This window comes from Agrococcus jejuensis, from assembly GCF_007679035.1.
GTDB classification, from domain to species: domain Bacteria; phylum Actinomycetota; class Actinomycetes; order Actinomycetales; family Microbacteriaceae; genus Agrococcus; species Agrococcus jejuensis_A.
Genome location: NZ_VEFR01000001.1, coordinates 1,011,925 through 1,453,857 on the forward strand (window position 1 = coordinate 1,011,925; position 441,933 = coordinate 1,453,857).

430 protein-coding genes, 4 tRNA genes, 1 pseudogene and 1 riboswitch are annotated in these 441,933 nt (G+C 72.7%); of the genes and pseudogenes, 217 read left to right on the top strand and 218 right to left on the bottom strand.

Annotated features, from left to right (window positions below; all coding sequences use genetic code 11):
* Positions 1–177: 177 nt before the first annotated feature.
* Entirely contained in the window at positions 178–1,488 is a 1,311-nt protein-coding gene (locus FS793_RS04880; protein WP_144719104.1) for a M1 family metallopeptidase, read from the bottom strand.
* A 21-nt stretch (positions 1,489–1,509) separates the two neighbouring features.
* Positions 1,510–5,376: a Pls/PosA family non-ribosomal peptide synthetase gene (locus FS793_RS04885; protein ID WP_260980023.1), complete on the bottom strand. Its 3,867-nt coding sequence runs from the start codon at positions 5,374–5,376 to the stop codon at positions 1,510–1,512.
* 178 nt (positions 5,377–5,554) lie between these two features.
* Here FS793_RS04885 and FS793_RS04890 point away from each other — a divergent pair, with 178 nt between their 5' ends.
* From FS793_RS04890 to FS793_RS04900, 3 genes are read left to right on the top strand one after another with little or no spacing between them, the layout of a single operon-like run.
* Entirely contained in the window at positions 5,555–6,025 is a 471-nt protein-coding gene (locus FS793_RS04890; protein WP_144719108.1) for a hypothetical protein, read from the top strand.
* An 11-nt stretch (positions 6,026–6,036) separates the two neighbouring features.
* Positions 6,037–7,299 carry a DUF1727 domain-containing protein gene (locus FS793_RS04895; protein WP_144719110.1) on the top strand — a complete coding sequence of 421 codons (1,263 nt, stop codon included), beginning with the start codon at positions 6,037–6,039 and terminating at the stop codon, positions 7,297–7,299.
* Positions 7,296–8,009, top strand: coding sequence for a type 1 glutamine amidotransferase (locus FS793_RS04900; protein ID WP_144719112.1), 714 nt, complete (start codon positions 7,296–7,298; stop codon positions 8,007–8,009). The genes FS793_RS04895 and FS793_RS04900 overlap by 4 nt, the downstream gene beginning before the upstream one ends.
* Positions 8,010–8,013: 4 nt before the next feature.
* On the opposite strand, the gene FS793_RS04905 is transcribed toward FS793_RS04900, so the two are convergent.
* Entirely contained in the window at positions 8,014–8,610 is a 597-nt protein-coding gene (locus tag FS793_RS04905; RefSeq protein ID WP_144719114.1) for a TetR/AcrR family transcriptional regulator, read from the bottom strand.
* A gap of 121 nt (positions 8,611–8,731) precedes the next feature.
* Between FS793_RS04905 and FS793_RS04910 the strand changes: the two genes are divergently transcribed.
* Complete coding sequence (locus FS793_RS04910) at positions 8,732–9,976, top strand: MFS transporter (RefSeq protein ID WP_144719778.1); 1,245 nt, start codon at positions 8,732–8,734, stop codon at positions 9,974–9,976.
* A gap of 82 nt (positions 9,977–10,058) precedes the next feature.
* Here the strand turns inward: FS793_RS04910 and FS793_RS04915 are convergent, their stop codons facing one another.
* The 3 genes from FS793_RS04915 to FS793_RS04925 are packed head-to-tail and all read right to left on the bottom strand — an operon-like array spanning position 10,059 to position 12,530.
* Positions 10,059–11,096, bottom strand: coding sequence for an FUSC family protein (locus FS793_RS04915; RefSeq protein ID WP_144719116.1), 1,038 nt, complete (start codon positions 11,094–11,096; stop codon positions 10,059–10,061).
* A 2-nt stretch (positions 11,097–11,098) separates the two neighbouring features.
* Positions 11,099–12,049: a succinylglutamate desuccinylase/aspartoacylase family protein gene (locus FS793_RS04920; protein ID WP_260980024.1), complete on the bottom strand. Its 951-nt coding sequence runs from the start codon at positions 12,047–12,049 to the stop codon at positions 11,099–11,101.
* Entirely contained in the window at positions 12,042–12,530 is a 489-nt protein-coding gene (locus tag FS793_RS04925; RefSeq protein WP_144719118.1) for an ATP-dependent zinc protease family protein, read from the bottom strand. The genes FS793_RS04920 and FS793_RS04925 overlap by 8 nt, the downstream gene beginning before the upstream one ends.
* A 36-nt stretch (positions 12,531–12,566) precedes the next feature.
* Between FS793_RS04925 and FS793_RS04930 the strand changes: the two genes are divergently transcribed.
* Entirely contained in the window at positions 12,567–13,766 is a 1,200-nt protein-coding gene (locus FS793_RS04930) for a RimK family alpha-L-glutamate ligase (RefSeq protein WP_144719120.1), read from the top strand.
* Between the two features lie 65 nt (positions 13,767–13,831).
* Here the strand turns inward: FS793_RS04930 and FS793_RS04935 are convergent, their stop codons facing one another.
* Positions 13,832–15,274, bottom strand: a complete 1,443-nt coding sequence (locus FS793_RS04935) for an MFS transporter (protein WP_144719122.1) — start codon at positions 15,272–15,274, stop codon at positions 13,832–13,834.
* Positions 15,275–15,525: 251 nt separating this feature from the next.
* On the opposite strand from FS793_RS04935, the gene FS793_RS04940 reads away from it, so the two are divergent.
* From FS793_RS04940 to FS793_RS04965, 6 genes are read left to right on the top strand one after another with little or no spacing between them, the layout of a single operon-like run.
* Complete coding sequence (locus tag FS793_RS04940) at positions 15,526–17,019, top strand: fumarylacetoacetate hydrolase family protein (protein WP_260980025.1); 1,494 nt, start codon at positions 15,526–15,528, stop codon at positions 17,017–17,019.
* Positions 17,016–17,687, top strand: a complete 672-nt coding sequence (locus FS793_RS04945; RefSeq protein ID WP_144719126.1) for a GntR family transcriptional regulator — start codon at positions 17,016–17,018, stop codon at positions 17,685–17,687. The genes FS793_RS04940 and FS793_RS04945 overlap by 4 nt, the downstream gene beginning before the upstream one ends.
* A gap of 22 nt (positions 17,688–17,709) precedes the next feature.
* Positions 17,710–19,200, top strand: coding sequence for a 5-carboxymethyl-2-hydroxymuconate semialdehyde dehydrogenase (gene hpaE / locus FS793_RS04950; RefSeq protein WP_144719128.1), 1,491 nt, complete (start codon positions 17,710–17,712; stop codon positions 19,198–19,200).
* A 32-nt stretch (positions 19,201–19,232) separates the two neighbouring features.
* The gene (gene hpaD, locus FS793_RS04955; protein WP_260980026.1) at positions 19,233–20,348 is read left to right on the top strand and encodes a 3,4-dihydroxyphenylacetate 2,3-dioxygenase; all 1,116 of its coding nucleotides are present in this window, start codon (positions 19,233–19,235) and stop codon (positions 20,346–20,348) included.
* Entirely contained in the window at positions 20,345–21,151 is an 807-nt protein-coding gene (locus FS793_RS04960; RefSeq protein WP_260980027.1) for a 2-keto-4-pentenoate hydratase, read from the top strand. Before hpaD ends, FS793_RS04960 begins: the two co-directional genes overlap by 4 nt.
* Positions 21,136–21,924, top strand: coding sequence for an HpcH/HpaI aldolase family protein (locus FS793_RS04965; protein WP_144719130.1), 789 nt, complete (start codon positions 21,136–21,138; stop codon positions 21,922–21,924). Before FS793_RS04960 ends, FS793_RS04965 begins: the two co-directional genes overlap by 16 nt.
* A 78-nt stretch (positions 21,925–22,002) precedes the next feature.
* Here FS793_RS04965 and FS793_RS04970 read toward each other — a convergent pair whose 3' ends face one another.
* From FS793_RS04970 to FS793_RS04990, 5 genes are all read right to left on the bottom strand, one after another.
* A complete protein-coding gene (locus FS793_RS04970) occupies positions 22,003–22,935 on the bottom strand; it encodes an NAD(P)-dependent oxidoreductase (RefSeq protein ID WP_144719132.1) in 933 nt (310 codons plus the stop codon).
* 61 nt (positions 22,936–22,996) lie between these two features.
* Complete coding sequence (locus tag FS793_RS04975; protein WP_144719134.1) at positions 22,997–23,572, bottom strand: hypothetical protein; 576 nt, start codon at positions 23,570–23,572, stop codon at positions 22,997–22,999.
* A gap of 74 nt (positions 23,573–23,646) precedes the next feature.
* Entirely contained in the window at positions 23,647–24,684 is a 1,038-nt protein-coding gene (locus FS793_RS04980) for an aminoglycoside phosphotransferase family protein (protein WP_186329331.1), read from the bottom strand.
* Positions 24,648–25,028 (bottom strand): DoxX family protein, encoded by a 381-nt coding sequence (locus FS793_RS04985; RefSeq protein WP_144719138.1) that lies wholly within the window; start codon positions 25,026–25,028, stop codon positions 24,648–24,650. The genes FS793_RS04980 and FS793_RS04985 overlap by 37 nt, the downstream gene beginning before the upstream one ends.
* A gap of 47 nt (positions 25,029–25,075) precedes the next feature.
* Positions 25,076–25,480, bottom strand: a complete 405-nt coding sequence (locus FS793_RS04990; protein WP_144719140.1) for a DUF1304 domain-containing protein — start codon at positions 25,478–25,480, stop codon at positions 25,076–25,078.
* 96 nt (positions 25,481–25,576) lie between these two features.
* Here FS793_RS04990 and FS793_RS04995 point away from each other — a divergent pair, with 96 nt between their 5' ends.
* From FS793_RS04995 to FS793_RS16550, 8 genes and pseudogenes are all read left to right on the top strand, one after another.
* Complete coding sequence (locus FS793_RS04995) at positions 25,577–26,482, top strand: SDR family NAD(P)-dependent oxidoreductase (RefSeq protein WP_144719142.1); 906 nt, start codon at positions 25,577–25,579, stop codon at positions 26,480–26,482.
* Positions 26,483–26,559: 77 nt separating this feature from the next.
* Complete coding sequence (locus tag FS793_RS05000; RefSeq protein ID WP_144719144.1) at positions 26,560–27,444, top strand: aldo/keto reductase; 885 nt, start codon at positions 26,560–26,562, stop codon at positions 27,442–27,444.
* A 274-nt stretch (positions 27,445–27,718) separates the two neighbouring features.
* The gene (locus FS793_RS05005; RefSeq protein WP_144719146.1) at positions 27,719–28,882 is read left to right on the top strand and encodes a peroxidase-related enzyme; all 1,164 of its coding nucleotides are present in this window, start codon (positions 27,719–27,721) and stop codon (positions 28,880–28,882) included.
* Between the two features lie 40 nt (positions 28,883–28,922).
* Positions 28,923–29,987 carry an ABC transporter substrate-binding protein gene (locus FS793_RS05010; RefSeq protein ID WP_144719147.1) on the top strand — a complete coding sequence of 355 codons (1,065 nt, stop codon included), beginning with the start codon at positions 28,923–28,925 and terminating at the stop codon, positions 29,985–29,987.
* The gene (locus FS793_RS05015; protein WP_144719150.1) at positions 29,984–31,096 is read left to right on the top strand and encodes a FecCD family ABC transporter permease; all 1,113 of its coding nucleotides are present in this window, start codon (positions 29,984–29,986) and stop codon (positions 31,094–31,096) included. Before FS793_RS05010 ends, FS793_RS05015 begins: the two co-directional genes overlap by 4 nt.
* Complete coding sequence (locus FS793_RS05020; RefSeq protein WP_144719152.1) at positions 31,093–31,878, top strand: ABC transporter ATP-binding protein; 786 nt, start codon at positions 31,093–31,095, stop codon at positions 31,876–31,878. The genes FS793_RS05015 and FS793_RS05020 overlap by 4 nt, the downstream gene beginning before the upstream one ends.
* Positions 31,878–32,369, top strand: a pseudogene (locus FS793_RS16545) (FAD/NAD(P)-binding protein); the annotation flags it as partial. The gene FS793_RS05020 and the pseudogene FS793_RS16545, both read left to right, overlap by 1 nt.
* 766 nt (positions 32,370–33,135) lie before the next feature.
* Positions 33,136–33,747: a hypothetical protein gene (locus FS793_RS16550; protein WP_260980071.1), complete on the top strand. Its 612-nt coding sequence runs from the start codon at positions 33,136–33,138 to the stop codon at positions 33,745–33,747.
* Positions 33,748–33,809: 62 nt separating this feature from the next.
* Here FS793_RS16550 and FS793_RS05030 read toward each other — a convergent pair whose 3' ends face one another.
* The 4 genes from FS793_RS05030 to FS793_RS05045 all read right to left on the bottom strand — a co-directional run bounded on the left by FS793_RS05030 (position 33,810) and on the right by FS793_RS05045 (position 38,429).
* A complete protein-coding gene (locus tag FS793_RS05030) occupies positions 33,810–36,569 on the bottom strand; it encodes a hypothetical protein (protein WP_144719154.1) in 2,760 nt (919 codons plus the stop codon).
* Between the two features lie 232 nt (positions 36,570–36,801).
* Positions 36,802–36,873 (bottom strand) — tRNA-Gln (locus FS793_RS05035).
* 78 nt (positions 36,874–36,951) lie between these two features.
* Positions 36,952–37,677, bottom strand: a complete 726-nt coding sequence (locus FS793_RS05040; RefSeq protein ID WP_144719156.1) for a hypothetical protein — start codon at positions 37,675–37,677, stop codon at positions 36,952–36,954.
* Positions 37,674–38,429: a hypothetical protein gene (locus FS793_RS05045; RefSeq protein ID WP_144719158.1), complete on the bottom strand. Its 756-nt coding sequence runs from the start codon at positions 38,427–38,429 to the stop codon at positions 37,674–37,676. The genes FS793_RS05040 and FS793_RS05045 overlap by 4 nt, the downstream gene beginning before the upstream one ends.
* A gap of 146 nt (positions 38,430–38,575) precedes the next feature.
* Here FS793_RS05045 and FS793_RS05050 point away from each other — a divergent pair, with 146 nt between their 5' ends.
* Positions 38,576–40,555 carry an acyltransferase family protein gene (locus FS793_RS05050; protein WP_186329332.1) on the top strand — a complete coding sequence of 660 codons (1,980 nt, stop codon included), beginning with the start codon at positions 38,576–38,578 and terminating at the stop codon, positions 40,553–40,555.
* A 21-nt stretch (positions 40,556–40,576) separates the two neighbouring features.
* Here the strand turns inward: FS793_RS05050 and FS793_RS05055 are convergent, their stop codons facing one another.
* The 3 genes from FS793_RS05055 to FS793_RS05065 are packed head-to-tail and all read right to left on the bottom strand — an operon-like array spanning position 40,577 to position 43,779.
* The gene (locus FS793_RS05055; protein ID WP_313959362.1) at positions 40,577–41,488 is read right to left on the bottom strand and encodes an NAD(P)/FAD-dependent oxidoreductase; all 912 of its coding nucleotides are present in this window, start codon (positions 41,486–41,488) and stop codon (positions 40,577–40,579) included.
* 2 nt (positions 41,489–41,490) lie between these two features.
* Positions 41,491–42,984, bottom strand: coding sequence for a glutamate--tRNA ligase (gene gltX, locus FS793_RS05060; protein WP_260980028.1), 1,494 nt, complete (start codon positions 42,982–42,984; stop codon positions 41,491–41,493).
* A gap of 48 nt (positions 42,985–43,032) precedes the next feature.
* Positions 43,033–43,779, bottom strand: coding sequence for a MerR family transcriptional regulator (locus FS793_RS05065; protein WP_144719164.1), 747 nt, complete (start codon positions 43,777–43,779; stop codon positions 43,033–43,035).
* A gap of 69 nt (positions 43,780–43,848) precedes the next feature.
* On the opposite strand from FS793_RS05065, the gene FS793_RS05070 reads away from it, so the two are divergent.
* Complete coding sequence (locus FS793_RS05070) at positions 43,849–45,042, top strand: low temperature requirement protein A (RefSeq protein ID WP_144719166.1); 1,194 nt, start codon at positions 43,849–43,851, stop codon at positions 45,040–45,042.
* Between the two features lie 49 nt (positions 45,043–45,091).
* On the opposite strand, the gene FS793_RS05075 is transcribed toward FS793_RS05070, so the two are convergent.
* Positions 45,092–45,775: a DUF937 domain-containing protein gene (locus FS793_RS05075; RefSeq protein ID WP_144719168.1), complete on the bottom strand. Its 684-nt coding sequence runs from the start codon at positions 45,773–45,775 to the stop codon at positions 45,092–45,094.
* Between the two features lie 120 nt (positions 45,776–45,895).
* On the opposite strand from FS793_RS05075, the gene FS793_RS05080 reads away from it, so the two are divergent.
* On the top strand, positions 45,896–47,161 hold the full coding sequence (locus FS793_RS05080) for a glutaminase (RefSeq protein WP_144719170.1): 1,266 nt from the start codon (positions 45,896–45,898) through the stop codon (positions 47,159–47,161).
* A 30-nt stretch (positions 47,162–47,191) separates the two neighbouring features.
* Here the strand turns inward: FS793_RS05080 and FS793_RS05085 are convergent, their stop codons facing one another.
* The 4 genes from FS793_RS05085 to FS793_RS05100 are packed head-to-tail and all read right to left on the bottom strand — an operon-like array spanning position 47,192 to position 51,110.
* A complete protein-coding gene (locus FS793_RS05085; protein ID WP_186329333.1) occupies positions 47,192–48,184 on the bottom strand; it encodes a YeiH family protein in 993 nt (330 codons plus the stop codon).
* A gap of 8 nt (positions 48,185–48,192) precedes the next feature.
* Positions 48,193–48,957 carry a fumarylacetoacetate hydrolase family protein gene (locus FS793_RS05090; protein ID WP_144719174.1) on the bottom strand — a complete coding sequence of 255 codons (765 nt, stop codon included), beginning with the start codon at positions 48,955–48,957 and terminating at the stop codon, positions 48,193–48,195.
* Positions 48,957–50,054: a branched-chain amino acid aminotransferase gene (locus tag FS793_RS05095; RefSeq protein WP_144719176.1), complete on the bottom strand. Its 1,098-nt coding sequence runs from the start codon at positions 50,052–50,054 to the stop codon at positions 48,957–48,959. Before FS793_RS05095 ends, FS793_RS05090 begins: the two co-directional genes overlap by 1 nt.
* Before the next feature lie 9 nt (positions 50,055–50,063).
* On the bottom strand, positions 50,064–51,110 hold the full coding sequence (locus FS793_RS05100) for a 3-isopropylmalate dehydrogenase (RefSeq protein WP_144719178.1): 1,047 nt from the start codon (positions 51,108–51,110) through the stop codon (positions 50,064–50,066).
* Positions 51,111–51,307: 197 nt separating this feature from the next.
* Here FS793_RS05100 and FS793_RS05105 point away from each other — a divergent pair, with 197 nt between their 5' ends.
* Positions 51,308–51,562 (top strand): DUF6458 family protein, encoded by a 255-nt coding sequence (locus FS793_RS05105; protein WP_144719180.1) that lies wholly within the window; start codon positions 51,308–51,310, stop codon positions 51,560–51,562.
* On the top strand, positions 51,562–51,975 hold the full coding sequence (locus FS793_RS05110; RefSeq protein WP_144719182.1) for a VOC family protein: 414 nt from the start codon (positions 51,562–51,564) through the stop codon (positions 51,973–51,975). The genes FS793_RS05105 and FS793_RS05110 overlap by 1 nt, the downstream gene beginning before the upstream one ends.
* Before the next feature lie 60 nt (positions 51,976–52,035).
* Here FS793_RS05110 and FS793_RS05115 read toward each other — a convergent pair whose 3' ends face one another.
* A complete protein-coding gene (locus tag FS793_RS05115; protein WP_144719184.1) occupies positions 52,036–53,610 on the bottom strand; it encodes an MFS transporter in 1,575 nt (524 codons plus the stop codon).
* A 51-nt stretch (positions 53,611–53,661) separates the two neighbouring features.
* Here FS793_RS05115 and FS793_RS05120 point away from each other — a divergent pair, with 51 nt between their 5' ends.
* Positions 53,662–54,201: a TetR/AcrR family transcriptional regulator gene (locus tag FS793_RS05120; RefSeq protein ID WP_144719186.1), complete on the top strand. Its 540-nt coding sequence runs from the start codon at positions 53,662–53,664 to the stop codon at positions 54,199–54,201.
* A 24-nt stretch (positions 54,202–54,225) separates the two neighbouring features.
* Here FS793_RS05120 and FS793_RS05125 read toward each other — a convergent pair whose 3' ends face one another.
* A complete protein-coding gene (locus tag FS793_RS05125) occupies positions 54,226–54,933 on the bottom strand; it encodes an alpha/beta fold hydrolase (protein ID WP_144719188.1) in 708 nt (235 codons plus the stop codon).
* Between the two features lie 50 nt (positions 54,934–54,983).
* On the bottom strand, positions 54,984–56,579 hold the full coding sequence (gene serA, locus FS793_RS05130) for a phosphoglycerate dehydrogenase (RefSeq protein WP_144719190.1): 1,596 nt from the start codon (positions 56,577–56,579) through the stop codon (positions 54,984–54,986).
* A gap of 123 nt (positions 56,580–56,702) precedes the next feature.
* Here serA and FS793_RS05135 point away from each other — a divergent pair, with 123 nt between their 5' ends.
* Entirely contained in the window at positions 56,703–57,197 is a 495-nt protein-coding gene (locus tag FS793_RS05135; protein WP_144719192.1) for a YbjQ family protein, read from the top strand.
* Positions 57,198–57,245: 48 nt separating this feature from the next.
* The gene (locus tag FS793_RS05140) at positions 57,246–57,641 is read left to right on the top strand and encodes a DoxX family protein (RefSeq protein WP_144719194.1); all 396 of its coding nucleotides are present in this window, start codon (positions 57,246–57,248) and stop codon (positions 57,639–57,641) included.
* Between the two features lie 161 nt (positions 57,642–57,802).
* Here the strand turns inward: FS793_RS05140 and FS793_RS05145 are convergent, their stop codons facing one another.
* The 10 genes from FS793_RS05145 to FS793_RS05190 form a co-directional block, all read right to left on the bottom strand.
* On the bottom strand, positions 57,803–58,279 hold the full coding sequence (locus tag FS793_RS05145) for a hypothetical protein (protein ID WP_144719196.1): 477 nt from the start codon (positions 58,277–58,279) through the stop codon (positions 57,803–57,805).
* On the bottom strand, positions 58,276–58,692 hold the full coding sequence (locus tag FS793_RS05150; RefSeq protein ID WP_144719198.1) for a hypothetical protein: 417 nt from the start codon (positions 58,690–58,692) through the stop codon (positions 58,276–58,278). The genes FS793_RS05145 and FS793_RS05150 overlap by 4 nt, the downstream gene beginning before the upstream one ends.
* 39 nt (positions 58,693–58,731) lie before the next feature.
* On the bottom strand, positions 58,732–59,733 hold the full coding sequence (locus tag FS793_RS05155; RefSeq protein ID WP_144719200.1) for a DUF2332 domain-containing protein: 1,002 nt from the start codon (positions 59,731–59,733) through the stop codon (positions 58,732–58,734).
* 81 nt (positions 59,734–59,814) lie between these two features.
* Entirely contained in the window at positions 59,815–60,840 is a 1,026-nt protein-coding gene (locus FS793_RS05160) for a sugar phosphate isomerase/epimerase family protein (RefSeq protein WP_186329334.1), read from the bottom strand.
* A complete protein-coding gene (locus FS793_RS05165; protein ID WP_260980029.1) occupies positions 60,837–61,943 on the bottom strand; it encodes a Gfo/Idh/MocA family oxidoreductase in 1,107 nt (368 codons plus the stop codon). The genes FS793_RS05160 and FS793_RS05165 overlap by 4 nt, the downstream gene beginning before the upstream one ends.
* Positions 61,940–63,070 (bottom strand): Gfo/Idh/MocA family protein, encoded by a 1,131-nt coding sequence (locus FS793_RS05170; protein ID WP_313959363.1) that lies wholly within the window; start codon positions 63,068–63,070, stop codon positions 61,940–61,942. The genes FS793_RS05165 and FS793_RS05170 overlap by 4 nt, the downstream gene beginning before the upstream one ends.
* Before the next feature lie 17 nt (positions 63,071–63,087).
* Positions 63,088–63,927, bottom strand: coding sequence for a carbohydrate ABC transporter permease (locus FS793_RS05175; protein ID WP_144719202.1), 840 nt, complete (start codon positions 63,925–63,927; stop codon positions 63,088–63,090).
* Complete coding sequence (locus tag FS793_RS05180) at positions 63,920–64,912, bottom strand: carbohydrate ABC transporter permease (RefSeq protein ID WP_144719203.1); 993 nt, start codon at positions 64,910–64,912, stop codon at positions 63,920–63,922. Before FS793_RS05180 ends, FS793_RS05175 begins: the two co-directional genes overlap by 8 nt.
* 56 nt (positions 64,913–64,968) lie before the next feature.
* Positions 64,969–66,273, bottom strand: a complete 1,305-nt coding sequence (locus tag FS793_RS05185; RefSeq protein ID WP_186329335.1) for an ABC transporter substrate-binding protein — start codon at positions 66,271–66,273, stop codon at positions 64,969–64,971.
* Between the two features lie 99 nt (positions 66,274–66,372).
* The gene (locus FS793_RS05190) at positions 66,373–67,131 is read right to left on the bottom strand and encodes a sugar phosphate isomerase/epimerase family protein (protein ID WP_144719207.1); all 759 of its coding nucleotides are present in this window, start codon (positions 67,129–67,131) and stop codon (positions 66,373–66,375) included.
* Positions 67,132–67,290: 159 nt separating this feature from the next.
* On the opposite strand from FS793_RS05190, the gene FS793_RS05195 reads away from it, so the two are divergent.
* On the top strand, positions 67,291–68,469 hold the full coding sequence (locus FS793_RS05195) for an ROK family protein (RefSeq protein WP_144719209.1): 1,179 nt from the start codon (positions 67,291–67,293) through the stop codon (positions 68,467–68,469).
* 185 nt (positions 68,470–68,654) lie between these two features.
* Here the strand turns inward: FS793_RS05195 and ilvC are convergent, their stop codons facing one another.
* From ilvC to ilvD, 4 genes are read right to left on the bottom strand one after another with little or no spacing between them, the layout of a single operon-like run.
* Positions 68,655–69,680, bottom strand: coding sequence for a ketol-acid reductoisomerase (gene ilvC / locus FS793_RS05200; RefSeq protein ID WP_144719211.1), 1,026 nt, complete (start codon positions 69,678–69,680; stop codon positions 68,655–68,657).
* 59 nt (positions 69,681–69,739) lie between these two features.
* Complete coding sequence (gene ilvN / locus FS793_RS05205; protein ID WP_092505620.1) at positions 69,740–70,249, bottom strand: acetolactate synthase small subunit; 510 nt, start codon at positions 70,247–70,249, stop codon at positions 69,740–69,742.
* Positions 70,249–72,036: an acetolactate synthase large subunit gene (locus FS793_RS05210; RefSeq protein WP_144719213.1), complete on the bottom strand. Its 1,788-nt coding sequence runs from the start codon at positions 72,034–72,036 to the stop codon at positions 70,249–70,251. The genes ilvN and FS793_RS05210 overlap by 1 nt, the downstream gene beginning before the upstream one ends.
* 32 nt (positions 72,037–72,068) lie before the next feature.
* Positions 72,069–73,760, bottom strand: coding sequence for a dihydroxy-acid dehydratase (ilvD, locus tag FS793_RS05215; RefSeq protein WP_144719215.1), 1,692 nt, complete (start codon positions 73,758–73,760; stop codon positions 72,069–72,071).
* Between the two features lie 96 nt (positions 73,761–73,856).
* On the opposite strand from ilvD, the gene FS793_RS05220 reads away from it, so the two are divergent.
* The 4 genes from FS793_RS05220 (at position 73,857) to FS793_RS05235 (ending at position 77,108) form a co-directional block, all read left to right on the top strand.
* Positions 73,857–74,648 (top strand): sugar phosphate isomerase/epimerase family protein, encoded by a 792-nt coding sequence (locus tag FS793_RS05220; protein WP_144719217.1) that lies wholly within the window; start codon positions 73,857–73,859, stop codon positions 74,646–74,648.
* Between the two features lie 61 nt (positions 74,649–74,709).
* Positions 74,710–74,919, top strand: a complete 210-nt coding sequence (locus tag FS793_RS05225; RefSeq protein WP_144719219.1) for a hypothetical protein — start codon at positions 74,710–74,712, stop codon at positions 74,917–74,919.
* Between the two features lie 10 nt (positions 74,920–74,929).
* Positions 74,930–75,811: a carbohydrate kinase family protein gene (locus FS793_RS05230; RefSeq protein ID WP_144719221.1), complete on the top strand. Its 882-nt coding sequence runs from the start codon at positions 74,930–74,932 to the stop codon at positions 75,809–75,811.
* A gap of 73 nt (positions 75,812–75,884) precedes the next feature.
* Positions 75,885–77,108, top strand: a complete 1,224-nt coding sequence (locus FS793_RS05235) for a pyridoxal phosphate-dependent aminotransferase (RefSeq protein WP_144719223.1) — start codon at positions 75,885–75,887, stop codon at positions 77,106–77,108.
* 22 nt (positions 77,109–77,130) lie between these two features.
* On the opposite strand, the gene FS793_RS05240 is transcribed toward FS793_RS05235, so the two are convergent.
* A complete protein-coding gene (locus tag FS793_RS05240; RefSeq protein WP_144719225.1) occupies positions 77,131–77,997 on the bottom strand; it encodes a hypothetical protein in 867 nt (288 codons plus the stop codon).
* A gap of 367 nt (positions 77,998–78,364) precedes the next feature.
* Between FS793_RS05240 and FS793_RS16135 the strand changes: the two genes are divergently transcribed.
* Both FS793_RS16135 and FS793_RS05250 read left to right on the top strand, forming a co-directional pair.
* Positions 78,365–78,520: a hypothetical protein gene (locus FS793_RS16135; RefSeq protein ID WP_186329336.1), complete on the top strand. Its 156-nt coding sequence runs from the start codon at positions 78,365–78,367 to the stop codon at positions 78,518–78,520.
* A 29-nt stretch (positions 78,521–78,549) separates the two neighbouring features.
* A complete protein-coding gene (locus FS793_RS05250; protein WP_186329337.1) occupies positions 78,550–79,371 on the top strand; it encodes a tyrosine-type recombinase/integrase in 822 nt (273 codons plus the stop codon).
* Between the two features lie 330 nt (positions 79,372–79,701).
* On the opposite strand, the gene FS793_RS05255 is transcribed toward FS793_RS05250, so the two are convergent.
* The 28 genes from FS793_RS05255 to FS793_RS05365 all read right to left on the bottom strand — a co-directional run bounded on the left by FS793_RS05255 (position 79,702) and on the right by FS793_RS05365 (position 94,560).
* Positions 79,702–80,058, bottom strand: coding sequence for a hypothetical protein (locus FS793_RS05255; RefSeq protein WP_144719229.1), 357 nt, complete (start codon positions 80,056–80,058; stop codon positions 79,702–79,704).
* A 24-nt stretch (positions 80,059–80,082) separates the two neighbouring features.
* A complete protein-coding gene (locus tag FS793_RS05260; protein ID WP_144719231.1) occupies positions 80,083–80,760 on the bottom strand; it encodes a M23 family metallopeptidase in 678 nt (225 codons plus the stop codon).
* Positions 80,760–80,891 carry a hypothetical protein gene (locus FS793_RS16555; RefSeq protein ID WP_260980030.1) on the bottom strand — a complete coding sequence of 44 codons (132 nt, stop codon included), beginning with the start codon at positions 80,889–80,891 and terminating at the stop codon, positions 80,760–80,762. Before FS793_RS16555 ends, FS793_RS05260 begins: the two co-directional genes overlap by 1 nt.
* The gene (locus FS793_RS05265; protein WP_144719233.1) at positions 80,891–81,487 is read right to left on the bottom strand and encodes a hypothetical protein; all 597 of its coding nucleotides are present in this window, start codon (positions 81,485–81,487) and stop codon (positions 80,891–80,893) included. The genes FS793_RS16555 and FS793_RS05265 overlap by 1 nt, the downstream gene beginning before the upstream one ends.
* Before the next feature lie 3 nt (positions 81,488–81,490).
* On the bottom strand, positions 81,491–82,645 hold the full coding sequence (locus tag FS793_RS05270) for a hypothetical protein (RefSeq protein WP_144719235.1): 1,155 nt from the start codon (positions 82,643–82,645) through the stop codon (positions 81,491–81,493).
* Positions 82,642–83,025: a hypothetical protein gene (locus FS793_RS05275; protein ID WP_144719237.1), complete on the bottom strand. Its 384-nt coding sequence runs from the start codon at positions 83,023–83,025 to the stop codon at positions 82,642–82,644. Before FS793_RS05275 ends, FS793_RS05270 begins: the two co-directional genes overlap by 4 nt.
* A gap of 8 nt (positions 83,026–83,033) precedes the next feature.
* Complete coding sequence (locus tag FS793_RS05280; RefSeq protein WP_144719239.1) at positions 83,034–84,269, bottom strand: hypothetical protein; 1,236 nt, start codon at positions 84,267–84,269, stop codon at positions 83,034–83,036.
* Position 84,270: 1 nt separating this feature from the next.
* Positions 84,271–84,795 (bottom strand): hypothetical protein, encoded by a 525-nt coding sequence (locus FS793_RS05285; protein WP_144719241.1) that lies wholly within the window; start codon positions 84,793–84,795, stop codon positions 84,271–84,273.
* A 3-nt stretch (positions 84,796–84,798) separates the two neighbouring features.
* Entirely contained in the window at positions 84,799–85,245 is a 447-nt protein-coding gene (locus tag FS793_RS05290) for a hypothetical protein (protein WP_144719242.1), read from the bottom strand.
* A 4-nt stretch (positions 85,246–85,249) separates the two neighbouring features.
* Complete coding sequence (locus FS793_RS05295; RefSeq protein WP_144719244.1) at positions 85,250–85,624, bottom strand: hypothetical protein; 375 nt, start codon at positions 85,622–85,624, stop codon at positions 85,250–85,252.
* Positions 85,621–86,208, bottom strand: coding sequence for a hypothetical protein (locus FS793_RS05300; protein WP_144719246.1), 588 nt, complete (start codon positions 86,206–86,208; stop codon positions 85,621–85,623). Before FS793_RS05300 ends, FS793_RS05295 begins: the two co-directional genes overlap by 4 nt.
* Before the next feature lie 28 nt (positions 86,209–86,236).
* The gene (locus FS793_RS05305; RefSeq protein WP_144719248.1) at positions 86,237–87,880 is read right to left on the bottom strand and encodes a hypothetical protein; all 1,644 of its coding nucleotides are present in this window, start codon (positions 87,878–87,880) and stop codon (positions 86,237–86,239) included.
* A gap of 2 nt (positions 87,881–87,882) precedes the next feature.
* Complete coding sequence (locus FS793_RS05310; RefSeq protein ID WP_186329338.1) at positions 87,883–88,956, bottom strand: phage portal protein; 1,074 nt, start codon at positions 88,954–88,956, stop codon at positions 87,883–87,885.
* 42 nt (positions 88,957–88,998) lie between these two features.
* Positions 88,999–90,528 (bottom strand): hypothetical protein, encoded by a 1,530-nt coding sequence (locus tag FS793_RS05315; protein WP_144719252.1) that lies wholly within the window; start codon positions 90,526–90,528, stop codon positions 88,999–89,001.
* 114 nt (positions 90,529–90,642) lie between these two features.
* A complete protein-coding gene (locus FS793_RS05320; RefSeq protein WP_144719254.1) occupies positions 90,643–90,954 on the bottom strand; it encodes a hypothetical protein in 312 nt (103 codons plus the stop codon).
* Between the two features lie 3 nt (positions 90,955–90,957).
* A complete protein-coding gene (locus FS793_RS05325; protein WP_144719256.1) occupies positions 90,958–91,149 on the bottom strand; it encodes a hypothetical protein in 192 nt (63 codons plus the stop codon).
* On the bottom strand, positions 91,146–91,454 hold the full coding sequence (locus FS793_RS05330) for a hypothetical protein (protein ID WP_144719258.1): 309 nt from the start codon (positions 91,452–91,454) through the stop codon (positions 91,146–91,148). The genes FS793_RS05325 and FS793_RS05330 overlap by 4 nt, the downstream gene beginning before the upstream one ends.
* Positions 91,451–91,573, bottom strand: coding sequence for a hypothetical protein (locus FS793_RS16560; RefSeq protein WP_260980031.1), 123 nt, complete (start codon positions 91,571–91,573; stop codon positions 91,451–91,453). Before FS793_RS16560 ends, FS793_RS05330 begins: the two co-directional genes overlap by 4 nt.
* A complete protein-coding gene (locus FS793_RS05335) occupies positions 91,570–92,256 on the bottom strand; it encodes a DNA cytosine methyltransferase (RefSeq protein ID WP_144719260.1) in 687 nt (228 codons plus the stop codon). The genes FS793_RS16560 and FS793_RS05335 overlap by 4 nt, the downstream gene beginning before the upstream one ends.
* On the bottom strand, positions 92,249–92,464 hold the full coding sequence (locus FS793_RS05340; protein ID WP_144719262.1) for a hypothetical protein: 216 nt from the start codon (positions 92,462–92,464) through the stop codon (positions 92,249–92,251). The genes FS793_RS05335 and FS793_RS05340 overlap by 8 nt, the downstream gene beginning before the upstream one ends.
* A complete protein-coding gene (locus FS793_RS05345; protein WP_144719264.1) occupies positions 92,457–92,708 on the bottom strand; it encodes a hypothetical protein in 252 nt (83 codons plus the stop codon). The genes FS793_RS05340 and FS793_RS05345 overlap by 8 nt, the downstream gene beginning before the upstream one ends.
* The gene (locus FS793_RS16140) at positions 92,705–92,875 is read right to left on the bottom strand and encodes a hypothetical protein (RefSeq protein WP_186329339.1); all 171 of its coding nucleotides are present in this window, start codon (positions 92,873–92,875) and stop codon (positions 92,705–92,707) included. Before FS793_RS16140 ends, FS793_RS05345 begins: the two co-directional genes overlap by 4 nt.
* On the bottom strand, positions 92,872–93,066 hold the full coding sequence (locus tag FS793_RS05350) for a hypothetical protein (RefSeq protein ID WP_144719266.1): 195 nt from the start codon (positions 93,064–93,066) through the stop codon (positions 92,872–92,874). Before FS793_RS05350 ends, FS793_RS16140 begins: the two co-directional genes overlap by 4 nt.
* Positions 93,059–93,235, bottom strand: a complete 177-nt coding sequence (locus tag FS793_RS16145; protein WP_186329340.1) for a hypothetical protein — start codon at positions 93,233–93,235, stop codon at positions 93,059–93,061. The genes FS793_RS05350 and FS793_RS16145 overlap by 8 nt, the downstream gene beginning before the upstream one ends.
* Entirely contained in the window at positions 93,232–93,408 is a 177-nt protein-coding gene (locus FS793_RS16150) for a hypothetical protein (RefSeq protein ID WP_186329341.1), read from the bottom strand. The genes FS793_RS16145 and FS793_RS16150 overlap by 4 nt, the downstream gene beginning before the upstream one ends.
* Positions 93,405–93,731 (bottom strand): hypothetical protein, encoded by a 327-nt coding sequence (locus FS793_RS05355; RefSeq protein ID WP_144719268.1) that lies wholly within the window; start codon positions 93,729–93,731, stop codon positions 93,405–93,407. The genes FS793_RS16150 and FS793_RS05355 overlap by 4 nt, the downstream gene beginning before the upstream one ends.
* Entirely contained in the window at positions 93,728–94,369 is a 642-nt protein-coding gene (locus tag FS793_RS05360; RefSeq protein ID WP_144719270.1) for a helix-turn-helix domain-containing protein, read from the bottom strand. Before FS793_RS05360 ends, FS793_RS05355 begins: the two co-directional genes overlap by 4 nt.
* On the bottom strand, positions 94,366–94,560 hold the full coding sequence (locus FS793_RS05365) for a helix-turn-helix domain-containing protein (RefSeq protein WP_144719272.1): 195 nt from the start codon (positions 94,558–94,560) through the stop codon (positions 94,366–94,368). Before FS793_RS05365 ends, FS793_RS05360 begins: the two co-directional genes overlap by 4 nt.
* Positions 94,561–94,651: 91 nt before the next feature.
* Here FS793_RS05365 and FS793_RS16800 point away from each other — a divergent pair, with 91 nt between their 5' ends.
* Positions 94,652–94,957, top strand: a complete 306-nt coding sequence (locus FS793_RS16800) for a helix-turn-helix domain-containing protein (RefSeq protein WP_369008503.1) — start codon at positions 94,652–94,654, stop codon at positions 94,955–94,957.
* Here the strand turns inward: FS793_RS16800 and FS793_RS05375 are convergent.
* A tRNA-Lys gene (locus FS793_RS05375) sits at positions 94,920–94,995 on the bottom strand. The two genes, FS793_RS16800 and FS793_RS05375, sit on opposite strands and share 38 nt — an antisense overlap.
* A 74-nt stretch (positions 94,996–95,069) precedes the next feature.
* Between FS793_RS05375 and bcp the strand changes: the two genes are divergently transcribed.
* Entirely contained in the window at positions 95,070–95,549 is a 480-nt protein-coding gene (gene bcp / locus FS793_RS05380; RefSeq protein ID WP_144719274.1) for a thioredoxin-dependent thiol peroxidase, read from the top strand.
* A 6-nt stretch (positions 95,550–95,555) separates the two neighbouring features.
* Here bcp and FS793_RS05385 read toward each other — a convergent pair whose 3' ends face one another.
* From FS793_RS05385 to FS793_RS05395, 3 genes are read right to left on the bottom strand one after another with little or no spacing between them, the layout of a single operon-like run.
* The gene (locus FS793_RS05385) at positions 95,556–96,182 is read right to left on the bottom strand and encodes a GNAT family N-acetyltransferase (protein WP_144719276.1); all 627 of its coding nucleotides are present in this window, start codon (positions 96,180–96,182) and stop codon (positions 95,556–95,558) included.
* Between the two features lie 8 nt (positions 96,183–96,190).
* The gene (locus tag FS793_RS05390) at positions 96,191–97,867 is read right to left on the bottom strand and encodes an ABC-F family ATP-binding cassette domain-containing protein (RefSeq protein ID WP_144719278.1); all 1,677 of its coding nucleotides are present in this window, start codon (positions 97,865–97,867) and stop codon (positions 96,191–96,193) included.
* Positions 97,864–98,277: a hypothetical protein gene (locus FS793_RS05395; RefSeq protein WP_092505599.1), complete on the bottom strand. Its 414-nt coding sequence runs from the start codon at positions 98,275–98,277 to the stop codon at positions 97,864–97,866. The genes FS793_RS05390 and FS793_RS05395 overlap by 4 nt, the downstream gene beginning before the upstream one ends.
* 149 nt (positions 98,278–98,426) lie before the next feature.
* Between FS793_RS05395 and FS793_RS05400 the strand changes: the two genes are divergently transcribed.
* On the top strand, positions 98,427–98,675 hold the full coding sequence (locus FS793_RS05400; protein WP_092505597.1) for a WhiB family transcriptional regulator: 249 nt from the start codon (positions 98,427–98,429) through the stop codon (positions 98,673–98,675).
* 121 nt (positions 98,676–98,796) lie between these two features.
* On the opposite strand, the gene FS793_RS05405 is transcribed toward FS793_RS05400, so the two are convergent.
* The 3 genes from FS793_RS05405 to FS793_RS05415 are packed head-to-tail and all read right to left on the bottom strand — an operon-like array spanning position 98,797 to position 102,112.
* A complete protein-coding gene (locus tag FS793_RS05405) occupies positions 98,797–100,278 on the bottom strand; it encodes a sensor histidine kinase (RefSeq protein WP_144719279.1) in 1,482 nt (493 codons plus the stop codon).
* A gap of 5 nt (positions 100,279–100,283) precedes the next feature.
* Entirely contained in the window at positions 100,284–101,513 is a 1,230-nt protein-coding gene (locus FS793_RS05410; protein ID WP_144719281.1) for an AAA family ATPase, read from the bottom strand.
* The gene (locus FS793_RS05415) at positions 101,510–102,112 is read right to left on the bottom strand and encodes an SAF domain-containing protein (RefSeq protein ID WP_144719283.1); all 603 of its coding nucleotides are present in this window, start codon (positions 102,110–102,112) and stop codon (positions 101,510–101,512) included. The genes FS793_RS05410 and FS793_RS05415 overlap by 4 nt, the downstream gene beginning before the upstream one ends.
* Before the next feature lie 149 nt (positions 102,113–102,261).
* On the opposite strand from FS793_RS05415, the gene FS793_RS05420 reads away from it, so the two are divergent.
* Positions 102,262–102,513 (top strand): helix-turn-helix domain-containing protein, encoded by a 252-nt coding sequence (locus FS793_RS05420; RefSeq protein ID WP_260980032.1) that lies wholly within the window; start codon positions 102,262–102,264, stop codon positions 102,511–102,513.
* 25 nt (positions 102,514–102,538) lie between these two features.
* On the opposite strand, the gene FS793_RS05425 is transcribed toward FS793_RS05420, so the two are convergent.
* On the bottom strand, positions 102,539–103,120 hold the full coding sequence (locus tag FS793_RS05425; protein ID WP_144719287.1) for a hypothetical protein: 582 nt from the start codon (positions 103,118–103,120) through the stop codon (positions 102,539–102,541).
* Positions 103,121–103,283: 163 nt separating this feature from the next.
* Between FS793_RS05425 and FS793_RS05430 the strand changes: the two genes are divergently transcribed.
* Positions 103,284–103,694: an Rv3235 family protein gene (locus FS793_RS05430; protein WP_144719289.1), complete on the top strand. Its 411-nt coding sequence runs from the start codon at positions 103,284–103,286 to the stop codon at positions 103,692–103,694.
* A 16-nt stretch (positions 103,695–103,710) separates the two neighbouring features.
* Here FS793_RS05430 and FS793_RS05435 read toward each other — a convergent pair whose 3' ends face one another.
* Together FS793_RS05435 and mca are read right to left on the bottom strand one after the other, a co-directional pair.
* The gene (locus FS793_RS05435) at positions 103,711–104,007 is read right to left on the bottom strand and encodes a hypothetical protein (protein ID WP_144719290.1); all 297 of its coding nucleotides are present in this window, start codon (positions 104,005–104,007) and stop codon (positions 103,711–103,713) included.
* 5 nt (positions 104,008–104,012) lie between these two features.
* A complete protein-coding gene (mca, locus tag FS793_RS05440) occupies positions 104,013–104,870 on the bottom strand; it encodes a mycothiol conjugate amidase Mca (RefSeq protein WP_186329342.1) in 858 nt (285 codons plus the stop codon).
* A gap of 64 nt (positions 104,871–104,934) precedes the next feature.
* Between mca and FS793_RS05445 the strand changes: the two genes are divergently transcribed.
* Positions 104,935–105,327, top strand: a complete 393-nt coding sequence (locus FS793_RS05445) for a DUF4307 domain-containing protein (protein ID WP_186329343.1) — start codon at positions 104,935–104,937, stop codon at positions 105,325–105,327.
* Between the two features lie 55 nt (positions 105,328–105,382).
* Entirely contained in the window at positions 105,383–105,874 is a 492-nt protein-coding gene (gene greA, locus FS793_RS05450; RefSeq protein WP_144719294.1) for a transcription elongation factor GreA, read from the top strand.
* Positions 105,875–105,946: 72 nt separating this feature from the next.
* On the opposite strand, the gene ilvA is transcribed toward greA, so the two are convergent.
* Together ilvA and FS793_RS05460 are read right to left on the bottom strand one after the other, a co-directional pair.
* Positions 105,947–107,194, bottom strand: a complete 1,248-nt coding sequence (gene ilvA, locus FS793_RS05455; protein WP_144719296.1) for a threonine ammonia-lyase — start codon at positions 107,192–107,194, stop codon at positions 105,947–105,949.
* Positions 107,191–108,360 (bottom strand): AI-2E family transporter, encoded by a 1,170-nt coding sequence (locus FS793_RS05460; protein WP_260980033.1) that lies wholly within the window; start codon positions 108,358–108,360, stop codon positions 107,191–107,193. The genes ilvA and FS793_RS05460 overlap by 4 nt, the downstream gene beginning before the upstream one ends.
* Positions 108,361–108,513: 153 nt before the next feature.
* Here FS793_RS05460 and FS793_RS05465 point away from each other — a divergent pair, with 153 nt between their 5' ends.
* Positions 108,514–109,734 carry a winged helix-turn-helix domain-containing protein gene (locus tag FS793_RS05465; protein WP_144719298.1) on the top strand — a complete coding sequence of 407 codons (1,221 nt, stop codon included), beginning with the start codon at positions 108,514–108,516 and terminating at the stop codon, positions 109,732–109,734.
* On the opposite strand, the gene FS793_RS05470 is transcribed toward FS793_RS05465, so the two are convergent.
* The 3 genes from FS793_RS05470 to FS793_RS05480 are packed head-to-tail and all read right to left on the bottom strand — an operon-like array spanning position 109,731 to position 112,572.
* On the bottom strand, positions 109,731–110,099 hold the full coding sequence (locus FS793_RS05470) for a hypothetical protein (RefSeq protein WP_144719300.1): 369 nt from the start codon (positions 110,097–110,099) through the stop codon (positions 109,731–109,733). The genes FS793_RS05465 and FS793_RS05470 overlap by 4 nt on opposite strands.
* A gap of 24 nt (positions 110,100–110,123) precedes the next feature.
* Positions 110,124–111,419 carry a D-arabinono-1,4-lactone oxidase gene (locus tag FS793_RS05475; protein ID WP_260980034.1) on the bottom strand — a complete coding sequence of 432 codons (1,296 nt, stop codon included), beginning with the start codon at positions 111,417–111,419 and terminating at the stop codon, positions 110,124–110,126.
* Between the two features lie 7 nt (positions 111,420–111,426).
* On the bottom strand, positions 111,427–112,572 hold the full coding sequence (locus tag FS793_RS05480; protein ID WP_144719790.1) for an alanine racemase: 1,146 nt from the start codon (positions 112,570–112,572) through the stop codon (positions 111,427–111,429).
* Positions 112,573–112,731: 159 nt separating this feature from the next.
* On the opposite strand from FS793_RS05480, the gene FS793_RS05485 reads away from it, so the two are divergent.
* The 4 genes from FS793_RS05485 (at position 112,732) to FS793_RS05500 (ending at position 116,842) form a co-directional block, all read left to right on the top strand.
* Positions 112,732–113,610, top strand: coding sequence for an alpha/beta fold hydrolase (locus tag FS793_RS05485; protein WP_144719302.1), 879 nt, complete (start codon positions 112,732–112,734; stop codon positions 113,608–113,610).
* Positions 113,610–114,200, top strand: coding sequence for a TetR/AcrR family transcriptional regulator (locus FS793_RS05490; protein WP_144719304.1), 591 nt, complete (start codon positions 113,610–113,612; stop codon positions 114,198–114,200). Before FS793_RS05485 ends, FS793_RS05490 begins: the two co-directional genes overlap by 1 nt.
* A gap of 205 nt (positions 114,201–114,405) precedes the next feature.
* Complete coding sequence (locus FS793_RS05495) at positions 114,406–115,815, top strand: MFS transporter (protein WP_260980035.1); 1,410 nt, start codon at positions 114,406–114,408, stop codon at positions 115,813–115,815.
* A 76-nt stretch (positions 115,816–115,891) separates the two neighbouring features.
* Complete coding sequence (locus FS793_RS05500; RefSeq protein ID WP_144719308.1) at positions 115,892–116,842, top strand: alpha/beta hydrolase family protein; 951 nt, start codon at positions 115,892–115,894, stop codon at positions 116,840–116,842.
* A gap of 63 nt (positions 116,843–116,905) precedes the next feature.
* Here the strand turns inward: FS793_RS05500 and FS793_RS05505 are convergent, their stop codons facing one another.
* The 5 genes from FS793_RS05505 to FS793_RS05525 all read right to left on the bottom strand — a co-directional run bounded on the left by FS793_RS05505 (position 116,906) and on the right by FS793_RS05525 (position 122,143).
* Positions 116,906–118,342, bottom strand: coding sequence for an NAD(P)/FAD-dependent oxidoreductase (locus tag FS793_RS05505; protein ID WP_440130443.1), 1,437 nt, complete (start codon positions 118,340–118,342; stop codon positions 116,906–116,908).
* A gap of 70 nt (positions 118,343–118,412) precedes the next feature.
* Positions 118,413–118,907 (bottom strand): DUF501 domain-containing protein, encoded by a 495-nt coding sequence (locus FS793_RS05510; RefSeq protein ID WP_144719791.1) that lies wholly within the window; start codon positions 118,905–118,907, stop codon positions 118,413–118,415.
* Positions 118,908–118,971: 64 nt separating this feature from the next.
* The gene (locus FS793_RS05515; RefSeq protein ID WP_144719312.1) at positions 118,972–119,520 is read right to left on the bottom strand and encodes an FtsB family cell division protein; all 549 of its coding nucleotides are present in this window, start codon (positions 119,518–119,520) and stop codon (positions 118,972–118,974) included.
* Between the two features lie 19 nt (positions 119,521–119,539).
* Positions 119,540–120,820 (bottom strand): phosphopyruvate hydratase, encoded by a 1,281-nt coding sequence (eno, locus tag FS793_RS05520; protein WP_144719314.1) that lies wholly within the window; start codon positions 120,818–120,820, stop codon positions 119,540–119,542.
* Positions 120,821–120,895: 75 nt separating this feature from the next.
* Positions 120,896–122,143 (bottom strand): histidine--tRNA ligase, encoded by a 1,248-nt coding sequence (locus FS793_RS05525; protein WP_144719316.1) that lies wholly within the window; start codon positions 122,141–122,143, stop codon positions 120,896–120,898.
* Between the two features lie 75 nt (positions 122,144–122,218).
* Here FS793_RS05525 and FS793_RS05530 point away from each other — a divergent pair, with 75 nt between their 5' ends.
* Positions 122,219–122,971 (top strand): Pr6Pr family membrane protein, encoded by a 753-nt coding sequence (locus tag FS793_RS05530; protein WP_144719318.1) that lies wholly within the window; start codon positions 122,219–122,221, stop codon positions 122,969–122,971.
* Here FS793_RS05530 and FS793_RS05535 read toward each other — a convergent pair.
* Complete coding sequence (locus FS793_RS05535) at positions 122,926–123,876, bottom strand: GTP-binding protein (RefSeq protein WP_144719320.1); 951 nt, start codon at positions 123,874–123,876, stop codon at positions 122,926–122,928. The two genes, FS793_RS05530 and FS793_RS05535, sit on opposite strands and share 46 nt — an antisense overlap.
* A 59-nt stretch (positions 123,877–123,935) precedes the next feature.
* On the opposite strand from FS793_RS05535, the gene ykgO reads away from it, so the two are divergent.
* A complete protein-coding gene (gene ykgO / locus FS793_RS05540; RefSeq protein ID WP_144719322.1) occupies positions 123,936–124,058 on the top strand; it encodes a type B 50S ribosomal protein L36 in 123 nt (40 codons plus the stop codon).
* A 58-nt stretch (positions 124,059–124,116) separates the two neighbouring features.
* Positions 124,117–124,821 (top strand): Pr6Pr family membrane protein, encoded by a 705-nt coding sequence (locus FS793_RS05545; RefSeq protein ID WP_144719323.1) that lies wholly within the window; start codon positions 124,117–124,119, stop codon positions 124,819–124,821.
* Between the two features lie 86 nt (positions 124,822–124,907).
* On the opposite strand, the gene FS793_RS05550 is transcribed toward FS793_RS05545, so the two are convergent.
* From FS793_RS05550 to FS793_RS05620, 16 genes are all read right to left on the bottom strand, one after another.
* On the bottom strand, positions 124,908–125,285 hold the full coding sequence (locus FS793_RS05550; RefSeq protein WP_144719325.1) for a hypothetical protein: 378 nt from the start codon (positions 125,283–125,285) through the stop codon (positions 124,908–124,910).
* Positions 125,286–125,350: 65 nt separating this feature from the next.
* Complete coding sequence (locus FS793_RS05555; protein WP_144719327.1) at positions 125,351–125,797, bottom strand: hypothetical protein; 447 nt, start codon at positions 125,795–125,797, stop codon at positions 125,351–125,353.
* Complete coding sequence (locus FS793_RS05560; RefSeq protein ID WP_144719329.1) at positions 125,794–126,513, bottom strand: MazG family protein; 720 nt, start codon at positions 126,511–126,513, stop codon at positions 125,794–125,796. Before FS793_RS05560 ends, FS793_RS05555 begins: the two co-directional genes overlap by 4 nt.
* A gap of 1 nt (position 126,514) precedes the next feature.
* The gene (mfd, locus tag FS793_RS05565) at positions 126,515–130,099 is read right to left on the bottom strand and encodes a transcription-repair coupling factor (protein ID WP_440130444.1); all 3,585 of its coding nucleotides are present in this window, start codon (positions 130,097–130,099) and stop codon (positions 126,515–126,517) included.
* Positions 130,096–130,593, bottom strand: a complete 498-nt coding sequence (locus FS793_RS16565; protein ID WP_260980036.1) for a hypothetical protein — start codon at positions 130,591–130,593, stop codon at positions 130,096–130,098. The genes mfd and FS793_RS16565 overlap by 4 nt, the downstream gene beginning before the upstream one ends.
* Before the next feature lie 66 nt (positions 130,594–130,659).
* Positions 130,660–131,235 carry an aminoacyl-tRNA hydrolase gene (pth, locus tag FS793_RS05570; RefSeq protein ID WP_092505546.1) on the bottom strand — a complete coding sequence of 192 codons (576 nt, stop codon included), beginning with the start codon at positions 131,233–131,235 and terminating at the stop codon, positions 130,660–130,662.
* 21 nt (positions 131,236–131,256) lie between these two features.
* Positions 131,257–131,904 carry a 50S ribosomal protein L25/general stress protein Ctc gene (locus FS793_RS05575; protein ID WP_144719333.1) on the bottom strand — a complete coding sequence of 216 codons (648 nt, stop codon included), beginning with the start codon at positions 131,902–131,904 and terminating at the stop codon, positions 131,257–131,259.
* 192 nt (positions 131,905–132,096) lie between these two features.
* Complete coding sequence (locus FS793_RS05580) at positions 132,097–132,948, bottom strand: SDR family oxidoreductase (RefSeq protein ID WP_144719335.1); 852 nt, start codon at positions 132,946–132,948, stop codon at positions 132,097–132,099.
* Positions 132,949–132,959: 11 nt separating this feature from the next.
* Positions 132,960–134,375, bottom strand: coding sequence for a GntP family permease (locus tag FS793_RS05585; RefSeq protein WP_144719337.1), 1,416 nt, complete (start codon positions 134,373–134,375; stop codon positions 132,960–132,962).
* A 69-nt stretch (positions 134,376–134,444) separates the two neighbouring features.
* Entirely contained in the window at positions 134,445–134,969 is a 525-nt protein-coding gene (locus FS793_RS05590) for a gluconokinase (protein WP_144719339.1), read from the bottom strand.
* A gap of 1 nt (position 134,970) precedes the next feature.
* Positions 134,971–135,981, bottom strand: a complete 1,011-nt coding sequence (locus FS793_RS05595) for a zinc-binding dehydrogenase (RefSeq protein WP_144719341.1) — start codon at positions 135,979–135,981, stop codon at positions 134,971–134,973.
* 34 nt (positions 135,982–136,015) lie between these two features.
* Positions 136,016–136,759 (bottom strand): fumarylacetoacetate hydrolase family protein, encoded by a 744-nt coding sequence (locus FS793_RS05600; RefSeq protein ID WP_144719343.1) that lies wholly within the window; start codon positions 136,757–136,759, stop codon positions 136,016–136,018.
* Entirely contained in the window at positions 136,759–137,553 is a 795-nt protein-coding gene (locus FS793_RS05605) for an SDR family oxidoreductase (RefSeq protein WP_144719345.1), read from the bottom strand. The genes FS793_RS05600 and FS793_RS05605 overlap by 1 nt, the downstream gene beginning before the upstream one ends.
* Positions 137,550–138,977: an MFS transporter gene (locus FS793_RS05610; RefSeq protein ID WP_144719347.1), complete on the bottom strand. Its 1,428-nt coding sequence runs from the start codon at positions 138,975–138,977 to the stop codon at positions 137,550–137,552. The genes FS793_RS05605 and FS793_RS05610 overlap by 4 nt, the downstream gene beginning before the upstream one ends.
* 93 nt (positions 138,978–139,070) lie before the next feature.
* The gene (locus FS793_RS05615; protein ID WP_144719349.1) at positions 139,071–139,853 is read right to left on the bottom strand and encodes an IclR family transcriptional regulator; all 783 of its coding nucleotides are present in this window, start codon (positions 139,851–139,853) and stop codon (positions 139,071–139,073) included.
* The gene (locus FS793_RS05620; protein ID WP_144719351.1) at positions 139,853–140,896 is read right to left on the bottom strand and encodes a D-2-hydroxyacid dehydrogenase; all 1,044 of its coding nucleotides are present in this window, start codon (positions 140,894–140,896) and stop codon (positions 139,853–139,855) included. Before FS793_RS05620 ends, FS793_RS05615 begins: the two co-directional genes overlap by 1 nt.
* A gap of 98 nt (positions 140,897–140,994) precedes the next feature.
* On the opposite strand from FS793_RS05620, the gene FS793_RS05625 reads away from it, so the two are divergent.
* Positions 140,995–141,873 carry an NAD(P)-dependent oxidoreductase gene (locus FS793_RS05625; RefSeq protein WP_144719353.1) on the top strand — a complete coding sequence of 293 codons (879 nt, stop codon included), beginning with the start codon at positions 140,995–140,997 and terminating at the stop codon, positions 141,871–141,873.
* Positions 141,874–141,901: 28 nt separating this feature from the next.
* On the opposite strand, the gene FS793_RS05630 is transcribed toward FS793_RS05625, so the two are convergent.
* Together FS793_RS05630 and FS793_RS05635 are read right to left on the bottom strand one after the other, a co-directional pair.
* Positions 141,902–142,858 (bottom strand): TIGR03557 family F420-dependent LLM class oxidoreductase, encoded by a 957-nt coding sequence (locus FS793_RS05630; protein WP_144719355.1) that lies wholly within the window; start codon positions 142,856–142,858, stop codon positions 141,902–141,904.
* 62 nt (positions 142,859–142,920) lie between these two features.
* Positions 142,921–143,823 (bottom strand): SMP-30/gluconolactonase/LRE family protein, encoded by a 903-nt coding sequence (locus tag FS793_RS05635; RefSeq protein WP_144719357.1) that lies wholly within the window; start codon positions 143,821–143,823, stop codon positions 142,921–142,923.
* Positions 143,824–143,926: 103 nt separating this feature from the next.
* Here FS793_RS05635 and gndA point away from each other — a divergent pair, with 103 nt between their 5' ends.
* On the top strand, positions 143,927–145,369 hold the full coding sequence (gndA, locus tag FS793_RS05640; RefSeq protein ID WP_144719359.1) for an NADP-dependent phosphogluconate dehydrogenase: 1,443 nt from the start codon (positions 143,927–143,929) through the stop codon (positions 145,367–145,369).
* 84 nt (positions 145,370–145,453) lie between these two features.
* The gene (locus tag FS793_RS05645) at positions 145,454–145,960 is read left to right on the top strand and encodes a phosphoribosyltransferase (RefSeq protein WP_144719361.1); all 507 of its coding nucleotides are present in this window, start codon (positions 145,454–145,456) and stop codon (positions 145,958–145,960) included.
* Here FS793_RS05645 and FS793_RS05650 read toward each other — a convergent pair.
* The 3 genes from FS793_RS05650 to FS793_RS05660 all read right to left on the bottom strand — a co-directional run bounded on the left by FS793_RS05650 (position 145,950) and on the right by FS793_RS05660 (position 149,692).
* Positions 145,950–147,167, bottom strand: a complete 1,218-nt coding sequence (locus tag FS793_RS05650; protein WP_260980037.1) for a mechanosensitive ion channel family protein — start codon at positions 147,165–147,167, stop codon at positions 145,950–145,952. The genes FS793_RS05645 and FS793_RS05650 overlap by 11 nt on opposite strands.
* 114 nt (positions 147,168–147,281) lie before the next feature.
* The gene (locus tag FS793_RS05655; RefSeq protein ID WP_144719363.1) at positions 147,282–147,968 is read right to left on the bottom strand and encodes a response regulator; all 687 of its coding nucleotides are present in this window, start codon (positions 147,966–147,968) and stop codon (positions 147,282–147,284) included.
* On the bottom strand, positions 147,965–149,692 hold the full coding sequence (locus tag FS793_RS05660; RefSeq protein WP_144719365.1) for a sensor histidine kinase: 1,728 nt from the start codon (positions 149,690–149,692) through the stop codon (positions 147,965–147,967). The genes FS793_RS05655 and FS793_RS05660 overlap by 4 nt, the downstream gene beginning before the upstream one ends.
* Positions 149,693–149,862: 170 nt before the next feature.
* Here FS793_RS05660 and FS793_RS05665 point away from each other — a divergent pair, with 170 nt between their 5' ends.
* Positions 149,863–151,227 carry a cation:dicarboxylate symporter family transporter gene (locus tag FS793_RS05665; protein WP_144719367.1) on the top strand — a complete coding sequence of 455 codons (1,365 nt, stop codon included), beginning with the start codon at positions 149,863–149,865 and terminating at the stop codon, positions 151,225–151,227.
* 55 nt (positions 151,228–151,282) lie between these two features.
* Here FS793_RS05665 and FS793_RS05670 read toward each other — a convergent pair whose 3' ends face one another.
* The 3 genes from FS793_RS05670 to FS793_RS05680 are packed head-to-tail and all read right to left on the bottom strand — an operon-like array spanning position 151,283 to position 154,457.
* On the bottom strand, positions 151,283–152,569 hold the full coding sequence (locus FS793_RS05670) for a glycosyltransferase family 2 protein (RefSeq protein WP_222123693.1): 1,287 nt from the start codon (positions 152,567–152,569) through the stop codon (positions 151,283–151,285).
* Complete coding sequence (locus FS793_RS05675; protein ID WP_144719369.1) at positions 152,566–153,537, bottom strand: hypothetical protein; 972 nt, start codon at positions 153,535–153,537, stop codon at positions 152,566–152,568. Before FS793_RS05675 ends, FS793_RS05670 begins: the two co-directional genes overlap by 4 nt.
* The gene (locus FS793_RS05680; protein ID WP_144719371.1) at positions 153,534–154,457 is read right to left on the bottom strand and encodes a WcbI family polysaccharide biosynthesis putative acetyltransferase; all 924 of its coding nucleotides are present in this window, start codon (positions 154,455–154,457) and stop codon (positions 153,534–153,536) included. Before FS793_RS05680 ends, FS793_RS05675 begins: the two co-directional genes overlap by 4 nt.
* Before the next feature lie 128 nt (positions 154,458–154,585).
* Here FS793_RS05680 and FS793_RS05685 point away from each other — a divergent pair, with 128 nt between their 5' ends.
* The 4 genes from FS793_RS05685 to FS793_RS05700 are packed head-to-tail and all read left to right on the top strand — an operon-like array spanning position 154,586 to position 158,566.
* Positions 154,586–155,668, top strand: coding sequence for a glycosyltransferase (locus FS793_RS05685; RefSeq protein ID WP_144719373.1), 1,083 nt, complete (start codon positions 154,586–154,588; stop codon positions 155,666–155,668).
* Positions 155,665–156,780: a glycosyltransferase gene (locus FS793_RS05690; RefSeq protein WP_260980038.1), complete on the top strand. Its 1,116-nt coding sequence runs from the start codon at positions 155,665–155,667 to the stop codon at positions 156,778–156,780. The genes FS793_RS05685 and FS793_RS05690 overlap by 4 nt, the downstream gene beginning before the upstream one ends.
* Positions 156,777–157,742: a glycosyltransferase gene (locus FS793_RS05695; protein WP_260980039.1), complete on the top strand. Its 966-nt coding sequence runs from the start codon at positions 156,777–156,779 to the stop codon at positions 157,740–157,742. Before FS793_RS05690 ends, FS793_RS05695 begins: the two co-directional genes overlap by 4 nt.
* Positions 157,739–158,566 carry a glycosyltransferase family 2 protein gene (locus tag FS793_RS05700; RefSeq protein ID WP_144719375.1) on the top strand — a complete coding sequence of 276 codons (828 nt, stop codon included), beginning with the start codon at positions 157,739–157,741 and terminating at the stop codon, positions 158,564–158,566. The genes FS793_RS05695 and FS793_RS05700 overlap by 4 nt, the downstream gene beginning before the upstream one ends.
* A 28-nt stretch (positions 158,567–158,594) precedes the next feature.
* Here FS793_RS05700 and FS793_RS05705 read toward each other — a convergent pair whose 3' ends face one another.
* From FS793_RS05705 to FS793_RS05750, 10 genes are all read right to left on the bottom strand, one after another.
* Complete coding sequence (locus FS793_RS05705) at positions 158,595–159,971, bottom strand: APC family permease (protein ID WP_260980040.1); 1,377 nt, start codon at positions 159,969–159,971, stop codon at positions 158,595–158,597.
* 87 nt (positions 159,972–160,058) lie between these two features.
* The gene (locus tag FS793_RS05710; RefSeq protein WP_144719377.1) at positions 160,059–161,192 is read right to left on the bottom strand and encodes a methyltransferase domain-containing protein; all 1,134 of its coding nucleotides are present in this window, start codon (positions 161,190–161,192) and stop codon (positions 160,059–160,061) included.
* A complete protein-coding gene (locus FS793_RS05715; protein WP_144719379.1) occupies positions 161,189–162,568 on the bottom strand; it encodes a hypothetical protein in 1,380 nt (459 codons plus the stop codon). The genes FS793_RS05710 and FS793_RS05715 overlap by 4 nt, the downstream gene beginning before the upstream one ends.
* Positions 162,569–162,581: 13 nt before the next feature.
* Complete coding sequence (locus FS793_RS05720) at positions 162,582–163,559, bottom strand: ribose-phosphate diphosphokinase (protein ID WP_144719381.1); 978 nt, start codon at positions 163,557–163,559, stop codon at positions 162,582–162,584.
* A 7-nt stretch (positions 163,560–163,566) separates the two neighbouring features.
* Entirely contained in the window at positions 163,567–165,045 is a 1,479-nt protein-coding gene (glmU, locus tag FS793_RS05725; protein ID WP_144719383.1) for a bifunctional UDP-N-acetylglucosamine diphosphorylase/glucosamine-1-phosphate N-acetyltransferase GlmU, read from the bottom strand.
* Between the two features lie 240 nt (positions 165,046–165,285).
* Complete coding sequence (locus FS793_RS05730) at positions 165,286–165,804, bottom strand: hypothetical protein (RefSeq protein WP_144719385.1); 519 nt, start codon at positions 165,802–165,804, stop codon at positions 165,286–165,288.
* Entirely contained in the window at positions 165,801–166,577 is a 777-nt protein-coding gene (locus FS793_RS05735) for an alpha/beta fold hydrolase (RefSeq protein WP_144719387.1), read from the bottom strand. Before FS793_RS05735 ends, FS793_RS05730 begins: the two co-directional genes overlap by 4 nt.
* 22 nt (positions 166,578–166,599) lie before the next feature.
* A tRNA-Gln gene (locus FS793_RS05740) sits at positions 166,600–166,671 on the bottom strand.
* A gap of 59 nt (positions 166,672–166,730) precedes the next feature.
* A complete protein-coding gene (locus FS793_RS05745) occupies positions 166,731–167,300 on the bottom strand; it encodes a small multidrug efflux protein (RefSeq protein WP_144719389.1) in 570 nt (189 codons plus the stop codon).
* An 88-nt stretch (positions 167,301–167,388) separates the two neighbouring features.
* On the bottom strand, positions 167,389–168,414 hold the full coding sequence (locus tag FS793_RS05750) for a TerC family protein (protein WP_144719391.1): 1,026 nt from the start codon (positions 168,412–168,414) through the stop codon (positions 167,389–167,391).
* A gap of 131 nt (positions 168,415–168,545) precedes the next feature.
* Here FS793_RS05750 and FS793_RS05755 point away from each other — a divergent pair, with 131 nt between their 5' ends.
* A complete protein-coding gene (locus FS793_RS05755; RefSeq protein WP_144719393.1) occupies positions 168,546–169,049 on the top strand; it encodes a MarR family winged helix-turn-helix transcriptional regulator in 504 nt (167 codons plus the stop codon).
* 10 nt (positions 169,050–169,059) lie between these two features.
* On the opposite strand, the gene ahcY is transcribed toward FS793_RS05755, so the two are convergent.
* The 3 genes from ahcY to FS793_RS05770 form a co-directional block, all read right to left on the bottom strand.
* Positions 169,060–170,505 carry an adenosylhomocysteinase gene (gene ahcY, locus FS793_RS05760; RefSeq protein ID WP_144719395.1) on the bottom strand — a complete coding sequence of 482 codons (1,446 nt, stop codon included), beginning with the start codon at positions 170,503–170,505 and terminating at the stop codon, positions 169,060–169,062.
* Positions 170,506–170,723: 218 nt separating this feature from the next.
* The gene (locus tag FS793_RS05765) at positions 170,724–172,124 is read right to left on the bottom strand and encodes a phosphomannomutase/phosphoglucomutase (RefSeq protein WP_144719397.1); all 1,401 of its coding nucleotides are present in this window, start codon (positions 172,122–172,124) and stop codon (positions 170,724–170,726) included.
* 29 nt (positions 172,125–172,153) lie between these two features.
* Positions 172,154–172,357, bottom strand: coding sequence for a DUF3499 family protein (locus tag FS793_RS05770; RefSeq protein ID WP_144719399.1), 204 nt, complete (start codon positions 172,355–172,357; stop codon positions 172,154–172,156).
* A gap of 29 nt (positions 172,358–172,386) precedes the next feature.
* Between FS793_RS05770 and FS793_RS05775 the strand changes: the two genes are divergently transcribed.
* Complete coding sequence (locus FS793_RS05775) at positions 172,387–172,803, top strand: metallopeptidase family protein (RefSeq protein WP_144719401.1); 417 nt, start codon at positions 172,387–172,389, stop codon at positions 172,801–172,803.
* 30 nt (positions 172,804–172,833) lie between these two features.
* Here the strand turns inward: FS793_RS05775 and FS793_RS05780 are convergent, their stop codons facing one another.
* The 5 genes from FS793_RS05780 to FS793_RS05800 form a co-directional block, all read right to left on the bottom strand.
* Positions 172,834–174,456, bottom strand: a complete 1,623-nt coding sequence (locus tag FS793_RS05780; RefSeq protein WP_144719403.1) for a DUF5719 family protein — start codon at positions 174,454–174,456, stop codon at positions 172,834–172,836.
* The gene (locus tag FS793_RS05785) at positions 174,453–177,191 is read right to left on the bottom strand and encodes a glycosyltransferase family 2 protein (protein WP_144719405.1); all 2,739 of its coding nucleotides are present in this window, start codon (positions 177,189–177,191) and stop codon (positions 174,453–174,455) included. The genes FS793_RS05780 and FS793_RS05785 overlap by 4 nt, the downstream gene beginning before the upstream one ends.
* Positions 177,192–177,276: 85 nt before the next feature.
* Positions 177,277–177,609 (bottom strand): WhiB family transcriptional regulator, encoded by a 333-nt coding sequence (locus FS793_RS05790; RefSeq protein ID WP_144719406.1) that lies wholly within the window; start codon positions 177,607–177,609, stop codon positions 177,277–177,279.
* A gap of 127 nt (positions 177,610–177,736) precedes the next feature.
* Positions 177,737–178,870 (bottom strand): mannose-6-phosphate isomerase, class I, encoded by a 1,134-nt coding sequence (gene manA, locus FS793_RS05795; protein WP_144719408.1) that lies wholly within the window; start codon positions 178,868–178,870, stop codon positions 177,737–177,739.
* 39 nt (positions 178,871–178,909) lie between these two features.
* On the bottom strand, positions 178,910–180,241 hold the full coding sequence (locus tag FS793_RS05800) for a hypothetical protein (protein WP_144719410.1): 1,332 nt from the start codon (positions 180,239–180,241) through the stop codon (positions 178,910–178,912).
* A gap of 150 nt (positions 180,242–180,391) precedes the next feature.
* On the opposite strand from FS793_RS05800, the gene FS793_RS05805 reads away from it, so the two are divergent.
* On the top strand, positions 180,392–181,567 hold the full coding sequence (locus FS793_RS05805; RefSeq protein ID WP_144719412.1) for an acyl-CoA dehydrogenase family protein: 1,176 nt from the start codon (positions 180,392–180,394) through the stop codon (positions 181,565–181,567).
* On the opposite strand, the gene FS793_RS05810 is transcribed toward FS793_RS05805, so the two are convergent.
* Positions 181,542–182,261 carry a polyprenol monophosphomannose synthase gene (locus tag FS793_RS05810; protein WP_440130445.1) on the bottom strand — a complete coding sequence of 240 codons (720 nt, stop codon included), beginning with the start codon at positions 182,259–182,261 and terminating at the stop codon, positions 181,542–181,544. The genes FS793_RS05805 and FS793_RS05810 overlap by 26 nt on opposite strands.
* 158 nt (positions 182,262–182,419) lie before the next feature.
* Here FS793_RS05810 and FS793_RS05815 point away from each other — a divergent pair, with 158 nt between their 5' ends.
* The 3 genes from FS793_RS05815 to FS793_RS05825 are packed head-to-tail and all read left to right on the top strand — an operon-like array spanning position 182,420 to position 185,884.
* On the top strand, positions 182,420–183,688 hold the full coding sequence (locus FS793_RS05815) for an O-antigen ligase family protein (RefSeq protein ID WP_186329344.1): 1,269 nt from the start codon (positions 182,420–182,422) through the stop codon (positions 183,686–183,688).
* The gene (locus FS793_RS05820) at positions 183,685–184,965 is read left to right on the top strand and encodes an O-antigen ligase family protein (protein WP_144719418.1); all 1,281 of its coding nucleotides are present in this window, start codon (positions 183,685–183,687) and stop codon (positions 184,963–184,965) included. The genes FS793_RS05815 and FS793_RS05820 overlap by 4 nt, the downstream gene beginning before the upstream one ends.
* Positions 184,966–185,017: 52 nt before the next feature.
* Positions 185,018–185,884: an NAD-dependent epimerase/dehydratase family protein gene (locus tag FS793_RS05825; RefSeq protein ID WP_144719420.1), complete on the top strand. Its 867-nt coding sequence runs from the start codon at positions 185,018–185,020 to the stop codon at positions 185,882–185,884.
* Positions 185,885–185,962: 78 nt separating this feature from the next.
* On the opposite strand, the gene FS793_RS05830 is transcribed toward FS793_RS05825, so the two are convergent.
* The 7 genes from FS793_RS05830 to FS793_RS05860 all read right to left on the bottom strand — a co-directional run bounded on the left by FS793_RS05830 (position 185,963) and on the right by FS793_RS05860 (position 196,635).
* Positions 185,963–188,929 (bottom strand): hypothetical protein, encoded by a 2,967-nt coding sequence (locus FS793_RS05830; protein WP_144719422.1) that lies wholly within the window; start codon positions 188,927–188,929, stop codon positions 185,963–185,965.
* 124 nt (positions 188,930–189,053) lie between these two features.
* The gene (locus FS793_RS05835) at positions 189,054–190,283 is read right to left on the bottom strand and encodes an ABC transporter ATP-binding protein (RefSeq protein WP_222123694.1); all 1,230 of its coding nucleotides are present in this window, start codon (positions 190,281–190,283) and stop codon (positions 189,054–189,056) included.
* Complete coding sequence (locus FS793_RS05840) at positions 190,283–191,170, bottom strand: ABC transporter permease (RefSeq protein ID WP_260980041.1); 888 nt, start codon at positions 191,168–191,170, stop codon at positions 190,283–190,285. Before FS793_RS05840 ends, FS793_RS05835 begins: the two co-directional genes overlap by 1 nt.
* On the bottom strand, positions 191,167–192,375 hold the full coding sequence (locus FS793_RS05845; RefSeq protein ID WP_186329345.1) for an alginate O-acetyltransferase AlgX-related protein: 1,209 nt from the start codon (positions 192,373–192,375) through the stop codon (positions 191,167–191,169). The genes FS793_RS05840 and FS793_RS05845 overlap by 4 nt, the downstream gene beginning before the upstream one ends.
* Positions 192,372–193,577, bottom strand: a complete 1,206-nt coding sequence (locus tag FS793_RS05850) for an acyltransferase family protein (RefSeq protein WP_144719426.1) — start codon at positions 193,575–193,577, stop codon at positions 192,372–192,374. Before FS793_RS05850 ends, FS793_RS05845 begins: the two co-directional genes overlap by 4 nt.
* Positions 193,577–195,493 (bottom strand): rhamnan synthesis F family protein, encoded by a 1,917-nt coding sequence (locus FS793_RS05855; protein ID WP_186329346.1) that lies wholly within the window; start codon positions 195,491–195,493, stop codon positions 193,577–193,579. Before FS793_RS05855 ends, FS793_RS05850 begins: the two co-directional genes overlap by 1 nt.
* 101 nt (positions 195,494–195,594) lie before the next feature.
* A complete protein-coding gene (locus tag FS793_RS05860) occupies positions 195,595–196,635 on the bottom strand; it encodes a glycosyltransferase family 2 protein (protein ID WP_186329347.1) in 1,041 nt (346 codons plus the stop codon).
* A 158-nt stretch (positions 196,636–196,793) separates the two neighbouring features.
* Between FS793_RS05860 and FS793_RS05865 the strand changes: the two genes are divergently transcribed.
* A complete protein-coding gene (locus tag FS793_RS05865; protein WP_186329348.1) occupies positions 196,794–197,681 on the top strand; it encodes a glycosyltransferase in 888 nt (295 codons plus the stop codon).
* A gap of 3 nt (positions 197,682–197,684) precedes the next feature.
* Here the strand turns inward: FS793_RS05865 and rfbA are convergent, their stop codons facing one another.
* Together rfbA and FS793_RS05875 are read right to left on the bottom strand one after the other, a co-directional pair.
* Positions 197,685–198,545 (bottom strand): glucose-1-phosphate thymidylyltransferase RfbA, encoded by an 861-nt coding sequence (gene rfbA / locus FS793_RS05870; RefSeq protein ID WP_144719431.1) that lies wholly within the window; start codon positions 198,543–198,545, stop codon positions 197,685–197,687.
* A gap of 94 nt (positions 198,546–198,639) precedes the next feature.
* Positions 198,640–199,524, bottom strand: a complete 885-nt coding sequence (locus tag FS793_RS05875; RefSeq protein WP_144719432.1) for a hypothetical protein — start codon at positions 199,522–199,524, stop codon at positions 198,640–198,642.
* Between the two features lie 202 nt (positions 199,525–199,726).
* Here FS793_RS05875 and FS793_RS05880 point away from each other — a divergent pair, with 202 nt between their 5' ends.
* The 5 genes from FS793_RS05880 to FS793_RS05900 all read left to right on the top strand — a co-directional run bounded on the left by FS793_RS05880 (position 199,727) and on the right by FS793_RS05900 (position 205,348).
* Positions 199,727–201,070 (top strand): cell wall-binding repeat-containing protein, encoded by a 1,344-nt coding sequence (locus tag FS793_RS05880; protein WP_186329349.1) that lies wholly within the window; start codon positions 199,727–199,729, stop codon positions 201,068–201,070.
* A gap of 79 nt (positions 201,071–201,149) precedes the next feature.
* A complete protein-coding gene (gene rfbB, locus FS793_RS05885) occupies positions 201,150–202,133 on the top strand; it encodes a dTDP-glucose 4,6-dehydratase (protein ID WP_144719436.1) in 984 nt (327 codons plus the stop codon).
* Between the two features lie 140 nt (positions 202,134–202,273).
* Positions 202,274–203,272: a cell wall-binding repeat-containing protein gene (locus FS793_RS05890; protein WP_186329350.1), complete on the top strand. Its 999-nt coding sequence runs from the start codon at positions 202,274–202,276 to the stop codon at positions 203,270–203,272.
* On the top strand, positions 203,265–204,395 hold the full coding sequence (locus FS793_RS05895; RefSeq protein WP_186329351.1) for a glycosyltransferase: 1,131 nt from the start codon (positions 203,265–203,267) through the stop codon (positions 204,393–204,395). The genes FS793_RS05890 and FS793_RS05895 overlap by 8 nt, the downstream gene beginning before the upstream one ends.
* 5 nt (positions 204,396–204,400) lie before the next feature.
* Positions 204,401–205,348 carry a glycosyltransferase family 2 protein gene (locus tag FS793_RS05900; protein WP_186329352.1) on the top strand — a complete coding sequence of 316 codons (948 nt, stop codon included), beginning with the start codon at positions 204,401–204,403 and terminating at the stop codon, positions 205,346–205,348.
* A 22-nt stretch (positions 205,349–205,370) separates the two neighbouring features.
* Here the strand turns inward: FS793_RS05900 and FS793_RS05905 are convergent, their stop codons facing one another.
* From FS793_RS05905 to FS793_RS05930, 6 genes are read right to left on the bottom strand one after another with little or no spacing between them, the layout of a single operon-like run.
* Complete coding sequence (locus FS793_RS05905) at positions 205,371–206,750, bottom strand: LCP family protein (RefSeq protein ID WP_144719444.1); 1,380 nt, start codon at positions 206,748–206,750, stop codon at positions 205,371–205,373.
* Positions 206,747–207,286: a 5-(carboxyamino)imidazole ribonucleotide mutase gene (purE, locus tag FS793_RS05910; protein ID WP_144719446.1), complete on the bottom strand. Its 540-nt coding sequence runs from the start codon at positions 207,284–207,286 to the stop codon at positions 206,747–206,749. The genes FS793_RS05905 and purE overlap by 4 nt, the downstream gene beginning before the upstream one ends.
* A gap of 40 nt (positions 207,287–207,326) precedes the next feature.
* Complete coding sequence (locus tag FS793_RS05915; protein ID WP_440130446.1) at positions 207,327–208,445, bottom strand: 5-(carboxyamino)imidazole ribonucleotide synthase; 1,119 nt, start codon at positions 208,443–208,445, stop codon at positions 207,327–207,329.
* A complete protein-coding gene (locus FS793_RS05920) occupies positions 208,442–209,788 on the bottom strand; it encodes a UDP-glucose dehydrogenase family protein (protein ID WP_144719448.1) in 1,347 nt (448 codons plus the stop codon). Before FS793_RS05920 ends, FS793_RS05915 begins: the two co-directional genes overlap by 4 nt.
* Positions 209,785–210,297, bottom strand: a complete 513-nt coding sequence (locus FS793_RS05925) for a PH domain-containing protein (protein ID WP_144719450.1) — start codon at positions 210,295–210,297, stop codon at positions 209,785–209,787. The genes FS793_RS05920 and FS793_RS05925 overlap by 4 nt, the downstream gene beginning before the upstream one ends.
* 18 nt (positions 210,298–210,315) lie before the next feature.
* Positions 210,316–211,041: a biotin--[acetyl-CoA-carboxylase] ligase gene (locus FS793_RS05930; protein ID WP_260980042.1), complete on the bottom strand. Its 726-nt coding sequence runs from the start codon at positions 211,039–211,041 to the stop codon at positions 210,316–210,318.
* Positions 211,042–211,184: 143 nt separating this feature from the next.
* Here FS793_RS05930 and FS793_RS05935 point away from each other — a divergent pair, with 143 nt between their 5' ends.
* From FS793_RS05935 to FS793_RS05945, 3 genes are all read left to right on the top strand, one after another.
* Positions 211,185–212,768, top strand: a complete 1,584-nt coding sequence (locus FS793_RS05935; protein ID WP_144719454.1) for an acyl-CoA carboxylase subunit beta — start codon at positions 211,185–211,187, stop codon at positions 212,766–212,768.
* A gap of 61 nt (positions 212,769–212,829) precedes the next feature.
* Entirely contained in the window at positions 212,830–213,051 is a 222-nt protein-coding gene (locus FS793_RS05940) for a hypothetical protein (RefSeq protein ID WP_144719456.1), read from the top strand.
* Positions 213,052–213,065: 14 nt separating this feature from the next.
* The gene (locus tag FS793_RS05945; protein ID WP_144719458.1) at positions 213,066–214,025 is read left to right on the top strand and encodes a DNA topoisomerase IB; all 960 of its coding nucleotides are present in this window, start codon (positions 213,066–213,068) and stop codon (positions 214,023–214,025) included.
* A 10-nt stretch (positions 214,026–214,035) separates the two neighbouring features.
* On the opposite strand, the gene FS793_RS05950 is transcribed toward FS793_RS05945, so the two are convergent.
* The 3 genes from FS793_RS05950 to FS793_RS05960 form a co-directional block, all read right to left on the bottom strand.
* The gene (locus FS793_RS05950; protein WP_144719460.1) at positions 214,036–214,869 is read right to left on the bottom strand and encodes a transposase; all 834 of its coding nucleotides are present in this window, start codon (positions 214,867–214,869) and stop codon (positions 214,036–214,038) included.
* A gap of 81 nt (positions 214,870–214,950) precedes the next feature.
* Entirely contained in the window at positions 214,951–216,195 is a 1,245-nt protein-coding gene (locus FS793_RS05955) for a class I SAM-dependent RNA methyltransferase (protein ID WP_186329353.1), read from the bottom strand.
* A gap of 27 nt (positions 216,196–216,222) precedes the next feature.
* Positions 216,223–217,650: a dihydrolipoyl dehydrogenase family protein gene (locus FS793_RS05960; protein WP_144719462.1), complete on the bottom strand. Its 1,428-nt coding sequence runs from the start codon at positions 217,648–217,650 to the stop codon at positions 216,223–216,225.
* Between the two features lie 62 nt (positions 217,651–217,712).
* Here FS793_RS05960 and FS793_RS05965 point away from each other — a divergent pair, with 62 nt between their 5' ends.
* Positions 217,713–218,348 (top strand): Maf family protein, encoded by a 636-nt coding sequence (locus FS793_RS05965; protein ID WP_144719464.1) that lies wholly within the window; start codon positions 217,713–217,715, stop codon positions 218,346–218,348.
* A gap of 45 nt (positions 218,349–218,393) precedes the next feature.
* Here FS793_RS05965 and FS793_RS05970 read toward each other — a convergent pair whose 3' ends face one another.
* The 4 genes from FS793_RS05970 to FS793_RS05985 form a co-directional block, all read right to left on the bottom strand.
* Positions 218,394–219,743 (bottom strand): cell wall-binding repeat-containing protein, encoded by a 1,350-nt coding sequence (locus FS793_RS05970; RefSeq protein WP_144719466.1) that lies wholly within the window; start codon positions 219,741–219,743, stop codon positions 218,394–218,396.
* Between the two features lie 208 nt (positions 219,744–219,951).
* Positions 219,952–222,021 carry an ABC transporter ATP-binding protein gene (locus FS793_RS05975; RefSeq protein ID WP_144719468.1) on the bottom strand — a complete coding sequence of 690 codons (2,070 nt, stop codon included), beginning with the start codon at positions 222,019–222,021 and terminating at the stop codon, positions 219,952–219,954.
* Positions 222,022–222,023: 2 nt separating this feature from the next.
* On the bottom strand, positions 222,024–223,754 hold the full coding sequence (locus FS793_RS05980) for an ABC transporter ATP-binding protein (protein ID WP_144719470.1): 1,731 nt from the start codon (positions 223,752–223,754) through the stop codon (positions 222,024–222,026).
* Positions 223,751–224,332, bottom strand: coding sequence for a TetR/AcrR family transcriptional regulator (locus tag FS793_RS05985; RefSeq protein ID WP_144719472.1), 582 nt, complete (start codon positions 224,330–224,332; stop codon positions 223,751–223,753). The genes FS793_RS05980 and FS793_RS05985 overlap by 4 nt, the downstream gene beginning before the upstream one ends.
* A gap of 149 nt (positions 224,333–224,481) precedes the next feature.
* On the opposite strand from FS793_RS05985, the gene FS793_RS05990 reads away from it, so the two are divergent.
* Complete coding sequence (locus tag FS793_RS05990; protein ID WP_144719474.1) at positions 224,482–226,251, top strand: acetyl/propionyl/methylcrotonyl-CoA carboxylase subunit alpha; 1,770 nt, start codon at positions 224,482–224,484, stop codon at positions 226,249–226,251.
* A gap of 111 nt (positions 226,252–226,362) precedes the next feature.
* Here the strand turns inward: FS793_RS05990 and FS793_RS05995 are convergent, their stop codons facing one another.
* From FS793_RS05995 to FS793_RS06005, 3 genes are all read right to left on the bottom strand, one after another.
* Entirely contained in the window at positions 226,363–227,235 is an 873-nt protein-coding gene (locus FS793_RS05995) for an endonuclease domain-containing protein (RefSeq protein ID WP_144719476.1), read from the bottom strand.
* A gap of 189 nt (positions 227,236–227,424) precedes the next feature.
* Positions 227,425–228,504 (bottom strand): VanZ family protein, encoded by a 1,080-nt coding sequence (locus FS793_RS06000; RefSeq protein WP_186329354.1) that lies wholly within the window; start codon positions 228,502–228,504, stop codon positions 227,425–227,427.
* A 48-nt stretch (positions 228,505–228,552) separates the two neighbouring features.
* A complete protein-coding gene (locus FS793_RS06005) occupies positions 228,553–229,821 on the bottom strand; it encodes a DUF6596 domain-containing protein (protein ID WP_144719480.1) in 1,269 nt (422 codons plus the stop codon).
* 48 nt (positions 229,822–229,869) lie between these two features.
* Here FS793_RS06005 and FS793_RS16155 point away from each other — a divergent pair, with 48 nt between their 5' ends.
* Positions 229,870–230,025: a hypothetical protein gene (locus FS793_RS16155; RefSeq protein ID WP_186329355.1), complete on the top strand. Its 156-nt coding sequence runs from the start codon at positions 229,870–229,872 to the stop codon at positions 230,023–230,025.
* A gap of 37 nt (positions 230,026–230,062) precedes the next feature.
* Here FS793_RS16155 and FS793_RS06010 read toward each other — a convergent pair whose 3' ends face one another.
* Together FS793_RS06010 and FS793_RS06015 are read right to left on the bottom strand one after the other, a co-directional pair.
* Entirely contained in the window at positions 230,063–230,446 is a 384-nt protein-coding gene (locus FS793_RS06010; protein WP_144719482.1) for a YciI family protein, read from the bottom strand.
* 116 nt (positions 230,447–230,562) lie between these two features.
* Complete coding sequence (locus tag FS793_RS06015) at positions 230,563–231,216, bottom strand: M15 family metallopeptidase (protein ID WP_260980043.1); 654 nt, start codon at positions 231,214–231,216, stop codon at positions 230,563–230,565.
* Between the two features lie 87 nt (positions 231,217–231,303).
* On the opposite strand from FS793_RS06015, the gene FS793_RS06020 reads away from it, so the two are divergent.
* From FS793_RS06020 to FS793_RS06030, 3 genes are read left to right on the top strand one after another with little or no spacing between them, the layout of a single operon-like run.
* Positions 231,304–232,020 (top strand): response regulator transcription factor, encoded by a 717-nt coding sequence (locus tag FS793_RS06020; protein ID WP_144719484.1) that lies wholly within the window; start codon positions 231,304–231,306, stop codon positions 232,018–232,020.
* A 10-nt stretch (positions 232,021–232,030) separates the two neighbouring features.
* The gene (locus tag FS793_RS06025) at positions 232,031–233,107 is read left to right on the top strand and encodes a sensor histidine kinase (protein ID WP_313959364.1); all 1,077 of its coding nucleotides are present in this window, start codon (positions 232,031–232,033) and stop codon (positions 233,105–233,107) included.
* A 28-nt stretch (positions 233,108–233,135) separates the two neighbouring features.
* A complete protein-coding gene (locus FS793_RS06030) occupies positions 233,136–233,672 on the top strand; it encodes an MOSC domain-containing protein (RefSeq protein WP_144719488.1) in 537 nt (178 codons plus the stop codon).
* A gap of 36 nt (positions 233,673–233,708) precedes the next feature.
* On the opposite strand, the gene FS793_RS06035 is transcribed toward FS793_RS06030, so the two are convergent.
* The gene (locus FS793_RS06035) at positions 233,709–235,139 is read right to left on the bottom strand and encodes an NAD(P)H-quinone dehydrogenase (protein WP_144719490.1); all 1,431 of its coding nucleotides are present in this window, start codon (positions 235,137–235,139) and stop codon (positions 233,709–233,711) included.
* 87 nt (positions 235,140–235,226) lie between these two features.
* On the opposite strand from FS793_RS06035, the gene FS793_RS06040 reads away from it, so the two are divergent.
* Together FS793_RS06040 and FS793_RS06045 are read left to right on the top strand one after the other, a co-directional pair.
* Complete coding sequence (locus FS793_RS06040) at positions 235,227–236,060, top strand: purine-nucleoside phosphorylase (protein ID WP_144719492.1); 834 nt, start codon at positions 235,227–235,229, stop codon at positions 236,058–236,060.
* Positions 236,057–237,706, top strand: coding sequence for a phospho-sugar mutase (locus tag FS793_RS06045; RefSeq protein ID WP_144719494.1), 1,650 nt, complete (start codon positions 236,057–236,059; stop codon positions 237,704–237,706). Before FS793_RS06040 ends, FS793_RS06045 begins: the two co-directional genes overlap by 4 nt.
* A 67-nt stretch (positions 237,707–237,773) precedes the next feature.
* Here the strand turns inward: FS793_RS06045 and FS793_RS06050 are convergent, their stop codons facing one another.
* The 4 genes from FS793_RS06050 to FS793_RS06065 form a co-directional block, all read right to left on the bottom strand.
* Entirely contained in the window at positions 237,774–239,480 is a 1,707-nt protein-coding gene (locus FS793_RS06050; protein WP_440130447.1) for a ribonuclease J, read from the bottom strand.
* Between the two features lie 197 nt (positions 239,481–239,677).
* Positions 239,678–239,953, bottom strand: a complete 276-nt coding sequence (locus FS793_RS06055; RefSeq protein WP_144719496.1) for a PTS ascorbate transporter subunit IIB — start codon at positions 239,951–239,953, stop codon at positions 239,678–239,680.
* Positions 239,950–240,399, bottom strand: a complete 450-nt coding sequence (locus tag FS793_RS06060) for a PTS sugar transporter subunit IIA (protein ID WP_144719499.1) — start codon at positions 240,397–240,399, stop codon at positions 239,950–239,952. The genes FS793_RS06055 and FS793_RS06060 overlap by 4 nt, the downstream gene beginning before the upstream one ends.
* A complete protein-coding gene (locus FS793_RS06065; RefSeq protein WP_260980044.1) occupies positions 240,396–241,499 on the bottom strand; it encodes an adenosine deaminase in 1,104 nt (367 codons plus the stop codon). The genes FS793_RS06060 and FS793_RS06065 overlap by 4 nt, the downstream gene beginning before the upstream one ends.
* Before the next feature lie 93 nt (positions 241,500–241,592).
* Between FS793_RS06065 and FS793_RS06070 the strand changes: the two genes are divergently transcribed.
* Entirely contained in the window at positions 241,593–242,525 is a 933-nt protein-coding gene (locus FS793_RS06070) for a nucleoside hydrolase (RefSeq protein ID WP_144719503.1), read from the top strand.
* Between the two features lie 9 nt (positions 242,526–242,534).
* Here the strand turns inward: FS793_RS06070 and FS793_RS06075 are convergent, their stop codons facing one another.
* The 10 genes from FS793_RS06075 to FS793_RS06120 all read right to left on the bottom strand — a co-directional run bounded on the left by FS793_RS06075 (position 242,535) and on the right by FS793_RS06120 (position 255,450).
* The gene (locus FS793_RS06075) at positions 242,535–243,995 is read right to left on the bottom strand and encodes an amidase (RefSeq protein WP_144719505.1); all 1,461 of its coding nucleotides are present in this window, start codon (positions 243,993–243,995) and stop codon (positions 242,535–242,537) included.
* A 7-nt stretch (positions 243,996–244,002) separates the two neighbouring features.
* Positions 244,003–244,278 (bottom strand): hypothetical protein, encoded by a 276-nt coding sequence (locus FS793_RS06080; protein ID WP_144719507.1) that lies wholly within the window; start codon positions 244,276–244,278, stop codon positions 244,003–244,005.
* A 230-nt stretch (positions 244,279–244,508) separates the two neighbouring features.
* Entirely contained in the window at positions 244,509–245,798 is a 1,290-nt protein-coding gene (locus tag FS793_RS06085; RefSeq protein ID WP_144719509.1) for a thymidine phosphorylase, read from the bottom strand.
* Positions 245,799–245,835: 37 nt separating this feature from the next.
* Positions 245,836–246,246, bottom strand: a complete 411-nt coding sequence (locus tag FS793_RS06090) for a cytidine deaminase (protein ID WP_144719511.1) — start codon at positions 246,244–246,246, stop codon at positions 245,836–245,838.
* On the bottom strand, positions 246,243–247,565 hold the full coding sequence (locus FS793_RS06095) for an ABC transporter permease (RefSeq protein ID WP_144719513.1): 1,323 nt from the start codon (positions 247,563–247,565) through the stop codon (positions 246,243–246,245). Before FS793_RS06095 ends, FS793_RS06090 begins: the two co-directional genes overlap by 4 nt.
* Positions 247,562–248,938 (bottom strand): ABC transporter permease, encoded by a 1,377-nt coding sequence (locus tag FS793_RS06100; RefSeq protein ID WP_144719515.1) that lies wholly within the window; start codon positions 248,936–248,938, stop codon positions 247,562–247,564. Before FS793_RS06100 ends, FS793_RS06095 begins: the two co-directional genes overlap by 4 nt.
* Positions 248,935–250,437 (bottom strand): ABC transporter ATP-binding protein, encoded by a 1,503-nt coding sequence (locus tag FS793_RS06105; RefSeq protein WP_144719517.1) that lies wholly within the window; start codon positions 250,435–250,437, stop codon positions 248,935–248,937. The genes FS793_RS06100 and FS793_RS06105 overlap by 4 nt, the downstream gene beginning before the upstream one ends.
* Before the next feature lie 136 nt (positions 250,438–250,573).
* Positions 250,574–251,665, bottom strand: coding sequence for a BMP family lipoprotein (locus FS793_RS06110; RefSeq protein ID WP_313959365.1), 1,092 nt, complete (start codon positions 251,663–251,665; stop codon positions 250,574–250,576).
* 222 nt (positions 251,666–251,887) lie between these two features.
* On the bottom strand, positions 251,888–253,249 hold the full coding sequence (locus tag FS793_RS06115) for a dihydrolipoamide acetyltransferase family protein (protein WP_144719519.1): 1,362 nt from the start codon (positions 253,247–253,249) through the stop codon (positions 251,888–251,890).
* 23 nt (positions 253,250–253,272) lie between these two features.
* Positions 253,273–255,450, bottom strand: a complete 2,178-nt coding sequence (locus FS793_RS06120) for an alpha-ketoacid dehydrogenase subunit alpha/beta (RefSeq protein ID WP_144719521.1) — start codon at positions 255,448–255,450, stop codon at positions 253,273–253,275.
* 204 nt (positions 255,451–255,654) lie between these two features.
* Between FS793_RS06120 and FS793_RS06125 the strand changes: the two genes are divergently transcribed.
* Complete coding sequence (locus tag FS793_RS06125) at positions 255,655–256,389, top strand: GntR family transcriptional regulator (RefSeq protein WP_144719523.1); 735 nt, start codon at positions 255,655–255,657, stop codon at positions 256,387–256,389.
* Positions 256,390–256,406: 17 nt separating this feature from the next.
* On the opposite strand, the gene FS793_RS06130 is transcribed toward FS793_RS06125, so the two are convergent.
* The 6 genes from FS793_RS06130 to FS793_RS06155 form a co-directional block, all read right to left on the bottom strand.
* The gene (locus FS793_RS06130) at positions 256,407–258,938 is read right to left on the bottom strand and encodes a transglycosylase domain-containing protein (protein WP_186329356.1); all 2,532 of its coding nucleotides are present in this window, start codon (positions 258,936–258,938) and stop codon (positions 256,407–256,409) included.
* A 177-nt stretch (positions 258,939–259,115) separates the two neighbouring features.
* A complete protein-coding gene (locus FS793_RS06135) occupies positions 259,116–259,901 on the bottom strand; it encodes an HAD-IA family hydrolase (protein WP_144719527.1) in 786 nt (261 codons plus the stop codon).
* Positions 259,898–260,770: a class II fructose-bisphosphate aldolase gene (locus FS793_RS06140; RefSeq protein ID WP_144719529.1), complete on the bottom strand. Its 873-nt coding sequence runs from the start codon at positions 260,768–260,770 to the stop codon at positions 259,898–259,900. The genes FS793_RS06135 and FS793_RS06140 overlap by 4 nt, the downstream gene beginning before the upstream one ends.
* 121 nt (positions 260,771–260,891) lie before the next feature.
* A complete protein-coding gene (locus tag FS793_RS06145) occupies positions 260,892–262,250 on the bottom strand; it encodes an iron-containing alcohol dehydrogenase (protein ID WP_144719531.1) in 1,359 nt (452 codons plus the stop codon).
* Positions 262,247–263,095: an HAD-IIA family hydrolase gene (locus FS793_RS06150; protein WP_144719533.1), complete on the bottom strand. Its 849-nt coding sequence runs from the start codon at positions 263,093–263,095 to the stop codon at positions 262,247–262,249. Before FS793_RS06150 ends, FS793_RS06145 begins: the two co-directional genes overlap by 4 nt.
* A gap of 74 nt (positions 263,096–263,169) precedes the next feature.
* Positions 263,170–264,777 (bottom strand): FGGY-family carbohydrate kinase, encoded by a 1,608-nt coding sequence (locus FS793_RS06155; protein ID WP_144719535.1) that lies wholly within the window; start codon positions 264,775–264,777, stop codon positions 263,170–263,172.
* A gap of 178 nt (positions 264,778–264,955) precedes the next feature.
* Between FS793_RS06155 and FS793_RS06160 the strand changes: the two genes are divergently transcribed.
* The 7 genes from FS793_RS06160 (at position 264,956) to FS793_RS06190 (ending at position 272,219) form a co-directional block, all read left to right on the top strand.
* Positions 264,956–265,969 carry a zinc-binding dehydrogenase gene (locus tag FS793_RS06160; protein ID WP_186329357.1) on the top strand — a complete coding sequence of 338 codons (1,014 nt, stop codon included), beginning with the start codon at positions 264,956–264,958 and terminating at the stop codon, positions 265,967–265,969.
* A 114-nt stretch (positions 265,970–266,083) separates the two neighbouring features.
* Positions 266,084–266,569, top strand: coding sequence for a hypothetical protein (locus FS793_RS06165; RefSeq protein WP_144719539.1), 486 nt, complete (start codon positions 266,084–266,086; stop codon positions 266,567–266,569).
* Positions 266,570–267,223: 654 nt separating this feature from the next.
* Entirely contained in the window at positions 267,224–267,907 is a 684-nt protein-coding gene (locus FS793_RS06170; protein WP_144719541.1) for an FMN-binding negative transcriptional regulator, read from the top strand.
* Positions 267,908–267,918: 11 nt separating this feature from the next.
* Positions 267,919–268,434, top strand: a complete 516-nt coding sequence (locus FS793_RS06175; RefSeq protein ID WP_144719543.1) for a sigma-70 family RNA polymerase sigma factor — start codon at positions 267,919–267,921, stop codon at positions 268,432–268,434.
* Positions 268,434–269,186, top strand: coding sequence for a hypothetical protein (locus tag FS793_RS06180; RefSeq protein ID WP_144719545.1), 753 nt, complete (start codon positions 268,434–268,436; stop codon positions 269,184–269,186). Before FS793_RS06175 ends, FS793_RS06180 begins: the two co-directional genes overlap by 1 nt.
* A 100-nt stretch (positions 269,187–269,286) precedes the next feature.
* Positions 269,287–271,365, top strand: a complete 2,079-nt coding sequence (locus FS793_RS06185) for a TPM domain-containing protein (protein ID WP_144719546.1) — start codon at positions 269,287–269,289, stop codon at positions 271,363–271,365.
* 68 nt (positions 271,366–271,433) lie between these two features.
* Positions 271,434–272,219 carry a PspA/IM30 family protein gene (locus FS793_RS06190; RefSeq protein ID WP_144719547.1) on the top strand — a complete coding sequence of 262 codons (786 nt, stop codon included), beginning with the start codon at positions 271,434–271,436 and terminating at the stop codon, positions 272,217–272,219.
* 269 nt (positions 272,220–272,488) lie between these two features.
* On the opposite strand, the gene FS793_RS06195 is transcribed toward FS793_RS06190, so the two are convergent.
* Genes FS793_RS06195 through FS793_RS06205 form a run of 3 tightly spaced genes read right to left on the bottom strand, consistent with a single transcriptional unit; the run spans position 272,489 to position 275,300 of the window.
* On the bottom strand, positions 272,489–274,669 hold the full coding sequence (locus FS793_RS06195; RefSeq protein WP_144719548.1) for a heavy metal translocating P-type ATPase: 2,181 nt from the start codon (positions 274,667–274,669) through the stop codon (positions 272,489–272,491).
* A complete protein-coding gene (locus FS793_RS16570) occupies positions 274,669–274,989 on the bottom strand; it encodes a heavy-metal-associated domain-containing protein (RefSeq protein ID WP_260980045.1) in 321 nt (106 codons plus the stop codon). Before FS793_RS16570 ends, FS793_RS06195 begins: the two co-directional genes overlap by 1 nt.
* Before the next feature lie 17 nt (positions 274,990–275,006).
* Positions 275,007–275,300 carry a metal-sensitive transcriptional regulator gene (locus tag FS793_RS06205; RefSeq protein WP_144719549.1) on the bottom strand — a complete coding sequence of 98 codons (294 nt, stop codon included), beginning with the start codon at positions 275,298–275,300 and terminating at the stop codon, positions 275,007–275,009.
* 102 nt (positions 275,301–275,402) lie between these two features.
* On the opposite strand from FS793_RS06205, the gene FS793_RS06210 reads away from it, so the two are divergent.
* Genes FS793_RS06210 through FS793_RS06220 form a run of 3 tightly spaced genes read left to right on the top strand, consistent with a single transcriptional unit; the run spans position 275,403 to position 278,460 of the window.
* Positions 275,403–276,686 (top strand): acyltransferase family protein, encoded by a 1,284-nt coding sequence (locus tag FS793_RS06210; protein ID WP_144719550.1) that lies wholly within the window; start codon positions 275,403–275,405, stop codon positions 276,684–276,686.
* Between the two features lie 44 nt (positions 276,687–276,730).
* Positions 276,731–278,137, top strand: coding sequence for an NAD(P)/FAD-dependent oxidoreductase (locus tag FS793_RS06215; protein WP_144719551.1), 1,407 nt, complete (start codon positions 276,731–276,733; stop codon positions 278,135–278,137).
* Positions 278,134–278,460, top strand: coding sequence for a cupin domain-containing protein (locus FS793_RS06220; RefSeq protein WP_144719552.1), 327 nt, complete (start codon positions 278,134–278,136; stop codon positions 278,458–278,460). The genes FS793_RS06215 and FS793_RS06220 overlap by 4 nt, the downstream gene beginning before the upstream one ends.
* Here the strand turns inward: FS793_RS06220 and FS793_RS06225 are convergent.
* Positions 278,448–279,089, bottom strand: a complete 642-nt coding sequence (locus FS793_RS06225; RefSeq protein ID WP_144719553.1) for a DNA-3-methyladenine glycosylase — start codon at positions 279,087–279,089, stop codon at positions 278,448–278,450. The two genes, FS793_RS06220 and FS793_RS06225, sit on opposite strands and share 13 nt — an antisense overlap.
* Positions 279,086–279,766, bottom strand: coding sequence for a TetR/AcrR family transcriptional regulator (locus tag FS793_RS06230; RefSeq protein WP_144719554.1), 681 nt, complete (start codon positions 279,764–279,766; stop codon positions 279,086–279,088). Before FS793_RS06230 ends, FS793_RS06225 begins: the two co-directional genes overlap by 4 nt.
* Before the next feature lie 159 nt (positions 279,767–279,925).
* Here FS793_RS06230 and FS793_RS06235 point away from each other — a divergent pair, with 159 nt between their 5' ends.
* Positions 279,926–281,131, top strand: coding sequence for an MFS transporter (locus FS793_RS06235; protein ID WP_186329358.1), 1,206 nt, complete (start codon positions 279,926–279,928; stop codon positions 281,129–281,131).
* A 53-nt stretch (positions 281,132–281,184) separates the two neighbouring features.
* Here FS793_RS06235 and FS793_RS06240 read toward each other — a convergent pair.
* A tRNA-Arg gene (locus FS793_RS06240) sits at positions 281,185–281,260 on the bottom strand.
* Between the two features lie 78 nt (positions 281,261–281,338).
* Between FS793_RS06240 and FS793_RS06245 the strand changes: the two genes are divergently transcribed.
* The gene (locus tag FS793_RS06245) at positions 281,339–282,130 is read left to right on the top strand and encodes a transglutaminase-like domain-containing protein (protein WP_186329359.1); all 792 of its coding nucleotides are present in this window, start codon (positions 281,339–281,341) and stop codon (positions 282,128–282,130) included.
* A 9-nt stretch (positions 282,131–282,139) separates the two neighbouring features.
* Here the strand turns inward: FS793_RS06245 and FS793_RS06250 are convergent, their stop codons facing one another.
* Complete coding sequence (locus FS793_RS06250) at positions 282,140–282,697, bottom strand: hypothetical protein (RefSeq protein WP_144719557.1); 558 nt, start codon at positions 282,695–282,697, stop codon at positions 282,140–282,142.
* A 22-nt stretch (positions 282,698–282,719) separates the two neighbouring features.
* Here FS793_RS06250 and argS point away from each other — a divergent pair, with 22 nt between their 5' ends.
* The 15 genes from argS (at position 282,720) to FS793_RS06325 (ending at position 299,931) form a co-directional block, all read left to right on the top strand.
* Positions 282,720–284,369 (top strand): arginine--tRNA ligase, encoded by a 1,650-nt coding sequence (gene argS / locus FS793_RS06255; RefSeq protein WP_144719558.1) that lies wholly within the window; start codon positions 282,720–282,722, stop codon positions 284,367–284,369.
* 2 nt (positions 284,370–284,371) lie between these two features.
* Entirely contained in the window at positions 284,372–285,130 is a 759-nt protein-coding gene (locus tag FS793_RS06260; protein ID WP_144719559.1) for an LmeA family phospholipid-binding protein, read from the top strand.
* Between the two features lie 172 nt (positions 285,131–285,302).
* Positions 285,303–286,649 (top strand): diaminopimelate decarboxylase, encoded by a 1,347-nt coding sequence (gene lysA / locus FS793_RS06265; RefSeq protein WP_144719560.1) that lies wholly within the window; start codon positions 285,303–285,305, stop codon positions 286,647–286,649.
* On the top strand, positions 286,646–287,947 hold the full coding sequence (locus tag FS793_RS06270; protein ID WP_144719561.1) for a homoserine dehydrogenase: 1,302 nt from the start codon (positions 286,646–286,648) through the stop codon (positions 287,945–287,947). The genes lysA and FS793_RS06270 overlap by 4 nt, the downstream gene beginning before the upstream one ends.
* A 17-nt stretch (positions 287,948–287,964) precedes the next feature.
* Positions 287,965–289,035: a threonine synthase gene (gene thrC / locus FS793_RS06275; protein ID WP_144719562.1), complete on the top strand. Its 1,071-nt coding sequence runs from the start codon at positions 287,965–287,967 to the stop codon at positions 289,033–289,035.
* Positions 289,032–289,949, top strand: coding sequence for a homoserine kinase (gene thrB, locus FS793_RS06280; RefSeq protein ID WP_144719563.1), 918 nt, complete (start codon positions 289,032–289,034; stop codon positions 289,947–289,949). Before thrC ends, thrB begins: the two co-directional genes overlap by 4 nt.
* 152 nt (positions 289,950–290,101) lie before the next feature.
* Entirely contained in the window at positions 290,102–292,090 is a 1,989-nt protein-coding gene (gene rho, locus FS793_RS06285) for a transcription termination factor Rho (protein WP_144719564.1), read from the top strand.
* 5 nt (positions 292,091–292,095) lie between these two features.
* Positions 292,096–293,175: a peptide chain release factor 1 gene (prfA, locus tag FS793_RS06290; RefSeq protein WP_144719565.1), complete on the top strand. Its 1,080-nt coding sequence runs from the start codon at positions 292,096–292,098 to the stop codon at positions 293,173–293,175.
* A gap of 41 nt (positions 293,176–293,216) precedes the next feature.
* Positions 293,217–293,281: riboswitch (guanidine-III (ykkC-III) riboswitch) on the top strand.
* A gap of 13 nt (positions 293,282–293,294) precedes the next feature.
* Entirely contained in the window at positions 293,295–293,609 is a 315-nt protein-coding gene (locus tag FS793_RS06295; protein ID WP_144719566.1) for a DMT family transporter, read from the top strand.
* 2 nt (positions 293,610–293,611) lie between these two features.
* Positions 293,612–293,953: a DMT family transporter gene (locus tag FS793_RS06300; RefSeq protein ID WP_144719567.1), complete on the top strand. Its 342-nt coding sequence runs from the start codon at positions 293,612–293,614 to the stop codon at positions 293,951–293,953.
* A 161-nt stretch (positions 293,954–294,114) separates the two neighbouring features.
* Positions 294,115–295,170 (top strand): extracellular solute-binding protein, encoded by a 1,056-nt coding sequence (locus FS793_RS06305; RefSeq protein WP_144719568.1) that lies wholly within the window; start codon positions 294,115–294,117, stop codon positions 295,168–295,170.
* 112 nt (positions 295,171–295,282) lie between these two features.
* Entirely contained in the window at positions 295,283–296,281 is a 999-nt protein-coding gene (locus FS793_RS06310; RefSeq protein ID WP_144719569.1) for an ABC transporter ATP-binding protein, read from the top strand.
* A complete protein-coding gene (locus FS793_RS06315; protein WP_260980046.1) occupies positions 296,278–298,065 on the top strand; it encodes an ABC transporter permease in 1,788 nt (595 codons plus the stop codon). The genes FS793_RS06310 and FS793_RS06315 overlap by 4 nt, the downstream gene beginning before the upstream one ends.
* Complete coding sequence (locus FS793_RS06320; protein WP_144719570.1) at positions 298,058–299,053, top strand: LacI family DNA-binding transcriptional regulator; 996 nt, start codon at positions 298,058–298,060, stop codon at positions 299,051–299,053. Before FS793_RS06315 ends, FS793_RS06320 begins: the two co-directional genes overlap by 8 nt.
* Positions 299,050–299,931 (top strand): metallophosphoesterase, encoded by an 882-nt coding sequence (locus tag FS793_RS06325; RefSeq protein WP_144719571.1) that lies wholly within the window; start codon positions 299,050–299,052, stop codon positions 299,929–299,931. The genes FS793_RS06320 and FS793_RS06325 overlap by 4 nt, the downstream gene beginning before the upstream one ends.
* A 5-nt stretch (positions 299,932–299,936) precedes the next feature.
* On the opposite strand, the gene FS793_RS06330 is transcribed toward FS793_RS06325, so the two are convergent.
* Genes FS793_RS06330 through FS793_RS06340 form a run of 3 tightly spaced genes read right to left on the bottom strand, consistent with a single transcriptional unit; the run spans position 299,937 to position 303,540 of the window.
* The gene (locus FS793_RS06330; RefSeq protein ID WP_144719572.1) at positions 299,937–300,851 is read right to left on the bottom strand and encodes a hydroxymethylglutaryl-CoA lyase; all 915 of its coding nucleotides are present in this window, start codon (positions 300,849–300,851) and stop codon (positions 299,937–299,939) included.
* Positions 300,848–302,083 (bottom strand): CaiB/BaiF CoA transferase family protein, encoded by a 1,236-nt coding sequence (locus FS793_RS06335; protein WP_144719806.1) that lies wholly within the window; start codon positions 302,081–302,083, stop codon positions 300,848–300,850. Before FS793_RS06335 ends, FS793_RS06330 begins: the two co-directional genes overlap by 4 nt.
* Before the next feature lie 11 nt (positions 302,084–302,094).
* Positions 302,095–303,540, bottom strand: coding sequence for a GntP family permease (locus FS793_RS06340; protein WP_222123696.1), 1,446 nt, complete (start codon positions 303,538–303,540; stop codon positions 302,095–302,097).
* A gap of 142 nt (positions 303,541–303,682) precedes the next feature.
* On the opposite strand from FS793_RS06340, the gene FS793_RS06345 reads away from it, so the two are divergent.
* Positions 303,683–304,441 carry an IclR family transcriptional regulator gene (locus FS793_RS06345; protein ID WP_144719574.1) on the top strand — a complete coding sequence of 253 codons (759 nt, stop codon included), beginning with the start codon at positions 303,683–303,685 and terminating at the stop codon, positions 304,439–304,441.
* Positions 304,442–304,587: 146 nt separating this feature from the next.
* On the opposite strand, the gene FS793_RS16575 is transcribed toward FS793_RS06345, so the two are convergent.
* A complete protein-coding gene (locus FS793_RS16575; RefSeq protein WP_260980047.1) occupies positions 304,588–304,719 on the bottom strand; it encodes a hypothetical protein in 132 nt (43 codons plus the stop codon).
* 69 nt (positions 304,720–304,788) lie between these two features.
* On the opposite strand from FS793_RS16575, the gene FS793_RS06350 reads away from it, so the two are divergent.
* Genes FS793_RS06350 through FS793_RS06360 form a run of 3 tightly spaced genes read left to right on the top strand, consistent with a single transcriptional unit; the run spans position 304,789 to position 306,837 of the window.
* A complete protein-coding gene (locus FS793_RS06350; RefSeq protein WP_144719575.1) occupies positions 304,789–305,505 on the top strand; it encodes an MSMEG_4193 family putative phosphomutase in 717 nt (238 codons plus the stop codon).
* Between the two features lie 10 nt (positions 305,506–305,515).
* The gene (locus tag FS793_RS06355; protein ID WP_144719576.1) at positions 305,516–306,073 is read left to right on the top strand and encodes a DUF3090 domain-containing protein; all 558 of its coding nucleotides are present in this window, start codon (positions 305,516–305,518) and stop codon (positions 306,071–306,073) included.
* Positions 306,073–306,837 (top strand): SCO1664 family protein, encoded by a 765-nt coding sequence (locus tag FS793_RS06360; RefSeq protein WP_144719807.1) that lies wholly within the window; start codon positions 306,073–306,075, stop codon positions 306,835–306,837. Before FS793_RS06355 ends, FS793_RS06360 begins: the two co-directional genes overlap by 1 nt.
* A 114-nt stretch (positions 306,838–306,951) precedes the next feature.
* On the opposite strand, the gene FS793_RS06365 is transcribed toward FS793_RS06360, so the two are convergent.
* Positions 306,952–307,410, bottom strand: a complete 459-nt coding sequence (locus FS793_RS06365; RefSeq protein WP_144719577.1) for a hypothetical protein — start codon at positions 307,408–307,410, stop codon at positions 306,952–306,954.
* 45 nt (positions 307,411–307,455) lie between these two features.
* Between FS793_RS06365 and FS793_RS06370 the strand changes: the two genes are divergently transcribed.
* On the top strand, positions 307,456–307,923 hold the full coding sequence (locus FS793_RS06370) for an AAA family ATPase (protein ID WP_144719578.1): 468 nt from the start codon (positions 307,456–307,458) through the stop codon (positions 307,921–307,923).
* A 4-nt stretch (positions 307,924–307,927) separates the two neighbouring features.
* Here FS793_RS06370 and cysE read toward each other — a convergent pair whose 3' ends face one another.
* Both cysE and cysK read right to left on the bottom strand, forming a co-directional pair.
* Positions 307,928–308,458, bottom strand: coding sequence for a serine O-acetyltransferase (cysE, locus tag FS793_RS06375; RefSeq protein WP_440130448.1), 531 nt, complete (start codon positions 308,456–308,458; stop codon positions 307,928–307,930).
* Between the two features lie 5 nt (positions 308,459–308,463).
* Positions 308,464–309,393, bottom strand: a complete 930-nt coding sequence (gene cysK / locus FS793_RS06380; protein ID WP_144719579.1) for a cysteine synthase A — start codon at positions 309,391–309,393, stop codon at positions 308,464–308,466.
* Positions 309,394–309,468: 75 nt separating this feature from the next.
* Here cysK and prmC point away from each other — a divergent pair, with 75 nt between their 5' ends.
* From prmC to FS793_RS06455, 15 genes are all read left to right on the top strand, one after another.
* Complete coding sequence (gene prmC, locus FS793_RS06385) at positions 309,469–310,362, top strand: peptide chain release factor N(5)-glutamine methyltransferase (protein ID WP_144719580.1); 894 nt, start codon at positions 309,469–309,471, stop codon at positions 310,360–310,362.
* Between the two features lie 88 nt (positions 310,363–310,450).
* On the top strand, positions 310,451–311,128 hold the full coding sequence (locus tag FS793_RS06390; protein WP_144719581.1) for an L-threonylcarbamoyladenylate synthase: 678 nt from the start codon (positions 310,451–310,453) through the stop codon (positions 311,126–311,128).
* Positions 311,125–312,318 carry an MraY family glycosyltransferase gene (locus FS793_RS06395; RefSeq protein WP_144719582.1) on the top strand — a complete coding sequence of 398 codons (1,194 nt, stop codon included), beginning with the start codon at positions 311,125–311,127 and terminating at the stop codon, positions 312,316–312,318. Before FS793_RS06390 ends, FS793_RS06395 begins: the two co-directional genes overlap by 4 nt.
* Positions 312,315–312,767 carry a hypothetical protein gene (locus FS793_RS06400; protein ID WP_144719583.1) on the top strand — a complete coding sequence of 151 codons (453 nt, stop codon included), beginning with the start codon at positions 312,315–312,317 and terminating at the stop codon, positions 312,765–312,767. The genes FS793_RS06395 and FS793_RS06400 overlap by 4 nt, the downstream gene beginning before the upstream one ends.
* Before the next feature lie 274 nt (positions 312,768–313,041).
* Positions 313,042–313,779, top strand: coding sequence for a F0F1 ATP synthase subunit A (atpB, locus tag FS793_RS06405; RefSeq protein WP_260980049.1), 738 nt, complete (start codon positions 313,042–313,044; stop codon positions 313,777–313,779).
* Between the two features lie 52 nt (positions 313,780–313,831).
* Positions 313,832–314,056: an ATP synthase F0 subunit C gene (gene atpE, locus FS793_RS06410; protein ID WP_092502204.1), complete on the top strand. Its 225-nt coding sequence runs from the start codon at positions 313,832–313,834 to the stop codon at positions 314,054–314,056.
* 40 nt (positions 314,057–314,096) lie between these two features.
* Positions 314,097–314,651, top strand: coding sequence for a F0F1 ATP synthase subunit B (locus FS793_RS06415; protein WP_260980050.1), 555 nt, complete (start codon positions 314,097–314,099; stop codon positions 314,649–314,651).
* Entirely contained in the window at positions 314,648–315,430 is a 783-nt protein-coding gene (locus tag FS793_RS06420) for a F0F1 ATP synthase subunit delta (RefSeq protein ID WP_144719585.1), read from the top strand. The genes FS793_RS06415 and FS793_RS06420 overlap by 4 nt, the downstream gene beginning before the upstream one ends.
* An 18-nt stretch (positions 315,431–315,448) precedes the next feature.
* Positions 315,449–317,080 carry a F0F1 ATP synthase subunit alpha gene (gene atpA, locus FS793_RS06425; protein ID WP_092502199.1) on the top strand — a complete coding sequence of 544 codons (1,632 nt, stop codon included), beginning with the start codon at positions 315,449–315,451 and terminating at the stop codon, positions 317,078–317,080.
* 5 nt (positions 317,081–317,085) lie between these two features.
* On the top strand, positions 317,086–317,985 hold the full coding sequence (locus FS793_RS06430) for a F0F1 ATP synthase subunit gamma (protein ID WP_092502197.1): 900 nt from the start codon (positions 317,086–317,088) through the stop codon (positions 317,983–317,985).
* A 22-nt stretch (positions 317,986–318,007) separates the two neighbouring features.
* On the top strand, positions 318,008–319,462 hold the full coding sequence (gene atpD / locus FS793_RS06435; RefSeq protein WP_144719586.1) for a F0F1 ATP synthase subunit beta: 1,455 nt from the start codon (positions 318,008–318,010) through the stop codon (positions 319,460–319,462).
* Positions 319,462–319,719 carry a F0F1 ATP synthase subunit epsilon gene (locus tag FS793_RS06440; protein WP_092502193.1) on the top strand — a complete coding sequence of 86 codons (258 nt, stop codon included), beginning with the start codon at positions 319,462–319,464 and terminating at the stop codon, positions 319,717–319,719. The genes atpD and FS793_RS06440 overlap by 1 nt, the downstream gene beginning before the upstream one ends.
* Positions 319,720–319,826: 107 nt before the next feature.
* Positions 319,827–320,429, top strand: a complete 603-nt coding sequence (locus FS793_RS06445) for a YaaA family protein (RefSeq protein WP_260980051.1) — start codon at positions 319,827–319,829, stop codon at positions 320,427–320,429.
* Between the two features lie 55 nt (positions 320,430–320,484).
* On the top strand, positions 320,485–321,426 hold the full coding sequence (locus FS793_RS06450) for an aldo/keto reductase (protein WP_144719588.1): 942 nt from the start codon (positions 320,485–320,487) through the stop codon (positions 321,424–321,426).
* A 116-nt stretch (positions 321,427–321,542) separates the two neighbouring features.
* Entirely contained in the window at positions 321,543–322,565 is a 1,023-nt protein-coding gene (locus FS793_RS06455; protein ID WP_186329360.1) for a DUF4192 family protein, read from the top strand.
* Between the two features lie 5 nt (positions 322,566–322,570).
* On the opposite strand, the gene FS793_RS06460 is transcribed toward FS793_RS06455, so the two are convergent.
* The 3 genes from FS793_RS06460 to FS793_RS06470 form a co-directional block, all read right to left on the bottom strand.
* Positions 322,571–324,217 (bottom strand): gamma-glutamyltransferase, encoded by a 1,647-nt coding sequence (locus FS793_RS06460; protein WP_144719810.1) that lies wholly within the window; start codon positions 324,215–324,217, stop codon positions 322,571–322,573.
* Positions 324,218–324,295: 78 nt separating this feature from the next.
* A complete protein-coding gene (locus FS793_RS06465) occupies positions 324,296–325,672 on the bottom strand; it encodes an aspartate aminotransferase family protein (protein WP_144719590.1) in 1,377 nt (458 codons plus the stop codon).
* 12 nt (positions 325,673–325,684) lie between these two features.
* Positions 325,685–326,149: an Lrp/AsnC family transcriptional regulator gene (locus tag FS793_RS06470; protein WP_144719591.1), complete on the bottom strand. Its 465-nt coding sequence runs from the start codon at positions 326,147–326,149 to the stop codon at positions 325,685–325,687.
* A gap of 140 nt (positions 326,150–326,289) precedes the next feature.
* On the opposite strand from FS793_RS06470, the gene FS793_RS06475 reads away from it, so the two are divergent.
* From FS793_RS06475 to FS793_RS06505, 7 genes are all read left to right on the top strand, one after another.
* Positions 326,290–327,120, top strand: a complete 831-nt coding sequence (locus FS793_RS06475) for a PP2C family protein-serine/threonine phosphatase (RefSeq protein WP_144719592.1) — start codon at positions 326,290–326,292, stop codon at positions 327,118–327,120.
* A gap of 2 nt (positions 327,121–327,122) precedes the next feature.
* Entirely contained in the window at positions 327,123–328,478 is a 1,356-nt protein-coding gene (locus FS793_RS06480) for a serine/threonine-protein kinase (RefSeq protein WP_186329361.1), read from the top strand.
* Complete coding sequence (locus FS793_RS06485; RefSeq protein WP_144719594.1) at positions 328,475–334,207, top strand: Ig-like domain-containing protein; 5,733 nt, start codon at positions 328,475–328,477, stop codon at positions 334,205–334,207. Before FS793_RS06480 ends, FS793_RS06485 begins: the two co-directional genes overlap by 4 nt.
* 8 nt (positions 334,208–334,215) lie before the next feature.
* Entirely contained in the window at positions 334,216–335,178 is a 963-nt protein-coding gene (locus tag FS793_RS06490; protein WP_144719595.1) for an AAA family ATPase, read from the top strand.
* Positions 335,175–336,356, top strand: coding sequence for a DUF58 domain-containing protein (locus FS793_RS06495; RefSeq protein ID WP_144719596.1), 1,182 nt, complete (start codon positions 335,175–335,177; stop codon positions 336,354–336,356). The genes FS793_RS06490 and FS793_RS06495 overlap by 4 nt, the downstream gene beginning before the upstream one ends.
* A gap of 13 nt (positions 336,357–336,369) precedes the next feature.
* Entirely contained in the window at positions 336,370–338,514 is a 2,145-nt protein-coding gene (locus tag FS793_RS06500; protein WP_144719597.1) for a transglutaminase-like domain-containing protein, read from the top strand.
* A gap of 78 nt (positions 338,515–338,592) precedes the next feature.
* A complete protein-coding gene (locus FS793_RS06505) occupies positions 338,593–341,232 on the top strand; it encodes an FtsK/SpoIIIE domain-containing protein (protein WP_186329362.1) in 2,640 nt (879 codons plus the stop codon).
* Here the strand turns inward: FS793_RS06505 and solA are convergent.
* Both solA and FS793_RS06515 read right to left on the bottom strand, forming a co-directional pair.
* Positions 341,229–342,359 (bottom strand): N-methyl-L-tryptophan oxidase, encoded by a 1,131-nt coding sequence (gene solA / locus FS793_RS06510; protein WP_144719599.1) that lies wholly within the window; start codon positions 342,357–342,359, stop codon positions 341,229–341,231. The two genes, FS793_RS06505 and solA, sit on opposite strands and share 4 nt — an antisense overlap.
* Positions 342,359–343,678, bottom strand: a complete 1,320-nt coding sequence (locus FS793_RS06515) for an aminotransferase class III-fold pyridoxal phosphate-dependent enzyme (RefSeq protein WP_186329363.1) — start codon at positions 343,676–343,678, stop codon at positions 342,359–342,361. The genes solA and FS793_RS06515 overlap by 1 nt, the downstream gene beginning before the upstream one ends.
* A gap of 59 nt (positions 343,679–343,737) precedes the next feature.
* Here FS793_RS06515 and FS793_RS06520 point away from each other — a divergent pair, with 59 nt between their 5' ends.
* Both FS793_RS06520 and FS793_RS06525 read left to right on the top strand, forming a co-directional pair.
* On the top strand, positions 343,738–344,247 hold the full coding sequence (locus tag FS793_RS06520) for an OsmC family protein (RefSeq protein ID WP_144719600.1): 510 nt from the start codon (positions 343,738–343,740) through the stop codon (positions 344,245–344,247).
* Positions 344,244–345,341: a 1-deoxy-D-xylulose-5-phosphate reductoisomerase gene (locus FS793_RS06525; RefSeq protein WP_144719601.1), complete on the top strand. Its 1,098-nt coding sequence runs from the start codon at positions 344,244–344,246 to the stop codon at positions 345,339–345,341. Before FS793_RS06520 ends, FS793_RS06525 begins: the two co-directional genes overlap by 4 nt.
* A 187-nt stretch (positions 345,342–345,528) precedes the next feature.
* Here the strand turns inward: FS793_RS06525 and FS793_RS06530 are convergent, their stop codons facing one another.
* Complete coding sequence (locus FS793_RS06530; RefSeq protein ID WP_144719602.1) at positions 345,529–346,185, bottom strand: peptidase M23; 657 nt, start codon at positions 346,183–346,185, stop codon at positions 345,529–345,531.
* An 87-nt stretch (positions 346,186–346,272) separates the two neighbouring features.
* On the opposite strand from FS793_RS06530, the gene FS793_RS06535 reads away from it, so the two are divergent.
* Positions 346,273–347,601 carry a M50 family metallopeptidase gene (locus tag FS793_RS06535; protein WP_144719603.1) on the top strand — a complete coding sequence of 443 codons (1,329 nt, stop codon included), beginning with the start codon at positions 346,273–346,275 and terminating at the stop codon, positions 347,599–347,601.
* A gap of 104 nt (positions 347,602–347,705) precedes the next feature.
* On the opposite strand, the gene FS793_RS06540 is transcribed toward FS793_RS06535, so the two are convergent.
* A complete protein-coding gene (locus FS793_RS06540) occupies positions 347,706–348,536 on the bottom strand; it encodes an endonuclease domain-containing protein (RefSeq protein ID WP_186329364.1) in 831 nt (276 codons plus the stop codon).
* A 367-nt stretch (positions 348,537–348,903) separates the two neighbouring features.
* Between FS793_RS06540 and ispG the strand changes: the two genes are divergently transcribed.
* Genes ispG through FS793_RS06585 form a run of 9 tightly spaced genes read left to right on the top strand, consistent with a single transcriptional unit; the run spans position 348,904 to position 358,387 of the window.
* A complete protein-coding gene (gene ispG, locus FS793_RS06545) occupies positions 348,904–350,055 on the top strand; it encodes a flavodoxin-dependent (E)-4-hydroxy-3-methylbut-2-enyl-diphosphate synthase (protein ID WP_144719605.1) in 1,152 nt (383 codons plus the stop codon).
* Complete coding sequence (locus tag FS793_RS06550) at positions 350,052–351,410, top strand: MFS transporter (protein WP_144719606.1); 1,359 nt, start codon at positions 350,052–350,054, stop codon at positions 351,408–351,410. Before ispG ends, FS793_RS06550 begins: the two co-directional genes overlap by 4 nt.
* Positions 351,407–352,408, top strand: coding sequence for an AAA family ATPase (locus FS793_RS06555; protein WP_144719607.1), 1,002 nt, complete (start codon positions 351,407–351,409; stop codon positions 352,406–352,408). Before FS793_RS06550 ends, FS793_RS06555 begins: the two co-directional genes overlap by 4 nt.
* Before the next feature lie 8 nt (positions 352,409–352,416).
* The gene (locus tag FS793_RS06560) at positions 352,417–353,304 is read left to right on the top strand and encodes a DUF58 domain-containing protein (protein ID WP_144719608.1); all 888 of its coding nucleotides are present in this window, start codon (positions 352,417–352,419) and stop codon (positions 353,302–353,304) included.
* On the top strand, positions 353,291–353,764 hold the full coding sequence (locus FS793_RS06565; protein WP_144719609.1) for a hypothetical protein: 474 nt from the start codon (positions 353,291–353,293) through the stop codon (positions 353,762–353,764). The genes FS793_RS06560 and FS793_RS06565 overlap by 14 nt, the downstream gene beginning before the upstream one ends.
* On the top strand, positions 353,755–354,744 hold the full coding sequence (locus FS793_RS06570) for a vWA domain-containing protein (RefSeq protein WP_144719610.1): 990 nt from the start codon (positions 353,755–353,757) through the stop codon (positions 354,742–354,744). Before FS793_RS06565 ends, FS793_RS06570 begins: the two co-directional genes overlap by 10 nt.
* Positions 354,741–355,724 carry a vWA domain-containing protein gene (locus FS793_RS06575; RefSeq protein ID WP_144719611.1) on the top strand — a complete coding sequence of 328 codons (984 nt, stop codon included), beginning with the start codon at positions 354,741–354,743 and terminating at the stop codon, positions 355,722–355,724. The genes FS793_RS06570 and FS793_RS06575 overlap by 4 nt, the downstream gene beginning before the upstream one ends.
* The gene (locus FS793_RS06580) at positions 355,724–356,566 is read left to right on the top strand and encodes a hypothetical protein (protein WP_144719612.1); all 843 of its coding nucleotides are present in this window, start codon (positions 355,724–355,726) and stop codon (positions 356,564–356,566) included. Before FS793_RS06575 ends, FS793_RS06580 begins: the two co-directional genes overlap by 1 nt.
* A 60-nt stretch (positions 356,567–356,626) precedes the next feature.
* Positions 356,627–358,387, top strand: coding sequence for a proline--tRNA ligase (locus tag FS793_RS06585; protein WP_144719613.1), 1,761 nt, complete (start codon positions 356,627–356,629; stop codon positions 358,385–358,387).
* Positions 358,388–358,448: 61 nt separating this feature from the next.
* Here the strand turns inward: FS793_RS06585 and FS793_RS06590 are convergent, their stop codons facing one another.
* Positions 358,449–359,105, bottom strand: a complete 657-nt coding sequence (locus FS793_RS06590) for a peptidylprolyl isomerase (RefSeq protein ID WP_260980053.1) — start codon at positions 359,103–359,105, stop codon at positions 358,449–358,451.
* Between the two features lie 126 nt (positions 359,106–359,231).
* Between FS793_RS06590 and nusA the strand changes: the two genes are divergently transcribed.
* From nusA to rbfA, 4 genes are all read left to right on the top strand, one after another.
* Positions 359,232–360,221 (top strand): transcription termination factor NusA, encoded by a 990-nt coding sequence (gene nusA, locus FS793_RS06595; protein WP_144719615.1) that lies wholly within the window; start codon positions 359,232–359,234, stop codon positions 360,219–360,221.
* A gap of 49 nt (positions 360,222–360,270) precedes the next feature.
* Positions 360,271–360,540: a YlxR family protein gene (locus FS793_RS16805; protein WP_369008504.1), complete on the top strand. Its 270-nt coding sequence runs from the start codon at positions 360,271–360,273 to the stop codon at positions 360,538–360,540.
* Positions 360,541–360,617: 77 nt separating this feature from the next.
* The gene (gene infB, locus FS793_RS06605; RefSeq protein WP_144719616.1) at positions 360,618–363,326 is read left to right on the top strand and encodes a translation initiation factor IF-2; all 2,709 of its coding nucleotides are present in this window, start codon (positions 360,618–360,620) and stop codon (positions 363,324–363,326) included.
* Positions 363,327–363,436: 110 nt separating this feature from the next.
* Positions 363,437–363,874, top strand: a complete 438-nt coding sequence (gene rbfA, locus FS793_RS06610) for a 30S ribosome-binding factor RbfA (protein WP_144719617.1) — start codon at positions 363,437–363,439, stop codon at positions 363,872–363,874.
* Between the two features lie 57 nt (positions 363,875–363,931).
* Here rbfA and FS793_RS06615 read toward each other — a convergent pair whose 3' ends face one another.
* Positions 363,932–365,338: an RNB domain-containing ribonuclease gene (locus FS793_RS06615; RefSeq protein ID WP_144719811.1), complete on the bottom strand. Its 1,407-nt coding sequence runs from the start codon at positions 365,336–365,338 to the stop codon at positions 363,932–363,934.
* An 80-nt stretch (positions 365,339–365,418) separates the two neighbouring features.
* Positions 365,419–366,291 carry an A/G-specific adenine glycosylase gene (locus FS793_RS06620; RefSeq protein ID WP_144719618.1) on the bottom strand — a complete coding sequence of 291 codons (873 nt, stop codon included), beginning with the start codon at positions 366,289–366,291 and terminating at the stop codon, positions 365,419–365,421.
* Between the two features lie 113 nt (positions 366,292–366,404).
* Here FS793_RS06620 and FS793_RS06625 point away from each other — a divergent pair, with 113 nt between their 5' ends.
* The 3 genes from FS793_RS06625 to FS793_RS06635 are packed head-to-tail and all read left to right on the top strand — an operon-like array spanning position 366,405 to position 369,214.
* On the top strand, positions 366,405–367,715 hold the full coding sequence (locus tag FS793_RS06625; RefSeq protein ID WP_260980054.1) for a DUF418 domain-containing protein: 1,311 nt from the start codon (positions 366,405–366,407) through the stop codon (positions 367,713–367,715).
* A gap of 9 nt (positions 367,716–367,724) precedes the next feature.
* On the top strand, positions 367,725–368,426 hold the full coding sequence (locus FS793_RS06630; protein WP_144719620.1) for a uridine kinase: 702 nt from the start codon (positions 367,725–367,727) through the stop codon (positions 368,424–368,426).
* Positions 368,427–368,482: 56 nt separating this feature from the next.
* A complete protein-coding gene (locus FS793_RS06635) occupies positions 368,483–369,214 on the top strand; it encodes an alpha/beta hydrolase (RefSeq protein ID WP_260980055.1) in 732 nt (243 codons plus the stop codon).
* A gap of 12 nt (positions 369,215–369,226) precedes the next feature.
* Here FS793_RS06635 and FS793_RS06640 read toward each other — a convergent pair whose 3' ends face one another.
* Complete coding sequence (locus tag FS793_RS06640; RefSeq protein ID WP_144719622.1) at positions 369,227–370,204, bottom strand: ketopantoate reductase family protein; 978 nt, start codon at positions 370,202–370,204, stop codon at positions 369,227–369,229.
* A 31-nt stretch (positions 370,205–370,235) separates the two neighbouring features.
* Here FS793_RS06640 and truB point away from each other — a divergent pair, with 31 nt between their 5' ends.
* The 5 genes from truB (at position 370,236) to deoC (ending at position 373,669) form a co-directional block, all read left to right on the top strand.
* Positions 370,236–371,138 (top strand): tRNA pseudouridine(55) synthase TruB, encoded by a 903-nt coding sequence (gene truB, locus FS793_RS06645; protein WP_144719623.1) that lies wholly within the window; start codon positions 370,236–370,238, stop codon positions 371,136–371,138.
* Positions 371,135–371,503 carry a hypothetical protein gene (locus FS793_RS06650; RefSeq protein WP_144719624.1) on the top strand — a complete coding sequence of 123 codons (369 nt, stop codon included), beginning with the start codon at positions 371,135–371,137 and terminating at the stop codon, positions 371,501–371,503. The genes truB and FS793_RS06650 overlap by 4 nt, the downstream gene beginning before the upstream one ends.
* Before the next feature lie 146 nt (positions 371,504–371,649).
* The gene (locus FS793_RS06655; RefSeq protein ID WP_144719625.1) at positions 371,650–372,066 is read left to right on the top strand and encodes a hypothetical protein; all 417 of its coding nucleotides are present in this window, start codon (positions 371,650–371,652) and stop codon (positions 372,064–372,066) included.
* Entirely contained in the window at positions 372,063–373,013 is a 951-nt protein-coding gene (locus tag FS793_RS06660) for a bifunctional riboflavin kinase/FAD synthetase (protein ID WP_144719626.1), read from the top strand. The genes FS793_RS06655 and FS793_RS06660 overlap by 4 nt, the downstream gene beginning before the upstream one ends.
* Positions 373,010–373,669, top strand: coding sequence for a deoxyribose-phosphate aldolase (gene deoC / locus FS793_RS06665; RefSeq protein ID WP_144719627.1), 660 nt, complete (start codon positions 373,010–373,012; stop codon positions 373,667–373,669). Before FS793_RS06660 ends, deoC begins: the two co-directional genes overlap by 4 nt.
* Before the next feature lie 10 nt (positions 373,670–373,679).
* Here the strand turns inward: deoC and FS793_RS06670 are convergent, their stop codons facing one another.
* Positions 373,680–374,987 carry a M20/M25/M40 family metallo-hydrolase gene (locus FS793_RS06670; protein ID WP_144719628.1) on the bottom strand — a complete coding sequence of 436 codons (1,308 nt, stop codon included), beginning with the start codon at positions 374,985–374,987 and terminating at the stop codon, positions 373,680–373,682.
* 83 nt (positions 374,988–375,070) lie between these two features.
* On the opposite strand from FS793_RS06670, the gene FS793_RS06675 reads away from it, so the two are divergent.
* Both FS793_RS06675 and FS793_RS06680 read left to right on the top strand, forming a co-directional pair.
* Complete coding sequence (locus FS793_RS06675; RefSeq protein ID WP_144719629.1) at positions 375,071–375,595, top strand: hypothetical protein; 525 nt, start codon at positions 375,071–375,073, stop codon at positions 375,593–375,595.
* Positions 375,592–376,179 carry a hypothetical protein gene (locus tag FS793_RS06680; protein WP_144719630.1) on the top strand — a complete coding sequence of 196 codons (588 nt, stop codon included), beginning with the start codon at positions 375,592–375,594 and terminating at the stop codon, positions 376,177–376,179. The genes FS793_RS06675 and FS793_RS06680 overlap by 4 nt, the downstream gene beginning before the upstream one ends.
* A gap of 370 nt (positions 376,180–376,549) precedes the next feature.
* Here FS793_RS06680 and FS793_RS06685 read toward each other — a convergent pair whose 3' ends face one another.
* On the bottom strand, positions 376,550–377,920 hold the full coding sequence (locus tag FS793_RS06685; RefSeq protein WP_144719631.1) for a hypothetical protein: 1,371 nt from the start codon (positions 377,918–377,920) through the stop codon (positions 376,550–376,552).
* A complete protein-coding gene (locus tag FS793_RS06690) occupies positions 377,920–378,543 on the bottom strand; it encodes a hypothetical protein (protein ID WP_144719632.1) in 624 nt (207 codons plus the stop codon). Before FS793_RS06690 ends, FS793_RS06685 begins: the two co-directional genes overlap by 1 nt.
* A gap of 106 nt (positions 378,544–378,649) precedes the next feature.
* On the opposite strand from FS793_RS06690, the gene FS793_RS06695 reads away from it, so the two are divergent.
* From FS793_RS06695 to rpsO, 3 genes are all read left to right on the top strand, one after another.
* Positions 378,650–380,161 carry an aspartate ammonia-lyase gene (locus tag FS793_RS06695; RefSeq protein ID WP_144719633.1) on the top strand — a complete coding sequence of 504 codons (1,512 nt, stop codon included), beginning with the start codon at positions 378,650–378,652 and terminating at the stop codon, positions 380,159–380,161.
* An 85-nt stretch (positions 380,162–380,246) separates the two neighbouring features.
* Entirely contained in the window at positions 380,247–381,824 is a 1,578-nt protein-coding gene (locus FS793_RS06700) for a PrsW family intramembrane metalloprotease (protein ID WP_144719634.1), read from the top strand.
* Between the two features lie 134 nt (positions 381,825–381,958).
* On the top strand, positions 381,959–382,228 hold the full coding sequence (rpsO, locus tag FS793_RS06705) for a 30S ribosomal protein S15 (RefSeq protein WP_092502096.1): 270 nt from the start codon (positions 381,959–381,961) through the stop codon (positions 382,226–382,228).
* Between the two features lie 87 nt (positions 382,229–382,315).
* Here rpsO and FS793_RS06710 read toward each other — a convergent pair whose 3' ends face one another.
* Positions 382,316–383,338, bottom strand: coding sequence for a hypothetical protein (locus FS793_RS06710; protein WP_144719635.1), 1,023 nt, complete (start codon positions 383,336–383,338; stop codon positions 382,316–382,318).
* A 237-nt stretch (positions 383,339–383,575) separates the two neighbouring features.
* Between FS793_RS06710 and FS793_RS06715 the strand changes: the two genes are divergently transcribed.
* The 4 genes from FS793_RS06715 to FS793_RS06730 all read left to right on the top strand — a co-directional run bounded on the left by FS793_RS06715 (position 383,576) and on the right by FS793_RS06730 (position 388,926).
* Positions 383,576–385,813 carry a polyribonucleotide nucleotidyltransferase gene (locus FS793_RS06715; RefSeq protein ID WP_144719636.1) on the top strand — a complete coding sequence of 746 codons (2,238 nt, stop codon included), beginning with the start codon at positions 383,576–383,578 and terminating at the stop codon, positions 385,811–385,813.
* An 88-nt stretch (positions 385,814–385,901) separates the two neighbouring features.
* A complete protein-coding gene (locus FS793_RS06720) occupies positions 385,902–386,807 on the top strand; it encodes a ribokinase (protein ID WP_144719637.1) in 906 nt (301 codons plus the stop codon).
* A 60-nt stretch (positions 386,808–386,867) separates the two neighbouring features.
* A complete protein-coding gene (locus FS793_RS06725; RefSeq protein ID WP_144719638.1) occupies positions 386,868–388,199 on the top strand; it encodes a M16 family metallopeptidase in 1,332 nt (443 codons plus the stop codon).
* 124 nt (positions 388,200–388,323) lie between these two features.
* Positions 388,324–388,926: a histidine phosphatase family protein gene (locus FS793_RS06730; protein WP_144719639.1), complete on the top strand. Its 603-nt coding sequence runs from the start codon at positions 388,324–388,326 to the stop codon at positions 388,924–388,926.
* Positions 388,927–388,941: 15 nt separating this feature from the next.
* Here the strand turns inward: FS793_RS06730 and FS793_RS06735 are convergent, their stop codons facing one another.
* Complete coding sequence (locus tag FS793_RS06735; RefSeq protein ID WP_144719640.1) at positions 388,942–389,409, bottom strand: GNAT family N-acetyltransferase; 468 nt, start codon at positions 389,407–389,409, stop codon at positions 388,942–388,944.
* A 54-nt stretch (positions 389,410–389,463) separates the two neighbouring features.
* Here FS793_RS06735 and dapB point away from each other — a divergent pair, with 54 nt between their 5' ends.
* The 4 genes from dapB (at position 389,464) to FS793_RS06755 (ending at position 391,997) form a co-directional block, all read left to right on the top strand.
* Entirely contained in the window at positions 389,464–390,168 is a 705-nt protein-coding gene (gene dapB / locus FS793_RS06740; protein WP_144719641.1) for a 4-hydroxy-tetrahydrodipicolinate reductase, read from the top strand.
* Between the two features lie 20 nt (positions 390,169–390,188).
* Positions 390,189–390,596, top strand: a complete 408-nt coding sequence (locus FS793_RS06745; RefSeq protein ID WP_144719642.1) for a hypothetical protein — start codon at positions 390,189–390,191, stop codon at positions 390,594–390,596.
* 61 nt (positions 390,597–390,657) lie between these two features.
* A complete protein-coding gene (locus FS793_RS06750) occupies positions 390,658–391,455 on the top strand; it encodes a thymidylate synthase (RefSeq protein ID WP_144719643.1) in 798 nt (265 codons plus the stop codon).
* 11 nt (positions 391,456–391,466) lie between these two features.
* Positions 391,467–391,997, top strand: a complete 531-nt coding sequence (locus FS793_RS06755) for a dihydrofolate reductase (RefSeq protein ID WP_144719644.1) — start codon at positions 391,467–391,469, stop codon at positions 391,995–391,997.
* On the opposite strand, the gene FS793_RS06760 is transcribed toward FS793_RS06755, so the two are convergent.
* Entirely contained in the window at positions 391,984–393,594 is a 1,611-nt protein-coding gene (locus tag FS793_RS06760; protein WP_186329365.1) for a cell wall-binding repeat-containing protein, read from the bottom strand. The genes FS793_RS06755 and FS793_RS06760 overlap by 14 nt on opposite strands.
* A 196-nt stretch (positions 393,595–393,790) precedes the next feature.
* On the opposite strand from FS793_RS06760, the gene dapA reads away from it, so the two are divergent.
* The 17 genes from dapA (at position 393,791) to dapF (ending at position 410,564) form a co-directional block, all read left to right on the top strand.
* The gene (gene dapA / locus FS793_RS06765; RefSeq protein ID WP_260980056.1) at positions 393,791–394,762 is read left to right on the top strand and encodes a 4-hydroxy-tetrahydrodipicolinate synthase; all 972 of its coding nucleotides are present in this window, start codon (positions 393,791–393,793) and stop codon (positions 394,760–394,762) included.
* A gap of 16 nt (positions 394,763–394,778) precedes the next feature.
* Positions 394,779–396,452, top strand: a complete 1,674-nt coding sequence (locus FS793_RS06770; protein WP_144719647.1) for a ribonuclease J — start codon at positions 394,779–394,781, stop codon at positions 396,450–396,452.
* A 124-nt stretch (positions 396,453–396,576) separates the two neighbouring features.
* Positions 396,577–397,764: an efflux RND transporter periplasmic adaptor subunit gene (locus FS793_RS06775; RefSeq protein ID WP_186329366.1), complete on the top strand. Its 1,188-nt coding sequence runs from the start codon at positions 396,577–396,579 to the stop codon at positions 397,762–397,764.
* Positions 397,761–398,465, top strand: a complete 705-nt coding sequence (locus FS793_RS06780) for an ABC transporter ATP-binding protein (RefSeq protein WP_144719648.1) — start codon at positions 397,761–397,763, stop codon at positions 398,463–398,465. The genes FS793_RS06775 and FS793_RS06780 overlap by 4 nt, the downstream gene beginning before the upstream one ends.
* Entirely contained in the window at positions 398,462–399,667 is a 1,206-nt protein-coding gene (locus FS793_RS06785; RefSeq protein WP_144719649.1) for an ABC transporter permease, read from the top strand. The genes FS793_RS06780 and FS793_RS06785 overlap by 4 nt, the downstream gene beginning before the upstream one ends.
* A gap of 96 nt (positions 399,668–399,763) precedes the next feature.
* A complete protein-coding gene (locus FS793_RS06790; protein ID WP_144719650.1) occupies positions 399,764–402,487 on the top strand; it encodes an FtsK/SpoIIIE family DNA translocase in 2,724 nt (907 codons plus the stop codon).
* A gap of 30 nt (positions 402,488–402,517) precedes the next feature.
* A complete protein-coding gene (gene pgsA / locus FS793_RS06795) occupies positions 402,518–403,126 on the top strand; it encodes a CDP-diacylglycerol--glycerol-3-phosphate 3-phosphatidyltransferase (RefSeq protein WP_144719651.1) in 609 nt (202 codons plus the stop codon).
* Positions 403,123–403,626, top strand: coding sequence for a CinA family protein (locus FS793_RS06800; RefSeq protein WP_144719652.1), 504 nt, complete (start codon positions 403,123–403,125; stop codon positions 403,624–403,626). The genes pgsA and FS793_RS06800 overlap by 4 nt, the downstream gene beginning before the upstream one ends.
* A 107-nt stretch (positions 403,627–403,733) precedes the next feature.
* Positions 403,734–404,063, top strand: coding sequence for a helix-turn-helix domain-containing protein (locus FS793_RS06805; protein WP_144719653.1), 330 nt, complete (start codon positions 403,734–403,736; stop codon positions 404,061–404,063).
* 72 nt (positions 404,064–404,135) lie between these two features.
* Positions 404,136–404,357 carry a DUF3046 domain-containing protein gene (locus FS793_RS06810; RefSeq protein WP_144719654.1) on the top strand — a complete coding sequence of 74 codons (222 nt, stop codon included), beginning with the start codon at positions 404,136–404,138 and terminating at the stop codon, positions 404,355–404,357.
* 244 nt (positions 404,358–404,601) lie between these two features.
* Positions 404,602–405,657: a recombinase RecA gene (gene recA / locus FS793_RS06815; protein WP_144719655.1), complete on the top strand. Its 1,056-nt coding sequence runs from the start codon at positions 404,602–404,604 to the stop codon at positions 405,655–405,657.
* Positions 405,654–406,160: a regulatory protein RecX gene (locus FS793_RS06820; protein WP_144719656.1), complete on the top strand. Its 507-nt coding sequence runs from the start codon at positions 405,654–405,656 to the stop codon at positions 406,158–406,160. Before recA ends, FS793_RS06820 begins: the two co-directional genes overlap by 4 nt.
* Positions 406,161–406,217: 57 nt before the next feature.
* Positions 406,218–406,643 carry a hypothetical protein gene (locus FS793_RS06825; protein ID WP_144719657.1) on the top strand — a complete coding sequence of 142 codons (426 nt, stop codon included), beginning with the start codon at positions 406,218–406,220 and terminating at the stop codon, positions 406,641–406,643.
* Positions 406,644–406,773: 130 nt separating this feature from the next.
* Entirely contained in the window at positions 406,774–407,268 is a 495-nt protein-coding gene (locus FS793_RS06830; RefSeq protein ID WP_144719658.1) for a hypothetical protein, read from the top strand.
* 64 nt (positions 407,269–407,332) lie between these two features.
* Complete coding sequence (gene miaB, locus FS793_RS06835) at positions 407,333–408,808, top strand: tRNA (N6-isopentenyl adenosine(37)-C2)-methylthiotransferase MiaB (RefSeq protein ID WP_144719659.1); 1,476 nt, start codon at positions 407,333–407,335, stop codon at positions 408,806–408,808.
* Complete coding sequence (gene miaA / locus FS793_RS06840) at positions 408,808–409,701, top strand: tRNA (adenosine(37)-N6)-dimethylallyltransferase MiaA (protein WP_144719660.1); 894 nt, start codon at positions 408,808–408,810, stop codon at positions 409,699–409,701. Before miaB ends, miaA begins: the two co-directional genes overlap by 1 nt.
* A gap of 14 nt (positions 409,702–409,715) precedes the next feature.
* On the top strand, positions 409,716–410,564 hold the full coding sequence (gene dapF, locus FS793_RS06845; RefSeq protein ID WP_144719661.1) for a diaminopimelate epimerase: 849 nt from the start codon (positions 409,716–409,718) through the stop codon (positions 410,562–410,564).
* Positions 410,565–410,576: 12 nt separating this feature from the next.
* Here the strand turns inward: dapF and FS793_RS06850 are convergent, their stop codons facing one another.
* Positions 410,577–411,116, bottom strand: a complete 540-nt coding sequence (locus FS793_RS06850; protein WP_144719812.1) for a class I SAM-dependent methyltransferase — start codon at positions 411,114–411,116, stop codon at positions 410,577–410,579.
* 86 nt (positions 411,117–411,202) lie between these two features.
* Here FS793_RS06850 and hflX point away from each other — a divergent pair, with 86 nt between their 5' ends.
* The 3 genes from hflX to metE all read left to right on the top strand — a co-directional run bounded on the left by hflX (position 411,203) and on the right by metE (position 415,923).
* Positions 411,203–412,687, top strand: coding sequence for a GTPase HflX (gene hflX, locus FS793_RS06855; RefSeq protein WP_144719662.1), 1,485 nt, complete (start codon positions 411,203–411,205; stop codon positions 412,685–412,687).
* Between the two features lie 78 nt (positions 412,688–412,765).
* On the top strand, positions 412,766–413,674 hold the full coding sequence (locus tag FS793_RS06860; protein ID WP_144719663.1) for a methylenetetrahydrofolate reductase: 909 nt from the start codon (positions 412,766–412,768) through the stop codon (positions 413,672–413,674).
* Positions 413,671–415,923, top strand: a complete 2,253-nt coding sequence (metE, locus tag FS793_RS06865; protein WP_144719664.1) for a 5-methyltetrahydropteroyltriglutamate--homocysteine S-methyltransferase — start codon at positions 413,671–413,673, stop codon at positions 415,921–415,923. The genes FS793_RS06860 and metE overlap by 4 nt, the downstream gene beginning before the upstream one ends.
* Positions 415,924–415,990: 67 nt before the next feature.
* Here the strand turns inward: metE and lexA are convergent, their stop codons facing one another.
* Entirely contained in the window at positions 415,991–416,620 is a 630-nt protein-coding gene (gene lexA / locus FS793_RS06870) for a transcriptional repressor LexA (protein ID WP_144719665.1), read from the bottom strand.
* A gap of 262 nt (positions 416,621–416,882) precedes the next feature.
* Here lexA and FS793_RS06875 point away from each other — a divergent pair, with 262 nt between their 5' ends.
* The 6 genes from FS793_RS06875 to FS793_RS06900 all read left to right on the top strand — a co-directional run bounded on the left by FS793_RS06875 (position 416,883) and on the right by FS793_RS06900 (position 421,229).
* The gene (locus tag FS793_RS06875; protein WP_144719666.1) at positions 416,883–417,212 is read left to right on the top strand and encodes a LysM peptidoglycan-binding domain-containing protein; all 330 of its coding nucleotides are present in this window, start codon (positions 416,883–416,885) and stop codon (positions 417,210–417,212) included.
* An 89-nt stretch (positions 417,213–417,301) separates the two neighbouring features.
* Positions 417,302–418,390 carry a histidinol-phosphate transaminase gene (locus FS793_RS06880; protein ID WP_144719667.1) on the top strand — a complete coding sequence of 363 codons (1,089 nt, stop codon included), beginning with the start codon at positions 417,302–417,304 and terminating at the stop codon, positions 418,388–418,390.
* A 1-nt stretch (position 418,391) separates the two neighbouring features.
* Positions 418,392–418,997: an imidazoleglycerol-phosphate dehydratase HisB gene (hisB, locus tag FS793_RS06885; RefSeq protein ID WP_186329380.1), complete on the top strand. Its 606-nt coding sequence runs from the start codon at positions 418,392–418,394 to the stop codon at positions 418,995–418,997.
* Positions 418,994–419,632, top strand: a complete 639-nt coding sequence (gene hisH / locus FS793_RS06890; protein WP_144719669.1) for an imidazole glycerol phosphate synthase subunit HisH — start codon at positions 418,994–418,996, stop codon at positions 419,630–419,632. Before hisB ends, hisH begins: the two co-directional genes overlap by 4 nt.
* A gap of 38 nt (positions 419,633–419,670) precedes the next feature.
* Complete coding sequence (gene priA / locus FS793_RS06895) at positions 419,671–420,420, top strand: bifunctional 1-(5-phosphoribosyl)-5-((5-phosphoribosylamino)methylideneamino)imidazole-4-carboxamide isomerase/phosphoribosylanthranilate isomerase PriA (protein WP_144719670.1); 750 nt, start codon at positions 419,671–419,673, stop codon at positions 420,418–420,420.
* On the top strand, positions 420,417–421,229 hold the full coding sequence (locus tag FS793_RS06900; RefSeq protein WP_144719671.1) for an SseB family protein: 813 nt from the start codon (positions 420,417–420,419) through the stop codon (positions 421,227–421,229). Before priA ends, FS793_RS06900 begins: the two co-directional genes overlap by 4 nt.
* Positions 421,230–421,265: 36 nt before the next feature.
* On the opposite strand, the gene FS793_RS06905 is transcribed toward FS793_RS06900, so the two are convergent.
* Positions 421,266–421,601: a DUF1844 domain-containing protein gene (locus tag FS793_RS06905; RefSeq protein ID WP_144719672.1), complete on the bottom strand. Its 336-nt coding sequence runs from the start codon at positions 421,599–421,601 to the stop codon at positions 421,266–421,268.
* A 260-nt stretch (positions 421,602–421,861) separates the two neighbouring features.
* Between FS793_RS06905 and infC the strand changes: the two genes are divergently transcribed.
* The 17 genes from infC (at position 421,862) to argH (ending at position 438,912) form a co-directional block, all read left to right on the top strand.
* Positions 421,862–422,935 carry a translation initiation factor IF-3 gene (gene infC, locus FS793_RS06910; protein WP_440130457.1) on the top strand — a complete coding sequence of 358 codons (1,074 nt, stop codon included), beginning with the start codon at positions 421,862–421,864 and terminating at the stop codon, positions 422,933–422,935.
* Between the two features lie 8 nt (positions 422,936–422,943).
* The gene (gene rpmI, locus FS793_RS06915) at positions 422,944–423,138 is read left to right on the top strand and encodes a 50S ribosomal protein L35 (protein ID WP_092502023.1); all 195 of its coding nucleotides are present in this window, start codon (positions 422,944–422,946) and stop codon (positions 423,136–423,138) included.
* A 24-nt stretch (positions 423,139–423,162) separates the two neighbouring features.
* The gene (gene rplT, locus FS793_RS06920; RefSeq protein ID WP_092502021.1) at positions 423,163–423,549 is read left to right on the top strand and encodes a 50S ribosomal protein L20; all 387 of its coding nucleotides are present in this window, start codon (positions 423,163–423,165) and stop codon (positions 423,547–423,549) included.
* Positions 423,550–423,556: 7 nt separating this feature from the next.
* Positions 423,557–424,342: a TrmH family RNA methyltransferase gene (locus FS793_RS06925; protein ID WP_144719674.1), complete on the top strand. Its 786-nt coding sequence runs from the start codon at positions 423,557–423,559 to the stop codon at positions 424,340–424,342.
* A 110-nt stretch (positions 424,343–424,452) separates the two neighbouring features.
* Positions 424,453–425,190: an amino acid ABC transporter ATP-binding protein gene (locus tag FS793_RS06930; protein ID WP_144719675.1), complete on the top strand. Its 738-nt coding sequence runs from the start codon at positions 424,453–424,455 to the stop codon at positions 425,188–425,190.
* Between the two features lie 45 nt (positions 425,191–425,235).
* A complete protein-coding gene (locus tag FS793_RS06935; protein ID WP_144719676.1) occupies positions 425,236–426,132 on the top strand; it encodes a glutamate ABC transporter substrate-binding protein in 897 nt (298 codons plus the stop codon).
* A 75-nt stretch (positions 426,133–426,207) separates the two neighbouring features.
* Positions 426,208–426,864 (top strand): amino acid ABC transporter permease, encoded by a 657-nt coding sequence (locus tag FS793_RS06940; RefSeq protein ID WP_144719677.1) that lies wholly within the window; start codon positions 426,208–426,210, stop codon positions 426,862–426,864.
* Positions 426,861–427,787 carry an amino acid ABC transporter permease gene (locus tag FS793_RS06945; protein ID WP_144719678.1) on the top strand — a complete coding sequence of 309 codons (927 nt, stop codon included), beginning with the start codon at positions 426,861–426,863 and terminating at the stop codon, positions 427,785–427,787. Before FS793_RS06940 ends, FS793_RS06945 begins: the two co-directional genes overlap by 4 nt.
* 57 nt (positions 427,788–427,844) lie before the next feature.
* Positions 427,845–428,879: a phenylalanine--tRNA ligase subunit alpha gene (pheS, locus tag FS793_RS06950; RefSeq protein WP_144719679.1), complete on the top strand. Its 1,035-nt coding sequence runs from the start codon at positions 427,845–427,847 to the stop codon at positions 428,877–428,879.
* Positions 428,879–431,341, top strand: a complete 2,463-nt coding sequence (gene pheT, locus FS793_RS06955) for a phenylalanine--tRNA ligase subunit beta (protein ID WP_144719680.1) — start codon at positions 428,879–428,881, stop codon at positions 431,339–431,341. Before pheS ends, pheT begins: the two co-directional genes overlap by 1 nt.
* A 248-nt stretch (positions 431,342–431,589) precedes the next feature.
* Entirely contained in the window at positions 431,590–432,234 is a 645-nt protein-coding gene (locus tag FS793_RS06960; protein ID WP_144719681.1) for an SIMPL domain-containing protein, read from the top strand.
* Positions 432,235–432,269: 35 nt separating this feature from the next.
* Positions 432,270–433,313: an N-acetyl-gamma-glutamyl-phosphate reductase gene (gene argC, locus FS793_RS06965; RefSeq protein ID WP_144719682.1), complete on the top strand. Its 1,044-nt coding sequence runs from the start codon at positions 432,270–432,272 to the stop codon at positions 433,311–433,313.
* The gene (argJ, locus tag FS793_RS06970; protein WP_144719683.1) at positions 433,310–434,467 is read left to right on the top strand and encodes a bifunctional glutamate N-acetyltransferase/amino-acid acetyltransferase ArgJ; all 1,158 of its coding nucleotides are present in this window, start codon (positions 433,310–433,312) and stop codon (positions 434,465–434,467) included. The genes argC and argJ overlap by 4 nt, the downstream gene beginning before the upstream one ends.
* A gap of 7 nt (positions 434,468–434,474) precedes the next feature.
* Entirely contained in the window at positions 434,475–435,386 is a 912-nt protein-coding gene (gene argB, locus FS793_RS06975) for an acetylglutamate kinase (RefSeq protein ID WP_144719684.1), read from the top strand.
* On the top strand, positions 435,383–436,306 hold the full coding sequence (gene argF, locus FS793_RS06980; protein ID WP_144719685.1) for an ornithine carbamoyltransferase: 924 nt from the start codon (positions 435,383–435,385) through the stop codon (positions 436,304–436,306). The genes argB and argF overlap by 4 nt, the downstream gene beginning before the upstream one ends.
* 14 nt (positions 436,307–436,320) lie before the next feature.
* A complete protein-coding gene (locus tag FS793_RS06985) occupies positions 436,321–437,502 on the top strand; it encodes a heparan-alpha-glucosaminide N-acetyltransferase domain-containing protein (RefSeq protein ID WP_144719686.1) in 1,182 nt (393 codons plus the stop codon).
* A 9-nt stretch (positions 437,503–437,511) separates the two neighbouring features.
* The gene (argH, locus tag FS793_RS06990; RefSeq protein WP_144719687.1) at positions 437,512–438,912 is read left to right on the top strand and encodes an argininosuccinate lyase; all 1,401 of its coding nucleotides are present in this window, start codon (positions 437,512–437,514) and stop codon (positions 438,910–438,912) included.
* Between the two features lie 28 nt (positions 438,913–438,940).
* On the opposite strand, the gene FS793_RS06995 is transcribed toward argH, so the two are convergent.
* Both FS793_RS06995 and FS793_RS07000 read right to left on the bottom strand, forming a co-directional pair.
* Positions 438,941–439,456: a hypothetical protein gene (locus FS793_RS06995; RefSeq protein WP_260980057.1), complete on the bottom strand. Its 516-nt coding sequence runs from the start codon at positions 439,454–439,456 to the stop codon at positions 438,941–438,943.
* Entirely contained in the window at positions 439,449–440,060 is a 612-nt protein-coding gene (locus tag FS793_RS07000) for a hypothetical protein (protein ID WP_186329367.1), read from the bottom strand. The genes FS793_RS06995 and FS793_RS07000 overlap by 8 nt, the downstream gene beginning before the upstream one ends.
* A 125-nt stretch (positions 440,061–440,185) precedes the next feature.
* Between FS793_RS07000 and tyrS the strand changes: the two genes are divergently transcribed.
* Positions 440,186–441,475 carry a tyrosine--tRNA ligase gene (gene tyrS / locus FS793_RS07005; protein WP_260980058.1) on the top strand — a complete coding sequence of 430 codons (1,290 nt, stop codon included), beginning with the start codon at positions 440,186–440,188 and terminating at the stop codon, positions 441,473–441,475.
* Positions 441,476–441,933: the final 458 nt, after the last annotated feature.

Sequence of the window (441,933 nt, forward strand, 5' to 3'; positions counted from 1 at the left end):
CCAGGCGATTCCGCCTCCGAAGGGAGCATTCCCCTCAGGACCCGGGATCGCCTGCGAAACGCAACCGCTGCATCCCGACTCTGTGCGTATCGCAGGCGATTCCGCCTCCGAAGGGAGCATTCCCCTCAGGACCCGGGATCGCCTGCGAAACGCAAGCGCGGAGGCGGCGGGATGCGGTCAGCGCGCGACGGGCGGGAGCGCCGGCAGCGCCGGCTCGTCGAGCCAGGCGCGCAGCAGCGGCGCGACGTCCTGCCCCGAGACGCGGGTCGCGAGCGCGACGAGGTCGGCGGTCTCGACAGTGCCGCCCGAGTGCTCGTCGACCCACGCGTGCAGCAGCGTGCGCATCGCGTCGGGGCCGATCGTGCGGCGCAGCGCGACGAGCGCGAGGGCGCCGCGCTTGTAGACGCGGTCGTCGAACATGTCGGCGGCCCCGGGATCCGACAGCACGAGGTCCTGCGGCAGGCCGGTGAGGCGCGCGTGGTGCAGCGCCGCCTGCTCGTCGATCGAGAGCCCACCTGCGGCCTGCGACCACACCCACTCCGAGTAGCAGGCGAAGCCCTCGTGCAGCCAGATGTCGCGCCAGGTGCGGGCCGTCACGGCGTTGCCGAACCACTGGTGCGCGAGCTCGTGCGCGATGAGCCGCACGGCATCCCACTCGGGACGGCAGAAGTTGCGGCCGAACGTCGACAGGCTCTGCGACTCGAGCGGGATCTCGAGCTCGTCGTCGGTCACGACCGTCGTGTAGTCGTCGAACGGGTACGGGCCGAACTCGTGCTCGAAGCACGCCAGCATCTGCGGCTGCAGCCCGAACGACGCCTCGTACGCCGCACCGGTCATGCCCGTGGGGCGCAGCACCCGCATGGGTACCGAAGCCCGCTGGCGCACCTCCTGGTAGCGGCCGATCTGCACCGTCGCCAGGTACGGCGCCATGGGCGCGCGCTGCGCGAAGCGGAAGGTGCGGGATGCGCCGCGCCGCTCGACGCCGGTCTGCTCTCCCGAGCACGCGACGACGTACTCCGACGGCACCTTCACCGACAGGTCGTAGGTCGCCTTCGACGACGCGCGGTCGTTGCACGGCATCCACGTGGGGGCCCCGTGGGGCTGCGCAGCGACGATGACGCCGTCCTCGAGCTCCTCCCACCCCGCCTCGCCGAAGGCGCGCATCCGCAGCGGCCTGGGGTTGCCGCGGTAGTCGACCTGCACGGCGAGGCGCGTGCCGGCCGGCGCCTCGGCGGGCAGCGTGACCGTGAGGTGCGTGCCCGAGTGGCCGTGCTTCGCGCGGGTGCCGTCGACGAGCACGCGGCTCACGCGCAGGTGCGCGAGGTCGAGGCGGATGCGTCGCGCGGGCTCGGCGAGGACGATCGCGAGCGTGGCCGAGCCCTCGAGCAGGTTCGACGACGGCCGGTAGTCGAGGTCGACGACGACGTGCTCGACGTCGTACGAGAGGTCGCCGTGGCCCGGCATGTACGGGTCGGCGTGCTGCTGCATCCCCACCATCATGCCCCTGCCTCAGTCCTCCCAGGGACCGATGGGGTTGCCGAGCCACCGCGTGCGGCTCGGCACGAGCTCGCCGCGCATCACGAGCGAGGCGGGCCCGACGGTCGCGTGACGGCCCAGCGTGGCGGCGGGGAGGATCACGGAGTTCGGCCCGAGGGTCGCGCCGGCGTCGACGCGCACGGTGCCGAGCGACAGCACGCGATCGTGGAAGAGATGGGTCTGCACGACGCACCCGGCGTTGACGGTGGCGCCGTCGCCCAGCACGACGAGGTCGGCCTCGGGCAGCCAGTACGTGTCGCACCACACGCCGCGGCCCACGCGCACGCCGAGCATCCGCAACCACACGACCATGGCGACGGTGCCGGATGCGGGGCCCGCGAACCAGCGGGCGGCGAGCAGCTCGAGGAACGTGTCGGCGAGCTCGTTGCGCCACACGAAGCCGCTCCACAGCGGATGCTCGCCCTCGCGGATGCGGCCGACGAGCGCCCACTTGGCGGCGACGGCGATGAGCGCCGAGACGATGCCGACGGCCAGGAGCAGCAGCGGCGCGACGAGCGCGGCGGCGACGAGGCCAACCCAGGTCCACGCGTCGCCGAGCAGCGCGACGAGCGCCGCGACCGCCGCGAACGGCAGCGCGACGGCGAGCAGCATGGGCACGACGCGGGCGGTCTCGACGAGGCCGCGCAGCACCTTGAGGCGCGTCGAGGGCGCGTAGGTGCGACTCGCATCCACCTCGTCGGCCGTGCGCCGCAGCTGCGTGGGCGGGCTGCCGATCCACGACGATCCGGCCTTGGCCGTGCCGCGCTGCGGCGCCGCCGAGAGCACGGCCACGAGGGATGCCTTGGGGATGCGGCGGCCGGGTGCCGCCATGCCGGAGTTGCCGAGGAAGGCGCGCTTGCCGACCTTGACGCGCTCGGCGCGCAGCCAGCCGCCCGTGAGCTCGTAGCCGCCCACGAGGGTGTCGTCGGCGAGGAAGACCTCGTCGCCGATCTCGGTGAGCGACGGGATCATCACGACCGTCGACGCCTCGACGCCGCGACCGACCTTCGCGCCCAGCGCGCGCAGCCACCACGGCGTGAGCGCGCCGGCGTACAGCGGGTAGAGCCAGGCGCGGGCGTCGTCGAGCACGCGCACCGTGAGCCAGGCGGCGAGACCGGCTGCCGACCGCACGGGCACGGGGCCGGAGCGGATCGCGAGCGCCGCCAGCCGCACGATCGCCAGCACGAGCACCATGAGCGCGACGTACCCGATCAGTGCCGCGACGGGCAGCCACGGCGCCGCGGCGAGCATCGCATCCGTCGCGGTCTCGGCCTCGAGGAGCGCGGGCACGGCCACGAGCGCGCCGATCGCGGCAGCGATCCACGGCAGGCCAGCGACGAGCGTGCCGGCGAGCGCGTACGACGCCGCCCAGCGCCGCGGACCCGCCGCGTGGCGCCCCTCCCATGCGCCGCGCGCCTTGCCCACGCGCACGGCGGGCGAGCCCGACACGAGCGCACCGGGCTTCACGCGATCGCCGACGAACGAGCCGGGAGCGACCTCGGCGCCCGCCGCGACGCGCGCGCCCGGGCCGAGCGTCGAGCGCGCGCCGATGCGCGCATCCCGTCCGATGCGCACGGCGCCGACGTGCACGACCCCGCCGTCGATCCACGTGCCCGAGAGGTCGACCTCCGACTCGACGGACGCACCGCGGGCGAGCCGCAGGAACCCGGTGACGGGCGGCAGCGCGTGCAGCTGCACGTCGCGGCCGATGCTCGCGCCGAGCAGGCGCGCGTACCAGGGCATGAACGCGGCACCGGCGAGCGAGGTCGCGGCGAGCTGCGACTGCACCTGCTCGGCGAGCCAGATGCGCAGGTGCACGCGGCCGCCGCGGGGGTACGTGCCGGGCGCGACGCCGCGCAGGGCGACGCGGATGATCGAGGCCGCGAGCAGCATGCGGCCGGGCGGCGCGACGAACACGGCCACCATCGCGACGACGAGCGGCCACGGCGGCGTCGGCAGCCACGCGGCGAGCGGATGCAGCACCGCGCTCGCGAGCAGCAGCCACGCGATCCAGCGCGCGCCGGCGAGCGCGTGCAGCGGGTAGGCGGCGAGCGCCTGCGCCACCTGCGTGCGCCGACGGATGGGGTGGGTCTCGGCGTTCGTGCGTGCGGCGGAGGCGCCGAGCGAGTCGAGGTGGCCGGCGAGGTCGCCGACCGTCGAGTGCTGGTAGACGTCGCCGACGACGACCTCGGGGTGGCGCTCGCGGATGCGGCCGACGGCCTGCGCCGCCGTGAGCGAGCCGCCGCCGAGGTCGAAGAAGTCGGCGTCGAGCCGCTCGGGGTCGGCCGCGAGCACGTCGCGCCAGATGGCGGCGATCCAGGTCTGCGTCTCGCTCCAGCCGTCGTGCGCGGTCGCGGCCGACGGCAGCGGCCACGGCAGCGCGTCGCGGTCGACCTTGCCCGAGGTGCGCGTGGGCAGGTCGTCGACGATCGCGAGGCGCGGCACGAGCGCGGCGGGCATGCGCTCGCGCAGCACCGTCATCGCGACGCCGGCGTCGTACGTCTCGTCGACCGTGAGGTAGCCGACGAGCACCTGGCTGCCGGCCGACGTGGAGCGGACCGCGGCGGCGGCGCCGACGACGCCGGGCACGCGCAGCAGCTGGCCGTCGATCTCGCCGAGCTCGATGCGGCGGCCGCCGAGCTTGATCTGGTCGTCCGCGCGGCCGCCGAAGACGAGACCCGCAGGATCGTTGCGCACGACGTCGCCCGATCGGTACGCGCGCTGCCAGCCGAGCGACGGGATCGGCGCGTACTTGTCCGCGTCCTTCGCGGCGTCGAGGTAGCGGGCGAGGCCGACGCCGCCGATGACGAGCTCGCCCGTCTCCCCCTCCGCGACCGGTCGCCCCTCGGCATCCACGACCGCGAGGTCCCAGCCGTCGAGCGGCAGCCCGATGCGCACGGCATCCGTGCCGTCGACGAGCGCGGCGCAGGCGACGACGGTCGCCTCGGTGGGGCCGTACGTGTTCCACACCTCTCGGCCCGGACGCTGCAGGCGCTGGCCGAGCTCGGGCGGCAGCGCCTCGCCGCCCAGGATCACCATGCGCACGGCGTCGAGGGACTGGATGGGCCACAGCGACACGAGCGTCGGCACCGTCGACACGATCGTGATGCCGTTCGCGACGAGCCACGGGGCCACGTCGACGCCCGAGCGCACGAGCGAGCGCGGCGCGGGCACGAGGCACGCGCCGTGCGCCCACGCGAGCCACATCTCCTCGCACGACGCGTCGAACGCGACCGAGAGGCCCGCCATGACGCGGTCGTGCGGGCCGATGGGCTCGTGCCGCAGGAAGAGGCGCGACTCGGCGTCGACGAACGCGGCTGCCGAGCGGTGGGTCACGGCGACGCCCTTCGGCGTGCCCGTCGAGCCCGAGGTGAAGATGATCCACGCGTCGTCGTCGGGCGTCGGCGGCGCGACGTCGCGGGGACCCTCGGCGCGGGCGTGCTCGGTGAGCGCGACCCCGAGGCCCGTCGCGGCGATCGCCTGCACGGCCGCCTCGCCGAAGACGGTCGCGGCGCGCTCATCGGGGTCGTCGGCATCCACCGGCACGTAGGCGGCGCCACCCAGCAGCGTGCCGAGGATCGCCACGTACAGGTCGGTCGTGCCCGACGAGATGCGGATGCCCACGCGGTCGCCGCGGCCCACGCCCTGCTCGGCGAGGCGGTCGGCGAAGGCCTGCGCGGCATCGACGAGCTCGGCGTACGTGAGCTGCTCGGAGCCGTTGTCGAGCGCGAGCGCATCGGGATGCGCCTCGGCGGTCGCGGCGACGACGTCGGCGAGCGTGCGCTCGGGAGCCGCGAGGTGCGATGCGAGGAACGCGTCGGGGATGCTCGGGCTGCTCACGTGCCCATCCTTCCCCACGCGCGGGCGGAGAACCGCCCGGTCACCTGCCGGTCACCTGCCGTCCATGTCGTGCCTGCGCGTCGAATCCGCACGCCACGGCCGTCTCAGGTGCAGGGAGCACCTGAGACTCCGCTCAGGTGCGGATTCGACGGGGCGTGCGTTCGTAGACTCGGCATCCATGGCGACCCTTGCGAGCGACGCCGCCGGCATGACCAGGCGGCATGCGATCACGCTGGCGCTCGACGTCGCGCTGACGATCGTCGGAGCCCTCGTGCTGCTCACGGCGTGGCACGCCGTCGTGCTCGACGACCGCGTCGCGGGCTTCCTCGAGGGCGCGCGCCTGCTGTTCCTCTTCATGGACGTGGGCCTCGGCGTCTGGTCGATCGCGCTCGTCGTGCTCGGGATGCGCGCGCGGCGAGGCGCACGCCGACCCGGACTCGTGGCGGTGCTCGTCGCGTGCGCCGTCGGCGTCGTGCTCAACGCCGCTGCCGTGCTGCTCATCGGACTCGCGCAGGGCATCGTCTACCTCGACCATGCGCTGCTGGCGGGTGCGGCGACGCTCGTCGCCGCGTTCGCCGTCGTGCCCGCGCTGCATCGCGCACGCGACCCACGGCCGAGCACCGCGGGCGACGCCGCCGACGCCTCGTAGACTCGAGCACCATGGCGATGCTCCCCGTGATGACCGGCAAGCTCGCCCTCGCGGGCCTGCGTCTGCTCGGTCGCAGCGGCAACGCGCTGCCCGGCCTCGTCGTCGAGCGGCTGTTCCCGCGGTACCTAGCGAAGACGCTGAGCGCGCTCCCCCACGGCGTCGTCGTGGTGTCGGGCACGAATGGCAAGACCACGACGACGAAGATGGTCGCCGCGATCCTCGCCGAGCGCTTCCGCGTGCTCACGAACGACACCGGCTCGAACTTCGTGCGCGGCACGATCGGCGCCGCCGTCTCGTCGTCGACCTGGACCGGCCGGCTCGACGCCGACGTCGCCGTGTTCGAGCTCGACGAGGCCCACGCCGTGCGCTTCGTCGAGCGGTACAAGCCCGAGCGCGTGCTGCTGCTCAACGTCATGCGCGATCAGCTCGACCGCTTCGGCGAGATCGACCACACCGCGCGCCTGCTGCAGCAGGTCGCGTCGCAGGCGACGGTCGCCGTCGGCCTCAATCGCGACGACGCCCGCATCGCGGCCATCGCAGGCACCATCGACGCCGAGCCCGTCTGGTACCAGGTGGCCGACGACCTGCGGCACCTGTTCCCCACCGACGAGGAGCTGTACGGCGGCGCCTCGCGCGCGGCCCGCGACTCCGACGGCGCCGCCGCCGAGCTCGTCGCGTGGGATGCGAACGCCACGACCATCCGCATCGGCGACGCCGAGCAGTCGTTCCCGCTGCGCGCATCCGGCGCCCACAACGCGCAGAACGCCACGGCCGCCGCAGCCATCGCCAGCACGTTCGACCTCACGCCCGACGAGATCTTCCGCGGCCTGCGCGCCGTCGAGCCCGCGTTCGGGCGCGGCCAGTCGTTCGAGATCGACGGGCGCGACGTGTCGCTGCACCTCGTGAAGAACCCCGCCGGCTTCCGCCAGTCGCTCGCTGCCGCCCGCGTCGAGGACCCGGCGCGCATCTGCATCGTCATCAACGACGACGACGCCGACGGCCGGGACGTGTCGTGGCTGTGGGACGTCGACTTCACGGGCCTCGCCGATGGCGTGCCCGTGTCGACTGCCGGCGTGCGCGCCGCCGACATGGCCGTGCGCCTGCGCTACGACGGCGTCGAGGCGGCCGCGGTCGACGCCGCGCTCGCACCCGCCGTCGACCGCGCGCTCGCCGCGACCGCGCCGGGCGAGCGCCTGCTGATCTTCTCGACCTACACCGCGATGTGGGGCCTCCACCGTCATCTCGTCGCCCGCGCGAAGGAGGTGCGCGCGTGACGCCGCTGCGCATCGTGCACCTGTACCCGCACGAGATGAACATCTACGGCGACACCGGCAACGTCGTCGTGCTGCGCAAGCGCCTCGAGTGGCGCGACCTGCCCGTCGAGATCGTGCCGGTGGGCGTCGGCGACGACCTGCCGAGCGACGTCGACCTCATCCTCGGCGGTGGCGGCCAGGATGCGGCGCAGGGCGAGATCGGCGAGGACTTCCAGCGCCGCGGGCCCGAGCTGCGTGCGGCGGCGTCCGACGGCGTCGTCATCCTCGCGATCTGCGGCGCGTATCAGCTGCTCGGGCACGAGTTCAACACCGCCGCCGGCACCCGCATCCCCGGCGTCGGCGTGCTCGACGTCGTGACGAACGGCTCCGACACCCGCCTCATCGGCAACCACGCCGTCGACTCCGAGTGGGGTCGCCTCGTGGGCTACGAGAACCACTCAGGCCTCACGACGCTCGGCCCTGCCGCGACGCCGCTCGCCCGCACGGTGCCGGGCCGCGGCAACGACGGGCAGGACTCGACCGAGGGATGCGTGCAGGGCAACGTGTTCGGCACGTACCTGCACGGCCCCGTGCTCGCGAAGTCGCCGCGCTTCGCCGACGAGCTGCTGCGCCGTGCGCTCGAGCGCCGCGGCGACGCGGCCGAGCTCGCGCCCCTCGACGACGCGCTCGCGCTGCAGGCCGCGGAGGTCGCGGCGAAGCGACCGCGCTGAGGGATCAGGCAGCCTCGACGGCCGCCCATCCCGGCGCGAGCAGGTCGAAGCCGGCCGCGAGCACGGCCAGCGGGTCGTCGGCGCCCGACACGAGCGTCTGCATCTGCAGCACGAAGCGGGCGTAGACCCGCACGGCGTCGCTCGGTGCCTCCGCAGCCAGCGCCTCGGCGATCGCGTCGGCGAGCGCATCCTCGTGCCGCAGCCACATGCGGGCGCCGTAGTCGCGCAGCGACGGCGTCGCGTCGAGCATCGCGAGGAAGCGCCTCGTGGCGTCGTCGCGGTGCTCGTCGAGGTTGATCCGGATCTCGCGCGCGTAGAAGGCGCGGAGGGCGTCGTGGATGCTCGTGCCCGGCTCGCGGTCGCGCACGGCTGCGACGAGCTGCTCGCGCTGCTCGTCGTCCTCGTCGAAGACGAGCGCCTCCTTCTGCGGGAAGTGCGCGAAGACGGTGGTGGGCGACACGTCGGCGGCGTCGGCGACCTGCTTGACGCTCACGGCGTCGAAGCCGTGCTCGAGGAACATGAGCGTCGCGACGTCGGAGATCGCCTTGCGCGTCGCCGCCTTCTTGCGCTCGCGCCTGCCGAGGGGCTCCGTCGTGCTCATGCGGGCCATCCTATCCGGATCCGGTTCGATCATGGCTTGACACTGAAACTGTAGTGAGTACAGTTTCGGTGTGACTTCACCGCAGACTCTCGCCCCGCGCGACGCCCGCCGCGCCTGGACCATGCTCATCGTGCTCACCACGCTTACGACCGCCGGCATGACGGTCGTGCTGCCCGTGCTCCCCTTCGTCGTCCTGCAGCACGTCGGCAACGGCGACGAGCTCGCCGTCTGGGTCGGCGTGCTGGAGGCCGTCAACGGCCTCTCCGCCTTCCTCGTCGCGCCGTTCCTCGGCCGCCTCTCCGACCGCTTCGGCCGCCGCCCCGTCATCGTCGTCGCCGCCTTCGGCGCCGCCGCCTCCATGACGCTCTTCGGGCTCGGCGGCTCGCTGTGGGTGCTGCTGCTCGCCCGCATCGTGCAGGGTCTGACGGCGGGCGACCTCCCCGCGCTCTTCGCGTACCTCGCCGACATCACGAGGCCCGAGGACCGCGCGAAGCGCTTCGGGCTGCTCGGCGCCCTCGCCGGCATCGGCACGATGGTCGGCCCTGCCGTCGGCGGCCTGCTCGCCGCGATCAGCGTGCAGCTGCCCGTGCTCGTGACGGCAGGCATCTCGCTCGTCATCGCCATCCTCAGCCTCGTGCTGCTCCCCGAGTCGCTGCCCGCCGCCAAGCGCATCGAGCGCATCGCGCTGCGCGACGTGCACCCGCTCGCCGCCGTCGCGATGGCGTTCCGCCGCCCCGAGCTCCGCGGCCTCATGCTCGCGTTCGCGCTGCTCGCGCTGCCGTTCGGCTTCTTCGTCAACACCTTCTCGGTGCTCGCGCTCGACGCCATCTCGTGGGGCCCGACGGCGATCGGCCTGCTCATCGCATCCGTCGGCATCATCGACGTCGCCGTGCAGGGCGTGCTGCTGCGCCTGCTGCTGCCCCGCATGGGCGAGCGCGGCGTCATCGTGGCCGGCATCGTCGCGCAGACGCTCGGCCTCGCTGCACTCGCGATCGTCGCGTCGGCCGTGTCCGAGCCGTGGCTCTTCATCCTCGGCGCCCTCGCGCTCGCCGCCGGCCAGGGTGCCTCGCAGGCGACGATGGACGGCGCGATGTCGAACGCCGTCGGCGACGACGAGCAGGGATGGCTCGGCGGCTCGACGCAGTCGGTGAGCGCGGCCATGGGCGCCATCGCGCCGCTGCTCGCCGGCGCGCTCTACGCCGGCGTCGCCCACGCCGCGCCCTACGCGCTCGGCGCCGCGATCATGGTCGTCGCCATCGTCGTCGTGCTGCGCGCGCCCATCGTGGAGGCGGCGCGCCACCCGAATGCGGATCTCGACCCGACGCAGCCGCCGACCGCATCCACCCCGGTGCTCGCCGGCTCCTGAGTCGATTGGGCAGCAGTGGTTCGCGCACCGGCGTGTCGCCAACCACTGTTGCCCAATCGAGCGTCAGAACTGGCCAATCGGATCAGGACGCGCGGCCCCAGGGGCGGATCGCCACGATCGCGAGCGACCCCACCGCGACGCCGAGCGCCGTCTCGACGAGGCGCGACAGCAGCAGCGCGTCGATCGGCACGGGCGCCGCGAGGTGCACGAGCAGCATCGCGAGCGGTGTGATCGCGACGAGTCCGATGGCGTAGTTCCAGCCGATCACGAGCTCGATGACGAACTGCAGCACGACGACGACCGCGATCGTCGCGAGCGGCGAGAGGCCCGCCGACAGCAGCAGCCACGCGACGCCGAGGCCCACGAAGGTGCCGACGACGCGCTGCACGCCGCGCGCCAGCTGGCCGTGCACGTGCGGCACCGCGAACGCGACGGCGGCCGAGAGCATCGCCCAGTACGGATGGTCGCCGCCGGGCAGCCAGCCCGAGACCGCGGTTGCGAGCGCGCCCGCCGCGCCGACGCCGACGACCGCTCGTGCGACCTGCCAGCGGATGGCGGGGTCGCGCGGCGGCGCGGGCGGTGGGGCCTTGCGGGTCGGCAGCACGGCCTGCTCGAGCGCGCCGAGCCCGACGGCGAGCGCCGCGGTCGCCGCCGACACGAGCGGCACGAGCGGCACGTCGGCGGGCGCGAACGGCACGGAGGCGCAGGCTCCGGCGGCGAAGACCAGGAAGAACGGACCCGGCGGACGCCAGCCCCGAGCATCCGACGCCCACGTCGCGAGCCCCGCGACGGCGGCGACGAGCGGGATCGCGAGCCACGCGCTCCACGGCGTCATGCCGACGAGCGCGCCGATCGCGGCGGTCGCGGTGAGCAGCGCGCCCATCCACGCCTGCGTGCGCCATCGCGTCCGCGACGGCCTGCGACCGCCGTAGATCGACGCGAACGCGCCGAACGCCGCCGCGATGCCGAGGTCGAGCCGGTCGACCGCGAGCAGCGTGCCGAGCGCGACCGCGAGCACGATGGCGCCACGGATCGCGACGCGGTGCGCGCCCGGCGCCGGGCCGACGCGCACGCTCTCGCCGAGCACCCCGCGCACGTGGTGCAGCGGGCCGGGCGTCACGGTCACTCTCCCAGCGCCGCGATGTGCACGAGTCCGTCGCCGGCATGCACGATCGGCGCTCGCGTGAGCCCGATGACCATGCCGTCGCGATCGGCGCGCACGATGCGTCCGTTGCTGCCGAACGCGTCGGCGATGCGCCCGAGCCGCTGGCCCTCCTCGACGAGCGCGCCGAGGTCGACCTCCATGCGCAGGATGCCCGAGCCACGCGCCCGCACCCAGCCGCTCGAGAAGCTCGCGAGCGGCGCCTCGTCGTCGACGCCCTCGCCGTCGAGCATGTCGAGCGCCGCGAGCACGCGCAGCACGCCGGCGACGCCGACGGCGATCGACTCGTCGTCGAAGCGCATCGCCTCGCCCGCCTCGTAGAGCAGCACGGTGCCGCCCGCCTCGCGCGCCGCCTGCCGCAGCGAGCCGTCGCGCAGCCGCGCGTGCAGCATGAGGGGCGCGCCGAAGGCCTCGGCGAGCCTGCGCGTCTCGGCATCCTCGAGGTCGGCGCGGATCTGCGGCAGGTTGCCGCGTCGCGCGGCCGCCGTGTGCAGGTCGATGCCGACGTCGCACTTCGAGACGACCTCGGTCATGAGCAGGTGGGCGATGCGGCTCGCGAGCGATCCGCGTGCCGAGCCGGGGAACGAGCGGTTGAGGTCGCGACCGTCGGGCAGGTAGCGGTCGCCCGTCATGAAGCCGAGCACGTTGACGACGGGCACGGCGAGCAGCGTGCCGCGCAGCGTCCTCGGCGACACCTGCGCGAGCACCTGGCGCACGATCTCGACGCCGAGCACCTCGTCGCCGTGGATGGCCGCGTCGACCCACACCGTCGGGCCGGGCTCGCGGCCGTGCACGACGCGCACCGGCAGCGTCGCGTCGCCACCCGTCACGAGTCGCGTGATCGGCAGCTCGACGTCCTGCTGCTGCCCGGCCCGCACGCGCACGGTGCCGATCGCGAACGACTCACGCACCCTCGCGCCTCCGATTCCGCGAGCGCACGTCGCGCGAGGGGCGCCCGCCGAGGTACGAGCCGGCCGAGTCGACGAGGAACCCCTGGCGCAGCGCCTCGCGACCCACGAGCATCCGGAAGCCCATCTCGTCGCGGCGCGTGAGCGACATCTCCGTGTCGATCGTGCGGCCGAGCAGACGGATGGGCGCCAGGATCACGATGCGCTCCTGCTCGGTGCCGTTCGACGATCGGATGACGCGACGGTCGTGGATCGGCACGTCGACGTCGACGGAGTCGGCGGTCGATCGCTGCCACGGATGGATGGCGAAGCGCACGCGCGCGACCCCGTCGACCTCGTGCTCCTCGACGTCGAACGCGTGCAGCGCCGACGACCTGGCGCCGGTGTCGAGCTTCGCCTTCACGTGCTCGATGCCGAACGTCGGCAAGCCCACCCACTCGCGCCAGCCGGCCACGACGGGGCTGGCAGGATGGTCGGCGGTCATGCATCCATCCAACCAGGGAAGCCAGGTGGACATTCGATGAGGCTCGCCATCCTCTCCCGCGCCCCGCGCTCGTACAGCACCCGACGCCTGCGCGCGGCGGCCGTGGATCGCGGGCACGACGTGAAGGTGCTCAACACGCTGCGCTTCTCGATCGACCTGTCCGGCGACGCGCCCGACCTGCAGTTCCGCGGTCGGCAGCTGCGCGACTACGACGCGATCCTGCCGCGCATCGGCAACTCGATCACGTACTTCGGCACCGCCGTCGTGCGGCAGTTCGAGCAGATGGACGTCTACACGCCGAACACGGCCAACGGCATCACGAACTCGCGCGACAAGCTGCGCGCGACGCAGATCCTCGCGCGCCACGACATCGGCATGCCCGCGACCACGTTCGTGCGCGATCGCGCCGACGTGATCCCCGCGATCGAGCGCGTCGGCGGCGCCCCCGTCGTGCTGAAGCTGCTCGAGGGCACGCAGGGCATCGGCGTGATCCTGGCGCCGACGATCAAGGTGGCGGAGGCCATCATCGAGACGCTGCAGTCGACGCGGCAGCAGGTGCTCATCCAGCGCTTCGTGTCGGAGTCGAAGGGGCGCGACATCCGCGCGCTCGTCGTCGGCGACCGCGTCGTCGCGGCCATGCGCCGCGTGGCGCAGGGCGACGAGTTCCGCTCGAACGTGCACCGCGGCGGATCGGTCGAGGCGGTGACGCTCGACGCCGAGTACGAGCGCGTCGCCGTGCGCGCCGCGCAGATCATGGGTCTCAAGGTCGCCGGCGTCGACATGCTCGAGGGCAACGACGGCCCGCTCGTCATGGAGGTCAACTCCTCCCCCGGCCTCGAGGGCATCGAGCGGGCGACGAACCTCGACATCGCCGGCGCGATCGTCGACTACATCGGCGACCAGGTGGCGTTCCCGCAGATCGACGTGCGCGAGCGTCTGTCGATCTCGACCGGCTACGGCGTCGCGGAGCTCGTCGTGCACGGCGACGCCGAGCTCGTGGGCAGGACGATCAAGGAGTCGGGCCTCTGGGAGCGCGACATCACGGTGCTCACGGTGCACCGCGGCACCTCCGTCATCCCGAACGCGAAGGGCCGCGAGGTGCTGGAGGCCGAGGATCGGCTGCTGTGCTTCGGCCGGCTCGAGGAGATGCGCTCGATGATCCCCGAGCGCCCCAAGCGTCGCAAGCGCGTGAAGCGCCTGCCGAAGGATGCGATGGAGTCGCTGCAGGAGGACTGAGCAGCAGGCATGACGAGCGCCCCGTCGACCGAGGTCGACGGGGCGCTCGTCATGCGTGGGTCGAGCTACCGCTTCGCGGCCGCGACGGCCTCCGCCTGTGCGATGGCATCGCGGTCGACGGCCGAGAGGTCGGAGGCGTCGACGGCGTCGCCGCGGCGCCAGCCGTCCCACTTGCCCGACTGCTCGAACTCGACCGACAGCGGCACGCCGGTGCGGTCCTTCGTGAGCAGGGTGCCCACGACCGAGACGACGACGGTCACGAGCAGGTAGCCCACGATCGCCCACGTCGTGCCCGTGGACTGCAGCAGCGCCTGGGCGATCGTCGGCGCGAACGCGCCGCCGATGATCGCGCCGATCGCGTAGGCGATCGAGACGCCCGAGAAGCGCACCGATGCGGGGAACGACTCCGCGTACCAGGCCGCCTGCGCGCCGTACGTGAGGCCGAGGCCGACGCCGAGCAGGATCGTGGCGATCGCGACGCCTGCGACGCCCGTGTAGACGAGCTGGAACAGCGGCACGATGCCGAGCGCGAGCACGACCCAGCCGACGAGGTAGATGCGCTTGCGGCCGTAGCGGTCGGAGAGGAAGCCGGCGAGGAACGTGAAGATGAGCCACGTGAACGATCCCGCGAAGGCGGCGAGCTGCACGCCGACGGGGTCGAACCCGAGGCCGGGCGGCGTGCCGTCGACGGGGCGCGAGGCGAGGCCCTGCACGTAGCCACCGGTCGTCATGTAGCCCGCGGCGTTGTTGGCGCAGAAGATCATGGCGCACGTCACCACGACGAGGCCGTACTTCTTGAACACCTGCACGATCGGCGCCGACTGACGCTGCGCCGTCTCCTTGATCTCCTGGAAGACCGGCGACTCGTCGACCGAGCGACGCACGACGAAGCCGATGACGACGAGCAGGATCGACACGAAGAACGGGATGCGCCAGCCGACCTCGAGGAAGGCGTCGCCCGGGAAGAGCGCGCGGATGGCGGCGAGGATGCCGGTCGCGAGCATGAGGCCGAGCGGCACGCCGGCCTGCACGAACGAGCCGTAGAGGCCGCGTCGGTTGGCGGGCGCGTGCTCGATGGCCATGAGCACGGCACCGCCCCACTCGCCGCCGGCCGACAGGCCCTGCAGGATGCGCAGCAGCATGAGGAGGATCGGTGCGAGGTAGCCGGCCTGCTCGAACGTCGGCAGCGCGCCGACGAGCGTCGTCGCGAGACCCATGAGGAGCAGCGTGATGACGAGCATGGGACGACGACCGATGCGGTCGCCGAAGTGGCCGGCGAGGAACGCGCCGAGGGGGCGGAAGAGGAACGAGATGCCGATCGTGACGAGCGAGAGGATCGACGCGAGGCCGGGGCCGGCCGGCTCGAAGAACAGCTGGGCGAACACGAGGTTCGCCATGAAGGCGTAGATGAAGAAGTCGTACCACTCGATGGTGGTGCCGACCACGACGGCGCCGAGGACCTTGTTGCGCTCACGCGCTGAGGTGCGCGCGTGGGATGTGCTGGACACGTGGACTCCTTCGTCCGTGAGGGATCGTCATCGATCAGGTGGGAGCCTAGCCCACTTCCCGAACGATCGGTCAGGAAATGCCGAGTGGCGACCCGATCGCTCGTGACGCCCTCGTCCTTGCGCCGAGCCGAGGCCCGACGGCGCGAGCATATACGATCGCGTGCACGATCCGTCAAGCACCTCGCACGCATCGTCACCCCCGCGACGCGCTGCCTGTTGCGCGACGTCCCGGATCGTATACGATGACGGACATGAGCGACTCGACGACGAGCGCGGCTGCCGCAGGCGCCGCATGGGACCTGCTGGGCACCAAGCCGGGCAAGGTCGTGGCGATGCACATCGGCTACGCCGCGCGCGCAGCCCAGAAGGGTCGCACGCCCGAGGCGCCCGGCTACTTCCTCAAGCCCGCGACGTCGCTCACGACCGGCGGCGAGGTCGAGCTGCCCGCCGGCTGCGAGATCCTCGGGTTCGAGGGCGAGATCGCCCTCGTCATCGGTCGCGAGGTGCGCCGCGTCTCCGAGGACGACGCCTGGAGCGCCGTCGCCTTCGTCACCGCCGCGAACGACCTCGGCGTCTTCGACCTGCGCTGGGCCGACAAGGGCGCGAACGTGCGCTCGAAGGGCGGCGACGGCTTCACGCCCGTCGGCCCCGCGCTGCTGCCCGCCGCCGACCTCGACCCGCACGCGATCGAGATCCGCGTCTGGCGCGACGGCGAGCTCGTGCAGGCCGACGACACGTCGACGCTGCTGTTCCCGCTCCCCCGGATCGTCTCCGACCTCTCGCAGCTCATGACCCTCGAGCCCGGCGACGTCATCCTCACCGGCACGCCCGCCGGCGCATCGACGTTCGCGCCCGGCCAGACGATCGAGGTCGAGGTCACGGGCGCCGGCCGCTCGACCGGTCGCCTCGCGACGACCGCGGTGCAGGGCACCGCTCCCCTGCCGCCGTACTCGGCGCAGCCGAAGCCGACGCCCGAGCAGTGGGCCGATGCATCCGGCCGGCCCGTCGCCGACTTCCAGGCTCCTGCCGAGCCCGTGCTCGACGAGGCGCTGATCGCGCGCATCGAGCGCGTGGCGACGGCGACGCTGTCGTCGCTCCTGCGCAAGCGCGGCATCGTCAACGCCACGATCGATGGCCTCCAGCCCTCGCAGCCCGGCACGCGCATGACGGGCGTCGCCCGCACGCTGCGCTACGTGCCGAACCGCGAGGACCTCTTCCGCACGCACGGCGGCGGCTACAACGCGCAGAAGCGCGCCGTCGACTCGCTGCAGCCCGGCGAGGTGCTCGTGATGGATGCGCGCGGCGAGACCCGATCGGGCACGCTCGGCGACATCATCGCGCTGCGCGCCCGTACGCTCGGCGCCGCCGGCATCGTGACCGATGGTGGCGTGCGCGACCTCGGCGCCGTCACCGAGATCGGCATCCCCACGTACCACTCGGGCGCGCACCCGAGCGTGCTCGGCCGCTGGCACGTGCCGTGGGGCGTCGACGAGACGATCGCGTGCGGCGGCACCACGGTGCAGCCCGGCGACGTCATCGTCGCCGACGACGACGGCATCCTCGTGATCCCGCCCGCCATCGTGCGCGAGCTCGTCGACGAGGCGGAGGTGCAGGAGGCCGCGGAGGCGTTCATCGCGCGCATGGTCGAGGAGGGGCATCCCGTCGACGGGCTGTTCCCCATGGATGCGTCGTGGCGCGCGCGCTTCGAGGCCGAGCGGACCAGCGCCGAGGGAGCCGACGCGTGAGCGGGTCGAGCAAGTCGCAGCGCGCGTACGAGCACCTGCACGAGCGCATCGAGCGCGGCGTCTACGGCCCCGGCTACCGCCTCGTGCTCGACGCCATCGCGCGCGAGCTCGCCATGAGCGTCGTGCCGGTGCGCGAGGCGCTGCGGCGCCTCGAGGCCGAGGGCGTCGTGACGTTCGAGCGCAACGTCGGCGCCCGCGTCACCGAGATCGACCCCGCCGACCTCCACGAGACCACCGAGACGCTCGCGATGGTCGAGGGCGCCGCGATCGGCCTCGCCGTGCCGTCGCTGTCGGCAGACGACGTCGCCGAGGCGCGCTCGCTCAACGACCAGATGCGCGAGAGCCTCGCCGCGTTCGACCCCGTGCGGCTCACGCGCCTCAACGAGGCCTTCCACCGCACCCTCACCGACCCGTGCCCCAACGAGCAGCTGAAGGGCCTCGTCGACGACGGCTGGCGGCGCCTCTCGAGGCTGCGGCAGTCGACGTTCGGCTTCGTGCCCGGCCGCGCCCGCGACTCCGTCGAGGAGCACGAGCGCATCCTGCACCTGCTCGAGACCGGCGCCCCCGCGCACGACGTCGAGCTGGCGGTGCGCGAGCACCGCCTCGCATCCCTCCACGCCTACCTCGACCGCACGAGCGACGACGCCCGCGCAGCCGAGATCCACTGACCCCCTCACGGAAGAGGAACCCATGACGAAGCGTCCTGCGAACCTGCCCACGCACCTGCAGCACCACATCGGCGGCCAGGCCGTCGACTCGATCGGCGGCGAGACCTTCGAGGTCATCGACCCCGTCACCAACGAGCCGTACGCGACCGCCGCCGCCGGCCAGCAGGCCGACGTCGACGCCGCCGTCGCCGCCGCGACGCTCGCGTTCGAGGAGGGACCGTGGCCGCGCATGAAGGCGCGCGAGCGCGCCCGCATCCTCATGCGCATCGCCGACGTCGTCGCCTCGCGCGACGACGAGCTGAGCCAGTACGAGTCGTTCGACTCGGGACTCCCGATCACCCAGGCGAAGGGGCAGGCGCAGCGCGCCGCCGAGAACTTCCGCTTCTTCGCCGACCTCATCGTCGCCCAGCGCGACGACGCCTACAAGGTGCCCGGTCAGCAGCTGAACTACGTCAACCGCAAGCCCAAGGGCGTCGCGGGCCTCATCACGCCGTGGAACACGCCCTTCATGCTCGAGTCGTGGAAGCTCGCGCCGGCGCTCGCCTCCGGCTGCACCGTCGTGCTGAAGCCCGCCGAGTTCACGCCGCTGTCGGCATCGCTGTGGGCGGGCATCTTCGCCGAGGCGGGCCTGCCCGACGGCGTCTTCAACCTCGTCAACGGCATCGGCGAGGATGCGGGCGACGCGCTCGTGAAGCACCCGGACGTGCCGCTCATCTCGTTCACGGGCGAGTCGTCGACCGGCCAGCTCATCTTCCGCAACTGCGCCGAGCACCTCAAGGCCATGTCGATGGAGCTCGGCGGCAAGTCGCCCGCCGTCGTCTTCGCCGACGCCGACCTCGACGCCGCGATCGACTCCACGCTCTTCGGCGTCTTCTCGCTGAACGGCGAGCGCTGCACCGCCGGCAGCCGCATCCTCGTCGAGCGCGCCGTGTACGACGAGTTCGTCGAGCGCTACGCCGAGCGCGCGAAGCGCATCGTCGTCGGCGACCCGTCGGACCCCGCGACCGAGGTCGGCGCGCTCGTGCACCCCGAGCACTACGACAAGGTCATGTCGTACGTCGAGATCGGCAAGGGCGAGGGCCGCCTCGTCGCCGGCGGCGGCCGCCCCGACGGGCTCGACACCGGCAACTACGTCGCCCCCACGGTGTTCGCCGACGTGCCGCCCACGGCGCGCATCTTCCAGGAGGAGATCTTCGGCCCCGTCGTCGGCATCACGCCGTTCGACTCCGACGAGGAGGCGCTGACCCTCGCGAACGACACGCGCTACGGCCTCGCCGCCTACGTGTGGACGAACGACCTCACCCGCGCCCACACGTTCGCGCAGTCGATCGAGGCGGGCATGGTGTGGCTCAACAGCCACAATGTGCGCGACCTGCGCAGCCCCTTCGGCGGCGTGAAGGCGTCGGGCCTCGGCCACGAGGGCGGCTACCGCTCGCTCGACTTCTACTCCGACCAGCAGGCCGTGCACATCACGCTCGGCGACGTGCACACCGCGCGCTTCGGCGCCCACTGACCATCGACATCCAGCTCGACGAGGAGCCCACCGTGACCACCACGACCGTCAACCCGAACCCCATCCCCACGCCCACGTCGCCCGCGCCCGACATCGTGCGCTGCGCATCCATGGAGCTCGTCGTCACCGACCTCGTCGCCTCCCGCGCGTTCTACGTCGACGTGCTCGGCCTGCACGTGACCGAGGAGGACGACGAGGTCATCTACCTGCGCTCGTTCGAGGAGTTCATCCACCACAACCTCATCCTGCGAAAGGGTCCCGTCGCGGCCGTCGCCGCGTTCTCGTACCGGGTGCGCACGCCGGAGGACGTCGACAGGGCGGAGGCGTGGTTCCAGGAGCTCGGCTGCCGCACCGAGCGCCGCCGCGACGGCTTCGTCAAGGGACTCGGCGACAGCGTGCGCGTGGAGGACCCGCTGGGCTTCCCGTACGAGTTCTTCCACGAGGTCGAGCACGTCGAGCGCCTGCACATGCGCTACGACCTGTACTCGGCAGGCGAGCTCGTGCGCCTCGATCACTTCAACCAGGTCACGCCCGACGTGCCGCGCGGCCGCGGCTACCTCGAGGACCTCGGCTTCCGCGTCACGGAGGACATCAAGGACGACCAGGGCGTCACGTACGCCGCGTGGATGCACCGCAAGGGCACCGTGCACGACACCGCGCTCACCGGCGGCGCCGGGCCGCGCATGCACCACGTCGCGTTCTCGACGCACGAGAAGCACAACATCATCCAGATCTGCGACAAGCTCGGCGCGCTGCGCATGAGCGACCACATCGAGCGCGGTCCAGGCCGCCACGGCGTCTCGAATGCGTTCTACCTGTACATCACCGACCCCGACGGGCACCGGATCGAGATCTACACGCAGGACTACTGGACGGGCGATCCCGACAACCCCGTCATCACGTGGGACGTGCACGACAACCAGCGCCGCGACTGGTGGGGCAACCCCGTCGTGCCCTCCTGGTACACCGAGGCGTCGTTCGTGCTCGACCTCGACGGCAACGTCGTCGAGACGGTCGAGCGCACGGACTCGTCCGAGATGGAGGTGACGATCGGCGCCGACGGCTTCTCGTACACGCGCGCCGACGACGAGGACGGCACGTACCGCGGCCAGGCGTCGAAGGGCTTCAAGATCGGCAACCAGCTGTGACGACCTCCACCTCGGGCCGCGGCCTCGACGATGCGACGGTCACGGCGCTCGCCGACGAGCTCGCCGAGGCCACCCGCTCGCGCGGCACCGTCGAGCGGCTCTCGGCACGGCATCCCGCGATGACGGTCGACGACTCGTACGCGGTGCAGCGCATCTGGCGCTCGCGCCGCGAGGCCGACGGCCGCCGCGTCGTGGGGCGCAAGATCGGGCTCACGAGCAAGGTCATGCAGGTCGCGACGGGCATCACCGAGCCCGACTACGGCGTGATCTTCGACGACCAGGTGTTCGAGTCGGGCTCGACGCTCGACTTCGACCGGTACGCGAACGTGCGCGTGGAGGTCGAGCTCGCGTTCGTGCTCGGCGCTCCGCTCGGCGCGGGCGCGACGGAGGCGGACGTGCTCGCCGCGACCGAGTGGGTCGTGCCCGCGCTCGAGGTGCTCGACTCGCACATCCAGCTTGAGGGGCGCACGATCGTCGACACCATCAGCGACAACGCGGCGCTCGGCGCCATGGTGGTCGGCGGCACGCGCGTGCGACCGGCGGACGTCGACCTGCGCTGGGTCGGCGCGATGCTCTCGCGCAACGGCGAGATCGAGGACTCCGGCGTCTCGGGCGCCGTGCTCGGGCATCCTGCACGCGGCGTCGCCTGGCTCGCGGGCAAGGTCGGCGCGCACGGCGACCGCCTCGAGGCCGGCGAGATCGTGCTGGCAGGATCGTTCACGAAGCCCATGTGGGTCGAGCGCGGCGACGAGATCGCCTGCGACTACCGCGATCTTGGAGTCATCACGTGCCGATTCGACTGAAGCCGACGTTCGCCGATCGCCTGACGAGCGCAGACCGAGCGCTCGTGGGCGTGTGGACGGCAGCGTCGAGCCCGATCGCGGCCGAGATCATGGCCGGCTCGGGCGCCGACGTCGTGCTCGTCGACGGCGAGCACTCGCCCATCGGCATCGACGGCCTCGTGGGCGTGCTGCAGGCGATCGAGCCGTACGACGCGACCGCGGTCGTGCGCGTGCCGTGGAACGACGCCGTCATCATCAAGCAGGTGCTCGACGCCGGTGCGCAGAGCCTCGTCGTGCCGATGGTGTCGACGGCGGACGAGGCCGTCGCCGCCGTGCAGGCCATGCGGTACCCGCCGCGCGGCATCCGCGGCATCGGCTCGATGCTCGCACGCGCGTCGCGGTGGTCGGCGGTGCCCGACTACGTCGCGACGGCGCACGAGCTCGTGGCCCTCGCGGTGCAGATCGAGACCGTCGAGGGCGTCGCGAACGCCTCGGCCATCGCCGCCGTCGAGGGCGTCGACGCGATCTTCGTCGGGCCGGCCGATCTCGCAGGGTCGATGGGCTTCCCGCCCGCGTCCGAGGTGCGGGATGCGGTCGTCTCGGTCATCGAGGAGGGCCGCGCCGCGGGCACCCCCGTGGGCGTCAACGCCTTCGCGCCCGCCGACGCCGACCACTACCTGGCGGCAGGCGCCGCGTTCGTGGTCGTCGCCGCCGACGTGACGCTGCTCGCCGCGAGCGCCCGCGCCGCCGTGGGCCGCCTCGTGCCGACCGACGGCGAGACCGGCACCTACTGACGCGTCGAACCTGCACGTGACAGGGCCCTCAGGTGCATGGTGCACCTGAGGGCCCTGTCACGTGCAGGTTCTCTGCGCCTATCGCTCGACGCGGTTGCGCACCGGCTCGTCGGCGGCGATCGCCGCGAGGTTCTCGAGCACGAGCGCCGCGGCGCCGCGCGGGCGGCCACCGGCGACGTGCGGGGTGATGAGCAGGTTCGGCGTCGTCCACAGCGGGTCGCCCGCGGGCAGCGGCTCGACGCGCGTGACGTCGATGGCCGCGGCGCGAAGGGTGCGCTGCTCGAGCGCGGCGCGCAGCGCCGGCTCGTCGACGACGGCACCGCGACCCACGTTGACGAAGAGCGCGTGGTCGGGCAGCGCCGCGAGGATGCCGGCGTCGACGACGCCGTCGGTCGCGTCGGTGGCGGGCAGGATCGACACCAGCACGTCGACGCGCGGCAGCAGCTCGGGTAGGAGGTCGTGCGACACGACCGGGTAGCCACCGCGCTCGCCCGTCGAGCGAGCGACGCCCGTCACGCGGGCGCCGAGCGCCTCGAGCATGGGCGCGAAGCGCTGCGCGATGCCACCGAAGCCCCAGATCGCGACGTGCGCGCCGTCGAGCGTGAACCAGCCGCCGGTCTCGGGGGCGGCCTGGTCGGCGCGGTACGCGTCATCCCATCGCCCCTCGGCCTGCGCCGCCGCGAGGCGCGGCAGGTCGCGCACGAGCGCGAGCAGCATCGCGAGCGCGTGCTCGGCGACGGTCGCGTCGTGCAGCGAGCGGCCGGAGGCGAGCGTCACGTCGGGCGCGAAGCCCGCGGCCGCGATGGCGTCGGGCCCGGCGGAGAGCGTCTGCACGAGCCGCAGGCGCGGCAGGTCGCGAGCGGCGTCGGCGAGCCGGTCGGCGGGCAGCACCCACTCGACGAGCGCCTCGGCATCCCGATGCTCTGCAGGGATGGGCTCGGCGGGATCGAAGACGACGACCTCGTGGTCGGGCAGATCGAGCGAGACGGACGACGGCACCAGCACCTTCATGCCGTCGATCCTCGCAGAGGTCGACGCCGAGGCGCTGGTGCCGTCGTGGGCCGGGGCTCCGTCAGCGCTGCATGAGCACGTCGAGGCCGACCGCGAGCGCGGCGCCGACGCGCCAGTCGAGGCGAGCGCCGTTCGGTGCAGCGGGCATGTGCACGTCGTACGAGTCGCGCACCGCCCACGCGCGCTCGACCGAGAGGATGGGCGTGCCGTCGTTGGCGGTGAAGTCGAAGTGCATGGGCCAGCCGATGTCCGCGACGCGTCGCAGGATCGCGAGCACCTGGTTGCGCTCGTGGCCCGAGCCCTCGAGGCCCTGGCTCGGCACGCCGACGTTGAACGTCGAACGCAGCAGGCTCTTGCCGAAGTCCTTCTGGAACCAGCCGATCGGGTTGCCGGCGCCGTCGGTGATGTCGTAGGTGGCGCCGAGGTCCATCATCTGGCGGGCCTTGAACGCGAACACGGGCTGCGTGCGCGCCTCGTCGGCGAAGAAGGTCACCTGCTCCTTGAGCGCGAGGCGCTTCTGCTGGGCGACGCCGAGGATCGGGCCGTCCTTGCCGCCTCCGCGGATCTCGAAGCGGTTCACCGTGAGGCTGAGCCTCTGGCGGACGGTGATGCGGTCGTACTGCTGGGAGTCGGTCACGGTCGCGAGCGTATGCCGTCTCGGCACCGCATCCTGGGGACGCGCTGGCAGTCGGCTGAGGTGCGTCGCTCGCGTCAGACGTGGATGAGGGCGGCCTCGACGTCGCCGAGCGTGCGCAGCAGCGGCTGCACGTACGGCCGGTACTCGTCGATCGCCGAGACCGGGGCGTCGCGGGTGAGGCGCCACCACGCCTCCCACCGTTGCACGCCCGACAGCGCGATCGCGGCGTCGGCGGCACGCGCGAGCGTCGCGCGGTCGGCGTGCGTCGACCATCCGTCGAGGTAGGCGTCGCGGATGCGGGCGACGTGCGCCGCTGCGACGCCGCGCGCGCCGGCGCTGCCGAGCAGCACGCGCAGCGTGCCGAACGGATGCGCGACCACCGCGTCGCCGAGGTCGCCGATGCGGATGCGGCCATCGACCTCGAACGCGTTGCCGAGGTGCAGGTCGTCGTGCTCGAGGCTCGCGGGCACGCCTGCGTCGTCGAGCACCGCCAGCAGCTCGCGGATGCGCGGCTCGAGCGCGGCGATGCCGGCGCGGGCGTCGGGGCCGAGGTGCAGCGGATGCTCGGGCGGCAGCGTGCCCGCCTGCGCCACGCGCTCGCGCAGATGGTCGACCAGCCGCTCGGGTCGGATGTCGGGCACGCCGGCGGCGACGAGCTCGTCGGCATGCGGCACGAGCGCGCGCTGCAACGCGGCCGCGGTCTCGGCGAGCTCGATGCGCGTCGCGATCGGGGCCTCGCCGTCCTCGTGCAGCAGCCCGGCATTCGCCGTGAGCATCCGCGCCGCCGCGACGTCGAGCGCGAGCGGCTCGAGCACGAGCGTCGGCGCGACCCGGTGCGCGATCGACGTCGCCGCCATCTCGCTCGCCGACCCGGGATGGTTCTCCTTCGCCCACCGCACGCCGGCATCGGTCTCGATGCGCAGCACCGCCGACCAGATGCGCACCCGGTGCTCGTCGATGCGCGTCACCGTCTCGTCGCGCGCCGCGAGCGACTCGCGGATCCACGCGTGCATGTCGGCGCGCCACGCGTCGCTCGTCCAGCGCTCGCGGTGGTCGACGGTCGCGCCGCCGCCCGTCACCGGCGCGCGCCGTGCGTCGACCAGAGGGCCCACGCGACGAGCACTGGCTGGAAGAAGAGCCGCGCGAACCGCTTGCGGTCGGAGTCGAGCCCGAAGCCGTCGCGGCCGTCGGCGAACTGCTCGACGTTGCCGGGGAAGATCGCGGTGAAGAACGCCGCCGCGACCTTGCCGACCGTGCGCTCCGCTCGCGCCGGGGCGAGCACGAGCGCACTGCCGAGCGCGATCTCGGCGACGCCCGACCACACGACGACGTCGTCGGCGTCGAGCGGGATCGCCGCGGGCACCTGCGCCTGGAACTCCTTGCGCGCCACCGTGAGGTGGCTGATGCCCGCTCCGACGAGGGCGAGACCGAGCAGGACCTTGGCGGCGCGACGCATGCGGCCACGCTAGCCGCACGCCACCTGCGACCGCAGCGGGTTGCGGGCTACGCCGTGACGGTGGCGACGAGCAGGGCGAGCAGCCCCAGCAGCGGCAGCGTGCCCTGCACGGTCGCCGCACGCAGCTTCGACCGGTCGGTCGTCACGAGGTACAGCGCGGCGACGAGCATTGATCCGAGCCCGGCCGTGAGCAGCGCATCTCCCGCCGCGCGCTCCCCCGACGTCGGGTCGGCGACGAGCACGAGCACGACGCCTGCGGCCGCGACGATCGCCAGCAGCAGGTTGTACACGCCCTGATTGGCGGCGAGGCCCTTGGTGATCGCCGCGGTCTCCTCGGTCGTGCCGAAGATGCGCCGCGTCGCGGGCTCCTGCCAGCGGATGGTCTCGAGCACGAAGATGTAGACGTGCACGAGGGCCGCGAGGGCGGCGAGCACGGCGGCGACGACGATCATGGAGCCTCCTTGGCGCGATCCCGACCCTAGTCTCATCCGGTGCGGCAGCCGGCCGGCGGGCGACGCACCTCCCCGCGTTCGTGCGAGGCTGCTCGCATGCGCACCGCATCCACCAGTCCAGCGTCCGAGGTGCCCGATCAGACCGGACGGACGTGGCTCGTCACCGGAGCGACCAACGGCATCGGCCGCGAGATCGCCATCGCGGCTGCCCGAGCGGGTGCGCGGCTCATCCTCCCCGCGCGCGACGCCGGCCGCGCCGCCGGGCTGGCCGACGAGCTGCGCGCCCTCGGCGCCGAGGTCGCGACGCCGACGATGGACCTCGCCGACCTCGCATCGGTGCGCTCGTGCGCTGCCGGCATCGACGAACCGATCGACGTGCTCGTGAACAACGCGGGCGCTGCGAGCCCCCGCCGCCGCGAGACCGCCGACGGCTTCGAGCTCGTGCTCGGCACCAACTTCCTCGGCCCCTTCGCCTTCACGAACCTCGTCGTCAGCCACGTACGAGATCGGGTCGTCATCACCGGCTCGAACGCGCACCGCGCCGGCACGGTCGACCTGGTCGATCCGCACCGCCGAACGCGACGCTGGACGTTTCCGGCCGCCTACGCCCAGTCGAAGCTCTTCGACACGCTGTGGGCGCGCGCGCTGCAGCGGCGCCTCGCCCACGGACCGACGCCCGGAGTGCGCGTGCAGCTGGGGCATCCGGGCTGGGCACTCACGAACATCCAGAACGTCACGGGCATGCCTGCGCTCGACCGGGTCGTGACCGCCGTCACGTCGCTCGTCGCCCAGTCGGCGGCCGACGGGGCACTGCCGATCCTCGCCGCCGCCACGCGAGACCTGCCGCCGCTCACCTACCTGGGACCCGACGGATTCCGGCGTTGGCGAGGACGACCAGCGCCGGATCGGCTCAGCGACCTCGCGATGGACGACGAGGCGGCCGAGGCGGTGTGGGCGTTCGGCGTGCGCGAGACCGGCACCGACCTCCCCGCACCCGCGTAGTCGGCGCATCCATTCCCTCCGAGACCGGCCCTGCTGCACCCTCCCCCAGGCTGACGCGCGCACGTAGCGTCGACGACATGGACACCTTCACGCTCTCCAACGGCGTCGCGCTGCCAGCCATCGGCTTCGGCGTCTTCCAGTCGAGCCCGGCCGAGACGGCCGAGGCCGTCGAGGTCGCGCTCCGAGCCGGCTACCGCCACGTCGACACCGCCGCCGCGTACGGCAACGAGCGCGAGGTCGGCGAGGGGCTGCGCGCCTCGGGCGTCGACCGCGCCGACGTCGTCGTCGAGACGAAGGTCTGGGCGACCGACTACGGCTACGACGAGACGCTGCACGCCTTCGACAAGGCAACGGGCAAGCTCGGGCTCGAGCAGCTCGACGTGCTGATCCTGCACCAGGTCGCCGCCAACCTCTTCGACCGCACGATCGCGTCGTACCGCGCGCTCGAGCGGCTGCTCGCCGACGGTCGCGTGCGGGCGATCGGCGTCAGCAACTTCCCCATCCACCGCCTCGAGCAGCTCATGGATGCGACCGAGGTCGTGCCGCACCTCAACCAGGTCGAGCTGCACCCGTACCACTCGCAGCCTGCGCTGCAGGCGTTCCACCGCGAGCACGGCATCCTCACGCAGGCGTGGTCGCCCATCGGCGGCATCACGTTCTACCCCGGACCGTGGGGCGACCGGCGCAGCGTCATGGACGACGAGACCCTGCAGGCGATCGCGGCCGAGCACGGCGTCACGCCCGCGCAGGTCATGCTGCGCTGGCACCTGCAGCAGGGGCGGCAGGCGATCCCCAAGTCGACGAACCCCGAGCGCATCCGGCAGAACCTCGACGTCGACGGGTTCGCGCTGACGGATGCGCAGCTCGCGAGCATCGATGCGCTCGACACCGGCGCGCCGAGCGGTCCGGAGCCCGAGCGCGAGTTCACGCCCGAGATGCTGCGCCCCATCCCGGAGGCGTAGCCCAGAGCGAGGTGCGCTTCTCGTTGCGAGGTGCGCTTCTCGTTGCGAGGTGCGCTTCTCGTATCGGGGCTGCCGTTCGCGATTCCGAGGTGCGCCTCTCATGTTGAGGTGCGGTCGTAGCCGCACCTCGACGCGAGCAGCGCACCTTGCAACGGCTCGGCGCTCCAGACGCGGCGGCATCCGCGCACCATCGTCACGAGGCGTCATGCGGCAGGAGGCACTGTCGACGGTCGACTAGGCTCGGGTCAAACCCCTGCTTGGAGCCCCTATAACCATGCCTTCTCGCGACGTCCTCGGCGATCTGCTCGCCGCGAGTCCCTCCACCGCTGCCGCACGTGCCGCCCGACCCGAGGTCGTGGCGCAGACGCAGGCCGCCTACGACGCGCTCTTCGTCGAGCCGCAGGTGCTGCCCGCCGCGACGCTGCACGCCTTCGCGGCGATCGTGGCCCGCTGGCAGGGCAGCGCGCCGCTCGCCAACTGGCACGTGGCGCAGGGCGCCGACCCGGCGCTGCTCGGCGACGACCTGCCCGCCGACTCCCGCCTCCGCCTGCTCGTCGAGCACCTCGACATCGTGACCGTCGCGCCGGCGCTCGGCACCCACGAGGACCAGCACGTGCTGGCGATCGGCGGCATCACGCCCGACGAGATCGTGCTCATCAGCCAGCTCGTCGCCGCCACGAGCCACGTCGTCCGCGTGCTCGCCGGCTACGCCGCCATCGACGGACGCACGCCGCCGGAGGCTGCGGCGCCCGCTCGCACGCCGCACACGCGCGGTCGCGAGAAGGACCTCGGCGGCCGCACGATCGGCGGCGAGCCGAAGCCGACGGAGTACACGCAGGAGCAGCTGCGATGGATCCCGTGGGTCGCGGCCCCCGAGGAGGCCGACCTGACGCCTGCGCAGATCGACTCGTTCGCCGCGAAGGCGACGACGAACAGCGTCTACTTCCGCCTGCTGTCTCGCGTGCCCGCCGTGCTCAAAGCGCGCAGCGCGATCGACAACGCCGTCTTCCTGGGCGACCACGGGCTGCCGCGCGCCGAGCGTGAGCTCGCCGCCGCCGTCGCGAGCAAGGTCAATGACTGCATCTACTGCGCGTCGGTGCACGCGCGCAAGGCGACCTTCCAGTCGAAGCGCTCCGACGACGTCGACGCGCTGCTCGCCGCCGACCTCGAGCGCGACGCCGACTGGCAGCCGGTCGACCTCGCGCCGCTGAGCGCCGGGCAGGACGAGCGCTGGGCCGCGATCGTCGACGCCGCCGCGCACCTGTCGACGCTGCGCCCCTCCCTCGCGCCCGCGCACCTCGACCGCCTCCGCGCGCTCGGCGTCGACGATGCCGCGCTCGGCGACCTCGTCGACGCGACGGCGTTCTTCGCCTGGGCGAACCGCCTCATGCTCACACTGGGCGAGCCCGCGCTCCCCGCGGCCGTCGCAGCAGCCTGACCCTCCCATCCGCACCATCCCTCCCACCAGGAGCAGCACCATGCACGCACGCCCACGCATCCCGGCCCTCGCGGCCCTCACCGCCGCCGCCCTCGTCCTCACGGGCTGCGGCACCGTCACCGCCGAGGAGCCGGCCGGCGACGCCGACGGCGCCTTCACGGTCGTCGACGACCAGGACCGCGAGGTCGAGATCGCCGGCCCCGTCGAGCGCGCCGTCGTGCTCAACAGCTACGCCAACGAGTTCGTGCGCGCCATCGGCGCCGGCGACACCGTCGTGGGCGTCGACCGCACGTCGCTCACCCGCCTGCCCTACCTGCCCGTCGACGACTCGGCGGTCATCGCCGAGGGCCTCGACCAGCTGAACTACGAGGCGATCGCCGAGCTCGACCCCGACGTCGTCGTGCTGCCGCGCAACGCCGTCTGGCAGGAGGCCGCGCAGCAGCTCGAGGGCTTCGACATCCCCGTCGTCGTCGCCACCGCGTGGGACTACGCGGCCTTCGAGAACACCGTCGATCTGCTCGGACAGGTCTTCGGCGCCGAGGAGGGAGCGCAGGAGCTGCTCGACTTCCACACCGAGATCGACGACCTGCTCACCGAGCGCACCGAGGGCCTCGAGCCCGTGTCGGTGTACCTCGAGACGGTCGACCCGTACCTCAGCGTGCTGCCCGGATCGGGCTTCCACGCGCTCATCGAGGCCGCGGGCGGCGAGAACGTGTTCGCCGATGCCGCCGGCGGCGACGCGCAGGAGGAGATCACGGTCGACCCGGCCGAGATCGTGACGCGGAACCCGGCGGTGATCCTGCACGAGTTCGAGCCGAGCGCCGCACCCGTCGACCGCTTCCAGGCGCTCGCCGACGAGATCGTCGCGCGCCCTGGCTTCGCGGGCGTGCAGGCGGTGCAGGACGGCCAGATCTACGTGACGAACGGCTGGGCGACGAGCGCGATCGCGAAGTCGATCGGCGCGCTGTACCTCGCGACGTGGCTGCACCCGGAGGCGTTCGCCGACGTGGATGCCGACGCGTACCTCGAGCGCTGGGTCACCGAGTTCCAGGACACCGAGTTCGAGGGTGCCGACGCCTACGTGCAGGGACCGTTCGGCCAGTGACCTCCAGCTCCACGAAGCACCAGGCGGCTTCCGCCGCTCCCGCTCCGGGCGTCGACGACGATCTCGTCGCCGACGCCCGGCGACGGGGCGGCGCGAAGGCGGCGCTGCTCATCGGCGGCACCGCGGTGAGCGTGCTCGCCCTCGCGACGGCCGTGATCATCGGCACGTCGGGCGCCAACCTCGGCCACGTGGCGCAGACGGTGTGGCTCAGCATCGTCGGCGGCTCGATCTCGGGCGAGATGATCACGTACTACCCGATCATCCAGGAGCTGCGTCTGCCGCGCGTGCTGCTGGCGTTCCTGGCCGGCGCAGGCCTGTCGGTGTCGGGCGTCATCATGCAGGGGCTGCTGCGCAACCCGCTCGTGAGCCCGTTCACGCTCGGCGTCTCCCCCGCCGCCGCGTTCGGCGCGGCCCTCGCCATCACGATCGCCGGCACGACGACGCTGCCGCCGATCGCCACGATCGCGAGCGCGCTCGTCGTGTCGCTGGCGGTGTCGGCCATCGTGCTGTCGGTCGCGACGATCAAGCGCATGGCGGTCGCGACGCTGCTGCTGCTCGGCATCGCCGTGACGCAGCTGTTCGAGGCCATGACCGCCGGCCTGCAGTTCCTCGCGAGCGAGAACACGCTGCAGGCGATCGTGCGCTGGACGTTCGGATCGGTGAACGACGCGAACTGGGACGACGTGCGCGTCGTCGGCATCATCGTGGCCCTCGCGGTGCCGATCACGCTGTGGTTCGCGAAGGACCTCAACGCGATCGCCTTCGCCGGCGACGACGCTGCGCGCTCGCTCGGCGTCAAGGTGACGCAGCTGCGCGTCGGCCTCATCGTGGTGGCGGTCATCCTCGCCGCCGTCATCGTGTCGTTCTGCGGCGTCATCGGCTTCGTCGGCCTCGTCGGCCCGCACATCGCGCGGCTCGTCATCGGCGCCGACCACCGATCCCTCGTGCCGTTCTCGGTGCTCACCGGCGGCCTGCTGCTGCTCGTCGCCGACACCGCCGGCCGCACCGTGCTCGCGCCGGCCGTCGTGCCCGTGGGCATCGTCGTGGCGTTCATCGGCGCACCGATCTTCATCAACCTCATCCTCACGAGGAAGACGTCGCTGCGATGACCCTCACGATCTCCGACGTCCGCTTCTCGTACGGCAAGCGCGAGGTGCTCGGCGGCGTCTCGTTCGAGGTGCCCGCAGGCAGGTTCTGCGCGCTGCTGGGCCCGAACGGATCCGGCAAGTCGACGCTCGTGAAGGTGCTCGCGCAGGTGCATCGCGCATCCGGCGGGTCGATCGCGTTCGACGGCACGGATGCGTCGAGCCTCGACCGCCGCAGCCACGCCCGCACGGTGGCGTACGTTCCGCAGAGCGGCGAGGCGCCGTTCGACCTCACGGTGCGCGAGGCCGTGCTGCTGGGCCGCACCCCGCACTTCGGGCTCGCACCGCGTGCGATCGACTGGAACCACGTCGAGGAGGCGATCGACCTGCTCAACCTGGGCGACCTCGTCGACCGCAACGTCTCCGAGCTGTCGGGCGGCCAGGCGCAGCGCGCGCTCATCGCCCGCGCCGTCGCGCAGGACACCCCGGTGATCGTGCTCGACGAGCCGACGAGCGCCCTCGACCTGCGCTACCAGATCGAGACGCTGCGACTCGTGCGCCGACTGACGCGCGAGAAGGGCGTCACGGCGCTCATCGCCATCCACGACCTCAACCACGCCGCCCGCTACTGCGACCAGATCGTGCTGCTGCACGGCGGCCGCATCGTCGCCGACGGCACCCCCGAGGAGGCGCTGCAGGCGGATGCGCTGAGCGACGTCTACGGGCTGCCGATCACGGTCGAGCAGCGCGACGGCTCGGTGGAGGTGCGGCCGGCGGTCGACGACGCCATCGAGTACCGGATCTGATGGCCGCGTCGTCTGGGGCGTTCGACGTCGTGATCGTCGGCGGTGGCCCGCGCGGCGTCGCGACGGTGCTGCGGCTCGCGGCGCGCGTCGGGGCGGATGCGCCGCCCGTGCGCGCGGCGATCGTCGACGCCGTCGAGATCGGTGCCGGGGCGACGTGGCGCACCGACCAGCCGGCCGCGTACCTCAACAACACGACGGCGGCCGCCACGACGATCCACCCCGACGACTCGACGCCCATGTCGGGACCGGCGGCGCCGGGTCCCGACCTCGTCGCGTGGGCGGCGCAGGTCGTCGCGGCCGGCGAGCACCCCATGGGCGCGTGGGTCGTCGACGAGGCTGCGACGCTGCGCGGCGACGACTTCCCGACCAGGCGCTTGCAGGGCGCGTACTTCCGCGACCAGCTCGAGGCGGCGATCGCATCCGGCCGCGTGCTCGTAGAAGAGACGATCGGCCTCGCGATCGACGTGCGCTCGCACGACGGTGGCGCGACGGTCGTGCTCGAGGATGGGCGCGAGCTGTCGGCGCCGACCGTCGTGCTCGCGCAGGGCATGGTGCAGGCGCAGCCGACGACCGAGGTCGCCGCGCTCGCGGCGTTCGCCGAGCGGCACGGCCTCGCCTACGTCGGGCCGGGGATGCCTGGCGAGCAGGACTGGTCGCTCGTGCCCTCCGCCGCGACCGGCTCCGAGCCGCCCGTCGTGCTCGTGCGCGGCCTGGGCGCGACGTTCTTCGACGTCGTCGGCGACCTGGTGAGCCGGTGGGGCGGATCGTTCGAGCCCGTGCCGCGCGACCCGCACGGCCGTCTGCGCTACGCGCCGAGCGGCCGCGAGCCGCGCCTCGTCGCAGGCTCGGGCCGCGGCCTCCCCTACCGCGCCAAGCCCGACGGCGGCCTGGTCGCGCCCGGCACGCCTCGGTACGCCACGCCCGAGCGCTTCGCGCGCTGGGAGGCGTCGACAGGCTTCGACCTGCGCCGCGACGTGTGGCCCGTGCTGGCACGCGACTTCGCCTTCGCGCATCTCGACGCGCTCGCTCGCGCACGCCCGGATGCGGTCGCGCCCGGCTGGCTCGACGCGCTCGACGCGGCGACCGACCTCCCGTCGATCGAGCGCGTGCTCGGCGAGTGGATCCTCGACGAGCGCGAGCGGTGGCACGTCGACTGGCTGCGTCGCCCCACGCGCGGCGCGCCCGTGGATGCGGCTGCCTGGGCCGAGATCGTGCAGCGGCACGTCGACGACGAGCCCGCGCGCGGCGGTCAACCGCATGATGCAGGCGCTGCGCGGCCAGGTCGTGCGCCTCGCGCTGCGGGGCGCCCTCACGGGAAAGTCGGCCGTGCACGACGTCTTCGGCTGGTTCGACGGCGACGGCCTCTTCCTGGCGTCAGGCCCGCCCGCCGGCCGCACGCGCGAGGTGCTCGCGCTCATCGAGTCAGGCGTGCTCGACCTGCTCGGCCCCGAGCTGACGATCGAGCGCGACGAGGCCTCTGGACGCTTCGTCGCCTCCTCGCCGATCTCGGGTCGTCGCGAGTCGGCGTCGGTGCTCGTGGAGACGCGCATGTCGAAGGGCCGCGTCGGCTCGACCTCCGACCCGCTGCTGCAGTCGCTGCTCGGCCGTGGCGCCGCTCGCCTGCACGCGTTCTCCGGCGTGCAGGGCGACGGCCTCGACACCTCCCCCGCCGACGTCGACGAGGCGTCGCCATCAGGCCACAACCTCGTCGCGGCCGACGGGACCGCTGACCCGTCGATCGTCGTCCTCGGCATCCCCGCCTCGACGACCCAGCCCGGCTCGGCGATCGGCGCGACCCCCGGCAAGCCCTCACCCCTGCTGGCGGGCGCCGACGTGGCAGCGAAGCAGGTCCTCCTCCGCCAGCACTGACGCCTTCCCAATGACGGCCGCCGAGTGCGACTCAGCGCGGCGACATCAGCGCACGGATACGGTCATGAGCGCAGGCGTCTCAGCACGACTGGTTTGGCCAGCGGGATCTCGACAATCTCGACGACCACGAACTCGCCAATATTCAGCCCATCTGCTTCTGCACCCCGAAGAAGACCGTCCGTTCCCGCGGGCAGCTTGACGAAGAGGCCATAGTCGGCTCGCTTACGCACTTCGCCAAGGTAGCGATCCAATGGCGACAGAACGAGGCGCGGATGAGGTCTTTCGCGGTCGGATCCCAACAACATCGCGATCTCCGCCTGAGCCTCGCGGAGCTGTGCCATGATCTCGGCACGACGTGAGGAGAGGGCTCTGCGACGCCAGAAAGGCGCGGCTGCCGGAAGGTTCAGCAATTCCGATATCAGCTTGGTGATGGTGACTTTCGCAACTCTGTTGCGAGCGGACCGCTTTTCGTTTGTGTGCTTCCGTTGAGCTTCCGCCGTGGCACGACGCGCCCGCTCCTCTTCTACAATCTGCCTCTGTATCTGCCGCTCACGCTCCTGGGCGGCAGCAGCCGCGCGGCGCATCTCCATCTCGCGGGTCCGCCGCAACTCGTTCGTCTCCACGACGTCGCGGACACCTGCTAGAAACCGCTCTCGCGCGGCCAGGACGTCTCGCAGGTGGCGGCTCGCCTCCGATTGCTCCCGTGCCGCCTCTTGCTGCTCGCCACGTGCGCGCGCTTGCTCTTTGACGGCCGAATCGTGCGCATCCTCAATCCATGCTTGCAACGTCGGGAGTTGCGATTGCCCCAACTGGCTGATGTACCAGCGCTCATCGTCGTGTGCATCAGCGAGCCACTTTTCCGCAACGGATCCTCGTTCAACGGCTTTCGCCAGACGTGACTCCGCCGCTGCCAAAGTCGGTTCTGGCAACGGTTCGCCGATGGTTATTGAAGCCGTCGTGCTCGCAAATTTCTCTTTCAGCGCCTCGACCGACGCATCGATGCCGCGGACGAGATCCGATTGCGCTTGACGCGCACGACGTCGCTTCTTTGCCTGGTCAGCGCGCTTGGCCGCTTGCTTGGCGCGAACCTGACTCGCCTCGTTGCGGTCATAAAGCTCGGAGGCGACCGAAGAGGCTCGGACTACTGAATGCCTCCACTCCGCGTATGCCAGGACCTCTCGAGCAGCGAGGAGCGAACCGAGGTCATCGTCCGCCGCCTCACTCACGGCGCGAACAGCGGCCTGGACGGCCTGTGCGAACCGCTCGAGTCGGTGCGCGAACGGTCGACGAGGGTCCGGCCCGCCGAGGCTGAAGAACGACCGATCGCGAGGCGACCCGGGCTTCGAGAGGAGGGCAAATGCGGGATCCTTAAGCGCGCTAGATGACTCCGCCGCCAATCTTCGGGCCTCGTTCGCGACCGCCTCACGGATCTCGTTCTCGTCCTCCGCCGGGGTCAACGCAAGGGCGAACCGGTTCGGAAGCGACCCTTCAAAGCGCGCTCGAAGCACCGCGCGCACGTCCTCAAGAAACCAGTCTTCCGCAAGTCCAGAGAGCCCCGCCGCCTTCCGAAGGGCGATGAGAAAGCGCAAGCGTTGAAGCTCGGCGTCGTCTGGGCCGGATGCCTGAGGTCCAAGTAGGGCTGCTGACTCCAGTCGTTCCGAGCGTAGCGACGAAAGGTCGACTCCCTCTCGGGACGCCTCCGACGTCACGGTGACAATCAGCGCATCAGCCTGCGCTCGCCATCGCTCCAATTGGTAGTCGGCCTGCGCTGCGAACCTCAGCCCGGTGACTTCAGCCAGCGAGGTGAGGACATGGTCCCCCTCAACCACACCGAGCCACTCAAGCGATTCAGGGTCGCCCTCATTTGCCTGGCAAATTTGTTGAGCGATCGACTCCGCATCCAGTCGGATGCCCTGAAACTCCACGTCTCCGTCAGGATCGAGGACGCCTTGTAGTTGGATGAACTTCGAGGTCACAGTCTGAGGTGAATTCAGAATCGCGATGGCCGTTTCCATCCCTCCTGCTGCAGCCAGGAAGGTCATCGCTCGAGGGTCTACCCCCCTCTCTAGCTCCTCAACCGCAGCACGCCAATGCACGCGCATCTGTTGCGCCATCTCACTAGGCGTCTCGACGAGCTCAGGGCTCCAGCTGGGTCGGTAGAACAGCGTCGTAAGGACGTCCCGGTCGCGATTGCCGGCCGGCGACCCCCGCTGGGCCTCAACAAATCGCAGGTGAACGGAAGGACTCCCCTCGAAGTCGGCGCTCCGCACGACCTCCACTTCGACGACGACATTCGAAGAGTCGGAATCTGACTCGTGCGTACGTACGGTAAACGCGACAGACTCGACCGGGTCAGTGTCATTCCGTGACGCATCCTCGCGTTCGAGTGCTGCGCGGACTAGCGAATCGAGATCGTTGGGAACTTCGAGGAACTCCGTGATGACGTCGAGTCGGTTGCTGGTATCGGACACTGAAACCGTTCGAGCGTGGCGCTGGAAAGCGGGCTTCAACTTGACAGCGAGCTCAGGTAGCTCGACTTCCAAGCGCGGGACCAGGTCGAAAGCCCACAAGGGGGGCAGCTCCGCAGCGGGCTCGCTTCCGAACGGCGAGGCAGCGCCAGCCAGGTAGGTACGCGAACGCACAGGGGCCGACGATCCCTTCGCAATGGTCTGGCTTGCGCGTCCCATCGAGTAGTACTTGCCGTCGTACGTTCCGCGGGCTTTCAACGATGCGATCTGCTTGCGCGTCGCTGGCTTCGACCAACGACTGGAACTTGAGCGTCGCGACACGACAATCCGTTCTCTCAACTGCGCAACCAGCAAGTCGCATTGAACGATTGGTCGCTCTTCGCTACACGGGGATGCGTTAGGTGGATGCTAGCGAACGGAGCAGACACGCTGTTATGAGCGACGTCCGTTTCCGCACCGACGCAGGATGTTGCGAGATGCCCGGTCCCGGGATCACTGCGCGCTCGACCCGGACGCCGTGTGAAGCTGGCTCCAAAAGGAAGGGAGAACGAGAGAAGCGCCACCCTTCCGGGTGACGCTTCGCTTGCTGGGGTACCTGGACTCGAACCAAGAACAACGGAACCAGAAACCGCCGTGTTGCCAATTACACCATACCCCAATGGCCCTCGGGCCAGTGATCGAGCATAGCCGACCCACGGCCCTCGCGCGAATCGGCGCCGACGCCGCGTGGCGCGCGTCAGCCGACCTCGAACACGGTCGTCAACGTGCACGCGCCCTCGGCGGTGCACTCGATGCGGCCCGAGGTCGTCATCCCGAACGCGTCGCTGCCGTCCACCTGCACGAGCGTGGTCTCCCCCGTGCGCACACCCTCCGCGACCGCCGACGCAGCGGCATCCGCCAGTCGATCCGACCAGCGCCAGTCGAGCATCTGCGCGAGCACGTCGACCCGCTGCATGAGGCGCGTGAAGTCGCCGAATCCCAGCGCGTCCTCCGTCACCTCGAGCCGCACCCAGTCGCCGCGCTCGGTGGTCGCCGTGATGCTCGACGCCCACGCCTCCACGCCGCCCGCCGGCCCCACGACGGTCGTCTGGATGCCGCCGGCCGACGGCTCGAGCACGACGGTCGCGTTCTCCTGCATGCCGAGCTCGGATGCGGGCTGCGGCAGGTGCAGAAGGTTGAACGATGCTTGGCTGTGCAGCTGCGCGTAGGCTATGCCCGCCGGCGTCATCTGGGTCTGCCCCAGCCGCGACACCTCGGCGAGCGACGGTGGCGCCGACGCCTCCTGCAGCGCATGGCTCGCGAGGATGCTCGTCACGATCGGCGTCGCCGCCACGAGCAGCAGCCCGACGCCGATCGACACCCACCGCACGACGAACCGCCGGCGTGTGCGCCGTTCGGGTGCCGACAGGCCGCGCCGCTCCTCCGCCACGACAGGTGGCCGAGGAGGCGCGAGCACGGTCATGACCCCGTCGCCACCTCGGTCGGCTCGAGCACGTAGGTGAGGCTGCAGCTGCCGCCGCCGTCGCACGCGACCTCGGCGCCGACGGGGATGCCCATGGCCGTGCCCGCGTCGAAGGTCGTGTCGTAGGGCTCGCCGTCGCGCACCGCGGCGCCGACCTCGTCCTCGAGCGTGGCCTGCATCTCGGGGGTGAACGCCCAGCCGAACTGGGTCGTGCCGTCCTGCATCGCGCGCACGATGGCCGGGAACTCCGCCCAGCCGAACGTGTCGAGCTCGGCGGCGATGCTCGTCACGACGCCACCCTCGGTCGTCACCGTCATCTGCCGCATGAGCGAGCGGAAGTAGCCCTCGTCATCGATGCCGCCGCCGCGACCGACGAAGAACGTGGTCTGGATGAGGCCGATGCTGCTCGACGCGACGACCGACTCGTCGTCGGCCATGCCCACCTCGTCTGCCGTGAGTGGCAGGTCCGAGAGGTTGAACGACGCCGTCTGCCGCTGCGCGATGTACGCGAGCCCCGCATCCGTCATCTGCGACGTGTTGTCGGCCGAGATCTCGTCGGCGGTCGGCGGACGATCCTCGGTGATGCCGCTGTTCATGAGCAGCACCGTGGTCAGGACGACGCCCACGATCACGACCAGCGCGACGATCGGGAAGATCCAGCGGCGGATGCGGGCGCGGCGCGCCTTGCGCTCCTGCGGACTCAGCGCGCCGTCGCTCGAGGCGTTCGTCTCGCGCTCGTCCAGCAGAGTCATCGCCGCACCTCCCCAGCGCTGCCAACGGTACCAGCGACACCTGCGCGCCGCCTGGGGCGGATAGGCTGCCGACGCCCGCGCCAGCATCGAGACCGGCGGAGTCCCCGATGGCCCAGACCCTGCCGCATGCCCGCAGACGCGCGGACGTGCAAGGCCTGCGCGCCATCGCATCGCTGCTCGTCGCCGCCTACCACGTGTGGCCCGGCGCGGTCTCGGGCGGCGTCGACGTGTTCTTCGTCATCACGGGCTTCCTCGTCGTGCCCGGCGTCGTCGACGCCATCGCCCACCGCGGGCCGCGCGCGGCCGCGCGCGCCATCGGCCGCACGCTGTCGCGCCAGCTGCCGATGGGCGGCATCGTGCTCGCGGCCGTGACGGTCGCGGTGCTCGTCGCGTGGCCCGCCTACGTGCATCGCCGCATCCTCGTCGACGTGGTCGCGTCGGCGACGTGGTGGGAGAACTGGCTGCTCGTCGACCGATCCACGAGCTACCTCGACGCCGGCATCATCCCCTCCCCCGTGCAGCACTTCTGGGCGACGTCGGTGCACGTGCAGGTCGTCGTCGTGCTCGTGCTGCTCGTGCTGGCCGCGACGCTGCTCGGCCGCCGGCTCGCCCAGCCGCGCCTGCCGCTGATCGTGCTCGCCGCGGCGACGGTGCTGTCGTTCTGGTGGGCGCTGCTGCACGTGCTCGCCGAACCCGATGCGGCCTACTTCGACAGCGCCGCACGACTGTGGGAGTTCGGCGTCGGCGCGCTCGCGGGCATCGGTGCGACCCGCATCCGACCGACCGCGGGCGCACGCACGATGCTCGGGGTCGCGGGGCTCGTGCTCGTGCTCGCCGCCGGCCAACTGTCGCGCTTCGGCGACCACCCCGGCGTCGTGACGCTCGTGCCCGTCGCCGGCGCCGTCGCGCTGCTCGTCGCCGGCACCGCCCCCGGCGGCATCGCGACCCGGATGCTGACGTGGCGTCCGCTCGTCGCGATCGGCGGGCTCTCGTGGGGCCTGTACCTGTGGTGCTGGCCCCTGCTCATGGCCTACCGCCTCGTCGCGCCCGAACGTGCCGCGACGCATCCGATCGTCGACGGCCTGCTGCTCATCGTCGCGGCCGGTGCGCTGTCGTGGGCGTCGGGCCGCCTCATCGCGGCCCTCGATCGCGCCGCCAGGTGGCGACCGTCGCGGCTCGCGCTGCCGCTCGTGGCCACCGGTGCCGTCGTGCTCGCGGCGACGGCGGGCACGCTGCCCACGACCCCGCCCACGATCGGCTCGATCGCGAGCGTGCAGCAGGCGCAGGCGCAGATCGAGGCGACGATCGCCGCCTCCGACTACGCGGGCACCGAATGGCTCGGCGAGGCCGCGCAGGCGCCCGAGTGGGTCGAGGACGACTGCCTCGACGTCGGAGACGACCGCGTCGATCGCTGCATCTACGGACCCGAGGATGCAGCGCTCGAGATCGCGGTGGTCGGCGACTCGCACGCCGTGTCGTGGCTGCCCGGCCTGCGCGCCGGCCTGCCCGACGCCCGCATCCAGGTGCTCACGCGCGGCATGTGCACGTTCTCGACCGTGACGACGCTCGGGGATCCCGACCACTGGCGGATGTGCCAGGACCACGCCGACTGGGCGACCGACCGCATCCTCGCCGACGAGCCCGACCTCGTGATCGTGGCCAACGGCCAGCACAGCCTGAGCGGCGCGACCGACGACGGCGTCGAGGTGCTCGAGCCGTCCGTCACCCTCGAGCGCCTGGCAGCGGGCACCGTCGAGCGGCTCGCGCCCGTCACCGACGCCGGCGTGCCCGTGCTGTGGCTCGACGGCGCTCCACCGAACTCCGCGTACGCGTCGTGCGCCGTGCCCTTCGCGATCGAGTCGATCGATGCACGCTGCACCGTCGACCGCGTCGAGCTCATGGCGGCGCGAGTCGTCGCCTTCACGGCGGCTGCGGCCGACGTGCCCGCCATCCGCGTCGCCGACCAGACCGGGTGGTGGTGCTCGCTCGAGAGCGGCCTCTGCCCCGTCACGATCGACGGCATGCTCGTGACCGCCGACGGCAACCACCTGTCCTGGATGCTGTCCACCGCGTACGGACCGCTGCTCGCGAGCGAGGTCGCGGCAGCGCTGCAGCGGCGCGGCTAGCGCCCGGGCGAGCGTGCGCGGCTAGCGTCCGGCGGCGATGAGGTCGCGGTTGATGACCGACGACGCGATCGTGCCCTCGCCCGCCGCGACGGCGAGCTGGCGGAATCCGGGCGTGATGTCGCCGGCCGCGTAGATGCCGGCGACGCTCGTGCGCTGCGAGCCGTCGACCACGACGAGGCCCTCGTCGTCGCGCTCGAGGCCGAGCAGGTCCGCGAAGCCGATGCTCGCGTGCCACCGCGGGCGCACGAAGCCCGCCGTGCGCGTCGAGCGGCGACCGTCGTCGAGCACGATCGCCTGCATCCCCTCGCGGTCGCCCTCGATCGCCGCGATGGGCGTGCGCTCCACGGGGATGCCGAGGGCGGCGAGGCGCGCCTCGTCGTCGGCCGAGACGTCGCCGACGCCGTTCGTGAACACGACGAGGTCGTCGGTGTGCCTGCGGATGACGAGCGCACGCTCGGCGAGGTCGTCGGTCTCGCCGATGAGCGCGAGCGCCTGGCCGCGCTTGTCGTAGCCGTCGCAGTCCATGCACGAGTGCAGGCTCGTGCCGTACCAGGGGCGCACCATCGACGGCAGCGGCAGCGCCTCGGTGAGACCCGTCGCGACGAGCACCGCGGGGCTGTGCACCTCGGTCTGCTCATCGCTGCCCGGCCGCTTCGCCACGGTCACGAAGCCCCCGGGCACCGGCGAGATCGAGTGCACGATCGTGCGCTCGTACGTCACGGTCGGATAGGCGAGCACCTCGTCGCGGCCGAGGGTGCGCAGCTCGAGCGGCGAGATGCCGTCGCGGCTCAGGAAGCCGTGGCTCACGAGCGTCGCGGCGTGCCGCGGACGGTTGGAGTCGAGCAGCACGACGCGGCGCTGGGCGCGCGCGAGGTTGAGCGACGCCGCGAGCCCCGCGGGCCCGGCGCCGATCACGACGACGTCGACGTCCACGCTCAGATGCGACCCATGAGGCGCTGCAGGCGCGCGACGGTCTCGTCGCGGCCGAGCAGCACCATCGACTCGAACAGCGGCGGCGAGATGCGGCGACCCGACAGGGCCACGCGCAGCGGCGCGAACGCGAGGCGCGGCTTGAGGCCGAGGCCGTCGATGAGCACCTCGCGCAGCACGCGCTCGACGTCCTCGATCGTGAACGGCACCGCCTCGTCGGCGAGCGCAGCGGATGCGGCGGCGAGCGTCGCGTGCGCGTCGTCGCGCAGCGAGCCCAGCGCGTCCTCCTCGTAGTGCACCTCGTCGGTGGTGAGGAAGAGGAAGCGCAGCATGCCGTCGGCCTCGCCGAGCAGCTGCATGCGCTCCTGCACGAGCGGTGCGGCCTCGGCGAGCAGCGCGAGCTCGGCCTCGGTCGGCGGCGTCGAGAGCGCGTCGCCGAGGTAGGGCACGAGGCGCTGGGCGAAGTCGGCGGGGTCGAGCGCGCGCACGTGGTCGCCGTTCAGCGACTCGGCCTTCTTCGCGTCGAAGCGCGACGGGTTCGGCAGCACGTCGGCGACGTCGAACGCGGCGACGAGCTCGTCGCGCGTGAAGACGTCGCGGTCGGCCGACAGCGCCCAGCCGAGCAGCGAGAGGTAGTTGAGCAGGCCCTCGGGGATGAAGCCGGCCTCGCGCAGCAGGAACAGGTTCGACTGCGGGTCGCGCTTCGACAGCTTCTTGTTGCCCTCGCCCATCACGTAGGGCAGGTGGCCGAAGTTCGGGATGGCATCGACGACGCCGATGTCGGCGAGCGCACGGTAGAGCGCGATCTGGCGGGGCGTCGACGACAGCAGGTCCTCGCCGCGCAGCACGTGCGTGACGCCCATGAGCGCGTCGTCGACGGGGTTCACGAACGTGTACAGCGGCTGGCCGTTGGGGCGCACGACGACGAAGTCGGGCGACGAGCCCGCGGGGAAGGTGATCTCGCCGCGCACGAGGTCGTCGAACGAGAGGTCCTCGTCGGGCACGCGCAGGCGCAGGCTCGGCTGGCGGCCCTCCGCGCGGAAGGCGGCCTTCTGCTCGTCGGTGAGGTCGCGCTCGTGGTTGTCGTAGCCCTGGCGCGGGTCGCGGCCGGCGGCGCGGTTGCGCTCCTCCATCTCCTCCGCGGTCGCGTACGACTCGTAGAGGTGGCCGGCCTCGACCAGACGGTCGATGATGCCGCGATAGATGTCGCCGCGCTGCGACTGGCGGTACGGCTCATGCGGTCCGCCGGTCTCGACGCCCTCGTCCCAGTCGATGCCGAGCCAGCGCATCGCGTCGAGCAGCTGCTCGTACGACTCCTGGCTGTCGCGGGCCGCGTCGGTGTCCTCGATGCGGAACACCAGCCTGCCGCCGGTGTGCCGCGCGTACGCCCAGTTGAACAGGGCGGTGCGGATGAGGCCGACATGCGGGGTGCCGGTCGGAGAGGGGCAGAAGCGGACGCGCACGTCGGCGCCCGTGGCAGTGGAGAAGGGGACGCTCATGGCGAGTCCCATCCTAGGCGGCGGCCGTGCCGCGGCAGCCATGCCTCCTCAGGCGGGCTCGTCGCCCTGCCGCTCCTGCTGCGCGCCCAGGATCGCGTCGGCGCGCGCCATGACGTCGAGCTGCGCCACGGAGTACAGCTCGAGCATCGTGCGCACGACCGTCGCCTGCATCTCGGCGGGACTGCGCGAGCCGTGCCCCATCGGGTCGGTGACCCACGACCACCGCGCACGGATCTCGGCCAGGTAGGGCGCGAATCGCTCGGCGAGCGCCTGCCGGGTCGCCTCGTCGGCATCCTCGGGCAGGGCCTCGAGCTCCTCGTCGAGCGGCGTGCGACCGAGCTCGCCGATCATCTCCCGCATGCGCTGCATCCCCTCGTCGTCGTAGATCCGCGAGTACACGAGCATGAGCGCCCGGTCGGCTGCGCTCATCTGGCTCGCGACCTCGCTGAAGCCCTCCGGCAGGTCGGCAGGGGCACCGTGCTCGACGATCGACGCGACCTCGTCGCGCACGCGCTGCAGCCTGGCGATCTGCACCCCGAGCTCGTCGTCGAGCGCGCGCAGCGCATCCGTGCCGCTGCTCGGATCGTCGATCATGTCGCCGATGCGGGCGAGCGGGATGCCGAGGTCGACGAGCCTGCGGATGCGCAGCAGGCGCAGCAGATGCGCGGCCCCGTACTGCTTGTAGCCGTTCATGCGCCGCTCCGGCTCGGGCAGCAGCCCGACCGAGTGGTAGTGCCGCACGGTCTTGAGGGTCGTGCCTGCGAGCTCCGCGAGCTCCCTCGTGCTCCACGCCATGCGCCCAGGCTGCCACGGCGGGCCGGGAACGGACTGCTCGTCGGTCGAGAGGTCTGCCATCATCGCGACATGGCGGATGCGCGGTTCGGGATGCGGCGCAACGTGCTGCGGCAGGACGGATCGGGCGACCCCGATCGCGTGACGTTCATCGAGCTGTTCTTCGACCTGGTGTTCGTGTTCGCGCTGACGCAGCTCTCCGCGTACCTGTACGAGCACCAGGACCTGCTCGGCGCGTTCGAGGGCGCGATCATGGTCTGCGCGCTGTGGTGGGTGTGGATCTCCACCACCTGGGTCACGAACTGGCTCGACCCGGAGCATCTGCCCGTGCGCGCCGCGGTCGTCGCGCTCGCGTTCGTCGCGTTCATCCTGAGCGTGTCGATCGCGGAGTCGTTCGGCGACCGGGCGTGGGCCTTCGCGATCGCCTACGTCGTGCTGCAGCTGGGCCGCACCGTCTTCATGGCGTGGGCGGCGTGGCGCCACGACCGCGAGCTCGCGGAGCTCGTGCTGCGGCTGCTCTTCTGGCTCGGCGTCGGCGCCGTCTTCTGGATCGCGGGCGCCCTGCTGCCGCTGCCCGCGCAGCTGCCGCTGTGGTGCGCGGCGCTCGTCGTCGACTACGTCTCGGCGAGCACCGGGTTCCGCACGCCTGGGCTCGGCGCGGCGCCCATCGAGCGCTGGGACCTGACCGGCCCGCACATCGCCGAGCGCGCAGCCCTGTTCGTGCTGATCGCCCTCGGCGAGTCGTTCCTCGTGACGGGGTTCGCGTTCGTGGCGAAGGAGACGAGCGTCGCATCCGTCGTCACGATGATCAGCGCGTTCGTCGCGGCCGCTGCGATGTGGTGGATCTACTTCGACCATGGCGAGCGGATGGGCTCGGAGGCGATCGCACGATCGAAGGCCCCCGGCCGGCTCGCGCGCACCGCGTACACCTACGTGCACCTCGCGGTGATCGCCGGCATCGTGGTGATGAGCGTCGCCGACAAGGAGATGCTGTCGCATCCCGACGAGGCTGGGCTCGCGGGAACGCTCGCGATCCTCGGCGGCCCGGCCCTGTTCCTCGTCGGCACCGTGCTGTTCCGGTACGTGCTCGAGCACCGCTGGCTGCCGACGCAGCTCGCGGGGATCGGCGCGCTCGCCGCCGCCGGCGCCCTGGCGCCGTTCGTGCCGCCGGTGGCGCTCGGCGTGGTCGCGACCCTCATCCTCGTCGCGGTCGGTGCCGCAGAGTCGATCGTGCGCATCCGAGAGGGTCGGCGCAGCGGCGGATGACCTCGGGCACGGTGGCGACCGCGCTCCGCGCGCAGCCGCGCCGTGCTCGCTAGCGGCGGCCGCCACCCAGCAGGCCACCCAGCAGGTCGCCGAGGACGTTCCCACCGGCCTGCTGCTGCCCTCCGCCGCCACCACCCAGGATGCCGCCGAGCAGGTCGCCGAGCCCGCCGCCGCCCGACTGCCGCTGCTGCGCCTGTGGCGAGGGCGACGGCGTCCGGCCGCTCGTCGTCGGCAGCGTGCCGCCAGCACCGCCACCCGAGTTCGCGAACGGGTTGTCGCGGCGCGTCGGCAGCGCCGCGCCACCGCCCGAGGGCTGGGTCGGCGCCTGCCCGCCGCCCGAGAAGAGCCGCTGCGCGAGCCACGCGAGCACGATCGGCGCGACGATCGGCAGGATCCTCCGCACGATGTCGCCCATCGCGCCGCCGCCGCTCGCGCCACCGAGGGCCGCCGCGACCTGATCGGCCTGCCCGCCGAACACGTTCTGCACGATGCGCTCGCCGTCGTCGGGGTCGACGTCGCCACCGAGGCGAGCGTCGAGCGCGCCGGCATGCTGGCCGAGCGCCCGCTCGAGCGACGCCGCGCCGGCCTCGTCCTGCGCGTTCGCCTGCATCCCGCCGACGAGCGCGGGCAGCACCGACTGGATCGCGCGCCGCGCATCCGCCTCGTCGACGCCGGCCTGCCGCGCGATCCGCGCGACGGGCAGCTGGGCCATGAGCTCCTGGATCTCGGACACGAATCGCCACCTCTCCGCGCCGGGCTGCTCAGCCCTGAGCGCGCGGCCAGGCTACGCCCGTCTCGTGCGACGCGACCGTGCCCGTGCCCGTGCGTGGTGGATCTGTGGTCGAGTGGACGCATGCGCTCACCGCTGTCCGACTACCTGACCGAGGTCCTCGAGGCCTGCTCCGATGAGGATGACGGCGAGACGGCCTCCTACATCCCCGAGCTCGCCGACGCCGACCCGGATCGGCTGGCACTCGCGCTCGCCACCCCCGACGGCACGCGCTACGCCGTCGGCGACGCCGAGCTGCGCTTCTCGATCCAGTCGATCTCGAAGCCGTTCGCATATGCCCTCGCGCTCGTCGACCACGGCCTCGACGCCGTGCTCGAGCACGTGGGCGTCGAGCCCTCGGGCGAGGCGTTCAACGAGATCTCGCTCGATCCCACGACGAACCGACCGCTGAACCCCATGATCAACGCGGGCGCGATCACGGTGCACTCGCTGCTCTCCGACGAGCGCGTCGCCTCCGGCTTCGCGGCCTTCGCCGGTCGCGAGCTCGAGGTCGACGACGAGGTCTTCGCCTCCGAGCTCGAGACGGCCGACCGCAACCACGCCATCGCGTACATGCTGCGCAACCACGGCATCATCGACGCCGACCCTCACGCGGTCGTCGAGGGCTACACGCGGCAGTGCTCGTTGCTCGTCGACGTCGGCGACCTCGCCGTCATGGCCGCGACGCTCGCGAACGCGGGCACGCATCCGGTGACGGGCGAGCAGGTCGTGCCGCGATGGGTCGCGAGGCAGGCGCTCTCGGTCATGACGACGTGCGGCATGTACGACGCGGCAGGCGACTGGTTCACGCTCGTCGGCATCCCCGCGAAGTCGGGCGTCTCGGGCGGCGTCATCGGAGCGCTGCCCGGCAAGGGCGGCTTCGCGGCGTTCTCCCCGCGCCTCGACGCGCACGGCAACTCCACGCGGGGCGTGCGCATCTTCGAGCGCCTGTCCGGCGACATGGCGATGCACCTCATGGAGGTGCCGCCCGCGGCTCGTCCGCTGACGCACGGGCACGCGGCGAAGGACGGCGACGGCGACGGCGACACGGACTCGATCTACGAGCTGCAGGGCGCGGTCGACTTCATCGGCATGGAGCGGCTGCTCACCGAGCTCGAGAAGGAGGACGAGGGCGAGCGGGAGATCGTGCTCGACCTCGCCCGCGTGCACGAGGTGCGCGACGTCGGCCGCCGCATGCTCCTCGAGGGTGCCCGGCGCCTCGCCCTCGACGGCCACTCCGTGACCTTCGTCGATCCCGACGACATGCTGGAGACGGGCGACGCCGGCGTGATCGACGTCGGCGACGGCCCCGAGGCGCAGGTGGTGCGCGAGCGCGACTCCCGGCCCTGACGCCCGAGGCCGCGCGGCATCGAGGCGAGGCTAGACGAGCTGCACGATCGCGAGCGCGGTCGCCGCGATGCCCGTGGATGCGCCGACCGCCACGAGCACGCCGCGCCAGTCCTGCCGCACGAGGTCGACGATGCGCACGCGCGAGAGCAGGCCGACGAGCGCGGAGGCGAGCAGCAGCTGCTGCACGAAGCCGACGACGTCGAGCACCGCGTCGGGCAGCGGCACGAGCGCGCGCACGGCGACCGCCACGAGGAAGCCGACGACGAAGAGCGGCACGATCGGCGGGCGCTCCCCCGCGCCGTCGCCCGACCGGCGGCGCTGCGCCGCGACGAGCGCGGTCATGGGCGCGAGCGTGACGACGCGCACGAGCTTGACGACGACGGCGAGCGCCAGGGCGCCCGGGCCGGCGATGGCTGCCGTCGCCACCACCTGGCCCACGTCGTGCACGCTCGCGCCCGTCCACGCGCCGAACGCCGCGTCGTCGAGGCCGAGCGGCACGCGCAGCAGCGGCAGCACGCCGATCGCAGCCGTGCCGCACAGGGTCACGAGCGCCACCGGCGTCGCCTGGTCGCGCTCCGACGCGCCACGCGCCTGCGCGACGGCACCGATGGCCGAGGCGCCGCAGATCGAGAAGCCCGCCGCCATGAGCACCCGCTGATCCGCCGACATCCCCGCGAGGCGCGCGAGCGACCAGGTGAGCGCGAACGCCACGCCCACGAGCGCCACGACCGCGACGATGAGCACGGGGCCGAGCGCCACGACGTCGGCCACGACCACCTGCAGCCCCAGCAGCACGATCCCCGCACGCATGAGCGTGCGGCCCGCGACCTTCGCGCCCGGCACGAGCCGCGCATCCGCCGCGAGCGGCGTCTGCCCCAGCGCGAGGCCGAGCAGCACCGACAGCGTGAGCCATGGCACGTCGACGCCGGCGGCGAGCAGGGCGTGGTGGATGCCGAGGCCCGCGAGCGCGATGCCGACGCACGCGGCGACGCCGGCGAGCGCCGACCGCGGCACGAGCGCCACGGGGCGGGTCAGCCCTGCACGACGGGGTTGCGCAGCGTGCCGAGCCCCGCGATCGACACCTCGACGGTCTGCCCGGCCGCCATGGGTCCGACGCCCGCGGGCGTGCCCGTGAGGATGACGTCGCCGGGCAGCAGCGTCATGGCCGCCGAGACGTGCTCGACGAGCGTCGGGATGTCGAAGATGAGGTCCTTCGTCGAGCCCGACTGCTTGGTCTCGCCATCGAGCCGCGTCTCGACGAGCACGTCGGCGACGTCGAGGTCGGTCTCGATGCCCGGCCCGAGCGGGCAGAACGTGTCGAAGCCCTTCGCTCGCCACCACTGCCCGTCGGACTGCTGCAGGTCGCGCGCCGTCACGTCGTTCGCGATCGTCCAGCCGAACACGTGGTCGAGCGCATCCGCCTTGGCCACGCGTCGCGTGACGCGGCCGACGACGAGCGCGAGCTCGCCCTCGAAGTGCACGTTCGACGACTCCGGCGGCAGCACGATGGGGTCGCCCGGGCCGATCACCGAGGTGTTCGGCTTCAGGAACACGAGCGGCGACTCGGGCACGTCGTTGCCGAGCTCGGCGGCGTGCGCCGCGTAGTTGCGGCCGATGCCGACGACCTTCGACCGCGGGATCACGGGCGCGAGCAGCTGCACCTTCGACAGCGGGATGCGCTCCCCCGTCGTGTCGAAGCCCGCGAACAGCGGGTCGCCGGCGAGCACGACGACGTCGGTCTCGTCGACGACGCCGAAGACGATGCGGCCGTCGTGGCTGGCGCGGACGATCCGCATCAGCGCGCCCCGGTGAGCTGCGTCATCCAGCCGCGCGTGTCCTCGGCGCGGCCGTACTGCAGGTCGGTGAGCGCCGCGCGCAGCGTCATCGTCACCGGGCCCGCGGGCGCCTCGGCGTCGCCGAACGCATCCGCCTCGTCCTTCGCCTTGATGGCGCCGATGGGCGTGATGACGGCGGCGGTGCCGCAGGCGAACGCCTCCACGATCTCGCCGGAGGCGACGCCGTCGCGCCACTCGGCGAGCGTCACGGTGCGGTGCTCGACCGTGTGCCCCAGGTCGCGCGCGATCTCGAGCAGCGAGTTGCGGGTGATGCCGTCGAGGATCGACTCCGACTTCGGCGTCACGAGCGTGCCGTCGGCCTTCACGAGCACGACGTTCATGCCGCCGAGCTCCTCGAGGTTCGCGTCGCCCGACTCGTCGAGGAACAGCACCTGCGCGCAGCCGTTCGCGAACGCCTCCTGCGTCGGCAGCAGGCTCGCGGCGTAGTTGCCGCCGCACTTCGCGGCGCCCGTGCCGCCCTTGCCCGCACGTGCGTACTCGCGCGACAGCCAGATCGACACGGGCTTCACGCCGGCCGGGAAGTACGGGCCCGCGGGGCTCGCGATGACCGAGTACAGCACCGTCTGCGCGGCGCGCACGCCGAGGAAGACCTCGTTGGCGATCATGAACGGTCGCAGGTACAGCGAGTCCTCGCCGCCCGACGGCACCCACGCCTCGTCGATGCCCACGAGCTGCACGAGCGACTCCACGAAGTCCTCGGTCGGCAGCTGCGGCAGCGCGAGGCGCTGGGCCGAGCGCTGCATGCGCGCGGCGTTCTGGTCGGGGCGGAACGTCCACACCGAGCCGTCCTCGCGGCGGTACGCCTTGAGGCCCTCGAAGATCTCCTGGCCGTAGTGCAGCACGGCGGAGGCCGGATCGACCGCGAAGGGGCCGTACGGCTGGATGCGCGCGTCGTGCCAGCCGTCCTCGACCGTCCAGTCGATGACGGCCATGTGGTCGGTGAAGTGCTTGCCGAACCCGGGGGCGGCGAGCACGGCGGCGCGCTCGGCCTCGGTCTTCGGGCTGGCGGATGCGGTGGTCGTGAACTGCAGGGCCATGGTGGCTCCTTACGCTGCTGCGACGAGGGCGGCGATGCGGTCGCCGGTCGCGGAGGTGGTGGTGGATGCCGGGCGGCTCGCGACGTCCTGGTCGACGGCGTCGCGGATGCGCCTCGCGGCGTCGGCGTAGCCCTGGTGCTCTGCGAGCAGGGCTGCCGACAGGATCGCCGCGGTGGGATCGGCCGTGCCGGTGCCCGCGATGTCGGGCGCGGAGCCGTGCACGGGCTCGAACATGCTCGGGAAGGTGCCGTCGGGGTTGATGTTCCCCGAGGCTGCGAGCCCGATGCCGCCGGCGATCGCGCCGGCGAGGTCGGTGAGGATGTCGCCGAACAGGTTGTCGGTGACGATGACGTCGAAGCGGCTGGGCCGGTCGACGAGGAAGATCGTGGCGGCGTCGACGTGCAGGTAGTCGACGGCCACGTCGGGGTGCTCGGCGGCGACGGCGTCGGTGATGCGACGCCACAGGCCTCCGGAGTGCACGAGCACGTTGGTCTTGTGCACGAGCGTGACGCGCTTGGACCGGGTCTCGGCGAGTTCGAACGCGAAGCGCACGACGCGCTCGACGCCGTACGCGGTGTTGACGCTCGTCTCGTTCGCGATCTCGTGCGGCGTGCCGACGCGGATCGACCCGCCATTGCCCACGTACGGGCCCTCGGTGCCCTCGCGCACGACGACGAAGTCGACGTCGCCGGGATCGCGCAGCGGGCTCTCGACCGCGGGGTGCACGACCGTGGGGCGCAGGTTGACGTAGTGGTCGAACGCGAAGCGCAGCCGCAGCAGCAGCCCGCGCTCGATGATGCCGCCCGCGAGCCGCGGATCGGTGGGATCGCCACCGACGGCGCCCAGGAGGATCGCATCGTGCGTCGCGATCTTGGCCATCGTGTCCTCGGTGAGGATCTCACCGGTCTCGAGGTAGTGGGCCGCGCCGAGCGCGAACTCCGTCTCGACGAGGTCGACGGTGCCAGCGAGCGCAGCGCGCAGCACCTTCCTCGCCTCGCCCGTGACCTCGGGTCCGATGCCATCGCCGCCGATGACGGCGAGCTGCAGCTGCTCCACACGTACCTCCCGACCTCCGACCCTATCGGCGGCGTGCGCCTGCGCGAGCACGCCGCCCGGCGACGAGTGGCGGTGAGGGAAGCACAGCGATGCGGCGGTGTCCAGGGCCGGACTCGCGCGCCAGGCTCGGGCTACCGTCGGGCGACGATCGTCGAGCGCTCCCCCATCCCCAGCTCGACGAGAATGGAGAGTCGCTCATGCTCGGATTCGGAATCTTCCTGCTCGCCGTCGGCGCGATCGTCGCCTTCGCCGTCCCCGGCCTCTGGCAGGTCCCCGGCGTCGACTGGATGCTCATCGGCTACATCCTGCTCGGCGCCGGACTGCTCGTGACCATCGCCGGTGCCGTGCAGATGGCTCGCCGCAGCGGCTCGCGCACCGTGCGCTCGACGAGCGTCGACCCCGGCACGGGGACCCGGGTCGACCGCGTCGAGCGCCGCGACGACATCGTCTGATGGCGTCGAGCGTGGAGCGTGCGGCGCCGACCATCGGCGGCGTGCACCACGTCGCCATCACCGTGCGCGACCTCGACGCGAGCGTCGCCTTCTACGAGCGACTGCTCGGCGCACCACCGGCCGCATCGCTCGAGGGCGACGGCCTGCGACGCAGGCTGTTCGCCCTGCCGGGCGGCACGAACCTGGGGCTCACGCAGCACGACGTGCCGCCCGACGACGACTTCAGCCCCTTCCGCCCCGGCCTCGACCACCTCGGACTCGGTGTCGAGTCGCGCGACGAGCTCGTGCGGTGGGTGCACCACCTCGATGCGGAGGGCATCGCCCACGACGGCATCGTCGACGTCGAGTACGGCTCGGCGCTGAGCATCAAGGACCCCGACGGGGTCGCGCTCGAGCTGTTCGTCGGAGCCTGACGCCGACGCAGGCGACCGATCGACGACGCCCCGCGGCACGCATGCCGCGGGGCGTCGTCGTCAGCGCTCAGCCTCGGCGATGGCGATCGCAGCCGTCGACGGGCGCCCGTCGCGGCCGCGCACGAGGCGCCACCACGTGAGGAACGCGGCAGCCGCGATGAGCAGCGCGCCCGCACCCGCAGTCCACACGACGCCGGCATCGAACGCGTGGCGAGCGGCCTCGGCCAGCGCGGCACCCGCCTCGCCGCCGACGGCGTCGGCGACGTGGATGCCGCCGCTCAGCGTCTCCTCGGCGCGGGCCGCATCCGCGGCGCCGATGCTGGCGGGCACGACGAGCGTGGCCTGGTAGACGGCCGTGAGGATGCCTCCGAGCACCGCGGTGCCGAGGACCGCACCGAGCTCGTAGGCCGTCTCGGACACGCCGGCGGCCGCGCCCGCCTTGTCGACGGGCGCGCTCGCGAGCACGAGGTCGTTCGACAGCGTCTCCGCCGCGCCGATGCCGGCCCCGAGCAGCGCGAACGCGGCGGCGATCGCCGCGACCGAGATGTCGGCGCCCAGCACCGCGACCGTCACGTACGCGATCGTCGAGGCGACGAGCGCCCCCACCATGACGACCTCCTGGCGGATGCGTCGCACGAGCCGCACCGAGCCGAGGCCCGCGAGGATCATGGCGGCCGTGCCCGGCAGCAGCACGAGGGCCGCCTCGAGCGTCGACATGCCCACGACGAGCTGCAGGTGCTGCGTGAGGAAGAAGAGGAAGCCGACGAGCGCCACGACCGACAGCAGGTTGACGAGCACGCCGGTCGAGAACGCGCGGTCGCGCAGCAGCGCGAGGTCGAGCATGGGGTGCTCGGCGCGGTCCATGCGGCGCACGAAGAGCACGCCCGACGCGGCGGCGAGCGCCACGAGGCCGATGGCGACGACGTCGATGCCGTCGGTCGCGAGGTGCTTGATGGCGGCGGCGAACGGTGCCAGCGTCAGCATCGCGAGCACGATGCCGATGAGGTCGACGCGCGGGGCCGCAGCGTCGCGGCTCTCGCGCACGAGCAGCGGCACGAGCACGAGCAGCGGCAGCAGCAGCGGGATCGCGAGCAGGAAGATGCTGCCCCACCAGAAGTGCGCGAGCAGCAGGCCGCCGACCGACGGGCCGACCGCGGAGCCGACCGAGAAGCCGGTCGCCCAGATCGCGATGGCGAGGCGGCGCTGCACCCGGTCGAGGAAGAGGCTGCGCAGGAGCGACATCGTCGAGGGCATGAGCGTGGCACCGAAGAGGCCCTGCAGCGCACGGCCCGCGATGAGCCACTCCGCGGTCGGCGCGAAGGCGCACAGCACCGACACGACGCCGAAGCCGACGGCACCGATCATGAGCAGCCGGCGGCGGCCGAAGCGGTCGCCGAGCACGCCCATCGGCACGAGCAGACCCGCGAGCACGAGCGGGTACACGTCGACCATCCAGAGCTGCTGCGCGCCGGTGGGCTCGAGGGCTCCGGCGATCTGCGGCAGGGCGAAGGCGAGCACGGTGTTGTCGATCGCGACGAGGAGCACGGGCAGCATGAGCACGGCGAGCGCGATCCACTCGCGCGCTCCGGCGCGCGAGGCCCCCGTGTTCGAGGCATGGGTCTGGATCGTGGACATGGCATTCACTGTACCGTCTGGACGGTACAGTCGGCAACGTATGCTGGAGGCATGCCCGAGCGACCCACCGCCCGCGAAGCGATCCTCGACGCCTTCGTGGAGGTGGTGGTCGAGCAGGGCGAGCGCGCTGCCACGTTGCAGGCCGTCGCCGAGCACGCGGGCGTCTCGAAGGGCGGCCTGCTCTACCACTTCGGCTCGCGTGAGGCGCTCGTCGAGGGACTCGCGGAGCGGCTGGACGCGTTGGGCGCCGAGGATGCGGAGGCGTTGCGCGGCGAGGCGGATCCCGTCGCCCGCTTCATCCGCGGCTCGATCGTGCGCGAGACGGCGATCGACCGCGCGTTCGTCGCAGCGTTCCGCCTCATCCAGTCGGAGCAGCATCCGTCGCTGCGTCAGGCGCTGCAGCGCGTGGACGACGGCTACCGCGGCGTCCTCGCCGACGCGATCGGCGACGACCTCGCGCCCGTCGTCGCGCTCATGAGCGATGGCATCTACCTGCGCTCGGGCCTCGACCCCGCGTGGGCACCGAGCGCCGACGACGTCGAGCGCATCATCGCGGCCGTCGACGACATCGTGCGCCGCGCCCGCGACTGACGCGACCCGACCGTCGTCGAGACGTCAGGCGCGCTCGGCGATGATCGCGGCGAGCTCCGCGGGCTTCGACCACATGGGCCAGTGGCCCGTCGGCAGGTCGACGAACGTCAGCGCACGCTGCTCGCCCAGCCCGCCGAGGAACGGCGCACCCTGCTGGGCGTACGAACGGTAGTCCTCGCTCGAGAACGCCGTCGCGACGAGCGTCTGCGGCACGTCGAGACGGCGCTCGTCGCGCAGCTCGGCGGGCGTGCGCAGGATGGCCGCGGGCTCGAGCACGGCGCGCTCGCGGAACGTCGCGAGCTGCTCGTCGGTGAGGTCGCGCATCGAGCCGCCCTCGAGCTCCTCGTCCCACGCCGCATCGAGCGGGAAGCCCGGATCGTCGACGTCGGCGTTCATCGCGTAGCCGTCGGCGACGGGGCTCGTGTCGACCCAGACGACATGGCGCACGGCATCCGGAGCGCGATCGACGGCGATCGTCGCCGCACCCGCCGAGCCCGAGTGCGACACGAGCACGGCCGGGCCGTCGCCGATCGCCGCCAGGATCGCCTCCACGTGGCTCTCGAGCGTCACCGACGCCACGTCGGCGCCCGGCTCGAGCCCTGGCAGCGTGAGCGCCGCGACGTCGTGGCCGGCGGCGCGCAGCCGCTCGGCGACGTCGTCCCACGCCCATGCCCCGAGCCAGAAGCCCGGGACGAGCACGATGCGAGCCTGATCCGTCTGCGTCGAGGTCATGTACGAGACGCTAGCCGCGACCTCCGACACCGCGCCAGGCGCGGCGAGCGTCAGAGCTCGACGATGTCGATCTCGCGGATCGAGTCGGCCTGGATGGCCTCGCCGATCTCCGCGAGCAGCGCCTCGGGCGCGGCCTGGTCGATCGTGAGGATCGACAGCGCCTTGCCGCCGGCGTTCGTGCGTGCGATCTGCATCCCGGCGATGTTGATGTCGGCCTCGCCGAGCGCACGACCGTAGATCGCGACGATGCCGGGTCGGTCCTCGTACGTCATGACGACGTGGTGCGACGCGAACGGCACCTCGACGTCGTGGCCGTTGATCGCCACGATCTTCGCGACCTGCTTCGGGCCCGTGAGCGTGCCCGTGACCGACACGCGCTGGCCGTCGCTCGTCGCCGCGATCACCGAGACCGTGTTGCGGTACTCGTCGCTGCGCTCGTCGACCGTGAGCTCGCTCGTCACGCCGCGCTCCTGCGCGATGACGGGCGCGTTCACGAACGTGACGCCCTGCTCGCTCACGATGCGCGAGAAGAAGCCCTTCAGCGCACCGAGGCGCAGCACCTTCACGTCGTACTGCGCGAGGTCGCCGTGCACCTCGACGTCGACCGACTCCACGGGGCCGGCCGCGAGGCCCGCAGCGAACTGGCCGAGCTGCTCGGCCAGGCCGATGCCGGGGCGCACGTACGGGTCGATGATGCCGCCCGCGACGTTGACGGCGTCGGGCACGAGGTCGCCGGCGAGCGCGAGGCGCACCGACTTCGCCACGGCGACGCCCGCCTTCTCCTGCGCCTCGTCGGTCGAGGCGCCCAGGTGCGGCGTGACCTGGATGGTCGGCAGCGACGTGAGCGCGTCGTCCTTCGGCGGCTCCGACACGAAGACGTCGAGGCCGGCGCCGGCGATGCGGCCCTCGCGCAGGGCATCCGCCAGGGCAGCCTCGTCGACGATGCCGCCGCGGCTCGCGTTGACGATGCGCAGCGTGGGCTTGGCGAGCGCGAGCTGCGGCGCGGCGATGAGGCCCGTGGTCTCGGGCGTGCGCGGGATGTGGATCGTGATGAAGTCCGACTCGGCCATGAGCTCGTCGAGCGTGCGCAGCTCGACGCCCAGCTGCGCGGCGCGCGCGGGGCTCACGTACGGATCGAAGGCGACCAGCTTGACGCCGAAGCCGGCGAGGCGCTCGGCCACGAGCACGCCGATGCGGCCCAGGCCGACGATGCCGATCGTCTTCTCGTAGAGCTCGACGCCGGTGAACTGGCTGCGCTTCCACTCCCCCGCCTTCAGCGAGGCGTGCGCCTCGGGCAGGTGGCGGGCGAGGCCGAGGATGTGCGCGATCGCGAGCTCGGCGGCCGAGATGATGTTCGACGTCGGCGCGTTCACGACCATGACGCCGGCCTTCGTCGAGGCGGGCACGTCGACGTTGTCGAGGCCCACGCCGGCGCGGGCGACGACCTGCAGGCGCGGCGCGGCGGCCAGCGCCTCCGCATCCACCTGCGTCGCCGAGCGCACGAGCAGCGCGTTCGCGTCGGCGAGGGCCGACAGCAGCGCAGGACGGTCGGTGCCGTCGACGTGACGGACCTCGAAGTCGGGGCCGAGGGCGTCGATGGTGGCGCTCGAGAGCGTCTCGGCGATCAGGACGACGGGCTTGGACACGCGGATGCTCCTCGATTGCGTGGCGGGGGCTCGGCACGTCGCGGTGCCTCGACGAGCCTACCGAGCATCCGCGGCCCGCCGGGGCATGGCGGACTCGCAGCGTCATGCGGAAGGCTCGGCGCCATGATCATCGTCACGACGAACGACCTCCCCGGCTTCCGCGTGCTCGCGGTGCACGGCGAGGTCATGGGCCTCACGGTGCGCAGCCGCGACGCCGCCACGAACTGGGTCGCCGGATGGCGTGCGATCGGTGGCGGCGAGATCCCCGAGTTCACGCAGATGCTCGTGGAGTCGCGCATGCAGGTCATGGGCCGCATGGTCGAGGAGGCGCAGCGCCGCGGCGCGAACGCCATCCTCGCGATGCGCTTCGACGCCAACGAGATCGCAAGCGCGTGGACCGAGATCTGCGCGTACGGCACGGCCGTGACGGTGGAGCCGATCGCCGACGGCCCGGGTTCGACGGCGCAGTCGCAGCAGCTGTCGGCCCAGCCCGTGCCGCAGCTGCAGCCGCAGGCGCCCGCGCAGGGCTACGGCGCCCCGCAGATGGTGCCGCCCGTGCAGGGCCAGGTGCCGTGGCCGCCGCCCGGCGCTCCCGGGGCGCCGATGCCGCCGCGCTGACGCCTCCGCTGGTCGGGGCGTCCTCCCGTGTGCGGGAGGATGGAGGCGATGGATGCCTTCGAAGTCGCGCAGTGGGTGCTGCGGATCGTGCTCGCCGTCGTCTTCGTCGCCATGGGCGCGCTGCACTTCGTGCCGAAGGTCGCGCGCGGCATGGGCGCGATGATCCCTCCCGGCATCAAGGGCACCGGCATCCGGTCGGCGCGATCGCTCGTCATCATCTCGGGCGTCGCCGAGATCCTCGGCGGCATCGGGCTGCTCGCGCCATGGATGCCCGTGCGGTTCGCCGCCGCCATCGGCCTCATCGCGCTGCTCGTCGCGGTCTTCCCCGCCAACGCCTACGCCGCGCGCCACCCGGATCGCTTCGGCCCGATGGCCGTGCCGCTCGTGCCCCGCGCCATCGGCCAGGTCGTGCTGGCCGCGCTCGTGCTGGTCGCCGCGATCTGACGCCCGTGCGCGTCCGCCCGGCGAGTGGATCCGACGCTGTCGCATTGGTCACGAGCCGACCCGCGGAGCATCCTCTCTCCGTGTCGGAGGAGATCGTCAGGCTCGATCGGTAGGCGTCGCCCTCAGGCGAGGGCGTCGGCGATCACGGGCACGCCCCGCGTCTAGGCGAACGCGGCGATCGCCGCCTGGCGCGCGAGCTCCTCGCAGAGCAGGCTCAGCTGCGCGCCCACGCCGAAGCCGAGCAGCAGGATGCCCGCGCGGGCGGCGATCCGACGGCCGCGGGCGACGGCCGACGCTGCCGCGAAGGCCACGGCCGGCGCGGCGACGTTCGCGATCAGGATCGCCCACGGCACGGCGTCGGCGATGCCGGCCGCTGCGTAGACCTCCGGCAGCGCGACGAGGTTCGAGACGGCCGCGTAGAGCTGGTAGCCGAACAGCACCACGAAGACGAGCGTCACGATCACGACGTCGCTGCGACGCTCGACGCGCTCCGTGGGCTCGTCGTCCTCCACGCGCTCGTCGGCGGTCGTCGGCTCGTCGGCCGCGTCGACATCCGCGTCGGACGCGTCGGCGACGGGCGACTCGGGCTCCACGGCCCGGCTCTCCTCGGGCTCGTTCGTCTCGGCGCGGTCGGTCATGCGAGCACCCCCACGAGCAGCGGCCAGGGCGCGGTCACGACGACGCCGGCGATCCACCACGGCACCGGCTGCGCCGCGAGGCGACGGGCGGCGAGCCACCAGCCGATGGGCGCGAGCACGGCGAGCAGCTCGCCGAGCTGGTACATGGCGAGGCCGAGGATCGTCTGCTGCTGCGCGGGATTGGCGAGCATCACGACGACCCAGCCGACCGCCGAGGCCACGGCGATGAGCAGGAAGAGCACGCCAGCGATGGCACGCGTCCGCTGCGCGGGATCGACGGCGACGGCGACGGATGCAGGCCCGGCGGTCGTCGCGGCCGCGGTCGCTGCGGGCCCTTCGGGATCGCTCGTCACGAGCGTCTCGTCGTCGGCGTCACCCTCCCAGCTGAGGGCATCGCGGTCGTCGTCAGGCACGCGGGAACCCTACCGCCCGGGCCTATGCCCGACCGCCGCTCAGCACTCGAGCAGCCGCACCCATCCGCCGTGCGCGTCGGCGAGCGCGAACGGCCGCTCGTCGACGGCGATGCAGAAGTCGGCGGCGCCCGGGCTCGCGTCGAGGGCGTCGAGCCGGGCGCGCACGTCGGGCAGCACGCCGAGGCCCTCGTTCGAGATCCACCTCGCGTCGCTGCCGCGCATCGTCTCGGCGAACGCCGCGCGTCCCTCGGCCGTCACGTAGGCGAGCACGGCGGTGTGGAACACGACGGTCGTCGCGGCGCGGTCGCGGGCCTCGTCGACGAGCGCCGTCGTGCCGTCGAGCAGGTCGCCCTCGCGCACGGTGGGCCCGTGCTCGCGCGCGATGGCGACGGCGGCGTGCAGCCGCTCGAGGCGCTCGCGGTGGGGCTCGCCGTCGCCGATCGGCCAGATCAGCGTCTCGAGCCAGCGCACGTCGTCGTCGCTCGCGGCGGCGAGCGGGTGGATGTCGAGGCCGGCCGACCAGGCGATCTCGGGCATGCGCGGCACGGGGCCGTCGAGGCGTGCCTCGAGTCGTGGCGCGGCCGGGTCGCCGAGCACGTGCTCCCCCGCCGCGGTCTCGTACGCGTACGACCAGCGGCTCGGCTGCAGGCACAGCCCCATGGATGCGCCGACCTCGACGATGGCGAGCGGCTGCGGCAACGACGCGAACGCCGGCAGCAGCGTCGCGAGGCGGCGCGCCTCGTTCGTCTGCGTGCGCCGCGTGCGCACGCACGCCTCGATCGCATCCCACCGCTCGTGCACGATCGCCTGCGCCTCGCGCCATGGCAGGCGTGCGTCGACGCCCGCGAAGCGCATGGCCGAGAGCACGAGGTTCGGCTGCTGCTCGATGCGCGTCAGCGGCGCGAGCCGGGCGAGCAGGTCGACGTCGCCCGCGAGCCCACGGGCCCAGTCGGCGTAGCGCGGCGACCGCAGGTCGCCCTCGACCTCGGCGAAGCGCAGCCACCGCGTCGCGATGACCGCCTCGGCAGTCTCGTCCTCCACGCCTGCAGACTATTGAGGTTTTCGGCCACTTTTGATGTCAAAGGTGGCCGAAAACCTCACATCTTTGGTCGGTGGAGGGACCTACTGGTTCGAGAACGCCGCGTCGAAGGATGCGTCGGGCAGGCGCCAGAGCAGCTCGCGGATGCGCGTCACGGCCTCGGCCGCACCGTGCAGGCGATCCATGCCGGCGTCCTCCCACTCGATCGAGATGGGTCCGTCGTAGCCGATCGCCGAGAGGGCGCGGAACGCGTCCTCCCAGTGCATGTCGCCGTGGCCCGTCGACACGAAGTCCCAGCCGCGCCGCGGGTCGCCCCACGGCAGGTGCGAGCCGAGGATGCCGGCGCGGCCGTTCTGCGGCCGCAGGCGCGTGTCCTTGCAGTCGACGTGGAAGATGCGGTCCCGGAAGTCCCAGATGAACGCGACGGGGTCGACGCCCTGCCACAGCATGTGCGACGGATCCCAGTTGAACCCGAAGGCCTCCCGGTGGTCGATCGCCTCGAGGGTGCGCACGCTCGTCCAGTAGTCGTAGGCGATCTCGCTCGGGTGCACCTCGTGCGCGAATCGCACGCCCTCGCCGTCGAAGACGTCGAGGATGGGGTTCCAGCGGCGCGCGAAGTCCTCGTAGCCGGCGTCGATGCGCTCGGCGGGCACGGGCGGGAACATCGCGACGTACTGCCAGATCGACGAGCCCGTGAAGCCCACGACGGTGTCGACGCCGAGCCTCCGGGCGACGCGCGCCGAGCGCTGCATGTCCTCGGCGGCGCGCTGGCGCACGCCCTCCGCCTCCCCGTCGCCCCACACGTACGGTCGCAGGATCGCCTGGTGACGGAAGTCGATCGGGTCGTCGCACACCGCCTGGCCGGCGAGGTGGTTCGAGATCGCGAAGACCTGCAGGCCGTGCCGGTCGAGGATGTCGAGGCGCGACTGCACGTACGCGTCGTCCTCGTCGGCGCGGGCGAGGTCGAGATGGTCGCCGGATGCGGCGATCTCGAGCCCGTCGTAGCCCCACTCGGCGGCGAGGCGGGCGACCTCCTCGAACGGCAGGTCGGCCCACTGGCCCGTGAACAGCGTCACGGGGTGTCGTGCCTGGAAGGTTCCCTGGGTCATGCGGCCACGCTCCGGAGCGTCGTGACGGTCGTGTCGATCCACTCGCCGGAGGCGGCCGACCGCAGCACCGCGTCCGTGAGCACGGCGGCGCGGAGGCCGTCGTGGAAGGTGGGGAGCCCGTCGGGCGCCGCGCCTGCGATGGCAGCGTACGCGTCGGCGACGAACGCGTCGAACGCGTCCTGGTAGCCCATGGGGTGGCCGCCGGGCACGCGCGACAGGCGCGCGGCGTCGGGCGAGAGCGACTCGGGATCGCGCTGCAGCAGCCGCGAGCCGGCCCGCTCGCCGATCCACAGCTCGTCGGGTCGCTCCTGCTCGAAGCGGTAGCTCGCGTCGGCCGCATGCCACTCGATCGTGAGGGCGTTCTTGCGGCCGGGCGCCATCTGGGTCACGAGCGCGGTGCCGACGGCGCCGCCCGAGAGCCGGAAGAGCACGGCGGCGATGTCCTCGTTCGCGACCGACGCGTCGCCGCGCTGGTCGAAGACCGTGCGCGTCGTCGCCGACAGCGACACGATGCGCTGGCCCGCCACGAACTCGACGAGGTCGAGCAGATGCGAGCCGATGTCGGCGAACGCGCGCGACGGGCCTCCGAGCTCTGCGCCCGCGCGCCAGTTCTCGTCGCCGGGCAGCAGCATCCAGTCCTGCAGGTAGGCGGCGTCGACCGACAGCAGCGCCTCGCCCGAGGCTGCCAGGCGCGCCCGCGCCTCGCGCACCATCGGGTGGTACCGGTACACGAAGGGCACGGCGCCCACGAGGCCCGCCTGGTCGAGCGCGTCGACGAGCGCCTGCGCCTCGGCGACCGAGGTCGCGAGCGGCTTCTCGCACACCACGTGGCGCCCGGCCGCGATGGCCTGCGCCGCGAGGGATGCGTGCGTCGTGTTCGGCGTGCACACGTGCACGACGTCGACGTCGGCGGCCACGAGCGATGCGGCATCCGGCAGCGCCTGCGCGACGCCGAGCGCGTCCGCCGCCTCGGCGGCGCGCGCCGCCGACGACGACGCGATCGCGACGAGCTCCGCGCGGGCCGAGCGGGCGGCGTGCGCGTGCACGCGCGCCATGAACCCGCCACCCAGGATGCCGACGCGCGGCGAGCGCGGCACGCTCACGCCCGCACCGCCTCGTGCGCGGTCGTCGGGTCGAAGTCGGTCTCGACGGGCACCATGGCCTCGACCGACGAGTCGAGCGTCACGGGCTGGCCGGTGCGGATGGACTCGTCGATCGCGATCATCGCCTCGAGCACGTGCAGCGCGAGCTCGCCCGACGCGCGATGCGGGCGACCCTCGCGGATGGCGCGCACCATGTCGACGATGCCGATGCCGCGGCCGCCGACGGCACCCTCGGTCTCGACGGCCTCCCACGCGGAGTCGGCGCGGAAGTCGTCGCCGACCCTCGTGACCTCGAGGTCGCCCTCGAACATGTTCGGGTCGGGGATGCGCAGCGTGCCCTCGGAGCCCGAGATCTCGACGATGCCCGCGCGACGGTAGGCGGTGTCCCACGAGAACGTCGACTGGGCGACGCCGCGCTCGAGCTCGATGTTGACGTGCACGTGCGTGGGCACGTCGACGGGGAACGACTCCCCCGCCCGGTCGCCGACCTTGATCGTGCGGGTCGTCTGCGGCGTGCGCCCCACGGCGGAGACGCGACGGATGGCGCCGAGGGCGCTCACGAGCGTCGTCAGGTAGTACGGCCCCATGTCGAAGACGGGTCCCGCGCCGGGTGCGAAGAGGAACTCCGGGTTCGGGTGGAACAGGTCGGGCCCCGCGTACTGCATGACGGTCGTGGCGCCGATCGGCGTGCCGATGACGCCGCGCTCGATCGCCCGCAGGCCGCTCTGCACGCCCTGGCCGAGCACGGTGTCGGGCGCGATGCCCACGCGCAGGCCCAGCTCGTCGGCGCGTGCGAGCAGCCCGCGGGCCGACGCGATGTCGACGCCGATGGGCTTCTCGCTCCACACGTGCTTGCCGGCCTCGAGGGCCTGCAGCGACACCTCGACGTGCGCGGCGGGGATCGTGAGGTTCACGACGAGCTGCACGTCGGGGTGCGCGAGCACCTCGGCGGGCGTGCCCGCCTCGGCCACGCCGTGCTTGTCGGCCTGCGCTCGCGCACGGTCGACGTCGAGGTCGCCGAGGATGACGACGCGCACGTCGGGGTACTGCGCGAGGTTCGTCAGGTACTGCTCGCTGATCATGCCCGCACCGATGAAGCCGATGCCGACGGGGGTCTGCAGCGTCACGCTGCCTCCTTCTGCGGTCACTTGACGGCTCCTGCCGAGAGTCCGGCGACGAGGTGCCGCTGGACGAGCAGGAAGCCGACCAGGATGGGGATCGAGACGACGATCGACGCCGCCATGAGCTGGTTCCAGAGCACGTCGGACTCCGACGAGTACGCCTGGAGGCCGATGGGCAGGGTGCGGGTCGCGTTGCTCGACAGCACCGCGGCGAAGAGCACCTCGCCCCACGCCGTGATGAACGAGTACACGGCGACCGCGACGATGCCGGGCCGTGCGACGGGCAGGATGACGCGGAACAGGGCGCCGAGCCTGCCGGTGCCGTCGATCATCGCCGCCTCCTCGAGCGCTGCCGGGATCGCCCGCATGTAGCCCGTCAGCATCCAGATCGAGAACGGCAGCGTGAACGTCATGTACGTGACGATCATGCCGAGCAGGCTGCCCGTGAGCTGCAGCCCGATCGTGCGCTGGATCTGCGTGAAGATGAGGAACAGCGGCAGCAGGAACAGGATGCCGGGGAACATCTGCGTCGACAGGATGACGAGGCTGAAGGGCCGCTTGGCGCGGAACGACAGCCTCGCGAGGGCGTACGACGCGAGGATCGACACGATCACCGAGAACGCCGTGGCGACGACGGTGACGACGAGCGAGTTCGTGAAGTAGCGCGCGAGCGGCACCGTCGACCACATGTCGATGAACGGCTGGATCGTCCACTCCGACGGGAACCAGATGAACGAGCCGGAGACGTCGGACAGGGGCTTGAACGCCGTCGTCACGATGACCCACAGCGGCACGAGCACGAAGATCGACAGCAGCGTGAGCGTGATCGCCCGCGCGACCTTGAATCCGCGAGTCTCAATCATCGAGCTCGCCTCCCTTCGGCAGCACGAGTCGGATGTAGAACACCGACACGACGAGCAGCGCGAGCAGCAGCAGGAAGCTCATGGCGCCGCCGGCGCCGAAGTCCCACAGCAGGAACGAGTTCTGGTAGATCAGCGGCGAGATGAGCAGCGCCTGGCCGGGCGACTGCGGCCCGAACAGCACGTACGGGATGTTGAACTGGTTGAAGAGCCAGAGGCCGAGGATGAGCACGAGCGCCGCGTTGGCGTGGCGGATCATCGGCAGCGTGATCGTCCAGAACTGCTTCCAGTTCGAGGCACCGTCGAGCGACGCGGCCTCGTAGACCTCCGTCGGCACGTTCTGCAGCGCCGCGAGCAGCATGAGGAACGCGAACGGCCACATCGACCAGATCGACACGACGACGAGCGAGATGAACGAGTTGTCGCCGATGAGCCAGTACGGCCGATCGTTCGTGAGGCCGAGCACGTCGACGATCACCTGGTTCACGACGCCGTCCTGCTGGTTGAGCATGAAGCCCCAGGCGAGGGTGCCGACGTACGTGGGGATGGCGTAGGGCACGAGGAAGAGCGTGCGCAGCAGGCCGCGGCCCTTGAAGCTCGACGTGAGGAACACGGCGGCGGCCATCGCGAGCACCCACGAGACGCCGAGCGTCAGCACGACGTAGACCGCGGTGCGGCCGACGGAGCCGAGGAACTCGGAGCCGATGGCGCTCGTCGGGTCGAGGCCTCGCGCGAAGTTGTCGAGGCCGATGAAGGGCGCCTGCAGCCAGTTGCGCAGGCTCCGCTGGTCGAGCTCGATGAACGCGATCCACACGCCCAGGACCATCGGGATGATGTGGATGAGCAGCTCGAGCAGCACGGCGGGCAGGATCAGCAGGTACGCGAGCCTGCGGTCCTTGCGCTGCTGGGTGCCGCGGCGGGGCAGCTGCGACCGCGCGGGCGCCGGCGAGGGCGCCGCGGTGTCGGGGCGGGTGGCGGTGGTGGTCATGGTGTGGACCTCCCGGTCGGGGCCGACGCTGACGCGCCGGCCCCGGCGGGGTGGTGTCAGCGCACCTGGCCGTTCGCCGCTGCCAGGCGGCCCGCGACGTCGGCGTCGCCGCCGGTCGCGTACGCCTGGAACGACTCGCGCACGGCGTTGCCGACGGCGGCCTCGATCTCGCCGATGTTGCCGACGAGCGGGAACGGGGCGGATGCGTCGGCCTGCGCGTCGCGGCGCACCTCGAGCGTCGTGTCGCCCGAGTCGGCCAGCAGCGGCTCGTCGTAGGCGTCGGTGACGACGGGCAGGAGGCCGAAGGCCGAGGCGAGCTCCGCCTGCTCCTCGACGCTCGTCATGTGCTCGACGAACTGGAAGGCCTGCTCCTGGTTGGGCGAGTCGACGAGCACCGTGATGTTCGTGCCGGCGATCATCGACTCCACGTCCTCGCCGTCGGCGAGCACGGGCGTGGGCGCGATGGCCCAGTCCGAGAAGTCGCGCGACGTGAACTGCTCGATGGGGTTCTGCTGCAGGATCATCGCGGCGTCGCCGTTGATGAACTGGTCGACGGCGTCGGCGCCGAGGTCGATCTCGGCGTTCGACGGGGCCATGATCTGCGAGTCGGTCATGAGGCCGACGTAGGCCTCGACGGCCTCGACCTGCTCGTCGCTGTCGAGCGTCGACTCGCCCTCGTCGTCGACGAAGTCGCCGCCGAACTGCTGGCCGAGGATGAAGGCCATGTGCGCGTTCTGCTGCACGTTCGCCGCGGCGCCCGAGTAGCCCCACTGGTCGATCGCGCCGTCGCCGTCGGTGTCGACGGTGAGCTGCTGGCCGACCGACACGAACTCCTCCCACGTGGCGGGCGGCTCGGCGATGCCGGCGGCCGCGAACAGCGTGGGGTTGTAGTACAGCGAGTACACGTTCGACAGGAACGGCACGGCGTCCTGCGTCTCGCCGGGCACCTGCGCGGCCTCGTAGACGGCGGGCACGAAGCGGTCGGAGCCGCCGAGCCAGTCGAGCGTCTCGCCCTCGATGGTCGCGAGCGCGCCCGTGTCGTGCAGCGAGCCCGTCCAGGTCGTGCCGATGTTCAGCACGTCGGGGCCGGTGCCCGAGGAGACGGCGGTGAGGATGCGGTTGTAGAGGTCGGCCCACGGGATGACCTCGAACTCGACCTCGATGCCGGTCTCGTCGGAGAAGCGGTCGATCGCAGCCTGGTAGGCGGCCTCGGAGTCGCCGATCGTGGCGGTCTGCTGGGTGGCCCACCAGGTGATCGAGCCGCCCTCGGCGCCGGCGTCGCCGCCTGCCGAGCAGCCGCTCGCGGCGAGTACGACGGCTGCGGCGGCAGCCGCCCCCGCGATGGTCTTCATGCGCGTCATCGGAACTCCTTCGTCCTGTGGTGCGTGCATCCCTCCCGGCGACGCAGCCGGGTGGGCGGGTGTCGGCCGAGCCGACGGTGTGGGGATGGGTCGGTGGGGTCAGCGCACGGCGGTGAGCGTGCGGATGCCGGCGAGGCTCGTGGCTGCGCCGTCGTAGATGTCGCCGCGGAACTCGTCGAACTCGACGACGAGGAGGCGGGCGGTGGGTGCGGCGTCGAGGATCGACGTCCACTCGATCGCGCCCTCGCCCACGGGCAGCTGGTCGTGGCGGTCCTGCGAGAGCGCGCCGTCGACGAGGGGCGCGTCCTTGAGGTGCAGCGCGACGACGCGGGTGCCGAGCGCCGCGAGCAGCGCGGGCACGTCGGCGCCGCCGACGGCGGCCCAGTACGCGTCGACCTCGAGCACGACCTCGGGGTCGAGCGCGTCGGCGAGCACCTCGAGGGCGGTCGTGTCGCCGAGGGGCGCGGCCTCCCATGCGTGGTTGTGGTAGCCGAGGGCGAGGCCGTGCTCGCGGGCGCCCGCCGCCGACGCGTTGAGGTGGTCGGCGATGCGCAGCACGTCGTCGCGCGTCGTCCAGAGCGCCGGCTCGGTGAAGGGGTCGATGATCGTCTCGACGCCGAGGGATGCGGCGGTGGCGAAGATCGCCGACTGGTCCTCGCCCAGCAGGCGCGCGTGTGCCGTGGGGGCGGCGAGGCCGTTGGCGGGCAGCTCGGTGCGCAGCTCGTCGGCCCAGCCCATGAGGTTGAAGAGCTCGATGCGGTCGAAGCCCGCGGACGCGGCGTGCGCGAGGGACGGGGCGAGCCCGTCGCTCTCGATGCGCTCGCGGATCGAGTACAGCTGCAGTGCGATGTCGCTCATCGGCTCGGGTCTCCTCATCGAGATTGCTCCGGGTTCGCGACGAACGTAGCAGCACTTCTGCTGTCAACAAAGCAAAAGTCGAACATGACATGTACTCAAGTCGTGTGCAGTAGCGTGGAAGCCCGCCGCACCCCCGCGGCGCCAGGCGAGGAGGCCGCGATGTCGCTGGCGACCCCACCGCATCCGACGAGCGCGGGTGTGCTGCTGCAGCACTTCCTCGACGGCCGGGCGCGCACGCGCGCCGAGCTCGTCGAGGCCACGGGCCTCGGCCGCGCGACGGTCGCCGCGCGCATCGACGCGCTCGTCGCCGCCGGCCTGCTGCGCGCCGCCGGCGCCACGACCTCCACGGGCGGGCGCCCGCCGTCGATGCTCGCGTTCGACCCCTCCGGCGGCACGATCGTGGCGTTCGACTTCGGCGCTCGGCACGCGAACATCGCCATCACCGACCTCGCCGCGACGGTCGTCGCCTCGGTGTCGCTCGCGCTCGACATCGCCGACGGGCCGGTCGCCGCGCTCGACGCCGCCTGCACGCACGCACGGACGCTGCTCGAGACGGCCGGCCGCGACGCGAGCCACGTGGTCGGCGTCGGCATCGGCGTGCCCGGCCCCGTCGAGCACGCGAGCGGGCGCCCCGTGAACCCGCCGATCATGCCCGGCTGGGATCGCTTCGACATCCCCGCGCACGTGCAACGTGCCTTCCCCGTGCCCGTGCTCGTCGACAACGACGTCAACATCCTCGCCCTCGGCGAGCACGCCGCGGGCGGCGGACGCCACGGCGACCTCGTGTTCGTGAAGGTCGCGACGGGCATCGGCGCCGGCATCATCGCTGGCGGGGTGCTGCAGCGCGGCGCCGACGGCGCAGCCGGCGACCTCGGCCACATCCGCGTGCCCTACAGCCCGTCACCGCTGCGCACGCCCGAGGACGAGCGCGACCTCGAGGCGATCGCGAGCGGCACGGCGATCGCCGAGGCGCTCGTCGCCCGCGGCATCGCGGCGACGTCGAGCGACCACGTCGTGGCGCTGCTGCGCGCCGGCGATGCGGATGCGCTCGAGATCACGCGCGAGGCGGGCCGCGTGCTCGGCGAGGCGCTCGCGCTCGTCGTGAGCCTGCACAACCCAGCCGTCATCGTGCTGGGCGGCTCGATCGCTCGCGCGGGCGAGCAGCTGCTCGCCGGCGTGCGCGAGGTCGTCTACCGGCGCTCGATCCCGCTGGCGACGCAGCACCTGTCGATCGTGCAGTCGCAGGGCGGTGCGCTCGCAGGAGCGCGCGGCGCCGCGATCCTCGTGCGCCAGCACGTGCTCTCCCCCGCCCTCGTCGACGCGCACCTCGCCCGCTGAGCGGGCGCCCACCACAAAGACGATGGAGGTTTTCGGCCGCTTTTGACATCAAAAGCGGCCGAAAACCTCCAAAGGTTCTCTACCGAGAGGCAGCGAGCGTCAGCGAGCCGCCGAGCCGGCCGTCCGGATGCGCTCGCGCATCCGGCGCGACCGGCACCGCCTCGCCGACGGGTCGGCAGCGAGCGTCAGCGAGCCGCCGAGCCGTCGGTGTAGTCGGCGTCCGGCTGCTCCCACGCGAAGAGCGAGCGCAGCTGCTTGCCGGTCGCCTCGATGGGGTGGCCCGCCTGCTGCTCGCGGAGGCGGTTGAACTCGGGCGCGCCGGCGTCCTGGTCGTCGATGAAGCGCTTCGCGAACGCGCCCGACTGGATGTCGGCGAGCACGGCCTGCATGTTCGTCTTGACGTCGGGGCTGATGACGCGCGGGCCCGAGACGTAGTCGCCGTACTCGGCCGTGTCGGAGATCGACCAGCGCTGCTTGGCGATGCCGCCCTCCCACATGAGGTCGACGATGAGCTTCAGCTCGTGGAGCACCTCGAAGTAGGCGATCTCGGGCTGGTAGCCGGCCTCGATGAGCGTCTCGAAGCCGTACTGCACGAGCTGCGAGGTGCCGCCGCAGAGCACGGCCTGCTCGCCGAACAGGTCGGTCTCGGTCTCCTCGGTGAACGTCGTCTTGATGCCGCCGGCGCGCAGGCCGCCGATCGCCTTGGCGTACGACCAGGCGAGGTCCCATGCGGTGCCGGTCGCGTCGACCTCGACGGCGACGATCACGGGCACGCCACGGCCGGCCTCGTACTCGCGGCGCACGGTGTGGCCGGGGCCCTTGGGGGCGACGAGCACGACGTCGACGCCCTCGGGCGCCTGGATGTAGTCGAAGCGGATGTTGAAGCCGTGGCTGAACAGCAGCGTCTTGCCCTCGGTGAGCACGGGGGCGATGTCGTCGGCGTAGATGCCGCGCTGGTGCTGGTCGGGGGCGAGGATGACGATGACGTCGGCCCACTCGGCGACCTCGCGGTTCGTGCCGACCGTGAAGCCGGCCTCCTCGGCCTTGGCGCGCGACTTCGACTCCGCCTTGAGGCCGATGCGCACGTCGACGCCCGAGTCGCGCAGGTTCTGCGCGTGGGCGTGGCCCTGCGAGCCATAGCCGATGACGGCGACCTTCTTGCCCTGGATGAGGCCCAGGTCGGCCTTGTCGTCGTAGATGACCTCGGTCATGAGGGATCGCTCCTTGATGTGTGGGGGTTCTGGATGGTCTGGGTGGATGCGCGCAGCGCTCAGGCGCGCAGCACGCGCTCCGAGATGGACTTGCCGCCGCGGCCGATGGCGAGGAGGCCCGACTGGGCGATCTCCTTGATGCCGTACGGCTCGAGCAGGCGCAGCAGCGCCTGGCACTTCGCGGAGTCGCCGGTGACCTCGATCACGAGCGCGTCGGTCGTCACGTCGACGACGCGCGCGCGGAACAGGTTCGTGGCCTCGAGGATCTGCGAGCGGGTCGAGTGGTCGACCTTCACCTTGATGAGCATGTGCTCGCGCTGCACCGAGCCCGCGGGCTCGAGCTCGACGATCTTCACGACGTTGATGAGCTTGTTCAGCTGCTTCGTCACCTGCTCGAGCGGCAGCTCGTCGACGTCGACGACGACGGTGATGCGCGAGAGCCCCGGGATCTCGGTCTTGCCGACCGCGAGCGAGTCGATGTTGAAGCCGCGTCGGGCGAAGAGCCCTGCGACGCGCGTCAGCAGTCCGGGCTTGTCCTCCACGAGGAGGGAGAGCACGTGGGTCGTCATCACTCGTCACCCCACTCCGGGCTGTGCTCCTTGGCGTACTGCACGAAGGAGTTCGAGACGCCCTGCGGCACCATCGGCCACACCATCGCGTCCTTCGACACGATGAAGTCGATGACCACGGGGCGGTCGTTGGTCTCGAGCGCGAGACGGATCGCGTCGTCGATCTGGTCCTCCTTCGTGACGCGGATGGCGAGGCAGCCGTACGCCTCGCCGAGCTTCACGAAGTCGGGGATCATGCGGGCGTCGTCGCCGGTCTCGAGGTCGGTGAACGCGTAGCGACCCTCGTAGAAGAGGTTCTGCCACTGGCGCACCATGCCGAGCGACGAGTTGTTGATGATGGCGACCTTGATGGGGATGTCGTTGAGCGCGCACGTGGCGAGCTCCTGGTTCGTCATCTGGAAGCAGCCGTCGCCGTCGATCGCCCACACGTGGCGCTGGGGCTCGGCGACCTTCGCACCCATCGCCGCGGGCACGGCGTAGCCCATCGTGCCGGCGCCGCCGGAGTTGAGCCATGCGTTGGGGCGCTCGTACTTGATGAACTGCGCCGCCCACATCTGGTGCTGGCCGACGCCCGCCGCGTACACGCCCTCGGGGCCCGTGAGCTCGCCGATGCGCTGGATGACCTGCTGCGGGGCCAGCTTGCCGTCGGTCGTCGGGGCGAACCCGAGCGGGAACTCCTGCTGCAGGCCGTGCAGCCGCTCCCACCAGTCGGTGAGATCCGGGCGGCCGTCCGAGACGGCGTCCTGGAACGCGACCGACAGGTCGGAGGCCACGTCGCGCACGTCGCCCACGATCGGCACGTCGGCCGTGCGGATCTTCGAGATCTCCGCGGGGTCGACGTCGACGTGGATGACCTTGGCGCCGGGTGCGAACTCGGATGCCTTGCCGGTGACGCGGTCGTCGAAGCGCGCGCCGAGGGCGAGCAGGAGGTCGGCCTCCTGCAGCGCGAGCACCGCGGGCACCGTGCCGTGCATGCCGGGCATCCCGAGGTGCTGTGGGTGCGAGTCGGGGAACGCGCCGCGGGCCATGAGGGTCGTCACGACGGGCGCGCCGATCGCCTCGGCGAGCTCGCGCACCTCCTGCGCCGCCTGGGCGCGGATGACGCCGCCGCCGACGTAGAGCACGGGGCGCTCGGACTGCGCGAGCAGCGCGGCCGCGGCCTGGATCTGCTTGCCGTGCGCCTTCGTGACGGGGCGGTAGCCGGGCAGGTCGACGCGGTCGGGCCACACGAACGGCGCCGACTGCTGCTGCGCGTCCTTCGTCACGTCGACGAGCACGGGGCCGGGACGGCCCGTGGAGGCGATGTGGAACGCGGCCTGCAGCACGCTCGGCACGTCGGCCGGGTCGGTCACGAGGAACGAGTGCTTCGTGATGGGCATCGTGATGCCCGTGATGTCGGCCTCCTGGAAGGCGTCCGTGCCCATGAGGTGGCTGAACACCTGCCCCGTGATGGCGACGAACGGCACCGAGTCCATGTAGGCGTCGGCGATCGCGGTGACGAGGTTCGTGGCACCGGGGCCGCTCGTCGCGATCGCGACGCCGACCTTGTTCGACGCCGAGGCGTAGCCCTCGGCGGCGTGGCCGGCGCCCTGCTCGTGGCGCACGAGCACGTGGCGCACGGCCGACTGCTGCATGAGCTCGTCGTAGAAGGGGATGATGGCGCCGCCGGGCAGCCCGAAGACGTCGGTGACGCCGAGCAGCTCGAGCGAGCGGAGGATGGCCCCCGAGCCGGTGAGGACCTCAGGCCCCTGCACCCTCGGTGGCGTCGGACGTGGCGCGATGGTCATGGCGATCTCCCTGGGTGACGCTCAGGCGGGCGTCAGCCCGTGACGGCGCCTTGTGCGGCAGAGCGCACGAGGCGGGCGTACTTTGCGAGGACTCCCCGCGTGTAGCGCGGCGGAAGCGGGGCCCAGCCTGCTCGGCGGGCTTCGAGCTCTTCCGCATCGACCTGGAGGTCGATGCGCTGAGCCGGGATGTCGACGCGAATGGTGTCGCCATCACGAACGAAGGCGACGGGACCGGAGTCCACGGCCTCGGGCGCGATGTGTCCGATGCACAGGCCGGTTGTGCCGCCTGAGAATCGTCCGTCCGTCAACAGTAGTACATCCTTGCCAAGCCCTGCGCCCTTGATGGCCGCGGTGATGGCGAGCATCTCGCGCATGCCCGGTCCGCCCTTGGGTCCCTCGTAGCGGATGACGACGACGTCGCCCTTCTGGATCTCGCCGTTCGTGAGCGCATCCATCGCCGCGCGCTCGCGCTCGAACACGCGAGCGGGGCCCTCGAACACCTCGGCGTCGAAGCCCGCGGTCTTCACGACGGCGCCCTCGGGCGCGAGCGAGCCGTGCAGCACCGTGAGGCCGCCGGTGGCGTGGATGGGGTCGTCGATCGCGCGCACGACCGTGCCGTCGAGCGGCGCCGGCGCGAGCTCGGCGAGGTTCTCGGCGACGGTCTTGCCGGTCACGGTGAGGGCGTCGCCGTGCAGCAGGCCCGCCTCGAGCAGCGCTGCCATGACGACGGGCATGCCGCCGACGCGGTCGAAGTCCTGCGCGACGAAGCGGCCGAAGGGCTTGACGTCGGCGAGGTGCGGCGAGCGGGCGCCGATCTCGCGGAAGTCCTCGAGCGTCAGCTCGACGCCCGCCTCGTGTGCGATCGCGAGCAGGTGCAGCACGGCGTTGGTCGAGCCGCCGAGCACCATGGCGACGGTGATGGCGTTCTCGAACGCCTTGCGCGTGAGGATGTCGCGGGCGGTGATGCCCTTGCGCAGCAGCTCGACGACGGCCTCGCCCGAGCGGTGCGCGAACATGTCGCGGCGGCGATCGGCCGACAGCGGCGTCGACGAGCCCGGCAGGCTCATGCCGAGCGCCTCGGCGACGCACGCCATGGTGTTGGCGGTGTACATGCCGCCGCAGGCGCCCTCGCCCGGTGCGAACCCGCACTCGATGCGCTTGAGGTCCTCCTCGCTCATCGTGCCGGCCTTGCATGCGCCGACCGCCTCGAACGAGTCGATGATCGTGAGCTCCTTCTCGGTGCCGTCCGAGAGCTTGACCCAGCCCGGCGCGATCGAGCCGGCGTAGACGAAGACGGAGGCGAGGTCGAGGCGGGCGGCTGCCATGAGCATGCCGGGCAGCGACTTGTCGCAGCCGGCGAGCAGCACGGTACCGTCGAGGCGCTCGGCCATGACCACGGTCTCGACGGAGTCGGCGATGACCTCGCGGCTCACGAGCGAGAAGTGCATGCCCTCGTGACCCATCGAGATGCCGTCGGAGACGGAGATGGTGCCGAACTGCAGCGGGTAGCCGCCGCCGGCGTGCACGCCCTCGCGCGAGCCCTGCGCGAGCCGGTCGAGCGAGAGGTTGCAGGGCGTGATGTCGTTCCACGACGACGCGATGCCGATCTGCGGCTTCTCCCAGTCGTCGTCGCCCATGCCGACGGCGCGGAGCATGCCTCGGCTCGTCGTCGCCTCGATGCCGTCCGTGACCGCGCGCGAGCGCGGCTTGATGTCGATCGCCATGAGACCTGAGTCTAGGAGCGTCGCGCACCCTCCACGGCATCCGCCCGTCGCCTCGCCGCAACGCGCGCGACGCACGATGCCGCTAGCGTGGCGCGAGTGATCCCCGTCGGACTCAGCACCATCAGCGTCTTCCCGCGACCCCTGGAGGACGGCTTCCGGCTGTCCGCCGAGTGCGGCTACGACGGCGTCGAGGTGATGGTGACGACGGATGCGCGCACGCGCGACGCCGACCGCCTCAAGGTGCTCGCGAAGGCGTACGACCAGCCGATCCTCGCGATCCACGCGCCGACGCTGCTGCTCACGTCGTTCGTGTGGGGCAACGACCACTTCGTCAAGCTCGAGCGCTCGGCGCAGCTCGCGGTCGACACGGGTGCCGAGACCGTCGTCGTGCATCCCCCGTTCCGCTGGCAGGGCAAGTACGCCGCGACGTTCGAGGAGTCGGTGCGCCGCACGGAGGACAAGTACGACGTCGCGATCGCCGTCGAGAACATGTTCCCCTGGCGCACGGGCGGCAAGGACCGCAAGGCGTATCTGCCGGGCATCGACCCGAGCCTCATGGACGTGCGCCACGCGACGCTCGACTTCTCGCACTGCGCGCTCGCCGGGCGGGACTCCCTCGAGCTCGCGAACGACCTCGGCTCGCGCCTGCGCCACCTGCACCTCACCGACGGCATCGGCGGCAAGGGCAACCGCACGTCCGACGAGCACCTCGTGCCCGGTCGCGGCAACGAGCCCGTCGCCGAGGTGCTGCAGATGCTCGCCGCGACGGACTTCGGCGGCCAGATCATCGCCGAGATCAAGACGCGTGGCGTGCGCACCGAGCGGGATCGGCGTGCGCTCATCCAGGAGACGATCGACTTCGCGCGGAAGCACCTGGGCCAGGCCTGACGCGACGCGGGTGCCGTGTCGACCCCGTGTGCGAGCCCGCCGCCTTCGGTAGCGTGAGCGCGTGCGCAAGTTCATCCTCAATCCCGGCTTCCTCGCAGCTCTCGCGAGCGGCATCGGCGTCGTCAAGATGACCCGGGAGGGGCCTCGTGACTGGCGCCTCGGCCTGCTCTGGGCCTCCTGGGGCATCGGCGTCGCCCTCGCGGTCGGGTCGGTGATCGACGAGGACAAGCGCGTGCGCGCCGAGGAGCTCGACCGCTCGCTGGGCCTGTAGGGCCTGCGCCATGACTCGCATCGCCGTCGTCGGCGACGCGCTCGTCGACGTCGTCGACGGCCGCCGCGTGGCCGGCGGCGCCGCGCTCAACGTCGCGGTGGGCCTCGCGCGGCTCGGCACCGACGTCGACCTCGTCGCGATGGTCGCCGACGACGAGCCCGGCCGCCTGCTCGCAGCGCATGCCGCATCCCACGGCGTGCGCCTCGCCCCCACGCCCGCGCCGCTCGGCACCGCCACCGCCACGGCGACGCGCGACGGCGACACCATGCGGTACGCCTTCAACGAGGCAGGCAGACGCCGTCACGTCGACGTGGCGCCGCTGCTCCCCCTGCTCGACGCCGCCGACCTCGTCGTCGTGTCGTGCATGGCGCTCGACGACGAGCGCCAAGCCGAGCCGCTGCTGCGCATCGCCGATCCCGAGCGTCGCCTCGTCGTCGACCCCAACCCGCGCCCCGGCTACCTGCCCACGCCCGAGCACGTCGTGCGCTTCCGCGAGGCCGTCGAGCGCATCGGCGCCCGGTCGAGGGTCGTGAAGGTGGGCGACGAGGATGCGGAGCTCGTGTGGGGCACCGAGCCCCACGCCGTCGCGTCACGGCTGCTGTCGCTCGGCGCCGCGGCCGTGCTCGTGACCGAGGGACCCGACGGCGCGACGGCGCATGCGCGCACCGCGAGCATCCACGCCCCCATCCACGCCATGGATGCGCCGATCGTCGACACGATCGGCGCGGGCGACGCGACGATCGCCGCCGTCGCCGCAGCCCTCGCCGAGGCCGAGATCACCGGCACCGACGTCGGCGCCGACTGGTGGCGCGAGGTGCTCGACGACGCGATGGCGATCGCCGCGGCGACCTGCCGCGTCGAGGGCGGCCTGCTGCAGCTGCCGCACCGCTGAGCCGACGCACCCCGGTCCGCCGACCCACCAGTGGTCGCGCATCCGCCCATCCGCGCCGACCTAGCATGGTGCAATGGCTCTGAAGTCCCTCGACCAGTCGTCGAAGCTGAAGCACGTCCTCTACGAGATCCGAGGACCCGTGCACGCGGAGGCCGCGCGACTCGAGGCCGAGGGCCACCGCATCCTCAAGCTCAACATCGGCAACCCCAAGCCGTTCGGCTTCGAGACGCCCGAGACGATCGTGCAGGACATGATCGCCGAGATCCGCAACGCCGAGGGCTACTCGGAGTCGAAGGGCATCCTCTCGGCACGCCGCGCCGTCGTCGCCCGCTACGAGGGCGTGCCGGGCTTCCCGCAGCTCACCGTCGACGACGTGTACCTCGGCAACGGCGTCTCCGAGCTCATCACCATCACGATGCAGGCGCTGCTCGACCAGGGCGACGAGGTGCTCATCCCCGCCCCCGACTACCCGCTGTGGACGGCGATGACGAGCCTCGGCGGCGGCACGCCCGTGCACTACCTGTGCGACGAGCAGGACGGCTGGCAGCCCGACCTCGCCGACCTCGAGGCGAAGATCACGCCGCGCACGAAGGCGCTCGTCGTCATCAACCCCAACAACCCCACGGGGGCCGTCTACACGCCCGAGGTGCTGCGCGGCATGGTCGAGCTGGCGCGCAAGCACTCGCTGCTGCTGCTCGCCGACGAGATCTACGACCGCATCCTGTACGGCGACGCGCAGCACACGTCGCTCGCATCGCTCGCGCCCGACCTGCTGTGCATCACGTACAACGGCCTGTCGAAGACGTACCGCGCCGCGGGGTTCCGCGCCGGCTGGATGGTGATCTCGGGCCCGAAGCACCACGCGACCGGCTTCCTGCAGGGCATCGACCTGCTGGCCTCCACGCGCCTGTGCCCGAACGTGCCGTCGCAGTACGGCATCCAGACGGCGCTCACGGGCCACCAGTCGATCGAGGACCTCATCGAGCCGGGCGGACGCCTGCTCGAGCAGCGCGACGCGACGGTCACGGGCCTGCGGTCGATCCCGGGCGTCTCCGTCGTCGAGCCTCGCGGCGCGCTCTACGTCTTCCCGCGCCTCGACCCCGAGGTGCACCAGATCCACGACGACCAGCAGCTCGTGCTCGACCTGCTGCTGCGCGAGAAGATCCTCGTCGTGCAGGGTTCCGGCTTCAACTGGCCGCAGCCCGACCACTTCCGCATCGTGACGCTGCCGTACGCCGACGACCTCACGGTCGCGGTCGAGCGCATCGGCAACTTCCTGGCCTCCTACCGCCAGTAGCGCGTCGCCGGGTCGTGGGGGCTCAGCCGAGCCCGCAGGATGCGGCGACGTAGCCGAGCAGGTCGGCGCGCGTCGCGTCGTCGCTCGGCAGCTGCAGCGTGCGCGCCTCGCCGTCGAGCACGACCTGGAAGACGAAGATCGTGCCCTGCTTGTCCTCGGCGATGGCATGCGCGTCGCAGCGGCCGGGGCGCACCGTGAATGCGACGGTCTGCGCGTCGCCGTCAGGCGTGATCGTGACGCCGATCGGCACGGACGTCGCGCGTGCCCCGGCATCGTCGACGAGCGCGAGCAGCACGGTCGCCGCGGCCGACTGCACCTCGAGCTCGCCGCCGCCGGTCGGCGTGAGCCGCAGGGAGACGGTCGCGTCGGCTCCGAGCGCCGGCTCGGGGACGTCGATCGGCAGCCACTCGACGTCGACGACGGCCTCGACCGCGAGCCGCGTGCAGGACGCGTCGGTGAGCGTCGCGATCTGGTCGTACGGGTCGCCAGGGTCGAGCGTCACCTCGGTGCCGTCGTCGAGCACCACGACGACCTCGTCGACGATCGGCCCGTCGTCGCACGTCGGCTCGGGCAGCTCGCCGCGCAGCGCCCGCGACGCGCCGGCGGGGATGGTCGCGTCGTCGCCGCCGACGAGCGGCTCGACGAGCGCCGACGAGCGGTACTCGGCGTGGTCGACGACGACCTCGACGTCGGACTCGTTCGTCACGACGATGCCCACGACCCCGTCGCGCACGTCGCCGCGCCCCTGCACGATCTCGGCGCTCAGCGCGGGCGGCCCGCTGCTGGGGCTCGCGCTCTCGCCCTCCCCTGCAGCGCCGCCGCCGACAGGCGCGCACGCCGCGAGCACCGCCGCCATCGCGACCGCGACACCCGCTCGAACGCTCCGCACCCCTCCAGCATCCGCCAGAGTCGAGGGTTTCGGCCCGAAGGGAGATCACTTCGGGTCGAAACCCTCAACTCCGAGCCGAGACGCAGAGAGGGCCTCGTCGCTGCTGCGACGAGGCCCTCTCTCGGTGGTACACCCCCCGGGACTCGAACCCGGAACCAATGGATGAAGAGTCGACCGCTCTACCGGGCCGAGATGGAGAGAGGGCCTCGTCGCTGCTGCGACGAGGCCCTCTCTCGGTGGTACACCCCCCGGGACTCGAACCCGGAACCAATTGGCATGCGGGACGATTTGCGCAGGTGACGTCGATCGACGACGCTCGTAGCGTGCGTGAACCTGTCCTCACGCTCGGCGACAAGGGGGAAGCCGCTTGAACGATGAGGAGCGCGCAGCGTTCACCGAATGGCTGCGCGAAGTCATGCGCGAGGCAACCAATCACGAGGTGTGGTGGATCGACTCGACCGCCAACTCGGTCGCAGACGCTCTGCTCGCCCGGTACGAGATTCGGCAGCGCAGCGCAACGTGACGTACAGGCGAGCGCGCCCAGAATGGGCCATGACTGAGAACGCCTCTACCGATCACTGGACCGATCCGCTGCGCCGCTTCGACCGCTACCTCTCGTCTGCCGGCATCGCCCGATCCACCAGGCAGCTGCGTCACCACCAGCTGCGCCGCGCCGCACGCTGGCTCGCGTGCGCGCCGCACGAGGTGACCTACGAGCGCCTCGAGCGCTACGTCGGGCACGCGGCCTGGAAGCCGTCGACGCGACGCAACGCTCGAGCGGCGCTGCGGGTGTTCTTCGCCTGGGCGCTCGTGCGCGGGCTCGTCGAGTCCGACCCGGCCGCGGCTCTGCCGAGCGTCCGCGTCCCCACGGGCACGCCGCGGCCGGCGCCCGACCACTCCCTCAAGTCGGGGCTGCGGTGGGCTGACAGCCGCGTCGAGCTCATGATCCGCCTCGCGGCGCACGCGGGCCTGCGCTGCGTCGAGATCGCCGCCGTGCGGCCGCGAGACGTCGAGACCGACATGGTGGGCTCGAGCCTGCGCGTCGTCGGCAAGGGCTCGCGCGTGCGCCTCGTGCCACTGCCCGACGACCTCGCCGCGATCGTGCGGAACCACGACGGCGAGTGGCTGTTCCCCGGCCAGATCGACGGGCACCTCTCCGCGGCGTACGTCTCCAAGCTCGTTTCGCAGGCGCTCCCCGAGGGCGTGACGGCGCATATGCTGCGCCACCGGTACGCGACGCGCGCATACGCGGCTGAACGCGACCTACTAGCGGTCCAACGGCTGCTCGGGCACGCCTCCGTCGCCACCACGCAGGTCTACACCCGCGTCCCCGATGGGGCCCTGCGCAGCGCCGCCCTCGCGGCTGCTGCGTGACTCTTCCGCACGATCCTGAAGCGAACGTACCCGCTCGCTCTCGCGGGCCTCACGTACCTGTCGAGCAGTAGGGCGCTCGACCAGTGGCTCGGGATCGCGCACCTGCGTCAGCATCTGCTTGACGCCGTGCAGCACGATCGCACCGACGACGCTCGGGACCAGGATCGCGAGGAAGAACCCAGCGGTTCCGACCGCGAGGGCGAACCCTCCCGACTCCGGCCTTGGCAGGCTCACGATCACCATGAGGCCGGCGACGAGCCAACCAACCGCGGATAGGGCGATGATCCAGCCCAGGGCTGAGGTGTGATGTAGGGGTTTCATGCGCGGATCCTAGCCAGGCTGCTGGGGGTCAGGCTGGGCGTCCGGCTGCGCGACGCTGCCGGTCACAGGCTGCCCGGTCTGCGGGTCGAGGCCAGCGGCGAGCAGCTTGCGCTGAAGCTCGGTGATCTCGTTGTCCTTCGCGCCCAGTCGGCCGTTCGTGTTCCGCTCGACGTTCTCGAGTCGGTCGGCCACCTTCGCCTGCCCGTTCACGGTGACGAAGAACGTGGTCACGATGCCGATCACGAGGACCGTGGTGCTCGTGAAGGTGGCGGTCGCGTCGGGGCGCTCGACGGTGATGTAGGCGATGCCGAGCAGGCCGACGACGGCGACGGCCGCGCCGATCGCGTAGGCGACGGTCTTGTTCATGAGGGGGCTCCTTGTGGGGGGGGGTCAGCGGCGCATGTCGTCGAAGAGGCGGTACGCCTTCAGCTTCCGCATGCTGCGGATGCCGGGGCGGTAGCCGTGGCACGTCTCGAACGCGTCGAGGAGCGCCTCACGGTCGGCTACGGAGCCGATCCTCTTCTGGCCTCGGTCGGTGGCGGTGTACTCGGCGAAGTGCTCGGGATCGCCCGGCTCCTCAATGCGGATGAAGAGCATGTCAGGTGCCTCTCGTCGGATGGGTCGCGGGTAGTCGGCGGGCGCGGATGCGATCGCCTTGGAAGCCTGTGCGTCGAGGAACGGTTTGGGGTCTACGCGGCGGTCCTGGACCCACAGCTCGACGTGGACGTGCACGCCGGTCGAGAGGCCCGTCGATCCCATGACGCCGAGCACGTCGCCCTCGGCGACGGTCTTGCCGAGCGTGGGAGCGTACGAGGCCAGATGCCAGAGGTCGATGCGCAGCGACGCCTTGTCGCCGACGAACACGCCGAGCGCGCCGTACTGGTCGCGCACGCGGACGACAGGCCCGCCGATCACGGCCTGGAGGAGTACGCCCTGCTTGCCGCGCTGCTCCGGGCCGTAGTCGACGCCCCAGTGGAACGAGGGCGTGCTGCCGGCGTTCGTCTTGATCGGGTCGCGGTCGCCGAACGCGCTCGTGTAGACGAGTCGCTCGGGGCTGAGGCGGGCCATCACTCCACCGGCTCGGGGGTGAGTGTGATGATGTGGAAGTAGCCGGGTGCGTCGCCGCCGAAGTGGACGAGCTCGTAGCCCGCCTCCCACTCCTGCTCCTCGCCGCACACGGCGCACGTCATGGTGACCATCAGACTCCCTCCCAGCGGGTGATGATGAGTTCGGCGGACGCGTTGCTCGAGCCGCCCGTCTGCTTCTCGACGCGGAACCAGATGCGCGTGGCGGCTGCGAACTTGATGCGCTGCACGACCATCGGGAAAGTGAACGAACCCACGCCACCCCACGACGAGTCGCGCAGCATCGACCCGCCGCTGGCCGCGTCGCCGGAGGAGAGGCCGGTCCAGATGCTCATGGTCGAGCGGCCGGTGGTGTTGCTCGTGAGCGTGCCCCACAGGTCGAACGAGTACGTGCCCGCTGGGAGCAGGAAGCCGCCGTTGAGCGTGCCGCTCGAGGTGTAGGTGTACGGGAACGGGTTGGGCGATGCTGCTGCGGTGTCCTCGGACGTGAGCGCCAGGAAGTAGCGGTTTGGGCTGTCGGCGATCGAGGATCGAGTCAGCGCGAACTTCCGCATGCTCTGACGGGCGTTCAGGTCCAGCGCGCTCATCTGCGACCGCACGCTCGCAATCGCGGTCGACGTCGCCGACTGTCCGAGGTTGAGCGTGTCGACCATCGGGAAGTCGGGCTCGCTGCCGTCGTACTGGTAGATGCCGTTCGCGTCGATTGCCATGGGTCAGTCCGTCTCGAGGTAGGTGGTGGTCACGTCGGCGGCGCCGTAGTTGTAGACCATCGACTGCACCGGGACACGATCGGCGATGTCGAACAGGTCTCGGAACGGGGCGTGGCGAATGTCGATGGGGCGTCGAATCGTCGTGACCCGCTGGAAGTTCTTCATGAAGCCGACGCGCGCCTCTGCGAGGTCGGGAGGTTCCCAAGCGGTGGGCAGGTCACGCTCTTCGATGTACGCGCGGCGCATGAGTCGCCAGTCGCCGTGGGCGTTCGCGAAGAACAGCCGATCGGGCCGATTGGCGTCGGTGCGGTCCCGGTAGCGGATCATCACCGCGTCGGCGTACTGGTTCTGCCCCTCGGCGAAACCCTCGACGGAGCGACGGGCGGCTATGGACGTCGAGCCATTGCGCTGCGGGATTATCCGCGGAAGCGGGAGGTCAGCAAAGTCGACCTGGTTCATCTTCGTGTCGATCAGGTAGCGCTGCCCCGGCACATGGGTGCGCACCGCGTTGAGCCAGGACCATGCGTTCTCGCCTGTGCGCCAGGGCTCCATCTCGTTACGCCAGGCGATGCCAGTCGTGGGGCTCTGGAGCGCTGCTTGCAGGCTTAGCGGCACGAGGAAGGTGCGGAAGAACTCGCCCCACACGTCATCGAGCGACCACTGGAACACTCCGCCTGGGGAACCGCCCGGGCGCGGCATCCAGTCGGAGCCGAAGTTGATGAGCTCGGTGAGCAGGAAGTCGGCTGACGCGAGCGACACGTTCATCGTGCCGGCCGTCTCGTCTACGGTGACGTCGGTGACGTACAGGTGGATGCGCCGCACTCGCTGCCCGATCGGCGTCGCGTCGCCGCCAAGCGACTGCGGATTCGAGGCCTTGTTGGACCAGTCGAGGGATGCGAGCGTGCCCGGCGCCGAGCCTGCACCGAATGCGGAGAGCGGCCCGGCTGCGACGGCACTGTAGCGAACCTCGATGATCGCGTGCGCACGGGTGAACGGGTCGAACAGCTTCGCCGCCGTCCAAGTCGTGAACGGCACCTTGAGTGACGCCGACACCTGTGGGTTGCGCGTCGAGTCGACCGTGATCGAGCCGTCGAGCACCACCGTGCTCGTGGTGGCGCCGGCAGGCGTCACGAACCAGTCCCAGATGCGGCCGCTCATGCTGCCGTCCAAGCCGCTGACACGATCCACACCGCACCGTTGACGTCGTGCACTCGCTCGATCGAGAGCGCTCCAGTGGTCAGCCAGGTGAACGCGCCAGCCTCGCCCATGCTCGCCGCGAGGTAGTGGCGGGTGCCGTTCGCCAGCGACGCCTCCGCGGCCTTCGCGCGCGTCTGCGCATCGGTGCCAGCGAACATCAACTGGAAGATGCCGGTCCGCGGGCCGTGTGCGCGGATGACGATCGCGACGCCGCCTGTCGGGATTGCCTGCACGACGCTGCGCGATTCGCGCTGCCCCTCGAACTGGAGCACGGCGTCGACCGTCGCGACCGTGACGTTGGGCGTACCGGATCGGTACAGGATTCCGTCGGAGGTGGGCATGGCGTCTCCTAGAACGGGATCGGCACGCCGGCCTGCGTGCGGACGTGGGCGAGAATGGTCGCCGAGCGGTTGCGGACGAGGTTGGAGAGGATGGTCTCGGCCTGGCCGACGATCGCCTGCGCCGTGACCGTGGCGGTCGAGCCGTCGAGCTGGTTCGTCTGGTAGGCGACGTTCTCAATGTCGGTGGACGCCTGCCCCGTTTCGGCGTCGATGATGATCTGCGCACCGTCGGGCAGCGTGTAAACGCTGTCACCGAAGGCGTTGACCTCCGAAGTGGCACCGGCCGTCGTCGTCGCGAGGTTCACCAGCTGCTGGTTGTAGGCGGAGGCCTGCTCCTGCGCGAGCGCGTACGACTCCTCGAGCTCGGTGAGCGCGGCGTTGCCGTTGATGACCTCCTGGTTCGCGCCCTGCTGCGCGAGCGACACGTCACCGTACGCCGAGGTGTTCGCCGCGGCAACGGCGTTCGTCTCCTCCATGCGGGCGTTGAGCGACTCACGCGACGCGAGCAGCGCCGCCTCGTTGCCGATCATCGCCAGCGCCGCAGTTTCCTGAGAGACACCCCACTCAGCGGCGTTGTCCTGCAAGTCCTGGTACGACTCGGTGTAGACCTGCTGCAGTGCAGCGATCTCCTGGGTCGTCGTAAGCACCCGTTGGCCGGACTCGGCGTACGACGTGGCCCACTCGGCCGCGAGCTCGTTGATTCGCTCCTGGCGCTCCTCGACAGCCTCGAAGCCAGCGACAGCCAGACCGATGCCCGCGGCCGCTGCCAGGCCCGCGACAGCGCCGGCAGGACCGAAGCCGCCGAAGGCGTTCGCGGCGATCTCCTGCACGAGGTCGGAGACGTCGTCGAATTCGCCCGAGAACGAAGCCGCGGCCTCGCGGCCAGATGATGCCGCCTCAGACTTGAAGTCGTCGAGTCCCTCGCCAGCTCGATCCAGCCCCTTGCGCGCGTCGTCACCTGCGTCTTCCGCGTCGCGACCGAAGTCCTTCGCGGCGCGTGCCGCATCCTCGAACTCCCGCTCGGCGTCGCCCACGGCATCGTTCAGCCTGTCGACCTCGCGCTTCGCGTCGCCGGGCATGTCCGAGAAGATGCTGAAGTAGTCAGCAGCTTCCTCGCCCGCGTCTGACGCCTCATCGGTGAATCGCTCCACGACGTCCTGCAGGTCTTCGAGGGCACGCTCGGCATCCTTCGTGCCGGCCTGGAAGCGGCGCGCGTTCAGCGCGAGGTCGACCTCCATCGCCATGTCATCGCCTCCCCTCGAGGGCCTCGTGAACGGTTCGGATCGCGGTCTGCGTCCAGAGAGCCGCGAAGCGCGGCAGCAGGTTTTCGACGGTCGGGTAGAACGCCCAACCCTGACGCCGCACACGAGGCCACTGGCGCGTGGTGTGGCGCTTGACCTGATGCGGCTTGCCCTTCGGGCTGCGGCGCGTGTAGGTCGATACCTTGCCGGCGTTCGCGCCGAACTCGATCGCCTTGCCGTAGGCGTTCGGGACGAGCCCGCCCTTGAGCGCGCGCGTCGACGCAGCGGTGCGCATTCGCACGTTCTGGTCCGACACCTGAATGCGAGCGCCGCGCACGAGTACCGCGGACGAGAGCCGCGGCTGGTTCGACATGGCGGCACGCTCTGCGATCTGCTTCGTGAACTCGGGCTCGAGCGCCCGCTTCGACACCTGGCGCACCTGCTTGCGGACCTCGGTCGGGGCGACGCGCAGCGAGAGGATCGCGGCCTGTAGCAGCCGCGATCCCTCGACGTCGATCCGCCCCGGCATCGGTCAGGAGGCCGTCGTGACGATGACGGGCTTGCCCTGCACCTGCAGCGTGACGGTGGCCGCCGCCACGCTGTCGACCGTGCCGCCGACCGCGCCGGCCTGCAGCGTGACGGTGACGCGGAACGCCGGGTTCGTCGCCGACACTACGGCGCCGTTGTTCGGCAGGAACGTGAGCACGACCTCGGCGCCGTCGTTGTCGAAGAGGTAGCGGCTGAGGCTCGTCGCCTGCGACCAGTCCTGCGCGTACGCGAGGGTGCATGCCCACGTCGTGCCGGTCGGGAAGTTGAACACGGCATCCGGGTTCAGTCCCTTCCACGAGACGCTGCCGCTCGAGGGCGTGAGCTCGACCTGCGAGACGTGCTTCTCGAAGTCGCCGACGTCGGTCGCGCCCGACTTGATGTTGAGCTTCACGTTCGACAGCCGCAGCGGCTTGACGTTGATCTGTGCCATGGGACTAGTCCTCTCTGGTGGTGATGACGTGCACGGGAACGTCCCATGCGAGCGTGTTGGTGTCGGGGTCGAGCACCTTCTCGGCCTCGTCCCAAGCGGAGCCGAGGTGGTCTTCGATCACGGCGAGCAGGTCGGATAGCGAGTCCTCGAGGTCGCGCTCGGCCTTGGGCTGGTCGTCGTGGTGCGAGGTGATGCGCACGAGGAGGGTGTGGTCGTACGCGCCGAGGGGAGCGTCGGCCGCGCGTCGGACGCGCTCGTTGCGGACGCGGACCATGGTGCGGTCGAGCGTGTCGGGTGCGCTCTCGACATCGATCACGAGCCACGACTTCGGCAGGTGGTCGCGGAGCGTGGCCGCGACGTACTCGCGTGCGGCCTTCATCCGATCACCGGCTTCCCGCGGCGGGGCCGGAGCATCTGCTGCACCGACCAGTCGAGGGGGAACACGGGTGCGGCGAAGCCCTCGGGGCCGAGGGTCGTCGCGCCGGGGTCCGTCTTGCTGGCGTTCCAGATGTTGCGGGCCTGCATGAGCTGCGCCTGCCGGTAGCGGGTCGGGATCGGCGCGTCGGCGGCGAGCGTCGGTGCGTACTCGAGGCACTGGTGCCGGGCGACGACGAGCAGATCGTGGAGTCGACCGTCGTCAGACGGGGCACCCGACCAGTCGTGGCGTGCGGCGGCGATCGTGTACCAGCCGCCGCCGTCTTCGTGCTCGACGATCACGGGCAGCGGAAGGAGCGACTGCGTGACGCCGGGGGCGCTCATGACGACGCGCAGCTCGTGGCGGCCGGCGACGCCGAGGAGCGGCAGATCGACCTCGACGACCTCGCCGAGCAGCGCGGCGCCGACAGGGATGGTGACGCCGTTCTCCTGGACGAGTTCGGCATCGGCAGCCGTGAAGTCGTCGAGGTCGACGGAGGCAGGCTCGATCGCCACAGGTGCCGGGTGGTCACCGATGGTGAAGTGCATGAGCCTGCCTCCGTCGTCTCGTGTGGGATCAGCTGTCGGCCGTGCCGATGAGCACGAACGACGCGGGGCGCTCGATGAGCGTCTGGAGGTACCCGACCGCGGCGCGGTCGACGCCGCCCCGGGCCACGTCGAGCGCGTCGACCTGGATGGGCGTCTCGCCGATCTCGTTGAAACGGATGCCCTGCTTCGACCCGACGAGGACGGCCGGGGTGTTCTCGATGCCGATGTCGCCGCGGACGACGCGGAAGCCGTCTGCCGTGCCCTCGCCCTTCGTGCCGAAGTCGAAGTTCACGAACTCGGGGATCTTCTCGTGGCCGGTGAAGAGCGCCTGCTGGTAGGCGGCGGTGTTCATGATGGCGAACGTCGGGGTGTCCTCGGCGTCCTCGATCGCGAGGATGCCCTGCATGAGCATGCCGAGCGCGGCGGGGTAGTCGGTCGGGTAGGTCGCGGCGGCGACGGGCGCGCCCGCTGCCTGGACGATGAACGACAGGGCCTTGCGGTCCGTGATCCGCGCGTACGACTCGAGCACGCCCCGCCAGAACGCGGCGATGACCTCCTCACCGCCCGGCAGGTCGAAGAACTCGCGGGCGATGTCGGCCGCGAATCCGTACTTCGTGAGCACGCTCGCGACGAGCGACGTGGACGCGGTGCCGGTCGGCAGCTGCGTCTTGTTGCCTGCCCACTCCTGGACGAGCGCCGTGCCCTGGTCGAGCACGAAGCCCTTGGCGTCCATCGCGGCGATGGTCCCCTGGGTGCCGAGGGTGATGTACTTCCGCTGGTAGGCACGGCCCTTCCACGCCTCGCCGATCCAGGCGGGCTGCAGCACGCCGGTGGCGGGCAGAGCGCCCGAGCCGGTGTGCTTGATGTCGGAGAGCGCGGCGAGCATCTGCTCGGCCTGCGCCTTCTCCGAACCGTGGCCGTGCATGACGGCGGTCATGGCGGCGAAGACGGCGTTGGCGCCGAGCTCCTCCGCCTTCTGGACGTCCGCCTCGGTGGCGGTCGTCGGCGCGACGGCGTTGCCCATCGTCGCCTCCTCTCCTGCCGCCGGGGCGGCCTCGGTGGTCTGCTCGTCCTCGGCGTCGGCCGGGACGTAGGTGGTGGTCTGTCCGTCCGGGGTCGTCACGGTGACGTCCTCGGGCTTCGTGTCGGCGGTGAGCTGCACGTGGTCGCCGTCTCCAGTCGTGGACTCGACCTCGGCCTCGGGCTCCTCGTCGCCCTCCTGCACGTCGCCGAGCGCGAACAGGCCGGCCGACGCGAACGCACCCTCGGTGACGAGGGCGGCACCGGTGAGAGCGGCACCGACTGCGACCGCGCCGGCGCGCACGATGTCGCGCAGCTCGGCGGACAGTCGACGCCGCGACGGGTCCGCGAGGTAGGCGTCGCCCTCGTCGGTGTCAGCGATCGCGAACTCCGCGACGATGCCGACGCCGGGCACCGACTCGAGGGAGGTGGCGCGACCGAGCGGCTGGAACCGGTCGTGCTCGAGGTTCACCGTCACGACGGAGGGGTCGCGCGGCAGGCGCACCGTTCCCTCGGGGAAGGTGATCGGCGCAGTGCCGGACTGGCTGAGACGGGACTCCTCGCCGTACGGCAGCAGCAGGCCACGCACTGTGCGCGGCTTCTCGGCGACGGCCGCGAAGAGGCCAGCCTGGGTGGTGGTCGTGTCGGTCATGGTCAGTCCTCCGTGGGGACGCCGGTCGGCTCGGGGGCCGGCGTGTCGAACTCGGACAGGTCGAAGCGGACGCGCTGCCCGCGCGGCACCACGTCGTCCATCGAGAGCCGGTGCTGGATGGGGTCGAGCCAGAACTTCAGATCGCCGTAGAACCGGGACACCTCGCCCTGCGCGTTGCGGTAGGTCATCGAGTCCTCGGCGACGCCACCGTCGATCAGCGCGACAGGGAGGCCGACGTGGTTGGCGACGTCGATACGGACGGCGTTGCGCGCGTCCTGCAGCAGCGCCTGCGCGTCGTGGCCGGGCGTCTCCATCTGCAGGCCCGGGGGCAGGTAGCCGATCGTGCCGCCCGGCTGTCGGCGAGCCTCCCGCCACTGCGTGAGGACGCCATCGGTACCGGTCACCTCATCCTGCTCGAGCACGACCTCGGACCCCTGCTGGTGGCGGATCACGGTGATCGGGATGGGGTTCTGCGCGCGGTCGACGTACGCGGCCTCGATCGCCTGCGCAGCTCGGAGCGTGTCGCGAGCGTCGTTGAGGAGTCCATTCGTCGGTCCGTTGAACAGCAACACGTCCTCGGCGTCGACGACCTCCATGCCGCCGCCAGGCTTCACGACGACTTCGATCTGCCCGTTCCTGATCTGCCAGCGATCCCACGGGACGCGCACGGCGTCGAGGATCGGGCCGTGCGCCGAGCCGGACGTGCGCGCGCCGCGCTCGAGCGCCCAGAGCGACAGGCCGTGGAAGAGCAGGTCGTCGAGCGTCCAGACCATTCGGTCGTAGGGGTTCTCGAGGCTGTTCGAGCGGTAGAGGAACGTGGGCTGCGTGCGGGCGACCCCGTTGGCGTCGAGGGCTCGGAGCGGCAGCGGTGCGCCTGCGCCGACGATCAGGTTGCGGCTGCGGGCGACGGCGGGCACCTGGATCGCCGCGGCGCGGTTGAGCGGCGCGCTCGACAGAGCGATGCCGAGCGCCTCGGCCGCGGCGATCGCAGGGCTGAGCGTGGAGGCGTCCTGCCAAGGGGCGACGACGGGAAGCGTGCTGCTGCCCTTGCCGCCGAGGATGCTGAGGAGGTCCACGGCAGGGATGCAAGCAGCAGCCCTGCGCGAAGGGGACAGATATCAGGCGACGTAGCGCATGGGGGCGCGCTTGGCAGGCGTCTCGTCGTAGACGCGCAGCGCGAGGGAGACGGCCTCGAGCGCGACGATCTGCGCCTCGGGCGTCGGCCTGCCGAACGCGAACGAGCGCTCGTCGCCGCGGCGCGAGGCGATGAGAGCGGCCTGCGTCAGCGCCTCTTGGCCGTAGTGCCTGAGCCTGGCCGTGTGCACCTCGCGGACGAGCAGCGCGGCCGCAGTCTGCACCTCGAGCCACGACTGTCGCTGCAGGCGCGTGCGAGCTCGAGCCTGCGTGATCTTCTCGACCTCGACGTTGATCTGCCCCTTCGCGTCGTAGACGATGGGGGCGCGCGGGTACTTCGCGGCGATGCCGTTGACGCGCTCGACGAGCCAGTCGCTGCCACGCTCGTACGCGACGAGGCCGACGTGCGCCACGCCGTCGACGCGCCAGGCGATGCCGATCGCGGAGAACGACTGATCGAACGACACCGCCACGCCGAGCGCGAAGTGGTCGGGGCGCACGGTTTCGAGGTCGCCGTCGACCTCGGCGCCATTCCACTTCCCGGGATTGATGATGCCGGCCGTGGTGGCGTCGCGGCCGAACTGGCCGAGGTACTCCTGGGCGAAGCGCTCGCCGCCGATGCGGTCGTAGTTCTGCTTGATCGCGCGCATGGTCGTGAGCGTGCCGACGCCGGGGTGCCCGCGCTCGACGAGGGGGCGCACGAGGTCCCACGTCTCGACATCCTCGACGGTGAGCTCTTCACGGATGCCGTACTTCACGATGCCGTGGAGGATCGACTCGTCGTCGTCGAGCACCTCGGCGCGGTCGGCATCGATGTCGGCCTTGCCCTGCTCGAGCGCATCCCAGAGCAGGTTGCCGGCGCGGAAGTCGGCGGGCGTGCCGGCGATGATCAGCTGCGCGTCGGGGCGGGTGTCCATCGTCGGGCCTGCCGACTGCAGTAGCACCGAGGTGAGCGCCACCGACGCCTCGCCGCCCTCGTCGATGATGATCAGGTCGAACGCCTCGGATCGGAACGACGAGGCCTTGGGCGGCAGGAGCATGATCTGCGAGCCGTTGCCGAAGTCGATCGCCTCGTGCCCGTTCGAGCGCGTGATCTTGAGCGTCGGCCAGTGCTGGTCTGCCCAGCCCTCGATGCGCTCGAACACGTCCATCTTCCAGCGGGCTGCGAGCTTCGTGCCGGTCGAGGCGAACACGATGGCGACGCGGTAGCCGGGACGCTCGAGGCAGCGCCCGATGGCGATCGCGGTCGTGGACTCGGACTTCCCCGAGCGCCTGGGGACGTCGACGGCGACCTGCCCGTAGAGGTGGCGGCCGAACGAGTCGCGGCTCTCGCAGACCTCGAACACTCGCCACTGCTGCGGCGCGATCTTCTCGAAGCCGAGCACGAACATGCCGAGGATGAACTCGCTCTCGAAGGGCTCGAAGCCGTCCGTTGGGCTGATCCACGCCGGGTCGATCCCCGGCGCGCTGTCGCGCGCGGGGAGAGGCTGCTTGCGGCGGGTAGTGAGCGCCATCCAAAAACGCCGGGTCGGTGCGCTCTCGACGGGCGCGGCTCGAGCCGCGAGCAGCGGAACGCAGTGGCACGGGCGCGAGGCCGAGGTCGAGCTCTGCCGGCAGGGCGTCGGGCATCACAGCGAGATCATCCCCTTGCGTCGGGCACGGTTCTCGCGGGCGATCTTGTTGCCGAGCTTCCCGCCTGCCCGCTGGTTGCAGCGCGCGGTGCGGTCGTTGTGGCTGGGCCCGACGTTCCACGCGGCGTACTGGTACTGCGGGTGCGTGCGGCGCGGCAGGCGGTGGCCGACCTCCCACTTCTGCCACGGCATGATCGGCTGCCCACAGTCGATGCAGACGGCTGAGCCTGCGTCGACGGTGGGCTGCATCTGCTTGCGCATCGCCTTCGCGAACGCTTGCCATGCCGAGCCGCGGTGGAAGTCGGTCACGGTCTACTCGGGTCGGTCCGCGTGGCCGAGGTCGACCTCGAGGTGGCGGCGCTGGTCGCGCAGCGCAGTGCGCCGACGCACGAGGTCGTCGAGCGTCGCAGTCTGCTTCTCGATGCCGGCCTGCACCTCGTCGATGCGTTGGTCGAGGATGGCGATCGACGTCTCGATGAGGCGTCGGGTGGTGGTGGTCATCATGCTCGGCGTCCTGCCTTCATCGTCACGCTCGGGTCGCCGCGACGGACCATGCGCTTGTAGTGGGTGGCGCACAGTCCGTGCGCCTTGTGAGGCCGCTCGCACGCCGGGTACTTGCAGCCGCTGGTGTCGTGCTCGTGGTGGAACGTCGACCAGTGTGCGAGCGCGCGGATCTGGGCCTCGGATCGGCGCAGGTGGCCGATGAACGGGCCAAACTGCGTGCCGCACACGTGGCACACCACGACGATCGAGCGGTCGGACTCGTCCAGGTCCATGCGCTTGCCGCGCAGCGTGCTCGGCGCCCTCATGGCTCGCTCCTGTCGTTGAGGTAGACCAGGCCCACCACGGCGATGGCTCCGGTGACGACGAGGCAGACGAGCAGCGCCACGTCCTGCGCGAGCGGCACCCACTCCAGCCAGCCGCTCATCGGTCCGCTCCGGCTTCCATCGCTGCGAGCAACTGTGCGCCGAGGTGCTCGGTGTAGACGGGCGGGAGGCTCTCGTGCATGCCCTTCTCGGTGGCCCAGTCGATCCCGAGCAGGCGCTGCTGCACGGCTCGGGACGGGACGTAGCCGCCCTTGCGGATCGTGCGCGCCTCCACCTTGTCGCGGCGCGCGCCGCCGTAGGACCCCGCAACCTGCATCTTCGGGTGGCGGCAGGGCCGCGGAGCGAGCAGGGCGACGTTCGACTCGAACAGGCGATGCCGCTGCATCCGCAGTGGCGTGCCGTCGTCGTCGAGCACAGAGCCGGGCTCGTGGAACATGGACCAGCAGAGCTTGAGCGGGTCGAGCAGAGGAGCTCCCACGACGTTCTCGATGATGAACGGCTTGCCGGATGCGACGAGCGCGGCGCGCGTGGGCTCGACCAGCTCGGGGTACTGCACGGAGTGTCCGTGCTTCGTGATGCTGTATGCCTGGCACGGCGGGCTCGCGTGGATCGCGTCGAACTCGTGCCCGTGCTCGAGCACGTACTCGATCGCGTCGGCCTGCACGAACTCGAACGGGTAGCGGTGCTGGTTCTTGATGTCGACGCCGACCACCTCGAAGCCAGCGCGGTGGTAGCCCATGCCGGCGCCGCCCTCGCAGCAGAACAGGTCCAGGAGCCTAGGCACGGGAATCACCGGACTCTCGGAGACGGTCGGCGACCGCCATCTCGTCGTCGGTGAGCTTCCCGCCCCACCAGACCGTCGCGCCGTCCTCGCTGCGGTGCTTGCCGCGGTGCCCAGCGTCGTGCTTGCACTCGGTGAGGATGCCGCCCGTGAGGCTGACGATGAGGGGCGACAGACCGCCGGCCCACGCTTGCTTGCAGCGCTCAGGCATCGGAACCCTCCCCAATGCCGCCCGACTTCGGGTACAGGGCCTCTGCCGCGGCTTCGCAGAGGCGGGCGACCGTCTCCGTCAGGTTCGACCCCGCGAATCCACCGCCTCGCGCCGCCGCCGAACGGATGTTGCGTGCGGCGAGCCGGTAGTAGTTCGCGTCGGCCCGCGCGTGAGGCACGCCGATCGGCCCGAACGGAACCGACGGGATGACCACCTCGCGCGGCTCGTGCTGCCCGCCCTTCATCGATCGCTCCCTTCGGACCCGAAGCTGCTCGACTTCGGGCCGAGGCCCTCGCGCTCGATGCGCTCGAGCAGCTGGCCGAGGGCGACGAGCACGTCCTCGGCGGTCACGTGGGCATCCGTGCTGTCTGCGAAGCCCTGCATCTCGTCGCGAAGCTCGTCGTGCGTCATCGGTCGCTCCCCTCGGAACTGCTCGACTCAGGGTCGACCGGCCGCCACGGCGTGACGGGGCGCATGAACATGGGCGACGACGGGCGCGCTGCGTGCATCGTCTCCGCGAGCAGCACGTTGCGCGTGACGTACATGAGCCCGGGCACCGGCCCGGGTGCCTCGAAGCCGTACTCGTACTCGATCTCAGGCACGATCGCTCCTCTCGGAGTTGCCCAGTTCCCGGCGAGCGACCGCGCCGACGATGCAGCAGGGCTCGTCGACACGGCGATGCCGGCCGTGGGCTGTGGTGCCGCCCCCCGGGGTCAGGATGCGCGCGGCCTCGAGCTCGTTGTCGTAGGGGCGGGCGTGCTTGCCGCTCATCGCTCGAGCGCCTTCTCGAGGAGCGCCTCGGTGACGTGGGTGTGGGCGTTCCAGGCGTCGCGGCTCTCGTCGGTGTCGTCGATGCCCTGCGTGCGCAGGGTCTGCTCGGCGAGCGCGAGCACCTTGGTGAGGGCTTCCTGGTGCACCTCGATGGTGACGTGCCAGCGGCTCATGCGTTGCTCCTGTCGTGGTCCTGGCCTGCTCGGGTGAGCACGCTGGGTCGGTTGCTGTGGTCTGCGAGTCGCTCAAGGACTGCGAGCGCTTCCCCGACGCAGTGGCGGCACTCGAGCGCGGGAATGGTGCTCTCGAGCGCCTTGGCACGCGTCTCGTCTGCGAGGTGATCCCACGCGGGCGTCGTGGCGAGGTGGGTCGCCACGACACCGCGTGCTCGGTAGGGACTGCGAGGAGTGACCACGGCCGCGATGCGGTCGTGGGAGTAGAGCTGCGCGTCGCGAGCGTCCGCGAGCGTGGCCGCGAGTACAACGATGCGGCTCATGCTGCGCTCTTCTCGATGGGCTGCTCTCGGCAGTCGGGGCAGCAGCCCATGGGCTCGCTGTAGCGGTGGGGCTGGCCGCTCGGGTAGCGCACCGAGCAGGTGGGCGTGTGGAAGATCGCCCAGCAGGTCGTGCCGTCGCCCCGACGCGCGCGCACACGGTTCCCAACGTGAGATGCAGGAGGTGTGTGGGTAGAAGGTTGAGAGGACGGTTCGGGGGTCGATTCCGAGGGGGGGTCCCCCATCAGATCCGAGGCCCCCCTCAATTCCGACCCCCCCTCAAGATTGAGGAGGGGTGCAGGCCCTCGCAGAGCGGCCTTGCGGCGCGTGCGGTGGGCCGTGGTGCCGTCGCAGTCGGCGGGGCAGCGCAGGAGGATGTCGTAGCGGTTGGGGCGCTCGTGGTCGGCCATGGAGCGGGTGCCGCCACCCTGGATCTGGCGCCGAATCTCGCCCATGCTCTCGAGCTTCGCGATGTGCTTGCGGGCGCTGTCGCGCGTGACGTTTGCGTAGTCGGCGAGGGTCGCGATCGCGGGCCAGGAGCCGCCGTCGCCGTGGTGGTTCGCAATGCCCATGAGCACGACCTTCGTCGTGCCGGTGGCGCGCGAGTGGTGGAGCGCGAGCACCATGGCCTCGACGCTCATCGCGGCTCCGGGGTGAGCAGGGCGTCGACGTCGGCCGCGAGGAATCGCCGGTGCCCGCTGGGCAGGTACTGCGCGCTCAGCACGTCGTCGGCGACGTAGCGGTCGAGCGTGCGCTGGCTGATCCTCAGGCGCTGCCGGACGTCTGCCGCGGTGAGGTAGTGCACCTCGTCCTGCGTAGTGTCTGACTGCATACGGCAGACCGTAGCATGCCGTGGCGCACTACTGAGGATTCACAGCGCGCGTCTAGGGACGAATGACATGGAATGGCATACGATGCATCCCATGACCAACGTGTTCCCCCTGGCACCTCCAGAGCCAGCGCACTTCGATGCCGTGATCGGCCGGCGCGTTCGCGACCTCATCCGAGGGCGCGCCACTCAGGCAGAACTGGGCGCGGTGCTCGGGCTCGGGCAGAGCGACGTGAGCAAGCGCCTGCGCGGCGCGATCGCATGGAAGGCCGAGGAGCTGCGGCGCATCGCTGACGCCCTGGGCGTCTCGATCGCCGTCGTATACGGCGAAGAGCCGCCGCCTGCTGGCGACGGCTCTTCGGTGGTACACCCCCCGGGACTCGAACCCGGAACCAATTGATTAAGAGTCAACTGCTCTGCCAATTGAGCTAGAGGTGCTCGGCGCATCACTGCGAACCGAGGAACCACACTAGCACGACGCGGAGGGCGTGTCGGACCACGATGATGGACGCATGCCTCTCGCCGTCGGTGACCTCGCTCCGGACTTCGTCCTCCCCGCCCACGACGGCTCGCAGGTGCGGCTGTCCGACCTCCGCGGTCAGCGCGTGATCCTGTGGTTCTATCCCGAGGCGATGTCGCCGGGCTGCACGCAGCAGGCGTGCGACTTCCGCGACTCCATCGAGGCGCTCGCCGCCGAGGACCTCACGGTGCTGGGCATCTCGCGCGACTCGGTCGAGCGCCTGGCGCGCTTCGCCGAGCGCGACGCGATCCCCTTCCCGCTGCTCAGCGACGAGGACCTGCAGGTGCACCTCGCGTACGACACGTTCGGCGAGAAGCAGCTCTACGGCAAGACCGTGCAGGGCGTGCGGCGCACGACGCTCGTCGTCGACGCCGAGGGCCGCATCGAGCACGCCTTCTACAACACCAAGGCGAAGAACCACGTCGAGATGCTGCGCAAGCGCCTCGGATTCGCGTCCGTCGCGACCGACTGAGCCGCCTCAGCGCGCTGCAGGCGGCAGCACCATCGTCGTCGTGCCGAGCGATGGATCGTCGGTCGCGGCCGTCAGCCAGTCCGGCGTCGCACGCAGCACCGTCTGCCACCCGTCGGCGCGATAGCGGCGCAGCGCTGCCGGGTTGAGGTCGACGACCTCGAGGCACGGGCGCAGTCCGGCGCCGCGGATGCCGTCGACGACGGTCGCGAGCAGTCGCGGACCGAGCCCCTGCCCGCGTGCTGCCGGGTCGACGAAGAGCGCGGACACCCAGGCGAGCTCGTCCTCGTCGCAGCCGTGCGCGGACGCGCACGCCTCGGCGGCTGTGCGCGTCGCGCCCGTGCTCGTCTCGACGCCGCGCTGGGCGGCTGCCGACGGCGGCGTGCGCAGCCAGCACGCGTGGCCGACGACGCGCCCGTCCAGCTCCGCCGTCCAGGCTGCCGCGGCGTCGTGCACGTGCAGGAAGTCCTCGACCGGGAAGGGCAGCGAGTCGCGCACCGGGTAGCGGGTGGCGGGCTGCTGCGCCCACAGCAGGTCGACGAGCGGCGACACGTCGGCCACGACCCGCGGCCGGATCGTCGCGGCGCCGCGGCGACCCGCCACCGCCGTCGCCTCTGCGCGTCGCTCGGGGTCCATGGCGCCGATCACCGTTCGGCGACGGCGCCGGCCTCGACGTGCCAGCGACGATCGACGTGCACGGCGTCGAGCATGCGGCGGTCGTGCGTCACGAGCAGCAGCGTGCCGGCGTACGACTCGAGCGCCTGCTCGAGCTGCTCGATCGCCGGCAGGTCGAGGTGGTTCGTCGGCTCGTCGAGCACGAGCACGTTGACGCCGCGCGCCTGCAGCAGCGCCAGGCCGGCACGGGTGCGCTCTCCGGGCGACAGCTCGTCGACGGGACGACCGACGTGGTCGGCGCGCAGGCCGAACTTCGCGAGCAGCGTGCGCACGTCGGCCTGCGACCAGTCGGGCACCTGGCGCTCGAACGCGTCGGCGAGCGGCGTCGACCCGGCGAGCACGGCGCGCGCCTGGTCGATCTCGCCGATCGCGACGGACGCGCCGAGCGACGCCGAGCCCGCATCCGGCTCCCGACGACCGAGCAGCAGGCGCAGGAGCGTCGACTTGCCTGCGCCGTTCGGTCCCGTGATGCCGATGCGGTCGCCCGCGCGCACCTCGAGCGACAGCGGGCCGAGCTCGAAGGCGTCGTCGCCGGATCCCTGTCGCACGACGGCACCCGAGAGCGTCGACACGACGCTCGAGCCGCGCGGCGCCGCGGCGATCGACATCTCGAGCCGCCACTCCTTGCGCGGCTCCTCGACCTCGTCGAGCCGTGCGATGCGCGACTCCATCTGGCGCACCTTCTGCGCCTGCTTCTCGCTCGACTCCGACGCCGCCTTGCGTCGGATCTTGTCGTTGTCGGGCGCCTTCCTCATCGCATTGCGCACGCCCTGGCTCGACCACTCGCGCTGCGTGCGCGCCCGCGCGACGAGGTCGGCCTTCTTGTCGGCGAACTCGTCGTACGCCTCGCGCGCGTGCCTGCGCGCCGTCGCCCGCTCCTCGAGGAACGCGTCGTAGCCGCCGCCGTAGACGCGATTCGTCGACTGCGCGACGTCGAGCTCGAGCACCTTCGTGACGCAGCGCGCGAGGAACTCGCGATCGTGGCTCACGAGCACGATGCCGCCGCGCTGCTCCTGCACGAAGCGCTCGAGACGGTCGAGGCCGTCGAGGTCGAGGTCGTTCGTCGGCTCGTCGAGCAGCGCGACGTCGAAGCGCGACAGCAGCAGCGCCGCGAGGCCCACGCGCGCCGCCTGCCCACCGCTCAGCGCCGTCATGAGGGAGTCGGGTCCGACGCCGGCACCGGATGCGAGGCCGAGGTCGGCGAGCACCTCGGGCAGCCGCTCGTCGAGGTCCGCGGCGCCCGAGGCGAGCCATCGATCGAGTGCGACGGCGTAGACGTCGTTGGGGTCGCGGCCGTCCGCCCGCGGCGACGCGTCGCCGAGCGCCGCAGCGGCCTCGTCCATCTCGGCCGTCGCCTGCGCGCAGCCCGTGCGCCGCCCGACGTGCTGCGCCACGGTCTCGCCGGGCACGCGCTCGTGCTCCTGCGGCAGCCAGCCGACGAACGCATCCGCCGGATCCGTCATGACCGAGCCGTCCTGCGGCGCATCGACGCCGGCGAGGATGCGCAGCAGGGTCGACTTGCCGGCGCCGTTCGCGCCGACGACGCCCACGACGTCGCCGGGCGCGACCGTGAGGTCGAGACCCTCGAAGAGGGTGCGGTGGCCGTGGCCGCCCGCGAGCTCCTTCGCGACGAGGCGCGCGCTCATCCGGCGTCGCCGTCGAGCTTCTCCTGGCGCTCGCGCGCCAGCCACTCGCGCGTCGGCTTGCGGAACACGATGATGAGCGCGGCGAGCGCAGGCACGAACATCGCGAGGGCGAGGGGCACGGGGCCCTCGGCGCCGTTGAACGTGCCGAACGAGATGCCCAGCTGCAGCACCTGCCACACGACGACGGCGGCACGCGACCACGAGCGGCCATCGAGCACGCCCCGTCCGGCCTGCAGCAGGAAGAACGAGAGGCCGACGAGGCACGCGCCCCAGAACAGCCCTGCCGTGACCTCGCGGGCCTCGCCGCCGATCACCGTGACCACCGACCAGATCGCCACGCCGAGCACCGCGACCGCCTCGAGGAAGACGATGATCGCCAGGATCCCCGCCGCTCTCGGGCGTTCGCTCATCGCTGCATCCATCAGACCTCTTGCCCTGCCTTCGACCCGTGTGGGAGAATCGCTCCTTGGGTCGCTGGCGAGGACGCCGCCCCATCTGAGTCTTGTCGTGCACTCGTTGCACGAGTTCTACCTCTCACCACATTACAAGGAGTGCCTCTATGGATTGGCGCGATGACGCCGCATGCCTGACGGTCGACCCGGAGCTGTTCTTCCCGATCGGCAACACGGGTCCTGCGATCGATCAGATCGAGAAGGCCAAGACCGTCTGCGCGCGCTGCCCCGTGACGGAGCAGTGCCTCCAGTACGCCCTCGAGACCAACCAGGACTCGGGTGTGTGGGGCGGTCTGAGCGAGGACGAGCGTCGCGCCCTCAAGCGCCGCGCCGCCCGCGCCCGCCGCGCCAGCTGACGCGAGGTTCCCACGACCGACGGGTCGACCCCTACGGGGGTCGGCCCGTCGTCGCGTCCGGCGCCGGCACGCGCACAGTCGTCGACCGCGACGCGCGCCGCGCGTCCCCCGCTCGTGGCGACTAGTCGCGGTCGAGGAACCGCAGCGGCACCGAGATCGTGACCTCGGTGCCCTGGTCGACGCGCTGGCCCCAGTCGATCGCGCCCGAGAGCTCGCCCGTGATGAGCGTCTTCACGATCTGCGTGCCCAGGCCCGAGCCGACGCGTCCCGCGGGCAGACCCGATCCGTTGTCGCAGACCCGCACGGTGAGCGTGTCGTCGTCCCGGTCGGCGTTGATGCGCACGAGCCCGTCGCGCCGACCCTCGAGGCCGTGCTCGACGGCGTTCGTCACGAGCTCCGTGAGCGCGAGGGCGAGCGGCGTCGCGTAGGCCGACGGCAGCACGCCGAACGACCCGCGCCGCTCGGTGCGCACGGTGGCGTTGTGGATCGACGCGACCTCGCTCGTGAGCTTGAGCGTGCGATCGAAGACGGCGTCGAAGTCGACCGACTGGCTCAGCCCCTCCGACAGGGTGTCGTGCACGACCGCGATCGACGCGACGCGTCGCTCGGCGTTCACGAGCGCCTGCTGCGCCTCGTCGGAGTGCGTGCGGCGCGCCTGGATGCGCAGCAGCGCCGCGACGGTCTGCAGGTTGTTCTTCACGCGGTGGTGGATCTCGCGGATCGTCGCATCCTTCGTGATGAGCGACTGCTCCTGGTGCCGCAGCTCGGTGACGTCGCGCGCGAGCACGATCGCACCGATGCGGTCGCCGCCCCGGCGCAGCGGCACGGCGCGCAGCGAGATCGTCACGGCATGCGTCTCGATGTCGGTGCGCCACGGCGCGCGGCCGGTGACGACGAGCGGCAGCGTCTCGTCGACGTCGTGCGACTCGTCGATGAGCTCGGTCGTCACCTCGGCGAGCGACCGCCCCTCGAGCTCCTCGCGGAAGCCGAGGCGCACGAACGCCGAGAGGGCGTTCGGGCTCGCGAACGTCACGTTGCCTGCGCTGTCGAGGCGGATGAGGCCGTCGGAGGCGCGGGGCGCGCCGCGGCGCGGGCCCGTGGGCGCCGACTCGTCGGGGTAGTCGCCGACCGTCATCATGCGCAGCAGGTCGTCGGCGCACTGCTTGAAGGTGAGCTCCTGACGGCTCGGCGTGCGCTCGGCGACGTTGGAGTGGGTCGTGATGACCGCGACCGTCTCGAGATCGCCGCCGACGCGGCGCGCGACGGGCACGGCGCGCACGCGCGTGTCGCCGTCCGTGCCGGGCTCGGGATGCGTGCCCTCGACGATGCGGTGCGACGAGAACGCGTCGTCGACCTGCCCGCGCCACGCGTTGCGCACCGGCTGGCCGATGAAGTCGCGGTAGAACAGCGTGCCCGACGAGGACGGCCTCGCGTGCGAGAGCGCGATGAAGCCATCGGGGCCCTCGGTGGGGAGCCAGAGCACGACGTCGGCGAACGCGAGGTCGGCGATGAGCTGCCAGTCCCCCACGAGTCGGTGGAACCAGGGCACGTCCGGAGCATCGGCGAGGGCGTGCTGCTCGACGAGCGTCGCGAGGGTGGTCACCCCCGTCAGCGTAGTGCGATCCGCAGGCCTCTCCTGCGCGTCGCTCGGGACGCGGCACGCGCCGCCGCGCGCGTCGGCTCGGCGGGCAGCAGCGTGAGCGCGGTCGCCTGCATCGCCCTGCGCAGCCGCGAGCGACCCGCGACGTCGACGAGCGGCCTCGCCGACAGCAGCGCCGCATCGGCAGCGCCCTGGTCGAGCGGCCACTGCGCTGCAGGCGCGATGCCGCCGAAGCGCTGCAGCGTCTGCGCGACGCCCGTCTCGGGTGCGAGGCCCGACGCACCCGTGCGCACCTTGTTCACGACGACGGCGACGCGATCCGACGGCACGACGTCGACGAGGTCGGGATAAGCGCGCAGCAGCCGCATCATGCCGACCGGGTCGCCGCCGGCGAGCGCCACGACGCGGTCGGCGGCACGCAACGCGGCGATGGTCGCGGCGTTGCGGCGCGGGCCGAAGACGTCGCTCGAGATCTCCTCGTCGCGCTCGAGGCTCGCAGCGACGTCGACGACCGTCCAGTCCACCCAGTCGCGGCACGCCTCCAGCACCCCCGCGACGCGATCGGCCGCGAGCTCGGGCCAGCGGCCCGCGCGCGTGATGCCCGTGAGCACGCGCAGGGCGCCCACCGACGACTCGACCGTCTGCGCCACGCGGTCGAGCTCGTCGACCGTGAGGCTGCCCGTGCGCACGAGGCGCGCGGCGGCGGCGAAGCCCGGCGCCTCGTCGAGCAGGCCCAGCGCGGGGGCGACGGATGCGGCGTGGCTGTCGGCGTCGACGATCGCGACGCGCTGCCCGCGGGCGGCGAGCTCCGTCGCGAGGCCGATCGCCGCCGTCGTCCGCCCAGGAGCCCCTGCGGGACCCCAGACGGCGAGCACGCGACCGCGGGGACGCTGCTCGCGGGCGGCCGTCGGCGTGACGATCGCCCATTCGATCGCCGGGAACCCGTCGGCGAAGCGCACCGACTCGACGCCGAGCGCGCGAGCCCTGCCCGCCTGCGCCGCGTCGTCGACGACCGCGACGACGCGCACGCCCGCGGCGTCGCAGACCCGCACGAGCTCGGCGTCGAGATGCGGCTCGTCGGGCGAGACGAGCACGGCATCGACCTCGACGTGCGCGAGGCGCTGCACGAGCTCGCTCGCCCGTGCCGCACGCACCGCGATGCGGTGGCCGTGCCGCTGCGCGAGGTCGGCGAGCGCATCCTCCCGCTCGAGCGGCGCCGAGATCGCGAAGACGGTCACGGCGCCACCGGGGTCGCCACGGGCACGACGTGCACCGCGTGGGCGTTGGCGACGGCGTCGAGCACGCCTGCGACGTCCTCGCGCGGCACGAGCACCTCGAGGCGCACGGCGTCGTCGGCGATGATGCCCTCGTCGGCCAGGAGGCCGACGACGATCGCGTCGCCCACGAGCACCGTGGCCGCCTCGAACGAGCCCTGCTCGCCCGGCGGCGCGGCCCACACGTCGACGACGCTGCCCTCGACGACCGTCGAGGCGATGCCGCCGTCGAGCGCGAGCACCACGGTCGCGAGGTCGACGGAGTCGGCGTCGCCCAGCGCCGTGAGGGGCAGCGCCTCCCCCGCACCGACCGGCGACACGACGACGAGGCCCTCGGGCGTCGCCTCGCCCGCGAGGTACGCATCCGTCGCGCCCTCCATCCGCAGCTCGACGGCCTCGACGTCGCCGGCGCCGATCACGTCGCCCGGCAGCAGGGTGTCGCTCGCGACCCACACCGTCGTGGATCGGCTGGTCGACTGGATCACGAGCCACACGCCGACGATCGACACGACGACGAGCACGGCGCCGATCGCGAGCCTGGGGTCGAGCCACGCGCGTCGCATCCGAACCTCCTGGGAATCGGGGGCACCCGGCCGGGTGCGTGCAGGTACCGTGCCAGATGCCGCGCGGCGGCGGCCCCCGCTCTCCACAGGAGACCGACTCTCCACAGGCAGGGATCGCGCTCACGGCGACCGAGAGCATCATGGACCCCGTGAACGAGCGACGCTTCCTCAGCGCGGCAGACGCCGCCGAGGTGCTGGGCGTCGAGCCGCGAGAGGTCGTCGACCTCGTCGACTCCGGCTCGCTGCCTGGCATCCGGGTGGCCGGCGGCTGGCGGATCGAGCTCGCGGTGCTGCAGTCGTGGATCGACGAGCAGTACGAGGCGCAGCGTCGCGGCGCGCTGTGGCAGGAGTCGCAGACGGCGTCGATCGCCGATCTCTTCGGCCACTTCAAGCGCCGCTGAGTCCGCGGCGCGCGGGGCCCGGCCGCTACGGCAGCCGCACCCAGTCGATCGCCGCGAAGGGCACGAGCTCGACGCCCACGACGTGCCGCGGATGCCGCGACGTGCCGGGCTCGTGGATCGCGAGGTCGAGATGGTCGCGCGCGACGCGGTCGATCGTGCCGGGCAGCGGCGCTGGGCAGCGGAGCTCGACGGGAGCGCGGCGTCGCGAGAGATCGCGCAGGGCGAAGCCGAGGCTCAGGCGCGCCGCGAGCGACGGCTGGCCGCCCGCTCGTGGCTCCTCCGCCTCGAGGGACCGCACGACCGCATCCTCGTCGAGCCGCACGCCCGCGATCGAGCGCATCGGCACGATGCAGCCCGCGCCGTCGGCGGCGCCGTCACGGATGGTGCCGCTCAGCCAGTCCTTGCCGATCGCGAGCCGCTCGATGCGCAGCCGCTCCCCCGAGCGCAGTCGCAGGTCGAGCGACCTCGGTGCCGCGCGCAGCCGCTCATGCAGCTCGAGCCTGCCGACGCGGAAGCGCTCCTCCTCGGCGAGCGTGTCGCGCTCGTGCGCACCCAGCTCGGCCTCGAGCTGGCTCTCGAGGTCGTCGAACAGGTCGTCGAAGCGCACGCGCCGACGCTAGCCCGACGAGGGAGCGACGCCCGCACGCTGTCCACAGCCGCACCGCATGCCACAGGTCGACGTTCTCCACAGATGGGGAGTTCTGCCCATTCCCAGCGAGCACCCACCGGTCTACCGTTGCCGCCACGCATCGGGACAGGAGCACAGGGCCATGGCACGCGCGAGGATGTCGACCGCCGAGGTCGACGAGTACTTCGACTACCAGCCGTGCTCCACCATGGACCTGCCCGACCCGACGCCCCTCGTCGACAACCTCACGCGGTGCGTCATCGAGGTGCTGCTCGGCACCCGCGAGGTCGAGCAGGTCGCCCGCTGGGTCACCGAGGACACCTACCTGCACCTCGCCCGCCGGTCGATCGCCGCGCGGCGCACGCGAGCGCTGCGCAGGCAGCAGCCGGTGCGCGCGCACTACGAGATCGGGCCGCTCGTCGTGACGCATCCCGCCGACGGCATCGTCGAGGCGACGGCGATCGTGCGCTCCCCAGGCCGCACGCGTGCGGTCGCGATGCGCCTGGAAGGCCTCGACGACCGGTGGCGAGCCACCGCGGTGCACGTGCTCTGATCGAGCCCGGCGACGCTCAGCGCCGCTGGTCGCCCGGCTCGGCCGTGGGCGTCGCGGCACCGCCCGCCGTGTCGGTCGCGGTCGGCTCCGCGGCGGCATCCACGGGCGTGCCGTCGGCCGCAGCCGTCTGCTCCGCGGCGATCTCGGCACGCACCTCCTCGCGGTACTTGAGGCGGCGCACGCGGCGGTTCATGTCGAAGAGCAGGAAGCAGACCGCGATCGCGACGACGGCCGTGGCCGCGAAGCCGATGACGCCCGGCGTCACCGACTCGGGGTCGTACGCGGGGGCGCTCTGCGCGAGCATGGCGAGCATCGGGGTCACTCCTCGTCGATCCCTGCGAACAGGTCGGTCTCGGGCAGCTGCTCACCGACGCTCGAGCGCACGAGCTCGAAGTCCTCGGTGGGCCACGCACGGCGGACCACGTCGTGCGGCCAGAAGAAGTAGGGCGTGTCGGGCGCGACCTGGCTCGCGTGCGCGCGCAGCGCGGCATCGCGGGCGTCGAGGTGGTCGCTGACGTCGACGCGCGTGGTGATGCGCGGCGTGCGCCCCTTCATCCACTCCGCCATCTCGCGGATGCCCTCGATGCGGTCGGAGTGCGGGTCGTGCAGCTCGTAGTCGGCGAGGAAGGCCGAGACCTTGTCGGACGACGACATGCGGTCGTAGTAGACCTTGGACACCGACCACGGCGCGCCGAGCTCGGGATCCTCGTCGCGCGCGGCGTGCTCGACGGCCCACATCGTGATCTCGTGGCAGCGGATGTGGTCGGGGTGCGGGTAGCCGCCGCGCTCGTCGTACGTCACGACGACCTGCGGTCGGAGACGACGGATGACGCGCGCGAGCACGCGGCCCGAGACCTCGATCGGGATCGTCGCGAACGACAGCGGCCGCACGGGCTCGCCCTCGTCGGGCAGGCCCGAGTCGAGGTAGCCGAGCCAGAGGTGGTCGACCCCGAGCGCCTCCTGCGCGCGACGCATCTCGACGCGGCGCAGACCCGCCATGTCGCGCGCGGCATGCACGGTGTCGACGAAGGACTCGTTGAGGATGTCGCCCGACTCGCCGCCGGTGCAGCTGACGACCGTGACCTGCGCGCCCTCGGCGACGTACCTCGCGACGGTGCCCGCGCCCTTGCTCGACTCGTCGTCGGGATGCGCGTGCACGCTCAGCAGGCGGCGCATGGCTCCTCCGGTCGCAAGTAGGCTGGTCTTCGGGACCCTTCGATCCTCCCACGGAACCGCCGACATGACCGACCTCGCCGCCCGCTACGGACGCACGCCCGAGCGGCGGCGGCGTGACCGGATCATCGGCATCTCGGTCGCCGCGGGCATCGTCGTCGTCATGCTCGCGTGGGTGATCTGGGGCGGCCTCGCCGACCCGCGCGGCACGATCGACACGCAGGACACCGGCTCGACGCGCATCGACGAGCGCTCGATCCAGATCGACTTCACCGTCACGGTGGAGCCAGGCACGCCCGTGCGCTGCGCCGTGAACGCCTTCGATCGCCACCACTCGACGGTGGGCTGGGTCGAGCTCGACGTCGAGCCGTCGGAGCAGTGGACGACGCCCCAGAGCGTGGTCGTGCGCACGGCCGACGAGGCCATCGGCGGATTGGTCTACCGCTGCTGGCTGCGCTAGGCTCGCGGGCACTGCCGGTCCGCTCGGGCCGGCTTCCCGCATATCAGGAGACCTCATGCCCGACACGACGGAGACCTGGCTCACGCAGGAGGCGTACGACCGCCTCCAGGCCGAGCTCGACAACCTGACGGGGCCCGTGCGCGTCGAGATCGCGAAGCGCATCGAGGAGGCTCGCGACGAGGGCGACCTCAAGGAGAACGGCGGCTACCACGCCGCCAAGGACGACCAGGCGCAGATCGAGGCGCGCATCGCGCAGGTCACGCACCTGCTGCGCACGGCCAAGGTCGGCGAGGCGCCCGCAGCCAACGGCGTCGTCGAGCCCGGCACCGTCGTGAAGGCGACGATCGCGGGCGCGAAGCAGACGTTCCTCGTGGGCAACCGCGAGATCCACGAGACCGGCGACGACCTCGACGTGTACTCGGAGTCGAGCCCCATCGGCGCGGCCGTGCTCGGCCTCAAGATCGGCGAGTCGACGACCTACACGGCGCCGAGCGGCAAGGAGATCGCCGTCGAGATCCTCGACGTCGAGACGTACCGCAGCGCCTGACGCCGACCGGCAGCGCACGCAGCAGCACGAAGGGCCGCCCGCATCGCGGGCGGCCCTTCGTCGATCTGCGGGTCAGACCTCGTGCGGCTCGTAGCCGGCGCGACGCAGCGCCTCGAGCAGTCGCTGCGCGTGGTCGGGGCCGCGCGTCGTGACCGACAGCTCGATCGCGACGGCGTTGATCTGCGTCCACTCGTTGTGCCGCGTGTGCAGCACCTCGACGACGTTCGCCTGCTCGTCGGACAGGATCTGCGCGATGATCGCGAGCTGCCCGGGACGGTCGGGCAGGTCCATGCGGATGCGCAGGTAGCGCTGCGACGCGACGAGGCCGCGGCCGATGACGCGCTCGAGCACCATGGGGTCGACGTTGCCGCCCGAGAGGATCGCGACGGTCGATCCCGCATCCCGCACGGCACCCGTCATGATCGCGGCGGTCGTCACGGCACCGGCGGGCTCGGCGACGAGCTTCGCGCGCTCGAGCAGGGCGATGATGGCGCGGGCGATGTCGTCGTCGGTGACCGTCACCACCTCGTCGACGCAGGCGCGGATGATCTCGAACGGCAGCTCGCCGGGGCGGGCGACGGCGATGCCGTCGGCGATCGTGGGGAACGTCTGGATCGTCGTGGGAGCGCCGGCCTCGAGCGAGGGCGGGTAGGCGGCTGCGGCGCTCGCCTGCACGCCGACGATGCGGATCTCACGGCCGAGCTCCGCGGCGCGCTGCTTCGCGGCCGACGCGACGCCGGCCGCGAGGCCACCGCCGCCGATCGGCACGAGGATCGTCTCGACGTCGGGCTGCTCGTCGAGGATCTCGAGGCCGACCGTGCCCTGGCCGGCGATGATGTCGTGGTGGTCGTACGGGGGCACGAACGTCGCGCCGGTCTCGGCGACGTGCGCGATGGCCGCCTGCAGCGCCGTCTGGAAGTCGAGGCCGCGCAGCTCGATGCGTGCGCCGTAGTCGCGCGTCGCCTGCACCTTCGGCAGCGCGGCGCCCATGGGCATGAAGATGGTGGACTGGATGCCCAGCTGCGACGCGGCGAACGCGACGCCCTGCGCATGGTTGCCCGCCGATGCGGCGACGACGCCGCGCTCGCGCTGCTCGGCGGTGAGCTTCGAGAGCATGTTGTAGGCGCCGCGGAGCTTGTAGGCGCCGGTGCGCTGCAGGTTCTCGCACTTGAGGTGCACGGTCGAGCCGAGCATCCCCGACAGGTGCCGCGAGAGCTCGACGGGCGTGCGCTGGATCACCGCTGCGACCGTGCGCTGGGCCTCGCGGAACTCCGCGAGCGTGGGGCCGGGGATCGTGCCCAGGGCGTCGAGCGAGGTCATGCGACCGGGACCTCCGTGAGCCCGTCCGGGCGAGGATTCGTGCGCCACGAGCCCGTGGCGACGGTCTTGATCGCCACGTTCAGGAACGCGACGACCGGCACGGCGAACAGCGCGCCGGGGATGCCGGCGACGATCGAGCCGCCGGCGACGGCGAGCACGACGGCCAGCGGATGCACCTTCACGGCCGTGCCCATGATGAACGGCTGCAGCACGTGCCCCTCGATCTGCTGCACGAGCAGCACGATGCCGAGCATGATGATCGCCGGGATGGGGCCGAGCGCGATGAGCGCGACGAGCACGGCGATCGCGCCGGTCGTCACGGCGCCGACGACCGGGATGAACGAGCCGAGGAAGACGAGCACGGCGATGGGCACGACGAGCGGCATGCCGCCGTAGAAGAGGCCGAGGATGAAGGCGCCGAGGCCGATGCCGATCGCGTCGATCGCGGCGACGACGAGCTGCACCCGCACGAAGTTGCCGAGCGTCACCCAGCCGGCGCGGCCGCTGCCGTCGACGGCGGGGCGGGCTCGGCGCGGGAAGATGCCGACGATCCAGCGCCAGATGCGGGCGCCGTCGAAGAGCAGGAAGATCGTGGCGAAGATCGTGAGCAGCAGGCCGACGACGAGATGGCCGAGCGACGAGCCGACCGACAGGGCGCCCGACAGGATCTGCTGCGTGTCCTGCTGGATCGCCTGCACGAGCGTGTCGGTGTACCGCGAGATGTCGGCCTCGGTGAGGTGCAGCGGCGACTCGAGCAGGAACTGTCGCAGACCGTCGTACGAGTCGATCGCGCGCCGCTGCAGGTCGGGGTAGCCGTCGCGGATCTGTGCGACGGCGAGCCAGAACAGCGCGGTGACGGCCGACAGCAGCAGCACGATGGCGACCGCGACGGCGAGGCCGCGCGGCCAGCGGCGGCGCTGCAGCCACTCGACGAGCGGGATCGTGAGCGCCGTGAGCAGCGCGGCCACCATGAGCGGGATGACGATGATGCGCAGCTGGGCGACGAGGAAGAAGACCGCAGCGAGCGCGCCGGCGACGACGAGCAGCCGCCACGACCACGCGCCGGCGATGCGCAGCGCGGGCGGCACGGCCTCGGCGACCTCGCGCGAGTCGGCGACCGGGCGCGGCTCGGCGACCCGTCGATCGCGCCCGCCGAACAGCCTCATGGCCCACGAGCCTAGCGACGCGCGTGCCCTGTTCGGCACATGCGTCCGCTGTGCGCGCGCGATGGGGACGCGCCGCGGTTCCTCGCGGCGTGTGCCGATCGTCGCCCGACCTCGCGCGCATGCGCGTCGGAGGGTCGCCGTAGGGTCGGATGCATGGCTCGAGCACGGCTGTCGGCGGCGGAGGCACGGCGGATCGCATTCGCGGCCCAGGGCTTCGGCGCTCCCCCACCGGTCGTCGGCACGCGACAGCTCTCGGGCGCGTTCGCGCGCCTCGGGCTGCTGCAGCTCGACACCGTCAACGTCTTCGAGCGCAGCCACTACCTGCCGATGCTCGCGCGCCTCGGTGCCTACGACCGCGCGCTGCTCGATCGGCTCGTGACGCACGACCGCCGACCACGCGTGCTCGGGCGCACGACGGAGCTGTGGGCGCACGAGGCGGCGATCGTGCCGGTCGACGACGTGCCGCTGCTGCGCTTCCGCGCCGACCGGTTCCGCGCGAAGCACGCGGCATGGTTCGACGCGCACGCGACGCTCGTCGCCGAGCTGCACGCCATCATCCGCGACCGCGGCCCGTCGACCGTCGGCGAGCTCGAGCATCCGGCGAACGTGCGTGGCACCGGCGGCTGGTGGGACCGCGGCGACGCGTACCACGCGGTGCACGCGATGTTCCGCGCCGGCGAGCTCGTCGTGCTGGGCCGCAGGCGATTCGAGCGCGTGTACGACGTCGCCGAGCGCGCGCTGCCCGCGTCGCTGCAGCACGTCGTGCCCGAGGAGGAGGCGACGGTCGAGCTCGTGCGGCGAGCCGCGGTCGCGCTCGGCGTCGGCACGGTCGACGACCTGCGCGACTACCATCGGCTCGCCTACCTCGCCGATGCGAGGCGCGCGATCGAGTCCCTCGTCGACGCCGGGGAGCTGCTGCCCGTGACGGTCGACGGATGGGGTGCGCCCGCCTACCTGCACACGGCCCAGCGCATCCCGCGCAGCATGGATGCGACTGCGCTGCTGTCGCCGTTCGACCCCATCGCATGGCATCGCCCGCGCGCGCTGCGCATGTTCGACTTCCACTACCGGATCTCGATCTACACGCCGCCCGAGGAGCGCGAGCACGGCTACTACGTGCTGCCGGTCGTCGTGGGCGACGAGATCGTGGGCCGCATGGACCTCAAGAGCGATCGGCGCGCGGGCGTGCTGCGCGTGCAGCACGCGCACGTGGAGCCGGCGTTCGCGGATCGCGCGGGCGAGCTCGCGGCACGGATCGCGCCGCGCGTGCACGAGGCGGCCGCGTGGCAGGGGCTCGACGCCGTCGCCGTGACGGGGCCGGGCACGTGGGCCGCCGACGTGCGCACGGCGCTGACGGCGAGCCCGTCGGGCTAGAAGGCGATGCGCGGCGGCTCGGCGGTGCCGCCGCCCGCCTCCTCGTACTCGGGCGCGGGGATGCGCCCGGCGTAGAGCGACGTCGGGAAGCGCTTGCGCAGTGCCTCCCCCTCGCGCGTCGCCGCATTGACGGCGCGGCGCTCCTCCTGCACCCAGTCGTTCGACTCGGCGACGTCGGCGGCATCGCCTGCGGCCTTCGACTCCTCCACGGCCGCGCGCGCCGTCGCGAGGCGCGCGCGTGCGTCGACGATCGTGTCCCGCGCCTTCGAGACCCGTCGCACGGCCACCACCTGCCAGACGACGATGGCGAGCACGATGACGGCGACGGCTGCGACGATGGCGAGCACGATGGGGTCGAGCGGCATGGCTCCCACGCTACCGGCGTCGCGTCAGCCGATCGTGCGGCGCAGGTACGGGTTGTCGAACGTGCGATCGGGGTCGAGTCGATCGCGGACGGCGCGGAAGTCCGCGAGCGTCGGCAGCCGCGGCTCGAGGTCGGCGGCGGTCTGCGTGTGCAGCTTGCCCCAGTGCGGGCGGCCGTCGTGGTCGAGCATGATGCGCTCGACCTCGGCGAAGTGCGCGCGCGGATCCTCCCGCCAGTAGCGATGCACGGCCACGTAGCCCGTCTCGCGGCCGTGCGCCGTCGACAGCAGGGCGTCGTCGGCGGCGACGGCGCGCACCTCGACGGGGAAGGTGATGCGCCAGCCACGACGCTCGACGAGGGCGCGCATCGCGCGGAAGGCGCTCGGCACGGCATCGAGCGGCATGCCGTACTCCATCTCGCGGAATCGCACGCGGCGGGGCGCGACGAAGACGCGGTCGGAGCGGTCGCGCACCTCGGGTCCGGCGAACTGCGTCGATGCCGCGCGGGCGATGCTCGGTGCGAGCGCGGGCACCGCCGACGCGGCGCCGCACAGGGCAGCCCACGCACCGTTGGCGAGCAGCTCCCGCTCGGCGAGCCGACGGATGCGGCCGGGCCCGATGGGTGGGGCGTCGGCGGGCCCGCGCGTGCGCGTCATGGTGATGGCGGCGTCGGTGCCGTGGAACCAGTACCACTCGACGTGGTCGGCGCCGCCCGCCCGCTCGCGCCAGGCATCCAGCACCGCATCCAGCGGCTCGACGCGCTCGACCGCGTGGAGCGTGAACGCGGGGGCGCACCGCAGCGTGACGTCGACGAGCACGCCGAGCGCGCCGACGCCGAGCCGCACGGCGGGCAGCAGGTCGGGATGCTCGGTCGCGCTCACGCGCAGCACGTCGCCCGTGCCCGTCACGAGCGTCGCAGCCGTGATGGTCGAGCCGATGGAGCCGAACGCGAGGCCCGTGCCGTGCGTGCCCGTCGCCACCGCACCGGCGATCGTCTGGCGGTCGATGTCGCCCATCGACTCGAGCGCGAGGCCGTGCGGCGCGAGCAGGTCGCCCACCGCGTGCAGCGGCGTGCCGGCTGCGAACGTCGCCTCGCGCGTCGTCGCATCGATCGCGAGGAGCCCCGTGAGGCTCGCGAGGTCGAGCTGGATGCCCGGCGCGACCGCGACGGCCGAGAACGAGTGGCCGGCGCCGACGGCCTTCACGCGCTCGCCGCGCTCGTGCGCCGAGCGCACGATGCCGGCGATCTCGTCGGCGTCGGCCGGCGCGAGCACGGCCGTGGGCGTCGCACGCTGCGACCGGCCCCAGTTGCGCCACGTCACGCGAGCCTCACCGGAACGTGCGGTCCTCGCCGCGATACGTGGGCACGGCGTCGACGACGGCGCCGCGCTCGACGACGTGCAGCGCATCCACGTGCTCGGCCACCTCACCGGCCTTCGCGTGCCGCAGCCACACGCGGTCCCCCACCCGCAGGTCGCGCGCGGCAGCGCCCTGCACGGGCGTCTGCACCTCGCCGAAGCCCTCGCGGGCGAGCGTCCGCAGACCCTCGGGCCACGCGATCGTCGGCTGCCGGTCGACGCCGACGGGGCCGGATGCGATCCAGCCGCCCGACTGCAGCGTGGCGACGTCGGCGGTCGGGCGCCGCACGACGGGCAGCGCGAATGCGAGCGCGGGCGCGGGCTGGAAGCCGCGGTAGCCGTCGAAGAGGCCCGGGCCGAACAGCCCGGATCCGGCGGCGACCTCGGTGACGGCGGGCTCGGCGCTCGTGCGCTCGAGCGAGCCCGTGCCGCCGCCGTTCACGAACTCGAGGGCTGCGACGGCGCGCACGCGTGCGACGGCGTCGGCTCGGCGCTCGGCGAGCTCGGCGGCGGACGCACGCTGCATCGCCCGCACGAGCCGACTGCCCGCATCCCCCACGCCGGCGATCTGACCCTCGTAGGCCATGAGCCCGACGAGGTCGAAGCCCGGCCGGTCGACGACGACGCGGGCGAGCGCCTCGAGATCGGCGGCGGCGTGCACGGGCGAGCGGCGGGGTCCGACGTGGCCGAGCGGGCCGCGCCACGACGCATCGAGCTCGATCGCGACGCGGATCGTCGCCCGTGCGCTCGGCGACGCGACGGCGTCGACGAGGTCGAGCTGCGCGGGGTCGTCGACCATGATCGTGACGCGCTGCGCGAGCGCCTCGGATGCGGCGAGCGTAACGATCGCCGCACGATCGACGCTCGGGTAGCCCACGACGACGTCGTCGCACGTCTGGGCGAGCCACAGCGCCTCGGGCAGGGTGTAGGCCAGGATGCCGTGCCACCCCGGCTGCGCGAGCACGGCGTCGAGCACGGCTCGGCAGCGCACCGACTTCGACGCGACGCGGATGGGCACGCCGGATGCGCGGCGCACGAGGTCGGCCGCGTTTGCGGCGAGCGCCGGCAGCGACAGGGCGGCGAGCGGGGCGTCGAGCTCGCGCGTCGCTGCGTCCATCGAGGGCCAGTGCGCGGCGGCGTCGAAGGACGATGCGGAGGCGAGGTCGAGCACGCTGCGACCCTACGCCCGCACTCGCGTGCGCTCCCTGGCGCGTCGCGTGCCCGCGCTGCCATCGTAGTGACCGACGATGCGACCTTGGTCACTACAGGAGGATCCATGCCGACCCGACGCCGGATCGCCCTGCCGCACGGCTGGGTGTCGGCCCTCGAGTGGCTGCCCGATGGCGAGCCGCGCACCACGGTCGTGCTGCTGCACGGGGCCGGCTACGACAACGCCACGCTCTCGTGGGCGCAGACGGGCGCCGCGCTCGCTGCGGCCGGATGCCGCGTCGTCGCACCCGAGCTCCCGGGCTTCGGCGCGAGCCCGCCCTCCGACCTCGACGGCTCGCTCGCGAGCCTCGTCCGTCACACGGCCGACGTCGTGGAGGCGCTCGACCTCGACGAGCACGTCGTCGGCGGCCTGTCGCTCGGCGGCGGCATCGCGCTCGGCTACGCGCTCGAGCGGCCCGCGGGTCTGCGCGGCGTCATGGCGCTCGGCAGCTACGGCATCATGCCGCGGCTGCGCACCGGCCCGCTCGCGCTGCCCACCCAGCTGCTCATGTGGGCCATGACGCGCACCGGCCCGATCGACGGGCTGTTCCGCTGGTACGCGCGCGATGAGCGCCGCATGCGGCGCAGCATCGCGCAGATCGTGCGCACGCCCGCGAACGTCACCGACGCGCTCGTCGCCGACGCGGTCGCCGAGGGGGTGCAGGGCACGAGCCTGCGCATCACCTCGGCGTTCCAGCGCTCCGAGGTGCTCCCGACGCGGCAGCGCACCGACCACACCCCGCTGCTCGCGAGCCTCGCCGTGCCCGCGCTGCTCGTGCACGGCACCCACGACGTCGGCGTCGCCGTCGAGCACGCCCGCACGGCGGCCGCGCGCATCCCCGACGCGACGCTGCTGGTCGTCGACGACGGCGGGCACTGGATCCAGCGGGATCGACCCGACCTCGTGCATCCCGCGATGCTCGCGTTCGTCGAGCGAGTCGCCTGATGCCCCGCCCGCGCATCCCCGACCGGCGCGAGCGCATCCTCGACGCCGCCGAGCGCGCCATCCTCGAGCGAGGGTTCGACGCGGTCTCCGTCGCGTCGATCGCCGAGGACGTCGGCATCGCGAAGGGCGCCATCTACCGGGAGGTCGCGGGCAAGGATGCGCTGCTCGACGCGCTCCTCGAGCGCGGCATGCAGCGCATGCGACAGGCGAGCGCCGCGCGGCTCGGCGACGCTCCGCCGAGCCTCGCCGCCGCCTATCGCGTGGGCGCCGAGGTGCTGCTCGGCGACGCGCTCATGTCCGCCGCGTTCCTCGACGACGCGGACGTGCTCGGCGCGCGGCTCGCGCGGGTGCGCGACGGCCGCTACCGGGCGCGGATGGACGCCGTCGCCGCCTGGATCCGAGACCTGCAGGCATCGGGGCGCATGACGGCCACGATCGACCCCGACGACCTCGCGCTCGCCCTGTCGAGCACGACGCTCGGCCTGCTCTCCGCGGCGCGTCATCTCGGACCGCTCGGCCCCGAGCGGCTGCACGGCGCGCTCGCAGCGGTCGAGGCGATGGTCGCGGGCCTCGAGGCCGCCGACGGCTGAGCCCCTGTACTCCTCGACGCGCGTTCGGTCAACGCCCGCGACGGCATCCTCGCCCGACGGGTAGGAACGTCTGCGGACGCCGCTGCTCGGCGACGCCCGCCGAGTGGACGGGGAGACGATGTCGTCGACGACTGCGAAGCCGAAGGAGCACCGATCGCTGGTGCCGGCCAGGATGGACCGGCTGCCATGGTCGCGATTCCATTGGATGATCGTGGTCGGCCTCGGGTTCTCATGGATCCTCGACGGCCTCGAGGTGCAGATCGTCGCCGCGAACGGCTACGCGCAGACGCTCGGCATGGATGCGGCGCAGGTCGGCCTCGCGGGCACCTTCTACCTGCTGGGACAGGTGTTCGGCGCGCTCTTCTTCGGCAGGCTCGCCGACCGACTCGGCCGCAAGAACCTCTTCCTCGTCTCGCTGGCCGTCTACCTGCTGGGCTCCGCGATCGCCGGGCTCTCGTTCGCGCCGTGGTTCTTCTACCTGTGGCGCTTCGTGGCGGGCGCCGGCATCGGCGGCGAGTACGCGGCCATCAACTCGGCGATCGACGAGATCATCCCGGCGAGGTACCGCGGTCGCGTCGACATCGCCATCAACGGCACGTACTGGGGCGGTGCGGCGCTCGGCGCCGTCGCGTCGTCGCTCTTCCTCAACACGGAGTACTTCGACCAGGACCTCGGCTGGCGCCTGTCGTTCTTCATCGGCCCCCTGCTGGGCCTCGCGCTCATCTACCTGCGCCGCCACATCCCCGAGAGCCCGCGCTGGCAGATGACCCACGGGCGCGAGGAGGAGGCCGAGCGCGGCGTCGACGACATCGAGGAGCGCATCCGCGCCGAGGGCAAGGAGATCCCGCCCGTCGACGAGTCGAAGGCCATCACGGTGCGCGAGATCGGGCGCGTGCCCTTCCTGACGATCGCGAAGGTGCTGTTCCGCGAGTATCCGAGGCGCACCTTCGTGGGCGTGACGATGATGGTGACGCAGTCGTTCCTCTACAACGCGATCTTCTTCACGTACGCGCTCGTGCTCGAGAACTTCTACGACACCCCGCCCGCGACCGCGTCGCAGTACTTCATCGCCTTCGCGGTCGGCAACCTCACCGGCGCGCTCGTGCTCGGTCGGCTCTTCGACACCTGGGGGCGTCGGCGGATGCTGTTCGGCACGTACGTGCTCGCGGGCCTGATCCTGCTCGTGTCGGCGTTCCTGTTCCGCGCGGGCACGCTCGATGCGACGACGCACACGATCCTCTGGTGCGCCTCGTTCTTCTTCGCGTCGGCCGGGGCATCCGCCGCCTACCTCACGGTGTCGGAGATCTTCCCGCTCGAGCTGCGCAGCCAGGTCATCTCGTACGTGTTCTCGATCGGCCAGCTCGTCGGCGCCGCCGCGCCCGCGCTGTACGGCGCGCTCATCGGCGACGGCACCGATCGCGAGCCGCTGTTCTGGGGCTACGTGCTGGGGTCGTGCGTCATGATCGCCGGCGGCGTGATCTGCGGCATCTTCGGCGTCAGCGCGGCGGGCAGATCGCTCGAGGACGTCACGTCGCCGTTGTCGCTCGTGCAGCAGGCGGAGGGCGGCGTCACGCCCGACGAGGTCGCGCCCGGCTCGGGCGGCGGCCGCGGCTGACGGGTGCGCATCGCGCCGGGGGACGGTGCCGACCGGCCGCTGGGAGCGGGCAGGCGGTGCTGATAGCGTCCCTATCATGCTCGCCAGCGCGAGCGTCGTCGACGACGCCCAGGAGGTCCACACGGTCGTACCCACCGAGATGGGCGACCTGCACGGGATCCTGCGCGTGCCCGATGGCACGCCGCTGCCCGGGCTCGTGCTCGTGGACGGCTCGGGCGACGGCGATCGCAACGCGTGGGGTGGGCGGCCGATCTGGCTCGCCGACGCCGGCGCCGTCGTGCTGCGACACGACAAGCCCGGCTGCGGCGGCTCCCCCGGCGACTGGATGGCGCAGACCCTCCACGATCGCGCTCGCGAGACGCTCGACGCCGTGCGCACGCTGCGCGGCCGCCCCGCGACCGCCAACCAGCCCGTCGGGCTCTACGGCGTGAGCCAGGGCGGTTGGGTCGCGATGCTCGCCGCCATGCTGGAGCCGTCGGCGGTCGACTTCGTCATCGTGCAGTCCACGCCTGCGACGACGCCCGCCGCGCAGGAGCGGGACCGGCTCGAGCGCGCGCTGCGACGCGAGGGGTTCGAGGGGCATCGCCTCGAGACCGCGATGGCGTGGGTCGACGAGCGCGCTCGGCTCGTCACGAGCGACGTGCCGATCGCCGACGTCCTCGCGGTGCAGCGGACCCACGCGCGCGAGCCCTGGTACGCGGCGACCCTCCACCCCTACGACGACGCGCCGTCGCTGCGGTTCCTGCGCGGCATGCTCGACTTCGATCCGGCCGACGTGCTGCCGTACGTGCGCTGCCCGATGCTCGTGCTGCTCGGCGCCGCCGACCCGATCATCCCGGTGCGCGCGAGCATCGAGGGCTACTCCCGGCTGCTGCCGCCGAACGCGAGCTCCGGCGCCGCCGTGCTGCCGGACGCCGACCACGGCCTGTTCGTGGCCGAGCCGATCGAGGGCGTCGACCGCCGGGCGCAGCTCGCGCCCGGCTACCTGCCGATCGTCGCCTCGTTCCTCGCCGAGCAGCGGCGCTGAGCGGACGCGGCACGACGAAGGGCCGGCACCATCACGGTGCCGGCCCTCGTCGTCAGGAGCGGATCAGGCCTTCGACTCGGCCTTCTCGTCGGCGGCCTCGGCCGCGACCTTCTGCTCGCCGGCGGTGGCGGGCTCGGCGACCGGAGCCGCCTTCGGCGCCTCGACCGCGTCGGCCGCGGGCTTCGGTCGCGAGGCGAACTCCTCGAAGACCTCGCGCGGCGTCTCGCGCATCGCGAGCTGCACGTCGTCGCGACCGAGGACGAAGCCGCCCATCCAGTCGCCGAAGACGCGCAGCTTGCGCTCCCACATCGGCATCGCGAGACCGTGGTAGCCGCGGTGCGCCATCCAGGCGAGCGGACCGGTGAAGCCGATCTTGCCCTTCTGGAACGCGCCCTGGCCGAGGCCGAGGCCCGCGACCGCGCCGAGGTTCGCGTGGATGTACTCGCGCGGCGCCTCGTCGCGCAGCGACGCGGCGACGTTCTTCGCGAGCAGCTTGCCCTGGCGCACGGCGTGCTGCGCGTTGGGCACGCAGAAGCCGCCGGGGCCGGGGGTCTTCGAGACGTCGGGCACGGCCGAGACGTCGCCTGCCGTCCAGGCGTTCGGCACGACCTCGTCGCCGTCGACGACCTGCAGACGCGTGTTCGCCGAGACGCGACCGCGCTCGTCGAGCGGCAGGCCCGTCTTGCGCACCATCGGGTTGGCCATGACGCCCGCCGTCCAGATGATGAGGTCGGACTCGAACGTGTCGCCCGTCGAGAGCTCGATGACGCCGTCGACGGCCGACTTCAGCTGCGTGTCGAGGTGCACGTGCGCGTCGCGCGCCTCGAGCTGCGCGATGACCTTCTTCGCCGTCTCGAGGCTGACCTCGGGCATGATGCGGCCCATCGCCTCGATGAGGTGGAAGTGGATGTCGTCCATGACGATCGACGGGTACAGCTCGACGAGGCTCGTCGCGAGCGAGCGCAGCTCGGCGAAGACCTCGATGCCGGCGAAGCCGCCACCGACGACCGTGACGGTCAGCAGGCGGGTGCGCTCGGCGCCCTCGGGCAGCACGGACGCGCGGGCGAAGTTCGCGATGAGGCGGTCGCGCACGGCGGCGGCCTCCTCGATCGTCTTCATGCCGATCGCGACGTCGGCGACGCCGGGGATCGGGAAGGTGCGCGAGACGGCGCCGGCGGTGAGCACGAGCTCGTCGTACTCGAGGTCGAAGGGCTCGCCGTCCTCGGGCGAGACCGTCGCGGTCTTCGCCGTGTGGTCGATCGCGGTGACGCGGGCCGTGATGACGGCGCTGCGCTTGAGGTGCTTGCGCAGCGAGACCACTGCGTGGCGGGCCTCGATGCTGCCGGCCGCGACCTCGGGGAGGAAGGGCTGGTACGTCATGTACGGCAGCGGGTCGACGACGGTCACCTCGGCCTCGCCGCGGCCGAGGATCTTCTCGAGGCCGAGCGCGGTGTAGAAGCCGGCGTAGCCACCGCCGACGATGAGGATGCGAGTGGTCACGATGAATGGGCTCTCTGCTCGTGTGGGGTGTGCGACAGCACCTTCGATGGTACCCCCGCTCGGATGCGGGTCAGGACCCGCCCTCTACCGCATCCGCCTCGGGCGTCGCCGTGGGCCGGCTGCACGTGCAGGTCTCGGGCTGCCAGTCGCTCATCGCGAGCGCGGCGTCGCCGATGGGGTTCACGCCCGGACCCGCAGCGAGGCTGTGGGCGAGGAGCGCGTGGAGGCACTTGACGCGCGTGGGCATGCCGCCGGCGCTGATGCCCTCGATCTCGGGCACGTCGCCGTGCTCGGCGCGCTCGGCGAGGAACGCCTCGTGCGCCCGCTGGTAGGCGGCGGCGACCTCGGGGTCGGCGAGCCGCTCCTGCAGCTCGACCATGGCGCCGCCCGCCTCGAGGCGCGACATCGCGATCGTCGCGTCGGGATGCGTCAGGTAGTGGAACGTGGGGAACGGCGTGCCGTTCGCGAGTCGCGGCTTCGTGACGACGACCGCGGGCTGCCCGCATCCGCAGCGCGCGGAGACGCCGACGACGTCGCGCACGGGCCTGCCGAGCTGCTCGGTCATCGCCTGGATGTCGGCCTCGGTGGCGTGCTCGATCACTGGGTGCTCCAAGAGGGGGGTGCGCCGATCAGCGCGCGTCGAGCGGCGCGCCCGACGAGAGGTCGTCGGCGTCGGCGTCGGTGAGGCCCGCGAGCACGACCGACGCGATGCCCGCCTGCACCCAGTCGCCCTGGGACTCGACGAGGTCGGTCGTGAACGCCGGCGCCTGCTCGACGGACTCGGCGGGGCCGCGGTCGTCGATGACGACGTAGGCGGTCTCGCCCGGGTAGACGTAGAAGAGGCGGTCGCGCGCCTGCGCCTCGATGTACGCGGGGTCGTCCCACTGCGCGACCTGGTCGCCCAGGTCGTCGACCGACTCCTGCTGGTCGGCGACCTGCTGCTGCAGGTCGGCGATCGTCTGCCGCTGCTCGAGCAGCAGGCCGATCGACGGCGCGAGCGTGAAGGCGCCGACGACGACGAGGCTCGCGACGACGAGCAGCGTCCACGACACGCGCAGGCGCCCGACCTGCGCATCCGACGTGCGACGCGGCTCGGCGCCGCGGCGCTCGGCGCGAGCCCTCGCCGTGGAGGCGAGGGCTCGTCCGAGGCCGCGGATGCCGCCGGGCCGGTCGTCCATGGGGATCAGGCTACGAGCCTCAGCCCTGGAAGCGCGGGAACGCCGCGGCGCCGGCGTAGACGGCGGCCTCGGCGAGGTCCTCCTCGATGCGCAGCAGCTGGTTGTACTTCGCGACGCGGTCGGAGCGCGCGGGGGCGCCCGTCTTGATCTGGCCGACGTTGAGGGCCACGGCGATGTCGGCGATCGTCGTGTCCTCGGTCTCACCCGAGCGGTGCGACAGCACCGACTTGTAGCCGGCTGCCGTCGCGATGCGCACGGCGTCGAACGTCTCGGTGAGGGTGCCGATCTGGTTGACCTTCACGAGCAGCGCGTTGGCCGCACCCTTCGCGATGCCGTCGGCGAGGCGCTCGGGGTTCGTGACGAACAGGTCGTCGCCGACGAGCTGCACCTTGTCGCCGAGCAGCTCGGTGATCTTCGTCCAGCCGTCCCAGTCGGACTCGTCGAGCGGGTCCTCGATCGTGATGAGCGGGAACGACGCGACGAGGTCGGCGTAGTACTCGGCCATCTCGGCGCTCGTGCGCGACTGACCCTCGAACTGGTACGCGCCATCCTCGTAGAACTCGCTCGCGGCGACGTCGAGGCCCAGGGCGATGTCGGTGCCGGGCGTGAAGCCGGCCTGCTCGATCGCACGCACGAGCAGCTCGAGCGCCGCGCGGTTCGTGGGCAGGTCGGGGGCGAAGCCGCCCTCGTCGCCGAGGCCCGTCGACAGGCCCTCCTCGTTGAGGATCTTCTTGAGCGTGTGGTAGGTCTCCGTGCCCCAGCGCAGCGCCTCGCGGTACGTGGGCGCACCGATCGGCAGGATCATGAACTCCTGGATGTCGACGCCGGTGTCGGCGTGCGCGCCACCGTTGATGACGTTCATCATCGGCACGGGCAGCACGTGGCCGTTGGGGCCGCCGAGGTAGCGGAAGAGCGGCAGCGCTGCCGAGTCGGCGGCGGCCTTCGCGACGGCGAGCGAGACGCCGAGGATGGCGTTCGCGCCGAGGCGCGACTTGTTGTCGGTGCCGTCGAGCTCGATGAGCGTCTGGTCGACGATGCGCTGGTCGTCGGCCGCGAGGCCCTCGATGGCGTCGGCGATCTCGCCGTTCACCGCGGCGACGGCCTGCTCGACGCCCTTGCCGAGGTAGCGATCCTTGTCGCCGTCGCGCAGCTCGTACGCCTCGAAGGCGCCCGTGGATGCGCCGGAGGGCACGGCGGCGCGGCCGACGGCGCCGTCGGAGAGCAGCACCTCGACCTCGACGGTCGGGTTGCCGCGCGAGTCGAGGATCTCGCGGGCGAGCAGTGCGTCGATGGATGCCACGTGGGACTCCTTGCTTGGGGTGGTGGTGTCTCTCTCGCGGGTCGTGCGCCAGCCTGCGCGTGACCCGATGAGAGCCTACGTCGTCGGGTCTGCGGGGCGCAGCGGCTGCACGTCGAGCGCGCTCGCGGGGTCGGCGTCGGCGCGCAGCGTCAGCACGTGCGTCGCGCCGGAGGCGGCGAGCGCGTCGAGCACGCGCGCCACGTTCTTCGTGCGCCTCGCGACGCGCACGGCACGTCCGGAGGCGACGATGCGCCGCTTGGCGGCGACGAGCTGCGCGGGCGTGACGTCGCGGTCGTGCAGGATGCCCACGACCTCCGCATCCGCGTCGGCCGACAGGTCGACGAGGTCGATGAGTCGCTCGAAGCCGAACGAGATGCCCGCGGCGGGCACGTCGGTGCCGAGGAAGCGGCCCACCATGCCGTCGTAGCGGCCGCCGCCGCCGATCGAGTACGGCACGGCCGGGTGCGCGATCTCCATGATGACGCCCGTGTAGTAGCCCATGCCGCGCACGAGCGACGGGTCGAGCTCCAGTCGCACGCCGACGTCGGCCGGGTCGACGGCCAGCAGCGTGCGCACGGCCTCGGTCGCCTCGTCGGGCAGCAGCGACCAGTCCCCCGCCGCCACGGCGTCGATCTGCGCCAGCACGGCGGCGCCGTCGATGCCGTGTCCGTCGAGCTCGCCCGCGACGCCGTCACGGCCGATCTTGTCGAGCTTGTCGATCGTGATGAGCGCGCCGTCGCGGGCATCGTCGGCCACGCCGGCCGCCTCGAGCATCGCGTGCAGGATGCGGCGGTCGTTCACGCGCACGAACGCGTCGGCGAGGCCGAGGCGCTGCAGCGCGTCGCCCGTCGCGGCGACGAGCTCGAGCTCGGCCTGGATGCCGGGCTCGCCCACGATGTCGATGTCGCACTGCACGAACTGGCGGTAGCGACCGGCCTGCGGGCGCTCCGCGCGCCACACGGGCGCGATCTGGATCGAGCGGAAGACCGTGGGCAGCTCGGCGCGGTTCGTCGCGTAGTAGCGGGCGAGCGGCACCGTGAGGTCGAAGCGCAGGCCGAGGTCGTTCAGGTCCGCCGGGCTGTCGGCGCTGCGCAGGTCGTCGACCGTGAGGCCGCGGCGCTGGATGCCGAACGCGAGCTTCTCGTTGTCGCCCCCGAGGCCCGCGTGCAGGCGCTCCGCGAGCTCGACGACGGGCGTCTCGATCTCCTCGAACCCGTGGTCGGCGAACGCGCCCCGGATGACGTCGGCGACGTGCGCACGGCGACGCTGCTCGGCGGGGAGCATGTCGCGCATGCCGCGGGGAGGGTTCACCTGGGATGCCACGTGCTCCATCCTCTCGCATCCCGCAACCGGGGCCGCGCGTCAGCGAGGCGTCCGCGTCCTTGCCAGGATGGTGGGGTGGCATCCCGCCTTCGCAGACCGCTCCTGCGCGACCACGGCGTCGCGTCGCAGCTGCTGCGACTCACGATCGTCGGCATGGTCGTGGCGGCGGAGGCACGACGCGTGGGCGTGCTGCTCGACCTCGGCGCGTCGCTCATCGTGCACTTCTCGTACTTCACGACGCAGGCGAGCGTGCTCTCGGGCGTCGTCGCCATCTGGCTCGTGGCGCAGCCCGCGACGCATCGGCCCGCGTGGTTCGACTGGCTGCGCGCTGCGGTGACGACGTGGGTGCTGCTCGCGGGCGTGACGTACGTGACGGTGCTCGAGCCCGGGTCGTTCCTGAATCCCGCCGAGCCGTTCCAGAGCCTCGTGCAGCATCAGCTCGTGCCGCTCGCGATGGTGCTCGACTGGGCGCTGACCCCCGGCCGCACGCGCACGCGGCGTCGCCGCGCCTGGACGTGGCTCATCTACCCCGCCGTGTACGCCGTCGTCGCGGTCATCGTGGCGCAGCAGATCGGCGCGTGGCTCTACCCGTTCCTCAACCCCGTCGCGGCCGACGGCTGGTTCGGCGTCGCCGTGCAGACCACGGGCGTGCTCGGCATCCTCATGGCGCTCGTCGTGCTCGTGGCGCTGCTCGGGCCCGCCGGCTCGGGGCCGGCGACGCGGCTGCGCACCCGGGATGCCGGCCCGGCCGTGCCGCCGGAGGATCAGGCGGCCGAGGCGGCTCAGCCGGTCTCGGCCGGCGTCCATGCCGGCAGCGGATCGGCGTAGCGGACCCACGCATCCGGGCCCGCGGCCAGCTCGTCGTCGGTGAGCGCGGCCGCCGCGAGCGTCGTCGCGATCGCCGCGTGGTCGAGGTCGACGCCGATGATCGCGAGATCCTGCCCGACCGCGAGCGGATCGTCGGGGTCGGTCTCGAGCGCATGCAGCGCGAACGAGCCGGCCGCGTGATCCCACCAGCCGGTGCGCCCCGGCCTGGTCGCGAGCGCCACGAAGCCCGCCGAGCGCACGACGACCCCGTGCCGCCCGCTGCCGAGCGCCTCGAGCGCCGCGACCAGGCGTGCGGGATGCAGCGGGCGCACGTGCTCGAAGCGCATGGCGGTGACGCGCGGGTCGGTCATGTGCGGGTCGTGGTCGCCGTTCAGCACGCACGTCCAGCCCGGGTGGTCGTGCACGGCGCGGATGCGTCGCCCTGCCGGCGGGTCGACGACGCCGCGATCGAGGCGCAGCCGCGCCTTCGGTGCGACGTGGGCGACGAGCGCCATGAGGGCGCTGAGGGTGGGGGTGTCGACCGGATGCCAGCCGACGATGGTCGCGACGGTCGACTGCTCGAGCTGCTCGATCAGCCGCTGCGCGCGGCCGCAGCCGCACGGCGGCGCGCCGTCGAGCCCGAGGAGGCGCAGCAGCGTCGCCGCGTCGACGACGCACTCGATCGCGCCCGGCTGCCCGGCGTCGGCGAGCATCCCCACGACGTGCATGGGCTGCACGTCTGCCGGCACCTCGACGACGACGCCCGTGCCGGTCTCGAGCGCCTCGGCGATGCCGTCGACGGCCGCGTGGGCGATGGCGCCGGCCGGGACGAGGGGGGCGCTCGTGGCGGCGGCGAGGCGCGTGGCGTGGCGCGCGCGCACGTCGTCGCTCACACCGAGGACCATCACGGCGACGTCGGGATGCATGTCGACTCCATCTGCTTTACTGAGAACCGTTCTCATCATGTCACGGAATCGGAGGCACCATGAAGGTCCGCGCATCGCTGAAGTCGCTCGCGAGGCAGCCAGGCGCGCAGGTCGTGCGCCGGCGGGGCAAGGTCTTCGTCATCAACAGGCGCAACCCGCGCATGAAGGGCCGGCAGGGATAGGCGACACTCGGGGTGCGCGTGACAGGGGGTGCCATGCCGCGCGTGCCACGATGAGCGCATGACGCCGACGTCGCGAGGACTCACCGATCGCTCGACGCTCGTCGTCGCGCTCCGCACCGTCGTGCTGCTCGCCGGCATCTCGGCCGAGGCCTGGAACCTCGTGACCGTCGCCGGCGAGGGCGACCGCATCAGCGAGCACCTCGGCTACTTCACGGTGCAGTCGAACGTGCTCGTGCTCGGCGTCGTCGTCTGGATGCTGCTGCGTCCCGACGGCCGGCCGCGTTGGTTCGACGCGCTGCGCGGCGCGACGACCGCGTACATCGTGCTCACGGGGCTCGTGTGGGCCGTGCTGCTCGCGTCGCCCGAGGAGGCGCTCGGATTCACGGTCGAGTACCCGAGCTTCGTGCAGCACCGGCTCATCCCGGTGCTCATGGCCCTCGACTGGCTGCTCGTGCCCACCGCGCGACCGCTGCGAGTCGGTCGCTGCATCCCGGCATGGATGGCGTATCCGATCGCCTACCTCGCCATCTCCTGGGTGCGCGGCGGGCTGCTCGACGGCTGGATCCCCTACCCCTTCCTCGACCCCGCGGTGCACGGCGGCGTCGGCGGGCTCGTCGTGCCGACGGGCCAGGTGCTGCTCGCGTTCGTGGTGGGCATCGCGCTCGTCGCGATCGTCGGGCGAGCGCGATGGCGGCCGCGCGAGGGGCTCGAGCGGCCGGCGCCGCGCATCGGGTCGTCGAATCCGCACGCGAGCGGCACCTGAGGCGCCCACTGCAGCCGAGGCCCCGCTGACGTGCGGATTCGGCGCGGTCCGCACCGCGGCGCAGGGGATCGTGTCCCCGCGCCGGCTCAGTCCTCCGGCGTCGAGAGGTCGCGGTGCTCGGGCGCCTCGTGCGCGGGACGCGCCTCGCGGCGCCGTTCGTCGGCGCGGAGACGCGCATCCGCGCGCAGTCGCGACCAGTACGGCAGCTCGCGCACGTGCGGATCGGTCGCGCCCGCGACCCACGGCGTGCCGACGAGCGCGACCACGACGGCCACGACCGTGCCGACGAGCAGCACGAGCAGGGGCTCCGTCGCGAGCGCGTACACCGGCACCGCGCATGCCGCGGCGACGAGGATCCACACCATCGCGATCGCGGTGCTCGGCATGCGCGTGCGCCCGAGCAGCAGCAGGCCACCGAGCACGATCCCCGCGACGCCGGCGAGCAGCAGCTCCAGCCACACCATCCGCGCCCCACGATCCCCGAGCCGACGCCCGGTGCAGCGACCCTAGCGAGCGCGGCTGGGCACCGTCAGCGCGAGCCGACCGCCGCGAGCAGCACGAACGCCAGCGCGAGCAGGTGGCAGGCCATGGGGCGCCACGAGTGCAGCCACCGTGCGACGCGCGTCTCGGGCAGCCCCGCGAGGTCGACGCCCGCGAGGTTCCTGCCGATGAAGATCGGTCGCACCTGCATGAGCCGGCCCGCGCGCTCGCGCGTCTCGAGGTCCGGCGAGGTCGCTGCGGCGGCGATGCCCCGGCGGTACCACCACACGGTGCCGAACGTGAGGCCCAGCCACATCGCGATCCAGAGCAGCGCCGGCACGGCAAGCACCGTCGCAGGCGGCGTGTGCACCGATCCGGCGAGCACGGAGGCGACGATGAGCAGCGCGAGGAGCACGAGCACGCCGCACGTCGCGAGCCACACGACGAACGCCGCGTGCGCACGCGCCGTGAGCGCTCGCGCGCGTCGCGGCGTCATGCGCCGGCGGCGCCGCTCGCGTGGCGCCCCTGCGCGCGCAGCGCCGCGTCGCGCTCCTGCGCACGCAGGGCCGTGTCGCGCTCGCGCACCGCGAGCCGCAGCGCCCGCTCGGCGTCGAGCCCGTGCGCACCGGCCTGCTCGACGAGCGCGAGCAGCGCCGCGCCGAGCTCCGCCTCGGTCGCCGGCGCCGACGCGTCGGGCTCGGGCGGCGTCACGAGCCCGCCCTTGCGGGCGCGCTGCAGCGTCTTCTGCGCGAGCGCCAGCGCCGGCAGGCCCGGCGGGATGCCGTCGAGCGCGCTCTCGCGCTGCGACTTCTCGACCCGCTTCAGGGCATCCCACGACGCCACGACGTCGTCGACGCCCGACACCTGCGCGTCGCCGAAGACGTGCGGATGGCGCGAGCGCATCTTCTCGGCCGTGTCGCGCGCGACGTCGGCGACGTCGAAGCCCTCCTCGACCGCGGCGATGTCGGCGTGGAACAGCACCTGGTAGAGCACGTCGCCGAGCTCCTCGCGGATGCCGGCGACGTCGCCCGTCTCGATGGCGTCGACGAGCTCGTACGCCTCCTCGACGAGGTAGGTCACGAGGCTCTCGTGCGTCTGCTCCGCATCCCACGGGCAGCCACCGGGCCTGCGCAGCCTGGCGACGACGTCGACGAGCTCGCCGAACGCGTCGCCGGAGCCGGGCACGGCATCCCTGGTCGCGTCGTCGACCACGTCAGCCCGCCTGGGCGGCGATCGGATGCCCGTCGGCGTCGAGCCGTGCGGGCTCGTCGGGCTTGGGCGGCGGGAAGAGCGCCGTGAGCAGCTGCGACACCCACGCGATGAGCTCGGCGTCGGGCAGCGGCTGTGCCTGCGTGCCCGCGAGGCGACCGCCGCCGGCCGTCGGCACCGGCACGAGCAGGGACCTCGCGGACGCGTTCCACTTGGCCGTCGGGTACATGCGACGCAGTCGCAGCTGCAGCGACTCCGGCAGGTCGGCCGGGCCGACGCGCAGGTTCGGGCCCACCGAGATGACCTCCGACAGCCGTGCCTGCATGGCCTGGCGGCGCAGTCGCGCCATGGCGAGCAGCGTCGTGACCTGCTGCGGCGGCGGACCGTAGCGGTCCTCCAGCTCGTCGGCGACGGTGTCGATCGCCGTGTCGGACGGCGACGACGCCGCGGCGGAGAGCTTCTGGTAGGCCTCGAGGCGCAGACGCTCGGCGTCGAGGTACGACTCGGGGATGACGGCGTCGACGGGCAGCTCGAGGCGCAGCTCGCGCGGTGCGTCCTCGGCGTCGCCGCGGAACGTCGACACCGCCTCCCCCACCATGCGCAGGTACAGGTCGAAGCCGACGCCCGCGATGTGGCCCGACTGCTCGCCGCCGAGCAGGTTGCCCGCACCGCGGATCTCGAGGTCCTTCATCGCCACCTGCATGCCGGCGCCGAGCTCGTTGTGCACCGCGATCGTCTCGAGGCGGTCGTGCGCGGTCTCCGACAGCGGCGTCTCGGCGTCGTAGAGGAAGTACGCGTACGCGCGCTCGCGACCGCGGCCCACGCGACCGCGCAGCTGATGCAGCTGGCTGAGGCCGTACCGCTCGGCACGGTCGACGATGAGGGTGTTGGCGTTGGGGATGTCGAGGCCGGTCTCGACGATCGTCGTCGACACGAGCACGTCGAAGCGCCGCTCCCAGAAGTCCACGATGACCTGCTCGAGCTGGTGCTCGTTCATCTTGCCGTGCGCGATCGCGATGCGCGCCTCGGGCACGAGCTCCGAGATGCGCGCAGCCGTGCGCGCGATCGACGAGACGCGATTGTGCACGAAGAAGACCTGACCCTCGCGCAGCAGCTCGCGGCGGATGGCCGCGGCGACCTGCTGGTCGGAGTGCGCACCGACGAACGTGAGGATGGGGTGGCGCGCCTCGGGGGCCGTGGCGAGCGTCGACATCTCGCGGATGCCCGTGACGGCCATCTCGAGCGTGCGCGGGATGGGCGTGGCGGACATCGACAGCACGTCGACGTTCGTCTTCATCTGCTTGAGCAGATCCTTGTGCTCGACGCCGAAGCGCTGCTCCTCGTCGATGATCACGAGCCCGAGGTCCTTGAACCGCACGTCGTCGGTGAGGATGCGGTGGGTGCCCACGACCATGTCGACGGTGCCGTCGATGAGGCCCTGCACGGTGGCCTTCGCCTCGGCGTTCGACTGGAAGCGGCTCAGGGCCGCCACCTGCACGGGGAAGCCCGCGAAGCGCGCCGTGAACGTCTCGTGGTGCTGGCGCACGAGCAGCGTCGTCGGCACGAGCATCGCCACCTGCTTGCCGTCCTGGATGGCCTTGAAGGCCGCACGCACGGCGACCTCGGTCTTGCCGAAGCCGACGTCGCCCGACAGCAGGCGATCCATGGGCACCTCGCGCTCCATGTCGCGCTTGACCTCGTCGATCGTCGTCAGCTGATCGGGGGTCTCGGCGTACGGGAAGGCATCCTCGAGCTCGTGCTGCCAGGGGGTGTCGGGTCCGAACGCGTGGCCCTTCGACGCCATGCGCGCCGCATAGAGCTTCACGAGCTCGACGGCGATGTCGCGCACGGCCTTGCGAGCCTTCGACTTCGCCGCCTGCCACTCGGAGCCGCCCATGCGCGACAGCTGCGGGCTCTCGCCGCCGACGTAGCGCGACAGCTGGTCGAGCTGGTCGGTGGGGATCGACAGGCGGTCGCCCGGCTGCCCGCGCTTCGAGGCCGCGTACTCGAGCACGAGGTACTCGCGCACGGTCTGCGTCGCGTTGCGGCCACCGGAGGAGACGGTGCGCTGGGTGAGCTCGATGAAGCGGCCGATGCCGTGCGTCTCGTGCACGACGAGGTCGCCGGGCTTCAGCTGCAGCGGGTCGACGACGGTGCCGCGTCGCGTGGCGAGGCGGCGCGGAGCGCGCGAGTCGACGCCGACGGCGCGGCCGAACAGCTCCGCCTCGCTCACGAGCGCGACGCGGCCCTGCTCGACGCGGAAGCCGTGCTCGACGTTCGCCCTCGCGACGTGCACGACGCCGGCCTCGAGCTCGGCGGGCAGGTCGTCGGCCTGGCGGGCCGCGACGCCGCGCTCCGCGAGCACGGAGGCGGCGCGCTCCCCCATGCCGTGTCCCGCGGCGGTCACGACGACGCGCCAGCCCTCCCGCGCGAGCGCGACGACGGCCTCGACCGCGGCATCCGCGCCCTGGCCGATGGGGTTCGGCAGGCTCGAGATGAGCTCGGCACCGTCGTCGGTCAGATCCGTGCCGAACGACGACAGCGCGTACCAGGGACCGTCGGCGGCCTCGCGCAGCTCGCCGAGCTCGAGGAAGCCGCCGGCGGCCAGGTCGACGGGCACCTGCGCACCGGCTGCGGCGGCCGACCAGGCCGCCTCGAGGAACTCGCGGTTCGTGTCGTCGAGGATCGCGACGCGGTCGCGCACGCGCTCAGGGCCGATGACCGCGACCGCGACGTCGGGCAGGTGGTGCGTGAGCGGCACGAGCTGCGGCAGCAGCAGCGGCGCGAGCGACTCCATGCCCTCGACGACGATGCCGTTCGCGATCCTCTCGAGCATCCCCTCCATCGCGGGCAGCTCGTGCTGCAGCCGCTCGGCGCGCGCTCGCACGTCGTCGGTGAGCAGCAGCTCGCGTGCAGGCGGCAGGTCGATGCGCGGCACGAGGTCGGGGTCGGAGCGCTGGTCGGCGACGCGGAACCACCGCAGCTGCTCGACCTCGTCGCCGAACAGGTCGACGCGGATCGGATGCTCCTCGGCGGGGCTGAACACGTCGAGGATGCCGCCGCGCACCGCGAACTCGCCGCGCCGCGTGACCATGTCGACCCGCTGGTAGGCGTGGGCGACGAGTGCGCGCGTGAGGTCGGAGAGGTCGACGCCGCGCTGGCCGGACTCGAGGGTGATCGCCTGCGTGTCGGCGAGGCCGACGGGCGTCGGCTGCAGCGCCGCACGGGCGGAGGCGACGACGATCGCGGGCGTGCCGGCCGGCCGCGTGCGCACGTCGTGCAGCGCGCGCCACCGCTGGCCCACCGTCTCGGGGCTCGGGCTCAGCCGCTCGTGCGGCAGCGTCTCCCACGCGGGGAAGCCCACGACGGTCGCGCCCGGCACCCACGCGCCGAGCTCGGCGACGAGCGCATCCGCCTCGCGCTTCGTCGACGTGACGACGAGCAGCGGGCGGTCGGTGGATGCGATGGCCGCGAGCAGCGGCGAGCGCATGCCCTCCGCGACCGTGAACGCACCACCGACGGCGATGCGACGACGCGCGTCGGCGAGCGCCGTCTCCTCGAGGACGGCGAGCAGCGGCGCGAGGCTCACTGCGTGTAGATCACGGCGCCCGAGGCGTCGGCGACGGAGAACGAGTACGACAGCGCGTTCGGGTCCCCGGGCGGCGGCGCCGCGACGTAGACCTGATTGAGCTCGCCGGGCACGTGCTCGAGGTGCGTCATCTCGAGCGGCGTGCCGTACCACGTGAGGGTCGTCGTGCCCTCGCCCGCCGGCCCCATGAAGACGACGTAGGGCTGCGTGGCGACGTCGCCGATGACGCACACCGTGCCGCCCGAGCCGAGGCAGACGCCGAGCGGCTGCGACGCGCCGGCCTGCTCGAGGATGACGTCGAGCGTGCTCGTCGTCTCGCTCACGTCGACCCATGCGCGCACGTCGTCGCCGATCGTGGCGCCGAGGTCGTAGCCGTTGGGCCCCGTGGGTCCGTCGTTCGCGTCGCCGCCCACGCAGCCGGCCAGCCCGACGACGAGCGCCGCTGCGGCTGCGGACGCGGCGATGCCGCGCACCGCACGCTGTCGAAGACGCATCCGATCCCCTCCCGGTCGACGCTCCATGCTAGTCGCGACCGCCATGCGGCCACGACGCGCCCGCCGCTACGGCGAGTGCAGCGCCTGCTGCGCGGGCACGAGGCCGTCGCGCAGCACGTGCTCGACGGCGTCGGCGGCGGCGTCGACCATGAACGGCAGCTCCTGCTGCTCGGTGCCGCTGAAGCGCTTGAGCACGAAGTCGGCGGGATCCTGCCTGCCGGGCGGGCGGCCGATGCCGACGCGCACCCGGATGAAGTCGGCGCCGCGGGCGGCGATGACGTCCTTGAGGCCGTTGTGGCCGCCGGCCCCGCCGCCGCGCTTGAGGCGCACGGTGCCGAGCGGCAGGTCGAGCTCGTCATGCACGACGATGACCTGCTCGATGGGCACCGAGTAGTAGTCCATGAGCGACGCGACGGGGCCGCCGGACCGGTTCATGTACGTCTCGGGGAAGGCGAAGACGACCTTCGGCCCTCCCACGATGCGGCGCTCGCCCACGCTCGCGACGGCCTTGCGGTGCCGCGACCGCGTGACGCCGGCTCGCGAGCACAGCTCGTCGAGCACGTCGACGCCCACGTTGTGGCGCGTGCGCTGGTAGTCGGGCCCGGGATTCCCGAGCCCGACCACCAGCCACGCGTCAGCCATGCGCGTCGTGCGAGACGAGTGCTACTCGTCGTCCGACGACGCCTCGCCGGCCTCGTCGGCAGCCTCGGCCGTCTCGCCCTCGGCAGCCTCCTCGGCGTCCTCGTCCTCGAGCACGGGGGCCGGGGGCACCGACACGCCGACGACGAGCGTCTCGGGGTCGGTGATGAGCTCGGCGCCCTTGGGCAGCGTGACCTCGGACGCGAGGATCTGCGCGCCCTCCTCGAGGCCCTCGATCGAGACGACGACGTTCTCGGGGATGTGCAGCGCCTCGACCTCGAGCAGCAGCGTCGTGTTCTCGAGGTTGTGGATCGTGCCGGGAGCCGACTCGCCCTCGACGTGCACCGGCACGTCGACCTGGACCTTCTCGCCGCGGCGCACGACGATGAGGTCGAGGTGCTCGAGGGCGGGGATGCCCTGCAGCACGGGGTTGCGCTGGATGTCCTTCACGAGCGCCAGCTGCGACTCGCCCTCGATCTGGAGGTCGAGCACGGCGTTCGCCTTGCGCACGAGGAGGAAGACGGCGTGGCCGTCGACCGCGAGGTGGCGCGGCTCGGTGCCGTGGCCGTAGAGGACCGCGGGGATCTTGCCGGCGGCACGGAGGCGGCGGGCCGCACCCTTGCCGAACTGCGTGCGGATCTCGGTGGCGAGCGTGTTGTCGTCGCTGCTCATGGTGATGCTCCCTGTCTTCGGCCCTTCGGGCCGGGTGGTCGTCGGTCCTCGACTCGCACGCGGGAGGCAGCCTGTGGCACGCCACCGCGTCGATCACGGGCACGCCAGGCGCCCCTCGCCGAGGTCTCGACCGACGATGCTACCAGCGTCGGCGTGCCGGGCGTGTCGCGAGTCGGCCACGCGGGTGCGGGATCAGCTCGCGAAGGTCTGCTCGATCGAGCGCGCCGGCCGCCCGAGCACCCGCTCGACGTCGGGCGACACGGTGCCGAGCGAGCCGTCGGCGATCGCCGTGTAGGTCGAGACCCACGCGTCGAGCTGCCAGTCCTCGGCGCCCCACGCGTCGCGGCGCCACGCGTACGCATCCTCGACCGTCTCGTCCTCGTAGCGCAGCGTGCGCCCCGTCGCGATGCCGCCGCGTGCGATGGCCTCGGCCATCGTCGGCGCCTCCGGACCCGTGAGCGTGTACGTCTCGCCCGCGTGCGGCGCGGGATCGCGCAGCACGGCGGCGGCGACGTCGGCGATGTCCTGCTGCGCGACGGCGGCGATGCGCCCGTCGCCCGCGGGGCCGCGCACGACGCCGTCGGCGTCGGCGAAGCGCACGAGCGACTCCTGGTACAGCCCGTCGCGCAGGAACGTCCACCGCATCCCCGACGCGCGCAGCGCCTGCTCGGCCTCGTGGTGGTCGCGACCGAGCGTGAACGTGGCGTCGGGCGCCGCGCTCTGGAACGACGTGTAGACGACGTGGCCGACGCCCGCCTCGGCCGCGGCGGCGATCGCGGTCGCGTGGTCGAGGCGGCGCGTCGGCGACTCGGATGCGGAGACGAGCAGCAGGGTGTCGACGCCCGTGAACGCGGCGCAGCACTCGTCCGCGTCGGCGTAGGCGGCGACACGCACCTCGACTCCGGCCGGCGCGCGCGCCGCGTCGCGCACGACGGCGATGGGCGCGAGGTCGGCGAGCTGCTCGAGCACGAGGCCGCCGAGCGTGCCGGTGACGCCCGTGAGCGCGAGGACGCCGCGCGCGTGCGCCGCGGAGGGAGAGGTCATGCGCTCATCCTCTACCCCAGGACGCCGCCGATCGCGTAGATCGCGAGCGACAGGCCGAAGCCGAGCACGGCCATGAGGCCCTGCAGCAGCGTCCACGTCGACAGCGTCTGCTTCATGTCCATGCCGAAGAAGCGGCTGACGAGCCAGAACCCGGAGTCGTTGACGTGGCTGAAGCCGACGGATCCGGCAGCCGTGGCGAGCACGATGGCCGCGATCTCGATCGCGTTGTAGTCGCCGGCCGCGACGACGCCCGTCATGAGCGAGGCGGCCGTCGTGAGCGCCACGGTCGCCGAGCCCTGCGCGATGCGCACGATCTGCGAGATGAGGAAGGCGGCGACGATCGCAGGCAGCCCGACGCCGTTGAGCGACTCGGCGACCGCGTCGCCGATGCCCGTCGCGCGCAGCACGCCACCGAACATGCCGCCGGCGCCCGTCACGAGCACGACGGAGCAGATGGGGCCGAGCGCGGAGTCCGCGAGCCGCTCGACGAGGGCACCCGGCTTGCCCATGCCCCAGCCGAGCACCCACATCGACACGAAGACCGTGATGAGCAGCGCGACGGGCGTCTCGCCGAGCGTGCGCAGGACCGCGACCCACGGCTCGGCCTTGAACGCGTCGGGGTCGGGCTGGAACGACGCCGCCATGTTGAGGCCCGTGTTGAGCAGGATGAGGACGAGCGGCAGCAGCAGCAGGGCGATGATGCGCCCGACCGACGGCGACGAGCGGAACGCCTCCACGTCCTCGTCGCCCGCCTTGCCGTCGAGGATCGTCGGCACGGGGATGTCGAACCGCGTGCCGATGCGCGAGCCGACGAGGATGCCGGCGACGTACCAGACGGGGATGGCGACGACGAGGCCCAGCACGAGCACGAGGCCGACGTCGGCACCGTAGATCGCGGCTGCGGAGACCGGGCCGGGGTGCGGCGGCACGAAGATGTGCATCGCCGAGAAGGCGATGGCGGCGGGGAACGCGATCGACAGGAACGAGCCGCCGACGCGGCGCGAGACGGCGTAGATGATGGGCATCATCACGACGAGGCCCGCGTCGAAGAAGATCGGGAAGCCCATGAGCAGGCTCGCGATCGACAGCGCGAGCCCGGCGCGCTGCTCGCCGAAGCGCGCGATCATCGCATCCGAGAGCACCTTCGCGCCGCCGGATGCCTCGATCATGCGCCCGAGCATCGCGCCGAGCGCGACGAGCAGCATGACGCTGCCGAGCGTGGGGTTGAAGCCGAACCCGAGCGCCTCGACGAGGCGCTCGAACGGGATGCCCGCCGCGATGGCCGTGAGGATGCTCGTGAGCATGAGGGCGAGGAAGGCGTGCACCTTGAACGCCATGATGAGCACGAGCAGCAGCGCCACGGCGCCGGCCGCGAGCAGCAGCAGCCCTCCCGTGCCGAGGTCCCACATCAGGGTCAGGTCGTCCATGGCGTCGCTCGTTCCGTGTCGTGTCGTGCGTGTCGGGTCGTACGTGGGCGGCTGCGAGGGCGCCCGGGGTCAGTCGCTGCGGGCGCGGCGCTGCAGCAGGCGCTGCAGGTCGTCGACGATCTGCTCGGGCGTGCGCTCGATGTCGACGCCCACGCCGTCCTCCCAGTCGGCCAGCGGCTCGAGCGTCTCGAGCTGGCTGTCGAGCAGCGTCGTCGGCATGTACTCGTGGTCGCGGCCCGCGAGGCGCTCCTGCAGCAGGTCGCGGCCGCCGACGAGGTGCACGAAGAGCAGGTCGGGCACGCTCGAGCGCAGCAGCTCGCGATACCAGCGCTTGAGCGCCGAGCACGCGACGATGACGATGCGGCCCGCGGCGCGCTCCTCGGCGATGCGCTCGCCGATGATCTTCAGCCAGGGCACCCGATCCTCGTCGGTGAGCGGTGTGCCGCCCGCCATCTTCTGCTTGTTGGCGGGCGGGTGCAGGTCGTCGCCGTCGATGAAGGCCACGTTCAGGCGGGCCGCGAGCGCGGCGCCGATCGTGGACTTGCCGGTGCCCTGCGCTCCCATCACGATCATGGGCGGATACGTGACGGCCATGTCAGCCTCTCGGGTCGTCGGCAGCGGTGTCGGCGGCGGCGAAGCGCAGCAGCACCTTCGACGATACCGACGCATCGCGCGCGACCTCGAGCGCGTCGAGCGCGTCGACGGCGTCGAGCACGTGCGTGACGACGGGATCGACGGCGAGCGAGCCGTCGGCCAGCGCGGCGACGACGTCGTCGATCTCGTCGACGAACCGGAACGAGCCGACGAGATGCAGCTCGCGCGTGATGGCCGTCGCGATCGGCACGGCCACCTCGCCGGAGCGCTGGAGGCCGAGCATGACGACGGTGCCGCCGCGGCGGGCCGCGCGGATGGCGGCGTGCAGGCCCGGCAGCGTGCCCGACGACTCGACGACGACGTCGGCCTCGACGGCGGCGAGCGCCTCGGCGTCGCGCGCGTCGATCGTGCGATCGGCGCCGACCTCCCTGGCGATGCGCATCGGCAGCTCGTGCAGATCGCTCGCGACGACCTCTGCGGCGCCGTGGTGCCGCAGCACTGCGACCGCGAGGGCGCCGATGGGGCCCGAGCCGATCACGAGCGCACGCAGGCCGCGCACGTCGCCCGCCTGCCCCACGCCGTGCCACGCGACAGCGGCGGGCTCGGCGAGCGCCGCGGTGCGCAGGTCGAGGCCATCGGGCAGCGCGCGCAGCATCCGCGTCGGCAGCGCCACGGACGTCGCGAAGGCGCCGTCCTGGTGCGGCAGCCGCGCCGCGGAGCCGAGGTACGAGTCGGGCGTCGCGGGATGCACCGTCACGGGCGTGCCGGCCGCAGGCCCCGAGCCGTCCGCGGCCGCGACGGCGACGACGCCCGACACCTCGTGGCCGAGCACCATGGGCTCGCGCAGGATCGACTCCCCCGCGGCACCGTGCTGCCAGTAGTGCAGGTCGGAGCCGCAGATGCCGCCGTAGGCGACGGCGACGACGGCCTCGTCGGCCGCGGGCGTCGGATCGGGCACCTCCTCGACGCGGACGTCGGATGCGGCGTGGGCGACGACGGCGATGGATGCCATGGCTCCTGCTCTCGGGTGGGGGTGGGCGGGGGTGTCAGCGCAGCGGCGTCGTGAGCAGCAGGTCGCCGACGCGGACGTCGACGCGGTCGCCGGGCTGCGCAGGCGCGTTCGAGAACGGCGCACCCGTCATGATGACGTCGCCCGGCCCCAGCGGCACCCAGTGCGAGACGTAGGCGACGCACTCGGCGAGCGACACGGGCAGCGCGTCGCTCGTCGTGTCGACGACGTCGGCGCCGCCGACCGTCATCCGGATCGGCACGTCGCCGACGGGACCCGTCTCGATCCAGGGGCCGAGCGGCGTCGCGCCGACGCCGCCCTTGGCCTCGAAGTTGCGCTGGTCGACGAGCGAGCGGTCGGGATACGACACGTCGTTCACGGCCGTGTAGCCGAGGATGCCGGCCATCGCCTCGTCGACGCTCGCCTGGAAGAGGTCGCGACCCACGACGAGCGCGAGCTCGGCCTCGACGACGAGGCGACCCGCATCGCGGCGCGCGTCGACGGGCACGCCGCTCGCGACGACGGTCCGGGGCGACTTCAGCCATGCCTGCACGGGCAGCGGGTGATCGTTCTGCCCGCGGTTCTGCGCGATGCCGACGATCGTCAGCGGCGCGCACGGCGCGAGGAGCACGGGATCGACGAGCGGATCGCCGACCGGTGCAGGATCCGCGCCGAGCCCGAACGCGACGTACGGATCGGCGATCGGTCGCCACGGCGCATCCGGCCCAGGCGCGCCGATCCAGGTGGCGACGCCGTCGACGAGCGTGCGTGCGATGCGCATCACACCACCGCCGTCATGCCGCCGTCGACGTGCAGCGTCTGCCCGTTGACGAACGCCGAGGCGTCGGAGGCGAGGAACACCGCGGCGCCCACGAGGTCGCGCACGTCGCCCCAGCGGCCGGCGGGCGTGCGGCCGCGCACCCATGACGAGAACTGCTCGTCGGCCACGAGCGGCGCCGTGAGCTCGGTCGCGAAGTAGCCGGGCGCGATCGCGTTGGCGGTGATGCCGTGCGGCGCGAGGTCGGCGCACAGGCCCTTCGTGAGCATGACGATCGCGCCCTTCGTCGCCGAGTACGGGGCGATCGATGGCCGCGCGAGCAGCGACTGCACCGAGCCGATCGACACGATGCGGCCCGAGCCGCGGGCGATCATGCCGCGCGCGACGCGCCTCGAGAGCAGGAAGGCGCTCGTGAGGTTGGTCGCGAGCAGGTCGTGCCAGTCGTCGTCGGCGAACTCGGCGATCGGCCCACGGCGCTGGATGCCCGCGTTGTTCACGAGCACGTCGGGCGTGCCGAGCTCGGCCTCGAGCGCTCCGATGCCCGCATCCACCGCCGCGGCATCCGTGACGTCGAAGGTCGACACGTGCGTCGGCGCCCCCGTCGCCTGCGCGATCTCGGCGGCGGCGCGCTCGGCCTTGGCACGATCGCGGCCGTGCACGACCACCGTGGCGCCCGCCCCCGCGAGCCCCTCGGCGAGCGCGCGCCCGATCCCCTGGCTCGACCCCGTCACGAGCGCGACGCGTCCCGTGAGGTCGAAGGCGGCGAGCCCCGCCGGTCGGTCGTGGTCTGCGGTCATGCGCGTGCCTCCGTGATGATGACGCCCGTGTGCTCCTCGTCCGTGGAGATGCGCACGGCATCCTCGGTGCGGAGCAGATCCCTGCCTCGAGTCTCGGGTACGAGGAAGGTCGCCGCGGTCGTGATGGCCGCGAGCGTCGCGACGTAGAGGGCCATGACCTGCCACGTGCCGTCGGTGAGCGTGAGCAGCCACACGCCCAGCACGCCCGCGAGGCCACCGGCGAGCACCGCCGAGAGCTCGCGCGCCATCGCGACGCCGAGGTACCGGTGCCGGTTGCCGAAGAGCTCGGGCAGCATGGCGCACTGCGGGCCGAGCATCGAGTTGACCGCGACGCCGATGCCGATCGCGATGACCGCGATCGCGAGCCAGCCGATGCCGAGCGACAGCGCGTACCAGGCGGGGAACGCGTAGAGCAGCATGAAGACGGCGCCGAAGCGGTACACCGCCTTGCGGCCGAAGCGGTCGGAGAGATGCCCGGTGAGCGGCACCGAGAAGATGCCGATGAGCGAGCCGACCGTGACGCCCCACGTGGCGACGCCGCGGTCGATGGGGTTCGCGAGGAACGCGCCGGCGCCCGCGGTCGCGACGAACGCGAGCGTGACGTTCTGGAAGATGTACGAGCCGCCGTTCTCGGCCATGCGCAGGCCGATGCCCGTGATGACGCCGGGCAGGCCGCGCGTGAAGATCTCGCGGAGGGGGCGCTCGGCGACCTGCTCGTGCTTCTCGAGCTCGACGAACGTCGGCGTCTCGCGCAGGCGCAGGCGGATGAAGAGCGCGACGAGGATGAGCAGGAACGAGGCGAGGAACGGCACGCGCCAGCCCCATGACAGCAGCTGATCCTCGGGCAGCAGCGCGATGCCCGAGAAGACGAGGGCGGCGAGCAGCGTGCCCGCCTGGATGCCGACGAACGGCAGCGCCGAGAAGAAGCCGCGACGCGCGACGGGCGCGTACTCGGCCATGAGCACGGTGGCGCCCGCCTGCTCGGCGCCGGCGCCGAAGCCCTGCAGGATGCGCATGAGCACGAGCAGCATCGGCGCGAGGATGCCGACCTGCTCGTAGGTCGGCAGGAGGCCGATGGCGGTGGAGGCGCCGCCCATGAGCACGATCGTGACGACGAGCACCCACTTGCGGCCGAGGCGGTCGCCGAGGATGCCGAAGACCAGGCCGCCGATGGGACGAGCGACGAAGCCGACGCCGTAGATCGCGAATGCGCCGACGAGGCCGATGGCGGGGTCGGACTGGTCGAAGAAGAGCACGTTGAACACGAGCGCCGTCATGAGGCCGTAGAGCGCGAAGTCGAAGTACTCGAGGGCGCTGCCGACGCTCGAGGCGAGCGTCGCGCGCCGCAGGTTGGCGGCGTAGTCCGGGTCGTCGCTGGGACGGGCGGCGGGGTCCGCCTGCGCCGAGGTGTGCGCGTCGGTCACGATCTCTCCTTCGAGCCCGCGTCCCCCGCTTCGGGGACGCTCGTGCAGGTCACGGTACCAGCATGATGAACGGAGTCCAACCCGCTGAACGCATCAGTGCGCGGGGCGTCCGAGGGGGTTGGTGAGCGCCGTGGCCGCCTCCTGCAGCGCGAGCCCGACCGCGGCGACGTGCTCCGGCGTCGCGGCGTCGGCGGGCAGCGCCACGCCGATCGCGAGCGCGGGGTCGCTCGGCGTCCAGGCAGGCAGCGGCACCGCGACGCCCGTGATCCCCTCGAACGACTGCCCCTCGTCGACGGCGTAGCCGCGCTCGCGCGCGCGGCGCACCTTCGCGACGACCGCATCCACGTCGCCCGCGGATCGTGCCGTCAGCCGCGGCGCGGGGTCGGCGAGCATGAGCGCCCGCACCTCGTCGTCGTCGAGCGCCATGAGCAACGCGTTGCCCGTCGCCGACAGGCCGGCGTGCAGCCGCGAGCCGAGCGGCGTGCCGATGCGGCCGTGCGCGCGCCCCTCGTGCCTCGCCAGGTACAGCGCGTCCGATTCGGCGAGCATCGCGATCTGCACCACCTCGCGGCGCAGCACCGTCGAGCGCTCGCAGACCGAGAACAGCTCGCGCACCTGGTTGAACTGGAACGTGTACGCCGCGCCGAGCTCGGCGATGCCCCGTCCCAGCCGGAAGCCGAGCGGCACGCGCTCGACGACGCCTCCGGCCTCCAACGCGAGGCACAGGTTCGATGCCGACGACTTCGCGATGCCGAGGGCCTTCGACAGCTCCGTGAGCGTCATGGGGCCGTCGGATGCCGCGAGCAGCCCGAGGATGCCGAGGCCGCGCGTGACCGCAGGGGCCGGATCGCGCTGCTCGGCGCCGCCGCCGGCCATCAGTAGAACTCCACCGTGTCGACGACGTTGCGCATGGGCTCGCCATCGAGCAGCCGCCCGGCGTTCTCGGCGAAGAGCTCGGCGATGCGTGCGGGCTCGTCCTCGTGCAGCGCAGCGGTGTGCGGGCTGAGCAGCACGCGCTCGTGGCTCCACAGCGGGCTCTCGGTCGGCAGCGGCTCGACGGCGGTGACGTCGAGCGCTGCGTAGCCGATGCGACCGTCCTCGAGCGCGCGCAGCAGCGCGTCCTCGTCGACGACCGTGCCGCGGCCGACGTTCACGAGGATCGTGCCGGGGCGCACGTCCGCGAGCACGGCGTCGCCGACGAGGCGCTCGGTGAGGGCCGTGCCCGGCAGCGTGAGCACGATGGCGTCGACCTGCGCCGCGGCCGCCGCGAGGTCGTCGGCCGGCACGAGGCGATCGACGTGCGGCACCGGCTCGCCCGAGCGCGTCGTGCCCCAGATGGTCGCGCCGAGCGCACCGAGCTTCGCGGCGACCTGCTGGCCGATGCCGCCGAGGCCCACGACGAGCACCGTCATGTCCTCGACGTGCCGCATGGCCCAGCCGTCGTCCCAGCTGCGCTCGCGTCGCTGCCGCTCGAGGCGCGGCACGTCCTTCGCACCGGCGAGCACGCCGAGCACGGCCCACTCGGCGAGCGGCGCGCCGTGCACGCCCGCGCTCGTCGTGAACGTCACGCGCTCGAGCGTCGCGGCATCGAGCCCTGCGGCCTTCACCTGACCGCCGCCGCCCGCCGCCATCGTGTGCACCCACCGCACCGAGTCGGACGTCTCGAGCACGCGTGCGAGCGTCGCAGGCGAGTCCGGGATGCCGAACAGGGCGTCCGCCTCCCCCGCCATCGCCTCGAAGGCAGCCTGGTCGGCGGCCGATCGCTCGGGCCAGCGCGGACGAGCCCACTCGCCGATCGATCGCGCGGGGGGCGCGAGCCGCTCGTCGCGCAGGAGCTCGACGCGCGGCTCGAGCTCGGTGATCCTGGCGCACAGCGCCTCCGGCAGTCCCGTCATGATCGCGACGCGGAGTCGATCCATGGCCCATCCCCTTCGATCGGTGGCACGTGCGTGCAGCCTATCGATCATTCAGCACTGTGGACATGGTTCTGCCCAGTGGACGCCCGTATCCTGGACGCATGAGCCAGCACGACGCCGCGGTCGGCGTGATCGGGCTCGGCGCGATGGGGCGACCCATGGCCGAGCATCTCCTGCGCGCCCACGGGCGCCTCGTCATCACGGGACGCACGCGTCGCCACGAGGATCTCGAGGCACTGGGCGCCACGTGGGTCGACACGCCGCGCGCGCTGGCAGCCGACGTCGACGTCGTGCTGTCGATGCTGCCCGACCTCCCCCAGCTCGAGGCCGCGCTCGACGGCCCCGATGGCCTCCTCGCCGCCGATCGTCCGCTGCTGCTGCTCGTCGCCTCCACATCGTCGCCGACGCGCGTGCGCGAGCTCGCGGACCGGCTCGCGCGCGACGGCGACGGCCGGGTCCGCGTCGTCGACTGCCCCGTCTCGGGCGGCGTGGGCGGCGCGACCGACGGGACGCTCTCGATCATGCTCGGCGGGTCGGAGGCCGACGCCGCCGAGGCGGCCGCCGCGCTCGCACCGTGCGGCACCCCCGTGCACCTCGGCCCGCTCGGCGCCGGCCAGGTGGCGAAGGCGGCGAACCAGCTCGTCGTCGGCGCGACGATGCTCGCGATCGCGGAGGCGACCGTGCTCGCCGAGCGCTCCGGCATCGACGTCGATCGCCTCTGGACGCTGCTGCAGGGCGGCTACGCGGGGTCGAACCTGCTGCGCGCCAACCACCGCAGGCTCGTCGACGAGGACTACGAGCCCGGCGGGCTCGCCAGGTACATGGTGAAGGACCTCGGCTTCGCCACCGACGTCGCCGACGCCACGAGCACGCACGCGACGCTGCTGCCCGCGCTGCGCGCCGCCTACGTCGAGCTCGTGGAGGCGGGCCTCGGCGACGACGACCTCTCGGTCGCACGCCGCTTCGTCGCCGAGCGCTGACTCGCGCGGCCGGACCGCGCGGTGCCCGCTACAGCGAGCGCAGCCGCGGGCCGAGCTCGTCGGAGAAGAACGTCATGAACGCGTCGGGGTCCTCGCTCGCGTCCATGAGCGCGACGTGGTCGAAGCCCGCGTCGACGAACTGCGTGACCACCTCGACGTGCCGCTCGACGTCGGGCCCGCACGCGAACGCCTCCTCCATGTCCTCGACGCGCACGGCCTGCGTCGCCTGGTCGAACGCGACCGGGTCGGGCAGCTCCGCGAGCACCTTCCAGCCGAGCGATCCGAAGCGGAAGCGTCGGTGCGCGGCCTCGGCGCCCGCGCGCGCGTCGGCGGCGTAGGCCGTCGGCGCCTCGGCGTAGCGGGGCCCGCTGCCGCCCGCCGACGTCCACGCGTCGACGAGCGACGCGTCGGGGTCGGTCGAGAAGATGCCGTCGCCGAGCTCGGCAGCGAGCGCCGCGGCCTGCGGCCCACCCGCCGCGACCACGATCTCGGGCAGTCGCTCGGGCAGGTCGTAGACGCGCGCGTCCTCGAGGCGGAGGTGCTCGCCGCGATAGGAGTGCGTGCCGCCCGACCACAGCAGACGGATGATCTCGAGCGCCTCGCGGAAGCGCGCATGGCGATCGCCGACCTCCGGCCATCCCTGGCCGACGATGCGCTCGCTCAGCCGCTCCCCCGCTCCGACGCCGAGCGTGAACCGTCCGTCGGAGATGATCTGCAGGGTCGCGGCGGCCTGCGCGACGATCGCCGGGTGGTACCGGATCGACGGGCAGGTGACGCCGGTCGCGAATCGCAGCGTGGTGGTCTGCGCCGCGATGGCCGAGAGGATCGCCCACGCGAACGACGAGTGCGCGTGCTCGGGGAGCCACGGATGGAAGTGGTCGCTGATCTCGACGAAGTCGAACCCGGCGCGCTCGGCCTCGACGGCTCTGCGGATCAGCTCCTTCGGAGCGACGTCCTCGGCGAAGAGCTTGTATCCGATCTGCATGCCGTCACGGTCGCAGCACGCGTCCGCTGCCGCGACCGGGTGGACGGCAGCGCGCCGGCTTGCTACGCGGGCCGGGTCGTGGTCCGCACGCGGTAGACGCTGGTCGTCGCGGTGATCCACAGCCATCCGTCGTCGCCGAACGCGACGTTCGCGACGGTCTCGGGCACGGGCACGAACGCGAGCCGCTCGCCGGCGGGCGCGAAGACGTGCACGCCGTCGCCGCTCGACGACCACACCCGACCCTCGACGTCGACCGCGATGCCGTCGGGCGTGCCGCCCTCGACGCGCACGAACCGCCGCCCCTCGATCGCGACCGCGTCGCCACCCGAGCCGACGACGCGGTAGGCGCGGATCGTGGCGACCTCGTCGGTGACGTCGGCACCGGCCGACTCCGTGACGTACAGCGTCGCGTGGTCCGGGCTGAAGGCGATGCCGTTGGGCTTCGCCATGTCGGTCACGACCGCACGGATGCCGTCGACCTCGCTCCATCGGAACACGAAGCAGCCGCCGTACTCGCGCTCGCCCGCGTGCCCCTCCTTCGGCTGCTCGATGCCGTAGGGCGGATCCGTGAACCAGATCGACCCGTCGGGGTGCTCGACGAGGTCGTTCGGCGAGTTCAGACGGTGCTCGCCGAAGCGGTCCACGAGCACCGTCACCGCGCCGTCGCGCTCGAGCTCGACGGCACGTCGTCCGTGCGAGCACTGCACGACGCCGCCGCGTGCGTGGATGCGGGCGTTCGTGAACTCGACGTCCGTGCGATGCACGCGCAGCTCGCCCGCCTCGTCGACCTCGAGGATGCGGTCGCCGTGGATGTCCGACCAGCGCAGCCGACGCGTGTCCGGCATCCACAACGGCCCCTCGCTCCACCCGGCGCCCGTCGCCATGCGCTCGACGCGCGCGTCGGCGGCGAGCAGGTCGGACGGGTCGCGGATCGGGGGCGGCGCGGAGGCGGGCGTCGTCGTCATGCCTCGATGCAACCAGAGCCGCGCGCACGCGGACGAGCCCCTGCACCCCGCATGCGGGCGCGACTAGCCTGGAAGGGCATCCCCTCGATCTGACTGGAGCAGCATGCCCACCGCCAACATCGCCGTCGTCGGACTCGCCGTCATGGGGTCGAACCTCGCGCGCAACCTCGCGAGCCGCGAGGGCAACACGGTCGCCGTGTACAACCGCACCACCGCGAAGACCGACGCCCTCCTCGAGGCCCACCCGGAGGCCGGGTTCGTGAAGGCCGCGACGATGCAGGAGCTCGCCGACAGCCTGCAGACGCCCCGCACCGCGATCATCATGGTCAAGGCCGGCCGCCCCACCGACGCCGTCATCGACGAGCTCGTCTCGGTGTTCGAACCGGGCGACATCATCGTCGACGGGGGCAACGCCCTGTTCACCGACACGATCGCGCGCGAGAGGAAGGTGCGCGAGACGGGCATCCACTTCGTCGGCTGCGGCATCTCCGGCGGCGAGGAGGGCGCGCTCAACGGCCCGTCGCTCATGCCCGGCGGCACGAAGGAGTCGTACGAGACCCTCGGCCCCATCCTCGAGAAGATCGCCGCGGTCGCCGAGGGCGAGCCGTGCGTGACGCACATCGGCGCCGACGGCGCCGGCCACTTCGTGAAGATGATCCACAACGGCATCGAGTACGCCGACATGCAGCTCATCGCCGAGGCGTACGACCTCATCCGCCACGCGACGGGCAAGTCGCCGGCCGAGATCGCCGACATCTTCGCCGAGTGGAACGAGGGCGACCTCGAGTCGTACCTCATCGAGATCACCGCCGAGGTGCTGCGGCAGGTCGACGCGAAGACCGGCCAGCCGCTCGTCGACGTCATCCTCGACGCCGCCGGCGCCAAGGGCACGGGTGCATGGACGGTGCAGACCGCCCTCGACCTCGGCGTGCCGGTGTCGGGCATCGCCGAGGCCGTCTTCGCCCGCTCGCTGTCGTCGAAGCCGGCCCAGCGCGCGGCCGGCGCCGCCCTGCCGGGTCCGTCGTCGCCGTGGTCGGTGCAGGATGCCGACGCGTTCGTCGAGGACGTGCGCCTCGCGCTCTACGCATCGAAGGTCATCGCATACTCGCAGGGCTTCGACGCCATCATCCAGGGCGCGCTCGACCACGACTGGGCGATCGACAAGGGCGAGGTCGCGAAGATCTGGCGCGGCGGCTGCATCATCCGCGCCCGCTTCCTCAACCGCATCACCGAGGCGTACGCGGCCGACCCCGGCCTCGTCGCGCTCGTGACGGCGCCCTTCTTCGCCGACGTCATGGCGACGGCGCAGGACTCGTGGCGTCGCATCGTCGCCGGCGCGGCGCAGTCGGGCATCCCGATCCCCGCGTTCGCCTCGTCGCTCGCGTACTACGACGGCCTGCGCGCCCCGCGTCTGCCCGCCGCCCTCGTGCAGGGCCAGCGCGACTTCTTCGGCGCGCACACGTACAAGCGCATCGACGCCGAGGGCACCTTCCACACGCTGTGGTCGGGCGACCGCTCGGAGATCGAGGCCGAGGACACCCACTGAGCGTCTGACGCTCGAAGGCACGGCGCGTCGCCCCTCGCGGGCGGCGCGCCGTCTGCGCGTCCGGGTGCGTGGCACGATCGAGGCATGAGCGCCTTCCACGCCGACGCATCCGACCTCGCGGCACCCGACAAGGAGGTGCTCACCTGGCAGGGCTTCGGCGACGCCGGTCGCGAGCTCGCGACCACGATCGCCGCCGACGGCTACCAGCCGGAGATCGTCATCGCCGTCGCGCGCGGCGGCCTGCTGCCCGCCGGCCACCTCGCGTACGCGCTCGGCCTCAAGCTCGCCGACGCCATCAACGTCGAGTTCTACACCGACGTGCACGAGACGCTGCCCGACCCCGTGCTGCTCGAGCCCATGCTCGACGCCGAGGCGATCCGGGGCCGCCGCCTGCTCGTCGTCGACGACGTCGCCGACTCGGGCCGCACGCTCGCGCTCGTGCTCGACCTGCTGCGCGGCATGGGCGCCGAGGCGCGCTCGGCCGTGCTCTACGCGAAGCCGACGTCGGTCGTCGACCCCGACTTCGTGTGGCGCCGCACCGACCGGTGGATCGTGTTCCCCTGGTCGGCCGAGCCGCCGGTCACCGCCTGACGTCGGCGTCGGCGTCGTCGGGGCGCACGATCTCGATGGGATGCGTGAACGTCTCGCGCCGCGCCTCCGCCTCGGCGTCGCCCGAGAACAGGCCCGGCACGTCGCCCGTCGCCGGGTGCGGCCGACGCGGCTCGGGCGACCGCTGCTGCGCCACCTCGACGCGCTGCAGCGGCAGCGCCTCGGGATGCTCGGCGCGCAGGAAGTCCACGAGGCGCTCGCGCACGAGGCAGCGCAGGTCGAACAGCGCCGCGGAGTCCTCCGCCGACACGAGCACGCGCACGTGCACCATGCCGCCGACGGCGTCGGTGATCTGCAGCACCTGCACGCGCCGATCCCACAGCTCGCTGCCCTCGACGATGCGCACGAGCTCGGCGCGCATCCGATCGACCGGCACGCGCCAGTCCACGTCGAGCTCGACGGCGCCGAGCAGCTCGCTCGACGTGCGCGTCCAGTTCTCGAACGGCGTCGACGTGAAGTAGGTCGACGGCAGCACGAGGCGGCGGTCGTCCCAGATCCGCACGACGACGTACGTGAGCGTGACCTCCTCGATCGTGCCCCAGTGGCCCTCGACCACGACGACGTCGTCGACGCGCAGCGCGTCGGAGCCGACGAGCTGCAGGCCGGCGAAGACGTTGCCGAGCACCGACTGCGCCGCGAGGCCCGCGACGAGGGATGCGACGCCCGCGGAGGCGAGCAGGCTCGTGCCCGCGACGCGGGCACCCTCGAACGTGAAGAGCGCGGCGCCGATCGCGATGACGACGATGACGACGACGAGCACGCGGCGCATGATCGCGATCTGCGTGTGCACCTTGCGGCGGTGGCGATCGCCCTCCGTCGCGCCGTAGCGGGCGAGCACCGCGTCGCCGGCGACGGCCAGGATGCGCACGACGAGCCAAGCGCCCTGTGCGATCGCGGCGATGAGCAGCGCGTGCGCGATGACGTCGCCGGCCGCGCCGAGCGACGCCTGGACGCCGAGCGACGCGAAGGCGATCGCGAACGCGATGGTGCCGGCGAGCGTCGCGACCGGCCACCGCAGCGGCCGGCGCATCGCGACGACGCGGGTGCGCGACCGCGTGATGGCGGCGGCCACCGCGACGAGCACGAGGCTCGCCGCGACGGCGGCGACGAGCGCGATCCCGGCGGCGACGCCCACGCTCATCAGCAGGTCGATGGACTGCGTCATCTCCTCGGACACGACCTCGGGCATGGCACGGCTCCCTCCTCGTGGAGCGGGCCACGATGCCATGCGAACGTGTCGGTGAGGTGTCGCGGCGTCTCGATTCCGCGCAACGCGAAGCCGTGTCGCCGGTGGCAGCGCCGCTCAGCCGCGGCGGCGGTACTCGAGCTCGGGACGGCCGCGCGTGCCGTAGCGCGGCGTGCGGTCGGCGACGCCCGAGTCGGCGAGGTGCTCGAGGTAGCGGCGCGCCGTCACGCGCGACAGGCCGAGCTCGGCAGCGACCTCCGTGGCGCTGCGGGCGGCCTCGGCGTCGGCGAGCAGCGCCGACACCGCCTCGAGCGTCTCGGCCGACAGGCCCTTCGCGAGGCCCGGCGCGTTCGTGGTGCGCAGCGCCGCGATCGCGCGGTCGACCTCCTGCTGCGTGAGGCTCGACGCGCCCTCGAGCTCGTCGCGGTACGCGCGGTACTGCCGCATCCGCTCGGCGAACACCGCGAAGCCGAACGGCTTGATGAGGTACTGCACGACGCCCACGGCGACGGCCTCGCGCACGATGTCGAGCTCGCGCACCGCCGTGACCGCGATGACGTCGACCACGAGCCCGGCGGCGCGCAGCTCGCGGCACACCTGCAGGCCGTGGCCGTCGGGCAGGTTCATGTCGAGCAGCAGCAGGTCGATGCGAGCGGTGCCCTGCTGCGCATCGCGCAGCGCGCGGATGGCGGCGGTCGCCGAATGCGCGACGCCTGCGAGCTCGAAGCCCTCGCACCTGCCGACGTAGGCGGCGTGCGCGTCGGCGGTGCCGCGATCGTCCTCGACGACGAGCACGCGGATCACGAGCGCCTCCGCGGCTGCAGGCTGCGATCGGTCGACGCGCGCACGTCGACGTCGGCGTCGGCGGGCGGCTCGGCGTCGGGACGCGGCAGCACGACCGTCACGACGGCACCGAGCTCGCGTCCCAGCTCGATGGTGCCGCCGAGCCGCTCGACCGTCTGCCGCACGAGCGCGAGGCCGAAACCGCGGCCGTCGCCGCCGTGCTCCTTCGTCGTCCACCCCTGCTCGAACGCGAGCTCGCGCGCGTCGTCGGGCACGCCCTCGCCCGAGTCCGAGACCTGCATGACGATCGCGCCGTCGTCGTCGGCGCCGAGGTAGACGGCGACCCAGCGCTCGCCGAGCTCGCGCGACGTCGCCCCCGTGCGCGCACGGGCGGATGCGGCGGCGTCGATGGCGTTGTCGACGAGGTTGCCGAGGATCGTGACGAAGTCGATCGGATCGACCCAGTGCGTGCCCGGGTCGAGGCGCGTCTCGAAGTGCAGGTCGACGGCGCGCTCGCGCGCCTGCGCCGTCTTGCCCAGCAGCAGCGCCGCGATCACGGGCTCCTCGTCGGCGCCGACGACGCGATCCGCGAGCCGCTGCCCGAGGTCGCGCTCCGCCGCCGCCACCTCGAGGGCGCGCTCGGGCTCGCCGAGCGACAGCAGCGAGGCGATCGTGTGCATGCGGTTGCCGAACTCGTGCGTCTGCGCCCGCAGCGCCGTCGCGAGCGTGCGCACCGCATCCAGCTCGCCGGCCATGCGGCTCAGCTCGGTGCGATCGCGGATCGTGAGCATCGTCGCGCTGCTCGTGCGGCGGGCGCCCGGCACGTCGGCCGCCTCGCGCTCGACGACGAGCGAGCGCCTGCCCACGAGCACGGGCGCCACGCCATCGCCGGGCTGCGCCAGCACGCGACGCACCGTGCGGGGCAGGGCGGCGTCGGCGACCGCGATCGGCAGCGCGACGTCGCCGAGACCGAGCAGCGTGCGCGCGCGATCGTTCGCCAGCACGATCGCCTCGCCCTCGACGAGCAGCAGGCCGTCGTCGACGGAGTGCAGCACGGCCTCGTGCGCCGCGAACAGGTGCGCGAGCTCCTCGACGCCGCGGCCGCCCGTCGCGACCTTGAGCCTGCGCGCGAGCAGCCACGCGGCGACGGCCGCGAGCACCACGGCCCCGAGCAGCACGAGCGCGACGACCCACAGGCGCGTCACGACCTCGCTCGACACCTGCGCGATCGTGACGCCGCCCGACACGAGGCCCACGACCTCGCCGTCGACGACGATCGGCGCGACCGCGCGCACCGACGGGCCGAGCGTGCCCTCGAACGTCTCGGTCACGACGCCGCCCGCGAGCGCCTCGGCCGTCGAGCCGAGGAACCGCTGACCGATCTGGTCGGGGTCGGGATGCGTGTAGCGGATGCCCGTCGGATGCATGATCGTGACGTAGTCGAGCCGCGTGCGGTCGACGACCTCGAGCGCGTAGGGCTGCAGCCGCGCCGATGCCTGGGCGACCGCCGCATCCTCGTCGAGCGACCACTCGTCGAACGCGGCAGCCGTCGCCGTCTCGATCGTCGGATCGGTCGCGAGCGCCAGCACGACGTCGCGGCTGAGCACCGTCGCCTCGTGCTCCGCATCCGCCTGCGCGTCGAACGCGAGCAGCGCGAACGCCGCGACGGCGCTCGCGACGAGCAGCACGGTCGACTGCACGAACAGCCGCGTCGCGATGCTCGCATCGCGCCACCGTCGGCGCATGCCGCTCCCCCTCGCCGCAGACCGTCGTCCGCTGCGACCAGCATGCCCGACGGCGCGGGCGGTGCACGACTGCGAACACTAAGCACGAAAGGAGGCATCGTCGTGCCCCGGCGAGGATGCTCGCATCCGAAGCAGCGTCGCATCGTGGCGACGCGCCCAGGAGGAGCACCATGGCGACGACGCCCACCACCAGCACACCGAAGCGTCACTCGCGCTTCGCCACCCACGGCCTGTACGTCGCGGTCATCATCGCCGTCATCCTCGGTGCCGCCGTCGGCCTCATCTGGCCAGAGGTCGGCGTCGCGCTCAAGCCCATCGGCACGGCGTTCGTCGCCCTCATCAAGATGATGATCGCGCCCGTGATCTTCTGCACGATCGTGCTCGGCATCGGCTCGATCGCCAAGGCCGCCACGGTCGGCAAGGTCGGCGGCCTCGCGCTCGGCTACTTCATCGTCATGTCGACGTTCGCCCTCGCGATCGGCCTCGTCGTCGGCAACTTCGTGCACCCGGGCGAGGGCCTCAACATCTCCTCGTCGGAGTACGAGGCGCCCGCCGCCGAGGAGGGTGGCCCGATGTTCGGCATCATCCCGACGACGCTCGTCTCGGCGCTCACCGGCAGCCACGTGCTGCCCGTGCTCTTCGTCGCGCTGCTCGTCGGGTTCGCGTTGCAGAAGATGGGCGACCGCGGCAAGCCGCTGCTCGAGACCCTCGGCCTCATCCAGACGCTCGTCTTCCGCATCCTCACGATGATCCTGTGGCTCGCCCCCATCGGCGCGTTCGGCGCCATCGCCGGCGTCGTCGGCGAGACCGGCTGGGCAGCCATCGGCGCCCTCGCGACGCTGATGCTCGCGTTCTACGCGACGTGCGTCGTCTTCATCGTGGGCGTGCTCGGCACGCTGCTGTGGGTCGTCGCTCGCGTCAACATCTTCAAGCTCATGGCGTACCTGGGCAAGGAGTACCTGCTCATCGTGTCGACGTCGTCCTCGGAGTCGGCCCTGCCGCGCCTCATGGCGAAGCTCGAGCACCTCGGCGTCTCGAAGCCCGTCGTGGGCATCACGGTGCCGACCGGCTACTCGTTCAACCTCGACGGCACGGCGATCTACCTCACGATGGCGTCGCTGTTCATCGCGACGGGCATGGGCGTGCCCATGTCGATCCCCGAGCAGATCGGCCTGCTGCTGTTCATGATCATCGCGTCGAAGGGTGCGGCGGGCGTCACCGGCGCGGGTCTCGCGACCCTCGCGGCCGGCCTGCAGACGTACCGTCCCGACCTCGTCGACGGCGTCGGCGTCATCGTCGGCATCGACCGCTTCATGTCGGAGGCGCGTGCGCTCACGAACTTCACCGGCAACGCGGTGGCGACGGTGCTCATCGGCACCTGGACGAAGCAGATCGACCACGGTCGCGTGACGAACGTGCTCGCGAAGCGCGATCCGTTCGACGAGGCGACGATGGAGGACACGCACGGGCCCGGCACGGAGATCCCGCAGACGGCGACGGAGGCCGTGCGCGTGAGCGCAGGCGTGCAGCGCTGACCCGCTCCACGTGAGGCGAAGGGCCCGGCGGGCGACCGCCGGGCCCTTCGTCGCGTCAAGCCCGCGACCACCCGCCGAGGTGGGCCTCGAGGTCCGGATGCTCGGGCACGCGTCGGACGTCGGCGAGCGGCTCGCGCTCGACGCGCCATCCGGTCGGCCTCCCCCAGCGGCGATCGCGCGCGGCGGCACGCGGCGCCGCCACCACGATCGCGTCGCCGAGCGCGATGCGGGCGACGTCGGCGTCGCCGATCGTCGCGACGGCGTCGAGCAGCCGCGCGGCTCCGGCATCGCCCAGCACGATCGGATGCGCGAGCGTCACGGTCGCGCGGTGCTCGGGAGCCGCGGCCAGCACGCGCGGGTCCGCGGCGAACGCGCCCGCGATCCCGGCGGGCACGACGACGCGAGCCGTCGGCAGCAGGGCGAGCATCCGGTCGACGCAGACGAGCGCCGCAGCGACCGACGGGCTGCGCTCGAGCACGACCACGACGTCGGCCCGCGCCGAGAGCAGGGCCGACGGCGCGAGACCGGGCCCGCCGACGGCGTCGACGAGGCGCAGCGTCTCCTCGTCCTTCCGGCGCGCGCGCTCCTCGGCGTCCCGCCCGGCCCAGTCGGGGCCGTCGTGCCAGGCGATGGCGTCCGGCACGTGCGCGAGCGCCGCGCCGCGACGCCAGGCGCGCGCCGCCCACTCCCAGTCCTCGCCGCCGTAGGCGTCGAAGGTCTCGTCGAAGCCGCCGACGTCGTCGAGCAGCCACCGCGAGCACGCGAGCACGGCGCCGATCGCGAAGCGGTACGAGCGAGCGTCGGCGTCGAGCAGGTCGCCGGATCGGGCGTACGCGTCGGCGAGCCACTGCGGCTCCGGCAGCGCGTGCTCCGGGCCCGCGCGCTCGATGGGCGTGCGCATGGGCACGCCGCGGAGGTCGGCGTGCCGACGGCGCCCGACGGCGAGCACGTCGGGTGCGGCGGACGGCAGCGCCGCGATGCGCGCCACGTACTCCGGCTCGGGCGCCGTGTCGGCGTCGAGGAAGCACACGACGTCGCCGGTCGCGTGGCGCGCGCCGAGGTTGCGCACGGCTGCGAGCCGGAAGCCCCGATCCTCCTGCCGCACGACGCGCACGCCGGGCGGCACCGTCGGCGGCGTCGGCGACCCGTCGTCGGCGACGACGACCTCGAGCAGCTGGCGCGGATGCGTCTGCCGCGCGAGGGCGGCGAGCGTGCGGTCGAGCTCGGCCTGCTGCGCATAGTGCGCGACGACGACGGAGACGGTGCGCGCCGGCACGGCGGGCACGGCGCTCCAGTCGTTGCCGACGATCGGCACGCCGAAGGGGGCGCCGGGCCCCGTCACGCCGAGCCCCACAGGGCGAGGTAGGCGGCGGCCACGTCGTCGAGGTCTGGACGCACGGATGCGTCGGCGCCCAGGTGCGTGCTGGCGGGATCGGCGGCGGCGATCGCGATGGCGTGCGGCAGCTCGTCGTCGTCGACGAGCCAGGTCGTGCCGGGACGCAGCGCGGCCATCTCCTCGAAGTACGCGTTGCGCACGACGATCGGTCGACGACCGGCGCCGATCCAGGAGGCGAGCGATCCGGAGGCGGAGACGTGCCGGTGCGCGACGACCGGCACGAGAGTGCTGCGCATGCGCGCGACGAGCGCCTCCTCGTCGAGGAAGCCCGTGCTGGTGCACTCGACGCCGACGTCGCGCGCGTGCGTCGCGAGCTCGGCGAGCTCGGCCTCGTGCCCGGGCGCGGCCCGACCGATCGCGACGACCGGCAGCGGCGCGGGGAGCGCCGCGGATGCGGCGACGGCCTCCGCGTGCCCCTTCCCCGGGTAGAAGAAGCCCAGCACGCCGACCTCGCGGCGCAGCGGCACGGGCTCGGCGGCGTCGGAGGCGCGCTCGCAGGGCAGCGGCACGATCGCGCACGCGGCGGCCCCGTCGACTCCGACGACGCGCGCCAGCAGGCCGCGCTCGTAGTCGCTGGTGCAGACGACCGCCGCGGCCGCGCGCACGACGCGACGGTACGCATCCGCGCGCCGCTCCATGCTGCGTGCGCCGTCGGACGCCTGCGGCAGGTCGTGCAGCGTCACCGTGAGCGTCGCACGAGCCGCGAGCGCCTCGATCGCGTCGGCGGATGCCTCGGGCGAGGCGCCCCAGAGCCGATCGGTGAAGTGCACGTGCGCGCGGGCGCCGTCGACGACCTCGTGCGGCAGGGCGAGCACCGCTCCCGAGGCGCGCACGGCCGCGCTGGCCGCGACGGTGCGCGCCAGTCGGTCGACGCCGTGCTCGGCGTCGCCGCGATGGACGAGCGCGAGCGTCACAGCCCGAGCCGATCGAGGGCGTCGCGATGGCGCTCGAGCCCCGCGGCCACGACCTCGGGCCGCGTCGCGTACCAGGCCAGCTGCGCCGCGTGCACCTCCGCGGCCTCGACGGGCTCGCCAGCGACGACCCAGTGCTCGCGCTCCGCCTCCTCGAGGCCGAACGCCTCCCGCACCACCCGTGACCGCGGCGCGTGGATGCCGTCGAGCAGCGGCCGCCCGACGGGCACGGGCGTGCCCGGCAGGCCCAGCGTGGCCGCGACGCGGCGGGCCAGCTCCTCGACGACGACGTTGCCGGGATGGTTGATCGTGCGCATGTGCGCGAAGGTCGGCTGCTCGAGCACGTCGGAGATCCCGACGGTGCCGTGGCGCACCTCGCGCTCGCGCAGCGACGCGATCGACGCAGCCGCCTCGGCGCGCACGGCCTCGACGGTGAGCGGACGGTCGAGCCCGCCGCCGCGCCCGGCCGCCTCGGAGAGCGTGCGCAGGTCGTGGTACGGCACGATCGGCGGCGAGGCACCGGCGTCGCCGGGGGGCCGCACGATCGCCTGGGTGGGATGCAGCCCGGTGAAGCGCACGACCGGCACGATCGCGTGCGCGGCGTCCGCCGCGACGGCGAGGAGCTGCCGCGTGCCGATCGGCAGCCCGTGGTAGTCGTCGCGCACCGGCTGCGACACGACGACGGCGCTGCGCCGCAGCAGCCGGCGCAACGGCTCGACGTCGGCCGCGACGAGCTCGTGGATCGCCGGCGTGCGCACGAGTCGCACGCCGCAGCCGTCGAGCGCGATGCGCAGCGACTCGGCCTGGCAGTTGCCGAGCACGACCCCGACGGGGTCCGAGGCGGCAGCGTCGGCGGGGCCGTCGTAGAAGTCGCCGAAGTGACGCCGACGAGCGGCATCCTCGTCCTCGTCGCGCGCACCCATGGTGGCTCGACAGTACGCCCGTCGACGAGGCGGCTGCCGCGAGCTCGGGATGCCAGTAGGGTCCACGGTGCCGCCCGGCGCGCTGCGCGTCGGCGGATCGCCGCACCGCGAAGCCCGTCAGGAGCAGCATGCACGCACGACCCGGCACGCCGATCCGCGTCGCCGCGGTGCCGGCCGCGCACCCGTACGTCACGGCAGTCGCGCCCGACGACGGCTCGGTGGTCGTGCTGCCGGACCCCGTCGTCGACGCCGCCGAGCCGTGGCGGTGGTGGCCGCCCGCCGTGCTCGACCCCGCCTGGATCCGCGCCCACGCGGGCGAGGTCGACCTCATCCACGTGCACTTCGGCATGGAGTCGCTGCCGGAGGGTCGACTCGGGGCCGCGCTCGACGCCGCCGAGGCCGCCGGCATCCCCGTCGTGCACACCGTGCACGACCTCGAGAACCCGCAGCTCGACGATCAGGCGCGCCACCGGCGCGACCTCGACGCGATCGTGCCGCGCGCGAGCGCGCTCGTCACCCTCACGCACGACGCCGCCGAGCGCATCCTCGCCGCGTGGGGGCGGGAGGCGACCGTGCTGCCGCATCCGACGCTGCTCGACGCCGCTCCCCCGAGGGCCACGCCGGTCGGCGTCCCGGTCGTCGGCACGCACCTGCGCGACCTGCGGCCCAGCATCGCCGCGCTGCCGACCGTCGTCGCGCTGCTCGACGCGCTCGCTGCGCTGCGCGGCGAGGGGATCTCGGTACGGGGGCGCGTGCTCGTCAACGACCGCACGCGCGACCCCGAGACGGTCGTAGCGATCGCCGACCTCGTCGCCGACCGGACCGATTGCGCGCTTGTGCAGCGTCCGCGGCCCGACGACGAGGCGCTGCTCGACGAGATCGACGCGCTCGACGTCGCCTGGCTGCCCTACGGCCACGGCACCCACTCGGGATGGGTCGAGCTCTGCCACGACCGCGGCGTGCAGGTGGTCGGCCCCGCCTGGCTGCCGATGGCGCAGCAGCACCCGAGCGACCACCACGGCTTCGACGACCTCGCCGACGCCGCGTCCGCCGTCCGCGCCGCCGTCGCTGCGGCGACGCGAGCGGGATCCGACGAGCGCATCGCGCTCGTCGCGGGGCGGATGCACGCCCGACGCGTCGCACGCAAGGGCGTCCGCGACGCCCACGCGACCCTCTACCGTGAGGTGATGGCCCAAGGATCCCGCCGGTGACGAGTCCCCTCGTCCCCGCACCCCAGCGCATCCTCGTCGTCGCTCCGTCGCGATACCCCATCCGAGAGCCCCATGCGGGCGGCCTCGAGGCCATGGTGTGGGATCGGGTCCGTCGCCTACGGGCCGCCGGCCACGACGTGACCCTCGTGGCAGCGCGCGGCTCGGACTTCCTCGACCGCACGCCCCGCCGCCTCCGCATGCCCCCGGCGTCGTGGGGTGGCGCGGCGGCCTCGGACGAGACGTATCCAGCCGGCTACCTCGACGCCGTCGACATGCGTCATCGGCGCCTGCTCGACCATCTGCGCGAGCATCGGCACGACTACGACCTCGTCGAGAACCACAGCCTCCACCCCATGCCCGTGCTCGGCTCGGGGGAGCACGGCATCCCGATGGTCACGACGCTGCACACGCCGCCGCTGCCGGAGCTCGTCGCGGTCGCGCCGCACGCGGGTGCGCGGCACTCGTACCTCGCGGTGAGCGCGCACACGGCGTCGCGCTGGCGCGAGCACGGCGTCGCCGCGACCGTGCGACCCAACCCCGTCGACCCGCACGCGTGGCCGCTCGGCGCCGGCGGACCGGGTCTCGTGTGGTTCGGGCGCATCGTGCCCGAGAAGGGTCCGCATCTCGCGATCGACGCGGCGACCATCCTCCAGCGCCCGATCACGGTCGCAGGTCGCGTCGGCGACGCCGACTACTTCGCTCGCGAGGTCGCCCCTCGTGCCTCCGCGCACGTCACGATCCTCGGCGCGCTCCGACGGCAACGGCTCGCCGACCTCGTCGGCGAGAGCGGATGCGCGCTCGTGACCCCGCGGTGGGACGAGCCGTTCGGGCTCGTGCTCGCCGAGGCCCTCATGACGGGGACGCCCGTCGCGGCGTTCGCGCGCGGAGGCGTGCCCGAGGTGCTCGACGGGCTCCCGGGAGCACGACTCGTCGTGCCCGACGACGTCGTCGGGCTCGCCGCGGCCGCCGAGGAGCTGCTCGCGACCACGCCCGACGAGCGTGAGCGCATCCGCGAGCACGCGCTACGCCGCTTCGCCTCGCTCGACATGGGCCTCGGCGATCTCGTCGCGCTGGCACGCGAGCGCTCGCAGGCGCCGGCGGCGCCGGCGTGATCGCCTGGTACGTCCACCACCACGGCCGCGGGCACCTCATGCGCCTGCTCGCGGTGCGACCGCTCGTGCGCGTCGACGACGTCGTGGTGCTCAGCTCGCTGGCCGAGCCGGAGGCGCTGCCCGCGGGGACCCGGTGGGTGCGGCTGCCCACGGACGATGCCGTGGAGGCGTCGGGCGATCCGGCGACGAACGACCCGACGGCGGGAGGGCGGCTGCACTGGGCGCCGCTCGGCCATGCCGGGCATGCGCAGCGCATGGCCGCGATCGCGGCCGTGCTGCCCGAGGCCGACGCCGTCGTCGTCGACGTCTCGGTCGAGGTCACCGCGCTCGCACGCCTGCTGGGGCGCCGCGTGGCGCTCGTGACGCAGCCGGGCGAGCGCACGGATGCGCCGCACGCGATGGGACGCGCGCTCGCCGACGCCGTCATCGCGCCCTGGCCCGCGCTCGACGACGCCGCCGGCCCGCACCACGTCGGCGGGATCTCGAGGTTCGAGGGACGTCGCGGCGCCGGCGTCCGCGAGCCCGCGACGGTGCTCGCGCTCGGTGGCGGCTCCGACGATCCCGAGTGGCAGGCGATGGTCGAGCGCGCCGCGGCGAGCACGCCGGGCTGGCGCTGGTCGATCGCGGGTGTGGGGCACTGGCTCGCCGACCCCTGGCACGCGCTGACGACTGCCGACGTCGTCGTGAGCGCCGCGGGCCAGAACGCGATCGCCGACCTCGCGGCCGCGCAGGCGCGCGCCGTCGTCGTGCCGCGGCCACGCCCCTTCGACGAGCAGCACGCGACCGCGGCGCGGCTCGAGGCCGAGGGGCTCGCGGTCGTCGCCGACGCGTCGGCGACGACGTGGCCGGCGCTGCTGGCGCGTGCGAGCGCATCCCGCCCCGACTGGTCGCGCTGGCGCGTCGACGGAGCTGCGGCGCGCGCCGCAGCGGCGATCGAGCGCACCGCAGGGCTCGGCGCATGAGGGTCGCCACGATCACGCTCGCCTCGGCGGCGCGAGCCACGCACGTGGAGCGGCAGCAGGATCGGCTGCGGCTGCGCGAGCCCGACGCGGCGCGCGTCGTCGTCTGGCTCGACGACGAGCTCCCCGCCGCCGGTGCGATCGACGCCGAGCTCGTGCACGTGCCGCCCGCCGACGCGGGACTGCGCCTCGCAGCCGGACGCAACGCGGGCGCCGACGCTGCGATCGCGCTGGGCGCCGACGCGCTCGTCTTCCTCGACGCCGACTGCATCGCGGGCGACGACCTCGTCCGACGCTACGTCGCGGGCATGCGCGCCATGCCCGGCGCCCTGCTCGCAGGGCCCGTGACGTACCTCGCCGAGGGGGTCGTGGTCGACGACACGACCGACCTCGCCGCGCTCACGGCACCGCACGCCGCGCGCCCGGCCCCCGAGGCCGACGCGCTCGTCGTCGCCGACGAGGCCGACCGCGTGCTGTTCTGGTCGCTGTCGTTCGCCCTCACGGCAGCGACGTGGCAGCGCATCGGCGGCTTCGACGACGGCTACGTCGGCTACGGCGGCGAGGACACCGACTACGCCATGCGCTCGCAGCAGGCGGCCGTACCGCTCGTCTGGGTGGGCGGCGCCGACGCGTACCACCAGCACCATCCGACCTCGTCGCCGCCGTTGCAGCACGTCGACGACATCCTGCGCAACGGTCGCCGGTACGCGCAGCGATGGGGCTCGTGGCCCATGCTCGGCTGGCTGGAGGCGTTCGAGGCCGCCGGCGTCGTGGAGCGACGCGGTGCGGACTGGCGCCGCGTGCCGGGCGCGCGACCGCCCGCCTGACCCCCGAGCCGTCGGTCGGGCGCTCGCGTCAGCGGCGCGCGCCGCGCGCCCGCAGGGCGCGGATCGCGAGCGCGGCGCCGAGCCACGCGGCCGACGCGACGACGCCGTACCACGGCAGGGTCACGACGAGCAGCGCGCAGAGCACGAGCCCGAGCGCCGAGACCCATGCGGGCACCCATGCCTCGCGTCGCCAGGCGTCGTCGTCGGCAGCTGCTCGCAGCGAGCGCCGCATCCGCAGCGCCCCGACGTGCCCGATCGCGTAGTACGCGAGCACCGACGTCGACGACAGCGCGACGAGCAGCACGGGCGGCGCGACGAGCACGAGCACGATCGCGAGCACCGCCATCGCCCCCTCGGCGACCGCAGGTGCATGCGTGCGCGGCGAGATGCGCGCCAGCACGCCGGGCAGCTCGCCGTCGCGGGCCATCGCGAGGCTCGTGCGCGACAGGCCGGCGAGGATGCCCATGAGCGAGCCGAGGCATGCGATGCCGCCGATCGTCAGCAGCACGCGATGCAGCACCGGGTCGCCCACGAGCGACGCGACCGGGGTGTCGGGCCAGACGATCGCGTCGGCGTAGGCGGTCGTCGTCGCCCACGCGACGATGGCGTAGATCGCGAGCACGATGCCGAGCGCGCCGAGGATCGCGATCGGCAGCGTGCGGCGCGGATCGCGCACCTCCTCGCCGAGCGTCGCCATGCGCGCGTAGCCCGCGAACGCGAAGAAGAGCAGACCGGCGCCCTGCAGCACCGCGAGCGGGCCGGGCGGCGTGACGAGGGCGCCCACGTCGCTGCACGCCGCCGCCGCAGCCGAGCCGCCGATGCCTCCGAACGAGCATGGCTGGCCGCCCGTCGTGACGAAGACCTCGTCGGAGAGGGGCGCGTACGCCGTCCAGCCGAACGCCGTGACCTGCGGCCCGGCGACGGCCGACCACACGACCGCCGTCGCGATGCCCGCGAGGGCGAGCGACACGACGACCCACGACACCCACGCCGTCGTGCGGATGCCCTGCGCGTTGAGCAGCGCGAGCACGACGACCGCCGCGATCGCGATGGGCTGCTCCCATCCTGGCCACAGGTGCGATGCGGCGACGAGCGCGATGGCCGCCGCCGAGCACGTCTTGCCCGTGAGGAACAGCCAGCCGGCTGCGAAGCCGGCCGTCGGCGACAGCTCGGCGCGCGCGTACGCGTAGCCGCCGCCCGACACGGGATGCCGCATCGCGAGCTGCGCCGTCGAGAGCGCGTTCGCGACCGCGACGACGGCCGCGAGCAGCAGCGCGAGCCACAGCCACTCCCCCGCCACGAAGGCGGCGGGCGTCCACACGAAGAAGACGCCGGCGCCGAGCATCGCGCAGAGGCCGACGACGATGGCGCCGGGCACGCCCAGACGTCGCTCGAGGGTCGTCACGAGGTCACGGGGCTGGTCGGCGCGGGGCGGGTCGGCACGCGCGCACGGTAGCAGGACGACGTGTCGCGCGACTCCCAGCGAGGCGCGTCAGCGCCGCGTGAGCAGCACGAGCACCTCGGCGTGGTCGTTGTGCGGGAACATGTCGAACATCCGCGCCCGCACGGGCCGCAGCGAGGGCATGGCCGCGAGGTCGCGCGCGAGCGTCGTCGGGTTGCAGCTCGAGTACACGACGTGGCGGGCGGCGGATGCCTCGAGCCGCCCCGCGAGCGCGCCGATGCCGCGGCGCGGCGGGTTCACGACCACCACCTCCGCGTCGACCGCCGTGTCGTCGGCGGCCGTCGCATCCCCGACGGCGAAGCGCGCCGACGAGCCGATCGCCGCCGCGGTCTCGATGGCGCCCGCGATGGCCTCGGCGCTCGTCTCGACGCCCACGACGTCGCGCCCGGGCCGCGCGGCGTGGAAGGCGAAGCCGCCGACGCCGCAGTAGAGGTCGGCGACCGATGCTGGGTCGACGTCGTCGATCCACGCCGCCGCCTCGCGGTACAGCGCCGCGGCGACGGCCGAGTTCGTCTGGAAGAAGCCGCCCGGCTGCAGCGCGAGCGGGACGCCGTTGAGGCGCATCGTGAGCGTCTGCTGCTCGGTGAGCGGCACCTCGAGGTCGCCCTCGACGACGGCCTTGTGCTCGGGCAGGATGCTCGCCGACGCCACCACGAGCCCCGGGATGCGCTCGCGCAGCAGGTCGAGGCGCTTGCGGATGCGCGGCACCGCCTCCGTCGAGCGCAGCACGAACCGCACCATGAGCTCGCCGTCAGGGCTCGCCGTCACGAGCACGTGCTTGAGCTCGCCGCGCCGATCCGGCACCGAGTACGGCGGGATGCGCGCCTCGCGCACGAGCTCGGCGAGGTGCGGCAGCGCGTCGCGGATCGGCTGCTCGTGCAGCGGGCACGCGCGCAGGTCGACGCCGCGGCGCTCGCCGTCGAGGATGCCGAGCGTCGGCGCATCCATCGTGCCGCCCGCCACCATCTTCGCCTTGTTGCGGAACGCCTCGATCGCCGACGCCTGCGGGGGCAGCCACGCCGCCTCGGGCACCGCCGCCTCCGCGCCGGCCTGCTTGCGCGCGAGCTGCGCGTCGTAGCCGGTGTCGATGCGGGTGCACGAGTCGCACAGCCCCGCGCGGTGGTAGGCGCAGTCGAGGGTCGCCTGGGGCGTCGCGGCGGTCACGAGTCCCCGCCTCCGCCGTCTCCTCCGCCATCGCTGCCGTGGCGGTCGCCGTCGTGGCCGACGCCCATCCCCACGCCGGCATCGCCGTGCGACCCGCTCCCCTCGCCGCCATCGAGGCGACCCCTCCACGGGTCGCCCCGCAGGTCGGTCCACACGACCGATCGCCACGCTCGCGTCGTGAGCGCGCCCACGACGCCGAGCACGAACGCCGCCGCGAGCAGCGCACCCGCCAGCGGCTCGAGCGATGCCCAGCCGCGCACGACGACGAAGCGGTCCTCCGGCTCGCCCATGACGTCCGCATCCACGCCCGACGCGACGACCAGGCCCGTCGCCGCCATGCCCAGCACCCCCACGACGAGCGCGACGACCTCGACCGACGTCGCGGAGACGACGGCGCGGTCGAGCCACGCCGACCGCCGCAGCGTGCCCGCCTGGGCGGCACGCGCGGCGAGCACCTCGCGCACCGCCTGCGCGACGATGGATGCGATGCCGCGCAGCACGAGCAGCACGATCGCGCCGACGAAGAGCACGAGCCCGATGGTCGCGACCCCGTCGACGAGGCTCTCGCCCCACGGGTCGTAGCGCACGGGCTCGCAGCGTCTGCACTGCTGTCGCAGGAAGACGCCGAGCACCACGATCAGGAACGCGACGACGGTGCCGGAGGCGAGCGCCGCGTCGAGCCGCTGCACGGCCGAGCGACGACGTGGGCGTGCCGACGGGTCGCCCGCCTTCGCCTTCGCCACGTGCACGCGACGCTCACGCGTCATGCGCGCGCCGATGGGCTCGTCGGTGCGACGGAAGCGGGGCCAGGCGCGCTCCAGCCGCTCGAGCTCCGCTCGCCACCATCGCGAGACGGGAGCGAGTGCGACGATCGCCAGCAGCAGGAGCAGCAGCCCGGCCACGAGGGTCGCGATCCCGGCGATCACGAGGTTCGCGTCGCCATCCGCGAACCCGAGCAGGAAGGGCGCGACGAGGAGGCTCGACCCTCCGAGCACGCCCACCAGCACGCGCAGCGGACCCACGGCGCCGCGCACGAGCTGCGCCCGCTCCACCGCAGGCGGCATCGGCGCTCCCGCGGCCGCGAGCCTCCGAGCGGTGCGCAGGCGCAGGGCGCGCTCGACCACGACGCGCGCGGTCTCGCCGACGCCGCCGACGAGCACGAGCACGCCGAGGCCGACCACCGTCGCTCGCGCGGCGACGTCGACGGCTCCGGGGAGCGTGCCGAGGATCTCCTCGACGCCCACCATGATGAACACGCCGACGAACAGCCACAGGCCGACGACGATGAGTGCGCCGCGCGTCAGCGCCGCGACGCCGACGACGATCGCGAGCGCCGGCCCCATGGGCGCGGGCGCGACGCGGGTCACGGTCGCCACCGGCACCTCGCGATCAGGCGGCGCCGTCGAACATCGACGTGACGGAGCCGTCCTCGAACACCTCGCGGATCGCGCGCGCGAGCAGCGGCGCGATCGACAGCACCTCGAGGCACTCGAAGCGCTGCTCGTCGCGCAGCGGGATCGAGTCGGTGACGACCACCTTGTCGATGACGCCCGAGCCGAGCAGCTCGGCAGCCGGCTCCGAGAAGATCGCGTGCGTCGCCGCCACGATGACGTTCGTCGCACCGTTCTTCTTCAGCGCCTCGGCCGCCTTGAGGATCGTGCGGCCCGTGTCGATCATGTCGTCGACGAGCAGGCACGTGCGGCCCTCCACGTTGCCGACGATCTCGTGCACCGACACCTGGTTCGGCACGAGCGGGTCGCGGCGCTTGTGGATGATCGCGAGCGGCGCGCCGAGCTTGTCCGACCACACGTCGGCCACGCGCACGCGGCCCATGTCGGGCGACACGACCGTGAGCGTCGACGGGTCGAGGGTGTCGCGGAAGTGCTCGAGCAGCACGGGCATCGCGAACAGGTGGTCGAAGGGGCCGTCGAAGAAGCCCTGGATCTGCGAGGCGTGGATGTCGACCGACATGATGCGGTCGGCGCCGGCCGTCTTGAACAGGTCGGCGATCAGCCGGGCCGAGATGGGCTCGCGGCCGCGACCCTTCTTGTCCTGACGCGAGTACGGGTAGTACGGCATGACGACGGTGATGCGCTTCGCGGATGCGCGCTTGAGCGCATCCACCATGATGAGCTGCTCCATGAGCCACTCGTTCACGGGCTTGCCGTACGACTGCAGCACGAACACGTCGGCACCGCGCACCGAGTCGAGCATGCGGGCGTAGATCTCGCCGTTCGCGAAGGTGCGGGCGTCCATGCCGGAGAGGTCGGTGCCCAGCTCGTGCGCGACCGCCTCTGCGAGCGCGGGGTGCGAGCGACCGGAGAGGAGCACGAGGTGCTTCCGGTTCTTGGCGACGATCGAGGACACGATGCTCCTACTGCTGGTCTGCGACGGTGGGGCCGGCGGGGTCTGCCGGGGTCTGGGAGGCCTGCTCGGCGGCGATGGCGGCGTCGGCCGCTGCGGCGGCGGCGGTGCCTGCACGCTTCTCCTGCACCCAGCCGGCGACGTTGCGCTGGGGTGCGACGGTCATCGCGAGGGCGCCGGGCGGCACGTCCTTGCGCACGACGGCGCCCGCGGCGGTCTTCGCGCCGGCGCCGAGCTCGACGGGGGCGACGAGCACGGTGTGCGACGACGTGTGCACGTGGTCGCCGATGATCGTGCGGTGCTTGCTCACGTCGTCGTAGTTCGCGGTGATGAGGCCGGCGCCGAGGTTGACGCCCTCGCCGATCTCGGCGTCGCCGACGTAGGAGAGGTGGGGCACCTTCGAGCCGTCGCCGATCACGGCGTTCTTCGTCTCGACCGCGGCGCCGATCTTGCCGCCCGCGCCGAGGATCGTGCCGGCGCGCAGGTACGAGAACGGCCCGACGGATGCGCGGGCGCCGACGACCGCGAGCGTCACGTCGGAGCGACGGATCACGGCGTCCTCGCCGACCTCGGTGTCGGTGACGGTCGTGTCGGGGCCGATCGTCGCGCCGCGCGCGATGCTCGTGGCCCCGTGCAGCTGCGTGCCCGGCAGGATCGTGACGTCCTCCTCGAGCGACACGTCGGCGTCGATCCACGTCGACGCGGGGTCGACGATCGTCGCGCCCGCGAGCTGGTGGCGACGCACGATGCGGCGGTTGAGCTCGAGGGCGATGTCGCTCAGCTGGGCGCGGTCGTTGACGCCGGCGACGAGCCAGTGGTCGTCGATCGGCACGGCCTCGATGCGGCCGCCGGACGCCTGGATGCCGAGGGCGGCGTCGGTGAGGTACTTCTCGCCCTGGTCGTTGTCGAGGCCGATGGCAGCCAGCGCCGTGCGCAGCTGGGCGGCGCCGAAGACGTAGATGCCGCCGTTGACCTCGTCGATCGCCTTCGTCGCAGCGTCGGCGTCGCGCTCCTCGACGATCTGCTGGAAGTGGCCGGCCCGGTTGCGGATGATGCGGCCGAAGCCCGTCGGGTCGGGCAGGCGCGTCGACAGCACCGTGAGGGCGTTCTGCGCCGTCTCGTGCTCGCGCACGAGCTCGCGCAGCGTGTCGGCGTCGATGAGGGGCACGTCGCCGGAGAGCACCACGACGAGGCCGTCGAAGTCGGCGGGCAGCTGCGCGATCGCGACCTCGACGGCACGGCCCGTGCCGGGCACGTCGTCCTGGTCGGCGATGCGCGCGCTGGGTGCGTGGTGGGCGATCTCCTCGACGAGGCGATCGCGCTCGTGCCGCACGACGGCGACGAGGTGGGCGGGCTGCAGCTCGTGCGCGGTGTGCAGCACGTGGGCGATGAGCGAGCGTCCCGCGAGCGCGTGGAGCGGCTTCGGGGTCGCGCTGCGCATCCGCGTGCCTGCGCCTGCGGCGAGCACGACGACGGCGATCTCGGGCATCCGCACCTTCCCTCGTCAGACCGGATTCCACCGTACCGCTCCGCGCGCGGACCTCGGCACGCGGGCCGACCGGTCGCTCGTGGTGGTGACTGGTCACTCGTGGTGCCGACCGGTCGCTCGTGGTCGTGACTGGTCACTCGTTGTGTCGCCCGGTCACTCGTTGCAGTCGACTGGTCAGCGGTGGGGGTGATCGGTCACTCGTTGCCCCCACGAGTGACCAGTCGATGGAGGCCGAGCGGGTCAGGCGCCCTGCGGCGGATGCTCCAGCAGGTCGAGCTGGTCGGCGAGGTACGCGTCGAGGCGCGTGCGCTCGGCGGCCGTGCGGCCCCAGCGCACCCAGGCGACGCCGTCGCGGATCGCGAGCACGGCGTCGGCGGGCGCGTCGACGAGGGATGCGTCGATCGCGATCGGCGCGGTGCCGTGGTTCACGACCTCGCCGAGCGCGAAGCCGCCCGCGAGCGCCGCCGCACGCTCGGCACGTCGCAGCTCGACCGACGCCGTGAGCCCCTGCGGCCGACCGGGATCGGAGACGCGCGTCGTCGTGCCGACCGCGTGCACCGCGCCGTCGCGTGCGATGAGCAGGGTGCCGACGCGCCACACCCGACCGCGCCGGTCGATGCGCGGCGGGCGGCCGACGCCGAGCACGCGCCGCGGCACCACGACCTCGCCGAGCCACTCCTCGCGCGCGCCCGCGGCGGCGAGGCGACCCACGGCATCCGCGATCGCCGCGCGCACGACCTCGACGGCATCGTCGCTCATGCGGCGGCCACGCGACGCACGACGGCGCGGCAGACCTCGAGCACCTCGCGCTCGTGCGTGAGGTGCACGGGGTGCTCGGCGCCCGGCCACGACCGCAGCGGGACGCCGAGCCGGTCGGCGAGGCGCTGGTGCGCGGCGCGGATGGGGTCGGTCGCCGCCCGGTCGGCGGTCACGACCGCGGCGGGGACGCGGGGGATGCGCGACTCGTCGAAGGCTGCGCCGACGGCTGCGACGCCCGTCGCGGCGCGGGCGAGGCGCTGCAGATCGGTGTCGGCGAGCTGCACGAGCGCGGAGCGTGCGGCCGACGAGACGCCGTGACGACGCGCCGACCGGCGGCCGGACGCGCGCAGCAGTCCGGCGAAGGCCCGCGCCACGATCGGCGAGCGCGCCATGCGCGCCGCCTGCGTCGCGCGCGCCTCCACCATCGTCGCGAGTCGCGCGTCGTTGACGGGCGTCGCATCCAGCAGCACGAGCCCCGCGACGTCCGCGGGGTGGGCGCAGGCGAGCAGCAGCGCGACGGCGCCGCCGAGGCTCTGCCCGATCGCGATCACGGGGCCGACCCCGGCCTCGGCGATCGCCGCGTGCAGCGCATCGGCCGCATCCACGAGGTCGCCGTCGGGTGCGCCGACGACGCCGGGGCGGTCGTGCAGCAGCACGCGGCAGCCCGGGTCGGCGACGAGTCCCTCGACGAGGCCGGGGAAGAAGCCCTCGACGGCCTCGGCACCGCCGGGCAGCAGCAGCACGACCGGTCCGGACTCCCCCACGATGCGCATGCTGCGAGGGTACGTCAGGGCGCTCCGCCACCAGGATTCGAACCTGGACTGCACGGCTCCAAAGGCCGGCGTGCTGCCGTTACACCATGGCGGATCGCGCCCTCCAGCCTAGGCGGAGGACGCGATCGCGAGCGCCGCGGCCGGTCGCCGCCGTCAGCCCGTGGCGACCGCGAGCAGGCCCGAGGCGAGCAGCACGAGGAGCGTCGTCCACACGACGATCGCGACCGCCTGCCACAGCAGCACCCAGCCCTTCGAGACGCCCGAGGCGACGAGCGTCGCGGCCGTGAAGTGCGTCGGCAGCGCCAGCGGCGCGAGCAGGCTCGCGCCGGGCACGCCGAAGCGGGTCAGCCACTGCCGCACGCGGCGGCGACCCTTCGACTCGGGCTTCGCCGGCTCGGCGACCGTGTCGACCGCGACGCCGCCGGCACCGACGAGCTCGCGCTCGCGCGCCGCCACGGCGCGCTGCCGACGCGCGACGGCCGCCTCGCGGATGCGCGAGCCGAGCAGCACGACGATGGTGACCGCGAGCATGTTGCCGACGGCGCCCGCGACGCCCGCGGCGACGGGGTGCACGCCGCCGATGACGCCGATGGCGGCCGACCCCTCGCCCTCGATGAACGGCACGGTGCCCGCGAGCGCCACGATGAGCGGCTGCACGACCTCGGGCACCTGGGCGACGAGGTCCTGGAAGCCGGCGACGAGTCCGTCGATGGGCGTGGACATGGGTGCTCCTCCTGGATGCTGCGGGTGCGGTGCGCACCCGATGCATCCATGGAAGACCGTGCCCTCGGGGCACGGTCAAGCGCGCGCGTCAGGGGCGCTCGTGCGACCCCGCATCCACCTCGTCGGCGTGCGGCTGCTCCGGCGTCTCGGGCAGTCGACCCCGCGACGCGATGAGGCTCGCGACCGTCGCGACGAGGATCGTCGCCCCGATGAACGTCAGCGAGAACCAGATCGGGATCTCGGGCACCCACAGCAGCGGCTCGCCGCCGTTGATGAACGGCAGCTCGTTGACGTGCAGCGCGTGGAACAGCAGCTTCACGCCGATGAAGGCGAGGATGACGGCCAGGCCCTGCGAGAGGAAGACGAGGCGCTGCAGCAGGCCGCCGATGAGGAAGTACAGCTGGCGCAGCCCCATGAGCGCGAAGGCGTTGGCGGTGAAGACGATGTACGCCTCCTCGGTGAGCCCGTAGATCGCGGGGATCGAGTCGACGGCGAAGATGAGGTCGACGACGCCGATCGCGATGATCGTGAGGAACATCGGCGTGACGAAGCGCTTGCCGTCGATCGTCGTGGTGAGGCGGTCGCGGTCGTACTCGTCGGTCACGGGGAGGATGCGGCGCACGAGCCGCATCGCACGGCTGTCGGCCGGGTTGGAGTCGTGGGAGCCGAACGCCTGCCTCCATGCGAGGAACAGCAGCAGGGCGCCGAACACGTAGAAGATCCACGACAGGTTCTCGATGAGCGCGGCGCCGATCGCGATGAAGCCGCCGCGGAGGATCAGCGCGATCACGATGCCGATGAGCAGTACCTTCTGCTGGTACTCGCGCGGCACGGCGAACGCGCTCATGACGAGCAGGAACACGAAGATGTTGTCGACCGACAGCGCCTTCTCGGTGAGGTAGCCGGCGAAGTACTCGCCGCCGAAGCCCCATCCCGACACCAGGCCGATGCCGACGCCGAACAGCAGGGCGAGGCCGATGTAGAAGGCCGACCAGCGAGCCGCCTCGCCGATGGACGGCTCGTGGGGCTTGCGCACGTGCGCGAAGAACTCGAACACGAAGAACGCGATCGTCACGGCGATGGTGATGATCCAGACGAGCGGGCTGATGTCCAAGCGCTTCCCTCTCCACACGGCGGTCGACGATCGCAGGATGCCAGCATCCCGACGACGGCGTGCGTTCAGTGGCAATCCATAGCGAGCCGTGGCAGCGCAGGCCCCGCGGGTCGAGGTGCGAGACTCGACCCATGCCCACGCCCGACGAGGTCGACGAGATCATCGCGCAATGGGTGCACGTGCGCCCCGACGCCGACGTCGCCCCGTTCGCGGTGCTGTCGCGGCTCACGCGCCTCGCACGTCGGCTGCAGCGCGTGCGTGCGGCGGCGTTCGCGGATGCGGGCATCGAGGCGTGGGAGTGGGACGTGCTCGCGGCCCTGCGTCGTGCCGACGCCGCCCTCACGCCCAAGGAGCTCATCGCCCAGACGATGGTCACGAGCGGCACGATGACGAACCGCATCGACAACCTCGTCGCACGCAGCCTCGTCGAGCGCATCGCGCACGACTCCGACCGCCGCTCGACGCGCATCCGCCTCACCGACGACGGCCTCGACCGCGTCGACTCGGCGCTCGACGCCCTGCTCGACGCCGAGCACCGCGTGCTCGCCGGCATGGGCGACGACGACCGCCGCCGCCTCGCGCGGCTGCTGCGGGCGGTCGGTGAGGGGCTCGAGCCGGGGCCCGCGCTCCCCTAGCCGCGCGGCGTCAGTACCGGTAGTGGTCGGGCTTGAACGGGCCCTCGACGGGCACGCCGATGTAGCGCGCCTGGCGGTCGGTGAGCGTCGTCAGCCGCACGCCGAGCGCGTCGAGGTGCAGGCGAGCGACCTCCTCGTCGAGCACCTTCGGCAGCACGTGCACGTCGGTCGCGTAGTCGGCGGAGCGCTGCGCGAGCTCGACCTGCGCGAGCACCTGGTTCGAGAACGAGTTCGACATGACGAACGACGGGTGGCCCGTCGCGTTGCCGAGGTTCATGAGACGCCCCTCCGACAGCACGAGGATCGAGCGGCCCGTCGGCAGACGCCACTCGTGCACCTGCGGCTTGATCTCGATGCGCTCGGCGCCCGTCGCGGCGAGGCCGGCGATGTCGATCTCGTTGTCGAAGTGGCCGACGTTCGAGACGATCGCGAGGTGCTTCATGCCGAGCAGGTGGTCGGTCGTCAGCACGTGCTCGTTGCCCGTGGTCGTGACCCAGATGTCGACCTGGTCGAGCACGTCCTCGACGCGCGCGACCTGGTAGCCGTCCATCGCCGCCTGCAGCGCGCAGATCGGGTCGATCTCCGACACGATCACGCGCGCGCCCTGGCCGCGCAGCGACTCCGCGGCGCCCTTGCCCACGTCGCCGTAGCCGACGACGAAGGCGACCTTGCCGCCGATGAGCACGTCGGTGGCGCGGTTGAGGCCGTCGGGCAGCGAGTGGCGGATGCCGTAGCGGTTGTCGAACTTCGACTTCGTCACGGCGTCGTTGACGTTGATGGCGGGGAACAGCAGCTCCCCCTCCCTCGCGAGCTCGTACAGGCGGTGCACGCCCGTCGTGGTCTCCTCGGTGACGCCGAGCAGGCCGTCGGCGATGCGCGACCAGTACCGGTCGTCCGCCGTGATGGATGCGGTGAGCACGGCGTCGACGACGCGCTCCTCCTCGCTCGCGTCGTCGGCGGTCTCGGGCAGGCGGCCGGCCTGCTCGAGGGCGCGGCCGCGGTGCACGAGCAGCGTGGCGTCGCCGCCGTCGTCGAGGATGAGCGTGGGGCCGCCGCCGAAGGCGAAGATCTGCTGCGTGCAGGCCCAGTACTCCTCGAGCGTCTCGCCCTTCCAGGCGAACACGGGCACGCCCGCGGGGGCGTCGACGGTGCCGGTGGGCCCGACGACGACGGCTGCGGCCGCCTCGTCCTGCGTCGAGAAGATGTTGCACGATGCCCAGCGCACGTCGGCGCCGAGCGCGACGAGCGTCTCGATGAGCACGGCCGTCTGCACGGTCATGTGCAGCGACCCCGCGATGCGCTGGCCGGCGAGCGGCTGCTCGGCGGCGTAGCGCTCGCGCAGCGCCATGAGGCCGGGCATCTCGTGCTCGGCGAGGCGGATCTGGTGGCGTCCGGCCTCGGCGAGGGCGAGGTCGCGCACCTGGAAGTCGAGTCGGCTGGCTGCATCCACGGTCATGGCATCCATCCTCCCACCCGGGTCGTGCTCGCGACGACCCTTCAGGATCCGCTACGCGCGGATGAGCTCGAGCGCGGCGTCGCGGATGCGCTCGGCGGACCGCTGCACGCGCCAGGGGCGTCACGGCACGCAGCGAGCCGGCGGATGCCGCCTCGCACCCGTGCCGTCCAGTCGCGACCGGGACGCCGAGCGCTCGGACGCGTCGCGCGCATCCATCGCTACGCGCGGATGAGCTCCAGCGCGGCGTCGCGGATGCGCTCCATGGTCGAGGCCTCCTCCGCCTCGACGTTGAGCCGCAGCAGCGGCTCGGTGTTCGACGGCCGCACCGAGATCCACCACGTGCCGTCGTGCGCCGTGATGAAGAGGCCGTCGAGGTCGTCGAGCACGCCGTCGTGGGCGAACGCGTCGACGACGCGGGCGTAGGCGGCGGGCACGTCGTGCACGGTCGAGTTGATCTCGCCCGACGCCGCGTACGGCGTGAAGCGGCCGCCGAGCGTCGACATGGGCTCGGTGGACGCGCCGAGCTCGGCGAGCACGTGCATGGCGGCGAGCATGCCGTTGTCGGCGCCGAAGAAGTCGCGGAAGTAGTAGTGGGCGCTGTGCTCGCCGCCGAAGACGGCGTTCGTGCGCGCCATCTCGGCCTTGATGAGCGAGTGCCCGACCCGCGTGCGCACGGGGGTCGCGCCGGCTGCGACGATCGTCTCGGGCACGATGCGCGACGAGATGAGGTTGTGCAGCACGACGACGTCGGTCTCGCCCTCCGCCTGCACGCGGCGCACCTCGCGCAGCGCGACGATCGCCGCGATCGCCGACGGCGACACGGCGCTGCCGTGCTCGTCGACGACGAAGCAGCGGTCGGCGTCGCCGTCGAACGCGAGGCCCAGGTCGGCGTCGTGCTGCACGACGGCGGCCTGCAGGTCGACGAGGTTCTTCGGCTCGAGCGGGTTCGCCTCGTGGTTGGGGAACGTGCCGTCGAGCTCGAAGTACATCGGCACGATCTCGATCGGCAGCGCCGCGAGGCCCGCCTCGACGCCGAGCACGGCGGGCACGGTCATGCCGCCCATGCCGTTCGCGGCGTCGACGACGACCTTGAGCGGGCGGATGCGCGACAGATCGACGAGCGCACGCAGGTGGGCCGCGTAGTCGCCGAGCACGTCGCGCTCGACGAGCGTGCCCGGGGCGTCGACGGTCGGGATGCCGGACTCGAGGTAGCCGGCGGCGCGGTCGCGGATGGCGCCGAGGCCCGTGTCGAGGCTCATCGCCTGCGCCCCCGCGCGCGACAGCTTCATGCCGTTGTACGCGGCGGGGTTGTGGGACGCGGTGAACATGATCGCGGGCGCCGCGAGGCTGCCGGAGGCGAAGTACGACTCGTCGGTGGAGCACAGCCCGATGCGCACGACGTCGCCGCCGCGCGCACGGATGCCGTCGGCGGCCGCGTCGGCGAGCTCGGGCGACGAGGGGCGCATGTCGAAGCCGATGACCACGGGAGCATCGGTGCCGACCTCGTCGGCGAAGGCGGCGCCGAGGGCGCGCACGACCGCGGGCGTGAGCTGGCCGTCGACGAGGCCGCGCACGTCGTAGGCCTTCACGATGGCGTGGAGGGCGTCGGCGTCGGTCATGGTCGATCCAATCCTTCGTCGGCGGTCGGTCACGCCTCGGCGCGGTGCTGCACGATCGTCCACCCTGCGGGCGGCTGGATGCGAGCGGCATGCACGTCGCACAGGTCGTAGCCGCCCTCCTGCCTCGCGTCGAGCAGGGGTCCGATCGCCATCATCCGGTCGTCGTAGTCGTACGTGAGGGTGCGGTCGGCGTAGTTGCGGCACGTGGGCCTGGAGCACATCCTGCCGTCCATCCGGCCCAGGCTACTCGTACGATGGAGGCATGCCCCGTGCACGCACCCGTCGACGCCACGATCGCGGCGCGCGGTCGTCGATCGCGGGTCCGGTGCTGCCGCTGCTCGAGTCGCGGCAGACGCGCTTCGAGGACGTGCTGGCCGACGCGGCCGAGTACCTCATGGGCCAGTGGCCCGACGAGCTCGCCGGCGCGCGGTTCCGCTGGGCCGACATGCCGCCGTCGGAGCTCGCGCCGCTCGCGCGCGAGGTGCCGCAGTGGTGGGTCGACCACCGCGAGCGCACGATCACGGTGTTCCGGCTGCCGATCCAGCGGCTCGTGCAGCTGCACGTCGACGACGACTGGCACCGCCGGGTCGCGATCGAGTCGTGCATCTTCCGCGCGGCCGCCGAGCTCATCGGGCGCGAGCCGTGGGAGATCGCTCCCGACCGCTACCGGCACCACTGACGCGGGCCGACGCGCGGCGGCCGGCTCGCGTCAGAGCACGACGTCGATGCCCTCGCGCGCCGCGATCCGTGGCGTGATGGCGTAGCCGGCGATGCCGGCGCTGCCGGAGAACGTCACGGCCAGCACGACGTCGCGGCCCTCGACGAACGTCACGCCCTCCTCGACCGGCAGCGTGCGGAAGGCGCCGGGCGCGAGCTCGACCTCGTCGTCGCCGATCGTCACGGTCGTGGGCTCGTCGCTCAGCGACAGCACGTGCACGCGACCGTCCTCGCCCGCCGTGACGGGCATCGTCGTCGTGCCGTCGAGCCAGGCGGACTGCCCGGCGACCCAGTCGAGGTCGATGGCGTCGCCGTCGACGCGCACCTGCCTCGCCGCAGCGACGATCGGCACGTCGGCCTCGATCGTGAAGGCGTACGTGCCGGGCGCGAGGCCCGACAGGTCGATCTCCTGCACCTGCCCGCCGACGAGGTCGAGCGTGGCGGCGATGGGCTCGTCGCCATCGGCGATCGTCGTGACGGTCGCGGTCGTCGACTCCCCCGCGAGCACGCGCAGCGCGGGCACCGCGTCCGCGAACCCCTCCCGCGTCTGCAGGCCCGTCGGCTCGCCGATGATGACGCCGGGGATCGCGAGGTCGGTGGAGGCCTGCGTCGAGTCGACGACGTCGACGCCTCCCGGCTGCAGCGTGCGGACGACCGTGTGCTGCAGATGCACGGTCACGGGGCCGCCCGACGACGTCACCTGCACGACCGGTGCGGCGAGGCCCGGCGCGAAGGCCGCGAGGTCGACGACCGCGACGCTGCCGCCTGCGATGGCGATGCCGGTGCTGCCGACGGCGTCGACCTGCCCCTCTGGCCCGAAGATCGACACGTCGACCGAGGTCGCAGCCGTGCCCGGGTTCGCGACGGTGAGCACGCTGGTGCGACCGGTGGTCGTCGCGCCGCCGACGAGCCACTGCGACGTCGCGGGCTCGGTGCATGCGCTCGCCGCGACGCCGGCCGCGGTGGTCGTGTCGACGCCGAGCGCCTCCGCGCCACCGACCCCGGGCCCCTGCAGCACGGTGGCGGCGCCGTCGCCCTCGTCGAACGCGATGGAGGCGCTCTCCTCGAAGTAGCCGTTGAGGCTCGGCTGCGCCAGCGCTGCGACGGCGCCGGCGTCGCCGCTCGCGTCGCCGATGCCGAGCAGCGGTCCGGCGCACACCCGCGTCTCGGCGGGGGCGTCGGGCGCGACGGATGCGATGCGCGCGTCGGCCTGCACCGTGGGAAGGCTGGGCGCGGCGAGCACGGCGAGCACGCCGATCGCGAGCGTCGCGATGCCGGCGGCCGCACGCACGCCCCAGAGGCCGACCGTGCGCGGCTCGAGCGCGCGGGCGCGCTCCGCAGCCTCGATCGCGGCGGCCTCGCGGTCCGTCGCCGTGACGTCGGTCGCGAGGTCGACGTCGTCGGCGCCGGTCGCGTTCGTGTCGACGTCGCCCGCATCCTCGGGCTCGGGCTCGGGCTCGGGCTCGGGCTCGGACTCGGACTCGGGCTCGGCGGTCGTCGCCGCATCGGGCGCCTCGTCCGACGCGTCGTCGCGCGTCGGGTCGAGCGCCTCGTCGTCCGCCTGCGCGGCCGCGTCGATCGGCTGCTCGTCGGGTCCCGTGCGGTCGTCGCTCATGCCCAGTCCCTCACGATCCTCGAGCGGCGCGATCGCCCGCGCGCACCCCGGCCTGCCGATGGCAGCGCGAGCACGATCGCCGCGACGACGGCGAGCAGCTGCGCCGCCAGCAGGCCCCAGGCCCACGTCGTCGTCGCCGGCGCCGGCGCGACGTCGACGTCGCGCTGCCAGAGCATGCCGAACGCCGTGTCGCCGATCGCCTCGAGCCCGTCGCGCTCGGCGAGGCTCGACTCGGCGACGTCGCGCAGGGTCGCGTCGCCGTCGGCCAGCAGCACGTAGCGCACCGACCAGGCGTCGAGGTCGCCCTCGACGTCGCCGCCGCCCGCGACGAGGTTGGCCGCCACGACGGCGAGCTCCTCGGCGCGAGGCCCGACCTCCGCGGTCGACGCGAGGGTCGAGGCGTCGGTGAGGCCCGACCCGGCGCCGCGCTCGACGCGCGCCGACACCGTGCCGTCGTCGAGCGGCGTGATGACGAGGGTGCCGACGTTGGCGTCGACGTCCGCGACGACGAAGGCGGGCAGGGCGCGCGCCGGGGCCGGCTCGAGGGCGGGCACGAGCATGCCCAGCACGACGGCCGGTGCCGCGCCGAGCGCCGCAGCGAGCGTCACGGCCGACATCGGCACGCCGCCGCGGGCCTCGAGCACGTCGATCGTGCGCGTCGCCGCGGCGAGCAGCCCGAGCAGCAGCAGGCTCACGCCGCTGCCGGCCCACAGCGCCACGACGTCGGTGCCGTCGGCGGAGACCGACACGTGCGTCTGGCCGATCGCCGTGGCGAGCCCGAGCGCGGCGACGCCGATCGGCAGCAGCGCGCGCACGCGCAGGAAGGGCGCGACGACCGCGAGCACCAGCAGCGGCGCCGCGAGCGCGATCGCGATCCAGCGGGCGTCGATCGCCAGGGCGTCGGCGACGACGCCGATGCCGCCGAGATCGCCGACGGGCATGCCGAGCAGCAGCTGGAGCGGCGTCGCGGGCTCGCTCGCGAGCGGCACGCCGGGGTCGGCGAGCGCCGCGAGCGGCGAGCCCGCGACCCACTGCCAGGCGACGGTCGGGCCGACGAGCAGCAGCGGGGGCACGAGCGCGAGCAGCACGCGCGGGGCGCGCCAGCGCACGACGGCGATCACGACGACGCCGAGCACGAGCGCGGGCAGCAGCGACGGCGCACCGGCGGCGACGAGCGCGAGCGCGAGCCCCGCGCCGCCCGTGGCACGCCACGACTGCGATGCGCGCAGCGCGCATGCCGCCGCGACGGGCAGCAGCACGTGCGCGACGACCGCGCCGATGCGGCCCTCGTGCACCGAGAGCAGGAGCGTCGGCGCGAACGCCCAGACCGCGGCGGCGACCGTCGGCATCCACCGGCTCGTCGTGAGCGTGCGCACGAACGCCCACCCCGTCACGGCCGAGAGCGGCGCGGCGGCGAGCAGCAGCACGATGATCGCCGTCGACGGCGCCCAGGGCACGATCGAGCCGACCGCAGCGACGAGCAGCGCGAAGCCGTCCGCGGGCCCGACGACGTCGCCGACGCCGTCGCGGGCGCCCCACGTCGCATCCGTCCACAGCCCCGCGACGGAGCCGTCGAGCGGCAGCAGCGCGCCGCCCGTGAGCCCACCCGCGCCGATGAGGGGTGCGAGCACGAGCACGCCGACGACGGCCGCGAGCGCCGCGACCCACAGGGCTGCGCCCTCGACGAAGCCCACGCGCTCGTCGACGACGCGCGCGTTGTGGTCGACGTCGTCGCCGACGCGCTGGCGATGCTCGCGCAGCGCGCGCCAGGACACGCGCAACGGACGCAGATCGCGCCACGGCGCCACACGCGTGCGGCGGATGCGGGTGCGCGCGCGGGCGACGCGGCCGAGGCGCACGGCAGCGGTCGCGGCGGCGGCCCACTCGGCCGGCACGCTGCCGGGCCGCTTCGCGAGCACGTGCCCGACCGAGCGGAGCAGGGCGAGCGGCAGCAGCACGAGCCAGTGCAGCGGCACGAGGAGGGGATGCGCGTAGGCGAGCCTGCGGTGCAGCTGCGCGGAGCGCACGATGCGCGTGCGACGGGCGTCGGACACGCGACGCAGCCGGAAGTGCTCCGGGCCGCCGGCGCGGCGCACGCGCGCGGCGGGCTGCAGCGCGACGCGGTGCCCTGCGAGGCGGGCACGGATGCCGAGGTCGAGCCCGGCGTCGACGCTCGGCAGCGCCGCGTCGAACCCGCCGAGCGCCTCGAGCACGTCGCGACGCACGAGCACGCCCGACTCGGCGACGCCCAGCGCATCCGAGTCGCCGTCGTGCTGCCCCTGATCGAGCTCGCCGTCGCGCAGGCGCACGCTCCGACCGAGCGGCGTGGTGGTCTGCCCGTACTCGGCGAACGTGTCGGGCTCGGCGGCGCGCATGACCTTCGGGCCGACGACCGCGACCGACGGGCTCGTCTCGGCCGTGCCGAGCAGCGCCGCGAGCGCGCCCGGATGCGGCACCGCGTCGTGCGCGAGCAGCCAGAGCCACTCGCCCTCCTGCGCGTCGGGCAGGGCGGCGACACCGACGCGCACCGCGTCGCCGAAGGTCGCGGTCGCAGGAGCGTCGACGAGGGCGACGTCCGCCGCCTGCAGGAGGCTGCGCGAGGCATCGGTGCTGCGCGCGTCGACGGCGACGACGCGCTCGGGGGTCACGGTCTGCGCCGCGATGGCCTCGAGCGTCCGTTGCAGGTAGTCGGCTCCGTTTCGCACGGCGAGCACGACGAGGACACGCTGACGCACCCGGCAAGGCTAGGCATCACGGGGCGCCGCACGCGGCAAGGTCGTCGGTGCGGCGCGAAGTCCGCGAGCCGATCCTCTCGGCGGGTCAGGCCGAGCGACGCAGGCGGCGGCGCTCGCGCTCGGAGAGCCCGCCCCAGATGCCGAAGCGCTCGTCGTTCTGCAGCGCGTAGTCGAGGCACTGCGCGCGCACGTCGCAGCCCTCGCAGATGCGCTTCGCGTCACGCGTCGAGCCGCCCTTCTCGGGGAAGAACGCCTCGGGGTCCGTCTGTGCGCAGAGTGCGTCGACCTGCCATGCGAGCTGCCCATCCTCGTCGGACTCGACGGGGGCGGTCCGGCGGAGCGGGGATCCGGGCACACCCAGCTGGATGGGGTCGATGAACCAGTCTTCGGGAACGCTGCGGCGGTTCTCATCGCGCATGCGGTGCTCCAATTCCCAGTGACGCCGCTCGGCCTGCGGCGTGATTGGACAATTACACCGTTGTGATTCCCCTCGCGTCAAGTCGCGAATCCTACGGCGCGCCGACGACACGGCCGGGAGCCCGTGCTCACGGCGTGTCGCGCACCTCCAGGGCGAGCCACGCGTCGGGCGCGTCGACCCGGATCCCGCTCGGCGCCGCGGCGAACGCGGCCTCGCCCCGCGCGAGCTCCAGCCGCTCCCCCGCGACCTCGACGATCGTCGGCGACGCAGCGAGCACGATGGCGCAGGCCGCGGCCCCCGCGGCGTGCTCGCCCTCGACGTGGCGCAGCTCGAACGCCGCATCGGGTCGATACGCCGTGGCGCCGGGCAGCGCGATCGGATGCAGCATCGGGTCGTCGACGGGCGTCACGTCGACGATGCGCAGCAGCTCGTCGCGATCGACGTGCTTCGGGGTGAGGCCGCCGCGCAGCACGTTGTCGCTCGCCTCCATGAGCTCGATGCCGAGCCCCGAGAGGTAGGCGTGCAGGTTGCCGGCCGGCAGGAACACGCCCTCGCCGGGCGCGAGCGAGACGCGGTGCAGCATGAGCGCGGTCGCGATGCCGGCGTCGCCCGAGTAGTCGGCGTGCAGGCGGGCGACGGTGTCGGCCGCGGCGGCGTGCTCGGCCGGCAGCGAGGGCGCGGCGGCGACGACGGCCGCGACCACGGCATCCACCTCGTCGCCCCCGGCGAGGAGCCATGCGAGCGCATCGCGCGTCGACGCTCGCACGCGATCGGCGTAGGGCACGACGCGCGCGTCGAGCGCGACGAGCGCGTCGAGCACCGCGAGCGTGCGCTCGCTGGGCTGGAAGCCCGAGAGGGCCTCGAACGGCGTGACGGCGACGATGAGCTCGGGCTTCGAGCGCGGGTCCTTGTACGAGCGGTGCGACGCGTCGAGCGGCACGCCGGCCGCCTCCTCGGCCGCGAACCCGGCCTGCGCCTGCGCCGTCGACGGATGCACCTGCAGCGAGAGCGCGTGCGCCGCCGCGAGCACCTTCAGCAGGATGCCGGGCTGCGCAGCCCCCGCGGCGGCGAGCGCCGCGTCGAGCGGGGTGCCGTCGTCGAGCCGAGCGGGCCACGCGGGGTGGGCGCCGAGCCACACCTCGGCCTCGGGGCCGCCGGACGGCGCCGTGCCGAGGTAGTCGGCGACGAGCGTCTCGCTGCCCCATGCGTAGTCGCGCACCGCGTTGGCGATGCGCACGAGTGCCACGGAGGTCGCTGCCATCGAAGCCGACCCTATCGCCGGGCGCGGCTCAGCCGTGCGTCACGCGTCCGCGTCGGCCGCGACGCGCTCGAGCAGGTCGTCGCACGGCACCGCGACCACCCGGGCGCCGGGCACGACGCGCAGCTCGGCGACCGTCGCGCCCGCCTCGCACGCGGCCTCGGCCTCGTCGACCTGCGCCTGCCAGCCCGGCTGCCCCTCGCGCATCGAGCCCGAGAGGGGCGAGAGCAGCGCCATCGCCGCGACGAGCGCGACGGCCACCGACGCGACGGCGACGCGGAGCGCGCGCGATGCACGCGTCGCAGCCGATCGGCGACGCGCGAGACGGTCGAGCACGACGCCCACGGCGAGCGGCACCTGCGCGGCCACGAGCATCCCCGCGCCGACGCCGTAGCGCACGGCGAGCAGAACGGTCGCCCACTCGTCGCCCTCGCGCCACGCGTAGTCGAGGGCGTCGAACGGCGTCGCGAGCACCGAGCCGCCGAAGACGCACGCCGACACGAGGCACGTCGCCACCGACGCGACGCGCTGCCTCGCGTCGCCCCAGACCAGCACCACGACGACGGCGAGCGCGAACGGCACGAGCACGAGGAGCGACGGACCGAGCCCGACGGTGCGCAGCCCCTCGAGCGCCGCCTGGGCGTCGGGCACGAGCAGGGGCCGCACCGCCGAGACGAGCCAGCCGACCACGACGTCGGCCACGTCGATGCCGCTGCCCTGCGCGATCGGGCGGGGCGCCGCGATCCACGTGACGACCTGTCCTGCCACGCCGATGCCGAAGGCCGCGACGATCGGCAGCATCCGCTCGCGCATCCACGCGAGCCGCGCGATCGCGAGCGGCAGCAGCAGCAGCGTCTGCACCTCGGTCAGCGTCGCCGCGAGCATCGCGACGGCGACGATCGACGCCGACCACCACGCGCGCGGCCGCCACAGCAGCATCCACAGCGCGAGCCACAGGCAGTACGTGTGGAGGTTCGCGAGGTTCGCGAGCACCTCGAGGCCCGCGAGCGGCACGACGACCGGCACGAGGCCGAGCGCCACACGCGCGACGCGCGACGCGACGACGTCGCGGGCGAGGAGCACCGTGGCGCCGGCGATCGCGGCGAGCACGAGCACGCTCGCCACCTGCGTCGCGAGGCCGTAGCGCTCGAGCGGCAGCCCCTGCGCGAGCGCCGAGAGGATGCGCGGCACGAGGTGCTGGTACCCGGCGTACGGCTCGAGCAGCACGTGCCACGGGCCGGCCTCGATCCCCCGCAGCAGGAAGAGCTCGCCGTCCTCGGCGTAGACCACGTCGCGCTGCGCGGCGGGGATGCGCCAGAGCCAGAAGAGCACGGTGGCGAGCGCGACGCCGAGCGCGAGCGCACTGTCGATCATCCACGGACGACGGGCATCCGGATTGGCGGATCGCTCCAACTTCGTCCGCCTCCGATCGGCCCGCGTTCGGCTCGACGCTACAGGCGGCGAGCGGTCGGCCCCGTCACCGACCTAGGCTGACGGCGCGTCCGATCGGAGCGAAGGAGCCCCATGACCCTCACGCCGCTGCCCAGCGACTTCTACCTGATGGAGTCGCAGCTCACCGAGCGCGAGCAGGAGGCCATCGCGGCCCTGCGCGCCGCGATGGAGCCCATGCGCGCCGTCGTCGACGAGCACTGGCATCGCGACGAGTTCCCCATGGACGTGATCCCCGCGATCGCGGCGACCGGCGTGCTGGGGCACTCCTGGGAGGAGACGCAGACCTTCCCCGCCTCCGCCGTCTACCGCGGCTGGGCTGCGCTCGAGATGGCGCGCGTCGATGCCTCGCTCTCGACGTTCGTCGGCGTGCAGAACGGCCTCGCCGCCGGCTCGATCGGCGCCTGCGGCTCGCCCGAGCAGCGCGCCGAGTGGCTGCCGCGCCTGGCCTCCGGCGAGATCATCGGCGCCTTCGGCCTCACCGAGCCGCTCTCGGGCTCCGACTCCGCCCGCGGCCTGCGCACGACCGCGCGCCGCGAGGGCGACGAGTGGGTGCTCGATGGCGCCAAGCGATGGATCGGCAACGCGACGTTCGCCGACGTCGTCATCGTCTGGGCGAAGGACGTCGCCGACGGCCAGGTGAAGGGCTTCATCGTGCCCACGACGACCCCCGGGTTCACCGCGACGAAGATCGAGCGCAAGATCGCGCTGCGCATGGTGCAGAACGCCGACATCGTGCTCGAGGGCGTGCGGGTGCCCGAGTCGATGCGCCTGCAGCGCGCCGAGTCGTTCCGCGACACCGCGCGCGTGCTGCGCCTCACGCGCGCCGAGGTGGCGTGGGCCGCGGTCGGCGTCATGGCGGGCGCCTACGAGGCCGCCGTGCGGTACACGAGCGAGCGCGAGCAGTTCGGCCAGCCCATCGCGGGCCACCAGCTCGTGCAGGACCTGCTCGCGAAGTCCCTCGGCGCCATCACGGCGTGCATCGCCCTGTGCGTGCAGGTGTCGCGGATGCAGGACGAGGACACGCAGGACGACGCGCACTCGGCGCTCGCGAAGGCGTACACGACCGCGCGGATGCGCGAGGTCGTCGCCTGGTGCCGCGAGGTGTGCGGCGGCAACGGCATCGTCACCGACCACGACGTCGCCCGCTTCTTCGCCGACGCCGAGGCCCTCTACTCGTACGAGGGGACGTTCCAGATGAACCAGCTCATCGTCGGCCGCGCGATCACGGGACGGGCTGCGTTCGCCTGACGCGTCGCGCGCGGCGCCCGAGGCCCCAGCCGGTGACCTTGACGAGCGCCTCCACGACGATGCCCATCGACATCTTCGAGACGCCGGCAGCGCGCTCGGCGAACGCGATGGGCACCTCGACGATCGTGGCGTGCGCGTCGTCCGACGCGATCGTCATCTCGATCTGGAAGGCGTAGCCGCGCGAGTCGATCGCGTCGAGGTCGATCGCGTCGAGCAGCGCGGAGCGGTAGGCGCGGAAGCCCGCCGTCATGTCGTGCACGTCGATGCCGAGCAGCAGGCGCGCGTAGGCATTCGCGCCGCGCGACAGCGCCTGGCGGTGGATGGGCCAGTCGACGACGCTCCCACCGGGGATCCAGCGCGAGCCGATCGCGAGGTCGGCGCCTGCCTCGACGGCGTCGAGCATCTGCGGCAGGCGCTCCGGCGGATGCGAGCCGTCGGCGTCCATCTCCACGAGCACGTCGTAGCCGCGCGCGAGCCCCTCGCGGAACCCTGCGACGTAGGCGGCGCCGAGGCCGCGCTTCTCGCTGCGGTGCAGCACGGCGATGCGCGAGTCCTTCGCGGCCATCTCCTCGGCGAGCTCGCCGGTGCCGTCCGGGCTGCCGTCGTCGATGACGAGCACGTGCACGTCGGGCGCCGACTCGAGCAGACGCCGCAGCGTCGTGGGCAGCGAGTCGCGCTCGTCGTACGTGGGCACGAGCACCAAGGTCCCTGGCAATGCAGCTCCTCCGGTCGAGGTCTCGCCGATCCTGGCACACCCGGTGCGGTGCGGCATGAACGGGAGGTGTCCACTCGGGGGTTCGCAGCGGGAGCGCCTGCCGGATCGGCGCGCGCCCGCGTGCGACGATGGACGGCATGACTTCCCGGCCGGCATCGCTGCTGGCCGGATGGGCGATCGCGCTGCTCGCGGCGGGCGACGCCGTGCGCTACGCGGTGGGCTATGCGGGCTGGGCCGTCGTGTGCGGGCTGACGCTGGTCGCCGCCGTCGTCGTGCTCGTGCGCGCCCGTCCACGGCTGCGCGCCATGCCGATCGCGCTCGCCATGCTGCTCGCGCTCATGCTGCTGTCGGCGATCTGGGCGGTCGCGCCGCTCGCGACGCTGCTCGGCGCCGCGCTCCAGGTGGCGACCGCGGTCGCGGGGCTGCTGCTCGCGCGGCTCGAGCCCGAGCGTCTGCTCACGATCCTGCACCGCGTGCTGCAGGGCATCCTGGCGCTGTCGATCGCCTTCGAGCTCGTCGTCGCGCTCGTGGTCGGCGGCCGCGTGTACCCGCTCGTGCCCATGCCCGGCGTGACCTCGTACGGGCCCGACTCCCCCGCCTCGTACGCATGGTCGCGCGGGCTGCTGCTCGAGGGCGGCCGCATCCAGGGCATCGTCGGCAACGCGAACCTGCTCGCGATGCTCGCGCTCCTCGCGCTCGTGCTCGCCGCGTGCCTCGCCGCGTCGGGCAGGCTGCGTGCGTGGCCGGCGTGGATCGCGCTGCCGCTCGTCGTGCTGGCGCTCACGCGCTCGGCGACGGTGCTCGTGGCGCTGGCGGTCGTCGCGGTCGTCGCGGCGCTCGTCGTCGCCTGGCGCCGTCTCTCGCCGCGCGCGTTCCGCTGGACGCTCGTCGGCCTCGGCGCCGCCGTCGTCGGTGGCGCGATCGTCGTCGCCGTCGCGCGGGACGCGCTGCTGGCGCTGCTCGGCCGCGACGGCGACCTCACGGGCCGCACCGACATCTGGGCCGCCGTCGTCGACCAGTGGCTGCGGAACCCCGTCGTGGGCACGGGCTGGGTCGGCTACTGGCCGCCGTTCGCCGAGCCCTACGACGACCTCGCGGTGCACGACGGCGTCGTCTACCTGCAGGCGCACTCGGTCGTGCTCGACCTGCTCATGCAGATCGGCGTCGTGGGCCTGCTCGCCTGGATCGCGCTGCAGGCGACGACGGCGATCGGCGCGATCCGCTGGATGCGCGCCGCCCCCGCCGGCGACGGCGCGCTGCGCGCGACGCCGCTGCTCGTGCTCGCCGCGCTCGTCGCCCAGGGGCTCGCGGAGTCGCGACCGCTCATCGAGCTCGGGTTCGCGCTGCTCGTCGCGTTCGCGTGGCTGCTGCCCGCGCGATCGCGCTCGCAGGCGGTGGCCGCGTGAGGCGCTTCCTCGAGGTCGCCGACCATCTGCTCGGACAGGCCCGCACGATCCAGGCGCTCACGACGGCGGCGATCGGCGCCGCCGTGCTCGCACCGCTCATCGTGCGCCTGTCGGGATGGGCGGGGCTCGGCGGCGTGCTCGTCGTGCTCGTCGTGCTCGCCGCCGGCTCGCTGTGGGCCATGCGCCTCGAGCTCGAGGTGCGCTACGTGCCCGTGACGCTCGCGGCGTTCGTCGTCTACGCGGCGCTGTCGATCGTGTGGTCGCGCTACACGGGCGCGGCCGCGCTCGGCGTGCTCGAGCTCGTCGCGTTCGGGCTGCTGGGGGCCTACGTGGCGCTCACGCGCGACACCTCGCAGATCGTGCGCGCGTTCGGCGGCGTGCTGCGGGCGACGCTGCTGGGCTCGTTCGTCGTCGAGATGCTGCTGGGCGTCGTGCTCGACATGCCGTTGCCCGGCCTCGGCGTGCACGGCAACCTCATCCGGCTGGGGCCCGTGCAGGGCCTGCTCGGCCGCGCCGAGGTCATGGGCATCGTCGCGGTGCTCGCCCTCGTGACGTTCGTCGTCGAGCTGCGGATGCGCTCGCTGCCGATGTGGCCGGGGCTCGCGTGGGTGGGCGGCGCCATCGCCGCGCTGCTGCTCACGCGCTCGTCGACCGCGCTCGTGCTCGCCGTCGTCGCGCTGGCCGCCTACGGCGCCCTCGCGTTCATCCGCGCCGCCGAGCCGCAGCTGCGCACGAGCAGGCAGGTCGCCGTCGCGCTCGTCGCGGTCGCGGCGGGCGTGATCGTGTACGCGGCGCGGTGGCCGCTCGTGCAGCTGCTCGGCGGCACGACCGAGGCCCTGTACCGCATCGACGTGTGGCGGCAGGTGCTCGCGCTGCAGCGCGTGCAGTCGCAGTGGCTCGAGGGTCGCGGCTTCGTGGGCCGCTGGAACCTCGACGTCGCGCCGTACTCCGAGATCGCGAACGTGCAGTCGCGCGAGGTCGTCGACGCGTCGAACGCGTACATCGACGCGCTCGTGCAGGTGGGCGCGCTCGGCTTCGCGCTCTTCCTGCTCGCCCTGCTCGCGGCGACGGGTCGGTCGTGGCTGCTCGCGTCGCGCAAGCGCTCCGTCGTCTACATGTGGCCCGCCGTGGTGCTCGCCGTCATGGTGGCGTCGGGCTTCGCGACGAGCATCATGCTCTACGAGCTCGGCTGGCTGCTCGTCGTGGTGTGCGCCGTGAAGGCCTCGCACCAGATCACGTGGCGCTCGGCGCTCGACGTGCGCCCTCCCGCCGGCTGAGGGGTGGCCTCCGACCCCCGATAGGCTCGACGGACGCCACGAGGGAGGTCGCATGTCGAACGCTGCGCACACGGTCGTCACCGGAGCCGGAGGGTACGTCGCCCGGCATGTCGTCAGGGCCCTGCTCGACGACGGGGTGGCCGTGACGGCGATCGTACGCCCCGGATCGTCGGCCGTCGTCGACGAGCGCGCGACGCGGCTCGAGCTCGACGTGCTCGCGGACCCCGAGGGCCTCGCTCGACTGGGCGAGACGGGCCCGACGGCGCTCATCCACGCGGCATGGCAGGACGGCTTCCGCCATGCGGCACCGTCGCACATGGAGCTGCTGTCGTCGCACGTGCGCTTCCTGACGGCGGTCGCCGAGTGGCCGAGCCTCGAGCGCCTCGCGGTGCTCGGCACCATGCACGAGATCGGCTACGTCGAGGGCGCGATCGACGCGGACACCCCGACGAACCCGACGACGCTGTACGGCATCGCGAAGGACGCGCTGCGACGCTGGATGCTCGCGGCGCTCGGCGGCCGCGACGACCTGTCGGTGTCGTGGCTGCGCTGCTACTACATCTACGGCGACGACGAGGGCGGCCAGTCGATCTTCGCGAAGCTCCTCTCCGCGTCGGCGGAGGGCAAGACCTCGTTCCCGTTCACGACGGGCAAGACCCTCTACGACTTCATCCCCGTCGACGAGCTCGGCAGGCAGATCGCGGCCGTGTCGGAGCAGTCGGCGATCGACGGCGTCATCAACTGCTGCACGGGCGAGCCCGAGTCGCTCGCGTCGCGCGTGACGGGCTACATCGCCGAGCACGACCTCGGGCTCGAGCTCGAGTACGGCGCCTTCCCCGACCGCCCCTACGACTCCCCCGGCGTCTGGGGCGACGCGACGCGCATCCGCGAGATCATGGCGGCCCGCGCCGCACGCTGACGGTCGCGCAGCATGCCTGCGCACGACGCGACCCCGGTGCCCGTCGGCACCGGGGTCGTCGTCTGCGCGGGTGGCGCGTCAGCGCTCGATGGGCTGCCCGGCGCGCACGAGGTTCATGACCTCGCCCGTCACCGAGGTGATGCCCACGAGGGGCGCACCGAGTCGGTCGATCGCGCGCTGCGTGAGCAGCTCGCGGCTCTGACCGCCCTCGATGAGCCACGTGCGGCCCCACACCGTCGTGTACTGCGTGACCGCCGACCCGGCGGGCAGGGCCGAGCACAGGCTCGACGGGACCGCCGTGTGCGTCACGTTCCACGCGGAGGCGACCGCCGACGAGGCGTACGGCATGATGCGCCCGCCGACCGCGAACCCGTTCGTCGTGCCGCAGCGGATGGCCGGGCTCGAGATGGTCGTGCCGGTCGTCGACAGCGACGCGAACGTCGCGTCGACGGCCGTCGGCGACGAGCCTCCGAACCCGACGGCGAGGCCGGGCGTCGAGAACGGCAGGAACGCGGACCCGTCGTAGTAGGCCACGGTGCCGTTCGCGAGACGCACGAACGACCCGGCGGCCGCGGCCTGCGTGATCGTGCCGCGCAGCGGCAGCTGCGCGAGCATGGCGGCGTCGGCGCGCGAGACGGCGAGGCCGTCGCGTGCTGCCTGCGCAGCGGCGCCCTGCAGCAGGTACCGGCCGCCGCCGTCGATGCGATAGGCGTTGCCGGCGGCGTCGAGCGTCGTCGTGCCGAACGCGCCCGAGACGAGCGTCGATCGCGCGCACGTCGCGTCGGCGAGCGGCAGCGGCGTGCGCCCCCACTCGGCTGCGACGGCGGCGGAGATCGCATGCCGGTAGCCGTTGGACGCGAAGTACGTCGTGCCCGCGCACGAGATGAGGTTCGACGAGAGCGTGCCCGCGACGGCGCCGCGCGCGGCGAGCACGTCGGGCGACACGAGCGTCGACGAGGTCCCGAGGCCGAGGCTCGAGAGGATGCCGGCGTCCGCGACCGCGTATCGGCGGCTGCCGTCGACGAGGTACCAGACCGGATCGCTCTCGGTGCGCAGCACCTGCCCCGTCGCGACCTGCGCGTTCGTCGGCATGCCGCGCATCGCGCCGACGGCGCCGACGTACACGCGCGACGAGACGCCGTAGGTGCGCACGACGAAGTCGATGTCGGCCTGCGAGCCCATGGGCTGCAGGATGCCCGCCGAGACGAGGTACGTCACGGTCGACGTGCCCCGCTCGCGGAGGAAGAACGGCGGCGTGGCGGTCGACACCTGCGGCAGGCCCGAGAGCGCCGCCGGGTCGATGGCCGTGAACATGCTCGTGCCGCCGACCTGCGCCGCGTCGACGCGCAGCCAGCCGTCGTCGGAGAGCATCGCCGTCGTCGATCCGGCGCGCACGCGCAGCGGCATCGTGCCGTTGCCGGTCGAGACGAGTGCGAGCGAGGCCTGCGTCACGTCGCGCGCCGCGAGCGTGAACGGCATGCCGTCGGCAGCCGCCGGGATGGCCCAGGTGCCCGCGTTCGTCACGAGGCGCACCCACTGGCCGGCCGAGGTCGCGTAGACGCCGGGGCCGAGCACCGGCGGGCCGATCCGCATCCAGCTCACCGCCGACGCCGTGAGGCTCGACGCCTGCGCGGGGATGCCGTACTGCGGCAGCAGGCTCAGGTCGAGGATCTCGCGACGCTCCCTGCCCTGCACGAGCCACTGCACGCCGTCGGGCGTGCGCGCGACCTGGTCGAGCCACGCCTCCCCGGCGCGCATCGTCGACAGCTGCGACGACGTGAGCTGCGGGAGGCCGGCGCACGCGGTGCCGTAGTCCTGCGCCTGCGTGCAGCTGCGGAAGCGCAGCAGCCTGCCGTCGTCGACGTAGTAGGCGGTGCCGTCGGCGGCCTGCACGGCACGGGAGATGTCGGGGCCGTCGGCGTACGACTCGATCTCCGTGAGGCTCACGATGCGCACGGGGCCGAGCGACTGGTACTGCAGGTACAGGTCGTAGCTGCGGAAGCGGTGGCGCGTCGTGCCCGAGACGAGGAAGACGTCGCCGCCCTGCGACGACTGCAGCAGGCTCGCCCCGCTCGTCGGGTCGCCGAACCAGTCGGTCCACTGCCGCCAGAAGTTGCGGTTGCCGTACGCCGAGCACGAGTCGCCCGTGCCGTACATGTTCGCCAGTGCTGCCGAGTTCGGCTGGTAGGGCGTGTAGTTGTACAGGCCGGCCGTCGCCGAGTTGGCGATGTAGATGCGGCTCGAGCCGCATGCGCTGTTCGGGTGGTACAGCACGGTGTTCCAGGCGGCGGGCTGGTGGTTGTAGCTCGTCGGGAACGTCTTGTAGACGTTGAACTGCCGCGCCGCGTAGTAGATCTGGTAGAAGAAGCCGCCGTAGCTGGAGTCGCACGGCGCGGTGTCGGGGCACGCGAAGCCCGTGGCGCTCGAGTACCGCCACGGTGCCGGCGCCCGGCTCGTCACGAGGCCCTGCTCCTTCTCGAGCAGCACGAGGAGGGCGCGCTGCGAGATGTTGCATGCCGAGCCGACCGCGGCGATGATCTGCGCGGCCGACATGCCGCCGGAGCCCGCGATCGCCTGGCAGTACGCGTTGCCCGCCATCGTCGGGGTCGCCTGCCAGTACTGGTAGAGGCAGGTGTAGCCGCTCGTGCACGACGAGTTGCGGGCCTCGATGAACGACTGCACCTGCTGGCCGTTCATCGTGCCGCCCGCGTAGAAGTTCGCGTCGGAGATGATGTTGCCGGCGTTGAAGTTGCGCCAGTCGGCTGCGGTCGCGAGGGGCGCGACCGGGGCGGCGGCGAGGTCCGTCGTCGCGGTCGAGGCTGCATCGACCTGCGCGGCGGACGCCGGGTCGACCTGTGCGGCGGACGCGGCATCGACGAGCGTCGACGCCGACGCCTCGACGGCGGCGGAGGCCGACGCCGAGAGCGACTTCGCACCCGTCGACGCGGCGTGCGCGGGCGTCGCGGTGCCGGGTTGGAGCATCCCCACGACGCTCGCGAGGGCGGCGATCGCGACGAGCGCGAACCGCGTGCTGGAGCGGCGCATGGGACCTCATCCCTCCCGAAGGTGTGACCCGATGCTATGCGATCGGGGTACGGGCCCTGGGAATGGCACGCCGCAGCGACCGCGCCGACGGCGCGTCCGCCCCGTCAGCGCGGGCTCGTCGACCTCAGCGCAGGCGCGAGAGCGGCACGATCGGCTGCTCGGGATCGAGGCCGCCGAACGCGACGTCGAGGGCCACGATGCCGCCCGCGTTGTCGCGTTCGCCGCGCTGCAGCGTGAACGACGCGCCGCGCTGCAGCGAGTCGTAGATCACGGTGCGTCGGAAGTCCTGGATCACCGTCGAGACGTCGTACATGCCCGGCAGCAGCGGCAGGCCGTCGATGCGGATGTCGATCGTGCCCGTGCCGGGCTCGATGCGCTCCGGCACCCAGCCGGCGTCGAACCCGTGCGTGCCCCACACGTGGATGCCCTCGCGCGTGCCGATCGAGACGCCGAGCACGGGGCGCTCGATCGTCTCGTGCGCGCGGTAGTGGGCGCGCATGAGCATGCCGTCGCCCGTCTGCAGCCCGTCGGGGTCGCCGCCGTCGCGTGCGAGCAGCTCGATGCGCTCGACGGCGATCTCGCCGGTGCCGAAGCGCATGCCACCGCCGTCGACGGGCTTCGCGGCGTGGCTCGAGTCGGCGTACTCGTCGACGATGCGCCGAGCCGGTCCGACGTCCTGCACGACGCCGTGGTCGAGCCATGCGGCCTGGTCGCAGAACGAGCGCATCTGCTCGAGGCCGTGCGACACGACCACGACCGTGCGGCCCTGGTCGCGGAACTGCGCGAACTTCTCCATGCACTTCTCCTGGAAGTCCATGTCGCCCACCGCGAGCACCTCGTCGACGAGCAGGATGTCGGGCTCGACGTGGATCGACACCGAGAAGCCCAGGCGCACGTACATGCCGCTCGAGTAGTTCTTCACGGGCTGGTCGATGAAGTCGCCGACGCCCGAGAACTCGACGATGCGGTCGAACTTCGCGTCGATCTCGTCCTTGCGCATGCCGAGGATCGCGCCGTTGAGGTACACGTTCTCGCGGCCCGAGAGCTCGGGGTGGAAGCCCGAGCCGACCTCGAGCATCGCCGCGACGCGACCGTCCATCGTGATCGACCCCGCGTCGGGGTTGAGGATGCGGGCCATGACCTTGAGCAGCGTCGACTTGCCCGAGCCGTTGCGGCCGAGCAGGCCGAACGTCGAACCCTTCGGGATCTCGAACGACACGTCCTGCAGGGCGTGGAAGTCGGTGTACCTCGAGCGTCCGCGACGCAGCACGGCAGCCTTGATCGACTGGTTGCGCTCCTGGTAGACCCGGAACGACTTCGAGACCCCGTCGACGACGATGGCGGGTTCGGTCACTAGAGCTCCTCCACCACGTTGCGCGAGAACCTGCGGAACACGAGGGTGCCGATCACGAGCAGGCCGAAGGCCCACACGCCGATGTACAGCCACGTGTCGAGGCTCGGCACGGCGTAGTCGTAGATGATGTTGCGGAACGCGGCCAGGATGCGCTCGGTCGGGTTGAGCTCGAAGATCGTCACGAGCGGCAGCGGCTGCCCGTCGACGAGCACGCCCTCGCTCGCCAGCTGGTCCTGCGCCTGCTGCACGAGCGCGACGGGGAACATGACGCCCGAGGCGTACATCCAGATCTGCGTGAAGATCGCCCACAGGTGCTGCAGGTCGCGGAAGTAGACGAGCGCGACGCTCAGCATGAGCGAGAGCCCGATGACGAATGCGATCGTCAGGGCGAGCAGCGGCACGAGCAACGGCACGTAGAGCAGCACGGCGGGACCGCCGATGAGCGCCGTGATGAGCACGAGCACCACGAGCTCCGTGAGGTAGGTCGTGGTGTTCGCGACGATCGACGACACGACGAGCACCGAGCGCTCGAAGTAGACCTTCGTCAGCAGGCCCTGGTTCGCCAGCAGCGACGACATGCCGCCCGAGATGCTGCCGGAGACGTAGGCCCACGTGATGACGCCGATGCCGATCCAGAGCGGGAAGAAGTGGATCTCGGAGTTCGTGCCCGTGGGCACGGGCAGCCGCAGCAGCAGGCCGAAGACCAGCGAGAAGATCGCGATCTGCGCGACCGGGTTCAGCAGCGACCACACGCGGCCGAGCACCGTGCGCTTGTACTCGGCGCGGATCTCGCGCAGCGCGAGGTTGCGCATGAGGCTGAATGCCGTCGCACGCTCCTCGGCGCGCCTCGCGCGGCGCTCCCGCGCCGTGGTGACGCCGCCGCTCACGGCTGCGCCGGCGGCGGGAAGGTCAGGTGCCGCTCCGCGATCTCGAGGATCACGACCTGGGGCTGATGCTCGTCCACGAGCGCTCCGATGTCCGGGATGGTGGTGGGCGCGTCGACGTTGTGGCGCACCTGCACGGTCTCGGCGAAGGCGTCCTGCCAGTACGGCGCGAGCGCGGTGCCCATGGAGTCGCGCAGGATGAGCGCCGTCATGTCGAGCTGACCGGCGGGGTTCGCGGTCGTGGCCGGCAGCGGGTCGAAGCCCACGTTCTGGTCGCCCGCGTACGTCGTCGTCGTGCCGTCGGCCGCCGTGACGTCGACGGGGCCGAAGGGCTCGGCGAGCACCGGGCCGACGAAGTCGTCGCTCGCGGGCACGCCGTACGGCTCGAACTCGTTCGACGGGTCCTGCTCGACCGTGTCGACGATCGTCGGCGGCGTCAGCGCCGAGAGCGCCGTCGACGACTCGGCCATGCACGTCGCCATCTGCTGCCATGCCACGGCAGCACCGTAGTCGGTCCAGTGGCTGTTCGTGTCGGGGAACGTCGGCGCCGTGTCGTTCGCGTCGCGCAGCGTCTGCCGTACGTCGACCCACGGCAGCTCGGGGTGCAGCGCGAGCAGCTGGTCGAACGGTCCGGAGCCGCGGATCGCCTGCATCCACTCGGGCAGCAGCTCGGGGTAGACGTCCCACTTCGCGGGCGCGATCGTCACGTAGAGCTCGATGCCCTGCGCGTCGAGGTCGGCGTCGAGCGTGCCGATGAACGACGCCCACGTGTCGATCTCGGCCTGCGACAGCACGCGGCGGCCGACGGCCTGCGACATGTTGAGGGCCTGCAGGTCGCTCCAGAAGACCATGTCGTCCTGCCCCTGGATCCAGGGCTGCGCGATCTCGCCGGCGTGGGCATCCCACTCGGCCGTCGCGGCGGCGATGGCGTCGGCGTCGCCCGAGAGCCACGGCTGCGGCTCGGGCTGGGCGACGGCGGGCGTGCACGAGGCGGCGAGCGCCGACGAGGCGACCTCGTCGGGGATCGCGACCGGTGCCGACTCGGCGTCCCAGCCGGCCTGCAGCTGGCGCTGCGTGAAGAAGCCGATGACCGTCAGCACGAGCGCGATGACGACGAGCATGACGAGCGGCACGTAGCGCAGGCCGCGCAGGCGCGCGACGGGTCGCACGCCCTGCTCGCGCACGTCCGCTCCGCTGCTCGCGGTCATGCTGCCGCCTCCAGCTCTCGCGCACGTCGCGTCGACGAGAAGCCGGGGACGACGATGCGGTCGCGGATGCGGTCCTCGACGGGCTTCCATCTGGCCAGCAGCCACTGCAGCCAGCGCGGCGTCCAGTTCTTCAGGCTCAGCGCGGGCTTCTCGATGAGGTGCCAGCTGCCGAACGCGAGGATGTGCACGACCACGACGACGACGACGTGGTAGACGAGCCAGCCGGCGTCCTGGAGGCCGAAGTACGCGGCGAACTGCATGATCGGCCACGCGAAGATGTAGATGCCGTACGACATGTCGCCCGGGCGCTCCCAGCCGTTCAGCGCCTTCACGCGGATGGCGAACCAGATGAGGAAGTAGCAGAACGCGTACTGGCCGATGAAGAGCCAGCCACCGAACGCGTAGGTGGCGCCGGCGAAGATCACCGCCGCGATCGCGAGCCGATCGTCGATCGGGATCTTGTCGCCGAAGAGGGCGAAGAGCATGCCGAACGCGAAGGGTGCGAGCAGCAGCAGGTAGAAGATGTTGCCGAAGAGGCCGTTGATCATCGTCAGGTTGCCGACGTAGCCCCACTGCATGCACGCGAGCAGGATGATGATGCCCGCGATGGCGCCGCCGATCCAGCGGTGCCACAGCATGCCGAAGAGGCCGAGCAGGCCCACGATGATGTACGCGCGGAACTCGTAGAGCAGCGTCCAGGCGCTGCCGTTCCAGTCGAACCCGCCGTGATCGGCGCCGAACGGGATCGACGTGCCCATGCCCGCGATGTTCTTCTGCACGAGCGTGAGCCACATGTTGTGGAAGAAGTACGTCAGCGGCGACTCGTCGGTCGCGTTCCAGAAGCCGTCCCACGTGCCGGCCTCCTGGCGCCACGCGATCGGCGCCAGCACGAAGCCCGTGAGCAGCAGGGCGAGCCACCAGGCGGGGAAGATGCGCAGCGCGCGCCGCCAGAAGTAGCGGAAGATCGTCGACGAGCCCATGCGGGACTTCGTGATGAGGAAGCCGGAGAGGAAGAAGAAGCCGGCGACGGCGACGCCGCCGATCGACTGCTCCGACGAGATCTGCGTGCCGAGGTCGTGCCCGCCGTAGAAGCCCGCGAGCGGACCGGCGTGCGAGAAGATCACGGCGAACGCCATGAGCCACCGCAGGAAGCCGATGCTGTTCGCGCGCGGGTCGAACGCCTCCTGGAGCGTCTTGGGCATCAGCTGCTCCTCCTGGGCAGTCGGCGCAGGCGTCGCCAGGTGTCGCGCACGACGCCGTAGACGGGGCGCAGTCGCTCGGCGGTCTTGGGGTGGCGGGCGCGCACGATCTGCTTCGCCGCGCCGATGATCGATCCGTCGCCACCGGGGCCCATGTGCTGCAGGTAGTGCACCTGCTCGAAGGGGTAGCCGGGCAGGTACGCGCTCATCGCCTGCAGCTTGTACTCCATGAACGTGTGGCTGATCGCGACGTGCTCGGCGTTGGCGATCGTGCGCGTGTGGAAGCCGGCGTCGGCCGCTGCGTAGGCGACGATGCGCTCCTGCAGGTGCGCGAGGCTGCCGTCCTTGTGCTCGGCCTCGCTCTGGTAGTCGTCGAACGTCCATTCGCGGCTCGTGACCTTGAGCAGGGCCTCGGGGCGCGCGACCCACATGGCGCCGTAGGGCGCGAGCGGCGAGACGTCGTCGAGGCGGGCCTCGATGCCGAGGTCCTGCATGAGCTCCGCGGTCTTCCAGTAGTTCGTGAACCAGCCGCGTCCCGCGGTCGGGAAGCCGATGTGGATCATGGGCGGGAAGACGACGCCGAGCGTCGGCTGCTGCTGGAACAGCGCGAGCATGTTGGCGGCGTAGCCGGGTGACGACAGCAGGTTCTCGAACTGCTGGCGCTTGAAGAGGTGCCCGGCGTTGTAGCCGGCCTGCACCGTCTTCTTCGAGTGGATCTTCACGACGAGGTCGTACTCGCCCGACGTGAGCACGTCGCGGCAGCCGACGAAGAAGCCCGAGAGGTCGCGTCCGCGGTTCGAGGCGAGCACGCGCACCTCGCTGCGTGCGACCTTGTCCTCGGACCGCAGGGCGATGGCCGCGCGGATGCGCTCGGCCTTCTCGTCGTCGGTCGTCGTGACGTAGAGGTCGACCGGCACCGGCAGGTTGCCGATGCGATCGAGCATCTCGTCGATCATCTCGTCGTAGTAGACGTGGAGGGTCGCAGCGACCTTGAGCGGGATCGTGGGGTCGAACGAGACGTCCTGCTCGGGCAGCACCTGCAGCATCGACGCGTTGGTGTTCAGCACGCGCGGCTTGGCGGCGCGCACGACGTTCGACCAGATGAGGTCCTCGGGGAAGCCCTCGGCGCATGCGGTCTCGACGACCCAGCGCACGATGATGGCCTCCTTGTCGAGGTACAGCGGGTCGTGGAAGAACATGCGCCGCTTGAGGATGGGGCAGCCCTGCTGGATGAGCAGCTCCGCGTTCTCGAACACGGGGTGCAGGGTGCCGTAGTCCTGGTGCGGGAACGACACGGCGTAGTCGTAGCCGAGGTCGGCGAAGTGCTGGGTGAAGCGCGACTCGTGCTGCGTGATGGAGTCGGAGTACGACTCGATCATCGGCATCTCGCCCCAGTAGCGACGCCAGTCGTCGCTCTGCAGGACGCTGCGGCGCACGGCGATCCAGTGCGACTGGATGTGCGACGGCATCGTGCCGCGCAGACGGTAGGGATGCGGCGTGACCTCGGCGTGGTCGGTGATGCCCCAGAAGTCGATGTCGTCGCGCGCGTCCATCGCGGCGAAGATCGGCTCGAAGGGCCGCACGGGCGCGAAGAACGTGTAGTTCATGAGGATGACCTCGTCGAACTCGTCGACGCGGGGCCCGAGCCGCTCGAGGCCCTCCTTGTATCCCCACACGTCGAAGCCGACGTTCTCGCGCACGAGCACGTCGTCGGCCACGGCGTCGAGCGCGGCGCGGCCGGCCTCGTCGACGGCGCCGTTGACGATCACGAGGATGTGCTCGGCGAACGGGCGCAGCGATCGCAGCGCGTGAGGGATGTACTCGTCGACGATGCCCTGCTCGTCGTAGACGAGGTACAGGATCGCCCGCTTCGAGGCGTCGGCGAAGGGTGCTCGCAGTTCGATGGTCGCTGGCTGCACGGCGGTGACGACTTCCTCCCGTTGCGCGCCCGACGTACGACGCGCTCGCATCCTCCGAGGCGGCCGGGCAACCTCCTCAGTATCGCATGGACCGGAGCGGATCAGCGTCGGCCGAGGCGCCCGATGCGTCGCGCGCCCGCCGCGATGCGTCCGCGCACCGTGAGCGCCTCGATGCGCTGGTGCATCATCGCGATCTCGTCGCGCAGCGCCTGGATCTCCCCGTGCCGGGCCGCGACCTCGAGGCCCACGACCTCGAGATGGCTCCGCTGCGCGTCGAACCGCGCGTCGAGATGGGCCGCGAGGGCCGCCAGGTGGTCCTGCACGCCCGCGACCTCGGCGCGCGTGCGATCGTGCTGCGCCGTCTCGAAGAGCGCGCTGCCCAGCGCCGCCTCGTCGACGAGGCTGCGGCGCAGGTAGTCGTCGCGGATCGTCTCGTTGAAGCGGTCGTGGACGTGCTCCTCGGCGTGCACGCTGTTGCCCGCGTCGCCCTGCTGCCCCTCGCGGCGGTGCCAGAGGGCGAGCGGCGGGCCGTCGACCAGGCCGATGCGGCCCAGGCGCAGCACGCGCAGCAGCAGCTCCCAGTCGGCGAGCGCCGTGAGCGTCGGGTCGTACCCGCCCGCGTCGTCGTAGGCGGCGCGGCGCAGCACGAGGCAGATCGGCGGCGTCGAGTTCTGCGTGAGGGTCGCGATGAAGCCGACCCGCGTCATGCCGTCGGAGAGGACCTCGCGCCGGAGCTCGTGGACGGCGCCGTCGACGACCTCCTCCCACACGACCGTGCATCGCGTGGCGACGCCGACCTCGTCGGGATGCGCGTCGAGATGCTCGAGCGTGCGCTCGAGGAACTCGGGCTCCCACGAGTCGTCGTCGTCGTGGAAGACGAACGCGGGCGCGTCGGCGAGCGCCATGCCGGCGAGCATCGCCTGCGGCCGGCCGACCGACGTCTCGTGATGCACGACGCGCAGGTCGCCGAGGCGGTCGCGCACGGCGTCGAGCAGCGCCTCGACGGGCGCGACGTCGCCGCCGTCGTTCACGACGACGACCTGCAGCTCGCGCATCGTCTGCCCGGCGATGCTCGCGAGCGCCCGCTCGAGGAGCAGCGGGCGATTGCGGGTCCGCACGATCACGGAGGCGCGTGCGGTCACGGCATTCGTCCCTTCCGGCACCGACCATCGACTGCGGCGGCCCGACCTCCGAGTCTAGCCCGCAGCGCACGCGTCGAGGCGGCAGGGCACGGGTAGGCTCGGCTGCGCGCGGCGCGGGTCCGCACGGATGGGGGACGCGAGCGGTGCCGAGGGTCGACGTGCTCCTCGCGAGCCACGACGGCGAGCAGTGGATCGAGGCGCAGCTGCGGTCGATCCTCGATCAGCGGGGCGTCGACGTGCGCGTCATCGTGTCGGACGACGCGTCGACCGACGGCACAGGCGAGGTGCTCGCGCGCATGGCCGCCGCCGACGACCGGATCGTGCTGCTGCCTCCCGGCGCCTTCGGCTCGGCGCTCGCGAACTTCCTGCGGCTCGTGCGCGACGCCGACGTCGAGGGCGCCGACGCGGTGGCGTTCTCCGACCAGGACGACGTGTGGCACCTCGACCGCCTCGCGCAGCAGCTGCCGGAGCTCGCGCACGCCGAGGCGACGAGCGGCAACGTCACCGCCGTATACCCGCACCGGCGCGTGCTCATCGAGAAGCACCATCCGCAGCGACGGCTCGACTTCGTGTGCGAGAGCGCCGGCCCCGGCTCGACCTTCGTGCTCTCCCCCGCCGCGTTCGCGCGCGTGCGCGAGGTCGTCGCGGCCGATCCGCGCGTCGACGACGTCGCGCAGCACGACTGGCTCGTGTACGCGATCGTGCGCGCCGCGGGCATGCCGTGGACGATCACGTCGCAGTCGCTGCTCGACTACCGCCAGCACGAGGGCAACGTCGTCGGCGCGAACGTGGGCATCCAGAGCGCGTTCGTGCGGTTCCAGCAGCTGCGGTCCGGGGAGTTCCGGCGGGATGCCGCTCGCGTCGCGCGCATCGCGAGCGACGTCGCCGACGGCGCGCTGCGCGACGAGCTCGCGCACGTCGCGGGGCTCCTGGAGCGCAACGACGCCGCAGCGCGGCGCGAGCTCGTGGAGCTCGCGCCGCAGCTGCGGCGTCGACCGCGGGAGCAGCAGCTGCTGCGTGCCGCGATCCGGATCGGATCCTGGTAGGCGCTAGGCGAGCAGCGACTCGAGGTAGCTGCCGTAGCCGCTCTTCACGAGCGGCGAGGCGAGGCGGCCGAGCTGGGCGTCGTCGATCCAGCCCGCGCGCCAGGCGATCTCCTCGATGCAGCCGATCTTGAAGCCCTGACGGTCCTCGATGACGCGCACGTACTCGCTCGCCTGCATCATCGACTCGAAGGTGCCGGTGTCGAGCCACGCGACGCCGCGGTCGAGCACCTGCACCTGCAGGCGACCGGCGCTGAGGTAGCGCTCGTTGACCGTCGAGATCTCGAGCTCGCCGCGCGCGCTCGGTCGGATCGACTTCGCGATCTCGATCACGTCGTTGTCGTAGAAGTAGAGGCCGGGCACCGCGTAGTTGCTCTTCGGCTGCGCGGGCTTCTCCTCGATGGAGATGGCGCGCATCTCGGCGTCGAACTCGACGACGCCGTACGCCCTCGGATTCGCGACGTGGTACGCGAACACGAGGCCGCCCTCGACCTCGCCGTGCGCGCGCAGGCTCGAGCCGAGGCCCACGCCGTGGAAGATGTTGTCGCCGAGCACGAGCGCGACCGACTCGTCGCCGATGAACTCCTCGCCGATGATGAACGCCTGAGCGAGGCCGTCGGGGCTCGGCTGCACGGCGTACTGGATGTCCATGCCGAGGTCGCTGCCGTCGCCGAGCAGCGCCTTGAACTGCTCGTTGTACTCGGGGGTCGTGATGACGAGGACCTCGCGGATGCCGGCCATCATGAGGGTCGACAGCGGGTAGTAGACCATCGGCTTGTCGTAGATGGGCATCAGCTGCTTGGAGATGCCCTTCGTGATGGGCCACAGCCTCGTGCCCGATCCACCGGCAAGGATGATGCCGCGCATGTCGCCTCGTCTCGTGTCGTCGTCCGTCGGTGCGACTGTCGATTCTAGGCGAGTCGCGCCGAACGGCCCGAACGCGGCGGATGCCGGGCCGCGGTCAGCGGCGCGCGAGGCGTGCGAGCGCGCGCGGCAGGGCGGCACGGGCCCATGCGAGCGACTCCCGCACGCCGATGGCCTCGAGGGCGACGTCGCCGTCGCGGTCGGCGCTCGAGGCGGCGAGCAGCGCCGCGCGGTCGCGCCACAGGTCGGCCTTGCGCGCGGGCAGGGCCGTGTACTGGTCGCGGCCGTCGTCGACGAACTCGACGTCGAGGGCGACGCGGCGGACGTCCCACCCGCGATGGTGGGCGACGACGGATGCCCAGAGGTCCTCGACCGCGACGAAGCGGTCGGGCAGCAGGGAGAAGAAGGCGTCGTCGGCGATCGCGGGGTCGACGACGGCGCCGCCGGTGCCGACGTAGGCGGCTCGGTCGCCATCGTCGGCCATGGTGCGCTCGTGGTAGTCGTCGGCGATCGGGTTCCAGGCCCAGTGGCCCGCGTAGCGGCGCTCGCCGCCTGCGTCGAGCAAGGTGCGCACGACGTCGGGCGCGAGGCGCATGTCGTCATCGATCGTGACGACGGGGCCCGGGTGCCCCGCGGCGTGGAGGTGCCGCGCGACGACGAAGCGGGCGAGGCCGCCGAGGTTCTCGCGGCTGCGCACGAGCCGCACGTCGACGACGGCGCCCTGCGGCATGCGTCGGATGGCACGGGCGAGCGCTGGTGCCGCGAGGGGGTTGTTGCACCACAGCACGAGGGTGCAGCGCACGCCCTGCTGCGCGGCGAGGTCGGCGAGCAGCCGGTCGACGAACTCGGCGCGGCGCCACTGGCACACGACGACGACGGGCAGCGCGGGATCGATGCCGCGCAGCGCGCGCGGCTCGTGGGCGAGGGATCGGTGCAGCGCACGGCGCCATCGGCGTCCGCGACGGCCTGCCGCACCTTCCACGCCGACGATGCTAGCGAGCGTCCGTCGATGCCCGATCCCATGCGCCGGCCATGCAGGGGTTGACCGTCGACTGTGCGTACCGCACGATGGTCCGCAGGGAACCTTGTACCCCGATCGCTCCGAGGTCGGGGGACGTGCGTCGGCCATCGTGACCGGGGCGGAAGGGAATGGACCCATGCGAGGCCTCCGCAGGACGCTCGCCATGGCAGCCGCCGCGGCTGTCGTCGCCACCACGCTCACGCTCGCGCACGCACCATCCGCCGACGCCGCCGTCTCGCGCATCGCGGGCAACGACCGCTACGAGACCAGCATCGCCGCCTCGCGCGCGACCGGCTGGACGGGCGGCGCCGTCTTCCTCGCGTCCGGCGTCAACTACGCGGACGCCCTCGCGGCCGGCCCGGTCGCTGCGGCCGAGCGCGGCAACCTGCTGCTGACGATGCCGGGCGGCATCCCGCAGAACGTCATCGACCGCATCGCCCAGCTGCGCCCGAGCGAGATCGTGATCGTCGGCGGCACGGGGAGCATCGCCGCCGGCGTCGAGCAGCAGGCGGCGAGCCTCGCACCCCTCGTGACGCGGATCGCCGGCTCCGACCGCGTCGAGACGTCGATGCTGCTGCTCGATCGCATGCGCGCGATGGGCACGGTGCCGACCGACGTGTGGGTCGTGAGCGGCACGAACTTCGCCGACGCGCTCACGGCCGGCGCCGTCGCGGCCCGCTACCGCCACGGCCTCGTGCTCGCCACCGCGGGAGACGACCGCTTCCGCCAGCTCATCGGCTCCCGCCTCGACGGCGTGCAGGCGTTCCGCATCGCGGGCGGCAACGCCGCCGTCGACAGCTGGGTGCAGCGCATCCTCTACGACACCGGCAAGGGCATCGACCGGATCGCCGGCGCCAACCGCTACCTCACGGCCGTCGCGATCAACCGGCAGTTCACCCCCTCGACGACGAACGCGCGCATCATGCTCGCGAGCGGCGAGTCGTTCCCCGATGGCCTCTCGGCAGCGACCGTCGCCGCCTCGCAGGGCATGCCGCTCTACCTCACGATGCGGCACTGCATGCCCGTCTCCGAGGTGCGGCAGGAGATGCAGCGCCTCGGCGCCCGCGACATCGCCGTCGTCGGCGGCACCGCCGTCGTCACGAACTCGTCGGCGAACCTCGACGCATGCCCCGACGTGGGTGCGATCCAGCAGGAGCTGATCTCGCTCGTCAACCAGCAGCGGGCCGCGGCCGGCGTGCCGGCGCTCGGCGCGCACGGCGGCCTCATGTCGATGGCGCAGTCGTGGAGCGGGCAGATGGCCGCGCAGCAGTCGATGGTGCACTCGACGACGTTCTGCAACGAGACGTTCGCCATGGGGTTCCGCCGCTGCGCCGAGAACATCGCGCGCACCGGCTCGCCCAGCGCCTCGGGCGTCATGAACGCCTGGATGAACTCGGCGGGGCACCGCGCGAACATCCTCAACGCCAACCTCACGCACATCGGCGTGGGTCTCGTGCAGGGCAGCGACGGCCGCTGGTACTGGACGCAGAACTTCGGCGGCTACTGAGCCCCACGCGCGCGCCGGGCTAGACTCTCCTGGCGCGCGCCGATCCCGCGTGCCCGGACCACGAAAGAGACCAGCAGCAGTGAAGATCCTCGTCACCGGCGGAGCCGGGTTCATCGGCTCCAACTTCGTCCGTCGCACGCTCCAGGACCAGTACGAGGGGCTCGAGGGCGCCGAGGTGGTGGTCCTCGACGCGCTGACCTACTCGGGCAACCAGGCCAACCTCGCGCCCGTCGCCGACAGCCCGCGCCTCGAGTTCGTGCACGGCGACATCCGCGACAACGCGCTGCTCGACCGGCTCATCCCGACGGTCGACGCCGTCGTGCACTTCGCAGCCGAGAGCCACGTCGACCGCTCGGTGCGCGACGCCTCGGTGTTCGTCGAGACGAACGTCGTCGGCACGCAGCGCCTGCTCGACGCAGCCCTTCGCCACGACCTCCAGCGCTTCGTGCACGTCTCGACCGACGAGGTCTACGGCTCGATCGCCGAGGGCTCGTGGGACGAGGAGCGTCCGCTCGAGCCCAACAGCCCGTACTCGGCGTCGAAGGCGGGCTCCGACCTGCTCGCGCGCTCGTACCACCGCACGCACGGCCTCAACGTGTCGATCACGCGCTGCAGCAACAACTACGGCCCGTACCACTTCCCCGAGAAGGTCATCCCGCTCTTCGTCACGAACCTCATCGACGACGTGCACGTGCCCCTCTACGGCGAGGGGAACAACATCCGCGACTGGCTGCACGTCGACGACCACTGCCGCGGCATCGCGATGGTGCTCGTCAAGGGCCGCGCGGGCGAGATCTACAACATCGGCGGCGGCACCGAGCTGACGAACAAGGAGCTCACGCAGCTGCTGCTCGACGCGACCGGCAAGGACTGGTCGTACGTCGACCGCGTCGCCGACCGCCTCGGCCACGACCTGCGCTACTCGGTCGACATCTCGAAGATCCGCGCCGAGCTCGGCTACGAGCCGCAGGTGCCGTTCGAGCAGGGCCTCGCCGACGTCGTGCAGTGGTACCGCGACAACCGCGCATGGTGGGAGCCCCTCAAGGAGCGCGCCGCCCTCTGACGGCTGCTCGAAGCGCCCCCTCGCCGACGTCGGCGAGGGGGCGCTTCCGCGTCGGGATCGTCGTCGCTCGCCGCGCCTCGCGCCGCAGCGAGCGGCGCCGCGCTATCGTGCACACGCCCACGAACAGGAGATGGACTCGCATGCGCAGCAGACTGGTCGCCGTCGTCGCCGCCGCCCTCCTCGCAGGGCTCCTGCCGATGGCCCCCGCGACGGCTGCGCCGCTCGCCGCCGTCGATCGCCCGGTCGCGCAGCGCATCGCCGGCGCGGACCGATATGCGACCGCCGTGGCCGTCTCGGACTACTCGTTCTCGGGCACGACCCCGACGGTGTACCTCACGACCGGCGAGACGTTCCCCGACGCGCTCGCCGCCGCCGCGGCCGCCGGCTCCGCGGGCGCACCGCTCCTGCTCACGTACTCCGGCGGGCTCCCCGCCGTGACCCGCGACGAGATCGCCTCGCTGCGACCCACGACCATCTACGTCGTCGGCGGCGCGAACGCGATCCCCGACTCCCAGGTCGCGCAGCTCCAGGCGCTCTCGCACCGGCCGACGGTCACGCGCATCTCGGGCGTCAATCGCTACGAGACCTCCTACGAGGTCGCGACCCGTCGGTTCACGAACCCGGGTGCCGTGTACGTCGCGACGGGCGGCAGCTTCGCCGACGCCCTCTCCGCCGCCGCCGCGGCCGGCTCGGCGAACATCCCGATCCTGCTCGTCGACGGCACCGACGCCACGCGCCTCCTGCAGGTGATCGGGCAGCTGGGCGCTCGCCGGGCGATCATCGTCGGCGGCACCAGCGTCGTCTCGCAGCAGATCGAGGATCAGCTGCGGGCGAGGCTCGCGACCGTGAACCGGTACGCGGGTGCGAACCGCTACGAGACGAGCGCCGTCATCGCCACGAACTCGTTCACGAACCCCCGGTTCACGTTCGTCGTGAACGGCTCGAACTTCCCCGACGCGCTCGCCGCCGCCGCACTCGCCGCCGACCTCGACGCGCCGCTGCTGCTGACGCAGCAGGACTGCATCCCGTCGCCGATCGGCACCTACCTCGACCGCATCGACCCCGACTACCGCAAGGGCGTCGGCGGCACGAGCATCCTCAGCGATGCCGTCGTCTTCTCCGGGGCGCGGTGTGGCTGACGACTCGACCGTCGTCCACGTCGTCCTCGACCGCGCAGGGGGCTCCAGCACCACGGCGGTCGGCACCTACGGCGTCGCCCTGACGCGCGCGATGCTCGCGACGACGCCGCGCGGCATCGAGCTGGCGGCGTTCGCCTCGGCCGCCGACGCCGAGCAGCGCGCGCGGATCTCCGCCCAGCTGCCCGAGCTCGACGTGGCGTTCGCCAAGGTGCCGGCGCGCGAGCTGCGCGAGGCATGGCTGCACTCGTTCACGACCGCGCGATTCGACGGCATCCTGCACGCGACGAGCCTGCTCGCTCCCCTGCGCTCGCGCGAGGGCACGCCCGTGCAGTCCGTCGCGACGGTGCACCGGATCCCCGCGCCCGACGCGCCGCGCGGACGCCGTGAGCGCTGGGAGCGTCGCGCGCTGCGACGCGCGGCGAGGCTGGCCGACGGCATCGTCGTCGCGACCCACGCGCACGCCGCCGCACTCGCCGAGCTGCACGACGTGGGCGACCGCGTGCGCGTCGTCGCGGGCGGCCAGCCGCGCTGGGCGGCCGTCCCCGTCGACGCCGACGCCCGCAGGGCTCGCCTCGGCACGCCCTCCGCCTACGTCGTGGCGTGGACCGCCCCCGGCCGCCTCGCGGGGGCGCAGCGCCTCGTCGACGTCGTCGCGAGCGGCGCCATGCCCGACGTGCCCGTCGTCGTGCTGGGTCCCGTCGCCTGGGGCGACACGACCATCGCCGAGCTCGCCGTCACCGCCGGCCTCGCTCCCGCGCGGCTGCGCACCCTCGGCGACGTCGACGACGCCGACGTCGCGGCCGTCGTGGAGGGGGCATCGGTGGCGCTGCAGCTCGACCCCGACCCGGGGTTCGCCGCCGAGCTGCTCGGCGCATTCGCGCTCGGCACGCCCGTCGTGCACCCGGCATCCGACGTGCTGCAGGAGCTCGCGGCCGACTCGACGCTCGCCGTGCAGCTCGCCGACGACGCGTCCGACGCCGATCGCATCGCCCACGGCATCGCCCAGGTGCTCGAGCACGACGCCATGCGCGAGCGGCTCGCGCTGCTCGGCCAGGACCGCGCACGCGCGTTCGACTGGGGCACGACCGCGGCCCAGCTGTGGCGACTGCACGCGGACCTCTGATGCGGGTGAGCGTCGCGCTGTGCACCTACCAGGGCGAGCGGTACGTGGAGGAGCAGCTGCGCAGCATCCTCGACCAGACGCGACCCGTCGACGAGATCGTCGTCGGCGACGACGCGTCGACCGACGCGACGCTCGCGATCGTCGAGCGCGTCGCGAGCGGGACGAGCGTGCCGATCGTCGTCGCGCGGCACGAGCCCGCGCTGGGCGTCGCCGCGAACTTCGCCGACGCGATCGCGCGAACGACGGGCGACGTCGTCGCCTTCAGCGACCAGGACGACGTGTGGCATCCCGACCGCATAGCCCGGCTGCTCGCGGCGCTCGACGGCGTCGACCTCGTGCATTCCGACGCCCGCCTCGTCGACGCGGACGGCGCGCCCCTCGGCGCGACGCTGCTCGACTCGCTCGAGGCCTCGCCGTGGGAGCGCGACCGCATGCAGCACGGCGGTGCGCTCGAGGCGCTGCTGCGCCGCAACCTCGTGACCGGCGCGACCGTGCTCGTGCGCCGAGACGCAGCCGTCGCGGCGCTGCCCGTGCCCGAGGGGTGGATCCACGACGAGTGGATCGCCATGGCGTGCGCGCTGGGCGGCGGCGTGCGGCTCGTGCCCGACGCGACCATCGACTACCGCCAGCACGGCGCCAACCAGATCGGCGTGCGCAGGCTCACGCTGCGCCAGAAGCTCGGCCGCCTCATGGAGGCCGACTCGGGCTCGCATGCGCGCAAGGCGCTGCGCGCCACGTCGCTCGCGCGCGAGGCGCACGCCCGCGGCATGGGCACCCCCGACGAGCGTCGCATCCTCGACGAGAAGGCGGCGCACGAGCGCAGGCGTGCGGCACTCCCCCGCCCGCGGCTCCTGCGCGTGCCCGCCGTCGTCGGCGGCGTCGTGCGCGGCCGCTACGCGCGCCTGTCGCGCGGGCTGCTCGACGTCGCACGCGACGTGCTCGAGCGCCGCTGACCGACGCTCGCGCTGGCCGCCGCTACGGGGTCGGCGAGGGGCTGGGATCGTCGACGGCGTCGGCGGCCGCGATGCCCTCGGCCACCATCGCGTGCACGGCCGGGAAGTCGGGGTCGTACGTCTGCACGGCCGGGGGCACGAGCTCCACATTCGTGATCGGCAACGCACGGGTGCGCTCGGCGAGGTCGGTGAGGGTGCCGATCATCGACTGCGGGATGTCGGTCTGCACGAGGTCCTGGCCCGCCGACGACAGCGCCGCGTACTGCGTGAGCAAGGTCTGCGGCGTGAACTGGGCGATGACGGCCTCCTGCACGACGCGCTGGCGCTCCATGCGCTGGTAGTCGTTGGCACCTGCTCGACTGCGCGCGTACCAGAGCGCGTGGTAGCCGTCGAGGACCACGTCGTCGCCGGCGTAGATCCACTCCTCGACCGGGCCACCCTCGATGGCGATCGGCACGTCGTACGGGATGTCGATGGTGATGCCGCCGAGCGCGTCGACGAGATCGTCGAACCCCTGCATGTCGACGATGACGAAGAATTGGATGGGGATGCCCGTCGCGCCCTCGACGGCCTCGCGCGTCGCCTCGATGCCCGGGCTCGAGCCGTCGGACTCGGCGTCTGGGAACAGGTCGGGGTTGTTCTGTCCGTACGTGTACGCGGCGTTGATGTAGCAGTCGGCGGGATCGCCGTCGCCGCAGTCGAAGCCGTTCGGGTACTGCGTCGCCATGACGGACCCCTCGGGGAACGGCACGCGCTCCATGTTGCGAGGCACGCCGATCATCGTCGCTGCGCCCGTCTCCGCGTTGACGGACACGACCGTGATGGAGTCCGGCCGCAGGCCGACGCGGTCGGCGCCGGCGTCGCCACCGAGCAGCATGAACGTGTACTGGCCGTCGATGGGGTCGACGGATGGACCGCCGAAGGCGAAGACGCTCGACACGAGCCCTCGGCCAGCATCGAGGAGCGTGCCCCCGTAGGCGGCCGCGCCCGCGGGCACGACCGTGGCGACGATCGCCACGGCCGCGATGGCGGCGCGCAGTCGCGGTGCCGCCCTCGCGACGCGCGTGATGCGCAGGGTGTCGAATCCGAGCACGAGCCACAGCACCGCGTACGCGAACGCGAGCACCTCGAGCACGAGCAGTCCGACGGCATTGCCGACGATCGTGAGCACGAACGAGCGCGAGACGAGCCACAGGATGCCGCCGAGCACGAGCAGCCCCAGCAGCACGAGGGTCGCGACGATGCCGACGCGTCCGAGCCTCCGGTTGCCCGCGAGCACCTGGGCGCTGCCCGGCAGCAGGAAGCCGACGGCGACGAGCCACCAGGCGCGTCGCGTCATGAGCTGCTCGGAGCCCGTGTCGGGCGATCGCAGCGACGCCCTCGGCGCGAGCAGCACGGTCATGCGCGCTCCTCGCCCTGCGCGACGCGCTCCTGGAGCGCGTGCGCCTTGCGCTCCACCGCCTCCTCGAGGCTCGCGGCGAACGCGTCGAGACGCGCGGCGACGTCGGCGTCGGTCGTGCCGAGGATGCGGGCGGCGAGCAGGCCGGCGTTGCGGGCACCGCCGATCGAGACGGTCGCGACCGGGATGCCGGCGGGCATCTGCACGATCGAGAGCAGCGAGTCGAGGCCGTCGAGGCGCTCGAGCGGCACGGGCACGCCGATGACCGGCAGGCGCGTCATCGACGCGACCATGCCGGGCAGGTGGGCGGCGCCGCCTGCACCCGCGATGATGACCCGCACGCCGCGGTCGGCCGCTGCGCGCGCGAACGTCGTCATCTTGTCGGGCGTGCGATGCGCGGACACGACGTCGACCTCGTAGGCGATGCCGAGCTCGCCGAGCGCGGTCGCCGCATCCTGCATCACCCGCCAGTCCGAGTCGGACCCCATGATGACGCTCACCTGCACTGCCACGGAGTACAGGGTAGGCGCGTCGCCCATGGACCGCGTGCGTCGGCGCGGCGCGCCGCGCGCCGGCGGGTCACTCGAAGGTCGCCGCGGCGGCCCTCGCCTCGTACGCGACCTCGTCGAGCTCCTCGCCCACGACCGTCACGTGGCCGACCTTGCGTCCGGGCCGCGCCGTCTTGCCGTAGGAGTGCACCTTCGCGCTCGGCTGCGCCGCGAGCGCCTGCGCGTAGCGCGCCTCCATGCGTCCCTCGGCGGGACCGCCGATGACGTTGATCATGACCGCGGCGGGGGCGAGCATCGCGCTCGAGCCGAGCGGCAGGTCGAGCACCGCGCGCAGGTGCTGCTCGAACTGGCTCGTGATCGAGCCGTCGATCGACCAATGGCCGGAGTTGTGGGGGCGCATGGCGAGCTCGTTGACGAGCAGCCGGCCGTCCTCGGTCTCGAAGAGCTCGACGGCGAGGGCGCCCGTGACGTCGAGGCCCTCGGCGATGCGCACCGCCATGTCCTCGGCGACGGCGCCGAGTCGGCCCGCGTGCGGCGCGGGCACGACGACCTCGGCGCAGATGCCGTCGCGCTGCACGGTCTGCGCGAGCGGCCACGCGACGATCTGCCCGGAGGGACGACGCGCGACCTGCTGCGCGAGCTCGCGGCGGAACGCCACGAGCTCCTCGGCGAGCAGCTGCGGGCCGCCGTCGGCGGCGCCCTGCAGCCAGTCGGCGACGTCGTCGACCGCGCGCACGACGCGCACGCCCTTGCCGTCGTAGCCGCCCGTCGCGGTCTTCACGATCGCGGCGCCGCCGTGGTCGTCGAGGAACGCCTGCAGCTCGTCGGCGGCATCGATCGGCGCCCAGTCGGGCTGCGCGACGCCGAGCTCGGCCATGCGCCGGCGCATCTGCCGCTTGTCCTGGGCGAAGCGCAGCGCGTGGGGTCCGGGGTGCACGGCGACGCCCGCGTCGACGAGCTGCTGCAGCACCTCCTGGGGCACGTGCTCGTGGTCGAACGTCACGACGTCGACGTCCTTCGCGAAGGCGAGCACCGTCGCGGCGTCGCGGTAGTCGCCGACGGCGGTCGCCGCGAGCGCCGCGGCCATGCCCTCGGACTCGGCGAGCACGCGCAGCTCGACGCCGAGCGCCACGGCGGGAGGGATCATCATGCGGGCCAGCTGCCCGCCTCCGACGACGCCGACGATCATGCGGATGCCTCCTGGTGGGATGCGGTGGTGGCGGGGTCGCGGTCGGGCCTGCCGATCGCGACGACACGGAATCCCGCGGCGCTCCAGGCGTCGCGGTCGAGCACGTTGCGGCCGTCGACGACGACGCGCGCCGCGGTGCGGGTCGCGACGTCTGCGGGATCGAGGTCGCGGAACTCGCGCCACTCGGTGCCGAGGGCGATGACCGTCGCGTCGGCGAGCGCGGCGTCGAGCGACGCGACGATGCCCAGCTCGGGCGCACGTCGTGCGGCGGGAGCGCCCGCCTCGGGGTCGTAGGCGACGACGTCGTGGCTCGCAGCGAGGCGCATCGCGACCTCGAGCGCAGCGGAGTCGCGCACGTCGTCGCTGTCGGGCTTGAACGCGAGGCCCAGCATCGCGACCGCTCCCCCGCCCGCGGCGGCGAGCTCGCGCTCGACGAGCGCGACCATGCGGTCGCGGCGGCGCTGGTTCACGCGGTCCACCTCGTCGAGGAAGCCGAGGGCCTCGTCGGCGCCGAGCTCGATCGAGCGGGCGCGGAACGCGCGGATGTCCTTCGGCAGGCAGCCGCCGCCGAAGCCGATGCCGGAGTTCAGGAACCGGCGCCCGATGCGCGCGTCGATGCCGATCGCATCCGCGAGCTGCACGACGTCGGCGCCCGACGCCTCCGCGACCTCGGCGATGGCGTTGATGAACGAGATCTTCGTGGCGAGGAAGGCGTTGGCGCTCACCTTCACGAGCTCGGCGGTCGCGAAGTCGGTGACGATGCGGGGGGTGTCCCGCTCGAGGATCGACGCGTAGACGGCGTCGAGGGCTGCCACGGCGACGTCGTCGCCGTGGCGCACGCCGTAGACGAGGCGATCGGGTGCGAGCGTGTCCGTGACCGCGAGGCCCTCGCGCAGGAACTCCGGGTTCCACGCGAGTCGAGCACCCGTCTGCTCGACGACGCTCGCGAGCCGCTCGGCCGTGCCGACCGGCACCGTCGACTTGCCCACGACGAGCATGCCCTCGCGCAGGTGCGGCACGAGCGCCTCGACCGCCGCGTCGACGAACGTGAGGTCGGCGGCGTTCGAGCCCGGCTGCTGCGGCGTGCCCACGCACACGAACCACACGTCGGCGTCGACGCCTGCCGCGTCGGTCGTGAAGCGCAGCGTGCCCGCGTCGATCGCGCCGCGCAGCATGGCGTCGAGCCCCGGCTCGAAGAACGGCGCCGATCCGGCCGCGAGCGCCTCGACCTTCGACGCGTCGACGTCGATCCCGACGGTGTCGAAGCCGAGCGAGGCCATGCCCGCGGCATGCACGGCGCCGAGGTAGCCGCAGCCGACGACGGCGATGCGGGGAGCGGTCATGCGAGGTCCTCCAGTCGCGGTGCGGAGTCGACGCGGGCGGCGTCCTCCATCCTGGGCATGCCTGGCGTCGTCGCCACGAGATCGGTGAGGGTGCGCTGCACGAGCGACGCGCTCGGCACGTCGGCGAGCGTCACGGGCTGCTCGCCGCCCGTCGACAGCAGCACGTCGCCCGAGCCGAGCAGGGCCTGCAGGCCCTGCCGGCGCAGCGTGACGTCGTGGATGCGCGACAGCGGCACGTCGCGCTTGGAGCCGCCGAACGCGCTGCGCACGATGACGCGGCGCGACGTGACGACGACGCGCCGCGACAGCCACGCGAGCGTCGGCACGAGGCACAGCACGACGACGAGCACGAGGGCGAGCGTCCAGACCACGAGATCCCAGAGCGGCCAGGCGACGCGGCCGAGCGCGAACGTCGTGCCGAACGCGATGCCGCACAGCAGCAGCGCAGGCAGCACGAGGGCTCTCCCGTGCGACCGCAGGCGCACGACGACGCGCTCCGGATCGCTCATGGCACCATCCTCGCAGCCTCAGCGCACGTGCGTGACGTCACCCGCCGAGACCCGCTCGACGCGGCCGTCGACGTCGACGTCGAGCTCGCCGGCCGGCCCGAGCCCCGTGACGGTGCCGACGAGCGTGCGGTCGCCGGGCAGCAGCACGCGCACCTGCTCGCCGATCGTCGAGCAGCGCGCCGCGATGCGCGCGTGCAGGTCGGCGTCGTCGAGGTCGGCGGCGTCGCGGATGCCGCGCAGCACGCCCGCGAGCACCGCATCCGCGAGCGCGTCGGCGTCGCCGACGGCGCCGGCGATGCGCAGCGACGTCGCGCGGTCGGTCGGCAGCTCGTGCGGCTCGAGCACGAGGTTGACGCCGACGCCGACGACGATCGTCTCGCCGCGGCGCTCGCACAGGATGCCCGCGACCTTGGCGCCGTCGACGAGCACGTCGTTCGGCCACTTCACCCCGACGGTCGCGGCCGGCACGAGCGGGTCGATCGCCTCGGCGAGCGCGAGTCCCACGGCGAGCGGCAGCCAGCCCCACGCATCGGCGGATGCCGACGGGCGCACCACGATGCTCGCGGCGAGGCAGCGGCCGGCGGGGGCGACCCACTCGCGGCCCAGGCGACCCCGGCCCGCGCGCTGGTCGAGCGTCGCCCAGGTGCTGAGCGGCGCGGATGCGACGTCGACGACGTCGAAGGTGCTGCCGACCGACGACAGCGCCGTCACGGGGGCGATGGCGCGCGCGGACTCGAAGGGCACGCGCCCACCGTACCCGCGTCGCGCACGCGCGCGAGGCGCTGCGCGGGCACGCGCGAGGGGTTGGAGGAATCCACGACGGATCGGGCGAGGACGTCGTGGGATGCCACCAGGGCTGGGCATCCACCGCCGTCTAGGGTGGACGGGTGACCAATGCCGAATCGACGACCGCAGGCCGCATCGAGCAGCTCCGACAGCGCAACGAGGAGACGATCGTCGCCAAGGAGCGCGCCGCCCGCGAGCGTCAGCACGCCAAGGGCAAGCAGTCCGCTCGCGAGCGCATCGAGGCGTTCGTCGACCCGGGCACGTTCGTGGAGTTCGACGCCTACGTGCGCCATCGCACGACCGCGTTCGGCATGGACGCGAAGCGTCCGTACGGCGACGCCGTCGTCACCGGCATCGCCACGGTGCACGGTCGCCGCATCGCCGTGTACTCGCAGGACTTCACGACGTTCGGCGGCTCGCTCGGCGAGGTCGCCGGCGAGAAGATCGTGAAGATCATGGACTACGCGACCCGCGTGGGCGTGCCCATCGTCGGCATGCTCGACTCGGGCGGCGCGCGCATCCAGGAGGGCGTCGTCGCCCTCGGCAAGTACGGCGAGATCTTCAAGCGCACGACCGCAGCGTCGGGCGTCATCCCGCAGATCTCGATCGTCATGGGCCCCGCGGCCGGCGGCGCCGTCTACGGCCCCGCGCTCACCGACTTCGTCGTCATGGTCGACAAGTCGAGCCACATGTTCGTCACGGGTCCCGACGTCATCAAGACGGTCACGGGCGAGGAGGTCGGCTTCGAGGAGCTCGGCGGCGGCCTCACCCACAACTCCATCTCGGGCGTCAGCCACTACCTCGCCGCCGACGAGGCGGATGCGCTCGACTACGTGCGCGCGCTGCTGGCGTTCCTGCCGGACAACAACCAGTCCGAGGTGCCCGCGTACGACCACCAGGCGCACCGCGTGGTCAACGACCTCGACCAGACGCTCAACCGCGTCATCCCCGACTCCCCCAACCAGCCGTACGACGTGCTCGACATCATCGAGGTGCTCGTCGACGACCGCGAGTTCCTCGAGGTGCAGCCGCTCTACGCACCGAACATCGTCATCGGCTTCGGCCGGCTCGAGGGTCGCACGATCGGCATCATCGCGAACCAGCCGAAGCAGATGGCCGGCACGCTCAACATCGAGGCCGGCGAGAAGGCCGCGCGCTTCGTGCGCTTCTGCGACTCGTTCTCGATCCCGATCCTCACGCTCGTCGACGTGCCCGGCTACCTGCCCGGCACCGACCAGGAGTGGACGGGCGTCATCCGCCGCGGCGCGAAGCTCATCTACGCGTACGCCGAGGCGACGGTGCCGATGGTGACCGTCATCACGCGCAAGGCCTACGGCGGCGCGTACATCGTCATGGGCTCGAAGCAGCTCGGCGCCGACATCAACATCGCGTGGCCGACCGCCGAGATCGCCGTCATGGGCGGCCAGGGCGCCGTGAACATCCTCTACCGCTCCGAGATCAAGCAGGCCGAGGAGGAGGGTCGCGACGTGGCAGCCGTGCGCCAGCAGCTCGCCAACGACTACACGTACAACGTGACGAGCCCGTTCCTCGCAGCCGAGCGCGGCGAGCTCGACGGCATCATCGAGCCCGCCGAGACGCGCGTCGCCATCACGAAGGCGTTCCGCGCGCTGCGCACGAAGAAGGTCGCGCGTCCCGAGCGCAAGCACGGCAACATCCCCCTGTGATGGCTCGGACCTCACGCGCAACCCCTCGCGCGGCGCACACGACGATCGGGATGGTGGACGCATGACCGAGACGTGGAAGCCGGAGCCCGAGCACACCGACATGGTCGTGCTGCAGGGCTCTCCGACGGCCGAGGAGCAGGCGGCGATCCACGCCGTGCTCACGGAGCTCGGCACCGAATGGGCGCAGACGAAGCACCGCAAGGTGCTCGATGCGCCGACGGGATGGATCGCGGGCACGCGACCGGGCGACGGTTCGCTCGCGTCGACGTCGTCGGGCGTCTGAGCGGGACGACGCGCGTGCCTCGACTGCGCAGGGCGCATCCCACGGACGACCCCGGCATCCGGAGACGACGCGCTGGCACGGGCTGGTCGTTCGCGCACGACAACGGGCGCAAGGTCTCGGCGGCGGACCGCGAGCGCGCGGCCGCGCTCGTGCTGCCGCCCGCGTGGAAGGACGTGTGGATCGCGGCCGATCCGCTCGCGCACATCCAGGCGACGGGCGTCGACGACGCGGGCCGCACGCAGTACCGGTACCACGAGGCGTGGTCGGAGAAGCGCGATCGCGTGAAGTTCGAGCGGGCGCTCGACCTCGCCGAGGCGCTGCCCGCCGCACGTCGGCGCATCACGAAGGAGCTCGGTGCCGACGGCCTCACGCGCGAGCGCGTGCTCGCCGCGGCGATGCGACTGCTCGACGTCGTCGCGATCCGCGCGGGCGGCGATGCCTACGCCGAGGACAACGGCAGCCGCGGCCTCATGACGCTGCTCGTGCGGCACGCCGTGGTCGACGGCGACGCCGTGCGCCTGCGGTTCCCCGCGAAGTCGGGGCAGAAGTTCGACGTGACGGTCGAGGATGCGCCGCTCGCCGCGTGCATCGCAGAGCTGTCGTCGCGGTCGTCGAGGTCGCGCCTGTTCGCGTGGGACGACGCGGGCACGCGGCGTGCGCTGCGCGACAGCGACCTCAACGCGGCCGTGCGGGAGGCGACGGGCGGCGAGTTCAGCGCGAAGGACTTCCGCACGCTGCACGGCACGATCGTCGCCGCCGACGCGCTGGCGGGTGCCCGCGACGTCGGCACGCAGCGCGAGCGGGCGAAGGCCGTGCGTCAGGCGGTCGTCGCGACGTCGGAGGCGCTCGGCAACACGCCCACGGTCGCCAAGGCGTCGTACATCGACCCCGAGCTCTTCGAGCGCTTCGAGGCCGGCGAGGTCGTGTCGCTGCGCGGCGCACGCGAGCGCGCGCTGCTCGCCCTGCTGCGCTGAGGCTCGCCCGTCAGTCGAGCGCCCCGAGCGCTTCGGCCGCACGGCCCTCGGTCTCGGCGACGCGACGCTGCGCGGACGCTCGATCGTCGGCGGCCGTGCGCTCGTCGGCACGAGCGGCGTCGAGCTCGCGCCCGAGGCGGGCCACGTCGCGCTGCAGCTCGACGATCCGCGCCTCCAGGTGCTCGGCGCGCTCGCGGGCGAGCGACTCGGCCGCCTCGGCGCGATGCAGGGCTCGGGCGGCCTCGGTCGCCTCGTGCTGAGCATCGCGCGCCGCGCGCTCCGCCGCCTTGCGGGCGCGGCGCTCGGCGACCTCGTCGCGACTCGCGCGCGGTGCTCGAGGCTGCGGCGCCCCTCCGGCGAGCGCACCGTCGAGGTCGACGCCCTCGAGCCCGACGGACTCGAGCGCGCGCACGAGCCTGCCGCTCGCGACGGCCTGACCGGCATCCGCGTCGAGCATCGCAGCCGTGAGCGTACGCTCGACGCCCTCGCGAGCGGCGGCGCTCATCCGGACGTCGGAGGCCTCGGCGAGCGCGGCGGCGTCGGCCGCGAGCCGTGCGACGAGTCGGCGGCGCTGCGCCGACAGCGCGCGCAGCCCCGGTCCGTCGAGGTCGTCCTGCGCGTCGCGGAGGGATGCGGCGAGCTCGAGCATCTCCGCGACCTCGTCGGCCCGCTCGCGCGCGAGCGCATCCACGGCCCATGCGGCGACGGTCGGGCGACGGATCGCGGCGATGCCGCGCGCGAGGGCGACGTCGGGCTCGGCCTTCGCTCGCGCGTCGCGTGCGGCCGTGAACGCCGCAGGCGGCGTCGCCAGCAGCTCGGCTGCGATCGCGTCGAGGTCGCTCACGCGCCCATCCTCGCCCCGCGCGACGCGGAGCGACACCCCTGGCACGCACCGCCGTCCACGCCGTCAGCCGGCGAGGGGGCGTCAGCCGCGCGTGAACCGTGCCACGCACTCCACGTGGTGCGTGTGCGGGAAGAGGTCGAACGCCTCGAGCGGGCCTAGGTCGTAGCCGCCGTCGACGAGCAGGCGCGCGTCGCGCGCGAACGCGACGGGGTCGCACGCCACGTACACGATCTGCTGCGGCGCGAGCTCGACGAGCGACGCGATCGTCTCGCCACCGGCGCCGGCGCGCGGCGGGTCGAGCACGACGGTGGCGGCGCGCAGGCGGTCGCGCTCGGCCGCCGACGCATCCTGCAGCGCGTCGCGGAGGAAGCGGTCGACCTTCGCGGTGATCGCGAGCGCGCCGAGCCACTCGGCGAGGTTCTCGCTCGCGTGGTCGGTGGCGACCTCGTCGGACTCGACGCTCATCATGCGCGCCTGCGGACCGAGCACGTCGCCGAGCGCCGTCGCCAGCAGGCCGACGCCGCCGTACAGGTCGAGGTTCGCGGCCTTCGGGTCGATGCGGGTCACGTCGATCGCGCGCCGCACGGCGTCGACGAGCACGCCGGGCGCCTCGCGGTGCACCTGCCAGAAGCCGGCGCGGTCGACCCGCAGCTCGCGGTCGCCCACGCGCTCGAGGATCGTGTCGGTGCGGCCGCGCACGGGATCGCCCTCGGTGGCGATGACGTCGACGGAGCCGTCGGTGCGCTGCACGTAGTCGACGCTGGTCGCGCCCGGCAGGCGCATGTCGAGCTGCGCCTGCTCCTGGATGGCCTCGGTCGCGAGCGGCAGGGTCTCGACGGGCACGACGGTGTGGCTGCGCGCGGCGAACGGGCCCTGGCGACCCTGCTCGTCGACGTGCAGCGTCACGCGCGTCCGCCAGCCGAGTCCGCCGCGGGCGGCGTCGCCCGGCGCCGCCTGCACCGTGACGTCGCGCTCGATGCGGCCCGTGCGACGCAGGGCATCCTCGACGACGCGCTGCTTGAGCGCGCGCTGGGCGGCGAGGCGCACGTGGCCGAGCTCGGCACCGCCGGCGCGGCGCTCGGGTGCGCGCTCGATGCTCGCCTCCGGCCACACGTGCGGCACGCGGTCGGGCGACGCCTCGAGCACCTCGAGCGTCTCGCCGCGGCCGAACGACTTCTTGAGGTCGGTGACGCGCACGCGCACCGTCTCCCCGGGCAGGGTGTCGGGCACGAAGAGCACGCGGCCCTCGTGCCTGCCGACGAAGACGCCGCCGTGGGCGACGTTGTCGATCGTGAGGGCGAGCTCGTCTCCGCGCTGGATGGGCATCCACCGATCCTCCCACGCGACGGGCGCTCAGCCCGCGCGTCGCTGCGTGCGCAGGTCCTCGACGACGCGCAGCCAGATCTCGCTCGCCGTCGGATACGCAGGCACGGCGTGCCACAGGCGAGCGATGGGCACGCGCGCCGCGACGGCGACGGTCGCGGCGTGCAGCAGCTCGGCGACGCCGTGGCCCACGAGCGTCGCGCCCACGAGCACGTCGCGGTCGGCGTCGACGACCGCGATCACGGTGCCGCCGGCGTCGTCGCGCGCGAGCGACGTGCCGGCGACGGCGAGGTCGATGGCGACGCGCTCGACGCGGATGCCCGCATCCTCGGCCTCGGCGTGCGTGATCCCGACGGCGGCGACCTCGGGATCGGTGAACACGACCTGCGTGAGCGGATCCTCGTCGACGCCCACGACGTCGTGGGCGTGCCCGCCCTCGGCGATGCGCCCGATGACCTCGCCCGCGATGCGCGCCTCGTGCTTGCCCATGTGCGTCAGCTGCCAACGGCCGGCGACGTCGCCGGCGGCGTAGAGCCAGCCCTCGACGCCCGCGACGCGCTGCCGTCCGTCGACCGCCACCGCGTCGAGGCCCACGGCCTCGAGCCCCAGGTCGTCCGTCGCCGGGCGCCTGCCGGTGGCGACGAGGATCTCGTCGGTCACCAGGTCGACGCCGTCGATCGTCGTCGTCACCGCTCCGCCGTGCACGTGGCCCGTGCCCGTGTCGCTCGGCGCCGCGCGGCGCACGCGCTGCACGTCGGCGTGCAGGCGCACGTCGACGCCCGCATCCCGCAGCCCCCGCTCCACCGCGGCGCCCGCCTCGGGCTCGAGCCTGGCGAGCAGCCCGCCGCGCGCCGCGAGCGTCACGCGCGCGCCGAGGGCCGCGAGCCACGTCGCCGCCTCGCATGCCACGACGCCGCCGCCCACGACGAGGATCGAGCCCGGCACCTCGTGCATCGCGGTCGCGTCGCGCGAGCCCCACGGCAGCGCGTCCGCGAGTCCGTCGATGGGTGGCGCCGTGGGCACGGATCCCGTCGCGAGCACCACCGCGTGCCTGGCGACGAGCGTGCGATCGCCGACGACGACGGTGCGCTCCCCCGCCAGCCGCGCGCGACCGCGCACGACCTCGATGCCGATGCCCTCGGCCCACGCCACCTGCCCGGCGTCGTCCCAGCCCGACGTGAACGCATCCCGGCGCGCGAGCACCGCATCGACGTCGAGCGGCGCCTGCTCGCCGAGGCCCGGCATGTGCTGCGCGAGCGAGCGCACCGCCGCGGGCACGAGCAGCGCCTTCGAGGGCATGCACGCCCAGTACGAGCACTCGCCGCCGACGAGCTCGGCCTCGACGATCGCCGCCGTGCGATCGGAGCCCTGGATCGCGTACTGGGCCGCGTTCTCGCCGACCGGCCCACCTCCGATCACGATGACGTCGTGCGTGGGCTCGGATGCGGAGGCTGCCATGCGCCCACCCTACGAGCACGCGGTCCCCGGCGCGAGCGGTTGCGCGGCTAGCCTGGCTCCCGATGCGCTTCCACCTCGCCTCCACCTCCCCCGCCCGCCTCATGCTCATGCGGCAGGCGGGCATCGAGCCGGTGCTGCTCGCGAGCGACGTCGACGAGGACCTCGCCGTCGAGGCGTTCGAGGCCGACCACGGCCCCGCGACGACGTCGCAGGTCGTGCAGCTGCTCGCCCGCGCGAAGGCGGAGGCCGTGCTGGGTCGCGAGCCCGAGGGCCGGCCCATGACGGGACTGCTGTTCGGCGGCGACTCGGCGCTCGAGCTCGACGGGCAGACGCTCGGCAAGCCGCACACGCCCGAGCGCGCCCGCGAGCGGTGGCTCGCGCAGCGCGGCCGCGAGGCGGTGCTGCACTCCGGGCACTGGCTCGTCCGGCTCGACGAGGGCCGCGTCGTCGGGGCCGTCGGCACCACGGTCGGCGCGCGGCTGCGCTTCGCGGACCTCGCCGACGACGAGATCGACGCCTACGTCGCCACGGGCGAGCCGCTCGAGGTCGCCGGCGCCTTCACGATCGACTCGCTCGGCTCCGCGTTCATCGACGAGATCCACGGCGACCCGTCGACGGTCATCGGCATGAGCATCCCCACCGTGCGCCGCCTCGCTCGCGAGCTCGGCGTCGCGTGGCAGGACCTCTGGAACCGCTGAGCGCGACGACGGCGCGGGCCCCGAGGGGCCCGCGCCGCCGTGCGATCAGCAGACCTGGGACAGCGCCGCGTCCGAGACCGCAGCAGTGCCGCCGATCGCCAGCACGCCGGCCGGCTCGAGGTCGTCGATCCTCTGCGCGATCGGCGCAGGCAGGCACGTCGGCGCCGTGAGCAGCAGCGGCATGCCCGACGAGCCCGCGAGCACGCCACCCGTCAGCGCGTCCGGGAAGCGCTCGCCGGACGCCAGCAGCGCGTAGGACGCTCCGCCGAAGAAGACCTGGGACGCCTGGGCGAGCGCGGCGCTCGTCTCGTAGCGGTTCGCTCCCGAGATGCGACTCGCGTCATCCGCCCCGTACTGCGCCTGCAGCTGCGCCTCGATGCCCGCGCTCACGGATGCGGTGCCGCCGACGATGGTGACGCCGTCGGTCACGTGCTCCGCGAGCCACGCGGCCGTCGCGGTCGGGAGGGTCGCCGCCGAGCCCGGCACGAGCACGACCGGGATGCCCAGGAACGCGGCGAGGCCCGCGACCGACACCGCGTCGGGGAAGCGCTCGCCGGAGACGATGAAGGCCTGCTGCGTCGTGGTCCCGCCCTGCTGCGCGAACAGCGCCTCGGCGAGCGCCAGCGACGTGGCGTAGCGATCGGGACCGGAGATGCGCGTGCACGAGACGATCTCCTCGGGCATCTGATCGCAGAGGGCCGGCGAGAGCGCAGCGGTGCCGCCCAGCAGGACCACGTTCGAGGCGCCGCTGAACGCGATCTCCTCCTGCACGGTCTGCGTCAGGGAGTCGCGCTGCGACAGCAGCAGCTCGCCGAACGCGTTCGAGACCACCAGCGGCGTCGCCGACAGCGCGTCGGGGAAGCTCTCGCCGTTCGCGATGAAGACCGTGTCGGCGCAGGCGCCGTAGTTCGTGTCGACGCCGACCTCCACCGAGGTCTCGTAGCGGTTCGCTCCCGAGATGCGACCGCCATCGGGGTAGACCGAGAAGTCCACCGCGTCGCTGCCGCCCGACGAGTCGATGGTCGCTCGGACGAACGATCGCCCCGGTCCGACCTGGAACGTCACGGGGCCGCTCGTCGTGGTCTGCACGACGCCGCCGACGTCGTAGGTCACCGACGTCTGGTCGCCGACCGGCCCGGCGAGCGTCACGCTCGTGGCGGTCGTGGCGACGACGGCATCGATGCCGGCGAAGGGGGCGCAGAGCTCGGCTGCCGGCGCGTCGACGCCGCCCCCACCCACGTCGTCGGGGGTGTCCCGCGCGGCGTTGGCCGCCGGCGCTCCCAGGAGGAGACCCGCGAGCACGACCATGGTCGTGGCCGATGCGAGCGCGGTGGCTCGCGTGCCGGCACGTCGGCGTCGCGGCGCCGCCCCGTCGTCGTGGATGGACGTCGTCATCTGCGGCTCCCTTGCGCGGCCCGGTGGGCGAGGACGGCGGCGCAGGCGCGACTCCGTGTGTCCGCAGCGTAGGCCGCGGCGCGCCGTCGGCACCAGGGCGACCGTCGTCGCACGCAGAGGCACGGCACGGGTCGGGTGACGTCGGGGTGCGCGACGCACGGCGGCCCGACCGCGAGGTCGAGGCCGCCGTGCGTCGCGTCGAGCCCGATCAGGTCTGCGGCTGCGTGGCCACCGAACCGGTCGACTGCCCGTCGAACGCCCCCTCGACGTCGAGGTCCACCGCGGCCTGCTGGAACTGCGCGTCGTACAGCCGACGGTAGGCGCCGTGCCGCTCGAGCAGCTCGCCGTGCGAGCCCTGCTCGACGATGTCGCCGTGCTCCATCACGAGGATGAGGTCGGCATCGCGGATCGTCGAGAGGCGGTGCGCGATGACGAACGACGTGCGATCCTGCCGCAGCGCCGCCATCGCCTGCTGCAGCAGCAGCTCCGTGCGCGTGTCGACGCTCGACGTCGCCTCGTCGAGGATGAGCACCGACGGCTGCGCGAGGAACGCTCGCGCGATCGTCACGAGCTGCTTCTCGCCCGCCGAGAGGTTCGAGGCCTCCTCGTCGAGCACGGTGTCGTAGCCGTCGGGCAGCGACTGCACGAAGCGATCGACGAACGTCGCCCGCGCCGCCTCGTGGATCTGCTCCTGGGTCGCATCCGGGTTGCCGTACGCGATGTTGTCGCGGATCGTGCCGCCGAAGAGCCACGTGTCCTGCAGCACCATGCCGGTCTGCTCGCGCAGCGCGTCGCGCGTGAGCGTGCGGGTGTCGACGCCGTCGAGCGTGATGCGGCCGCCGTCGATCTCGTAGAACCGCATGAGCAGGTTCACGAGCGTCGTCTTGCCCGCACCGGTCGGGCCGACGATCGCGACGGTCTGGCCGGGCGCGACCGTCAAGGACAGGTCGCTGATCAGCGGCTGCTCGGGGTCGTACGCGAATGCGACGTGCTCGAACGCCACCGCGCCGCTCGTCGCCGCGATCGTGCCGCCGTCGGCGTCGGACTCCTCGTCCTCGGCATCGAGGAGCTCGAAGACGCGCTCGGCGCTCGCGGCACCCGACTGCACCATCGTGAACGTCTGACCCAGCTGGCCGAGGTTCTGCGAGAACTGCTGCGAGTACTGGATGAACGCCTGCACGTCGCCGACGCGGATCGAGCCGTTCGCCACGAACAGGCCACCGGTGACGGCCACGAGCACGTAGCCGACGTTGCCGACGAACGTCATGAGCGGGAAGACGAGGCCCGAGAGGAACTGGGCCTTGAACGAGGCCTGGAAGACGGCCTCGTTCTCCTCCTGGAACTGCTCGCGCACCACGCGCTCCTTGCCGAAGACCTTCACGAGCGCGTGCCCCGTGAACGACTCCTCGACCAGGCCGTTGAGGCGACCCGTGCGCTTCCACTGCTCGGCGAACAGACCCTGCGCCCGCCCCATGACGAGCCCGAGGATGATGCCCGTCAGCGGCACGGAGATGAGCGCGATGAGCGCGAGCCACACGTTGATGGTGAGCATCATCACGAGCACGCCGACGATGGTCAGCACGCCGGTCACGATCTGCGACAGCGTCTGGCTCATCGACTGGCCCACGTTGTCGAGGTCGTTCGTCACGCGCGAGAGCAGCTCGCCGCGCTGCATCGAGTCGTAGTACCGCAGCGGCAGGCGGTGCACCTTGTCCTCGACCGCGGCGCGCAGGCTCGCGACCGTGCGCTGCACGACGCGGTTCACGAAGTAGCCCTGCACCCACTGGAACAGGCTCGCGACCACGTACAGCGCGAGCACGAGCATGAGCACCTGGCTCAGCGCCGCGAAGTCGATGCCGGCGCCGACCGTGAAGCCGTCCATGTTCGCGATGATGTTCGCGAAGTCGTCCTGCCCCTGCTGACGCAGCAGCTCGACGACGTCGGACTGCGACGTGCCGCTCGGCACGCCCTGGGCGCCGAGCGTCTGCTGCACGAGGCCCTGCACGATGAGGTTCGTGGCCTCGGCGAGGACCCGCGGGGCGATGACGTTGAGCGCGATGCCCGCCGTGCCGACCACGAACACGATCGCGAGCAGCACCTTGAACGGCGCGAGCATGCCGAGCAGTCGCTTCAGCGTGGGCAGCAGCGCCTTGGCCTTGCCGGGAGGCGTCTCCCAGTCGTCGGCGCCGCGACGTGCCGCCTCGGCCAGCTCGGCCTCGAGCCGCTCCTCCTCGGTGAGCTCCCGCTCCACGACGGGCTCCCTCTCGTTGCGTGCCATCGTCAGACCTCCACGGCCATCTGCGAGTCGACGATCTCGCGGTACGTGTCGTTGGATGCGAGCAGCTCGTCGTGGGTGCCGAGCCCCACGACCCTGCCGTCGTCGAGCACGACGATGCGGTCGGCGTCGACGATCGTCGAGACGCGCTGCGCGACGACGAGCCTCGTGGTGCCGACGACGTCGGTCGCCAGCGCGGCGCGCAGTCGGGCGTCGGTGCCGAGGTCGAGGGCGCTGAACGAGTCGTCGAACACGAGGATCGGCGGGCGCTTCACGAGGGCACGCGCGATCGCGAGCCGCTGGCGCTGGCCACCGGACACGTTCGTGCCGCCCTGCGCGATGGGACTCTCGAGCCCCTTGTCCTTCGCGCGCACGAAGTCGGCGGCCTGCGCCGTCTCGAGCGCCGCCCACAGCTCGTCGTCGGTCGCGTCCTCCTTGCCGTAGCGGAGGTTCGACGCGATCGTGCCCGAGAACAGGTACGGCTTCTGCGGCACGAGGCCGATCGAGGCCCACAGCGCCTGCTCGTCGGCATCGCGCACGTCGACGCCGCCGACCGACACCGAGCCGCTCGACGCATCGAACAGCCTCGGCACGAGGTTGACGATCGTCGTCTTGCCGGCGCCGGTCGAGCCGATGATCGCCACGGTCTCGCCGGGCTCCACCGCGAACGACACCCCTTCGAGCACGGGCGTCTCGGCGCCCGGGTACGTGAAGGTGACGTCGTCGAAGACGATGCGGCCGGGCTCCGGCTGGTCGGGGCGCGCGGTCGTCGACGTCGCGACGCTCGGCTCGGCCTCGAGCACCTCGGTGATGCGGCGAGCGCCGACGGCGGCCCTCGGGATCATCATCGTGAGGAACGTCGCCATCATGACGCCGAACAGGATCTGCATGAGGTACTGCAGGAACGCCATCATCGTGCCGACCTCGAGCGTGCCGTCGTCGACGAGCTGCGCGCCGAACCAGATGACCGCGACGCTCGACGCGTTGACGATGAGCATGACGAGCGGGAACGTGAGCACGAACAGGTTGCCCGTGCGCAGCATCGCATCCGTCACGCCGTCGTTCGCCTGCTGGAAGCGGGCGCGCTCGCGACGCTCCTGCACGAAGGCGCGCACGACGCGGATGCCGGTGAGCTGCTCGCGCATGACCTGGTTGATGCGGTCGATGCGCTCCTGCAGCAGCACGAAGATCGGCACGAGCCGGGACACGATCACGCCCATGACGAGCACCATGAGCGGCACGATGATCCAGATGAGCCGCGAGAGCTCGGCGTCGGCGCGGATGGCCATGACGACGCCGCCGATCGCGAGCATCGGCGCGGACATGAGCATGGTGCAGCCCATGAGCACGAGCATCTGCACCTGCTGCACGTCGTTCGTGTTGCGGGTGATGAGCGAGGCGGGGCCGAAGCGCTGCACGTCGCGCTCGGAGAACGACGAGACGCGCGCGAAGATGCGGGCGCGCAGGTCGCGGCCGGCCGTCATGGCGAGGCGTGCGCCGAACAGGATCGCGAGCGCGTTCGCGATCACCTGCCCGAGGCTCATGAGCAGCATCTCGCCGCCGAGCCTCCAGATCGTGTCGGTGTCGCCCTGGAGCACGCCCTCGTCGATGATGTCCGCGTTGATCGTGGGCAGCATGAGCGACAGCAGGGCCTGCGTCATCTGGAAGACGACGACGAGGATGAAGGCGACCCACGAGGTGCGGATCGCGGCGGTGATGAGCCTCCACAGCTTCATGCGCGGCTCTCCTTCCGGGTGTCGGTGCGGGCGATCCCGTGCAAGAGGATGCCGGTGACGTCGGACATGTCCATGGCGCTGCGGTCGCCCCAGCCGGTCGCGGCGGCGAACGTCAGCGTGCGCAGCGCGTCGGCTGCGACGAGCGGCGCGACGGCGAGCTCGCCGTCGTGCTCGGCGAGCAGCGCCGCGATGCGGTCGCGCAGCTCGTCGAAGCGGGGGTCGTCGCGGCGACCCTCCGCGAGCAGCACGGGCCCGAGCGCGATCGCCATCTGGAAGATGGTCGAGAAGCGCACGGTGAGCACGCCGGCGATCGCGCGCACGGTCGTCTCGAGCGTCGCGTCGGCGAGGTCCTCGAGGTCGTCGAGGTCGTAGGCGACCTCGGCGGTGCGGTCGAAGAGGGCTCGCAGCAGCGAGTCCTTGTCGCCGAACGAGCGGAACAGGGTGCCCTCGGCGACGCCCGCGGCGTCGGCGAGCTGGCGGGAGGTGATCGCCGCGCCGTGCTCGAGCACGACGGGGACGATGGCGTCGAGGATCTGCACCTGGCGATCCTCGAGCGTCATGCGAGTCGGTGGGGCCACGGCCGATCACACTACTGAGTGAGCACTCACTCCGCAACGAAGGCGTGCCTCACCATGCACGGCACTGTGGAGATCGGCAACGGATGACCCGCGCGCGTTGTCGGTGTCCGCCGAGAACGGGCATCCTCGCTCGCGTAGGCTCGGTGCTCATGCCCCCCATCACGAAGGTCCTCGTCGCCAATCGTGGCGAGATCGCCGTCCGAGTCATCCGAGCAGCCCGGGATGCGGGGATCGGCAGCGTCGCCGTCTACGCAGAGCCCGACCGCGACGCGCAGCACGTGCAGCTCGCCGACGAGGCGTACTCGCTGCACGGATCCGCGAGCGCCGAGTCGTACCTCGTGATCGAGAAGATCCTCTCGGTCGCCCGCCGCTCGGGTGCCGACGCCGTGCACCCCGGCTACGGCTTCCTCGCCGAGAACGCCGACTTCGCCCGCGCCGTCATCGACGCCGGCATCACGTGGATCGGCCCGAGCCCCGACGCGATCGAGCAGCTCGGCGACAAGGTCTCGGCCCGCCACATCGCCGAGAAGGTCGGCGCTCCCCTGGCGCCCGGCACGCTCAACCCCGTCGACACCGCCGACGAGGTCGTCGCGTTCGCCGACGAGGTCGGCCTGCCCGTCGCCATCAAGGCGGCGTTCGGCGGCGGCGGCCGCGGCCTCAAGGTGGCGCGCACGCGCGAGGAGATCCCCGAGCTGTTCGACTCGGCGACGCGCGAGGCCGTCGCGGCCTTCGGCCGCGGCGAGTGCTTCGTCGAGAAGTACCTCGACCGCCCGCGCCACGTCGAGACGCAGTGCCTCGCCGACGCGCACGGCAACGTCGTCGTCGTGTCGACGCGCGACTGCTCGCTGCAGCGCCGCCACCAGAAGCTCGTCGAGGAGGCGCCCGCGCCCTTCCTCACCGACGACCAGGTCGCACGCCTCTACGAGTCGTCGAAGGCCATCCTCAAGGAGGTCGGCTACGTCGGCGCCGGCACGTGCGAGTTCCTCGTGGGCCGCGACGGCACGATCTCGTTCCTCGAGGTCAACACGCGCCTCCAGGTCGAGCACCCCGTGTCCGAGGAGGTCACGGGCATCGACCTCGTGCGCGAGCAGTTCCGCCTCGCCGCCGGCGGCGTGCTCGACTACCCGGACCCCGTCGTGCAGGGCCACTCGTTCGAGTTCCGCATCAACGGCGAGGACGCCGGCGCCGGCTTCATCCCCGCGCCCGGCCCCGTGCACCAGTTCGTGCCCGCGACCGGCCCCGGCGTGCGCGTCGACTCCGGCGTCGTCTCGGGCGACGTCATCGGCGGCCAGTTCGACTCGCTGCTCGCCAAGCTCGTCGTCACGGGTGCGACGCGCGAGGAGGCGCTCGAGCGCTCGCGCCGCGCGCTCTCCGAGTTCCGCGTCGAGGGCCTGCCCACCGTGCTGCCCTTCCACCGCGTCGTCGTCGACGACCCGGCGTTCGCGCCCGCCGACGGCGAGCCGTTCTCGATCTACACGTCGTGGATCGAGTCGGAGTTCGTCAACGACATCCCGCGCTGGGGCGGCGAGGCCGGCGAGCTCGGCGGCCCCGAGGCGCGCCGCGAGGTCGTCGTCGAGGCCGACGGCAAGCGCATCGCCGTGTCGATGCCCGCGCGCCTCTTCCCCGAGACCGTCGCGACGAAGGGCCCCGCGCCGCGCCGCACGCGCATCGCGGCGGCCGGCGGCGCGACGGGCGGCACCATCGCATCCCCCATGCAGGCGACGGTCGTGAAGGTCGCGGTCGAGGAGGGCCAGCACGTCGTCGCGGGCGACCTGCTCGTCGTGCTCGAGGCCATGAAGATGGAGCAGCCCATCCAGGCGCCGCGCGACGGCGTCGTGACGGGCCTCGACGCCCCCATCGGCACGACGATCTCGAGCGGCCATCGCCTGCTGGTGATCGCCGACGCCGACGTCGCCTGACCCGACCCGGCCGTCCTCGTCGTTCTGCGTTTCGCAGGCGATCCCGGGTCTTGAGGGGAATGCTCCCTTCAGACCCGGAATCGCCTGCGAAACGCAACCCGCCGGGACTGGTCAGTGGCGCGGACGCGTGCGGTGGCGGTCCGCATCGACCATGCGCATGATCGTGGCGAGCACGCGGTCCCAGTCGTAGAGGACCTCCGCGTAGGTGAAGCGCAGCACGTCGTAGCCGCGGAGCTGCAGCTCGCGGTCGAGCCAGCGGTCGCGAGCGAATCCCTCCACCAGTGCATGATGCTCGCGACCGTCGATCTCGACGATGAGTCGGTCGCCGACCAGGAAGTCGCGGCGGCCGAGCCCCTCGACGCGGAACTGCGGGATGACGCGAACCTTCGCGGCTCGCAGCCGCCAACGCACGATGCTCTCGCCGCCGGCATCGGCCGTCGGGTCCACGACGGGCGCCAGCTCGCGCCCACGCGCGGTGCCGCCGATCGCTCGGCGGAGCCATCCGAGCGAGCAGCGACCCGTGTGCACGGCGCTGTCGAGCACCGCCAGCGCGAGCTCGGGCGGTTGGCACTCGACGACGTGCTGGAGCACGTCCCGAAGCGGTTGCCTCGCCATCGTCGGGGCGGCGGTTCGTGCTCGCCAATGGACCGCGACGGACGAGTCGAGGTGCGCCGGTGGTGCGCCGTCGAGGCGAGGGTTCAGACGCGACCCGTTGCCCGGGATGGCGACGTGCAGGCGGCCGTCGTCGTGCGTCCAGATCCCGAGCGCACGCGTGGCCGTGATGCAGGTCGCCTGCCCTCGGATGCGCACGGCCGCCACCGCGTCGGCATCGGCGGTCCGCAGCGCGCACCATCCTCGGCGGACCTTGACGACGCCGCCGCGATGGCGCGCCGCGAGGATGTCGGCGCGGTCGAAGCCCCGCGCCCGCAGCTGCTCGAGGCTCGCGATTCCCCCGAGGCGTTCGATGGTGACCTCCAGCTCCATGGCTGCACCATGACGCCGGTCGCAGCGCCGCGCGGCGCCAACGAGTCCGCCTGTGCACAGTGCTGCGGATCCGTCGCCTGTTCAGGAGGCGTGGGTCGCGTTTCGCAGGCGATTCCGGGTTTGGAGGGGAATGTTCCCTCAAGACCTCGAATCGCCTGCGAAACGCACGACGACCCCGAGCGAGCGCGGTCAGCGGGGGTCGCGCGCGTCCCTCGCGAGCTGGCGCGTGAGGCGCAGCGGCAGGCCCGAGTGGGCGCGCGAGCGGAACGCGAGCACGATGCCCGCGGCGGCCCAGACGACGGCGAGCGACTGCGTCACCGGGTCGTAGGCGAAGGCCGACAGCAGGGTCCACCCGCCGATGCCCAGCGCCCAGCGGGCGGCGCGGCGGCCGATGCCGGCGGGCTCCCCCGACTCGCGGCGCGCGTCGAGCGAGCCGACGAGCTCGCCGACGGTGCGGCCCGTGCGCAGCACGACCAGCAGGTGCACGATCGCGGCGGCGAGCGCCCCGGATGCGCCGACGACGACGCCGATCGCGTTCACGAGGGCGACGGGCGCCTCGCGCTCCGAGCCCGACGTCAGCAGCACCACCAGGCCGACGCCGCCGATCCCCAGCACCATCACGGCGCCGCCGACGCCGATGGAGACGGCGACGTCGATCGCCATCGCACCGAGCCGACGCCATGCCGTGAGCGGCCGCGGCAACGCGTGCAGCCGTGCGTCCGACTGGCCGGGCAGCCGCCGCACGAGCGGCGCCGCGAGGCCACCGACGAGCGCGCCCACGCCGCCGAGCAGCACGTCGTCGACGTCGAAGAGCCGGTACTGGCACGCCGCGAGCCCGAACGTGCCCGTGAGCTGCGTCACCTCGACGAATGCCGCGACGCCGAGGCCGATCGCGACGGTCACGACGATGCCCGGCCGACCGCTGCGCCGCACGAGCATGCCGAGCGGCACGAACAGCAGCACCGTGAGCAGCATCTGCCGCAGCGCCGGGTTCGACAGCGCGACGCCGCCCTGCTGCAGCACGTCGAGCACCGACGACCCGGGCACGAGCTGCGCCGAGAGGGGCGGGTAGCAGGCGCCCGTCGGGAAGAGCGTCGCCACGATCACGGCGCACGCGTAGAGCAGCGCGGCGATCGACAGCGAGCCCGCACGCCAGTCGAGCCGGCCCCGCCGACGCAGCAGCAGGATGGCTGCGGGCACCCAGACGAGCACCGTGACCCCCACGGCGACCGCGATCGCCGTGAGCGCCGGCGTCGCTCCGAACCCCATGCGCATACCCCCGCCTCGACGCTATCGACGGGCGCGGCTGAATCGTCCTCACCCCTGGGCGCGTCGCTCGCAGAAGGCTCGGATCGGGTCGGAGGCGATGGCGTCGTCGGCGAGCAGCGCCGCGAGGGCGCGGTAGCGGTCGGCCGCGTCGGGCGCCGACGTGCGCCACGCGAGGTCGGCGACGACGAGGGCGACGTCGCGCCGCGTGGCCCGCGCCCCGTCGTCGAGGGCGACGACGTCGGCGAGGATGCGATCGAGCCCGTCGGGGGCGGCGGCCAGCCGACCGCCGGGCGCGGCGGGCAGCCCGGCCTCGACGAGCAGCGCGTAGCCCTCGGCGACGAGCCGGGAGAGCGTCGCCGATCGAGCGGGCCATCGCTCCTCGACCGCGCCGTGCAGGCGCGCCACGAGCGGCCACGGCACGTCCCACGCCGTCGGAGCCGCGGAGTGCAGCGCGGCGATGCGCGCCTCGAGGGCGTAGCGGCCCGGGTCGTCGCCTGCGAGACCCGCGGCGGCGAGCGCGTCGTCGACGCCGAGGCCGAGCCGGCGCGCATCCCACCGTCGGCGATCGACCTCCTCGGGCGGCACGGCGACGCCGTCGACGACCCTGCCCGGCCGGCGCGCGAGGGCGAGCCGCGCGATCGCGAGCACGGCCCGCGCCTCGGCGTCGCGCGGCCGCTCGCGCACGAGCGCCTCGGCGAGCGACTCGGCGTGGCCGACGAGGTCGCCGAGCGCATCCGCGGGGTCGAGCGCGAGCCGCTGCCCGATCGCGACGAGGCCGTGCACGCAGTCGAGCACGATGGGCATGCGCCGCTCGCGCGACTCCCCCGTCGGCACCGCGAACGCCCCGCGCTGCGCTGCCAGCAGGCGCTTGGCGCGCGTGAGCCGAGCCGCCGCCGCGCCGCGGTCGAGCCCGAGGTGCGCGGCGATCGCGTCGACGTCGACGCCGAGCACGAGCCGCATCGCGAGCACCATGCGCGACACGGGCGGCAGCAGCTCGTCGCAGGCGACGACGAGCAGGGCGACGCGGTCGTCGATCGCCGACATGCGCGCACCTCCCGTCGACTCGTCGTGCAGCACGGGCAGCGCGCCGCGCTCGGTGGCTCGGCGCCGCGCAGCGTCGATCGCCGCGCGCCGCCCCACGGCGATGCACCAGCCGACGAGGGATGCGGGCGCCTCGGCCTGGGCGGCGGCGCGCGCGAACGCCTCGGCGGCGAGCTCCTCGCCCTCGTCGATGGACCCCGTCGCGGCCGCGAGGGCGCGCACGACCTGCGGCCACGCCTCCTGGAAGGCGGCGGGATCGATGCGGACGCTCGTCACGCCCGCATCGTCCCAGGCTGCGCTGCGCGGCGCGGGTAGGCTGGGCCCATGCACCTCGTCGCCGAAGCATCGCACCTCGACGCCACCGTCTCGCCCGCCGACCCGTTCACCGCGGTCGTCCTCGTCGCGTGCGGCATCGTGACGATCGCGATGGTGGGCCTCGTGGGCGTCGCCCTCGCCGCGCTCACCGGCCGCGCCGACTGACCCTCGTCGACCGGGCCCGACCTCCGCGCGAGCCGCGTCATCCCATCGGGAAGACGCGGCGCCACTCGACGTGCCCACCCGTGGGCACGTGCGCGGCGATGCGCCGCGCGACCGCCTCGTCGTCGACGTCGATGAGGTAGAAGCCCGTGACGATCTCGGTGAGCTCGGGGTTCGCGCCGTCGGTGTAGACGGCGTCCTGCTCGCGGCGCTCGCCGTCGCCAGGGGTCACGCGGCCGCCGTACCTGGCGTTCTGCAGCGCCTGGCCGCCCACGATCGTGCCGCCCAGCTCGCGCACGCGCTCCTCGAACGCGGCGAAGTCGCCGAAGTCCTCGCTGAGGCCGTCGGCCGTCTGGCCGTCGGCGGGCATGTAGGCGTCGCTGTCCCAGTCGCCCTCGTGGATGAAGTAGGCGTACGTCGTCATGGCTGACTCTCCTCGTCTCCTGGTGGCACGGTGCCACATCGAGGAGACGGATGGCGAGCGTCGGATTCGACGCGGCGCACGCGATCGCGCATCCCGGGCGTGTCGCCGCGTCCGCGTCAGTGTGCCGCCGTCGGGTCCGAGGCCATCGGCGGGCACGCGCCGCCGACCGCCTCGGGCCGCAGCTCGAAGTGCCACGACTCGTTCGCGTACGTCTGGCAGAGGCCCCACGCCCATCCGTGCTCGCCGAGCCACGCCGCGCCGTCCCAGCCGCCGACGTCGACGGCGTCGCCCGTGACGTGCGCCGAGTCGTCGGGGGTCGAGACCCAGCGGGCGGCCTCCTCGGCGGAGCCGTAGGTCACGACGGCCTCGTCGAGCATCGCCTGCTGCAGCGTCGCCGACCGCCAGCCGGAGTTGACCACGACCTCCACGCCGTCGATGGCCGCGGCGTCGGATGCGGCGCGCAGCGCGGCGAGCAGGTCGGGCTCGAGTCCGGCGATGGCGGGCACGTCGGCGTACGGCGAGACCGGACCGCTCGGCAGCAGGCCGTCGGCGACGCCCGGCTCGCCGTCGCCGTCGCCGTCGCCGTCGCCGTCGCCGAACGGCAGCATCCGCTCGAGCTCGACGGTCGCCCCGTTCGCCGCGAGCCCGTCGAGGGCGCGCTCGACGACGGCGGGCACGACGACGGTCGCGAGCGCGGCGACGGCGAGGCCGACGGCGACGAGCACGCGGCGGCGACGATGACGGTGACGGGGTGCGGCTGCGGTGGTCATGCATCCAGGCAAGCGGCCGGCACGTTGCGAGAGCGTCTGCGATTCTCGATACGCCCGCGATACGCGGCGCTCCGTACGATCGGTGGCGTGCGCGTGCTGGTGGTGGAGGACGAGCCGCTGCTGGCGGAGGCCATCCGCGACGGCTTGCGGCTCGAGGCGATCGCGGCCGACGTCGCCCTCGACGGCGACGCGGCGCTCGAGCTGCTCGCCCTCACGACCTACGACGCCGCGGTGCTCGACCGCGACGTGCCCGGCGTCTCGGGCGACGAGATCGCGCGCAGCATCGTCGCCGGCGGCTCGGGCACGCCCATCCTCATGCTCACGGCCGCCGATCGGCTCGACGACAAGGAGTCGGGGTTCGAGGTCGGCGCCGACGACTACGTGACGAAGCCGTTCGCCATGCGGGAGCTCGTGCTGCGGCTGCGCGCCCTCGACCGACGGCGGGCCAGGCCGCGGCCGCCCGTGCGCGAGATCGCCGGGCTGCGGCTCGACCCGTTCCGTCGCGAGGTGCACCGCGACGGCCGCTACGTGGCGCTCACGCGCAAGCAGTTCGCGGTGCTCGAGGTGCTCGTGGATGCTGCCGGCGGGGTCGTGAGCGCCGAGACGCTGCTCGAGCGGGCGTGGGACGAGCACGCCGACCCGTTCACGAACGCCGTGCGCATCACGGTCTCGACGCTGCGCAAGCGGCTCGGCGAGCCGTGGATCGTGCGCACCGTGCCCGGCGTCGGCTACCGCATCGCCAGCGGTGCCGACGCGGACGCGAGCGACGACGACGAGGACGCGGATGCCGACGCCGGCGCGTAGGCGCGAGGGCGTGAGCGTGCGCCTGCGGCTCGCGCTCAGCTACGCGGCGGTCGTGGTGGTGGCGGGCGCGCTGCTGCTCGCGGTCGTGTACGTCTTCCTGCTGCGATACGTGCCCGACGGGCCCATCGACGTCTCGACGGGCTTCGTGCCCAACCGCGGCGACCTCGCCCGCGCGTTCACCCCGGCCGCCGCCCTCGCGATGGGCGTGCTGCTCGTCGTCGGCGTGCTCGGCGGCTGGCTGCTCGCCGGGCGCATGCTCGCTCCGCTCGATCGCATCGGCGCCGCGGCGCGACTCGTGGCGCAGGGATCGCTGGCGCATCGCATCCGCCTGCCCGGGCGCCGCGACGAGCTGCGCGACCTCGCGGACGCGTTCGACGGCATGCTCGACCGGCTCGAGCGGCACGTCGCCGAGCAGCAGCGGTTCGCGGCGAACGCGTCGCACGAGCTGCGCACGCCGCTCGCGACGATGCAGGCGCTGCTCGACGTCGCACGGGCCACGCCGCCCGACGACGTGCCTGCGCTGCTGACGCGCCTGCACGCCGTGAACGCGCGAGCGATCGACCTCACCGAGTCGCTGCTGCTGCTCGCGCGCGCCGACGGTCGCGCGTTCGCCCGCGAGCGCGTCGACCTGTCGCTCGCGGCCGAGGACGCCGTCGAGACGCTCCTGCCGCGGGCCGAGGCGCGCGGCATCGCGATGGAGGCGGCGACGGCGGCAGCGGTCGTCGTCGGGGCGCCGACGCTGCTGCACCAGCTCGCGACGAACCTCGTCGACAACGCGATCGTGCACAACCTCGACGCGGGCGGCCGCATCCACGTCGAGACGGGCGAGCGCGGCGGCGTCGCGTGGCTCGCGGTCGAGAGCACGGGCGCTCGGATCGCGCCCGAGGAGGCCGTGACCCTCGCGGAGCCCTTCCGCCGCGGCGCGGGACGCACGCACGACCGCGAGCGGCCGGGCGTCGGGCTCGGCCTCGCGATCGTGCGGAGCATCGTCGAGGCGCACGCCGGCGTGCTGCTGCTGCGCGCCAGGCCCGACGGCGGCCTGCGCGTCACCGTCGAGCTGCCATCGGCACCCGCCGACGTGGCGTAGCGAGCGGCGCAGACGGCAGACTCGACCCATGAGCACCGCACGCGTCGTCTCCGTCAGCCGCGACGAGCGCCACGGCTTCTCGAAGCCGCAGCGCGAGGCCATCACGCTCGTCGTCGGGCACGGCGTCGAGGGCGACGCGCACGCGGGCGCGACGGTGCAGCACGTGTCGCGCGTGCGCCGCGACCCCGCGCAGCCGAACCTGCGCCAGGTGCACCTCATCCATCGCGAGCTCTTCGACGAGGTCACCGCCGACGTGCAGCCCGGCGGCCTCGGCGAGAACGTCACGACCGAGGGCGTCGCGCTGCTCGACCTGCCGCGCGGCACCCGGCTGCGGCTGGGTGCCGAGGCGGTCGTCGAGGTGACGGGCCTGCGGAACCCCTGCTCGCAGATCGACCGCTACGCGCCCGGCCTGCTCGCCGAGGTCGTCGGCCGCGACGCCGAGGGCGCCGTGGTGCGCAAGAGCGGCGTCATGGCGATCGTGGTGGCGGGCGGGGTCGTGCGGCCCGACGACGCGATCGTCGTCGACCTGCCCGACGGACCGCACGAGGCGCTGCAGCCCGTCTGACCGACGCGGCGGACCGCGGGCGCCCGCGACCGGGCGTCAGTCGGCGACGCGGTGCATCGCGCGCGCGGCGTCGGCGATGGATCCCGTGAGCGACGGGTAGACGGGGAAGACGCGCGCCACCATGTCTACCGTGAGGCGGTGCTCGGCCGCCATGGCGATCGGGTAGATGAGCTCGGAGGCCTTCGGGGCCACGACGACGCCGCCGATGACGGTGCCGGAGCCCGTGCGGGCGAAGAGCTTCACGAAGCCGTCCTGGATGCCCATCATCTTCGCGCGCGGGTTCGTCGACAGGTGCACCTCGTGGATCTCGCCCTGCGCGATGCCGTCCTCGATCTCCTTCGCGGTCCAGCCGACCGTCGCGATCTCGGGCTGCGTGAAGATGTTCGACGAGACCGTGCGCATCGAGATGGGGTGCACGGCGTCGCCGAGCGCGTGGAACATGGCCGTGCGGCCCTGCATCGAGGCGACCGACGCGAGCGGCAGCGCGTTCGAGCAGTCGCCGACGGCGTAGATGCTCGGCAGGTTCGTGCGTGCGACGCGGTTCACGAGGATGTGGCCGGAGTCGGTGAGCTGCACGCCCGCCTCCTCGAGGCCGATGCCCGCGGTGTTGGGGATCGAGCCGACGGCCATGAGGCAGTGCGAGCCCTCGACGGTGCGGCCGTCGGAGAGCGTCACGACGACGCCGTCGTCGCTGCGCTCGACCCGGTCGGCGCGCGACTTCGCGAGCAGCGTCATGCCCTGGCGCGTGAAGACGTCCTCGATGACGGCCGCGGCATCCGCGTCCTCGCCGGGCAGCACCTGGTCGCGGCTCGACACGAGCGTGACCTTCGAGCCCATGTTCGAGTACGCGCTGGCGAACTCGGCACCCGTGACGCCCGAGCCGACGACGATGAGGTGCTCGGGCACGTCCTCGAGCCCGTACAGCTGCGTCCAGGTGAGGATGCGCTCGCCGTCGGGCATCGCCGTCGGCAGCATGCGGGGGCTCGCGCCCACCGAGATCACGATCGTGTCGGCCTCGAGCTCGTCGAAGTCCGCGCCCTTGCGGCCCGTCGACACCGACACCTGCGTCGGCGACACGAGACGACCCTGGCCCTGCACGATGTGCACGCCGGCGCGCTCGAGGTCGGCGGCCATGTCGAGCGACTGCTGGGCCGCGAGCGCGAGCAGGCGGCGGTTCACGGCGCGCAGGTTGACGGCGACCTCGGGCTTCGAGGGCTTGCCCGTCTCGCCGCGCGCGTAGAACTGCACGCCGAGGCTCGACGCGTCGCGGATCGCGGCGGCCGACTCGGCGGTCGCGATGAGCGACTTCGACGGCACGACGTCGGTGAGCACGGCCGACCCGCCCACGCCGACGCGCTCGACGAGCGTGACGTCGGCACCCTGCTGCGCCCCCGCGAGGGCCGCCTCGTACCCGCCGGGTCCGCCGCCGACGATGACCACTCGCTGCTGCCGCTCGAACACGCTCACGCCCCCATCCTCGCAGCATCCGCCCGTCGCCCGCGCAGCACGCCCGGGCACGGGATGCGCCCTGCGCCGATCGCCTATCGTGGCTGCATGACCCAGCACCCCCTCGACGTCGCGGGAGCCGACCCGATCCAGGTCGCCCGCGCAGCCGCCGACGACATCCGCCGCATCACGGGCGTCGATCGTCACGACATCGCCCTGACCCTGGGCTCGGGATGGGCGAAGGCCGCCGACCTCGTCGGCGAGACGACGCACACGATCGACGCGACCGACGTGACGGGCTTCTCGAAGCCGGCGCTCGAGGGCCATTCGGGCACCATCCGCTCCGTGCTCCTCGCCGACGGTCGCCGCGCCCTCGTGATCGGCGCCCGCACCCACTACTACGAGGGTCACGGCGTGCGCCGGGTCGTGCACTCGGTGCGCACCGCCGCGCAGACGGGTGCGTCGATCATGGTGCTCACGAACGGCGCGGGCGGCATCCGCGAGTCGTGGACGCCCGGCCAGCCCGTGCTCATCTCCGACCACATCAACCTCACCGCCGACTCGCCGCTCGAGGGCGCGACGTTCGTCGACCTCACCGACCTGTACTCGTCGCGCCTGCGCGACGTCGCCCGCTCGGTCGACGCATCGCTCGACGAGGGCGTGTACTGCCAGTTCCGCGGCCCCCACTACGAGACGCCCGCCGAGGTGCAGATGGCGAAGGCGATCGGCGGCCACATCGTGGGCATGTCGACGGCGCTCGAGGCCATCGCCGCACGCGAGGCCGGCATGGAGGTGCTGGGCCTCTCGCTCGTCACGAACCTCGCCGCCGGCATCCAGCAGACGCCGCTGAGCCACGAGGAGGTCATCGAGGCCGGCCGCACCGCCGAGCCGGTGATCTCGGCGCTGCTCGCCGACGTCGTCGCAGCGATCGGTCGCGCGTGACGCTCGAGGCCGCGCGCGCCTGGCTCGCGCAGGATCCCGACCCCGTCACGCGCGCCGAGCTCGAGGAGCGCATCGCGCAGGCCGAGGCCGGCGACGCCGACGCGCAGGCGGCGATCGCGGATGCGTTCGGAGCGCGCCTGCAGTTCGGCACCGCCGGGCTGCGCGGCGAGCTCGGTGCCGGGCCGAACCGCATGAACCGCGTGCTCGTGGGCCAGGCGACGGCCGGCTTCGCGCGCTTCCTCGCCGAGCGCGAGGATGCCCCCACCATCGTCGTCGGCTTCGATGGGCGCACGAACTCCGACGTCTTCGCGCGCGACGTCGCCGCGATCATGGCCGGCGCGGGCGTCGCAGCCACGCTGCTGCCGCGCGCCCTGCCGACGCCCGTGCTCGCCTTCGCGGTGCGGCACCTCGGCGCGAGCGCCGGCGTCATGGTCACCGCGAGCCACAACCCGCCCCGCGACAACGGCTACAAGGTCTACCTCGGCGGCGACGACGACGGCAGCCAGATCGTGCCGCCCGTCGACGGGCTCATCGCCGACCGCATCGCCGAGGTCGCCGCATCCACCGCGTTCGACGACCTGCCGCGCGGCGACGTCGCGACCGCGGGCGACGAGGTCGAGCAGGCCTACGTGCGTGCGACCGCCGCCATCGCGGGCACGCCCGCCACCGAGCCGCCGACCGTGGTCTACTCGGCGATGCACGGCGTCGGCAGCGCCACCGTGCGCGCCGTGGTCGCCGCCGCCGGCTTCCCCCCGCTCGTCGAGGTGCCCGCGCAGGCCGAGCCCGACGGCGCCTTCCCCACCGTCGCGTTCCCGAACCCCGAGGAGCCGGGCGCGATGGACCTCGCGTACGCGGCCGCCGACGCCGCGGGCGCCGACCTCGTGCTCGTCAACGACCCCGACGCCGACCGGCTCTCGGTCGCGATCCCCGACCCCGACCGCGAGGGCGGGTGGCGTCAGCTCACCGGCAACGAGGTGGGCCTGCTGCTCGGCTGGGACGCCGCTCGCTCGGCGCACGGGCAGGGTGCGCTCGCCGCCTCCATCGTGTCGTCGCCCGGCCTCCAGGTGATCGCCGAGGCGCACGGCCTCGACTTCGCGACGACCGCGACGGGCTTCAAGTGGATCTCGCGCGTGCCGGGCCTCGTCTACGGCTACGAGGAGGCGCTCGGCTACCTCGTGAACCCCGGCACCGTGCGCGACAAGGACGGCATCTCGTCGCTGCTGCGCGTGCTCACCCTCGCGAACGATCTGCATGCGCGCGGCTCCTCGCTCGCCGACGAGCTCATCGCCCTCGCCGCCGAGTTCGGCGGCTTCGCGAGCGGCCAGGTGAGCCTGCGCGTGAGCGACCGCAGCCGCATCCCCGCGATCGTGCAGCGACTCAAGGACGACCCGCCCGCGCAGCTCGCGGGCAGCGACGTCGTCGCGGCCGACGACCTCGGAGCGCCCGAGCACGGCGAGGTCGGCGACATCCTGCGCCTCACGCTCGCCGACGGCGCCCGCGTGATGGTCCGACCGTCGGGCACCGAGCCCAAGGTCAAGGTGTACGTGGATGCGGTGTCGACGCACGGCTCGCCGCACGAGCGCATCCACGCCGCCCAGCAGCGCGTCGAGGCGCTCGAGGAGGCGATGCGGCCGCTGCTCGACTGAGCCCGAGCGTCAGCGGTCGCACGTGCCGCCGCGCGCGTCGACGTCCATCGACGCGCGCGGGCCTCGCCTACTCCTCGACGACGATCGCCGTGATCACCGGGCGGCGACGCCGACGCTCGAACCAGCGGCCGAGGCTGCGCTCGATCGACCGCTCGATGTCGGCGGCCGAGCGCTGCGTCTTCGTCGCCTCCGCCCGCAGGCCCTCCTCGATGCGCTCGCGCGCGACGCGCTGCCAGCTCGCGTCGTCGACGAAGCCGCGCGGGAAGAACTCGACGGGCTCGCTCAGCTGGCCCGTGCTCATCGTGACGATCGCGAGCACCGTGATGGCGCCCTCCTCCGAGAGCGCGCGGCGATCGATCATCGCCTCCTCGGCGGCGACGCCGATCGAGGGGCCGTCGACGTAGATCTCCTCGGCGGGCACGCGGCCGCTGATGCGCGCCGTGCCGCCGACGAGGTCGATCGACACGCCATCCTCGACCACGAAGACCTTGTCCTCGTCGATGCCGGTGCGCGTCGCGATCGTGGCGTTCGCCGTCAGGTGCCGCCACTCGCCGTGCACGGGCAGCACGGCCTTGGGACGCAGGATGTTGTAGCAGTAGGCGAGCTCGCCCGCGCTGGCGTGCCCCGAGACGTGCACCTTGGCGTTGCCCTTGTGCACGACGTTCGCTCCCCAACGCGTGAAGGCGTTGATGATGCGGTAGATCGCGTTCTCGTTGCCGGGGATGAGGCTCGAGGCGAGCAGCACCGTGTCGCCCTCGCCGATGTCGATGATGTGCTCGCGGTTGGCCATGCGCGACAGCGCCGCCATCGGCTCGCCCTGCGAGCCGGTGCAGACGAGCACCATGTCGGCGGGCGGCAGCTTCTCGAGCGTCTTCATGTCGACGACGAGGCCCTTGGGGATCGTGAGGTAGCCGAGCTCGGCGGCGATGCCCATGTTGCGCACCATCGACCGGCCGACGAACGCGACCTTTCGACCGTGCCGGTCGGCGGCATCGAGCACCTGCTGGATGCGGTGCACGTGGCTCGCGAAGCTCGACACGACGATGCGCCGCGGCGCGGTGCGGAACACGTGGTCGATCGCGGGAGCGAGGTCCTCCTCCGCGATCGAGAAGCCAGGCACGTCGGCGTTCGTCGAGTCGACGAGGAACAGGTCGACGCCCTCGTCGCCGAGGCGGGCGAAGCCGGGCAGGTCGGTCGTGCGCCCGTCGAGCGGGAACTGGTCCATCTTGAAGTCGCCCGTGTGCAGCACGGTGCCCGCACCGGTGCGGATCGCGACGGCGAGGCTGTCGGGGATCGAGTGGTTCACGGCGAGGAACTCGAGGTCGAACGGGCCGATGACCGTGCGGTCGCCCTCGGCGACGGCGCGCGTCACCGGGGCGATCCTGTGCTCCTGCAGCTTCGCGCCGATGAACGCGAGCGTGAGCCGCGAGCCGATGATGGGGATGTCGGCGCGTTCCCGCAGCAGGTACGGCACGCCGCCGATGTGGTCCTCGTGGCCGTGGGTGAGCACGATGCCGACGACGTCCGCCAACCGCGACCGGATGGCGGAGAAGTCGGGCAGGATCACGTCGATGCCGGGCTGATGCTCCTCGGGGAACAGCACGCCGCAGTCGACGATGAGCAGCTTGCCCTTGTGCTCGAAGACCGTCATGTTGCGGCCGATCTCGCCGAGGCCACCGAGCGGGGTGACGCGCATGGCGTTCTTCGCGAGCCTCGGCGGCGCGGGGAGGTCGAGGTGGTGGCGCGGCTTCGCCGCGGGGGACTTCCGATTCATGGTGCTGCCTTCGCGTGCTGGGGATCGCGGCGCCGTCTGGCACCTGGCGGTCCGGGTGGGGATGCATCTCGGGCGTGCGTCCATGACGCGTGACCGGCTCGAGGAACTCTCCTGCTCCCTCTAGCATGCCCGATCGTCGGGGTCTTCGTGTGCACGACTTTCGGCTCGCGTGGTCCTGCGCGTCGGCGACAGGGCCTTCAGAGCTCGCGTTCGAGCACGCTCGTCACGGCGTCGAGGTCCATGATGCGGTCGACGACGGCGACGTGCGCCGCGCCCGCCTCGGCGCGCACGCGCGTGAACCACTCGGGCGTCGTGAGCACGAGCTGCGCATCCGCGGCGTCGCGCGCGACGTCGGCGGTGCTCGACGGCGCGACGTCGGCCTCGACCTCGAGCCTCGCGAGCGCGCGTCGCACGGTCGTGGCGAGGATCGCGCTCGTGCCGACGCCTGCGCCGCACACCGTCACGATCCTCATGCCGCAGCGCCCTCGATCGCGGCGAGGGCGTCCGCCCTCGTCGTCGCCGCGGCGATGCCGTCGACGACGCCCGCGCGGTCGAGCTGCACGGCGATCGCGGCGAGGCTGCGGATGTGCTCCGCCTGGGTCGTCGAGGCGAGCGCGACGACGACCCGCACGGGGTCGTGGTGGGCGTGGCCGAACTCGACGGGCTCGAGCAGCGTCACGATCGCGGCGGCATCCCGCCGCACGAGCGCGCTCGGCCGCGCGTGGGGCAACGCGATGCCGGGGGCGATGACGCACCACGGCCCGCCGTCGTCGATGAGCTGCACCATCTCGTCGACGTAGGCGGGGCCGACGGCGCGCGCGCTCACGAGGTCGCGGCCGGCGGCGCGCACGGCGTCCTCCCACGAGGCGGCGGCGACGCCGGGCGAGAACGTCGCCTCGGCGAGGACGGACTCCGTCATCGCAGCTCGTCGAAGACGTCCGTGATGTGCTCGACGAGGTCGTCGCGCTCCTCGACGGGCAGGAACGTCGACCGGGCCGCGTTGACCTGCAGCTGCTCGAGGTCGTCGAGGTCGTACTCGAACGTCTCGGCGAGCAGCGCGAGCTCGTTCGTGAGCGAGGTGTCGGACTGCAGGCGGTTGTCGGTGTTCACCGTCACGCGGAAGCCGAGCTGGTACAGCAGGTCGAACGGGTGATCCTCGATCTGGTCGCCGAACGCCGCGATCGCGCCCGTCTGGAGGTTCGACGAGGGGCTGAGCTCGAGGGGGATCTGTCGCGAGCGCACCCATTCGGCCGTCGCGCCGAGCTCGACGAGCAGGTCGTCGCCGCGGTCGTCGACCGAGATGTCCTCCGCGATGCGCACGCCGTGGCCGAGGCGCAGCGCGCGACCGGCGAAGAGCGCGTCGCGGATGGAGTCGATGCCCGCGGCCTCGCCGGCGTGCACCGTGACGGGCATGTGGGCGCGCGCGAGCAGGTCGAACGCCTCCGAGTGGCGCGAGGGGGCGAAGCCGTCCTCGGGACCCGCGATGTCGAAGCCCACGACGCCGCGGTCGCGGTGGCGGATGGCGAGCTCGGCGATCTCGGTCCAGCGGTCGAGATGGCGCATGGCCGAGACGAGCTGGCCCACCTGGATGCGGCGGCCGTGCGAGCGCACGAGCGCGACGCCCTCGTCGAGGCCCGCCTGCACCGCCTCGACGGCGGCGTCGAGCGAGAGGCCGCGCGTGAGGTGCTGCTCGGGCGCCCAGCGGATCTCGCCGTGCACGACGCCGTCGTCGGCGAGGTCGAGCACGAACTCGCGGGCGATGCGCACGAGCGCGCCCTCGGTCTGCATGACGGCCGTCGTGACGTCGAACGTCTTCAGGTAGTCGACGAGCGAGCCGGAGTCGGCGGACTCGGCGAACCAGTCGCCGAGGGCGTCGGCGTCGGTCGCGGGGAGATCGAGGCCGATCTCGTCGGCGATCTCGACGATCGTCTGCGGCCTGAGGCCGCCGTCGAGGTGGTCGTGCAGGCTCACCTTCGGCAGCGCGCCGATGTCCACGCCGTCGAGCAGGATGCGGTCCACGTCGTCCTCCCAGATCCGTCCCCTCGATCCTAGGGACTCGGCACGCTGCGTGCGGCCTGCAGGCGTGTCCCGCCACCCACCTACGCTGGGAGCATGCCCCGCCGCATCATCCTCGACTGCGATCCCGGCCATGACGATGCGATCGCGCTGCTGCTCGCAGCGGGGTCGCCGGAGGTCGAGCTCGTCGCCGTGACGACGGTCGCGGGCAACCAGACGCTCGACAAGGTCACGCGCAACGCGCTCGCCGTCGGCACGATCGCCCGGCTCGTCGGCGTGCCGTTCGCGGCGGGCGCGGATCGGCCGCTCGTGCGCGAGCAGGTCGTGGCGCCCGAGTACCACGGCGAGTCGGGGCTCGACGGGCCCGAGCTGCCCGAGCCGACGATCGCGCTCGACGCGCGCCACGCGGTCGACCTCATCGTCGACGCCGTCATGGCCGCCGAGCCCGGCACCATCACGCTCGTGCCGACCGGCGCGCTCACGAACCTCGCCCTCGCGGTGCGCCGCGAGCCGCGCATCGCCGAGCGGGTGCGCGAGGTCGTGTGGATGGGCGGCGCGGCCGCAGGCGGCAACCACTCCCCCGTCGCCGAGTACAACGCGGCGATCGACCCGGAGGCCGCGCAGATCGTGCTCGACGCGGGCTGGCCCGTCGTCATGGTCGGGCTCGACCTCACGCATCAGGCGCTCGCCGACCAGGCGGTGCTCGACGCGATCGCCGCCGTGCCCGGGCGGCCGGCGTCGTTCACGCTCGAGCTGCTCGAGTTCTTCCGCGGCACGTATCGGGATCAGGGCTTCGAGTGGCCGCCCGTGCACGACGCGTGCGCCGTCGCGTACGTCGTCGACCCCGGCTGCATGACGGTGCGGCGCGCGCCGATCGTCGTCGAGCTCGCCGGGGCGCTCACGACGGGGCAGACGGTCGTCGACCTGCGTCACGCGGCGCCCGAGGGCTGCACGACGTCGGTCGCGCTGGGCCTCGACGCCCCGCGGATGTGGGGCCACGTGGTCGACGCGCTCGCGCGGCTCGCCTGAGCCGACGCGCTAGAGCCTCGGCCGCATCCCCACGACGCCGGCGACCTCCTCGAGCGCCTGCGCCGCGAGCAGCAGCGCGACGTCGCGGCCGGGTGCCGCGACGAGCTGCACGCCCACCGGCAGCCCGTCGGGCGTGACGCCGAACGGCACGGAGATCGCGGGGCAGCCCGTCGCCGAGACGACGGTGGATGCGCGCATCCACTCGAGGTAGTCGCGCATGGGCGTGCCGTCGATCGCGGTCGGGAACTCGAGGGATGCGTCGAAGGGCGCGACCTGGCTCGTCGTGGTGACGAGCAGGTCGTGGTGCGCGAAGCAGCCCTCGACCTCGGCGGCGAGCCGCACGCGCGCCTCGCGGGCGTCGGCGATCTCGTCGGCCGTCAGCCGCATGCCCAGGTCGACGTTCCAGCGCACGGCCTCCTTGACCTGCGTCGGGTCCTGGCGCACGAGGTCGCGGTAGTCGGCGACGAAGTCGAGGGCGCGCTGCACGCGGAACACCTCGTCGCCGTCGACGAGGCTCGGGATGCGGTCGTCGACGTGCGCGCCGGCGGCCGCGAGCGCGTCGCCGACGCGATCGACGACGGCGCGCACGGCGGGCTCGACGGGCAGGAGGCCCGCGAGGTCGGTCGAGACGGCGACGCGCAGGCCCTCGAGGCCCGATCCCGGGGCGTGCCGCGACGGGTCGACGAGGTCGGGGTGGTCGAAGACCGTGCCGGGCTCCTGGACCGACGCGGGTGCGCCGTCCGCCGGCCCCGAGGCGACGGCCATGAGCAGCGCGACGTCGCTGACGGTGCGCGCCATGAAGCCCGACTGCGCGAGCCACTGCCACGGGTCCGACGGCAGCGCATGCGGGATGCGGCCGTTCGTCGGCCGCAGCCCCACGAGGTTCGTGAACGATGCGGGCGTGCGCAGCGAGCCGCCCATGTCGGAGCCGTCGCCCGATGCCTGCACGCCGGCCGCGATCGCCGCGGCGGCACCGCCCGACGAGCCGCCGGCCGACCGCGTCGGGTCGTACGGGTTCGTCGTCGTGCCGAACAGCGTGTTGAAGGTGTGGGAGCCGGCGGTGAGCTCGGGCACGTTCGTCTTGCCCGACATCACGACGCCTGCGGCGTGCAGCCGCGCGATCACGAGCGCGTCGCGCTCGGGCACGCGGTCGGCGAGCAGCGGCGACCCCTTGGTCGTGCGCCAGCCGGCCGTGTCGGTCGACTCCTTGTGGGTCATCGGCACGCCGTGCAGGCGGCCGAGCGGCGCGCCCGACGCCGCGACCGCATCCGCTCGATCCGCTGCCGCGAGGGCGCGCTCGTCGTCGCGCGTCACGACGGCGTGGATGCGTGCGTCGACGGCGTCGATGCGCGCGAGCTGGTCGACGAGCGCCTCGCGCGCCGACACCTCGCGGGCGCGGATGCGGGCGGCGAGCTCGCGCGTCGACAGCCAGGTGAGCTCGGACTCGCGCGCGGGCGCGGGCTGCGTCACGCGGCGGTCAGCTCGTCGCGACGCCGACGCCGATCGCGGCGAGGACGACGCCTGCGAAGAGCACCCACAGGATGATGCCGAGCAGCAGGGTCGCGACGTTCACGCCGATGCCCCAGTTGGCGATCGTGCGCGCGTGCGGCTCGCGTCCCTTGGCCATGACGCCGACGATGATGCCCGCGATGGGCGCGAGGAACGTCCACCCCATGAAGATCGACACGATGCCGATGACGAGGCTCGTGACGCTCCACGCGCTCGACGTGCCCTGGACCTGGTTCTGGCTCATGGCTCCATCCTGCCCCGCATCGGCTGCATGCGCGTCGGACCGCGGCACGATCGGCCCTCCTCCTGAGGAAGGAGGCCCACAGCCCGCTCCGTGAGGTGCGAGCCCGAAGGCCGAGCCTCGAAGGGTCCCTGCGAGGAGACCACGCAGCGAGGCCCCTCTCGAGGCTCCCTTCGCTCGCACCTCGAGGAGCGGTCATCAGCGCGATCCTGCGATCACGGCCAGGGAGTGCGTCAGACGATGCGGTCGCGCACGATGGGCTGCACGTCGACGGTCGTGCCGACCGGGGCGATCTCCCACGCGCCCTCGAGCGACGCGAGCGCACGGTCGAAGCGCGATGCGTCGTCGGCCGAGAGCGTCCAGAGCGGCTGGCCGGCGCGCACGGCGTCGCCGGGCTTCACGTGCAGGTCGATGCCCGCGGCGTGCACGACGTCGTCGGTCGCGCGCGCGCGGCCGGCGCCGAGGCGCCACGCGGCGACGCCGAACGGCAGCGCATCCTGGCGTGCGAGCACGCCGTCGGCCTCCGCGACCACCGTGTGCGTCTCGCGCGCGACGGGCAGCGCCGCATCGGGGTCGCCGCCCTGCGCGACGACGAAGCGGCGCCAGCGGTCCATCGCGCGGCCGTCGGCGAGGGCCGCCTCGACGTCGGCGTCGGGCTGGCCGACCGCCGCGAGCATCTCCTTGGCGAGCGCGACCGTGAGCTCGACGACGTCGGCGGGGCCGCCGCCGGCGAGCACCTCGACCGACTCGCGCACCTCGTTGGCGTTGCCGATCGCGAGGCCCAGCGGCACGTCCATGCTCGTGAGCAGCGCGCGCGTGTCGACGCCCGCGTCGGTGCCGAGCGCCACCATCGTCTCGGCGAGCTCGCGCGCCCGCGACTCCTGCTGCATGAAGGCGCCCGAGCCGAACTTCACGTCGAGCACGAGCGCGCCCGTGCCCTCCGCGATCTTCTTCGACATGATCGACGACGCGATGAGCGGGATCGCCTCGACGGTGCCCGTGATGTCGCGCAGCGCGTAGAGGCGCTTGTCGGCGGGCGCGAGGCCCGAGCCCGCGGCGCAGATCACGCCGCCGACGTCGGCGAGCTGCGCGAGCATCTCGTCGTTCGAGAGCGCCGCGCGCCAGCCCGGGATCGACTCGAGCTTGTCGAGCGTGCCGCCCGTGTGGCCGAGGCCGCGGCCCGACAGCTGCGGCACGGCGACGCCGAACGCCGCGACCAGCGGCATGAGCGGCAGCGTGATCTTGTCGCCGACGCCGCCGGTGGAGTGCTTGTCGACCGTGGGCATCGGCAGCGACGAGAAGTCCATGCGCTCGCCCGACGCGATCATCGCCTGCGTGAGGTCGTGGATCTCGCGCCGCTCCATGCCGTTCAGCAGGATCGCCATCGCGAGGGCCGCCATCTGCGCATCCTCGACGTAGCCGCGGGTGTACGCGTCGATCAGCCAGTCGATCTCGTCGGTCGCGAGCACGCCGCGATCGCGCTTCGTGCGGATGAGGTCGACGACGTCGTGCGCCTCTGCCATGGGGTCCCTCTCGTCAGGATCGAGGGCGGATCGGCCCTCAGGAGTCGGATGCGCGGTACGCGTCGAGCGTCGTGGGCCCGAAGGCGTCCGGCAGCACCTCGTCGATCGTACGGATGCCCGAGAGCGTCTGCAGCAGCATGCCCGGTGCGGCGTGCTCGAACAGCAGCTGGCGGCAGCGCCCGCACGGCATGAGCGTGGCGCCGTGACCGTCGACGCACGTGAACGCGACGAGCCTCCCGCCGCCTCCCATCACGAGCGCCGACACCATCGAGCACTCGGCGCACAGCGTGACGCCGTATGCGGCGTTCTCGACGTTCGCACCCGAGACGACGCGGCCGTCGTCGGTCAGCGCCGCGCAGCCGACGGCGAAGCCCGAGTACGGCGCGTACGCCTTCGCGTTCGCCTCGACCGCTGCGACGTGCAGCGCATCCCAGTCGATCGTCGTCATGACTTCATGTAGGGCTTGCCGCTCGCGGCCGGAGCCCGCGACTGCCCGATGAAGCCGGCGACGGCGAGGATCGTGATGACGTACGGCAGCATGAGCATGAACTCGTTGGGCACGCCCGAGCCGATCGACTGCAGCACGTTCTGCAGCGCCTGCGCGAAGCCGAACAGCAGCGCCGCGAACGTCGCCTTGATGGGGTGCCACTGGCCGAAGATCACGGCGGCGAGGGCGATGAAGCCGAGGCCGCTCGTCATGTCGCGCTGGAACGAGCCGTTCGAGTCGAGCGTGAAGTAGGCGCCGCCGATGCCGACGATCGCGCCCGCGAGCGTCACGTTCCAGAAGCGCCACCGGTTCACGCGGATGCCGACGGTGTCGGCAGCGAGCGGGTGCTCGCCGAGCGCACGCAGGCGCAGGCCCCACGTCGTGCGGAACAGGCCGATCGTCACGACGATCACCGCGACGTACACGGCGTAGACGATGACGGTCTGGTTGAAGAGCGCGGGGCCGACGATCGGGATGTCGGCGAGGATCGGGATGCGGATGCGCGAGAACCGGTCGGGGTTGTTCAGCTCGGGGTTGTCCGTGAGCACCGACGAGTAGAGGAAGTTCGTGAGGCCGAGCACGAGCACGTTGAGCACGACGCCGACGATGACCTGGTCGACGTAGTACTTGATCGAGAACGCGGCGAGCACCATCGACACGAGCACGGCCGCGACCATGGCGGCGATGACGCCGCCGACGCCCGCGAGCAGGACGCCGACCGTGCCCATCTGGCCGATGGGACCGGATGCGATGGCCGACGATGCGACCGCCGCGGCGAACGCGCCCGAGAGCAGCTGGCCCTCGATGGCGATGTTCACGACGCCGACGCGCTCGGAGATCACGCCGCCGAGGGCGCCGAAGATCAGCGGCACGGCGAGGCCCACCGTGAGCACGAGCAGGCCCGGCAGCGGGATCGACTTCGTCGCGCCCGCCCAGACGAGGAAGGCGACGACGGCGACGATGCCGTAGACGATCGGCAGCCACACGCCGATGCGGCGCCGCGTGAGGTGCGCCGCGATCGCGACGCCCGTCATGGCGGCGAGCAGCAGCGCGGCGACGATGCCGGTGATGCGCGCGGGCAGCACCGCGTCGGGCAGCTGCAGCAGGTCGGCGTTCGTCGACAGGCGCAGCGTCGTCTCGCCGTCGCGGCCGAGGCCGACGAGCACGATGGCTGCGACGACCGTGAGCACGACGTACGTGATGGGCACGCGGAGGCTGCGCGGACGCGCGACCTCTGCGCTGGGCTCCGGGGCGAGGCCGGCGGTCTGGACGGCGCTCATCGCGCGCCTCCCCTCGGCTTGGGCAGGCGGAAGATCGTGCGCACGAGCGGCGGTGCCGCGATGCAGAGCACGATGACCGACTGCACGACGAGCACGATGTCGATCGGCACGCCCTCGGCGGCCTGCATGCGGAATCCACCGGCCTTGAACGCGCCGAACAGCAGGCCGGCCGCGAGCACGCCCCACGGGTTCGAGCGGCCCAGCAGCGCCACGGTGATCGCGTCGAAGCCGATGCCGGCGTCGATGCCCGACGTGAAGCCCGTCGTCACGGTCGCCTGCACCTGCTGCGCCCCCGCGAGGCCCATGAAGGCACCGGCGACGAGCATCGCCTGCACGTACACGGTCTTCACCGACATGCCGGCGTTGAGCGCGGCCTGCGGGTTGAGGCCGACGGCGCGGAATCGGAAGCCGAGGCTCGAGCGCTCGATGAGCCACCAGGCCACGACGACCGCCGCGACCGACAGCACGATGCCCCACGTGAGGTTGAACTGCGAGCCGAGCAGCGGCGGCAGGATGGCCGTCTCGAGCATGCGCGGCGTGATCGGGTTGTTGCTGCCCGGCGCCTGCAGGAGGTTCGGCGTGCGGATGAGGTACGACAGCAGCCACAGCGCGACGAAGTTCAGCATGATCGTCGTGATGACCTCGTGCGCACCGGTGCGCGCCTTGAGGAGGCCGGCGATGCCGGCCCACAGCGCGCCGGCGATCATGCCGGCGAGCAGCGCGACGATGATGTGCAGCACGGGCGGCAGCGGGAACGAGAAGCCGACCCAGCCGGCCGCCGCGGCGGCGGCGAGCATCTGCCCGCGGCCACCGATGTTGAACATGCCGACGCGGAAGGCGACGGCGACGCCGAGGCCGGCCGCGATGAGCGGCGCCGCGAAGTGCAGCGTCTCGGTGAGCGGGCGGATGAGCGCGACGAAGCCGCCCTCGGGCCGCGAGAAGTTGAGGATCGAGCCCTGGAACAGCGCCCAGTAGGCGCCGCCGACGGCCGAGCCGATCGCGGCGAGCGTGTCGCCGGGCCGGGCGAAGAAGTAGCCGCTCGCCGCCTGCACCTGCTCGTCGGTCGCGGCGATGAGGATGCCGCCGACGACGAAGGCGACGACCACGGCGAGCAGCGACACCATGGGCGTGCCGCCGAGGATCTCGCGTGCGACGCTGCCGAAGCGGTCCTCGTCCTGGTTCTGCTCGTGCGACTCGGCCGCGGGGGCCGCGGCGACGGGCACCTCGACGACCGTCGGGGCGTGCACGACGTCGCGGTCGCCGTCGGCGTCGAGCGACGGCGCACCGCCGGTGCGCTGCGGCTCGGCCGCGATGGGCGCGTCCTGGTCGGTGGCGTCGGGCGCGGGGCGCGACGTGTCCTTCTCGTCGGTCATGCTGCGAGTCCCTCCGGCAGCTCTCCGGCCATCATGATGCCGAGGTCGTCGCGCGACGTGTCGGCGGGCACGACGCCCACGACGCCGCCGCCGTACATGACCGCGATGCGGTCGGCGAGCCCGACGACCTCGTCGAGCTCGGTCGACACGACGATGACGGGGATGCCCGCATCCCGCGTCGCGATGACCTGCGCGTGCACGAACTCGATCGAGCCGACGTCGAGGCCGCGGGTGGGCTGCGACGCGACGAACAGCTGCAGCGGCCGCGACAGCTCGCGTGCGAGCACGACCTTCTGCTGGTTGCCGCCCGAGAGCGTGCCGACGGGCGTCTGGATCGACTGGGCGCGGATGTCGAACGCGCCGAGGCGCTCCTGCGCGAACTCGTCGCGGGCGCCGCGCACGATGGAGCCGCGCTGCACGAACGGGTCGCCGAGGTAGCGGTCGAGCATGAGGTTCTCGGCGATCGAGAACTCGCCGACGAGGCCGTCGACCTTGCGGTCCTCGGGCACGAAGCCGACGCCCGAGTCGAGCACGTCGCGCACGGTGCGGCCCAGCAGCTCGACGCCGTTGAGGCGGATGCTGCCGGTCGCGCGCCGCTGCAGGCCGAGGATGGCCTCCGTGAGCTCGGTCTGACCGTTGCCCTGCACGCCGGCGATGCAGACGACCTCGCCGCCGTGCACCGTGAGCGAGAGGTCGTCGACGACGGCGATGCCCTGCTCGTCGAGCACGGTGAGGTGCTCGATGACGAGCTCGTTGTCGGTGCGCACCGACGGCTGCTTCTGCACCGTCAGCTCGACCGGGCGCCCGACCATGAGCGAGGCGAGCTCGACGCTCGTCGCGGTGGGCTCGGCGGTGCCGACGACCTGGCCGAGGCGGATGACCGTGATGCGGTCGGCGATGGCGCGCACCTCGCGCAGCTTGTGCGTGATGAACACGATGGCCGTGCCCTCGTCGCGCAGCTGCTGCATGATCGCCATGAGCTCGTCTGTCTCCTGCGGCGTCAGCACGGCGGTCGGCTCGTCGAACACGAGCACCTTCGCGTCGAGCGACAGGGCCTTGATGATCTCGACGCGCTGCTGCACGCCGACCGGGAGGTCCTCGATGCGGGCGTCGGGGTCGATGTGGAAGCCGAAGCGCTCGGAGATCTCGACGACGCGGCGCTTGGCGCCTGCGAGCCCGCCGAGCTCCTTCTCGTGGCCGAGCAGCACGTTCTCGGCGACGGTGAAGACGGGGATGAGCATGAAGTGCTGGTGCACCATGCCGATGCCGGCGCGCATGGCGTCGCCGGGTCCTGCGAACCGCTGGACGACGTCGTCGAGCAGGATCTCGCCCTCGTCGGCCTGGTACAGGCCGTAGAGCACGTTCATGAGCGTGGACTTGCCCGCGCCGTTCTCGCCCAGCAGGCAGTGGATCTCGCCTGCCTCGACCGTGAGGTCGATGTGGTCGTTGGCCGTGAGCGAGCCGAAGCGCTTGGTGATGCCGCGCAGCTCGAGGGTCATCGCCGCTCCTCGAATGGGTGGTGCCGTGGATGGTGGGGATGGTCGACCGGATGCCCGTGTGCGGGTGCCGGTGTCATGACTGTAGTCGCACGCGTGGGGGCCGGCGCGAAGCCGACCCCCACGCGAATGCGGTGCCTTACGGCGAGGAGGGCGAGTCGACGACGATGTCGCCGGCGATGATCGCCGTGCGAATCGTCTCGAGCTCGTCTGCGAGGCCCTCGGGGACCTGCGACTCCCACTCGTTGAAGCCGGCGATGCCGACGCCGTCGTTCTCCAGCGTGCCCACGTACGGGTCGCTCGAGAACTCACCGGCTGCGTCGGCGAGGACGACGGCCTCGACGCCCGCGTCCATGCCCTTGAGCACGGAGGTGACGAAGAGGTCGGCGTACTCGGGCGCCGTCTGCGACAGGTCGGCGTCGACGCCGATCATGCCGTAGCGCGTGTCGGGGTTCTCGGCCTGCGCCGTGCGGATGGCCTCGCCGGCGGAGAGGAAGATCGGGCCGCCGACGGGCATGACGATGTCCGCGCCCTGCTGGAGGAAGGTCGTCGCCGTGGCGTTGGCCGCGGGGCCGGCCTCGAACGCGCCGACGAACGTGCCGTCCTGCGCCTCGACGTCCCAGCCGAGCACCTGCACGTCTGCGCCGTTCTGCTCGTTGTAGTACTCGGCGCCCAGCACGAAGCCGTCCATGAAGATCGTCACGGGCGGGATGTTGATGCCACCCCACGTGGCGATCGTGCCCGTCTGCGACGAGGCGGCGGCGGCGTAGCCGGCGAGGAACGCGGCCTGGGCCGTGTCGAACGTGATCGGCTGCACGTTGTCGGCCGTGATCGACGAGTCGTCGATGATGGCGAAGTTGACGTCGGGGTTCGCCTCTGCCGCGGCCGACGTGGCCTCGGCGAGCAGGAAGCCGACCGTGACCATCATGTCGCAGCCGTTGTCGAGGAGGTTCTGGATGTTCGACTGGTAGTCGGTCTCCGACTGCGACTCCGCCTGCGATGCCTCGACGCCGAGCTCGTCGGCCGCAGCCTCGAGGCCCTCGAGGCCGAGCTGGTTGAACGACTGGTCGTTGAAGCCGCCCGCGTCCGAGACGATGCAGGGCGAGATGTCCGCGGTGGCCTCGCCGGACTCGGCGGGACCCTCCTCCGGCGCCGAAGCGCAACCGGCGAGCAGAGCCGCGACGCCGAGCGTCGCGAGACCGCCGAGGGCGGTCTTCCGAATGGTCCTCACAGGGATTCCTCCAGTGCATGGGGTGGCCGCGCGTGACGGCCTGGGTACCGGGCAGCCTAGCCAGCCGCGCACGCGCGGAAGGCCGAAAGCGACGAGTCGAAACGTGATCGTTGCAAAGGTGACTCCGGCTCAGTCGTCGGGGTCGCGACGAGGGCCCCGCACCGGTCGGTGCGGGGCCCTCGAGCACGCTCGATCCGCTGCGCGGGACGCAGCGATCGTGCGTCAGAGCAGGATCTGCATGGGCGATGCGATGAGCTGCGCGAGGCGATCGAGCCACCTGGCGGCGACGACGCCGTCGACGGGACGGTGGTCGACCGACAGCGTCACGGTCACGACCGACCCGGCCTCGAGCTCGCCCTCGTCGTTCACGACGGCCCGCCTCGTGGCGGCGCCGATCGCGAGGATCGCCGCCTGCGGCGGGTTGATGATCGCCGAGAACTCGTCGACGCCGAACATGCCGAGGTTGGTGATCGACATCGTGCCGCCCTCGAGCTCCGCCTGCTGCAGGCGTCCCTCGTTCGCGCGGCCGACCGCATCCTTGATCTGCGTCGACAGGGTCGTGAGCGACAGCGACTCGATGCCGCGGATCGTCGGGGTCACGAGCCCGCGCTCGCTCGCGACGGCGATCGAGATGTCGGCCGTCGGGTACGAGACGACGGCGTCGTCGGTCCAGATGACGTTCATCTCGGGCACGTCGACGAGGGCCCGCGCGGCCGCCTTCACGAAGAGGTCGTTGACCGAGATGCGCACGGTCGCCCCCTCGTTGACCTGCGCGCGCAGGGCGAGCAGGGCGTCGACGCGCAGGTCGCGCCGCAGGTAGAAGTGCGGCGCCTCGCGCTTCGACTGCTGCAGCCGCGAGGCGATGATCCTCCGCAGCCTCGTGTGCGGCGTCGCCGTGCCGCCCGCCGGTGCTGCGACGGGGGCGGATGCGGGTGCGGGTGCCGCGGCCGGCGCGGATGCGGGAGCGGCGGCGGGCGCTGCCGGAGCGCTCGCAGCCGACTCCACGTCGGCGCGCACGATGCGGCCGCCGGGGCCGGAGCCGGAGAGCGTGGCGATGTCGATGCCGCGCTCCTTCGCGAGCCGACGGGCGATCGGGCTCGCGAAGCGGCGCTCGCCGTTCGCGCCGGCGGCGGGTGCCTGCGGCGCGGCCGGCGCCTCCGCCTGCGGTGCGGCGGCGGGCTCCGTCTGCGTCTGGGGCTCGGGCACGTCGACCGTCGTGTCCTCGGTCTCGACGGCCTCCTTCGCCTCCTCCTGGTCGATCGTGGGGGGCTCCGCGGGTGCGGCGTCCGCCGCGCTCGAGCCACCGAGCTGCGCCACGAGCGCCTCGGCCTCGCTCGCGGCCTCGCCGGGGGCGAGCAGCACGGCGATGGGGTCGCCGACGGGTACGGTGTCGCCCGACTCGACGAGCAGGGCGTGGATGACGGCGTCGTCGTCGACCTCGATGTCGACGACCGCCTTCTCGGTCTCGACCGACGCGATCGCCGCGCCCGCCGTGACGCTCGCGCCGGCCTCGACGAGCCAGCCCTCGAGCACGGCGGCGTCGGAGTCGGCGGAGACGCCGGGCATCTTCAGGAAGCGTGCCATGGGTGTGTCCAGTCCTTCCCGGCTCAGGCCGTCACGGCGCGGAGCGCGGCGACGATGTCGTGGGTGTGGGCGAGCGCTGCCTTCTCGAGCACCTTCGAGATCGACGGCGACGACTCCGAGCCCTGCACGCGCGTGATGGGCGCGTCGAGCCAGTCGAAGAAGCGTCGCTGGATCTCGTCCGAGAGCCAGCCGCCGTACGACGTGCCCTCCGAGCCCTGCTCGACGATGACGACGCGGTTCGTCTTCTGGATCGACGCGCCGATCGTGTCCCAGTCGACGCTCGCGCGGTCGAGCCAGCGCAGGTCGATGACCTCGCCGTCGACGCCCGACTCCTCGACGGCGTCGAGGGCGCGCTGCACCATCGACAGGTACGAGATGACGGTCGCCTCGGAGCCCTCGCGGCGCACGGCCGCCTTGCCGAACGGCAGGCAGTAGTCGAGGTCCTTCGGTGCGGCGCCGACCGACTTGTAGAGGTCGGCGTCGTGCTCGAGCACCGCGACGGGGTCGCCGAGGCGCATCGCCGTGTTCACGAGGCCGACGTAGTCGAGCGGCGACGACGGCGCGATGATGCGCCATCCGACGCTCGTGGCGAGGATGCCCGCCGGGTCCATCGAGTGCTGCGAGCCGTAGCCCGTGTTCGTGCCGATCTTGATGCGCATCATGAGCGGCATGGCGTGGTCGCCGCCGAACATGTGGCGCGCCTTGCCGATCTGGTTGAACAGCTGGTCGGCAGCGACCCAGAGGAAGTCGGCGTACATGAGCTCGATGACCGGGTAGTACCGACCGTCGAGCGCGAGGCCGCCGCCGAAGCCCGTGAAGGCGTTCTCGCTGATGGGCGTGCCGAGCGTGCGGTCGGGGAAGTCGTCGGCGAGGCCCTTGGTCGCGCCGCGCGAGCCGCCACCGAGGCGGTGGATGTCCTCGCCGAGCGTGACGATCGACTCGTCCTGCGACATGCGACGGTGCATGACGGCTGCGATGACGTCGACGAACTTCCTGTCCTCGAGGTCGTCGGGGCCGAACTCCGCGTTCTCCTGCACGGCGACGTCGGTGATCTCGGGGATCTCGCCGCGGATGCCGTGGTTCAGGAAGGCGGGGTCGGGCCACAGCTCCTCCCGGATGCGCAGCTGCCCGGCCTTGCCGTTCGGGTCGGCCTCGACGACGCGGTCGCCGATGTCGGCCATGACCTTCTTGACGCGGGCCCGCACCTCCTTGGCCTCGTCGGCCGAGAGGATGCCGCGGCGCGTGAGGTGACCCTCGACGATCGCGATGGGGTCGCGGTCGCGCCACGACTTCTCCTCGTCCTTCGTGCGGTAGCCGAAGGCGCTGCCCGGGAAGGGGCCGTTCTGGTGGAAGTAGCGGTAGGTGTCGACCTCGACGACCGTGGGGCCGTTGCCCGCGCGCATGTGGTCGACGGCCAGCTGCATCGCGAGGTGCACCGCGAGGGTGTCCTGGCCGTCGACGCGCCACGAGGGGATGCCGAAGCCGAGGCCGCGACCCGACAGGCGCGCCTCCCCCGTCGCCTCGTCGACGTTCGTCGACACGGCGTACTGGTTGTTCTCGATGAAGAAGCACGTGGGCGTCTTCCACGCGGCGGCGAGGTTGAACGACTCGAGCACCGAGCCGATGTTCACGGCGCCGTCGCCGAAGTAGGTGACCGAGACGTCGTCGGTGCCCGAGTGCTGGCTGGCCCAGCCGAAGCCGACCGCGAACGGCACGGCGCCGCCGACGATGGCGTTCGTGCCCATGGCGCCGGCCTCGGTCCACTGCAGGTGCATCGACCCGCCGCGGCCCTTGCAGTAGCCGTCCTTGAGGCCCGCGATCTCGGAGAGCGCGCGGTAGAGGACGTCCTGCACGGGCTCCGCGATGGCGTCGCGTGCTGCGAAGCCGTTCGGCTGGACGTGGCCGAACGCCTTGGCGAGGAACTGGTGGTGGCCGCGGTGCGAGCCGTTGACGTGGTCGGCGCTGTGCAGCGACAGCGCGCTCCCGACCGCGCCGCCCTCCTGGCCGATCGACGAGTGCGCGGGCCCGTTGATGAGCTTCTGCCCAGCCAGCTCGAGCACGTACTCCTCGAAGGCGCGGATGAGGTGCAGCTGCACGAGCATGGTCTCGAGGAGCGCCGGGTCGGCGGCATCCCAGTCGGCCTTCGTCGTGCGGAGCTCCACCCAGGGCGCGGCGGGCTTCAGCGTGGTCGTCCTTGCCATTGATCCTCATCCTCGATGAATCGGTAGCGCGTGGCTTGTCGGCTCGTGGTGCTGGGTACGGACCCCTCCGCGGCTATGCTCTCGCATGCAGCGCGACGGACGCCGTCGTACTCGTCACCACCGTACCGTACAACTCTATACAAGCATAGATGAGTAGGTGTCGGACCCTCCGTGCAGGGCCGCGCGGAGCGAAGGAGGAGACCCATGGTGGAGAAGCTCGATCGTGAGTCGGCGACCCCGCTCTACATCCAGCTCGCCGACGTCATCCGCGCCAAGATCCAGCGCGGCGACTGGCAGCCCGACCAGCGCATCCCGTCGGAGAACGAGCTCAACCAGCTGTACGGCATCAGCCGCATGACCGCGCGCCAGGTGCTCGCCCGCCTCGTCGACGAGGGCCTCCTCTTCCGTGTGCAGGGCAAGGGCACGTTCGTGTCGCGCTCCAAGATCTCCACGCGCTCCCCCTCGTACCAGGGCATCCGCGAGCAGCTCGAGCAGCAGGGCTACGCGACCGACACCGAGCTGCTCGGCCAGCGCCTCGAGCCCGCGTCGACGCGCGTCGCGCAGGCGCTCGACATCCCCACGGGCACGCCCACGTTCATCGTGCGCCGCCTGCGCCGCGTCGACGGCACGCCCATCAGCGTGCACGAGTCGCACGTGCCCGAGGCGCTCGCGCCGGGCGTCATCGAGCGCGACCTCGTCGCCGAGCAGCTGTGCACCGTGCTCGATCGCGACTTCGGCCTGCGCATGACGAAGGTGCTCGAGACGCTCGAGACCACGGCGGCGTCGGCGAACGACGCCAAGCTGCTCGCGGTGCACGAGGGCACGCCGATCCTGCAGCTCGAGCAGCGCATCTCGTCGCCGTCGTCGAAGCCGTTCGAGTTCACCCGCATCCGCTTCCGCGGCGACATGGTGCGGCTCGAGTTCACGTACGACGTGTAGCGCGCGTCCGCCGAAGGTCAGCAGCCCGGGTCGATCCCGTCGCGATCCGCGCCGACGACGATCGACACCGGCGAGGTCGGCGGGCCGGCCGTGCCCGCATCCGGGTTCTGGTCGAGCACGACGCAGCGCGAGGCGGGATCGGCGCGAGCCCAGGTGACCTGCAGGTTCGCGGCGTCGAGGCCCGCGGCCCCCATCGCGGTGCCGGCATCGGCGAGCGTCATGCCCTCGAGCGACGGGATCGCGGCGTCGGGCGACGTGGACTGCGACCCGTCGCTCACGAGCAGCGTCACCGACGTCCGCGGCAGCACGAGCGCGCCCGCGCCCGGCGACGAGTACTCGATGCGTCCCGCCTCCTGCGCTCCCGCCACCGTGGCGCCGACGACGACCGTGAAGCCGGCGCCCTCGAGCGTCGCGCGTGCCTCGTCGGGCGTCTGCCCCGCCACGTCGGGCAGCGCCACGGCGTTGCCCTGCAGCGTGCTCTCGTCCGGCGGCGCGAACGCGGCACCGGGGTAGCGATCGAGCGCGGCGCCCATCACCTGCGTGAACACCGCGGAACGGCGATCCCACATCGCCCGGCCGCCGACGCTCAGCAGGCCCGTGTCGCCCTGGATGTTGCCGATCCACACGCTCGACGCGATCGACGACGACGCGCCGTTCACCCACGTCTGCACGACGTCGTTGCTCGTGCCGGTCTTCGAGATCACCGGGGCCGGCCCCGGCGGGTCGTTGATCCGGTTGGCGTTCGTCACCTCCTGCAGCACGTACTGCATGACCGAGGCGACCTCGGGCGTCAGCACGCGCTCGCAGTCGCGCGCAGGCATCGCCAGCTCGCTGCCGTCGCGCGCGACGATGCGGTCGATCGCGGTCGGCTCGCAGTGCACGCCACCGCTCGCGATCGTCTGGAACGCCTCCGCCATGCCCATCGGCGTCACGTTGCCCGCTCCGCCGATCAACGCCGGCGGCACCTGGTCGCGCGGGTAGTCGGCGTAGGTGCCGCCCTGCGCCGGGCCCGCGCCCATCCGTTCGGCGACCTCGAAGACGTCGCACACGTCGAGGCGGGTGCCCATCTCCATGATCCCCGTGTTCAGCGAGTTCTCCATGATGCCGACGACGTCGGATCGGGGGAAGCTGCGCCCCTCGTTGTTCTGCGGATCGGCGGGCAGCCGCGAGCCGCAGGACGGGATCTGCCGCGGATGCCGTGACGTGTCGAGCGACGTGCTCACCGAGTAGCCGGCCTCGATCCACGCCGCGAGCGCGAAGATCTTGTAGCCGGATCCCGGCTGGAAGCCCTGACCACCTCCCAGGTCGCTGCCGCCGACGTTGAAGTTCACGCCCGTCTCGAGCTGCGCATCCGCCGAGTCGGTGTTGTCGAAGTCCTTGTTCTGCGCCATCACGAGGATGCGCCCCGACCCCACCTCGAGCATGCTCACGGCGCCGCCGAGCTCGAGCCGCGTCTCGTCGAGCGGCGTGTACTCGTCGAGCACTGCCTGCACCTGCTCGTTGAGGGTGACGTCGATGGACGTGAAGATCTGCAGGCCACCGAGGTCGAACGCGCGCTGGTTCGCGGCCTGATCGGCGCCGAGCAGGAAGGAGCCGTCGGGCTGCGGCAGCTGCAGCGTGCGAGAGACGTAGTCGCAGAAGAAGCCGGTCGAGCCGTAGTACGAGGCCATGCAGCCCGACTCGAGCTCGCTCAGCTGCACGAAGTCGTCGTCGACGGGGATCGCGAGCGCCTCGTCGCGCTCGGCGTCGGTGATGAATCCCACGGTGTGCATGCGCTGGATCACGTAGTCGCGACGCGCCTGGTTGCCCGCGTAGTGCTCGGGCTGCGACAGGTTGAGGTTCGACGGGTACTGCACCGTCGCGAGCAGCGATGCGGCCTCCGCGATCGACAGCTGGCTCGCGTCGATGCTGAAGTAGCGCTGCGCTGCCGCCTGGATGCCGTAGGTCGCGTCGCCGTAGTTCGCGATGTTCAGGTACGCCGCGAGGATCTCGTTCTTCGTGTACCGCTGCTCGAGGGCGATGGCGAAGCGCATCTCCTGCAGCTTGCGCCCGTAGGAGTCGGCGGTCTGATCGGCGCACAGCTCCTCGTCCTGCCGTGCGCCCGTGGTCGGGTCGACGATCGCGCATGCGACCTCGACGATCTGCTGTCGCACCAGCTGCATCGTGAGGCTCGAGGCGCCGCCGGCGCCGACCGGCGAGAGCGCGCGCACGACGGAGATCATGTCGACGCCGCCGTGGTCGTAGAACCGGGCGTCCTCGCCGGCGATCGCCGCGAGCGGCGCCCAGCGTCCTGCCTCCGCGAGCGAGACGATCTGCCTGTTCTGGCTGTAGAACTGGGCGATCGGGATGGCCTCCTGCGCCTCGCCGCGCCCGTAGATCGTCGAGACCTCCGACTGCTCGTCGATCTCCACGAAGTCGGGCAGGCTCTCGAACACGTCGATGCCGCTGTCGGCCGTCTCGGAGGCGACGGCGACGCCGGGCACGACGGTGGCGCTCACGAGGAGGCCGGCGACGACGCTGAAGCCGACGACGCCCAGGAGGCTGCCCAAGAAGGAGCCGGGGGCGTGACGAACGCGAGGACCGGGTGACATGCCCGCACGCTACGTCGTGTCGCTGGCAGATCGGCCAGGGATCTCCTGCACGAGCGCTGGACGCGTCGAGCACGGACATGCCGAGCGCGCGCCGGCCACCCCTGCCCGGCGCGCGCTCGGTCGCTGTGGCGCCGCCTACGAGGCGGCGGCGGCGCGGTGCGCCTCGAGCACGCGCTCGAGCCCCGCGAGGTCGACGAACCCCTCGGGGCCTCGCGCATCCAGCCCCTCGACGAGCGTCGCGGGGGCACCCGGATCCCCGAGCGCCGACACGATGGTCGTCGCCGCCGGGAAGGCGTCGTCGTGCGTGAAGTGGCTCACGGTCACGACGTGGGCCATGCCCGCCGCCGCAGCCGCGGCGGCGCCCGACTGGGAGTCCTCGATCACGACGACGTCGTCGATGCCGACGCCGAGCTCGGCGGCGGCCAGCAGGTAGATGTCGGGGGCCGGCTTCTTCGCCGGCACGACGTCGCCCGCGAAGACGCCCGCCATGCGGGCGCGCTGCTCGGGGCCGACGACGGAGGCGAGCACGGCCTCGACGCTCGCGAGGGCCGACGTGGACGCGCAGGCGACGAGCCAGCCGGCGTCGAGCGCCTCGCCGACGACGCGGGCGATGCCCGGTCGCGGAGGCAGCGCGCCTGCCTCGACGAGCTCGACGTAGAGCGCCGACTTGCGCTTGTGCGCGGCGGCGATGCGCTCGTCGAGCTGCTCGGGCGAGCCGAGGTCGATCTCGGGATGCTGCGCGAGGTACGCCTTCATGCGCTCCTTGCCGCCGCCGACGCGCAGCAGCTCGCCGTACTCCTCCGGGGTCCACCGGAACGGGAGGTCCAGCTCCTCGAACGTGCGGTTGAAGGCGACGAGGTGACCGTCGAGCTCGGTGTCGGCGAGCACGCCGTCGCAGTCGAGCACGAGCGCGCGCGTCATGCGGGCACCGCCGCGCGACGCGCCGAGCCGAAGAGCTCGATGTGCTGCAGCACGGCCTGCTCGACCGCCGAGCCGATCTGGTCGAACAGCCTCACGGGCTCCCACTTGCCGGCGCGCTCGGCCTCGGCGAGGTGATCGCGCGATGCGTGCATGTAGGCGAGCTTGACGGCGGTGGAGATGTTGATCTTCGAGACGCCTGCGTCGATGAACGCCTGGAACTCCTCGGCCGACAGGCCCGTGCCGCCGTGCAGCACGACGGGGATGTCGGTGAGCGCGGCGAGGCGCGCGACGCGGTCGACGAGCAGCACGGGCGAGGCCTTGTAGAGGCCGTGCGCGGTGCCGAGCGCGGGCGCGATGAGGTCGGTGCCCGTCTCGGTCGCGACGCGCACGAGCTCCTCGTCGGCGTAGAAGTGCACGTTCGGGTCGTCGGAGCCGACGCCGTCCTCGACGCCCACGATGTTCTCGATCTCGCTCTCGACGTCGACGCCGGCGGCGTGCGCCTCGGCGACGACCTCGGCGGTCTCGGCGACGGCGGTGTCGAAGTCGCGGTCGGAGGCGTCGAAGAGCACCGACGACCAGCCGTGCGCGATCGCCTCGGTGATGACGGCGCGCTGCGGGCAGTGGTCGAGGTGCAGGGCGACCGGCACGGATGCGGCATCGGCGGCGGCCTGGGCCGCCGAGGCGAGCACGGCGGCGCCGAAGTACTGCACGGTCTTCACCGACGTCTGCAGGATGATCGGCGAGCCGACCGAGTCCGCGGCCTTGACCGCCGAGGCGATCGAGAGGCCATCGACGATGTTGACGGCGGGGACGGCGTACCCGTCGGTGCGTGCGGCGAGGCAGAGCTCGCGGGTGCTAGCGAAGGCCATCGGACCATCTCCTCCTTGCGTCACGGGCATCGTCGCCCGGTGCCGGGTCTGTCTCCATGACAAGTCTATACAACACTGGACAACTGAGCCAAGTCGCGGCGAGCGAGGGGGCGGGGGCGGCTCAGAGGCCGCCGCCCGCCTCTCCGGCGCGCGCGAGCACGCGCTCGACGAGCGCGTCGTCCCATCGGCCCGCGAAGAGCAGCAGATCGGCGAGCGTCATGCGGTCGCGCATGAACGGCAGCGCCGCGAGCGCCCAGCGCGCACGATCGGCATCCACGCTCGGCGTGAGGGTCGAGAACGTCGCGGGGGCTCCCCAGGCGGCGAGCGCCGCGGCGCACGACGCGGGGTCGCCCGCGAGGCGCTCGAGCTCGGACCGATGCCGCTCGCGGTCGTCGAGGAAGGCCGCGACGCCGTCGCGCTGCTCCTGCCACCTCGCGACCTTGCGCTCGACGGCGATCCAGCACTCCTCGCCGAGCGCGCCCGACGGGTCGACGGGCGCCCACGTCGCGAGCACGCGCTCGCGCAGGTCGGCGGGTGGCTGCAGGTCGTCGACCGCGACGTCGAGGATGCGCTCGTCGTGCAGCGCGACGTCCCAGAGCGCAGCGGCGACGACGCTCGCGACGCCCACCTGGGCGCCGTGCAGATCGTGCTCGACGTGCTCGGCCATCGCCCGCATGTCGAGCACGTGGCTCAGCAGGTGCTCGCAGCCCGACAGCGGCGCGGTCGACCCGGCGGCGCCGATCATGAGGCCGCCGAGCGTCAGGGCGTCGACGAGGCCCGACATGCGCTCGGCGTCGCTCGCCTCCGGCGCGGTCATGGCGACGACCGCATCGCGCACCGGCGCCGTGAAGGCATCCGAGTACGGTCCCGGGTCGACGCCGAGCGCGCATGCGAGGTACCAGTCGGCGGGCGAGGTCCACACGGCGACGGCATCGCCGACGCCCGAGCGCGTGAGGCGGTCGGGTGCGTCGGCGAGCACGTCGTGGTCGATGACGAGGGCGGCGGGCCAGGCGCTCGGCGACGTGCGCTTCGCACCCTTCTGCACGAGCACCGACAGGGAGTCGGCGAAGCCGTTGACGGATGCGGCGGTCTGCACGGCGACCACGGGCACGCCGAGCCGGGCCCCGACGACCTTCGCGAGGTCGGTCACGGTGCCCGAGCCGACCGAGACGATGAGCTCGGCGCCCTCGGCGTCGACTGCCGTCGCATCCACGGTCGCCTCGTCGAGCACGACGCCGTGCTCCCCCGCCGGTGCGACGACGTGGTGCAGCTCGTAGCGCTCGGCCAGCTGCGCCTCGACGCGCGCGTCGACGTCGTCGCCGCCGACGCACTTCGGCACGCCGTCGCCCAGCAGCACGACGGAGCCTCCCGCGAGGAGGGACGCGGCGAGCGAGCCGACGGCGTCGAGCGCGCCGGGCCGCGAGGTCGTGGTCATGGCGCCGCCCGAGTGCTCGAGCGAGGCGCGTGCGAGATCCGTCATGCGCGGGCCTCCCGATCGGCGTCGACGAAGGCGTCGACGAGGTGGTCGATCTGCCCCAGCACGATGTCGGGGCGGTGCTCGTCGGGCGCGGCTGCGAGCATCGCCTCGTCGGTCTCGCCCGTCATGACGAGCGCCGAGGCGATGCCCGAGTTGCGGGCGAAGAGCATGTCGGTCGAGAGGCGGTCGCCCACCATGACCGTGCGCGCCGGGTCGATGCCCGTGTCGCGCTGGATGATGTCGAAGAGGTCCTTCGACGGCTTGCCGAACACCGCCTCGCACTCGACCTGCGTGCCCGCCGTGATCGCAGCCGTGATGCACGCGGCATCCGGCTCCCCCCTGCCGCCCGGGAACGGGCAGAAGCGGTCGGGATTCGTCGTCACGAGGCGGGCGCGCTTGTGGAACCACAGCGCGTCGAACGCGATCTGCAGCTTGCGGTACTCGAACGTGCGGTCGTACGAGGAGATGACGAGGTCGATGCGCTCGGCATCGTCGCTCATGGGGATGCCCGCTGCGGCGAGCGCATCCACGAGCGGCTGCTCGCCGATGGGGAAGACGACCTTGCCGGGCATCTCGCGCTCGATCCAGTGCACCGTCGCGACGAGGCTCGTGTAGACGTCTTCGACCGGCGTGGGCAGGCCGAGGCGCGCGAGGCGGTCGGCGTAGTCCTGGGGCGACTTCGTGGGGTTGTTGCTGCAGAACAGCACGCGCTTGCCGTGCGCGCGCAGCGTCTCCACGAGGCGCTGGGCGCCGGGGAGGAGCCCCTCGCCGAGGTAGATCGTGCCGTCGAGGTCGAACAGGTAGGCGTCGAACTCGGCGATGGCGTCGATGGGGGTCGGCTCCGTCATGGCGTCGGGCGCTCCTTCGAGGGATCGTGCGACCGGCCGGCCCTGCAGCAGGGCCGGCCGGTCGAGGGGATGGGTCAGACGGCGATGGGCTCGGGCTGCGTCGTCGCGCCTGCCTGCTGCTTCGTGGCCGCAGCGTACGCCGCCGCCTTCCGCGTCGCGACCTGCAGCTGGTCCCAGACCTTCGCGTTCGCCTCGCGGATGGCGCGGTACGCGGTGAAGAGCTCGGTGTAGACCGCGGTCTTCTCGAGGTCGGGCTCGTACTCGCGCACGATCTCGACCGTCGCATCCGCACCCTCGGCGTAGCTGGCGTAGACGCCCGAGCCGACGCCCGCGACGATCGCCGCGCCCTTGGCGCCGAACTCCGAGCCCGCGGGCACGATGATGCGGCGACCGAGCACGTCGGCGAAGATCTGGCACCAGACGGCGCTGTTCGCGCCGCCGCCTGCCAGGCGCACCGTCTGCACCTCAGTGGGGATGGAGTCGAGGCAGTCGCGGATGCCGTATGCGACGCCCTCGTAGATGGCGCGCAGCATGTCGCTGCGGTCGTGCGTGCCGGTGAGGCCCGAGAACGAGCCGCGCGCGGAGGGCTTCACGAACGGCGCGCGCTCGCCGCCGGGCGCGAGGTAGCCGTGGAAGATGACGCCGCGGGCGCCGATGGGCGTCGCGAGGATGCGCTCCTCGAGGTGCGCGAACAGCGCCTGACCGGCGACCTCGGCGTCGGCCTGGAAGGCGGCGCCGAACTCGCGCAGGAACCAGTCGAGGTTCGGGGTGCACGAGTTCATGCCCATCGCGCGGATCCACGTGTCGGGGCCGTGCGGGATCGTCCAGCCCACGTCCTGCGGCTCGAAGCCCTTCGACACGTCGTCGGTGCACACCGTGACGATGCCCGCCGTGCCGATGACGGCCATGCAGTCGCCGGGGCGCACGACGCCGACGCCGAGCGACGACGCGGTGATGTCCATCTGACCCTTGTAGACGGGCGTGCCCGCGACGAGGCCCGTGCGCTCGGAGGCGGCGTCGGTGACGGTGCCTGCGACGTCGGTCGGGGCCTTGATGGGCGGCAGCACGTGGCTGACGCGGTCGATGCCCCAGATGGTGTTCACCTGCTTCGACCACTGGCGACCGGCGGTGTCGATGCCCGAGAGGCTCGCGTCGGAGGGATCGGTGGACAGGTCGCCGGTGAGGTTGAACTCCACCCAGTCCTTGCACCACAGCGTCGTGGCGCCCTCGAGCACCTCGGGCTCGTTGTCGGCGCGCCAGCGCAGCACGGCCGAGGTCGTGCCCGCGTAGGGGCCGGTGCCGGTGATGGCGAACTGGCTCGTGACGGTGCCGTTCGCGTACCAGTCGTCGATGATGCCGCCCGCGCGTCCGTCGGTCCAGAGGATCGCGGGGCCCTTGGGGCGCCCCGTCGCGGAGTCGACGAGCCACACGCCGTCGCCCTGCCCCGTGACCGACACGGCGACGATCTCGCTCGCGTCGACGCCGGAGCCCGCGATCGCGTCCTTGATCGCGTCGGCCGCGGCCTCCCAGACCTGGTCCATGTCCTCCTCGGCCAGATGCGGCTCGGGGCTGTCGATGCCGACGCTGTGCGCGCCGCGCGAGAGCTCGGTGCCTGCGCGGTCGAAGACCGCGGCCTTGAGCACGGACGTGCCGGCGTCGATTCCCAGGATGTACTCGCCCATGGGGGCTCCTCCTCGTCGTTGAGGTCTGATCTGGGCCGGGCGCCGCCGGGCGGCGGTGCGCGACTGCCGGCAATCATATAGACATGTATGGACTTGTCTCTAGTCCCACATGCAGGATGGGATGGAGGCATCCCCCAGGGGCACCGATCGCGAAGGAGCGAGGACCGTGCGAGCGCTCGTGAAGCATGCAGGAGGCGTCGGCATCGAGGAGGTGGCCGAGCCCGAGCTCGAGCCCGGGCACGTGCTCGTCGACGTCGCCCACGCCGCGGTCTGCGGCACCGATCGCGCAGCCCTCGACGGCGGCCACGACGTCGGCTCGGGGACGCGCACCCTCGGACACGAGGCCTCCGGGCGCATCGTCGCGATCGCCCCCGGTGGCGTGCGCGACGACCTGCGGGTGGGCGACCGCGTGACGTTCGAGACGGATGCGTACCTCTGCATGCGCTGCGACGCGTGCCGCACCGAGCAGTACAACCGGTGCCCGAACCGCAGGGGCATCGGCACGACGGCCGACGGCGCGCTCGCCGACCGCATCGCGATGCCCGAGCGCGCGATCCACGTGCTGCCCGACTCGGTCTCGCTCGTCGAGGCTGCGCTGACCGAGCCGCTCGCGATCGCGGTGCACGCCGTCGTCGAGCAGTCGCCGTCGCTCGTCGGCGAGGTCGTCGTCGTGATCGGGCCCGGGGCCATCGGGCAGCTGTGCGCGCGCGTCGCTCGCGCGGTGGGAGCGACGGTCGTGCTCGTCGGCCGTTCGCGGCACGCGGCATCGCTCGCGAAGGCACGGAACGCGGGCATCGACGTGGTGGTGGATGCCGAGACCGAGGACCTCGATGCGATCGTGCACGGGCTCACGGGCGGCCGCGGCGCGCACTCGGTGTTCGAGTGCTCGGGCGCGACGAGCGTGGCGGAGTCCTCGCTGCCGCTGCTGCGGCGCGGCGGCCGGCTCGTGCTCGTCGCGTTCTTCCAGACCGCGCCCGCGTTCGACGTCGACCGGCTCATCCACCACGAGCTCGAGATCGTCGGCTCGCGCGGCAAGCGCCCGTCGAGCTACCGCACGGCCCTCGCGCTCATGGCGTCGGGCGCCGTGCGCGTCGAGCCGCTCATCTCGGCGCGACTCCCCCTCGAGTCGTGGGCCGACGGCCTCGACCGCGTCGCCCGCGGCGAGAAGGTCGTGTTCGACGTGGCGCCGTAGCCCTCCCCACCGGCTGGTCGAGGAGCGCGTCGCCGACGGCGGCTGGCTGCGCGAGCGGCCTCCTCGACGAGCTGGAGCGCATGTCGGCGCGGACGGCCATGGTGGGATGAGCGCATGCATCCCGCGACCGCCGACGCCTGCACGCGCGCCCACGCGCATCGGCTCGTGCTCGGCGCCGTGCAGCCGGCGATCGACGCCGCGACGATGGCGCTGCTCGACGGCGTCGACGACGAGCGGGTCACGGCGCTCGCCGCCATGCATCCCGACGAGACGCCGTCGGTCGTCGACGCCACGATCGCGAGCGCGCACGAGGCGCTCGGCATCGAGCTCGCGGCGATGACGTTCCAAGAGGCCGTCGCGATCGTCGCGCGCGAGCTGCTGCTGGAGCACCTCGCGAACGACCGGTCCCTGCGCGACATCGCCGCGTGGGCGCACGACGTCGTCGGTCATCACGATGCTGGGCCGATCGAGCCGCTGCTCTCGCTCGACGACGCGTTCAATACCTCGGCGCTCTTCCCACATCCGTCGTCGACCGTCGTCGAGGTGATCGCGGCGACTGCAGACGTCGTAACGCGGTGGCGGCCGGCGTCGCTGGGCTGACGGCACCCCACCACCACGAGTGGTCGTCGAACGCTCGCCGGACGGTCCCACCAGCTGGTCGAGGAGGCCCCGAGCGCAGCGAGGAGCCGTCACGAGACCACGCGACGCACCCGCCCGACGCGACCATGCGCATGGCCGGGCAGGAGCCGCGGTCGCGGGGTCTCGTGACGCGTGCTCGCCCAGGGGCTCGCGCGCTCCTCGACCAGCTGGTGGTGGAGGCGCGCTCGTCCTTCGTGACGTCCTCCTCCTTCCAGCCGGTCGAGGAGGCCCCGAGCGCAGCGAGGAGCCGTCACGAGACCACGCGACGCACCCGCTCGACGCGACCACGCGCGCGGCCGGGCAGGAGCGGCCGTCGCGGGGTCTCGTGACGCGTGCTCGCCCAGGGGCTCGCGCGCTCCTCGACCAGCTGGCGGTGGAGGCGCGCTCGTCCTTCGTGACGTCCTCCTCCTTCCAGCTGGTCGAGGAGGCCCCGAGCAGGCGAGGAGCCGTCACGAGACCACGCGACGTACCCGCTCGACGCGACCATGCGCGTGGCCGGGCAGGAGCCGCGGTCGCGTGGTCTCGTGACGCCTGCTCGCTGCGCTCGCGCGCTCCTCGACCAGCTGGTGGGTGCAGGACCGCCGCATCCGCAGGGCTGGATGCGAGGATCGAGGCATGCAGCCCAACCCGCAGTACCGCGTCGAGGACCCCGAGTTCGTGCGCGCGCTCGTCGGCACGCATCCGTGGGCCACCGTCGTGAGCCACCTCGACGGCGCTCCCGTCGCATCCCATACGCCCCTGCTGCTCGACGAGGCGCCGGGCGCGAACGACGGCGACGCCCTCGCCTTCGTGACCCATCTCGGCCGCGCCGACGCTCGGCTGCACGGCCTCGTGGGCGGTGGCGCCACGGGGCGCGGCACGATGCTCGTCGTGATCCAGGGCGACCACGACTACGTCTCCCCCACCTGGTACCTCGGCGCCGACGACGGCCAGGTGCCGACGTGGAACTTCGAGGCCGTGCACGCCGTGTGCGACGTCGAGGTCGTGTCGCACGACGAGAACGTCGCGACCCTCGAGCGCCTCGTCGCCCACTTCGAGGGCGACCGGCCGGGCGCGAAGCGGCTCGACGTCGACGACGAGACGAACCTCGGCCTCGCGATGGGCACGACGGGCCTGCGCCTGACGGTGCGCTCGTGGACGGCGAAGTCGAAGCTGTCGCAGAACAAGTCGGCCGAGACGCGGGCGAGCGTCATCGCGCATCTGCGCGGCATCCACCCCGGCCTCGCCGAGCGCATGCAGGCGTCCCTCGACGCCGATCTCGCAGCGACCCCAACCGAACCGGCGACCTCTGCGTCGTAGGGGGTAGAGGGATGGCTGCGCACTGGGAGACCGTCGTGACCCGACTGGTCGCAGAGCGCGGTGCTGCCCTCACCCGATACGCCGCGCTGCTGTGCGGCGACGACGAGGAGGCGAGGGACCTGGTGCAGGATGCGCTGGCCGCGACGTTCGGTCGCCTTCGGAACGGCTTCGAGGTCGAGCAGGCCGAGGCGTACGTGCGGCGTGCGATCGCGAACCGCTTCCTCGACCGGGCGCGCAGGCGGCAGCGGTGGCAGCGCATCCGTCCGCTCGTCGTGCCGCACGAGCGCCTCGACTCTGGCTCGACGCTCACCGGCGCGCACCTCGACATGGCGGCGCGGCTCGAGCGGCTGAGCCCGCGCGAGCGGGCATGCGTCGTGCTGCGCTACTACGAGGACCGGTCGGTCGACGAGACGGCGAAGGAGCTCGGCATCGCGCCGGGCTCGGTGAAGCGGTACGTGAGCGACGCCATGGCGAAGCTGCGCGAGCAGCTCGCCACCGAGGAGACGACGCAGCAGGAGGGGGCGTGATGGACGACGACGAGCTGCGCGAGCGCCTGCGCGCGATGCCCGAGCCGACGACGGCGATCGACGTCGACGCCGTCGTGACGGACGCGCGTCGGCGCCGCCGCCCGAAGGTGATCGGCACCGGCGTGGCCGTGGGGGCCGCGTGCCTCGCCTTCCTGGCGCCCGTCGTCGTGCCGGGGCTGCTCGGCCCCGACCCCGTGACGTCGACGCTGCAGGAGGCGGGCGTCGCCGAGCAGGGCGATTCGGGTGCCGAGCCAGAGGCGCCAGCACCCGCCGCGACCAGCGAGGCGCCGACGAGCGCCGAGGAGGCGCAGCCGACCGACCAGGCGGATCCGGCCCCGACGTACTACGGCGACCAGGGCGCGTCTGGGTGCCCATTCACGGAGGCCGACGTCCTGCAGCCCGGGCTCGTGCTCTCGTTCGCCGCCCCGCCAGCCGACGGCGTCACGACGCTGCTCGTGGAGAACCAGTCGTCCGCGGCGATCGTGGTGCGCATCGGCGACGTCGGCGTCGCGACGTACGCGGGCGGCGTGCTCGCCGGGCTCTCGGTGCTCGACCCCGCTTCGTCGCTCGACGGGCCCGTGCTCCGGCTCGCGCCCGGCGAGGTCGCGTCGCTCGACGTCGCCGTCGACCTCCACCCGGTCGGATGCGGCGGCTCGGGTGGTCTCGGAGGGATCACGCTGCCGCTCGTCGCCATCGCGCTCGGCGAGGACGCAGTCGTGCAGCAGCGTCTCGCCCTCGGCACGGCACCGTGAGTCGTTCGCTCAGAGCACTCCCACGTCCCCGCATTCCCAAGGTTCTCGCGTAGACCCGCCGGGTAGGCTCGCGCCGAAGCGACCACCCGAGGGGGGATGGATGCCCACCAGCATCGTCAGAGGCATCGTGGCTGCCGGCATCGCGGCGGCTGCGGGGCTCGGCCTGAGCGCGGGGGCGCTCGTGACCGAGGACCCCGTCGACCTCGGCGGCGACGTGTTCGTCGACGAGACGGGGCAGTTCGACGTCGGCGAGGTCACGGCTGCGCTCGAGGCCGTCAACGCCGAGTCCGACGTGCAGGTGTACGCCGTCGTGGTGTCGTCGTTCGACGGCCTCGCCCAGGGCGACTGGTCGAACCAGGCGGCGACCGCGTCGGGCCTCTCCGCGGACTCGGTGCTGCTGTCGATCGCGATCGACGACGGCCAGTACGGCACGTCGACGGGTTCGGGCGTCGACCGCTCGACCGACCAGATCGACGACGCCGCGACGAACTACCTCGAGCCCGCGCTGAACGACGGCGACCTCGAGGGCGGCATCGCCGCCTTCGCCGATCGCATCGCCGAGGATGCGGCGACGCCCGGCGAGACGGCGGTGCAGACCGGCGGCGCCGTCGTCGGCGGCATCGCCGTCGTCGGCGTGGGCGCGGGCGTGACCGCGCTGCTCGTGCGACGGAGCCGCAAGAAGAAGGCGGCGAAGGCGGAGGTCGAGCAGCACCAGCTGAGCCTCGACCAGCTCAAGCAGCGCGCCGACATCGCGCTCGTGCAGCTCGACGACACCGTGCAGCAGTCCGAGCAGGAGCTGCAGTTCGCCGAGGCGCAGTTCGGCGACGAGCCCGTCGCGCAGTACGCGCAGGCCGTCGAGCGCGCGAAGGGCGGCCTGCGCGAGGCGTTCCAGCTGCAGCAGCAGCTCGACGACGCCTTCCCCGACACCGACCAGGAGCGGCACGACTGGTCGAGCCGCATCCTGCAGATCGCCGAGGGCGCCACCGCCGAGCTCGGCAGCCAGGCGAAGGGATTCGAGCAGCTGCGCGACCTCGAGCGCACGGCTCCGCAGGCGCTCGAGGCTGCCGCGAAGGCCCGCACGGAGCTCGACGCGCGCATCGCGAACGCCAAGCAGATCCTGGACCGCCTCGACGACCGCTACACGGGCCACTCCATCGCGCCCGTGCAGCAGAACATCGCGGGCGCCGAGCGCCTGCTGCCCGCGATCGACGAGGCCGTCGCGCAGGGCCGGGGCGCGCAGGGCGGCCAGGCGGCCGTCGCCGTGCACGCCGCCGAGGCTGCCATCGCGCAGGCGCGGTCGCTGCTCGCCGGCGTCGAGCGCGCGGGCGACGACCTCGCCGCGACCGAGGAGCAGCTGCGCGCGCTCGTCGACGACACCGTCAACGACGTCGCGGTCGCCAGGTCGCTGCCGCGAGGCGCCACCGACCTCGCGCCGATCATCCAGCTCGCCGAGCAGGCGATCGCCGACGCGCGTCGCTCGCCGGTTGACGTCGCCGAGGTGCTGCCCAGGCTGCAGCGCGCGAACGACACGCTCGAGCAGGCGACGGGGCAGTCGCGCGAGGAGTCCGACAGGCAGGGACGCGCAGCCTCGTCGCTGCAGGGCTGGCTGACGTCGGCGCGGCAGAACATCGATGCGGCGGAGCAGTTCCTCTCCACCCGTCGCCTCGCGGTCGGCTCGCACGCTCGCCAGATGCTCGCGCTCGCGCAGGAGGACCTCGCGCAGGCGCTGCGCATGCAGTCGTCCGACGTCGCGGCTGCGACCGACGCTGCGCGCCGCGCGTCCGAGCGCGCCGAGCAGGCGATGCGCGATGCCGACGACGACGTGCGCGGCTACGGCGGCGGCGGCATGACCGGCGGCTTCGGCTCCCGCAACCCGTACTACCGAGGGCGTCGCGGCGTCCGCGACGGCTTCGACGGCGACGGCATCGGCGGCGGCATGGGCAACATCGGCGGCGCCGTCATGGGCGGCGTGCTCGGCTCGGTGCTCGGCAACATCCTCATGGGCGGCTCCCACCACGGCGGCGGCGACTGGGGTGCCTCGGCATCCGGCGGCGACGGCGGCGGCTTCTTCGGCGGAGGCGACGGCGGCGGCTTCTCGGGCGGCGGCGGCGACTTCGGCGGCTTCTTCGGAGGCGGCGGCAGCTTCGGCGGCTTCGACGGCGGTGGCGGCGACTTCTGAGTCGGCGCCGACCGCGACCCTCATCCATCCACACCATCCAGACCTCGACGGCACTCGAAAGGCAGATCATGTCCAAGCAGTCCATCCTCGGCCGCATCGCGCAGCTCGCGCGGGCGAACGTCAACGCGCTCCTCGACCAGGCCGAGGATCCCGCGAAGATGCTCGACCAGCTCGTGCGCGACTACACGAACTCGATCGCGGAGGCGGAGCAGGCCATCGCGCAGACCATCGGCAACCTGCGCATGCAGGAGCAGGACTACCAGGAGGACGTGCGCGCGTCGCAGGACTGGGGTCGCAAGGCGCTCGCCGCCAGCCAGAAGGCCGACCAGCTGCGCGGCGAGGGCTCGTCGGACGCCGACAAGTTCGACAACCTCGCCAAGGTGGCGCTGTCGAAGCAGATGCAGGCGGAGTCGGAGGCGCGCTCGGCCGAGCCCGGCATCCGCTCGCAGACCGAGGTCGTCGACAAGCTCAAGGGCGGCCTCGACACCATGAAGCAGAAGCTCGACGAGCTGAAGTCGAAGCGCTCCGAGCTCATCGCACGCCAGAAGACCGCGCAGGCGCAGTCGCAGGTGCACGACGCGATCAAGTCGATCGACATCATGGACCCGACGAGCGAGATCGGCCGCTTCGAGGAGAAGATCCGCCGCGAGGAGGCGAAGGTGCTCGGCCAGCAGGAGCTCGCGGCCTCGAGCCTCGACGCGCAGTTCGAGGCGCTCGAGAACCACGACCGCGACATCGAGATCGAGGCGCGCCTCGCCGAGCTGAAGCGCGGCCAGCAGCAGGCCGTCACGTCGGGCCAGCAGCAGTCGGCCGTCACCGACGGCACGGTCGACGCGGAGGTCGTCGACCGCTGATCGGCGGCACGGATGCGAGGGGGCGCGCCTGCGGGTGCGCCCCCTTCGTCGCCCTCCTGCCGCTGCTCCGCCGTCGACCGACCCGCTGGTCGAGGAGGCCCCGAGCGCAGCGAGGAGCCGTCACGCGACCTCGCGACGTGGCCGCTCGGCGCGACCATGCACGTGGCTGGGCAGGAGCGGCGGTCGCGTGGTCTCGTGACGCGTGCTCGCTGCGCTCGCGCGCTCCTCGACCAGCTGGTGGGGAGTCGAGCGGAGAACGGCAGCCGTCCCTACCGCCGCGGGCGGTACAGCCGCAGCGTGAGCGACGACGCCACCACGAGCACGCTCGACAGCGCCATCGCGAGGCCCGCGAGCATCGGCGTGAGCAGCCCGGCCATCGCGACCGGGATCGCGATGGTGTTGTAGGCGAACGCCCACACGAGGTTGAGGCGGATCGTCGCGAGCGTGCGGCGCGACAGCGCGATGGCGTCTGCGGCGGCCTCGAGGTCGCCGTGCACGAGGGTGACGTCGGCGGCGTGCTGCGCGGCATCCGTGCCGGTGCCCATCGCGATGCCGAGGTCGGCGGCGGCGAGCGCCGCCGCGTCGTTGACGCCGTCGCCCACCATCGCGACCGAGCCCTGCGCCTGCGCGGCACGCACGGCATCGACCTTGTCGGCGGGGGTCGCCGCGGCCGTGACGTCGTCGATGCCGACCTCGCGGGCGACGGCGTGCGCCGCGCGCGGGTTGTCGCCCGACACCATGGCCACGCGCACGCCCATGCGGGCGAGGCGGGCGACGGCGGCGGCGCTCGTGGCGCGCACCTCGTCGCGCACGGCGAGCACGCCGCGAGCCGCGCCGTCCCACGCGACGACGACCGTGGTCGCGCCACGTGCCTCGGCCTCGTCGAGCGCGGCGGCGAGGGATGCGGGCAGGGGAGCGGCCCACGCATCCGCGATCCACGCCGCCGAGCCCGCCTGGGCAGCGCGCTCGTCGACGACGCCGTGGATGCCGAACCCGGCGGCCGCCTGCACCGACGCCGCGGCGGGCGCGTCGGGCGCCGCGGCGACGATCGCCTTGGCGATGGGGTGCTCGCTGCCGCGCTCGAGCGATGCGGCGACGCGCAGCACGCGCTCGGCGTCCTCGCCGTCGGCGACCGTCGTCGTCTCGAGGCGCATGCGGCCGGCGGTGATGGTGCCGGTCTTGTCGGCGAGCAGCACGCGCACGCGGCGCGCGGCCTCGAGCACGCGAGCGTCGCGGATGAGGATGCCGAGTTCGGCGCCCGTCGTCGTGCCGGCGAGGAGCGCGGTGGGCGTCGCGAGGCCCAGCGCGCACGGGCACGCGATGATGAGCGTCGCGATCGCGGCGGTGAAGGCGCGCTGCACGTCGCCGGTGGCGACGATCCAGCCGACGAGCGTCAGCACCGAGAGCGCGACGACGACGGGCACGAACACCGACGAGATGCGGTCGGCGATGCGCTGCACCGCCGTCTTGCCCTCCTGCGCCTGCTCGAGCAGGCGGGCGATGCGGGCGAGCTCGGTGTCGCCGCCGACGGCCGTCGCGCGCACCACCAGCACGCCCGAGCCGTTGATCGTCGCGCCGACGACGGGCGACCCCTCGGTGACCTCGACGGGCATCGACTCGCCCGTCACGAGCGACGCATCGACCGTCGAGGCGCCCTCGACGACGATGCCGTCGGCGGCGATCTTCTCGCCGGGCACGACGCGGATGCGGTCGCCGACGACGAGGGCGTCGACGGGCACGCGCTCCTCGCCGGCGGCGGTGAGGCGCGTGGCCTCGCGGGCGCCGAGCCGCGCGACGGAGCGCAGCGCGTCGACGGAGCCTCGGCGTGCGCGGTGCTCGATGAGGCGCCCCGCGAGCAGGAAGGCCGTGACGGCCGCGACGACCTCGAGGTAGAGGCCAGCGTGCTCGCCGGTCGAGAGCAGCCCCTCCATGTGCATGCCCATCTCGCCGGCGCCACCCCACACGAGGGCCCACACCGACCAGAGGTAGGCGGCGGTGACGCCGAGCGACACGAGCGTGTCCATCGTCGTGGCGCCGTGGCGCAGGGCCAGCGCGGCGGCGCGGTGGAACGGCCATGCCGAGTAGGCGGCGATGGGCGTCGCGAGCACGAGCGACAGCCACTGCCACCCCTCGACCTGCAGCGCGGGCACCATGCCCATCGCGACGACGGGCGTGCCGAGCACGGCGGCGACGAACAGCCGCCACACGAGCGGCGAGTCCGAGCGCTCGCGGTCGGGCTCGGGCAGGGATGCGCCGTACCCGGTGGCCTCGACGGTCGCGATGGCGTCGGCGACGGACGTGCCCGCGGGCAGCGTCACGTGCGCGACCTCGGTCGCGTAGTTCACGGTCGCCTCGACGCCGGGCATGCGGCCGAGGCGCCGCTCGATGCGAGCGGCGCACGACGCGCACGTCATGCCCTGAATCTCGAGGTCGACGACCTCGGTGGGCATCAGTCGACGAGCGTGTAGCCGGCCTCGTCGACCGCGGCGCGCACGGCGGCGAGGTCGAGGGGGCCGTCGGCGTCGACGCGCACGGTGGAGGTGCCGCCTGCGACGAGCTCGACCTCGACGGCGCGCACGCCGGCGATCGCGCCGAGCTCCTCGCGCACGGACGACACGCAGTGGCCGCACGTCATGCCGGTCACGGCGAAGTCCTGCGTCTGCGCGGGGGCTGCCGTCTCGGCGGCGCCACCGCCGCAGCATCCGCCGCCGCAGCAGCCGCCCTGCTCGGCGACCTGCGGCGCGGTGGTGATCTCGACGTCCTGCTGCACGATGGTGCTCCTTCTCGTCACGAGCGGACGAGCCGGCCGATGGCCTGGCTCGCCTCGCGGATCTTCTCGTCGGCGACCGTGCCCCCGGACCTCGCGGCCTCGGCGACGCAGTGCGCCAGGTGGTCGTCGAGCAGCTGCAGCGCGACGGTCTCGAGCGCCTTCGTGGCGGCGGAGACCTGCGTGAGGATGTCGATGCAGTAGGTGTCCTCCTCGACCATGCGCGCGATCCCGCGCACCTGGCCCTCGGCTCGCTTGAGCCTGCGGAGGATCGCCTGCTTGTCCTCGGCGTAGCCGTGGCTGTGCTGCTCCATGCCGCAACCATACCCCTTGGGGGTATGGCGAGTCCAGGATGCGCGCAGCCCGGGAGCGCCGACATCCCGCGATCGAAGGGTGCGGGGTCGTACAGTGACCGCGTGACCACCGACGCACGCGCCGCCGCCGAGGCGAAGCTGGCAGGGCGCGACCTCACGCTCGACCTCGCACGCGTCGTGTGCGTGCTGCTCGTCGTCGTCGTGCACCTGCTCTTCGCGGGCGTCTCGGTGAGCGACGACGGCATCGCGCTCGAGCGCACGCTCGAGCTGCAGACCTGGTTCCCCGCGGCGACGTGGTTCGGCCTCATCATGCCGCTGTTCTTCGTCGTCGGCGGCTTCGCGTCGGCCGCCGGCTTCCGCAGCGCGCGCCGCCGCGGCGACGATCCCGAGGACTTCGCCCGCGTGCGCCTCGCCCGCCTCGCGCGCCCGTCGCTGCCGCTGTTCGTCTTCTTCGCGGTCGTGCTGGGCGTCGCGGCGCTGCTGCCGGTCGACCCCGCGTTCGTCGACGGCGTCGCGGTCGGCGTCGGCTCACCGCTGTGGTTCCTCGCGTCGTACATGCTCGTGCAGGCGCTCGCGCCGATCCTCATCGAGTGGCACGAGCGACGGCCGAGGACGACGCTCGCCGTGCTCGTGGCCGCTGCGTGCCTCACCGACCTCGTGCGCATCCTCGCGGGCGAGCCGCTCGTGGGCCTGCCGAACGTCGCCTTCGTGTGGCTCGCGGTGCAGCAGCTCGGATTCTGGATGCACGACGGCTGGTTCGCCGCGCGCCGCTGGTGGCAGCTCGCGCTCGTCGTCGTGGTCGCGTACGCGATCCTCCTCGTCGTGGTGCGCGTGGGCGACTACTCGACGAACATGCTCTCGAACCAGTTCCCGCCGACGGTGCCGCTGCTGCTGCTCGGCGTCGCGCAGGCGTGCCTGCTGCAGCTGCTGCACCGGCCGCTCACGGCGCTCATGCGTCTGCGGCCCGCGCAGGCGGTCGTGCTGCTGCTGGGCTCGCGGCTCATGACCGTCTACCTGTGGCACCTGCCGCTCATCATGCTCATGATCGGCGTGCAGCTCGTGCTGCCGTTCTCGCTCTCGACGCCCGGCACGGGGCAGTGGTGGCTCGAGCGCATCCCGTTCTTCCTGCTCGTGCTCGCGCTCGTGTCGCTGCTGTCGATCCCGCTCGTGCGGTTCGAGCGCGTGCAGGCGCTCGCGGAGGCGCCGCCCGCGTGGCGCACCGTCCTCGCGATCGTGCTGTTCATCGCGCCGCCGTTCGCGATCATGACGTTCGGCATGGACCTCCCGCTCGCGGCAGCCGGCGTCGTCGGCACCGTCGCGGCGCTGCTGCTGGCCCGCATCCCGCTCGCGCCCGCGCCGAGCGGCAGGCTGCTGCCGCGCGCGTGACCCTGCCTCACCCGCACGCAGCCGCGCTGTCCTAGGCTCCGCTCATGGAGACCACGTTCGACGCATCCGTCGACCCCGCGCTCGTCGCTCGCGCCCTCGCCCCCGCGCAGGAGGGCTCCGTGTGGCTCGACAGGCCGGCGCAGCGCCATCCGCGGCTCACGTCGCACGTGCGCGCCGACCTCGTCGTCGTGGGCGGTGGCTACCTGGGCCTGTGGACCGCGCTGAAGGCGGTCGAGCGCGAGCCCGGCACGAAGGTCGTGGTGGTCGAGGCGCACCGACTCGGCTGGGCGGCCTCGGGTCGCAACGGCGGCTTCTGCGACGCCTCGCTCACGCACGGCCGTGCGAACGGCGAGGCGCGCTGGCCCGACGAGCTCGACGAGCTCGAGCGGCTCGGCGTCGAGAACCTCGACGGCATGGGCGCCGACATCGAGCGCCTCGGCCTCGACGTGCAGTGGGAGCCCACCGGCTCGCTCACGGTCGCGACCGAGCCGCACCAGGTCGAGTGGCTGCGCACCGAGGCGATCGAGGACCGCGGCGTCTTCCTCAACGCCGAGCAGACGCGCGCCGAGCTCGACTCGCCGACGTTCCTCGGCGGCTACCTCGACCGCACGGGCACGGCCCTCGTGCATCCCGGCAGGCTCGTGCACGAGCTCGCCCGCGCATGCGTCGAGCGCGGCGTCGAGCTGTTCGAGCGCACGAAGGCCATCTCGATCGACACCGACGACGACGGCGTGACGGTGCACACGGGCGGCGGCAGCGTGCGCGCACCGCGCGCGATGCTCGCGACGAACGCCTTCCCGAGCCTGCTGCGGCGCGACCGGCTCTCGACCGTGCCCGTCTACGACTACGTGCTCGCGACCGAGCCGCTCACGGCCGAGCAGAAGGCGGCGATCGGCTGGGGCAGCCGCCGCGGCATCTCGGACGCCGCGAACCAGTTCCACTACTACCGGCTCACGGCCGACGATCGCATCGTGTGGGGCGGCTACGACGCCGTCTACTTCTACGGCGGTCGCATCCGCCCGCACCACGAGCGTCGACAGGCGTCGTTCGATCGGCTCGCGGCGCACTTCCTCACGACGTTCCCGCAGCTCGAGGACGTGCGCTTCGCCTACCGCTGGGCGGGCGTGATCGACACGTCGACCCGCTTCTGCGCCCAGTACGGGCTCGCCCGCGGCGGCAAGGTCGCCTACGCGAACGGCTTCACGGGCCTCGGCGTCGCCGCGACGCGCTTCGCGGCCGACGTGTGCCTCGACCGGCTCACGGGCGTGGACTCCGAGCGCACCCAGCTGCAGATGGTGCGGCAGCCGTCGATCCCGTTCCCGCCCGAGCCGTTCGCGTCGGCGGGCATCCAGGCGACCCGCTGGTCGCTCGATCGCGCCGACCACAACGCGGGCCGCCGCAACGTGCTGCTGCAGACGCTCGACGCGCTCGGCCTGGGCTTCGACTCGTGAGCCGCGTCGTGCGGCTCGCCGACCTCGACGTGCCGGTCGAGCCGCTCCCGGAGGCGGACGTCGTCGACGGCGCACCCTCGGCGGGATCCGTCGCGCTCGCGACGATCGGCGAGGTCGAGGTGGGCGTGTGGCGCATGACGCGGGGCGTCGCGACCGACGTCGAGGTCGACGAGGCGTTCGTCGTGCTCTCGGGCCGCGCGAGCATCCGCTTCGCCGACGGCGAGACCGTCGAGGCCTCGCCAGGGGACCTCGTGACGCTGCACGCGGGGGAGCGCACCGAGTGGACGGTGCACGAGACGCTCACGAAGGTCTACGTGGCCTGACGCCGCCGCGGCGTCGCCGCCCGGTACGCCGAGACGCTCGGCTCGTCGGGCAGCCAGCACCGCCACGGGAACCGCGCGCCGTCGCCGCCCTCGCCCGAGACGCCGACGCGCGGGCCCGTGCGATGCGGCAGCGGATGCGTCGGCAGCGCGCCGTCGACCGCGAGCGTCCACGGCCCGTCGCCCAGCAGGTCGGCGCCGTCGTCGGCGAGCGTCGCGCCGAGCGCCTGCGCGACGTTGCCGGGGCCGCGCGCGAGCTCGACGATGGGCGAGCGCCGCGGCCTCGCCTCCCGTCGCCTGCGGGCGAGCGGCTCGCCCTCGACGATCGCCCCCGCACGCACGAGGATGCCGAAGCCCTCCCGGTCGCCCGCGACGACGTTGATCGCGTGGTGCATGCCATAGGTGAAGTAGGCGTAGAGGTGCCCGGCCTCCCCGAACATCGTCGCGTTGCGCGCCGTGCGCCCGCGGAACGAGTGCGCACCCGGGTCGTCGGCGCCGCGGTACGCCTCGACCTCCGTGATGCGGATCGCCACGCGCCCCTCGGCCGTCCGGTGCGCGAGCGTCGCTCCCAGCAGCAGCGGCGCGACGACGACGGGGTCGCCCGCGAGCCAGGCCCGGTCCGGTCGCGTCACGGCTCGCGCGCGAGCAGCGCCTCGAGACCCGCGATCGTGGTCTCGAGGATGAACGAGAAGTAGGCCGCGTCCGCGGCGCGCACCTGCTCGGCGTCGCCGATGAACGGCTCGACGAGCGTCGCGCCGATGAGCAGGATCGCGGCGGAGTCGCTCGCCTGCAGGTCGGCGAGCATCGCCGCGTGGTCCCTGGGGCCGTCACCGTCGACGAGCCTGCGATCGTCGCCCATCGCGAGTGCCGAGAGCGTGTTGTTCAGCAGCGCGGCATAGGCGAGCGCCGCTCGGTCGCCGAACCCCGCGCGCTGCAGCGTCGCGACGCCCGCCTCGACCGAGGGCTCGAGCAGGGTGAGCGTGGGGCCGTGCATGAGCAGCCACTTCGCGACGCCCGGATGCGCACCGATGATCTCGCGCGAGGGCAGGATGACCGCACGGAACCAGTCCTGCCACGCGAGCGTCGGCTCGGGCAGCGCGATCTGGTCGAGCACGTGCTCGACGACGCGACGCACGATGACGTCCTTGCCGCCGACGTGGTGGTAGAGCACGGATGCGGCGACGTCGAGGCGACGGGCGAGGTCGCGCACCGACCAGCCCAGCAGGTGCGTCGCACGGGTGAGCGCGACCGCCTCGGCGACGATGCGCTCGGGAGTCAGGCCCACGTGGAAGGGCGCGTCGTCGGCCATGGCCCTCCGCATCGTCAGCGCCCAGTGTGCCGCATCCGCCGCGCGACGGAATGACGCAAGGGCTCGGAGGCGGTAGCGTGCATTCGAACGTCGTTCTACCACCCGTTCGAGAATGCAGGCTCCATGAACGCTCAGAGCTCCGTGCGAGGTCGCGCACCGATGGCTGCCGCGCTCGCTGCCGTGCTGCTCGCGTCGTTCGCGCAGATGACCATGCAGCCGGCCACCGCGCCGCTCGTGCTCGAGCTCGGCCTGGAGCCGTGGCACGTCGGGGTCGCGGTCGCCGCCTCCGCCGCGATGATGCTCGTCGCCGTGCCGACGTGGATGCGCGTCGTGCACCGCCACGGAGCCCGCGGCCCGATCGTGTCGGCGATGCTGCTCGCGACGGTCGCGATGACGATCGTCGCCGTGCTCGTGATGCTCGCCCCGCGCGTCGGCATCCCCACGTGGGTGGTCGTCGTCGCGCTCGTCGTGCTGCGGGGCTTCGCGCTCGGCGCGTGCATCGCCGCGATCGTGCCCGCCGCTCGCCTCGTCATCGACGCGACGCAGGACGACGCGTGGCGCATGCGCGGCCTCGCGGGCATCGCATCGGTGCAGGGCATCTCGATCGTCGTCGGCGTCGGGCTCGGTGGTGGCCTGTCGTCGTTCGGCGCGCTCGTGCCCATCGCGGCATCGCCGCTGCTGCTCGGCATCGGTGCGCTCGCGGTCGCGCTGGGCGTGCCGCGCGGCATCCGCGCCGATCCCGCCGGCGAGCCGCCGACCAAGTCGCCGAGGGCGCTCGTCGATGCGCGCACGTGGCCGTTCGCGCTCGCCGCGCTCGCGCTGCTCGCGAGCGTCGCCTGCGTGCAGATCGTGCTCGGCTTCGTGCTGCACGACCGCTTCGACCTCGACGCGCCCATGACGGGATTCGCGACGGGATGGGTGCTGCTCGCCGGTGGGCTCGCTGCGGTCGTCGCACAGACGCGCATCGCACGCGCTGCGCGTCGTGGCGCCGTGCTCGCGCGCGTCGGCATCGCGTTCGCGGCGCTCGGCGTCGGCGGGCTCGCGATCGCCGACGGCCTGCTCCTGGTGCTCGCTGCGATCGTGCTCGCGGGCACCGGGGTCGGGCTGGCGCTGCCGGGCATCGCCCGCGCGGCGGGTGCGGTGACGCGCGACCGGACGACGACGCAGCTGCTCATGGGCACGACGACCGTGCTCGGCGTCGTCGTGGGGCCGCCGATCGGCACGCTGCTGCTCGGCATCGGCACGACCGCGCCGCTCGTCGCCTTCGGCGCGGTGCTGGTGGGCGCCTTCGTGCTGGTGCTCGTGCATCCCGCGTTCCGCGCGGCGCCCACGCCGACGCCGGTCGCCGGCGCTGCCGCGATCTGATCCCGTCTCGGGCGGGAGAGGGGCCGGGCCCGCGACACGCGGTCATCCGACTCTGGTGCCCTCGATAGGATTCGAACCTACGACCTTCTGCTCCGGAGGCAGACGCTCTATCCCCTGAGCTACGAGGGCAGGGGCGTCGACGAGACTAGCACCCGGGCACGCATGCGCCGTCCAGCCATCCCACCCCCGATGCGAGGAGTCGCCGTGATGCGTACCGTGCATGCCGAGTTCGCCATGGACGTCGACCAGGAAGCCGACTTCGTGCTGCTCCTGCTGCCGTCGACGGGCCACCAGACCGACGAGACGCTCGCGCTGGCGCTCGACGGCGAGCCGGTCGCGTCGACCGAGCGCGAGAGCCGTCACGGCACGCGCGAGCTGTGCTTCACGGCCGGGCCCGGCCGGCTCACGTGCACGTTCGACGCGACGATCGAGGGCTCCGCGCCGTCGGCCGTCGGCGACGACCCGACCCGCTACCTCGCCGCGTCCCGCTACGTCGAGGTCGAGCAGCTGCGCGACCTCGCGTCGGAGCGCTTCGGCCGCGCAGAGGGATGGTCGGCCGTCGACGCCGTCGTGCGCTACGTCGCCCGCAACCTCGAGTACGACATGCAGCGCTCCGAGCTCGACGACGGCGCCGTCGCCACGCTGCGCAAGGCCGGCGGCATGTGCCGCGACTACGCGCACGTCGTCATCGCGCTCTGCCGCGCGCTGGGCATCCCCGCGCGCTACGCCTCCGTCTACGCGCCCGCGCTGCAGCCGCCGGACTTCCACGCCGTCGCCGAGGTGCACCTCGACGGCGAGTGGTGGGTCGTGGATGCGACGCACCTCGCACCGCGCCGCAGCATGGTGCGCATCGCGACGGGCGTCGACGCCGAGGAGACGGCGTGGGCGACGAACTCGCGCGGCTGGGTCACGCTCGAGCGGATCGCCGTGGCTGCGGCCGACGACGCGCTCGCCGAGGGCACGATCGACGACCGGCAGGAGCGCGTGCGGCTCGCATGAGCCGCCGGCTCAGCCGAGGTTCGCGATGACCTGCGCGGCCATCGACCGCGCCTGGTCGTCCGCGCCCTCGAAGTAGCGCGAGCCCACGAGCACGGCCCAGTCGTCGCTGCGCTCGCTCGCCGTCGTGAGGCCGCCGGCGTCGGCGTCGTCCGGCGCGTCCTCGTCGGCGGGCTGCACGCCGACGAGCAGCACGTCGCCGCTCGTGGCATGCTGCCACGCGCACACGACGCCGCCGCGTTCGACGATCGCCGAGAAGGCGTCGGGGAGCCCGCCGGCGGGGGAGGCCGTCGCGAGCATCTCGGGGTTGAAGTCGTACACCTGCTGCGGCGTGAGCACCTCGCTGCACGCGAGGTCGAGGTCGCCCTCGACGGGGCCGACGACGGGCGCCTCCGACGGCGCGGGCTCGAACGCAGAGGGATCCGGGTCCTCGGGGGCGTCCGAGGGCGCCGGCGCCTGCGTCGGCGTCTCGCTGGGCGCGTCGCCGTCGAGCGCGCCGGGCGTGCAGGCGGCGAGCGCGAGCGCGCCGGCGGCGGCGAGGACGACGACGAGGGCGCGAGAGCGTGGCATGCGGCCAGCATAGGATCGAGGGATGCATCCCGCCGCTCTCGCCGAAGCCCTCCTCGCCTCCGTGCAGGCGGTCGTCGGCGACCGAGCGGAGGTCGCCGCGAGCGACATCGTGCTCGAGCGGCCGCGCAGCCGGGAGCACGGCGACTGGACGACGAACGCCGCCATGCGCCTCGCGAAGCGCGTCGGCGTCGCGCCGCGCGACCTCGCCGCGCAGCTGCAGGAGCGCATCCAGGCCATCCCCGGCGTCGCCGCCGTGGAGGTCGCGGGCCCGGGCTTCCTCAACCTGCGCCTCGACGCGGCAGCCGCGGGCGAGCTCGCGCGCACGATCGTCGAGGCCGGCGGCGCCTACGGCCGCGGCGACTCGATGCAGGGCATCGCGATGAACCTCGAGTTCGTGTCGGCGAACCCCACGGGTCCGCTGCACCTCGGCGCCGTGCGCTGGGCCGCCGTGGGCGACTCGCTCGCGCGCATCCTCGACTCGCAGGGCGCCCGCGTGACCCGCGAGTACTACTTCAACGACCACGGCGCGCAGATCGATCGCTTCGCACGCAGCCTCGTCGCCGCCTGGCGCGGGCAGCCGACGCCGGAGGACGGCTACGGCGGGGCCTACATCGGCGACATCGCGAAGCGGGTCGAGGCCGAGAGCGAGATCGACCTGCTCGACCTCGACGACGACGCGCTGCAGGAGCACTTCCGCGCGCACGGCGTGCAGATGATGTTCGGCGAGATCAAGCAGTCGCTCGCCGACTTCGGCGTCGTGTTCGACGTGTTCTTCCACGAGCACGACGTGCAGGCCAACGGCGACGTCGAGCGCGCCATCGAGCGGCTGCGGGAGCGCGGGCACATCTTCGAGCAGGATGGCGCGACCTGGCTCCGCTCGACCGCGCTCGGCGACGACAAGGACCGCGTCGTCGTGCGCTCCAACGGCGCACCGGCGTACTTCTCGGGCGACCTCGCCTACTACCTCAACAAGCGCGAGCGCGGGTTCGAGCAGTGCTTCATCATGCTCGGCGCCGACCACCACGGCTACGTCGGTCGCATGATGGCGATGTGCGCGGCGTTCGGCGACGAGCCGCACGTCAACCTCGAGCTGCTCATCGGCCAGATGGTCAACCTCGTGCGCGACGGCAAGCCCGTGCGCATGTCGAAGCGCGCAGGCACGATCGTGACGATGGAGGACCTCGTCGAGGTCGTGGGCGTCGACGCCGCCCGCTACTCGCTCGCCCGCTCGAGCGTCGACACGCCCCTCGACATCGACCTCGAGCTGCTGCAGAAGCGCTCGAACGACAATCCCGTCTTCTACGTGCAGTACGCCCACGCGCGTACGTCCGCCGTGGCGCGCAACGCCTCCGCCGCCGGCGTCGACCGCTCGGCGTTCGACGCCGCGACGCTCGAGCACGAGACGGAGTCGGCACTGCTCGGCGCCCTCGCCGACTTCCCGCGCGTGCTCGCGCAGTCGGCGCAGCTGCGCGAGCCGCACCGCGTCGCCCGCTTCGCCGAGGAGCTCGCCGGCCTCTACCACCGCTGGTACGACGCGTGCCGCGTCGTGCCGCAGGGCGACGACGCCATCGAGGACGTCAACCGATCGCGCCTGTGGCTCAACGACGCCACCGGCCAGGTGCTGCGCACCGCCCTCGGCACCCTCGGCGTGAGCGCACCCGAGCGGATGTAGCGATGCCGCGGCGGCTGGTGCGCGTGGCCCTGGGCCTCGCGGGCATCGGCGCGCTCGTCGGCGCGACGGTCATCGCCGACGCGATCGTGCGCACCGAGATGGAGCGCATCGCCCGCGAGGAGATCGCCGTCGCGCTCGAGCTCGACGACCCCGACGAGGTCGATGCCGAGATCGAGGGCGGCAGCGCGATCCTGCAGCTGCTGCTGGGCTCGGTCGACCACGTCGCGATCACGGTCGTCGACCTCGACCTGGGCGTCGCCGACGGCACGTTCCACGCCGAGATCTACGACCTGCCGACGAATCCGCTCACGCCCATCCCGCGCGTGTACTCGTACATCTCGCTCGACCACGACTCGGTCGTGCAGCTCACGGGCGACTTCGTGGACGCGCCGGTCGTCGACGTCACGCTGCAGCCGCCCGCGCTGCGCGTCGAGCTGGAGGCGACGCTGTCGACGCGGTCGGCGCCCACCGACGTGACGGTCGTCGTCGAGCCCGTGACGCGCGGGTCGCGCATCGTGCTCGTGCCGCAGACGGTCGAGGTCGGCGCCTGGAACCTGACGCCCGCCGAGTTCGAGCAGCGGTTCGGCGTGCCCACGTCGTCGCTCTTCGACCAGACGGGCTTCTGCGTCGCCGACTCGGTGCCGACGACGATGGAGATCGCCGACGTGCGCGTGTCGAACGGCGCCGTGCTGCTCGTCTTCGCGATCGAGCAGCGCTCGGTGCTGCAGCTGCAGTCGCCGCACGGCAGCTGCGCGGGCTGATGCGCGTCGCCGCGTGACGAGCGGGGCGGATGCGCCATGCCGCGCCCGGTAGGCTGGCGACGTCAGGCTTCAGGGGCCAAGCCGGGTCCGCTCGCCTGCTGATCCGAGCGCTTCCGTGCCTGCAAGGGCCCGCGCTCGCACCGCAGGCGATCCCCACCCTCCACGGACCGACATGACCCATCCCCCTGAAGCAGACGCGCTCCAGCCCGCCATCTGGCCGGCGAGCGCCCACCGCGTCGACGGCGTCGTGCACGTCGGCGGCGCGAGCGTCGACGCGCTCGTCGCCGAGCACGGCACCCCGCTCATGCTGCTCGACGAGGACGAGCTGCGCGGCCGGGCCCGCCGCATCCGTGCCGCGTTCTCGGCGGTGCTCGACGACCCGATCGTCTACTACGCGGGCAAGGCGCTGCTCACGGCCGACGTCGCCAGGTGGGTCACGGCCGAGGGGCTCGGCGTCGACGTGTGCTCGGCGGGCGAGCTGGCTCTCGTGCGCGCCGCCGGCGTCGACCTGGCTCGTGTGGGCTACCACGGCAGCAACAAGTCGGAGGCGGAGCTGCGCGTCGCGGTCGCCGCGGGCGTCGGCACCATCGTGGTCGACTCCGAGCTCGAGCTCGAGCGCCTCACGCGCGTGGCCGCCGAGGCGGGCGTGCGCCAGGGCATGCGGCTGCGCATCAACGTGGGGGTGCACGCCTCGACGCACGAGTTCCTCGCGACGAGCCACGAGGACCAGAAGTTCGGCGTGCGCATCGACGACGCACCGACGCTCGTCGCGCGCATCCGTGCCGACGACGTGCTCGAGCTGCGCGGCCTGCACACGCACATCGGCTCGCAGATCTTCGACGGTGCCGGATTCGCGGCCGCGTTCGACCGCATGGTCGCGCTGCACGCGTCGCTGCTGCCCGGCGGCGCCCTGCCCGAGCTCAACGTCGGCGGCGGCTTCGGCATCGCCTACACCGAAGCCGACGACCCGCAGCCGATCGAGCAGATCGCCGCGTCGTTCGCCGAGGCGTTGCGGTCGGCATGCGCGCGCGAGGGCATCGCGATGCCGCGCGTCGCCATCGAGCCGGGCCGGTCGATCGCCGGCCCCGCGGGCGTGACGGTGTACCGCGTCGGCACGATCAAGCGCATGGAGCTCGCCGACGGCGAGCGCGTGTACGTCTCGGTCGACGGCGGCATGAGCGACAACCCGCGGCACGTGCTCTACGGCGCCCAGTACACGGCGCGCGTCGTGGGCCGGTCGTCGGATGCGGAGGCCGTGCGCGCCCGCGTCGTAGGGCTGCACTGCGAGTCCGGCGACATCGTCGTCGACGAGGTGCGCCTGCCCGGCGACGTCGCCCCCGGCGACCTGCTCGCGGTGCCCGCGACGGGCGCGTACTGCGCGAGCCTCGCCTCGAACTACAACATGACGCCCCGCCCGCCGATCGTCGCCGTCGCCGACGGCGCATCGCGCGTGCTCGTGCGTCGGGAGACCATCGACGACCTGCTCGCGCGCGACGCGGGCCTGGGAGGAACCGCATGACCGCCTACCGCAGCCTCAAGGTCGCGCTGCTCGGAGCCGGCAGCGTCGGCTCGCAGGTCGCGCGCCTGCTGCTCGAGCACGGCGACGAGCTCGCCGCCCGCGCCGGCGCGCGCATCGAGCTCGTCGGCATCGGCGTGCGCGATCTCGACGCGCAGCGCGACGTCGATCTGCCCCGCGAGCTGCTCACGACCGACCTCGCGCGCCTCGCTGCATCCGCCGACATCGTCGTCGAGCTGCTCGGCGGCATCGAGCCCGCGCGCACCCTCGTGCTCGACGCCCTCGGCGCGGGAGCCGACGTCGTCACGGCGAACAAGGCGCTCGTCGCCGCGCACGGGCCCGAGCTCTTCGACGCCGCCGAGCGCGTCGGCGGCCAGCTCGCGTTCGAGGCCGCCGTCGGCGGCGCGATCCCCATCATCCGCCCGCTCGAGGCGAGCCTGGCCGGCGACCGCATCACGCGCGTCATGGGCATCGTCAACGGCACGACGAACTACATCCTCGACCTCATGCACCGCGAGGGCGCGACGATGGAGGATGCGCTGGCCGAGGCGACGCGCCTGGGCTACGCCGAGGCCGACCCGACGGCCGACGTCGAGGGCTACGACGCCGCGTCGAAGGCCACGATCCTCGCGTCGCTCGCGTTCCACACGACCGTGCCGGTCGACCAGGTGCACCGCGAGGGCATCCTCGGCATCACGGCGGAGGTCGTGCAGCAGGCGGAGCGCGACGGCCGGGTCGTGAAGCTGCTCGCCATCTGCGAGCGCCTCGACGGCGCCGAGGGCGAGCGCGTCTCCGCACGCGTCTACCCGGCGCTCATCCCCGCCGACCACCCGCTCGCCGCCGTGCACGAGGCGAAGAACGCCATCTTCGTCACGGCGGAGGCCGCCGGCGACCTCATGTTCTACGGCGCGGGCGCCGGCGGCCCCGAGACGGCGTCGGCCGTGCTCGGCGACCTCGTCTCGATCGCGCGCCGCCACGTCATCGGCGGCCCCGGCCTCGCGGTGTCGAGCCACGCGAACCTGGCCATCGCGCCCATCGCCGACGTGCCCACCCGCTACCAGCTGCGCCTCGCCGTCGCCGACCGGCCCGGCGTGCTCGCCGCGATCGCGACGATCCTCGGCCAGCACGACGTGTCGATCGAGTCCATCGAGCAGCACGTGGCGGACGGGCCGACGGCTAGCCTGGTGCTCGGCACGCACGCCGCCCCCGAGGGCAGGCTGCAGCAGGTCGTCGACGCGCTGCGCACGCATGAGGACGTCGCGAGCATCGATCACGTCATCCGCATCGAGGCGCAGGCCTGAGCGGGGGAGAGGGACGCATGGCACACCAGTGGCGCGGAGTCATCCGCGAGTACGCAGACCGGCTCGACGTCACCGACTCGACGCCCATCGTGACGCTCGGCGAGGGCGGCACGCCGCTCATCGAGGCGACGCACCTCTCGGCGCGCGTCGACGCCCGCGTCTTCGTGAAGTTCGAGGGCATGAACCCCACGGGCTCCTTCAAGGACCGCGGCATGACGATGGCGGTCACGAAGGCCGTCGAGCAGGGCGCGAAGGCGATCGCCTGCGCCTCGACGGGCAACACGTCGGCCTCGGCCGCCGCCTACGCGGCGCACGCCGGCATCACCGCCGCCGTGCTCGTGCCCGACGGCAAGATCGCCATGGGCAAGCTCGCCCAGTCGGTCGTGCACGGCGCGCGCATCCTGCAGGTGCAGGGCAACTTCGACGACTGCCTCGAGATCACGAAGGAGCTGTCGCAGCACTACCCCGTGCACCTCGTCAACTCCGTGAACGACGACCGCATCGAGGGGCAGAAGACCGCCTCGTTCGAGATCGTCGACGTGCTGGGCGACGCGCCCGACCTGCACTTCATCCCCGTCGGCAACGCCGGCAACATCACGGCGTACTGGCGCGGCTACACGCAGGCGGCGCAGCACGGCGACGCGACGCGCACGCCTCGCATGCTCGGCTTCCAGGCGCTCGGCTCCGCGCCGATCGTGCGCGGCGAGGTCGTGCGCGAGCCCGACACCGTCGCGACGGCGATCCGCATCGGCAACCCCGCATCGTGGGAGCAGGCGCTCGCGGTGCGCGACGAGTCGCGTGGCGGCTTCTGGGCGATCGACGACGAGCGCATCCTCGCGGCGCAGCGGCTGCTGGCGCGCGACGAGGGCATCTTCGTCGAGCCCGCCTCGGCGATCAGCCTCGCGGGCCTGCTCGAGCGCCACGCCGCCGGCGAGGTGCCCAAGGGCTCCACCGTCGTGCTCACCGTCACGGGCCACGGCCTCAAGGACGCGCAGTGGGGCCTGAAGTCCGACGACGGCACGGATGCGTCGCCCCAGGTCGTGAAGGCCGAGACGAGCGAGGTCGCGAGCCTCCTGGGTCTCGCGTGACGCTCGTCGGTCGTCGCGTGCGCGTGCGCGTGCCCGCGACGAGCGCCAACCTCGGCCCCGGCTTCGACACGCTGGGCCTCGCGCTCAACGTGCACGACGAGCTCGACGTCGAGGCCATCGAGTCGGGCGTCGAGATCACGGTCGAGGGCGTCGGCGCCGGCGAGGTGCCGACGGATGCGACCCACCTCGTCGCTCGCGCGGCCCTCCACGCGTTCGAGCGCCTCGGCGTGCCCGCGCCGGGCCTGCGCATCCACGCCCGCAACGCCATCCCGCACTCGCGCGGCATGGGCTCGTCGGGTGCCGCGATCGTCTCGGGCGTGCTCGCGGCCGTCGGCCTCGTCGGCGACGACGTCGACGTCGACGACGCCACGGTGCTGCGCCTCGCGACGGAGCTCGAGGGGCACCCCGACAACGTCGCGCCCGCGATCTTCGGCGGCCTCACGATCGCGTGGGTCGACGACGAGGGCCCGCATCACACGGAGCTCGCGGTGCACCGCGGCGTCTCGCTGCTCGTGGCCGTGCCGCAGGAGCGCATGTCGACGTCGCTGGCGCGCAGCCTGCAGCCCGCCGACGTGCCGCACGCCGACGCCGTCTTCAACCTCTCGCGCGCCGCGCTGCTCATCGCAGCGCTCACGCAGACGCCCGGGCTGCTGTTCGCGGCGACCGAGGACCGCCTGCACCAGCGCTACCGCGCGTCGGCGATGCCGTCGACGAGCAGGCTGGTCGAGGCGCTGCGCGCCGCCGGCCACGCCGCCGTCGTCTCGGGTGCGGGGCCGTCGGTGCTCGTGCTCTCGAGCGATCCCGAGCAGCGTCTCGCGGCCGCCGAGATCGTCGCGGCGCAGGAGGATTCCTGGGAGTCCCACCTGCTCGCCGTCGACATCAAGGGTGGTACAGTCGAGAGCAATCCCCGCTAGTCCCGGCCACGATCCGTGTCCGCCTGCGGAGGATCACGAGACTCCAGTCGCAGCACCGCCCCATCGATCGGCGATGTCCTCGACGTACGCCGCGCGATGGAGCCGTGCATCTGAGGCCGTGACCACACGGCCTTCCCCGGAAAGGGAGAACGATGACCAACGAGACCATCGACGTCGACGCTGCCGCCGCTGAGGGCGCAGAGCCCACGCAGCAGCCCGCCGCCGCACCCGCCGCCGAGGCCGCAGAGGCCCCCGTGGCGCCGCCCAAGGCGCGTCGCTCGCGTCGTGCGCAGAGCGCCGCCGCGGCCCCCGAGGCCGCCACGCTCGACCTGCCGGCCGCCGAGGCGCCGGCCGAGGCCGCAGCCGCCGAGGCAGCGCCGGCCGAGACGCCCGCCGCGAGCGAGGACGCTCCCGTCGAGGCGCCCAAGCGCAAGCGCGCGCCGCGCAAGAAGAAGGACGAGCCCAAGGTCGAGGAGGCGCCTGCCGCCGAGGCCGAGTCGCCCGCTGCCGAGGAGCCCACCGCCGAGGTCGCTGCGGAGACGCCCGCCGAGTCGCCCGCCACCGAGGCCGCGCCCGAGGCCCCCGAGGCCGACGGCGCAGCCAAGGACCAGTCGACGGCGGACGGCGCCACGGCCGAGCAGCCCGCCGACGACGCCGAGCAGGGCGAGCCCCGCACGAGCCGCCGCCGTCGCGGCCGCGGCAAGGGCGCGGCGAACGCCGACCAGCAGGACAAGGGCGACCAGCCCCAGCAGCAGGGCGGCCGCGAGCAGCAGCAGGCGAACGACGCCGACGACGAGCAGCCCACGGAGGGCAACCGTCGCGGCCGCGGCCAGAACGGCAACGGCAACGGTAACGGCAACAACCAGGGCGGCAACGGCCGCAACCAGCGAGGCGGCGGCGACGCCGAGCTCGAGTCGCGTCGCGGTCGCACGCGCGACCGTCGTCGCGGCCAGGGCCGCGGCGACGACCTCGAGCCCGAGATCCTCGACGACGACGTGCTGCTGCCCGTCGCCGGCATCCTCGACGTGCTCGAGAACTACGCCTTCGTGCGCACCACGGGCTACCTCCCGGGCAACAGCGACGTGTACGTGTCGCTCGGCCAGGTGCGCAAGCACAGCCTCCGCAAGGGCGACGCCGTCACCGGCGCCATCAAGCAGCCCCGCGAGGGCGAGGCGCAGGGCGTGCAGGGCCGCCAGAAGTTCAACGCGCTCGTGCGCGTCGACTCCATCAACGGCCTGCCCGCCGAGGAGGCCGCGAACCGTCCCGAGTTCTCGTCGCTGACGCCGCTCTACGCGCAGGACCGCCTGCGTCTCGAGACCGTGCCCGGCAAGCTCTCGACGCGCGTCATCGACCTCGTCGCCCCGATCGGCAAGGGCCAGCGCGGCCTCATCGTCTCGCCGCCCAAGGCCGGCAAGACGCTCGTGATGCAGGCCATCGCGAACGCGATCGCCGAGAACAATCCCGAGGTCCACCTCATGATCGTCCTCGTCGACGAGCGCCCCGAGGAGGTCACCGACTTCCAGCGCACCGTCAAGGGCGAGGTCATCGCGTCGACGTTCGACCGTCCCGCCGAGGACCACACGACCCTCGCGGAGCTCGCGATCGAGCGTGCGAAGCGCCTCGTCGAGCTCGGCAAGGACGTCGTGGTGCTGCTCGACGGCATCACGCGCCTCGGCCGCGCCTACAACCTCTCGACGCCCGCGTCGGGTCGCATCCTCTCGGGTGGCGTCGACTCGAGCGCGCTGTACCCGCCGAAGCGCTTCTTCGGCGCCGCGCGGAACATCGAGCACGGCGGCTCGCTCACGATCCTCGCAACGGCGCTCGTCGAGACGGGCTCGAAGATGGACGAGGTCATCTTCGAGGAGTTCAAGGGCACCGGCAACATGGAGCTGCGCCTCTCGCGGCAGCTCGCCGACAAGCGCATCTTCCCGGCCGTCGACGTCAACGCGTCGGGCACGCGTCGCGAGGAGATGCTCCTCGGCACCGAGGAGACCAAGGTCATGTGGAAGCTGCGTCGCGCGCTCGCGGGCCTCGACCCGCAGCAGGCGACGGAGCTCGTGCTCAAGAACCTCAAGGACACCCAGTCGAACGTCGAGTTCCTCATGAAGGTCTCGAAGTCGACGCCGGGCGAGCAGGCCTGACCCACGTGTTCGAATCCGTCTCGGCGCTGCTGAGCGAGCACGCGGACCTCGAGCACCAGCTCGCGGATCCTGCGCTGCACGCGGATGCGGGGCGCGCGAAGCGCGTCAACCGCCGCTACGCGGAGCTCAGCCAGATCAAGGCGGCGCACGAGCGATGGACGGCGGCGGGGGAGGACCTCGCCGCCGCCCGCGAGCTCGCCCGCGAGGACGAGGCGTTCGCCGACGAGGTGCCCGGCCTCGAGCAGGCCGCGTACGAGGCCGAGGAGCGCCTCCGGCGTCTGCTCATCCCGCGCGACCCCGACGACGGCCGCGACGTGATCATGGAGATCAAGGGCGGCGAGGGCGGCGAGGAGTCGGCGCTCTTCGCAGCCGACCTCCTGCGCATGTACGAGCACTACGCGACCAGCCGCGGCTGGAAGACCGAGATGCTCGAGCACACGACGAGCGACATGGGCGGCTTCAAGGACGTGCAGCTCGCCATCAAGGGCTCCGCGTCCGACCCCGCGCAGGGCGTGTGGGCGTCGCTGAAGTACGAGGGCGGCGTGCACCGCGTGCAGCGCGTGCCCGCGACGGAGTCGCAGGGTCGCATCCACACCTCCACGACCGGCGTGCTCGTCTTCCCCGAGGTCGACGAGCCCGAGGAGGTGCAGATCGACCCGAACGACCTGAAGATCGACGTCTTCCGCTCGTCGGGTCCCGGCGGCCAGTCGGTGAACACGACCGACTCCGCCGTGCGCATCACCCACCTGCCGACGGGCATCGTCGTGTCGATGCAGAACGAGAAGTCGCAGCTGCAGAACCGCGAGGCCGGCATGCGCGTGCTGCGCGCCCGCATCCTCGCGAAGCAGCAGGAGGAGATCGACGCCGCCGCCTCCGACGCGCGCCGCTCGCAGATCCGCGGCATGGATCGCTCGGAGCGCATCCGCACGTACAACTTCCCCGAGAACCGCATCGCCGACCACCGCACGGGCTTCAAGGCGTACAACCTCGACACCGTGATGGATGGTGCGCTGCAGGCCGTGATCGACTCGTGCATCACGGCCGACGAGGAGGCCAGGCTCGCGGCGCTCGCCGACGAGTCCTGACCGACGAACCCGTGCCAGGGGCAGCCATCCTTGCTACCCTGGAGGCACGCCGAGGCAGGCGTGCGGACGAGGGCGCAGTACCCGCACAGCGACAAGACTGACCACATCGGAGGTCTGTCATGGACTGGGTCATCCTCGTCGTCTCGGGGCTGCTGGAGGCCGTCTGGGCCACGGCGCTCTCGCGCACGAAGGGCTTCACGCGCTGGAAGCCGACCGTCGTGTTCGGCGTCGCCATCGTCGGCAGCATGGTCGGGCTCGCGATCGCGATGCTCACGATCCCGACCGGCACCGCCTACGCGGTGTGGGTCGGCATCGGCGCCGTCACGACGGCCGTCTGGGCGATGGTGACGAAGGCCGAGCGGGCGACCGTCGCGCGCGTCGTGCTGCTCGCGGTGCTCGTCGGCTGCGTCGTCGGCCTCAAGGTGGTGGCGTAGCCATGGCCTGGATCGTGCTGCTCGTCTCCGCAGTCCTCGAGGCCGTCTGGGCGACGGCGCTCGGCGCCTCCGAGGGCTTCACGCGCCCCGTCGAGTCGATCGTCTTCGTCGTCGGCTGCATCCTGTCGATGATCGGCCTCGAGCGCGCCGCGCGCTCGATCCCGATCGCGACGGCCTACGCCGTGTGGGTCGGCATCGGCGCGGCGCTCACCGTCACGTGGGCGATCGTGACGGGCGCCGAGGCGTTCTCGTGGTGGACGGTGCTCTTCGTCGCCGGCATCGTCGGCAGCGTCATCGGCCTGAAGATCACGGCGCCGAAGGGCGGGCCCGAGGCGGGAGCCTGAGCGACGCGGGCACGGCGCCGGTCGCAGCGTGTTCATCCCGCGCTCGGCCTGCGTTCATCCGCGCACCCTAGCGTGTGTGCGGACGCGCGACCGCACCTATGGATCTCGCGTTCTGTTGTAGGTACTCTCCATGGTGAGAGGTCGTTCGACGAGGAGAGACCATGCAGGCATCGAAGACGCGCGCGCTGCGCGCGACGGCAGGACTGGCACTGGCGGGCGTCGCGCTCGCAGGATGCGCGAGCGGCGGAGGCGACGCGGGCGGCGGCGACGCGAGCGGCCCGCTCATCGTCTACACGAACTCGAACGGCGACGGCCGCGGGGAGTGGCTCACCGAGCAGGCGGCCGAGAACGGCTTCGAGATCGACATCGTCGGGCTCGGCGGCGCCGACCTGACGAACCGCATCGTCGCCGAGGTGAACAACCCCGTGGGCGACGTCGTCTTCGGGCTCAACACGATGTTCTTCGAGACCCTCAAGGCCGAGGACGCCATCACGGCGTACGAGCCCACCTGGTCGGACGAGGTGCCGCAGGACGCCGGCGACCCCGTCGACGGCGCGTACTGGCCGCTCGTCGACCAGGCGATCGTCACCGTCTACGACGCGAACGCCGTCACCGACCCGCCTGCCGACGTGTCCGAGCTCTGGACCTCGGACTACGAGGGGCAGTACGAGGTGAACACCGCGCTCGGCGAGGCCACGCCCCAGCTCGTCGTCGCCGGCATCCTCGCGCCGTACGCCGACGAGGACGGCGAGGTCTCGGACGAGGGCTGGGAGGCCGTCGACGCGTACTTCGCGAACGGCAGCCCCGCCGTCGAGGGCAGCGACCTCTACGCGCGCTTCGAGCAGGGCGACGTCTCCTACGGCGTGCTGCCCTCGGGCGGCATCATCGCCCGCGACGCGGAGTACGGCACCGACACGGCGATCGTGCCGAACGCCGACGGCGTGCCCTTCGTCACCGAGCAGATCGGCGTCATCGCCGGCACGCAGCGCGAGGAGCAGGCGCAGGAGTTCATCGACTGGTTCGGCAGCGCCGAGGTGCAGGGCGCCTTCGCCCAGGAGTTCAACGCCATGCCGGTGAACGAGGGCGCGCTCGCGCAGGCCAACCCCGAGATCGTCGAGCTCATCGACTCGGTCGAGCGCGCCGACATCGACTACGCGCTCGTGCGCGAGCACATCGGCGCATGGGTCGAGCGCATCGAGCTCGAGTACCTGCCCTGACCCGACCCCGATCGCGCCGACCCCGCGGCCGGACGGACGCCCACGACGGCGTCCGTCCCGGCCGCGAGGCGACGCCCCACCGGCCGGCGGCGTCGGCCAGGAGGAGCACCCCATGATCCGATTCGACGGCGTCCGGGTCGCGTTCGGCGACCACGTCGCGCTGCACGGCCTCGACCTCGAGATCGCCGAGGGCGAGTTCTGCACGCTGCTCGGCCCCTCCGGCTGCGGCAAGACCACGGCGCTGCGCGCCCTCGCGGGCTTCGTCGAGCCGACCTCCGGCAGCGTGCACGTCGCAGGCAGGGACGTGACGCGCGTGCCGAGCGAGCAGCGCGGCGTCGGCATGGTCTTCCAGAGCTACGCGTTGTTCCCGAGCATGACCGTGCGCGACAACATCGCGTTCGGGCTCGCGGTCCAGCGCGTGGCGAAGGCGGAGCAGCGCGAGCGCGTCGATCGCGCCGCCGAGCAGGTCGGGCTCAAGCCCGAGCAGCTCGGCCGCGGCGTCTCGGAGCTGTCGGGCGGCCAGCAGCAGCGCGTGGCGATCGCGCGCGCGCTCGTGCTCGAGCCCAGCATCCTGCTGCTCGACGAGCCCCTGTCGAACCTCGACGCCAAGCTGCGCGTGCAGCTGCGCGGCGAGCTGCAGCGACTGCAGCGCGAGGTGGGCATCACGACGGTCTACGTGACGCACGACCAGGAGGAGGCGCTCGCGCTCTCCGACCGCATCGCGGTGCTGTCGGAGGGCACCCTCGAGCAGCTCGGGGCGCCACGCGAGATCTACGAGCAGCCGACGACGGCGTTCGTGTGCGACTTCGTCGGCGAGGCGACGCGCCTCACGCCCGCGCAGCGCGCAGCGCTGGCCCCTGAGGAGCTCGCGGGGGATCTCGACGCGTGGGTGCGGCCCGAGCACGTCGCGCTCGTCGAGTCGGGCGGCATCGAGGGCATCGTGCGCGAGCACGCCTACCGCGGGGCCGCCACGCTGCTCGAGCTCGAGCTGGCCGGCTCGGTGCTCCGCGTCGAGTCGGCGAGCGCCGCTGCCGCCGCGCTGTCGCTCGGAGACTCCGTGCAGGTCGTGCTCGACGCCGAGCGCGTCCACCGGTTCCCGGTCGCGGCATGAGCGCCGCGCAGTCGGCGACCGAGCCGCGCACGCCCGCCGACGCCGGCATGACGCCGCAGCAGCCCGTGCGCAGGCCGCGCGGCGCGACGGCGCGCATGCTGCGCTCGCCCCTCGGCATCGGCGTCGTCATCGGCACGCTGTGGTTCTCGGCGACGTTCCTCGTGATGCCGAACGTGACGCTGCTGCAGGCGACGTTCGCGCCCGACGGCGAGCTCTCGCTCTCGGCGGTCGAGCGGCTGCTCTCGAGCGAGCGCGCGCTGCGCTCGCTCGGCAACAGCGTGGCGCTGGCGGCGACGCTCGCCGTCACCGTCAACGTCGTCGGCATCTTCATCGTGCTCGTGACGGGCTGGTTCAAGATGCGCGCCCGGCGCGTGCTGTGGCTCGGCTACGCCACCACGTTCATCTACGGCGGCATCGTGCTCGCCACCGGCTACGCGTTCATCTACGGCCGCTACGGCTTCGTCACGAACGCCGTCGCCAACGTCTGGCCGGAGATGGATCGCGACTGGTTCTCGGGCTTCATGGCGGTCGTGCTCGTCATGACCTTCGCGACCACGACGAACCACATGCTGTTCCTGTCCTCCGCGCTCGCGAAGATCGACCACCAGTCGATCGAGGCCGCACGGCTCATGGGCGCCTCGAACTGGACGATCCTGCGCCGGATCGTGCTGCCGACGCTGCGACCCATGATCTTCGCCGTGACGGTGCTCGTCTTCCTCACGGGTCTCGGTGCCCTCACGGCCCCGCTCGTGCTCGGCGGGCAGGACTTCCAGACCGTCGCGCCGATGATCCTCTCCTTCTCGCGCACCGCGACGTCGCGCGACATCGCGGCGCTCCTCGCGATCCTGCTCGGACTCGCGACCATCGTGCTGCTCGCGATCCTCAACCGCGTCGAGCGCGGCGGCACCTACTTCGCCGTCGCGAAGGTCGCCTCGCCGCTCGAGCCGCAGGCGTTCCGCACCCGCTGGGGCTCGATCGTCATGCACGTGCTCGCCTGGGCGCTGTGGGCCGTGTACGTGTTCCCCGTGCTGTGCGCGGTGCTCTTCTCGTTCGCCGACGCCCGTGCGGTGCAGGGCGGCTCCATCGGGCTCGACGACCTCACGATCGAGCATTGGGCGACCGTGCTCACGCAGCCCGACGCGCTGTCGCCGTTCCTCGTCTCGGTCGCGTACTCGGCGATCGCCTCGGTCGTCGTCGTGCTCGGACTCGTGCTCGTGTCGCGCGCCCTCACCACCTGGCGCGGCAGGCTCTCGAGCGTCATCGAGTACGTGCTGCACATCCCGTGGATCCTGCCGACGATCCTCATCGCGCTCGGGCTCGTCATGACCTTCGACCGGCCGCAATGGCTCGTCGGCGGCCAGGTGCTGCAGGGCACGATCGTCATCCTCGGCATCGCCTACGTCATCGTGAAGATCCCCTTCACCCTGCGCCTGCTGAAGGCGGCGTTCGCGGCCGTGCCCGACGAGTTCGAGGATGCCGCTCGCATCCTCGGCGCCGGCCAGCTCACGACGATCCGGCGCGTCGTCATCCCGATCATCGCCCCGACGATGGCGGCGGTGACGGCCCTCAACTTCACGAGCCTCGTCGACGACTACGATGCCGCCGTGTTCCTCTACCACCCGCTGGCGGAGCCCCTGGGCATCGCGATCCGACGGGCGACCGAGGGCGACGCCAACGTGCAGGCCATGTCGATCACGTTCGTCTACACCGTGCTGCTCATGCTCGTGCAGGGCTTCGTGCTCTGGCTCGTCTACGGGCGCGGCCTGCGGAGGCGGCGTGGCTGACCGGCAGCTCGGGGTCACGGTCGAGGACGTCGCGCGCGAGGCCGGGGTCTCGCGCTCCACGGCGACGCGCGCGCTCCGCGGCCACGGCCGCATCGCCGAGGAGACGCGGACGCGGGTCGAGGAGGTCGCCGCGCGGCTCGGCTACGTGCCGAACCTCGCCGCGGCCGACCTCGCGGCTGGAGGCACCGGCGTCGTCGGGCTCATGCTGCGCGACGCGGCGAACCCCGTCTACGGCGCGCTGTTCTCGCGCATCGAGCTCGCCGCGCGCGACGCGGACCTCGACCTCGTGACCGTGACGATCGGGGCCGACCCCGCAGGTGCGCAGCAGGTGCAGGGGCTGCGCCGACTGCTGGGGATGCGCGTGGCCGGGCTGCTCGTGGCGACGGGCGGCGTCGAGTCCGCGCGGCTCGAGCCGTTCGCCAGCGAGGTGCCGATCGTGCGGATCGGCCGAGACGAGCCGAGCGACCGCATCCACGCCGAAGCGTACGACGAGGCGTGGCACGGCCGACTGCTCGCCGACCGCGTGCGCGCGCTCGGCCATCGGCGCGTGGTCGTGCTCGGCGCGGACGCCGCGACGTCGTACGGCGAGCACGCACGTGCCGACGCGCTCGTCGACGGCCTCGAGGGCGTGCGCATCGACCGCGTCGCGACGGGGGCGGCGCCCGACGACGGCGTGGGGGCGGCCCTCGCCGCGGTCGACGCCGGAGCGACCGCGGTGCTCTGCGCCTCCGACACGCGGCAGCTCGCCGTGCTGCGCGCGCTCGCCGCCGCCGGCCGCGCCTGCGCGACGACCGGTTGGGACGGCATCCTGCCCGGCGTCGACCTCCTGGGCCTCACGACGGTGCGCGTGCCCGTCGAGGCCGCGGCCGACGCGGGCGTCGCCCGCATCGCCGCGCTGCTCGATGGCGTCGTCGACGCCCCCATCCATCGGCGCTGGCGGGGCGAGCTGCTCGTCGGACGCACCCTGACACCCGCGGAGGATCGATGATCACCACCGAGTTCCCGGCAGCGAGCGTCGTGCTCGCCCATCTCACCGACCTGCACATCACCGGCGACGGCTCGCCGCTGTACGGCGCCGTCGACTCGACCGCCGCGCTCGTGCGTGCACTCGACCGGCTCGAGGCCTCCGGGGTGCGACCCGACGCGCTCGTGCTCTCGGGCGACCTCGCCGATCGCGGCGAGCCCGAGGCCTATGCGCGCCTGCGCGGGCTCGTCGAGCCCGTCGCCGAGCGCCTCGGTGCCGAGCTCGTCGTCGCCACCGGCAACCACGACGACCGCGCCTCGCTCCGCGCGCATCTGCTGGGCGACCACTCCGAGCCGGCCGACCGACCCGTCCGGTCCGTGCACAGGATCGGCGACCTGCGCGTCGTCGTGCTCGACTCGAGCGTGCCCGGCGCGCACTGGGGTGCCGTCGACGACGACCAGCTCGCCTGGCTGGCCGGCGAGCTCGCCTCGCCCGTGCCGCTCGGCACGATCCTCGTGCTGCACCACCCGCCGGCGCCGACCATCCTCGACCTCGCGCTCACGGTCGAGCTCAGGGAGCAGGACCGGCTCGCCGAGGTGCTGCGGGGGAGCGACGTGCGCGCGATCCTCGCGGGGCACGTCCACCACACGACGTCGTCGACGTTCGCCGGCATCCCCGTGCACGTCGCAGCGGGACTCGCCTACACGCAGGATCTCCTGGCCGCCGGCGGCGGCACCCGCGGGCAGGATGGCGAGCAGGCTCTCGCGCTCGTGCACGTGCTGCCGGAGACGGTCGTGCACGCCGTCGCTCCCGTGCGCGCGCACGACACCGTCGGCGAGCGCGTGCCCCAGCCGGAGGTCGACCGTCGCCTCGCTGCGGCAGGCATCGTGCGCCGCGCCTAGCGGCGTCAGCCGTCGACGACCCAGCCGAACGCGTGCGCGCCGCTGCGGGCACCCGCCTGCGAGCGAGCGCGGTCGGGCTCCGCGAGGGTCGTCGTGACCTCCTCGCCGAGTCGCACGAGCTCGCCGAAGGCATCCGGCGTCGCCCACGACGGGCGCAGGCCGAACACGAGGTCCTCGGTCGCGGTGTTGCCGGAGGCACCCGGCGCGAACGGGCAGCCGCCGAGGCCGCCGAGCGCGCCGTCGACGACCGTCGCACCGCCCTCGACGGCGGCGAGGGCGTTCGCGACGCCGTTGCCCCACGTGTCGTGACCGTGGAACACGAGGCCGAGCCCCGGGCGCAGCCGCGCGGTCTCGGCGATGCGGCGGCGCACCTCGCCCGGATGCGCCTGCCCGAGCGTGTCGGCGATGACGACGTCGACCGCGCCTTCCGTGCGCGGGTCGTCGACGATCGACAGCACGCGCTCCAGCGGCACCTCGCCGTCGAACGGGCACGTGAACGCCGTCGCGATGCACAGCTGCACCGTGCCGCCCACCGCCTGCGCGGCGGCGAGCGCATCGGGGAAGGCCGCGACGGAGGCCTCGGTGTCTCGGCCCACGTTCGCGCGATTGTGCGCATCCGAGGCCGACAGGCAGTACTGGAACCGCCGCACGCCCGCCGCGGCGGCGCGCTCGACGTGCCGCGGCGTCGCGACCCACACCCACGCGCGGTCGCGCTCGTCGTCCGAGAGCTCGGCGACGACGTCGAGCGTGTCGGCGAGCGTCGGCACGAGGTCGGGCCGCGCCATCGAGCCCACCTCGACGTGCTCGACGCCGAGCGCGAGCAGCTCGCGCACGAGGCGCACCTTGCGCTCGGTCGGCAGCGGCCGCCCGACGAGCTGCAGGCCGTCCCGCAGCGTGACGTCTCGGATCTGCACGGTCATCGCATCCGCTCCTCGTAGTCGGCGACGCGCGCGTCGCTCCATCCCAGCTCTCGCAGCACCTCGCCCGTGTGCGCGCCCAGGTCGGGCCCCGCGTGGCGGATGGGCAGCGACCGGGGCCCCAGCACCGGCACGACGCCAGGGAAGGCCGTCGCGGGCAGGTCGCGCTCGCCGTCGTCGACGTCGAGGCGCTGGATCATGCCGCGCGCCGCGAGCTGCTCGTCGGCGCACAGGTCCTCGGCCGTCGCGATCGGCCCCGACGGCACGTCGGCGGCGTCGAGCGCCGCGAGCGCCTCGACGCTCGAGCGCGCGGCCGCCCATGCGCCGATGGCCTCGTCGAGCGCATCCCGCGCCGCCCACCGCCCGTCGTTCGACTGCAGCGTCGGGTCGTCGGCGAGGTCGGGCCGGTCGATCGCGCGCATGTACCGCTGGTAGATGCCGTCGCCGTTGCCCGCCACCACGATGCTGCGGCCGTCGGCGCACAGGTACGCGTTCGACGGCGCGATGCCCTCCATGCGACCGCCCGTGCGCTCGCGGCGCACGCCGTACGCCGACCACTCGGGCACGAGCGACTCCGTGACCGACAGCATCGCCTCGTTGAGCGCGACGTCGATCGTGCGTCGGTCGATCGCGAGATGCGCGTGGCCGCGGGATGCGCGGGTCGTCTCGCGCTCGAGCAGCGCCATGACGGCGCCGAACGCGCCGTAGAGGCCCGCGATGGTGTCGCCGATCGACACGCCCGTGCGACTCGGCGCACGGCCCGGCTCCCCGACGAGCTCGCGGAAGCCTCCCGCCGCCTCGGCCACGGCGGCGAAGCCCGGCCTGGGGGAGAGCGGTCCCGTCTGCCCGAACGCCGAGATGCGCACGACCACCAGGTCAGGGTTCGCAGCCTCGAGCGCCGCGGCGTCGAGGCCCCATCGCTCGAGCGTGCCCGGGCGGAAGTTCTCGAGCAGCACGTCGGAGCGCCGCACGAGGTCGAGCACGAGGTCGCGCCCCTCGTCGCTGCGCAGGTCGGCGACGATCGAGCGCTTCGACCGGTTGATCGTGCGGTGCAGCATCGACGTCGTGCCCGAGCGCAGCCGCCAGCGGCGCAGCTCGTCGCCCGTGCGCGGCCGCTCCACCTTCACGACGTCGGCGCCGAAGTCCGCCAGCAGGCGACCCGTCGTGGGCGCCGCGATGTAGTTGCCGAGCTCGACGACCCGCACGCCTGCGAGCGGACCGGCGGCCGCGTCCATCCCCGTGCTCGTCACGAGACGAAGATCGACAGGATCAGGGTCATGCCGAGGGCGATGACCGAGGCGACCGAGACGGCGACCGTGACCGACTTCAGCGCGCCCCGCACCGACTGGCCGAGGAAGGACTGCAGCAGCCAGAACGTGTTCGACGTCACGTGGATGCAGAAGAGCGCGCCCGCACCGGCCGCGAGGGCGATGAGCAGCGGGTTCAGGCCGAGCGTGGCGGCGACGGGGCCGAGGATGCCCGCGGCGGTGATGGCCGAGAGCGTGACGGAGCCGACCGCGATGTGCAGCACGGCCGCCATGACCCACACGACGAGCAGCGGCGCGACGGTCGTGGCCGAGAAGTAGCCCTGCAGGATCGCGCCGAGGTCGCCCTCGGCGATGACGGCGGCGAGGGCGCCGCCGACGCCCGTGAGCACGAAGATCTGCCCGCCGTCCTGGAAGCCGCGCACGAGCGCGCGCTCGACGCGCGGCGTGCCGACCGTCGCCCGGCCGACGAGGCCCGTGGCGATGACGGCGAGCAGCAGGGCGATGACGGGGTTGCCGAGGAACTGCATCGCGGGCAGCTCGACCTCGACCACCGTGAGCACCGCCTGCACGGCGATGAGCGCGAGGGCGGCGAGCATCGGGCCGAACAGCGCGAGCAGCGGCACGGATGCCGGATCGCGCGGACCCTCCTGGCGCGTCGACCCGTCGACGGTCGCGATCGACGTCGTCGACCGGTCGCCGTGGTCGCCGCCCACCGAGCGGGCGCTGCCGACGCCCTGGCTCGCGGACTGCTCGGCGACCTCCTCGCCGTCGCTGATGAGCTGCTGCTCGTCGGTGGCGGGCTTCCAGAACCCGAGGCGGAAGAGCACGCTCATGACGAGGATCGCGAGGATGACGGTGGGCACGACGACCGCGAGGCCGCCGAGCAGCATGATGCCGAGCGGCACGCCCAGCAGGCCCGCGAGGGCGACGGCGGCGAAGCCGGGCACCATCATGACGATGCCGACCTCGAGGCTGATGGCGAACGTCGCGGCCATGATGCCCGTGCCGGCCTTGCCCAGGCGCGGCGCGATGCGGCGGGCCAGCGGCGCGGCGATCACGATCATGGCGTCGACGAAGATCGTCTGCAGGTACGTCGCGAACGACAGGCCGAGCGCGTAGGGCACGCCCCGCCTGCCGAAGACGCGCAGCAGCGACTCGACGAGGCGCGTGATCGCGCCCATCTCGTTGAGCATCGAGCCGATGAGCACGCCCCACGCGATGAGCAGGCCGGCCTCCATCATCACGTCGCCGAAGCCCTGCGTCATGACCGAGACGGTGTCGACGGGGCCGAGCCCCGTGAGCAGGCCGATCGCCGCTGCGCCGAGCGCGAGGGCGATGACGGGATTGATGCGGAATCGCACGATGACGACGACCACCGCCAGGATGACGGCGCCGACCACGGTCAGCGTGTACCAGTCGGGCACTTCGTTCCTCCTCGTCGAGGGATGCGGCGCTCCTCGTCGAGTGCCGCGGCTTCGCGATGGCCAGCATCGCGATTGCCACATCGTGGCATGCATCCCATCAGATGGGTACCCGCGCGGCGTGTCGCCGCGTACGATCGGCGCCATGGCAGAGCAGCCGCTCCTCGTGCTGGGCAAGATCCGCAACATCCTCGACGCGTTCACGCTCGCGGCTCCCGTGCGCACCGCCGCGGAGATCCGTCAGGCGACCGGTCTGCCCTCGTCGACGGCCCACCGGCTGCTGCAGAACCTCGTCGAGCACGGCTTCCTCGATCGCCAGGGCGACGCCTTCCGCATCGGCGCGCGCATGGCGTACTGGGCGGGACCGGCCACGCGGGCGCGCGACCTCGTCGAGCTGCTCGCGCCGCAGCTCGAGGCGCTGCGCGACGCGACGGGCGAGACCGCGTGCTGCTTCCGTGCCGAGCAGGGCTCGCGCGTGTGCATCGGCGTCGCCGAGACGCGGCACGGCCTCAAGCGCGAGATGTACGTCGGCCGCATCCAGCCGCTGCACGTGGGCAGCGCGGGTCGCGTGCTGCTCGCGTGGGACGCCGCGCTGCTCGACGTCGTCGCCGCCGGCCCGCTGCCCGCGCTCACCGACGCGACGATCACCCAGGCGGAGGCGCTGCGCGCCGTCGCGGCCGAGACGCGCGCGCAGGGCTACGCCATCACGATCGGCGAGCGCGTCGAGGCGGCGTCGGGGGTCTCGGCGCCCGTGTTCGACGCGCACGCGCAGGTCGTCGGCGCCCTCACGGTCATGGGCCCGACGCTGCGCATGCCGCTCGAGGCGTGCGCGTCGATGGTCGACGCCGTCGTCGCGGCCGCCGAGGGCGTCACGGCATCGCTCGGCGGGCGCGCGCCCGCCTGATCGCCGCCGGATCCGCGGCGAAGCGCGCCGCCGAGGGTGCATGCCACTCGGCGATCCGCCACGGCGCGGATGCGGCGGGGAGATGCGCACACGAGCGAGCCGGCAGTCACGCATGCGGGGATGGGCACCGCTCAGGTGCGCATGGCTCACGCCGAGTCGGCGAGCGCGGCCTCCACGAGCTCGGCGAGGTCGGCCGGGGAGACCGTCGCGGCGGTGGTGCGCAGCTCGTCGAGCGTCCACCAGCGCATGCCTCGGTGGCTGCGCACCTCGAGGTCCATCCCCGCTCCCTCGATCGATGGTCCCGCCAGACTCGCATGCGTGCGCTGCACGCCGCCTAGGCTCGACGCATGCCCACCGTGCTGCTCGTCCGTCACGGACGCACCACCGCCAACGCCTCCGGCGTCCTCGCCGGTCGCATGCCCGGCGTGCGCCTCGACGACGTCGGCGTCGGCCAGGCGGCGGCCGCGGCCGACCGGATCGCTGCGGTGCCCGTCGTGCGCGTGGTCTCGAGCCCGCTCGAGCGGTGCCGCGAGACGGCGGACGCCATCCTCGGCAGGCAGGTGGTCGCACCCGCCTCGACGATCGAGCCGGGACTGAGCGAATGCGACTACGGGGACTGGCAGGGCCGACCGCTCGCCGAGCTCGCCCGCGAGGACCTGTGGCGGGTCGTGCAGTCGACGCCGTCGGCCGCGACGTTCCCAGCGGGGGAGTCGATGCTCGCGATGCATGCGCGGGCCGTCGAGGCGATCCGCCGCATCGACGCCGAGGTGCTCGCCGAGCACGGGCAGGAGGCCGTCTGGGTCGCGGTGAGCCACGGCGACGTGCTCAAGGCGATCCTCGCCGACGCGCTCGGCATGCATCTCGACCACTTCCAGCGCCTGCACGTCGACCCGGCCTCCGTGTCGATCGTGCGCTACGGCGCGAGCAGGCCGCAGGTGCTGGGCAGCAACACGCACGCCGGCGACCTCGCGTGGCTGCGACCGCGCGTCGAGGAGGTCGACGGCGCGTCCCGTGACGACGCGGTCGTCGGCGGCGGTGCCGGCCCGCAGGCTCCGCGCTCGTAGCATGGGAGGCATGTCCCCGGTGGTGCACGGATTCGACTGGCCAGACCGATTCGTCGTCGGCACCGTCGGCGAGCCCGGCGCGCGCACGTTCTACCTGCAGGTGCGCGACGGCCGCGAGGTCGTGAGCGTCGCGCTCGAGAAGCAGCAGACGGCGCTGCTCGCGCTCGAGATCGACCGCGTGCTCGACGAGCTGCGGACGCAGGACGGCAACCCGTTCCACGTCCCCGAGGGCACGCCCGTCGAGCTGCGCGACGACGAGCCGCTCGACGCGCCGGTCATCGAGCGGTTCCGAGTGGGCCGCATGGGGCTCGGCTGGGATCCCTCGACGGCGCAGATCGTCATCGAGGCGCTGCCGCTCGCCGTCGAGGACGACGACGAGGACGGCATGGATGCGGCGCCGGAGCCAGACGAGCGGCTCGTCGTGCGCATCCCGGTCGGATCCGCGAGGGCGTTCGCGCTGCGCACCCGCGAGGTCGTGGCGTCGGGTCGGCCGCTCTGCCCGCTGTGCGAGGAGCCGATGGAGCCCGACGGGAGCCACGAGTGCGGCGTCCCCGACGACCTGTCGTGATCGCCGAGCCCGAGCCGGTCGGCGACCGGCTCGTCCTCACGGGCCGCATCGTCTCGGCGTCGAACGCCGTGCTCGTGGGCGAGCTCGACGCGCTGCCGGTCGTGTACAAGCCGGTCGCGGGCGAGCGTCCCCTGCACGACTTCCCCGACGGCACGCTCGCGGCGCGCGAGGTCGCCGCCTACGCCGTCTCCCGCGCCACGGGGTGGGACGTCGTGCCCGAGACGCGGCTCGTCGACGGTCCCGCCGGGATCGGCATGCTGCAGCGCTGGGTCGAGACGGATCCCGAGCAGCCGGCCATCGTGCTCGTGCCCGCCGACGCCGTCCCCGAGGGGATGCTGCACGTGCTCGACGGCGTCGGCATCGACGACGAGCCCGTGGCGCTGGTGCACGAGGACACGGCGGCGCTCCGCCGCATCGCCGTGCTCGATCTCGTGACGAACAACGCCGACCGCAAGGGCGGGCATGTGCTCGAGCGGGCGGACGGGCATCGCCACGGCATCGACCACGGGCTCACGATGCACGTCGACCACAAGCTGCGCACGGTGCTGTGGGGATGGATCGACGAGCCGTTCTCCGACGAGGAGGTCGCGGGCATCCGTCGGGTGATCGCGGCGCTCGACGGCGAGCTCGGCGAGGTGCTCGACGCGCTCCTCGCATCGAGCGAGGTCGACGCGCTCGCGGCCCGGTGCGAGGCGCTGCTCGCGCGCGGGACCTTCCCCGAGCCTCGCCCGGGCCGCCCGGCGGTGCCCTGGCCGCCGTTCTGACGGGACCACGCGCGTGGCTGGGCAGGAGCGGCGGTCACGTGGTCCCGTGACGCGTGCTCGACCTTCGGGCTCGCCCGCTCCTCGGCCATCCGGTGGGGGAGTCGGCTCGTACCGTCAGGACTCGCGCCGCGCCAGCACCTGCAGTCGATGCCCGCGCCACTGCCACAGCGCCCAGAGCGTCGGCCACATCGCGGGGGCCGCGGCGCCGCCGACGTCGAGCCGGTCGCGGAAGCGGCAGCGGCCGTCGGGCAGCGGCGACACGGCCATGCGGTGCCGCCACGACGAGAGCCCGTCGAGGGGTCCCGAGACCGGTCCGCCGCGGTCGTGCACGATGCGCACGTCGCCGCGCACCTCGTCGTGCAGCTCGACGGTCATGCGGCCGGAGGGCACGCCGAGCATCCTCGTGTCGAGCTCGACGGGCGTCGCGTCGGGCCAGCGGTCGGGCCAGGCGCCGTCGACGGGCGTCGGCACGAGCACGGGCGCCATCGCGAAGCGCATGGCGGCGGGTGCGTGCAGCAGCGCCCACGCGCGATCGACGTCGCAGTCGAGGACGAGATCGAGCACCACGCGCATGTCCCCAGCATCCCGCACCGCGACCGTGCGGCCTAGGCTCGCCGCATGCCCCTCGTCACGCTGCTGAGCGGCCCGACCGCGACGGGCAAGACCACGATGGCGCGAGCGCTCGAGGCCGCCGGCGCGGTGCGACTGTCGATGGACGAGGCGCAGTGGGCCGCCGGCTACCGGGGCGCCTTCCCGCCCGTCGAGGTCATCGAGCGCCTCGAGTCCGAGCTCAAGCGGCGCATGGTGGATGCGATCGCCGACGGTCGCCCCGTCGTCGTCGACCTGTCGCTCACCACGCGGCCGTTCCGCGACGCGTGGCGCGAGGCTGCCGAGGCGGCGGGCGCGAGCGTCGACCTCGTCGTGCTCACGGCGCCCACCGACGTGCTGTGGGCGCGCATCCAGCAGCGCGCGGGCCGCGACGACCCCAACGCGTTCACGCTCGACCGGGACGCGCTCGAGGCGTACGTCGCGTCGGTCGAGCCGCCGCATCCCGACGAGCGGGCTCGCGTCGTCGTGACGGGCTGAGCGCCTAGATCTGGTACTCGATCGACCCCGAGCGGGCGACCGAGGCCGGCACGCCCACGAGCGTGACGCCCGAGGGGGCGTCGCGCACGACGACCGCGTTCGCGCCGACCTTCACGTCGTCGCCGAGCACGATGGGCCCGAGCACCTTCGCCCCGGCGCCCACGGTGACGCGGTCGCCGAGCACGGGATGCCGGCGCCCGCCCGCCGCCGACGTGCCGCCCAGCGTCACCTGGTGGTAGATGAGGCAGTCGTCGCCGACGACCGCGGTCTCGCCGATGACGACGCCCATGCCGTGGTCGATGAGCAGGCGCCTGCCGAGCGTCGCGCCCGGATGGATCTCGACGCCCGTGAGGAACCGCATCCATTGGCTGCCGGCGCGGGCCGCGAAGCGCAGCCCGCGCCGCCAGAGCCAGTGGTGCCACCGGTGGCCCCACACGGCGTGCAGGGTCGAGTAGGTGAGCCACACCTCCAGGGCGCCGCGAGCCGCCGGATCGCGCAGCTGCGCGTTCCGGATGTCCTCGCGGATCCCCAGCACCTCGATCAGGCCAGGTCGGCGTAGATCGGGTTCGACAGGTAGCGCTCGCCCGTGTCGCAGATGATGGCGACGATGGTCTTGCCCGCGTTCTCGGGGCGGCGGGCGACCTCGAGGGCGGCCCACACGATGGCGCCGGAGGAGATGCCCGAGAAGATGCCCTCCTCGGCCGACAGCTGACGCGCGACGCGCACGGCGTCGTCGAGCGCGACGTCGACGACCTCGTCGTAGACCTCGCGGTCGAGGATCGACGGCACGAAGTTCGCGCCGATGCCCTGGATCTTGTGCGGGCCTGCCGTGCCCTGCGTGAGCAGCGGCGAGTCGATGGGCTCGACCGCGATGACCTGGACCTCGGGCTTCAGCTCCTTGAGGCGTGCGCCGGCGCCCGTGATGGTGCCGCCCGTGCCGATGCCGGCGACGAAGATGTCGACCTCGCCGTCGGTGTCGGCCCAGATCTCCTCGGCGGTGGTCTCGCGGTGCACCTTCGGGTTCGCCGGGTTGTCGAACTGGCGCGCGAGGATGGCGCCGGGCGTCTCCTCGACGATCTGGGCGGCGCGCTCGACGGCGCCGCGCATGCCCTCGGAGCCGGGCGTGAGCACGAGCTCGGCGCCGAGCGCCTTGAGCACGGCGCGGCGCTCGACCGACATGGTCTCGGGCATCGACAGGATGACGCGGTAGCCCTTCGCGGCGCCGACGAGCGCGAGCGCGATGCCGGTGTTGCCGCTCGTGCCCTCGACGATCGTGCCGCCGGGCTGCAGCTCGCCCGAGGCCTCCGCGGCCTCGATGATCGCCTTGCCGATGCGGTCCTTCACGCTGGCGCCCGGGTTGAAGTACTCGAGCTTCGCGAGGATCGTGGCGTGGGTGTCGTCGACGCGCTGCAGTCGGACGAGCGGCGTGCCGCCGATCGTGGCCGTCACGTCGTCGTAGATGCGAGCCATAGGTAAGCCTTTCACGGGGGAGAAGCAGTCGTGATGATGCTAGCCGTTCGACCCTGACCGCGCGCACGGATGGGGATGCCTTCAGGGTACGGTGCCGAGGTGCCCGACCTCCGCGCGACCGTGACCGCCGCACGCGACGCCCTCGCGCGGGTCGGGGTCGTCGGTCCCGATGCCGAGATCCTCGCGGCTCACGTGCTCGGCACGAGCCTGGGGGAGCTGCGGATGCGCATGCTGCGCGGCGCCGAGATCGCTCCCGACGACGCTCGCGCGCTCGGGGCGCTCGTCGCCCGCCGCGGCGAGCGCGAGCCGCTGCAGCACCTCACGGGCGAGGCCCACTTCCGCCACGTCTCGCTCGCGGTCGGCCCCGGCGTCTTCACGCCCCGTCCCGAGACCGAGGTGCTCGTCGACCACGCGCTCGCGCTGCTGGCTGCGCGCCGTGCGGATGCGGCGGACGCGCCCTCGATCGTCGTCGACGCGTGCGCGGGCTCCGGCGCCGTCGCCATCGCGATCGCGACGGAGCGTCCCGCGACGCAGGTGCACGCCGTCGAGCTCTCCGACGACGCCATCGCGTGGACGCGGCGCAACGTCGATGCGCTCGCGCCGAGCATCCGACTCGTGCAGGGCGACGTCGCCGAGCTCGACGCGCTGCTGCCCGACGTCGTGGGCGCCGTCGACGTGCTCGTGTCGAACCCGCCGTACGTGCCTGCCGCTGCCGTGCCGCGCGATCCCGAGGTGCGGCTGCACGATCCGGCGCTCGCGCTCTACTCGGGCGACGACGGCCTCGACGTCGTGCGCGCGCTCGCCGACGTCGGCCTGCGCATGGTGCGCGCGGGCGGCGGCATCGCGCTCGAGCACGGCGAGGAGCAGGGCGGGGGCGTGCGCGCCGTGCTCTCGGCCGCCGGCTGGCACGACGCCGCGACCCATCCCGACCTCACGGGGCGCGACCGCATCACGACTGCGCGGCGCTGACGGCGTCGTCGCCCCGCGTCCGTCGACGCCGAGGGATGCCGCCGACCGCCTGACGGCCGTCGCAGCCGGGCGACCGTACGATGGATGCGTGCCCGAGACCTTCGACTGCAGCGTGCCCACGAGCCTCCTGGCGGGCGTGCGCGCGGCGAGGCAGACGCTGCAGACCGGCGGCCTCGTGATCATGCCGACCGACACGGTCTACGGCATCGCGGCCGACGCGTTCAGCCCCGACGCTGTCGCAGGCCTGCTCGCCGCGAAGGGCCGCGACCGTCAGTCGCCCCCTCCGGTGCTCGTGCCCGACATCGCCACGCTCACGGCCCTCGCCGAGCGCGTCTCCGACGACGTGCGCGCCCTCGCCGACGCGTTCTGGCCCGGTCCGCTCACGATCATCGTGCGCGCGCAGCCGAGCCTGTCGTGGGACCTCGGCGAGACGAAGGGCACCGTCGCGCTGCGCATGCCTGCGAACGACGTCGCGCTGGGCCTCCTCGCCGAGACGGGTCCGCTCGCGGTCTCGAGCGCCAACCGCCACGGCGAGCCCGCATCCACCTCCGCCGCAGCACCCGCCGAGGCGCTCGCCGAGTCGGTCGCCGTCGTGCTCGACGCCGGCACCGTGGGCGAGGGCTACGAGCCGCACGCCGACGGGGAGCGGGCGCAGAACGGCTCGACGATCGTCGACGCGACGGGGGAGCGCATCCGCATCGTCCGCCAGGGTGTGCTGTCGCGCGAGCGCATCGCCGAGGTCGTGGGCGAGGCGCTCGCGCCATGACCCTCTTCGTCGCGGTCGCGCTGCTCGCCGCCGTCGTCACGTGGCTCATGAGCCTCGGCACGCTGCGGTTCGCGCTCGCGCGCGGCATCCATCCGCCCGTGCGCGAGCGCGACGTCCATGCGAAGCCCACGCCTCGCCTGGGCGGCGTCGCGATGTTCACGGGCGTCGTCGCCGCGCTCACGGCCGGCGCGTTCGTGCCGCAGTTCCAGGCCGCCTACGCCGAGCCGCACAAGATCGTCGCGCTGCTGTGCGCCACGGGCTTCATCGTCACGGTCGGCGTGCTCGACGACCTGCTCGACCTCGACTGGATGGTCAAGCTCGGCGCGCAGCTCGTCGCAGCCGGCGTCGTCGCCTTCTTCGTCGTGCGCATCACGTCGACGCCGAACCCGTTCGGCGGCATCGCCGTGGGCTCGTCGCAGATGTCGATCGTGCTGACGGTCGTCACGATCGTGCTCGTCATGAACGCCGTGAACTTCATCGACGGCCTCGACGCGCTCGTCGCGGGCACCACGATCATCGGCTCCGCCGCGTTCTTCGCCTACATCTGGATCATCAGCCGCTCGCTGGGCCAGGCGGAGGCCTACTTCTCGGTCGCGAGCATCATCACCGCCGTCGTGATCGGCGCCTGCATCGGGTTCCTGCCGCTCAACTGGCACAAGGCGAAGATGTTCATGGGCGACGCCGGCGCGCTCATGGTGGGCCTGCTCACCGCGACGGCTGCGATCTCGGTCACGGGGCAGATCGACCTCACCGTGCTCGGCGGCCGCTCGCAGATCCTCCCCGCCTTCATCCCCGTGCTGCTGCCGTTCGCGATCCTCGCGCTGCCGCTGCTCGACTTCGTGCTCGCGGTGCTGCGCAGGCTGCTCAACGGCCAGAGCCCCTTCGCCGCCGATCGCAAGCACCTGCACCACCGGCTGCTCGACATGGGCCACACGCACCTGGGCGCCGTGCTGATCTTCTACTCGTGGACGATCGTGGTCTCGCTGGGCTGCCTCCTGTTCCTCTTCCTCGACGAGTGGGTCGCAGCCGGTATCATCGGTCTCGGCTTCCTCGTCTGCGCGGTCCTCACGGCATTGCCCGTGAGCCGCCGGGTCTGGCACTCCGCCAGGCGTCTCGCGAGGCTGCGTGCGGCAGAGCGCCGGGCGCGCAGCAGGAGGCGACGAACGGTCGAGGCAGGGGAGCGACGATGACCATCCAGGACGTCATGCGCCGCGTGCTCGCGTACGGCGGGCTGCTGGCCCTCGCCATCGCGGTCATCGGCGGCATCGCGGGATTCGTGGTGGCCGGATGGACGGGCGTCGTGAGCGCCCTCGTCGGCACCGCCATCGCGATCGCCTTCCTCTCGCTCACGGCCGTCTCGGTCATCGTGGGCTTCAAGGTCTCGCGCGGCGAGCTGCTGCACGCCGGCTTCTTCGGCGTGCTGCTCGGCGGCATGCTGCTGAAGTTCATCCTCTTCCTCGTCTTCATGACGTGGCTGCAGGGCCAGGCGTGGCTCGCCGGCGGCGTCGTGTTCGGCACGATGCTCGCGGCCGTGCTCGGCTCGCTCGTGGTCGACGTGCTCGTGATCGGCCGCTCGCGGCAGCCCACGGTCGACGAGCCCGCCGAGGAGGAGACCCAGGGGCGGCCGGCACGCCGCTGACGCCCTGGCTTCTGCTAGGCTTCGAAGCGATCCCCCAGGTTGATCCCTCATGCTCCGCGCCCTCAGGATGCGCAGCGAACGGGACTCGATCAGGGACCACGATCTGTACGACGACGACCTATGGCGCCGTGACGCGCCGTGACCGACGGAGACCCCGCTGAGCGCGCTTCCCCTGCTGGCCATTTCCGCCGCCGCTCCCGAGCCCGAGCCGTTCCACCCGCCGAGCCTGTCGGAGTTCTTCCCTGAGGTCTTCCTCCTCACGGATCCGACGGCCGTGGGCCTGACGGGCGCCGAGGAGCCGATCTTCGGCCTGAACCGCATCATGCTCATCCGCTTCCTCGCGGTCGCCGTGATGATGCTGATCCTGTGGCTCGCCGTGCGCAACATGCGCATCGTGCCCACGCGGTTCCAGGCCGGTGCCGAGTTCCTGCTCGGGTTCGTGCGCCAGAACGTGATCATCGACACGCTCGGCGAGAAGGACGGCCGCCGGTTCATGCCGGTGCTCATGGCCATGTTCTTCGGCATCCTCGCGATGAACATCACGGGCATCATCCCCGGGCTGAACATCGCGGGCACCTCGGTGATCGGCATGCCGCTCGTGCTCGCGCTCGTCGCCTACGTGCTGTTCATCTACGCGGGCCTCAAGAAGCACCCCGGCGCGTTCCTCAAGAACTCGCTGTTCCCGTCGGGCGTGCCGCTGCCGATCTACATCATCGTGACGCCGATCGAGTTCCTCTCGACCTTCGTGCTGCGTCCCGTCACGCTCGCCCTGCGACTCCTCATGAACATGGTCGCCGGCCACCTGCTGCTGGTGCTGTGCTTCGCGGCGACGCACTTCTTCTTCCTCTCGATGCTCGCCTACGGCGACTTCCTCGGGCTCCTCGGCATCGGCACGCTGGCCTTCGGCCTCGCGTTCACGCTGTTCGAGATCCTCGTGGCCGTGCTGCAGGCGTACGTCTTCACCTACCTCGCTGCCGTCTACATCCAGCTCGCGCTGGCCGACGAGCACTGATCGTCCGACCCCAACCCGGTCGTACAGCAACCTCCAGAAAGGAACCGCACCAATGAACATCGTCGGCTACCTCGCCCCGATCGCATTCGGCCTCGCGTCCATCGGCTCCGCCATCGGCGTGGGCATCATCGTCGGCAAGACGATCGAGTCGGTCGCTCGCCAGCCCGAGCTCCAGGGCCGCCTGACGGGCCTCATGTTCCTCGGCATCGCATTCACCGAGGCACTGGCGTTCATCGCCATCGCAACGGGCTTCATCCCGTTCACCGCCCCGGCCTGATCGCCGACCGCCTAGCGGTCTCCAAGGAAAAGGAGTCGGGATGCAGCTCGCATTCCCCGTCGTGATGGCGGATGAGCACGGTGAGGCCTCGCCCAACCCGCTGATCCCCGCGATCTACGACATCGTCTGGAGCGCGGTCGTCTTCGCGATCGTCCTCGTGTTCTTCCTGTGGCTCGTGCCCAAGCTGAACAAGGCGCTCGACGCACGTCGCGACGCCATCGAGGGCGCGCTCGAGCGCGCCGAGGCGGCCGAGGCGAAGGCGAAGGCCTCCGTCGAGGAGAACGCCGCGATCCTCGCCGAGGCTCGTGCCGAGGCGTCGCAGATCCGCGAGAAGGCGCGCGCCGAGGGTGCGCAGATCCTCGCGGAGCTCAAGGTCGCCGCGCAGGAGGAGGCCGACCGCGTCGGCGCCACCGCCCGTGCGCAGATCGAGGCCGAGCGCCAGGCCGCCGTGCAGTCGCTGCGCCAGGAGGTCGGCGTGCTCGCGCTCGACCTGTCCGAGAAGGTCGTCGGCGAGTCGCTCGACGAGCAGCGTGCCGCTGGCATCGTGGACCGCTTCCTCGCGGACCTCGAGGCCGAGGAGGCTGGTCGCCGGTGAGGTCCGCCACCCGTGAGGCGCTCGGCGCCCTGACGAGCGCCGTGCAGGCGTCGTCGGGCGCCGGCGTCTCCGACGCCCGCGAGGTGCTGCAGGCGGCACGCGCCATCGAGCGCACGCCGCAGCTGCTCGCGGCGCTCGTCGACACGAACGGCACGAGCGCCGACCGCGACGCGATCGTGGCGCGGGTCTTCGGCTCGCTCGGCGCAGAGGCGCGTCGCCTGCTCGGCGTCGCCGCCGCGCAGCGCTGGTCCTCGGGCGCCGACCTGCTCGCAGGCCTCGAGGACGCGGGCATCCGCATCGCGGCGACGGCGGCCGACGTCGACGTCGCGAGCGAGATCCACCAGTTCCGCGAGATCGTCGCGGGCGACGCCGACCTCGAGCTCGCGCTCGGCGGCCTGCTCGGCGCGGCCGACGACAAGGCCCTCGTGGTCGAGCGTCTGCTCGCGGGCCGGGCCTCGGAGTCGACCCTCGTGATCCTCGACCACCTCGTGCGCTCGCCGCGCGGCCGCCGCATCGGCGCGCTGCTCGCGCAGGCGGCCGAGACGGTCGCCGACGCCGCCGGCGCCGGGATCGCGACGGTCACGACCGCCGTGCCCCTGCCGGACGCGCAGCTGCGCAGGCTCGAGACGAGCCTCTCGCAGCGCTACGGACGACGCCTGCAGGTGCAGCAGGTCGTCGACCCCCAGATCATCGGCGGCCTCCGGGTCGCGGTCGCGGACGACGTCATCGACGGCACGATCCGCTCGAAGTTCACCGACCTCCGGCTGCGGCTGGCCTAGGTCACACGAGGAGAAGCAATGGCAGAGATCACCATCAGCCCCGATGACATCAAGGGTGCGCTGAGCGACTTCGTGGCCTCGTACGAGGCCAAGGCCTCGTCGACGAGCGAGGTCGGTCGCGTCACCGACGCCGCCGACGGCATCGCCCACGTCGAGGGCCTTCCCGGCGTCATGGCCAACGAGCTCGTCCGCTTCGCGGACGGCACGCTCGGCCTCGCCCAGAACCTCGACGAGACCGAGATCGGCGTCGTCGTGCTCGGCGAGTTCGGCGGCATCGTCGAGGGCCTCGAGGTCACCCGCACCGGCGAGGTCCTCTCGGTCCCCGTCGGCGACGGCTACCTCGGCCGCGTCGTCGACCCGCTCGGCGCCCCGATCGACGGCCTCGGCGACATCGCCTCGACCGGTCGTCGTGCGCTCGAGCTGCAGGCTGCAGGCGTCATGGACCGCAAGTCGGTCCACGAGCCCATGCAGACCGGCATCAAGGCCATCGACGCCATGATCCCCGTCGGCCGCGGTCAGCGTCAGCTGATCATCGGCGACCGCCAGACCGGCAAGACGGCGATCGCGATCGACACGATCATCAACCAGAAGGCCAACTGGGAGTCGGGCGACGTCTCGAAGCAGGTTCGCTGCATCTACGTCGCCGTCGGTCAGAAGGGCTCCACGATCGCCTCCGTCAAGGGTGCGCTCGAGGAGGCCGGCGCCATGGAGTACACGACGATCGTCGCCGCTCCCGCGTCTGACCCCGCCGGCTTCAAGTACCTCGCGCCGTACACGGGCTCGGCCATCGGCCAGCACTGGATGTACGAGGGCAAGCACGTCCTGATCATCTTCGACGACCTGTCGAAGCAGGCCGAGGCCTACCGTGCCGTGTCGCTGCTGCTGCGTCGCCCGCCGGGCCGCGAGGCATACCCTGGCGACGTCTTCTACCTGCACTCCCGTCTGCTGGAGCGTTGCGCGAAGCTCTCCGACGCCCTCGGCGCCGGCTCGATGACGGGCCTGCCCATCATCGAGACGAAGGCCAACGACGTCTCGGCGTACATCCCGACCAACGTGATCTCGATCACCGATGGCCAGATCTTCCTGCAGTCCGACCTCTTCAACGCCAACCAGCGTCCCGCGGTCGACGTCGGCATCTCGGTCTCGCGAGTCGGTGGCGACGCGCAGGTCAAGTCGATCAAGAAGGTCTCCGGCACGCTCAAGCTCGAGCTGGCCCAGTACCGCTCGCTCGAGGCGTTCGCGATGTTCGCATCCGACCTCGATGCCGCGTCGCGTCGTCAGCTCGCTCGAGGCGCTCGCCTCACCGAGCTGCTGAAGCAGCCGCAGTACTCGCCGTACCCGGTCGAGGAGCAGGTCGTCTCGATCTGGGCGGGCACGAACGGCAAGATGGACGACGTGCCCGTGAGCGAGGTGCTGCGCTTCGAGGCGGAGCTGCTCGACCACCTGCGTCGCAACTCCACCGTGCTGACGACGCTGCGCGACACGAACGTCCTGGACGACGAGACGCTGAAGACGCTCGAGTCCGAGGTCGATGCGTTCGCCGCCGGCTTCGTCGCCGACGAGTCCGACTCGATCCTGGGTGACGACTCCTCCGAGCAGATGCCGCTCGAGGACGTCAACCAGGCGCAGATCGTGAAGGGCAAGCGCTAAGCCTCATGGGAGCCCAGCTCAGGGTCTACACGCAGAAGATCAAGTCTGCGCAGACGACCAAGAAGATCACGAAGGCGATGGAGCTCATCGCCGCGTCGCGCATCCAGAAGGCGCTGGCGCGGGTCGAGGCCTCCTCGCCGTACGCACGCGCCATCACGCGTGCCGTGAGCGCGGTCGCGACGTACTCGAACGAGGTCCACGACCTCACGCTCGAGCGCGACGAGATCCGCCGCAGCGCGATCGTGGTCCTCACGAGCGACCGCGGCCTCGCCGGCGCGTTCAACTCGCAGATCCTCCGCGAGGCCGGCGAGCTGCGGGCGCAGCTCGAGGCGCAGGGCAAGGAGGTCGAGCACTACCTGGTCGGCCGCAAGGCGGTGCAGTACTTCCAGTTCCGTCGCCGTGCCGCGGTGCGCGACTGGACGGGCGAGACCGACGTGCCCACGGCCGACCTGGCCAAGGAGATCGCCGACGCCGTCATCGAGTCGTACGTCAAGGGCTCGGCCGACGGTGGCGTCGACGAGATCCACGTCGTCTACAACCGCTTCGTCAGCATGATGACGCAGGAGCCGCAGACCGTGCGTCTGCTGCCCCTCGAGATCGTCGACGCAGCCGACGACGCGACCGACGGCGAGCACTTCCCGCTCTACGAGTTCGAGCCGGAGCCGGGCCGCGTGCTCGACGCGCTCCTGCCCGTCTACGTCGAGAGCCGCATCTTCAACGCCCTCCTGCAGTCCGCAGCCTCGAAGCAGGCCGCGACGCAGAAGGCGATGAAGTCGGCCTCCGACAACGCGGACACGCTCATCACCGACTACACGCGCCTCCGCAACAACGCGCGTCAGGCAGAGATCACGCAGCAGATCTCCGAGATCGTGGGCGGCGCGGACGCCCTCGGCTCGGCGAAGTAAGCCACGAAAGGCACCTGGAAGCATGACCATCACGGAAGCAGCAGCCACGCAGGCAGCCGTCGGCCGCATCGCGCGCGTCACGGGCCCGGTCGTCGACATCGAGTTCCCGCACGACGCCATCCCCGGCATCTACAGCGCGCTGAAGACCGACGTGTCGTTCGGCGAGGGCACCGAGACGCAGACCATCACGCTCGAGGTCGCGCAGCACCTCGGCGACGACCTCGTGCGCGCCATCGCCCTCAAGCCGACCGACGGCCTCGTCCGCGGCCAGGAGGTGCGCGACACCGGCGAGCCCATCACGGTGCCCGTCGGCGACGTCACCAAGGGCAAGGTCTTCAACGTCATCGGCGAGGCCCTGAACCTCGCCGAGGGCGAGACGATCGAGGTCACCGAGCGGTGGCCCATCCACCGCAAGGCGCCCGCGTTCGACCAGCTCGAGTCGAAGACGCAGCTCTTCGAGACCGGCATCAAGGTCATCGACCTCCTCACGCCGTACGTGCAGGGTGGCAAGATCGGCCTCTTCGGCGGTGCGGGCGTCGGCAAGACGGTCCTCATCCAGGAGATGATCCAGCGCGTCGCGCAGGACCACGGTGGCGTGTCGGTGTTCGCCGGCGTCGGCGAGCGCACGCGTGAGGGCAACGACCTCATCCACGAGATGGAGGAGGCGGGCGTCTTCGACAAGACCGCCCTCGTCTTCGGCCAGATGGACGAGCCGCCGGGGACGCGTCTGCGCGTCGCCCTGTCGGCCCTCACGATGGCGGAGTACTTCCGCGACGTGCAGAAGCAGGACGTGCTGCTCTTCATCGACAACATCTTCCGCTTCACGCAGGCGGGCTCCGAGGTGTCGACGCTGCTGGGCCGCATGCCCTCCGCCGTGGGCTACCAGCCGAACCTCGCCGACGAGATGGGCCTCCTGCAGGAGCGCATCACCTCGACGCGCGGCCACTCGATCACGTCGCTGCAGGCGATCTACGTGCCGGCCGACGACTACACCGACCCGGCCCCCGCCACGACGTTCGCGCACCTCGACGCGACGACGGAGCTCAGCCGTGCGATCGCGTCGAAGGGCCTCTACCCGGCCGTCGACCCGCTCACGTCGACGAGCCGCATCCTCGACCCGCGCTACATCGGCGAGGACCACTACCGCGTGGCCACGACGGTGAAGCAGATCCTGCAGAAGAACAAGGAGCTGCAGGAGATCATCGCCATCCTCGGCGTCGACGAGCTCTCCGAGGAGGACAAGATCGTCGTGTCGCGTGCACGTCGCATCGAGCAGTTCCTCTCGCAGAACACGTACATGGCGAAGAAGTTCACGGGCGTCGAGGGCTCCACCGTGCCGCTCAAGGACACGATCGAGTCGTTCGACGCGATCTCCAAGGGCGAGTTCGACCACGTCTCCGAGCAGGCCTTCTTCAACGTCGGTGCCATCACGGACGTCGAGGAGAAGTGGGCGCAGATCCAGAAGGAGAACGGCTGATGGCACTCGCCGTCAGCATCGTCTCGGCCGAGGCCGAGGTCTGGTCGGGCGACGCCAGCCAGGTCTCCGCACGCACGGTCGAGGGTGAGATCGGCATCCTCTCGGGCCATGAGCCCGTGCTGGCCGTGCTCGCCGAGGGTCAGGTGCGCGTGACGCCGATCGACGGCGCCCCCATCGCGGTCGACGCGGCGGACGGCTTCCTGTCGGTCGACCACGACCGGGTCGAGATCGTCGCAAGGCACGCGCAGCTCGCGTGATCGTCATCCTGCCCCCTTCCGAGACGAAGGCGGCGGGCGGTGCGCCGGGGTCCATGCTGGACCTCGGCGCACTGGCGTTCCCGCCCCTGTCCTCGACGCGCGAACGCGTGCTCGACGCGACGATCGCGATGGCGATCGGGGCGCCGCCAGCGCCGACGCCGGCGCGGCAGCGCTGGATCGACGACGACCGCGCGCTGCGCTCGTCGCCGACCATGCCCGCGATCGAGCGCTACGAGGGCGTGCTGTACGACGCGCTCGACGCCGCGTCGCTCGAGCCCGGTGCGCGAGCCTGGGTCGACCGGCACGTCGTCGTCGGCTCGGCGCTGTGGGGCCTCGTGCGCGCGAGCGACCGCATCCCCTCGTACCGCTGCTCGTCGAGCGACCTCAAGGGGCCGCTCCGCGGCGCGTGGGCGGATGCGGGCGCCGTGCTCGCGGGCGAGACGGTCGTCGACCTGCGCTCGAAGGCGTACGTCGACGTCGCACCGGTGCCCGGCGCCATCGCCGTCGACGTCGTCGGCGAGGACGGCGCGGCCCTCAACCACTGGAACAAGCACGCCAAGGGTGCGCTCGTGCGGCGCATGGCGGAGTCGGGGCTCGCGGCGAGGAGCGCGCACGACCTCGCGTCGTGGGCGGCGGAGCGCGGGATCCGTCTGCGAGCGCTCGCCGACGACCGGCTCGAGCTGGTCGCGACGGCGTCCGGGCTCGGCTGAGCCCGGTTCGCGCAGAGCGCGACCGAGACCGCGACGACCCGCATAGGCTGGTGGGATGCGCCGAACCCTCGGAACCAGTGCCATCGTCGTCAGCTCGGTCGGCCTCGGCCTCAACAACCTCGGCAGGCCCGGCACGGCGACCGAGGAGCAGGCGGGCACCGATCGCCTCGTGCACGCGGCCATCGACCACGGCATCACGCTGCTCGACACCGCCGACATGTACGGCGTGCCGCCGACGACGAGCGAGCGTCTGCTGGGCAACGCGCTCAAGGGCAGGCGCGACCAGGTCGTGCTCGCGACGAAGTGGGGCCATCAGGACTTCCCGATCCCCGGCAGCGAGGACTGGGGCCCCAAGGGCGAGCGCCGCTACATCCGCAACGCGGTCGACGCGTCGCTCACGCGCCTGCAGACCGACTGGATCGACCTGTACCAGCTGCACACGCCCGACCCCGAGACGCCGATCGCGACCACGATCGACGCCCTCGACGAGCTCGTCGAGGCCGGCAAGATCCGCGCCTACGGCCACTCGAACCTGTCGGGCGAGCAGATCCGCGAGGCGGCGGCCGTGCAGTCGCCGAACGGCTTCGTGACGGCGCAGGACGAGTACAGCCTGCTGGCGCGCGGCGTCGAGGCCGACGTGCTGCCCGCCGCCCGCGAGGCGGGGCTGGGCTTCCTGCCGTACTTCCCGCTGTACAACGGCCTGCTCTCCGGCAAGTACACGCGCACGGAGCAGCCGCATGACGGTCGCCTGACGCGCATCAAGCCGCAGCTGCTCGAGGGCGTCGACTGGACGCAGCTCGAGGAGTACGACCGCATCGCGCGCGACGCCGGACTGACGATGCTCGAGGCCACCTTCGCGTGGCTGCTCGCGCAGGAGCCCGTCGTCTCGGTCATCGCCGGCGCGACCAAGCCCGAGCAGATCGCGCAGAACGTCGCCGCCGGCGAGGCGCGCATGGGCGCCGACGTCGTCGCCGCGATCTCCGACCTCTTCTCGTAGCGAGCCCCGCGAGCGCAGGGGAGTCCCGGCTCCACCGCGCGGGCGCGCGCACGGCGATCCACAGGCGCGCTCGTCGGCGGGTGCCGGTGTCGGGTGCGCCTCCCATGCTCCCCGGCATGCAGATCGTCCGCGCGTCGTCGCCCCAGCAGCTCCTGCTCGCCCTCCCGCATCTCGCGGGACCCGCCATCGCACGCTCGATCGTGCTCGTGCCGTTCCACGGATCGCGCACGGGCATGGCGCTGCGCTGCGACATCCCCGTGCTGCCGCGCGGCGCCCTCGTGCCGTGGGCCGACGACGTCGTGGGGTCGCTGCTCGACGCAGAGCCCGACGGCATCGCGATCGCCGTCGTGACCGACCGCGTCGTCGGCGCCGGTGCGCTGCCGCACCGCGCGCTCGTGCGGGCGCTCGTCGCTGCGTGCCGCCGCGCCCGCGTGCCCGTGCGCGCACGGCTGTGCCAATCGGCGGATGCGTGGGGCGACTACGCGCAGCCGCAGGCGGCGCGCGGCCCGCTCGCCGAGCTCGAGCTCACCGACGGGCTGCCGTTCCTCGCACCCACGCCCGCGCCGCGCGTGCCCGAGCCCGCGTCGCCCGCGCGGTGCCTCGCGGTCGCGGATGCGCTGGAGGCGGCCGTGGAGTCCGGGGCGATGCGGGCGGCGCTCGACGAACCCGTGGTCGCCGTGGAGCTCGCACTGCACGCGGCGGTGCTCTCGCCCGAGCAGGCCGCCACGGTGCTGGCGCTCGTGCAGCATCCCGCGATCCGCGACGCGACGACGTGCCAGCTGCTCGACGGACTCGCGGCCGGGGTCGAGGCCCACGCGCTGCAGCGCGGCGAGGGTTCCCCGGCGGGCGCCGATCGACTGCTGGGCATGGGGGCCGCGCCGGACCGCGACCGCGTCGAGCGCGGCGTCGGCCTGCTCGAGCACGTCGCCGCCGTCGCGCCGACGGGCATGCGCGCCGCGCCGCTCGTCATGCTCGCGTCGCTGCACTGGCTGCTGGGGCGGTCGGGGACGGCGGCCGCGTGCGTCGAGGAATCGCTGCGCGACGACCCAGAGCACGGCATGGCGCTGCTCATGGCGACGGTGCTGCACGCCGGCATGCTGCCCGAGTGGGTCGCCGCCGACCGCGCCGCGATGTCGTGACGTCGTCAGCGCACGACGGCGTAGCCCTGCTCGCCACGCGGGTTCGCCGCCGCGCGCACGGTGCCATCGGGCGCACGGCTCGCGAGGCTCAGCCTGCCGAGGCTCCACTCGCCCACGTCGGTGACGCGATGCCCGCGGCGGCGCAGCTCCTCGATGACGTCGGTGCCGAGGCGCGACTCCACGTGCAGTCCGCCCGGCTCCCACACGCGCGGGTCGAACGACGACACGAGGTGCGTCGTGTGCCACGCGGGCGCGTCGATCGCCGCCTGCGGACCGAGGCCGAGCACGCCCATGCCGAGCAGCATCGAGAGCTGCCACGAGTCCTGCTGGTCGCCGCCCGGCGTGCCGAACGCCGCGACCGTGCCGTCGTCGTGCAGGGCCATCGAGGGGGAGAGGGTCGTGCGGGGACGGATGCCCGGCGCCATCGACGTCGTGAGCCCCTCCTCGAGCCACAGCATCTGCGCGCGCGTGCCGAGGCAGAAGCCCAGGCCCGCGATCGCCGGGCTCGACTGCAGCCAGCCACCGCTCGGCGTGGCGGAGATGACCATGCCGTCGGCGTCGACGACGTCGAGGTGGCACGTGTCGCCGCGCGTGGGCTCGCCCGCGCCGGCGGCGCGCTGAGCGCCCTCGACCTGCACCGCGGGGAATCGGGGGGCACCGTGCAGCGCGCCGGGGCGCAGCTCGAGCGACGCCTCGGCGCCGATGAGCGCACGGCGCTCGGCGAGATACGGCTCGTCGAGCAGGCCCGTGAGGTCGGCGCCGTCGCCGAACCACGCGTCGCGGTCGGCGAAGGCGAGCTTCGCCGCCTCGGTCGCGAGGTGCACGAGGTCGGCGTCGAACCGATCGGCGCGCGTCGGCAGCAGCGGCTCGAGGATGCCGAGCTGCGCGAGCAGTGCCGGCCCCTGCGTCCACGCGCCGCACTTCAGCACCCGGCGGCCGCGCCAGTCGAGGCCGATCGGCGCCTCCCACGTCGGTCGCCATGCGGCCATGTCCTCGCCGCGCAGCAGCCCGGGATGCGCGTCGCCCGTCGCGTCGACGACCGGCGTGCGCACGTGCGCGTCGACGGCCTCGGCGACGAAGCCCTCGCTCCACGCGGCGATCGCGGCGTCGCACGCGGCCTCGCGGCCGAGGCCGGCACCCGCATCGGCGAGCCTGCGGTAGGTCTGCGCGAGCAGCGGGTTGCGGATGCGCTGCCACGGCTCGGGCACGCCATCGGCGAGCCACAGCGCGGCCGACGTCGGCCACTCGGTGCGGAAGCGCTCGGCGCTGCCTGCGATCGTCGCGGCGACGCGCGGCAGCACGTGGTGCCCGCGGTCGGCGAGGTCGATCGCGAACGACAGCGCGTCGGCCACCGACCAGGTGCCGAGGTCGCGCAGCAGCGTGAGCCATGCGGGCACGGCGCCCGGCACGACGGCGGCGAGCAGCCCCGTGCCCGGCACGTGGTCGACGCCGAGCGCGCGATGCGCCGCGATCGTCGCGCCCGCGCCCGTCGGGCCCTGGCCGCTCAGCACGCGCGGCTCGGAGCCCGGCACGTGCACGATCGCCGGCAGGTCGCCGCCCGGCCCGTTGAGGTGCGGCTCGACGACGTGCAGCACGAAGCCGGCGGCGACCGCCGCGTCCGCCGCGTTGCCGCCGCGCTCGAGCACGGCCATGCCGGCGCTCGATGCGAGCCAATGGGTCGACGCGACGGCGCCGACCGTGCCGTGCAGCTCGGGTCTCGTCAGCACGAGCTAGAGCTGCGCCTGCGCACGCGTGAGCACGTCGCGCAGGATGCCCGTGATCTCGGCGAACTCGGGCTCGCCGATCGTGAGCGGGGGCGACAGCTGGATGACGGGGTCGCCGCGGTCGTCGGCGCGGCAGTAGAGCCCCGCCTCCCACAGCTCCTTCGACAGGAATCCCCGCAGCAGGCGCTCGGACTCGGGCCCGTCGAACGACTCCTTCGTGCCCTTGTCCTTCACGAGCTCGATGCCGAAGAAGTACCCGTCGCCGCGCACGTCGCCGACGATGTCGAGGTCGAGCAGCGACTCGAGCGACGCGCGGAACAGCGGGGAGTTCGTGCGCACGCGCTCGAGCAGCCCCTCGTCCTCGAAGAGGTCGAGGTTCGCGTTCGCGACCGCCGTCGAGACCGGGTGGCCGCCGAACGTGTAGCCGTGGCTGAACATGGCGTCGCCCTCGCGGAACGGCTCGTACACGCGGTCGTTCACGACCGTGCCGCCGAGCGGCGCGTAGCCGCTCGTCACGGCCTTCGCGAACGTGATCATGTCGGGCTCGTAGCCGTAGGCGTCGCACGCGAACATGTGACCGATGCGGCCGAACGCGCAGATGACCTCGTCGCTCACGAGCAGCACGTCGTGCCGGTCGCAGATCTCGCGCACGCGCTGGAAGTAGCCGGGCGGGGGCGGGAAGCAGCCGCCGGCGTTCTGCACGGGCTCGAGGAACACGGCGGCGACGGTGTCGGCGCCCTCGAACTCGATCATCTCCTCGATGCGGTCGGCGGCCCAGATGCCGAACTCCTCGTCGGTCGTGCCGGTGAAGCCCGACTCCTCGGCGCGGTACCGGTTCGTGTTGGGCACCCGGAAGCCGCCGGGCACGAGCGGCTCGAACATCTGCTTGAGCGAGGGGATGCCCGTGATGGCCAGGGCGCCCTGCGGCGTGCCGTGATAGGCGACGGCGCGCGAGATGACCTTGTGCTTCATGGGCTTGCCCTGGATCTTCCAGAACTGCTTCGCGAGCTTGAACGCCGTCTCGACGGCCTCGCCGCCGCCCGACGAGAAGAAGACGTGGTTCAGCGAGCCGGGCGCGTACGACGCGATGCGGTCGGCGAGCTCGATGGCCGGCGGATGCGCGTACGACCACAGCGGGAAGAACGCGAGCTCCTTCGCCTGGCGCGCCGCGGCCTCCGCGAGCGACTCGCGACCGTGGCCCGCGGCGACGACGAAGAGGCCCGCGAGGCCGTCGATGTACTGCTTGCCGGCGTCGTCGTAGATGTGGTGGCCGGAGCCCTTGACGATGATGGGCGTCTGCCCTGCCTCGAGCGCCGACTGGCGCGCGAAGTGCATCCACAGATGGTCGGCGGCCTTGGCCTGCAGGTCGTTCAGCTCGGTCATGATCATGCCCTCCTAGCGGGTGCCCCAGTCGTAGCGCTGCTCGACCAGTCGCATGTACAGGAACGTCTCGGTCGCGGCGACGCCCTCGATGGTGCGCACCTCGGTGTTCAGCAGCTCGATGAGCGCGTCGTCGTCCTCGCACACGACCTCGGCGATGACGTCGAACGTGCCCGCCGTCATCACGACGTAGTCGATCTGAGGCAGCTCCGCGAGGCGCTCGGCCACCTTGACGGTGTCCCCCTGCACGCGGATGCCGACCATCGCCTGACGGCGGAAGCCGAGCTGCAGCGGGTCGGTGACGGCGACGATCTGCATGACGCCCGACTCGGTGAGGCGCTGCACGCGCTGGCGCACGGCGGCCTCGCTGAGGCCGACCTCGCGGCCGATGTCGGCGTACGACCTGCGGCCGTCGCGCTGGAGCCGCTCGATGATGGCCTTCGACACATCGTCGAGCGCAGGGCTTCTTCGATCGGACATGCATGCGATCCTGACCGATCGCACGGCCCGCCGCAAGGGATTCCGTCGTCTTGCATCGTCGTGCATGACGGATTTCGTCGTGAGGCACGCCGGGGGCGCGACGTGCACGACGGTCGCGCGCATCTGGGAGACTGGTGCGTGTGACGCACATCGGAGCGCCTGTCGGCGAGCACACGGGCCAGGGGCCGGCGAGCCAGACGTTCCAGGTGCGCTGGGCCGGCACGACCGACGTCGGCCTGCGCCGCGCGCACAACGAGGACAGCCTCGTGACGCAGCCGCCCGTCTTCGCCATCGCAGACGGCATGGGTGGACACAGCCACGGCGACATCGCCAGCCGCGTCGTCGTGGAGCGCCTCGGCGAGCTGGGCGGCCGCGACCGCGTCGAGCCCTCCGACGTCGTCGAGGCGCTGCGCGAGGCCACCGCCGACATCGCGCGCCTCGCAGGCGACGGCGACGCCGGCACGGGCACGACCGTCACGGGCTGCGCGTTCGCCGAGCACGACGGCGAGCCCTACTTCGCGATCTTCAACGTCGGCGACTCGCGCACGTACGCGATGCTCGGCGAGCGCCTCACCCGCATCACCGTCGACCACTCGGTCGTGCAGGAGCTCGTCGACGCGGGCCTGCTCGCGGAGGACGAGGCGGAGTCGCACCCCGAGGCCAACGTCGTCACGCGCGCCGTCGGCTTCAACTCCGACCCCGTGCCCGACTACTTCCTGCTGCCCATCATGCCGAGGCTGCGACTGCTCGTGTGCTCCGACGGGCTCACGAAGGAGATCCACGACGTCGACATCGAGCGCATCCTCGGCGAGCACGAGGAGCCGCTCGCCGCATGCGAGGCGCTCATCGACGCCGCGCTCGACTCGGGCGGTCGCGACAACGTGACCGTCGTCGTCGTCGACGTGCTCCGCGCACCCGAGGTCGAGGACGTCGACCGCACCGTGCCTCGGGCGACGCTGCGCGAGGACTGACCGTGGCCGCCAGGCTGCCGTCGTCACCTCCGGTGCTGCCTGGGTTCACGCACGTCCACATCCTCGGCAAGGGCGGGTTCGCCGACGTCTTCCTGTACGAGCAGAACCTGCCGCGTCGACCCGTCGCGGTGAAGGTCATGCACGCCGACCTCGTCGACGATCGCGTGCGCAGCGCCTTCCGCTCCGAGGTGAACCTCATGGGGCGCCTGAGCGCGCATCCCTCGATCCTCACGGTGTACTCGGCGAGCGTGTCGAGCGATGGCCGTCCGTACCTCGTCATGGAGCTGTGCTCGACGGAGATCGGCGACCGCTTCCGCCAGCGACCGCTCGAGCTCGACGAGGCGCTCGAGATCATGGTGCGCGTCGGCGGTGCGCTCGAGACGGCGCATCGCGCCGGCACGCTCCACCGCGACATCAAGCCCGCCAACATCCTCACGACCGCGTTCGGGCATCCCGTGCTGTCGGACTTCGGGATCGCCGCGAACATGCACCTCGGCGACCACGAGGCGGCGGGCGTCTCGGTGCCGTGGTCGGCGCCCGAGGTGCTGCGCGACGAGACGGCCGGCACGATCGCGAGCGAGGTGTGGTCGTTCGGCGCGACGCTGTACTCGCTCGTCGCCGGTCGCAGCCCCGCCGAGATCCGCGGCGGCCGCAACGGCACCGACGAGCTCTCGGCCCGCATCCTCGCCCACGACATCCAGGCCTTCGACGTCGATGCGCCGCGCACGCTCACGACGATCGTGCGGAAGGCGCTCGCGAAGGATCCCGCCGACCGCTACCTCGCGATCCTGCCGATGGTCGAGGACCTGCAGGCGGTGCAGGAGGAGATGGGCGTGCCGGTGACGCCGATCGACCTGCAGGAGCGACCGTGGTCGCGCGACCTCGACACCGGCGTCGACGAGCCGGTCGACGAGCTGCCGGTGCGCGTGCGCGCGGCGCGACGGCGCGCGCCGATGCGCGGTGCGCAGCAGATCGACATCTCGTCGTCGACGCAGGCTGCGACGCCCCCGAGCCGCAAGGGCCTCGTGTCGGTGCTCGTCGGCGCCGCGACGGCCGTCGTGCTCGGCGCCGTCGCGGTCGTCGCGGTCGCCGTCACGACGATCCAGGGTGCGATCCCCGTCGTCGAGGAGGTGCTGGCCGAGCCCGTCGACGGCGGCGTCGCGTTCACGTGGAGCGATCCGGGCCTCGTCGACGCCGACTCGTACCTCGTGACGACCGCGGCGGGCGACGCCGTGATCCAGCGCGCGACGACGTTCCGCCTCTCGGGCGCCAGCGGCGAGGAGCTGTGCGTCACGGTCTCCGTGAACCGCGACGGCCGCTCCGGCGACGGCGCGGAGGCGTGCGCGGAGGTGCCGTGAGCAGGGGGACGCGGATCGGTGGCATCGCGCTGGGAGGCGCGCTCGCCATCGCCGTCGTGACCGCAGCGACGCTCTGGCAGGGCAACGCGGCCCTCGACCCCGAGCTCGACGCGTCGAGCGTGTGGGTGGCGAACGCATCCGCCGACCTCGTCGGCGTCGTGAACACCCAGACCGACCAGCTCGAGTCGATCGTCGCGCCGGGCGGCGCCGCGAGCGAGGTCGTGCAGGGCTCCGCCGGCGTGCTCGTGGTCGACCGCGCCGCGAGCGTCGTGCGCGCGATCGACCCCTCGACGCTCGAGCGCGGACCCGCGGTGCTCGTCCCCGCCGGGTCGGACGTCCAGCTCGCCGGCTCCGCGGTGTCGATCGTCTCGCCGTCGAGCGGCGACGTGTGGGTGACCGACGTCGATGCCGTGCGCGGCGGCGAGGAGCTCGGGGAGCCCGTCGTGCAGCTGGGCCGCGGCGCCGTCGCCGCGCTGACGTCGACCGTGCTGTTCGCGGCCTCGCCCGGTCTCGGACGCGTGCTCGAGATCGACGTCGCGACCGGGGAGACGACGGCGTCGTCGGAGGCGCCGATGTCGCCCGACCAGCCGAGCCTGCAGCTCACGGCGGTCGGCTCGCGCTGGGTGCTGCTCGACACGACGTCGAACGTGCTCTCGAGCAGCGGCTGGCAGACGCGCCTGGAGTCGGAGGTCGCTGCGCTGCAGCTGCCCGGGCCCGCCTCCGGTCGCGTGCTGGTCGCCACCGAGCAGGGCATCGAGTCGCGCGAGCTGGGCGTCGAGACCGTCGAGAGCCTCGTCTCGGGGGTCTCGGGCACGCCGACGCGCCCGCTCGTGCGCGACGGCTGCGCGTTCGGCGCATGGTCGTCGGGGATGGCGTGGCGCGGCTGCGGCGCCGACGACGTCGCGCTCGACCTGCAGGGCGTCGCCTCGGGCGCGCAGCTGCAGCTCGCAGCCCGCGGCGACGCCGTCGTGCTCGCCGACGCGTCGTCGGGCGACGCGTGGACGATCACGCGCGATGGCGCGCTCGTCGACGACTGGTCGCTGCCGACGCCGCCCGAGGTCGCGCCCGGCGGCGAGGAGCCCGAGGATCCCGGCGCCGGTGCCGACGAGCCCGAGCAGCTGCCGCCGACGGCGACCGACGACGAGCTCGGGGCGCGACCCGGTCGCGTCGTGCTGCTGCCCGTGCTCGAGAACGACGTCGACCCGAACGGCGACACGCTCACGGTCGTCGACGTGCAGGGCGATCCCGCGGCATCCATCGCTCCCGACGGTCGCAGCATCCGCCTCGCCCTGCCCGCCGACGCGACGGGCGAGATCGTGCTGACCTACCGCATCTCCGACGGCGCGGGCGGCGAGGACGTCGCGACGGCCACCGTCGCGGTGCGCTCGCCCGAGGAGGACGGCCCGCCCGCGCCGCAGCGCGCCGTGCAGGTCGAGATCGCCCCGGGCGAGACGGTCGTCGCCAACGCGTTCGACCACTGGATCGACCCCGACGGGGACGCGCTCGTGCTCGTCGACGCGTCGAGCGACGCCGGCGACCTCGTGCGCTTCCGGGCAGACGGTCGCATCGAGATCACCGACGGCGGCGCCGGCACGGTGCGCGACCTGGCGATCGCCGTCTCCGACGGCACGACGACCGTGCGCGGCACGATCGGCCTCGTGCCGGTCGAGACGCCGCCGCTCGTCGCGGGCACCGTCACCGCGACGACGCGCGTGGGGCAGACGACGACGCTCGAGCCGCTGCTCTCGGCCCGAGGAGGCGCCTCGCTCGCGCTGCACAACGTCAACGGCCCCGCCGGCGTCGTCGTGGCGAGCTACGTCGACGACACGATCGGGGTGACGCCTGACGCCGTGGGCACGACGACGTTCACGTACGTCGTGAGCGACGGCGCCGAGACGGCGACGGGCCAGGTGCGCGTGCAGGCGCTGCCCGCCGTCGACGCGTCGACGCCCCCGCAGCCGACGCAGCACGCCGTGGGCGTGCTCGCCGGCGGCGTGATCGAGGTGCCGGTCGCCGACCTCGACGTCGATCCGGCCGGCGGCGTGCTCGTCGTGACGGGTGCGCGCACCGACTCCGATGCCGTGCGGGTCGACGTCGTCGACCAGGACCGCGTGCGCATCGAGCTCGCGGGTCCGCTGGCGGACGGAGCCACCGTCCGCTACGGCATCTCGAACGGCGTCTCGTCGGCGGAGGGCACGATCGAGATCGTCGAGCGCGACGCCGCCATGCAGGCGCCCATCGCGCGCGACGACGCCGTGCGCGTGCGACCGGGCGGTGCCGTCGACGTGCCGGTGCTCGCGAACGACGAGCACCCCGACGGCGCCGAGCTCGCCCTCGTGCCGAGCCTGCTCGAGCCCGCGGCGGCGGGCCTCGCGTTCGTCGACGGCGACCGGCTGCGCTACGTCGCGCCCGACGAGCCCGGCGAGGTCTCGGTGACGTACGAGATCCGCGGCCCCGACGGGCAGAGCGCGTTCGCGACCGTGCGCATCGTCGTGGCGGACTCCGACGCGGCGACGAACGTCGCACCGTCGCCGCCCACCGTCGACGCGCGCGTCGTCGCGGGCGAGACCGTCGACATCCCCATCGATCTCACGACCGCCGACCCCAACGGCGACGGCGTCTCGCTCGTGGGCCTCGCGACGCCCGCGAGCCTCGGCAGCGTCACGATCGTCGACGGCGGCACGCTGCGCTACGAGGCCGGCGGCTACTCGGCCGGCACCGAGACGCTGGCGTACGTCGTGGCCGACGACCTCGGCGCGCAGGCGCAGGGCACCGTGCGCATCGGCGTCGCGGCGCCGGACGGCGCCGTCGCGCCGCCGATCGCGGAGCCCGACGTCGTCGCGATGCAGCCGGACACGACCCAGACGGTCGACGTGCTCGCCAACGACCTCGATCCGGCCGGGCTCGCGCTCGACGTCGTCGGCGCCGACGCGCAGGGCGCGATCCAGGCCCGCGTCGAGGACGGCGAGGTGCTCGTGACGGCGGGTGCCGAGGAGGGGGAGTTCGGCGTCGTCGTGACGATCGAGTCGTCGCGCGGCGCGCAGGCCGTCGGCTGGCTGCGCGTCGTCGTGGACCCCGAGGCCGAGCCGCCCGCGCCTCGTGCGCAGGACGTGCGCGTGCCCGTGACGTCGATCCTCGATCGCGAGGAGATCGCGATCGACCCCATGGACGCCGTCACGGTCGCCGACGGCGCCATCGACGAGCTCGAGATCACGCTGCCGCTCGACGTGGCGGGCACGACGCTCGCCGCCGACGGCAGCATCCGCATCGACGTCGGACCGCGGACCCGCGTGGTGCCGTACACCGTGACGCGCGCCGACACGGGAGCGTCGGCCTCGGCGCTCGTCGTCGTGCCCGGCACGGAGGATGCGCTCCCGCAGCTGCGGCCCGACGCGCCACCGATCGTCGTGGCATCCGGCGAGACGATCGAGATCGACATCGACGACTACGTCGTGGCGGTCGACGGCGACCCCGTCATGCTCACCGACGCGTCGAACGTGCGCGCCGAGCACTCCGACGACGGCCAGCCCGTCGTCGACTCGCAGACGCTGCGGTTCACGTCGGCGCCCGGCTTCTTCGGCTTCGCGAGCATCGCCTTCGAGGTGACCGACGGCGACTCGCCGAACGACCCCGAGGGACGCGTGGCGCCCATCGTGCTGCCCATCACGGTCGAGCCGGGGGAGGGGCTGCCCGGTCGCGTGCTCGGCACGACGCTGCAGCTCGAGCAGAGCGGGTCACGACAGCTCGACCTCACGCGCATCACGACGGCACCCGATCCGACGGCCGTCGCCGAGTTCACGTGGTCGCTCGGTCCCGTGCCCGAGGGGTTCACGGCATCCGTCGTCGGCTCCGTGCTCACGGTCGAGGCGACGGGCGCCGCCATCGGCGCCGTCGGCGACCTCGAGGTGGCGGTGTCCGGGCCGAACGGCGAGGGGGTGCCCGGCGTGCTGCGACTCGTGACCATCTCGTCGACGAGGCCGCTCGCCCAGCCGCAGCCCGATCGCCTCGAGGTGATTCGCGGCGGGGCCGCGAGCATCGACGTGCTCGCGAACGACGAGGCGACGAACCCGTTCCCCGAGACGCCGCTCGTGCTCTCCGCCATCGACCAGTCGGGCGTGCCGCTCGGGGTGTCGCTGCAGCGTGACCCCGGTACCAGCACCGTCACCGTCCAGGCGTCGGACCTCGCGCAGGTCGGCACGACGACCGTGCGATACCAGGTGCTCGACGAGACCGGCGATCCGCGCCGCGCGGTCTGGAGCACCCTCACGATCGTGGTGCACGACGTGCCCGATCGGCCGGCGCCGCCGCAGCAGGCGACGGACGTGCACGTCGACGGCGGCCTCGTCGTGCGCATCACGCCGCCCGGCGACGGGAACAGCCCCATCACGGGCTACACGCTGCTCGGTCCCGGCGGCTACCGGCACGACTGCGGCCCGGCGACGACGTGCACGCTGGACGACCTGCCGGTCGGCGTCGACGTGCGCCTGCAGGTCGTCGCCCGCAACGCCGTGGGCACGAGCGAGCCGTCGTCGCCGTCGGAGCCCATGCATGCCGACCGCCTCCCCGCGCCCGTGACGGGCGTGTCGGCATCGCCCACCACGACGGCGGGCACGTCGATCGTGCGCTGGCAGGCTGGGACGGTGCCCGCGGGCGCGACGGGGATCACGGGCTACCTCGTGCGCGTGCAGGGCCCGGGCGTCGACGTCGTGCAGCGGCTCGACGCGAACGCCCGCGAGTCGACGGTGTCGGGCCTGCAGCCCGGACAGGCGTACCGCGTCGACGTGGCGGCGACGAACGACGCCGGCGTCGCCGACGCCGCCTGGCGCTACTCGACGCCGCTCGACTTCACCGCCGTCGGCCCGCCCGGCCAGACGACGGTGCTGCTCACGGGCTACGACGAGGCGAGTCGAACCGCTTCCGTCGTCTGGACAGCGCCGGCGTCAGGCGGCGCAGAGCTTCGCTACCGACTCGACGTCATCCAGGCGGGGGCGCCAGCCCCGACATGTTCGTCCAACGCCAACGGCACGCCCGCGGGACAGGCGACGACGTCCGGCTCGAAGGTGATGCCGTCGGGCGGGCGGGGTCAGGTCGTCGTGATCGCCGACAACGGCTACTTCTGCAGCGTCTCCCTGAGTGCGCCGGTTCTTCCCGAGGCACCTGCGGCTTCGGATGTCCAAGTCACGTTGGACGATGGCACTGAGGCCGCCCCTCGAGATGCGCGCGACATGCTTGTGACGCGCGTCACCCCGGACTCGGGGACCTCCATGGAGGTCAGGGTGCAGGGTCCCGGTGTCGGAGGTGCTTGGACGCCTGTGACGGTCGGTGATCGGCTGGTCCCCGCCGGACTCCAGTACGGACGGGACTACGTCGTCGACATCCGGCAATGCTCGCCCGGCCAGACGCTTGTGGCGTGCAGTCAGCCCCAGCGAGTCGGCACATTCACGCCCATCACCTTCGCGGCGGTGTTCACCATGCCTCTCGAGTGCCGCTGGAGCGAGCCGTTGAGAGCGCAGCCGCCCCAGAACGCCAATGCAACGAACCGCCTCGTCGCCATCTTCACCATGTCCGACGGCTCGACTCGCGAGGTCACGGCCGGGACCGGACAGGAGATCGTCGTGCCAGCCCAGGCGACCTCGGTGCAGCTCGTCGGCGAGGTAACGTCGGGTCTCGTGGATTCGATCCGCGGCAGGAACCTGCAACCATCGCCAGCCGCCGGCTGCGGCATCTAGGAGCACCGATGACCGACGACGTGACCGCCATCCGCGAGCTCGGCGACCGCATGGCCGAGGCCATCGAGCCCGTGCTCGTCGGCAAGAGCCACGTCGTGCGGCTCGCGCTCGCCGCGATGCTCTCGGGCGGCCACCTGCTCGTCGAGGACAATCCCGGCACGGGCAAGACGTCGCTCGCCCGTGCGCTCGCCGCGTGCATCGACGGGTCGGCGTCGCGCATCCAGTTCACGCCGGACCTGCTGCCCGGCGACATCACGGGCGTCAGCATCTGGGATCAGTCGACCGGTCGCTTCACGTTCCACGACGGCCCGGTCTTCGCGAACATCGTGCTCGCCGACGAGATCAACCGTGCGAGCCCGAAGACGCAGTCGGCGATGCTCGAGGTGATGCAGGAGGGTCGCGTCACGATCGACGGCAAGCCCAACGCCGTGCCGACGCCGTTCATGGTCGTCGCGACGCAGAACCCCATCGAGCAGTCGGGCACGTACCGCCTGCCCGAGGCGCAGCTCGACCGCTTCGCGCTGCGCACCTCGATCGGCTACCCCGACCACGCGTCGACGTTGCGCATCCTCGAGGGCTCGGCCGATCCCGTCGACCCCGGCACGCTCGCGCCGGTCGTCGACACGGCGCGGCTCCTCGAGCTCATCCGCGTCGTCTCGACGGTGCACGTCGACGCCGCGGTCGCCGACTACGTCGCGCGCATCGTGGATGCGACCCGCCAGTCGGGCGAGGTGCGACTCGGCGTCAGCGTGCGCGGCGCCCTGTCGCTCGTGCGCACGGCCCGCGCGTACGCGGCGCTCGACGGCCGCGACTACGTCACGCCCGACGACGTCAAGGCGCTCGTGATCCCCGTGCTCGCGCACCGCATCGTGCTCGAGCCCGAGGCCGAGCTCGACGGCATCACGCAGGAGACGATCCTGCAGCAGCTCATGCTCTCGACGCCGCCGCCGCGAGGACGCGACCGCTCGTGATCGAGCGGCTGCGGCGCAGGGCCGCGATCGTCACCGGCTGGGGGTGGACGCTCGTGGGCGTCGCGATCGTCGGCGGCCCCCTCGGCGTCGCGCTGGGCTGGATCGAGCTCGTCGTCGCGGCCTCCGCGGCGGCGCTGCTCGTGCTCGCTGCGCTGCCGTGGGTCGTCGGCCAGCGCGACGTCGACGTGCAGCTGGCGCTCTCCGCGGAGCGCGTGCCCGTCGGACAGCCCGCCCACGCGACGCTCGTCGTGCGTCGACCGGGCCGCATCTTCGCGCCGCGCGCGATCGACGTGCTCGTGGGCGACGTGACGTACCGCATCGACCTGCCGAGGCTCGACGCCGGCGACGAGTCGTCGCAGCGCCTCGTGCTCGACACCCGCAGGCGCGGCCGCGTCGTCGTGGGCCCCGCGACGGTGCTGCGCACCGATCCCTTCGGCATCCTCGAGCGCACCCATGTGCTCACGGTCGCGTCGGAGCTCGTCGTGCATCCGCGCATCGCCCGCATCCCCGCGGTCGCCGCCGGCCTCGTGCGGGACCTCGAGGGCGAGGCGGCGGCCGAGCTGACGGCCGACGACGTCGCCTTCCACAGCCTGCGCGACTACCACCCGGGCGACGAGCCGCGCCACGTGCACTGGCGCTCGACCGCCCGCACGGGGCAGCTGCTCGTGCGGCAGTTCGAGCCGTCGAAGCGCAGCGACACCCTCGTGTGCGTGTCGACGGCGGCCGAGGACTACGGCGCCGACGACTTCGAGCTCGCGCTCGAGATCGTCGCGACGATCGCGACCGGCGCGATCGCCGAGCGCCGACGCGTGCGCGTCGTCGAGAGTCCCGCGACCGGGCGGCTCGACCCGGCACCCATCGACGCCCGCACGCGCGACCGGCTGCTCGACGGCCTCACGGACCTCGCGACCGACCGCAGGCTCGGCATCGTCGACGTCGTGCGGTCGATCGCGCTCTCGCCGCAGGCGTCCGTCGCGTGGATCGTCGTCGGCAGCACGGCGGCGCCGCGCAGGCTGCGCGAGGCCGCCGGCCTGCTGCCGCCCGACGTCGCCCCGATCGTGCTGCGGGCCGACGCGCTCGCACCGCCGTCGGTCGGCAGGCTCGCGCGCGTGCCGGTGCTGACGGTCGGCCTGCTCGAGGACCTCGCTCGCGGCCTGCGCTCGGAGGCCCTCGCATGAGCGAGGTGCTCGCATGACGCAGTGGCGCCTCGCGGCGCTCACGACGAGCGTGCTCGCGATCCTCGCCGCCTGCCTGCCGATGGGCGCGCTGTTCGGCTCGACGCGCATCGTGCCCGTCGTCGCGACGGCGCTGCTCGTCGGCACCGGCATCGGCCTGCTCGGCTGGTGGCGGCGCTGGCCGGCGCTGTGGCTCATCCTCGTCGGCGTCGCCGCGTTCCTCGTCGTCGCGCCACCGCTCGCGGCGCCCGAGGCGCTCGCCGGCATCCTGCCGACGTTCGACGCGTACGGGATCGTCGTGCCCGCCGTCTGGCAGTCGTGGCGCGACATCCTCACGATCGCCCCGCCGGTCGGCGTCGGCGGCGGCGTGCTCGTGGCGCCGCTCGTGCTCGTGCTCGTCGGCTCGGCGATCTCGTCGTCGATCGTGCTGCGGCTGCATCGTGCCGAGCTCGCGGGGCTCGTGCCCGTCGCGATCGCCGCCTGGACCATCCTCTTCGGCACCGCCGATCCGTGGTCGCCCGTGCTGCACGCGGTGCTCGTCATGTCGCTCGTCGTCGTGCTCGTGTCGATCGTGCGCCAGGCGCGGCGTCGCCGGGCTGCGCCGCGCACGCTCTCGACCCTGTGGCGCCGCTCGATCGCCTCCCTCACGGTCGCGGCCGCCGCGATCGGCTGCGGCATCGTCGGCGGTGCCGCGATGGTCGGCGACCGCGTCGTGCTGCGCACGGATCCCGTCGTGCTCGACACGAGCGACCTCGACAGCCCGCTCTCGGCGTTCCGCGCATCCCACGACCCCGACCGACGGGACGACACGGTGCTCGTGGCGACGGGGATGCGGCAGGGCGATCGCCTGACCGTCGCGGTGCTCGACGCCTACGACGGCGTCGTCGCAGGCGTCGGCGACGCGGCGTTCGTGCGCATGCCGGCCGTGCCGCCCACGGGCGACGACGTGCTGGGCGTCGCGGTGCAGGACCTCGAGGGTCCATGGCTCCCGCACGTCGGCGACCCCGCGTCCGTGGGCTTCGTGGGCGCGCGCGCCGCGGTGCTGCAGGCGTCGCTGCATGCCGACGCCGACACGGGCGACCTGCTCGCGACCGCGGGGATCGAGGCGGGCGATGCGTACGAGGTCTCGTTCGCGCGCGCGGCGACCGTCGACGACCTCGCCACCCTGAGCCCCGCGGGCGCGCCCCGCCTCGACGTCGTGCCGCCCACCGACGCCGTCGCATGGCTCTCGGGCTGGACCGAGGATGCGACGACGCCCGGCGAGCGGCTCGCGGCGCTCGTCGCGGGGCTCGCCGCCGACGGGTACCTGTCGCACGGCGTCGAGGGCGATCCCGCGTCGCGGGCCGGCCACTCGGTCGCGCGCATCGCCGAGCTGTTCGACGGCGTCATGGTGGGCGACGGCGAGCAGTACGCCGTCGCGGCCGCGCTCCTCGCCGAGCAGCTGGGGTTCCCGGCGCGCATCGTCGTGGGCTACGTGCCGCAGACGATCGTCGACGGCGAGCCGACGACGGTCGTCGCCGGCGACCTCGACGCGTGGGTCGAGGTCTCGACGCAGGAGGACGGCTGGGTCGCGATCGGCGTGACGCCGCAGTCGCGCCCCATCCCCGAGGAGGAGTCGACCGCGCCGCAGCCGTCGACGCAGCCGCAGCCGCCCGCCGCACCCGTGCTGCCCGAGGGCGGGGTCGACCGCGGCGAGCAGCCGGCGGATCCCGTGCAGCCGCCGTCGCAGGCGGTCGAGGACGGCTTGCTGCGCACCGTGCTCGGCATCGTCGCGGCGACGCTCGGCGGCATGCTGCTCGTGGCCTCGCCCGTGCTCGTCGTCCTCGGCGCGAAGCTCTTGCGTCGCCGACGACGACGGCTCGCGTCGTCGCGCGCCGACCGGGTCGAGGGCGCGTGGAAGGAGTTCGTCGACGCCACGGTCGATCGCGGCCGCGATCGGCGACCGGGCGCGACGCGACTCGAGACGGCCCGCGGCGACCGCGAGGTCGCCTTCGCCGCGGCGATCGACCGCGCGCTCTTCGGCCGCCTCGACCCCGACGACGCCGCTGCCGACGCCGCGTGGGAGGCCGGCGACGATCTCGTCGACGGCCTCGACCGCGACCGCACGCGGCTCGAACGACTGCGGGCGCGCCTGTCGCTGCGGTCGCTGCGGGGGCGCTGAGGCTCCACAGGCGCTCGTCGTCCACAGGGCGTCGCGGCGATGCTCCGAGTGCGCGGTGGTGCCCGGCATCGTGCCTGCGTGCCCGATCGCCTCCAGCTGCCCACGCCGCCCGCCGAGCCGCCCGCCGCGTCGTTCCCCGTGCTGGCGAGCCTCGCGCCCGTCGTCGGCGCCGGCGCGCTGTGGCTCGTGACGCAGGTCTCGAGCATGCTGCTGCTCGCCCTGCTCGGTCCCGTGATCGCCATCGCGAGCCTCGGGGACGGGCGCATGCAGCGCCGCCGGGCACGGCGGCGGGAGGCCGCGCGCTTCGCACGCGACTGCGATGCGCTCGACGTCGGCATCCGCGCCGCGCATGCCGACGAGGCGCGCGCGCTCACCGACGCGCATCCCGACGCGCGCGCGTGCGCCGAGGCGCCCGCGAACCATCCCCATCGCTGGCGACATGCGGCGGGGCAGCCCGTGCCGGTCGTCCTCGGCGTCGGTGCCGTGCCGTCGTCGTCGGCGATCGACGGCTACCCGCACCGCCAGGCCGACGACGTGCAGCGGCGCGCGGATGCGCTGCGGGCGCACGCCGCCGAGGTCGACGCGCCGGTCGTCGTCGACGCCACGCTCGGCATCGGCGTCGTCGCGGGCCCAGGGGTGGGCGACGCGCACGTGCGCAGCCTCGCGCTGCAGGTGCTCGCGCAGCTGTCGCCGCGCGACGCCGCGGTCGTCGTCGAGGCCGACGAGACGTGGGCGTGGATCGACGCGGTGCCGCATCGCGTCGACCGGCAGGTGGTCGACGGCGGCGCGCTCGTGCGCATCCTCGGCGACGACCTCGAGGTCACGATCGCGAGCCGACCGACGGCGGACTCCCTGCCGCGCGACTGCCGCGTCGTCGTGGAGGCGCGGCTCGACGTCGTGCGCGTGCGCGAGCGCACGTGCGCACCCGAGCTCGTCTCGACGTTCGAGGCGGCCGCGGCGGCGGCGCGGCTCGGCGAGGCGGCGGCGCACGCGGGCATCGGCGGCGCGACGGCGCTCCCGTCGCTCGCGCCGCTCGCGGACCTCGCGCAGGATGCGCCCGGCGTGCTCCCCGCGACCTTCCTCGCGGCGCCGCATCCCATGGCGATCGACCTCGCGGTCGACGGCCCGCATGCCGTGGTGGGCGGCACGACGGGCTCCGGCAAGAGCGAGCTGCTCGTCGCGTGGATCGCGGCGCTCGCGCGCCGTCACGATCCCGCCGACCTCGCGGTGCTGCTCGTCGACTTCAAGGGCGGCGCGTCGTTCGAGGCGCTGCGCGGGCTGCGGCACTGCGTCGGGGTCGTGACCGACCTCGACGAGCACGGTGCCACGCGGGCGATCGAGAGCCTGCGCGCCGAGATCCGTCACCGCGAACGGCTGCTGCACGCCCAGGGCGTGCGGTCGATCGAGGAGGCGACGGGGCTCGGCCGGCTCGTGATCGTCGTCGACGAGTTCGCGGCGATGCTCCACGAGCAGCCCGACCTGCTGCGGCTCTTCGCCGACGTCGCCGCGCGCGGGCGCAGCCTCGGCATGCATCTCATCCTCTGCACGCAGCGGCCCGCCGAGGCCGTGCGCGACTCCGTGCTCGCGAACTGCGGCGTGCGCATCTCGCTGCGCGTGCCCGACGACGCCGACGCCATCGCCGTCACCGGCGTGCCCGACGCGGCACGCCTGCGACTCGACGAGCGCGGGCGCTGCGTCGTGCGCATCGCAGGGCATGCGACGGTGCACGCGCAGTCGGCGCTCGCCGACCCGGCGCTCCTCGCCCGGCTCGTCGCGGACTCGCACGTGCACGCGGCACCGCGCAGGCCGTGGTGCGACCCGCTGCCCTCGCGCATCCCCGCCGAGACGCTGCCCGCCGCGTCGGGCGATGGGATCGTGCTCGGTCTCGTGGATCGCCCGTCGCGCCAGCGCGTCGACCCGCTCGCGTGGCGGCCGGCCGTCGACGGGCCGCTGCTCGCGCTCGGCGCGGCGGCGAGCGGCAAGAGCGCGCTCGTCGACCTGCTCGCGCGCGCGGGCGCCGACGTCGTGCGCGACGAGGAGTCGCTGTGGGACGCCGTGCACGAGCCCATCGCACCCGGCGTGCTCGCGATCGACGACGTCGACGCGCTGCTCGCCCGGCTCGACGACGAGCACGCGCACGAGGTCGCGGCGCTCCTCGCACGGCGCATGCGCGAGGGCGCAGGCGTCGGCCATGCCGTCGCGCTCACGGCACGGCGAGCGACGGCCGCGATGGGGCAGCTCGCGCCGCTCTCCGACACGCGCGTGCTGCTGCGGCTCGCGTCGCGGCAGGAGCACGCGCTCGCGGGCGGCGCGATGGACCGCTACGACGCCACGATGCCGCCTGGCGCCGCCTGGGTCGCGGGGGAGCGCGTGCAGCTGAGCCTCGCCGACGCGTCTGCCGTGGCCCGTACGCCGCAGCGCGTCGCGATGCCCTCCGGCCCTCTCGCGGTCGTCGCCGCGACGCTCGACGACGTCCCTCGCGGTCTCGGTGCGACCGGCACGCCGGCGGCGCCCGCCGACGTGACGGTCGGCACCGTCGGCGAGTGGGAGGCCGCGTGGGGCGCCCTCGACCGTCTGCGGGTCGACCGACCGGTCGTCGTGCTCGGCGTCGACGATCGCATCGCCCGGCAGGTGCTGCGCGGGGCGCCGCTCTCGCCGGTCCTGCGGGGCGAGCGGCGCTGGGTGCTCGTCGGCGGCGTCGCGAGCCGGCTGGCCTAGGCGGTGGCGGTCGCGGCTGCCTGGAAGCGCGTGGCGTCGGCGAACGGCAGCGGCACGGTCGGCTCGGCGCCCAGCGCGACCTCGGCGAGGTGCTCGCCGATCGCGGCGGCGTGCTTGAACCCGTGGCCGTTGCAGCCACCGCCGACCGTGAGCCGCTCGCCGACGCGCCCGAGGACGAACTGGTGGTCGGTCGTTCGGCCGTACATGCAGGGCCGCACATCCGTCGGCGTCGGGTCGAGGCCGGGCAGCGCCGTGGCGGCGAGCCTCGACACGAGCGCGCCGTCCCTGGGGTCGCTGCTGCCGAGCAGGTCGTCGGGCTCGATCGGCACGAACGCGGGGTCGTCGGCCGGGCCGAGCTTCACGAGACCGCCCGGCTGCGCGCCGTGGCCCCACATCCACGCGTCGCCGACCGCCACGACGACGACGCCGAGCGCCTCGGCCGCGTGCTGCGCCTCCTGCCCGGGGCGCGGCGCGAACCACGTCACGAGCGTGCGCGTGGGCGTGACGCCCAGGCCCGGCACGAGTGCGCCGGTCCAGGCGCCGGCGGTCACGACCACCTGGTCGAATCGCTCCTCGCGGCCGTCGACGCGCACGATGCCGTCGGCGGCGTCGGTGGCGTCGACGCGCGCGCGCTCATGGAGCGTCGCGCCGGCGTGCCGCGCCGCAGCGGCCGCGGCGAGCACCGACGGCTCCGCCGCGAGGATGCCCGCTGCCGGGTCGACGACGCCGACGGCATCGTCGCCGATGCGCAGCATGGGCCAACGCGCACGGATCGCGTCCGCATCCAGCAGGGCATGCTCGACGTCGGTCGCCGCGGCGACGGCGAGCGAGTCGCGCACGAGCGCCGAGTCCGCCGGTCCGATCGAGACGCCGCCCGTCACGGTGAGCAGGGGCTCGCCCGACACCCGCTCGAGCTCGCGCCAGAGGGCGGCGGAGCGCTCGGCGAGGGGCACGAGCCCCGCGTGCTCGACGCACAGGCGGCGGTAGAGCCGCGTGGCGCCGTGCGACGATCCGCCATCGTGGCCGATGACGCCCGCCTCGTAGCCGACGACGTCGGCGCCCGCCTCGGCGAGGCGCCACGCCGTCATCGAGCCCCAGGCGCCGAGCCCGATGACGGCGACGCGCATCAGAGCGCGGCGAACGCCTCGTCGATGACGCCGATCGCGTCCTCGAGCTGGGCGTCGGTGATCGCGAGGCTCGGCAGGAAGCGCAGCACGTTGTAGTCCGTGCCCGCGGTGAGCACGAGCACGCCCTGCTCGCCGGCGGCCTTCGAGATCGGCGCCGACGGCACGGGGTCGCCCGTCGCGGGGTCGACGAGCTCGATCGCGAGCATCGCGCCGTGGCCGCGCACCTCGGCGATGACGTCGTGCTTGGCGGCGAGGGCATCGAGCAGGGGCCGCAGCACGGCCTCGATGCGCTGCGCCTTGCCGTTGAGGTCCGACGACGTGACCTGCTCGAGCACCGCGACGGCCGCAGCGCACGACACGGGGTTGCCACCGAACGTGCCGCCGATGCCGCCCGTGTGCACCGAGTCCATGATGTCGGCGCGGCCCGTGACGCCCGCGAGCGGCAGACCGCCCGCGATGCCCTTGGCCGACAGCACGAGGTCGGGCACCCAGCCGAAGTGCTCCGACGCGAACGTCCTGCCGGTGCGGCACACGCCCGACTGCACCTCGTCGGCGATCATGACGACGCCGTTCGCGGTGCACCACTCCTGCATGGCGGGCAGGTAGCCGTCGGCGGGCACGATGAAGCCGCCCTCGCCCTGGATCGGCTCGACGACGAGGCACGCGAGGTCCTCGACGCCCACGTGCTTCTCGAGGTACCAGATCGTGCGCTTCGCGGCCGCGGCGCCGTCGAGGCCGTCGCGCAGCGGGTACGAGCCGGGCGCGTGGAAGATGTCGGATGCGAGGGGGCCCATGCCGCTCGCGTACGGCGCCGGCTTGAAGTTCATCGTCATCGTGAGGTTCGTGCGGCCGTGGTAGCCGTGCTCGAGCACCGCGACGGCGCGGCGACGCGTGTGCTTGCGCGCGATCTTCACGCCGTTCTCGACGGCCTCCGAGCCCGAGTTCACGAAGAACGAGCGCTTCTCGAAGTCGCCGGGCGTCAGCTCGGCGAGCAGCTCGGCGACGCGCACGTAGGACTCGTAGGGCGTCGTGCCGAACAGCGAGTGCGTCAGCCGCGCGACCTGCTCCTGCACGGCGGCGACGACGGCGTCGTTCGTGTGGCCGACCGTCGTGACGCCGATGCCGCAGCCCAGGTCGATGAAGCGGTTGCCGTCGACGTCGGTGATGATCGCGTCGTGCGCCTCGGCGATGAAGACGGGCAGCTGGCTCGGCACGCCCTGCGGCACCACCTTCGCCTTGCGCGCGAGCAGCTCCTGGCTGCGCGGACCCGGGATGGGGGTCGTGACGGAGCGGGACTGGGGTGCGAGCACGTCGGTCATGCCCTCGATCCTACGCTCGGCCCGGCGGGCGACCCGCGTGCCTGGCTAGCCTGGGTGGCATGCGTCATGAGTACCGCGTCGGGGTGGAGTGGACGGGTGCCGGCGACGTCGGCACCGAGGGATACCGCTCGTACGCCCGCGACCACGTCATCCGCGTCGACGGCCTGCCCGAGATCCTCGGCTCCGCCGATCCGACGTTCCGCGGCGATCGCACGCGCCACAACCCCGAGCAGCTGCTCGTCGCGGCGCTCGCGCAGTGCCACATGCTCTCGTACCTGCATCAGGCGGTCACGCGCGGCATCGTCGTGACGGCCTACGACGACGTCGCCGAGGGCACGATGGTGACGCAGGGCACGGGCGGCGCCTTCGAGCGCGTGCTGCTGCGGCCGCGCGTGACGGTGCGCGACGCCGACATGGCCGACGTGGCGCTCGAGGCGCACCTGCAGGCGTCGAAGGACTGCTTCATCGCGTCGTCGGTCGCGTTCCCGGTCGAGCACGCGCCGACGATCTGGCACGACGGCGTGCTCGTGGCGGGGGAGACCGGCGGCGACGCCGGCGCGCACGCGTGAGACGCATCCTGCTGCTCGGGTCGACGGGGTCGATCGGCACGCAGACGATCGAGCTCGCGCGAGCGCATCCCGACCGGTTCTCGATCGTCGGGCTGGCGGCGGGCTCGGATGCCGACGGCCTGGCGGCGCAGGCCGACGCGCTGGGCGTGCCGGCGTCGGCGACGGCGCTGGGGGCCGACGACGCGGTGCGCCTCGTGGAGGACGTCGCGTGCGACGTCGTCGTGAACGGCATCACGGGGTCGGCGGGGCTCGCGCCGACGCTCGCGGCGCTCGCGACCGGGGCGACGCTGGGGCTCGCGAACAAGGAGTCGCTCGTCGTCGGCGGCGACCTCGTCATGGCGGCGGCGGCGCCCGGGCAGATCGTGCCGGTCGACTCCGAGCACTCGGCGATCGCGCAGTGCCTCGCGGCAGGTCGTGCCGACGAGGTGCGGCGCCTCGTGCTGACGGCGAGCGGCGGACCCTTCCATGGGTGGGATCGCGACCGGCTCGCGTCGGTGACGCCCGCGGACGCGCTCGCGCATCCGACGTGGTCGATGGGCCGCGTCATCTCGACGAACTCGGCGACGCTCATGAACAAGGGCCACGAGGTCATCGAGGCGCATGCGCTGTTCGGCGTGCCGCTCGACGACGTGGCGGTGACGGTGCATCGCCAGTCGATCGTGCACTCGATGGTCGAGTTCGTCGACGGCTCGACGATCGCCCAGTGCTCGCCGCCCGACATGGCGCTCGCGATCGCGCTCGCCCTCGACGGCTCCGCGCGCGTGCCGGGCGCCGTCGCGCCGATCGACTGGACGCGCGCATCCACCTGGACGTTCGAGCCGGTCGACGACGACGGCCCCCTCGCGGGCATCCGCCTGTCGCGGGCAGCAGCCGGACGCGGCGGCACGGCGCCGGCGGTGCTCAACGCGGCGAACGAGCAGGCGGTGCACGCGTTCCTCGACGGCCGCATCGGCTTCCTCGACATCCTCGTCGTCGTCGAGCGCGTGCTCGACGCGCACGACCCGGCCGCGGCGACGCTCGAGGCGATCGCCGACGCCGAGTCCTGGGCGCGCGCCACCGCCGACGCGCAGATCGCCGCCACCGCGTCCTCCTGACCGCCGCCCGCCCTGACTGGTCGCTCGTGGTGGTGACTGGTCGCTCGTGGTGGTGACTGGTCGCTCGTGGTGGTGACTGGTCGCTCGTCGCAGCCGACTGGTCACCGGTGGTGGGGATCGGTCGCTCGTGGGAACGACGAGTGACCAGTCGACTCCGGCCGCCACCCCGGGCGACCGGCCGAGCGGCTCAGGCGGGCGCGACCTCCACGGCGATCTGCGCCGCGTCGAGGGCCGCGACGACCGCGACCGCGTCGTCCCAGTACGACTCGTAGTGGTACGGATCCTGGTTCACCTGCACGGTGTGCGCCACGATCGTCGGCGCCATCCCATCGCGCGCCGCGACGTCGTCGAGCGCCTGGTAGAACAGCACGGCCGAGCCGTACGCATCCATCCGCACCTCGTAGGGGCCCCACCCGGTGCGCTGCTGGAACAGGCCGCGGGAGTCGGGGCCGGCGTCGTCGCCGAAGTCGACGACGATGAGGCTCGACTCGCCCATCGCCGTCATGACCGCGATGGTGCGGTCGCGGTCGGACAGCCCGAGATCCGAGCCCGCCTGCAGGATGATCGCGGCGTTCGTCAGCTGCTCGCGGTCCCAGCCGGCGACGCCAGAGGGCACGTCGCCCGTCACGGTCGCCGTCTGCTCCCACGGCTCGATGCGCGGCTGCAGCACCCAGGCGAGCACGATGATCGCGACCGTCGCCGCCGCCACCAGGCCCGTCGCGATGCCGACGCGACGCCGATCCTGCGCCGCGAGGCGAGCGCGCGCAGCCGCCGACCGTGGCCGGCGCGCACCGCGCGTCCGACGACGCGCGGGCGCGCGGCGGGTGCGGGTGGATGCGGGCACCCGGCAAGGGTAGGCGCGGAGCCCATGGGCGAGCCATGCCCGATGCGTGCCGCGACCCACAGCATCGCCGCGTAGCATCGGCAGGCGATGGATTCGGTCCTGCTCTACGTCCTCGGCGTCGTCATCCTCGTGATCGGCCTCGCGGCCTCGATCGCGCTCCACGAGGTCGGCCACCTCGTGCCGGCGAAGCGCTTCGGCGTGCGCGTGGGCCAGTACATGATCGGGTTCGGGCCGACGCTCTTCTCGCGCAGGAAGGGCGAGACGGAGTACGGCCTGAAGGCCATCCCGCTCGGCGGCTACATCTCGATGGCCGGCATGTTCCCGCCGCGTCGCGAGGGCGAGGCGTCGCGCACCGCATCCACCGGCTTCTTCGACACGCTCGTGCAGGATGCGCGCGACGTGTCGGCGGAGTCGGCGGAGGGCGTGGGGGAGGAGCGCACGTTCTACCGCCTGCCGGTGTGGAAGCGCATCGTCATCATGCTCGGCGGGCCGTTCATGAACCTGCTGCTCGCCGCGATCCTCTACGCGATCGTGCTGTGCGGCTTCGGCGTCGCGCAGCCCGGCACGACGATCGCGTCGCTGTCGGAGTGCGTCATCCCGGCCAGCCAGGACCGCACGGCGTGCGAGACGTCCGACCCCGCCGCTCCCGCTGCCGCGGCCGGCATCGAGCCCGGCGACGTCATCGTCGCGATCGATGGCGCGCCCATCGCGTCGTGGGCCGACGTGCAGGCGGGCATCCGCGACGACGCGGGGCAGGAGCTCACGTTCACGGTCGAGCGCGACGGCGCCGACGTCGACCTGCAGGTGACGCCCCTCGCGACCGAGCGGTACGTGACGGATGCCGACGGCCAGATCGTGGAGGTCGACGGCGAGCCGCAGGTCGAGACGGTCGGGTTCATCGGCATCGGGCCGCAGTACGAGATCGTGCAGCAGTCGATCGCCGAGGTGCCCGTCGCGGTCGCCGACAACGTCGTGCGCGTCGCCCAGGTCATCGCGACGCTGCCCGTGCGCCTCGTCGAGGTCGGCCAGGCGGCGTTCGGCGGCGGCGAGCGCGACCCCGAGGGGCCGATCTCGGTCGTCGGCGTGGGTCGCATCGCCGGCGAGATCGCGTCGCTCGACCAGGTGCCGATCGCAGAGCGCGCGTCGTCGATGCTCGGCATCCTCGCGTCGCTCAACGTGGCGCTGTTCGTCTTCAACCTCGTGCCGCTCATGCCGCTCGACGGCGGCCACGTGCTGGGCGCGGTGCTCGAGGCGATCCGCCGCGGCTTCGCGAGGCTGCGCGGCAAGCCCGACCCGGGCCCGATCGACACGGCCCGCTGGGTGCCCGTGACCCTCGCGGTCACGGTGGTGCTCGGCCTCATGAGCGCCCTGCTGATCTACGCCGACATCATCAACCCCATCTCGATCCTCCCCTGACCGAGCCCCTCGCCCGTCCCGTTTCGGGCCCGACTGGTCACTCGTTGGATCGACTGGTCGCTCGTTGGGGTGATCGGTCACTCGTTGTGCCAACGAGTGACCAGTCAAGCCGGACGACCCGCACCGAGCGCGGCCGCTACTCGCGGCAGGACGAGGCGCGCAGGATCCCGCAGGTGGTCCTTCGTCACCCGGATCACCGTCCATCCGAGGCTCGCCAACGCCGCGAGGCGGTCGATGTCCCGCGCGTACTGCCGGTCGTCGAGTCGATGCTGCTCGCCGTCGTACTCGAGCGCGATCCTCAGCGCCGGCCACGCGAGATCGACGCGCGCGACGAAGGTGCCCTCGTCGTCGAAGACGTCGACGTTGCACCGAGGTTCGGGATGTCCGGCTCCCGTGACCAGGAGGCGGAGCTGCGTCTCCCTCGGCGATTCGACGCCGGGCCGCGCCATCGCGATCGCGCGGCGTAGCAGCGGCAGTCCGCGCGCGCCCTTGAAGTGGTCGAGCCGTTCGAGCATCGCAGCCTTCGACGAGTGCGCGGCGTTGCGCTCCTGCAGCAACCAGTCGGCCACGGCGACGAGCTCGTGCAGCGTGAGGACCGTCGCGAGGTGGACGAACGTGTCGAGCGGGTGCTCGACGCGAATGCCATCGACCTCCACGACCTCGGCCTTGAGACGGTGACCGACGACGCCGGCGCGGCGCATCCGCGATCCCATCGTCGGCGCCGCCAGGTGCACGTCGTCGTGCGACAACCGCCCTGGCATCGGCATCCCATGGACGCGAGCGGCTGTCGTATGCGAGAGGAACTGCTCCGCGCTCGCGATGCTGCGCACGGCGTCGAGGAACTGCGCCCTCGTGACCTGCGGCTCGCGACCGACGATCCGCACGCCCAGCAGCGGCGCGACCAGGCCCGATCCTCGCAGCTCGTCTCGAGTCATGCCTCGTGCGAGCGCCTCGGGCACGGTGAACGCCCGAGCAGTTCCGTCGGGAGGGAGCAGGTGCGACATGACGGGATCATGGGGTGACGTCGTGGTGCCTTCGCGTCCTCACATGGGATCTGTGGATGTGCGCCCCCTGTGAGGGACGCGCCAGGCCCGCCCCCGTTGACTGGTCACTCGTCGGGCCAACGGTTGACCGATCACCCCGGCCAGTGACCAGCGCCATCCCGACGAGTGACCGATGGGCGCAACGAGTGACCAGTCGGCGCAACGAGTGACCAGTCACCACCACGAGTGACCAGTCATCACGACGAGCGACCAGTCAAGACGCGCGGAGGGAGGGGCGGGCGGTCGTAGGGTGGACGACATGGCCGCCATCAACCTCGGCACGCCGGACGTGCGCACGCTCGCCCCCAGGCGGCGCACCCGGCAGATCCGCGTGGGCAGCGTCGCGGTGGGCAGCGACGCTCCCGTCTCCGTGCAGTCGATGACGACGACGAAGACGACCGACATCGACGGCACGCTGCAGCAGATCGCGGAGCTCACGGCCTCGGGCTGCGACATCGTGCGCGTCGCCGTGCCGACGCAGGACGATGCCGACGTGCTGCACATCATCGCGAGGAAGTCGCAGATCCCGGTCATCGCCGACATCCACTTCCAGCCGAAGTACGTCTTCGCTGCGATCGACGCCGGATGCGCCGCGGTGCGCGTGAACCCCGGCAACATCCGCAGGTTCGACGACCAGGTGGGCGAGATCGCGAAGCGCGCGAAGGCGGCGGGCGTGAGCCTGCGCATCGGCGTCAACGCAGGCAGCCTCGAGCCGAGCCTGCTGCAGAAGCACGGCAAGGCGACGCCCGAGGCGCTCGTCGAGTCGGCGGTGTGGGAGGCGAGCCTCTTCGAGGAGCACGACTTCCACGACTTCAAGATCTCGGTGAAGCACAACGACCCCGTCACGATGGTGCAGGCGTACCGGCTGCTCGCGCAGGCGGGCGACTGGCCGCTGCACCTCGGCGTGACGGAGGCCGGCCCCGCGTTCCAGGGCACGATCAAGTCGGCGACGGCGTTCGGCATCCTGCTGTCCGAGGGCATCGGCGACACGATCCGCGTCTCGCTCTCGGCGCCGCCGGCCGAGGAGGTCAAGGTGGGCCTGCAGATCCTGCAGTCGCTCGGCCTGCGCGAGCGCCGCCTCGAGATCGTGTCGTGCCCGTCGTGCGGCCGCGCGCAGGTCGACGTGTACACGCTCGCCGACGAGGTCACCGAGGGGCTCAAGGACGTCACGGTGCCGCTGCGCGTCGCCGTCATGGGATGCGTCGTGAACGGCCCGGGAGAGGCGCGCGAGGCCGACCTGGGCGTCGCGAGCGGCAACGGCAAGGGGCAGATCTTCGTGAAGGGCCAGGTCGTCAAGACCGTGCCCGAGGCCGAGATCGTCGCGACGCTCATCGAGGAGGCGCGGCGCATCGCCGCCGAGAACCCCGACCTTCCCGCGGGCGAGGCGACCGTCGTCACGTCGGGCTCATGACGAGCCGCGCGCCCAAGCCACGCCTCATCCAGCATCCCGCGCAGCGGCGCACCCTCGTGGTGCTGTCCCTCGGGCAGGCGCTCGGCGGCGTCGGCAACGGCGTCGCGGTGGGCGTCGGCAGCCTGCTCGTGGAGCAGGTGACGGGGGATGCGGCGTTCGCGGGCCTCGCGGCCACGCTGCTCACCCTCGGCGGCGCGATCCTGGCCGTGCCGCTCGCCCGCCTCGCGGCGCGCAGGGGGCGCAGGGCGGCGCTCACGACGGGCGCGCTCGTCGGCCTCGCCGGCACCAGCACGATCGTCGTCGGCGGCACGCTCGACGCGTGGCCCATCGCGCTGGCGGGCTTCCTGCTGCTCGGCGCGTCGATGGCCGTCAACCTGCAGTCGCGCTTCGCCGCCACCGACCTCTCGGTGCGGGGGCGTCGCGGCCGCGACCTGTCGCTCGTGGTGTGGATGACGACGATCGGCGTCGTGGTCGGTCCGCAGCTCATCCCGCCTGGCGACGCGATCGGCGTCGCGCTCGGCCTGCCGCACCTCGTCGGCGCGTACGTGATCGTCGGTGCCATGCAGGCGCTCACGGCGGCGGCGCTCGCCATCGGGCTGCGGCCCGACCCCCTGCTGACGGCGCAGGCGATGCACGGCGACGAGCCGGGCACCCGCCCCGCCGCGACCGAGCGCACGAGGCTCCTCGACCATCCGCGCGCCCTGCTCGCGATCGTCGTCGTGGCGAGCGCGCACGCGACGATGGTCGGCATCATGGCGCTCACGCCCGTGCACCTCGAGCACGCGGGCCACTCGCTCACGGGCATCGCCATCACGATGAGCGCCCACACAGCGGGCATGTACGCGCTGTCGCCCGTCTTCGGCATCCTCGCCGACCGGATGGGCAGGGTGCAGACGATCCTCGTGGGACAGGCGCTGCTCGTCGGCTCGATCGTCGTGAACGTCGCGCTGCCCGCGGACCTCGCACCGCTGTCGCTCGCGCTGCTGGGCCTCGGCTGGAGCGCCGCGACCGTCGCGGGCTCGACGCTCGTGAGCGAGTCGGCCCCCGAGCGCGTCCGCCCGCGCATCCAGGGCCGCTCCGACCTCGCGCAGGGCCTCACGGGTGCCGCCGCCGGTGCGATCGCCGGCCCGATCCTCGGCCTCGCGGGCTACGCGGGCCTGTCGCTCGCGATGGCGGCGTTCGTCGTCGCGGGCTGCGTCGCAGCGATCGCGGCGACGCGCCCGGGCCGCGCCGATGCCGTCCAGCCGCCCGCCACGGTCGCGTCAGGCGCCGTGCAGGATGCACCCAGCGGGGTGCTGCGCGATGCGACTACCGTCGATGACGCACCTCGCCGACCTCTGGAGGACCATCCGTGAACGCAGTGCCGGGCCGCGCGCCCATCACGAAGGACGAGCTCGCACGCGGCGGGCAGGTGATCCGGGCCGTGCAGCAGTCGTTCGCGTCGAAGGTCGTCGGCCAGGCCGACCTGCTGCAGTCGCTCCTCGTCGCGGTGCTGGCGAACGGCCACGTGCTCATGGAGTCGGTCCCCGGTCTCGCGAAGACGACGGCGGCGGCGACGATCGCGCGCGCGGTCGACGCGACGTTCCACCGCATCCAGTGCACCCCCGACCTGCTGCCGTCCGACATCGTCGGCACGCAGATCTACGACCAGCACGACGGCACGTTCCGCACGCAGCTGGGGCCGGTGCACGCGAACTTCGTGCTGCTCGACGAGATCAACCGATCGAGCGCCAAGACGCAGTCGGCGATGCTCGAGGCCATGCAGGAGCGCCAGACGTCGATCGGCGGCGAGTCGCACCCGCTGCCGAAGCCGTTCCTCGTGCTCGCGACGCAGAACCCCATCGAGCAGGAGGGCACGTACACGCTGCCCGAGGCGCAGCTCGACCGCTTCCTGCTCAAGGAGATCCTCACCTACCCGTCGCCCACGGAGGAGGCGGAGATCGTGCGCCGCATCGAGTCGGGCGTCTTCGAGTCGGATGCGACGCCCGTCGCGTCGGTCGCCGACGTGCAGTTCCTGCAGGAGCTCACGAAGCGCGTCTACGTCGACCAGGCGATCGTGAACTACGTCGTGCAGCTCATGTACGTCACGCGCCACGCGAAGGACTACATCGGGGCGCAGCTCGCCGGCTACATCGAGTACGGCGCGAGCCCCCGCGGCTCGATCGCGTTCACGCAGGCGACGCGCGCCCTCGCGCTCGTGCGCGGCCGCGACTACGTCATCCCCGAGGACGTGAAGACGCTGCGCCACTCGATCCTGCGCCACCGCATCATCCTCGGCTACGAGGCGGAGGCGGACGGCGTGACGAGCGAGCAGGTCGTCGACGCGATCTTCGACGCCGTGCGCACGCCGTAGGGGTCGTCATGCAGCGCAGGCTCCAGAAGGTCAAGACGAAGATGGCGATCCACGCCCATCGTCGGACCTTCGAGCTGCTCGACGGCAACTACCAGTCGATCCACCACGGCCGCAGCCACGACTTCGACGACCTGCGCGAGTACGCGCCGGGCGACGAGGTGAAGGACATCGACTGGAAGGCGACGGCGCGATCGACGACGCCGCTCGTGAAGCGCTACATCGCCTCGCGGCAGCACAACGTCATCGTCGTGGTCGACACGGGCCGCAACATGGCGGCGACGGCCGAGAGCGGGGAGTCGAAGGAGGACGTCGCGATCCAGACGATCGGCATCCTCTCGTACCTCGCGATCAAGCACGGCGACCGCGTCGCGATGTACGCGGGCAACGCCGAGCACACGGGATTCACGCCCGAGGGCGGCTCGGAGGCGCATCTCGAGCGGATGCTGCGCATGCTCGACGACCAGATCTCGCTCGATGCGCCGGACAGCGACCTGCAGCACGTGCTCGAGCAGGTCGCGAAGAGCGTGCGTCGTCGCTCGCTCGTCGTCATCGTGGCCGACGACCTCGCGTACACGCGCGAGCTCGACCAGGTGCTGGGGCGCCTGCACGTGCGGCACGAGGTGCTGTGGATCTCGATCGGCGACGCCGACCTCATGGCGCGCGACGCGAAGGCGCCCGACATCTTCGGCGTCGCGGGCGACGCGCCGCTGCCCGACTACGTGCGGCGCGACAAGCGCCTCATGCGCGCGTTCGACGAGGGCATCGCGCAGCGTCGCCGCACGCTGCAGCAGGAGCTGCTGTCGCTCGGGGTCGCCGCCGAGCGCATCCCGTCGTCCGACGAGGTCATCCCGGCGCTGTTCCGGCTGCTCGAGAGGCACCGTCGTGTTCGCCGTTGACGCTCCCGACCTGTACGGGCCGTTCCAGTACCAGCCGTGGTGGGTGCCGGGCGTGCTGCTCGTCGTCGCGCTCGGCGGCGCCTACTACGTCGTGTGGCTGTGCACGCGGCCGCGCGGCATCCTCGTGCCGCCGCCCCCGCCGCCGCGCAAGGTCGACGTGCGGTCGCTCAAGCAGAAGTACCTCGGCATGATCGACGAGGTGGCCGACGAGCACGCGGCCGGCGAGCTGGATGCGCGCAGGCTGTCGCAGCGCCTGAGCCTCGTGCTGCGCTTCTTCGCGCACGAGTCGACGGGCGTCGTCGCCGAGGTCATGACGCTCGAGGACCTCGCCGACGCCGACCTGCCGACGGTGCACGGCGCCGTCGCCGAGTACTACCCGTCGTCGTTCCGCCGCACGGCGAAGCACGACCCCGAGGGCGCGATCGACATCGCCAGGAAGGTCGTGTCGACGTGGATGTAGGGCTGCTGCTGTGGTGGTGGATGCTGCCTGCGCTGCTCATCGTGGGCGGCGTGGTCGGCGTCCTCGCCGTCGTGCGCCGGCGTCGTGCGGAGCGGGGCAAGCCCGTGGCGCACATGGATCGCCTCACGGCGCTGCCGCGCTACCGGGCGGCCTTCGCGCGGTATCGCGCGTGGACGGCGCTCGGCCTCGTCGTGCTGATCGTCGGCGGCGTCGGCACGGCCTTCATCGCCGCACGGCCGGCCGCGGTCAACGCGAACCAGAACGACGACTACAAGCGCGACATCCTGCTGTGCCTCGACGTGTCGGGCTCGATGGTCGACGTCGACGCCGAGATCCTCGGCGTGTTCCAGCAGATCGCGCAGGGGCTCGACGGCGAGCGCATCGGCATGCGCATCTTCGACGCGTCGAGCGTCATGGCCTTCCCGCTCACGAGCGACTACGACTACATCGTCGAGCAGCTCGGCAGGTACCAGCGGGCGTTCCAGGGCACGCTCGGCCCCGACGAGCAGTTCAGCTACGCCGCGGGCACGGCGAACGGCAACGGCGCGTCGCTCGTGGGCGACGGCCTCGCGTCGTGCGCGCTCGACTTCGCCGACACCGACGACACCGACCGGCCGCGATCGATCATCCTCGCGACCGACAACATGGTGAACGGCCAGCAGATCTTCTCGCTCGAGCAGGCGGGGCAGCTCGCGATCGACAACGACGTGCGCGTGTACGCGATCAACCCGTTCGACTGGGGCGGGGATCCCGTGTCGGCGCAGCTCCAGAACGTCGCCGAGACGACGGGCGGCGCGTACTTCGCCCTCGACTTCGCCGACACGGTCGCGAACATCGTCGAGCGGGTGAACGCCATCGAGGCGGGCTACATCGAGACGCCGCCCGAGGTGCAGATCGTCGACCGGCCGGGTCCGCTGCTGCCGATCCTCATGGTGCTCGTCATCGGCATCTGCCTCGTGGCGTGGAGGGTGCGACTGTGACGTTCCTGCCCGACATCCCCATCGCGGTGCTCGGCATCGTGGGCCTCGCGCTCGTGGGCCTGTGCGTCTGGCGCCTCGTCGCCGAGCGCGGCCGACGCATCCACTGGATCCGCCGCACGCTCATGGCGCTCGTCGTCATCGCGATGGTCGCGCGCCCCGGCGTGCCCGGCGGCGAGGTGCCGACGGGCTCGATCAACGTCAACGTCTTCCTCGTCATCGACACGTCGCAGTCGATCGCGGCCGAGGACTGGGGGCAGGGCGAGGCGCGCATCCAGGGCATCCGCGACGACGTGCGCGACGTCGCCTACGCATTCGCAGGCTCGAACATCTCGGTCATCACGTTCGACTCGCAGCCGCAGCTGCGCGTGCCGCTCACCGACGACGGCTCGGCCGTCATCGAGCTCGTGAACGCGCTGAAGCCCGAGATCGGGTTCTTCTCGCAGGGCTCGTCGATCTCGGCGGCCCGCGACATGCTGCAGCAGGAGATCGAGCGGGCGGATGCGGCGCATCCGGGCGCGCCGACCCTCGTGTTCTACATGGGCGACGGCGAGCAGACCGCCGAGGCGCCGCCGCAGTCGTTCGACACCGTCGCGCCGCTCGTCGACACGGGGTTCGTGCTCGGCTACGGCACCGAGCAGGGCGGCCGCATGCAGGAGTCGTCGTTCGAGCAGCCGACGGAGCCCGTCTACGTGCAGGACCCAGCCGGCGGCGATGCCATCAGCCGCATCGACGAGGCGGCGCTGGGCGAGATCGCGACGCAGATGGGCGTGAGCTACCTGCACCGCTCGGCCGACGTCGACCTCGCGCCGTCGCTCGACGCCATGACGTCGCAGCAGGGCGAGGTCGACCTGTCGCAGACCGAGGAGGCGCGGCTCGACCTGTACTGGGTGCTCGCCGTGCCGCTGTTCCTGCTGCTCATGTGGGAGCTGTGGGTGTTCGCGGGAGCGCTGCGGCTGCGCTCCGGCGCGAGGAGGCGATGATGACCGACACGATCACGAGGGATGCGGCGCCCGCGCAGTCGGCGCCGCCGCACGTGCCGCCGCCGCCGAGGCGACGCCGCTGGACCGACGACGCGCGCCGCAGGCTGCGGCTCATCCTCATGCTCGTGCTCGCCCCCATCACGATCGCGGGGCTCGTGCTCGCCTCGAAGCTCGTGAGCGTCAACGCGTTCGCGGACGCCTCGCAGAACGCGTTCGAGCGACGCGCGTACCAGGAGGCCGAGATGCAGGCGCGAGGCCTGCAGTGGTGGAACTTCCTCGAGCCGTGGAAGGCGCCCTACGACGTGGGCGTCGCGCTGGGCATGCAGGGGAGCCCCGAGCAGCTCGTCGAGGCGCGCACGCTGCTCGAGGAGTCGCTCGAGCTCAACGGCCAGGAGGGCTCGAACGAGTACTGCATCATCCTCGTGTCGATCGTCTACGTCGTCGAGAAGCAGGGCGACCAGGCGCGCGAGGCCGACGACGTGCAGACCGCGAACGGGCTCTACACCGAGGCCCTCGGCATCATCGACGCGGCCCCCGACGGCTGCTTCGCCGATCCGACGATCATCCAGGCCGACACGGGCGAGCAGCTCGAGCAGGCCGTGCCGCGCATCGAGGAGAAGATCGAGGACGAGTCGGGCGGCGGCGGCGACTCGGAGGACCCGTCGGAGGGCGAGGAGTCCGAGGAGTCGCAGGATCCGGCCGAGGGCGACCAGCCCCAGACGCAGCAGGAGCAGCTCGAGGAGCAGAACCAGCAGGCGCAGGAGCAGCAGCAGCAGCAGGACGAGTACAACCAGCAGCAGGGCGAGGAGGAGGGCGGCGGCGGCGTCGAGCAGCCCTGGTGACGTGACGCCCCTGAGCGTGCGGCGTGCGAGGGTGCGCCCGCCGGCTCGTAGGATCGTGGGGTGATCCGGCTCTCCCAGCTCTTCCTGACGACCCTCCGCGACGACCCCGTCGAGGCGGAGGCCGCCAGCCACCGACTGCTGCTGCGCGCGGGCTACATCCGCCGCGCCGGCGCCGGCCTCTTCGCGTGGCTGCCGCTCGGCCTGCGCGTGCGTCGCCGCATCGAGGAGGTCATCCGGCAGGAGATGACGGCCGCCGGCGCGCAGGAGGTGCTCTTCCCGGGCCTGCTGCCGCGCGAGCCGTACGAGCGCAGCGGCCGCTGGAAGGCCTACGGCGACGGCATCTTCCGCCTGCAGGACCGCAAGGGCGCCGACCACCTGCTCGCGCCGACGCACGAGGAGGTCTTCACGCTGCTCGTGCAGGACGTCGTGTCGTCGTACAAGCAGCTGCCCGTGACGATCTACCAGGTCCAGGACAAGTACCGCGACGAGACGCGGCCGCGCGCGGGCCTGCTGCGCGCGCGGGAGTTCACGATGAAGGACGCGTACTCGTTCGACGTCACCGACGAGGGGCTCGCCGCGAGCTACCAGGCGCAGCGCGACGCGTACGAGCGCATCTTCCAGCGGCTCGGTCTCGAGTACGTCATCGTGACGGCCGACAACGGCCTCATGGGCGGGGCCAAGAGCGAGGAGTTCCTGCACCCCACGGCCGTGGGCGAGGACGCGTTCGTGCAGAGCGCCGGAGGCTATGCGGCCAACGTCGAGGCGTTCACGACGCTCGCGCCGCCGGCGATCCCCTTCGGCGACGCGGCAGAGGCCGTCGTGCGCGACACGCCGGCGACGCCCACGATCGACACGCTCGTCGCGCACGCGAACGAGCACGTCGCCCGCGACGAGCCGTGGACCGCGGCGGACACGCTCAAGAACGTCGTGCTCGCGCTGACGCACGACGACGGCACGCGCGAGCTCGTCGTCGTCGGCATCCCGGGCGATCGCGACGTCGACGAGAAGCGCGCCGAGGTCGCGTTCGCGCCTGCGGACGTGGGGCAGGCGACCGAGGCGGACCTCGCCGCGAACCCCGGTCTCGTGAAGGGCTACATCGGTCCGTGGTCGGCGGCGGGCCCCGTGCTCGGCGAGCAGTCGACGACCGGCATCCGCTACCTGCTCGACCCGCGCGTCGTCGAGGGCACGACGTGGCTCACGGGTGCGAACGAGGAGGGCAGGCACGTGTTCGGCCTCGTCGCGGGCCGCGACTTCGTCGGCGACGGCACGATCGACGTCGCCTCCGTGCGTGCCGGCGACCCGGCTCCCGACGGCTCGGGCCCCGTGACGATCGAGCGCGGCATGGAGATCGGCCACGTCTTCCAGCTCGGTCGCTTCTTCGCCGAGACGCTCGGGCTGCAGGTCCTCGACGAGTCGGGTCGTCTGCAGACGGTGACGATGGGCTCGTACGGCATCGGCGTCACGCGCAACCTCGCGGCGATCGTCGAGGCGCACCACGACGACAAGGGCATCGTATGGCCGCGCGAGATCGCGCCGTTCGACGTGCACGTCGTCGCGACGGGCCGCGACGAGGCCGTCTTCGCCCTCGCCGAGCAGCTCGTCGCCGACATCGAGGCCACGGGCCTCGAGGTGCTCTTCGACGACCGGCCGAAGGTGAGCCCCGGCGTGAAGTTCCGCGATGCCGAGCTCATCGGCGTGCCGCGCGTCGTCGTGGTGGGCCGGGGCGCCACGGAGGGTCTCGGCGAGCTGTGGGACCGTGCGACGGGCGAGCGCGCCGAGGTGCGCCTCGACGAGGTCGTGGCGCGCCTGCAGCAGGGCTGAGGTCGTCACGACGAAGGGCCGGACGCGATGCGCGTCCGGCCCTTCCTCGTGTCTCGGCAGGTCAGCCGATGGCGACCGACGCGATGGTCACGTCCTCGGCGGGCGCGCCGTCCGCGCCGCCGCCCGCGACGCCCGCGGCGCCGATCCCGGCGACCACGGCGAGGCCGGCGTCATCCATGGTGCCGAGCACCGTGTAGGAGGGCGGGAGGGGCGAGTCCTCGTAGACGAGGAAGAACTGCGAGCCGTTGGTGTCGGGCCCCGCGTTCGCCATCGCGACCGTGCCGGCCGGATACGTCTCGCTGCCGTCGAGCTCGTCGGCGTACGAGTAGCCGGGGCCGCCGCGGCCGGTGCCGGTCGGGTCGCCGCACTGCAGCACGAAGATGCCCTCGGTCGTGAGTCGATGGCACTGCGTCGCGTCGAAGTAGCCCTGCTCGGCGAGCGAGACGAGGCTGCCGACCGTGCACGGCGTGCGATCGGCGTCGAGCGTCATGCCGATGGCGCCGGCGCTCGTCTCGAGCGTGACGGCGACCTCGCCCGAGACCGTGGGCTCGGCGGGCGGGGCCTCGACGCTGCCGCTGCCGTCGGGCACGTACGTGCAGCCCTCCGCCGTCGTGCCGGCGGAGCTCGACGGCGACTGCGGGGAGTCGGGCGCCGAGCAGGCGACGAGCGCCAGGGTGGCGGTGAGGAGCAGGGCAGCGGGGAGGAGTCGGGAGCGCACGACTCGACGGTATCCGGTCGCGCGCGCGAGCCGCGCGCGGGCGGGGATGCGCTCCCGTCCCGTGCTCGCCGCATCCGGTATCCTCGAAGGTCTGCCCGACCACAACTGCATACCAGGAGGCGCCCCATGGAGATCGATCTCAGCGTGCTGAAGCACCTCGAGCGCGAGCGCGAGGTCCCGTTCGACGAGCTCGTCGTCATCACCGAGCAGGCCATCCTGCAGGCGTACCTGCGCTCCGAGGAGCACCGTGCGGCCGACGCGCCTCGCGTGCGCGTCACGATCGACCGCAAGAGCGGTCTCGTGCAGGTCTTCGAGACCGAGACCGACGAGGACGGCAACGTCATCGGCGAGTCGCCCGTGGCGCAGGAGGACTTCGGTCGCATCGCCGCATCCGCCGCCAAGCAGGTCATCTTCGAGCGCCTGCGCGCGCACTCGGACGAGTCGATCCTCGGCGACTTCAAGAGCCGCGAGGGCGAGATCGTCGCCGGCGTCGTGCAGCAGGGCCCCAACCCGCGCATGGTCTACGTGCAGCTCGGCGAGGTCGAGGCGATCATGCCGCCCGAGGAGCGCGTGCCCGGCGCCGAGTACCGTCACGGCCAGCGCCTGCGCGTGCTCATCACGAAGGTCGAGCGCGGCCGCACGGGCCCGCAGGTCACGGTGTCGCGCACGCACCCGGCGCTCGTGCGCAAGCTCTTCGCGCACGAGGTGCCCGAGATCGCCAGCGGCCAGGTCGAGATCGTCGCGATCGCGCGCGAGGCCGGCCACCGCTCGAAGATCGCCGTCATCGCCAAGGCCCCCGGCATCAACGCCAAGGGTGCCGCGATCGGCGAGATGGGCTCGCGCGTGCGCGCCGTGCAGGCCGAGCTCGGCGAGGAGAAGATCGACATCGTCGACTACTCCGACGACCTCGCCACCTTCGTCGCGAACGCCCTGAGCCCTGCGAAGGTCACGGATGCGTTCCTGCTCGACGCGAAGCTCAAGGCCGTGCGCGCCCTTGTGCCCGACTTCCAGCTCTCGCTCGCGATCGGCAAGGAGGGCCAGAACGCCCGCCTCGCCGCGAAGCTCACGGGCTCGAAGATCGACATCCAGCCCGACTCCGTCATGGACGAGGACTAGGGAAGCGTCGAGCCCCGTCCAGCGTTGGGATAGACTGATGCCCATCCGCATGTGCCTCGGCTGCCGCATGCGCTGCGAGCAGGACGCCCTGGTGCGTCTCGTCGCGGCGAACGGCGCGGTGGTCGTCGACGAAGGTCGACGCCTGCCAGGCAGGGGCGCGTGGGTGCACTCGGATGCTGCGTGCGTCCAGCGGGCGACGAGATCGCTCGGACACGCGTTGCGCTCGAGGGGACTCGACGCGACGCCCATCGAAGCGTGGGCGGCACGACTGGCCGGAGACGGCCACGACAGGAAGACAGAAACCACCATGGACAACTGATGAGCGGCTCGAGATGAGACCCGTCAGCTAGACGTCCGTCCCCTGTTCGGGGTCGGACCCGGACAGGAGAACAACCAGTGGCAAACCCACGCGTACACGAGATCGCCGCCGAGCTCGGCGTCGAGAGCAAGGTCGCGCTCGCGAAGCTGAAGGAGATGGGGGAGTTCGTCAAGGGCCCCGCATCCGCCGTCGCTCCGCCGGTCGCGCGCAAGCTCAAGGCCGCCCTCGAGGAGGCCGGCGTCGCCAAGCAGCCCGAGGCCGCATCGGCGCCGGCGCAGGCGAAGCCTGCGTCGAAGCCCGCAGCCAAGCCGGGCGCCGCGAAGCCCGCGGCGGCGAAGCCCGCCGCCGAGGCGCCCGCGCCGACGACCCCCGCAGCGCCCGCTGCCCCTGCAGCGGCGAAGCCGGCTGCCGAGGCACCGGCCGCGACGCCCGCCGAGGCGCCCGCAGCGGCCGCCGAGGCAGCAGCAGCCCCCGCGACGCCCGCGGCACCCGCAGGCGACGCACCCACCCCCAGCGCCATCCCGCGCCCGATGGCGCGTCCCGGCGCACCCCGCCCCGGCAACAACCCCTTCGCGTCGTCGCAGGGCATGGGCCGTCCGCGCGGCGGCAACAACCCGTTCACGGCACGCCCCACGCGTGACAGCCCCCGCCCGGGCGCCCCGCGTCCCGGCGCACCCCGTCCGGGCGCCCCGCGTCCCGGCTCGCCCCGTCCCGGCGCTCCGCGCGGCGGCCAGGGCGGCCCCGGTGGTGGCGGCGGCCTCGGCTTCCAGCGTCCCGGCGCCGGCCAGCCCGGTCGTGGCGCCCCCGGTCGTGGCGGTCCCGCGTTCGCGGGTCGTCGTGGTCGCGGTCCCGGCGGCACCGCCGGCGCGTTCGGCAAGGGCGGCGGCAAGGCCAAGTCGCGCAAGTCGAAGCGGACGAAGCGGCTCGAGTTCGAGATGCGCGAGGCGCCGTCGCTCGGCGGCGTGCGCGTCCGTCGCGGCGACGGCCAGGTCGTCCGCATGCGCCGCGGCGCATCGATCTCGGACTTCGCCGAGAAGATCGACGTGAGCCCCGGCGACCTCGTGCAGGTGCTGTTCCACCTGGGCGAGATGGCCACGGCCACCGAGTCGCTCGACGAGTCGACGTTCGAGATCCTCGGCGAGGAGCTCGGCTACCGCATCCAGATCGTCAGCCCCGAGGACGAGGACAAGGAGCTCCTCGAGGGCTTCGGCCTCGACCTCGAGCAGGAGCTCGAGGACGAGGACGAGTCGGACCTCGAGTTCCGCGCCCCCGTCGTCACGGTCATGGGTCACGTCGACCACGGCAAGACGCGACTGCTCGACGCGATCCGCAAGTCGAACGTCATCGCAGGCGAGGCCGGCGGCATCACGCAGCACATCGGTGCGTACCAGGTCTACCGCGAGCACGAGGGCCTCGAGCGCGCGGTGACCTTCATCGACACCCCCGGTCACGAGGCCTTCACGGCCATGCGTGCCCGTGGTGCTCGCGTCACCGACCTCGCGATCCTCGTGGTCGCGGCCGACGACGGCATCATGCCCCAGACGGTCGAGGCGCTGAACCACGCCCAGGCCGCGGGCGTGCCGATCGTGGTCGCGGTCAACAAGGTCGACAAGGAGGGCGCGAACCCCGCCAAGGTGCGTCAGCAGCTCACCGAGTACAACCTGGTGGCCGAGGAGTACGGCGGCGACGTCATGTTCGTCGACGTGTCCGCGCTCACGGGCAAGGGCGTCGACGAGCTCATCGAGGCCGTGCTGCTCACGGCCGACGCCGGGCTCGACCTGCGCGCCAACCCCAACAAGGAGGCGCGCGGCGTCGCGATCGAGGCTCGCCTCGACAAGGGCCGCGGTGCCGTCACGACCGTGCTCATCCAGTCGGGCACGCTGCGCGTCGGCGATGCGATCGTCGCGGGCACGGCCTACGGCCGCGTGCGTGCCATGACCCTCGACGACGGCACCCCCGTCGACGAGGCATGGCCGTCGATGCCCGTCCAGGTGCAGGGCCTCTCGTCGGTCCCGCGCGCAGGCGACACCTTCCTCGTCACCGAGGAGGACCGCACCGCGCGTCAGATCGCCGAGAAGCGCGAGGCCGTCGAGCGCAACGCGCTGCTGGCGAAGAGCCGCAAGCGCATCTCGCTCGAGGACTTCAAGGCCGCCCTCGACCAGGGCAAGGTCGAGACCCTCAACCTCATCATCAAGGGCGACGTGTCCGGTGCGGTCGAGGCGCTCGAGGAGTCGCTGCTCAAGATCGACATCGACGACTCGGTCGACCTGCGCATCATCCACCGAGGCGTCGGTGCCGTCACCGAGTCCGACGTGAACCTCGCGACGGTCGACTCGGCCGTGATCGTGGGCTTCAACGTGCGCCCCGACCCGAAGGCGCGCGAGCGTGCCGCCCGCGAGGGCGTCGACGTCCGCTTCTACAACGTCATCTACGCAGCGATCGACGACATCGAGAGCTCGCTGAAGGGCATGCTGAAGCCGGAGTACGAGGAGGTCCAGTCGGGCGTCGCGGAGATCCGGGAGGTGTTCCGCTCGTCGAAGTGGGGCAACATCGCCGGTGTCATCGTGCGCTCCGGCACGATCACCCGCAACGCGAAGGCGCGCGTCATCCGCGACGGCGTCGTGCTGGCCGATGGCCTGTCCATCGAGTCGCTGCGCCGCTTCAAGGACGACGTCACCGAGGTCAAGACCGACTTCGAGTGCGGCATCGGCCTGGGCAAGTTCAACGACCTGCAGCTGGGCGACGAGATCGAGACCATCGAGATGGTCGAGAAGCCGCGCGACTGAGTCGCGGACACGCACGGATGGGGTGGCTGCGGCCACCCCATCCGCGCATCCGGATCGATCCGGACGAAGAGCATCGGCGCTGCGAGGCGCCATGAGGAGAGGAAGCAGTCGTGGCAGAGAACCCCAGGGCCCGCAAGATCGCGGACCGCATCCAGGAGATCACCGCGAAGACGCTCGAGCGCGAGATCCGCGATCCGCGCCTCGGGTTCGTGACGATCACCGACGTGCGCGTCACCGGCGACCTGCAGCACGCGTCGATCTTCTACACCGTGTACGGCACCGACGAGGAGCGCAGCGACTCCGCTGCGGCGCTGCAGTCGGCGAAGGGCGTCGTGCGCCGCGAGATCGGCAAGGGCCTCACGCTGCGCCTCACGCCGTCGGTGGAGTTCATCCTCGACGCGCTGCCCGAGAACGCGGCGTCGATCGACCACCTGCTCGACGAGGCGCGCACGCGCGACGCCGCGACGAGCAAGGAGCAGTCGACGGCGTCGTACGCCGGCGACGCGGACCCGTACCGCAAGCCTCGCGAGGACGACGACGAGGACTGAGCCCTCGATCGACGGGACCCGGCACGCCTCGCGTGCCGGGTCCTTCGTCGTCGGGGCTCAGGCCTCGTCGAGCGCGATCGTGCCGTCGGCGACGGATGCGGCGCGCACGCGCACGCGGATGCGCGTCGCCGGCTCGGCGGCGGTGACGACGCGCACCTCGACGGGCGGGTCGACGAGCTGCACGACGGCCTCGTCGTCGCGGCGCTCGACCACGAGGGCGTCGAGCTCGTCGCCGATGCGGTCGCTGAGGATCCACGCGGCGACGGCCTGCAGCGATTCGCGCTCGAGCTGCGACGCGCGCGAGCCCGACGACCGCATGGCCTCGGGCACGCCCTGCGCCGCCTCGCGCGCCCACGAGGGCACGTCTCGTCCGTTCGCGATGGCCTCGCAGTGGGCGAGCACGATGCGGTCGACGAGGCGCCGCAGCGGTGCCGTCGTGTGCGCGTAGGGCGCGCCGATGGCGGCCTGCACCACGGCGTCCGCGCCGGGCGTGCGTCCGTCGAGCACGAGGTAGTCGGCACCTCGGAACAGGCGCCTGGCTGCGGCGAGGATCGCGACGGTCGTCGGCTCGGCACGGTCGAGGCGCCGCAGGAAGGCGCCGTAGTGCTCGCCCTCGGCCCACGGCACGCCGAGCGCCTCGGTGGCGCGGCGGAAGTCGCCGATGGCGCTCGTCGACGGGCGCGGCATCGTGCGCAGCACGCCCTCGCCGGCGGCCAGCTGCAGCCTGGCGGCCTCCATGCCGGTCATGAGGCTGATCTGCGCGTTCCACTGCTCGACCGGCAGGGGAGCGCGGCGCTCGATGCGCCAGCCGTGCTCGTCGTGCACGACCTCCTCGTCGGGTGCGTCGAGGCTCGCGCCCTCGCGCGCCGCCTCGAGCACGATGCGCCGCTCGCCGACGGTGCGCAGCATGCCGAGGTGCGCGTCGCCCGCGTCGACGCGCACCTGCGCCTCGGGATACGAGAGCTGCTCGCGGCTGCGGATGCGGGCGCGCTCGAGGCTCGTGTCGCGCACGGCGCCCGCCGCGTCGAGCACGAACGTCCACACGAGCGCCTGCCGCTCGACGTTCGGCAGGAGGCTCGCGGCATCCTCGCTCAGCACCGTCGGATGCAGGGGCACGCGGGCGTCGGGGGCGTAGAGCGTCTGGCCCCGCCTGCGGGCCTCGGCATCGACGGCGCCGCCGGGCTCGACGAAGGCGGGGACGTCGGCGATGGCGTAGCGCACGACGTGCCCGTCGCCATCGGCCTCGATGCTCAGCGCCTGGTCGAGATCGGTCGAGCCCGCGGGGTCGATGGTGAGGAACGGCACGTCGGTGCGGTCGACGCCCTCGAGGGGGCGCTGCGCCGCGCGGGCCGCCTCGGCCTCGACCTCCGGCGGGAAGGCCTCGTCGGCGCCGAGGTCGGCGCGGATGGCGGCGAGCGCCGCGGTGAGCTCGGGAGCGTCGGCGCGGAGCCGTTGCTGTCGCATGGGCACGGTTCGACCCTAGCCAGAGACCGCTCCTCGAGGTGCGAGCAAAGCGAGCCTCGAGAGGAGCACCCGCGGTGCCGCTAGTGCGGCAGCCGCACCGACTCGCCCTCCACGACGACGAGGCCGTCGTCGTGGAGCGAGGCGATCGCCCGCCCCAGCTGCTCCGCATCCGGCCACAGCGGCGCGAGCTCGGCGCGCGACAGCGGCACGTCGACGCCGCGCAGCGCGCGCAGCACCGTGCCGCGCGCCTGCCGGTCGCTGCCCGCGAACGCCGCCTGGCGCGGCGCACGGCGTCCCTCGTACACGGGCCGGCCGGCGGCGACCCACGCGCAGTCGCCCAGCAGCGGGCAGTCGTCGCAGCGCGGGGCGCGCGCGGTGCAGACGAGCGCGCCGAGCTCCATGAGCGCGATCGACACGACCCCGGCCTCGGCGACGTCGGCAGGCAGCAGCCCCTCGACGCGCGCGAGGTCCGCGCGGGCCGCGGGTCCCGCATCCCCCTGCCCCTGCACGGCGCGCGCGATGACGCGGCGCACGTTCGTGTCGACGACGGGATGCCGCTGCCCGAAGTGGAAGACGGCGACGGCGCGCGCGGTGTAGTCGCCGATGCCCGGGAGCGCGAGCAGCAGGTCCACGTCGTCGGGCACGGCGCCGCCGTGCCGCTCGACGATCGCGCGCGCGGCATCCTGCAGCCGCAGCGCCCGTCGCGGATAGCCGAGCGTGCCCCACGCGCGCAGCACCTCGTGGGTGGGCGCGTCCGCGAGGTCGGCGGGCGTGGGCCAGCGGCCCAGCCACTCGACGATCGCGGTGCGCACGCGCGCGACCTGCGTCTGCTGCAGCATGATCTCGCTCACGAGCGTGCCCCAGGCCGAGAAGCCCGGCTCGCGCCACGGCAGGTCGCGGCGATGCTCGGCATACCAGGGCGCGAGGCGCGCATGCAGCAGGTCCGCGTCCATCGGTCCAGGCTACGGGCGCGGCGCTCGCTCGCCCGCCTCCGCCGTTCGACGGGCGCGCACGTCCGACCATGGGTGGATGCGGCCGTCCAGCCGTGCTCCGTAGCGTCGTTCGCGTGACGACACCAGCCGCCGCAGGACCCCCGACCATCGCGACCTCGCAGGCGGCCTCGCGCGTGCGGGCCATCGCCCCCGACCTCGCGCGCGGCCTCATGCTGCTGCTCATCGCCCTCGCGAACATGCCGTGGCACCTGTTCGGTCGCGAGACCGGGCTCACGTCGATGCATCACGTCGACGGATCGCTCGGCGACCGCATCTGGCAGGCGATCGCGATCGTCGCGGTCGACGGTCGCAGCTACCCGCTGTTCGCCTTCCTCTTCGGCTACGGCATGTGGCAGCTGTACCGCAGGCAGCTCGCAGCGGGTGCGACGTCGCTCGAGGCTCGCCGCCTGCTGCGCCGTCGGCACTGGTGGATGCTCGCGTTCGGCGCGGTCCACGCGGCGCTGCTGTGGATGGGCGACATCGTCGGCGCGTACGGACTCGTGGGCCTGCTCATCGGATGGATCTTCCTCGAGCGCCGCGATCGCACGATCGCCATCTGGGCGTGGGTGCTCGGCGGGCTGCTCGCGCTCGGCGCGCTCTCGACGGCGGCGATGGGGGCGCTGCTCGGCGCGCTCGACCTGCCCTTCGACGTCGAGGGCGCCGACGCCGGCGCGATCCCGTCGGTGGCGGGGATGGAGTCCTATCCGATGTCGATCCTGGCGCGCCTGGGCATGTGGCTCCTCATCACCCCTGGCCAGGGCGTCTTCGGCCTCGTCGTGCCACTCGCGATCCTGCTGGCCATCCTCGCGGCGCGCCACGGCATCCTCGAGGAGCCCGAGCGGCACCGAGCGCTCCTCGTGCGCGTCGCCGCGTGGGGCATCGCCATCGGCTGGGCGGGCGGTGCGCTCGCGCTCGCGCAGTTCCTGGGCGCCTTCGATGCCATGCCGTCGTGGGCCCTCTCGCTGCTGCACGCCGCGACGGGGCTGCCCGCGGGCGCCGGCTACGCGGCGCTCTTCGGGCTCGTCGCGGCACGCCTGGCCCGCAGGCCGCTCGGCATCGCGGGTCGGGCGCTCACGGCGGTCGGCAAGCGGTCGATGACGAGCTACCTGCTGCAGTCGGTGCTCTTCGTGCCCGTGCTGTCGGCGTGGGGTCTCGGCCTCGGCGGCGTGCTCACGGAGTGGCAGGGCGCGCTGTACGCGGTCGGCGTGTGGCTCGTCACCGTCGTGGTCGCCGTCGCGCTCGACGCTGCTGGGCGCCGCGGACCGGCCGAGACGCTGCTGCGCAGGCTCGCCTACCCGCGCGACGCGAAGGCGCAGCCCACGGGGATGCGCGAGCCCGCTGCGCCCTCGGCGAGCACCGCCCCGACGGCGAGCCTGCGCGGCTAGCCTGGCTGCATGGCCGATCAGCAGCTCCTCATGCAGGCGGCGTCGTGGACGCCCGAGCAGAAGACGCTGTACACGGAGGTCGCGCGCGTCGTCGTCGCACGCAGCCCGCGGGGACGGCGCATCGTCGCGGTCGACGGACGCGACGGCGCGGGCAAGACCCACCTCGCCGACGCCCTCCACGTCGCGTTCGCGCGCGCAGGGGTGCAGTCGTTCCGCGCGAGCCTCGACGACTTCCACCAGCCGCGCGAGCGCCGCTACCGGCAGGGCCGCGACTCCTGGCAGGGCTACTACGAGGATGCGTTCGACCTCGAGCTCGTCGACCGCGTGCTGCTGCAGCCGTTCCGCATGGGCGGCTCGACGGGCTTCATGACGAAGGCGTTCGACCTCGACACCGATCAGGCGGTCGAGATGGACTGGAGGACGGCGGGCCCCGACGCCGTGCTCATCGTCGACGGCGTCTTCCTGCTGCGCCCCGCGTTCCGCGGCCGCTGGCACTTCGTCGTGCGGCTCGAGGCGTCGGACGCCGAGCGCGGCGCGCGCCTGCAGCGGCGCGACGGCGCGCATCCGCTCGTCACGGATCCCTCGCACGATCGCTACCGGCTCGCCCACGAGCACTACGAGCGGCTCGCGGACCCCGTGCGGCACGCCGACATGGTGATCGACACGACCGACTGGCGCGCGCCGCGACAGGTCTTCCAGGACCGCTGCTGACGATGGCGGACGAGAGGCGGAGGCCGGCGCCACGACGCACGCGTCGCCGCCGGATCGTGCGCATCGTCGGCATCGTGGTCGCGAGCGTGCTCGCGCTCGCGATCGTCGGAGGGCTCGTGTGGGCGAGCACGCCGTACCGCGCCGAGGCGGACGGGATCGCGGCGGCCGAGGCGGATGCGCGGATCACGGTCGACGACGAGGGCGACGTCGTCGTGCTGCGGCCGACCGCCGAGGCGACGACGACGCTCGCGGGTCGGGGCATCGTGTTCTTCGCCGGAGCGCGCGTGGATGCGGCCGCGTACGTCGCGACCTTCCGCGACGTCGCGGCCGCCGGCGCGACGGTCGTGCTCGTGCGCCCGACGCTCAACCTCGCGATCGTCGAGCTGCGGCCGCTGTCGACGTTCACCGACGCCGCGCCCGACGTCGATGCGTGGTCGGTCGGCGGGCACAGCATGGGCGGCGTGCGCGCGTGCACGTACGCGGAGGACGACGCGGTGCAGGCGCTCGTGCTGCTCGCCTCCTACTGCTCGCTCGGCGACCTGAGCGGACGCGACGACCTGACGGTGCTCTCGCTCACCGGCTCCCGCGACGGCGTGCTGCGCCAGGACGCGGCCGACGACGCTCGCGACCTGCTGCCGAGCGACGCGACGTTCGTCGAGCTCGAGGGCGTGAACCACGCGCAGTTCGGCGACTACGGCGCGCAGCCGGGCGACGACGAGGCCACGATCTCCGACGACGCGGCGCACGCCGAGATCGCCGCGACGATCGTCGACGCGCTCGACGGCTGAGCGGCGCGCTCGCTAGGGGAGGGGCGCGAGCGCCGCGACCCGCTCGGGCGAGACGAACGCGCCCGTGCGCTCGACCTCGTGCACGAGCGCGACGAGCCCCGCGTTCACGGGGGCGCGGAGGCCGAGCCGCACCGACGCCTCGACGATCGCGCCCGCGAGGTCGTCGACCTCGGTCGGCTGGCCCTTGCGGATGCTCTGCTGCGTCGAGCCGAGGTTCGGCACGTCGCCGAACACCACGGCCATGCGGCGCGGCACGGCCTGCGCCGCCTCGATCGACGACGCGAGCGTGGCGACGGTCTGCGCGTCCACGGCGCCGACGCGCTCGATCGGCACGCCCGACGCGATGGCGGCGAGCGCCGCCTCGCGCATGGCCGCCGCCGTGACGCGCAGCAGGGCGGGCTCGGCCGCGACCTGCTGCATCGACCGCCCGACGGCGGCGGGCACGGCATTGACGGCGTTGACGCACAGCTTCGCCCACTGCGCGCCCTCGATGCTCGCCGTGCGCCGCACGAAGCCCATCGCGCCGCCGAGGAGCCTCGCGAAGCGCTCGCCCTCGGGGCCGCCGACCACCGTCTCTCCCGCTGCCGTGACGCGCACGACGCCCGGCTCGAGCGCGTTCGCCGCCCAGGTGCCGAGGCCGGCGGCGACGCGGTCGTGACCGAGGATGCGGGCGGCGCGGCCGTGCGCGTCGAGGCCGTTCTGCACGGCGAGCACCGGCACGTCGGCGAGCGCGGCGCGCGACGGCGCGAGCGCCGCGGCGGAGTCGATCGTCTTCGTCGCGAGGATCGCCGCGTCGGGAGCCTCCTCCAGCGCATCCACGACCTCCGGGTGCGCGTGGTGGCTGCCGAAGGCGCCCTCGAGGCGGATGCCGTGCTCGCGCAGCACGGGTGCGGAGGAGCGCGCCACCACGACGAGGTCGTGGCCCGCGGCGTCGAGCAGGGCTGCGAGGCATCCGCCGATCGCTCCAGCACCGAGCACCGCGATCCGCATCCCCTCAGGCTACGGCTACGCTCGATGACCGATGACTGCTCCGAACGGCGTGCTCCTCGTCGACAAGCCCGCTGGCGTCACGAGCCACACGGTCGTCGCCATGGCGCGGCGACAGCTGGGCACGCGCAAGATCGGCCACGCCGGCACGCTCGACCCGATGGCGACGGGCCTCATGGTGCTGGGCGTCGGTCCCGCGACGCGGCTGCTGACGTTCCTCGTCGGCCTCGACAAGACCTACGAGGCGACGATCGCCCTCGGCGCCTCGACGATCACCGACGACGCCGAGGGCGACGTGGTCGAGACCGCCGACGCGTCGGCCATCACCCAGGAGGCGCTCGCGGCGGCCGTCGTGCCGCTCACGGGCGACATCGAGCAGGTGCCGAGCGCCGTGTCCGCGATCAAGGTCGACGGCAAGCGCTCGTACGCCCGTGTGCGGGCGGGGGAGGACGTCGCGCTCGCCGCGCGTCCCGTGACCGTCTCGCGCTTCGACCTCGGCCCGCTGCGGTCCGGCGCGCTCGCCTCGGTCGACGCGGTCGTCGACTGCACCTCGGGCACGTACATCCGCGCCCTCGCCCGCGACCTCGGCGCCGCGCTCGGCGTCGGCGGCCACCTCACGGCGCTGCGGCGCACGCAGGTCGGACCGTTCGGGCTCGAGGATGCCGTCGTCGCCGACGCCATCGTGCCGGGCGCGCTGCTGCGCCCCGTCGACGTCGCCTCCCGCGTGCTGCCGGTCGTGACGCTCGACGACGAGGACGCGCGCCTGCTCGCCAACGGACGCCGTCCGCGCACCGACGCGGTGGGCATCGTCGCCGCCGTGCACGACGGCGAGCTCGTCGGCATCGCTCGCGGCGAGGCCGGCCGCCTGCACCCGGTCGCGAACCTCGGCGTGGCCGCCGCCGACCAGGCAGCGAAGGACGCGGAGGCCGACGCATGATCTCGTGGCTCATGCTCGCGCAGGCGATCGTCATCGCCGTGCTCGGCGCAGGCGTCGCGATCGCGGGGCTCGCGAAGGTCAAGATGAACGACCTCGTGCTCGGCGCCTCCGCGCTCGCCATGCTGAGCCTCGTCGTGCAGGTCGTCGCCTCGATCGTCGCGCCCATCGTCGGCGCCGGCCCGACCGGCGACCTCCTCGAGTACTGGGTCTACCTCGTGACGGCGCTGCTCATCCCGCCGGCCGCCACGCTGTGGGCGTTCGCCGACAAGGGCCGCTGGGGCGTGCTCGTGGTCGGCGTCGGCCTGCTCGCCGTCGCCGTCATGGTGTACCGCATGCACCAGATCTGGTTCGTGCAGGTCGTCTAGCGACGCGACGCGTCGCACGAGCTGCGTCCCGGTCGCTGCTCGACGATCTGCAGCCTGTCGCATCCACCCGCTCGAGGGTGGCCGGACGCGCGATGGCACGTCCGCGAGGTCCGCCGGCCCCTGCCCGCCGGGCGTAGGATCGTCCGGTGCCCTCCTCCCGTCGATCCGGCTTCGGCCGCGTGCTCATCGCGGTGTACGCGATCCTCGCGATCGCCGCGACGGGACGCTCGGTCTACCAGATCCTCAGCCGCTTCGACGAGGCGCCGCTCGCGTACGCGCTGAGCGCCGTCGCGGCCGTCGTCTACGTCGTCGCCACGATCGCGCTCGCGATGCGCGGCGCGATCTGGACGCGCGTCGCCGTCGCGACGATCGGCTTCGAGCTGCTCGGCGTGCTCGTGGTCGGCACCCTCTCGCTCACGCATCCCGAGCTCTTCGGGCACGCGAGCGTGTGGAGCTGGTACGGCATGGGCTACCTGTTCATCCCCGCCGTGCTGCCCATCGTCGGGCTGTGGTGGATCCGGCGCACCGAGCGCGCCGCCGTCGGCGGGAGCGTCGCCGCGTGAGCTGGATCGACGACCTCGTCGCGCGTCCGTCCGCCGTGACGATCGGCAAGTTCGACGGCGTGCACCTCGGGCATCGCGAGATCCTCGAGGATGCGCTGCGCATGGCGCGCGAGCGCGACCTCACGCCCGTCGTCGTGACGTTCGACCGGCATCCGCTCGCCACGCTGCGGCCCGAGCTCGCGCCGCGGCTCATCCTGTCGCCGACGCAGCAGCGCGAGGCGCTGGAGGCGCTCGGCTGCGACGTCGTCACGATCCCGTTCGACGCCGAGACCGCGGCGATGGACCCGACGGACTTCGTGGAGCGCGTGCTGCTCGACGGCCTCGGCGCCCGCTTCGTCGTCGTCGGCAGCGACTTCCGCTACGGCAAGGGCGGCGCGGGCGATCCCGCGCTGCTGCAGCGGCTCGCCGCCGCGCGCGGCGTCGAGGTGCACGTCGTCGACGACGTCGTCGACGACCAGGGCGCCCGCGTCTCGTCGACGGGCATCCGCACGGCGCTGCAGGAGGGCGACGTCGCGACGGCCAGCGAGCAGCTCGGCCGCCACCCGCGCCTGCGCGGCACGGTCGTGCGCGGCCACCAGCGCGGCCGCGAGCTCGGCTTCCCGACGGCGAACCTCGGGCCCGACATCGAGGGCTTCGTGCCGACGCACGGCGTGTACGCCGCGTGGGCGACCGTCGACGCCGGCCGCTTCCCGGCTGCGGTGTCGATCGGCGACAACCCCACGTTCGACGGCGTGCAGACGACCGTCGAGGCGTACCTGCTCGACGTCGACCTCGACCTGTACCACCGACCCATCGAGCTCGAGCTCGTCGACCACGTGCGCGGCATGTGGCGCTTCGACGGGATCGAGCCGCTCATCGCCCAGATGCACGCCGACGTCGAGCGCGTGCGCGAGATCCTGGGGCTAGCCGAGGGGCGCGCGGATGCGCCCGAGGAGGAGACGCCATGACCGAGTCCATCGCGACCATCGTCGACCACACGCTGCTGAAGCCCGAGGCCACGGCGGCCGACGTCGCCGCCACGATCGCCGAGGCGGCGGAGCTCGGCGCCTACAGCGTCTGCCTGTCGCCGAACGTGCTGCCGGTCGAGGTGCCCGAGGGCCTCAAGACCGCCGTCGTCGTCGGCTTCCCCAGCGGCCGCCACCACTCGGAGGTCAAGGCCGCCGAGGCGCGCCTCGCGGCGTCGCAGGGCGCCGACGAGCTCGACATGGTCATCGACGTGGGCGCCGCGATCGACGGCCGCTACGACGCCGTCGAGGCCGACGTCCGTGCCGTGCGCGAGGCGGCGCCCGACGTCGTGCTCAAGGTCATCATCGAGTCGGCGGCGCTGACCGACGACCAGATCGTCGCCGTCTGCAAGGGAGCCGAGGCCGCGGGCGCCGACTTCGTGAAGACGTCGACGGGCTTCCACCCGGCAGGCGGCGCGAGCGAGCACGCCGTCGCGCTCATGCGGTCCACGGTGGGCGATCGCCTCGGCGTCAAGGCGTCGGGCGGCATCCGCACGCGCGAGGCCGCCGACGCCATGGTCCGCGCCGGCGCGTCGCGGCTCGGCCTGTCGTCGACGCGCGCCATCGTCGAGGGCGCGCCCTCGTCGAGCGACTACTGAGCGACGCGGGTCAGCACGTCTCGAGCAGGCGCCGGTACCAGCGGATGCCGCGCTCGAACGCCTCCACGGGGATGCGCTCGTCGCGCGCGTGCAGGCACGCGCGCAGGTCGCTCGTGAGCAGGAACGGCGTGAAGCGGTAGACGCGGTCGGTCACGCGGTACGCGTGCCTGCCGTCGGAGCCGCCGAGCATGACGTAGGGCGAGACGACGGCCTCGGGATGCTCCGCGGCGGTCGCGGCCTCGATCGCCTCCCAGCCACGGCCGTCGGTCGGCGACGTCGGCGACGCCTCGTGCCCGCGCACGACCTCGATCGACACGCGGTCGTCGCGGATGGCTCGCCCCAGGATGCGCACGACGTCGGCGATCGTCGTGCCCTGCGTCAGCCGCACGTTCACGGTCGCCTCCGCGCGCTCCGCGATGGCGTTGGCGGCCGTGCCCGCCTGGAGGCCCGTGACGGTCGCGGTCGTCGCGATCGTCGCGCGCGTCTCCGCGTTCGCGGCCATGATGCGACGCAGCACGGGCGAGAGCACGCCGGCGCGCGTGAGCAGCGCCCGGTAGGGCGGCCGCGCGTGCGCGCCGAGCGTCTGCAGCATCCGCACCGTCGTCGGCGTGAGCCGCTCCGGGAAGCGCGCGCGGGAGACGCGCACGACCGCACGGGCGAGGATCGCCGTCGCGGGCATGCGCGGCGGCGTGGACGCGTGGCCGCCGTGCTCGTCGACGGCGAGCCGCAGCACGAGCATGCCCTTCTCGCTGAGGCCGACCATCGCGGCGGGCACGTCGACGCCCGGCACGGGCGGGTCCACGACGGCGCCGCCCTCGTCGATCGCGAACGCAGGACGCACGCCGCGCTCGGCGAGCACGGCGATCGCGGCGTGGGCGCCGCCACCGAAGGTCTCCTCGTCGTGGCCGAGCACGAGCCAGACGTCGCGCGCCGGCGCGAAGCCGTCGACCACGAGGGCCTCGATGGCCTCGAGGATGCCCACGAGCGAGCCCTTGTCGTCGATGGCACCGCGCCCCCACACGACGCCGTCGACGATCTCGCCATCGAAGGCGCCATGCGTCCAGCCCTCGCCGGGCGGCACGACGTCCTGATGCGCCATGAGCAGCGCGGGCTCGTCCGGGGACGCGCCGGGCCAGCGGGCGAGGATCGTGTGCTCGGCGACGAGCTCGACCTCGAGCGCGCCGAACGCGTGCGGGTAGAGGTCGGCGAGCAGCGTGCGCAGCGCCGTGAGCCCCGCGGCGTCGGGCACCCCGTCGGTCGCGACGGTGGGCACGCGCAGCACGGCTGCGAGACGGTCGGCAGCGGTCGTGGAGGGCATCGTGCCCGATGGTATCGGCGGCGCCGCGCGCGTCGCCTGGGCCGATCACGGGGCGTGGAGGTGCGGCGGCTAGCCTCGGCTGCATGACGGCTCGCGTGCGCATCGGCGTCGTGGCGACCGTCGTCGTGGCTGCGGTCGTCGGCACCCTCGTGCTCACGGGGGCGCTCGGCCCGCGCGACGACTCGCGCGTGCAGGAGCTCGGCCTCGGCGAGCCGCTGTCGACGAGCCGTGCCGACCTCGTCGTCGACGCGTTCACGACGGGCGAGGAGCCCGGCGACGTCGTCGTCACCATGACGGTCGTCAACCACCTCGACGAGTCGATGGGCGTCGACGACCTCGCGGTCCTCGTCGACGACGAGGGGGAGCTCGCGCGCTACGGCACCACGACGATCCAGACGCCGGGCAGCACGAGCACCACGGGCGCGTCGTCCGCCCAACCCGGCGTCGAGGAGACGTTCACGACGGTGTACTCGCCGAGCCGGGACGCCGTCGGCGACGTGCGGCTCGAGATCTCCGACGCCACGTGGACCGAGCGCGACGAGACGGCGTTCGGGCTGGGCTCGAACATGTACGACGAGCGGGTCGTCGCGATCGTGAGGATGCCGTGAGCCGGCTCGACGGTGCCGGCGGCGCCGTGCGCCGTCTCGTCACGCGCCGCCGCATCGCCACGGGCGTCGTCGCGGCGGCGCTCGCGCTCGCGACCCTCCTCGTGGCCTCCGTGGATCCCGGCCCGACGCTGCGCTGGTCGCCGTTCCCCGGCATCGGCACGGGAAGCGCATCGTCGGGTCCGCTCACGGTCGAGGTGCACGGCGCGACGCTCGCCTCGTCGATCGCCTACCGCGACGACGTCCTCACGACGACGGGCACGTTCGTCGTGCTCGACGTCACGATGGCGTCGACCGACGAGATCGACATCCTCGCGCGCGACCTCGTCGTCGACGGCGTGCGGTTCGACCTGTCGACGAAGGGGCCGTCGAGCTGGATGGAGAGCCATCCCGCACCCGGGATGCCCGTGTCGGGCCAGATCGTGTTCGAGGTCGACTCGGCGCTCGTCGACGACGGCGCGACGGCGTGGCTGCTCGTCGCGCCCGGGTTCGACGCGTCGGGCGATCTCGAGGCGCAGGTGCGCGTCCGCGTCGACGTCTCCGGACCCGTGGTCGAGCGAGCCGAGGTCGCGGTGGTGTCGCGATGAGGCGCTCCCGCATCGTGGCGATCCTCGCGATCGGGCCGCTCGCGCTCGCGCTCGTCTGCCTCACGGCGCGCGACGACGTCGAGCGGTGGATGCGGAACGAGCCGGTGGTGGTCGTCGACGGACAGGTCGGGACCGCGCACGCGGTCGGCGGCCCGTCGTTCACGGTCGAGGGCGCGCAGGTCGCCGAGCCCGGCAGCGACGCGGCGGGCTACGCCGACGCGCCCGAGGGCACGCAGGTCGTCGTCGTCGACGTCGCGATCGCCGATGCGGATGACGTCGCAGCCCGGTGCACGTACCGGCTCGAGGCGACGGTCGACGGGATGCACGCGCAGTGGCTGTCGGATGGCGGCGCGAGCGAGCTCACCGGCTGCTACGCGGAGGAGGGGTCGCTCTCTGGGCCCATCGGCTTCGTCGTGCCGGCGGGCGAGCTCTCCGAGGTGCGACTGCTCGTCGGCGGCTCGGCGATCTGGCTCGGCGTGCCGCTCGACGTCTGAGCGTCGCCGCCGCGCCCGACGATGCGCGCCCCTGGGATCGGCAGCGCACCGAGCCGCAGCGCATCGAGCGACGCGACGGCGACCATGAGGCCGAGCACGGCGGAGATCGAGTCGCCGAGCGCGCCGCCCGCGTTGGCGACGGCGTTGGCGAGCGGCTCGTCCTGCAGGCCGAGCGCGTGCGTGAGGGCGACGGTGAGCCAACCGGCCGCCGTGTGCACGACGTGCCAGGCGAGCACGGCCGCGGCGAGGGGAGCGAGGCCGGCGCCCCACACCTGCCGCAGCGTGCCCGCGACCGGCACCCACCGATCGTGGAGGTCGTCGGTGACCTCCTGCAGCGCGTCGTCGAGCGGCGACGGCAGCGCGTCGACGAGGCGCAGCCACCAGCGTGCGGGACGCGGAGGTGCCGACGGCTCGGGCGAGAGCTCCGGCCGGGCGCCCAGCAGCACGATGCCGACGAGCGTGAGCCACACGAGCGGCAGCGTGAGGGTGTGCCACGCCTCGCCCGCGACCTCCCACGCCGGCACGAGCCATCCGCCGACGATGCCGTCGAGCACGGCGCGCACGCGGTCGATGCCGCTCGCGAGGCGCGTCGTCGCGAACCAGTCCGCGGCGAGTCCCACGACGCGCGTGAGCACCGAGACGGCCAGGAAGGTCCAGAGACCCTCGAGCACGAGCGTCGCGACCGACACCGATCGTCGCGTGCCGCGGCGCTCGAACCGGCGCAGCACGGCCCGCAGCAGCAGGCAGCCGACGAGCAGGCTCACGCTCAGCACGTCGACGGGCACGTCGATGACGGTGCCGACCGTCGCGCCCTCCTGCGAGAAGTCGACGGCCGCGAGGGCGGTGAGCGCGTACTCGCGCAGGTCCTCCTGGAAGAGGCCCCACGCCGACAGCAGCAGGAACGCGGGGAGCACCGACGCCGCGAGGCCCGCGAACGCCGACTGCACGCGTGCGGCACCCTCGAGCGGCGCGGGCGTCGACCGCATGGAGCGCAGCAGCACGAGGATCTGCAGGATCATCGCCACCATGCGCACGAGCGCCGTGAGCGACGTCAACGCGAGGCCGCCCACGGCCGACGTGGCGCCGACGGCGCCGGCCACCGCGACGAGCAGCGTGCCGAGGATGCGCGCGGCGAGCTCGATCGCGAGCACCTCGGGCAGGCCCCGCGCCGCGAGGCTGCGCATCGAGCGGCCGAGGTCGGCGACGAAGCGACCCAGGTCGCCGAGCGCCGTCCTCGCCGCGGGCATCAGCCGACCAGGTCGTGCACCGCGACGGCGGCGTCGGTCGCGGCGCCGATCGTGAGCGCCTCGGGCACCACCGTCGGCTCGCCGCCCTCGGCGCGCGCCGTGATGCTCACCGAGACCGCGCCGTCGAACGCCAGCACCGAGCCGTTGAGCCACTCGCCGTCGTCGCCCATCTCGTCGCTCGTCATCACGAGCAGGCCCGCGGCGTCGCCCGTCGCGCTCGGGCGCACGGTCGGTCCGGTCGCGAGCGCCGCCATCTCGTCCTCGGTGAAGGGGATCGCCGACACCGTCACCTGCACGAGCGCGCCGTTCGCGCGGTAGCCGCACGAGCCCTCGACGTCGACCGACGGGTCGTCGAACGTCTGGCCGGCCGCGTCGGGCGTCGTGCCGGCGGGCAGCGCCGCGAGCAGCACGGCGTCGATCTCCTCGCAGCCGGGGATGTCCTCCTGCGCGATCGGCGCATCCACGCCGCCCGCGTCGGGCGTCGACGACGGCGCGCCCGGGCCGTCGGGCGCCGGGGTCGACGTCGCCGACGCGCTCGGCTCGACGTCGTCGCCGCCGTCGCTGCACCCGACGAGGGACACGGCGAGCACGAGGGCGAGAGGGACGACGGAGAGGCCACGCATGCAAGCGAGCATACGAGCCGCCGCCTGGGCACGACGCTAGGCTCGTGGTCGTCCCAGCGAGCGCGATGGAGCGCTCGCGGCGCCGATCCGACGAACGCTGGAGCCGATGACCGACACGCCCGCATACAAGCTCGAGCCAGCACCGGTGGGGGAGCACGTCGTCGACGGACCCGTGCGCATCGAGCGCGACTCGCTGGGCGAGAAGCCCGTGCCGGCGGACGCCTACTGGGGCATCCACACCGAGCGGGCGCTCGAGAACTTCCCCATCACGGGCCGGTCGATCTCGGTGTACTCCGACCTCGTCGACGCGCTCGCGGTCGTGAAGCAGGCGGCGGCGCGCGCGAACCGCGAGATCGGTGCGCTCGACCCCGCGAAGGCCGATCTCATCGAGCACGTGTGCCGCCGGATCCGCGCGGGCGAGCTGCACGACCAGTTCAAGGTCGGCGTCATCCAGGGCGGTGCGGGCACGTCGACGAACATGAACACCAACGAGGTCATCGCGAACGCGGGCCTCGTCGAGCTGGGCTTCGCGAAGGGCGACTACCAGCACCTGCATCCCATCGACGACGTCAACCGCTCGCAGTCGACGAACGACACGTACCCGACGTCGATCAAGGTCGCGATGGCGTTCACGCTGCGCCGCATGCTCGCCGAGCTGCGCCTGCTCATCGACGCGTTCGACGCGAAGGGCGTCGAGTTCCAGGACGTGCTGAAGGTCGGCCGCACCCAGCTGCAGGACGCCGTGCCCATGACGCTCGGCCAGGAGTTCCGCGGCTTCGCCGTCACGCTCGACGAGGACTACGACCGGCTGGACGAGACCATCCGCCTGCTGTCGGAGGTCAACCTCGGCGCGACGGCCATCGGCACGGGCATCACGGCCGATCCGCGCTACGCCGAGGCGGCCGGTCGCCATCTCGCCGAGCTCACGGGCCTGCCGATCGTCACGGCCGCCGACCTCATCGAGGCCACGAGCGACACGGGCGTGTTCATGTCGGTGTCCGCGGCGCTCAAGCGCTGCGCGGTGAAGCTGTCGAAGATCTGCAACGACCTGCGCTTGCTGTCGTCCGGCCCCCAGGCCGGCTTCGGCGAGATCCTGCTGCCGCCCAAGCAGGCCGGCTCGTCGATCATGCCGGGCAAGGTCAACCCCGTCATCCCCGAGGTCGTGAACCAGGTCGCGTTCGCCGTCATCGGCTCGGATGCCACCGTCACGGCCGCGTCGGAGGCCGGACAGCTGCAGCTCAACGCCTTCGAGCCCGTCATCGCCCACTCGATCCTGCAGAGCCTGCACTGGATGACGCAGGCGTGCCTCACGCTGCGCATCAACTGCATCGACGGCATCCAGCCCAACCGCGAGCGGCTCGACGCCATGGTCGGCTCGTCGGTCGGCGTCGTCACGGCGCTCACGCCGTACATCGGCTACACGGCGTCGGCGTCGCTCGCGCACGAGGCGCTCACGTCGCACAAGTCGATCGCCGACCTCGTCGTCGAGGCGGGGCTCATGGACCGCGAGCGCGTCACGAAGCTGCTCGAGCCGGCCCGCCTCTCGGGGCTGCACCCGGCGACGCAGGCGATCCCGGTCATCACGCCCGAGATGCTCGCCGAGCACGACCGCCTCTGACGCCGATCGCGGTGCGCGTCGACCCACGGACGACGCGCGCCGCGTTCCCGGCGAACAGGCGGGCACTTCGGCCTAGCATGGCCGCATGACGCTCGCGCAGCCGCCGCAGACCCCTCAGCAGCCGGGCTACCAGCCCGCCCCGCAGCAGCAGGTCGCGCCGCAGGCGCCGCCGATGCCGACGCTCTCGAAGCCGTCGTCGACGGGCCTCATCCTCGGCATCGTCGGCGTCGCCGCCCTCGGCCTCGCGAGCGTCATCACGCTCTTCATGCTCGCGGTCGTGTTCGGGCTCGGCTTCGCGGTGCCGATCGCCGGCTTCCTCGGCCTCTTCCCGCTCGCGTTCGTCGTGTGGGCGCTGCTCGGCCTCGACCGGTGGGAGCCCGAGCCGCGCGTCGCGCTGTGGCTGTCGGTGCTGTGGGGCGGCACGATGGCGGTGCTGCTGACGCTCGGCCTCAACGAGTTCGTGCTGCAGCCGTTCTTCGCGATCCCGATCCTGTCGACGCCCGCGTTCGCCGACGCGATCTACGGCATCCTCGCCCCCGCCTTCCCGGCGCTGCGCGAGCTCGTCGAGGTCGGCGGCGCCTCGACCGGCGAGGCCGTGTTCTCGTTCTACGGCCCCGTCATCCAGGCGCCGTTCACGGAGGAGCTCTGGAAGGCCGTGCCGGTCCTCGTCATGTTCCTCTTCGCGCGCAAGCACTTCGACGGCCCCATCGATGGCTTCGTCATCGCCGGATTCTCCGCCGCCGGCTTCGCCTACACCGAGAACATCCTCTACTTCGGTCGCCAGCTCGCCGAGGTGGGAGACGCGTCGTTCATCTTCTTCCTCCGCGGCATCATGAGCCCGTTCGCGCACGTGATCTTCACGGCCGTCGGCGTCGGGCTCGCGCTCGGCTTCGCCGCGCGCCGATCGTCGCGGTGGTGGATCCTGCTCGCCCTGCCCGTCGGCCTCGGGGTGTCGATGTTCCTCCACGCGCTCTGGAACAGCGCCTCGTTCTGGGTGCCTGCGGGCATGCTCGGCTTCTTCATCTACTACGGGCTCGTGCAGGTGCCGATCTGCATCGGCGCCCTGCTGCTCGTCGTGCTCCTGCGCCGCTTCGAGGCTCGCCTCACGCGGCTGCGCCTCGACGAGTACGCGGAGGCCGGCTGGTTCAGCCACGAGGAGTCGCGGATGCTGTCGTCGTCCGATGGTCGCCTGAGCCTCGCCCAGTGGGCGCGACGCAAGGGCATCCGCAAGGCCATGCAGGCGTACATCCGCATCGCGACGCGGCTCGCGGCCAATCGTCAGCGCGCGATCATCGGTCGCGAGAAGCTGCGCCCGGTGGCCGACGAGGCGAGGCTGCTCGGCGACGTCGCGGCGCTGCGGTCGTTCATGGCGACGGTCGGCGGGGGAGCACCTGTGCAGGTCGGGGTCGGCCAGCAGCTGCCCGCGCCGATGCAGGGCTCGACGCCGCACACGCAGCGCTTCGCGACCGCGCCGGGCGCGCAGGCGCAGCCGTGGCAGCAGGGATGGCAGTACGCGATGGCGGTCGGCGGCTCGGCACCCGCCCAGTCCGGCCCGTCCCAGACGCAGGCCGCGCCGCCGTTCGGTGGGCAGCAGCAGCAGCCGGCTCCGCAGCAGCAGCCGGGCCAGCCGCCGCGGCAGCAGGGTGGCACCCAGGGCTGGTGACGCCCGCCTGCTCGCGCTCCGCCGGCCGCTGCGACGCTGCTACACTCGACAGGTTGCCGTCGATCGGCCGCGGAACCAGAGAGCTCACGCACCCTGCGTCGGGCGCCGCGCTGCGACAGGAGAGAGGAGACCGAATGAGCCTTGCCTCTGAGGTCAAGCAGGCGATCATCGCCGAGTACGCCACCCACGAGGGTGACACCGGTTCCCCCGAGGTGCAGGTCGCGCTCATGTCGCGCCGCATCAAGGACCTGACCGAGCACCTCAAGGAGCACAAGCACGACCACCACTCGCGTCGTGGCCTCCTGCTCCTCGTCGGTCAGCGCCGTCGTCTCCTGGGCTACCTCCAGGACATCGACATCGCGCGCTACCGCTCGCTGATCGAGCGTCTCGGCCTGCGCCGCTAGAGACCCCCGGCAGGACACCGTATCTGCGCGCGAGGCCCCGCATCCCATGTCGGATGCGGGGCCTCGTCGCGTGCGGCCCGGGACCGGTCAGGCGGCGCCGGAGGCGACGTCGAGCGCGCCGTCGACCCATGCGTCGCGGCGGGCCCGACGCACGAGCTCGAGGCGCAGCGACCTGCCCATCGGCTCGTCGACGGGAATGGGCGTCCAGCGGGCGGGCGGCTGCGCGGCGGCCGCGGCGCGGAGCGCGGGCGCGACGCGGATGCGCACGCGATCGACGAGGTCGAGCCAGTCGACGTCGTCGGCGCGCCAGCGCGCGTCCACCCGGCGGGTGAGGAGCGCCCACTCGCCGACGAGCTCGAGGTCGAGGCCGGGCGCGTCCTGCTCGAGGGCCGTGAGCATGGCAGGTCCCACGATCGTGGCCGCCCGCTGGGGATGCGGCTCCGTCGTCCACGCGCGCCAGGGGCTCGAGCTCGCGGGCGTGAGCTCGATCGCACCGACCGCCTCCGGCGCGATCGACGACGGCTGCGGGGAGCGTCGGTCGGCGAGCAGCAGATGCGGCACGTCGACCCCGAGCGGCACCGCGACGGAGGCGAGCGTCACGGTCCCGCCGTCGCCGATGCGACGCCCGCCGCCGACGCGGATGGTCGTGCGACCCCATGCCACCCCGTCCGCATCGCGGAGCACGTCGAGATCGTGCTGGGAGACGTGCACGGCCAGCGAGCCCGCGGCGCCGACGTCGCGTCGGATCCAGGCGTCGAAGCCCAGGCCGTTCCGCTCGGCGAGCGCGAGGAGGCCGGGGCCGACGGGCGTGCGGCGAGCCAGCACCGCCGCGATCGCGACGGCGAGCAGGAGCGCCGACGTGCCGATCGCCGCGGCCGTCGCGCTCGTGCGGCGTTCGGGATCGTCGGTCGTCAGGGCGACGGCGATCGCGGCGGGCGGCAGCGCCACCACGACGAGCGCGAACGCCGCGACGAGCGCGAGGGCGATGCGCTGACCCGCGGTGCGCGACGCGCGACCCTGCTCGCGCAGCAGCCGACGGTGCCTGCGGACGTGGTCGCGAGACGGGCGCGACGCCAGGGGCGCGAGATCGAGGGGCGCGGGGGCGGTCACGCACCCATCCTGCGCCATGCCGCCTGGGCATCCCGGGCCCGGCGGGGTGCCGGCTGATAGGCTCGTGACGGCCGCAGGACTGCGGCCACGTGCGCCGCCGCCACCGGAAGGCTGGTCGTTGGTGGCGGATGCCGAGGCACGAGTCTCGACCTCCACCACTGATGACCACTCCGACGGAGCAGGCTGCGCGCGACCTGTCTGTCGTGCCCGCGGATCGGGCACAGGAGGAGAGAGACCTTGGAAGGTCCTGAGATCACGTTCGCCGAAGCCGTCATCGACAACGGCAAGTACGGCACCCGCACCATCCGCTTCGAGACCGGCCGCCTCGCCCAGCAGGCGCAGGGCTCGGCCGCCGCGTACATCGACGGCGAGACCATGCTGCTGAGCGCGACGAGCGTCAGCAAGCACCCGAAGGACAACTTCGACTTCTTCCCGCTCACGATCGACGTCGAGGAGCGCATGTACGCCGCGGGTCGCATCCCGGGCTCGTTCTTCCGCCGCGAGGGCCGTCCGTCGACCGACGCGATCCTCACGTGCCGTCTCATCGACCGTCCGCTGCGCCCGACGTTCGTCGAGGGCCTCCGCAACGAGGTCCAGGTCGTCATCACGGTGCTCGCCATCGAGCCCGACGAGCTCTACGACGTGCTCGCGATCAACGCGGCCTCGATGTCGACGCAGCTCTCCGGGCTGCCCTTCTCGGGCCCGATCGGTGGCGTGCGCGTCGCGCTCATCGACGGCCAGTGGGTCGCGTTCCCCAAGCACTCGCAGCTGCAGCAGGCCGTGTTCAACATGGTCGTGGCCGGCCGCGTGACCGACGACGGCGACGTCGCGATCATGATGGTCGAGGCCGAGGCGACCGACGAGTCGTGGTTCCTCATCGAGGGCGGCCAGCAGGCCCCCACCGAGGAGGTCGTGGCCGAGGGTCTCGAGGCGTCGAAGCCCTTCATCAAGCAGCTCGTCGAGGCGCAGCAGCAGGTCGCGAAGACGGCTGCCAAGCCCACGCGCGACTACCCGCTGTTCCCGCCGTACTCGCCCGAGGCCTTCGAGGCCGTCTCGGCCATCGCCGAGACCGAGGTCGCGGCGGTCTACCAGATCGCCGACAAGATCGAGCGCCAGGACGCCGACGACGCGCTCAAGGAGCGCGTCAAGGAGCAGGTCAACGCCAAGATCGAGGCGGGCGAGCTCGACGCGTCGATCGCGCCGCAGGTCTCGGCCGCCTACAAGGCGGTCACGAAGAAGGCCATGCGCGGTCGCGTGCTCACCGAGGGCGTCCGCATCGACGGCCGTGGGCTCGCGGACATCCGCGCGCTCGACGCCGAGGTCGCGGTCATCCCGCGCGTGCACGGCTCGGCCATCTTCCAGCGCGGCGAGACCCAGATCATGGGCATCACGACGCTGAACATGCTGAAGCTCGAGCAGCAGATCGACTCGCTGTCGCCTGTCACCTCGAAGCGCTACATGCACAACTACAACTTCCCGCCGTACTCGACGGGCGAGACGGGCCGCGTCGGCAGCCCGAAGCGCCGCGAGATCGGTCACGGCGCCCTGGCCGAGCGCGCGCTCGTGCCCGTGCTGCCCAGCCGCGAGGAGTTCCCCTACGCCATCCGCCAGGTCTCCGAGGCGCTCGGCTCGAACGGCTCGACCTCGATGGGCTCGGTGTGCGCCTCGACGCTCTCGCTGCTCAACGCGGGCGTGCCGCTGCGCGCTCCCGTCGCGGGCATCGCGATGGGCCTCATCTCCGACGTCGTCGACGGCGAGACCCGCTACGCGGCGCTCACCGACATCCTCGGCGCCGAGGACGCGCTCGGCGACATGGACTTCAAGGTCGCGGGCACGCCCGAGTTCGTCACGGCGATCCAGCTCGACACGAAGCTCGACGGCATCCCCGCCTCGGTCCTCGCCGGCGCGCTGACGCAGGCGAAGGAGGCGCGCACGAAGATCCTCGACGTGCTCAACCAGGCGATCGACACGCCCGACGAGATGGCGCCGACGGCGCCGCGCGTCATCAGCGTGAACATCCCGGTCGACAAGATCGGCGAGGTCATCGGCCCCAAGGGCAAGGTCATCAACCAGATCCAGGACGACACGGGCGCCCAGATCTCGATCGAGGACAACGGCACCGTCTACATCGGCGCCGTCGACGGTCCGAGCGCGGAGGCCGCACGCGCTGCGATCAACGCGATCGCGAACCCCTCGAACCCCGAGGTCGGCGAGCGCTTCCTCGGCACGGTCGTGAAGATCGCGTCGTTCGGCGCGTTCGTCTCGCTCATGCCGGGTCGCGACGGCCTGCTCCACGTCACCGCGATGCGTCCCCTCAACGACGGCAAGCGCATCGAGGCCGTCGAGGACGTCGTGTCGGTCGGCCAGAAGCTCCAGGTCACGATCACGAAGGTCGACGACCGTGGCAAGCTCTCGCTCGAGCTCGTCGAGGACGAGTCGGCTGCGCCGGCTCAGGACGCTCCCGCCGCGGAGTAGTCCAGCCTCGAGCGAAGGGGGCGCACTTGCGGGTGCGCCCCCTTCGTCGTGTGCGGCGATCCGTCGGACGGCACCTAGGCTCGAGGGCATGAGCGTCATCGTCGTCGGCAGCATCAACGTGGACGTGACGGTCGTCGCGGATCGCATGGCGCAGGCGGGGGAGACCATCACCGGCACCGCGCTCGAGACGGGCCTCGGCGGCAAGGGCGCGAACCAGGCCGCCGCCGCCGCTCGTGCCGGCGCCGCGACGACGATGATCGGATGCGTCGGCTCGGATGCGTTCGCCGACGTCGCGCTCGACGGCCTGCGCGACGCGGGCGTCGACGTCGCGGGCGTGCGCGCCGTCGAGGGTGGCACGGGCATCGCGCACATCCGCGTCGCGGGCGGCGACAACTCGATCGTCGTCGTGCCGCTGGCCAACGCGTCCCTGTCGGTCGAGCAGGCGCACGAGGCGATCGACGCGTCGGACGCGTCGGTGCTGCTGCTGCAGCTCGAGGTCGACCAGCAGGTCGTGCTCGCCGCGGCCGAGCGCGCGCACGCGCGCGGCATCCGCGTCGTGCTCGACCCCGCTCCGGCGGCGCCGCTGCCCGAGTCGATCTGGCAGCACGTGGCGCTCGTGAAGCCCAACGAGCACGAGGCGGGCCTGCTGACGGGCGTCGAGGTGACGGATGCCGCGAGCGCCGAGCGGGCGGCGCGCTGGTTCCTCGACCGCGGCGTCGAGGCGGCGATCGTGACCCTCGGCAAGGCCGGCGCCGTGCTCGTCGACGCCGATGGCGCTCGCTCGCTCGCCGGCCACGTCGTCGAGGCCGTCGACTCGACCGCGGCCGGCGACACGTTCTCGGGCTATCTCGCGGCGGCGCTCGCCGACGGCGGCAGCCTCGACGACGCGGCACGCCGTGCGATGGCGGCCGCGGCGATCTCGGTCACGCGCGTCGGCGCCACGGCATCCATCCCGTCGAGCGACGAGGTCGACGCGTTCCTCGCCGACGCCTGACGCTGCGCCGTCGGCGGACGGCGTCGGGCGAGCACCCCCGGCGAACGTAGGCTGGACGGCATGTCTGCCCCCGTGCCGCTGCCGCTCGAGTCCCCGGACACCACCATCGCCGCATCGGGCGGCTTGCTCGTGCGACGCACGGTGCTCCCCACGGGGCTGCGCGTGCTCAGCGAGCACGTGCCGGGCGCCTCGAGCGTGACCGTGGGCTTCTGGGTGCCGGTCGGCTCGCGCGACGAGCAGCCCATCACGTACGGCTCGACGCACTTCCTCGAGCACCTGCTGTTCAAGGGCACGCAGCGGCGCACGGCGTTCGACATCGCCGTGGCGTTCGACGCCGTCGGCGGCGAGCACAACGCGCTCACCGCCAAGGAGCACACCTGCTACTACGCGAAGGTGCGCGACCGCGACCTGCCGATGGCCGTCGAGGTGCTCACCGACATGGTGACCTCGTCGCTCCTCGACGTCGACGAGTTCGAGAGCGAGCGCGGCGTCATCCTCGAGGAGCTCGCGATGGCCGACGACGACCCGGGCGACGTCGCCGGCGAGCTCGTCGCGCGCCTCGTGTACGGCGACCACGCGCTCGGCCGCCCCATCGGCGGCACGAAGGAGACCATCAGGGCGGTGTCGCGCGACGACGTCGCGGCGCACTACCGCGAGCACTACCGCGCACGGGACCTCGTCGTCACGGTCGCGGGCGCCGTCGACCACGACGAGCTCGTCGCGCTCGTGCAGCGTGCGCTGGCCGACTGCGGCTGGTCCGACGACGCGGCGACGCCCCGTGCGCGCCGCGTCACCGACGCCGCGACGATCGCGGGCGGCGGCATCGAGGTCATCGATCGTCCGCTCGAGCAGGTGAACCTCATGATCGGCATGCCGGGCCTGCTCGCATCCGATCGGCGCCGCACGCACATGTCGGTGATGAACACCGTGCTCGGCGCCGGCATGTCCTCGCGCCTGTTCCAGGAGGTGCGCGAGCGCCGCGGCCTGGCGTACTCCGTCTACTCGTACGCGTCGCTGTACTCGGACGCCGGCTCGTTCGGCATGTACGCCGGCTGCACGCCTGCGAAGGCCGGCGAGGTCGCGCGCATCATGCTCGGCGAGCTCGACCGCCTCGCCGCCGACGGGGTGACCGACGAGGAGCTGCTGCGCGCCAAGGGGCAGATCGCCGGCGCGAGCGCCCTCGCGCTCGAGGACTCCGACTCGCGCATGTCGCGCCTCGGCCGTGCCGAGCTGACGATGGGGGAGTTCGCCGACCTCGACACGGTGCTGGGCCTCGTCGATCGCGTCACGCCCGACGACGTGCGCGCCATCGCAGCGGAGCTCGCAGGCGGTCGGCGGTCCGTCGCCGCCGTGGGTCCCGTCGCATCCGACGCGTTCGCAGGGCTCGCCTGACGCGAGCCGTGGCGCGCATCCGGCGCGCATCCACGTCACCCCGGGCGATTCGCACGGGTCGCGCGGGTATGGTGACCGAGGTCGTTCGCGCGACGGAGCGCGAGCAGCGAAGGAAGGATGGCACGTGCCGCATCATCTGTACCTCGTCCGACACGGCGAGCAGCAGGATGCCGAGCACGGCGTCGAGGACGGACCGCTGTCGGCCCGCGGCATCCGCCAGGCGCACCTCGTGGCCGACCGTCTCAGCGGCGTCGGCTTCACCGAGGCGTACCACTCGCCGCTCGTGCGCGCCGAGGACACGGCCCGCGTCATGCACGAGCGGCTGCCCGCGACGGCCTTCGAGCCGCACGCCCTGCTCATGGACTGCATCCCCTCGGGCGTCGACCCCGAGATGCCGCACGCCTACCAGTCGTTCTTCTCGGGCGTCACCGACGCCGAGGTCGACGCGGGCAAGGCGCAGATGGCCGACGCGGTCGAGCAGTGGCTCACGCCGCGCGGCGAGCGCAGCGACGTGCTGCTCGTGACCCACAACTTCGTCATCGGCTGGTTCGTGCGGCACGTGCTCGACGCGCCGGACTGGAAGTGGATGACGTTGAACCAGGCCAACGGCGGCCTCACGGTCATCCACATGCGCGCCGGGCGTCCGCCGCAGCTGCTGTGCCACAACGACCTGGGCCACCTGCCCGTCGAGCTGCGCACCGGCATGCCCACGGCGCTGCCCGTCTGACGCTGCGTCGCAGCGTCAGACGCGCTTGCGGAACCAGGCGTTCGCGTTGGGGTTGTCGTTGAACGGCTCGACGCGCTCGAAGCCCGCCGCGAGGTAGAGGCCGCCCGCCACGGCGAGCGAGTCGTTCGTGTCGAGCACGACGTCGGTGGCGCCGAGGTCGATCGCGCGCTGCTCGAGCGCGGCGAGCAGGGCCTTGCCCACGCCGTGTCCGCGGGCGGCGGGGGAGGCGAAGAGGTGCTTGACCTCGAACCACGCGCCCTCGTCCGCCGGGATGCGGCGCACGCCGCCGACGCCGACGGGCGTGCCGTCGAGGTGCGCGACGAGCAGGGCGCCGTTCGGCGGGGTCAGCTGCTCGGTCGGCGCGGTCTTCGGCTGGTACGGCCGCGAGTCGTCGGCCCACGTCGCGACGCGGTCGGCGATGTACGCGTCGAGCAGGGTGCGGGCGTCGGCGTCGTCGGGGGAGGCGTCGTGGAGCGTGAGCACGTGGCCACGCTAGCGCCGTCCTGGCGGGCCACCGTGCGCCGGTAGGCTCGCACCATGCTGCGCGTGGGCGTCCTCGGTGCGAGCGGACGGCTCGGCGCCGCCGCCGTCGCCGCGATCGACTCGGTCGAGGACCTCGAGGCGATCGTGCTCGATCCCCGCGGCGACCTCGACCTCGCGAGCGTCGACGTCGCGTTCGACGCGACGATCCTCGCCGCATCCGAGCGCATCGTCGCTGCGGCCGTCGCCCAGGGGGTGCCGATCGTGGTCGGCACGAGCGGCTGGAGCGCCGCGCGCGTGGATGCGCTCCGCGAGGCGGGGGCGACGGGCGTGCGCGTCGTGCCCAACTTCTCGATCGGCTCCGTCGTCGGCACGCACCTCGCGACGATCGCCGCACGCCACCTCGGCGCGATCGAGATCGTCGAGACGCACCACGAGCGCAAGGTGGATGCGCCCAGCGGCACCGCCGTGCGCACGGCCGAGGCCATCGGCGCGGTGCGCGCCGTCGAGGCGCCGACGCCCGACGAGCCCGGCCGCGGCACGCTCGTCGCGGGCATCCCGGTGCACGCGCTGCGCCTGCCGGGCGTGAGCGCGCGCCAGGAGGTCATCCTCGGCGGCACGGGCGAGACGCTCACGATCCGCCACGACACGCTCGGGCACGACGCGTACGCCGCGGGCATCCTGCTCGCGCTGCGCGCCGAGGCCCCCGCCGACGTCGTCGTCGGACTCGACGACCTGCTCGGGCTGCGGGCCCCCGCGTGAGCCGCGCGTTCGCATGGGTCATGGGCGCCGTCCTGGCGCTCTACATCGGCCTCGCCGGCTCCTGGGCCGTGCAGCTCATGGCGAGCGGCGAGCCGCTCGGCATCGGTCTCGGCATCGCGCTCGTCGTGCTGGCGGGCATCGGCGCGTGGGCGCTCGTGACCGAGCTCGTGTTCGGCGTGCGCCTCGACCGGCTCGTGCGACGGCTGGATGCGGCCGGCGGCATGCCGACGCCGCTGCCGAAGGCGCCGAGCGGCCGCGCGGACAAGGACGCGGCCGACGACGCGTTCCCGGTCGCGAAGGCCGACGTCGAGGCGAACCCCGAGTCGTGGGAGTCGTGGCTGCGGCTGTCGATGGCGTACGACGCCGCTCGCGACCGCCGCCGCGCCCGCAAGGCCGCGCGCGAGTCCATCCGCCTCAGCCGCGCCTGAGCCCGTCCGACTGCGTCGATCCGCGCCACGGGGCGCACCGGGTGCCAGACTGGGAGCCATCATGAGCCAGCCCTACGAGACCCTCCTCGCCGACGTCCTCGCGAACGGCGTCGCGAAGGGCGACCGCACCGGCACCGGCACGCGCAGCGTGTTCGGTCGACAGCTCCGCTACGACCTCGCCGAGGGATTCCCCCTCGTCACGACGAAGCGCGTGCACTTCAAGTCGGTGGCGCTCGAGCTGCTGTGGTTCCTGCGCGGCGACTCGAACGTGCGCTGGCTCCAGGAGCGCGGCGTGACGATCTGGGACGAGTGGGCGGATGCCGACGGCGACCTCGGCCCCGTGTACGGCGTGCAGTGGCGCTCGTGGCCCACGCCGTCTGGCGAGTCGATCGACCAGCTCTCGCAGCTCGTCGAGCAGATCCGCGCGAACCCCGACTCGCGCAGGCTCATCGTCTCGGCGTGGAACCCGGCCGACATCCCCTCGATGGCGCTCGCGCCGTGCCACGCGTTCTTCCAGGTCTTCGTCGCCGACGGCCGCCTGTCGCTGCAGATCTACCAGCGCTCCGCCGACATGTTCCTCGGCGTGCCCTTCAACATCGCCTCCTATGCGCTGCTGACGCACATGCTCGCGCAGCAGACGGGCCTCGAGGTGGGCGAGCTCGTGTGGACGGGCGGCGACTGCCACATCTACGACAACCACGTCGAGCAGGTCGAGCGGCAGCTGAGCCGCGAGCCGTATCCGCTGCCGACGCTGCGCTTCGCGCGCACGCCGGACAGCATCCTCGACTACGAGTACGACGACATCGAGGTCGTCGGCTACGAGCACCACCCGGGCATCAAGGCGCCCGTCGCCGTCTGAGCGACGCACGCATGACGCAGCGCATCGGACTCATCTGGGCCGAGGCCCACGACCACGTCATCGGCGCGGGCGGCGACATGCCGTGGCGCCTGCCGGAGGACCTGCAGCGCTTCAAGCGCATCACGCTCGGCTCGCCCGTCGTCATGGGGCGTCGCACGTGGGAGTCGTTCGGCACGCCGCCCAGGCCGCTGCCCGGACGCACGAACGTCGTCATCTCGCGCGACGCGTCGTACGAGGCGCCCGGGGCGACGGTCGTCGCGACGCTGCACACGGCGCTCGACGTCGCGCGCATCGTCGCCGAGGAGGATGACGCCGAGACGATCTGGATCATCGGCGGCGGCCAGGTCTACCGGCAGGCGCTCGACCTCGCCGACACGATCGAGCTCACCGAGATCGACGCCGCCCTCGACGGCGACACCACCGCGCCGGGGCTCGGCCCCGAGTGGGCGACGCTCGTGCTCGACCCCGCGGAGGGGTGGCACGAGTCGAAGGGCGGCCTGCGCTACCGCTTCCGCACCCTCACGCGCGTCAGCGGAACCTGAGCTGCCAGGGTCCGTTGACCTCGACGATCACCACGGACGGCCCGGTGCGCAGCACGTTGCCCGCGACGCCGGAGCTGAGGTTCGGTCGCCACGAGCCCCATGGGTCGCGCGCGACGTCGAGCACCCTGCCGAACCCCGGCGCGGTGACGGTGAAGTCGTAGGCGGAGGTGCCGCCACCCCACACGAAGACGGCGCTCGCCTCCCCGGAGGCGGTCGCACCGATCATCGGAAGGCTGCGCACATCGGAGATGCGAGCAGTCCAGCCGGCCTCGTAGGCGGAGACCTGCACGGAGGAGACGCGCTGGGGAAGGCTGGACTGCTGCAGGAAGCCGCTCGCCGACATGCCGGAGCCACCCGCGAGCACGACGGGTCTCCCATCGCTGGATGGCGCGGAGACCCAGGCTTGGCTGGCGCTCCGACCCGACGTCACAGCGATGGTCACGACGATGCCATCGACGTTCGACGGGACTGCGATCGAGCCACCGCCGAAGCCCGACACCTCGTAGGGCTCGAACGTGCCGAACTGGTTCGCCAGCGCCTGGTGCGTCGGCGACAGGGGCGCAGGCGGCAGCGGGCACGCGGTGAGCGCGAGCGACGCGTCGGACAGCGCCGACCGTCCGCCGACGCCGATGGCCGCGTACACGCCGTACGGGCCGAGGATGCGCGACTCGATCGCGGATGCCACGCCGTCGTCGCACGACGGTGGAGCGAGCAGCAGCGGTCGGCCCGAGGCTGCGGAGAGCACCGCGGCACCCAGCGCATCGGGGAAGGCAGCACCCGACGCGACCAGCACCGTCGACGCCCAATCCTGCGGCCATGTCGCGTCTGCGATCTCGATGGCCGTCGCGTAGCGGTTCGCGCCCGACAGTCGCGTGGCGGTCGAGCCGGCGAGCGTGCCGATCCAGTCGACGTCGGTCTGCGGCACGGCCGCCGGACCGCCGGCGACGAGCACCTCGCGACCGCCGAGCACGGGGGCGACGGAGTCGCGCCACGCCTGCGTCGACGCAGCGTCCGAGCCGTGCACGTCGAGCACGATGGGGGAGCCGTCGCGACCTGCCACGGCTGCTGCAGCGAGCGCGTCGGCGAACTGCCCGCCCGAGGCGACCCAGGCGCGGTCGGAGCCGGAGAGCTCGAGCAGCAGGTCGGCGACGACGAGCGACGTCTCGACGCGATTCGCGCCCGCGAGTCGATCGACGACGGCCGTCGGCAGCAGTCGCTGCACCTCGGCGAGCAGCCCGTCGGACAGCGCGGCGCTGCCGCCCACCAGCACGACCTCGCTCGGCGCGAGCTCGACGAGGCGGTCGCGCACGACCGTGGGGAGCGCGTCGGGGGCCGAGAGCAGCAGCTGGCCGTCGACCCACGACACGAGGGGTGCCGCCGACAGCGCGTCGGCGAAGCCCGTGCCCGACGCGAGGAAGACGACGTCGCCGGTGGCGGTGCGCTCGCGCGTCAGCTGCACCGACGTCTGCCAGCGGTCCGAGCCCGAGATGCGCGTCGTCGACGGCGCGGCGTCCGCGTCCGCCGCGGGCAGGGGCGCGACGATCGCTGCGCTCGCGATCGTGAGCGCAGCGGCGATGGATGCGATGGTGCGGCGCACGGAGGGCTCCCGTCGTGGTCGAGACGGGCCGAGGCCTGCGTCGCACCGAGCGTAACGTCGAGCGATCCTCAATCGAGGTGCTCGCGCGTCACGATGTCGTAACGCCGATCGCGCCCGACCCGCGATGCGTGCCGGCCGCGATCGGCCGGCACGAGGGCGATCATGGGGCGATGCGACCCGCGATAGCCTGGAGCACGTGATCCACAACCCCTTCGGCCAGGTCCTGGTCGCCCTCGTCACGCCGCTGCAGGCCGACGGAGAGGTCGACTGGCCGGGCGTCGAGCGACTCATCGACGACGTCGTGACCCAGGGCGCCGACGGCATCGTGGTCTCGGGCACCACCGGCGAGACGTCGACGCTCACCGACCCCGAGAAGATCCGGCTCGTCGAGGTGGCCAAGTCGGTCGCCGGCGACCGCGCCAAGGTGATCCAGGGCGGCGGCTCCAACGAGACCGCCCACGCGATCGACCTGTACCGCCAGGCGGAGCGCGCCGGCGCCGACGGCGTCATGATCGTGACCCCGTACTACAACAAGCCGACGCAGGCGGGCCTGCTCACGCACTTCCGCATGATCGCGGATGCGACCGACCTGCCCGTGATCCTCTACGACATCCCCGGCCGCACGGGCGTGCCCATCCGGTACGAGACGATCCTGCGCGCCGCGAAGCACCCGAACATCCTCGCCGTGAAGGACGCCAAGGGCGACCTCGCCGAGGTGAGCCGCGTGCTCAACCAGACCGACCTGCTCTACTTCTCCGGCGACGACGCCATGGTGCTCCCGCACCTGTCGGTCGGCGCCGTGGGACTCATCGGCGTGACGGCGAACATCGCCCCGCGCCCCTACCGCACGATCATCGACGCCGTGAACGCCGGCGACCTGCACACCGCGCAGGCGCAGCACAAGGCGCTCGAGCCGCTCGTGCGAGCGACCATGACGCATGTCCCCGGCACGGTCGCGACCAAGTACATCCTGCACGCGCTCGGCCGCATCGGCAGCCCGCGCGTGCGCCTGCCGCTCGTCGGTCCCGAGGACTCCGAGGCAGCGCTCATCGAGGACGAGATCGCGCTCGTGCGCGACATCGACGGCCTCGACCTCTCTCGGTTCCGGCCCGATCGGAACGCGGCAGCGGGCGGAGCGCTCCCGAAGGTCCACGGCACGACGCGCTGACACCACGAGGAGGCCCATGACGGCCATCGCACAGCCGGCTCCACTCGAGCCCGGCACCCTTCGCATCATCCCGCTCGGCGGCCTCGGCGAGGTCGGCCGCAACATGACGGTCTTCGAGATCGACGGTCGCCTGCTCATCGTCGACTGCGGCGTGCTGTTCCCCGAGGAGCACCAGCCCGGCGTCGACCTGATCCTGCCCGACTTCGGCCCGATCCGAGACCGCCTCGACGACGTCGAGGCCGTCGTGCTCACGCACGGCCACGAGGACCACATCGGCGCCGTCCCGTACCTGCTGAAGCTGCGCCAGGACATCCCGCTCATCGGCTCGCAGCTCACGCTCGCGCTCGTCGAGGCGAAGCTCAAGGAGCACCGCATCAAGCCCTACACGCACACGGTGCGCGAGGGCGGGACCGAGCAGCTCGGGCCGTTCGGCCTCGAGTTCATCGCGGTGAACCACTCGATCCCGGATGCCCTGGCCGTCGCGATCCGCACCAAGGCCGGCCTCGCGCTCGTCACGGGCGACTTCAAGATGGACCAGCTGCCGCTCGACGACCGCATCACCGACCTGCGCGCGTTCGCACGGCTCGGCGAGGAGGGCGTGGATGCGTTCCTCGTCGACTCGACGAACGCCGACGTGCCCGGCTTCACCGCGCCCGAGCGGGGCATCGGTCCCGTGCTCGAGCAGGTCATCGCCGCGACCCAGGGCAAGGTCGTCGTCGCATCGTTCTCGAGCCACGTGCACCGCGTGCAGCAGGTGCTCGACGCCGCCCACGCGCACGGCCGCCGCGTCGCGTTCATGGGGCGCTCGATGGTGCGCAACATGGGCATCGCCGCCGACCTCGGCTACCTGACGGTGCCCGACGGCGTGCTCATCGACGCCAAGAAGGCGCACGACCTGCCCGAGTCGAAGATCGTCTTCATGTCGACGGGCTCGCAGGGCGAGCCGATGGCGGTGCTGTCGCGCATCGCGAACGGCGAGCACCAGATCACGGTGGGCGAGCGCGACACGGTCATCCTCGCCTCGAGCCTCATCCCCGGCAACGAGAACGCCGTCTACCGCGTCATCAACGGCCTCATGAAGCTCGGCGCCAACGTCGTGCACAAGGGCAACGCGAAGGTGCACGTCTCCGGCCACGCGTCGGCGGGCGAGCTGCTGTACTGCTACAACATCCTCGGTCCGCGCAACGTCATCCCCGTGCACGGCGAGTTCCGCCACCTGCACGCGGCCGCGTCGCTCGCACGCCAGACGGGCGTGCCGCACGAGCGCGCGTTCGTCGGCGAGAACGGCACCGTCTGGGACATGCGCGACGGCGACATCCGCGTCGCAGGCCAGGTCGAGATCGGCTTCGTCTACGTCGACGGCTCGTCGGTGGGTCGTCTCGACGACGCCGACCTCAAGGACCGCCGCACCCTCGCCGAGGAGGGCTTCATCTCGATCTTCGTCGCGATCGAGACGCAGACGGGCAAGTGCGTCGTCGGCCCCGAGATCCACGCGCGCGGCTTCGCCGAGGACGACTCGATCTTCGACGAGATCCGCCCGAAGATCGTGAAGGCGCTCGAGGAGGCTGCGGGCCAGGGCGTGCGCGACACGCACCAGTTCTCGCAGACCGTGCGCCGCACCGTCGGTCGCTGGGTCGGCACGCGCATCCGCCGCCGGCCGATGATCGTGCCGGTCGTCATCGAGGCCTGACGCCTCGAGCCCGTCGTGACCGAAGCGTGACCCGTTCTCGTCCGTGCGGATGAGGCGGGCTCGCAGGGCCCGCCCATAGCCTCGCTCCTGGCCGCCGAACGCGCGTGCCAGGGACGAGGCGGGCATGAGCGCTGACGACGGTCGGATCGACGAGGTGGATGGGGCGGCGACGCCCGAGGAGCGGCCGCAGCACGCGGCCGACGACCGCCGTGCGGCCGCCGCGCAGCGCCGCCTCGAGGCTGCGGAGCGCAAGGCCTCCAAGCGGGCCGAGCGGCAGTCGCGCGGACCGGGCGTGTGGCGCACGATCGTGTGGCCCGTCCTCCGCCTCGCGGTCTTCGCCGTCATCGCCGTCGCGCTCGTGAAGGTCGCGTTCTTCCCCGACCCGTCGGCGTCCGAGGCGGGCGTCGACCTGCCGCCGACCGCGTCGATGGAGGAGCCGCTCGTCGCCGCCGCCGTCGGCACCGTGCGCAACGACCTGTCGCTCACCGGTCAGGTGCTGCCCGACGACGCCGTGGCGGTGCGCTCGACGCAGACCGGCACCGTGTCGCGCATCCTCGCGTCGAACGGCCAGGGCGTGTCGGCCGGCAGCGAGCTGTACGTCGTGCGCGTCGAGACGCAGGCGACGCAGCCGAACGAGGACGGCTCGCTGCCGGCGCCGACCGTGCGACTCTTCACGATCACCTCGCCGGCCGCTGGCGTGCTCACGGGCTTCGAGGTGCTGCTGAACCAGGAGCTGCAGGTCGGCACCGAGACCGGCTCGGTGCAACCGGCGACGTTCCACGTCGACGCGCCGCTCACGGCGCAGGAGCAGTACCGGCTCACGACGCAGCCGACCGAGGCGCAGGTGCAGATCCCCGGCGGTCCCGCGCCCTTCACGTGCACGAGCCTGCAGGTGCTGCAGCCCGCGACGGGCTCGAGCGGTGGCGCGACGGGTGGCGAGGGCGCCACGGGCGTCTCGACGGCGACGGCGCGCTGCCAGGTGCCGGGCGAGGTGCGGGTGTTCTCGGGCCTCGCGGCCGACGTGACCATCGCGGGCGGCGTCGCCGAGGGCGTGCTCACGCTGCCGACGACCGCCGTGCTCGGCAGCGCCGACACCGGCCGCGTCGTGCGCATCGGCGCCGACGGTGCGCAAGAGGAGGCGCAGGTCGAGCTCGGCCTCACCGACGGCCAGACGATCGAGATCCGCAGCGGCCTCGCCGAGGGCGAGCAGGTGCTGCAGTTCGTGCCGGGCGGCGAGCCGATCGACGACCCGTGCGCCGATCCCATGTCGCCCACGTTCGACCCGATGCTGTGCGGCGAGGTCGCGCCGTGACGCTGCTGACGCTCGAGGACGTCACGCGCCACGTGACGCTGCCGGACGCGCCGCCGCTGCAGATCCTGCGCGGCATCGACCTCGCGGTGGATGCGGGCGATCGGGTGTCGATCGTCGGCCGCTCGGGCTCCGGCAAGTCGACGCTGCTCAACATCCTCGGGCTGCTCGACCAGCCGACCACGGGCAGGATGCGCTTCGACGACGAGCCCGTGCTGCTCATGTCGGCCAGGCGCCGCGACAGGCTGCGCGCCCTCTCGGTCGGGTTCGTGTTCCAGCAGTTCCACCTCATCGAGGGGCTCACGGCGCTCGAGAACGTGCAGATGCCGCTGCTCTACGGCTCGGGCACGCACTTCTGGCGACGCGATCGCCTCGCGCGCGACATGCTCGACCGCGTGTCGCTCGGGCACCGCGCCGACTCGCAGGTCACGACGCTGTCGGGCGGCGAGCAGCAGCGCGTCGCGATCGCGAGGGCGCTCGTGCGCTCGCCGCGCCTCATCCTCGCCGACGAGCCGACGGGCGCCCTCGACCTCGAGACCGGCGCGCAGATCATGGACCTGCTCGAGTCCGTCGCCCGCGACTCGCATGCGGCGCTCGTCACGATCACGCACGACGTCAACGTCGCGGCTCGCGCCGAGCGGATGCACCGGCTCGACGCCGGCGTGCTCTCGCCCGCCGAGCAGGTCGCGGAGGTCGCGGCATGAGGGTGATCGCGGCGACGTTCGTCGAGGCGATCGCGCAGCTGCGCATCCACCGCGTCCGCGTGATGCTGAGCCTCGTCGGCGTCGCCGTCGCCGTGGCGGCGCTCACGGCGTCGGTCGCGATGGGCGACATCGTGCGGCAGACGTCGATCGAGTCGATGGAGGAGTCGTCGGGCAGGCCCGCGACGTTCGGCTTCTCGGCGTACGCGATGCAGGGCGATCCCCTCGACGCCGATGCGCTCGTCGAGGAGGCCGAGGCGATCGCCGAGCGCTACGACATCCGCTACATGAGCCCCGTCATGTGGCTCGGCGGCGTCGTGCAGCTCGGCGACGTGCGCACCGACGCCCAGGTGCTGGGCGTCGGCCCCGACTACCAGACGATGCATCGCATCGAGCTCGCCGAGGGCCGCTGGTTCGTGGACTCCGACGCCGAGCGCCTCGCGCCGCCCGTCATCGTGAACCGGGACGTCATGGACATGCTGGGCGCGAGCAGCGTCGACCAGCATCCGACGATCGCGATGCCCGACGGCTCGACGGCCGTGGTCGTCGGCGTCGTCGAGGGCGCGATGTACTCCGGCTTCCCGTATCTCTTCGCGCTGCCGGACACGGCGGCCGCGCTCTCGGGCGCGGATCCCGCGTACGTGCAGCCCACGATCGAGATGTGGGTGCCGGAGGAGTCGGCGGACGCGGTGCAGACGATGGTGACGAGGGATCTGCGAGGGGCCTTCCCCGACGCGCAGGTCGACTCGTACCGGCAGGACTACGCCGCGTACTTCGACCCGGCGAACGATCCGACGGCGTTCGTGCAGCAGATCCTGCTGGGCATCTCGGGCGTCGTGCTGCTGCTCGGCGCGCTGAGCCTCGTGAACATCGCCGTCATCACGGTGCGGCATCGCGTGCGCGAGCTCGGCATCCGCCGCGCGTTCGGCGCGAGCCTGTCCCGGGTGTTCGTCGGGGTCATGCTCGAGTCCGTGGTCGGCACCGTCGTCGCGGGCGTCGTCGGCATCATGCTCGTCGTGCTCGCGTACCGGCTGCTGCTCGTCGAGCAGGTCCTCCCGCTGGGGCTGCCGGGCGACCTGCCCGCCTTCCCCGTCTGGGCGGCCGTGGTGGGCCTCGTGGTCGCGACGGCCGTCGGCGCGATCGCCGGCATCATCCCGGCCGTCGTCGCCGTGCGGTCGAAGGTCATCGACGCCATCCGGTTCTGATGCTCGGTGCCGCCGTGCCGCATCGCGACCCGCGTGTCGCGGTGCGGCACGGTGCGCCTCACGGGCAGCGCGCCGCCGCGCGGCTACCGTGACGGCATGGTCACCACGAAGCCGACGCGCACGCCTGCCGCCAAGCGCGCGACCTCGAAGACGCAGTCCTCGAAGACGTCCGCGCGCGGGCAGTCGTCGACGCGCGCGCAGACGAAGGTCCTGCCCGCAGCCGAGGAGCGCGCGAACCCGCTCGCGCGCGCCTGGATGGGCCTCGCGCACCTCGCCGGCGGCACCGCCCGCGTGTTCGGTCGCGAGTCGCTCGCGAAGGAGGAGCGCCGCGACGGCGTGCCGTTCCTGCTCACGCTGCTGGCGCTCGCCGGCGCGGTCGTCGAGTGGATCCTGCCGGCGAACCCCGTGACGGGCGCGCTGAGCGACTTCACGTTCGGCGGCCTCCTCGGCCAGGTCGCGCTCGCGCTGCCCGTCGTGCTCGCGCTGCTGGCGCTGTGGATGTTCCGCCACCCCGCGTCGGTCGCCGACAACGGCCGCGTCGGCGTGGGCCTCGTCATGCTGCTCGTGTCCGTGGCGACGCTGTGCCACGTCACGCTCGGCGAGCCGCAGGCCTCGGCGGGCCTGCCCGCGGTCGCGACGGCGGGCGGCATCCTCGGCTGGCTCGTCGCCACGCCCATCGCCGCCCTCATCACGTCCGTCGGCGCCGGCATCGTCGCGGCCCTGCTCATCGCGGTCTCGATCCTCGTCGTCACCGCGACGCCGCCGAACCGCATCGTGCAGCGCGTCGGCGACCTGTACCGCTACCTCTTCGGCATGGACCCCGAGACCGAGGACGAGCGCGAGCGCCGCCGCGCGGAGCGGCTCGCTGCTCGCGCCGAGCGCGAGGGCGACGCCGAGGAGGGCGGCGACGACGAGTCCCTGCCGTTCTGGCGTCGCAACGCCACCGGCCGCGAGGTCGATCCCGCCTACGACACCCCCGTCATGGTCGACCGCGGCACCGGTGAGCTCACGGGCCCCGCCCCCATCGCCGCCTCCGACGACGCGACGAGCGTGCTCGAGCAGTGGGCCGAGCAGGACGCCTACGAGACCGAGGTGCTCGGGCACCTCGAGCACGCCGAGGAGGCCGTGCGCCGCATCACGGGCGAGGCGCCCGCGCTCGAGCCCGAGCCCGTCGAGCCCGAGGGCATGCAGCCGCTCGCCGGCCCGCCCACCGACCGCCCGTACCGCCTGCCGAGCATCCAGTCGCTGAACCAGGGCGAGCCCGGCAAGTCGCGCTCGCAGGCGAACGACGACATGGTCGCCGCCATCACGGGCGTGCTCGACAACTTCAAGGTCGACGCCCGCGTCACGGGCTTCTCGCGCGGCCCGACCGTCACGCGCTACGAGATCGAGGTCGGCCAGGGCGTGAAGGTCGAGCGCGTCACGGCGCTCTCGAACAACCTCGCCTACGCCGTCGCCTCGAACGAGGTGCGCATCCTCGCGCCGATCCCCGGCAAGTCGGCGATCGGCGTCGAGATCCCGAACCCCGACCGCGAGACCGTGAAGCTCGGCGACGTGCTGCGCTCGAAGCGCGCCACCACGTCGACGCACCCCATGACGATCGGCATCGGCAAGGACGTCGAGGGCGGCTTCGTCGTCGCGAACCTCGCGAAGATGCCGCACCTGCTCGTCGCGGGCTCGACGGGCTCCGGCAAGTCGTCGTTCGTGAACTCGATGATCACGTCGATCCTCATGCGCGCGAAGCCGTCGGAGGTGCGCATGGTGCTCGTCGACCCCAAGCGCGTCGAGCTCACCGCCTACCAGGGCGTGCCGCACCTCATCACGCCCATCATCACGAACCCCAAGAAGGCGGCCGAGGCGCTGCAGTGGGTCGTGAAGGAGATGGACATGCGCTACGACGACCTCGCGTCGTTCGGCTTCCGGCACATCGACGACTTCAACACCGCCGTGCGCGAGGGCTCGCTCGCCCTGCCGCCCGGCAGCGAGCGCGTGCTCAAGCCGTATCCGTACCTGCTCGTCGTCGTCGACGAGCTCGCCGACCTCATGATGGTCGCGCCGCGCGACGTCGAGGACTCGATCGTGCGCATCACGCAGCTCGCGCGCGCCGCCGGCATCCACCTCGTGCTCGCGACGCAGCGCCCGTCGGTCGACGTCGTCACGGGACTCATCAAGGCCAACGTGCCGTCGCGCTTCGCGTTCGCGGTGTCGAGCGTGACCGACTCGCGCGTCATCCTCGACCAGCCGGGCGCCGACAAGCTCATCGGCCAGGGCGACGGCCTCTTCCTGCCCATGGGCTCGTCGAAGGCCATGCGCGTGCAGGGCGCGTGGGTCGACGAGGCCGAGATCGCCCGCGTCGTGCAGCACGTCACGGGGCAGGCGCAGCCCGACTACCGCCAGGACGTCGAGGAGGTGGCGACGAAGAAGGAGATCGACGCCGACATCGGCGACGACCTCGAGGACCTGTGCGCCGCGGCCGAGCTCGTCATCACGACGCAGTTCGGGTCGACCTCGATGCTGCAGCGCAAGCTGCGCGTGGGCTTCGCCAAGGCCGGCCGCCTCATGGACCTCATGGAGAGCCGCGAGATCGTCGGCCCGTCGGAGGGCTCGAAGGCGCGCGACGTGCTCGTGCCGCCGGACGGCCTGGCCGCCGTGCTCGCGTCGCTGCGCGGCGACGCGCCGCCCGCCGCCGCGCCCGCGGCCCCGGCGCCGCAGCGCGACCTCGTCGCGGAGGCCGAGGCGGAGGCGAACCGCGGGCTCGAGGTCGTCGACGGCGGCGACGACGACTCCGAGGACGCCTGGGGGCTCACGGGTCGCGACTGACCGGGTCGGATGCGCGAGTAGCCTGAGAGCATGAGCATCCTGAGCCCGTGGCGCGGCCGCGTCTGGGCTCGTGGCGAGACCCCTGCGTCGGTCGCGAGCGTCCCGAACCTCATCTCGGTCGTGCGCGTCGTGCTCACGCCGCTGTTCGTGTGGCTCGTGCTCGACGACGCCGGCGAGATGGGCTCGACGCGCGTCGTCGCGGCCGTGCTGTTCATCGTGCTCATCGCGACCGACTTCGTCGACGGGCACATCGCGCGCAGCCGCAACCTCGTCACCGACTTCGGCAAGCTCTTCGACCCCATCGCCGACAAGGCCATCACGGGCGCCGGCTTCGTCGTGCTCTCGATCCTCGGCGAGCTGCCGTGGTGGATCACGATCCTCGTGCTCGTGCGCGAGATCGGCATCACGGTGCATCGCCTCGCCATCGCGAGCGACGTCGTCATCCCCGCGACCTGGCCCGGCAAGGCGAAGACGTGGGCGCAGGCGGTCGCACTGTCGGCGGCGCTGCTGCCGCTGGCGGCGTGGATCGGCGAGACGCCGGCCGGCATCGTGCACGTCGTCACGATGACGATCGCCGTCGTGCTCACGATCGTCTCGGGCCTCGAGTACGTCTGGCACGTGCGGCCGCGTCGGCGATGACCGCCGCCGACGTCGTGCGCCTCGCTCGCGAGGCGGGGGCGACGATCGCGGTCGCCGAGTCGCTCACGGGCGGCGCGCTCGCGAGCGCGATCGTCGACGTGCCCGGCGCCTCGGCGGTGCTGCGCCTGGGCGTCGTCGCGTACGACACGGCCATGAAGGCGTCGGTGCTGGGCGTCGACGCCGCGCTGCTCGCCGAGCGCGGCGCCGTCGACGGCGAGGTCGCGGCACGGATGGCCGTGGGCGCTCGGCTGCTCGCCGACGTGGGCGGGCCCGCGACGATCGGCGTCGCGACGACGGGCGTCGCCGGCCCCGAGCCGCAGGACGGGCACGCCGTGGGGGAGGTGCACGTGGGCCTCGCGACCGCCGACGGCGCCCGCTCGATCCGGCTCGACCTCGCAGGGGACCGTGCCGGGATCCGTGCGGCGACGGTCGCTGCGGCCCTCGACGCGCTCGCGGCGGAGCTCGCGGCACCGCCGCCCACGATCACAGCCCATCCATAGGCGCGGTGGGGTCCGAACTGGAATACGAGATGTGACACTGACGTTGTCAGATCTTGGCGGGGCGACAGCGGTAGGCTGGTCGTCCGCCGAGGGTGAAGGGGGATCCCATGGTGTTGCTGAGACAGGAGCTGGGCGACGTGCTGCGCGACGTGCGCCTGCAGCAGGGGCGCACGCTGCGCCAGGTCGCGTCGCGTGCTTCGGTCGCGCTCGGCTACCTCTCCGAGGTGGAGCGCGGTCAGAAAGAGGCGTCGAGCGAGATCCTCGCCGCCGTCGCAGAGGCGCTCGAGGTGCCGCTGTCGAGCATCCTGCGAGAGGTGGGGGACCGTCTCGCGGTGATGGAGGGCATCGAGGTGCCCGCGCTCGACCCCGCGCTGCAGCGCATCCCGGACGCCGTGCCCGACGAGCTCGTCCGCGAGCTGTCGTCGTACGCCGGCTGACGCGCGCAGACCAGACCAGACCATCGAGGAGGGGCCGCGACCGCGGCCCCTCCTCGTCTATCGTGAGGGACCATGCGCACGAGCGAGCTCCAGCGAGCGGTCGACGACGAGTTCGGCCGCCTCGGCGCCGTGCTGCTCGCCGACCAGGTGCTGCCCGGCCTCGATGGCCGCACGGGCGAGCAGGCGCTCGCCGACGGCGTCGCGCCGCGCGACGTCTGGCTCGCGCTGTGCGAGGCGCAGGACGTGCCGGCATCGCGCCGGCACGGCGCCGGTCGACGCGCGCCGCTGCGCTGACGCGCGCCCGGGTCGGGGCGACACGCCGCATCCGCGTTCGAAGATCCGTTCGAACCCGTCGTACGCTGATCCCGCAGCGTTCCACAGCCCGGCGCTCTGCACAGCAGGGCCATCCGCCGACCGAGTGTCGGCGGTCCCGCCTAGCGTGATCCGGGTCAAGGAACGCCGCCGGTCACCCCGGTGGCTGCGCCCGGCCGAGCATCGGCTGCCTGTGGGCGAGCGGACACGACAGAAGGGTTCAAGGATGCCTACGCAAGCAGATCGCGAGAAGTCGCTGGAGGCGGCGCTCGCCCAGATCGACAAGCAGTTCGGCAAGGGCACGGTCATGCGCCTCGGCAGCGACGAGCGCGCACCCGTCGAGGTGATCCAGACGGGCTCGATCGCCCTCGACGTCGCGCTCGGCATCGGTGGGCTCCCGCGTGGCCGCATCATCGAGATCTACGGCCCCGAGTCGTCGGGCAAGACCACGCTCACGCTCCACGCCATCGCGAACGCGCAGCGCAACGGCGGCATCGCGGCGTTCATCGACGCCGAGCACGCCCTCGACCCCGAGTACGCGAAGAAGCTCGGCGTCGACATCGACGCGCTCCTCGTCTCGCAGCCCGACACGGGCGAGCAGGCGCTCGAGATCGCCGACATGCTCGTGCGCTCGGGCTCGATCGACCTCGTCGTCATCGACTCCGTCGCGGCGCTGGTGCCGCGCGCCGAGATCGAGGGCGAGATGGGCGACAGTCACGTCGGCCTGCAGGCCCGCCTCATGTCGCAGGCGCTCCGCAAGCTCACCGGTGGTCTCAACCAGACGCAGACGACGATGATCTTCATCAACCAGCTGCGCGAGAAGATCGGCGTGTTCTTCGGCAGCCCCGAGACGACCGCCGGCGGCAAGGCGCTCAAGTTCTACGCCTCGGTGCGTCTCGACATCCGTCGCATCGAGACGCTGAAGGACGGCACCGACGCGGTCGGCAACCGCACGCGCGTCAAGGTCGTGAAGAACAAGATGGCGCCGCCCTTCAAGCAGGCGGAGTTCGACATCCTCTACGGCATCGGCATCTCGCGCGAGGGCAGCCTGATCGACTTCGGCGTCGACCACGGCATCGTGAAGAAGTCGGGCGCCTGGTACACCTACGACGGCGACCAGCTGGGCCAGGGCAAGGAGAAGGCGCGCGAGTTCCTGCGCGTCAACGCCGACATCGCGGCCGAGATCGAGACGAAGATCCTCACGAAGCTCGGCGTCGGCAAGGCCGCTGCGGCGCCCGTCGAGTCGCTCGACGAGCGTCGCGCGGAGCGCATGGGCGCATGAGGGTCGTCGACCTCGCCGAGGTGCGCGCCGCGAAGGCGCGCGCCTCGGACGAGGCGCTCGACGTCGCCCGGCGCGCACTCGGTCGCCGAGCGCTGAGCCGTGCCGAGGTCGCGAGGCGCCTCGACGAGCACGGCGTCGAGCCCGAGGATCGCGATGCCGCGCTCGATCGACTCGAGCAGGAGGGCGCGATCGACGATCGCGCGCTCGCCGAGTCCGTCGCGGAGCGCGTGCGCAGCCGCCGCAAGGCGGGGGCCCGCGTCGTCGAGCAGGAGCTCGCCCGCCGCGGCATCGACCAGGAGCACCGCACGGCGCCGCCCTCCGACGAGGACGAGCTCGAGCGTGCCGTGGCGCTCGCCGAGCAGCGGCTGCGTCGTGGCCCGATCGACGAGGTCGCCGAGCGTCGCGTCGCGGGCATGCTCGCGCGTCGGGGGTTCTCCTCGGGCATCTGCCGGCGCGCGATCGAGCAGGCTCGCGAGCGTCTCGGCGCGTCCGGCGCACGCTGAGCGCAGATTCAGCGGACGTTCACCGATCGTGCATCTGCCGAGGGCTATGGTGACCCCATGAAGACCTCGCGCCTCCTTGCGCTGCCTGCGATCGCTGCGGCAGCTGTGCTCACGATGACCGGCTGCTTCCAGCTGCCCGGCGCACCCACGACCCCCGGCACCACGACGCCCGCCGACGGCGGCAGCGGTGGCGGCGGCGAGTCGATCGACCTGGCCGGCACGAGCTGGAGCGGTGGCGACGGCGGCAACACCATGTCGTTCACCCTCAACGCCGACGGCACGGTCGACTTCTCCGAGTGGAACGAGCAGGGCGGCTTCGACGTCCCCGAGGACACGTGGGTCGTGTCGGGCTCCGACATCACGATCACGATCACGACGAACGAGGGCGACCTCGTCTTCACCGGCCCCGCCGCGACGGGTTCGATGAGCCTCGCGGGCTCGGGCACGGCAGCGGGCCAGACGCTCGACATCACGCAGGGCTGACGCCCTCCAGCAGCATCCTCACGAGGGCGACGGGCGCAGGCCCGTCGCCCTCGTGGCATGTCGCGCTCCGGTCAGGTGACACTCATGCGGCATGCAGGGTCCGACGAGCGGCCGGGCGTACGCTCGAGGCATGAAGCTCCCTCGCATCGCAGGCGTCGCAGCACTCGGCGCAGCGGCGGTCCTCACGCTCGCCGGCTGCATCCAGCTGCCCACGCCGCAGGCTCCCACGACCACCGACCCCGGCACGACCGAACCCGGCACGACCGACCCCGGCACGACGCCGGCGACGTCGGAGCCCGCGGCCGACCCGGGCGACGCGCTCGTCGACACGCAGTGGTCCGGCACGTCCAACGGCCCCGACAGCGCGATCGACGTCGTCTTCACGTTCGAGGACGACGGCACGCTCTACATCACCGAGTGGAGCGGTCAGGACGACACCCCGTTCGACGACCCCACGGACACGTGGTCGCTGGACGGCTCGACGCTCTCGCTCACCCTCTCGAACATCCAGGAGATCCGGCAGATCGACTTCACCGGCGAGTTCTCCGGCTCGTCGCCCATCCAGCTCACCGGCACCGACGGCCTCGGCGCCAGCGGCTACACGATGACCCTCACGCAGGGCTGATCGACCGCGAGACCACGAGGGGGACGGCAGGGATGCCGTCCCCCTTCGTCGTACCCTGGAGGGCATGACCAGGACGTTCGAGGTGCGCACCTTCGGCTGCCAGATGAACGTGCACGACTCCGAGCGCCTGCGCGGCTCGCTGCTCGACGCCGGCTACGCCGAGGCGGACGGCGACGAGCCCGACCTCATCGTCATCAACACGTGCGCCGTGCGCGAGAACGCCGACACGCGCCTCTACGGCACGCTCGGCCAGCTCGCGAAGACGAAGCGCGAGCGCGACGGCTTCCAGATCGCCGTCGGCGGCTGCCTCGCGCAGAAGGACCGCGGCACGATCCTCGACAAGGCGCCCTGGGTCGACGTCGTGTTCGGCACCCACAACCTCGGCTCGCTGCCGACGCTGCTCGACCGCGCGCGCCACAACGACGAGGCGCAGATCGAGATCCTCGAGTCGCTCGAGACCTTCCCGTCGACGCTGCCGACGAAGCGGGAGTCGACCTACTCCGGCTGGGTGTCGATCTCGGTCGGCTGCAACAACACGTGCACGTTCTGCATCGTGCCGGCGCTGCGCGGCAAGGAGCGCGATCGCAGGCCGGGCGAGATCCTCGCCGAGCTCGAGGCCCTCGCGGCCGAGGGCGTCATGGAGATCACGCTGCTGGGGCAGAACGTGAACTCCTACGGCGTCGAGTTCGGCGACCGCCTCGCGTTCGGCAAGCTGCTGCGCGCCGCGGGCGAGATCGACGGCCTCGAGCGCATCCGCTTCACGAGCCCGCATCCGGCCGCGTTCACCGACGACGTCATCGACGCGATGGCCGAGACCGAGGCAGTGATGCCGCAGCTGCACATGCCGCTGCAGTCGGGCTCCGACCGCATCCTCAAGGCGATGCGCCGCTCGTACCGCTCGACGCGGTTCCTCGGCATCCTCGACCGCGTGCGCGATCGCATCCCCGATGCGGCGATCACGACCGACCTCATCGTCGGCTTCCCCGGCGAGACCGACGAGGACTTCGAGGACACGCTGCGCGTCGTCGAGCAGTCGCGATTCGCCTCGGCGTTCACGTTCCAGTACTCGATCCGCCCGGGCACGCCCGCCGCGACGATGCCCGACCAGCTGCCGAAGGCCGTCGTGCAGGAGCGCTTCGAGCGCCTCACTGCGCTGCAGGATCGCGTCAGCGCCGAGGAGAACCAGCGGCAGGTCGGCCGTGTCGTCGACGTGCTCGTCGCCGCGGGCGAGGGCCGCAAGGATGCCGAGACGCACCGCATCTCGGGCCGCGCCCCCGACAACCGCCTCGTGCACCTCGTGCCCGGCGAGCACGCGCTGCGGCCGGGCGACGTCGCGACGGTCGAGATCACGCGGGCCGCTCCGTTCTTCCTCGAGGCGGATGCCGGCCCCGTCGCCGTGCGCCGCACGCGCGCAGGCGACGCCTGGGACCTGGCGCAGGCCGACTCGTGCGGCGTGCCCGTGCGCCCCGGCACGCCGCTGGGCGCCCAGCCCGTCGGCCCCGTGCCGGTGAGCCTCGGCATGCCGACGCTGCGCGTCTGATGCTCGCGGTCGTCGGAGCGACGGGCACGGGCAAGTCGCAGCTCGCGCTCGACGTCGCCGCGGCGCTCGCCGAGCGCGGTCGTGCCGCGGAGGTCGTGAACGCGGACGCGATGCAGCTGTATCGGGGCATGGACGTGGGCACGGCGAAGCTCTCCGTCGCCGAGCGGCAGGGCGTGCCGCATCACCTCATGGACGCGCTCGACGTCACGGACGAGGCGAGCGTCGCCTGGTACCAGCCGCGCGCCCGCGAGGCGGTCGCGGCCATCGCGGCGCGCGGCGCCGTGCCCATCCTCGTCGGCGGCAGCGGGCTCTACGCGTCGAGCGTGCTGGGTCCGCTCGACTTCCCGGGCACCGACGTCGCGCTGCGGCAGGAGCTCGAGGCGGACCTCGAGCGCGACGGCGCCGCGGCGATGCACGCGCGTCTCGCCGCGGTCGACGCCCGCGCGGCCGACGCGATCGGGCCGCACAACGGCCGCAGGCTCGTGCGTGCCCTCGAGGTCGTGACGTCGACGGGGGAGCCCTTCCCCGTGGGACTCCCCGACGTCGCGCCCGGCACGACGATCGTGCACGTGCGACGCGAGCGCTCGGCCCTCGTCGAGGCGCTCGACGCGCGCGTGGAGCGGATGTGGGCGCAGGGCATGCTCGACGAGGTCCGGACGCTCGTCGACGCCGGCCTCGAGCAGGGCACGACCGCCCAGGCGGCGATCGGCTACCGACAGGCGCTCGACCAGCTGCACGGCCGGATCGACGAGGCCGAGGCGATCGCGCGCACGCAGCACCTCACGCGCCGGTATGCGCGCAGGCAGGTGTCGTGGTTCCAGCGCTACCCGGCCCTCGACGTCGACGGCCCCGCCGGCGCCGCCGGCATCGCCGAGGGGCTGCTCGCGACCTAGGTAGGCTCGACGTCGTGGTGGCGTTCGCGAAGGGACAGGGCACGGGCAACGACTTCGTGCTGCTCGTCGACCCTGCCGGCGAGCTGTCGCCGACGCGCGAGCAGGTGGCTGCGCTGTGCGACCGCCGCTTCGGCATCGGCGGCGACGGTCTCATCGTCGCGACCCGCACCGAGGCCATGCCCGAGCACGAGCGCGCGCTCGGCGGCGGCGCCGAGTGGTTCATGGACTACCGCAACGCCGACGGCAGCATCGCCGAGATGTGCGGCAACGGCATCCGCGTCTTCGCCCGCCTGCTCGAGCAGGAGGGCCTCGCCGACGTGCGCGACCTCGTGGTCGGCACGCGCGCGGGCATCAAGCACGTGCGCGCGGTCGACGGCGGCTTCTCGGCCGACCTCGGCGCCGTGCGTCTCGAGGACGGCGAGCCGCTCGTGCGCGCCAGCGGCCTGCCCGTCGCGCGACCCGGTCAGCGCGTCGACGTCGGCAACCCGCACGTCGTGGTGGCGATCGCCGACGACGACGAGCTCGAGGCGCTCGACCTGCACACGGCACCCGAGCTCGATCCTGCGACGCCCGGCGGCGTCAACGTCGAGCTGGTCGTGCCGCAGGGCATCTCGGGCGGCGAGGGGCGCATCCGCATGCGCGTGCACGAGCGCGGCTCCGGCGAGACGCTCTCGTGCGGCACCGGCGCGGTCGCGGCGGCGTTCGCGACGCGGCACTGGGCGGGCGGCGCTCCCGACCGTTGGCGCGTCGAGGTGCCGGGCGGCGTCGTGCACGTCGACGTCGACCCCCGAGCCGATGGCGAGCACGCGTGGCTCACCGGCCCCGCCGAGATCGTCTACCGCGGCGAGACCGCGATCCTCTGACGCGTCGCGGCCTCAGTCCTCGACGCGCTCCACGCGCAGGATGCGGAAGGTCTTCTTCGACGTCCAGCGCTCGGCTGCGAGCCCGTCCTGCTCGTCGAGCCAGCGCAGCAGCGAGTCGGAGCCGAGGTGCTTCTGCACGACGAGCCACGCGGCGGCACCGACCTCCAGCCGGGGCAGCCACTCGAGCAGCAGCGCGTGCAGCTGCTGCTTGCCGATGCGGATGGGCGGGTTCGACCAGATCCCCTGGAAGCGAACATCGGGCATCTCGTCGGGCAGCGCCGCCGTCACGTTTGCTACGCTGACACGCTCGGCGTTGCGCCGGACGAGGTCCACCGCCCTCGGATTCACATCCACCGCCCACACCCGCGCCTCCGGCGCGCGGAGCGCGAGCGACAGGGCGACCGGGCCCCAACCGGTGCCGAGGTCGAGCAGGTCGCCGGTCTGCGGCGGCTCCGGGGTCTCGTCGAGCAGCACGCTCGTGCCGACGTCGAGGCCGTCGCCCGAGAACACCCGGGGCGCCGTGAGCAGCGAGCGCTCGTGGCCGGCGAGCATCACGCGCACCTCGCGCGTGGGAGCGTCGCCGGATGCGGCGGAGAAGTAGTGGTCGGTCACGCACCGACCGTAGTGGAGGGAACAGCATGGCGGACGGCACCTCGCGCGTGGACCGCATCCTCGAGTGGGCGGATCCGGGCGACGAGCGGCTGCTCGACCGGTCGGCGCAGGCGCTGGGCGCCGAGGAGGCCGACGGCGGCTTCGACGGCGAGCAGCTCGACCGCGCCGATCGCGCCGCGCTGCGCCGCGTCGGCGGGCTGCGCACCGAGCTCGAGGACGTCACGGAGGTCGAGTACCGTCAGCTGCGCCTCGAGAACGTCGTGCTCGTGGGCGTGCACGCCGGCGGCGTCGTCGATGCCGAGAACTCGATGCGCGAGCTCGCGGCGCTCGCCGAGACCGCGGGTGCGCTCGTGCTCGACGGCGTGCTGCAGCGCCGCCCGACGCCCGATCCGGCCACCTACGTCGGCCGCGGCAAGGCGCAGGAGCTGGCGGAGCTCGTCAAGGAGACCGGCGCCGACACCGTGATCGCCGACACGGAGCTCGCGCCGAGCCAGCGGCGTGCGCTCGAGGACGTCGTGAAGGTGAAGGTCATCGACCGCACCGCCGTCATCCTCGACATCTTCAGCCAGCACGCCAAGAGCCGCGAGGGCAAGGCGCAGGTCGAGCTCGCGCAGCTCGAGTACCTGCTGCCGCGCCTGCGCGGCTGGGGCGAGTCGATGTCGCGTCAGGCCGGTGGCCAGGTCGGCGGCCAGGGCGCGGGCATGGGCTCGCGCGGACCGGGTGAGACGAAGATCGAGCTCGACCGTCGTCGCATCCGCAACCGCATGGCGCGGCTGCGCACGCAGATCAAGGGCTTCGCGCCCGCGCGCCAGGCGAAGCGGGCGAACCGCGACCGCTTCGAGGTGCCGTCGGTCGCGATCGCCGGCTACACGAACGCGGGCAAGTCGAGCCTGCTCAACCGCCTCACCAATGCGGGCGTGCTCGTCGAGAACGCCCTGTTCGCGACCCTCGATGCCACGGTGCGTCGCACCGAGACGCCCGACGGCCGCCTCTACACGCTCGCCGACACCGTCGGGTTCGTGCGGAACCTGCCGCACCAGCTCGTCGAGGCGTTCCGCTCGACGCTCGAGGAGGTCGCCGAGTCCGACGTCATCGTGCACGTCGTCGATGCGAGCCACCCCGATCCGGCCGCGCAGCTCGCGACGGTGCGGGAGGTCATCGGCGAGACCGGAGCGCGCGACATCCCCGAGATCGTCGCGTTCAACAAGGCCGATCTCGTCTCCGACGACGACCTGCTCGTGCTGCGGGGGCTCGTGCCGACCGCCGTGTTCGTCTCCGCGCGCACGGGCATGGGCGTCGACGAGCTGCGCGAGCGGATCGCCGAGCTGCTGCCGCGGCCCACGGTCGCGATGGCGCTGCTCGTGCCGTTCGACCGCGGCGACGTCGTCTCGCGGCTGCACGACCGGTTCACGGTCGAGCGCGAGACCTACGAGGCGACCGGCACCCGCGTCGACGTGCTCGTGACCGAGGATGCCGTCGACGGGCTCGAGGAGTTCCGCGTCGTCGTGTGACGCCCCGCGTCGCCATGCGACGCCCCGCGACGCCCGCCCCTTCTGCCGACGGGGCGGGCGTCGCTACGTTCGCCTGCGATGTCGCACTGTCTCCCGTTCTCCTTCGAGCTGTTCCCGCCGCGCGACGCGTCGGCGACGGACACGCTCGACGACTCGCTCGCGCGCCTCGTCGCCGCCGGCCCGTCGTTCGTCTCGGTGACGTACGGCGCGAGCGGCTCGACGCGCGACGGCTCCCTCGCCGTGCTGCGCCAGCTCCTCGCCGCCGACGCGAGGCCCATGGCGCACCTCACGTGCGTCGGGCTGACCGTGCGCGAGGCGAGCGTGCTCGTGCGCGACTTCCTCGACGCCGGCATCACGCGGTTCCTCGCGCTGCGCGGCGATCCTCCCGTCGACGGGGCACCGCTCGGCGACCTCGGCTCGGCGAGCGAGCTCGTGCAGCTCATCCACCGCGTCGAGGCGGAGCGCGCGCCGTATCGCGAGATCGGGCGAGCCGGTCGCAGCGTCGTGGGCGACCGTCCCCGCACGGTCGAGGTCGCGGTCGCGGTTTTCCCCAACGGCCACCCGGGCTCGGGCGCCGGCTCGGCGAGGCACGACGTGGATGCGCTGCTCGCCAAGCAGGCGGCGGGCGCGACGATGGCGATCACGCAGCTGTTCTTCGACCCGTACGACTACGAGCGGTTCGTCGACCTCGCGCGCTCGCGCGGCGTCACGATCCCGATCGTGCCGGGCATCATCATCCCCGACTCCGCGCGCCGCCTCGTGCGTGCGGCCGAGCTCGCGAACGAGCGGCCGCCTGCCGCGCTGCTCGCGACGCTCGACGGCGCCTCGCCCGCGGACGCCGAGCGCATCGGCATCGAGGCGACCGTCGCGCTCGTCGACGAGCTGCGGCACCTCGCGCCGAGCGTCCACCTGTACACCTTCAACCGCCATCGCGCCGCGCTCGAGGTGCTGCGCGGCGTCGGCTCGATCGCTGGAGCATCCGCATGACCCTTCCCGCAGCCACGATCCTCGGCTACCCCCGCATCGGTCGCGATCGCGACCTCAAGCGCATCCTCGAGCAGCACTGGCGCGGTGCGATCGACGATGCCGCGCTGCATGGGCGCGCGCACGAGATCCGCGTCGCCGACGCGCGCCGCCTCGTCGACCTCGGCCTCGTGGGCGACGCCGCCGTGCCCGGCGAGTGGGCCCACTACGACCACGTGCTCGATGCCGCCATCACCGTCGGCGCCGTGCCGCCGCGTCTGCGCGACGTCGTGCCCGCCGGCCCCGTGTCGCTCGCCCACGAGTGGCTGCTCGCCCGCGGCGAGGGCGACGTCGCCCCGCTCGAGATGACGAAGTGGCTCGACTCGAACTACCACTACCTCGTGCCCGAGCTGGATGCCGCGTCGACGTTCGCGCTGCAGGACCGTCGCATCGTCGAGCGCTTCGCCGCCGTGCGCGACGCGGGCGTCGTCACGCGTCCGGCGATCGTCGGACCCGCGACGCTGCTGACGCTCGCGACCGGCGACGGCGTGCGCCCCATCGAGCTCGTCGACCGGCTCGTGCCCGCCTACCGCGCGCTCGCCGAGGCGCTCGCCGAGGCCGGCGCCCCCTGGCTGCAGATCGACGAGCCCGCGCTCGTCGGCGACTGGGGCCACGTCTCGCGCGCCGAGGTCGAGGCCGCGGTGCGGGCGGGGCTCGAGGCCGTGCGCGGCACCGGCGTGCGCATCCTCCTGGCGGTGCCGAACGGCGACGCCGCCGGCCGCGTCGAGTCGCTGGCGCCGCTCGCCGACGCCGTGGCGGTGGACCTCGTGCGCGGCACGCTGCCTGCGATCGGCGGCACGATCGTCGCGGGCGTCGTCGGCGGGCGCAACGTGTGGCGCACCGACCTCGACGCCGCCCTCGAGACGCTGCGCGGCATCGACGCGGACGTCGTCGTGGGCACCTCGACGTCGCTGCTGCACGTGCCGCACGACGTCGACCGCGAGACGACGCTCTCCGACGAGCTGCGCTCGTGGCTCGCCTTCGCCGACCAGAAGGTCGCCGAGGTCGCGACCCTCGCCTCCGCGCTCGCCGGCGCAGACGAGTCGGCGGCGCTCGACCGGGCTCGGGATGCGCTCGCCGCCCGTCGCGTCGCCCCGGGCGTCGCCGACGGAGCGGTGCGTCGTCGCGTCGCCGCCGCATCGGCGGCCGACGCCGAGCGCGTCGCCTACGACGAGCGCGTCGCGGCGCAGTCCGACATCGTGCTGCCCGCGCTGCCGACGACGACGATCGGCTCCTTCCCGCAGACCGGCGACATCCGTCGTGCTCGCGCGGCCCATGCGCGCGGCGAGCTCGACGACGCCGGCTACCGCGCGGCGATGGAGGCGGAGATCCGCGACGTCGTCGCGCTGCAGGAGCGCCTCGGCCTCGACGTGCTCGTGCACGGCGAGCCCGAGCGCAACGACATGGTGCAGTACTTCGCCGAGTCGCTCGACGGCTTCGCCGCGACGGCGCACGGCTGGGTGCAGTCGTACGGGTCGCGGTGCACGCGGCCGTCGATCCTCTGGGGCGACGTCGCCCGCCCCGCGCCCATCACGGTGCCGTGGACCGCGTACGCGCAGTCGCTCACGTCGAAGCCCGTCAAGGGCATGCTCACGGGGCCCGTCACGATCCTCGCGTGGTCGTTCGTGCGCGACGACCAGCCGCTCGCCGACACCGCGGCGCAGGTGGCGTTCGCGCTGCGCGACGAGGTCGCCGACCTCGAGGCCGCGGGCACGCGCATCGTGCAGGTCGACGAGCCTGCGCTGCGCGAGCTGCTGCCGCTCGAGGAGCACCGCCGCGCCGACTACCTCGACTGGTCGGTGCGCGCCTTCCGCATCGCGACGGGCGGTGCGGCGCCGGGCACGCAGGTGCACACGCACCTGTGCTACTCGGAGTTCGGCTCGATCATCGACGCGATCGACGGGCTCGACGCCGACGTCACGAGCATCGAGGCGGCGCGGAGCCGCATGGAGATCGTCGACGACATCGCCGGCCACGGCTACCCGCGCGGCATCGGCCCCGGCGTGTGGGACATCCACTCGCCGCGCGTGCCCGGAGCCGACGAGCTCGACGAGCTGCTCGCGACCGCGACGGCGGGCATCCCTGCCGGGCGTCTGTGGGTCAACCCCGACTGCGGGCTCAAGACGCGCGGCTACGCCGAGACGGAGGCGTCGCTCGAGCGGCTCGTCGCCGCCGCCGAGCGGGCGCGCGAGCGCATCGGCGCCATCGTCTGACGCGCTCGTCGCGAACGCGAAGGAGGCCGGCTGGGGATCCCAGCCGGCCTCCCTCGCGTGCACGAGGTCAGACGGAGCGCAGCACCGCCACGACCCGGCCCAGCACGACGGCGTCGTCGCCGAGGATGGGCTCGAAGGCGGAGTTGCGGGGGAGCAGCCACGTGTGGCCGTCGCGCTGGCGGAAGACCTTGACGGTGGCCTCCTCGTCGAGCATCGCCGCGACGATGTCGCCGTTCTCGGCGGTCTGCTGCTGCTTGACGACGACCCAGTCGCCGTCGCAGATCGCGGCGTCGATCATCGACTCGCCGACGACCTTGAGCATGAAGAGGTCGTCGCCGCCACCGACGAGCGAGCGGGGGAGCGGGAAGACCTCCTCGACCTGCTGCTCCGCCGTGATCGGCACGCCGGCCGCGATGCGACCGACGAGCGGCACGAACGCGGTCGCGTCGGCGCCGACGCCGTCGGCCGCGTCGTCGGACTCGACGAGCACCTCGATGGCGCGGGGACGTGCGGGGTCGCGGCGGATGGCGCCCGCGAGCTCGAGCTGGCCGAGCTGGTGCGTGACGCTCGAGAGCGACGAGAGGCCCACGGCGTCGCCGATCTCGCGGTAGCTCGGCGGGTAGCCGCGCTGCTTGACGGACTGCTGGATGCAGCGCAGGATCGCCTCCTGCTTCTCGGTGAGCTGCCGCTGTGCCATGGTCCGTCGTCCTCTCCGCGCGACCGTGTCGGTGGTCGCCGATTGACTCGTCCTCGTTCGAGAACAGCCTGTGCCTCGTTCGAAAGCGTATCCGAAGGACTGTCCGAAGGGTACGGATGTTCGAGCGTGTCGCCCGGGAATCCGGCGGAATCCGAGTCTTGACGAACGGATGATCCGAAGGTACGTTCGAATCATGGAACGCGGGTGCAGCGCTCCCGGCCGAGCGCCGCACCCGCGATCCGATCCAGACGAGGAGCACACCATGACCGCGATCGCCATCCAGGCCCCCCAGCTGCGCATCACCGCGCGTGGTCGCCGCGCGCTCGCCATCGTCGTCGCCGCACCCGTGCTGGCGCTCGCCGCCCTCGGCGCGCTGCAGTCCACGGTCGCCACGGCCGGCCAGGAGGCGTCGACGGTCGCGCACGAGACGATCGTCGTGCAGCCCGGCGAGACGCTGTGGTCGATCGCGTCGGCCGTCGCCCCCGACGTCGACCCGCGCGAGGTCATCGCCGACATCCAGCGCATCAACGCCATCGGCGGCGCGATCCAGCCCGGCCAGCAGCTCGCGATCCCCGCGGAGTACACGCGCTGATCCACGGCTCCACCGACCACCGAGCGCCTCGCCCGTCACGGGCGAGGCGCTCGTCGTCTGCGGCACGCGGCCGCGCCTAGGCTGGTCGGGTGGCTTCGCTCGACGACCTCCCGCTCCGCGACGACCTCGTCGGCCGCGTGCCCTACGGGGCGCCGCAGCTCGACGTGCCCGTGCGGCTCAACGTCAACGAGAACGCGTTCCCCATCGCCGACGTCGTGATCGACGACGTCGTCGCGTCGGTGCGCGATGCGATCGCCGGCGTGCATCGCTACCCGGACCGCGAGTTCACCGAGCTGCGGGAGGCGTTCGCCGACTACCTCGGCCACGGCCTGAGCGCCGCGTCCATCTGGGCGGCGAACGGCTCGAACGAGGTGCTGCAGCACGTGCTGCAGGCCTTCGGCGGCCCTGGCCGCTCGCTCCTGTCGTTCGCGCCGACCTACTCGATGTACCCGCTGCTCGCCCAGGGCGTGGGCGCGACGTACGTCGCCGAGCCGCGCGCCGACGACTTCACGCTCGACGCCGCGACCGTCGTCGCCGCGATCGAACGGCACGACCCCGACGTCGTCTTCCTCTGCGCACCCAACAACCCCACGGGCACCGCAGTGCCGCTCGACGTCATCGAGGCGGCATGCGAGGCGGCGCGCGGGATGGTGCTCGTCGACGAGGCCTACGCGGAGTTCGCGCACGACCGCTCGCAGACCGCGCTCGCGCTGCTGCCTCGGTTCGAGCGCCTCATCGTGTCGCGCACGATGAGCAAGGCGTTCGCGTACGCGGGCGTGCGCGTCGGCTACCTCGCCGCCGACCCCGCCGTCGTCGACGCGCTGCGCCTCGTGCGCCTGCCGTACCACCTCTCCGCACTCACGCAGGCGGCGGCGCTCGCCGCGCTGCGCCACGCGTCGACGATGCTCGCGCGCGTCGACGAGCTGCGCGTGCAGCGCGACCGCATCGTCGCCGAGCTCGGCGCGATGGGCTTCGAGCCCTACGCGTCGGACGCGAACTTCGTGCTGTTCGCGGGGCTCGCCGATCCGCACGCCGCGTTCGAGGGGATGCTCGCCGACGGCGTGCTCGTCCGCGACGTCGGCATCCCGCACACGCTGCGCGTCACGGCGGGCACCCCCGCCGAGACCGCCGCCTTCCTCGCCTCCGTGGCGCGCTTCGCGCCCTCCGCACGACCGTAGGATCGAGACCATGCGCACTGCACGCATCGTTCGCACGACGAGCGAGTCCTCCATCGAGCTCGAGCTGAACCTCGACGGCACCGGCACGAGCGAGATCTCGACCACCGTGCCGTTCTACGACCACATGCTCACGGCGCTGTCGAAGCACTCGCTCATCGACCTGAAGGTCGTGGCGACGGGCGACACCGACATCGATGCCCACCACACGGTCGAGGACACCGCGATCGCCTTCGGGCTCGCGCTCGGCGAGGCGCTCGGCGACAAGTCCGGCATCCGCCGCTACGGCGACGCGACCGTGCCGCTCGACGAGGCGCTCGCGCGGGCGGTCGTCGACCTGTCGGGCCGCCCGTTCCTCGTGCACTCCGGCGAGCCCGCCGGGTTCGAGCTCCACCGCATCGGCGGGCACTTCACGGGCTCGCTCGTGCGCCACGTGCTCGAGGCCATCGCCTTCAACGCCCGCATCACCTGCCACGTCGAGGTCCTCGGCGGCCGCGACCCGCACCACGTCGCCGAGGCCGAGTTCAAGGCGCTCGCCCGCGCGCTCCGCGTCGCGGTCGAGCCCGATCCGCGCGTCACGGGCATCCCCTCCACCAAGGGGGCGCTCTGACTCCCTCCGTCGCGCTGCTCGACTACGGCATGGGCAACGTGCACTCCGCCGCCAAGGCCCTCGAGGCCGCGGGGGCGCACGTGACGCTGACCGCCGACCGCGCGACGATCATGGAGGCCGACGGCCTCGTCGTGCCCGGCGTGGGCTCGATCGCCTCGTGCATGGCGGGCATCGACGCCGTGCGCGGCGGCGAGCTCATCGGCCGTCGTCTCGCGGGCGGCCGTCCCGTCCTCGGCATCTGCGTGGGCATGCAGGTGCTCTTCGAGCGCGGGCTCGAGGGCGCAGAGGAGACCGAGGCGCTCGCCGAGTGGCCCGGCACGGTGCGCAGGCTCGAGGCCGACGTCCTGCCCCACATGGGCTGGAACACCGTGGATGCTGGCGAGGGCTCGAGGCTCTTCGCCGGCATCGAGCACGAGCGCTTCTACTTCGTGCACTCGTACGCCGCCACCGAGTGGCTCATCGATCCCCACCCGCGCATCCAGCGCCCCATCACGACCTGGGCCGAGCACGGCGAGCGGTTCCTCGCCGCCGTCGAGAACGGCCCCCTGTGCGCGACGCAGTTCCACCCCGAGAAGTCGGGGGAGGCGGGCGCCCGCCTGCTGACGAACTGGGTCGGCACGCTGCGCAGCGAGTAGCATCCTCGTCCGTCGCACCGACCCGAAGAAAGCGAGCCATGACCGACTTCTCCCAGGCACCCCACCTGACGCTGCTCCCCGCCGTCGACGTCGCGGGCGGCAAGGCCGTGCGGCTCACGCAGGGGAAGGCCGGCACGGAGCAGTCGTTCGGCAGCCCCGTCGACGCCGCGCTCGACTGGACGCGCCAGGGTGCGGAGTGGATCCACCTCGTCGACCTCGACGCCGCCTTCGGCCGCGGCGAGAACCGCGGTGCGATCAAGAAGGTCATCAAGGCCGTGAAGGGCGACGCCCAGATCGAGCTGTCGGGCGGCATCCGCGACGACCGCTCGCTCGAGGCGGCGCTCGAGACGGGGGCCAAGCGCATCAACCTCGGCACCGCGGCCCTCGAGAACCCCGAGTGGACCGCCCACGTCATCGCCGAGTACGGCGACCAGATCGCCGTCGGGCTCGACGTGCGCGGCACGACGCTCGCGGCGCGCGGCTGGACGCAGGACTCGGGCGACCTGTGGGAGGTGCTGGATCGCCTCGAGGAGGCCGGCTGCAGCCGCTACGTCGTGACCGACGTCACGAAGGACGGCATGCTCAACGGCCCGAACGTCGCGCTGCTGCAGCAGATCGCCGAGCGCACCGATCGCCCGATCGTCGCCTCGGGCGGCGTCTCGAGCCTCGACGACATCGCCGCGCTGCGCGAGCTCGTGCCGATCGGCATCGAGGGAGCCATCGTGGGCAAGGCCCTCTACGCGGGCAGCTTCACGCTCGCCGCGGCGCTCGACGTCGCCGGGAAGTGACGAACCGGGGCGACTCCGCCGGGCGGCCGTGGGTCGGCCGCACGTTCCAGCACCACGACACGGCCTACGCCGACGACGACGGCAGCGCGCCGCCGGCGTTCCTCGCGGCCGCGGCGGCCGTGCGCGACGGCGCGGCGAGCATCGCGGTCGTCGTCGACGCGCTGCGCGGCTCGCGCCTGCTCGTGCCGCTCGTCGCCGAGGCCGGCGACACCGAGACGGTCGACGGACGCACGGTCGACAAGAGCCAGGAGCTGTCGATCGTCGCGGTCGCGGGACCGGACGGTGCGCCGATCCTGCCGATGACGTCGAGCGCCGACGCGATGCGCGCCTGGCGCCCCGACGCACGCCCCGTGCCGGCGTCGATCGAGCGCTGCGCGGCGGCGGCGCTCGAGGACGCGGGTCGCATCGTGATCGATCCGGGCTCGCCGACGCAGATCGTGCTGCGCCGCAGCGCGCTCGTGGCGCTGCTCACGGGAGATCCGTGGATGCCGCCGCACGAGCATCCGGTCGTGCAGGCCGAGATCGTGGGACCGCTGCTGCGCGTCGAGGGCGTCGAGGCGGTCGCACTGGCCGACGCCGATCCGACCGCGAGCCTCGCCGGCCGCGAGCTCGAGGTGCGCGCCGTGGCGTCGCCCGGCGTCGACCGGCAGGCGGTGCAGGCGGCGTTCGAGCGTGCGGTCGCCGCGATCGGCGCCCGACGCGCGTCGTGGCAGGACGCCGTGACCGACGTCGCGATCGAGGTCGTCTGGCTGACGCAGCCGACGCGGATCGCGACGGGCCCGCACGTCGCGGTCTACCGCGCGCGCTGACGCCCGTACGCCGAGAGGCCGCAGGGCGGCCCCGGCTCAGACGACGGAGCCGGTGAACTTCTCGCCGGGGCCCTTGCCGGGCGCGTCGGCGATCGTCGAGGCCTCGCGGAACGCGAGCTGCACCGAGCGCAGGCCGTCGCGCAGGGGAGCGGCGTGCACGCCCCCGATCTCGGGCGCCGCAGCGGTCACGAGGCCGGCGAGCGCGTTGATGAGCTTGCGCGCCTCGTCGAGGTCGACCTCGGTCTCGGCCCCGGGGCCATCGCCGAGCCCGAGCTTCACCGCAGCCGCGCTCAGGAGGTGGATGGCCACCGTGTTGATGAGCTCGACCGCGGGCACCTCTGCGATGTCGCGGGTCAGGTCGTCGTCCTGCACCGATCGTCCCCTTCATGCTGCTGGCCCGTGATCACGGGCCTCTGCTATGCTGGCGGTTGGTCTGGGCTCGCCCAGGCTCATGGAAGTGGAGTCTCTCCCACCCGCAGCCGCATGTCAGGCTACCGGGTCCAGGCGCCCCGCCGGTGACGGCCGCGGGTGCCGAGCCGGAACGCTGACGCGTTCCGAAGGCTCCTCGTCCGTGCCATCGATTTCGACTGCACCAGGAGCATCACATCAGCGATCCCCGTACCAACGAGCGCATCCGCGTCCCCGAAGTCCGACTCGTCGGCCCCGGCGGGGAGCAGGTGGGCATCGTGAGCGTCGACGCCGCGCTGCGTCTCGCTCGCGAGGCGGACCTCGATCTCGTCGAGGTCGCCCCCGAGGCGCGTCCGCCCGTCGCGAAGATCATGGACTTCGGCAAGTTCAAGTACGAGCAGGCGCAGAAGGCCAAGGAGGCCCGACGCAACCAGGCGAACACGGTCCTCAAGGAGGTCCGCTTCCGTCTGAAGATCGACGAGCACGACTACGAGACGAAGCGCAAGCGCGCCGAGGGCTTCCTGCAGGATGGCGACAAGGTCAAGGCCATGATCCTGTTCCGCGGTCGCGAGCAGTCGCGTCCCGAGATGGGCGTGCGCCTGCTGCAGCGGTTCGCGGAGGACATCGCCGAGTGGGGCGTCGTCGAGAACCGTCCGACGCAGGACGGCCGCAACATGACGATGGTCGTCGGCCCGCTGCGCTCGAAGAGCGACGCGAAGGCCGAGCAGAACGCGGCGCGTCAGGTGATCCGCGAGGCGGAGCAGGAGAAGCGTCGTCTCGCTGCCGAGGAGCAGGCGGCCCACCAGGCCGAGATCGAGGCGTCGCGTCCCGCGCGCGTCATCGAGCCCGTGCGCGAGACGCGCGCAGCTCGCCTGGCGAACCAGCAGGCCTCGCAGCGTCCGTCGCGTGGCGGTCGTGACCGCGACCGCGACGACCGTCCGCCGCGTCGCGACCGCGACGACCGCGAGCGCTCCGAGTCGAGGGAGCCGCGCGAGCCGCGCAGCGACTCGCGTCCGCCGCGTCAGGGCTCGGGCTCCGGCTCGAGCGCACCGCAGGTGCCCGCCGCCCGTCCGGGCGTCGCCGCATCCGCCGCTGCCCGCATGCTCGGCGCGAAGCCCGCGTCCGCCCCGTCCGCGGCCCCGGCTGCCGACGCCCCCGCGCCTGAGAAGGCAGCGCCCAAGAAGCCCGCCGCGTCTCCTGCGAAGCCCGCAGGTCCCGCGGCCAAGCCGGCAGCGCCCGCTGCCGCCAAGCCCGCGGCCAAGCCGGCATCCCCTGCCGCCAAGCCCGCATCGAAGTAGGAGCATCCATGCCCAAGCAGAAGACGCACTCCGGTGCGAAGAAGCGCTTCAAGGTCACCGGCAGCGGCAAGATCCGCAAGCAGCAGGCCGGCATGCGCCACAACCTCGAGGTGAAGTCGTCGGTCCAGACGCGCCGCCTCAACAAGGACAAGGTCCTGGCGCCCGCGGACGCCAAGGTCATCAAGAAGCTGCTCGGTCGCTGAGCGTAGGAACGTAGGAGAACAGCAATGGCACGTGTCAAGCGGGCAGTCAACGCCCACAAGAAGCGTCGGGTCATCCTCGAGCGCGCAGAGGGCTACCGCGGCCAGCGGTCGCGCCTCTACCGCAAGGCGAAGGAGCAGGTCACCCACTCCCTCGTCTACGCGTACCGCGACCGTCGCGCCAAGAAGGGCGAGTTCCGTCGCCTCTGGATCCAGCGCATCAACGCCGCGTCGCGTCAGAACGGCCTCACGTACAACCGCCTCATCCAGGGTCTGAACCTGGCTGGCGTCGAGGTCGACCGTCGCATCCTCGCCGACCTCGCGGTCAACGAGCCCGCGACGTTCGCGTCGCTCGTCGAGACGGCGAAGGCGGCGCTGCCCGCCGACACGTCGGCTGCCAAGAGCGCCGAGTAGTCACCTCTTGATCGAGTCTCCGCGCCACGAGCGAGTGCGTGCGGCAGCGAGACTCCAGCAGCGAGCAGCCCGGTCGGAGACCGGGCTGTTCCTGTTGGAGGGCCCGAACGCGCTGCGCGAGGCGATCGCGGCGGATGCCGTGGTCGAGGCGTTCGCGACCCAGCCGTTCGTCGACCGCCACCCCGACCTCGCCGCCGCCCTGGGCGACGCGCTCGAGCTCGTGGGGGAGCGGGCGCTCGCCGCGATGAGCGACACCGTGCGCCCGCAGGGCGTCGTCGCCATGTGCAGGCAGCAGCCGATGGCGCTCGACGCCGCGCTCGAGGGCGCCTCGCTCGTCGCGATCCTCCACGAGGTGCAGGACCCCGGCAACCTCGGCACGATCCTGCGCGTCGCGGATGCGGCGGGCGCCGACGCCGTCGTGGTGACGCGCTCGAGCGTCGATCCGTACAACCCGAAGGTCGTGCGCGCGACGACGGGATCGATCCTGCACATCCGCCACGCGGTGGGTGCGAGCACCGAGGATGCCGTGCTCGCCGCGCGGCAGGCCGGCCTGCAGGTGCTCGCCGCCGACGTCTCGGGGGACGAGCTCACGGCGCCGCCGGTGCGCTCGCGGCTCGCGCAGCCGACGGCCTGGCTCTTCGGCAACGAGGCGCGCGGACTCGACGACGCGACGCTCGCCCTCGCGGACCTGCCCGTGCGCGTGCCCATCTACGGCCGCGCGGAGTCGCTGAACCTCGCGACGGCGGCGTCGGTGTGCCTCTACCAGTCGGCGATCGCGCACGCCGACGCCTGATGGCCCTGGTGATGGCGACGATCGAGGTACCTCGGTCGTCGCCATAACCTTTCGGTGACGATCGCCGTGACGAAACATGAGCGTCACACGGGTTGCGCTTGACTGGAGCCATGCAGCCTCTGGTCGAGATCGAGCGCGTCGAGAAGCACTACGGCGACTTCCACGCGCTCAAGGACATCAACCTCACGGTCGACAAGGGCCAGGTCGTCGTCGTCATCGGCCCGTCGGGCTCTGGCAAGTCGACCCTGTGCCGCACGATCAACCGCCTCGAGACGATCACGTCGGGCGACATCCGCATCGACGGCAAGACGCTGCCGAAGGAGGGCAAGGGCCTCGCGGCCCTGCGCTCCGACGTCGGCATGGTCTTCCAGTCGTTCAACCTCTTCGCGCACATGACGATCCTCGAGAACGTCACGCTCGGCCCCATCAAGGTGCGCAAGGTCGCGCGCAAGCAGGCCGAGGAGGACGCGATGGCGCTGCTCGACCGCGTCGGCGTCGCGCACCAGGCCTCGAAGTACCCCGCGCAGCTCTCGGGCGGTCAGCAGCAGCGCGTCGCGATCGCGCGGGCCCTCGCGATGAAGCCCAAGGTCATGCTCTTCGACGAGCCCACCTCGGCGCTCGACCCCGAGATGATCAACGAGGTGCTCGACGTCATGATCGGCCTCGCGAAGGACGGCATGACGATGATCGTCGTCACCCACGAGATGGGCTTCGCCCGCAAGGCCGCCGACCGCGTCGTGTTCATGGCCGACGGCGAGGTGCTCGAGGACCGCACGCCCGAGGAGTTCTTCACGAACCCGGAGACGGATCGTGCGAAGGACTTCCTCTCCAAGCTCATCACGCACTGACACCACCCCACAGACCCTTCACCACGAAACGCAAGGAGAGACGTCATGCGCATGACTCGCACCACGTCCGTGCTCGCCCTCACGGCAGCCGCGGCGATGCTCGTCGGCTGTGCCTCGGGCACCCCCGACAACCCCGGAGGCTCGGGCGACGAGGGCGACGCGCCCCTGTACGAGGTCGCGGAGAACGTCGACCTCGAGGGCTCGCCCACGTACGACGCCATGGTCGAGGCCGGCGGCATCACGATCGGCGTCAAGGAGGACCAGCCCGGTCTCGGCTACCTCGACCCCGTCACGGGCGACCGCACCGGCTTCGACGTCGACATCGCCCGCTGGATCGCCGCCTCGCTCGGCTTCTCGGAGGACGAGATCACGTTCCAGTCGATCCCCTCGGCGAACCGCGAGCAGGCGATCGTGAACGGCGACATCGACTACTACGTCGGCACCTACTCGATCACGGACTCCCGCAAGGAGCAGATCGACTTCGCCGGCCCGTACTTCGTCACCGGCCAGGGCCTCCTCGTCGGCACCGACTCCGACATCGCGAGCGTCGACGACCTGAACGCCGACACGATCGTGTGCTCCGTCACCGGCTCGACGCCGATCCAGAACATCCGCGACAACTACCCGGACGTCCCGACGCAGGAGTTCGCGACGTACTCGGAGTGCGTCGAGGGTCTGCTCAACGACCAGGTCGACGCGGTCACGACCGACGAGGCGATCCTCATCGGCTATGCCGCACAGGACCCCGACAACCTCCAGGTCGTCGGCGAGCCGTTCAGCGAGGAGCGCTACGGCGTCGGCCTGCCGCTGGGCGACGACGCGCTGCGCACCTTCATCAACGACCTCTTCGAGAACGACCCCGACACCTGGCAGGCGATCTACGACGCCAACCTCGGTGACTCGGGCGTCGAGGGCACGCAGCCCGAGGTCGACCGCTACTGATCACCCACGTGCGGCGGCGGGGAGACCCGCCGCCGCACCGTGCATCCATCCACCCTCGAACCCCGGGAGACCGCCATGCTCGGTGCGCTGACCGACAACTGGGAGCTGTGGCGAGACGCCGTGCTGGGCACGCTGACGCTCTTCTTCGCCAGTGGCGCCCTGGCGCTGGTGCTCGGCTTCGTGGTCGGCGCCATGCGCGTGTCGCCTGTGCCGATCGCGCGTGCCGTGGGCACCGCGTACGTCAACACGATCCGCAACACGCCCCTGACGCTCGTGTTCTTCGTCTTCGTGTTCGCCGTGCCCGTGATCCTCGGAGCACGCATCGACCTCATGCTGCTGGGCATCCTCGCGCTCGGCATCTACACGGCCACCTACGTCGCCGAGACGCTGCGCTCGGGCATCAACACCGTGCCCGTCGGTCAGGCGGAGGCGGCTCGCGCCGTCGGCCTCACCTTCTCGCAGGTGATGACCTCGGTCGTGCTGCCGCAGGCGGCGCGCGCGGTCGTGCCGCCCATGATGAGCGTGCTCATCGCCCTGCTCAAGAACACCACCGTCGCCGCGACGTTCGCCAGCGCCGTCATCAACCTCGGATCCATCCGCAGCACCCTCTCCGAGCGAGGCGAGAACTCGCTCGACGTGCTGCTGTGGGTGGCCCTGTTCTTCATCGTGCTCGTGCTGCTGCTGTCGTGGCTGCAGCAGGTGCTCGAGCGTCGTTGGAAGGTCGCCCGATGAGCCAGACGTCCGTCCTCTACGACGTCCCCGGGCCCAAGGCCCGCGCACGCAACGCGACGCTCGGCGTCGTCACGATCGTCGTCGTCGCGGCGATCTTCGCCTGGGTCGTGGTGCGGCTGTTCCAGACGGGTCAGTTCGAAGCGTCGAAGTGGGAGGCGTTCGGCTACCAGGGCATCTGGGAGCAGATCATCGGGGGCCTCCTCAACACGCTGTCCGCGTTCGTCGTCGCCGCGATCGGCGCCCTCGTGCTCGCGTTCGTGCTCGCGATCGCCCGCATGTCGAACCACCGCGCCATCCGCGTGCCGGCAGCCATCGTCACCGAGCTGCTGCGCGCCGTGCCCGTGCTCGTCTTCATGCTGCTGCTCTACTACGCGCTGCCCGACCTCGGCGTGCGGCTGACGCCGTTCCAGGCCGTGACGATCGCCCTCATCGCCTACAACGGCTCGGTGCTCGCCGAGGTCATCCGCGCCGGCGTCGAGTCGCTGCCGAACGGCCAGGGCGAGGCGGGCTACGCCATCGGCCTGCGCAAGTCGGGCGTCATGCGCCTCATCCTGCTGCCGCAGGCCATCCGGGCCATGCTGCCCGTCATCATCGCGCAGCTCGTCGTCGCGCTGAAGGACACGGCGCTCGGCGTCGTCGTCACCTACGAGGAGCTGCTCTTCATCGCGCGCCGCCTCGGCAGCGCCGCGACGCTCGACCGCCCGATCATCCCCTCGACCATCGTCATCGGCGCCATCTACATCGCGCTGTGCATCCTGCTCTCGTGGCTCGCGATCGTCGTCGAGCGCCGTCTGAGCCGAGGCCCGAAGTCGGGCGGCAGCACGCGGTCGAAGAAGGCGAACGCCGTCGGCGAGACGTCGACGACGAAGCTCATCGCGATCCAGGGCGGACACCAGCAGGGCAGCGGCGCCCCGCCCGTGTAGGCATCCGCCCACCTCCGCGGCGCGCCCCCGGGCGCGCCGCGGATACGATGGACGACTGTGTCCAACCCCGATCTGACGACGAGGCTCGAGGCCGCCGTGACGGCCGCGCTCGAGGCCATCGCCGCCGCGACCACCGTCGCCGAGCTGCAAGCCGCCAAGACCGCGCACAACGGCCAGGGGAGCGAGCTCGCCTCGCTCAACGGCTCGCTGCGCGACCTCGCCCCCGAGCTGCGCAAGGAGGCCGGCACCGCCATCGGGCAGGCGCGCGGTCGCGTGGGTCAGGCGATCGACGCCCGCACGGGCGAGCTCGCCGTGGCCGAGGAGCAGGCGCGCCTGCAGGCGGAGACGGTCGACGTCACGGCGCTGGCGACGCGCCAGCGGCCCGGCTCGCGGCATCCGCTCACCATGCTCATGGACGAGATGGCCGACATCTTCACCGGCATGGGCTGGGAGGTGGCGGAGGGGCCCGAGCTCGAGCACGAGTGGTACAACTTCGACGCCCTGAACGTCGACCCCGACCATCCGGCGCGCGGCGAGTCCGACACGTTCTACGTCGAGCCCGCCTCGAAGCACCTCGTCCTGCGCACGCAGACGAGCCCCGTGCAGGTTCGCTCGCTGCTCACGCGCGACCTGCCCGTCTACGTCGTCGCCCCCGGCCGCACCTACCGCACCGACGAGATCGACGCGACGCACCTGCCGGTCTTCACGCAGATCGAGGGCCTCGCCGTCGACGAGGGCATCACGATGGCCCACCTGCGCGGCACGCTCGAGCACCTCGCCCGCCAGATGTTCGGCGAGGAGGCGCGCATCCGCCTGCGCCCCAACCACTTCCCGTTCACCGAGCCGAGCGCCGAGATGGACGTGTGGCACCCCGGGATGCGCGGCGGCCCCCGCTGGGTCGAGTGGGGCGGCTGCGGCATGGTGCACCCGAACGTGCTGCGGTCGGCTGGCGTCGATCCCGATCGCTACTCGGGCTTCGCCTTCGGCATGGGCATCGAGCGCACCCTCCAGTTCCGCTACCAGCTCGACGACATGCGCGACATGATCGAGGGCGACGTCCGCTTCTCCGAGCAGTTCGGGATGGTCATCTGATGCGCGCCCCCATGTCCTGGCTCGCCGAGCACGTCGACGTCCCCGCGGGCACGACGGGCGACGACGTCCACGCCGCGCTCGTGCGCGTCGGCCTCGAGGAGGAGGCGCTGCACGGCGGCGACGTCACGGGTCCGCTCGTCGTCGGCCGCGTGCTGTCGTTCGAGGCCGAGGAGCACAAGAACGGCAAGACCATCCGCTGGGTGCAGGTCGACGTCGGCGAGGCCGAGCCTCGCGGCATCGTCTGCGGCGCGGGCAACTTCCTCGTCGACGACCTCGTCGTCGTGTCGCTGCCCGGCGCCGTGCTGCCCGGCGGCTTCGAGATCTCGGCGCGCAAGACGTACGGCCACGTGTCCGACGGCATGATCGCCTCCGAGCGCGAGCTCGGCCTCGGCGACGACCACGACGGCATCCTGCGCCTGAACGCGAAGGGCTACGAGGCGACGCCCGGCGACGACGCGCTCGCGCTGCTCGGCCTCGACGACGTCGCGGTCGAGGTCAACGTCACGCCCGACCGCGGCTACGTGCTGTCGATCCGCGGCATGGCGCGCGAGCTCGCGCTCTCGACCGGCTGGGCGTTCCGCGACCCCGCCGCGATCCAGGCAGGCGAGGGCACGGGCTTCCCCGTGACGATCGCCGACGACGCGCCCATCCGCGGCGTCGTCGGCTGCGGTCGCTTCGTCGCGCGCGCCGTGCGCGGCATCGACGCCACGCGTGCGACGCCGCGATGGATGCAGCAGCGCCTCACGCTCGCCGGCATGCGCCCGATCTCGCTCGCCGTCGACATCACGAACTACGTGATGCTCGAGCTCGGCCAGCCCATCCACGGCTACGACCTCGACCTGCTGCAGGGCGGCATCACCGTGCGGCGGGCGACCGCGGGCGAGACGATCGTCACGCTCGACGACGTCACGCGCACGCTGTCGCACGAGGATCTGCTGATCTGCGACGACATGGGCCCCGTCGGGCTCGCGGGCGTCATGGGCGGCAACCGCACCGAGATGTCGGAGCGCACGACCGACGTGCTCGTCGAGGCGGCGTGGTTCCACGGCGTCTCGATCGCGCGCACCGCTCGCCGGCACCGCCTGTGGAGCGAGGCGTCGAAGCGCTTCGAGCGCGGCGTCGACCCGGCGCTGCAGGCCGTCGCGGCGCAGCGCGTCGTCGACCTGCTCGTCGAGCTCGCAGGCGGCACCGCCGACCCGCTCGGCACCTCGGTGGGCGACGTGCCCGCGCAGCCGTCGATCGCGTTCGCGCCGCAGGACGCCTCGCGCGTCACGGGCGCCGACTACAGCGACGACGAGACGCGCGACGCGCTCGTGCGCATCGGCGCCACCGTCGACGCGGGCGAGGGCACCACCTGGCGCGTGACGCCGCCGACGTGGCGCCCCGACATCACCGAGCGCGTCGACCTCGTCGAGGAGGCGGCTCGCGTCGTCGGCTACGACCGCATCCCCTCGGTGCTGCCGTCGCCGCCGTCGGGCAGCGGCCTCACGCGGCCGCAGCGCCTGCGCCGGAACGTCGCGAACGCCCTCGCGGCCAGCGGGCTCACCGAGGTGCTCGTCGCACCGTTCCAGGCGGAGGCGGATGCGCGCCGCGTGGGTGCGGAGCCCGTGCGCCTCACGAACCCGCTCGACGAGCGCCGCCCGTTCCTGCGCACGTCGCTCGTGCCCGGCCTCGTCGAGACCGCGCAGCGCAACGCGGGCCGCGGCCTCACCGACCTCGCCCTGTTCGAGATCGGCGCGATCTTCCGCGTCGAGGGCGACCACGGCACGGACGCCGTGCCCGTCGGCGCCGCGCGCCCGGACGCCGACGTGCTCGCGACGCTCGACGCGCTGCCGACGCAGCCGCGCCACGTCGGCGCGCTGCTGCTCGGCGCGCGCGTCGCGAAGCAGCCCGGCCAGGCACGCGAGGCGTACGGCGTCGCCGACGCCATCGACGTCGCGCGCCGCGTGGCCCGCACGCTCGGCCTCGCCGTGGACGTGCGCCAGGCTCAGCGCGACTGGCTGCACCCGGGCCGCACGGCCGAGGTGCTGCTGGGCGAGACGGTCGTGGGCGTCGCGGGCGAGCTGCTGCCGTCGCTCGCGGCCGACGCCGACCTGCCGCGTCAGGTCGCGGTCGTCGAGCTCGATCTCGACGCGCTCGTCGCCTCCGCGCGCGTGAGCCTCGACACCGCGGTGATCGGCGCGACGCCCGCGGCGACGCAGGATCTCTCGGTCGTCGTCGACGCTGCCGTGCCCGCCGGCGACGTGCTCGCCGCCGTGCGCGAGGGCGCCGGCGACCTGCTCGAGCACGTCGCGCTCGTCGACGACTTCCGCGGCGGCGACCTCGATGGCGCGAAGTCGCTGACGTTCGCGCTGCGGTTCCGCGACGCGGAGCGCACGCTCACGGCGGCGCAGGCGACGGAGGCGAAGCTCGCGGGTCTCGCCCTCGCCACCGAGCGCACGGGCGCGACGCTGCGAGACTGACGCGAGGTCGACTGGTCGCTCGTGGTGACCGACTGGTCGCTCGTGGTTCCCACGAGCGACCAGTCGTGGCAACGAGCGACCAGTCACCGCCAGCAGCGACCAGTCGCGACAACGAGTGACCAGTCATCGCCACCAGTGACCAGTCGTGGCAACGAGCGACCAGTCATCGCCGCCAGTGACCAGTCGTGACCACGAGTGACCAGTCGCTTCCACGGGCTCGCACGGATCCCGCGAGTAGCATCCGGGCCATGACCCAGATCACCGTGTCCGGCTTCGGCGTCGAGCGCGCCCCCGCAGAGCGTGCGACCGTCGTCGTGCAGACGCAGCACCGCGCAGCCCACCCCGAGGAGGCGATCCGCGTCGTCTCCGAGGCGCACGCCGCGATCGCCGCGCAGGCGCGCGCCTTCGTCGATGGCGGGCAGGCCGAGCGCTGGCACGCCGACCGCGTGTGGGTGAGCCACCACGAGCAGTGGGTCGGCGACGGCAAGCGCCGCGACCTCGTGTTCGACGCAGCCGCGAGCGTGCACGTGACGTTCGTCGACTTCGAGGCGCTCGGCACGTGGATCGGCGCGGTCGCGACCCGCCCGGTGCACCAGGTCGGTGGCATCCAGTGGTCGCTCTCGGACGCGACGAGCCACGAGCTCGGCTCGAAGGCCCGCGCCGAGGCGATCGCCGACGCCCAGCGCAAGGCCGTCGACTTCGCCTCCGCCGCCGGCCTGTCGTCGCCGCGCGTCGCGAGCATTCGCGAGGGCGCCGCCGACGAGCCCATGCAGTTCAAGGCGCAGCCGATGGGGGCCATGATGCGGGGCTCCGCCGCCGCCGACACGTCGATCGCGCTCGAGGGCAGCGACATCGAGGTCACGAGCGAGGTGCGCGTCGACTTCCAGGCGTGACGGCGGCGCACGTCCTCACGAGTAGCCTGGGGAGCATGTCTGTCTCCGTCGCCGTGGCGGGTGCGAGCGGCTACGCCGGTGGCGAGCTGCTGCGCCTGCTGGCCCAGCACCCGGAGCTCGAGGTCGCGACCGTCACGGCGCACTCGAACGCCGGTCAGCCGCTCCTCGCCGTCCACCCGCACCTCCGATCCCTCGCCGGTCTCTCGTTCGTCGAGACGACCGCCGCGCAGCTGCAGGGTCACGACGTGGTCTTCCTCGCGCTGCCGCACGGCCAGTCCGCGGCGATCGCTGCCGAGCTGCCCGACGACGTGCTCGTCGTCGACTGCGGCGCCGACCATCGCCTGACGAGCGAGGCCGACTGGCAGGCGTTCTACGGCGACGGCTGGGGCGGCGCCTGGCCGTACGGCATGCCCGAGCTGCCCGTCGGCGACGCGCTGCAGCGCCGCAACCTGCGCGGCGTGCGCCGCATCGCCGTGCCCGGATGCAACGTGACCGCCGTGACGCTCGCGCTCGCACCGGGCGTGCAGGCGGGGCTCGTGGATGCGACCGACGTCGTCGCCGTGCTCGCGGTCGGCCCCAGCGGCGCCGGCCGTGCGCTCAAGCCGCACCTCCTCGCATCCGAGCTGCTCGGCAACGCGCAGGCCTACGCCGTCGGCGGCACCCACCGGCACATCCCCGAGATCGAGCAGAACCTGCGCGCGGCGGGCGCCGACGAGGTGCGCATCTCGTTCACGCCCGTGCTCGTGCCGATGGCGCGGGGCATCCTCGCGACCGTCACCGCGCCGCTCACCGAGGGCACGAGCGTCGACGACGTGCTGTCGGCGTGGCACTCCGCGTACGCCGACGAGCGCTACGTGCACGTGCTGCCGCACGGCGAGACGCCGCGCGTGAGCGACGTCGTCGGGTCGAACTCGGCCGTCATGGGCGTCACGGTCGACGAGCGCGCCGGCCGCATCGTCGTCGTGTGCGCGATCGACAACCTCGGCAAGGGCACGGCGGGCGCCGCGATCCAGTCGGCGAACATCGCCCTGGGCCTCGACGAGCACCTGGGGCTCTCGACCGACGGCGTCGCCCCGTGAGCGTCACGGCGCCGCAGGGCTTCCGCGCCGCCGGCGTCGTCGCCGGCCTCAAGTCGTCGGGGGCGCGCGACGTCGCGCTCGTCGTCAACGACGGTCCGCTCGACGCCGCCGCGGCGGTCTTCACGTCGAACCGCGCCAAGGCGAACCCCATCCTCTGGAGCGAGCAGGCGATCGCCGACGGTCGCGCCCGCGCCGTCGCGCTCAACTCGGGCGGCGCGAACTGCTTCACGGGCTCGTTCGGGTTCCAGACGACCCACCAGACGGCCGAGCGCGTCGCCGGGCTCCTGGCGCTCGACGCGCAGGACGTCGTCGTGTGCTCGACGGGCCTCATCGGCGTCGGCGACGAGACGTTCCGTGCCGGCGTGCTGCAGGGGATGACGGATGCGGCCGCTGCGCTGTCGACCGAGGGCGGCGAGGACGCGGCGCACGCGATCATGACGACCGACTCGGTCGCGAAGCAGGTGCACGTCGAGCGCGACGGCTGGAGCGTCGGCGGCATGGCCAAGGGCGCGGGCATGCTCGCGCCGGGCCTCGCGACGATGCTCGTCGTGCTCACGACCGACGCCGTCGCCGACGCCGCGACGCTCGACGCCGCGCTGCGCGCCGCCACTCGCGTGACCTTCGACCGCCTCGACTCCGACGGCTGCATGTCGACGAACGACACCGTCGTGCTGCTCGCATCGGGCGCATCCGGCGTCACGCCGACCGCCGACGACCTCGCCGCCGCCGTCACGGCGGCGAGCGACGACCTCGCCGCGCGCCTGCAGGGCGACGCCGAAGGCGCGAGCCACGACATCGCGATCGAGGTCGTGGGCGCCGCGAGCGAGGACGAGGCCGTCGTCGTCGGCCGCTCCATCGCGCGCAACAACCTCTTCAAGGCCGCGATCTTCGGCAACGACCCCAACTGGGGGCGCGTGCTCGCCGCGATCGGCACGACCGACGCCGCGTTCGATCCGTACGACGTCGACGTGTCGTTCAACGGCGTGCGGGTCTGCCACGCCGGCGGCCCCGACCGTCCGCGCGAGGAGGTCGACCTCGCGCCCCGCGCCACGCGCATCCTCGTCGACCTGCGCGTCGGCGACGCCGCTGCGACGATCCGCACGAACGACCTCACGCACGACTACGTGCACGAGAACTCCGCCTACGCGAGCTGAGGCGAGCATGACGACGCACGACGACACCACCGCGCCCGCTGCCGCCAAGGCCGCGACCCTCATCGAGTCGCTGCCGTGGCTGCAGCGCTTCCGCGGCGCGACGATGGTCATCAAGTACGGCGGCAACGCCATGGTGAACGAGGACCTGCAGCGCTCGTTCGCGCAGGACGTCGTGTACCTGCACCACGTGGGCATCAAGCCCGTCGTCGTGCACGGCGGCGGCCCGCAGATCTCCGCGGAGCTCGAGCGCCACGGCATCGCGAGCGAGTTCGTCGGCGGCTACCGCGTGACGAGCGCCGAGGCGATGAAGGTCGTGCGCATGGTGCTCACGGGCGAGGTGTCGCGCACGCTCGTGTCGCTCGTCAACGAGCACGGCCCGCACGCCGCGAGCCTCTCGGGCGAGGATGCGGGACTCTTCCAGGCGGTGCGCCGCGGCGTCGTCGTCGATGGCGAGGAGTTCGACCTCGGCCACGTCGGCGACGTCGTCGCCGTCGATCCGCGTGCGGTGCAGCGTCTGCTCGACGACGACGTCATCCCCGTGGTCTCGTCGGTCGCGCCCGATCGCGACCGGCCGGGGGAGTCGCTCAACGTCAACGCCGACGCCGCCGCCGCGGCGCTCGCGATCGCGTTGGGCGCCGAGAAGCTCGTCGTGCTCACCGACGTCGCCGGGCTGTATCGCGATTGGCCCGACACGAGCTCGCTCGTCTCGTCGATCGCCGTCGCCGAGCTGCGCACGCTGCTGCCGAGCCTCGCGAGCGGCATGATCCCCAAGATGCAGGCGTGCCTCGACGCCGTCGAGGGCGGCGTCGCGAAGGCGGCGATCGTCGACGGACGCGAGCCGCACGCCGTGCTGCTCGAGATCTTCACGGACTCCGGCTCCGGCACGGAGGTCCACCCCGACCACGAAGGACACGCATGACCCGCCATCTGCTGCGCGACGACGACCTGAGCCCTGCCGAGCAGGCCGCGATCCTCGACCGCGCCGAGCGCATGAAGGCCGATCGGTTCGCCGAGCGTCCGCTCGATGGCCCGCAGACGGTCGCCGTGATCTTCGACAAGTCGTCGACGCGCACGCGCGTCTCGTTCGCGGTCGGCATCGCCGACCTCGGCGGCGTGCCCCTCGTGATCTCGACGGCGTCGAGCCAGCTCGGCGGCAAGGAGACCGCGAGCGACACCGCTCGCGTGCTCGAGCGCCAGGTCGCGGCGATCGCGTGGCGCACGTACGCGCAGTCGGGGCTGGAGGAGATGGCCGCCGGCACGACCGTGCCGGTCGTCAACGCGCTGAGCGACGACTTCCACCCGTGCCAGCTGCTCGCCGACCTGCTCACGATCCGCGAGCACAAGGGCAGCCTGCAGGGGCTCACGGTCGCCTTCGTCGGCGACGGCGGCGACAACATGGTGCACTCGTACCTGCTCGCGTGCGCGACCGCCGGCATCCACCTGCGCGTCGCGCATCCCGTCGCCTACGGTCCGCGTCGCGCGATCGTCGACGACGCCATCCGCATCGCAGCGACGACGGGCGGCTCGATCACGCTGCTGTCCGACCCTGCCGAGGCGATGGCCGACGCCGACGTCGTCGTGACCGACACGTGGGTGTCGATGGGTCGCGAGGACCAGAAGGCCGCGCGTCTCGAGGCGTTCGCGGGCTACCAGGTCACGCGCGAGCTCATGGCGAAGGCGAAGGGCGACGCGATCTTCCTGCACTGCCTGCCCGCCGACCGTGGCTTCGAGGTCGAGGCGGAGGTCATCGACGGCCCGCAGTCGGTCATCTGGGACGAGGCCGAGAACCGCCTCCACGCCCAGAAGGCGCTGCTGGCCTGGCTCCTCGAGCAGGACTGACGGTGGAAGCGCGGGTGGCGACGGAGGCACCTGCACAGCCACGATCGGCGGTCGTCGGCCCGCCGACCGCCCCCGCGGAGCAGCCGCGGCGCCCCTGGATCGTGCGCCGGCTGCGCGAGCTCGTCGGCTCCGGCGGCCGCGTCATCGGCCTCGACGTCGCCCGCGGCCTCGCGGTGCTCGGCATGTTCGCCGTGCACACGGGCGTCATCGCCTTCGAGTTCCACTGGCTCGAGCCCGACACGTGGAGCGAGCTCGCATGGGGCAACGCCTCGGCGACGTTCGCGGTGCTCGCGGGCGTCGCCGTGGCGATCATCGCCGGCCGCACGAGCATTCCCGACGGCGTGCCGCTGCTGCAGGCACGCATGCGCATCCTCGTGCGCGCCGCCCTCATCTTCGCCGTCGGCGGCGTCATCGTCTCGCTCGGCACCGAGCTCGTCGTCATCATCGAGTTCTACGCGCTGTTCTTCGCGATGAGCCTCCCGTTCCTGCGGATGCCGTGGTGGGGCCTCGCGTCGCTCGGCATCGGCTGGATCCTGGTGATGCCGCAGGTGCGCGTGCTGCTCATCGATGGCCTGCGCGACGCGCACATGGTCGACACCGCGATCGTCGAGCTCGCGCTCACGGGCTTCTATCCGGCGCTCACGTGGTTCGGCTACACGCTCGTCGGCATGGCGATCGGCCGGGCGCACATCGAGCGGTGGCGCGTGCAGCTCGTCATCCTCGGCGCGGGCGTCGTCGCGATCGCCGCCGCGAACCTCGTGCCGCTCGCGCTCGCGCCCATCGAGGACCTCCTGCTCGCCGGCTGGCGCGGCCGCGTGCAGGGCACCGATCTCGCGAGCCTGCTCGATCCCGAGGGGCACACGGGATCGACGTTCGACCTGCTCGGCTCGGCCGGCGTCGCATGCGTCGTCATCGCGCTCTGCCTGCTGACGCAGCGATGGCTGCGCTGGGTGCTGTTCCCGATCGCCGCCGTCGGGTCGATGAGCCTCACGGCGTACACGGCGCACGCGCTCGTCTTCCTGCTGGTCGACGGCTTCTCGATGGATCCGTGGTCGTGGGTGCGGCTCTCGGTCGGCGTCGTGCTCGGCTGCACCGTCTGGCGCGCGCTGCTGCCGAAGGGCCCGCTCGAATGGGCGATCTCCGCCGTCTCCCGAGCGACGAGCGACGTGTCCTCGAGGGCGCTGGCGGGCCGATAGCCTCGACGCATGGGAACGCGTGAGGGATCGCTGTGGGGTGGGCGGTTCGCCGACGGACCGAGTCCGGAGCTCGTGGCGCTGTCGCGCTCGACGCACTTCGACTGGCGTCTCGCGCAGCACGACATCCGCGGCTCGAAGGCCCACGCCACCGCGCTCGCCGCGGCCGGGCACCTCACCGACGACGAGCTGACGCGGATGCACGCCGCCCTCGACGAGCTCTCGGCGCGCGTCGCAGACGGCTCGTTCGTGGCAGCACCGTCCGACGAGGACGTGCACGGCGCGCTCGAGCGCGGCCTCATCGCCATCGCGGGCCCCGACCTCGGCGGCCGCATCCGCGCGGGCCGCAGCCGCAACGACCAGATCGCGACGCTCGTGCGCATGTGGATGCTCGAGGCATCCAACCGCGTCGAGCGCGGCGTGCGCGCCGTGATCGCGGCGCTCGTCGAGCAGGCCGAGGCGCACCCGAGCGCGGCGATGCCGGGCCGCACGCATCTGCAGCACGCGCAGCCCGTGCTGCTCTCGCACCACCTGCTCGCCCACGCCTGGCCGCTCGTGCGCGACCTCGAGCGCCTCGCCGAGTGGCGCGTGCGCGCGAGCGCCTCGCCCTACGGCGCGGGCGCTCTCGCCGGCTCGTCGCTCGGGCTCGACCCGGCGCTCGTCGCCCGTGAGCTCGGGCTCTCGGGCCCCACCGAGAACTCGCTCGACGCGACGAGCGCGCGCGACGTCGTCGCCGAGCTCGCCTTCATCGGCACCCTCGTCGCCACGAACGTGTCGCGCCTGTCGGAGGAGATCATCCTCTGGTCGACGCGCGAGTTCGGGTTCGTCCGCCTGCACGACGCGTTCTCGACGGGGTCGTCGATCATGCCGCAGAAGAAGAACCCCGACGTCGCCGAGCTCGCGCGCGGCAAGGCCGGGCGCATCCTCGGCGACCTCACGGGCCTCCTCGCGACGCTCAAGGCGCTGCCGCTCGCGTACAACCGCGACCTGCAGGAGGACAAGGAGCCCATCTTCGACATCGTCGACCAGCTCGACCTCGTGCTGCCGGCGTTCGCGGGTCTCGTCGCCACGCTGAGGTTCGACGAGGCGCGGATGCGCTCGCTCGCTCCCGAGGGCTTCGCGCTCGCGACCGACGTCGCCGAGTGGCTCGTGCGCGAGCGCGTGCCGTTCCGCGAGGCGCACGAGATCGCCGGTGCGCTCGTGCAGCACTGCGAGGAGCGCGGCATCGAGCTGCACGAGCCGAGCGACGCCGACTACGCAGCGATCGACCCGCGGCTCACGGCGGGCGTGCGCGCCGTGCTCGACGTCGACGGCGCGATCGCGAGCCGCTCGGGCGTCGGCGGCACGGCGCCGTCGGCGGTCGCGACGCAGCTCGCGACGCTGCGAGACCGGCTCGCGGCGCTCGACGCCTGACGCGTCGCCGCCCGGTCCGGCGTCGCGCTCACCGCACGAGCGTCCAGGCGGCGACGCCCCAGAGCCCTGCCACCGTGAGGCTCGCGAGCGAGCCGACGAGGAACCGCTCGCGCATGCGGGCCGCAGCGCCCTGACCGTCGCCGGCGAGCTCGCCGAACCTGCCGACCGCCTTGATCGCGACGATCGCGGCGATGATCGTCGGCTCGGCGACGGTGATCGCCAGGATCGTGGATGCGCGCTCGAGCACGCCGATCATCCAACCGCCGCGCATCGAGTTCTTCGGGGGAGCGAGGTCGGGCTGCTGCCGCGGCTCCGAGCCCGGCGCGTCGAGTCGTGACGCGGGTGGGTCGGCGAGCCGGAAGACGATCGTGACGACGCTCGCGCCGTGCGCGGTGCCGGCGGCGGCGATCGCGGCGACCGCGAGCACCTGCAGCCATGCGGGCTCGAGACGCCAGGCGATGCCGGCGGCGACGAGGCCGCCGACCACCACGAGGCCGCCGATCGAGGCGGTCGCGTGCAGCGCGATCCGCGTCCTGTCACGCATCCGCGCCCCCCGTGAGCCTCATGAGCATGCCCTCGACGGTAGCGACGCCCACCGACTCGATGCGGAGGCCCGCGGCGACGGCGCGTGCCGAGACGGCGCTCGCCGAGATGCCGAGCTCGTCGGCGACCTCGCGCTGCGTCGCGACGCGCTCGAGCAGGTCCACGACCTCCCACCCCTCCTTCGATCGGCGGTCGCGGAGCGCGACGAGCAGCCAGAGCACGGCCTCGACGTCCTCGGCACCGGGTTCGAGGGCCGCATCGTCGACTGCGACGGCGAGTCGGGTGGGCGAGGGCTTGGCGCGCTCGACCGCGCGACGCGCGGCGAAGAACGCCGGGCCCGTCGAGGCGGCGGGGTCGTCGGCGAGCGTCGCTGCGCCGACGCCGACGCCGACGCTCCAGTCGCGCGTGCGGGTGAGGTCGAGGGCGATGTGCACGGCCGCGATGGCGTCGTCGGTCACGAGCTGCAGCTCGTCGCCTGCGAAGCGGGCGATGGGGGAGCGCAGCACGCGCGCCCATCGGTCGGTGAGCGCGGCGCGCATCTGCTCGACGTCGTCGGCGTGCGTCCGCGAGCCTCGGCGGTCGATCGTGAGCACGATCCGATGCATCGTCGCCTCCAGTCCTCAGGCTTGCGTCCGGTTCCGCAAGGCTACAGGCTTGTTTCACCTCGATCAAGGGTGGAGGCTTGATCTTCAGCGCAGCGCGATGGTCCGAGACGGATACGCTGGAGCACGTGCAGACCGCGCCCATCCAGCTCGACACGTCCTTCGAGACCGTGTGGGACGAGCTCGTCTATCGCGGCTCGGTGCACGTCTCGACCGACGCGGATGCGCTGCGCACCGCGCTCGGCGGCGAGCCCATCACCTTCTACTGCGGCTTCGACCCGACGGCGCCGAGCCTGCACCTGGGCAACCTGGCGCAGCTCGTCGTGATGCGTCGTCTGCAGCTGGCGGGTCACCGGCCGCTCGGCCTCGTCGGCGGGTCCACCGGCCTGATCGGCGACCCGAAGCCCACGAGCGAGCGACAGTTGAATGCGCGCGAGACCGTGGCGGAGTGGGTCTCGTACCTCCAGGGGCAGGTGTCGCGATTCCTCGCGACCGACGGCGAGAATCCGATGCGCCTCGTGAACAACCTCGACTGGACCGCGCCGCTCTCGACCGTCGACTTCCTGCGCGAGGTCGGCAAGCACTTCCGCGTCGGCACGATGCTGAAGAAGGACGCCGTCGCCGCGCGCATGGACTCCGACGAGGGCATCTCGTACGCCGAGTTCAGCTACCAGGTGCTGCAGGGCATGGACTACCTCGAGCTCTTCCGCACGTACGGCTGCACGCTGCAGACCGGCGGCTCCGACCAGTGGGGCAACCTCACGGCCGGGACCGAGCTCATCCGGAAGGCCGAGGGTGCGCACGTGCACGCGATCGGCACGCCGCTCATCACCGAGCCCGACGGGCGCAAGTTCGGCAAGAGCGAGGGCAACGCCGTCTGGCTCGACGCGAGGCTGACGACCCCGTACGCGATGTACCAGTTCTGGCTCAACCAGGACGACGCCATCGTGGTGCAGCTGCTGAAGTCCTTCACGTTCCTGCCGAAGGCGCGCATCGACGAGCTCGAGACCGCGGTCGCCGAGGCGCCCTTCCGTCGCGAGGCGCAGAAGGTGCTCGCCGCGGAGGTCACGGCCTACGTGCACGGGGAGTCCGCGACCCAGCAGGCGATGGACGCGTCGGCGGCGCTCTTCGGCTCCGGCGACCTCGCCGCGCTCGAGGCCGACACCCTCGAGGCGGCGATCTCGTCGCTCGAGCTCGTGACCGCGACCCCCGACGCGCCGCTGCTGCAGCTCCTGCAGGAGTCGGGGCTCGTCGACTCGCTCTCCGAGGCGCGACGCGCGATCGCCCAGGGCGGGGTGTCGGTGAACAACGTGCGCATCGACGACGAGGCCGCGACGCTCGAGGGTCGTCTGCTGCACGGCAGGTTCGCCGTGCTGCGTCGAGGCAAGAAGACGCTCGCCGGCGTCGACGCCGGCTGACCGCATCCGCACCGAAGGGGCTCCGCATCGCGCGGGGCCCCTTCGTGCATCCGCGGCGTGGGACACGCACGGGTCCGCGATGCCCGGTGCCCGCGACGGATCCCGAACCTGGGAGTCCGCTGCGACACGCCCGGGATCCGGTCGATTTGGGGGAGGGACGGGTTCGCACCGTAGTGTTCTAACTCGTCACCCCAAAGGTGCCCGGCCCGGAAGCGGCCAGGACCTCAAGCGGGACGACCTCCACTCAGAGTTGGCCGGCTGGTCTTGCACTTCGCTGCTGCCGCTCGTAAGGTGGAGAGCCACTCGACGCTCGTCGCACTCCTGGCACGGTTCGCACCGGGACAGGGAGCGACACGCCGGATTTGATCCGGCCGATTCGAGATGCTACCTTCGAGAGGTTGCCATCTCGCGGAGAGTCGCGTGGCGAACAGCAGGGCCTCGATGCAATCCCGGGAGGG

Coding starts and splice junctions, on each gene's coding strand:
- FS793_RS04880 (WP_144719104.1), bottom strand. CDS start 1,488: ATGCAGCAGCACGCCGACCCGTACATGCCGGGCCACGGCGACCTCTCG.
- FS793_RS04890 (WP_144719108.1), top strand. CDS start 5,555: ATGGCGACCCTTGCGAGCGACGCCGCCGGCATGACCAGGCGGCATGCG.
- FS793_RS04895 (WP_144719110.1), top strand. CDS start 6,037: ATGGCGATGCTCCCCGTGATGACCGGCAAGCTCGCCCTCGCGGGCCTG.
- FS793_RS04905 (WP_144719114.1), bottom strand. CDS start 8,610: ATGAGCACGACGGAGCCCCTCGGCAGGCGCGAGCGCAAGAAGGCGGCG.
- FS793_RS04910 (WP_144719778.1), top strand. CDS start 8,732: ATGCTCATCGTGCTCACCACGCTTACGACCGCCGGCATGACGGTCGTG.
- FS793_RS04925 (WP_144719118.1), bottom strand. CDS start 12,530: ATGACCGCCGACCATCCTGCCAGCCCCGTCGTGGCCGGCTGGCGCGAG.
- FS793_RS04930 (WP_144719120.1), top strand. CDS start 12,567: ATGAGGCTCGCCATCCTCTCCCGCGCCCCGCGCTCGTACAGCACCCGA.
- FS793_RS04940 (WP_260980025.1), top strand. CDS start 15,526: ATGAGCGACTCGACGACGAGCGCGGCTGCCGCAGGCGCCGCATGGGAC.
- hpaE (WP_144719128.1), top strand. CDS start 17,710: ATGACGAAGCGTCCTGCGAACCTGCCCACGCACCTGCAGCACCACATC.
- FS793_RS04970 (WP_144719132.1), bottom strand. CDS start 22,935: ATGAAGGTGCTGGTGCCGTCGTCCGTCTCGCTCGATCTGCCCGACCAC.
- FS793_RS04985 (WP_144719138.1), bottom strand. CDS start 25,028: ATGCGTCGCGCCGCCAAGGTCCTGCTCGGTCTCGCCCTCGTCGGAGCG.
- FS793_RS04990 (WP_144719140.1), bottom strand. CDS start 25,480: ATGATCGTCGTCGCCGCCGTGCTCGCCGCCCTCGCGGCCCTCGTGCAC.
- FS793_RS04995 (WP_144719142.1), top strand. CDS start 25,577: ATGCGCACCGCATCCACCAGTCCAGCGTCCGAGGTGCCCGATCAGACC.
- FS793_RS05000 (WP_144719144.1), top strand. CDS start 26,560: ATGGACACCTTCACGCTCTCCAACGGCGTCGCGCTGCCAGCCATCGGC.
- FS793_RS05005 (WP_144719146.1), top strand. CDS start 27,719: ATGCCTTCTCGCGACGTCCTCGGCGATCTGCTCGCCGCGAGTCCCTCC.
- FS793_RS05010 (WP_144719147.1), top strand. CDS start 28,923: ATGCACGCACGCCCACGCATCCCGGCCCTCGCGGCCCTCACCGCCGCC.
- FS793_RS05020 (WP_144719152.1), top strand. CDS start 31,093: ATGACCCTCACGATCTCCGACGTCCGCTTCTCGTACGGCAAGCGCGAG.
- FS793_RS16550 (WP_260980071.1), top strand. CDS start 33,136: ATGATGCAGGCGCTGCGCGGCCAGGTCGTGCGCCTCGCGCTGCGGGGC.
- FS793_RS05040 (WP_144719156.1), bottom strand. CDS start 37,677: ATGACCGTGCTCGCGCCTCCTCGGCCACCTGTCGTGGCGGAGGAGCGG.
- FS793_RS05045 (WP_144719158.1), bottom strand. CDS start 38,429: ATGACTCTGCTGGACGAGCGCGAGACGAACGCCTCGAGCGACGGCGCG.
- gltX (WP_260980028.1), bottom strand. CDS start 42,984: ATGAGCGTCCCCTTCTCCACTGCCACGGGCGCCGACGTGCGCGTCCGC.
- FS793_RS05065 (WP_144719164.1), bottom strand. CDS start 43,779: ATGGCGTGGAGCACGAGGGAGCTCGCGGAGCTCGCAGGCACGACCCTC.
- FS793_RS05070 (WP_144719166.1), top strand. CDS start 43,849: ATGGCGGATGCGCGGTTCGGGATGCGGCGCAACGTGCTGCGGCAGGAC.
- FS793_RS05080 (WP_144719170.1), top strand. CDS start 45,896: ATGCGCTCACCGCTGTCCGACTACCTGACCGAGGTCCTCGAGGCCTGC.
- FS793_RS05090 (WP_144719174.1), bottom strand. CDS start 48,957: ATGCGGATCGTCCGCGCCAGCCACGACGGCCGCATCGTCTTCGGCGTC.
- FS793_RS05095 (WP_144719176.1), bottom strand. CDS start 50,054: ATGGCCCTGCAGTTCACGACCACCGCATCCGCCAGCCCGAAGACCGAG.
- FS793_RS05105 (WP_144719180.1), top strand. CDS start 51,308: ATGCTCGGATTCGGAATCTTCCTGCTCGCCGTCGGCGCGATCGTCGCC.
- FS793_RS05110 (WP_144719182.1), top strand. CDS start 51,562: ATGGCGTCGAGCGTGGAGCGTGCGGCGCCGACCATCGGCGGCGTGCAC.
- FS793_RS05115 (WP_144719184.1), bottom strand. CDS start 53,610: ATGTCCACGATCCAGACCCATGCCTCGAACACGGGGGCCTCGCGCGCC.
- FS793_RS05120 (WP_144719186.1), top strand. CDS start 53,662: ATGCCCGAGCGACCCACCGCCCGCGAAGCGATCCTCGACGCCTTCGTG.
- FS793_RS05125 (WP_144719188.1), bottom strand. CDS start 54,933: ATGACCTCGACGCAGACGGATCAGGCTCGCATCGTGCTCGTCCCGGGC.
- FS793_RS05135 (WP_144719192.1), top strand. CDS start 56,703: ATGATCATCGTCACGACGAACGACCTCCCCGGCTTCCGCGTGCTCGCG.
- FS793_RS05140 (WP_144719194.1), top strand. CDS start 57,246: ATGGATGCCTTCGAAGTCGCGCAGTGGGTGCTGCGGATCGTGCTCGCC.
- FS793_RS05145 (WP_144719196.1), bottom strand. CDS start 58,279: ATGACCGACCGCGCCGAGACGAACGAGCCCGAGGAGAGCCGGGCCGTG.
- FS793_RS05160 (WP_186329334.1), bottom strand. CDS start 60,840: ATGACCCAGGGAACCTTCCAGGCACGACACCCCGTGACGCTGTTCACG.
- FS793_RS05175 (WP_144719202.1), bottom strand. CDS start 63,927: ATGATTGAGACTCGCGGATTCAAGGTCGCGCGGGCGATCACGCTCACG.
- FS793_RS05180 (WP_144719203.1), bottom strand. CDS start 64,912: ATGACCACCACCGCCACCCGCCCCGACACCGCGGCGCCCTCGCCGGCG.
- FS793_RS05185 (WP_186329335.1), bottom strand. CDS start 66,273: ATGACGCGCATGAAGACCATCGCGGGGGCGGCTGCCGCCGCAGCCGTC.
- FS793_RS05190 (WP_144719207.1), bottom strand. CDS start 67,131: ATGAGCGACATCGCACTGCAGCTGTACTCGATCCGCGAGCGCATCGAG.
- FS793_RS05195 (WP_144719209.1), top strand. CDS start 67,291: ATGTCGCTGGCGACCCCACCGCATCCGACGAGCGCGGGTGTGCTGCTG.
- ilvC (WP_144719211.1), bottom strand. CDS start 69,680: ATGACCGAGGTCATCTACGACGACAAGGCCGACCTGGGCCTCATCCAG.
- ilvN (WP_092505620.1), bottom strand. CDS start 70,249: ATGACGACCCACGTGCTCTCCCTCCTCGTGGAGGACAAGCCCGGACTG.
- FS793_RS05210 (WP_144719213.1), bottom strand. CDS start 72,036: ATGACCATCGCGCCACGTCCGACGCCACCGAGGGTGCAGGGGCCTGAG.
- ilvD (WP_144719215.1), bottom strand. CDS start 73,760: ATGGCGATCGACATCAAGCCGCGCTCGCGCGCGGTCACGGACGGCATC.
- FS793_RS05230 (WP_144719221.1), top strand. CDS start 74,930: ATGACTCGCATCGCCGTCGTCGGCGACGCGCTCGTCGACGTCGTCGAC.
- FS793_RS05235 (WP_144719223.1), top strand. CDS start 75,885: ATGGCTCTGAAGTCCCTCGACCAGTCGTCGAAGCTGAAGCACGTCCTC.
- FS793_RS05250 (WP_186329337.1), top strand. CDS start 78,550: ATGACTGAGAACGCCTCTACCGATCACTGGACCGATCCGCTGCGCCGC.
- FS793_RS05255 (WP_144719229.1), bottom strand. CDS start 80,058: ATGAACAAGACCGTCGCCTACGCGATCGGCGCGGCCGTCGCCGTCGTC.
- FS793_RS05260 (WP_144719231.1), bottom strand. CDS start 80,760: ATGGCCCGCCTCAGCCCCGAGCGACTCGTCTACACGAGCGCGTTCGGC.
- FS793_RS16555 (WP_260980030.1), bottom strand. CDS start 80,891: ATGGTCACCATGACGTGCGCCGTGTGCGGCGAGGAGCAGGAGTGGGAG.
- FS793_RS05265 (WP_144719233.1), bottom strand. CDS start 81,487: ATGGCAATCGACGCGAACGGCATCTACCAGTACGACGGCAGCGAGCCC.
- FS793_RS05270 (WP_144719235.1), bottom strand. CDS start 82,645: ATGAGCGGCCGCATCTGGGACTGGTTCGTGACGCCTGCCGGCGCCACC.
- FS793_RS05275 (WP_144719237.1), bottom strand. CDS start 83,025: ATGCCCACCTCCGACGGAATCCTGTACCGATCCGGTACGCCCAACGTC.
- FS793_RS05280 (WP_144719239.1), bottom strand. CDS start 84,269: ATGGCGATGGAGGTCGACCTCGCGCTGAACGCGCGCCGCTTCCAGGCC.
- FS793_RS05285 (WP_144719241.1), bottom strand. CDS start 84,795: ATGCCGGGGCGGATCGACGTCGAGGGATCGCGGCTGCTACAGGCCGCG.
- FS793_RS05290 (WP_144719242.1), bottom strand. CDS start 85,245: ATGGCACAGATCAACGTCAAGCCGCTGCGGCTGTCGAACGTGAAGCTC.
- FS793_RS05295 (WP_144719244.1), bottom strand. CDS start 85,624: ATGAAGGCCGCACGCGAGTACGTCGCGGCCACGCTCCGCGACCACCTG.
- FS793_RS05300 (WP_144719246.1), bottom strand. CDS start 86,208: ATGCACTTCACCATCGGTGACCACCCGGCACCTGTGGCGATCGAGCCT.
- FS793_RS05305 (WP_144719248.1), bottom strand. CDS start 87,880: ATGACCGACACGACCACCACCCAGGCTGGCCTCTTCGCGGCCGTCGCC.
- FS793_RS05315 (WP_144719252.1), bottom strand. CDS start 90,528: ATGGCGCTCACTACCCGCCGCAAGCAGCCTCTCCCCGCGCGCGACAGC.
- FS793_RS05325 (WP_144719256.1), bottom strand. CDS start 91,149: ATGATGACCACCACCACCCGACGCCTCATCGAGACGTCGATCGCCATC.
- FS793_RS05330 (WP_144719258.1), bottom strand. CDS start 91,454: ATGAGGGCGCCGAGCACGCTGCGCGGCAAGCGCATGGACCTGGACGAG.
- FS793_RS16560 (WP_260980031.1), bottom strand. CDS start 91,573: ATGAGCGGCTGGCTGGAGTGGGTGCCGCTCGCGCAGGACGTGGCGCTG.
- FS793_RS05340 (WP_144719262.1), bottom strand. CDS start 92,464: ATGCCTGAGCGCTGCAAGCAAGCGTGGGCCGGCGGTCTGTCGCCCCTC.
- FS793_RS05345 (WP_144719264.1), bottom strand. CDS start 92,708: ATGAAGGGCGGGCAGCACGAGCCGCGCGAGGTGGTCATCCCGTCGGTT.
- FS793_RS16140 (WP_186329339.1), bottom strand. CDS start 92,875: ATGACGCACGACGAGCTTCGCGACGAGATGCAGGGCTTCGCAGACAGC.
- FS793_RS16145 (WP_186329340.1), bottom strand. CDS start 93,235: ATGAGCGGCAAGCACGCCCGCCCCTACGACAACGAGCTCGAGGCCGCG.
- FS793_RS16150 (WP_186329341.1), bottom strand. CDS start 93,408: ATGAGCCGCTGGCACGTCACCATCGAGGTGCACCAGGAAGCCCTCACC.
- FS793_RS05355 (WP_144719268.1), bottom strand. CDS start 93,731: ATGAGCCGCATCGTTGTACTCGCGGCCACGCTCGCGGACGCTCGCGAC.
- FS793_RS05360 (WP_144719270.1), bottom strand. CDS start 94,369: ATGAGCGTCGAGGCCATGGTGCTCGCGCTCCACCACTCGCGCGCCACC.
- FS793_RS05365 (WP_144719272.1), bottom strand. CDS start 94,560: ATGCAGTCAGACACTACGCAGGACGAGGTGCACTACCTCACCGCGGCA.
- FS793_RS16800 (WP_369008503.1), top strand. CDS start 94,652: ATGACCAACGTGTTCCCCCTGGCACCTCCAGAGCCAGCGCACTTCGAT.
- bcp (WP_144719274.1), top strand. CDS start 95,070: ATGCCTCTCGCCGTCGGTGACCTCGCTCCGGACTTCGTCCTCCCCGCC.
- FS793_RS05385 (WP_144719276.1), bottom strand. CDS start 96,182: ATGGACCCCGAGCGACGCGCAGAGGCGACGGCGGTGGCGGGTCGCCGC.
- FS793_RS05390 (WP_144719278.1), bottom strand. CDS start 97,867: ATGAGCGCGCGCCTCGTCGCGAAGGAGCTCGCGGGCGGCCACGGCCAC.
- FS793_RS05395 (WP_092505599.1), bottom strand. CDS start 98,277: ATGAGCGAACGCCCGAGAGCGGCGGGGATCCTGGCGATCATCGTCTTC.
- FS793_RS05400 (WP_092505597.1), top strand. CDS start 98,427: ATGGATTGGCGCGATGACGCCGCATGCCTGACGGTCGACCCGGAGCTG.
- FS793_RS05415 (WP_144719283.1), bottom strand. CDS start 102,112: ATGCGACGCGCGTGGCTCGACCCCAGGCTCGCGATCGGCGCCGTGCTC.
- FS793_RS05430 (WP_144719289.1), top strand. CDS start 103,284: ATGGCACGCGCGAGGATGTCGACCGCCGAGGTCGACGAGTACTTCGAC.
- FS793_RS05435 (WP_144719290.1), bottom strand. CDS start 104,007: ATGCTCGCCATGCTCGCGCAGAGCGCCCCCGCGTACGACCCCGAGTCG.
- mca (WP_186329342.1), bottom strand. CDS start 104,870: ATGCGCCGCCTGCTGAGCGTGCACGCGCATCCCGACGACGAGTCGAGC.
- FS793_RS05445 (WP_186329343.1), top strand. CDS start 104,935: ATGACCGACCTCGCCGCCCGCTACGGACGCACGCCCGAGCGGCGGCGG.
- greA (WP_144719294.1), top strand. CDS start 105,383: ATGCCCGACACGACGGAGACCTGGCTCACGCAGGAGGCGTACGACCGC.
- ilvA (WP_144719296.1), bottom strand. CDS start 107,194: ATGACCTCGCTCGACGCCCTGGGCACGATCCCCGGCCCCACGCTCGCG.
- FS793_RS05460 (WP_260980033.1), bottom strand. CDS start 108,360: ATGAGGCTGTTCGGCGGGCGCGATCGACGGGTCGCCGAGCCGCGCCCG.
- FS793_RS05465 (WP_144719298.1), top strand. CDS start 108,514: ATGGCTCGAGCACGGCTGTCGGCGGCGGAGGCACGGCGGATCGCATTC.
- FS793_RS05470 (WP_144719300.1), bottom strand. CDS start 110,099: ATGCCGCTCGACCCCATCGTGCTCGCCATCGTCGCAGCCGTCGCCGTC.
- FS793_RS05480 (WP_144719790.1), bottom strand. CDS start 112,572: ATGGACGCAGCGACGCGCGAGCTCGACGCCCCGCTCGCCGCCCTGTCG.
- FS793_RS05485 (WP_144719302.1), top strand. CDS start 112,732: ATGCCGACCCGACGCCGGATCGCCCTGCCGCACGGCTGGGTGTCGGCC.
- FS793_RS05490 (WP_144719304.1), top strand. CDS start 113,610: ATGCCCCGCCCGCGCATCCCCGACCGGCGCGAGCGCATCCTCGACGCC.
- FS793_RS05495 (WP_260980035.1), top strand. CDS start 114,406: ATGATCGTGGTCGGCCTCGGGTTCTCATGGATCCTCGACGGCCTCGAG.
- FS793_RS05500 (WP_144719308.1), top strand. CDS start 115,892: ATGCTCGCCAGCGCGAGCGTCGTCGACGACGCCCAGGAGGTCCACACG.
- FS793_RS05510 (WP_144719791.1), bottom strand. CDS start 118,907: ATGACCGAGCAGCTCGGCAGGCCCGTGCGCGACGTCGTCGGCGTCTCC.
- FS793_RS05515 (WP_144719312.1), bottom strand. CDS start 119,520: ATGGACGACCGGCCCGGCGGCATCCGCGGCCTCGGACGAGCCCTCGCC.
- FS793_RS05535 (WP_144719320.1), bottom strand. CDS start 123,876: ATGCATCCCGACGTCGCCGTGATGGTCCTCGGTGTGAGCGACGACGTG.
- ykgO (WP_144719322.1), top strand. CDS start 123,936: ATGAAGGTCCGCGCATCGCTGAAGTCGCTCGCGAGGCAGCCAGGCGCG.
- FS793_RS05545 (WP_144719323.1), top strand. CDS start 124,117: ATGACGCCGACGTCGCGAGGACTCACCGATCGCTCGACGCTCGTCGTC.
- FS793_RS05550 (WP_144719325.1), bottom strand. CDS start 125,285: ATGGTGTGGCTGGAGCTGCTGCTCGCCGGCGTCGCGGGGATCGTGCTC.
- FS793_RS05555 (WP_144719327.1), bottom strand. CDS start 125,797: ATGACGCCGCGACGCGCGCGAGCGCTCACGGCGCGTGCGCACGCGGCG.
- FS793_RS16565 (WP_260980036.1), bottom strand. CDS start 130,593: ATGCGTCTTCGACAGCGTGCGGTGCGCGGCATCGCCGCGTCCGCAGCC.
- pth (WP_092505546.1), bottom strand. CDS start 131,235: ATGGCTGACGCGTGGCTGGTGGTCGGGCTCGGGAATCCCGGGCCCGAC.
- FS793_RS05575 (WP_144719333.1), bottom strand. CDS start 131,904: ATGAGCAGCGACGACAACACGCTCGCCACCGAGATCCGCACGCAGTTC.
- FS793_RS05580 (WP_144719335.1), bottom strand. CDS start 132,948: ATGACCTCTCCCTCCGCGGCGCACGCGCGCGGCGTCCTCGCGCTCACG.
- FS793_RS05585 (WP_144719337.1), bottom strand. CDS start 134,375: ATGGACGACCTGACCCTGATGTGGGACCTCGGCACGGGAGGGCTGCTG.
- FS793_RS05590 (WP_144719339.1), bottom strand. CDS start 134,969: ATGGCCGTCACGTATCCGCCCATGATCGTGATGGGAGCGCAGGGCACC.
- FS793_RS05595 (WP_144719341.1), bottom strand. CDS start 135,981: ATGGCATCCATCGCCGTCGTCGCCCACGCCGCATCCGACGTCCGCGTC.
- FS793_RS05600 (WP_144719343.1), bottom strand. CDS start 136,759: ATGCGCATCGCACGCACGCTCGTCGACGGCGTCGCCACCTGGATCGGC.
- FS793_RS05605 (WP_144719345.1), bottom strand. CDS start 137,553: ATGACCGCAGACCACGACCGACCGGCGGGGCTCGCCGCCTTCGACCTC.
- FS793_RS05615 (WP_144719349.1), bottom strand. CDS start 139,853: ATGGCCGGCGGCGGCGCCGAGCAGCGCGATCCGGCCCCTGCGGTCACG.
- FS793_RS05620 (WP_144719351.1), bottom strand. CDS start 140,896: ATGGATCGACTCCGCGTCGCGATCATGACGGGACTGCCGGAGGCGCTG.
- FS793_RS05625 (WP_144719353.1), top strand. CDS start 140,995: ATGAGCCAGCACGACGCCGCGGTCGGCGTGATCGGGCTCGGCGCGATG.
- FS793_RS05630 (WP_144719355.1), bottom strand. CDS start 142,858: ATGCAGATCGGATACAAGCTCTTCGCCGAGGACGTCGCTCCGAAGGAG.
- FS793_RS05635 (WP_144719357.1), bottom strand. CDS start 143,823: ATGACGACGACGCCCGCCTCCGCGCCGCCCCCGATCCGCGACCCGTCC.
- gndA (WP_144719359.1), top strand. CDS start 143,927: ATGCCCACCGCCAACATCGCCGTCGTCGGACTCGCCGTCATGGGGTCG.
- FS793_RS05645 (WP_144719361.1), top strand. CDS start 145,454: ATGAGCGCCTTCCACGCCGACGCATCCGACCTCGCGGCACCCGACAAG.
- FS793_RS05650 (WP_260980037.1), bottom strand. CDS start 147,167: ATGCCCGAGGTCGTGTCCGAGGAGATGACGCAGTCCATCGACCTGCTG.
- FS793_RS05660 (WP_144719365.1), bottom strand. CDS start 149,692: ATGCGCCGACGGTGGCGCGATGCGAGCATCGCGACGCGGCTGTTCGTG.
- FS793_RS05665 (WP_144719367.1), top strand. CDS start 149,863: ATGGCGACGACGCCCACCACCAGCACACCGAAGCGTCACTCGCGCTTC.
- FS793_RS05680 (WP_144719371.1), bottom strand. CDS start 154,457: ATGGGTGCGCGCGACGAGGACGAGGATGCCGCTCGTCGGCGTCACTTC.
- FS793_RS05685 (WP_144719373.1), top strand. CDS start 154,586: ATGCACGCACGACCCGGCACGCCGATCCGCGTCGCCGCGGTGCCGGCC.
- FS793_RS05700 (WP_144719375.1), top strand. CDS start 157,739: ATGAGGGTCGCCACGATCACGCTCGCCTCGGCGGCGCGAGCCACGCAC.
- glmU (WP_144719383.1), bottom strand. CDS start 165,045: ATGCCCGAGATCGCCGTCGTCGTGCTCGCCGCAGGCGCAGGCACGCGG.
- FS793_RS05730 (WP_144719385.1), bottom strand. CDS start 165,804: ATGAGCGACGATGCCGTCGAGGTCGTGCGCGCGGCGATCGCGGATGCC.
- FS793_RS05735 (WP_144719387.1), bottom strand. CDS start 166,577: ATGCGCATCGTGGGGGAGTCCGGACCGGTCGTGCTGCTGCTGCCCGGC.
- FS793_RS05745 (WP_144719389.1), bottom strand. CDS start 167,300: ATGTCCACGCCCATCGACGGACTCGTCGCCGGCTTCCAGGACCTCGTC.
- FS793_RS05755 (WP_144719393.1), top strand. CDS start 168,546: ATGCCCACGCCCGACGAGGTCGACGAGATCATCGCGCAATGGGTGCAC.
- ahcY (WP_144719395.1), bottom strand. CDS start 170,505: ATGACCGTGGATGCAGCCAGCCGACTCGACTTCCAGGTGCGCGACCTC.
- FS793_RS05765 (WP_144719397.1), bottom strand. CDS start 172,124: ATGACCGACGCCGACGCCCTCCACGCCATCGTGAAGGCCTACGACGTG.
- FS793_RS05770 (WP_144719399.1), bottom strand. CDS start 172,357: ATGGACGGCAGGATGTGCTCCAGGCCCACGTGCCGCAACTACGCCGAC.
- FS793_RS05775 (WP_144719401.1), top strand. CDS start 172,387: ATGCCCCGTGCACGCACCCGTCGACGCCACGATCGCGGCGCGCGGTCG.
- FS793_RS05780 (WP_144719403.1), bottom strand. CDS start 174,456: ATGAGCGACGACCGCACGGGACCCGACGAGCAGCCGATCGACGCGGCC.
- FS793_RS05790 (WP_144719406.1), bottom strand. CDS start 177,609: ATGCGCGATGAGAACCGCCGCAGCGTTCCCGAAGACTGGTTCATCGAC.
- manA (WP_144719408.1), bottom strand. CDS start 178,870: ATGGCAGCGACCTCCGTGGCACTCGTGCGCATCGCCAACGCGGTGCGC.
- FS793_RS05800 (WP_144719410.1), bottom strand. CDS start 180,241: ATGATCGACAGTGCGCTCGCGCTCGGCGTCGCGCTCGCCACCGTGCTC.
- FS793_RS05805 (WP_144719412.1), top strand. CDS start 180,392: ATGACCCTCACGCCGCTGCCCAGCGACTTCTACCTGATGGAGTCGCAG.
- FS793_RS05815 (WP_186329344.1), top strand. CDS start 182,420: ATGACTTCCCGGCCGGCATCGCTGCTGGCCGGATGGGCGATCGCGCTG.
- FS793_RS05825 (WP_144719420.1), top strand. CDS start 185,018: ATGTCGAACGCTGCGCACACGGTCGTCACCGGAGCCGGAGGGTACGTC.
- FS793_RS05830 (WP_144719422.1), bottom strand. CDS start 188,929: ATGCGCCGCTCCAGCACGCGGTTCGCGCTCGTCGCGATCGCCGCCCTC.
- FS793_RS05845 (WP_186329345.1), bottom strand. CDS start 192,375: ATGACCGCGAGCAGCGGAGCGGACGTGCGCGAGCAGGGCGTGCGACCC.
- FS793_RS05850 (WP_144719426.1), bottom strand. CDS start 193,577: ATGCCCAAGACGCTCCAGGAGGCGTTCGACCCGCGCGCGAACAGCATC.
- rfbA (WP_144719431.1), bottom strand. CDS start 198,545: ATGCGCGGCATCATCCTTGCCGGTGGATCGGGCACGAGGCTGTGGCCC.
- FS793_RS05880 (WP_186329349.1), top strand. CDS start 199,727: ATGGCAGCCGCCGCGGCTGTCGTCGCCACCACGCTCACGCTCGCGCAC.
- FS793_RS05890 (WP_186329350.1), top strand. CDS start 202,274: ATGCGCAGCAGACTGGTCGCCGTCGTCGCCGCCGCCCTCCTCGCAGGG.
- FS793_RS05905 (WP_144719444.1), bottom strand. CDS start 206,750: ATGACCGTGCTGCTCGCGCCGAGGGCGTCGCTGCGATCGCCCGACACG.
- purE (WP_144719446.1), bottom strand. CDS start 207,286: ATGGGCGACGCGCCTACCCTGTACTCCGTGGCAGTGCAGGTGAGCGTC.
- FS793_RS05915 (WP_440130446.1), bottom strand. CDS start 208,445: ATGATCGTCGGCGTCGTCGGAGGCGGGCAGCTGGCCCGCATGATGATC.
- FS793_RS05920 (WP_144719448.1), bottom strand. CDS start 209,788: ATGACCGCTCCCCGCATCGCCGTCGTCGGCTGCGGCTACCTCGGCGCC.
- FS793_RS05925 (WP_144719450.1), bottom strand. CDS start 210,297: ATGAGCGATCCGGAGCGCGTCGTCGTGCGCCTGCGGTCGCACGGGAGA.
- FS793_RS05940 (WP_144719456.1), top strand. CDS start 212,830: ATGACCGAGACGTGGAAGCCGGAGCCCGAGCACACCGACATGGTCGTG.
- FS793_RS05955 (WP_186329353.1), bottom strand. CDS start 216,195: ATGCCCATCCAGCGCGGAGACGAGCTCGCCCTCACGATCGACAACGTC.
- FS793_RS05960 (WP_144719462.1), bottom strand. CDS start 217,650: ATGGCAGCCTCCGCATCCGAGCCCACGCACGACGTCATCGTGATCGGA.
- FS793_RS05965 (WP_144719464.1), top strand. CDS start 217,713: ATGCGCTTCCACCTCGCCTCCACCTCCCCCGCCCGCCTCATGCTCATG.
- FS793_RS05970 (WP_144719466.1), bottom strand. CDS start 219,743: ATGACGACGTCCATCCACGACGACGGGGCGGCGCCGCGACGCCGACGT.
- FS793_RS05975 (WP_144719468.1), bottom strand. CDS start 222,021: ATGGCACGCAACGAGAGGGAGCCCGTCGTGGAGCGGGAGCTCACCGAG.
- FS793_RS05980 (WP_144719470.1), bottom strand. CDS start 223,754: ATGAAGCTGTGGAGGCTCATCACCGCCGCGATCCGCACCTCGTGGGTC.
- FS793_RS05990 (WP_144719474.1), top strand. CDS start 224,482: ATGCCCCCCATCACGAAGGTCCTCGTCGCCAATCGTGGCGAGATCGCC.
- FS793_RS05995 (WP_144719476.1), bottom strand. CDS start 227,235: ATGGAGCTGGAGGTCACCATCGAACGCCTCGGGGGAATCGCGAGCCTC.
- FS793_RS06000 (WP_186329354.1), bottom strand. CDS start 228,504: ATGGGGTTCGGAGCGACGCCGGCGCTCACGGCGATCGCGGTCGCCGTG.
- FS793_RS16155 (WP_186329355.1), top strand. CDS start 229,870: ATGCACCTCGTCGCCGAAGCATCGCACCTCGACGCCACCGTCTCGCCC.
- FS793_RS06010 (WP_144719482.1), bottom strand. CDS start 230,446: ATGACGACGTACGCCTACTTCATCCACGAGGGCGACTGGGACAGCGAC.
- FS793_RS06015 (WP_260980043.1), bottom strand. CDS start 231,216: ATGACCACCGCAGCCGCACCCCGTCACCGTCATCGTCGCCGCCGCGTG.
- FS793_RS06030 (WP_144719488.1), top strand. CDS start 233,136: ATGAGCACCGCACGCGTCGTCTCCGTCAGCCGCGACGAGCGCCACGGC.
- FS793_RS06040 (WP_144719492.1), top strand. CDS start 235,227: ATGACCCAGCACCCCCTCGACGTCGCGGGAGCCGACCCGATCCAGGTC.
- FS793_RS06050 (WP_440130447.1), bottom strand. CDS start 239,480: ATGAATCGGAAGTCCCCCGCGGCGAAGCCGCGCCACCACCTCGACCTC.
- FS793_RS06055 (WP_144719496.1), bottom strand. CDS start 239,953: ATGAGGATCGTGACGGTGTGCGGCGCAGGCGTCGGCACGAGCGCGATC.
- FS793_RS06060 (WP_144719499.1), bottom strand. CDS start 240,399: ATGACGGAGTCCGTCCTCGCCGAGGCGACGTTCTCGCCCGGCGTCGCC.
- FS793_RS06070 (WP_144719503.1), top strand. CDS start 241,593: ATGCCCCGCCGCATCATCCTCGACTGCGATCCCGGCCATGACGATGCG.
- FS793_RS06080 (WP_144719507.1), bottom strand. CDS start 244,278: ATGAGCCAGAACCAGGTCCAGGGCACGTCGAGCGCGTGGAGCGTCACG.
- FS793_RS06085 (WP_144719509.1), bottom strand. CDS start 245,798: ATGGCAGAGGCGCACGACGTCGTCGACCTCATCCGCACGAAGCGCGAT.
- FS793_RS06090 (WP_144719511.1), bottom strand. CDS start 246,246: ATGACGACGATCGACTGGGATGCGCTGCACGTCGCAGCGGTCGAGGCG.
- FS793_RS06095 (WP_144719513.1), bottom strand. CDS start 247,565: ATGAGCGCCGTCCAGACCGCCGGCCTCGCCCCGGAGCCCAGCGCAGAG.
- FS793_RS06100 (WP_144719515.1), bottom strand. CDS start 248,938: ATGACCGACGAGAAGGACACGTCGCGCCCCGCGCCCGACGCCACCGAC.
- FS793_RS06105 (WP_144719517.1), bottom strand. CDS start 250,437: ATGACCCTCGAGCTGCGCGGCATCACCAAGCGCTTCGGCTCGCTCACG.
- FS793_RS06115 (WP_144719519.1), bottom strand. CDS start 253,249: ATGGCACGCTTCCTGAAGATGCCCGGCGTCTCCGCCGACTCCGACGCC.
- FS793_RS06120 (WP_144719521.1), bottom strand. CDS start 255,450: ATGGCAAGGACGACCACGCTGAAGCCCGCCGCGCCCTGGGTGGAGCTC.
- FS793_RS06125 (WP_144719523.1), top strand. CDS start 255,655: ATGGTGGAGAAGCTCGATCGTGAGTCGGCGACCCCGCTCTACATCCAG.
- FS793_RS06135 (WP_144719527.1), bottom strand. CDS start 259,901: ATGACGCGCGCGCTCGTGCTCGACTGCGACGGCGTGCTCGCCGACACC.
- FS793_RS06140 (WP_144719529.1), bottom strand. CDS start 260,770: ATGGCCTTCGCTAGCACCCGCGAGCTCTGCCTCGCCGCACGCACCGAC.
- FS793_RS06145 (WP_144719531.1), bottom strand. CDS start 262,250: ATGACGGATCTCGCACGCGCCTCGCTCGAGCACTCGGGCGGCGCCATG.
- FS793_RS06150 (WP_144719533.1), bottom strand. CDS start 263,095: ATGACGGAGCCGACCCCCATCGACGCCATCGCCGAGTTCGACGCCTAC.
- FS793_RS06155 (WP_144719535.1), bottom strand. CDS start 264,777: ATGGGCGAGTACATCCTGGGAATCGACGCCGGCACGTCCGTGCTCAAG.
- FS793_RS06165 (WP_144719539.1), top strand. CDS start 266,084: ATGCATCCCGCGACCGCCGACGCCTGCACGCGCGCCCACGCGCATCGG.
- FS793_RS06170 (WP_144719541.1), top strand. CDS start 267,224: ATGCAGCCCAACCCGCAGTACCGCGTCGAGGACCCCGAGTTCGTGCGC.
- FS793_RS06175 (WP_144719543.1), top strand. CDS start 267,919: ATGGCTGCGCACTGGGAGACCGTCGTGACCCGACTGGTCGCAGAGCGC.
- FS793_RS06180 (WP_144719545.1), top strand. CDS start 268,434: ATGGACGACGACGAGCTGCGCGAGCGCCTGCGCGCGATGCCCGAGCCG.
- FS793_RS06185 (WP_144719546.1), top strand. CDS start 269,287: ATGCCCACCAGCATCGTCAGAGGCATCGTGGCTGCCGGCATCGCGGCG.
- FS793_RS06190 (WP_144719547.1), top strand. CDS start 271,434: ATGTCCAAGCAGTCCATCCTCGGCCGCATCGCGCAGCTCGCGCGGGCG.
- FS793_RS06195 (WP_144719548.1), bottom strand. CDS start 274,669: ATGCCCACCGAGGTCGTCGACCTCGAGATTCAGGGCATGACGTGCGCG.
- FS793_RS06205 (WP_144719549.1), bottom strand. CDS start 275,300: ATGGAGCAGCACAGCCACGGCTACGCCGAGGACAAGCAGGCGATCCTC.
- FS793_RS06215 (WP_144719551.1), top strand. CDS start 276,731: ATGGAGACCACGTTCGACGCATCCGTCGACCCCGCGCTCGTCGCTCGC.
- FS793_RS06230 (WP_144719554.1), bottom strand. CDS start 279,766: ATGGCCGACGACGCGCCCTTCCACGTGGGCCTGACTCCCGAGCGCATC.
- FS793_RS06235 (WP_186329358.1), top strand. CDS start 279,926: ATGGCTGCCGCGCTCGCTGCCGTGCTGCTCGCGTCGTTCGCGCAGATG.
- FS793_RS06245 (WP_186329359.1), top strand. CDS start 281,339: ATGCGTACCGTGCATGCCGAGTTCGCCATGGACGTCGACCAGGAAGCC.
- FS793_RS06250 (WP_144719557.1), bottom strand. CDS start 282,697: ATGCCACGCTCTCGCGCCCTCGTCGTCGTCCTCGCCGCCGCCGGCGCG.
- argS (WP_144719558.1), top strand. CDS start 282,720: ATGCATCCCGCCGCTCTCGCCGAAGCCCTCCTCGCCTCCGTGCAGGCG.
- FS793_RS06260 (WP_144719559.1), top strand. CDS start 284,372: ATGCCGCGGCGGCTGGTGCGCGTGGCCCTGGGCCTCGCGGGCATCGGC.
- lysA (WP_144719560.1), top strand. CDS start 285,303: ATGACCCATCCCCCTGAAGCAGACGCGCTCCAGCCCGCCATCTGGCCG.
- FS793_RS06270 (WP_144719561.1), top strand. CDS start 286,646: ATGACCGCCTACCGCAGCCTCAAGGTCGCGCTGCTCGGAGCCGGCAGC.
- thrC (WP_144719562.1), top strand. CDS start 287,965: ATGGCACACCAGTGGCGCGGAGTCATCCGCGAGTACGCAGACCGGCTC.
- rho (WP_144719564.1), top strand. CDS start 290,102: ATGACCAACGAGACCATCGACGTCGACGCTGCCGCCGCTGAGGGCGCA.
- FS793_RS06295 (WP_144719566.1), top strand. CDS start 293,295: ATGGACTGGGTCATCCTCGTCGTCTCGGGGCTGCTGGAGGCCGTCTGG.
- FS793_RS06300 (WP_144719567.1), top strand. CDS start 293,612: ATGGCCTGGATCGTGCTGCTCGTCTCCGCAGTCCTCGAGGCCGTCTGG.
- FS793_RS06305 (WP_144719568.1), top strand. CDS start 294,115: ATGCAGGCATCGAAGACGCGCGCGCTGCGCGCGACGGCAGGACTGGCA.
- FS793_RS06310 (WP_144719569.1), top strand. CDS start 295,283: ATGATCCGATTCGACGGCGTCCGGGTCGCGTTCGGCGACCACGTCGCG.
- FS793_RS06315 (WP_260980046.1), top strand. CDS start 296,278: ATGAGCGCCGCGCAGTCGGCGACCGAGCCGCGCACGCCCGCCGACGCC.
- FS793_RS06325 (WP_144719571.1), top strand. CDS start 299,050: ATGATCACCACCGAGTTCCCGGCAGCGAGCGTCGTGCTCGCCCATCTC.
- FS793_RS06330 (WP_144719572.1), bottom strand. CDS start 300,851: ATGACCGTGCAGATCCGAGACGTCACGCTGCGGGACGGCCTGCAGCTC.
- FS793_RS06335 (WP_144719806.1), bottom strand. CDS start 302,083: ATGGACGCGGCCGCCGGTCCGCTCGCAGGCGTGCGGGTCGTCGAGCTC.
- FS793_RS06345 (WP_144719574.1), top strand. CDS start 303,683: ATGGCAGAGCAGCCGCTCCTCGTGCTGGGCAAGATCCGCAACATCCTC.
- FS793_RS16575 (WP_260980047.1), bottom strand. CDS start 304,719: ATGGACCTCGAGGTGCGCAGCCACCGAGGCATGCGCTGGTGGACGCTC.
- FS793_RS06350 (WP_144719575.1), top strand. CDS start 304,789: ATGCCCACCGTGCTGCTCGTCCGTCACGGACGCACCACCGCCAACGCC.
- FS793_RS06355 (WP_144719576.1), top strand. CDS start 305,516: ATGTCCCCGGTGGTGCACGGATTCGACTGGCCAGACCGATTCGTCGTC.
- FS793_RS06365 (WP_144719577.1), bottom strand. CDS start 307,410: ATGCGCGTGGTGCTCGATCTCGTCCTCGACTGCGACGTCGATCGCGCG.
- FS793_RS06370 (WP_144719578.1), top strand. CDS start 307,456: ATGCCCCTCGTCACGCTGCTGAGCGGCCCGACCGCGACGGGCAAGACC.
- cysK (WP_144719579.1), bottom strand. CDS start 309,393: ATGGCTCGCATCTACGACGACGTGACGGCCACGATCGGCGGCACGCCG.
- prmC (WP_144719580.1), top strand. CDS start 309,469: ATGCCTTCAGGGTACGGTGCCGAGGTGCCCGACCTCCGCGCGACCGTG.
- FS793_RS06395 (WP_144719582.1), top strand. CDS start 311,125: ATGACCCTCTTCGTCGCGGTCGCGCTGCTCGCCGCCGTCGTCACGTGG.
- FS793_RS06400 (WP_144719583.1), top strand. CDS start 312,315: ATGACCATCCAGGACGTCATGCGCCGCGTGCTCGCGTACGGCGGGCTG.
- atpE (WP_092502204.1), top strand. CDS start 313,832: ATGAACATCGTCGGCTACCTCGCCCCGATCGCATTCGGCCTCGCGTCC.
- FS793_RS06415 (WP_260980050.1), top strand. CDS start 314,097: ATGCAGCTCGCATTCCCCGTCGTGATGGCGGATGAGCACGGTGAGGCC.
- atpA (WP_092502199.1), top strand. CDS start 315,449: ATGGCAGAGATCACCATCAGCCCCGATGACATCAAGGGTGCGCTGAGC.
- FS793_RS06430 (WP_092502197.1), top strand. CDS start 317,086: ATGGGAGCCCAGCTCAGGGTCTACACGCAGAAGATCAAGTCTGCGCAG.
- atpD (WP_144719586.1), top strand. CDS start 318,008: ATGACCATCACGGAAGCAGCAGCCACGCAGGCAGCCGTCGGCCGCATC.
- FS793_RS06440 (WP_092502193.1), top strand. CDS start 319,462: ATGGCACTCGCCGTCAGCATCGTCTCGGCCGAGGCCGAGGTCTGGTCG.
- FS793_RS06450 (WP_144719588.1), top strand. CDS start 320,485: ATGCGCCGAACCCTCGGAACCAGTGCCATCGTCGTCAGCTCGGTCGGC.
- FS793_RS06455 (WP_186329360.1), top strand. CDS start 321,543: ATGCAGATCGTCCGCGCGTCGTCGCCCCAGCAGCTCCTGCTCGCCCTC.
- FS793_RS06460 (WP_144719810.1), bottom strand. CDS start 324,217: ATGGCCGTGCTCGAGCGCGGCGGCAACGCGGCGGACGCGGCGGTCGCC.
- FS793_RS06465 (WP_144719590.1), bottom strand. CDS start 325,672: ATGACCGAGCTGAACGACCTGCAGGCCAAGGCCGCCGACCATCTGTGG.
- FS793_RS06470 (WP_144719591.1), bottom strand. CDS start 326,149: ATGTCCGATCGAAGAAGCCCTGCGCTCGACGATGTGTCGAAGGCCATC.
- FS793_RS06490 (WP_144719595.1), top strand. CDS start 334,216: ATGACCGACGACGTGACCGCCATCCGCGAGCTCGGCGACCGCATGGCC.
- FS793_RS06500 (WP_144719597.1), top strand. CDS start 336,370: ATGACGCAGTGGCGCCTCGCGGCGCTCACGACGAGCGTGCTCGCGATC.
- solA (WP_144719599.1), bottom strand. CDS start 342,359: ATGCGCGTCGCCGTCATCGGGCTCGGCGCCTGGGGCTCGATGACGGCG.
- FS793_RS06515 (WP_186329363.1), bottom strand. CDS start 343,678: ATGACCGACGTGCTCGCACCCCAGTCCCGCTCCGTCACGACCCCCATC.
- FS793_RS06520 (WP_144719600.1), top strand. CDS start 343,738: ATGCGTCATGAGTACCGCGTCGGGGTGGAGTGGACGGGTGCCGGCGAC.
- FS793_RS06535 (WP_144719603.1), top strand. CDS start 346,273: ATGGATTCGGTCCTGCTCTACGTCCTCGGCGTCGTCATCCTCGTGATC.
- FS793_RS06540 (WP_186329364.1), bottom strand. CDS start 348,536: ATGACTCGAGACGAGCTGCGAGGATCGGGCCTGGTCGCGCCGCTGCTG.
- ispG (WP_144719605.1), top strand. CDS start 348,904: ATGGCCGCCATCAACCTCGGCACGCCGGACGTGCGCACGCTCGCCCCC.
- FS793_RS06550 (WP_144719606.1), top strand. CDS start 350,052: ATGACGAGCCGCGCGCCCAAGCCACGCCTCATCCAGCATCCCGCGCAG.
- FS793_RS06560 (WP_144719608.1), top strand. CDS start 352,417: ATGCAGCGCAGGCTCCAGAAGGTCAAGACGAAGATGGCGATCCACGCC.
- FS793_RS06580 (WP_144719612.1), top strand. CDS start 355,724: ATGACCGACACGATCACGAGGGATGCGGCGCCCGCGCAGTCGGCGCCG.
- nusA (WP_144719615.1), top strand. CDS start 359,232: ATGGAGATCGATCTCAGCGTGCTGAAGCACCTCGAGCGCGAGCGCGAG.
- FS793_RS16805 (WP_369008504.1), top strand. CDS start 360,271: ATGTGCCTCGGCTGCCGCATGCGCTGCGAGCAGGACGCCCTGGTGCGT.
- FS793_RS06615 (WP_144719811.1), bottom strand. CDS start 365,338: ATGCGACAGCAACGGCTCCGCGCCGACGCTCCCGAGCTCACCGCGGCG.
- FS793_RS06620 (WP_144719618.1), bottom strand. CDS start 366,291: ATGGACGCGGACCTGCTGCATGCGCGCCTCGCGCCCTGGTATGCCGAG.
- FS793_RS06630 (WP_144719620.1), top strand. CDS start 367,725: ATGGCCGATCAGCAGCTCCTCATGCAGGCGGCGTCGTGGACGCCCGAG.
- FS793_RS06640 (WP_144719622.1), bottom strand. CDS start 370,204: ATGCGGATCGCGGTGCTCGGTGCTGGAGCGATCGGCGGATGCCTCGCA.
- truB (WP_144719623.1), top strand. CDS start 370,236: ATGACTGCTCCGAACGGCGTGCTCCTCGTCGACAAGCCCGCTGGCGTC.
- FS793_RS06650 (WP_144719624.1), top strand. CDS start 371,135: ATGATCTCGTGGCTCATGCTCGCGCAGGCGATCGTCATCGCCGTGCTC.
- deoC (WP_144719627.1), top strand. CDS start 373,010: ATGACCGAGTCCATCGCGACCATCGTCGACCACACGCTGCTGAAGCCC.
- FS793_RS06670 (WP_144719628.1), bottom strand. CDS start 374,987: ATGCCCTCCACGACCGCTGCCGACCGTCTCGCAGCCGTGCTGCGCGTG.
- FS793_RS06675 (WP_144719629.1), top strand. CDS start 375,071: ATGACGGCTCGCGTGCGCATCGGCGTCGTGGCGACCGTCGTCGTGGCT.
- FS793_RS06685 (WP_144719631.1), bottom strand. CDS start 377,920: ATGCCCGCGGCGAGGACGGCGCTCGGCGACCTGGGTCGCTTCGTCGCC.
- FS793_RS06690 (WP_144719632.1), bottom strand. CDS start 378,543: ATGCGTGGCCTCTCCGTCGTCCCTCTCGCCCTCGTGCTCGCCGTGTCC.
- FS793_RS06695 (WP_144719633.1), top strand. CDS start 378,650: ATGACCGACACGCCCGCATACAAGCTCGAGCCAGCACCGGTGGGGGAG.
- FS793_RS06700 (WP_144719634.1), top strand. CDS start 380,247: ATGACGCTCGCGCAGCCGCCGCAGACCCCTCAGCAGCCGGGCTACCAG.
- rpsO (WP_092502096.1), top strand. CDS start 381,959: ATGAGCCTTGCCTCTGAGGTCAAGCAGGCGATCATCGCCGAGTACGCC.
- FS793_RS06720 (WP_144719637.1), top strand. CDS start 385,902: ATGAGCGTCATCGTCGTCGGCAGCATCAACGTGGACGTGACGGTCGTC.
- FS793_RS06725 (WP_144719638.1), top strand. CDS start 386,868: ATGTCTGCCCCCGTGCCGCTGCCGCTCGAGTCCCCGGACACCACCATC.
- dapB (WP_144719641.1), top strand. CDS start 389,464: ATGCTGCGCGTGGGCGTCCTCGGTGCGAGCGGACGGCTCGGCGCCGCC.
- FS793_RS06745 (WP_144719642.1), top strand. CDS start 390,189: ATGGGCGCCGTCCTGGCGCTCTACATCGGCCTCGCCGGCTCCTGGGCC.
- FS793_RS06750 (WP_144719643.1), top strand. CDS start 390,658: ATGAGCCAGCCCTACGAGACCCTCCTCGCCGACGTCCTCGCGAACGGC.
- FS793_RS06755 (WP_144719644.1), top strand. CDS start 391,467: ATGACGCAGCGCATCGGACTCATCTGGGCCGAGGCCCACGACCACGTC.
- FS793_RS06770 (WP_144719647.1), top strand. CDS start 394,779: ATGACGGCCATCGCACAGCCGGCTCCACTCGAGCCCGGCACCCTTCGC.
- FS793_RS06775 (WP_186329366.1), top strand. CDS start 396,577: ATGAGCGCTGACGACGGTCGGATCGACGAGGTGGATGGGGCGGCGACG.
- FS793_RS06785 (WP_144719649.1), top strand. CDS start 398,462: ATGAGGGTGATCGCGGCGACGTTCGTCGAGGCGATCGCGCAGCTGCGC.
- FS793_RS06790 (WP_144719650.1), top strand. CDS start 399,764: ATGGTCACCACGAAGCCGACGCGCACGCCTGCCGCCAAGCGCGCGACC.
- pgsA (WP_144719651.1), top strand. CDS start 402,518: ATGAGCATCCTGAGCCCGTGGCGCGGCCGCGTCTGGGCTCGTGGCGAG.
- FS793_RS06800 (WP_144719652.1), top strand. CDS start 403,123: ATGACCGCCGCCGACGTCGTGCGCCTCGCTCGCGAGGCGGGGGCGACG.
- FS793_RS06805 (WP_144719653.1), top strand. CDS start 403,734: ATGGTGTTGCTGAGACAGGAGCTGGGCGACGTGCTGCGCGACGTGCGC.
- FS793_RS06810 (WP_144719654.1), top strand. CDS start 404,136: ATGCGCACGAGCGAGCTCCAGCGAGCGGTCGACGACGAGTTCGGCCGC.
- recA (WP_144719655.1), top strand. CDS start 404,602: ATGCCTACGCAAGCAGATCGCGAGAAGTCGCTGGAGGCGGCGCTCGCC.
- FS793_RS06820 (WP_144719656.1), top strand. CDS start 405,654: ATGAGGGTCGTCGACCTCGCCGAGGTGCGCGCCGCGAAGGCGCGCGCC.
- FS793_RS06825 (WP_144719657.1), top strand. CDS start 406,218: ATGAAGACCTCGCGCCTCCTTGCGCTGCCTGCGATCGCTGCGGCAGCT.
- FS793_RS06830 (WP_144719658.1), top strand. CDS start 406,774: ATGAAGCTCCCTCGCATCGCAGGCGTCGCAGCACTCGGCGCAGCGGCG.
- miaB (WP_144719659.1), top strand. CDS start 407,333: ATGACCAGGACGTTCGAGGTGCGCACCTTCGGCTGCCAGATGAACGTG.
- miaA (WP_144719660.1), top strand. CDS start 408,808: ATGCTCGCGGTCGTCGGAGCGACGGGCACGGGCAAGTCGCAGCTCGCG.
- FS793_RS06850 (WP_144719812.1), bottom strand. CDS start 411,116: ATGCTCGCCGGCCACGAGCGCTCGCTGCTCACGGCGCCCCGGGTGTTC.
- hflX (WP_144719662.1), top strand. CDS start 411,203: ATGGCGGACGGCACCTCGCGCGTGGACCGCATCCTCGAGTGGGCGGAT.
- FS793_RS06860 (WP_144719663.1), top strand. CDS start 412,766: ATGTCGCACTGTCTCCCGTTCTCCTTCGAGCTGTTCCCGCCGCGCGAC.
- metE (WP_144719664.1), top strand. CDS start 413,671: ATGACCCTTCCCGCAGCCACGATCCTCGGCTACCCCCGCATCGGTCGC.
- lexA (WP_144719665.1), bottom strand. CDS start 416,620: ATGGCACAGCGGCAGCTCACCGAGAAGCAGGAGGCGATCCTGCGCTGC.
- FS793_RS06875 (WP_144719666.1), top strand. CDS start 416,883: ATGACCGCGATCGCCATCCAGGCCCCCCAGCTGCGCATCACCGCGCGT.
- priA (WP_144719670.1), top strand. CDS start 419,671: ATGACCGACTTCTCCCAGGCACCCCACCTGACGCTGCTCCCCGCCGTC.
- rpmI (WP_092502023.1), top strand. CDS start 422,944: ATGCCCAAGCAGAAGACGCACTCCGGTGCGAAGAAGCGCTTCAAGGTC.
- rplT (WP_092502021.1), top strand. CDS start 423,163: ATGGCACGTGTCAAGCGGGCAGTCAACGCCCACAAGAAGCGTCGGGTC.
- FS793_RS06930 (WP_144719675.1), top strand. CDS start 424,453: ATGCAGCCTCTGGTCGAGATCGAGCGCGTCGAGAAGCACTACGGCGAC.
- FS793_RS06935 (WP_144719676.1), top strand. CDS start 425,236: ATGCGCATGACTCGCACCACGTCCGTGCTCGCCCTCACGGCAGCCGCG.
- FS793_RS06940 (WP_144719677.1), top strand. CDS start 426,208: ATGCTCGGTGCGCTGACCGACAACTGGGAGCTGTGGCGAGACGCCGTG.
- FS793_RS06945 (WP_144719678.1), top strand. CDS start 426,861: ATGAGCCAGACGTCCGTCCTCTACGACGTCCCCGGGCCCAAGGCCCGC.
- pheT (WP_144719680.1), top strand. CDS start 428,879: ATGCGCGCCCCCATGTCCTGGCTCGCCGAGCACGTCGACGTCCCCGCG.
- FS793_RS06960 (WP_144719681.1), top strand. CDS start 431,590: ATGACCCAGATCACCGTGTCCGGCTTCGGCGTCGAGCGCGCCCCCGCA.
- argC (WP_144719682.1), top strand. CDS start 432,270: ATGTCTGTCTCCGTCGCCGTGGCGGGTGCGAGCGGCTACGCCGGTGGC.
- argB (WP_144719684.1), top strand. CDS start 434,475: ATGACGACGCACGACGACACCACCGCGCCCGCTGCCGCCAAGGCCGCG.
- argF (WP_144719685.1), top strand. CDS start 435,383: ATGACCCGCCATCTGCTGCGCGACGACGACCTGAGCCCTGCCGAGCAG.
- argH (WP_144719687.1), top strand. CDS start 437,512: ATGGGAACGCGTGAGGGATCGCTGTGGGGTGGGCGGTTCGCCGACGGA.
- FS793_RS06995 (WP_260980057.1), bottom strand. CDS start 439,456: ATGCGTGACAGGACGCGGATCGCGCTGCACGCGACCGCCTCGATCGGC.
- FS793_RS07000 (WP_186329367.1), bottom strand. CDS start 440,060: ATGCATCGGATCGTGCTCACGATCGACCGCCGAGGCTCGCGGACGCAC.